Origin of the sequence: Aeromonas rivipollensis, from assembly GCF_037811135.1 — a bacterium.
GTDB lineage: Bacteria > Pseudomonadota > Gammaproteobacteria > Enterobacterales > Aeromonadaceae > Aeromonas > Aeromonas rivipollensis.
On the sequence record NZ_CP149130.1, the window covers coordinates 3835001 to 4237500 of the forward strand.

At 62.3% G+C, this 402500-nt stretch carries 386 protein-coding genes, 8 tRNA genes, 2 rRNA genes and 1 riboswitch (2 of these 397 running past the window's edge); of the genes, 149 read left to right on the forward strand and 247 right to left on the reverse strand.

Features of this window, described 5'->3' with window-relative positions:
• Together rapA and rluA are read left to right on the forward strand one after the other, a co-directional pair.
• Positions 1–2430, forward strand: the 3' portion of a protein-coding gene (gene rapA / locus WIR04_RS17365) for an RNA polymerase-associated protein RapA (RefSeq protein WP_338888588.1). The gene continues 438 nt to the left of window position 1, outside the view; the window shows 2430 of its 2868 coding nt (coding positions 439–2868); its start codon lies off the left edge, out of view; the stop codon is at positions 2428–2430.
• Positions 2431–2539: 109 nt separating this feature from the next.
• A complete protein-coding gene (gene rluA, locus WIR04_RS17370) occupies positions 2540–3196 on the forward strand; it encodes a bifunctional tRNA pseudouridine(32) synthase/23S rRNA pseudouridine(746) synthase RluA (protein WP_307766011.1) in 657 nt (218 codons plus the stop codon).
• A gap of 72 nt (positions 3197–3268) precedes the next feature.
• Here rluA and WIR04_RS17375 read toward each other — a convergent pair whose 3' ends face one another.
• The 5 genes from WIR04_RS17375 to WIR04_RS17395 form a co-directional block, all read right to left on the reverse strand.
• Complete coding sequence (locus WIR04_RS17375; protein WP_338888593.1) at positions 3269–3457, reverse strand: hypothetical protein; 189 nt, start codon at positions 3455–3457, stop codon at positions 3269–3271.
• Positions 3458–3515: 58 nt separating this feature from the next.
• Complete coding sequence (locus WIR04_RS17380; RefSeq protein ID WP_307766010.1) at positions 3516–5447, reverse strand: putative bifunctional diguanylate cyclase/phosphodiesterase; 1932 nt, start codon at positions 5445–5447, stop codon at positions 3516–3518.
• Positions 5448–5472: 25 nt separating this feature from the next.
• Positions 5473–5970, reverse strand: a complete 498-nt coding sequence (locus WIR04_RS17385; protein ID WP_338888595.1) for a molybdopterin-binding oxidoreductase — start codon at positions 5968–5970, stop codon at positions 5473–5475.
• 95 nt (positions 5971–6065) lie between these two features.
• The gene (groL, locus tag WIR04_RS17390) at positions 6066–7700 is read right to left on the reverse strand and encodes a chaperonin GroEL (RefSeq protein WP_025325745.1); all 1635 of its coding nucleotides are present in this window, start codon (positions 7698–7700) and stop codon (positions 6066–6068) included.
• A 42-nt stretch (positions 7701–7742) separates the two neighbouring features.
• Positions 7743–8036, reverse strand: coding sequence for a co-chaperone GroES (locus WIR04_RS17395; protein WP_005309514.1), 294 nt, complete (start codon positions 8034–8036; stop codon positions 7743–7745).
• A gap of 242 nt (positions 8037–8278) precedes the next feature.
• Between WIR04_RS17395 and WIR04_RS17400 the strand changes: the two genes are divergently transcribed.
• A complete protein-coding gene (locus WIR04_RS17400; protein ID WP_338892623.1) occupies positions 8279–9613 on the forward strand; it encodes an MATE family efflux transporter in 1335 nt (444 codons plus the stop codon).
• Positions 9614–9650: 37 nt separating this feature from the next.
• On the opposite strand, the gene WIR04_RS17405 is transcribed toward WIR04_RS17400, so the two are convergent.
• Entirely contained in the window at positions 9651–10127 is a 477-nt protein-coding gene (locus WIR04_RS17405) for an FxsA family protein (protein WP_025325743.1), read from the reverse strand.
• Between the two features lie 448 nt (positions 10128–10575).
• Here WIR04_RS17405 and aspA point away from each other — a divergent pair, with 448 nt between their 5' ends.
• A complete protein-coding gene (gene aspA / locus WIR04_RS17410; RefSeq protein WP_025325742.1) occupies positions 10576–12018 on the forward strand; it encodes an aspartate ammonia-lyase in 1443 nt (480 codons plus the stop codon).
• A 128-nt stretch (positions 12019–12146) separates the two neighbouring features.
• On the forward strand, positions 12147–13466 hold the full coding sequence (locus WIR04_RS17415) for an anaerobic C4-dicarboxylate transporter (RefSeq protein ID WP_338888599.1): 1320 nt from the start codon (positions 12147–12149) through the stop codon (positions 13464–13466).
• Positions 13467–13594: 128 nt separating this feature from the next.
• On the opposite strand, the gene gshA is transcribed toward WIR04_RS17415, so the two are convergent.
• From gshA to WIR04_RS17435, 4 genes are read right to left on the reverse strand one after another with little or no spacing between them, the layout of a single operon-like run.
• Positions 13595–15190, reverse strand: coding sequence for a glutamate--cysteine ligase (gene gshA, locus WIR04_RS17420; protein ID WP_338888601.1), 1596 nt, complete (start codon positions 15188–15190; stop codon positions 13595–13597).
• A 60-nt stretch (positions 15191–15250) separates the two neighbouring features.
• A complete protein-coding gene (locus WIR04_RS17425; protein WP_338888603.1) occupies positions 15251–18064 on the reverse strand; it encodes a pitrilysin family protein in 2814 nt (937 codons plus the stop codon).
• Between the two features lie 27 nt (positions 18065–18091).
• A complete protein-coding gene (locus WIR04_RS17430) occupies positions 18092–18529 on the reverse strand; it encodes a YqaA family protein (RefSeq protein WP_338888605.1) in 438 nt (145 codons plus the stop codon).
• Positions 18526–19503, reverse strand: coding sequence for an NADP-dependent oxidoreductase (locus WIR04_RS17435; protein WP_338888607.1), 978 nt, complete (start codon positions 19501–19503; stop codon positions 18526–18528). Before WIR04_RS17435 ends, WIR04_RS17430 begins: the two co-directional genes overlap by 4 nt.
• Positions 19504–19559: 56 nt before the next feature.
• Between WIR04_RS17435 and WIR04_RS17440 the strand changes: the two genes are divergently transcribed.
• A complete protein-coding gene (locus tag WIR04_RS17440) occupies positions 19560–19727 on the forward strand; it encodes a hypothetical protein (protein ID WP_162472074.1) in 168 nt (55 codons plus the stop codon).
• 45 nt (positions 19728–19772) lie between these two features.
• Here the strand turns inward: WIR04_RS17440 and WIR04_RS17445 are convergent, their stop codons facing one another.
• Positions 19773–20771 (reverse strand): Preprotein translocase subunit SecY, encoded by a 999-nt coding sequence (locus WIR04_RS17445; protein WP_162520010.1) that lies wholly within the window; start codon positions 20769–20771, stop codon positions 19773–19775.
• A 246-nt stretch (positions 20772–21017) separates the two neighbouring features.
• Here WIR04_RS17445 and WIR04_RS17450 point away from each other — a divergent pair, with 246 nt between their 5' ends.
• The 3 genes from WIR04_RS17450 to WIR04_RS17460 all read left to right on the forward strand — a co-directional run bounded on the left by WIR04_RS17450 (position 21018) and on the right by WIR04_RS17460 (position 22200).
• Positions 21018–21308 (forward strand): hypothetical protein, encoded by a 291-nt coding sequence (locus tag WIR04_RS17450; RefSeq protein ID WP_205643152.1) that lies wholly within the window; start codon positions 21018–21020, stop codon positions 21306–21308.
• Positions 21309–21334: 26 nt separating this feature from the next.
• Positions 21335–21715: a hypothetical protein gene (locus WIR04_RS17455; protein WP_338888613.1), complete on the forward strand. Its 381-nt coding sequence runs from the start codon at positions 21335–21337 to the stop codon at positions 21713–21715.
• 287 nt (positions 21716–22002) lie between these two features.
• Positions 22003–22200: a hypothetical protein gene (locus tag WIR04_RS17460; protein WP_338888615.1), complete on the forward strand. Its 198-nt coding sequence runs from the start codon at positions 22003–22005 to the stop codon at positions 22198–22200.
• Between the two features lie 16 nt (positions 22201–22216).
• On the opposite strand, the gene WIR04_RS17465 is transcribed toward WIR04_RS17460, so the two are convergent.
• The 4 genes from WIR04_RS17465 to rpsF form a co-directional block, all read right to left on the reverse strand.
• Complete coding sequence (locus WIR04_RS17465) at positions 22217–22960, reverse strand: ferredoxin--NADP reductase (RefSeq protein WP_338888617.1); 744 nt, start codon at positions 22958–22960, stop codon at positions 22217–22219.
• Positions 22961–23073: 113 nt separating this feature from the next.
• Positions 23074–23520: a 50S ribosomal protein L9 gene (gene rplI, locus WIR04_RS17470; RefSeq protein WP_005331773.1), complete on the reverse strand. Its 447-nt coding sequence runs from the start codon at positions 23518–23520 to the stop codon at positions 23074–23076.
• 49 nt (positions 23521–23569) lie between these two features.
• Positions 23570–23800, reverse strand: a complete 231-nt coding sequence (gene rpsR, locus WIR04_RS17475; protein ID WP_005313392.1) for a 30S ribosomal protein S18 — start codon at positions 23798–23800, stop codon at positions 23570–23572.
• Positions 23801–23832: 32 nt separating this feature from the next.
• The gene (gene rpsF, locus WIR04_RS17480; protein ID WP_005331771.1) at positions 23833–24219 is read right to left on the reverse strand and encodes a 30S ribosomal protein S6; all 387 of its coding nucleotides are present in this window, start codon (positions 24217–24219) and stop codon (positions 23833–23835) included.
• Positions 24220–24455: 236 nt separating this feature from the next.
• Here rpsF and WIR04_RS17485 point away from each other — a divergent pair, with 236 nt between their 5' ends.
• Together WIR04_RS17485 and WIR04_RS17490 are read left to right on the forward strand one after the other, a co-directional pair.
• On the forward strand, positions 24456–25679 hold the full coding sequence (locus WIR04_RS17485) for an Nramp family divalent metal transporter (protein ID WP_338888620.1): 1224 nt from the start codon (positions 24456–24458) through the stop codon (positions 25677–25679).
• Positions 25680–25792: 113 nt separating this feature from the next.
• Positions 25793–26641 (forward strand): hypothetical protein, encoded by an 849-nt coding sequence (locus WIR04_RS17490; protein WP_338888622.1) that lies wholly within the window; start codon positions 25793–25795, stop codon positions 26639–26641.
• A 27-nt stretch (positions 26642–26668) separates the two neighbouring features.
• On the opposite strand, the gene WIR04_RS17495 is transcribed toward WIR04_RS17490, so the two are convergent.
• The 5 genes from WIR04_RS17495 to rnr form a co-directional block, all read right to left on the reverse strand.
• Positions 26669–27505, reverse strand: coding sequence for a DMT family transporter (locus tag WIR04_RS17495; RefSeq protein WP_338888623.1), 837 nt, complete (start codon positions 27503–27505; stop codon positions 26669–26671).
• A gap of 182 nt (positions 27506–27687) precedes the next feature.
• Positions 27688–28143, reverse strand: a complete 456-nt coding sequence (locus WIR04_RS17500) for a GNAT family N-acetyltransferase (protein WP_338888625.1) — start codon at positions 28141–28143, stop codon at positions 27688–27690.
• Between the two features lie 56 nt (positions 28144–28199).
• Positions 28200–28766 (reverse strand): Crp/Fnr family transcriptional regulator, encoded by a 567-nt coding sequence (locus WIR04_RS17505; RefSeq protein ID WP_338892624.1) that lies wholly within the window; start codon positions 28764–28766, stop codon positions 28200–28202.
• Positions 28767–28776: 10 nt separating this feature from the next.
• Positions 28777–29526, reverse strand: a complete 750-nt coding sequence (gene rlmB, locus WIR04_RS17510) for a 23S rRNA (guanosine(2251)-2'-O)-methyltransferase RlmB (RefSeq protein WP_163147455.1) — start codon at positions 29524–29526, stop codon at positions 28777–28779.
• Positions 29523–31916, reverse strand: a complete 2394-nt coding sequence (gene rnr / locus WIR04_RS17515) for a ribonuclease R (protein ID WP_338888628.1) — start codon at positions 31914–31916, stop codon at positions 29523–29525. The genes rlmB and rnr overlap by 4 nt, the downstream gene beginning before the upstream one ends.
• A 133-nt stretch (positions 31917–32049) precedes the next feature.
• Between rnr and WIR04_RS17520 the strand changes: the two genes are divergently transcribed.
• The gene (locus WIR04_RS17520; RefSeq protein WP_025325725.1) at positions 32050–33072 is read left to right on the forward strand and encodes a GGDEF domain-containing protein; all 1023 of its coding nucleotides are present in this window, start codon (positions 32050–32052) and stop codon (positions 33070–33072) included.
• A 62-nt stretch (positions 33073–33134) separates the two neighbouring features.
• On the opposite strand, the gene luxS is transcribed toward WIR04_RS17520, so the two are convergent.
• The 4 genes from luxS to WIR04_RS17540 all read right to left on the reverse strand — a co-directional run bounded on the left by luxS (position 33135) and on the right by WIR04_RS17540 (position 36287).
• Complete coding sequence (gene luxS / locus WIR04_RS17525; RefSeq protein ID WP_017782209.1) at positions 33135–33644, reverse strand: S-ribosylhomocysteine lyase; 510 nt, start codon at positions 33642–33644, stop codon at positions 33135–33137.
• Between the two features lie 17 nt (positions 33645–33661).
• Complete coding sequence (locus tag WIR04_RS17530) at positions 33662–34255, reverse strand: transglycosylase SLT domain-containing protein (RefSeq protein WP_163149504.1); 594 nt, start codon at positions 34253–34255, stop codon at positions 33662–33664.
• A 61-nt stretch (positions 34256–34316) separates the two neighbouring features.
• Positions 34317–34655, reverse strand: a complete 339-nt coding sequence (gene glnB / locus WIR04_RS17535; RefSeq protein WP_025325723.1) for a nitrogen regulatory protein P-II — start codon at positions 34653–34655, stop codon at positions 34317–34319.
• Positions 34656–34664: 9 nt separating this feature from the next.
• Positions 34665–36287: an NAD+ synthase gene (locus tag WIR04_RS17540; protein ID WP_338888634.1), complete on the reverse strand. Its 1623-nt coding sequence runs from the start codon at positions 36285–36287 to the stop codon at positions 34665–34667.
• A 138-nt stretch (positions 36288–36425) separates the two neighbouring features.
• Here WIR04_RS17540 and WIR04_RS17545 point away from each other — a divergent pair, with 138 nt between their 5' ends.
• Positions 36426–36935 carry a GspH/FimT family pseudopilin gene (locus WIR04_RS17545; protein ID WP_338888636.1) on the forward strand — a complete coding sequence of 170 codons (510 nt, stop codon included), beginning with the start codon at positions 36426–36428 and terminating at the stop codon, positions 36933–36935.
• A 13-nt stretch (positions 36936–36948) separates the two neighbouring features.
• Here the strand turns inward: WIR04_RS17545 and WIR04_RS17550 are convergent, their stop codons facing one another.
• The 12 genes from WIR04_RS17550 to murJ all read right to left on the reverse strand — a co-directional run bounded on the left by WIR04_RS17550 (position 36949) and on the right by murJ (position 50748).
• Positions 36949–37233 (reverse strand): TapY2 family type IVa secretion system protein, encoded by a 285-nt coding sequence (locus tag WIR04_RS17550; RefSeq protein WP_338888638.1) that lies wholly within the window; start codon positions 37231–37233, stop codon positions 36949–36951.
• Positions 37230–40805, reverse strand: a complete 3576-nt coding sequence (locus WIR04_RS17555) for a pilus assembly protein (protein WP_338888639.1) — start codon at positions 40803–40805, stop codon at positions 37230–37232. The genes WIR04_RS17550 and WIR04_RS17555 overlap by 4 nt, the downstream gene beginning before the upstream one ends.
• An 11-nt stretch (positions 40806–40816) precedes the next feature.
• A complete protein-coding gene (gene tppD / locus WIR04_RS17560) occupies positions 40817–41260 on the reverse strand; it encodes a type IVa pilus pseudopilin TppD (RefSeq protein WP_139436807.1) in 444 nt (147 codons plus the stop codon).
• A complete protein-coding gene (locus WIR04_RS17565) occupies positions 41257–42252 on the reverse strand; it encodes a PilW family protein (RefSeq protein ID WP_338888642.1) in 996 nt (331 codons plus the stop codon). Before WIR04_RS17565 ends, tppD begins: the two co-directional genes overlap by 4 nt.
• The gene (gene pilV / locus WIR04_RS17570) at positions 42249–42812 is read right to left on the reverse strand and encodes a type IV pilus modification protein PilV (RefSeq protein WP_338888644.1); all 564 of its coding nucleotides are present in this window, start codon (positions 42810–42812) and stop codon (positions 42249–42251) included. Before pilV ends, WIR04_RS17565 begins: the two co-directional genes overlap by 4 nt.
• 3 nt (positions 42813–42815) lie before the next feature.
• Positions 42816–43223 (reverse strand): type IVa pilus pseudopilin TppA, encoded by a 408-nt coding sequence (gene tppA, locus WIR04_RS17575; protein ID WP_139436811.1) that lies wholly within the window; start codon positions 43221–43223, stop codon positions 42816–42818.
• A gap of 110 nt (positions 43224–43333) precedes the next feature.
• Positions 43334–44269 carry a 4-hydroxy-3-methylbut-2-enyl diphosphate reductase gene (gene ispH, locus WIR04_RS17580; protein WP_338888646.1) on the reverse strand — a complete coding sequence of 312 codons (936 nt, stop codon included), beginning with the start codon at positions 44267–44269 and terminating at the stop codon, positions 43334–43336.
• On the reverse strand, positions 44269–44721 hold the full coding sequence (gene fkpB / locus WIR04_RS17585; RefSeq protein ID WP_338888648.1) for an FKBP-type peptidyl-prolyl cis-trans isomerase: 453 nt from the start codon (positions 44719–44721) through the stop codon (positions 44269–44271). The genes ispH and fkpB overlap by 1 nt, the downstream gene beginning before the upstream one ends.
• Positions 44718–45230, reverse strand: a complete 513-nt coding sequence (gene lspA, locus WIR04_RS17590) for a signal peptidase II (RefSeq protein ID WP_025325712.1) — start codon at positions 45228–45230, stop codon at positions 44718–44720. The genes fkpB and lspA overlap by 4 nt, the downstream gene beginning before the upstream one ends.
• Positions 45230–48091: an isoleucine--tRNA ligase gene (ileS, locus tag WIR04_RS17595; protein WP_338888650.1), complete on the reverse strand. Its 2862-nt coding sequence runs from the start codon at positions 48089–48091 to the stop codon at positions 45230–45232. Before ileS ends, lspA begins: the two co-directional genes overlap by 1 nt.
• The gene (ribF, locus tag WIR04_RS17600; RefSeq protein WP_338888652.1) at positions 48091–49065 is read right to left on the reverse strand and encodes a bifunctional riboflavin kinase/FAD synthetase; all 975 of its coding nucleotides are present in this window, start codon (positions 49063–49065) and stop codon (positions 48091–48093) included. Before ribF ends, ileS begins: the two co-directional genes overlap by 1 nt.
• 120 nt (positions 49066–49185) lie before the next feature.
• The gene (gene murJ / locus WIR04_RS17605; RefSeq protein ID WP_338888654.1) at positions 49186–50748 is read right to left on the reverse strand and encodes a murein biosynthesis integral membrane protein MurJ; all 1563 of its coding nucleotides are present in this window, start codon (positions 50746–50748) and stop codon (positions 49186–49188) included.
• A 191-nt stretch (positions 50749–50939) separates the two neighbouring features.
• Here murJ and rpsT point away from each other — a divergent pair, with 191 nt between their 5' ends.
• Positions 50940–51203 carry a 30S ribosomal protein S20 gene (rpsT, locus tag WIR04_RS17610; protein WP_025325708.1) on the forward strand — a complete coding sequence of 88 codons (264 nt, stop codon included), beginning with the start codon at positions 50940–50942 and terminating at the stop codon, positions 51201–51203.
• A gap of 49 nt (positions 51204–51252) precedes the next feature.
• Here rpsT and WIR04_RS17615 read toward each other — a convergent pair whose 3' ends face one another.
• The 8 genes from WIR04_RS17615 to rppH all read right to left on the reverse strand — a co-directional run bounded on the left by WIR04_RS17615 (position 51253) and on the right by rppH (position 58908).
• Positions 51253–51555, reverse strand: a complete 303-nt coding sequence (locus tag WIR04_RS17615) for an ArsR/SmtB family transcription factor (protein WP_025325707.1) — start codon at positions 51553–51555, stop codon at positions 51253–51255.
• A gap of 49 nt (positions 51556–51604) precedes the next feature.
• Positions 51605–52537 (reverse strand): transcriptional activator NhaR, encoded by a 933-nt coding sequence (gene nhaR / locus WIR04_RS17620; RefSeq protein WP_005332358.1) that lies wholly within the window; start codon positions 52535–52537, stop codon positions 51605–51607.
• Positions 52524–52904: a hypothetical protein gene (locus WIR04_RS17625; RefSeq protein WP_193353991.1), complete on the reverse strand. Its 381-nt coding sequence runs from the start codon at positions 52902–52904 to the stop codon at positions 52524–52526. Before WIR04_RS17625 ends, nhaR begins: the two co-directional genes overlap by 14 nt.
• 20 nt (positions 52905–52924) lie before the next feature.
• Entirely contained in the window at positions 52925–54115 is a 1191-nt protein-coding gene (gene nhaA / locus WIR04_RS17630) for a Na+/H+ antiporter NhaA (RefSeq protein WP_025325704.1), read from the reverse strand.
• 286 nt (positions 54116–54401) lie between these two features.
• Positions 54402–55196, reverse strand: a complete 795-nt coding sequence (thyA, locus tag WIR04_RS17635; protein WP_025325703.1) for a thymidylate synthase — start codon at positions 55194–55196, stop codon at positions 54402–54404.
• On the reverse strand, positions 55193–56020 hold the full coding sequence (lgt, locus tag WIR04_RS17640; RefSeq protein WP_338888658.1) for a prolipoprotein diacylglyceryl transferase: 828 nt from the start codon (positions 56018–56020) through the stop codon (positions 55193–55195). The genes thyA and lgt overlap by 4 nt, the downstream gene beginning before the upstream one ends.
• A 67-nt stretch (positions 56021–56087) precedes the next feature.
• Entirely contained in the window at positions 56088–58367 is a 2280-nt protein-coding gene (ptsP, locus tag WIR04_RS17645; RefSeq protein ID WP_025325701.1) for a phosphoenolpyruvate--protein phosphotransferase, read from the reverse strand.
• A 13-nt stretch (positions 58368–58380) separates the two neighbouring features.
• Positions 58381–58908: an RNA pyrophosphohydrolase gene (gene rppH, locus WIR04_RS17650; protein WP_025325700.1), complete on the reverse strand. Its 528-nt coding sequence runs from the start codon at positions 58906–58908 to the stop codon at positions 58381–58383.
• Between the two features lie 735 nt (positions 58909–59643).
• Between rppH and mutH the strand changes: the two genes are divergently transcribed.
• Both mutH and WIR04_RS17660 read left to right on the forward strand, forming a co-directional pair.
• Positions 59644–60318, forward strand: coding sequence for a DNA mismatch repair endonuclease MutH (gene mutH / locus WIR04_RS17655; protein ID WP_025325699.1), 675 nt, complete (start codon positions 59644–59646; stop codon positions 60316–60318).
• Positions 60319–60401: 83 nt separating this feature from the next.
• The gene (locus WIR04_RS17660; protein WP_025325698.1) at positions 60402–60731 is read left to right on the forward strand and encodes an isoamylase early set domain-containing protein; all 330 of its coding nucleotides are present in this window, start codon (positions 60402–60404) and stop codon (positions 60729–60731) included.
• 93 nt (positions 60732–60824) lie between these two features.
• Here the strand turns inward: WIR04_RS17660 and rplS are convergent, their stop codons facing one another.
• From rplS to ffh, 5 genes are all read right to left on the reverse strand, one after another.
• Entirely contained in the window at positions 60825–61172 is a 348-nt protein-coding gene (gene rplS / locus WIR04_RS17665; protein ID WP_005313505.1) for a 50S ribosomal protein L19, read from the reverse strand.
• A 32-nt stretch (positions 61173–61204) separates the two neighbouring features.
• On the reverse strand, positions 61205–61954 hold the full coding sequence (gene trmD / locus WIR04_RS17670) for a tRNA (guanosine(37)-N1)-methyltransferase TrmD (RefSeq protein WP_011704631.1): 750 nt from the start codon (positions 61952–61954) through the stop codon (positions 61205–61207).
• Between the two features lie 34 nt (positions 61955–61988).
• Positions 61989–62510: a ribosome maturation factor RimM gene (rimM, locus tag WIR04_RS17675; RefSeq protein ID WP_005332346.1), complete on the reverse strand. Its 522-nt coding sequence runs from the start codon at positions 62508–62510 to the stop codon at positions 61989–61991.
• Positions 62511–62534: 24 nt separating this feature from the next.
• Positions 62535–62783: a 30S ribosomal protein S16 gene (gene rpsP / locus WIR04_RS17680; RefSeq protein WP_025325696.1), complete on the reverse strand. Its 249-nt coding sequence runs from the start codon at positions 62781–62783 to the stop codon at positions 62535–62537.
• Between the two features lie 179 nt (positions 62784–62962).
• Positions 62963–64342, reverse strand: coding sequence for a signal recognition particle protein (gene ffh / locus WIR04_RS17685; RefSeq protein WP_025325695.1), 1380 nt, complete (start codon positions 64340–64342; stop codon positions 62963–62965).
• A 286-nt stretch (positions 64343–64628) separates the two neighbouring features.
• Here ffh and WIR04_RS17690 point away from each other — a divergent pair, with 286 nt between their 5' ends.
• Positions 64629–65420, forward strand: a complete 792-nt coding sequence (locus WIR04_RS17690; protein ID WP_041204421.1) for a cytochrome C assembly family protein — start codon at positions 64629–64631, stop codon at positions 65418–65420.
• A 40-nt stretch (positions 65421–65460) separates the two neighbouring features.
• Positions 65461–66741, forward strand: a complete 1281-nt coding sequence (locus WIR04_RS17695; protein ID WP_338888666.1) for an HlyC/CorC family transporter — start codon at positions 65461–65463, stop codon at positions 66739–66741.
• 31 nt (positions 66742–66772) lie between these two features.
• On the opposite strand, the gene WIR04_RS17700 is transcribed toward WIR04_RS17695, so the two are convergent.
• The gene (locus tag WIR04_RS17700; protein WP_338888668.1) at positions 66773–67240 is read right to left on the reverse strand and encodes an Rrf2 family transcriptional regulator; all 468 of its coding nucleotides are present in this window, start codon (positions 67238–67240) and stop codon (positions 66773–66775) included.
• A gap of 111 nt (positions 67241–67351) precedes the next feature.
• Between WIR04_RS17700 and hmpA the strand changes: the two genes are divergently transcribed.
• Positions 67352–68545, forward strand: a complete 1194-nt coding sequence (gene hmpA, locus WIR04_RS17705; RefSeq protein WP_338888670.1) for an NO-inducible flavohemoprotein — start codon at positions 67352–67354, stop codon at positions 68543–68545.
• An 86-nt stretch (positions 68546–68631) separates the two neighbouring features.
• Here the strand turns inward: hmpA and WIR04_RS17710 are convergent, their stop codons facing one another.
• The 7 genes from WIR04_RS17710 to WIR04_RS17740 all read right to left on the reverse strand — a co-directional run bounded on the left by WIR04_RS17710 (position 68632) and on the right by WIR04_RS17740 (position 73757).
• Positions 68632–69222, reverse strand: a complete 591-nt coding sequence (locus tag WIR04_RS17710; RefSeq protein ID WP_307766016.1) for a flagellar protein MotX — start codon at positions 69220–69222, stop codon at positions 68632–68634.
• Between the two features lie 407 nt (positions 69223–69629).
• Positions 69630–70565 carry a malate dehydrogenase gene (gene mdh / locus WIR04_RS17715; RefSeq protein WP_025325689.1) on the reverse strand — a complete coding sequence of 312 codons (936 nt, stop codon included), beginning with the start codon at positions 70563–70565 and terminating at the stop codon, positions 69630–69632.
• 242 nt (positions 70566–70807) lie between these two features.
• Positions 70808–71470 (reverse strand): arginine ABC transporter permease ArtM, encoded by a 663-nt coding sequence (artM, locus tag WIR04_RS17720; protein WP_338888673.1) that lies wholly within the window; start codon positions 71468–71470, stop codon positions 70808–70810.
• Between the two features lie 2 nt (positions 71471–71472).
• The gene (locus WIR04_RS17725; RefSeq protein ID WP_338888675.1) at positions 71473–71598 is read right to left on the reverse strand and encodes a hypothetical protein; all 126 of its coding nucleotides are present in this window, start codon (positions 71596–71598) and stop codon (positions 71473–71475) included.
• A gap of 2 nt (positions 71599–71600) precedes the next feature.
• Positions 71601–72251 (reverse strand): arginine ABC transporter permease ArtQ, encoded by a 651-nt coding sequence (gene artQ / locus WIR04_RS17730; protein WP_338888677.1) that lies wholly within the window; start codon positions 72249–72251, stop codon positions 71601–71603.
• Between the two features lie 3 nt (positions 72252–72254).
• A complete protein-coding gene (locus tag WIR04_RS17735) occupies positions 72255–72992 on the reverse strand; it encodes a transporter substrate-binding domain-containing protein (protein WP_025325686.1) in 738 nt (245 codons plus the stop codon).
• 24 nt (positions 72993–73016) lie between these two features.
• Complete coding sequence (locus WIR04_RS17740) at positions 73017–73757, reverse strand: ATP-binding cassette domain-containing protein (RefSeq protein WP_163135598.1); 741 nt, start codon at positions 73755–73757, stop codon at positions 73017–73019.
• Positions 73758–73957: 200 nt separating this feature from the next.
• Here WIR04_RS17740 and argR point away from each other — a divergent pair, with 200 nt between their 5' ends.
• The gene (gene argR, locus WIR04_RS17745) at positions 73958–74428 is read left to right on the forward strand and encodes a transcriptional regulator ArgR (protein WP_005308670.1); all 471 of its coding nucleotides are present in this window, start codon (positions 73958–73960) and stop codon (positions 74426–74428) included.
• An 80-nt stretch (positions 74429–74508) separates the two neighbouring features.
• Here the strand turns inward: argR and WIR04_RS17750 are convergent, their stop codons facing one another.
• The 5 genes from WIR04_RS17750 to glnK form a co-directional block, all read right to left on the reverse strand.
• Positions 74509–75414: a Dyp-type peroxidase gene (locus tag WIR04_RS17750; protein WP_338888681.1), complete on the reverse strand. Its 906-nt coding sequence runs from the start codon at positions 75412–75414 to the stop codon at positions 74509–74511.
• Between the two features lie 78 nt (positions 75415–75492).
• Positions 75493–76524: an ABC transporter ATP-binding protein gene (locus tag WIR04_RS17755; protein WP_338888683.1), complete on the reverse strand. Its 1032-nt coding sequence runs from the start codon at positions 76522–76524 to the stop codon at positions 75493–75495.
• 29 nt (positions 76525–76553) lie between these two features.
• Positions 76554–78179: an iron ABC transporter permease gene (locus tag WIR04_RS17760; RefSeq protein ID WP_338888685.1), complete on the reverse strand. Its 1626-nt coding sequence runs from the start codon at positions 78177–78179 to the stop codon at positions 76554–76556.
• A gap of 39 nt (positions 78180–78218) precedes the next feature.
• A complete protein-coding gene (locus WIR04_RS17765; RefSeq protein WP_080675062.1) occupies positions 78219–79226 on the reverse strand; it encodes an extracellular solute-binding protein in 1008 nt (335 codons plus the stop codon).
• A gap of 242 nt (positions 79227–79468) precedes the next feature.
• Positions 79469–79807, reverse strand: a complete 339-nt coding sequence (glnK, locus tag WIR04_RS17770) for a P-II family nitrogen regulator (RefSeq protein ID WP_005332325.1) — start codon at positions 79805–79807, stop codon at positions 79469–79471.
• A gap of 201 nt (positions 79808–80008) precedes the next feature.
• Here glnK and arfB point away from each other — a divergent pair, with 201 nt between their 5' ends.
• Both arfB and WIR04_RS17780 read left to right on the forward strand, forming a co-directional pair.
• On the forward strand, positions 80009–80425 hold the full coding sequence (gene arfB, locus WIR04_RS17775; protein ID WP_005332323.1) for an alternative ribosome rescue aminoacyl-tRNA hydrolase ArfB: 417 nt from the start codon (positions 80009–80011) through the stop codon (positions 80423–80425).
• Between the two features lie 27 nt (positions 80426–80452).
• Complete coding sequence (locus WIR04_RS17780) at positions 80453–80947, forward strand: methylated-DNA--[protein]-cysteine S-methyltransferase (RefSeq protein WP_338888689.1); 495 nt, start codon at positions 80453–80455, stop codon at positions 80945–80947.
• 330 nt (positions 80948–81277) lie between these two features.
• Here WIR04_RS17780 and WIR04_RS17785 read toward each other — a convergent pair whose 3' ends face one another.
• The 8 genes from WIR04_RS17785 to WIR04_RS17820 form a co-directional block, all read right to left on the reverse strand.
• Positions 81278–82474 carry a NupC/NupG family nucleoside CNT transporter gene (locus WIR04_RS17785; RefSeq protein ID WP_338888691.1) on the reverse strand — a complete coding sequence of 399 codons (1197 nt, stop codon included), beginning with the start codon at positions 82472–82474 and terminating at the stop codon, positions 81278–81280.
• A gap of 182 nt (positions 82475–82656) precedes the next feature.
• On the reverse strand, positions 82657–83592 hold the full coding sequence (locus tag WIR04_RS17790; RefSeq protein ID WP_338892627.1) for a LysR family transcriptional regulator: 936 nt from the start codon (positions 83590–83592) through the stop codon (positions 82657–82659).
• Between the two features lie 82 nt (positions 83593–83674).
• A complete protein-coding gene (locus WIR04_RS17795; protein ID WP_338888693.1) occupies positions 83675–84211 on the reverse strand; it encodes a glutathione peroxidase in 537 nt (178 codons plus the stop codon).
• Positions 84212–84270: 59 nt separating this feature from the next.
• A complete protein-coding gene (locus WIR04_RS17800) occupies positions 84271–84834 on the reverse strand; it encodes an NnrU family protein (protein ID WP_338888695.1) in 564 nt (187 codons plus the stop codon).
• A 202-nt stretch (positions 84835–85036) separates the two neighbouring features.
• Positions 85037–86170, reverse strand: coding sequence for a glycerate kinase (locus tag WIR04_RS17805; protein ID WP_338888697.1), 1134 nt, complete (start codon positions 86168–86170; stop codon positions 85037–85039).
• Between the two features lie 9 nt (positions 86171–86179).
• The gene (locus WIR04_RS17810; protein WP_025325674.1) at positions 86180–87442 is read right to left on the reverse strand and encodes a GntP family permease; all 1263 of its coding nucleotides are present in this window, start codon (positions 87440–87442) and stop codon (positions 86180–86182) included.
• A 119-nt stretch (positions 87443–87561) separates the two neighbouring features.
• Positions 87562–88677 (reverse strand): sugar diacid recognition domain-containing protein, encoded by a 1116-nt coding sequence (locus WIR04_RS17815; protein WP_338888700.1) that lies wholly within the window; start codon positions 88675–88677, stop codon positions 87562–87564.
• Positions 88664–88813: a sugar diacid recognition domain-containing protein gene (locus tag WIR04_RS17820; protein WP_371160489.1), complete on the reverse strand. Its 150-nt coding sequence runs from the start codon at positions 88811–88813 to the stop codon at positions 88664–88666. Before WIR04_RS17820 ends, WIR04_RS17815 begins: the two co-directional genes overlap by 14 nt.
• A 209-nt stretch (positions 88814–89022) precedes the next feature.
• Between WIR04_RS17820 and WIR04_RS17825 the strand changes: the two genes are divergently transcribed.
• The 3 genes from WIR04_RS17825 to WIR04_RS17835 all read left to right on the forward strand — a co-directional run bounded on the left by WIR04_RS17825 (position 89023) and on the right by WIR04_RS17835 (position 90769).
• Complete coding sequence (locus tag WIR04_RS17825; protein ID WP_025325672.1) at positions 89023–89397, forward strand: YacL family protein; 375 nt, start codon at positions 89023–89025, stop codon at positions 89395–89397.
• 50 nt (positions 89398–89447) lie between these two features.
• A complete protein-coding gene (locus WIR04_RS17830) occupies positions 89448–89744 on the forward strand; it encodes a hypothetical protein (protein ID WP_025325671.1) in 297 nt (98 codons plus the stop codon).
• 194 nt (positions 89745–89938) lie between these two features.
• On the forward strand, positions 89939–90769 hold the full coding sequence (locus WIR04_RS17835) for a CPBP family intramembrane glutamic endopeptidase (RefSeq protein ID WP_338888705.1): 831 nt from the start codon (positions 89939–89941) through the stop codon (positions 90767–90769).
• A 77-nt stretch (positions 90770–90846) separates the two neighbouring features.
• Here WIR04_RS17835 and WIR04_RS17840 read toward each other — a convergent pair whose 3' ends face one another.
• From WIR04_RS17840 to WIR04_RS17860, 5 genes are all read right to left on the reverse strand, one after another.
• Positions 90847–91266: a DUF4426 domain-containing protein gene (locus WIR04_RS17840; protein ID WP_338888707.1), complete on the reverse strand. Its 420-nt coding sequence runs from the start codon at positions 91264–91266 to the stop codon at positions 90847–90849.
• Between the two features lie 4 nt (positions 91267–91270).
• Positions 91271–91579, reverse strand: coding sequence for a DUF167 family protein YggU (gene yggU, locus WIR04_RS17845; RefSeq protein ID WP_025325668.1), 309 nt, complete (start codon positions 91577–91579; stop codon positions 91271–91273).
• Positions 91579–92130 carry a YggT family protein gene (locus WIR04_RS17850; protein WP_025325667.1) on the reverse strand — a complete coding sequence of 184 codons (552 nt, stop codon included), beginning with the start codon at positions 92128–92130 and terminating at the stop codon, positions 91579–91581. The genes yggU and WIR04_RS17850 overlap by 1 nt, the downstream gene beginning before the upstream one ends.
• Positions 92131–92153: 23 nt before the next feature.
• Positions 92154–92978: a pyrroline-5-carboxylate reductase gene (gene proC, locus WIR04_RS17855; RefSeq protein ID WP_338888711.1), complete on the reverse strand. Its 825-nt coding sequence runs from the start codon at positions 92976–92978 to the stop codon at positions 92154–92156.
• Between the two features lie 126 nt (positions 92979–93104).
• Positions 93105–93806: a YggS family pyridoxal phosphate-dependent enzyme gene (locus WIR04_RS17860; RefSeq protein ID WP_338888713.1), complete on the reverse strand. Its 702-nt coding sequence runs from the start codon at positions 93804–93806 to the stop codon at positions 93105–93107.
• Between the two features lie 39 nt (positions 93807–93845).
• Here WIR04_RS17860 and tapT point away from each other — a divergent pair, with 39 nt between their 5' ends.
• The 3 genes from tapT to yaaA are packed head-to-tail and all read left to right on the forward strand — an operon-like array spanning position 93846 to position 96822.
• On the forward strand, positions 93846–94880 hold the full coding sequence (tapT, locus tag WIR04_RS17865) for a type IVa pilus ATPase TapT (RefSeq protein ID WP_025325664.1): 1035 nt from the start codon (positions 93846–93848) through the stop codon (positions 94878–94880).
• Between the two features lie 26 nt (positions 94881–94906).
• Positions 94907–96016: a PilT/PilU family type 4a pilus ATPase gene (locus WIR04_RS17870; RefSeq protein ID WP_338888716.1), complete on the forward strand. Its 1110-nt coding sequence runs from the start codon at positions 94907–94909 to the stop codon at positions 96014–96016.
• Between the two features lie 32 nt (positions 96017–96048).
• A complete protein-coding gene (yaaA, locus tag WIR04_RS17875; RefSeq protein WP_338888718.1) occupies positions 96049–96822 on the forward strand; it encodes a peroxide stress protein YaaA in 774 nt (257 codons plus the stop codon).
• Positions 96823–97004: 182 nt separating this feature from the next.
• On the opposite strand, the gene srmB is transcribed toward yaaA, so the two are convergent.
• Positions 97005–98228 carry an ATP-dependent RNA helicase SrmB gene (gene srmB, locus WIR04_RS17880; protein WP_025325661.1) on the reverse strand — a complete coding sequence of 408 codons (1224 nt, stop codon included), beginning with the start codon at positions 98226–98228 and terminating at the stop codon, positions 97005–97007.
• 128 nt (positions 98229–98356) lie between these two features.
• Between srmB and WIR04_RS17885 the strand changes: the two genes are divergently transcribed.
• Positions 98357–99067: a tRNA1(Val) (adenine(37)-N6)-methyltransferase gene (locus tag WIR04_RS17885; protein WP_338888720.1), complete on the forward strand. Its 711-nt coding sequence runs from the start codon at positions 98357–98359 to the stop codon at positions 99065–99067.
• A 236-nt stretch (positions 99068–99303) separates the two neighbouring features.
• Positions 99304–100566: a branched-chain amino acid transport system II carrier protein gene (brnQ, locus tag WIR04_RS17890; protein ID WP_338892628.1), complete on the forward strand. Its 1263-nt coding sequence runs from the start codon at positions 99304–99306 to the stop codon at positions 100564–100566.
• 87 nt (positions 100567–100653) lie between these two features.
• Here the strand turns inward: brnQ and WIR04_RS17895 are convergent, their stop codons facing one another.
• Genes WIR04_RS17895 through zur form a run of 3 tightly spaced genes read right to left on the reverse strand, consistent with a single transcriptional unit; the run spans position 100654 to position 101796 of the window.
• A complete protein-coding gene (locus tag WIR04_RS17895; protein ID WP_163135628.1) occupies positions 100654–100881 on the reverse strand; it encodes a hypothetical protein in 228 nt (75 codons plus the stop codon).
• Between the two features lie 5 nt (positions 100882–100886).
• Complete coding sequence (locus WIR04_RS17900) at positions 100887–101348, reverse strand: chemotaxis protein CheX (protein WP_025325657.1); 462 nt, start codon at positions 101346–101348, stop codon at positions 100887–100889.
• Positions 101338–101796 carry a zinc uptake transcriptional repressor Zur gene (zur, locus tag WIR04_RS17905; protein ID WP_025325656.1) on the reverse strand — a complete coding sequence of 153 codons (459 nt, stop codon included), beginning with the start codon at positions 101794–101796 and terminating at the stop codon, positions 101338–101340. Before zur ends, WIR04_RS17900 begins: the two co-directional genes overlap by 11 nt.
• A gap of 136 nt (positions 101797–101932) precedes the next feature.
• On the opposite strand from zur, the gene dusA reads away from it, so the two are divergent.
• Both dusA and WIR04_RS17915 read left to right on the forward strand, forming a co-directional pair.
• Entirely contained in the window at positions 101933–102919 is a 987-nt protein-coding gene (gene dusA / locus WIR04_RS17910; RefSeq protein ID WP_338888725.1) for a tRNA dihydrouridine(20/20a) synthase DusA, read from the forward strand.
• Positions 102920–102921: 2 nt separating this feature from the next.
• Positions 102922–103071 carry a hypothetical protein gene (locus WIR04_RS17915; RefSeq protein WP_307765962.1) on the forward strand — a complete coding sequence of 50 codons (150 nt, stop codon included), beginning with the start codon at positions 102922–102924 and terminating at the stop codon, positions 103069–103071.
• A gap of 75 nt (positions 103072–103146) precedes the next feature.
• Here WIR04_RS17915 and WIR04_RS17920 read toward each other — a convergent pair whose 3' ends face one another.
• Positions 103147–103572, reverse strand: a complete 426-nt coding sequence (locus tag WIR04_RS17920) for a hypothetical protein (protein WP_338888727.1) — start codon at positions 103570–103572, stop codon at positions 103147–103149.
• Positions 103573–103685: 113 nt separating this feature from the next.
• Positions 103686–103958 carry a nucleoid-associated protein HU-alpha gene (gene hupA / locus WIR04_RS17925; protein WP_005305063.1) on the reverse strand — a complete coding sequence of 91 codons (273 nt, stop codon included), beginning with the start codon at positions 103956–103958 and terminating at the stop codon, positions 103686–103688.
• Between the two features lie 338 nt (positions 103959–104296).
• Between hupA and WIR04_RS17930 the strand changes: the two genes are divergently transcribed.
• Positions 104297–104779, forward strand: a complete 483-nt coding sequence (locus tag WIR04_RS17930) for an Rsd/AlgQ family anti-sigma factor (protein ID WP_025325653.1) — start codon at positions 104297–104299, stop codon at positions 104777–104779.
• Between the two features lie 102 nt (positions 104780–104881).
• A complete protein-coding gene (locus WIR04_RS17935; RefSeq protein WP_025325652.1) occupies positions 104882–105265 on the forward strand; it encodes a PilZ domain-containing protein in 384 nt (127 codons plus the stop codon).
• A 57-nt stretch (positions 105266–105322) separates the two neighbouring features.
• Here WIR04_RS17935 and radA read toward each other — a convergent pair whose 3' ends face one another.
• Positions 105323–106687, reverse strand: a complete 1365-nt coding sequence (gene radA, locus WIR04_RS17940) for a DNA repair protein RadA (protein ID WP_025325651.1) — start codon at positions 106685–106687, stop codon at positions 105323–105325.
• Between the two features lie 100 nt (positions 106688–106787).
• On the opposite strand from radA, the gene WIR04_RS17945 reads away from it, so the two are divergent.
• Positions 106788–109157, forward strand: coding sequence for a PilZ domain-containing protein (locus WIR04_RS17945; protein WP_338888731.1), 2370 nt, complete (start codon positions 106788–106790; stop codon positions 109155–109157).
• Between the two features lie 91 nt (positions 109158–109248).
• Here WIR04_RS17945 and WIR04_RS17950 read toward each other — a convergent pair whose 3' ends face one another.
• Together WIR04_RS17950 and serB are read right to left on the reverse strand one after the other, a co-directional pair.
• Entirely contained in the window at positions 109249–110154 is a 906-nt protein-coding gene (locus WIR04_RS17950) for an alpha/beta fold hydrolase (RefSeq protein WP_025325649.1), read from the reverse strand.
• Between the two features lie 29 nt (positions 110155–110183).
• A complete protein-coding gene (gene serB / locus WIR04_RS17955) occupies positions 110184–111188 on the reverse strand; it encodes a phosphoserine phosphatase SerB (RefSeq protein WP_338888733.1) in 1005 nt (334 codons plus the stop codon).
• Between the two features lie 127 nt (positions 111189–111315).
• Between serB and WIR04_RS17960 the strand changes: the two genes are divergently transcribed.
• The 3 genes from WIR04_RS17960 to WIR04_RS17970 all read left to right on the forward strand — a co-directional run bounded on the left by WIR04_RS17960 (position 111316) and on the right by WIR04_RS17970 (position 115056).
• Positions 111316–111954: an AhpA/YtjB family protein gene (locus tag WIR04_RS17960; RefSeq protein ID WP_338888735.1), complete on the forward strand. Its 639-nt coding sequence runs from the start codon at positions 111316–111318 to the stop codon at positions 111952–111954.
• Positions 111955–112447: 493 nt separating this feature from the next.
• Positions 112448–114115: a DUF3300 domain-containing protein gene (locus tag WIR04_RS17965; protein WP_338888737.1), complete on the forward strand. Its 1668-nt coding sequence runs from the start codon at positions 112448–112450 to the stop codon at positions 114113–114115.
• The gene (locus WIR04_RS17970; RefSeq protein ID WP_338888739.1) at positions 114115–115056 is read left to right on the forward strand and encodes a DUF2950 domain-containing protein; all 942 of its coding nucleotides are present in this window, start codon (positions 114115–114117) and stop codon (positions 115054–115056) included. The genes WIR04_RS17965 and WIR04_RS17970 overlap by 1 nt, the downstream gene beginning before the upstream one ends.
• Positions 115057–115338: 282 nt before the next feature.
• On the opposite strand, the gene deoD is transcribed toward WIR04_RS17970, so the two are convergent.
• The 7 genes from deoD to WIR04_RS18005 all read right to left on the reverse strand — a co-directional run bounded on the left by deoD (position 115339) and on the right by WIR04_RS18005 (position 122571).
• Positions 115339–116052, reverse strand: a complete 714-nt coding sequence (gene deoD / locus WIR04_RS17975; protein ID WP_139436901.1) for a purine-nucleoside phosphorylase — start codon at positions 116050–116052, stop codon at positions 115339–115341.
• Between the two features lie 147 nt (positions 116053–116199).
• Complete coding sequence (locus WIR04_RS17980) at positions 116200–117408, reverse strand: phosphopentomutase (protein WP_025325642.1); 1209 nt, start codon at positions 117406–117408, stop codon at positions 116200–116202.
• A gap of 14 nt (positions 117409–117422) precedes the next feature.
• Entirely contained in the window at positions 117423–118754 is a 1332-nt protein-coding gene (deoA, locus tag WIR04_RS17985; protein ID WP_338888743.1) for a thymidine phosphorylase, read from the reverse strand.
• A gap of 83 nt (positions 118755–118837) precedes the next feature.
• Positions 118838–119611: a deoxyribose-phosphate aldolase gene (gene deoC / locus WIR04_RS17990; RefSeq protein WP_338888744.1), complete on the reverse strand. Its 774-nt coding sequence runs from the start codon at positions 119609–119611 to the stop codon at positions 118838–118840.
• 390 nt (positions 119612–120001) lie between these two features.
• On the reverse strand, positions 120002–120172 hold the full coding sequence (locus WIR04_RS17995) for a XapX domain-containing protein (protein ID WP_005332215.1): 171 nt from the start codon (positions 120170–120172) through the stop codon (positions 120002–120004).
• A 123-nt stretch (positions 120173–120295) separates the two neighbouring features.
• Positions 120296–121570 carry a NupC/NupG family nucleoside CNT transporter gene (locus WIR04_RS18000; protein WP_025325639.1) on the reverse strand — a complete coding sequence of 425 codons (1275 nt, stop codon included), beginning with the start codon at positions 121568–121570 and terminating at the stop codon, positions 120296–120298.
• A gap of 209 nt (positions 121571–121779) precedes the next feature.
• The gene (locus WIR04_RS18005; RefSeq protein WP_338888747.1) at positions 121780–122571 is read right to left on the reverse strand and encodes a TatD family hydrolase; all 792 of its coding nucleotides are present in this window, start codon (positions 122569–122571) and stop codon (positions 121780–121782) included.
• 40 nt (positions 122572–122611) lie between these two features.
• Between WIR04_RS18005 and tppF the strand changes: the two genes are divergently transcribed.
• A complete protein-coding gene (gene tppF / locus WIR04_RS18010; RefSeq protein ID WP_338888749.1) occupies positions 122612–123226 on the forward strand; it encodes a type IVa pilus pseudopilin TppF in 615 nt (204 codons plus the stop codon).
• Here the strand turns inward: tppF and WIR04_RS18015 are convergent.
• The 4 genes from WIR04_RS18015 to WIR04_RS18030 form a co-directional block, all read right to left on the reverse strand.
• On the reverse strand, positions 123195–123377 hold the full coding sequence (locus WIR04_RS18015) for a hypothetical protein (protein WP_338888751.1): 183 nt from the start codon (positions 123375–123377) through the stop codon (positions 123195–123197). The two genes, tppF and WIR04_RS18015, sit on opposite strands and share 32 nt — an antisense overlap.
• Before the next feature lie 295 nt (positions 123378–123672).
• Positions 123673–125025: a 23S rRNA (uracil(1939)-C(5))-methyltransferase RlmD gene (gene rlmD, locus WIR04_RS18020; RefSeq protein ID WP_338888753.1), complete on the reverse strand. Its 1353-nt coding sequence runs from the start codon at positions 125023–125025 to the stop codon at positions 123673–123675.
• A 233-nt stretch (positions 125026–125258) separates the two neighbouring features.
• Positions 125259–126686: an ammonium transporter gene (amt, locus tag WIR04_RS18025; protein WP_338888755.1), complete on the reverse strand. Its 1428-nt coding sequence runs from the start codon at positions 126684–126686 to the stop codon at positions 125259–125261.
• Between the two features lie 571 nt (positions 126687–127257).
• Positions 127258–127342, reverse strand: a tRNA-Leu gene (locus WIR04_RS18030).
• A gap of 142 nt (positions 127343–127484) precedes the next feature.
• Here WIR04_RS18030 and WIR04_RS18035 point away from each other — a divergent pair.
• Positions 127485–128003 (forward strand): RDD family protein, encoded by a 519-nt coding sequence (locus WIR04_RS18035; RefSeq protein ID WP_162520007.1) that lies wholly within the window; start codon positions 127485–127487, stop codon positions 128001–128003.
• A gap of 176 nt (positions 128004–128179) precedes the next feature.
• Here the strand turns inward: WIR04_RS18035 and lptG are convergent, their stop codons facing one another.
• Positions 128180–129250, reverse strand: coding sequence for an LPS export ABC transporter permease LptG (gene lptG / locus WIR04_RS18040; RefSeq protein ID WP_307766613.1), 1071 nt, complete (start codon positions 129248–129250; stop codon positions 128180–128182).
• Between the two features lie 25 nt (positions 129251–129275).
• Positions 129276–130388: an LPS export ABC transporter permease LptF gene (lptF, locus tag WIR04_RS18045; protein ID WP_025325631.1), complete on the reverse strand. Its 1113-nt coding sequence runs from the start codon at positions 130386–130388 to the stop codon at positions 129276–129278.
• 172 nt (positions 130389–130560) lie between these two features.
• Between lptF and pepA the strand changes: the two genes are divergently transcribed.
• The 6 genes from pepA (at position 130561) to pbpG (ending at position 138879) form a co-directional block, all read left to right on the forward strand.
• A complete protein-coding gene (gene pepA / locus WIR04_RS18050) occupies positions 130561–132072 on the forward strand; it encodes a leucyl aminopeptidase (RefSeq protein WP_338888758.1) in 1512 nt (503 codons plus the stop codon).
• A 249-nt stretch (positions 132073–132321) separates the two neighbouring features.
• Positions 132322–132777: a DNA polymerase III subunit chi gene (locus WIR04_RS18055; RefSeq protein WP_025325629.1), complete on the forward strand. Its 456-nt coding sequence runs from the start codon at positions 132322–132324 to the stop codon at positions 132775–132777.
• Positions 132778–132842: 65 nt separating this feature from the next.
• The gene (locus WIR04_RS18060; protein ID WP_338888761.1) at positions 132843–135695 is read left to right on the forward strand and encodes a valine--tRNA ligase; all 2853 of its coding nucleotides are present in this window, start codon (positions 132843–132845) and stop codon (positions 135693–135695) included.
• A gap of 243 nt (positions 135696–135938) precedes the next feature.
• Complete coding sequence (locus WIR04_RS18065) at positions 135939–137231, forward strand: hemolysin family protein (protein WP_338888763.1); 1293 nt, start codon at positions 135939–135941, stop codon at positions 137229–137231.
• An 18-nt stretch (positions 137232–137249) separates the two neighbouring features.
• Positions 137250–137915: a DedA family protein gene (locus WIR04_RS18070; RefSeq protein ID WP_338888765.1), complete on the forward strand. Its 666-nt coding sequence runs from the start codon at positions 137250–137252 to the stop codon at positions 137913–137915.
• Positions 137916–138051: 136 nt separating this feature from the next.
• Complete coding sequence (pbpG, locus tag WIR04_RS18075) at positions 138052–138879, forward strand: D-alanyl-D-alanine endopeptidase (RefSeq protein ID WP_025325625.1); 828 nt, start codon at positions 138052–138054, stop codon at positions 138877–138879.
• A gap of 379 nt (positions 138880–139258) precedes the next feature.
• Here the strand turns inward: pbpG and WIR04_RS18080 are convergent.
• From WIR04_RS18080 to pncC, 12 genes are all read right to left on the reverse strand, one after another.
• Positions 139259–139335 (reverse strand) — tRNA-Arg (locus WIR04_RS18080).
• Between the two features lie 25 nt (positions 139336–139360).
• A tRNA-Arg gene (locus WIR04_RS18085) sits at positions 139361–139437 on the reverse strand.
• 26 nt (positions 139438–139463) lie between these two features.
• Positions 139464–139540: transfer RNA gene (locus tag WIR04_RS18090), tRNA-Arg, on the reverse strand.
• A 26-nt stretch (positions 139541–139566) separates the two neighbouring features.
• Positions 139567–139643: transfer RNA gene (locus WIR04_RS18095), tRNA-Arg, on the reverse strand.
• A gap of 98 nt (positions 139644–139741) precedes the next feature.
• A tRNA-Arg gene (locus tag WIR04_RS18100) sits at positions 139742–139818 on the reverse strand.
• A gap of 4 nt (positions 139819–139822) precedes the next feature.
• Positions 139823–139915 (reverse strand) — tRNA-Ser (locus WIR04_RS18105).
• A gap of 213 nt (positions 139916–140128) precedes the next feature.
• Positions 140129–140317 (reverse strand): carbon storage regulator CsrA, encoded by a 189-nt coding sequence (gene csrA / locus WIR04_RS18110; protein WP_005315760.1) that lies wholly within the window; start codon positions 140315–140317, stop codon positions 140129–140131.
• A gap of 93 nt (positions 140318–140410) precedes the next feature.
• Positions 140411–141658 (reverse strand): aspartate kinase, encoded by a 1248-nt coding sequence (locus WIR04_RS18115; RefSeq protein WP_025325624.1) that lies wholly within the window; start codon positions 141656–141658, stop codon positions 140411–140413.
• Positions 141659–141674: 16 nt separating this feature from the next.
• Entirely contained in the window at positions 141675–144299 is a 2625-nt protein-coding gene (gene alaS, locus WIR04_RS18120) for an alanine--tRNA ligase (protein WP_338888769.1), read from the reverse strand.
• 279 nt (positions 144300–144578) lie between these two features.
• The gene (locus WIR04_RS18125) at positions 144579–145079 is read right to left on the reverse strand and encodes a regulatory protein RecX (RefSeq protein ID WP_338888771.1); all 501 of its coding nucleotides are present in this window, start codon (positions 145077–145079) and stop codon (positions 144579–144581) included.
• A gap of 40 nt (positions 145080–145119) precedes the next feature.
• Positions 145120–146181, reverse strand: a complete 1062-nt coding sequence (recA, locus tag WIR04_RS18130; protein ID WP_025325621.1) for a recombinase RecA — start codon at positions 146179–146181, stop codon at positions 145120–145122.
• Between the two features lie 80 nt (positions 146182–146261).
• Positions 146262–146753 carry a nicotinamide-nucleotide amidase gene (pncC, locus tag WIR04_RS18135; RefSeq protein ID WP_338892630.1) on the reverse strand — a complete coding sequence of 164 codons (492 nt, stop codon included), beginning with the start codon at positions 146751–146753 and terminating at the stop codon, positions 146262–146264.
• A 249-nt stretch (positions 146754–147002) separates the two neighbouring features.
• Between pncC and WIR04_RS18140 the strand changes: the two genes are divergently transcribed.
• On the forward strand, positions 147003–147410 hold the full coding sequence (locus WIR04_RS18140; RefSeq protein ID WP_338888773.1) for a Spy/CpxP family protein refolding chaperone: 408 nt from the start codon (positions 147003–147005) through the stop codon (positions 147408–147410).
• A gap of 267 nt (positions 147411–147677) precedes the next feature.
• Complete coding sequence (mutS, locus tag WIR04_RS18145) at positions 147678–150248, forward strand: DNA mismatch repair protein MutS (protein ID WP_338888775.1); 2571 nt, start codon at positions 147678–147680, stop codon at positions 150246–150248.
• A 77-nt stretch (positions 150249–150325) separates the two neighbouring features.
• On the opposite strand, the gene WIR04_RS18150 is transcribed toward mutS, so the two are convergent.
• Both WIR04_RS18150 and WIR04_RS18155 read right to left on the reverse strand, forming a co-directional pair.
• Positions 150326–151924, reverse strand: coding sequence for a BCCT family transporter (locus WIR04_RS18150; RefSeq protein WP_025325617.1), 1599 nt, complete (start codon positions 151922–151924; stop codon positions 150326–150328).
• 9 nt (positions 151925–151933) lie between these two features.
• Positions 151934–152461, reverse strand: coding sequence for a hypothetical protein (locus WIR04_RS18155; protein ID WP_025325616.1), 528 nt, complete (start codon positions 152459–152461; stop codon positions 151934–151936).
• Between the two features lie 163 nt (positions 152462–152624).
• On the opposite strand from WIR04_RS18155, the gene WIR04_RS18160 reads away from it, so the two are divergent.
• Complete coding sequence (locus tag WIR04_RS18160; RefSeq protein WP_025325615.1) at positions 152625–153104, forward strand: MarR family winged helix-turn-helix transcriptional regulator; 480 nt, start codon at positions 152625–152627, stop codon at positions 153102–153104.
• 65 nt (positions 153105–153169) lie between these two features.
• Here WIR04_RS18160 and WIR04_RS18165 read toward each other — a convergent pair whose 3' ends face one another.
• The gene (locus WIR04_RS18165; RefSeq protein ID WP_338888779.1) at positions 153170–153751 is read right to left on the reverse strand and encodes a YjaG family protein; all 582 of its coding nucleotides are present in this window, start codon (positions 153749–153751) and stop codon (positions 153170–153172) included.
• 161 nt (positions 153752–153912) lie between these two features.
• Between WIR04_RS18165 and WIR04_RS18170 the strand changes: the two genes are divergently transcribed.
• Positions 153913–154857, forward strand: a complete 945-nt coding sequence (locus WIR04_RS18170) for a D-2-hydroxyacid dehydrogenase (protein ID WP_338888781.1) — start codon at positions 153913–153915, stop codon at positions 154855–154857.
• A 66-nt stretch (positions 154858–154923) separates the two neighbouring features.
• Here WIR04_RS18170 and mepM read toward each other — a convergent pair whose 3' ends face one another.
• Complete coding sequence (gene mepM, locus WIR04_RS18175) at positions 154924–156261, reverse strand: murein DD-endopeptidase MepM (protein WP_025325612.1); 1338 nt, start codon at positions 156259–156261, stop codon at positions 154924–154926.
• 270 nt (positions 156262–156531) lie between these two features.
• Here mepM and WIR04_RS18180 point away from each other — a divergent pair, with 270 nt between their 5' ends.
• Together WIR04_RS18180 and WIR04_RS18185 are read left to right on the forward strand one after the other, a co-directional pair.
• On the forward strand, positions 156532–157830 hold the full coding sequence (locus tag WIR04_RS18180) for a LapD/MoxY N-terminal periplasmic domain-containing protein (protein WP_338888784.1): 1299 nt from the start codon (positions 156532–156534) through the stop codon (positions 157828–157830).
• Positions 157827–158768: a TAXI family TRAP transporter solute-binding subunit gene (locus tag WIR04_RS18185; protein WP_420883433.1), complete on the forward strand. Its 942-nt coding sequence runs from the start codon at positions 157827–157829 to the stop codon at positions 158766–158768. Before WIR04_RS18180 ends, WIR04_RS18185 begins: the two co-directional genes overlap by 4 nt.
• Here the strand turns inward: WIR04_RS18185 and WIR04_RS18190 are convergent.
• A complete protein-coding gene (locus WIR04_RS18190) occupies positions 158763–159437 on the reverse strand; it encodes a transglutaminase-like cysteine peptidase (protein ID WP_025325609.1) in 675 nt (224 codons plus the stop codon). The two genes, WIR04_RS18185 and WIR04_RS18190, sit on opposite strands and share 6 nt — an antisense overlap.
• 76 nt (positions 159438–159513) lie before the next feature.
• Complete coding sequence (gene znuA / locus WIR04_RS18195) at positions 159514–160440, reverse strand: zinc ABC transporter substrate-binding protein ZnuA (RefSeq protein ID WP_338888787.1); 927 nt, start codon at positions 160438–160440, stop codon at positions 159514–159516.
• A 94-nt stretch (positions 160441–160534) separates the two neighbouring features.
• Between znuA and znuC the strand changes: the two genes are divergently transcribed.
• Together znuC and znuB are read left to right on the forward strand one after the other, a co-directional pair.
• The gene (gene znuC, locus WIR04_RS18200; protein ID WP_025325607.1) at positions 160535–161299 is read left to right on the forward strand and encodes a zinc ABC transporter ATP-binding protein ZnuC; all 765 of its coding nucleotides are present in this window, start codon (positions 160535–160537) and stop codon (positions 161297–161299) included.
• Between the two features lie 20 nt (positions 161300–161319).
• A complete protein-coding gene (gene znuB / locus WIR04_RS18205) occupies positions 161320–162099 on the forward strand; it encodes a zinc ABC transporter permease subunit ZnuB (protein WP_338888789.1) in 780 nt (259 codons plus the stop codon).
• A gap of 97 nt (positions 162100–162196) precedes the next feature.
• Here znuB and WIR04_RS18210 read toward each other — a convergent pair whose 3' ends face one another.
• Positions 162197–163087, reverse strand: coding sequence for a LysR substrate-binding domain-containing protein (locus WIR04_RS18210; RefSeq protein WP_025325605.1), 891 nt, complete (start codon positions 163085–163087; stop codon positions 162197–162199).
• A 91-nt stretch (positions 163088–163178) separates the two neighbouring features.
• On the opposite strand from WIR04_RS18210, the gene WIR04_RS18215 reads away from it, so the two are divergent.
• Positions 163179–164036: a DMT family transporter gene (locus WIR04_RS18215; protein WP_005331061.1), complete on the forward strand. Its 858-nt coding sequence runs from the start codon at positions 163179–163181 to the stop codon at positions 164034–164036.
• A gap of 1 nt (position 164037) precedes the next feature.
• On the opposite strand, the gene WIR04_RS18220 is transcribed toward WIR04_RS18215, so the two are convergent.
• Complete coding sequence (locus WIR04_RS18220; protein ID WP_338888793.1) at positions 164038–164619, reverse strand: uracil-DNA glycosylase family protein; 582 nt, start codon at positions 164617–164619, stop codon at positions 164038–164040.
• Between the two features lie 101 nt (positions 164620–164720).
• On the opposite strand from WIR04_RS18220, the gene rarD reads away from it, so the two are divergent.
• Together rarD and WIR04_RS18230 are read left to right on the forward strand one after the other, a co-directional pair.
• Positions 164721–165614: an EamA family transporter RarD gene (gene rarD / locus WIR04_RS18225; RefSeq protein ID WP_338888795.1), complete on the forward strand. Its 894-nt coding sequence runs from the start codon at positions 164721–164723 to the stop codon at positions 165612–165614.
• On the forward strand, positions 165611–165949 hold the full coding sequence (locus WIR04_RS18230) for a GIY-YIG nuclease family protein (RefSeq protein WP_338888797.1): 339 nt from the start codon (positions 165611–165613) through the stop codon (positions 165947–165949). Before rarD ends, WIR04_RS18230 begins: the two co-directional genes overlap by 4 nt.
• Before the next feature lie 56 nt (positions 165950–166005).
• Here WIR04_RS18230 and pspG read toward each other — a convergent pair whose 3' ends face one another.
• The 4 genes from pspG to WIR04_RS18250 form a co-directional block, all read right to left on the reverse strand.
• Complete coding sequence (pspG, locus tag WIR04_RS18235; protein WP_005331057.1) at positions 166006–166224, reverse strand: envelope stress response protein PspG; 219 nt, start codon at positions 166222–166224, stop codon at positions 166006–166008.
• A 48-nt stretch (positions 166225–166272) separates the two neighbouring features.
• On the reverse strand, positions 166273–166479 hold the full coding sequence (locus WIR04_RS18240) for a PspC domain-containing protein (RefSeq protein ID WP_005331055.1): 207 nt from the start codon (positions 166477–166479) through the stop codon (positions 166273–166275).
• Between the two features lie 2 nt (positions 166480–166481).
• Positions 166482–167144 carry a phage shock protein PspA gene (gene pspA / locus WIR04_RS18245; protein WP_307765329.1) on the reverse strand — a complete coding sequence of 221 codons (663 nt, stop codon included), beginning with the start codon at positions 167142–167144 and terminating at the stop codon, positions 166482–166484.
• A gap of 209 nt (positions 167145–167353) precedes the next feature.
• On the reverse strand, positions 167354–168082 hold the full coding sequence (locus WIR04_RS18250) for a 1-acylglycerol-3-phosphate O-acyltransferase (protein WP_025325599.1): 729 nt from the start codon (positions 168080–168082) through the stop codon (positions 167354–167356).
• 176 nt (positions 168083–168258) lie between these two features.
• Here WIR04_RS18250 and WIR04_RS18255 point away from each other — a divergent pair, with 176 nt between their 5' ends.
• Genes WIR04_RS18255 through WIR04_RS18275 form a run of 5 tightly spaced genes read left to right on the forward strand, consistent with a single transcriptional unit; the run spans position 168259 to position 172152 of the window.
• Complete coding sequence (locus WIR04_RS18255; protein ID WP_025325598.1) at positions 168259–168636, forward strand: hypothetical protein; 378 nt, start codon at positions 168259–168261, stop codon at positions 168634–168636.
• A gap of 50 nt (positions 168637–168686) precedes the next feature.
• On the forward strand, positions 168687–170729 hold the full coding sequence (locus WIR04_RS18260; RefSeq protein WP_338888802.1) for a protein-disulfide reductase DsbD family protein: 2043 nt from the start codon (positions 168687–168689) through the stop codon (positions 170727–170729).
• On the forward strand, positions 170726–171457 hold the full coding sequence (locus WIR04_RS18265) for a DsbA family protein (RefSeq protein ID WP_317841858.1): 732 nt from the start codon (positions 170726–170728) through the stop codon (positions 171455–171457). Before WIR04_RS18260 ends, WIR04_RS18265 begins: the two co-directional genes overlap by 4 nt.
• Before the next feature lie 11 nt (positions 171458–171468).
• Entirely contained in the window at positions 171469–171621 is a 153-nt protein-coding gene (locus WIR04_RS18270; protein ID WP_420883434.1) for a copper resistance protein, read from the forward strand.
• A gap of 3 nt (positions 171622–171624) precedes the next feature.
• A complete protein-coding gene (locus tag WIR04_RS18275) occupies positions 171625–172152 on the forward strand; it encodes a protein disulfide oxidoreductase (protein WP_338888808.1) in 528 nt (175 codons plus the stop codon).
• 78 nt (positions 172153–172230) lie between these two features.
• Here WIR04_RS18275 and WIR04_RS18280 read toward each other — a convergent pair whose 3' ends face one another.
• Positions 172231–172650 carry an EF-hand domain-containing protein gene (locus WIR04_RS18280; protein ID WP_338888810.1) on the reverse strand — a complete coding sequence of 140 codons (420 nt, stop codon included), beginning with the start codon at positions 172648–172650 and terminating at the stop codon, positions 172231–172233.
• A 313-nt stretch (positions 172651–172963) separates the two neighbouring features.
• Between WIR04_RS18280 and WIR04_RS18285 the strand changes: the two genes are divergently transcribed.
• The 7 genes from WIR04_RS18285 to WIR04_RS18315 all read left to right on the forward strand — a co-directional run bounded on the left by WIR04_RS18285 (position 172964) and on the right by WIR04_RS18315 (position 177004).
• Complete coding sequence (locus WIR04_RS18285) at positions 172964–173248, forward strand: DnaJ domain-containing protein (protein WP_025325592.1); 285 nt, start codon at positions 172964–172966, stop codon at positions 173246–173248.
• Between the two features lie 7 nt (positions 173249–173255).
• Positions 173256–173786, forward strand: coding sequence for a cold adaptation protein AtcA (atcA, locus tag WIR04_RS18290; RefSeq protein WP_338888813.1), 531 nt, complete (start codon positions 173256–173258; stop codon positions 173784–173786).
• Positions 173787–173799: 13 nt separating this feature from the next.
• The gene (atcB, locus tag WIR04_RS18295; RefSeq protein ID WP_025325590.1) at positions 173800–174561 is read left to right on the forward strand and encodes a cold adaptation protein AtcB; all 762 of its coding nucleotides are present in this window, start codon (positions 173800–173802) and stop codon (positions 174559–174561) included.
• A 10-nt stretch (positions 174562–174571) separates the two neighbouring features.
• Positions 174572–175474 (forward strand): cold adaptation protein AtcC, encoded by a 903-nt coding sequence (gene atcC / locus WIR04_RS18300; protein ID WP_307765322.1) that lies wholly within the window; start codon positions 174572–174574, stop codon positions 175472–175474.
• A gap of 382 nt (positions 175475–175856) precedes the next feature.
• Entirely contained in the window at positions 175857–176033 is a 177-nt protein-coding gene (locus WIR04_RS18305) for a glycine zipper 2TM domain-containing protein (RefSeq protein WP_338888817.1), read from the forward strand.
• Positions 176034–176229: 196 nt separating this feature from the next.
• Positions 176230–176481, forward strand: a complete 252-nt coding sequence (locus WIR04_RS18310) for a hypothetical protein (protein WP_338892634.1) — start codon at positions 176230–176232, stop codon at positions 176479–176481.
• A gap of 148 nt (positions 176482–176629) precedes the next feature.
• A complete protein-coding gene (locus WIR04_RS18315) occupies positions 176630–177004 on the forward strand; it encodes a hypothetical protein (RefSeq protein WP_338888819.1) in 375 nt (124 codons plus the stop codon).
• 102 nt (positions 177005–177106) lie between these two features.
• Here the strand turns inward: WIR04_RS18315 and WIR04_RS18320 are convergent, their stop codons facing one another.
• The gene (locus WIR04_RS18320; RefSeq protein ID WP_124252074.1) at positions 177107–177319 is read right to left on the reverse strand and encodes a hypothetical protein; all 213 of its coding nucleotides are present in this window, start codon (positions 177317–177319) and stop codon (positions 177107–177109) included.
• A gap of 378 nt (positions 177320–177697) precedes the next feature.
• Here WIR04_RS18320 and WIR04_RS18325 point away from each other — a divergent pair, with 378 nt between their 5' ends.
• A complete protein-coding gene (locus WIR04_RS18325) occupies positions 177698–178591 on the forward strand; it encodes an HNH endonuclease (RefSeq protein ID WP_338888821.1) in 894 nt (297 codons plus the stop codon).
• A 51-nt stretch (positions 178592–178642) separates the two neighbouring features.
• On the opposite strand, the gene parC is transcribed toward WIR04_RS18325, so the two are convergent.
• From parC to nudF, 11 genes are all read right to left on the reverse strand, one after another.
• Positions 178643–180934, reverse strand: a complete 2292-nt coding sequence (gene parC / locus WIR04_RS18330; RefSeq protein WP_338888823.1) for a DNA topoisomerase IV subunit A — start codon at positions 180932–180934, stop codon at positions 178643–178645.
• A 149-nt stretch (positions 180935–181083) separates the two neighbouring features.
• Entirely contained in the window at positions 181084–182979 is a 1896-nt protein-coding gene (parE, locus tag WIR04_RS18335; protein WP_139751757.1) for a DNA topoisomerase IV subunit B, read from the reverse strand.
• 113 nt (positions 182980–183092) lie between these two features.
• Positions 183093–185108 (reverse strand): FUSC family protein, encoded by a 2016-nt coding sequence (locus WIR04_RS18340; RefSeq protein ID WP_338888829.1) that lies wholly within the window; start codon positions 185106–185108, stop codon positions 183093–183095.
• A gap of 1 nt (position 185109) precedes the next feature.
• The gene (locus WIR04_RS18345; protein WP_338888831.1) at positions 185110–185976 is read right to left on the reverse strand and encodes an HlyD family secretion protein; all 867 of its coding nucleotides are present in this window, start codon (positions 185974–185976) and stop codon (positions 185110–185112) included.
• Positions 185969–186211: a DUF1656 domain-containing protein gene (locus WIR04_RS18350; RefSeq protein ID WP_041204160.1), complete on the reverse strand. Its 243-nt coding sequence runs from the start codon at positions 186209–186211 to the stop codon at positions 185969–185971. Before WIR04_RS18350 ends, WIR04_RS18345 begins: the two co-directional genes overlap by 8 nt.
• Positions 186212–186307: 96 nt before the next feature.
• Positions 186308–186709 (reverse strand): GFA family protein, encoded by a 402-nt coding sequence (locus WIR04_RS18355; RefSeq protein WP_338888833.1) that lies wholly within the window; start codon positions 186707–186709, stop codon positions 186308–186310.
• 37 nt (positions 186710–186746) lie between these two features.
• The gene (locus WIR04_RS18360; protein WP_338888835.1) at positions 186747–187370 is read right to left on the reverse strand and encodes an NUDIX hydrolase; all 624 of its coding nucleotides are present in this window, start codon (positions 187368–187370) and stop codon (positions 186747–186749) included.
• A gap of 2 nt (positions 187371–187372) precedes the next feature.
• The gene (locus WIR04_RS18365; RefSeq protein WP_338888836.1) at positions 187373–187960 is read right to left on the reverse strand and encodes a YqiA/YcfP family alpha/beta fold hydrolase; all 588 of its coding nucleotides are present in this window, start codon (positions 187958–187960) and stop codon (positions 187373–187375) included.
• 90 nt (positions 187961–188050) lie between these two features.
• Positions 188051–188869, reverse strand: coding sequence for a 3',5'-cyclic-AMP phosphodiesterase (gene cpdA / locus WIR04_RS18370; RefSeq protein ID WP_338888838.1), 819 nt, complete (start codon positions 188867–188869; stop codon positions 188051–188053).
• 27 nt (positions 188870–188896) lie between these two features.
• On the reverse strand, positions 188897–189343 hold the full coding sequence (locus WIR04_RS18375) for a DUF1249 domain-containing protein (protein ID WP_025325573.1): 447 nt from the start codon (positions 189341–189343) through the stop codon (positions 188897–188899).
• A 197-nt stretch (positions 189344–189540) separates the two neighbouring features.
• A complete protein-coding gene (gene nudF, locus WIR04_RS18380; RefSeq protein WP_025325572.1) occupies positions 189541–190182 on the reverse strand; it encodes an ADP-ribose diphosphatase in 642 nt (213 codons plus the stop codon).
• A 307-nt stretch (positions 190183–190489) separates the two neighbouring features.
• Here nudF and tolC point away from each other — a divergent pair, with 307 nt between their 5' ends.
• A complete protein-coding gene (gene tolC, locus WIR04_RS18385; RefSeq protein ID WP_025325571.1) occupies positions 190490–191815 on the forward strand; it encodes an outer membrane channel protein TolC in 1326 nt (441 codons plus the stop codon).
• 109 nt (positions 191816–191924) lie between these two features.
• Here tolC and hldE read toward each other — a convergent pair whose 3' ends face one another.
• On the reverse strand, positions 191925–193352 hold the full coding sequence (hldE, locus tag WIR04_RS18390) for a bifunctional D-glycero-beta-D-manno-heptose-7-phosphate kinase/D-glycero-beta-D-manno-heptose 1-phosphate adenylyltransferase HldE (RefSeq protein WP_338888841.1): 1428 nt from the start codon (positions 193350–193352) through the stop codon (positions 191925–191927).
• Between the two features lie 253 nt (positions 193353–193605).
• Between hldE and lpxL the strand changes: the two genes are divergently transcribed.
• A complete protein-coding gene (lpxL, locus tag WIR04_RS18395) occupies positions 193606–194529 on the forward strand; it encodes an LpxL/LpxP family Kdo(2)-lipid IV(A) lauroyl/palmitoleoyl acyltransferase (RefSeq protein ID WP_307765312.1) in 924 nt (307 codons plus the stop codon).
• A 76-nt stretch (positions 194530–194605) separates the two neighbouring features.
• On the opposite strand, the gene WIR04_RS18400 is transcribed toward lpxL, so the two are convergent.
• The 3 genes from WIR04_RS18400 to WIR04_RS18410 all read right to left on the reverse strand — a co-directional run bounded on the left by WIR04_RS18400 (position 194606) and on the right by WIR04_RS18410 (position 198380).
• On the reverse strand, positions 194606–196585 hold the full coding sequence (locus WIR04_RS18400) for a bifunctional 2',3'-cyclic-nucleotide 2'-phosphodiesterase/3'-nucleotidase (protein ID WP_338892638.1): 1980 nt from the start codon (positions 196583–196585) through the stop codon (positions 194606–194608).
• A gap of 127 nt (positions 196586–196712) precedes the next feature.
• On the reverse strand, positions 196713–197333 hold the full coding sequence (gene lysE / locus WIR04_RS18405) for an L-lysine exporter (protein ID WP_106885093.1): 621 nt from the start codon (positions 197331–197333) through the stop codon (positions 196713–196715).
• A 264-nt stretch (positions 197334–197597) separates the two neighbouring features.
• Positions 197598–198380 (reverse strand): LuxR family transcriptional regulator, encoded by a 783-nt coding sequence (locus WIR04_RS18410; RefSeq protein ID WP_025325566.1) that lies wholly within the window; start codon positions 198378–198380, stop codon positions 197598–197600.
• 64 nt (positions 198381–198444) lie between these two features.
• On the opposite strand from WIR04_RS18410, the gene WIR04_RS18415 reads away from it, so the two are divergent.
• The 8 genes from WIR04_RS18415 to WIR04_RS18450 all read left to right on the forward strand — a co-directional run bounded on the left by WIR04_RS18415 (position 198445) and on the right by WIR04_RS18450 (position 209027).
• Complete coding sequence (locus WIR04_RS18415) at positions 198445–199071, forward strand: acyl-homoserine-lactone synthase (protein WP_338888847.1); 627 nt, start codon at positions 198445–198447, stop codon at positions 199069–199071.
• A gap of 240 nt (positions 199072–199311) precedes the next feature.
• A complete protein-coding gene (locus WIR04_RS18420; RefSeq protein WP_338888849.1) occupies positions 199312–200211 on the forward strand; it encodes a LysR family transcriptional regulator ArgP in 900 nt (299 codons plus the stop codon).
• A gap of 86 nt (positions 200212–200297) precedes the next feature.
• On the forward strand, positions 200298–202349 hold the full coding sequence (locus tag WIR04_RS18425; protein ID WP_338888851.1) for an exoribonuclease II: 2052 nt from the start codon (positions 200298–200300) through the stop codon (positions 202347–202349).
• Positions 202350–203034: 685 nt separating this feature from the next.
• Positions 203035–204963, forward strand: a complete 1929-nt coding sequence (locus WIR04_RS18430; protein WP_338888853.1) for a PTS mannitol transporter subunit IICBA — start codon at positions 203035–203037, stop codon at positions 204961–204963.
• 37 nt (positions 204964–205000) lie between these two features.
• Complete coding sequence (locus WIR04_RS18435; RefSeq protein ID WP_338888855.1) at positions 205001–206146, forward strand: mannitol-1-phosphate 5-dehydrogenase; 1146 nt, start codon at positions 205001–205003, stop codon at positions 206144–206146.
• Between the two features lie 114 nt (positions 206147–206260).
• Positions 206261–206782 carry an MltR family transcriptional regulator gene (locus tag WIR04_RS18440; RefSeq protein ID WP_025325560.1) on the forward strand — a complete coding sequence of 174 codons (522 nt, stop codon included), beginning with the start codon at positions 206261–206263 and terminating at the stop codon, positions 206780–206782.
• A 124-nt stretch (positions 206783–206906) separates the two neighbouring features.
• A complete protein-coding gene (locus tag WIR04_RS18445) occupies positions 206907–208694 on the forward strand; it encodes a sodium:proton antiporter (protein WP_338888858.1) in 1788 nt (595 codons plus the stop codon).
• An 84-nt stretch (positions 208695–208778) separates the two neighbouring features.
• The gene (locus WIR04_RS18450; protein ID WP_025325558.1) at positions 208779–209027 is read left to right on the forward strand and encodes a hypothetical protein; all 249 of its coding nucleotides are present in this window, start codon (positions 208779–208781) and stop codon (positions 209025–209027) included.
• A gap of 42 nt (positions 209028–209069) precedes the next feature.
• Here WIR04_RS18450 and WIR04_RS18455 read toward each other — a convergent pair whose 3' ends face one another.
• Together WIR04_RS18455 and zntB are read right to left on the reverse strand one after the other, a co-directional pair.
• Positions 209070–209588, reverse strand: a complete 519-nt coding sequence (locus tag WIR04_RS18455) for a mechanosensitive ion channel domain-containing protein (protein ID WP_043132579.1) — start codon at positions 209586–209588, stop codon at positions 209070–209072.
• Positions 209589–209597: 9 nt separating this feature from the next.
• Entirely contained in the window at positions 209598–210563 is a 966-nt protein-coding gene (gene zntB, locus WIR04_RS18460) for a zinc transporter ZntB (protein ID WP_025325556.1), read from the reverse strand.
• 139 nt (positions 210564–210702) lie between these two features.
• Here zntB and WIR04_RS18465 point away from each other — a divergent pair, with 139 nt between their 5' ends.
• Both WIR04_RS18465 and WIR04_RS18470 read left to right on the forward strand, forming a co-directional pair.
• Positions 210703–211155 carry a YaiI/YqxD family protein gene (locus WIR04_RS18465; RefSeq protein WP_025325555.1) on the forward strand — a complete coding sequence of 151 codons (453 nt, stop codon included), beginning with the start codon at positions 210703–210705 and terminating at the stop codon, positions 211153–211155.
• Positions 211156–211691: 536 nt separating this feature from the next.
• Positions 211692–215504 (forward strand): beta strand repeat-containing protein, encoded by a 3813-nt coding sequence (locus tag WIR04_RS18470; protein WP_338888865.1) that lies wholly within the window; start codon positions 211692–211694, stop codon positions 215502–215504.
• Between the two features lie 68 nt (positions 215505–215572).
• Here WIR04_RS18470 and WIR04_RS18475 read toward each other — a convergent pair whose 3' ends face one another.
• A complete protein-coding gene (locus tag WIR04_RS18475) occupies positions 215573–216778 on the reverse strand; it encodes a NupC/NupG family nucleoside CNT transporter (protein WP_025325553.1) in 1206 nt (401 codons plus the stop codon).
• 530 nt (positions 216779–217308) lie between these two features.
• Here WIR04_RS18475 and dbpA point away from each other — a divergent pair.
• Complete coding sequence (gene dbpA, locus WIR04_RS18480; protein WP_338888868.1) at positions 217309–218688, forward strand: ATP-dependent RNA helicase DbpA; 1380 nt, start codon at positions 217309–217311, stop codon at positions 218686–218688.
• A 90-nt stretch (positions 218689–218778) separates the two neighbouring features.
• Positions 218779–219069, forward strand: a complete 291-nt coding sequence (locus WIR04_RS18485) for a YkgJ family cysteine cluster protein (RefSeq protein ID WP_041206500.1) — start codon at positions 218779–218781, stop codon at positions 219067–219069.
• Between the two features lie 33 nt (positions 219070–219102).
• On the opposite strand, the gene WIR04_RS18490 is transcribed toward WIR04_RS18485, so the two are convergent.
• Complete coding sequence (locus tag WIR04_RS18490; protein WP_338888870.1) at positions 219103–219519, reverse strand: hypothetical protein; 417 nt, start codon at positions 219517–219519, stop codon at positions 219103–219105.
• Positions 219520–219778: 259 nt separating this feature from the next.
• On the opposite strand from WIR04_RS18490, the gene WIR04_RS18495 reads away from it, so the two are divergent.
• Positions 219779–221173 (forward strand): PepSY domain-containing protein, encoded by a 1395-nt coding sequence (locus WIR04_RS18495; protein ID WP_338888871.1) that lies wholly within the window; start codon positions 219779–219781, stop codon positions 221171–221173.
• 69 nt (positions 221174–221242) lie between these two features.
• Here WIR04_RS18495 and WIR04_RS18500 read toward each other — a convergent pair whose 3' ends face one another.
• From WIR04_RS18500 to WIR04_RS18520, 5 genes are all read right to left on the reverse strand, one after another.
• Positions 221243–221461: a DUF6500 family protein gene (locus WIR04_RS18500; RefSeq protein ID WP_338888872.1), complete on the reverse strand. Its 219-nt coding sequence runs from the start codon at positions 221459–221461 to the stop codon at positions 221243–221245.
• A 3-nt stretch (positions 221462–221464) separates the two neighbouring features.
• Positions 221465–222487: a CobW family GTP-binding protein gene (locus tag WIR04_RS18505; protein WP_338888873.1), complete on the reverse strand. Its 1023-nt coding sequence runs from the start codon at positions 222485–222487 to the stop codon at positions 221465–221467.
• Between the two features lie 126 nt (positions 222488–222613).
• On the reverse strand, positions 222614–222811 hold the full coding sequence (locus tag WIR04_RS18510; RefSeq protein WP_025325546.1) for a YbdD/YjiX family protein: 198 nt from the start codon (positions 222809–222811) through the stop codon (positions 222614–222616).
• 59 nt (positions 222812–222870) lie between these two features.
• Positions 222871–224997: a pyruvate/proton symporter CstA gene (gene cstA / locus WIR04_RS18515; RefSeq protein WP_338888875.1), complete on the reverse strand. Its 2127-nt coding sequence runs from the start codon at positions 224995–224997 to the stop codon at positions 222871–222873.
• A 285-nt stretch (positions 224998–225282) separates the two neighbouring features.
• Positions 225283–226188, reverse strand: coding sequence for a 1,4-dihydroxy-2-naphthoate polyprenyltransferase (locus WIR04_RS18520; RefSeq protein ID WP_338888877.1), 906 nt, complete (start codon positions 226186–226188; stop codon positions 225283–225285).
• Positions 226189–226397: 209 nt separating this feature from the next.
• Here WIR04_RS18520 and WIR04_RS18525 point away from each other — a divergent pair, with 209 nt between their 5' ends.
• From WIR04_RS18525 to WIR04_RS18560, 8 genes are all read left to right on the forward strand, one after another.
• Complete coding sequence (locus WIR04_RS18525; protein ID WP_338888879.1) at positions 226398–227717, forward strand: isochorismate synthase; 1320 nt, start codon at positions 226398–226400, stop codon at positions 227715–227717.
• A 30-nt stretch (positions 227718–227747) separates the two neighbouring features.
• Positions 227748–229481, forward strand: a complete 1734-nt coding sequence (menD, locus tag WIR04_RS18530; protein ID WP_338888881.1) for a 2-succinyl-5-enolpyruvyl-6-hydroxy-3-cyclohexene-1-carboxylic-acid synthase — start codon at positions 227748–227750, stop codon at positions 229479–229481.
• On the forward strand, positions 229471–230253 hold the full coding sequence (gene menH, locus WIR04_RS18535) for a 2-succinyl-6-hydroxy-2,4-cyclohexadiene-1-carboxylate synthase (protein WP_420883435.1): 783 nt from the start codon (positions 229471–229473) through the stop codon (positions 230251–230253). The genes menD and menH overlap by 11 nt, the downstream gene beginning before the upstream one ends.
• Before the next feature lie 86 nt (positions 230254–230339).
• The gene (gene menB / locus WIR04_RS18540; RefSeq protein WP_106885113.1) at positions 230340–231200 is read left to right on the forward strand and encodes a 1,4-dihydroxy-2-naphthoyl-CoA synthase; all 861 of its coding nucleotides are present in this window, start codon (positions 230340–230342) and stop codon (positions 231198–231200) included.
• Entirely contained in the window at positions 231200–232129 is a 930-nt protein-coding gene (gene menC / locus WIR04_RS18545; RefSeq protein WP_168236320.1) for an o-succinylbenzoate synthase, read from the forward strand. Before menB ends, menC begins: the two co-directional genes overlap by 1 nt.
• A gap of 10 nt (positions 232130–232139) precedes the next feature.
• Positions 232140–233549 (forward strand): AMP-binding protein, encoded by a 1410-nt coding sequence (locus tag WIR04_RS18550; protein WP_338888886.1) that lies wholly within the window; start codon positions 232140–232142, stop codon positions 233547–233549.
• Between the two features lie 177 nt (positions 233550–233726).
• Positions 233727–236471, forward strand: a complete 2745-nt coding sequence (locus tag WIR04_RS18555; RefSeq protein WP_338888888.1) for a collagenase — start codon at positions 233727–233729, stop codon at positions 236469–236471.
• A 154-nt stretch (positions 236472–236625) separates the two neighbouring features.
• Complete coding sequence (locus WIR04_RS18560) at positions 236626–237594, forward strand: SanA/YdcF family protein (protein ID WP_338888890.1); 969 nt, start codon at positions 236626–236628, stop codon at positions 237592–237594.
• Between the two features lie 68 nt (positions 237595–237662).
• On the opposite strand, the gene WIR04_RS18565 is transcribed toward WIR04_RS18560, so the two are convergent.
• Positions 237663–238277, reverse strand: a complete 615-nt coding sequence (locus tag WIR04_RS18565) for a superoxide dismutase (protein WP_338888892.1) — start codon at positions 238275–238277, stop codon at positions 237663–237665.
• A gap of 23 nt (positions 238278–238300) precedes the next feature.
• A complete protein-coding gene (locus WIR04_RS18570; RefSeq protein ID WP_338892643.1) occupies positions 238301–238726 on the reverse strand; it encodes a hypothetical protein in 426 nt (141 codons plus the stop codon).
• Positions 238727–239006: 280 nt separating this feature from the next.
• Here WIR04_RS18570 and WIR04_RS18575 point away from each other — a divergent pair, with 280 nt between their 5' ends.
• Together WIR04_RS18575 and WIR04_RS18580 are read left to right on the forward strand one after the other, a co-directional pair.
• Positions 239007–239918: a triacylglycerol lipase gene (locus tag WIR04_RS18575; protein WP_338888894.1), complete on the forward strand. Its 912-nt coding sequence runs from the start codon at positions 239007–239009 to the stop codon at positions 239916–239918.
• Positions 239915–240664: a lipase secretion chaperone gene (locus WIR04_RS18580; RefSeq protein ID WP_338888896.1), complete on the forward strand. Its 750-nt coding sequence runs from the start codon at positions 239915–239917 to the stop codon at positions 240662–240664. The genes WIR04_RS18575 and WIR04_RS18580 overlap by 4 nt, the downstream gene beginning before the upstream one ends.
• A 48-nt stretch (positions 240665–240712) precedes the next feature.
• On the opposite strand, the gene WIR04_RS18585 is transcribed toward WIR04_RS18580, so the two are convergent.
• From WIR04_RS18585 to sgrR, 3 genes are read right to left on the reverse strand one after another with little or no spacing between them, the layout of a single operon-like run.
• Complete coding sequence (locus tag WIR04_RS18585; protein WP_338888898.1) at positions 240713–241426, reverse strand: hypothetical protein; 714 nt, start codon at positions 241424–241426, stop codon at positions 240713–240715.
• A 29-nt stretch (positions 241427–241455) separates the two neighbouring features.
• Entirely contained in the window at positions 241456–241851 is a 396-nt protein-coding gene (locus WIR04_RS18590) for an acyl-CoA thioesterase (RefSeq protein ID WP_025325530.1), read from the reverse strand.
• A 50-nt stretch (positions 241852–241901) separates the two neighbouring features.
• Positions 241902–243641 carry an HTH-type transcriptional regulator SgrR gene (sgrR, locus tag WIR04_RS18595; protein ID WP_338888902.1) on the reverse strand — a complete coding sequence of 580 codons (1740 nt, stop codon included), beginning with the start codon at positions 243639–243641 and terminating at the stop codon, positions 241902–241904.
• Between the two features lie 100 nt (positions 243642–243741).
• On the opposite strand from sgrR, the gene WIR04_RS18600 reads away from it, so the two are divergent.
• The 3 genes from WIR04_RS18600 (at position 243742) to WIR04_RS18610 (ending at position 246071) form a co-directional block, all read left to right on the forward strand.
• Positions 243742–243918, forward strand: a complete 177-nt coding sequence (locus tag WIR04_RS18600) for a hypothetical protein (RefSeq protein WP_338888904.1) — start codon at positions 243742–243744, stop codon at positions 243916–243918.
• A 156-nt stretch (positions 243919–244074) separates the two neighbouring features.
• Entirely contained in the window at positions 244075–245343 is a 1269-nt protein-coding gene (locus WIR04_RS18605) for an O-acetylhomoserine aminocarboxypropyltransferase/cysteine synthase family protein (protein ID WP_338888906.1), read from the forward strand.
• A gap of 101 nt (positions 245344–245444) precedes the next feature.
• Positions 245445–246071 carry a glutathione S-transferase gene (locus WIR04_RS18610; protein WP_338888908.1) on the forward strand — a complete coding sequence of 209 codons (627 nt, stop codon included), beginning with the start codon at positions 245445–245447 and terminating at the stop codon, positions 246069–246071.
• A gap of 180 nt (positions 246072–246251) precedes the next feature.
• On the opposite strand, the gene WIR04_RS18615 is transcribed toward WIR04_RS18610, so the two are convergent.
• A complete protein-coding gene (locus tag WIR04_RS18615; RefSeq protein WP_338888910.1) occupies positions 246252–247427 on the reverse strand; it encodes an iron-containing alcohol dehydrogenase in 1176 nt (391 codons plus the stop codon).
• Positions 247428–247883: 456 nt separating this feature from the next.
• Here WIR04_RS18615 and WIR04_RS18620 point away from each other — a divergent pair, with 456 nt between their 5' ends.
• A complete protein-coding gene (locus tag WIR04_RS18620) occupies positions 247884–248438 on the forward strand; it encodes a hypothetical protein (protein ID WP_338888912.1) in 555 nt (184 codons plus the stop codon).
• 114 nt (positions 248439–248552) lie between these two features.
• Here WIR04_RS18620 and WIR04_RS18625 read toward each other — a convergent pair whose 3' ends face one another.
• The 4 genes from WIR04_RS18625 to WIR04_RS18640 form a co-directional block, all read right to left on the reverse strand.
• Complete coding sequence (locus WIR04_RS18625) at positions 248553–248990, reverse strand: hypothetical protein (protein WP_338888914.1); 438 nt, start codon at positions 248988–248990, stop codon at positions 248553–248555.
• Positions 248991–249215: 225 nt separating this feature from the next.
• Complete coding sequence (locus tag WIR04_RS18630) at positions 249216–249962, reverse strand: SDR family oxidoreductase (protein ID WP_111910704.1); 747 nt, start codon at positions 249960–249962, stop codon at positions 249216–249218.
• A 42-nt stretch (positions 249963–250004) separates the two neighbouring features.
• A complete protein-coding gene (locus WIR04_RS18635; RefSeq protein WP_338888917.1) occupies positions 250005–250250 on the reverse strand; it encodes a DUF3624 family protein in 246 nt (81 codons plus the stop codon).
• 13 nt (positions 250251–250263) lie between these two features.
• Entirely contained in the window at positions 250264–250722 is a 459-nt protein-coding gene (locus WIR04_RS18640; RefSeq protein ID WP_338888919.1) for an N-acetyltransferase, read from the reverse strand.
• Between the two features lie 185 nt (positions 250723–250907).
• Between WIR04_RS18640 and WIR04_RS18645 the strand changes: the two genes are divergently transcribed.
• Complete coding sequence (locus WIR04_RS18645) at positions 250908–252350, forward strand: RimK family protein (RefSeq protein ID WP_025325520.1); 1443 nt, start codon at positions 250908–250910, stop codon at positions 252348–252350.
• A gap of 24 nt (positions 252351–252374) precedes the next feature.
• A complete protein-coding gene (locus tag WIR04_RS18650; protein WP_338888922.1) occupies positions 252375–252911 on the forward strand; it encodes an MgtC/SapB family protein in 537 nt (178 codons plus the stop codon).
• A 60-nt stretch (positions 252912–252971) separates the two neighbouring features.
• Here WIR04_RS18650 and WIR04_RS18655 read toward each other — a convergent pair whose 3' ends face one another.
• Positions 252972–254588, reverse strand: coding sequence for an alpha-amylase family protein (locus WIR04_RS18655; protein WP_338888924.1), 1617 nt, complete (start codon positions 254586–254588; stop codon positions 252972–252974).
• Between the two features lie 124 nt (positions 254589–254712).
• Positions 254713–254985, reverse strand: coding sequence for a DUF2442 domain-containing protein (locus WIR04_RS18660; protein ID WP_338888926.1), 273 nt, complete (start codon positions 254983–254985; stop codon positions 254713–254715).
• Positions 254986–255247: 262 nt separating this feature from the next.
• On the opposite strand from WIR04_RS18660, the gene WIR04_RS18665 reads away from it, so the two are divergent.
• Complete coding sequence (locus WIR04_RS18665; RefSeq protein ID WP_338888928.1) at positions 255248–257212, forward strand: LTA synthase family protein; 1965 nt, start codon at positions 255248–255250, stop codon at positions 257210–257212.
• Between the two features lie 54 nt (positions 257213–257266).
• Here the strand turns inward: WIR04_RS18665 and WIR04_RS18670 are convergent, their stop codons facing one another.
• Positions 257267–257737: an Lrp/AsnC family transcriptional regulator gene (locus WIR04_RS18670; protein ID WP_338888930.1), complete on the reverse strand. Its 471-nt coding sequence runs from the start codon at positions 257735–257737 to the stop codon at positions 257267–257269.
• 160 nt (positions 257738–257897) lie between these two features.
• On the opposite strand from WIR04_RS18670, the gene WIR04_RS18675 reads away from it, so the two are divergent.
• Complete coding sequence (locus WIR04_RS18675) at positions 257898–258416, forward strand: tyrosine-protein phosphatase (protein WP_025325514.1); 519 nt, start codon at positions 257898–257900, stop codon at positions 258414–258416.
• Positions 258417–258591: 175 nt separating this feature from the next.
• Here WIR04_RS18675 and metA read toward each other — a convergent pair whose 3' ends face one another.
• Complete coding sequence (metA, locus tag WIR04_RS18680) at positions 258592–259539, reverse strand: homoserine O-acetyltransferase MetA (RefSeq protein WP_025325513.1); 948 nt, start codon at positions 259537–259539, stop codon at positions 258592–258594.
• Between the two features lie 144 nt (positions 259540–259683).
• Between metA and WIR04_RS18685 the strand changes: the two genes are divergently transcribed.
• Both WIR04_RS18685 and WIR04_RS18690 read left to right on the forward strand, forming a co-directional pair.
• Entirely contained in the window at positions 259684–260922 is a 1239-nt protein-coding gene (locus WIR04_RS18685) for an HD-GYP domain-containing protein (protein ID WP_338888934.1), read from the forward strand.
• 27 nt (positions 260923–260949) lie between these two features.
• The gene (locus WIR04_RS18690; RefSeq protein WP_338888936.1) at positions 260950–262113 is read left to right on the forward strand and encodes a competence/damage-inducible protein A; all 1164 of its coding nucleotides are present in this window, start codon (positions 260950–260952) and stop codon (positions 262111–262113) included.
• 7 nt (positions 262114–262120) lie between these two features.
• Here WIR04_RS18690 and WIR04_RS18695 read toward each other — a convergent pair whose 3' ends face one another.
• On the reverse strand, positions 262121–262636 hold the full coding sequence (locus tag WIR04_RS18695; protein ID WP_025325510.1) for a metal-dependent hydrolase: 516 nt from the start codon (positions 262634–262636) through the stop codon (positions 262121–262123).
• 413 nt (positions 262637–263049) lie between these two features.
• Between WIR04_RS18695 and WIR04_RS18700 the strand changes: the two genes are divergently transcribed.
• The 3 genes from WIR04_RS18700 to WIR04_RS18710 all read left to right on the forward strand — a co-directional run bounded on the left by WIR04_RS18700 (position 263050) and on the right by WIR04_RS18710 (position 267099).
• Positions 263050–264714: a FapA family protein gene (locus tag WIR04_RS18700; RefSeq protein WP_338888938.1), complete on the forward strand. Its 1665-nt coding sequence runs from the start codon at positions 263050–263052 to the stop codon at positions 264712–264714.
• A 440-nt stretch (positions 264715–265154) separates the two neighbouring features.
• The gene (gene yidA, locus WIR04_RS18705) at positions 265155–265964 is read left to right on the forward strand and encodes a sugar-phosphatase (protein WP_338888940.1); all 810 of its coding nucleotides are present in this window, start codon (positions 265155–265157) and stop codon (positions 265962–265964) included.
• A gap of 364 nt (positions 265965–266328) precedes the next feature.
• Complete coding sequence (locus WIR04_RS18710; protein WP_338888942.1) at positions 266329–267099, forward strand: gamma-glutamyl-gamma-aminobutyrate hydrolase family protein; 771 nt, start codon at positions 266329–266331, stop codon at positions 267097–267099.
• On the opposite strand, the gene WIR04_RS18715 is transcribed toward WIR04_RS18710, so the two are convergent.
• From WIR04_RS18715 to lptM, 7 genes are all read right to left on the reverse strand, one after another.
• Entirely contained in the window at positions 267096–267500 is a 405-nt protein-coding gene (locus WIR04_RS18715) for a hypothetical protein (protein ID WP_025325506.1), read from the reverse strand. The two genes, WIR04_RS18710 and WIR04_RS18715, sit on opposite strands and share 4 nt — an antisense overlap.
• A 92-nt stretch (positions 267501–267592) precedes the next feature.
• Positions 267593–268303 carry an HAD-IA family hydrolase gene (locus tag WIR04_RS18720; RefSeq protein ID WP_338888944.1) on the reverse strand — a complete coding sequence of 237 codons (711 nt, stop codon included), beginning with the start codon at positions 268301–268303 and terminating at the stop codon, positions 267593–267595.
• 106 nt (positions 268304–268409) lie between these two features.
• On the reverse strand, positions 268410–269366 hold the full coding sequence (gene xerC, locus WIR04_RS18725; protein ID WP_338888946.1) for a tyrosine recombinase XerC: 957 nt from the start codon (positions 269364–269366) through the stop codon (positions 268410–268412).
• A complete protein-coding gene (locus tag WIR04_RS18730) occupies positions 269359–270039 on the reverse strand; it encodes a DUF484 family protein (RefSeq protein ID WP_338888948.1) in 681 nt (226 codons plus the stop codon). Before WIR04_RS18730 ends, xerC begins: the two co-directional genes overlap by 8 nt.
• Positions 270040–270212: 173 nt before the next feature.
• The gene (gene dapF, locus WIR04_RS18735) at positions 270213–271043 is read right to left on the reverse strand and encodes a diaminopimelate epimerase (protein ID WP_025325502.1); all 831 of its coding nucleotides are present in this window, start codon (positions 271041–271043) and stop codon (positions 270213–270215) included.
• A 161-nt stretch (positions 271044–271204) separates the two neighbouring features.
• Positions 271205–272455: a diaminopimelate decarboxylase gene (gene lysA / locus WIR04_RS18740; RefSeq protein WP_025325501.1), complete on the reverse strand. Its 1251-nt coding sequence runs from the start codon at positions 272453–272455 to the stop codon at positions 271205–271207.
• 20 nt (positions 272456–272475) lie between these two features.
• On the reverse strand, positions 272476–272682 hold the full coding sequence (gene lptM / locus WIR04_RS18745) for an LPS translocon maturation chaperone LptM (RefSeq protein WP_025325500.1): 207 nt from the start codon (positions 272680–272682) through the stop codon (positions 272476–272478).
• Positions 272683–272755: 73 nt separating this feature from the next.
• Between lptM and cyaY the strand changes: the two genes are divergently transcribed.
• The gene (cyaY, locus tag WIR04_RS18750; RefSeq protein ID WP_106885146.1) at positions 272756–273070 is read left to right on the forward strand and encodes an iron donor protein CyaY; all 315 of its coding nucleotides are present in this window, start codon (positions 272756–272758) and stop codon (positions 273068–273070) included.
• Positions 273071–273084: 14 nt separating this feature from the next.
• The gene (locus tag WIR04_RS18755) at positions 273085–273738 is read left to right on the forward strand and encodes an alpha/beta hydrolase (protein ID WP_338888953.1); all 654 of its coding nucleotides are present in this window, start codon (positions 273085–273087) and stop codon (positions 273736–273738) included.
• A gap of 79 nt (positions 273739–273817) precedes the next feature.
• On the opposite strand, the gene WIR04_RS18760 is transcribed toward WIR04_RS18755, so the two are convergent.
• On the reverse strand, positions 273818–276337 hold the full coding sequence (locus WIR04_RS18760) for a class I adenylate cyclase (protein WP_338888955.1): 2520 nt from the start codon (positions 276335–276337) through the stop codon (positions 273818–273820).
• Positions 276338–276659: 322 nt separating this feature from the next.
• Between WIR04_RS18760 and hemC the strand changes: the two genes are divergently transcribed.
• From hemC to WIR04_RS18780, 4 genes are read left to right on the forward strand one after another with little or no spacing between them, the layout of a single operon-like run.
• Positions 276660–277589, forward strand: coding sequence for a hydroxymethylbilane synthase (hemC, locus tag WIR04_RS18765; protein WP_338888957.1), 930 nt, complete (start codon positions 276660–276662; stop codon positions 277587–277589).
• 46 nt (positions 277590–277635) lie between these two features.
• The gene (locus WIR04_RS18770) at positions 277636–278370 is read left to right on the forward strand and encodes a uroporphyrinogen-III synthase (protein WP_338892645.1); all 735 of its coding nucleotides are present in this window, start codon (positions 277636–277638) and stop codon (positions 278368–278370) included.
• Complete coding sequence (locus WIR04_RS18775; protein WP_338888959.1) at positions 278367–279443, forward strand: uroporphyrinogen-III C-methyltransferase; 1077 nt, start codon at positions 278367–278369, stop codon at positions 279441–279443. Before WIR04_RS18770 ends, WIR04_RS18775 begins: the two co-directional genes overlap by 4 nt.
• 10 nt (positions 279444–279453) lie before the next feature.
• The gene (locus WIR04_RS18780) at positions 279454–280617 is read left to right on the forward strand and encodes a heme biosynthesis HemY N-terminal domain-containing protein (protein ID WP_338888961.1); all 1164 of its coding nucleotides are present in this window, start codon (positions 279454–279456) and stop codon (positions 280615–280617) included.
• A gap of 183 nt (positions 280618–280800) precedes the next feature.
• On the opposite strand, the gene WIR04_RS18785 is transcribed toward WIR04_RS18780, so the two are convergent.
• Entirely contained in the window at positions 280801–281052 is a 252-nt protein-coding gene (locus tag WIR04_RS18785; protein ID WP_338888963.1) for a YkgJ family cysteine cluster protein, read from the reverse strand.
• A 269-nt stretch (positions 281053–281321) separates the two neighbouring features.
• On the reverse strand, positions 281322–282332 hold the full coding sequence (gene glpX, locus WIR04_RS18790) for a class II fructose-bisphosphatase (protein ID WP_025325491.1): 1011 nt from the start codon (positions 282330–282332) through the stop codon (positions 281322–281324).
• Positions 282333–282550: 218 nt separating this feature from the next.
• On the opposite strand from glpX, the gene WIR04_RS18795 reads away from it, so the two are divergent.
• Positions 282551–283609, forward strand: coding sequence for a porin (locus WIR04_RS18795; protein ID WP_338888966.1), 1059 nt, complete (start codon positions 282551–282553; stop codon positions 283607–283609).
• An 86-nt stretch (positions 283610–283695) separates the two neighbouring features.
• Here the strand turns inward: WIR04_RS18795 and WIR04_RS18800 are convergent, their stop codons facing one another.
• Positions 283696–284175: a GNAT family N-acetyltransferase gene (locus WIR04_RS18800; protein WP_338888968.1), complete on the reverse strand. Its 480-nt coding sequence runs from the start codon at positions 284173–284175 to the stop codon at positions 283696–283698.
• Positions 284176–284436: 261 nt separating this feature from the next.
• Between WIR04_RS18800 and WIR04_RS18805 the strand changes: the two genes are divergently transcribed.
• From WIR04_RS18805 to WIR04_RS18815, 3 genes are all read left to right on the forward strand, one after another.
• Positions 284437–286479, forward strand: coding sequence for a TonB-dependent siderophore receptor (locus tag WIR04_RS18805; protein WP_338888970.1), 2043 nt, complete (start codon positions 284437–284439; stop codon positions 286477–286479).
• A gap of 63 nt (positions 286480–286542) precedes the next feature.
• Entirely contained in the window at positions 286543–287166 is a 624-nt protein-coding gene (locus WIR04_RS18810; protein WP_338888972.1) for a PepSY-associated TM helix domain-containing protein, read from the forward strand.
• A 172-nt stretch (positions 287167–287338) separates the two neighbouring features.
• A complete protein-coding gene (locus WIR04_RS18815; RefSeq protein ID WP_338888974.1) occupies positions 287339–288376 on the forward strand; it encodes an acyltransferase family protein in 1038 nt (345 codons plus the stop codon).
• On the opposite strand, the gene WIR04_RS18820 is transcribed toward WIR04_RS18815, so the two are convergent.
• A complete protein-coding gene (locus WIR04_RS18820) occupies positions 288348–288725 on the reverse strand; it encodes a winged helix-turn-helix transcriptional regulator (RefSeq protein ID WP_168236290.1) in 378 nt (125 codons plus the stop codon). The genes WIR04_RS18815 and WIR04_RS18820 overlap by 29 nt on opposite strands.
• A 119-nt stretch (positions 288726–288844) precedes the next feature.
• On the opposite strand from WIR04_RS18820, the gene WIR04_RS18825 reads away from it, so the two are divergent.
• Entirely contained in the window at positions 288845–289150 is a 306-nt protein-coding gene (locus tag WIR04_RS18825; RefSeq protein WP_338888978.1) for a monooxygenase, read from the forward strand.
• A gap of 19 nt (positions 289151–289169) precedes the next feature.
• Here the strand turns inward: WIR04_RS18825 and WIR04_RS18830 are convergent, their stop codons facing one another.
• Positions 289170–289766: an outer membrane beta-barrel protein gene (locus tag WIR04_RS18830; protein WP_338892646.1), complete on the reverse strand. Its 597-nt coding sequence runs from the start codon at positions 289764–289766 to the stop codon at positions 289170–289172.
• 243 nt (positions 289767–290009) lie between these two features.
• Here WIR04_RS18830 and WIR04_RS18835 point away from each other — a divergent pair, with 243 nt between their 5' ends.
• Positions 290010–290648, forward strand: a complete 639-nt coding sequence (locus tag WIR04_RS18835; protein ID WP_338888980.1) for an exopolysaccharide biosynthesis protein — start codon at positions 290010–290012, stop codon at positions 290646–290648.
• A 112-nt stretch (positions 290649–290760) separates the two neighbouring features.
• On the opposite strand, the gene WIR04_RS18840 is transcribed toward WIR04_RS18835, so the two are convergent.
• The gene (locus tag WIR04_RS18840; protein ID WP_025325482.1) at positions 290761–291651 is read right to left on the reverse strand and encodes a sensor domain-containing diguanylate cyclase; all 891 of its coding nucleotides are present in this window, start codon (positions 291649–291651) and stop codon (positions 290761–290763) included.
• A 163-nt stretch (positions 291652–291814) separates the two neighbouring features.
• On the opposite strand from WIR04_RS18840, the gene WIR04_RS18845 reads away from it, so the two are divergent.
• Positions 291815–292231 carry a GNAT family N-acetyltransferase gene (locus tag WIR04_RS18845; RefSeq protein WP_338888983.1) on the forward strand — a complete coding sequence of 139 codons (417 nt, stop codon included), beginning with the start codon at positions 291815–291817 and terminating at the stop codon, positions 292229–292231.
• 122 nt (positions 292232–292353) lie between these two features.
• On the opposite strand, the gene WIR04_RS18850 is transcribed toward WIR04_RS18845, so the two are convergent.
• Positions 292354–292941: a penicillin-binding protein activator LpoB gene (locus WIR04_RS18850; RefSeq protein WP_171276978.1), complete on the reverse strand. Its 588-nt coding sequence runs from the start codon at positions 292939–292941 to the stop codon at positions 292354–292356.
• A 224-nt stretch (positions 292942–293165) separates the two neighbouring features.
• On the opposite strand from WIR04_RS18850, the gene WIR04_RS18855 reads away from it, so the two are divergent.
• Both WIR04_RS18855 and WIR04_RS18860 read left to right on the forward strand, forming a co-directional pair.
• Positions 293166–293801 (forward strand): Vat family streptogramin A O-acetyltransferase, encoded by a 636-nt coding sequence (locus tag WIR04_RS18855; RefSeq protein ID WP_338888987.1) that lies wholly within the window; start codon positions 293166–293168, stop codon positions 293799–293801.
• Between the two features lie 205 nt (positions 293802–294006).
• Positions 294007–295056 carry a ParA family protein gene (locus WIR04_RS18860; RefSeq protein WP_338888989.1) on the forward strand — a complete coding sequence of 350 codons (1050 nt, stop codon included), beginning with the start codon at positions 294007–294009 and terminating at the stop codon, positions 295054–295056.
• A 661-nt stretch (positions 295057–295717) separates the two neighbouring features.
• On the opposite strand, the gene thiH is transcribed toward WIR04_RS18860, so the two are convergent.
• The 9 genes from thiH to WIR04_RS18905 form a co-directional block, all read right to left on the reverse strand.
• Positions 295718–296983 (reverse strand): 2-iminoacetate synthase ThiH, encoded by a 1266-nt coding sequence (gene thiH / locus WIR04_RS18865; protein WP_338888990.1) that lies wholly within the window; start codon positions 296981–296983, stop codon positions 295718–295720.
• Positions 296984–297015: 32 nt separating this feature from the next.
• Positions 297016–297783: a thiazole synthase gene (locus WIR04_RS18870; RefSeq protein ID WP_338888991.1), complete on the reverse strand. Its 768-nt coding sequence runs from the start codon at positions 297781–297783 to the stop codon at positions 297016–297018.
• Position 297784: 1 nt separating this feature from the next.
• Positions 297785–297985 (reverse strand): sulfur carrier protein ThiS, encoded by a 201-nt coding sequence (gene thiS / locus WIR04_RS18875; RefSeq protein WP_042042049.1) that lies wholly within the window; start codon positions 297983–297985, stop codon positions 297785–297787.
• Positions 297982–298755: a HesA/MoeB/ThiF family protein gene (locus tag WIR04_RS18880; protein WP_338888992.1), complete on the reverse strand. Its 774-nt coding sequence runs from the start codon at positions 298753–298755 to the stop codon at positions 297982–297984. The genes thiS and WIR04_RS18880 overlap by 4 nt, the downstream gene beginning before the upstream one ends.
• Complete coding sequence (gene thiE, locus WIR04_RS18885) at positions 298745–300304, reverse strand: thiamine phosphate synthase (protein WP_338888994.1); 1560 nt, start codon at positions 300302–300304, stop codon at positions 298745–298747. The genes WIR04_RS18880 and thiE overlap by 11 nt, the downstream gene beginning before the upstream one ends.
• A complete protein-coding gene (gene thiC, locus WIR04_RS18890) occupies positions 300301–302295 on the reverse strand; it encodes a phosphomethylpyrimidine synthase ThiC (protein WP_338888996.1) in 1995 nt (664 codons plus the stop codon). The genes thiE and thiC overlap by 4 nt, the downstream gene beginning before the upstream one ends.
• Positions 302296–302563: 268 nt before the next feature.
• A riboswitch (TPP riboswitch) is annotated at positions 302564–302677 on the reverse strand.
• 275 nt (positions 302678–302952) lie between these two features.
• Complete coding sequence (locus WIR04_RS18895) at positions 302953–304434, reverse strand: aerolysin family beta-barrel pore-forming toxin (RefSeq protein WP_338888998.1); 1482 nt, start codon at positions 304432–304434, stop codon at positions 302953–302955.
• Positions 304435–304737: 303 nt separating this feature from the next.
• Positions 304738–305214, reverse strand: a complete 477-nt coding sequence (locus WIR04_RS18900; RefSeq protein WP_338889000.1) for a hypothetical protein — start codon at positions 305212–305214, stop codon at positions 304738–304740.
• An 85-nt stretch (positions 305215–305299) separates the two neighbouring features.
• A complete protein-coding gene (locus WIR04_RS18905) occupies positions 305300–305716 on the reverse strand; it encodes a hypothetical protein (RefSeq protein ID WP_338889002.1) in 417 nt (138 codons plus the stop codon).
• Between the two features lie 90 nt (positions 305717–305806).
• Here WIR04_RS18905 and WIR04_RS18910 point away from each other — a divergent pair, with 90 nt between their 5' ends.
• Both WIR04_RS18910 and WIR04_RS18915 read left to right on the forward strand, forming a co-directional pair.
• A complete protein-coding gene (locus WIR04_RS18910; RefSeq protein ID WP_338889004.1) occupies positions 305807–306475 on the forward strand; it encodes a response regulator transcription factor in 669 nt (222 codons plus the stop codon).
• Positions 306476–306504: 29 nt separating this feature from the next.
• Positions 306505–307734, forward strand: coding sequence for a HAMP domain-containing sensor histidine kinase (locus WIR04_RS18915; RefSeq protein WP_338892647.1), 1230 nt, complete (start codon positions 306505–306507; stop codon positions 307732–307734).
• Positions 307735–307863: 129 nt separating this feature from the next.
• Here the strand turns inward: WIR04_RS18915 and rimK are convergent, their stop codons facing one another.
• From rimK to metH, 3 genes are all read right to left on the reverse strand, one after another.
• Positions 307864–308760 carry a 30S ribosomal protein S6--L-glutamate ligase gene (gene rimK, locus WIR04_RS18920; RefSeq protein ID WP_025325466.1) on the reverse strand — a complete coding sequence of 299 codons (897 nt, stop codon included), beginning with the start codon at positions 308758–308760 and terminating at the stop codon, positions 307864–307866.
• Positions 308761–308873: 113 nt separating this feature from the next.
• The gene (locus WIR04_RS18925) at positions 308874–309938 is read right to left on the reverse strand and encodes a Gfo/Idh/MocA family oxidoreductase (RefSeq protein ID WP_338889006.1); all 1065 of its coding nucleotides are present in this window, start codon (positions 309936–309938) and stop codon (positions 308874–308876) included.
• 43 nt (positions 309939–309981) lie between these two features.
• The gene (gene metH / locus WIR04_RS18930; RefSeq protein WP_338889008.1) at positions 309982–313677 is read right to left on the reverse strand and encodes a methionine synthase; all 3696 of its coding nucleotides are present in this window, start codon (positions 313675–313677) and stop codon (positions 309982–309984) included.
• Positions 313678–313881: 204 nt separating this feature from the next.
• Here metH and WIR04_RS18935 point away from each other — a divergent pair, with 204 nt between their 5' ends.
• A complete protein-coding gene (locus WIR04_RS18935; RefSeq protein WP_307765239.1) occupies positions 313882–315159 on the forward strand; it encodes a cation:proton antiporter in 1278 nt (425 codons plus the stop codon).
• A gap of 454 nt (positions 315160–315613) precedes the next feature.
• Positions 315614–315790, forward strand: a complete 177-nt coding sequence (locus WIR04_RS18940; protein WP_005326732.1) for a hypothetical protein — start codon at positions 315614–315616, stop codon at positions 315788–315790.
• A 121-nt stretch (positions 315791–315911) separates the two neighbouring features.
• Here the strand turns inward: WIR04_RS18940 and WIR04_RS18945 are convergent, their stop codons facing one another.
• Positions 315912–316433, reverse strand: a complete 522-nt coding sequence (locus tag WIR04_RS18945) for a GNAT family N-acetyltransferase (protein WP_338892648.1) — start codon at positions 316431–316433, stop codon at positions 315912–315914.
• A gap of 205 nt (positions 316434–316638) precedes the next feature.
• Here WIR04_RS18945 and WIR04_RS18950 point away from each other — a divergent pair, with 205 nt between their 5' ends.
• A complete protein-coding gene (locus WIR04_RS18950) occupies positions 316639–316902 on the forward strand; it encodes a hypothetical protein (RefSeq protein ID WP_111910749.1) in 264 nt (87 codons plus the stop codon).
• Between the two features lie 74 nt (positions 316903–316976).
• Positions 316977–317831 carry a neutral zinc metallopeptidase gene (locus WIR04_RS18955; protein ID WP_338889013.1) on the forward strand — a complete coding sequence of 285 codons (855 nt, stop codon included), beginning with the start codon at positions 316977–316979 and terminating at the stop codon, positions 317829–317831.
• Positions 317832–317920: 89 nt separating this feature from the next.
• Here WIR04_RS18955 and WIR04_RS18960 read toward each other — a convergent pair whose 3' ends face one another.
• Positions 317921–318604 carry an ATP-binding protein gene (locus WIR04_RS18960; RefSeq protein ID WP_338889015.1) on the reverse strand — a complete coding sequence of 228 codons (684 nt, stop codon included), beginning with the start codon at positions 318602–318604 and terminating at the stop codon, positions 317921–317923.
• A gap of 154 nt (positions 318605–318758) precedes the next feature.
• Between WIR04_RS18960 and WIR04_RS18965 the strand changes: the two genes are divergently transcribed.
• From WIR04_RS18965 to WIR04_RS18975, 3 genes are all read left to right on the forward strand, one after another.
• Positions 318759–320075 (forward strand): MFS transporter, encoded by a 1317-nt coding sequence (locus WIR04_RS18965; protein ID WP_338889017.1) that lies wholly within the window; start codon positions 318759–318761, stop codon positions 320073–320075.
• A gap of 131 nt (positions 320076–320206) precedes the next feature.
• Positions 320207–320917 (forward strand): MarC family NAAT transporter, encoded by a 711-nt coding sequence (locus WIR04_RS18970; RefSeq protein WP_307765236.1) that lies wholly within the window; start codon positions 320207–320209, stop codon positions 320915–320917.
• Positions 320918–321077: 160 nt separating this feature from the next.
• Positions 321078–321281: a hypothetical protein gene (locus WIR04_RS18975; RefSeq protein WP_025325456.1), complete on the forward strand. Its 204-nt coding sequence runs from the start codon at positions 321078–321080 to the stop codon at positions 321279–321281.
• A gap of 133 nt (positions 321282–321414) precedes the next feature.
• Here the strand turns inward: WIR04_RS18975 and tldD are convergent, their stop codons facing one another.
• The 25 genes from tldD to WIR04_RS19100 all read right to left on the reverse strand — a co-directional run bounded on the left by tldD (position 321415) and on the right by WIR04_RS19100 (position 350092).
• Positions 321415–322863: a metalloprotease TldD gene (gene tldD, locus WIR04_RS18980; protein WP_168236258.1), complete on the reverse strand. Its 1449-nt coding sequence runs from the start codon at positions 322861–322863 to the stop codon at positions 321415–321417.
• Between the two features lie 130 nt (positions 322864–322993).
• A complete protein-coding gene (locus WIR04_RS18985; RefSeq protein ID WP_338889022.1) occupies positions 322994–323800 on the reverse strand; it encodes a carbon-nitrogen hydrolase family protein in 807 nt (268 codons plus the stop codon).
• Between the two features lie 120 nt (positions 323801–323920).
• Positions 323921–327823: a YhdP family protein gene (locus WIR04_RS18990; RefSeq protein WP_338889024.1), complete on the reverse strand. Its 3903-nt coding sequence runs from the start codon at positions 327821–327823 to the stop codon at positions 323921–323923.
• Complete coding sequence (gene rng, locus WIR04_RS18995; RefSeq protein ID WP_025325452.1) at positions 327824–329293, reverse strand: ribonuclease G; 1470 nt, start codon at positions 329291–329293, stop codon at positions 327824–327826. It abuts the gene before it with no gap.
• A 79-nt stretch (positions 329294–329372) separates the two neighbouring features.
• Positions 329373–329960 (reverse strand): Maf family protein, encoded by a 588-nt coding sequence (locus tag WIR04_RS19000; protein ID WP_025325451.1) that lies wholly within the window; start codon positions 329958–329960, stop codon positions 329373–329375.
• A gap of 51 nt (positions 329961–330011) precedes the next feature.
• Positions 330012–330497, reverse strand: a complete 486-nt coding sequence (gene mreD, locus WIR04_RS19005) for a rod shape-determining protein MreD (RefSeq protein WP_025325450.1) — start codon at positions 330495–330497, stop codon at positions 330012–330014.
• Positions 330497–331405, reverse strand: a complete 909-nt coding sequence (gene mreC, locus WIR04_RS19010) for a rod shape-determining protein MreC (protein ID WP_025325449.1) — start codon at positions 331403–331405, stop codon at positions 330497–330499. The genes mreD and mreC overlap by 1 nt, the downstream gene beginning before the upstream one ends.
• A 41-nt stretch (positions 331406–331446) precedes the next feature.
• Positions 331447–332487 (reverse strand): rod shape-determining protein, encoded by a 1041-nt coding sequence (locus WIR04_RS19015; protein WP_005308111.1) that lies wholly within the window; start codon positions 332485–332487, stop codon positions 331447–331449.
• Between the two features lie 216 nt (positions 332488–332703).
• Positions 332704–336423 carry a DUF6701 domain-containing protein gene (locus tag WIR04_RS19020; RefSeq protein WP_338892649.1) on the reverse strand — a complete coding sequence of 1240 codons (3720 nt, stop codon included), beginning with the start codon at positions 336421–336423 and terminating at the stop codon, positions 332704–332706.
• Between the two features lie 23 nt (positions 336424–336446).
• Complete coding sequence (locus WIR04_RS19025) at positions 336447–336917, reverse strand: MSHA biogenesis protein MshP (RefSeq protein ID WP_338889028.1); 471 nt, start codon at positions 336915–336917, stop codon at positions 336447–336449.
• Positions 336907–337749, reverse strand: coding sequence for a PilW family protein (locus tag WIR04_RS19030; RefSeq protein WP_420883436.1), 843 nt, complete (start codon positions 337747–337749; stop codon positions 336907–336909). Before WIR04_RS19030 ends, WIR04_RS19025 begins: the two co-directional genes overlap by 11 nt.
• Positions 337749–338324 (reverse strand): prepilin-type N-terminal cleavage/methylation domain-containing protein, encoded by a 576-nt coding sequence (locus WIR04_RS19035; RefSeq protein WP_338889030.1) that lies wholly within the window; start codon positions 338322–338324, stop codon positions 337749–337751. The genes WIR04_RS19030 and WIR04_RS19035 overlap by 1 nt, the downstream gene beginning before the upstream one ends.
• Positions 338311–338793 carry a pilus assembly FimT family protein gene (locus WIR04_RS19040; RefSeq protein WP_338889032.1) on the reverse strand — a complete coding sequence of 161 codons (483 nt, stop codon included), beginning with the start codon at positions 338791–338793 and terminating at the stop codon, positions 338311–338313. The genes WIR04_RS19035 and WIR04_RS19040 overlap by 14 nt, the downstream gene beginning before the upstream one ends.
• 64 nt (positions 338794–338857) lie before the next feature.
• The gene (locus tag WIR04_RS19045; RefSeq protein WP_163155467.1) at positions 338858–339319 is read right to left on the reverse strand and encodes a prepilin-type N-terminal cleavage/methylation domain-containing protein; all 462 of its coding nucleotides are present in this window, start codon (positions 339317–339319) and stop codon (positions 338858–338860) included.
• Between the two features lie 18 nt (positions 339320–339337).
• Positions 339338–339997, reverse strand: coding sequence for a type II secretion system protein (locus WIR04_RS19050; protein WP_338889033.1), 660 nt, complete (start codon positions 339995–339997; stop codon positions 339338–339340).
• Positions 339998–340073: 76 nt separating this feature from the next.
• Positions 340074–340535, reverse strand: a complete 462-nt coding sequence (locus WIR04_RS19055) for a hypothetical protein (protein WP_338889034.1) — start codon at positions 340533–340535, stop codon at positions 340074–340076.
• Positions 340536–340655: 120 nt separating this feature from the next.
• A complete protein-coding gene (locus tag WIR04_RS19060; protein WP_338889035.1) occupies positions 340656–341876 on the reverse strand; it encodes a type II secretion system F family protein in 1221 nt (406 codons plus the stop codon).
• Between the two features lie 3 nt (positions 341877–341879).
• Positions 341880–343589: an MSHA fimbrial ATPase MshE gene (gene mshE / locus WIR04_RS19065; RefSeq protein WP_338889036.1), complete on the reverse strand. Its 1710-nt coding sequence runs from the start codon at positions 343587–343589 to the stop codon at positions 341880–341882.
• Between the two features lie 131 nt (positions 343590–343720).
• A complete protein-coding gene (locus WIR04_RS19070; RefSeq protein WP_338889037.1) occupies positions 343721–344881 on the reverse strand; it encodes a tetratricopeptide repeat protein in 1161 nt (386 codons plus the stop codon).
• A complete protein-coding gene (locus WIR04_RS19075) occupies positions 344878–345768 on the reverse strand; it encodes an ExeA family protein (RefSeq protein ID WP_338889038.1) in 891 nt (296 codons plus the stop codon). Before WIR04_RS19075 ends, WIR04_RS19070 begins: the two co-directional genes overlap by 4 nt.
• A 163-nt stretch (positions 345769–345931) precedes the next feature.
• On the reverse strand, positions 345932–347611 hold the full coding sequence (mshL, locus tag WIR04_RS19080) for a pilus (MSHA type) biogenesis protein MshL (RefSeq protein WP_338889039.1): 1680 nt from the start codon (positions 347609–347611) through the stop codon (positions 345932–345934).
• A gap of 70 nt (positions 347612–347681) precedes the next feature.
• Positions 347682–347996, reverse strand: a complete 315-nt coding sequence (locus WIR04_RS19085) for a SctD/MshK family protein (RefSeq protein ID WP_025325435.1) — start codon at positions 347994–347996, stop codon at positions 347682–347684.
• Positions 347989–348636: an MSHA biogenesis protein MshJ gene (locus tag WIR04_RS19090; protein WP_338892651.1), complete on the reverse strand. Its 648-nt coding sequence runs from the start codon at positions 348634–348636 to the stop codon at positions 347989–347991. Before WIR04_RS19090 ends, WIR04_RS19085 begins: the two co-directional genes overlap by 8 nt.
• Positions 348636–349229 (reverse strand): PilN domain-containing protein, encoded by a 594-nt coding sequence (locus WIR04_RS19095; protein ID WP_338889042.1) that lies wholly within the window; start codon positions 349227–349229, stop codon positions 348636–348638. Before WIR04_RS19095 ends, WIR04_RS19090 begins: the two co-directional genes overlap by 1 nt.
• A complete protein-coding gene (locus WIR04_RS19100) occupies positions 349226–350092 on the reverse strand; it encodes an MSHA biogenesis protein MshI (protein ID WP_338889044.1) in 867 nt (288 codons plus the stop codon). The genes WIR04_RS19095 and WIR04_RS19100 overlap by 4 nt, the downstream gene beginning before the upstream one ends.
• A 69-nt stretch (positions 350093–350161) precedes the next feature.
• Here WIR04_RS19100 and WIR04_RS19105 point away from each other — a divergent pair, with 69 nt between their 5' ends.
• Positions 350162–351109, forward strand: a complete 948-nt coding sequence (locus WIR04_RS19105; protein WP_338889046.1) for a 1-aminocyclopropane-1-carboxylate deaminase/D-cysteine desulfhydrase — start codon at positions 350162–350164, stop codon at positions 351107–351109.
• Between the two features lie 60 nt (positions 351110–351169).
• On the opposite strand, the gene WIR04_RS19110 is transcribed toward WIR04_RS19105, so the two are convergent.
• Complete coding sequence (locus tag WIR04_RS19110) at positions 351170–353089, reverse strand: EAL domain-containing protein (RefSeq protein WP_338889048.1); 1920 nt, start codon at positions 353087–353089, stop codon at positions 351170–351172.
• Positions 353090–353598: 509 nt separating this feature from the next.
• Between WIR04_RS19110 and WIR04_RS19115 the strand changes: the two genes are divergently transcribed.
• Complete coding sequence (locus tag WIR04_RS19115) at positions 353599–355128, forward strand: EAL domain-containing protein (protein WP_338889050.1); 1530 nt, start codon at positions 353599–353601, stop codon at positions 355126–355128.
• Positions 355129–355297: 169 nt separating this feature from the next.
• Complete coding sequence (locus tag WIR04_RS19120; RefSeq protein ID WP_025325428.1) at positions 355298–356395, forward strand: calcium:proton antiporter; 1098 nt, start codon at positions 355298–355300, stop codon at positions 356393–356395.
• 201 nt (positions 356396–356596) lie between these two features.
• On the opposite strand, the gene hutH is transcribed toward WIR04_RS19120, so the two are convergent.
• The 10 genes from hutH to ftsY form a co-directional block, all read right to left on the reverse strand.
• Positions 356597–358129: a histidine ammonia-lyase gene (hutH, locus tag WIR04_RS19125; RefSeq protein WP_338889053.1), complete on the reverse strand. Its 1533-nt coding sequence runs from the start codon at positions 358127–358129 to the stop codon at positions 356597–356599.
• Between the two features lies 1 nt (position 358130).
• The gene (gene hutU / locus WIR04_RS19130) at positions 358131–359834 is read right to left on the reverse strand and encodes a urocanate hydratase (RefSeq protein ID WP_338889055.1); all 1704 of its coding nucleotides are present in this window, start codon (positions 359832–359834) and stop codon (positions 358131–358133) included.
• A gap of 65 nt (positions 359835–359899) precedes the next feature.
• Positions 359900–360838 carry a formimidoylglutamase gene (hutG, locus tag WIR04_RS19135; RefSeq protein WP_338889057.1) on the reverse strand — a complete coding sequence of 313 codons (939 nt, stop codon included), beginning with the start codon at positions 360836–360838 and terminating at the stop codon, positions 359900–359902.
• Entirely contained in the window at positions 360831–362066 is a 1236-nt protein-coding gene (gene hutI, locus WIR04_RS19140) for an imidazolonepropionase (RefSeq protein ID WP_338889059.1), read from the reverse strand. The genes hutG and hutI overlap by 8 nt, the downstream gene beginning before the upstream one ends.
• A 155-nt stretch (positions 362067–362221) precedes the next feature.
• A complete protein-coding gene (hutC, locus tag WIR04_RS19145; protein ID WP_338889061.1) occupies positions 362222–362926 on the reverse strand; it encodes a histidine utilization repressor in 705 nt (234 codons plus the stop codon).
• Between the two features lie 11 nt (positions 362927–362937).
• Entirely contained in the window at positions 362938–363597 is a 660-nt protein-coding gene (can, locus tag WIR04_RS19150) for a carbonate dehydratase (RefSeq protein ID WP_025325422.1), read from the reverse strand.
• Positions 363598–363783: 186 nt separating this feature from the next.
• Positions 363784–364638 carry an RNA polymerase sigma factor RpoH gene (gene rpoH, locus WIR04_RS19155; RefSeq protein ID WP_025325421.1) on the reverse strand — a complete coding sequence of 285 codons (855 nt, stop codon included), beginning with the start codon at positions 364636–364638 and terminating at the stop codon, positions 363784–363786.
• 464 nt (positions 364639–365102) lie between these two features.
• On the reverse strand, positions 365103–366056 hold the full coding sequence (ftsX, locus tag WIR04_RS19160) for a permease-like cell division protein FtsX (protein WP_005323432.1): 954 nt from the start codon (positions 366054–366056) through the stop codon (positions 365103–365105).
• Positions 366057–366153: 97 nt separating this feature from the next.
• Complete coding sequence (gene ftsE / locus WIR04_RS19165) at positions 366154–366825, reverse strand: cell division ATP-binding protein FtsE (protein ID WP_106885210.1); 672 nt, start codon at positions 366823–366825, stop codon at positions 366154–366156.
• A gap of 129 nt (positions 366826–366954) precedes the next feature.
• A complete protein-coding gene (gene ftsY, locus WIR04_RS19170) occupies positions 366955–368631 on the reverse strand; it encodes a signal recognition particle-docking protein FtsY (RefSeq protein WP_338889066.1) in 1677 nt (558 codons plus the stop codon).
• A 111-nt stretch (positions 368632–368742) separates the two neighbouring features.
• Between ftsY and rsmD the strand changes: the two genes are divergently transcribed.
• Together rsmD and WIR04_RS19180 are read left to right on the forward strand one after the other, a co-directional pair.
• Positions 368743–369372, forward strand: coding sequence for a 16S rRNA (guanine(966)-N(2))-methyltransferase RsmD (gene rsmD / locus WIR04_RS19175; protein WP_338889068.1), 630 nt, complete (start codon positions 368743–368745; stop codon positions 369370–369372).
• Positions 369373–369489: 117 nt separating this feature from the next.
• On the forward strand, positions 369490–369804 hold the full coding sequence (locus tag WIR04_RS19180; protein ID WP_025325417.1) for a DUF1145 domain-containing protein: 315 nt from the start codon (positions 369490–369492) through the stop codon (positions 369802–369804).
• 37 nt (positions 369805–369841) lie between these two features.
• Here WIR04_RS19180 and WIR04_RS19185 read toward each other — a convergent pair whose 3' ends face one another.
• Both WIR04_RS19185 and fabR read right to left on the reverse strand, forming a co-directional pair.
• Positions 369842–370207: a YijD family membrane protein gene (locus WIR04_RS19185; RefSeq protein ID WP_338889070.1), complete on the reverse strand. Its 366-nt coding sequence runs from the start codon at positions 370205–370207 to the stop codon at positions 369842–369844.
• A gap of 19 nt (positions 370208–370226) precedes the next feature.
• On the reverse strand, positions 370227–370847 hold the full coding sequence (fabR, locus tag WIR04_RS19190) for an HTH-type transcriptional repressor FabR (protein WP_025325415.1): 621 nt from the start codon (positions 370845–370847) through the stop codon (positions 370227–370229).
• A 149-nt stretch (positions 370848–370996) separates the two neighbouring features.
• Between fabR and WIR04_RS19195 the strand changes: the two genes are divergently transcribed.
• Positions 370997–372115 (forward strand): fatty acid desaturase, encoded by a 1119-nt coding sequence (locus tag WIR04_RS19195; protein ID WP_307765211.1) that lies wholly within the window; start codon positions 370997–370999, stop codon positions 372113–372115.
• A 476-nt stretch (positions 372116–372591) separates the two neighbouring features.
• Here the strand turns inward: WIR04_RS19195 and WIR04_RS19200 are convergent, their stop codons facing one another.
• Positions 372592–373845: a phospholipase D family protein gene (locus WIR04_RS19200; protein ID WP_338889074.1), complete on the reverse strand. Its 1254-nt coding sequence runs from the start codon at positions 373843–373845 to the stop codon at positions 372592–372594.
• Between the two features lie 75 nt (positions 373846–373920).
• On the opposite strand from WIR04_RS19200, the gene WIR04_RS19205 reads away from it, so the two are divergent.
• The gene (locus tag WIR04_RS19205; protein ID WP_193353982.1) at positions 373921–374082 is read left to right on the forward strand and encodes a hypothetical protein; all 162 of its coding nucleotides are present in this window, start codon (positions 373921–373923) and stop codon (positions 374080–374082) included.
• Positions 374083–374086: 4 nt separating this feature from the next.
• On the opposite strand, the gene WIR04_RS19210 is transcribed toward WIR04_RS19205, so the two are convergent.
• The 3 genes from WIR04_RS19210 to tatA all read right to left on the reverse strand — a co-directional run bounded on the left by WIR04_RS19210 (position 374087) and on the right by tatA (position 376257).
• Positions 374087–375547, reverse strand: coding sequence for a lytic transglycosylase F (locus tag WIR04_RS19210; protein WP_338889077.1), 1461 nt, complete (start codon positions 375545–375547; stop codon positions 374087–374089).
• Between the two features lie 231 nt (positions 375548–375778).
• A complete protein-coding gene (locus WIR04_RS19215; RefSeq protein ID WP_042650556.1) occupies positions 375779–376081 on the reverse strand; it encodes a YfcZ/YiiS family protein in 303 nt (100 codons plus the stop codon).
• Positions 376082–376095: 14 nt separating this feature from the next.
• Positions 376096–376257, reverse strand: a complete 162-nt coding sequence (tatA, locus tag WIR04_RS19220) for a twin-arginine translocase TatA/TatE family subunit (RefSeq protein WP_005323446.1) — start codon at positions 376255–376257, stop codon at positions 376096–376098.
• A gap of 281 nt (positions 376258–376538) precedes the next feature.
• On the opposite strand from tatA, the gene WIR04_RS19225 reads away from it, so the two are divergent.
• Entirely contained in the window at positions 376539–377543 is a 1005-nt protein-coding gene (locus WIR04_RS19225) for a LysR substrate-binding domain-containing protein (protein ID WP_338889080.1), read from the forward strand.
• A gap of 30 nt (positions 377544–377573) precedes the next feature.
• On the opposite strand, the gene WIR04_RS19230 is transcribed toward WIR04_RS19225, so the two are convergent.
• Both WIR04_RS19230 and WIR04_RS19235 read right to left on the reverse strand, forming a co-directional pair.
• Entirely contained in the window at positions 377574–378173 is a 600-nt protein-coding gene (locus tag WIR04_RS19230) for a YhgN family NAAT transporter (protein WP_042650554.1), read from the reverse strand.
• A gap of 109 nt (positions 378174–378282) precedes the next feature.
• Positions 378283–378528 (reverse strand): YecH family metal-binding protein, encoded by a 246-nt coding sequence (locus WIR04_RS19235; protein ID WP_025325408.1) that lies wholly within the window; start codon positions 378526–378528, stop codon positions 378283–378285.
• A 206-nt stretch (positions 378529–378734) separates the two neighbouring features.
• Between WIR04_RS19235 and WIR04_RS19240 the strand changes: the two genes are divergently transcribed.
• Entirely contained in the window at positions 378735–380018 is a 1284-nt protein-coding gene (locus WIR04_RS19240) for a dicarboxylate/amino acid:cation symporter (protein WP_162520185.1), read from the forward strand.
• Between the two features lie 21 nt (positions 380019–380039).
• On the opposite strand, the gene WIR04_RS19245 is transcribed toward WIR04_RS19240, so the two are convergent.
• A complete protein-coding gene (locus WIR04_RS19245; RefSeq protein WP_025325406.1) occupies positions 380040–380354 on the reverse strand; it encodes a DUF2007 domain-containing protein in 315 nt (104 codons plus the stop codon).
• A gap of 202 nt (positions 380355–380556) precedes the next feature.
• Positions 380557–381459, reverse strand: coding sequence for a LysR family transcriptional regulator (locus tag WIR04_RS19250; RefSeq protein WP_106885221.1), 903 nt, complete (start codon positions 381457–381459; stop codon positions 380557–380559).
• A gap of 98 nt (positions 381460–381557) precedes the next feature.
• On the opposite strand from WIR04_RS19250, the gene WIR04_RS19255 reads away from it, so the two are divergent.
• On the forward strand, positions 381558–382610 hold the full coding sequence (locus WIR04_RS19255; RefSeq protein WP_338889085.1) for an HlyD family secretion protein: 1053 nt from the start codon (positions 381558–381560) through the stop codon (positions 382608–382610).
• On the forward strand, positions 382610–384163 hold the full coding sequence (locus WIR04_RS19260; protein ID WP_338889087.1) for a DHA2 family efflux MFS transporter permease subunit: 1554 nt from the start codon (positions 382610–382612) through the stop codon (positions 384161–384163). Before WIR04_RS19255 ends, WIR04_RS19260 begins: the two co-directional genes overlap by 1 nt.
• 56 nt (positions 384164–384219) lie before the next feature.
• On the opposite strand, the gene WIR04_RS19265 is transcribed toward WIR04_RS19260, so the two are convergent.
• Positions 384220–384846, reverse strand: a complete 627-nt coding sequence (locus tag WIR04_RS19265; protein ID WP_025325402.1) for a lysoplasmalogenase — start codon at positions 384844–384846, stop codon at positions 384220–384222.
• Between the two features lie 172 nt (positions 384847–385018).
• On the opposite strand from WIR04_RS19265, the gene WIR04_RS19270 reads away from it, so the two are divergent.
• A complete protein-coding gene (locus tag WIR04_RS19270; RefSeq protein ID WP_005332188.1) occupies positions 385019–385177 on the forward strand; it encodes a hypothetical protein in 159 nt (52 codons plus the stop codon).
• 168 nt (positions 385178–385345) lie between these two features.
• On the opposite strand, the gene WIR04_RS19275 is transcribed toward WIR04_RS19270, so the two are convergent.
• The 6 genes from WIR04_RS19275 to WIR04_RS19300 all read right to left on the reverse strand — a co-directional run bounded on the left by WIR04_RS19275 (position 385346) and on the right by WIR04_RS19300 (position 393585).
• Complete coding sequence (locus WIR04_RS19275; protein ID WP_338889089.1) at positions 385346–387898, reverse strand: TRAP transporter permease; 2553 nt, start codon at positions 387896–387898, stop codon at positions 385346–385348.
• 99 nt (positions 387899–387997) lie between these two features.
• The gene (locus WIR04_RS19280; protein ID WP_106887813.1) at positions 387998–388969 is read right to left on the reverse strand and encodes a TAXI family TRAP transporter solute-binding subunit; all 972 of its coding nucleotides are present in this window, start codon (positions 388967–388969) and stop codon (positions 387998–388000) included.
• Positions 388970–389518: 549 nt separating this feature from the next.
• On the reverse strand, positions 389519–391660 hold the full coding sequence (locus WIR04_RS19285) for a S9 family peptidase (protein ID WP_338889093.1): 2142 nt from the start codon (positions 391658–391660) through the stop codon (positions 389519–389521).
• Positions 391661–391978: 318 nt separating this feature from the next.
• Complete coding sequence (locus WIR04_RS19290; protein WP_338889095.1) at positions 391979–392410, reverse strand: DUF411 domain-containing protein; 432 nt, start codon at positions 392408–392410, stop codon at positions 391979–391981.
• Positions 392411–392457: 47 nt separating this feature from the next.
• Positions 392458–392781, reverse strand: a complete 324-nt coding sequence (locus tag WIR04_RS19295) for a hypothetical protein (RefSeq protein ID WP_307765196.1) — start codon at positions 392779–392781, stop codon at positions 392458–392460.
• A gap of 81 nt (positions 392782–392862) precedes the next feature.
• Positions 392863–393585: an SDR family oxidoreductase gene (locus tag WIR04_RS19300; protein ID WP_338889098.1), complete on the reverse strand. Its 723-nt coding sequence runs from the start codon at positions 393583–393585 to the stop codon at positions 392863–392865.
• Positions 393586–393727: 142 nt separating this feature from the next.
• On the opposite strand from WIR04_RS19300, the gene WIR04_RS19305 reads away from it, so the two are divergent.
• The 5 genes from WIR04_RS19305 to WIR04_RS19325 all read left to right on the forward strand — a co-directional run bounded on the left by WIR04_RS19305 (position 393728) and on the right by WIR04_RS19325 (position 398832).
• Positions 393728–394570 (forward strand): LysR family transcriptional regulator, encoded by an 843-nt coding sequence (locus tag WIR04_RS19305; protein WP_338889100.1) that lies wholly within the window; start codon positions 393728–393730, stop codon positions 394568–394570.
• Between the two features lie 61 nt (positions 394571–394631).
• Positions 394632–395231 (forward strand): NAD(P)H-dependent oxidoreductase, encoded by a 600-nt coding sequence (locus tag WIR04_RS19310; RefSeq protein WP_111910799.1) that lies wholly within the window; start codon positions 394632–394634, stop codon positions 395229–395231.
• A 70-nt stretch (positions 395232–395301) separates the two neighbouring features.
• The gene (gene kefC / locus WIR04_RS19315) at positions 395302–397158 is read left to right on the forward strand and encodes a glutathione-regulated potassium-efflux system protein KefC (protein WP_338889105.1); all 1857 of its coding nucleotides are present in this window, start codon (positions 395302–395304) and stop codon (positions 397156–397158) included.
• On the forward strand, positions 397155–397541 hold the full coding sequence (locus tag WIR04_RS19320; RefSeq protein ID WP_338889107.1) for a SirB2 family protein: 387 nt from the start codon (positions 397155–397157) through the stop codon (positions 397539–397541). Before kefC ends, WIR04_RS19320 begins: the two co-directional genes overlap by 4 nt.
• Before the next feature lie 304 nt (positions 397542–397845).
• The gene (locus tag WIR04_RS19325) at positions 397846–398832 is read left to right on the forward strand and encodes a helix-turn-helix transcriptional regulator (RefSeq protein WP_025325391.1); all 987 of its coding nucleotides are present in this window, start codon (positions 397846–397848) and stop codon (positions 398830–398832) included.
• A 1273-nt stretch (positions 398833–400105) separates the two neighbouring features.
• Here the strand turns inward: WIR04_RS19325 and WIR04_RS19330 are convergent.
• The 3 genes from WIR04_RS19330 to WIR04_RS19340 all read right to left on the reverse strand — a co-directional run.
• Positions 400106–400182 (reverse strand) — tRNA-Asp (locus tag WIR04_RS19330).
• Between the two features lie 94 nt (positions 400183–400276).
• Positions 400277–400391 (reverse strand): 5S ribosomal RNA (rrf, locus tag WIR04_RS19335).
• Between the two features lie 128 nt (positions 400392–400519).
• Positions 400520–402500: ribosomal RNA gene (locus WIR04_RS19340) — 23S ribosomal RNA — on the reverse strand; it runs 909 nt beyond the window's last position.

Consider the following 402500-nt stretch of genomic DNA (forward strand, 5'->3'; position numbering starts at 1 on the left):
GCCGGTGGCCGGGTCAGCCTGATCCCGCACCAACTCTATATCGCCCATGAAGTGGGTCACCGCTACGCACCGCGCGTATTGCTGGCAGACGAGGTAGGTCTGGGCAAGACCATCGAAGCGGGCATGGTCATTCATCAGCAACTGCTCTCCGGTCGCGCCCATCGGGTGCTGATCCTGCTGCCCGAAACCTTGCAGCACCAGTGGCTGGTCGAGATGCTGCGCCGCTTCAACCTGCACTTCTCCCTGTTTGACGAGGAGCGCTGCATCGAGGCGTTCGCCGATGCGGAGAACCCCTTCGAGACCGAACAGCTGGTGATCTGCAGCCTCGACTTCCTGCGCAAGAAGCGTCGTCGCTTCGAGCAGGTGCTGGAAGCCGAGTGGGATCTGCTGGTCGTCGACGAAGCACACCATCTGGAGTGGAGCGAAGAGGCGCCGAGCCGCGCCTACGAAATGGTGGAAGCGCTGGCCGAACAGGTGCCTGGCGTCCTGCTGCTGACCGCCACCCCGGATCAGCTGGGTCACCAGAGCCACTTTGCCCGTCTGCGCCTGCTCGATCCCGAGCGCTTCTACGACTACGACGCCTTCCTCGCCGAGGAGCAGGCCTATGGTCAGGTCGCCAGCGCAGCGCAAGAGCTGCTGGATGGCGAGACCCTGAGCGATGAAGCCAGGAAGATCCTCGCCAGCCAGCTTGAAGGACTGGATATGAGCGATGCCGCCACCCGTCAGCAGGCGGTCGCCAAGCTGCTGGATCAGCACGGCACCGGCCGGGTGCTGTTCCGTAACAGCCGCGCCAATATTCAGGGCTTCCCCGAGCGTCACCTCAACGTCTACCCCATGCCGCTGCCGGAGCAGTACAAGACAGCCATCAAGGTGATGGGCATGATGGGCGGCAATGGTGGCGATCTGCAGACCCGTGCCCTGCGCTACCTCTACCCCGAGAAGATCTTCCAGCAGTTCGAAGGCGACAACGCCACCTGGACCCAGTTCGACCCCCGCGTCGAATGGTTGCTGGAGCTGCTGCTCTCTGCCCGCCAGCAGAAGGTGCTGGTGATCTGCTCCGAAGCGGCTACCGCCATCGCGCTGGAAGAGGCGCTGCGTACCCGTGAAGGGATCCGTGGTGCTGTGTTCCACGAAGGGATGTCGATCCTCGAGCGAGACAAGGCCTCCGCCTATTTCGCCCAGCAAGAGGGTGGCGCTCAGGTGCTGCTCTGCTCCGAGATTGGTTCAGAAGGTCGCAACTTCCAGTTTGCCAGCCATCTGGTGCTGTTCGATCTGCCCCTCAATCCGGATCTGCTGGAACAGCGTATCGGCCGTCTCGATCGCATCGGTCAGCAGAATACCGTCGAGATCCACGTGCCCTATCTGGAAGGGACTGCTCAGCGCGCCCTGCAGCTCTGGTATCACGATGGTCTGGATGCGTTCGAGCAGACCTGCCCGACTGCCCGCCCGGTATTCGAAGCGGTGCGTGACGAGCTGTTCGAGCTGCTGGCCGCCAACACCGGCGATCAGGCGACTCTCGACGCCCTGCTGGTCAAGACCCGCGAACTGCACGAGCCGCTCAAGGCCCGACTGGAACAGGGTCGCGATCGCCTGCTGGAGATCCACTCCAGTGGTGGCGCCGCCGCCCAGCAGCTGGTCGACAAGCTGGCCGCCGAAGATGACGACACCGGCATGATCTCCTTCGCCCTCAAGATGTTCGACGAGATCGGCGTCAATCAGGATGACAGGGGCGAGAACGCGCTGGTGCTGACCCCGGGGGATCACATGCTGGTCTCCAGCTTCCCGGGCCTGCCACAAGATGGCATGACCATCACCTTCGATCGCAACACCGCCCTGTCACGGGACGACATGGCGCTGCTCTCCTGGGATCACCCCATGATGCGCGGCGGTATCGACCTGATCCTGGGCTCCGAGATCGGTGCCACCTCGGTCGCACTGCTCAAGAACAAGGCGCTGCCTATCGGCTCCATCCTGCTTGAGCTGATCTTCGTCGCCGAGTCTGCGGCCCATCCCCAGCTCTACCGCTTCATGCCGCCGACGCCGATCCGTCTGTTGATGGACAAGAACGGCCAGAACCTGGGTGAGAAGGTGGCGTTCGATGCCTTCAACCGCCAGCTGACCCCGGTCAACCGCCACCTTGGCAGCAAGCTGGTGACGGCTTCCCAGCCGGTGATCCACGGTCTGATTGGCAAGGGTCAGGCCATTGCCGACGAGCTGAAAGCCGGGATTGTCGACAAGGCCCGTGCCCAGATGGCGCAGACCCTGCAGCAAGATCTGGATCGTCTGGAAGCGCTCAAGGCGGTCAACCCGAACGTGCGCGACAGCGAACTGGATTATCTGCGCAATCTGCAGGCAGAATTGCACCACCTGATCGATCAGACCCAACTCAAGCTGGATGCCATCCGCTTTATCGTGGTCACCCATAACTGACGCGATACTGAAGAGACATGACCGGCTCATGCTGGATGTCATGCCCTTTATGATTGTGGTTACTCATAACTGATGGGGGCTTGCCCCCACCTTCTGATGCGAGACATTTATGTTTGAATACTCACCGCCTCTGGAACCCTGGCTCGATATCCTGTTCAAGGACAAGGACATCATGGTGGTCAACAAGCCCACTGGCCTGCTGAGCGTCCCCGGGCGCGGCCCCGAGAATGAAGACAGCGTCCTGCATCGGGTGAAGCAGCAGCACCCCAAGGCAGCGGCTGCCCATCGCCTCGACATGTCCACCACTGGCGTCATTGTCATTCCCCTCAATCCCAATTCCCATCGGGAGCTGAGTCGGCAATTTCGCGAGCGTGAGACCGAGAAGCACTACCTCGCCTGGGTGTGGGGCGAGCCGGAAGCAGGCTCTGGTCAGGTTGACCTGCCGCTCTGCGTCGACTGGCCCAACCGCCCGAAACAGAAGGTGGATCACGAGGAGGGGCGTCACGCCCTGACCCTGTGGGAAAAATTGAAGGTGGAGGACGGCAACAGCCTGATCAAGCTGACCCCCATCACAGGTCGCTCGCACCAGCTGCGCGTCCATATGCTGGAGCTGGGGCACCCCATTCTGGGTGACAACCTCTACGCCCATCCGGATGCGCTGGCGGCGGCGCCCCATCTCTACCTGCATGCGGCCAGCCTGACCATCAGCCATCCTCGCAGCGGCGAGCGCATGACCTTCGAGGCGCCGGCCCCCTTCCCGCTCTGATCCGAAGGGATGCGAAGCAAATCGCAGATATAAAAAAGCCCCCATCGCGAGATGGGGGCTTTTTCATTGGGGTCAGACGCGAATATCGATCCTGCTTCCAAGGGAAGCGCTGGCCGATGTCGGCGCTGCCGGAGCGGACTGAGCTGCTGTTGCCAGCAGTTTCAAAGCCGATTCGCCCTCCTGGGTCTGCTGCTTCTTGGCCAGGTTGGCCACCATCAGTGCAGAACCAAACGACGCATTTGCAGAGCTAGAAATATCCATTGTGTACCTCCTGCCTAAACACTATCGGCCAGAACATGGCAGACATGAGTCATATCGTTCAGAGCAGATATGCCTTGTCCGGCGCACGCCGTGCCAGCCAGCGTTCCTCCATCTCCAGCAGGGTCTGATAGGCCTTGGACGCCTGCTCCGGACGGCTGAACAGATAGCCTTGTCCGTAGAGATGGATGTCGGTCAATGAACGCAGCACGTCGAGCTGGCCCTGAGTCTCGATGCCTTCACACACCAGCTTCTTGCCCAGCATGGAGCCCATGCGGCAGATATTGGCCACCAGCTCGGCCGCCTCTATGGAGGTGTCTATGCCCTGGATGAAGGATCTGTCTATCTTCACCTTGCTCACCGGCAGCTTCTGCAAATAGCTGAGAGAGGAGTAACCGGTCCCGAAGTCATCCAACGCCAGGTGAACCCCCTGCTGACTGAGATCCTGCATCAGCTGCAGCGAGTTCTTCACCTCGCGCATTGTGGTGTCTTCCGTCACCTCCAGTACCAGGCAGGATGCGGGAATATGGTGTTCCATCAACGCCTTGGCCACCAACTTCAACAAGTTGCGCTGGTACATGCCAGGGGAGATATTGACGCACATCTGCAGATCGACCAACCCCAGGTGCTGCCACTGGTGGAGTTGCTCGCACGCCGTGTTCAGCACCCAGCTCCCCAGCTTCTCGGCAAGCTGGAACTCTTCCGCCACCTGGATCACCTCGTTGGGCGGGATGAAGCCAAGCTCGGGATGACGCCACCTCAGCAACGCCTCCACCGCCTCGCAGCGACCGCTTTCCAGGTTGACGATGGGTTGGTAATAGAGTTCCAGAGCATTGTGTTCCAGCGCCATCACCATGTCGGAGGCAAGGTGCTTGCGCCTGGCGGTTTCGTTGAGCAGGGAGCTGTCATAGATGACATAAGGCACATGGGTCTTGCGGCTGTGGAACAGCGCCTGCTCCGCCCGGCTCAGCAGCTCCTGGGTCTGGTTGCTGTCCGTGGGGAAGAAGGCGATGCCTATTCCCACCTCCAACCGGAAGGGGTAGCTGTCGATGATGATGTCTTGCTTGATGGCGTGGAGCACCCTCGCCACCAGCTCCCTGACCTGACGCAGGTCGCTGCTGTCCCGTTGCAGCATGGCGAGCTGATCGCCCCCGAGACGCGCCACCCACTCGCCGTTTTCACACAGGGCACGAAGCCGCTTGGCCAGCTCCTGCAGCAGTATGTCACCTGTGCTGTAGCCAAACTTGCTGTTGATGTCCCGAAAATCGTTGATGTCGATCAGCACCAATCCGAACGGGGTATCACGGCTGACATAGGACTCCATCTTCTCCAGCAAGGCCAGCCTGTTGGCCAGTCCGGTCAGCGGATCGACCCGGGCCGTTCTGAAATGACGCCTGGCTTCACGCACCAGCAGACCGCTGAGCAGAATGACGGATATCACCAGGCCCAACACCATGAACAGCAACGCATCGCGCAGCTGACCGAAGCGCTTGTCATTGCCCGAATAGACGTTGATGTTCTTCTGCATCATGGAGGCGAGAGAGTAAGAAAGCGGCTCCTGCAAGGGCGCAAGGGTCATCATGATCTGCTGGTAGTCCGGCATCCCCGGCTTCAGCCTGGTCAGCTCCGGCTCCAGCTTGCGGATATTGCTCTCGGTCAGCTGAACCAGCCGCAGCGTCTTCGGATTGTCCGACAGGCTCTTGCGCAGTTGTCCGCTCAGCAGGATCGGCGTCCGGCTCCAGAGGATGTCGTAGCGCAGCAGCAGGGTCTCATGGTCGATGCCGCCGTAATGGTAGATCTCGACGGCATTGAGAAAGCGCCCCAGCTCGAGCTGTAGCTGCATCAATGCCCAGGAGACGTCATAGGTGTACTTTTCCATCACCCGGGTCGCATTTTGTATCTGCACCAGGCAATACAGCGTGCTACCCGTGAATAACAGAATGGATAGATAAAGAACGCCGAGTAAGGGCCAGGCCCTGGTCTTCGCTTTCACCCAGTACTCCCGCAAGTCACCGTCTTTACTGCTGAATATCGATTGCGCTCAGTTGCCAGATCATCATGTCGGTGAACTCGGATCGCTTGAGTTCGGGATGCTGATCCAGCGGCAGGATAAACCAGAGCGGCCCTTTGTCACGAACCCGCATGGTCACCCCATCATCCTGCCAGGCCAAGATGGGATCGTATTGCCTGACCTTATCCCAGTTGATCCGGATCTGGAAACTATTCAAGGCGGTGAGCGTGATGCTCTTGCCGTTGGCCTTCACCGCCGTCAGCACGTCCGCCAGCTTGGGTCCCACGTATTTGTGCGGTTTATCCACCCAGGGATTGCTCGTTACTATCTCATGCTGTGGCAGGGCCTGGATCATGGCCATGTCGAAGGCGACCTCACCAGCAGCCGGGTTTGCGGGATCCAGATTCCCCGTCACCTTGAGGATCACAGGCCCCTCGGGAGCGGCCAATGCCATGGTGGGGACGACAAGGGATAACAGTAATGGGATCAGGCCTAATGTTCGCATGCTCACCTCAGATCATTTCACTATCAACAACTTCAGCTTAGTAGCACTAAAAAAAACGGCCCGCAAAAGCGAGCCGTTTGATGACTATGACGGAATTACATCATACCCATACCGCCCATGCCACCCATATCAGGCATGGCCGGGGTATCTTTCTTCGGCAGCTCGGAGATCATGCACTCTGTGGTGATCATCAGGCCGGCGATGGAAGAGGCGAACTGCAGGGCAGAACGGGTCACCTTGGTCGGATCCAGGATACCCATTGCCAGCATGTCACCGTACTGTTCGGTATAGGCGTTGTAGCCGAAGTTGCCCTCACCGTTCTTCACGGCGTTGGCAATGACGGAGGCTTCTTCACCGGCGTTGATGACGATCTGACGCAGCGGTGCTTCCATGGCGCGCAGGGCGACCTTGATACCCACGTTCTGGTCTTCGTTGTCGCCACGCAGAGAGGCCAGCTTGGCGGCCACGCGCACCAGCGCCACACCACCACCAGCAACTACGCCCTCTTCTACGGCAGCGCGAGTGGCGTGCAGGGCATCGTCAACACGGGCTTTCTTCTCTTTCATCTCGACTTCGGTGGCAGCGCCAACCTTGATGACGGCAACACCGCCGGCCAGCTTGGCCACGCGCTCTTGCAGCTTCTCACGGTCATAGTCGGAAGAGGTATCTTCGATCTGCTGACGGATCTGAGCCACGCGGCTCTCGATCAGGGCAGCATCACCCACGCCATCGATGATGGTTGTGTTCTCTTTGGTGATGACGATGCGCTTGGCACGGCCCAGATCTTCCAGGGTCGCTTTTTCCAGCTCCATGCCCACCTCTTCGGAGATCACAGTACCACCGGTCAGGATGGCGATATCCTGCAGCATGGCCTTGCGACGGTCGCCGAAGCCAGGCGCCTTGACGGCAGCCACTTTCACGATGCCGCGCATGGTGTTGACCACCAGGGTCGCCAGCGCTTCACCTTCCACGTCTTCGGCCACGATGATCAGCGGTTTGCCCGCCTTGGCCACGCCTTCCAGCACCGGCAGCATTTCGCGGATATTGGAGATTTTCTTGTCCACCAGCAGGATGAAGGGGTCATCCAGCTCGACGGAGCCGGTTTCCGGCTTGTTGATGAAGTAGGGAGAGAGGTAGCCACGGTCGAACTGCATGCCTTCGACGACAGCCAGCTCGTCTTCCAGACCCTGACCGTCTTCTACGGTGATCACGCCGTCACGGCCGACCTTGTCCATGGCTTCGGCGATCAGTGCACCCACTTTCTCGTCGGAGTTGGCGGAAATGGTACCGACCTGAGCGATGGCGTTGTTGTCGGCGCAGGGCTGGGACAGGGCCTGCAGCTCGGCGACGGCGGCCACAACGGCCTTGTCGATACCGCGCTTCAGATCCATGGGGTTCATGCCGGCGGCAACGGCCTTCAGGCCTTCGTTGACGATGGCTTGCGCCAGTACGGTAGCAGTGGTGGTACCGTCACCGGCGGCGTCGTTGGCCTTGGAAGCGACTTCCTTGACCATCTGGGCGCCCATGTTCTGGAACTTGTCTTCCAGCTCGATCTCGCGGGCAACGGAGACCCCATCCTTGGTGATGGTCGGGGCGCCGAAGGACTTGTCCAGTACCACGTTGCGGCCTTTCGGGCCCAGGGTCACCTTGACGGCGTCGGCCAGAATGTTGACGCCTTCCAGCATTTTGATGCGGGCTTCGTTGCCAAACTTAACTTCTTTAGCTGCCATGTTCTTCAGTCCTTAAATCAATTCGGGAAAAGGGGGAGGTGATTACTCTTCGACAATCGCCAGGATGTCGGTCTCGGACAGGATCAGCACGTCCTGGCCATCCAGCTTCTCGGTCTTCACGCCGTAGCCTTCGTTGAAGATCACCTTGTCACCCACCTTGACGGCGAGGGCTTTGACATCGCCATTGTCCAGAATTCGGCCAGTCCCCACGGCAAGAACTTCACCACGGGTGGACTTCTGGGCCGCAGTGCCAGTCAAGACGATGCCGCCAGCGGATTTGGCTTCAGCTTCGATGCGCTTGATGATGACGCGGTCGTGCAGTGGACGAATTTTCATCGATAACTCTCCCAAAATGAGTCTCTGTGTTGCTTGAGGAATGGCCGCAGTCGGCCAAATTTGTTATGCCCCTGATCTGGGGCAATTTGGGTAGCCCTTCAAGGGCAAATACAAAAAAAATATTTTCACGTACTATGAGTATCTTCGATGGATCACCCACCCCCAATCAGGAAGGCGGATGGACACGGCCAGCATTTCGGCCCAGAGCACATAGAGACCCTGCCTTGAGCCGACCAAATCCCATGCTGACCGAGCCCATGACGCCAGTGCTGCTGCGCATGACGGGCCCCATGATCCTCGGCATCGTTGCCATCCTCGCCTTCAACCTGGTCGATACCTTCTTTATCGGCATGCTGGGTACGGAAGCACTCGCTGCCATCAGCTTCACCTTTCCGGTCACCTTCGTGGTCACCTCCCTCACCATGGGGCTGGGAGCGGGACTGTGCGCCCTGCTCGGTCATGCCCTGGGTCAGGGCCGTCACGACGAGGCCGCCCGCATCACCACCGACTGCCTGTTCCTCGCCGTCATCCTGGTGACCCTGCTCGCCGTGCTGGGGGCGCTGACCATAGAACCCCTCTTTACCCTGCTGGGCGCCAGCGCCGAGCTCATTTCCCTCATCCACGACTACATGCTGATCTGGTATCTGACCGTGCCCATGCTGGTCATCCCCATGGTCGGCAATGCCGCCATCCGGACCACTGGGGATACCAAGACCCCCAGCCTGGTGATGGGGGTGGCCGGCCTGGTCAACGGGGTGCTGGATCCCCTGCTCATCTTCGGGCCCGGCCCTTTCCCCGAATGGGGCATCCGCGGCGCCGCCATCGCCACCTCCCTCTCCTGGTTGATAGCCATGCTGGTCAGCCTGCACATACTGCGCAAGCGGGAGCAACTGCTGTCATGGCGCCTCTCCCCTCGCCCGCGTCTGCTGGCCCACTGGCGCGCCCTGCTGCAGGTGGCCGTGCCCGCATCGTTTACCAACATGCTCAATCCGCTGGCCAACGCCGTGTTGATGGTCATCTTCGCCGGCCTGGGTACCGAGGTGGTGGCCGCCTATGGCGCCGCCTCCAGAGTGGAGGCGCTGCTGCTGATCGTGATGATGGCGCTCTCTTCCGTGCTGGCCCCCTTCGTCTCGCAGAACTGCGGGGCGGGCAATCCGGCGAGGGCCAGGGCCGCCCTGCTGCTCTGCATGCGGTTCGCCCTGCTGTTCCAGCTCGCCATCTACGGCCTCGTCTGGCTGCTGGCGCCTCTCATCGCCAACCTGTTCAGCGATCACCCTCAGGTCGTTCGGCTGATCGTGCTCTACCTGCATCTGGTGCCCATCGGCTACGGTTTTCAGGGCATGGTGATGTTGCTGGCCTCGGCCCTCAACGGTGTCAGAGCCTCGACGGTGTCATTCGTCTTCAACGGCATGAGGCTGTTCGTCTTCTTGCTGCCAGGGGCCTGGCTGGGGGCAAAGCTGGGGGGAGAACAGGGGATCTATCTGGGGATATTGCTGGCAAACCTGGCGGCGGGGCTGCTGGCCTGGGGCTACGCCCACCGCAGGTTTGAGGGGCTCTGCCATCAGGTCCACCCCTGACGGCGAGGCCCCCGATATGGCGGCAGACTCCGTTCACTCACTCCTTGCGTTCGAATTCGCCTTCAATTGTGGTTCCACCCCCCTTGACCTGGTCCGGCTGCCCCTCGCCAGGGCGCGCCCCGAACGGCGGTTGCTGCCCCTGGAAGCCCCCCATCTGCATCCTGAACTGGCTGCTGCCCACCAGCTTGTCGGCCAGTCTGTTACGCAACCAGGGCTGCAGCAGCAGGATGCCGAAGAAGTCGGTCACGAAACCCGGAATGATCAGCAGCAGGCCGGCCAGCGCCAGCATCATGCCCCCCATCACCTCGCGGCCCGGCATCTCACCCTGCTGCATCTTCTGCTGGGCGCTGAACAGGGTCTTGATCCCCTCGCTGCGCACCAGGGAAGAACCCAGCACCGCGGTCAGCACCAGCAGGCCCACGGTCGGCAAGGCACCTATCACCGAGCCCACCTCTATCATCACGGTGAGCTCCAGCAATACCAGGCCAACCAACAACAGTAACAACTTGCCCATAGCAACCTCAGTGCGGTGAATAAATGAACCTGCCATCACGCTGTGAGCGGAGTATGGCCCATGCCAACTCGTCATCGCGCAGGTCTCTTGTCACTAAAATGGGGAGCCATGCCGGTTTTTCAAGTCCGCGGCGCCAGACAACCCGGGTTCGGGAGAAATATTTGGTCACCCAACTGTGATTGAAGTGATTGTTCTGTCAAAGTTAATCGCTCAATTGCAATATCTGTTTAATGACCACAAGATATTTGGGGTTGCCTCAAATTTAGTGATCCAAGTCTAATATCAGATACCTCAATTGAGGTAAGATCTATCCCAGTCATTGCACAGGGAGCTATCGGTTCCCCACTGCCCCACCCGATGTGTGGTGCTTCAGGATGAAATGTGCGTAAGGAAGTCGCGACCACTCGGTGAGGATCGTTTCCATTTATCTGATTTCTGAGGCATTACAATGAGCGACATCAAGAACGTCCGCATTGAAGAAGACCTGCTGGGCACCAAAGAAGTTTCCAACGATCTCTATTACGGTGTGCATACCCTGCGCGCCGTCGAGAACTTCAAGATCAGCACTCAGAAGATTTCTGACGTTCCCGAATTTGTCCGTGGCATGGTGCTGACCAAGAAGGCCGCCGCACTGGCCAACGGTGAGCTGGGCACCATACGTCCCGAAATCGCTGACAAGATCATCGAAGCATGTGACCTGATGCTGAACACCGGCAAATGCTTCGACCAGTTCCCGGTCGATGTCTATCAGGGCGGCGCCGGTACCTCCGTCAACATGAACACCAACGAGGTGCTGGCCAACATAGCACTCGAGTTGATGGGTCTGGAGAAGGGCCGTTACGACGTCATCAACCCGAACGATCACGTCAACAAGTGCCAGTCCACCAACGACGCCTACCCCACAGGTTTCCGCGTGGCCGTGGTCAACAGCACCGACACCACCCTGTTTGCCCTGGAAAGCCTGATCGCCGCCTTCGATGCCAAGGCTGCCGAGTTCAAGAGCATCCTGAAGATGGGTCGTACCCAACTGCAGGATGCTGTCCCCATGACCCTGGGTCAGGAGTTCCATGCCTTCGCCGTCACCCTGCGCGAAGAGATCAAGTCCATCAAGCGTTGCCAGGAGCTGCTGCTGGAAGTGAACCTGGGCGCCACCGCCATCGGTACCGGCCTGAACACCCCGCCCGAGTACTCCGCCCTGGCCATCAAGCGTCTGGCCGAGATCACCGGTCGTGCCTATGTGCCGGCAGAGGATCTCATCGAAGCGACCTCCGACTGCGGCGCCTATGTGATGCTGCACGGCGCCATCAAGCGTCTGGCCATGAAAATGTCCAAGATCTGTAATGACCTGCGTCTGCTCTCCTCCGGCCCGCGTACCGCGCTCAAAGAGATCAACCTGCCGGAAATGCAGGCGGGCTCTTCCATCATGCCGGCCAAGGTCAACCCCGTCATCCCGGAAGTGGTCAACCAGTCCTGCTTCAAGGTATTCGGTAACGACGTCACCATCACCTTCGCCGCCGAAGCCGGTCAGCTGCAGCTGAACGTCATGGAGCCGGTGATTGGCCAGGCCATGTTCGAATCCCTGAGCCTGATGGAAAAAGCCTGCATCTCCCTGCGCGAGAAGTGCGTGGAAGGCATCACCGCCAACCCGGAAATCTGCATGAACCACGTGCTGAACTCCATCGGCATTGTGACCTACCTGAACCCCTTCATCGGTCACCACGAAGGTGACATCGTCGGCAAGATCTGCGCCCAGACCGGCAAGAACGTCCGCGAAGTCGTGCTTGAGCGCGGCCTGCTGACCGCCGAGCAACTGGACGAGATCCTCTCCATCGAGAACCTGATGAATCCGCAATACAAGGCCAAGCGTTACACCCGCGAAGCCACCGTATAACCGGAATCCTGGGCCGGGTATATCCCGGCCCCATAGAGTCAGTTCCCGAGCGGCCTCCTGCTAGTCCCGTCGGGAATTGGCTTTCTGCCTAATAAAACCTAAAAAAACTGGAAAATGGAGTGTTCGCTATGATTGGAATCGAGTTACTTGTGGTGCTCGCCGCTATCTATCTGGGGGCCCGGATAGGCAGCATCGGCATCGGCTTTGCCGGTGGTCTGGGGGTGCTGGTACTGACCTGGGGTCTGGGCATGCCCATCCCGAGCGATCAGCTGGTGACCTACCTCCCCTGGGACGTGATCATGATCATCGCGTCCGTCATCTGCGCCATCGCCTGCATGCAGCTCGCCGGCGGGATGGACTACCTGGTGCACCTGGCCGAGAAGGCACTGCGCAAGAATCCCAAACACATCACCTTCGCCGCCCCCGTCGTCACCTACCTGATGACCATGCTGGCCGGTACCGGCCACACCGCCTTCTCCACCCTGCCGGTGATCGCCGAAGTGGCCAAGGAGCAGGGCATTCGCCCCTCCCGTCCGCTCTCCATCGCGGTCGTTGCCTCCCAGATCGCCATCACAGCCTCGCCCATCTCGGCAGCCGTGGTCGCCTTCTCCGGCATGCTGGAGCCGCTCGGTGTCGACTACCTGACCCTGCTGGCCATCTGCATCCCGTCCAGCTTCATCGCCTGTCTGCTGGGGGCCTTCGTGGCGAACATGCTGGGCAAGCCGCTGGAGCAGGATGAAGTCTACCTGGAGCGCAAGGCCAAGGGCCTGATCAAGCTGCGCGGCACCAGCAAGGTGGAGCTCAAGCCTTACGCCAAGCTCTCCGTCGGCATCTTCGTCATCGCCATCGTCGCCGTGATGGCCTATGCCACCGCCATCTCCGGCAACGTGGGCCTGATCGCCAGCCCGCCCATCCCCCGCGATGGCGCCATCATGGGCATCATGCTCTCCGCCGCCACCCTGATGGTGCTGTTCTGCAAGCTGGACGCCGCCCAGATCACCAACATGCCCACCTTCAAGTCCGGTATGTCCGCCTGTATCTGCGTACTGGGTGTGGCCTGGCTCGGCAACGTCTTCGTGAAGGGCAACATGGTCGAGATCCAGGCGTTCGCCGGCGATCTGCTGAGCCAGTACAGCTGGCTGCTGGCCGTGGTGCTGTTCTTCTCCTCCATGCTGCTCTACTCCCAGGGTGCCACCACCAAGGCACTGATGCCGGCCGCCCTGGCACTGGGCGTCAGCCCGCTGGCGGCCATCGCCTCCTTCGCCGCTGTGAGCGCCCTGTTCGTACTGCCGACCTACCCGACCCTGCTGGCGGCGGTCGAGATGGACGACACCGGCTCCACCCGGATTGGCAAGGCGGTCTTCAACCACCCCTTCTTCATCCCGGGCGTGGCCACCATCGCCATGGCAGTGGCGCTGGGCTTCTTCTTCGGCGGTCTCATCCTCTGATAGCGAGCAACTCCTTGCCAAACGGCCCTTCGGGGCCGTTTTTTTATGTCCGGCCGCCGCGAATGGCCCCCGAACGCCCATGAAAAAAGCCGCTCAAGGGAGCGGCTCTCGTCATCAGGGGCAAACCCTCAGCTGGTCTGCCGGGTACCGAAGTAGTCGGCGAGGAAGTCATCGAACGAGAGGCTGTCACCGCGCTCCCGCTCCCGCTGCTTGGCCAGGGAGTCCCGCGCCTCACCGGCGAAGTAGGCCTCATCCCAGTACTGCAGCTCACCGCTCAGCATCTCTTCCCGGTAACGGCTCGCCAGGGCGTCCCCGAAGCAGCCGTTGTCCTGGCCGCTTTCCAGCAACTGCTTGAGCAGGCGGGCGGAGTAGGTCAGCTCGGGGTTGAGCAGCTTCTCGCGGTGCATGGCCAGGGTTTCCCGGTAGCGGTTGCGACCACAGCAGCGATCCAGCAGCTCGGCGACCTGGGCCAGCTCGTCGAACAGCTTGAGCCCGTACTCCTTGAGGCCGATGGCATTGCCCTGCTCGTCTTCCAGCTCGAGGCCGGGGCGGCGCCCTTCCAGCACCACCTTGTTCTGGTTGCGACGGTTGCGGGCAATCTCCTCGTCACCCAGCACGGGAGACGGGCGCAGCAGGCACCAGACCAGGAACAGATCGAAGAAGCGGATCTGATCCACCTCTATGCCGAACGGCGTGAAGGGATTGACGTCCACGGTGCGCAGCTCTATGTATTCGATGCCGCGCTGCTCCAGCGCATCCGAGGGCTTCTCGCCGCTGCGCGGGGTGCGCTTGGGCCGGATCGGGGCGTACAGCTCGTTCTCCAGCTGCAGCACGTTGTCGTTGAGCTGACGGTACTCGCCGTTCACCTTGACCCCTATCTTGGCGAACTCGGGATCATGGGTATTAATGGCGCGGCGCAGGCTGCTCACGTAAGCGGGCAGGTTGTCGTGGCTGATCTTGAGCCCCGCCTGGGCGCTGTTGGTGTAACCGAGATCGGACAGGCGCAGGGCGGTGGCATAGGGCAGATAGAGGGTCCCCTTGCCGGTCTTCTGGAACGGCAGGCTGCTCTTGCGCCCCTTGAGGAAGGAGTCGCAGATGGCCGGGGAGGCGCCGAACAGATAGGGCACCAGCCAGCCGAAGCGATAGACGTTGCGGATCAGTCCCATGTACTTGTCGGAGATGAAGCGCTGGCTGCAGCACCCCTCGCCCACCAGATCCTGCCACTCGCACCAGAAGCTGTCCGGCATGGAGAAGTTGAAGTGCACCCCGGCGATCACCTGCATCAGGCTGCCGTAACGGTTCTTCAAGCCCTGGCGATAGAGGGTCTTCATCCGCCCAATGTTGGAACTGCCGTACTGGGCCAGGCGGATGCTCTCCTCGTCGCCGACGAAGCAGGGCATGGAGAGAGGCCAGATCCGCTCATCCCCCAGATGGTGAATGGCGTGGCGATGGATGTCGCCAAGCTGCTCGATCAGGCTCTCGATGGAGTCGGTCGCCGGGGTGATGAACTCCAGCAGGCTCTCGGAGTAGTCGGTGGTGATGTTGGCATGGGTCAGGGCCGACCCCAGGCCTCTGGGGTGATCGGTCTGGGCCAGGGTCCCTTCCGGGGTGATGCGCAGACATTCACGTTCGATCCCGCGCCGGATCCCCTTGAGGGCGGCCACCCGATCAGGGGTGCCCAGCGCGGTCAGCAACTCGGTGAGCGACAAGCTAGTAGTAGTCATATTCACGGCTCATGTATGGCCGCCCCACCTGGGGCGGCGCTCATTTTTTTGCAACGCCCCTCAGGGCAGTTGCAGCGGATAGATGGGAAGATGAAGCTCGCTCAAGGGTTTTTCAAGCTTTTGCTTGTCCCCCACCACCACAATCACCATCTCGGCCGGATCGAGCCAGCGTGCCGCACTGGCCTTTAGCGCCTCAGGCGACACCGTTTTGATCAGCTGGTTCTGGGCCTGCACATAGTCCGGCTTCAGCCCATACATGATCATCTGCAGCAGGAAGCCCGCCTTCTGACCGAGGGTCTCGTAGGAGAGCGCATCCTGCTGGGAAACGGCGCTGCGCATGTAGGCCAGCTCCACCGGCGTCGGGCCGCTCGCCCGGTAGCCATCCATCTCCTTGAGGAACTGGCGGATGGCATCCGCGGTGGCATCGGTGCGCACGTTGGCGCCGGTGGCGAAGATGCCGGCCTCGCGGTTCGCCTGGAAGCCCGAGCTGGCACCATAGGTGTAGCCCTTGTCTTCCCGCAGGTTGAGGTTGATGCGGCTGTTGAAGTTGCCCCCCAGGTTGAAGTTCATCAGGTTGGCGACGAAGTAGTCCCCGGTGGTGTCAAACGGCATGGCACGGCGGCCGATGCGGATCACCGACTGGGGCGCCCCCGGCTTGTCCACCAGGTAGATGCCCGGCTTGGCCTGCTCGCCCTTGAGCTTGAGATCCCCCAGAGTCGGGACAGGCCCCTTCCACTGGGTGAGGAAGCCAAGCTGCTGTTCGACCTGTTGCTGGGTCACATCCCCGGTCACCACCACCTTGGCATTGGTCGGGTTGTAGTAGGCGTGATAGAAGCGCTTCACGTCCGCCAGGGTCAGCTTCTCGACGTCGGTCAGCACCCCGTCGGTCGGCTGCCCGAGGCGGTTCTGCTTGCCATAGACCAGCTCACGGAACGCCTGCCCCGCCAGCCACTCGGGCTGCTGCTCGCTCTGCTTCATGCCTTGCAGCATCTGCGCCTTGAGCCGCTCGAAGTCCGCCTCCCGCAGGCCGGGTTGCAGCAGCACCTCGCGCACCAGTGCCAGCGTCTGGGGCAGCTTGTCGGTCAGGCTGCTGATGGTGATGAGGTTGTTGTACTGGGCGGTAGAGACGCTGATGCTGGCGCCGAGCTTTTGCAGCTCGTCGCTGAGTTCGGCCTCGGAGAGGCGCGCCGTCCCCTGTCCCAGCATGGCAGCGGTGAGACTGGCCAGCCCCAGCTCGCCCTTGCCCTCGGCCCGGATGCCGCCCGGCAGGGCGATCATGATGGAGACGGCCGGGATCTCGTCACTCTGGGTGCCGATGATCTCGATGCCCTTGTCCAGCTTGCCATGCCAGATGGCCGGCACCTTGACGCTGACCGCTTCCGCCGTCTTGGGCTGCACGCTGCGGTCGAAGCTGTCCTTGACCGGGCGCAGGGCCAGCGGCTCCCCATGCTGGCTGTAATCCGGCAGCTCGCGCTTGGCCGGTGTGAAGTTAGGCGTGCCCGCCTGCCACTGGGTCTTGCCCTTGGGCACCACGCTCAACACCACCGAGGGCTTGTTCGCGATGAACTTGTCGTAGGCCGCCTTGACCTGCTGGGCGTTCACCTGACCTATGGCATCCAGATTCTTGAACACATAGTTGGGGTCCTGGGCCAGCACCTGGCCCATGGCGAGCTGGCTCACCTTGCCGGACACGCTGTCCAGCCCCCAGATGGCCGAGGCGCGATAGCTGCTGATGGCCTTCTCCAGATCCTCTGGCTTGATGCCGCGACCGGCAAACTCGCCGATCACCTTGTCCACTTCCCCCTTGAGGGTCTTGAGGCTGCCATCCACCGCCGGGTTCGGATAGGCGTAGACCGCCAGGGTACAGGCCAGCTCCTCGCAGGAGTGAGACGCCCCCACCTCGATGGCCTTGCCGGTCTTGACCAGGGACTGATAGAGCATTGAGCTGGCGGAGCCGCCGAGCACGTCGGCAAAGATGTCCAGCGCCGGCTCCTGGGGGTCGCCGAGGGCGACGGTCGGATAGCTGATGTAGAGCAGCGGCAGGTGCACCTTGTCTTCCAGCGTCACATAGCGGGTCTCGGGCAGGGTCGCAGGCTCCGGCGTCGGCTCGGCCACCTCGGGGCCACGGGGGATGGGGCCGAAGTACTGCTCAATCCAGGCCAGCGCCTGCTTGGTGTCGAAATCGCCGCCCAGGGTGAGGGTGGCGTTGTTCGGACCATACCAGCGCAGGAAGAACTGCTTGAGGTCATTCACATCGACCCTGTCCAGATCCTCCACATAGCCGATGGGCTGCCAGGAGTAGGGATGGGTGCGTGGGTAGAGCGCCTCCCCCACCTTCTCGCTCAGCAGGCCGTAGGGCTGGTTGTCGATGCGCTGGGCCCGCTCGTTCTTGACGGTGGCGCGCTGGATCTCGAACTTCTTCTGGCTCACCGCATCGAGCAGGAAGCCCATGCGATCCGCCTCCAGCCAGAGCACCTTCTCCAGCTGGTTGGCCGGTACCGTCTCGAAATAGTTGGTTCTGTCCTTGTTGGTGGTGCCGTTCATCTCGCCACCGGCCTCGTTGATGATCCGCATGTGCTCCTGATCGCCAACGTGTTTGGAGCCCTGGAACATCATGTGCTCGAAGAAGTGGGCAAACCCCGACTTGCCGACCGTTTCGCGGGACGATCCCACGTGATAGGTGACATCCAGGTGTACCAGAGGGTCAGACTTATCCGGCGCCAGGATCACGGTCAGGCCGTTGTCCAGCTTGTACATCTGATAGGGAATGCCGAGCTTGCCTTCCTGCTTGACCTGCTCGGACACCAGGGTGGGCGCTGCCAGTGCGGGCAGGGAAAACCCCAGGAGAATGCTTAATGGAATGAGTTTGTTCACGGTTACCTCGTGAGTGACAAGAATGGGCTAGAAGATCTGGCTGGCCAGCAGAAACACCAGGGCATAACGAAACAATTTGCCGAGCCCGATCAGGATGAGAGAGCGCCAGAAGGAGAAGCGAAGCCAACCGGCCAGCAGGCAGAGGCCATCGCCAATCACCGGCGTCCAGGCGAGCAGCAGGCACCAGTGACCATGTTGTTTGAGCCAGGTGAGCGCCTTTTGTTCCCCACGGCCTTGAAAATCTTCCGGTTTTTTCTTCGATGTGGCGAGTCGGCCGAGCCACCAGGTGGTCATGGAGCCGAGGGTGTTGCCCAGCGTCGCCCAGATCAGCAGGCTGGCCATGCTCCACTCTCCCCGGGTGGCCATGGCCCCCAGCAGCACTTCCGAGCTGCCGGGCAGCAGGGTGGCCGAGGTGAAGGCGCTCAGAAACAGCCAGCCCAGCCCCATCTCGGCAATGTCGTTCATCCGGGCTGGCCGTCGGCGGCAGGCATGCGCAGCAGCAGCTTGCCCCGCACATGGCCGCCCTCGATGGCGCTATGAGCCAGCGCCCCTTCCCCCAATGGGTACTCGCCGGAGATGGTGATATGCACATCGCCCTGACGCAGCAGCATCAGCACCTGGGTCAGCTGCTTCTGATCAGGGTGGACCAGCATGCCGAGCACCTCTATGCCCGCCTCGGCCCCCGCCTCCTTGAGCTGCTGGGCCGTGATGGTGGGCACAGTCACCAGGCGGCCACCCGGTTTGACGCAGGCCAGCGCCGCCTTGCCGCTCTCTCCGCCCACCAGATCCAGCACCAGATCCACCGGGCCACCGGCCGCCACCACCTGTGAAGGCCAGTCGGCGTCGTGGTAATCCACCATCTGGCTGGCCCCGAGTCCGTGCAGGAAGCTGTGGTTGTCAGGCCCTGCCGTGACCACGACCTGGGCACCGTAGGCGGCGGCAAACTGCACCGCCAGATGGCCCACGCCACCGGCACCGGCCAGGATCAGCACCCGCTGCCCGCTCTTGAGGGCACCGTGTTCGAACAGTCCCTGCCAGGCGGTGAGGCCTGCCAGGGGCAGTGCCGCCCCTTGCTTGAGGCTGACCCCGTCGAGCTTGACCAGCTCGTCTTCGCGCGCCACCACAGACTCCCCATAGCCACCGGCCGTCAGGGGAAAGCCCACCATGCCGCACACCTTATCCCCTTCCACCAGGGTGGTGACGTTGGGGCCGACCTTCTCCACCACGCCGGAGACGTCATAACCCGGGGTCCAGGGCAGCTTGTCCTTGTTCTGGGCCGCCGCCCAGCCAAGGCCGGCGCGGGTCTTGGCATCTATGGGGTTGACCCCCGCAAAGCAGATGCGCACCCGCACTTCCCCTTCCGCAGGCACCTTGTCTAGGGAGGGGTTGAGCCGAAGTACCGAGGGGTCGCCGAATGCGGTAATCTGTAGCTGCGTCATTGCACAATCCATCCTGTTGATTGATCAAGGATCAACAGAATAACAGCGAGGACACCATGGCTCGAATGTTTCTTATTCCTCTGTTGCTGGCCCTGGGGTGGTGGGCGTTTCTGCTCTACTTCCGCATCCCACTCAAGCAGGGGGCCAAGGGGTTTTACTGGATCATCGGCATAGGTGGAGGGCTCGCCGCCTTCTTCAGCCTGATGATGGTGCTCACCCACTGACGCCGCCTGCGGCAACAAAAAGGCCACCCTGAGGTGGCCCGGATCTCAACCCGCTTGCGAACTGAGGTGGTAGTGGCGATTGCTGCCCTGCCCCAGTACCCCCTCTGCCAGCAGATGGTGGAACACACGGTCCACCTCTTCCAGCGAAAGGGAGAGGGCCTCTGCCACCTTGCGCTTGCTGCACTTGAGCTCGCCGCTCTCCAGCGCGCTGCGCACCTGGGCCACCACGGCCGGTGCGGGCTCGGGTCTGCTCACCACCATGGGCGCGGCGGCGGCTGATTCGATCTGGCGCGCCTCGGCCTGCTCCCGCGCCCTCAGCCACTGCCATTGACGGCGGAAGCGGTTCTCCTCGCCGATCAGGCTGACGAAAAAGGCACCGAACGCATCCAGCAACACCGAGAGGAAGCAGACCAGCAGGAACTGCACCTGGCTGATGCTCATGCCCACCCCGTCCGCCAGGCTGCTCATCAACCCCAGCATGGAGGACTGTTCATTGACAGGCTTGGCGTCGCGCTCCTGACGCAGCTCATCCTGCTTCAGCCTGAGCCGGGTGTTGGCCTGCTGCAATCCGCTCACGCCGCTGGAGATCCGCGCCATCTCTATGTACTTGCGCGCCGCCTCCTCGTTGAGCTGGATCTGCCGCTCTATGCTGGCGATCTGCTCGTCGAAACGGGCTATCTCCCGCTCGTGGCGAGCCTGCTGGCTCAGGATGGTGTTGGTGGCGCTGTTGATGCCGCCTATGCTGCCACCGATGGAGATGGCGGCCAGCACGCTGTAAAACAGCAGTGACCAGAAGGCACCGCCGAGATCCCGGCGCGCCTTGCACTCCCCATACTCGTACCAGACATAGAACTTGCCCAGCTCGAAGATGATGGCCAGGCCGCCAAACAGCCACTTCATCAGCGGGTTGTCGTCGATGGAGAGAAACAGCAGCAGGGAGAAGACGATGGAGGCCAGAATGGCCAACCCGGTAAAACTGTACACCGTGGTCAGTGCGAACCAGCCCTTGGGATAGCGCAATGCGGCAGGAGCCTGTGTGGTCATGATGAAGAGGGAGTGCCGTGCAGGAAAAGTTGGCTGCCGATTATAGTCACCGGGCGGTCGGAGAGAAGGGCAAATACTTGAATTCCTTCATATGGATAACCAGCTGTCCATAGTGCGACCAAAACGGACAAATCGGCAGCAGAAAACCGCTACAATCCACCTCAGACTTGAAGGGCATGTTTCGTTGTGCCCGGGTTCAGCCCGGCGCGCTACACTGACTCCCTATTGCCATTATCCGAGGCCATCATGAACAGAACGACTACGCTGCTGCTCTCCCTTCTTCTGGTTGCCGGCACCTCAACCTCATCGGTCCAGGCTCAGGAGCAGGGAAATCAAACTTTCTCCGTTGACGAGCTCACCTTCAAACTGGACTGGAATGACACCCAGTTTGACTGGTCACAGACCGGCTGCCTCGATCTGGGGGTCGGTGAGGAGACCTCTCCCGATTGCAAGGGCGTGAAGCTCAACCTGGACGACGAGGCACTCCGCAACCAGCCTCCCAGCAGCAACCAGATCCCGACCAGCCAGGAAGAGTGACCCGTCACTCCAGGAGCATCTCTGATATGAAAGATCCCAAGCACAGCACCATGATAAACCGCAGCGCCCTGCTGCTCTCTCTGTTGATGGCCCAGGGCGTCGCCTTTGCGGCCCCTCCCTCCAAGAACAACGACGACGTCAGGATCTCCACCGACCGAGGCCAGATCAGCCTGGATTGGGACGACAAGGAGTATGGCTGGTGGCAGGACAACTGCCTGAATGTCAGCACCCGCAGCAGCAGTATCAAGCTCAACTGTGACAACATGGATGGCAAATATCGCGACCACTACAACCGCAGCATCCACAGCGGCAACAACCCGGGCAAAGGCCACGACAAGAACGACTGGGACAATAATGGCAACGGGAAAAACAAGGATAAAGGAAACGGAAAAGGCAAAAACAAGTGATGGTTCAGGGGCTCCGACCCCTGAATGCGGCCGCTGGTACAGGCAGTGGCCGCCATATTCTACGCTCGCGGCTCCAGAGCACCGGGAACAGGCGACAGCCACTCTCCCTGCCAAGGCTCGATGGAACACCTTGATACCCTTGGCAAAACAGTATGAACTGCGCCATTTAAAGCACGTTCACCGCTCATTCCCCACCAAATCCACACCATGATGCCAAGACACCGTTCCGCCCCGGTTAAGGCTGGCGACGATAGACTGCCTCTCCTCCAGCCGTCATCGAGGCCATCATGCGCAATAGCATCTCCCATCTGCTCGCCCGGTTACTGAACAGCGGCGCCGCATTTGAAGCCCCTCTTGCCCGGCGCAGCGCCGCCCAGGATCCCGGCTCCCACCAGGACGCACAAGGAGCGAGACGGCCGCCACAGGGCAATAACTCCTGCGCCGAGAGTTCTGGCAAGCACGACGGTGACAAGGTCGGCCGCTGACCACCCCTGCTGGCATCTACCAGTAATTTTCCACGCTGATGTTGCCGGGGGCCCGGCGCAGGTTCTTGGCAAGACCCAGATCCAGCAGGGTTAGCTGCGTCTCCTTCACCATGGCGGGATTGCCACAGATCATCACCTGGCTATGCTCGGCCGAGAAGGCGAGCCCGACCCTGGCCTGCAGCTCGCCGCTGGCAATGGCCGCCGGGATCCGACCGGGCAGCGCACCGGGCCAGGGTTCGCGGCTGACGAAGGGTACATAGTGAAAACGGGGTCCATACTGCTCGACCAGGCTGGTAATCAGGCCCTGATAGGTGAGCTCCTCCCCCTTGCGCACCCCCTGTACCAGCACCAGATTCTCGAAACGCTCGAATGCCTCCCCCTCCGCCAGTATGGCGAGGAAGGGGCCTATGGCCGTGCCGGTGGAGAGCAGCCAGAGATCCCGCCCCGGCGGGAGCTCGTCCAGGGTCAGGAAACCCGTGGCCTGGGACTGAACCAGCAAGGCCTCGCCCGGTTGCAAGGCTCCGAGGGAGGGTGTCAGTTCGCCGTCCGGGATCTCCACCAGATAGAATTCGTGATAGGGGGCTGAGGGGGGATTGACGAAGGAATAAGCGCGCTGGATCCGCTGCTCGCCCCGTTGCAGGGCCAGCTTGGTAAATTGCCCCGCCTTGTAGGGGGCGAGATCCGCCGCTATGCGCAAGGAAAACAGGGTGGGCGTCCACTCGATGCGCTCGAGTACCCGACCTTCGACCCAGGCTGCCATACAGGTTCTCCTCCAAAGGAACAGAACCTCACTCTACCCCTTGATCCCCTCTTGATTCAAAAAGAAAAAAACCCGCGCATGTGCGCGGGTTTTTTCTGCAAAGCGAATCGCTATTACAGAGCAACAACCTGGATCTGTACGGTTGCCTTGACGTCAGCGTGCAGCTGAACAACAACTTCGTACTCGCCGGTGTTACGCAGAACGTTGCCCATACGGACTTCGCTCTTGGCAACGGCGACGCCGGCAGCAGTGATGGCTTCAGCCACGTCACGGGTACCGATGGAACCGAACAGCTTGCCTTCGTCGCCAGACTTGGAGGCGATGACAACGGCAGCCAGTTCACCCAGCTTGGCAGCGCGCTCTTCAGCGGCAGCTTTACCGGCAGCCAGTTTGGCTTCCAGTTCAGCACGGCGAGCATCGAAGGTCTCGATGTTGGCCTTGGTAGCCATAACGGCTTTGCCTTGCGGGATCAGATAGTTACGGGCGTAGCCAGCTTTAACAGCGACTTGATCACCCAGACCGCCCAGTTTGGCGATTTTGTCGAGCAGGATAACTTGCATTACCTTTCCTCTATAAAAGTTGAGTTAGGCTTAAGTGCCGGACCGATTCTTACTTGTTGTGCAGATCGGTGTACGGCAGCAGAGCCAGGTAACGAGCACGCTTGATGGCGCGTGCCAGCTGACGCTGATACTTGGCGCGGGTACCGGTGATACGGCTCGGTACGATCTTGCCAGATTCAGTGACGTAGTTTTTCAGAGTAACGATATCTTTGTAGTCGATCTCGGTAACGTTCTCGGCGGTGAAGCGGCAGAACTTACGACGACGGAAATAACGTGCCATGGCCTTTATCCTCTAATGCGGTGATCTAAGAATTACTCTTCGGAAGACGCTTCAACAGCATCTTCGCGGCGCTCGTCGTCACGACGGGTGAAGCGCTCTTCCTTGGCCTTGGCCATCGGAGAAACTTCAGTCACGGCGTGCTTGGTGCGCATGATCATGTTGCGGATAACGGCATCGTTGAAGCGGAAGTTGGTTTCCAGTTCGTCGATAACGGCCTGCTCAGCTTCTACGTTCATCAGAACATAGTGAGCCTTGTGCAGCTTGTCGATCGGGTAAGCCAGTTGACGACGGCCCCAATCTTCCAGGCGATGAATGGTGCCACCAGCGGTGGTGATAGCGCCGGTGTAACGCTCGATCATGCCAGGTACTTGCTCGCTCTGGTCCGGATGAACCATGAAGACGATTTCGTAATGACGCATTTTAGCTCCTTACGGATTAATTCAGCCTCCGCCCAGGTGCAGCCAGACCTCGGAGGCAAGGAACATAGTGGTGTTTTGACGCTGCTTTCTAGGGCGGCGTATTGTACGAAATCACCTCTCCTACTGCAACTGGCGTCGACAGATGTTTTTGTCGATGACCTTGATGCAAAACTTCAATTGATAACAATTATCATTTAGATCTATGCTATCTCCATGCTCTTATGGAGGGTGACACCATGCAACCCGCATTGACCACGGCCATCCCGGCCCGCAAATTCAAGCTGACCCTGCTTGGCCCCGCCTTCATCGCCGCCATCGGCTACATAGATCCGGGCAACTTCGCCACCAACATCCAGGCCGGCTCCACCTTCGGTTATCAACTGCTGTGGGTGGTGGTCTGGGCCAACCTGATGGCCATGGTGGTGCAGACCCTCTCCGCCAAGCTCGGCATAGTCACCGGAAAGAATCTGGCGGAGCACATCCGGGACAAATTACCCAAACCGGCAGTCTGGGCCTACTGGGTACAGGCGGAGATCATCGCCATGGCCACGGATCTGGCCGAATTCATCGGGGCGGCGGTGGGCTTCAAGTTGCTATTCGGGGTGACGCTGCTGGAAGGGGCCTGCATCACGGCCGTGGTCACCTGGGGCATTCTCATGCTGCAATCCCGCGGCCAGAAGCCGCTGGAGTTCGTAGTGGGGGGTCTGCTGCTGTTCGTGGCCGCCGCCTACATCGTCGAGCTGGTGTTCTCCCGCCCCCATCTGCCCAGCCTGCTGGAGGGCGCCCTCTTCCCCGGCCTGCCCAACGGCGATGCCGTCTATCTCGCCGCCGGCGTGCTGGGGGCGACAGTGATGCCCCACGTCATCTACCTCCACTCGGCACTGACCCAGCACACCCAGGATCAGGGAACCCTGTCCCAGCGACTGCACAGCACTCGGGTCGATGTGGCCATCGCCATGACCATAGCCGGCTTCGTCAACCTGGCCATGATGGCCATGGCCGCAGCCGCCTTCCACGGCATGGGTAATCAGCCCGTGGCGGAGCTGGAAACGGCCTACCAGACCCTCACTCCCTTGCTGGGCCAGGCTGCCGCCACCCTGTTCGGCCTGTCACTGGTGGCGTCCGGCATCTCCTCCACAGTGGTCGGGACCCTGGCAGGCCAGGTGGTGATGCAGGGCTTCGTGCGCTTCACCATACCGCTCTGGCTGCGCCGGGCCATCACCATGGCCCCCGCCTTCGTGGTGATCGCCATGGGGCTCAACACCACCGATATCCTGGTGCTGAGCCAGGTCATTCTGAGCTTTGGCATAGCGCTCGCGCTCATTCCGCTGCTGATCCTGACCGGTGATCGCGCCCTGATGGGAGAGCATCGCAACCATCCACTGACCCAGGCAGTCGGTCGCCTCATAGTAGCCCTGGTGATCGGCCTCAACGCCTATCTGCTGGTCACCATGATCTAGTGCTCACCCCGCCATCTTCGGGCCGACTCGTTAACAGAGGTTAATGAGCCGGCCCCCGCTTTGGCGTATGCTGCCGCTTTCTCTTCTCTTTTTCTCGTTGCGGGAGCCTTGCCATGGAACATACCCGAGTCAGCTTCGTGCTGGGCCATCATCAGGAACAGGCCTGCGTCGTCTATTGCCAGCAGGGGCAACCCAGCCTGCTGGTCACCGACCTCACCCCCTTCCACCCCCAGAGCCACCTCTGGCCCGATCAACCGGGGGATGTGGGCACTGTGCGCTGGGATGGCGACGAGGCGGCCGTGGGTCCCTGCCGGATGGGGGCCATCAGCCCGGAAGGCAGGCTGTTCGTGGATCAGGATATTCCGGTCAAGCGGGGCGCCGAGGGCTGGACCTTCGTGGTGGTGCATCCCCTGGCTGGCGGCCACCTCCCGACCCTTGGCAGCCGGGTGGAGCTGCAGGTGGACAAGGATGCCCGCCATGCCCTGAGCCTGGGCCACAGCGGCTGCCATCTGGTAGCGCTGGCCCTCAACCGGGCGCTCGTCCCTTACTGGCGCAAGGAGGTGAGCGAGCGCGACGCGCTGGATCAACCCGACTTCGACCGCCTCGCCATCCAGCGCTCGCGAGTCGAGCCCATGGGCTCCCGGGAGCAATACCGCATCGGCAAGAGCCTGCGCAAGAAGGGGGTCAACGGCGAGGCACTGCTGGCGGATCTGGCGCTGATAGAAGAAAAGGTCAACCGGCAACTCGCCGACTGGCTGGCTGCGGGGGGCGAGATCCGCCGCTCGCGAGCTGGCGAGGCCATCATCGACTCTCGTTACTGGCACTGCACCCTGGAAGGGCAAGAGCTGACCATCCCCTGCGGCGGTACCCATGCCGGCACTCTGGCGGAGCTGGGTCAGGTCAGGGTGCGGCTCGCCCCCGCAGAGGAGGGGTTCAGCCTGCTCTCCGAAGTCACCCCCTGAGTCAACGACCGACCCGGCTTCGCCTCATCAGCCAAGCCGGATCAACAGTATGCCGCAGAGGATCACCAAGGCCGCCATCAGCCTGACCCGCCCCAGCCGCTCCCCCAGCCAGAGCCAGGAGAGCAGCACGGCAAACAGCACGCTGCTCTCACGCAGCGCCGCCACCAGCCCGATGGGGGCCCGGGTCATGGCCCAGATGACGATCCCATAGGCGAGCAGCGAGAGGGCGCCGCCCAGAGCGCCCGAGTACCACTCGGTCCGGGTCAGGCTGCGCAAGGCGGTGCGGCTCTGCCATCTCATCAGCAGTGGCATCACCAGGGCCGTCAGGGTAAAGAGCCAGAGGGTGTAGCGTACCGGCTCCCCAGCCGAGCGGGCCCCGATCCCGTCAGACAGGGTATAGGCGGCGGTAAACAGCGCCGTGATCAACACGGCGCACAGGGCCGCAGGCGCCAGTCTAATGCCACCGCGCCAGGCCATCAACAAGACCCCGCCCACCAGCACCAGGGCCCCCGCCACAGCCACGACACCGGGCACCTCCCCCAGCAGCAAGGCACCGAGCAGCAGCGTCACCAGGGGGGCGCTGCCACGGGCCAGCGGATAGATCTGGCCAAACTCCCCCAAGCGGTAGGCCCGGCCGAGAAAGAGGCAATAGCCGCAGTGCAACAGGATGGAGAGCGCCAACCAGGGGTATTCGACCGGGGCCGGCCATCCTACCAGCGGCAGGAAAGGCAGGGAGAAGAGGCCAGAGCAGAGAGAGACCAGCAGCACGCTGACACGCCCCTCGGCCTGACGCTTGGCCAGCGCATTCCACAGGGCGTGCAGCAAGGCGGCCAGCAAGATGGCCGCGAAGATAGAGAGGGTCACGACGGGGTTCCAGTCAACAAGGGAATGAGATCATACCCGTTTGCGTCGCAGCAATGTGGGAGCCAGCTCATGCCAGCCCGCTATCCCCCTCGCAACCTTGCGGGTCAAGCCGGCCCGCTAGGCCTAAGTGGGAGGTATCCTCTTTCAGGAAGCCAGCTTATGACTGCGACCAGCACTGAGGGTCAGCCCGGCAGCTTGCGCATGCCGATGTGGGGAATGTCGTCCTCCACATAACCCTCCCCTTCCGGCGCGAAACCGTGCTGACCATAGAAGCCCTGCAGGTGAGCCTGGGCACCGAGCCAGATGCTGTGCGTCGGCCAGCGGGCCGTGCAGGCTGTCACCGCCTCGCCGATCAAGCTGTGACCCAGACCACCCCCTCTCGACCGGGGGGAGGTGACCACCCGGCCTATGGCGGCGCCACTGTCGTCACCTATGCCGGGGGCCATGATCCTGGCATAGGCCGCCAGATGCTCTCCCTCATAGCCCTGCAGATGCCAGACCCCCTCACGGCGATCCAGCCCATCCAGATCCAGGAAGGGGCAAGTCTGCTCCACCACGAACACTTCGGCCCGCAGGGCTAGCAACTCGTACAACTCGTCCGTAGTCAACTCGGACCAGGCCTTGAGACTCCAGTTCATCGGCAACTCCTTATCGATTAGGCCCGCCAGCATAGGTGAGCGCAGTCAGGGCGGCATTAACCTTGGTTAAGACTCTTCAGCCGTTTGCGAATGCGGCTCAGGCTGATAGGGGTGATGCCCAGATAGGCGGCGATCTGGTGATCCGGCACCCTGGCGTCCAGTGCGGGAAAGCATTGCAGGAAGTGCTGATAGCGGGCCTGGGGGCTCTCGGTCAGCAGCAATAGCTCCTTCTCCTCCTTGATGCGCAACTGCACCTCCAGCAGGTGCTGATACCAGGCAGGCCAGCAGGAGAGCTGGCGCAGGTCGGCCAGCTGGAACAGCTGCAACCGGCAGGGCTCCAGCGCCTCCACGCTGTAGCGGGCGGGTTCGCCACTGAGCAGGTGATGGAAGCCGAGAAACTCGTCCCCCTCCCAGTAGAACTCCTTGACGTACTCACGCCCATCCGCCAGCACCACCTTGGCCCGTAGCAACCCCTGCTCCACCCTGACCAGCAGATCCGGGCTGTCGCCAGCGTGCCAGAGACAGGTTTTTGGGGCCAGCCGCAAGGGCCGGGCAAAAGAGAGGAGGCGCTTGGCCTCCTGCTCATCTGTGGCCCTGTCCCGGAAAAAGGGAGGCCTGTCCATCATCACGGCGTTAGCTGCGGCGCTGACGCACGGCTTCGAACAGGCAGACGCCGCTCGCCACCGAGACGTTGAGGCTGGATACCGCCCCTGCCATCGGGATGCTCACCAGTTCGTCGCAATGTTCGCGAGTCAGGCGACGCATCCCCTTGCCCTCGGCGCCCATCACCAGCGCCATGGGGCCGGTCAGCTTGGCCTGATAGAGGTCGTGGTCTGCCTCGCCGGCGGTGCCGACTATCCAGACACCGCGCTCCTGCAGCTCGCGCAGGGTGCGCGCCAGGTTGGTGACCTGAATGAGCGGCACCACTTCGGCGGCGCCACAGGCGACCTTGCGCACTATGGAGGTCAGGCCCGTGGCCTTGTCCCGCGGCACTATCACCGCATGGACCCCTGCCGCATCGGCGCTGCGCAGGCAGGCGCCGAGGTTGTGCGGGTCAGTCACCCCATCGAGCACCAGCAGGAAGGGCTGGGCTTGTCGCGAGGCCAGGCCGTCCAGCAGGCTAGCCAGATCGTGCTCGGCCAGCTTGGGCGCCTCTATCACCTTGGCCATGATGCCCTGGTGATTGTTGCCTTCCGCCTTGTCATCCAGGGTCTTGCGGTTCACGCTCTGCACCTTGATGCCGAGGGATTCCAGCTCGGTCAGCAAGGGTTGCAGCCGGTCGTCATCACGGCCCTTGAGGGCCCATACCTCGATGAAACGCTCCGGGGTGCGCTCAAGCAGCGCGGATACAGCGTGAATGCCGTATATCAGTTCTGTACTCATTTAGTGCTCTTGGTCTTGTCGCGAGCCTTCTTGCTCGGTCGTCTGTTGCTGGGCTTGGCACGGCCACCCTTGTCGGATTTGCCGATCTCCTTGCCCTCTTTGCGTTTCTCGTGGCGCTGGGCGCTCTTGGCCTTCTCTTTCTTGATCTCGGCCTGCTTGCGCGCCATCTCCTTGGCGTTCTTGCCGGTGGCCTGGAGCGGCTCTTCCACCATTACGAAGTCGATCTTGCGATCGTCCAGGTTCACGCCCATCACCTTGACGCGCACCTTGTCACCCAGACGGTAGCGACGGCGGAAGTTCTCGCCGATCAGCTGCATGTGCAGGGGATCGAACTGGTAGTAGTCGTTGGTGAGGGTGCTGACGTGCACCAGACCGTCGATGTGGATATCCGCCAGGCGAACGAAGAAGCCGAAACCGGTGACACTGGCGATGACGCCGTCGAAGTCGTCACCCACGTGATCCAGCATGTACTCGCACTTGAGCCAGTCGGCCACGTCGCGGGTCGCATCGTCGGCACGGCGCTCGGTCATGGAGCAGTGCTCGCCCATGGGATCCACTTCTTCCAGCTGGTAGTGGTAACCACCGCTCGGAGTCCACTTGTGGCGCAGGTTGCCCTGCTGCTCCTTGGCCGTCTGGTACTTGATGGCGCGGTGCAGAATGAGGTCAGGGTAACGACGGATCGGCGAAGTGAAGTGGGCGTAAGACTTCAGCGCCAGACCGAAGTGACCTATGTTGTCGGCCTGATAGACCGCCTGGCGCATGGAGCGCAGCAACATGGTGGAGAGCAGCTCCGCATCCGGGCGCCCTTCAAACTTGGCGGCCAGCTCGGCGAAGTCCTTCGGCTCGGGCTCGAGGCCCCCCTTGAGCTCCAGGCCCAGTTCGGCCAGGAAGTCGCGGAAACCGGTCAGGCGCTCTTCGCCCGGGCGGTCGTGCACCCGGAACAGGGCAGAGGCTTCGTTCTTCTCGATGTAGCGGGCGGCCGCCACGTTCGCCTGGATCATGCACTCTTCGATGATCTTGTGGGCGTCGTTGCGCACCAGCGGCACTATCTGGTCGATCTTGCGCTGGGCGTTGAAGATGAAGCGGGTCTCCTCGCTCTCGAACTCCACGGCGCCACGCTGGTGACGGGCGTGCTTGAGCGCCTTGTAGAGGTTGTTCAGCTCTTCGATGTGACCCACCAGCGGCTCGTACTGCTGACGCAGCTTGGGCTCGCCATCCAGGATCCCCGCCACCTTGCTGTAGGTCATGCGGGCATGGGAGTTCATCACTGCTTCGTAGAACTTGTAACCGGACATGCGGCCGGCGGCGGAGATGGTCATCTCGCACACCATGCAGAGGCGGTCAACCTGCGGGTTCAGAGAGCAGAGGCCGTTGGAGAGCACCTCCGGCAGCATGGGCACCACGAACTCGGGGAAGTAGACGGAGTTGCCGCGCTGATAGGCTTCGGCATCCAGTGCAGTACCGGGCTTCACATAGGCGGAGACGTCCGCGATGGCTACCCACAGGCGCCAGCCGCCACCACGCTTGGCTTCACAGAAGACGGCGTCATCGAAGTCGCGGGCATCTTCCCCGTCTATGGTGACCAGCGGCAGGGCGCGCAGATCGATGCGACCCTCTTTGGCCTTCTCCGGCACCTGCTCGCCCAGACCGGCAACCTCCTTGGTCACCTCTTCCGGCCAGGTGTGCGGGATGCCGTGGGTGCGCAGGGCGATCTCGATCTCCATACCAGGGGCCATGTTCTCGCCCAGCACGTCCAGCACTGTACCGACCGCATTGATGCGGGAGGTGGCGCGCTGGGTGATGCGAACGACGACCACCTGACTCTGGCGGGCCCCCTTGTTCTCCCCTTCCGGGATGATGATGTCCTGACCGATGCGGCTGTCATCCGGCACCACGAAGCCAACGCCGTTTTCGACGAAGTAGCGACCGACGATGTCAGCCTCGCGGGCCTTGAGCAGGCGCACCAGACGCGCTTCCTGACGACCCTTGCGGTCGATCTCGGTCGGCTGCACCAGCACGTAGTCGCCGTGCATCAGTCGCTGCATCTCGCGGTTGTTCAGGAAGAGATCCGATCCACCACCCTCGGGGCGCAGAAAACCGAATCCATCTTTGTGGCCGAGCACATAGCCTTTCACCAGATTCAGGCGATCCGGCAGGGCATAACATTGGTTGCGAGTGAATACCAGTTGCCCATCACGCTCCATGGCGCGCAGACGACGGCGCAAGGCTTCCAACGGCTCTTCGTCGGTCAGCTTGAGGACCTTGGCCAACTCTTCCCGGGACATGGGTTTTTCATGGCCCTTGATGAGTTCCAGCAGCATCTCGCGACTGGCGATGGGGTTATCGTATTTTTCGGCCTCGCGTTGGAGGAAAGGATCTTTTTGAGACATAAGCAGGCCTTAGGGTAGGTAGTAACGCAGACATTATATCGAAGGGGGGAGCTAATGGCATCCATCGACTGCCTTTTGCCCAATCTCTCTGTCATACTGGGCAAAGTTTGCAGGTATGTGAGACTCGGAACTCATGAGCAAGGACTCGTTCGCCCAATCGGCCGCCTATTTGAAACAGGCGGTCCCCCTGATGATCAAGTATCAAATCCCCACCACACCGAACAATTACCACCTCTGGTACAACTACGTCTCCGGCGCCATGCCCGAGCTGAACAACGCCGTCGATCATGCCATAAAACTGCAGGGCACCTTCTCCCTCACCACCTGTGAGCGTCTCTATCACCAGCATCTGGCCAGCCAGGACGAACAGCAGATGGAGGCCATGAAGCTCAATCTGGTCGCCATGGCCAACGAGCTCGGCCACTCCATGCAAGATGCGCTGGTCGACACCGGCCAGTTCCAGGCGATGCTCGACAAGAGCTTCGACAAGTTGAGCCTCATCGATGACGAGGGGCTGAGCCTGGACGACACCATGGCCATCTTGCGGGAGCTGGTGCGCGAGTCGCGGGACGTGCGCATGTCCACCCTGCACTTTCGCAACCAGCTAAGCAGCGCCGAGAAGGAGATCAAGGAGCTCAAGGCGGCGCTGAACGAGACGCGCAAGATGGCCACCGAGGACGCTCTCACTGCCCTGCTCAACCGCCGCGCCTTCGATCTGGAGATGGACAGCCTGATCCGCAACAAGCAGCCCTTCTCGTTGATCATGACCGACATCGATCGTTTCAAGAACTTCAACGACGAATATGGCCATTTGCTGGGGGATCAGGTGCTGCGCATCGTCGGCAAGCGGCTGCGGGAAGTCAGCAAGGAGGGCATCACTGCCTATCGGCTTGGGGGGGAAGAGTTTGCCCTGCTGGTGCCGGGCCGGGCTCTGGCACTGACCCGCCAGATGGCGGAGAGCCTGCGCCGGGTCATAGAGCGGATGTCGCTGCTGGATCGCAAATCGGGCCGGCGCATCGATCACATCACCGCCTCCTTCGGTGTGGGGGAATACAATGGCCAGGAGACGGCGGACGCCCTGATAGAGCGTACCGACAAGCTGCTCTACAAGGCCAAGGAGCTCGGTCGCAACCGGGTGATGCCGCTCCCCTCCTGAGCGCGTCAGACACAAAAAAAGGCCGGTCAATGACCGGCCTTTTTCATTGTTCCGCTGCTGGCTCAGAGGCTTTTCAGCTTCTCTTCCGGCAACGCCAGCTCATCGTTGTGGTTGACGCCGATGCCGCGCTCCAGCACGTGGCGGGCGATGGCATGAGCCTCTTCCAGGGAGTGCATGCTGTAGGTACCGCACTGGTATTCGTTCAGCTCGGGGATCTTTCCCTGCTCCTGCACTGTCAGCACATCGCTCATGGCAGCCTGCCAGGCCGCGCCCACGCGGGCCTCGTCCGGCGCGCCGATCAGGCTCATGTAGAAGCCGGTACGGCATCCCATGGGGGAGATGTCGATGATCTCGACCCCATTGCCATTGAGATGATCACGCATGAAACCGGCAAACAGATGCTCGAGGGTGTGGATGCCACGCTCGGAGAGGATCTCCTGGTTAGGCACGCAGAAGCGCAGATCGAACACGGTAATGGTGTCCTTGTTCGGGGTCTGCATGGTCTTGGCCACCCGGACTGCCGGGGCTGCCATGCGGGTATGGTCGACGGTAAAACTGTCCAATAACGGCATTTCTGACTCCTGATTGGTTACGAGAACCAGCCCCCGCTGGGGAGCCGATCCTTGCATTGTCGATACTGGGCGCCGTAGCGTTGAGCACGGGCCTCCACCTTGCGGGAGACCTTCATCAGCCACCCCTTGCTGCGGTAGCTGCCACGCCGGTAGCCACCCCAGCCTTCGTGATAGTTGAGATACTGGCCATAGGCATCCCACTTGGAGGTGCCGTTGAGCCGCTGTGCCTTGTTAGTGTACCAGCCCATGAAATCGATGGCGTCGGCGAAGTCGTCGCGATCGCTCCAGCCGTTGCCTGTCTCACGCTGGTAGTCGTCCCAAGTCTCATCCTTGACCTGGGCATAACCGTAAGCAGAGCTGGCACGCCCGGTCGGGATGAAGAGAAAGTATTGCATCGGCGGCTGGGCATCGTGCACGAAGGAGGACTCCTGATACATCATGGCCATCACCACATGCACCGGGGTCCCCCACTTCTCGTTCATCTTGAGAGCCGCCTTGTGCCACTCCGGCTTTTCCCGAAAGATCTGGCACAGGTTTTCCGGCTGGGCCGGTGGCCGGGAACTGCAAGCAGTCAGCGCCATCAGCAGGCCTGCCGCCACCACGAGACGCATCCCTGACATCAAGGGGCTTGCATCTTCGTGCTCTTGGTCGTTTCGAGGCACATCCATCACATCAAATCGCGTCTTCGTTCTCTTCGCCGGTACGGATGCGAATGACACGCTCCACCTCGCAGACGAAGATTTTGCCATCCCCGATCTTGCCGGTGCGGGCGGTGTTCTGGATCGCTTCCAGACAGGCGTCTAGCTCTTCGTCCTGCACCACCAGCTCTACTTTCACCTTGGGCAGGAAGTCGACCATGTACTCGGCACCGCGGTAGAGCTCGGTGTGGCCCTTCTGGCGGCCGAAGCCTTTGACTTCGGAGACCGTCATGCCGTTGATGCCGATCTCGGCCAGGGCTTCGCGCACATCGTCCAGCTTGAACGGTTTGATGATGGCTTCAATCTTCTTCATGGTGACTCCTTACCAGTTCTGTTTACCGAACCCGGACGTAATGGGGTAGCGGCGATCCTTACCAAAGTTGCGAGCCGTGATGCGGGGCCCGACGGCAGCCTGACGGCGCTTGTACTCGTTGAGATCCACCAGACGGATCACCTTGCGCACCACGGCTTCTTCGAAGCCCTCCGCCACCATGTCGGCGACCGAAGCGTCTTCTTCCACATAGCGCTTGAGGATGGCGTCCAGAATGTCGTAGGGAGGCAGGCTGTCCTGATCCACCTGATCCGGTGCCAGCTCTGCCGAAGGGGGACGATCGATGACTCGCTGCGGGATCACGTAATCGACCGAGTTGCGATATTCGCACAGCTTGAAGACCAGAGTCTTGGGGACATCTTTGAGCACGTCAAAGCCGCCCGCCATGTCACCATACAGGGTGGCATAACCGACCGCCATCTCGCTCTTGTTGCCGGTGGTCAATACGATGCGGCGACGCTTGTTGGAGAGTGCCATCAAGAGCACGCCACGGCAGCGAGCCTGCAGGTTCTCTTCGGTGGTATCCCGGGCCGTCCCTTCAAACAGCGGCGCCAGCTGGGTCATGAAACCTTCAAACATGGGCTCGATGGAGATGATGTTGAACTCGACCCCCATCCTTTCTGCCTGTTCCTTGGCATCTTCCACGCTCATCTGGGCTGTGTAGCGGAACGGCATCATCACCGCCTGCACCTTGTCCGCACCTATGGCATCGGCCGCGATGGCGAGCGTCAGGGCGGAGTCGATGCCACCGGAGAGGCCCAGCACTGCCCCCTGGAAGCCGTTCTTGGTGACGTAGTCATGCACCGCCAGCACCAGCGCCTGATAGGTCTCGGCCAGGGGCGCCAACTGCGCTGCAGGTTCCCGCTCTTTCAACGGCTGACCGTCGACAAAGCGCACCAGCGCCAGCTCTTCGGCAAAGGGGGCCAGCTTGTGAGTCAGCTCGCTCTGACCGTTGAACACCTTGGAACAACCATCGAAGATCAGTTCGTCCTGACCACAGACCTGATTGAGGTAAACCAGCGGCAAACCGGTCTGCTCGCAACGCTCGGCCATCAGCTCGCGGCGGATCCAGGGTTTTTCCTGATCATAAGGGGAGGCATTGATGGTGAGCAGCAGCTCGGCACCGGCCGCCTTTGCCGCGAGTGCCGGGCCCGGTTGCCACAGATCTTCGCAGATGAGCAGCCCCAACTGGTGGCCACGGAACAACACCACACAGGTATCGCTCGCCGCGGTGAAGTAACGCTTCTCGTCGAACACCCCGTAGTTGGGCAGATCCTGCTTGAAGTAGCGGGCGATGAGCTTGCCCTGCTCATAGAGGGAAGCTGCGTTGTAGAGCGCCTCTCCTTCACGCCAGGGGTGGCCCACCAGAATGGCACAACGACCCTGCCAGGCCGCGACACGAGCCAAAGCAGCCTCCACCCGTATCATCAGATCGCTGCGCAGCAGCAGATCCTCAGGCGGGTAGCCGGTCAGCGCCAGCTCGGAGCAGACCAGCAAATCGGCTCCTTGCTGGTCGGCCTCTGCGGCGGCAGCCAGCACCTTGTCACAGTTATCTTCGATGGCGCCTACCGTCAGATTTAACTGGGCAAGCATCAGAGAGAGGGCTTTTGCCATGGCGATGCATCTTGAATTCGAAAATGATGGGGAATGATAAAGAAAAGGCGCTGGCTGTGCCAGCTCAACACTTGGCCTTTGCGCTGGTGTTCTGGCTGCCTGGAGATAAGATGTAACTAATCGAGGGAGATATTTGCCATGATCAAGGATGTGAAAGGATTCACCCTGCTGGAACTGATGATAGCGGTCAGTCTCGGGGTCATCTTGCTCGGGATTGGGGCTCCGGCCATGTCGAGCCTGCTCAATGAGAATGCCTTGAAGTTTGAATCGCGTACTCTCTTGAAATATCTGCGCTTTGCCCGCAGCCAGGCCATCGACAACCAGCAATCAGTCACCGCCTGCCTGGCCAATGCCAGCGACAACTGCGTCACTGCCAACCCGACTCAGTTGCTGGTATTCGTCGATAATGATGCTCCGGCAGACAACATCCTGAATAACAGCGATCAATTTCTGGCCAGAACCGCTACATTTGCCGGAACACTGACAATCTCCAACAATCGGATTTCCACCACCTTCAGCCCGGATGGCACCAGCCTCGGCAGCAATGCCACTATCAGTCTCTGCAGCTCAGGCAATGCCCAAGTCAACTTGGTCATTGCCCAATCGGGACGCTCCAGCCAGTCAACCCAGGCCAACGTCTGCCCCTGAAAACGTCGGCTCACTAGCGTAACTGGCTGGCGTCCTGCTGCTGTCCCTCTTTTGACTGAAACTTATCCCCCAGCGGGCGGCACTCCAACAGGGTCTTCACCGGCTGTACTGCCCCGTCGACCTCATACCCTTTCCTCTTGAATTTCTCGTGCACGGCCTGGGGAGAAGTATCCGTCACAGGACCATGCAACACGACTCGCTGTCCATTCGCCAGCTCGGCGTAGCACTTCATGTCCTCCGCCAGCGCCGCTCCCGATAACAACAGACTCAGGCCCAACACCGTGCTCAGTGATTTCATTGCGCCTCTCCTTCATACAGGTAAATTTTCTTGGGCGACATGTCCATTTCCGCCTCTTCCGCGCCCTGGTTGCACTCCCCGGCACCAGTACAGCGCTCCGGCTCACCGTCACCCTCGTCCTTGAGAATCACCTCCTCCCCAACACCTCCTCCAATGATACGGACCTTGGCATCATCCCCTGCATGCACCACCAGATCATCCGCTACCTTGTTTTGCACTTCCACGTAGCGCTCCGGCGTTTCATTGCCGTCGAGATCGACCACATAACGGAAGGAGCTGCCATAGTGCATGTCCACCATATACTGACGCGCCGCACCTATGGACTGAATGGTGCATTGCTGGAAGGACTGCACCTGCGGCAGGAACGAGGTGAAGTAAAGCTTGCCCTGCAACACCACGCCCGCCCCCATGGACTTCTCGCCGGGTTCGTTCAACCAGTTGACCCAACCCTTGGCGGTGGTGATGCCCGCCTTGGTTGCCAGAATGCCATCGCTGGTCGTCTGTGCCGACAAGGGGTCTGAGGTCACGTCGTAGAGATCAGTAATCAGAATGGGATTTCTGGCCTGTGCTGTGGTCGCACGAGGCATGACATCGTAATCACGCAGCATGAAATAACCATTGCGGACGGTCGCCTCCGAGGAGGGACGATTGCGATCACCACTGCCAATCAGCACCGCATCAAAGGGACGATCCTGATAGGAATAGACAGTATTCCCCCCCACCACTGTACGTGTCACTTCCTTGTTGATGGTGCGCACCACTATGGGTTGCGTAAAGAAGCGGCGATCGGCGGCCTGAGTGCCGTCGGATCCCAGACTGGCAAATTTGAATACCCGCCAATCTGACTTAGTGGCATTCGGGAGATCCATTCGCCAGATATTGCCTCCGGTATCCCCCGCATAGATGCGGTCGATCTTGCCATCACCATCGCTATCGAGGGTCGCCACCGACCCCGGCATGCTGTCGGTCATCCCTGTGACCTGGAGATTGGTGGTTGAGGTGGCTGCCGGGGTCGCACTGAACACCAAGGCCCCTGTCTCAGCGTTGACGATATAGATCCCCCTGCCCATGCTGTCATTCGCCCCCACCCCCTGGGCACTCTTGTTCACATCATAACCGCCAGCAAAGATAAGGACGGGCGTGGTGACTCCTGGCACAAAGGCGACTTCAGGCACCGACCAGGTCAGCCCCAGCTCGCCGAAGCCCGTCGTTTGGGAGTTCAGACGCCATTTCAGCGTTGGGGTATTGGGGCTGGAGATATCAAAGGCATAATAGGCCTTTCCACCGCTTCTCAATCCGGTGAACACCCAAACAAAATCATTCTCGGAAGATTTCAACACCCCATTGCGATTGGCATCTTTGATAAGGGCGACAGGAGAGGAGTCAACACCATAAATATGCTCCGCAGATTCGGCGTTGATACGCAATGCCCTCTGGTTGGGCAAGAACTCATAGGGAATGGCGGCCCAACTCTCATCTATGGTGCTGCCCATATCCTTGAACATATGAAGGAAACCCGCATTGGTCCCAAACAAGATCCGCAAATCAGGCGCATCGGCCGGGTTGCCGGATTGAGGGCCATAGTTCAACACCAGCGGCCGAGAATGCAGAGGGTCTCCCATGATGTGGCTGCGTATCAGGGTCGACGTATCAAAATCTTCGTCGTCGACATCCAACCCCTTGGTCCAGTCGATCAGTGAATCGAGTTCTGTCGTACTGCCTGCCTGCATGAAAGTCATGAGCGCCGCCTCACTGCCCGCCTGCGTCACCAGATTTGCCTTGGTGAGCGCATCGAGCCGATTCTGGGCATTATTGATGACATAAAGACTGCGGGTGCTTTTTCCCGCCAGCATCTCTTGTGCCCCACCTTCAGCTACTTTGTTGCCATCACGACTTGATGACCAGAAGGTCTGGGCGCTGTCGATGATAGTGCCATCAAACTTGATGGCGGGCAGACCTCGGCTATCCGCGACATAACCGTCCGGAGAAAATACCAGTTTCTTCAGATTGCCCCGCCATCTGGGCCCATCGTCCGGCTCAAACATGGCGTAATAGATGTTATTGAGACTACGGGTCCGGTCGAAATTGTTGCTGGCAATCGCAGGGGACACCAGTGAGGTATTGATGCGCAGGATCGCCAGCAAAGAGGCCTTTAGCGCATCGGTCAAGGCTGAGGCATCGGTCGCTGGGTAGTACTCACCACCTCCCCGTCTGGCCGTCTCCGCCAGCAGATTACCCGCCCCCGAGATGGCTTCATCACCGAATCCAACGGTGAAGGTGGTCACAGTCTGGGTCCCTGGTGAAACAGCATTGACATCCTTGTGCTTCATATAACCGGCCAAGGCAGCCAGATAGCTGCTGGACCTGTTCCCTGAACCATAAGAAACGGCAGTCCCGTAAGCCGCTTTTTCATCGCTGGACAATGTAGTTATCAGTCCCTGGACAAGGGTATTCGCATCACCGTCCTGGGTCGGCTCTCCATCGGTGATGTAAATGACATAACCGTTGTTTGAGCAGTTATCATAGGGGGCTTGATAGGTGCCTGTCGGGCTTTCGGCGGTCGTATCTCTCGGGCTACCTTGCAGTCCATATACAACGTCCTTGCCCCCAAAGAATTGATATGCCTCACTCAACGTCTCGCATAGCGGTGTATTGGTACTGGCGGTCAAACCTTCAACCCGGTCCAGCAGGTCCTGCTCCCCCGTCTTGCCATTTGCCAGGGTAATCTCACTGCCTAATATATCCCTGACAATGCGTCCACCATTATTATCACTATCATCATTTCTATTAAAGATAGCCAGACCGAAGTCCACCCCTGGCGTGGATGAAATCAAGCCTTTCACTGCATCTTTGGCAATACGGAGTCGAGATTCCACTGAGTATCCGGTTGGGCCATGATACCAGCGGATATAATTGGCAGAATAAATGGTCACAGCCGTATTGCTGGCATTGACGGCATTGTTTTTATTGGTCGTATAAAACCACTCGCCGTTTCTGGTACTATCCTTATCTACTGGATAACCAGCCCCGACCGTCCAGCTACCGCTATAGGGGTTGGCCGGGTTGCTTGCCGTGATATCCTGCTTGCAATCTACCAGATTGATATTGCTCTCTTGATCACCACTGAGCGAATTCCATTCACCTCGCCCTCGTCCTGGTGGGTTACCACTCGTCACCTCATAACTCCACATTTGTGACTGAAAATAACCAATATTCGACAATGGCGTTTTTGAAGTCGCACAGGCATTCAGCTTGTCGGAGAATCGCCTACTGGTGGTGATCGCAGGAACACTTCCATCCGTTGAAAAATAGATATATTTTTTGCTATTACTGGAATCTGGGTCATTACTCAGGGCGGGATATACCGTAGCCGGATTATAGGCCTCTTTGATCTGCTCCATGGTGTCTCTCATGCTGCCCGAGTTATCGAATATCAGCAGCACCTTGGGGCGAAAGTCCCCCGCCTTGTTGAAGTCATAAATAAAAAGCTCGGTGTCATCGGCTCTCGTCGATGTAATGCCCAAAACAAGGCTACACCAGCATAAAATCACTCCAAGTCGTCGTAACCACATATCCTTCGCTCCTATTCGGTGAGCAGTGGTTGTTCTACACCCGCAATCCAAGTCAACGGGCGAACATATTTGCCATAGTTCACATTGGCCTGCAGCTCGACATACTTGCACGCAGGAATCACATTGTTGCTGCTGGCGTCAACCTTGCGCTTGCAGACGGTTTCGGTGCGATTGGTAAGAGCGACAGCCGCCGAAGCATTGCTGCTATTGACGCTGATCGCCGCACTGGCCCCCAGAGTGGAGCCCATGCCGGCAATCACAGTCGATATGTTGTTGCTCTGCATCGCGGCTTCGATGATGCCTTCGAGACGGTGTTCCGCCTGGCGGAAGCTGGCAGACGAGCCTGCCATCTTGAGGTCTTGCCCCGAAGATTGCATCACCACCACGGCAATCAGGGTCAGGGGCACCAGGATGATCAGGGCGACGATCAGAGCCACACCGCGCTGGGATCTCATGCTCCACCTCCCACTATTACCGCAGGATTGCGCAGCGATACGCTGGTTTCCAGTAACAGGCGGCGGAAACCATCTCCATTGCCGGAGACACTGACGCTGCCAACCTGATAGACATTGTTATTTACATAACTGCTGGACGCTTGCAGTGAACGCACCAAGATAAAGATACGGGCCGCTACAACGCGCCCCTCGCTCCATTCCTGTTCGGTGACATTCGCGGTTGCCACATAGCGATCGATGACACCATCCGATACTGGGCTGTCGTCGACACCAAACAGTACCGTCATTCTTTCAATCCCCTCGGCCATGGGGCCGGTGATCAATACCGAACCACCATTCGCGGTCAGGTAACGCTTTCTCAATTCAGGGTTGCCTGCTGCATTGGGAGAAAGGTAATAGATAAAGTGCTGATATTCCCAGAGCTGACGCTCCGGCGTCATAGCGGGGACCGTTTCTCCCCCCTTGAACATCTGGGCGGCCTGGGTCGTCGTGGCGAGATAAAAGCGATTGCCAGTCGCGGCGGCATCCGCCAGCGGAAGACCAATCAGCCGCTTGATGCTGATGACATCCGTATTGGCGATACGCGATGCCACAGGGATACAAGAAAATGCACCACCAGCAATGGCCCTATTGTTGTCTACTCGGGCGACCCAGAGCCCTCGGTTCGTTCCCACACTGGGTGGCAAGCTGCCTCGTCCCAGATTGTCCATACAATCATTTGCCGCAAGCACCGTTGAACCACTACTTAAGGTCACACCCTGCCCAGTTGCCATAGGCGAACCTGTATAGTCCCCCCAGAAGCCGGCCCATTTCAGATCCTGGGTGAGCAGGCGCATGGCGATACGGCCATTTTCCTGCAACTCGCTCTGATCGAAGGCATCTTCAGTGGTGGCACGGGAAGCTACAAATATGCTCAGGCCACCGCCAATCAGAAACACCCCGATCAGCATGGCGATCAGCCACTCGACCAAGGTAAAACCACGGGCGTTCATAAGGTGGTCGTCAGCACGAACTGACGCCTCTGCCGATCTGCAGCATTCCCCAGTCCACAGCTGTTGCGCACGGCGGTCACTGCATCGGCGCCATCAGACAGAGACTCACGGCCGCGCCAGAAGATCCCCACCGTCAGGCTGTTGTTGGCCCCGCGGATCACGCAGCCGACCGGAGCCTGCAAAGATGACGCTGATCCAGACACGGCGGAGCCAAGCAGAGACTGTTGCCAATAGAAGAGATCCAGCGCCTGCCGCTCGGTCCTGCTGCAATCCGACATGGTGCCATTGCTGTTGGCACAACTGGGCATGTTCAGGATAGTGTTGCCGGACACGACTGTCGTGCCTTGGGCAGTCCAACTGTCCTGGTTGATCCTGGCACGCTCAACGAGGTCATTTGCCAGCCAGTTGGCAATGGTGCGCTGGCGGGCCTCATAGCCGGAAAACTTGGCCGTGGCCTGCATGCCAACCAAGCCCAACAGACCAAAGGAGAGCACAACTGCGGCTATCATCACTTCCAGCAGGCTGAATCCGGTCATCTGGTGACGGAGTTGTCGTTTCATCGGCTAGTCCCAGCAGGCGTCGTTGACGGTATCGCCGAGTCGGGTGGCGCTTCTGGTGCCATCCTGATCGATGGAGAAGATGATGCAGTCGCTATCGGAGCCTTGTGCGCCGGAAGCCGTGGCAAAGAGAATGAAAGTATTGGTTCCGGCAGAGATGACCAGATGGTAAAAGCCGGACTCGGAGTCGTCGGAGATATTCAGGTCGGCAGCGGAGGAGGTGTACCGATTGAAGTCCATAAAATAGGTTTCTTGTCTGTTGGCGGCATCCAACAGCATCTTTTTGGCATCAATACGGTGGCTGGCCAGCAGATAACGCTGATATGAGGGATAAGCAATGGTGCCAAGAATCGCCACTATGGCGACGACAATCATCAATTCAATGAGAGAAAAGCCTCGATAGAACCCAATCATATCCCATCCTTGGTGACTGGCGGTCTTGTTAGTCTAATGCCGGATAGGTCGCGACAACAAATCCGGCATCAGGAACATCACTCTTTATTCTTAGGCCATCCTGGCCACATTCAAATGATTCTAAGCTCGGGTGGCACCTCGAATACCACGTTCTCTTCACGACCCGGGTGTTCGGTCACTATCTTGCCACCCAGCTCGCGCAGACGGGCGATGACATTCTGCACCAGCACATCGGGAGCAGAGGCCCCTGCCGTCACCCCGATACGTTCGACACCGTCCAACCAGCCCGGCTCGATCATGGAGGCATCGTCGATAAGGTAGGCTCGCGCCCCCACCTTTTCGGCCAGCTCGCGCAGGCGATTGGAGTTGGAGGAGTTCCGTGAGCCCACTACCAGCATGGCGTCCACCAGCCCGGCCATCTCCCGCACCGCATCCTGACGGTTCTGGGTGGCGTAGCAGATGTCATCCTTGCGCGGCCCCTGGATCTTGGGGAAGTGCTTGCGCAGCGCATCGATGACGTCCGAGGTCTCGTCCACGCTCAGGGTGGTCTGGGTGACGAAGCAGAGATCATCCGGGTTCTTCACCTTGAGCTTGGCCACGTCCTCCGGTGTCTCCACCAGATACATGCCGCCTTCGCGATTCTCGTACTGCCCCATGGTCCCGATCACCTCGGGGTGACCGGCGTGCCCGATGAGCACGGCCTCTGAGCCCTTGCGGCTGGCGCGATGAACCTCCATGTGCACCTTGGTCACCAGCGGACAAGTCGCATCGAACACCTTGAGGGCACGGGACTTGGCCATCTCGCGCACCGTCTTGGCCACGCCGTGGGCGGAGAAGATGACGATGCTGTCGTCCGGCACCTCGTCGAGCTCCTCGACAAACACGGCTCCCGCATCTTTCAGCTTGTTCACCACGTAGCGGTTGTGTACCACCTCGTGACGGACATAGATGGGGGCACCAAATTTTTCCAATGCGCTCTCGACGATGCTGATGGCACGGTCGACACCGGCACAGAAACCACGCGGGTTAGCAAGCAAAATATCCATCAGCTCACCTTTTCCTCGTCATCCACGCCCAGGATCTCCACCTCGAACGTGACGGTGTGACCCGCCAGCGGGTGATTGAAATCGACCGTCACCGACATCCCTTCCACCGCCCTTATGATGCCGGGCAGCTCGCTGCCGTTTGGTTGGTCGAAGATCATGATAGTACCGACCTTGGGCTCCACTTCGGCACCGAACTTGGCGCGATCCAGGTGGTAGATGTTGTCGGGATTGGAGAGGCCGAAGGCCTGCTCCGGCGCCAGCGTGAAGCTCTTGCTCTCCCCCTGACTAAGCCCAAGCAGGCACTGCTCGAAGGTGTCGGTCAGGCTGCCATCCCCCATCCGCAGGCGGGCAGGTTTGCCGTGCAGCGCCGTGCTGTCTGCCACAGAGCCGTCTTCCAGCTTGATGGAGAAATGGAACAGTACGCTGCTGTCAGCGCCTATGGCCTGGCTCATGCCGCCTCCTTCTGTTTTTCGGAGCGAAAACCTTCCAGCACTATCATGGCGGCACCGATGAAGATGAAGCTGTCCGCCAGGTTGAATGCGGGCCAATGGGAGCGCTGCCAGTAGAAGTCGAGAAAATCGACCACGTGGCCCAGCACCAGGCGATCAAAGACGTTGCCAAGGGCTCCGCCGATGATGAGCGAATAGGCGATGCCGCTCCAGCGCTGGGTGACCGACTGCTTTCGCAACCAGTGCGTCAGCAGCCCACAGATGGCAAACGCCAAGACCGCGAAGAACCAGCGCTGCCAGCCCCCCTGATCGGCCAGGAAGCTGAACGCTGCGCCCTTGTTGTAGACGTGCACCAGGTTGAAGAAGGGGGTGATCTCCACCCCCGGATAGCCAAACGGCAGCAACTTGACCACGGCGAGCTTGCTCGCCTGGTCCAGTACGAAAGCCAGCACCGCCAGCCACAGCCAACGCAGGCCCGTTTTGTTATGAAGAGCGTTATTGGTCATGTTCATCAGGCAAATTGACGCGTTTCGCCGTCACCCTCGACGTTGGTGACACAGCGGCCACAGATCTCTTCGTGACCCGCGATGGTGCCCACGTCTTCCACATGGTGCCAGCAGCGGTCGCACTTGGCGGCAGCAGACTGGGCCACGTTCAGCCACAGGTCATCGCGCTCGGTCGCAACGGCACCTTCCGGTGCTGTGTCAGCCACCACCACCTTGGCCTTGGAGGTGAGCAGCACGAAGCGCAGCTCATCGGCCAGAGCATTCAGGCGCATTGCCAGCTCGGGCTTGGCGAACAGGGTCAGCTCGGCCTGCAGGGAGCCACCGATGCGCTTCTCGCCACGGGCGGCTTCCAGTGCCTTGTTCACTTCACCACGCACTGTGAGGATCTCGGCCCAGAAGTCGTCGTTCAGCACTTCGCCCGCTTCCAGCCCGAACAGGCCGTCGTACCACTCTTCGGTGAACACGAACTCGCCACGCTCACCCGGCAGCAGTGCCCAGATCTCGTCGGCGGTGAAGCTCATGATGGGCGCCATCCAGCGCACCATGGCCTCGGCGATGTGATAGAGGGCGGTCTGGCAGGAGCGACGGGCCAGGCTGTCCGCCTTGGCGGTGTACTGACGGTCCTTGATGACATCCAGATAGAAGGAGCCCATCTCGATGGAGCAGAACTGCATCAGTTTCTGGGTCACGCCATGGAAGTTGTACTCATCGAACGCTGTCACTATCTCGGCCTGCACCGCCTTGGCACGGCCCACGGCCCAACGATCCACCACCACCATGTCGGCAGGCGCCACCATGTCGGTCGCCGGATTGAAGCCGTTCAGGTTGGCCAGCAGGAAGCGGGCGGTGTTGCGGATGCGACGGTAGGCGTCGGCAGAGCGCTTGAGGATCTCGTCGGAGACGGTCATCTCGCCGGTGTAGTCGGTGCTCGCAACCCACAGACGCAGGATGTCGGCACCCAGCTTGTTCATCACATCTTGGGGGCTGACCACGTTGCCGATGGACTTGGACATCTTGCGGCCCTGACCATCCACGGTGAAGCCGTGAGTCAGCACCTGGTTGTAGGGGGCCTTGTCTTTCATGGCCACACCGATCATCAGGGAGGACATGAACCAGCCGCGGTGCTGGTCAGAACCTTCCAGATACATGTCGGCCGGGTTGCCGTTGAACTCGGGACGGGCGTCTACCACTGAGGAGTGGGTCGAGCCTGAGTCGAACCAGACGTCCAGGGTGTCAGGCACCTTGTCGTACAGGTCGGCGTCGCCGCCCAGCAGCTCGGCCTTGTCCAGATCCCACCAGGCCTGGATGCCGGACTGCTCGACCCGCTTGGCCACCTCTTCCATCAGGCGCACTGATTCCGGGTGCAGCTCCTGAGTCTCCTTATGAACGAACAGGGAGATGGGCACGCCCCAAGTACGCTGACGGGAGATACACCAGTCAGGACGGTTCTCGACCATGGCCTGGATGCGGTTCTTGCCCCATGCCGGCACCCAGCCGCTCTGGCCGTGCTGGGCAATGCCATCTTTCTCGATGCGCTCGATCTCTTCCAGCGCACGCTTGCGCAGACCCTTCTGCTCCATGCTGATGAACCACTGGGGGGTGGCACGGAAGATGATCGGGGTCTTGTGACGCCAGCAATGCGGGTAGGAGTGGTTGAACACCTTGTGGTGCAGCAGGGCACCACGCTCGGTCAGCACCTCGACCACGGCCGCATTGGCCTTGAACACGTGCTGGCCGGCAAACAGCTCGGTATCCGGCAGGTAGACGCCGTTGCTGCCAACCGGGTTGGCCACTTCCAGACCGTACTTCTGACCGACCACGAAGTCTTCCTGACCGTGGCCAGGGGCTGTGTGCACGGCGCCGGTACCGGCATCCAGGGTGACGTGGTCACCCAGCACCACAGGCACGTCGAAGCTGTAGAAGGGGTGGTTGAAGCGCAACAGCTCGAGCGCCGCACCCTTGGCATAGCCCAGGTTGTGGAACTTCTCGATACCGGCTCTGTCCATCACGTCCTTGACCAGCTCGGCGGCCAGGATCAGGCGCTCGGGGTAGTCACCCTCCACCTGTACCAGGGCGTAGTCGAGATCGGCGTGCATGGCGATGGCGCGGTTGGCCGGCAGGGTCCAGGGGGTAGTGGTCCAGATCACGGCAGAGAGCGGGCCTTTGCCGGTGTGACCTTCAGGGCAGTCGAACTTGGCAGCCACTGTCGCCTCGTCGACGGCCTTGAAGCGCACGTCGATGGAGGGAGAATTCTTGTCGTAGTACTCCACTTCGGCTTCAGCCAGGGCGGAGCCGCAGTCGGTACACCAGTGCACCGGCTTGGAACCCTTGTGCAGGTGACCATTGGCGACGATCTTGGCCATGGAGCGGATGATGTTGGCTTCGGTGCCAAAGTCCATGGTCAGGTAGGGGTGTTCCCAGTCACCCAGCACGCCCAGTCGGATGAAGTCGGTCTTCTGCGCTTCAATCTGGGTCTTGGCGTATTTGCGGCACTCGGCGCGGAACTCGGCGGCGGAGACCTTCTCCCCCGGCTTGCCAACCATGCCTTCCACCTTCAGCTCGATGGGCAGACCGTGACAATCCCAGCCCGGCACATAGGGGGAGTCGAAGCCGGAGAGGCCCTTGGACTTGATGATGATGTCTTTGAGGATCTTGTTGACCGAGTGACCGATGTGAATGCTGCCGTTCGCGTAGGGAGGGCCATCATGCAGAATGAAAGAAGGCTTGCCCGCTTTGGCGCGGCGAATGGCGCCGTAAAGATCCTGATCGTACCAACGCTTGAGCATGTTGGGTTCGCGCTTGGCCAGATCGCCACGCATCGGAAACTCGGTTTCCGGCAGATTCAGGGTGTGTTTATAGTCGCTCATCAGTCCTGGGTTCCCTTCTTTTCTAAAAGAGTGCTGGGTAAATTGAATGGTGGCAGCCCGAACCAGGCTCGGGCCGCCATGGCATCTCGTTCGATCTGCTCTTTCAAGGCGGTGAAAGAGGCAAACTTCTGCTCTTCGCGCAGCTTGTGGCGAAGCAGCACCTTGACCTGCTGACCGTATAGATCACCAGAAAAATCAAATAGATGTACTTCCAATCTGGCTTGTGTACCGCTCAAGGTCGGCCGTACACCCACATTGGCGACACCGGGGAAGATCTTGCCGGAACATAACACTTCCACCGCGAACACGCCACCGACCGGGATCACCTGTCGTTTGAGCGCGAGATTGGCGGTAGGAAAACCGATGGTGCGCCCCAGCTTGTCGCCGTGGGCCACACGACCACTGATGGCATAGGGGCGGCCGAGCATCAGCTCCACCTCCGCCATCCGCCCCGCCTTCAAGGCCTCGCGCACCAGGGTGCTGCTGACCCGCTGGCGCTCGACCTGGAAGCTCTGGGTGCTGATCACCTCGAAGCCGAAGCGATGGCCCGCTTCCTCCAGCAGGTGGAAGTCCCCTTCCCGTCCCTTGCCGAAGCGAAAATCATCCCCCACCACCAGGTAGTGCACGCCGAGTTTCTCCACCAGCAACTGCTCGATGAAGGTGCTGGCGGCCTGTTCGGCGAAGCGGTGAGTGAACCGCACGCAGAGCATGCGATCTATCTGCATTCCCTTGAGCGCTTCGTACTTCTCTCGCCAACGGCTGAGGCGGGCAGGGGCGGCATCCCCCGCAAACAGCTCAAGGGGCTGCGGTTCGAACAACATGACGCAGGCGGGCAGGCCAAGCTGGGTGGCTTTCTCCTGCAGTCGGGCCAGCACCGCATGGTGGCCCTGATGAACCCCATCGAAGTTGCCTATGGTCAATACACAGCCCCGATGACGGGGCTTGATATTGTGAATGCCGCGAATGAGTTCCATCAGTGCCTTGTGCGTTGCTGCCATGGAAATCGGCGGATTATATATCAGGCAGCAGGCAGGGTCAGCCCTGCTGTTGAGCCGATTTCAGGTATCTGACCCGGAACCCGGGCGTCATCAGCCTCATTGCTGACCCGATTTCAGGTGTCTTGGCCTGACCCCCAGCACCAACAGGACTATTCCGTACAAGGCGCCCCCCAGGCTGAGCAGCAAGGTCAGCTCCAGACTGGCTTTGCCCATGCTCCAGGCTCCCCACTGGGCGAGATCCGGTGACAGATAGCCAAGCACGCCCCCCATCAGCACGGTCGCCACCAGCAGCTTGAGGCAGAACACGCCCGTGTTGCGGGAAGGGCGATAGACCGCCTGCTGATAAAGCCCCTTGAACAGCAGGGCCGCATTCAGGGTGCCGGAGCAGGCGGTGGCGAGCGCCAGCCCCACATAGCCAAGCGGGTAGATGAAGACGAGGTTGCACACCATGTTGGCCACCATGGCCATGATGCCGATCCGCACCGGGGTCCTGGTGTCCTGGCGGGCATAGTAGCCGGGGGCCAGCACCTTGATCAGCATCAGGGAAAGCAGCCCTGTGGTGGAGGCCAGCAAGCTGGCGCTGGACATGGCCACCTCGTGCATGCCGAACTCGCCGCGCATGAAGAGCACCCGCAGTATGGGCTCGCGCAATACGGCAATCCCCACCATGGCGGGCAGACCGAGCAGCATCACCATGCGCACCCCCCAGTCCATGGTGCGGGAGAAGTCGGCCGGATCCGCATCCACATGCTTCCTGGCCAGCGCCGGCAGGATCACTGTACTGATGGCGACCGCGAACAGGCCGAGGGGGAACTCCAGCAGGCGATCCGAGTAATAGAGATAGCTGATGGCGCCTGTCGCCAGGAAGGAGGCCAGCATGGTGTTGATCAGCAGATTGATCTGGCTGACCGAGACGCCGAACAGCGCCGGTATCATCAGGGTGCGGATCTTCACCACACCAGGATGGTGCCAACCCCACTTGGGCCATACCAGCATGTTGATCTGACGCAGGAAGGGGTACTGGAACAGAAACTGCACCAGGCCGCCGAGGAAGACACCGATCGCCAGCGCGATCTCGGGCCGCTCCAGCAACGGAGCTATCCACCAGGCTGCCGCTATCATGGTGAGGTTGAGAAACACCGGTGTGAAGGAGGAGACGGCGAAGCGGCCAAAGGTGTTGAGAATAGCCCCGGCCATGGCGGTAAAGGTGATAAACCAGAGATAGGGGAAGGTAATCTTGAGCATCAGGCTGGCCAGCTCGAACTTCTCGGCCGCCGGGCCACCGTGCAGCCAGTCCCAGAACCAGCCCCAGCCGAACAGCGCCGTCAGCACGCCTGAACCCAGCACCCCGAGCAGTGTGACTATGGTGACTATGCCGCCAAGGGTACCCGCCACCGCGGCCAGCAGCTCGCGAACGGCCTGCTCGTCACCGTTTTTCTTGTACTCCGTCATCACGGGCACGAAGGCCTGGTTGAAAGCCCCTTCGGCGAACAGCCGGCGCAAGAAGTTGGGAATGCGGTTGGCAAAGAAGAAGACGTCTGCGGCCACCCCGGCACCGAGCAGATTGGCGATGACCACATCGCGCACCAAGCCCATCACGCGGGACGCCAGCGTCATTCCGGACACTATCATGCCGGATTTGATCAATTTCTTACTCAAGACGAGGCCTCTGGAACTGTCAGAATGAAAAGAATGCTGCTAGAATCGGCCGACAGTTTAACCGTCTCCCAACTGACACACCACCGGGGGGCGGTGTTTATTTGCACAAATCATTTGACAATATGTGGTTGAGAAGGCATATTTCCGGGCCTTTTCAATACACTCGCTAAGACAGTTTTAGGAGTTTTACCTTGGCTAACATCAAATCTGCTAAGAAGCGCGCGATTCAGGCAGAAAAACGTCGTCAGCACAACGCCAGCCGTCGTTCCATGACCCGTACCTACCTGAAGAAAGTAATTGCTGCCATCGCCTCTGGCGACAAGGCTGCTGCCACTGCCGCTTTCGCTGTTGCTCAGCCGATCATGGATCGTATGGCGACCAAAGGCCTGATCCACAAGAACAAAGCTGCTCGTCACAAGAGCCGCCTGTCTGCCCAGATCAAAGCTATGGCTTAATCAGCTTCGGCTGAACAAAGCTAAAAAAACCGGCCTTAGTGCCGGTTTTTTATTTGGGTTCGCTGCAATACAACCTGTGCAACAATCCAATCATCTCTCGTACCTCATGGCTGCGCAGCGAATAGTAGACCGTCTGGGCCTCTTTTCGCGTCGCCACCAGATCATCGCGCCGCAACACCGCCAGGTGCTGTGACAGGGCCGATTGACTCAGTCCCAGCCGCTCGTTGAGTTCCCCCACCGACAGCTCTCTCTCCAATAACTGGCACAGAATGAACAAGCGCCGTTCATTGGCCAGCGCCTTGAGCAGGGTGACCGCACGTCCGGCATTCGCCTCCATCTCTTCCAACTGCATCGCATTCCCTCCCCTGCAAGACAGGAATCATACCCCCTGGCCCGTCGATTTAAAATGACAGGGTCGCCGGCTGAATGGTGGTGAAGTCCTCCTGACCGGCAAAGAGGAAGGAGAAATCACTCTCGCACACCCGCTTCACCGCCGGATGCTGGATCATCCGCTCGGCGAAGATGACGTAGTACTCCTCCATCAGATCCTGGGTCTCCCCGATCAGCATCACTTCCTCCCCCTCCAGGATCTCCTCCCTATAGATGGTCGGCGCCATGAAGATGCCCTGATTGAAGAAGCCAAACGCCTTCATCAGGGCCGCATCGTCGAATTCCCCCAGGATGCTGGGAGAGATGCCCTGCTGCTCGAACCACTGGGTCAGCTGGCGCCCCATGGCGGTACGACGGCCAGGAATGAGCAGCTTGCGCTCCTCCAGGCAGGCGGGAAAAGGCTTTTCGGGCAGCGGCGCCTTGCAGAAGAAGCTGACGCCGCAGCCCCCCAGCCGCTTGGAGAGCAGGCCGGCATGCTGGCTGGAGTCCACCGGGCAATCGGAGAGGATCATGTCGAGCTTGTGCTCGCTCAGTTGCTCAAGGAGCAGCTCGTGGGTTGATTCGAAACAGCGCAGATGGATGGAGCCGTCGTTGGGGATGACGGAGAGCAGCACCCGGCTGGCGAGGCGCTTGGAGAGTGCATCGGCGATGCCGACGTCAAACAGGATCTGGCTCTCCTTGCGGTAGTTGACGATATCCAGCATCTCGTAGGAGAGGCTGAACATCTTGTCGGCATAGCGAAACACCAGTTGGCCCAGTTCGGTGGCCTCGAGGGAACGCCCCTTGCGGATCAACAGCTTGCCGCCGAGACGCTGCTCCAGCAGTTTGATCTGACCGGTGACTGTCTGGGGAGTGAGGAACAGGGCTTCCGCCGCCTGGGTGACGGAGCCCTTCTTCTGAGTCATCCAAAAATAGTAGAGGTGGTTGTAATTAAGGTGTGACATCCGATGGGGTTCCCGCGCTGCGCGGGCTCCGGTAGCAGCTGAGTTCAACCGCCAGAATGTCATACATGTCGCTGATCGAGTCAACTTTGTTTGCGCCGAACTGCTCTTGCAGGGTCAGCTTGAGGCGGGCCGGATCCGGCATCCGCTCCCCGCAGTAACGCTTGTTCGACTGCTTGACTCGCTCGCCGGCCCGGCTGCTGAGGGCCCGTTCGGTAAAGGTTTCACCGAATCTGGCCTTGGCCTGCTTGTCCCCCAGCATGAGAGCGCTGTCAACCACCCCATTGAGATAGGCCGAGCAACTGGCCGACATCGCATCCTGCTGGCACTCAGCCAGGCTATTCGCCCAGACTGCCGGGCTCGCCAGCATGACTAACCATCCGAGTCTTCTCATAACCCCTCCGTGCTTTGATTCGCCTCCCGATTGGGCAGCGATATCCGCAGGGCGATAAAACCGATCACAGCCGCCAGGGTGGATCCCACCAGGATCCCGAGGCGTGAGTAGCTGCCGTAGTCCAGTCCGCCATGCTCAAATGCCAGCGATGCGATGAACATCGACATGGTAAAGCCGATGCCACACAGGATGCTGACCGCAAAGATCTGCTTGAAGTTGACGCCGCTCGGCAGCTGGGCGATGCCGAGTTTCACCGACAGCCAGCTGATGGTGAAGATACCGAGGGGTTTGCCGATGAAGAGCCCCAGTATGATGCCCATGGGCACCGGGCTGAGCAGATCCGACAGCTGGATCCCGTCGAGGGAGACCCCGGCGTTGGCAAAGGCAAACAACGGCAGTATCAGGTACGCGCTCCAGGGATGCAGCACATGCTCCAGGTGCTTGAGCGGCGAGGCATAGCGCTTGCCGTTAAGCGGGATCATGAAGCCAACGATGACGCCGGCCAGGGTCGCATGGACGCCCGATTTCAACACTGCCACCCAGAGCACCAGACCCACCAGCATGTAGAGGCCGATCCTGTCCTCACCGCGGCGGTTCATCCACAGCAGAGTGAGGGTCGCCACTATGCCGACCGCCAGTGCGGTCAGCGACAGCTGCTGGGTATAGAAGAGGGCGATGATGATGATGACCCCAAGATCATCCATGATGGCCAGGGCCAGCAGGAATACCTTGAGGCTGGTCGGTACCCGTTTGCCGAGCAGCGCCATCACCCCGAGGGCGAAGGCGATGTCGGTTGCGGCCGGAATGGCCCAGCCGGCCCGGGTCACTTCGTCTTCGTAGTTGAAGAAGGCATAGATGAGCGCAGGGGCCAGCATGCCGCCCACGGCGGCGATGGCCGGGAAGGTGGCCTGCACCCGTGATGAGAGCGCCCCCTCCAGCATCTCACGCTTTACTTCCAGCCCGACCAGCAGGAAGAAGATCGCCATGAAGCCGTCGTTGATCCAGAGCAACAGCGGCTTGTTGATGTCGAGGGCGGCAATGCGCACCTGTACCTGGGTATTGAGGAAACTCTGATAGTGCTCCGCCAGGGCAGAGTTGGCCAGACCGATGGCCACCAGGGCGGCCAGGATCAGAATTATTCCGGAGGCTGACTCCAGTTTGAGAAATCGCTTGAACACATCGCTCATGGTCTAACTATCCATAAAATTGTACTTTTTCAGTCTAGGGGCCGAGTGAGTTAATGAAAAATCGTTTCTAACTGCCAGTAACAACGGAAAAACCGAAGGCAAAACAAATCATGTCTGCTATAAGCACGTTTTTTCCTCGCCTTCCCCCGCCCGCGGAGCATTCGTTTTTTTGCATATTCATTCTATCCAGGCATGAAAAAGGCGCCCGCAGGCGCCTTTCGAACAGATGGAATTGCATAGCGGGAGAGCCCGCCGAGTGCCGCCCGCCATCACGGCGGATACAGGATCAGATGGCGACAGGTGCCTTGATACCCGGATGGGGATCATAACCCTGGATCTCGAAGTCCTCGAACCTGTAGTCGAAGATGGAGTCCGGCTTGCGCTTGATCACCAGCTGCGGCAAGGGACGCGGCTCGCGGGAGAGCTGCAGCGCCGTCTGCTCCATGTGGTTGGAGTAGAGGTGCACGTCGCCACCGGTCCAGACGAAATCGCCCACGGCCAGATCGCACTGCTGGGCCATCATGTGGGTCAGCAGGGCGTAGCTCGCAATATTGAACGGCAGGCCGAGGAAGACGTCGCAACTGCGCTGATAGAGCTGGCAGGAGAGCTTGCCGTCTGCCACGTAGAACTGGAAGAAGGCGTGACAAGGGGCGAGCGCCATCTTGTCCAGCTCACCCACGTTCCAGGCGGAGACTATGATGCGGCGGGAATCCGGGTTGTGCTTGATGTCATCCACCGCCTTCTGGATCTGGTCGATGACGGTGCCATCGGCCGCCGGCCAGGAGCGCCACTGGGCACCGTAGACAGGGCCCAGATCGCCGTGCTCGTCGGCCCACTCGTCCCAGATGCTGACGCCGTGCTCCTTCAGATAGGCGGTGTTGGTGTCGCCATTGAGGAACCACAGCAGCTCGTGAATGATGGAGCGCAGGTGGCACTTCTTGGTGGTCACCAACGGGAAACCTTCCGCCAGATTGAAGCGCATCTGATGACCGAACAGGGAGACGGTCCCCGTGCCGGTGCGATCGGATTTGACGGTGCCTTCATCCAGGATCTTCTGCATAAGGTCGAGATAGGCCCTCATTGTTTTACCTCCTTCGCCGCGTTGCCGAACAGCTGCGGACGCTTGTAGGCAACCCAGATCATCAGGGCGCCGATGATGATCATCGGGGTAGAGAGGATCTGGCCCATGCTGATCTCCTGGAAGTAGAGACCCAGCTGGCTGTCAGGCTGGCGTACGAACTCCACCAAGAAACGGAACAGGCCGTAGAACAGCAGGAACATGCCGGAGATGGCGCCCCGTGGCGGGTTCTTGCGCCAGAACAGGTTCAGGATGATGAAGAGCACCACCCCTTCCAGGGCAAACTGATAGAGCTGGGAGGGGTGACGCGGCTCGGGGCCGGCCTCCGGGAAGATGATGGCCCAGGGCACGTCTGTGACCCGACCCCACAGCTCGCCGTTCATGAAGTTGCCGATGCGCCCGACGCCGAGGCCGAACGGAATGAGCGGCGCCACAAAGTCCGCCACGGTGAAGAAGTGACGCTTGGTCTTGTGCGCAAACCAGATCATGGCGGTGATGACCCCGATCAGGCCGCCGTGGAACGACATACCGCCGGTCCAGATCTTGAACAGGTAGGTAGGATCGGCCAGGAAGAGATCGAAGTTGTAGAACAGCACATAGCCGATACGACCACCCAGGATCACCCCAAGGAAGCCGTAGAACAGCAGGTCGGAGACCTCGTTGCGAGTCCAGCCACTGTTGGGCGCATCGGCGCGGCGGCCTGCAAGCCACATGGCAAAGGCGAAACCAAACAAATACATGAGACCATACCAGCGTACCGATAGTGGTCCCAAACTGAATGCTACGGGATCAATCTGCGAGAAAACCCAATATCCGTCGTGCTGCATGGCGCGGCCCCAGTCATAAGAAAAGCCGCATTCTCCGATCATTCGTCAGCAGGAACAAGACTGAATATCAATCGGGCAGCTTGGTCTTGTGGCCCGCGCGCAGCAAACCGCCCAGACCGTGCTCTTCCAGGTAGCGGGCAAACAGGCCACGGAGCACGTGGGGATTGTCGTGCTTGAGGCCGTCGGCCATCAGCGCCTTCAGCTCGCCGAGATCGGATTGACGCAGCACGTACTTGATGCGGGAGATGTTGTGGGTGTTCATGCTGAAACGGCGATAGCCCATGGCCAGCAGCAGCAGCACACCGACCGGATCCCCGGCCAGCTCGCCACAGACCGAGACCGGCTTCTGGTAGCGATGGGAGGCATCGACCAGCAGTTGCAGGGCGCGGATCACCGCAGGATGGAAGGCGTCATAGATGCTGGCGACCCGGGCGTTGTTGCGATCCACCGCCAGCAGATACTGGGTCAGGTCATTGCTGCCCACCGACCAGAAGTCGATGAGGGGGGCCATCTCCGGCAGGATGTAGAGGGCGGAGGGCACCTCTATCATCACCCCCAGGCTGGGGTAGCGGATCACCGCATCGCGGCTCGCCGCCTCTTCCGACACTTCACGCCAGGCCTGATCCAGCAGCCGGCGGGAAGCCTTGATTTCACTGACGCTGCTGATCATCGGCAGCATGATGGCTAGATTGTCCAGCCCTTCGCTGGCGCGCAGCATGGCCTTGAGCTGCACCAGGAACAACTCGGGGTGATCCAGGGTGAGCCGGATCCCCCGCCAGCCAAGGAAGGGATTTTCCTCCACGATGGGGAAATAGGGCAATTGCTTGTCCCCCCCCACGTCCAGGGTGCGCATGCACACCGGGCGATCCCGATAAGTCTCCAGGATCCCGCGATAGCGCGCCGTCTGCTCCCATTCGGAGGGGAAGCTGTCCTGCAGCATGAAGGGGATCTCGGTGCGATAGAGCCCTACCCCGTCCGCCAGATGGTTGAGGGAGATCTCGGTGTCGGCGCTGAGGCCGGCGTTGAGCAGCAAGGAGACAGGGGTGCCGTCCGCCGTCTCCGAGGGTTGATTGTCGACGCTGCGCACCAGGGTATCGAGCGCCCGCTCCTCGTTGAGCAGTTGCCGGTACTCGGTCAGGATCACCTGATTGGGCTCGATGAAGAGATCACCGCTGTAGCCATCGATGACCAGGGTGCGCCCGCCTATGTCACCCAGGGGCAGATCCACCCCCATGATGGCCGCCACCCCCATGGCGCGGGCCAGGATGGCGGCATGGGAGTTGGTTCCCCCCTTGAGCGACACCACGCCGCTCAGAAACTCCCGCGGGATCTCGGCGAGTATGGTGGCGGTCACCTCGTCGGCAACCAGTACCACCGGCTCCCCTATGGTGAGCTGCTCGGGTTCGTCCTGCACCAGCCGGCTGATGAGCCGCTGGGCGATGTCTTTCACATCGGTGGAGCGCTCCCGCAGGTAGGGATCCTTCATCCCCTTGAACTGCTCGATCAGCCGATCGCTGATGATCTTGACCGCGGAGATGGCGGTCCAGTGCTCCTTGCTGACCTTGTTGCGGATGGGCTTGATGTAGCCAGGATCGTTCAGCAGGTGCAGATAGATGTCGAAGATGGCGACCGAATCCTGGCTGTAGCTCTCGCGAAAGCGCAGCGCCAGGCTCTCCAGATCATGGCGTACCTCTTCCACCGCAAGCTCCAGCCGGGCCAGCTGCTTGCCGTGGTCCTCGTCCTTGCGCGGGGTGATGCTGTTGAGCGCCTTGCGGGGGCGCCACACCCAGGCCTTGGCGATGGCGATGCCGCTGGCACCGGCGATGCCGCGCAGTGGCTTGCTCCAGTCGGTCTTCTGCAGCCACCCCTTGGCCTGGGCCTGGGCGATGCGGGCCGCCAGCTGCGCCGCCAGGGTGACCATGAAGGACTCTTCCCCTTCATCGAAGAGGCGACTCTCTTTCTGCTGCACTACCAGAATGCCCACCACCTGGCGCTGGTGCATGATGGGGGCGCCGAGGAAGGAGCGAAACGCCTCTTCCGCGACATCGGGCAGGAACTTGAAACTGGGATGGGAGGGCGCATCGGCCAGGTTGATCAGCTCTTCCCGCTGACCCACCAGACCGACTATGCCCTGCTCGAACGGCAAGGTGGCCTTGCCCACCGCCGACTCGGCCAGGCCATCGGTGGCCGCCAGTCGATAGCGGCGCATGTCGGGCTCGGCGACATAAACGGAGCAGCAGTCCACCGTCATGGCGAGCCGGGTCTGGCTCACCAATGCTTGCAAGGCCTGTTCGAGGGTGTTGGCCTCGGCCATGCTCTCGACGATACGTCTGAGTTCCGTCAGCAACTAATTGTGCTCCTTAGCGCGAGCGGTTGCGCCGCCCATCCTTTCGATTAACCTGCACCACCGGCACCGGCATGGCCAGCGGGGCAAACTCCTTCATCACCCGGCGGTAAACTTCCCGCTTGAAGGAGACGACCTGACGAACCGGGTACCAGAAGCTGACCCAACGCCAATCATCAAATTCCGGGTGACCATGACAGCCGAACTGGATCCTGGACTCTTTGCCAGGATCGAGCTGCAACAAAAACCATTTCTGCTTCTGGCCAATACAGACCGGTGAACTGTCCCAGCGAACGAGTCGTTTGGGTAAGCGATACTTCAGCCAGTTGCGACTGGTCGCCAGTATGGTCACATCCTCGGGCTTGAGGCCTATCTCCTCATACAGCTCGCGATACATGGCCTGTTCCGGCGATTCACCATCATCAACTCCCCCCTGCGGAAACTGCCAGGAGTGCTGCCCATAGCGCTTAGCCCACAATACTTGCCCGTCACGGTTACAGATCACGATGCCGACATTGGGACGAAATCCGTCGCCATCTATCACGTGATCACCTTATAAAGGCTGAATCTATAAAGAGATTGTTCCACATTCACCCCGTGGCGGCAAACAGGGACTGTCATCTTCCACTCATGAATAACTTGGCATTTCAAGCAAAGTTATAAACAAACCGGAAGGACAAGCTCCGCAAGTTGCCCACCCAGACTGTGCATAAGCCTGTGATCAAGCGGGTATATACAGTAGTTTTATACTACGACTTCAAATCATGCCGTATCATACCCGATTCATATAAAAACAAAATATTCATTTAAATACATACAGTTAATAATTAAAGACTGGATCAAGATCCATGTCTTTTACGCCCGAGGATCCTGGCTGTCAATTGTGAACAAGTTCGACTGTTCAAAGATCCACCAAGGCTAGTTTATCCACAAGGATGGCGCATTATCTGCACCGATATGGCGAGAAAAATCGGCGTGCTCTCACATTTATTTCTGATGCCGGGCCCTGTATCACCACTTTATGTCAGTTATCCAAGATTTCTGTGGATAACTATGTGCAACAGCCAGGCCAAACCCTTGGACAACTCGCAGCAACCGGGATCCTCCCGTTCTCCAGGCTGGAGAAAATAGTCAAATTCCTTTAAAATCATTGCCATAGATGAAAATTCATAATCCTGCCCCCTCTGTGTATAGCCGGGCAAGGATCGGTTACAAAATCAGCGATCCTCTGTCAGGATCAAACTTGTCCCCCCCCCCTTCTCGCCAACAGGAGCCCCTCATGCCCGCCAACCCACAGTCAGAGCAGGAATTGCTGGCGCGCGCCTACGCCATGGCGGGCTTCACCCTGGCCCAGCTCGCAGCGACGGCCGGCATCCCTGTGCCACGGGATCTCCGGCGGGACAAGGGCTGGATCGGCCAGTTGATCGAGTGGCAGCTGGGCGCCAGCGCGGGCAGCCGGCCGGAGCAGGACTTCCCCGATCTCGGTATAGAGCTCAAGACGATCCCGATCGATCCTCAGGGCAAACCGCTGGAAACTACCTTCGTCTGCGTCGCCCCCCTCATCGGGATCAGCGGCCAGCGCTGGGAGGAGTCCAATGTGCGCAACAAGCTGTCGCGGGTACTCTGGATCCCGGTGGAGGGCAGCCGCACCATCCCCGTCGGTGAGCGCCGGGTCGGCATGCCGTTGCTGTGGAGCCCGAACGAAGAAGAAGACAGGTTGCTGCGTCAGGATTGGGAGGAGCTGATGGACATGATAGTGCTGGGGGAGGTGGAGCAGATCAGCGCCCGCCACGGCCAGGTCATGCAGCTGCGCCCCAAGGCGGCCAACAGCAAGGCACTGACCCGCGCCATCGGCCGCAATGGCCAGCCGATCCAGACACTGCCAAGGGGCTTCTATCTCAAGATTGATTTCACTCACCAGCTGCTTCGGCGTCATTTCGCCCTGCCTGCCTGACGATTGCTATCAACATCCTTGTCATAAAGTGATATAAAAATGAACAGCACTACTTTCTTCGCAGTCAGTGACAAGGAGTCCATATGCCGATCAACAAGCAATTTCTCAAGTCCCGCCCCGAGGTCAAGGTGACCTTCGCAGTGGAAAAAGAGGCCGCGGGCGAGGCCGAACAGGTCTTGCTGCTGGGGGAGTTCAGCCAGTGGCAGCCCATTGAATTGAAAAGAATGAAGAGCGGGGAGTTCAAGGCAACCCTCAACCTTCCCACCGATGGCCCCAGCCATTTCGAGTATTGCTACCAACTGGTGCAGCCGGACGGGGAAACCCGTTATGACAACGATTGGGAAGCGGACGACTACGTGCCCGGCCCCTTCGGACGCGACAACTCTGTGGTGCGGGTCAGCCAGCCTGGCTGAAGCCGGTCTGTGTGAAACGCACATACAAAAAAGGCTCGCCATTGGCGAGCCTTTTCACTACCTGTCGAGAATTCGACACCAATTCGAATCGAATTAGTTGAGCTTCTCTTTGATACGAGCAGCTTTGCCGGACAGGTTGCGCAGGTAGTACAGCTTGGCGCGGCGAACATCACCACGACGCTTCAGTTCTACACTGTGGATCAGCGGAGAGTGAGTCTGGAATACACGCTCAACACCTTCGCCGTTGGAGATCTTGCGAACGGTGAAAGCAGAGTGCAGACCGCGGTTACGCTTGGCAATGACGATGCCTTCGAAAGCCTGCAGACGCTCTTTACCACCTTCTTTAACACGAACTTGAACACGTACGGTGTCGCCCTGGGCAAATGCCGGGATGTCGGTACGCAGTTGCTCTTGTTCAAGCTGCTGAATAATCTTGCTCATTGTCTTTCCTTACCTAGGATAAACTGAAAACTCTACTTAACGCTGTCACGCACTTCGCGGACATACTCGGCAAGAAGTGATTCTTGCTCGTCAGTCAGAGCTAGGTTGTTAATAAGTTCCGGCCTTCTCTGCCAGGTTCGTCCGAGCGACTGCTTGAGACGCCAGCGCCGAATCACTTCGTGATTGCCGCTTGTCAGCGCCTCGGGCACCGCCAATCCATCCAACAACTCCGGCCGAGTGTAGTGGGGATGATCCAGCAGGCCATCCGTGAAGGAGTCCTGCTCGGCACTGGCCTGATCGCCCAAGACCCCGGGGACCAGACGCGAAACCGCATCGATCAGGGTCATGGCAGGCAACTCGCCACCACTTAACACGTAATCCCCGATAGACCACTCTTCGTCGACTTCGGTTTGTATCACGCGTTCATCGATACCTTCGTATCGACCGGCGACCAGAATCAGTTTCTGATTCGTCGCCAACTCGGTTACGCCCGCTTGAGTCAGCTTGCGCCCCTGAGGAGAGAGATAGATGACTTTCGCCCCGTCTCCCGCCGCTTGCTTGGCTGCATGAATCGCATCACGCAGCGGCTGAACCATCATCAGCATCCCAGGCCCACCACCATAAGGACGATCATCGACCGTACGGTGTTTGTCGTGGGTGAAATCCCGAGGGTTCCAGCACTCAATCTGCAGCAGGCCACTCTTGACGGCCCGACCCGTTACCCCGTGCTCGGTAATGGCTCGGAACATTTCCGGGAAGAGGCTGATCACCCCAATCCACATAAGAAACCTCCGGCACCCGTGTTAGCGCGGGAAACTAGAAACCAGGATCCCAATCAACTTCGATTGTTCGAGCAGTCAGATCAATATTCTTGATCACCTGCTCTTCCAGGAACGGGATCAGCCGCTCCTTTGCACCAAAGGCATCTTTTACATTGGCCTCAACCACCAACACATCGTTGGAGCCGGTTTCCATCAATTCGGTCACCTTGCCCAGGTCGTATCCCTTGGTGGTCATCACGGAGCAACCAATCAGGTCACGCCAGTAGAATTCACCTTCAGGCAACGCAGGCAACAGATCGGCGGCTACGCCAATCTCGACATTGGTCAATGCCAGGGCATCCTCGCGCACATCGATACCATCGAGCTTGCAGATCAGACCCTTGTTGTGACGCTTCCAGGCCGAAACCTGAATCTCACGCCACACCCCGTTCTGATTGATCAGCCAGGGGTTGTAATCGAAAATCGCTTCGGCAACATCGGTGAAGGAGTTCACTTTAAGCCAGCCCTTGATGCCGTAGACGGTACCCAGGGTGCCCAGAACTATAGGTTTTTCCACCTTAACTCCTTACCGTTTGGCTGATTAAGCAGCTTTTTTAGCGTCTTTGATCAGCTTGGCAACGCGGTCAGAAACAGCGGCACCAGTAGCAACCCAATGCTCGATACGAGCCAGGTCCAGGTTCAGCTTTTCAGCGTTACCAGCAGCAACCGGGTTGAAGAAACCAACGCGCTCGATGAAGCGACCGTCACGGGCGCAACGGCTGTCAGAAACTACTACCTGGTAGAACGGACGCTTTTTCGCGCCACCACGTTGTAAACGAATGGTTACCATATCGTCCTCATGAACATCTAATGAACAAGGCCTGCAAATACGCAGACCCTAGCTTAAAATAAGCCGCGTAATTCTACTTGGATTCGTAATAATTGCAACCAAGCCTGCTATTTTTTGCGCAGGAGTCGGCATGAAAAAGGCTCACCGCGGTGAGCCTTTTTGCCTGACAAGCAGGAAAATCAGAACGGACCGCGTCCGCCGCCACCGAATCCGGGCGGCAGCATGTTCTTCATCTGGCCCATCATCTTGCGCATGCCGCCCTTGCCGGACATCTTCTTCATCATGCGCTGCATCTCGGTGAACTGCTTGAGCAGCTTGTTGACGTCCTGCACCTGCATGCCGGAACCTGCGGCGATACGGCGCTTGCGGGAGCCCTTGATGAGATCAGGATGGGCGCGCTCCTTGGGCGTCATGGAGCTGATGATGGCCTCCATCCGCACAGTGATCTTGTCATCCATCTGATCTTTCACGTTATCCGGCAGACCGGACATACCGGGCAGCTTGTCGAGCATGCCCATCATGCCGCCCATGTTGCGCATCTGGGCCAACTGCTCGCGGAAATCTTCCAGATCGAAGCCCTTGCCGCTCTTGACCTTGCTGGCCAGCTTGGCGGCTTTTTCCTTGTCGACTGTGCGTTCCACTTCCTCGATAAGCGACAGCACATCGCCCATGCCGAGGATACGGGACGCGAGTCGGTCCGGGTGGAAGGGCTCAAGGGCATCGGTCTTCTCGCCCATACCGATGAACTTGACCGGCTTGCCGGTGATGTGGCGTACCGACAGGGCGGCACCGCCGCGGGCGTCGCCGTCCGCCTTGGTGAGGATGACGCCGGTGAGCGGCAGCGCTTCGTTGAACGCCTTGGCGGTATTGGCGGCATCCTGACCTGTCATGGCATCCACCACAAACAGGGTCTCGACCGGCTTGATGGTGGCGTGAAGATCCTGGATCTCCGCCATCATCTCGGTGTCCACGTGCAGACGACCGGCGGTATCGACGATCACCACGTCATAGAATTTCTTGCGTGCCTGATCGATGGCGGCGGTGGCGATCGCCACCGGCTTCTGGGTCACATCGCTCGGGAAGAAATCGACCGCGATGTCGTTGGCCAGAGTCTCGAGCTGCTTGATCGCCGCGGGGCGATAGACGTCGGCACTGACGACCAGCACCTTCTTCTTGTGGCGCTCTTTGAGCAGCTTGGCGAGTTTGCCCACAGTCGTGGTCTTACCGGCCCCCTGCAGACCCGCCATCAGGATGATGGCCGGCGGCTGGGCGGCCAGATTGAGCTGCTCGTTCGCCTCCCCCATGACGGAGACCAGCTCGCCATGCACTATCTTGATGAATGCCTGGCCCGGGCTGAGGGACTTGGCCACTTCCTGGCCGACGGCACGCTCTTTCACGCGGGCAACGAAGTCACGCACCACCGGCAGGGCCACGTCCGCCTCGAGCAGCGCCATGCGCACTTCACGCAAGGTATCCTTGATGTTCTCTTCGGTCAGCCGGCCACGGCCACTGACATTGCGCAGGGTGCGCGAGAGTCGTTCAGTCAAATTCTCAAACATGACGCATTCCGATTCTTGGCGTAACAATGGGGGCATTATACCCCAGTCAGCACTGTGAGGACGATTACTCACCGCTTGCGGCGGTGACCCGCCATCGAATGAGCGGGTGTAACAAATGGAGGGCATTATACCCCAGTCAACGCCGGAGGACGATTATTCGCCGCACGGGGCCGTCAGCTGCTACTTATATATGGGCAGTTAGCCCCTGGCACAACTGGCGAGCATATCTTGTGCAAGGTATACTGCCCCTCTTATCCATAAAAGCTTGTTCGACAACGACCTGGTTATGATCGTGATCTCTGTTCTGGCCCTGGCGTTTTACCTGCTGGCCATCATCGCCTCTCTGCACCTGCTGCTCAGCGCCAAGCCCGTCGGGCAGGTGTCGCTGTTTGCCTGTGTCGGCCTGGCCCTGACCGCCCATGGCGTGGCGGTGGGAAGCGAGGTGCTGGCCACCCATTCCGGCCAGAATCTCAGCATGTTGAACGTCGCGTCCCTGGTCAGCCTCATCATCAGCTGCTTCATGACCTGCGTCACCCGCCGTTTCAACGGCTGGATCCTGCTGCCCGTGGTCTACAGTTTCTCGGCCTTGCTGCTCGCCGCCAGCGCCCTCATACCGGGTCGCTACATCACCCATCTGGAAGCTCATCCCCAACTGCTGCTGCACATAGGGCTCGCCTTGATGGCCTATTCGGTGCTGATGATCGCCTGCCTCTTTGCGCTCCAGCTTGCCTGTCTGGATCGACAGCTGAAGTCCAGAAAGATAAGCCATCTGCCCGCCATGCCGCCCCTGATGACGGTGGAGAAACGGCTGTTCCAGCTCATCTCCGCGGGCCTCTTGCTGCTGACGCTCTCCATCGCCTCGGGTCTGTTCTTTCTGGAAGACATGTTCGCCCAGGGCAAATCCCACAAGGCCATCCTCTCGATCCTGGCCTGGTGCGTCTATGCCTTGCTGCTGTGGGGTCACCACACCCGTGGCTGGCGTGGTCGAAAGGTCATCATGCTGAGCCTCATCGGCAGTGTCATCCTGACCCTGGCCTACTTTGGCAGCCGCTTCGTCAAGGAAGTCTTGCTGAGCTGACGGTTCAGCCACCCCAAAACCATCCCAACAGGAGCCCTTCTTGGACAGTATCTCAACGAGCACATTACTGATTGTTCTCGTTATCTTGATTGTTTTGTCAGCCTTCTTCTCCAGTTCTGAAACCGGTCTGATGTCCCTCAACCGCTACAAGTTGCGGCATCTGGCCCAAACCAAGCACAAGGCGGCCCGTCGGGTCGAAAAGCTGCTGGCCCGACCGGACCGCCTGCTTGGCCTCATCCTCATCGGCAACAACCTGGTCAACATCCTGGCCTCCGCCATCGCCACCATAGTCTGCATCCGGCTGTTCGGGGACATCGGCGTCGCCGTTGCCACCTTTGGCCTCACCCTGGTGGTGCTGATATTCGGGGAAGTCACCCCCAAGACACTGGCGGCCATGTTCCCCGAACGCATCGCCTACCCCGCCTCCTGGGTCCTCAAGGGGCTGATGGTGCCCTTCGCCCCCCTGGTCTGGCTCATCAACAGCATCACCAACCTCTTGCTCAAGTTGCTGCGACTGGAACATCGCAAGGATGACTCCCTCAACACCGAAGAGCTGCGCACCATCGTCAACGAGGCGGGCAGCCTCATCCCCCAGCGCCATCAGGAGATGCTGATCAGCATTCTGGATCTGGACAAGATGACGGTGGAGAACATCATGGTGCCGCGCAGCGAGATCTCTGCCATCGACATCAATGACGACTGGAAGAGCATATTGCGCCAGCTGGCTCACTGCGCTCACACCAAAATCCTGCTCTATCGCGACAACATCGACGACGTTGTCGGATTTTTACACTCTCGTGACGCCCTCAGGCTGGTCGCCAGGGACCAGTTCAGCAAGTCCAGCCTGCTGCGGGAAGTCGATCCCATCTATTTCATTCCACAGGGCACGCCGCTCAACGTGCAGCTGGCCAAGTTCCAGCGCAACAAGGAGAGGATCGGGCTGATTGTCGACGAGTATGGCGATATTCAGGGGCTGATCACCCTGGATGACATCCTGGAAGAGATAGTGGGCGACTTCACCACCTCCATGGCACCGGCACCGAGCGACGAGATCCACCCCCAGCCGGACGGCTCCTTCCTGGTGGAAGGCTCCGCCAGCATCCGCGAGCTGAACAAGGAGATGCACTGGCACCTGCCCATTGACGGCCCGCGCACCCTCAATGGGGTGATCCTGGAGTACCTGGAGGAGATCCCCCAGCCCAACATCAGCGTCAGGCTGGCGGGTTATCCCATCGAGATCCTCGAAGTCGAGAACAACATGGTGAAGATGGCCAGGATCATGCCACACCTCTACCGTAACGAGTCAGGTTACGAGGATTGAAAAAAGGCTGCCGATGGCAGCCTTTTTCGTCTCACTCGCCCTCGTCATCCGGCTCCAGCACCAGGGTCGGGATGAGCTCGCCGAACACCTGCTGCAGCTCGTCACGGTTGGCCAGCAGGTCTTGCAGCGTGTAGCCGTCCATCACCGCCAGGAAGGCGTTCATCGCCTCCTTCAAGGCACTCTTGAGCAGACAGACAGAAACGATGTGGCACACCGGCGAGTTGCAGTCGATGCCGTCCAGGTTGCCTTCCAGCGCCCGGATCACCTGGCCTATGTTCACGCTCTCAGGGGAACAGGCCATGCGGATCCCGCCATTCTTGCCACGCTGGGACTGCAGATAACCCAGCTTCACCAGCTGGTTCACCACCTTCACCATGTGATTGCGAGAGACGTCATACAAGGCAGACACCTTGGCCACGCTCGACAATTCCCCCTCCGGCAAGGTGGCCAGATAGAGCAGGGCTCTCAATCCAAAATCGGTATAGCTTGTTAGTCTCATAGTGCCTGTGGCGCATAGCGCAAAGAATTGATGATTGATCCAGATCAATTAAACATTTAGGATGCAACTTATTAAGTGACATTCCAGATGTTCAATTAGAAAGGACCTCCTATGTTAGACCAAGCCACCATCGCCGTCATCAAGAGCACCATTCCTTTGCTCGAATCGGCGGGGCCTGCCCTCACCCAGCACTTCTACCAGCGCATGTTCAACCACAACCCCGAGCTGAAGGATGTGTTCAACCTGGCCCATCAGCGCAGTGGCGGTCAGCCCCTTGCGCTGTTCAGTGCCGTGGCGGCCTATGCCAGGAATATCGACAACCTGGGGGCCCTGACCGGAGCCGTGGAACGCATCGCCCACAAGCACACGGGTTTCCTGATCCAGCCGGAACAATATCACATTGTGGGTAGTCATCTCTTGGCCACGCTCAAAGAAATGGGTGGCAGTGCGGTGACTGACGAGGTGCTGGAAGCCTGGGGCAAGGCCTATGGCGTGCTGGCCGACATCTTCATCGGTCGGGAGGGCCAGCTCTACCGGGAGAAGGCGAGCGAGCTCGGTGGCTGGCAAGGGGCCCGCCCCTTCCTCATCAAGGAGAAGCGCCAGGAGAGCGAGCTTGTCACCTCCTTCATGCTGGTGCCCGTCGACGGCAAACCCGTGCTGCGCTTCAAGCCTGGACAATATATCAGCATCAGGCTCAATCACCCGTCCCTGGAGCATCAGGAGATCCGTCAATACTCTCTCTCCGATGCCCCCAATGGCCGCGACTACCGCATCAGCGTCAAGCGCGAGCCTCAGGGCCAGGCCTCCAATCTGCTGCATGACAAACTTCACGTCGGTGACGAGGTGGCGCTGATGCCGCCGGCGGGGGACTTCTTCCTGCAGACCGAGACGGCCACCCCGGTGGTGCTGCTCTCCGCCGGTGTGGGCCTGACCCCCATGCTGAGCATGCTCAACCAGTTGCTGGCCGAACAAGCGGGAACTGAAATCCGCTGGCTCCATGCCTGCGAGCATGGCGCCCAGCACGCCTTCAAGGAAGATATCCAGACCAAGAGCCGCCAGCACGCCAGCCTGCAGAGCCGGGTCTGGTACAGGACGCCTGCCGAGCAGGACCTGCAGGGGAAGGACTACGACTTCAGCGGCACCATGGCGCTGGAACAGGTCACGGACCTCATCCCGGCCAAGGCCCACTACTACTTCTGCGGCCCTCTGGGTTTCATGAAAGCGATCAAGGCCCAGTTGCTGGCCCTGGGCATCCCCGCAGACAGAATGCACTACGAGGTATTCGGCCCCCATCAGGATCTCTGATCCCGCCTCCTGACCGGAGAAATGCACAAGGCCCACTAACACAGGTTCGTGGGCCTTGTCGTATCCAGTGACCTGGCCTGCCGGGCTTAGTGCATCGCCTTGGCGCGGGCGATGGCATTGGCAGGCATACGATTGCCGAGCCGGCTCAGCAGACTCGCGGCCTTCTGGTGGGTCGCCTTGTCACCGATGACGGCACCGTGCAGCCAGTGGTAGGCCTCTTCGTAATCCAGCGGACTGCCCATGCCCTGCAGCAGCATCTCGACCCACTCTATCTGGGCCCGCTGGAAACCCAGGCTGGCGGCCTCCCGCATCAGGGTCTCGGCCCGTACCAGATCCTTCTGGACCAGGATGCCTTTCCAGTAATAGCGCCCCAGCTGCTCCAGTGCCGGGGCCAGGCCCTGATTGGCCGCCTCCCACATGTATTGCACCCCGACCTGGGCGTCCGGCTTGATGCAGACGCCCCAGGCCAGCATGTCCCCCCACAGGAACTGATAGGCCGGGATCTTCATCACAGAGGCGCGCGCCTCTATGTCCTGGGTCAGCTGGCACCTGTCCTGCTTCACCCGGGTCAGATGACGTCCCTGCTCTATCCAGTTGAGCAGCTCGTCCTGGCGATAGAGCGGCACCGCCTGCAGATCTCCGGTGACCAGGGAGCCAGGGTTCACCGCCTTGGGCAGCGGTGCAGCCGCCGGGGCCGATGTCACTGGGGCAGGTGCGGCAAGGGTCGACAGCACAGGGGCCGGATCAGTCGCCGGCACAGCGGCTGAGGGTACAGCTGCGGTGGCCGGTAGGGTCGCTGACGCAACCGGCACTGGCGCTGGGGCGGTCGATGGCATGGCCGCCGAGGGTGCCGGGACGGAGGCAGCCGCCACCGACTGGGTTTGCGTGGCTGCCGATACCGGCTCGGCCCCCTGCAAGGGGAGGCTGCACAGACCGACGAGGCCGACGAGGGTACTGGGTTTCATCATAGGGATCTCCTGCTGCCCTCTTTATCGGCAGCCGGGTCCATCTCCTTAGTCCGTCACACCAAACCCCGGAAATGACAAAGGGGAGCCTGGGCTCCCCTCATGATCGACGCTGCGGCTTACTTGACGAAGTCGACACCCAGCTGGATATCGGCCTTCAGGGTAGCCAGCATGCTGTCCATGGACTCTTGCTCGAAGGCACTCAGCTTGCCGTAGTCCAGCACGCTCTCGACACCGTTCTTGCCCAGCAGTACCGGCTGCGCGAAGAAGGTGGCGTGCTCGCCATTGCCTTCCACATAGGCGCACTCGATGACGTTGGCTTCGCCCTGCAGACCCTTGATGAGGGACAGACCGAAACGGCAGGCCGCCTGACCCATGGAGAGAGTGGCAGAACCGCCACCGGCCTTGGCTTCCACCACTTCGGTACCGGCATTCTGGATACGCTTGGTCATGGCAGCCGCTTCTTCCGCGGTGAAGCTGGCCCCTTCGATCTGGGACAGCAGCGGCAGAATGGTCACGCCACTGTGGCCACCGATCACGTTGACGCGGATCTTGTCGATGTTCAGGCCCTTGGCCTCGGCCACGAAGGTCTCGCCACGGATGACGTCCAGGGTGGTGACGCCGAACAGGCGACGCTTGTCATAGACACCGGCCTTTTTCAGCACTTCGGCGGCAATGGCGACCGTGGTGTTGACCGGGTTGGTGATGATGCCGATCAGTGCCTTGGGGCAGGAGACGGCACACTTCTCCACCAGGTTCTTGACGATACCGGCGTTGATGTTGAACAGATCGGAACGATCCATGCCGGGCTTGCGTGCCACGCCGGCCGAGATCAGCACGACATCGGCGCCGACCAGAGCAGGGCTCGGATCTTCACCGCAGAAACCTTTTACTTTCACGTCAGTCGGGATATGGCTCAGGTCCGCCGCCACGCCCGGAGTGACCGGGGCAATGTCATACAGGCTCAACTCGGAACCGGCAGGCAGGCGATTTTTCAACAGCAGAGCAAGGGCTTGGCCGATGCCACCGGCGGCACCCAGAACGGCAACTTTCATGATCAACTCCATGTCTAAGCGTAGGTTTAAGGTTGTTTCTAGTTGGGTTAACGCTATTTCTTATTGTGCGCCTCACCTTAAAGGATCCCCTGCTAAAAAACAATCTGATAACAGTTGTAATCACGGGTTCTGTGAGCCAGGGAACAGGCGGCGACGAAAGCGGAGAGGAATATGCGATAAATGGGAGGAAAGACACAGATTTCCTGTGCTTCCCCCACCATTAAGAGGTAAATACGACTGCTTCAGGACTGGAATGCCAGTGCTCGCTTCTCGTACCAGCGGAAACCAATTGTTAACAATCCATTCATGGTCAGGTAGAGACCCCCGGCCACGGTGAACACCGCCAGGGTGTCATAGGTCTGGGCGTTGAGACGCTGGGCCAACCCCATGATGTCCATGATGGTGATGGTGCTGGCGAGGGAACTGCCCTTGAGCACCAGGATCACCTCGTTGGAGTAGGCTGGCACCAGCCGACGGGCGGCGTGACGCGCCTTCATCCACAGGGTCTGGCCGGCCGAGAAACCGAGCGCCCGGCAGGCTTCCACCTCGCCGGCGGGGATGGCATCTAGCGCCCCCTTGAACAGCCGGGTGGAGTAGGCTGCGGTGTTGAAACCGAGCGCCAGCACGGCGCAGAACCAGGGCTGCTTGAGCAGCGGCCAGAGCGGCCCGGCCTTGAGCCATTCAAACTGACCCGGCCCGTAGTAGATGAGGAAGATCTGGATGAGCAGCGGCGTGCCGGTAAAGACCAGTACCCAGAGCTGCACCAGCTGGGTCGCCACCGGAATGCGGCGCTCCAGCACCCAGGTCATACCAGCCGCCATCAGCACGCCGAGCAGCAGGCTGAAGGCGGTGAGCTGCAGGGTAATCGCCAGCCCACCCAGCAGGGTCATCAGGTAATCCTGCATGATCAGCCTCCGTAACGGCGGGTAGAAGGAGCAGCCTGCTTGAACCCGCAGTCACTCAGCTGACTCAAGACGGTCGGTTGCAGGGTGATAACAAATCCCCACAGCAGGGTCATCAGATAGTCCTGCATGATCAGCCTCCGTAACGACGGGTATAGCGAGCCGCCTGCTTCAAGCCAAATTCACTCACCAGGCTGATGGCCAGGTAGATGAGGGCTGCCGCGGCATACCAGGTGAAGGGTTCATAGGTGCTGGCAGAGGCCATCTGGGCCTGGCGCATCATCTCGTTTACCCCGATGAGGGAGACCAATGCGGTATCCTTGAGCAGCACCAGCCACTGGTTGCCCAGCCCCGGCAGGGCATGGCGCCAGGCCTGGGGCAGCACGATGCGAAAGAAGATGTGGCTCTTGCCGAGACCGAGCGCCAGCGCCGCCAGCCGCTGCCCGGCGGGCACCGCATTAAGGGCGGCCCGCAGAGTCTGGGTGGCATAACTGGCGAACAGCAGAGAGAGCGCCAGCACGCCGCAGGCGAAGGGGCTGAACTCCACATACTCCCCGGTGATGAGGAACAGAACCTGGGTCGAGCCGAAGTAGATGAACAGCACCACCAGCAGCTCGGGCAAACCACGAATGAGCGTGGTCAGCGTGGCCACAGGCCACACCAGCCAACTGCGCTTGCTGAGCTCGGCGGCGCTGAACGCCAGCGCAAGTGTCATGCCCCCGACCAGTGATGCCAAGGCCAGCCCCAGGGTCATCCAGGCTGCATCCAACAACAGGCTCAACATGGCTTACTGCGCGAAGTACTTGTCATAGATCTTCTGATAGGTGCCGTTGGCCTTGATCTCGGCCAGCCCCTTGTTCAGCTGAGTCAGCAGCTCCTGGTTGCCCTTGGCCACAGCGATGCCAAAGCCGGTACCGAAGTACTTGGCGTCGGTCACCGGCGTGCCGATGACAGCGTACTCCTTGTGCTGCTTGAGCCAGTCGGCGGCGACGGCGGTGTCGGCGAAGACACCGTCGGTGCGACCGTTCATCATGTCGAGGAAGGCGCTCTGGTAACTGGCGTAGGGCACGGTCAGCAGACCCTTGCTCACCCAGTTGTCCACCAGGTAGGACTGGTGGGAGGTGCCGTTCTGCACGCCGACCGTCTTGTCCACCAGCTCTTCAGGCCCCTTGAAGGCGCCCTTCTTGGCCACGAATACCGCCGAGTTCTCGTAATAGATGTCGGAGAAGTCGACCTGGGCGGCCCGCTCCGGGGTCACGTCCATGGCGGCGATGACGGCGTCATAGCGACGGAACTTGAGGCTGGGGATCAGGCTGTCGAAGGCCTGGTTGTGGAAGCTGCACTCCAGCTTGGCCTGCTCGCAGACGGCGCGGGCCAGATCGATGTCAAAGCCCTGGAACTCGTTCTTGTCATCCAGGTATTCGAACGGCGCATAGGTGGCCTCGGTGGCGAACTTGATCTCCTTTGCCAGCACGGAGGTGCTCAGCAGACCCATGGCGGCAACCAGCAACAGACTCTTTTTCATGACAGCTTCCTTATCGATTCAGTATCAATGCATCAAGAATTCGGCAAACCGGCTGGTTTGCGGAGATTGGAAGATGGCGGCGGTGCCGGATTCGATGATCCGCCCCTTCTCCAGATAAATCACCTGACTGGCCACCTTGCGGGCGAACTCCACCTCGTGGGTCACCACCACCTGGGTGATGCCGGTCTGGCTCAGGGTGCGGATGATCTCCGCCACCTCTTTGGTTATTTCGGGATCGAGGGCCGCGGTCGGTTCATCGAACAGCAGCACCTGGGGATCCATCATCAGGGTTCTGGCAATGGCCACCCGCTGCTGCTGACCACCGGAGAGGCGCGCAGGCCAGGCATCCCGCTTGTCGGCCAGCTGCAACTGGGCCAACAGGTAGGCGCCCTTCTCGATGGCGGCCTCGCGGCTCATGCCCAGCACCTTGACGGGGGCTTCAATCAAGTTCTCCATCACGGTGAGATGAGGCCACAGATTGTACTGCTGGAACACCATGCCCACCTTGCGGCGCAAGGCCTGGGCCTGACGGTTGAATTCCGCGGCAGAGAGGCTGGACGGGAAAGAAAATTCACTGTCCGCAATGCGCAGCACACCCGCATCCGGGGTATCCAGCAGGTTCATCATCCGCAGCAGCGAACTCTTGCCCGCACCGCTCGGGCCCAGCAATACCAAGGTCTCGCCGGGTGCGGTCCGGAAGCTGACCTGTTGCAGTACCGGCACCTTGTGCCAGGATTTTTCGATGCCGATTAATTCGATACCCATACAGCCCAATTGAATAAGTTTTCAAAATTTCGTCCTGATTCTAGCGCCAGCATAAGTTGATGCAAGCTATATTTGAATCAATATGCAGAACAAGCGCCGCTTCCTTGCCAAAACAGGCATATGAATGCAAAATAGCAGCGCTGTTCGTATCTGCCGCCTGAGCGTGACAGGCGGTCACCTCCCTCATTCGTGAGTCCAAGATGAAACATAACGACAAGCAAGAAAAACTGGCCAAGGCCTTTAAAGCCTTGCTGAAAGAGGAGCGCTTTGGCTCCCAGGCAGAGATAGTCACTGCCCTGCAAGAGATGGGCTTTGAGAACATCAACCAGTCCAAGGTCTCGCGCATGCTGAGCCGCTTCGGCGCCGTCCGCACCCGCAATGCCAAGATGGAGATGGTCTACTGCCTGCCGGTGGAGCTGGGTGTGCCCACCACCTCCAGCCCGCTCAAGAACCTGGTACTGGATGTCGACCACAACGGTGCCCTGGTGGTGATCCACACCAGCCCGGGGGCGGCCCAGCTCATCGCCCGTCTGCTCGACTCCCTCGGCAAGGCCGAAGGTATCCTCGGCACCATCGCCGGTGATGACACCATCTTCATCACCCCGACCAGCGACACCGACATCGAAGAGCTCTACCTCTCCGCACTCGAGCTGTTCGAACAGACCCCCTGATCGGGTCGCGATCGCGCCACCCGAACGAAAAATCCCGGCCAAGGCCGGGATTTTTGTTTCTGTGCGATCCGCAAGTGGACTTAGTTGCCCCGGGCGACCAGAAAATCGATGGAGGGGGCGAAGAAGGCCGCTCCTGTCACCGCCCTGGTGAAGCGCAGCAGGTGATCGAAGTGGCTGCCCTCTCCCTTGTACATGCTGGCCAGCATGGCATTGAAATGCAGCGGAGTGCGGCAGCAGGAGATGAAGTAGAGCCCCTGCTCGGTCATGGTGCCCCAGGGCATGCTCTGGCGCAGTATCTCCATGGACTCTCCCTTCGGGGTCTTGAGGTTGACCCGCTTGATGTGGGAGGTCAGGGGCTTGTCGGCCGACTCGTACTCGATGTTGTCCGCCTTGGTACGGCCTATGATGTCCTCCTGCTCCTTCAGCGCCAGCTTCTCCCAGTCGCTCATGGCATGGACCCAGCGCTGGACATGGACATAGGATCCGCCGGCAAACTCGCCCCCCTCCAGCAGCGCCACCTCGGCCCTGTGCTCATCCTGGGGGTTCTCGGTGCCGTCGACGAAACCGGTCAGGTCGCGGCAATCCAGATTGCGGAAACCACGCACCTCTTCGGCCAGCGCCACCAGCCCGGCCAGCAGCGCCATCACCCGCTGCCCGGCGTGATGGAGCACATCGACCCGATCCGCACGCAGTTGCACAAAGAGATCAAAGGGGGTACTCGGCGCCTCCTGGCCATTGGCCTCCTGCGCCATGAAGCCACGGAACAGGGGCGGACGGGCGACAGGGTAGATAGCATCCCAACCTTCGGCGCCGACGGCGACCAGACCGCTGAAACCGGCGTCGGGGAAATCGGCACTCACCGCATCCCACAGAACCGGCAGCTTGGCCAGACGGGCCGCCAGCTCGGCACCGTCACCGGTGCGATTGAACATCAGATAGAGGGCATGCAGATTCGGCTCTGCGCAGATCCCGGCTTGGGCTTTCATTTCTCTCTCCAAAGACATTGGCTATGGGCGTGGCGCGATTATAAACCGGAACGGGGTCAATTCCTTGATTTCACATCACTATATAGGGTCAAACAACACCAGCGAATGGGGGGCCACAGTGACGCGCGCCCTCTCTCCCTCAAGGGGTTCCCCTATGCTGGCTTCCAGCTGCTGACCGGCACATTCCACCAACACCCGGCAGTGATGACCGAGGAACTGCTGCTCCCGCACCAGCAAGTCGCCGTCAGCGGCGGCCGTCAACACCAGCTGCTGGGGCCTGAGCATCAGCTGCAGCCGCTCTCCCGGGGCGCGGCCGTGTGGTTCATGGCCACAGATGACCCCGAGCGCTGTCTGCACGCAGTGGCTGTCCACCACCTCGGCCGCCAGATAGTTGACCCCGCCGAGAAACTCCGCCACGAAGCGGTTCTCGGGGCGGCGATAGAGCTGCTCCGGCTGCCCCACCTGCTCGATATGACCGGCCCGGAACAGTGCCAGCCGGTCGGCGAAGGCGAACGCCTCCTCCTTGCTGTGGCTGACGAAGATGGCGCCTATCCCCTGACGCTTGAGCAGGGCGCGGATCTCGAGGATCAACTTCATCCTCACCTGGGTGTCGATGTTGGAGAAGGGCTCGTCCAGCAGCATCAATCTGGGCTTGCAGACCAGGGCACGAGCGATGGCAACCCGCTGCTGCTGGCCACCGGAGAGCTGATGGGGATAGCGCTCCCCCAGCCCCTGCAGATTGACCAGGGTCAGCGCCTCCTCGATCTGCTGCTGGCGGCTATCGCGAGGCACCCGGGTCAGCCCGAAGCCGATGTTCTCGGCCACCGTCAGATGGGGGAAGAGGGCGTAATCCTGAAAGATCATGCCGATGTGGCGACGCTCAGGCGACACCGTCACGCCGGGCCCGTCCAGCAGGGTATCCCCGAGACGAATGCTGCCTTCCGCCAGCGGCAACAGGCCGGCGACGGCCTTGAGCAGCGTGGTCTTGCCACAGCCACTCGCTCCGAGCAGGCAGACGATCTCGTTGTCGGCCACCGTCAGGGAGAGCTGTTCCAGCACGTTCTGGCCGTTGTAACGGCAGCTTACCTTCTCTACTTGCAAGCAAGACACGACTCAGTTCCTCTCGTTTCGCAGCAGACCTAATGGCCCGGGCTGTCCAGACTGCGGTTGACCCAGATAAGCGGCACCAGCCCCACCAGCACTATGACGATGGCGCCGAGCGCCCCCCGCTCCAGCATCTCGTCCGAGACGAACTGGTAGACGTGGGTGGCCAGGGTCTCGAAGTTGAACGGCCGCAGCAGCAGGGCCGCGGGCAGCTCCTTCATGGATTCAATGAACACCAGCATGGCGCCGGCAAAGAGGCCGCGCCGTACCAGCGGCAGATGCACCCGCCGCAGCATGCCCCCCGTCCCCTGTCCCAGGGTGCGGGCCGCCATATCGAGGCTGGGGGAGATCTTGCCCATGCTGCTCTCCACCGAGCCGATGGCGATGGCCACGAAGCGCACCAGGTAGCCGAATACTATGGCGGTGAGGGTGCCGGTCAGCAGCAGACCGGGCCCCTGCATCCCGAGCCACTCGGCCAGATCGTTGAGGCCAAAATCCAGCGCCGTCAGCGGCACCAGTACCCCGATGGCGAGCACTGTACCCGGCATGGCATAGCCGGTGGCGGCGATGCGCAGGGGGAGCAGGCTGCGGGTGCCGCCATCGAGGCGGCGGAAGAAGCCGAGCAGCAGGGCGATGGCCATGGCGAGCAGGGCAGTCAGGGCCGAGATGAGCAGACTGTTGCCGGCGAAGCGCACGAACTCCGGCGTCCACGACAGTGCGAAATAGCGCACCCCGTAGTCCAGCAGAATCACAAACGGCAGGCCGAAACCGGCCAGCACCAGTCCCCAGCACCAGAGCCCGGCCAGCAGACGGCTGGCCCCCTTGAGGGGGTAGCGCAGGGGCTGCTCATGACCCATGGATTTCTGGAACACCTGCTGGCGCTGGCGGGAGCGGCGCTCCAGGGCGATGAGCAGCACCACCGCCAGCAACATCAGGCAGGAGAGACGGGCGGCGGTGGCCAGGCTGCCATAGCCGAGCCAGGTGTCGTAAATGGCCGTCGTCAGGGTGTTGATGGCAAAGAAGTGGACGGTGGCGAAGTCCGCCAATGTCTCCATGCCCACCAGCGACGCCCCCACCATGATGGCAGGACGGGCCAGGGGCAGGCTTAGGCGACGAAAGCTCTGCCAGGGGGTGCAGCCGAGCAAGCGGCTGGAGTGAATGAGGCTGACCGACTGCTCCAGAAAGGAGGCGCGCGCCAGCAGATAGACATAGGGGAAGAGCACCAGCGCCAGCACCCAGGCGGCACCGCCGAGAGAGCGGATGGCCGGGAACCAGTAATCGGTCGGGCCCTGCCAGTCAAACAGGGATCTCAGCCCCGCCTGCAGCGGGCCCGAGTAGTCGAGCAGGTCGGTATAGACATAAGCCACTATGTAGGAGGGCATGGCCATGGGCAGCATCAGCGCCCACTGCAGGGCGCGGCGCCCCGGCACCTGGCACATGGCGACCAGCCAGGCGGTGGGCACCCCGAACAGCAGGCTGAGCAGCACTACCCCCAGCACCAACCCTGAGGTGTTGCCAAGGTAATCGAGCAGCACCGTGTCGGCGAGGTGGCGAAACAGGTCTCCGTCTGCCGAGAAGGCAGAGAAGATGAGGGCAAGCACCGGCAAACCCAGCAGCAGGGCGGTGGCCCAGCTGCCGGCAATCCATCCAAAATTTTTCATGAGACCACAGCGATTGATGGGGCCTTAGGCCCCATCTGATTACAAGTCGAATTTCACTTCATCCAGCAGCTGCAAGGCGTCCTTGCGGTGCTTGGCATAGTCGCTGACCGGCATGGGGTCAGACTTGAAACTCCCCCAGGACTTGACCATGGCGGAAGGCTCGACCCCGGCCTTGACCGGATACTCGGCATTCACGTCCGCATACATGTGCTGGGCGGTGTCGCCAGAGAGGAACTCCATCAGCTTCTGGGCGGCTTCCTTGTTCTTGGCGTACTTGGTCATGGCCACACCGCTCACGTTGACGTGGGCACCGCGATCAGCCTGGTTCGGGAAGTTGATGTAAACCGCCTCGGCCCAGGATTTCTGCGCCGGATCTTTCAGCATGGCGCCCAGGTAGTAGCTGTTGCCGAGGGAGACATCACAGATGCCGTCCTTGATCGCCTTGACCTGATCCCGGTCGTTGCCTTGCGGCTTGCGCGCCAGGTTGGCCTTGACCCCTTCCAGCCAGGTCTTGGTGTCCGCCATGCCGTGATGGGCAATCATGGACGAAACCAGCGCCACATTGTACTCGTGCTTGCCGCTGCGGGTACAAATTTTTCCTTTGAATTCAGGCTTGACCAGATCTTCGTAGCGGATGGTGTCGAGCTTGCCGAGACGATCCTTGCTGGAGTAGATGGCGCGCACCCGGGTGGTCAGGGCAAACCAGCGGTTGTCCGGATCACGATAGATGGAGGGAATGTTCTCCTGCAGCGTCTTGCTGTCTACCGGCTGCACCAGATCCTTGTCCACCAGATCGGTCAGACGGCTGATGTCGACGGTCAGCATCAGATCCGCCGGGGAGAGCTTGCCTTCCCGCTCCAGGCGCTCGTTCAGCCCCTCTTTGGCAAACACCACATTGACCTTGATCCCGGTCTCTTTCTCGAACTGCTGGATGATGGGCTTGATCAGCTCATCCTGCCGATTGGAGTAGACATTCACTTCAGCGGCGGCAAAGGCCGACTGGGCAAGCAGCGAGGAGAACACCAGCGCCAACATCTTCATTTTCATCATCCATTCCTTGTCTGTGCATAAAGTGATAACTATTTTCGTTTGCATTCTGCATGAATCAGGATGAGAGGATCAAGGCGGTTTGCAGAGGTAAGGCCACATATTTAATCGGCGCCAAAACAAAAAGACCGGATGGAATCCCACCCAGTCTCTCCATGATCACGCATTCTCTTTTGCTATCGGTCCGGCAGGGCCTGAGCGCTCAACCCGGTCGGCTCAGTGGCCGGAGTCCTAGCACGGCATCACAGCGCCTCGTCGTCGCTCTCGCCGGTACGGATGCGCACTGCCTGCAGCAGGTCATAGACGAAGATCTTGCCGTCCCCTATCTTGCCGGTATAAGCCGCCTTGCAGATGGCCTCGATCACCCCTTCCACGTTTTCGTCGGCGGTGGCGATCTCCAGCTTTACCTTCGGCAGGAAGTCGACCTGGTACTCGGCCCCCCGGTATAATTCGGTGTGCCCCTTCTGGCGACCGAAGCCCTTGACCTCGGACACGGTCAGACCCTCGACGCCCAGGTTGGCGATGGCCTCGCGCACGTCGTCCAACTTGAAAGGTTTGATAATCGCAGTAATCAGCTTCATCTGGTTGCTCCCAATCCATGGTATGTCATGAATGGGTCATCAATTCTTGTGCCAAGTATTTTTATTGTTTATTTTCATAAAGATAGACATTAACCCTTGAGCCGTTTCGGCTCAGGATCACCAAGGAAGCGCATCTCGCCCCATAATGAGGCACCAAGCTGCACCAGACTCCCTTGATGCACCAAATGAGAGCATCACCCCATGTTAGTCATCTCCAACAGCGTGATCATTCCCTGGCATGAGCTGCAGTTTCAGACCATGCGCGCCCAGGGTGCCGGGGGCCAGCACGTCAACAAGACGGACTCCGCCGTCTGGCTGCGCTTCGATTACCGCGACTCCCCCAGCCTGCCGGATCTCTACAAGGAGGGGCTGGAGAAACTGAGCGACAGCCGGGTCCACGATGGTTTCATCCAGATCAGGGTCGAGACCCACCGCAGCCAGGACATGAACCGCAAGGAGGCCATGAGCCGCCTGACCGAGCTGCTGAAAAAGGCCGCCTGGCGCCCCAAGGCCCGCCATGCCACCAAGCCGACCCGCAGCTCCCAGCGCAAGCGGGTCGACGCCAAGAAGCGCAAGGGCGAGATCAAGTCGGCCCGTGGCAAGCCCGGGATGGAGTGAGCCGTTCAGGCCGAGGAAGAGAGATCCATGAGATACAGTTTTTGTGACAGCGCCCAGGGCCCCCTGCTGGTCGCCATCGATCAGGATGGCCTGCGCTTCGTGGAGTTCCTGCAGGGGGAGCAGCCGGTCACCCCGACAGCGGAATGGCAGCGGGACGATGTGGCCCTGGCCCCCTACCTCGAGCAGTTCGAGGCCTACTTTGCCGGCCGTCTGCGCCGCTTCACACTGCCGCTCGCCGCCAGAGGCACCCCCTTCCAGCAATCGGTGTGGCACGCCCTGTGCGACATCCCCTACGGCGAGACCATCAGCTATCTCGAGATAGCCCAGGCCATCGGCAACCCCAAGGCGGTACGGGCCGTTGGGGCGGCCAACGGCCGCAATCCGCTCAGCATCATAGTGCCCTGCCACAGGGTGATAGGCAGCAGCGGCGCACTGACGGGATACGCCGGCGGCATTCCCATCAAGCGCTGGCTGCTGGCATTGGAGCAACAGACTGTCGACAACTTCACGCTGACTCCCTGACCCCTGGTTAGCCGGCAGCATCCCGTTCACAACGCTGGCTGCTGGCACTGAAGCTGGGGAAAAGAGGCTTCGAACCGACGCTACCGGGCGTTTAGCAAAATGAACATAGTATGAAGAATCGCCTCAGAAGGGCTTCAGACAGGGTCAGGCATCATGGCTTCACACTTGGATGGCACGGCTCATCCCTCATTCAAGTGGCACCCATGTGACGCTTCCAATCTGTCTTTTTTCCCCGCGCCTCCTCTGAGGCGCTTTTTTTTTGCCCGAACGCAGCCACAAGAAAGCCCGCCGAAGCGGGCTTTTATCTGAAAGTGCGAGTCTCGAGGCCACTCAGAGGGCGAGGAACAGACCCGCGAGTGAAGCGCTCATCAGGTTTGCCAGCACCCCCGCCAGGATGGCACGCATGCCGTAACGGGCGATGAAGGACTTGCGCTCCGGCACCATGGCCCCCAGGCCGCCGATAAGGATCGCCATGGAGGAGATGTTGGCGAAACCGCACAGGGCGAAGGTGACTATAGCCTTGCTCGACTCGTTCAGGGTCTGATCCTGTACCAGGGCGATGAAGGCGACGAACTCGTTGATGACAATCTTGGTGCCGATAAGCGCCCCAGCTGCCTGAGCCTGATCCCAGGGCACACCGATGAGCCAGGAGACGGGGGCGAACAGCCAGCCCAGGATGATCTGGAAGCTCAGATCCAGCCCCACCAGATCACCGGCCCAGCCCAGCAGGCCGTTGAGCATGGCAATCACCCCGACGAAGGCCAGCAGAGTCGCGCCCACCGCCACAGCGATATTGAGACCGGACATGGCGCCATCGGCCGCCGCTTCAATGACGTTGGTGGCGCGGGGGATCTCCACATCCTGATGGTGATCCACCTCATCGGCACCGGGCGGCACCAGGATCTTGGCCATGGCCAGGCCGGCAGGCGCCGACATGAAGGCGGCGGCGATCAGGTATTTCAGCTCGACCCCTATGCTGGCATAGCCCACCAGGGTGCCACCGGCCACTGAGGCGAGACCGCAGCTCATCACCGCGAAGAACTGGGAATCAGACATCCTGGAGAGGTAGGGCTTGACCACCAGGGGCGCCTCCACCATGCCGACGAAGATGTTGGCGGTGGCGGAGAGGCTTTCGGCACGGCCGGTGCCCAGCAGCTTCTGCAGGCCGCCCCCCAGCAGGGCGATGACCCGCGGCATGATGCCTATGTGGTAGAGGATGGCGATCACCGCGGAGAAGAAGATGATGACCGGCAGCACGTTGAACGCGAAGATGAAACCCAGCTTGAACTTGGCCAGGTCGCCGAACAGGAAGGCAATCCCCTCCTGGCCGTAGCCGATCACGCTGCTGACGCTCTCGCTGACGCCGTTGAGCACCTGCTGACCCGCAGGCAGCCAGAGCACCAGGGCGGCGAAGAGGACTTGCAGGCAGAGGGCGAGACCCACTGTTCTCAACGGGATACGACGACGATTATCAGAGCAGAGTGCGGCTAGCGCCAGGATACTCAAGATGCCGAGCAGGGCGATCATAGGGATTCCATCTAGTGGGACTGAAGATGGGCGCGGATTCTGCTCCCCTGCCCCCATCACTGCAAGCCCACCTGGTTACAACCCTGTTAGCAAAAACGTTTGCACGATATCGGTTGCGCCAACTGGCTGATTTGGCTCGTGTTTGGTATCAGGCGAAAGTCAGTGTTCTTGTATGGAAACGATTATTCCTCCACACCGGACAATCTGCCCCCAAGCCAGGGGGCCAGCCGCTGCGCCCAATAGGGTTCGGGGCCGAAGCTCTCCTTGAGGAAGTCGATGAAGAGGCGGATCTTGGGATCCAGGTGCTCCCGCCTGGCATAGACGGCGTGCACCGCCATCTTCTGGTTCGGGCGCCACTGGGGCAGCAGGGGAATGAGCTGACCGGATTGCAGCTCCTTGTCCAGCAGGTAGTTGGCAACATAGGCGATGCCGAGCCCGGCCAGGGCGGCATCCCGCACCGCCTCCGCCAGATCCACCCTGTAGTTGCCGGCCACCTGCACCGTCTGGCGCTCCTTGCCCTGGCGAAACGACCACTCGTGGTAGCGCCGCTCCCGGCTCTGGTAGGTGATGCAGTTGTGCCTGGCCAGATCCCTGGGGTGCAGCGGGGTACCGTGGCTCAGCAGATAGTCCGGCGAGGCCACCAGCACGAAGCCGATGTCCGCCAGCCGCTGCCCCACCAGCCCCTCGGGCTTGTCCTCGTAGGTGGTGATCCAGAGATCCAGCCCCTCATCCACCAGGTTGGTTCTGTGATCGAACAGGGAGACTTCCAGCTCCAGATCGGGGTAGCGCGCCTGGAATGCCTTGAGCCGCGGGATCACGTGCAAGCGGCCGAAAGACTGGCCCACGCCAAGATGAAGCACGCCACTCACCTTGCCGCGTCGCTCCGCCACCATGGAGTCAGCCTCCAGGGCCACCGCCATCAGGGCGCGGCAGTGACGGGCATACTCCTGACCGAGTTCGGTCAGGGAGAAGCGGCGGGTGGTGCGTTGCACCAGCTGGGCCCCGAGCTCGGTCTCAAGCTGGGCCAGCTGCTTGCTGATGTGGGACTTGGATACCCCGAGCCGCCGCGCGGCGGCAGAGATGCCCTGCTCGCGGACCAGGGCATCGAAGATCACCATTTGGGGAAGACGTTGCAGCACGGGATAACCAGAGTGGGTGGCGGGCCCCCATTATTCCAGAACCGCCCGCCAGGGGGTAGGGTCAGCGTCCCAGCGCCTGGATCAACTGCTCCTTGAGGGGATCATCGGCCGGATTCTGGTTTGCGCCATAGCTCGCAATCAGCTTGCCATCGCGGCCCACCAGGTATTTGTGGAAGTTCCAACTGGGCGCATCCCCATCGGCGGCGGCCGCCAGCCCCTTGAACAGGGGCACCGCATCGGCGCCACGCACCGAGACCCGGTTGAACATGGGGAAGGTCACACCGTAATCCCGGCGGCACACCTCGGCGGTCTTGTTCTCATTACCCGCCTCCTGCCAGAAGTCGTTGGAGGGGAACCCCAGCACCATCAAGCCCTTGTCCTTGTAGCTCTGATAGAGCGCCTCCAGATCCCGGAACTGGCCGCTGTAACCACAATAAGAGGCGGTATTGACCACCAGCACCACCTTGCCCTCGGTCAGTTGGCAGAGGTTGTGGCGCTGGGTATTGTTGAGCTCCCGCATCTCCACATTGAAGTAATCGGGACAGGCGGCAGATGCCGCGCCAGATCCGAGCAACAGCAGCAGGGTGAACCATTTCATTGACGTGACTCCTCGGGTTTTCTCCATCATACGCGAGATCCCCGAACAAGGTTCAGGGATCAGTGCAGCGGGATCCCGGTCAACCAGCCGTGGCCCCAGAAGATGAGCAGGGCCGTGAGCGCCAGACCGGCGCCCACGCTGATCCCCGTCCCCTGCCAGGTGGCCGCAGGCCTCGGCTTGGTGCGCCAGTCCCGCACCGAAATCCAGACGATGCTGACCAGCGCCCAGGCGCCTAGCCCCCCGAACAGCACCAGGGAGCGTGCCTCACTGTTGACCGCCAGATGGGCACAAGCCCAGAGCAGGGTGCCGAGCAGCTGGGGGTGTACCAGCCAACGCCTCAGGTGGTTGGGCCCCTGGCCGGCGCACAGCAGGATCAGCGCGACCGGCATGGACGCCATCACCAGCATGGGCCCCCAGGCAGGCAGGAAATAGAGCGGCATGGGGCTGGCGCTGCGCCAGCCGGCGAGGATGCAGCCGATGGCGACGAACACCAGCAGCGAGAAGAGTCCCTTGTAACGGTTCTCCCCCAATCGATCGCGCAGGCGGGCACGGTGCGCCGCGGCGAAGCAGGGATAGAGATGGATAAGGGTAAATAGCAGTACCCCCAGGGTCAGCAAGATCATGGGTTGCTCCTTGTACTATGGGGGATCACTATGCCGCAAAGCCCCCTGGCAGAATACAAAAACCATATAAAAGACAGCAGGATAATAAAAAAGCCGATCCTGGGATCGGCAAGGTGCGTCAGAGGGTCCGCCCTCAGGCGAGCAACCACATCCGCTACACGGGGCAGGGTGTGGCCGGTGACGGGTACCGGCCAGAAGAGGGTTAACGACGCAGCAGATAGAGGGCGGCGACGTTGCGGGCCGTGAGCTGCAGGTTGGTGGTGGCGGTTGCGATCGCCTCCGGCAGGGACATGGCCCGGTTGACCACGGCGAACACTGCGTCGATGCCATGGTCATGGACCACACCGCAATCGTCGGTGAGGCAACCGGCGATGCCGATCACCGGCTTGCCAAACTGCTTGGCGCAGCGTGCGACACCGATTGGCGTCTTGCCGTGAATGGTCTGGCTGTCGATGCGCCCTTCCCCTGTGATGACGAGATCCGCATCGGCCACTTCATCGGCCAGCTTCAAGGCTTCGATCACTATCTGGATGCCGGGCTTGAGCTCGGCCCCGAGCAGGCCGACCAGGGCGGCGCCCATGCCACCGGCGGCGCCCGCCCCCGGCAGCTCCTTCACCTGCTTGCCGAGGGCCTGCTCGATGCAGTCGGCGTAGTGGGCCAGATTGGCGTCCAGCTGCTGCACCATCTCGGGGGTCGCCCCCTTCTGCGGGCCGAACACGGCGGAGGCGCCTTTCGGGCCGCACAACGGGTTGTTCACATCGCAGGCCACCTCGATGACCAGCTCGCTCAGGCGGGGATCCAGCCCGCTCAGATCGATGGTGGCCAGCTCGGCCAGGCCGGCACCACCCAACTCGATGGCAGAGCCATCCGCTTTGAGCAGCTTGCCGCCGAGCGCCTGGATCATGCCGGCACCGCCGTCGTTGGTGGCACTGCCACCGATGCCGAGGATGAGGTGAGTGACCCCCATTTCCAGCGCGGCCAGGATCAGCTCTCCTGTACCCAGGCTGGAGGTGAGCAGCGGATTGCGCTGCTCCGGTGCTACCAGATGGATACCGGAGGCCGCCGCCATCTCGATGACGGCACGCTTGCCATCCCCCAGCAGGCCGACGAAGCCTTGCACCTTGTTGCCGAGCGGTGCAGTCACCTCGACCGGCAGTATGTGGCCGCCGGTGGCATCCACCAGTGACTGCACAGTGCCCTCGCCGCCATCGGCCATGGGCAATTTGACATAGGTGGCATCCGGCAGCACCAGCTTGAAACCAGCCTCGATGGCATCGGCCACCGCCATGGCGCTCAGACTCTCCTTGAATGAATCGGGGGCAATAACAATTTTCATATCAATTCCTTAGGCGAGGCCAAACACGCCAAACATCAGGGTGGAGACAGTTGCAATGGTCAGACCGACCGCGGTTTCGTACGGGATGAGCTTGAGGCGCTCACCCACCCCCATGTGGACGCTGCCACCGGTGGCGTGGAAGAAGGAGCCGTGGGGCATGTGGTCAAATACGGTGGCACCGGCATGGATCATGGCGGCCCCCGCCAGACTGCTGATCCCCAGCTCGATCAGGGTGGAGCTGAACACGTTGGAGGCCACCACTGTACCGGCCGTGGTCGAGGCGGTCGCCAGCGACATCAGGGCGCCGGAGATGGGGGCCAGCAGGTAGGAGGGCAAGCCGGAGGCGGTCAGGCCGCTGATCAGCACATCCTTCAGACCCGAGTTGGCGATGATGCCCGCCAGGGTACCGGTCCCCAGCAGCATGATGGCCACCGGTGCCATGCGGGCCAGACCCGAGACGGCAAACTGGTTCACCTTGCTGAACTTGCCCATCATCAGGGCGCCGACCAGGCCGCCGAGAGGCAGGGCGATGAGGGGATCCACGACTATGCCGGCCACCGGGCGCAGGGCCAGCAGCAGTATGGCGACCAGGGGGGCGCTGATGGCGGCGAAGAAGCCGGGCAGCTTGCCACCGTCAAAGTTCACCACCTCGTCGGCCGCGACCTTGCTGCCCCGTTTGTTGAGGCGCTTGGCCAGCCAGTAGGCCATCACCAGCCCGAACAGGCCCGGGATGATGCCGGCCGCCATCACAGAGGTGAGAGGCAGATGGAAGGCGTCGGACGCGGCTATGGCGTTCGGGTTGGGGGACATGACGTTGCCCGCCTTGCCGCCCCCTATCATGGCCAGCAGTATGGCGGCCTTGGAGAGATCGGCGCGACGGGCGATGGCGAGCGCTATGGGAGCGACAGTGATGACGGCCACGTCCACGAAGACGCCGACCGCGGTCAGGATCAGGGTGGCCAGCGCCAGGGCCAGCAGGGCGCGGGTCTCGCCGAGTTTGCGGACGATGGTCTCGGCGATGGTGGTGGCGGCCCCCGATTCGATCAAGACACCTGCCAGCACACCGGCCGCCAGGATCCGCATCACGGCCGTGGTGATCCCCTGGGCGCCGCCGATCATCAGGGCGACGGTCTGGGTCAGGTCGGCGCCGCCGATCAGGCCACCGGCCAGGGCACCGACTATCATGCCGTAGGCAGGCGGCACCTTCTTCAGAATGAGGAAGATGGCGATGGAGAGCGCAGCGAGAGCACCGAGCGCGGATACAGGGATCATGACGGGCACCTTGAGTGGAAGTAAGTGGTGGCCATTATGGTGATCCCCGCCCGGAATGCTTTGGCTGAAAAACCAAAACTTGCGCTTAGGTAGCTTTGATTTTTGTTCAAATGAACAAGTCAGCCGTCGAAATTAAGTCCGAGGTAAAGCAGGAATTTGTCATCTAACCTGTTGAAACTTAAGCCAGTTATCTGTTCTATCCGGGTCAGCCGGTAACGCAGGGTATTGGGGTGGATGAAGAGCGTTTCGGCACAGGGATGCAGATCACAATCCTGCAAGAAATATTGGCGCAGTGTCTTTTGCAGCGTTCCCTTTGCATCCTCCTTTGCCAGCTTGAGCAGGGGGGCCCGCAGCTGATCCGCCTGCCAGGAGTCCGCCAGGCTCCCAAGCAGCACCGGCAGGCGGTAATCCTCGAAGAAGTAGACCTGCTTGCGCGGCGCCTGGCTCATGCCTCGGCGCAGGGTGTCGCGGGCGGTCTGGTAGGAGCGCGCCAACCCGCCCGTCCCGGCGAAGTAATCACCCACCCCGATGCGCACCTTGAAATGGGGAATGCGGGCCAGCAACTGCTTGATGCGGCTACGCTCCTGCGCCGATTGCCAGACGCCGTCGCTGAGCTGGGCCGGTTTGAGCACCACTATCTCGTCCAAGCCGTTGATGGCCACCAGATTGTCCCGCTCCGGATTCTCCAGCAAGTGCACCAGCTCCCGCAGCCGGGCGGGATCGGCCTCCTCCAGCGCCAGCACGGCGACGACGCGAGGCTGGGCCAGATCGAGATCGAGGAAGCGGGCCGCCTGCTGCAGCTGATCGGCCCGTCCCTCGCCGCGGATGAGCTGCAGCACCAGCTCCTCCTTGTGGCGCTTGTCCCACTGCAGCTGCTCGGTGAGTGCCGCCTGCTCCAGGATCAGCTCGGCTGTCATCCGCACCAGCTCGGCGTAAGCACGCACTTCCTCCGGATCCCCCGAGATGCCGATGACCCCGAGCAACTCCCCCTGATAGGCGATGGGCAGGTTGATGCCGGGTCTCACCCCCTTGAGCTGCTGGGCGGTCGCTTCGCTGATCTCCACCACCCGATTCTCGGTCAGCGCCAGCACGGCCCCCTCGTGACGTTGATGGAGCCGCTCGGGATTGCCGGAGGCGATGATAAGGCCGCGCTCGTCCATCACGTTGACCGAGAACGACAGTATCTTCATCGCCCGGCTCACTATCTGACGGGCAAGGGTGTCATTGAGCTGCATAACATCTCCGGATAGATGGCAGAGGGTTGCCGGAGGCGATGATAAGGCCCCTTTCGTCCATCACGTTCACCGAGAACGACAGTATCTTCATCGCCCGGCTCACTATCTGACGGGCAAGGGTGTCATTGAGCTGCATTGCCTCTCCATACCATTCGTTGACAGGGCCCCCGGGTGGCCTGGATCGGGGGGACAGACCCGTTAAAGATCCCACATCATCAAGACAAGCGCGGGGGGGATCGCTAGAATAGGCCACTTTACGCTATCTGTGCCCCACCCTGGATCATGGATCCGGCGTCACGCCGCTCCGTGTTGTGGTGGCTCCACCCTTCCGATAGGGACTCCGCTATGGACTATGAATTTCGCCGCGACCCGTTCGGTGGCTATCGCGCCCGGTTCTCCATGGGCCATGAGGCCATAGGTCAGTGGCTGATCGATGAAGTTGGCAAGGATGAGGAGACTCTCGACGAGCTCTTCTCCATCATCGACCAGCTCTCCAATCGAACCCGCACGGAGTACAGGCGTCACGGCGGTGACTATTCGCTGCTGCTCACCCCTGAAGAGGCCGAGGTGAAAGCCAACGTCCTCAATATCGAGCTGGATGAGGATCTCGACGATCTCGCCTACTACGATGATGAGCAGCTGGCCATGTGCGGACTGGAAGACTTTGCCCAGGTGCTCGGCTCCTGGCGCGCCTTTATCCGCAACGAGGATATGGGCTGAATACCCACATTTCGGGCGAGCATGCCCCTTGCAACCCAACAGGATTGACTATGTCCATTTACGATTTTGATGACGAACTGCCGGAAGACGAAGAACAGGAATCCAGCCAGAAAGCCGCCGTGCCTGCCAAGAAGAAAGGCAAGCAGGTGATGAATACCCAGGTCAACCTGAGCCCGCGTGATGCCAGCCGCCTGAACGGCCTGCACGTCGAAGCCATCACCACCCTGGACGACGTCAGCCTGCCGAAGAACGTCATCTTCAAGGCTGGCCTCATCGCCCTGGGCGAGCTGGAAGCGAGCAAGCGTGCCGACATCATCGCCCGCGTCATCGCCGAATCCGGCCGTTAATCTGGCTTGGCCCCTTCATCCGGGCCACCCCCTGTTCACAAAGCCGGAGCCTTTGCTCCGGCTTTTTTATTGTCCAGGCCGGTCAGCTCTGTCGGCAAAAAGGAGCACAACAGGGCTCCGACCAGTCCATTGCGCCTTGTGCGAGAGACAGAGGCTGGTTAAGGTGCGCCCCTTGGAACCCACAAGGAGACTCAATGTTACCACTCCCTGATACCCTCATCTGGCTCGCCCTGGGACTGGCCGTGCTGCTCTGCCTGGCCCGCCAGCAGAGGAGCGGTCTGATCCTGCTGGGGGTCGCCCTGCTGACCGCCCTCTGGCTGGAGCGACTCAGCCCCGTCGCCGCGCTGGTCAGCCTGGCCGGTCTCTTGCTGGCCTGGCGCACGCCCCGCCTGCCCCAACCCTGGCGTGGCGTCGCACTGACGCTGGTACTGCTGTGGGCCATGGCCCTGACGCTGCACCTGGTGCCGGGCTTTGACAACCTCAAGGTGCTGGATCGGGTACAGGCCGGCCCCGCCAGCGTCCCTTTCACCCTCTACCTGAATCTGGACAAGCCGCTCATCTTCTTCGGCCTGCTGCTGGCCTGGCCCGCCCTGCTCGGCCCGGGCGGCGCGATGCGCTGGCGACCGCTGGCCCTGCTCATGCTGCCGCTGGCGGCCCTGCTGATCACCGCCTGGCTGCTGGGGGCCCTCAAGCCCGACGGGGGGCTGCCCCACTGGTGGTGGCTGTTCGCCTTCAACAACCTGCTGTTCACCTGCGTGGCGGAAGAGGCGCTGTTTCGCGGCCTGATCCAGCAAGGGGTGGCGAGCCGAAGCAAACCCTGGCTCGGTCTCCTGGTCGCCAGCCTGCTGTTCGGGGCCGCGCACCTGGCCGGTGGTCCGCTGCTGGTGCTGTTTGCCGCCCTGGCGGGGGTCTGTTACGGCCTGGCATTCCAACTCAGCGGACGGCTGAGCGTCGCCATACTGCTGCACTTCCTGTTCAACTTCGCCCACCTGGCCCTGTTCACCTACCCGCTGGCCAGCCGCTAAATGCGGAGGCAGGCTCTCACCGGATAAAAAAATGCCCCGAACCTGCGGGTTCGGGGCATTTTCATCGCATCCGGAAGCTAGTCGACGTAGAAGGTCTGTTGGAAGGTCAGCGTCTGCTGCTGTCCCTCCCCCATGATCTTCAGGGTGAACTGGTAGGTATCCTCGTTCCGGTAGGGCAGCACCGCCAGGTAGTAAATGGAATCCCCCTCCTTCACCTCCTGGAAGCTCAGGGTACGTATGGTACCGGTGAGGTTCTTGGCCTCGCCGCTGATGCCCACCGCCTGAGCCACCCCTTGCTTGTTCTGCACCGCAATGTTGACGATGCCGTTGTAGCGGCTGCGCTCCAGGCCATAGGCCTTGGCCACCTCAGGGGTGAGGAAGCTGGAGTTGAAGGCGCTGTAGTGAACCTGCCAGGGACCCAGCTCCTTCATCTGCTCGGCCCGCACCGGCAGCGTCATCAAGAGCGCCAGCAGGCAGCTCATCCAGAGTGTTTTCATGATGTCATCCTTCTCCTGTTTCACTCTCCAGCAGGGCGGCGATCTCGGCGGGGATCTGTCTCGGTGCCTCGATGGCGACCGTCTTGTGCCGTCCCAGCTCCCCCCGCACTATGCGGACCTGCCCCTTGGCCACCTTGCACTGCTTGGCCAGATACTTGATCAGATGGCTGTTGGCCTGACCATCCACCGGCGGCGCCGTGATGGCCACTTTCAGCTCGTCCCCGTGCAAGCCGACGATCTGATCCCGGCTCGCCTTGGGCTGGATCATCAGGTGCAGTATCAGCGCGTCCCCTTCCCGCAGGACGGCTGGCATCAGATCATCCACCACAGCTGACCGAACAGATCCCCCAACAGATAGTTTATGGCCTGCAACGCGATGAAGGCGACCAGCACCGAGAGATCCAGGCCACCCAGCGCCGGCAGTATGCGGCGGATAGGTGCCAGGAAGGGCTCGGTCAGCTGATGCATCACGTACTCGATGGGGTTGCGACCCTGGCTGACCCAGCTCAGGATGGCGCGGATCAGCAGCACCCAGAAGATCATCGAGCCCGTCTTCTTCAGAATGGTAAGCACCGCAAACAGGCTGAGGGTCAGCCAGTCGGTCAGCAGCACGTTCATGCTCTTGAGCAGCGCCAGCTTGGCGAAGGCGATGATGAGCGCCAGCAGCACCGAGGCCATGTCCAGTCCGCCGAAGCCGGGGATGATACGGCGCAGCGGGATCACCAGGGGGTTGGTCACCTTGACCACCATCTGGCTCATGGGGTTGTAGAAATCGGCGCGGGCCCACTGCAACCAGACTCGCAGCAGCACCACCATGAGGTAGAGATCAAAAATCGTGTTAATCAAAAAGTAAGCCGTGTTCATCCGGGCTCCTTGCTACAAAAGGTTCAGAAAAGGGTTTCCATCTCGGCGGCCCGGGTGACGGCCGCCTGCATGGCACGAGCGGTCAGCGGCTTCAGCCCCTGCTCCTGGAATGTCTTGACGGCCTCGGCCGTGGTGCCGCCCTTGCTGGTGACCTGCTCGCGCAGGGTCTGCAGGGAGAGCCCGGGGTTCTGCTCCACCATGGCGGCGGCGCCAAGGGCGGTCTGCTGCACCAGCAGACGGGCCTGCTCGGGGGAGAAGCCCATGGCCTCCGCCTCCTCGGCAATCCCCTGCATGAACAGGAAGAAGTAGGCCGGGGCGCTGCCCGCCGCTGCGATGACGCCGTTGATGCCAGACTCCTGCGCGACCCAGAGAGTCTTGCCGACGGCCTGCATCATCTGCTCGGCGAAGTCGCGATCCACCTGTTCTATGCCGGCCGGGGCATAGAGGCCCGTCATCCCCAATCCCAGCAGGGAAGGAGTATTGGGCATGGTGCGGATGATGCGGGCATGTCCCCCCGCCATCTCCTGCAACCGCTCGACCTTGATGCCGGCGGCGATGGAGACGAGCAGCTTGCCTTCGAGGGAGCCCAGCTCGGCCACCAGCGCCTCCAGCATGGCCGCCATCAGCTGGGGTTTGACCGCCAGCACTATGACCTCGGCCTCACGGGCCGCCTCGGCGTTGTTCTGGGTGATGCGAATGCCGAACTGGTCAACCAGCTCGTCCAGCTTGGGCCGGCTGGGGTTGGCGGCGGTTATCCGTCCGGCCGGGTAGCCCGCCTGGATGAGGCCGGCAATGATACTGCGGCTCATGTTGCCTGCCCCGATGAAGGCGAGGGTTCTCTGCTGCATCAAACACTCCTGTAACTGACATCGCAGCGGATGTCGACCCAGCCTGTGCGGGCTGACACCGGCATCACACGCGCCTGTTTACCTGAAAAAAAGCACGGCCGGGGTGTTTCTCGCCCCGGCTATTGCTCATGAATAATCACGGGCACCGAAGATGGCGGTGCCGACCCGGACCATGGTGCTGCCATGGGCGACGGCGGCCTCGAGATCCTCGGTCATGCCCATCGAAAGGGTGTCGACGCTCGGGTATTGTTGCGCAAGCTCGGTGAACAGAGCCTGCATGCGCCGCATCTGCGCGGCCAGAGCCGCCTCGTCGCTGGTGTGCTCCGGGATGGCCATCAGGCCACGCAGCACCAGTCGCTCGCTCTGGTCAACCAGGGCAGCCAGCCGGAAAATCTCTTGCTCCGACGTACCGGATTTGCTGCTCTCTCCGCTAATATTGATTTGCAGACAGACATTTAGCGGCGCCAACCCGGCTGGACGCTGGTTGTTGAGGCGCTCGATGAGTTTGTCACGATCGACGCTTTGCACCCAATCGAATCGCTCCGCCACCAGCCTGGATTTGTTCGATTGCAGCGGGCCGATAAAGTGCCACTCTATGTCTTGGCAGGCCGCCTGCTCACGCAGGGTATCTATCTTGAGCGCGGCCTCCTGGGCATAGGATTCGCCAAAGCGGCGCTGACCGGCGGCATAGGCGGCCTGGATGTCTTCAAGCGGCTTGGTCTTGCTGACCGCAAGCAGCTGGATATGATCGGCGCCACGGCCAACTCGCCTGGCGGCCTGTACAATACGTTCCTTTACCTGAAGCAGGTGCTGGGCAATCTGGCTCATATTTCGTTCGTGATCTTGTGATGGGAGAATAACAAATCTATGGATATCACAGAGTTATTGGCTTTCAGTGTAAAGCATAAGGCCTCGGATCTACACCTCTCGGCCGGGGTTCCCCCGATGATCAGGGTTGATGGGGAGGTTCGCAAGATCAATTTGCCCGCCCTGGATCACCGTGAAGTACACGCCCTCATCTACGACATCATGAACGACCACCAGCGCAAGGAGCTGGAGGAGAATTTCGAGGTGGACTTCTCCTTCGAGGTACCCGGCATGGCGCGCTTTCGGGTCAACGCCTTCCAGCAGGCGCGAGGCTCTGGCGCCGTGTTTCGTACCATACCGAGCACAGTCCTGACCCTGGAAGATCTTGGGGCGCCGGAGATGTTTCGCAAGATAGCGGAGTTTCCCCGCGGCCTGGTGCTGGTCACGGGCCCGACCGGTTCGGGCAAGTCCACCACGCTCGCGGCCATGGTCGATTACATCAACGACAACTTCCACCACCACATCCTCACCATCGAGGATCCCATCGAGTTCGTGCACGAGAACAAGCGTTGCCTGGTCAACCAGCGCGAGGTACATCGCGACACCAAGAGTTTCGCCAACGCCCTGCGCTCGGCCCTGCGTGAAGATCCGGACATCATACTGGTGGGGGAAATGCGCGACCTGGAGACCATACGCCTCGCCATGACGGCGGCGGAGACGGGCCATCTGGTGTTCGGCACCCTGCACACCTCCTCGGCGGCCAAGACCATAGACAGGATCATCGACGTCTTCCCCGGCTCGGAGAAGGACATGGTGAGATCCATGCTCTCCGAGTCCCTGCGGGCTGTCATCTCCCAGACCCTGCTCAAGCGGATCGGCGGTGGCCGGGTGGCGGCCCACGAGATCATGCTGGGGATCCCGGCGGTGCGAAACCTGATCCGGGAAGACAAGGTCGCCCAGCTCTACTCCGTCATCCAGACCGGGATGACCCACGGCATGCAGACAATGGATCAGAGCCTCAAGCAGCTCGTCAACCGGGGCGTGGTTGCCGCCCTCGATGCCAGGGCCAAGGCGGCCGACCCCAACAGCATTTAAGATGCTTTCACCACCAAGGAGACACTATGAACATGGATGTTCTGCTCGCTGCACTGGTTGAACAAAAGGGCTCGGATCTCTTCATCACTGTCGATGCCCCTCCCACCCTCAAGGTCAACGGGCGGCTGGTACCGCTCGGCGATAAACCCCTGGACAGGCAGGCGGCGCTGGCCCTGGTCAGGGAGAGCCTGGACGAGGCGCACTTCGAGCGCTACCTGCATAGCCGGGAGGCAAACTACGCCATCCACCGTGAAGGGCTGGGGCGATTTCGGGTCAGCGCCTTCTGGCAGCAGGATATGCCGGGCATGGTGCTGCGCCGCATCGAGACCCGCATTCCCACCTTCGAAGAACTGACGCTGCCCCCCATACTGCAGGAGGTCGCCATGGCCAAGCGCGGCCTGGTGCTGTTCGTCGGGGCAACGGGCGCCGGCAAGTCCACTACCCAGGCGGCAATGATCGGCTACCGCAACCAGCACGGCGACGGCCACATACTGACGGTGGAGGATCCGGTGGAGTTCGTCCACCAGCATGGGCGCTGCCTGGTGACCCAGCGGGAAGTGGGGATCGACACCGAGTCCTTCGACGTGGCGCTCAAGAACTCCATGCGCCAGGCGCCGGACGTCATCCTCATCGGCGAGATCCGCAGCCAGGAGACCATGGAACTGGCCATCCAGTTTGCCGAGACGGGCCACCTCTGTCTCGCCACCCTCCACGCCAACAATGCCAACCAGGCGCTGGATCGCATCCTCCATCTGGTGCCGCAGGAGAAGCATCGCCAGTTCCTGTTCGATCTCTCCTTCAACCTGCGCGCCATAGTGGCACAGCAACTGCTGCCCTCCCTTCACGGGCAGCGCCGTGTCGCCGCCTTCGAGATACTGCTCAACACCCCGCTCATTACCGACATAGTCCGCAAGGGAGAGGTACACAGGCTCAAGGAGGTGATGACCAAATCCGGCGAGCTCGGCATGCAGACCTTCGATCAGGCGCTGTTCGCCCTGTTCTGCGCCGGCCAAATTGGCTACAGTGAGGCCCTTGCCCATGCCGACTCCGCCAACGACCTGCGACTGCTGATCAAGCTGTCGGGTCGCGAGCAGCTGGGTGCAGGCACACTCGACAACGTGACCCTGGATGAATGAGGGGCGTGCGTCACCGCTAGTAAAGGACAGTTATGCTGATTGTGGTTTCCCCGGCCAAGACGCTGGATTACGAGTCGCCGCTGGTGACCTCCCGTTTCACCCTGCCCGAGCTGCTGGATCACTCCGCCCGGCTGATCCACAGGGCCAGGCAGCTGACCCCGGATCAGATCGCCAGCCTGATGAAGATCAGCGACAAGCTGGCGGGGCTCAACGCCGCCCGTTTTGCCCAGTGGCAGCCGGATTTCACCCCGAGAAATGCCCGCCAGGCGCTGCTGGCCTTCAAGGGTGATGTCTACACCGGCCTGGCCGTTGAGGATTTCAGCGAGGCAGACCTCGACTTTGCCCAGGGGCACCTGCGCATGCTGTCCGGCCTCTACGGGGTGTTGCGACCGCTGGATCTGATGATGCCATACCGGCTGGAGATGGGGATCCGCCTCGACAACGAGCGCGGCAAGGATCTCTATCAGTTCTGGGGTGACATCATCACAGAACACCTGAACAAGGTGCTGGCCGCACAGGGCAGCGAGGTGCTGATCAATCTGGCGTCTGACGAATACTTCAAGTCGGTTCGCCCGGGCGCCCTGAAGGGCCGCATAGTGACTCCGGTGTTCAAGGACGAGAAGAACGGCCAGTTCAAGATCATCAGCTTCTACGCCAAGAAGGCTCGCGGCATGATGGCCCGCCACATCATCAAGCACCGGCTGACCGAGGTGACCCAGCTGACCGGGTTCAATGAGGCTGGCTACTATTTCGTACCGGAAGAATCAGACGACCGCACCCTGATGTTCAAGCGCGCTGAAAATTAATTACAAACGGAGGGAACCAAGTTCGGGATCCCCGGGTCTGAACCTATGAATCCTCTGTTGTAAGCACTTTTTGTTGGCCGACGTTCATGCGTCGGCTTTTTTCTGCGCGCTGATCTCCACAGCCCGGGCGACAGGCAGCAAAACGGCCATCCGAGGATGGCCGTTGCAGCGTCAATGGGGCATTACTTCTTTTTCTTCTTGGCGCTCTTTTTCTTGCCATCCTTCGGCTTTTTCTTCTTCACCGGCACCCGCGCCTCCTTGTGCCTGGGGCGCAGCTCCTCGATCACCCGGCGCTTGAGGCGCTCCTCGGTGTAGCGCTCTATCTTGGCCACCATGGCCATGTCGTGGGCCTCTACCAGGCTGATGGCGCAGCCACGGTTGCCGGCGCGACCGGTCCGGCCGATACGGTGGACGTAGACGTCGGTGCCGTAGGGCATGTCGTAGTTGATGACGTGGCTGACGTTGGGCAGGTCGATGCCCCGGGCGGCTACATCGGTGGCGATGAGGAAGGGCACCTCCCCTTCATGGAACTTGCGGATCGACTCGACGCGCTTGCTCTGCTCCATCTCGCCACGGATCCAGGCACAGGGGACGCCGGCCGCCTGCAACTGGCCGGAGAGCTCCGCCAGCCGCTCGCGGGTCTTGACGAAGACAATGGCCTTCTGGGTCTGGGGATCCTTCAGAATGTGGATCAGCAGCGCCAGCTTGTGGGCGGCGTCATCGGCCAGGTGCACCCACTGGGTGATGGGCCGGCGCTCGCTGCGGGGCGGCTCGGCATGTAGCTCCACCGGATCTTTGAGGATCTCGCTCGCGAACTTCTCGAGACCGGCCCCTTCCAGGGTGGCGGAGAAGAGCATGGTGTGCTTGCGGTAACGGGCCTCTGCCACTATGCGGTTCACATCCTTGATGAAGCCCATGTCCAGCATGCGGTCCGCTTCATCCAGCACCAGCACCTCGATGTCGTGGCTCTCGAACTCTTCCTTTTCTATGTACTCCAGCAGGCGACCCGGGGTGGCCACCACTATGTCGGTGGTCTTGGTCAGTGCCGGCAGTTGCTCCTCATGACTGACGCCGCCGATGATGGTCTCGATGCTGAGATGGGTATGCACCGCCAGCGCCCTGGCATGGGCACTGACCTGCAGCGCCAGCTCGCGGGTCGGGGTCAGGATCAGCATGCGGCACGGGCCCGGCTTGCGACGCGGGAAGTCCAGCAGGTGCTGCATGGCGGGCAGCAGGAAGGCGGCTGTCTTGCCGGTACCGGTCGGAGCGGATGCCAGAATATCGCGGCCGTCCAGGGCTGGCTCCAGCACCATCTGCTGAATGGTGGTGGGGCGGGTGAATCCCATCTCGGCCAAGGCCCGGTTGAGGGCTGGATTCAGGTCGAAATCATCAAAGGACTGGCTCATGGCAATACTCGGTCATTAAGGAAACGGCAGATTATAGGCGATTATGCCGCCGGCTCCTATGGCGACTGTGGCTTAGCCGCTATAATCGCCGACCATTTTCGCCATGGCAGACGAGCAACGAGGGTCAGATGGGGCGTAGCAGCGGTTTTACTTTCAAACAATTTCACATCGACCATGACCGCTGTGCCATGAAGGTGGGCACCGACGGCATACTGCTGGGGGCCTGGACGCCGGTCGACAATGCCCGCCGGATCCTCGACATCGGCACCGGCACCGGGCTCATCGCCCTGATGCTGGCCCAGCGCAGCACGAACGACTGCCGGATCGACGGGGTGGAGCTGGATAAGGATGCAGCGGACCAGGCCAGGGATAACGTGGCGGCCTCCCCCTGGGCCACCCGGGTCAGCATCATAGAGAGCGCCATTCAGGATTATCAGGCGGCTCCTTACGATCTCATCGTCTCCAACCCCCCCTATTTCGTTGCAGGTCAGGTATTTAGCGATCCGGCCAGGGCGCTCGCCCGTCACACTGGCGCACTCGATCCCCATGCGCTGCTGGCGGCAAGCCGTCGTCTGCTGAGTCAGGATGGGCGGCTGGCGCTGGTGCTGCCCACCGCCATGGCTGATGAAATTTTATGCATCTCGGCGGATTATGATCTGTACAGCCTTTGTTATACAGCTGTTATCACCAGGGAGGGGAAAGAGGCAAATCGCGTTTTATTGCTACTTGGCAGAGGATTAAGCAGGTGCGAGCAGGGTGAAATTGTGATCCATTCTACTGCCGGAGGCTATTCCGACAGATACATCCAACTAACCAGCCCCTTCTATTTGAAGATGTAAATTTCGCCTTGAACTATTTTTTCACATCATTATGCTGACTAGCAAACGAGCACCCGCTCAAGACCAGCTCAAACCACTGGTGGCGATGAAAAAAGCAGCGGGGCTCCTTTTTTTTACCCCTGAACAACGCCGGTCACTGACCAATAAAAAACTATAACAAGCAATAGTTTACAAGACAGACGAGGTTGAACTTGACGAAATCACTCACATTGTCCGATGTACTCGGATTGGGCTTCATGACCTTCGCCTTCTATCTGGGCGCAGGCAACATCATCTTCCCGCCTCTGGCCGGTTACATGGCGGGTGAGCACCTCTCCCTGGCCATGCTGGGCTTCCTAGTGACCGCCGTGGGCCTGCCCCTCATCACCATTCTCGCCGTCGCCAAGGCCGGCAACGGCTGGGCCGGCATGACCAAGTTGCTGCCCACCGGCGTCGCCACCGCCCTGGCCGTCGCCATCTACATCATCATAGGCCCGGCCTTCGCCGCTCCCCGTACCGGCCTGGTGGCCTACGAGATGGGCCTCAAGCCCTTCCTGGGTGACATGGGTCAATCCGGGCTGGTCGCCTACACCGTGGTCTTCTTCGGGATCGCCATCCTGGTCTCCCTCAATCAGGGCAAGCTGATGGATGCCATCGGCAAATACCTGACCCCGGTGCTGATGCTGCTGCTGCTGACCCTGGCCGTCGGCGTCTTCGTCGCACCGCAGGGCACCATGCCCGCCTCGTCCGGCGACTATCAGCACAGCCCGCTGGTGAAAGGGATCCTGGAAGGCTACAACACCATGGATACCCTGGCGTCCCTGATGTTTGGCGCCCTGATCGTCGATCTGCTGCGCAAGAAAGGCATTCACGACTATCAGAGCCAGTTCAAGTACCTGGCCATCGCCGGCATCATCTCCGCCATCGGCCTGTCCGTGGTCTATGTCTCCCTGTTCCAGCTGGGTAACACCGCGGCCGGTGTCGCCACCGACGTCAGCAATGGCGGTGCCATCGTCAACGCCTACGTGCTGAGCCTGTTCGGTCAGCCGGGTCAGTTCATCCTGGCAGCCATCATCACCCTGGCCTGCTTCACTACGGCCGTGGGCCTGATCTCCGCCTGCTCCGACTTCTTCCACAATCTCACCGGCGTGAGCTACCAGAAGCTGGTGGTACTGCTGGGTGTCGTCTGTGCCGTGGTGGCCAACGTCGGCCTGAGCCAGCTCATCAGCCTCTCCATCCCGGTGCTGGTCGCCATCTATCCGGTGGCCGTGGCCCTGGTGCTGGTCACCTTCCTGAAGGGTTACTTCGGGCGCCCTCGCCTGGTGTTCCGCTCCGTGCTGCTGGTTGCCTTCCTGTTCGGCTGCCTGGACGGTCTGGGTGCTGCCGGCATGAAGATGGATGCGTTCGCCTTCTTGCCGCTGTTCGACAAGGGCCTGGCCTGGTTGCTGCCCACCCTGCTGGCCTGCGGCCTGGGCACCCTGGTGCGCGGTGGTGACAAGCTGGCCGCCGAAGCCGCCTGATCCTCATCCCGACGACATAAAAAAGAGGCCAGCTTTCGCTGGCCTCTTTCATTTTTGCAACGGGTGCATGGCAAATCGGGTTAGTGCTCAGAGCACGGATGCCGGCTTGGGTTTGCCAGCCAGGCCGTACCAGTGGCTCTCGACCTGGCCGGCATGCCAGCGCAGGCTGCCCCAGGGCTGCTCACTCTGCCAGCGCGGGAAGTTGATCTGCACGCTGTTGTCTTCGTACTTGTAGAGCGAGGTGCTGATCTGGATATCCGACAGGATAAGCAGCAGCACCCCACAGATGACAGTCCATTTCAGCATCGTCCACATGGCGGTTACTCGAAGCAGATCTCTATGGTGGCACGGCCGTACTCGGAATCGAACGGCATCATGATCTTGGCACCGTCAGCCCTGTGGGTGATGGTGTGATTGGGGCCGGAGACGATGATGGGGGTCGCCATGTCGAACTCATAGCCCTTCTCCCCCAGCATGCGCTTGGCACCACCGGTCACCATGTTGGTGATCTCGCCCACCATGTCGGTTACCTCTTCGTTGATGGTGGCCGGTGCCTCCCCCAGCATGCGGCGCATGATCTCCAGCGCCAGCCCCTTCTCGAAGCTGATGGAGAGGGAGCCACGGGTCTGCGGACCCACCATGCCGATGAGGCCGGAGACATCTCCCCGCGCCAGCTCGTCCGTCTTGCGCTTGGGCGCGCCGGGTTTGAGCTCCAGCTGTGCCATGGTGGAGAGCACATTGAGCAGGGAGAGCAGGAACGGGTTTACAAAATCAGCCTTCATCTTCACTTCCTAGGGTGTCAGAGCAACGAGCACATTGACCATGGGCCTCTATGGTCTTGTTGGTAATAGTAAAACCATGCTGGTGAGCCTGCTCGGAAAAGGCGCTGTCGATGGCCGGATCGTGCAGCTCCACCACCTCCTTGCAGCGATCGCAGATCAGCAGCTGCATGGGATGGGCATGGTCAAAGTGGCAGCAGAAAATGAAGGCGTTGAGCGACTCCACCTTGTGGGCGAACCCCTGCTCGAGCAGAAAGTCGAGCGCCCGGTAGACGGTGGGGGGCTTGGCATGGGCCTCGGTCTGCTGCAACTGGGCCAGCAGATCATAGGCGCTGATGGCATTGCCATGGGCGGCAAGCAGCCGGAACACCTGGCGCCGGGTCGGGGTGAAACGGATCCCCCGCTGGTCGCAGAGACGTTCCGCTCGTTGTAGAAGTAGGTCTTGATTCATGATCACGCAGATACCCTGTCAATTAGCCGGATACTATCACAGGGCCCCCTGTGCGCGGCGACAAAATTCATTTTCTGAGGCTGTCTCACCTTGTGGTAGAATCCGGCCCCTTATTTTGCCAACCCGGATGATTTTTATGCAGGCGCAGCGCTTCTCCATCGCCCCCATGCTGGACTGGACCGATCGGCATTGCCGTTATTTCCACCGTCTGATGACCCGCCAGACACTGCTCTATACCGAGATGGTGACCACGGGTGCCATCATCCATGGCAAAGGGGATTATCTGGGTTACAGCGAGCAGGAACATCCCCTCGCCCTGCAGCTGGGTGGCAGCAACCCGGCGGACCTGGCCCGTTGTGCCAGGCTGGCCGAGGAGCGCGGCTATGACGAGATCAACCTCAACGTGGGTTGCCCGTCGGATCGCGTCCAGAACGGCCGATTCGGCGCCTGTCTGATGGGGGAGCCCGCCCTGGTGGCCGACTGCGTCAAGGCGATGCGCGATGTGGTGAGCATTCCGGTGACAGTGAAGACCCGTATCGGCATCGATGATCAAGACTCCTATGAATTCTTGCAGGCCTTCATCGAGCAGGTGCGCGACGCCGGCTGCGAGACCTTCATCGTCCACGCCCGCAAGGCCTGGCTGAGCGGCCTGAGCCCGAGGGAGAACCGCGAGATCCCGCCGCTCGATTACCCGCGCGTCTATAGGGTCAAGAAAGACTATCCCGAGCTGACCATAGCCCTCAACGGCGGGGTCAACTCCCTCGAGCAGACCCTGGAGCACCTGCAGCAGGTGGACGGCGTCATGATGGGCCGCGAGGCGTACCAGAACCCCTACATCCTGGCCGAGGTCGACAACCGGGTATTCGGCCAGGGTGGCGAGCTGCCGAGCCGCCACGAGGTGGTGCGCATGATGCTGCCCTACATGGAGCAGGAGCTGGCCAAGGGCAACTACCTCTCCCACATGACCCGTCACATGCTGGGCCTGTTCCAGAACATGCAGGGGGCCCGCGCCTGGCGCCGCCACCTGAGCGAGAACGCCTGCAAACCCGGGGCCGGCATCCAGGTGGTGCTGGATGCCATGGCCAAGGTGCCCGAATTCGCCCCGACCGGATCGGTGGAGTAAGCATGTATCGCTTCACCGGTTCCTGGCTGCACAAGGCGCTGGTTCGCCTCTGTGCCGGCATGCTGGCCATCCTCGGCATCAAGCTCAGCCCTTTCTATCTGCTCGGGCTCCTGATAGTGCTTGGTCTGCACAGGGAGCAGTTGCTCGGCTGACTTCGCCAGCCCTCAGGCAAGAAAAAGCCGGAACAGCGATGTTCCGGCTTTTTTTATCTGGATGGTGGCGCCCGCTCACTCCTCCAGCGCCACAAACTGCAATTCCGGGGGGGAGGAGGTCAGCACGTCGGCGCAGTAATCCCAGGTCGAGATGCGATAGTGCTGCAAGTCTTCGTCCAGGTGCAGACCATCGGACTCCTGATGGAACCAGCTGGCAAAACGGGACGGCGTGATCAGCTGGATCTGCTCCTCGATGACGTGGCTGTCCCGCCCTTCCGCCAGATCGCAATCTTCCATCACCCTCACGGCGAAGATATGGCGGAAATTGACCCGGCACAGCGGCTGCGGCGGCAGATCTATGCTGCGGGCACGCCCCAGCATGACGGTCAGGGTGTCACTCCAGATGTCCTGATGCAGTTCGGCCACAACCAGACCGGGGGGAAGTTGGCGGGAGGGTGCCCAGGGCACGGCCACCTGCCGGATGGCATTCTTCTGTTCCATATCCACCTCACTACAGCGCATGCCATATCCTGAGTGTATCTGAAACAAATTTTAACGAAGATGGCAAGAAAAAACCCGGCAGGAGCCGGGTTTCATTTGATTACTTTACGCGATTACTTGACGGCGTCTTTCAGCGCCTTGCCTGCCACAAAGGACGGCACATTGGCGGCTGCAATCTGGATCTCTTTACCAGTTTGCGGGTTGCGACCGGTGCGGCCCGCGCGATGGTTGACCTTGAAGGTACCAAAACCCACCAACTGAACGGCATCGCCCTCTTTCAGGCTCTGGGTAATACCATTGATGATCTCTTCCAGAGCAACTTTGGCCTGAGCTTTGCTCAGGTCTGCTTTGGCGGCAATTGCATCGACAAGTTGAGCTTTGTTCATAACATTTCCTTTATGATCGGGCATTTAGCACCGGGCCACTCTATTCAAAAAAAAACACTCAGGCAAAGGCTTTATCAGCCGGATTGGCTTGAATGCTGGGGTTTTCATCAAGATCTGCGGAAATAGTCACATATCTCGCCCCTGCGTCCTCCTGACAGGCGACACGGGACCAGAAACCGACGGAGACTTGTATGCAAACCCCCGCCTGATGTAACAATATCCCCACACTCCTATTGACGGTCAACAGGATTTTCCCTAGTTATAGGAGTGTCGTCAGTCGCTGAGAATGACCGAAGGCCTGCAGCCATCGCGCTTCATGCCATGCCCATGGAGGGACTATGTTAACTGAACTGGAACAAACCAAGCGCGCGTTGGCAGGCAAACACAGGGCAATCGATGACTGGCTGGATGCCAGGCAGGCATTGCTGGTCGAGTACATGCGGCTGGCCGGGCTCATGCCCACCAAGTCCAAGCAACGCTCCCTTCCCGGTCATGTCGAACTGCAACGCTTCTGCGAACAGCTGGTCGACTACGTCAGCGCCGGTCATTTCGAGATCTACAACCACGTGGTCACCGCCTTCGAGCAAGCCAGCGGTGACAAGCTGGAGCTGGCCAAACGCATCTATCCCCATATCCGTGCCTGCACCGAGTTTGCCCTGGAGTTCAACGACAAATACAGCAATGCCGACGAGGCCCAGCTGTTGCAGCTCGATGAGGATCTGAATCAGCTGGGTCCTGTGCTGGAGGACAGATTCAAGCAGGAGGACAGGCTGGTCAAGGCGCTTCAGGTTGTCGAATCCCTCAGTCGCCAGCGGGTCTGATGCTCAATATCGGAGCCAGTTCAACATCCTGATGCGCCAGCTACATTACACTCTGGGGCATGGATGGTTAGCACTGTGCTCGCACGCAGACCGGAGATGAACATGGCCGAGCGCCGCCACTTTACCCGAATCTTCTATTTGACCGCCGCCAAACTGACCCAGGGGGTGCGCCAGTGGCGTACCCAGCTGGTGGATGTCTCCCTGCAGGGTGCCCTGCTGCTCAGGCCCGAGGATTGGGTCGGCAGCGACGACAAGGAGTACGAGATCTGCTTCATGCTGGGCGGCAGTGACATCGAGATCAAGATGCAGGTCGAACTGACCCACGAGGCCAGCAAGAAGCTGGGTTTCTACTGCCACCACATCGACATCGACAGCGCCACTCATCTCAAGCGGATGATGGAACTGAACATAGGTGAAGAGCAGCTCCTGTATCGCGAGCTGGAGCAGCTGCTGCAAGAACACAGGGAACACAATCCCCCCTCCTGATCCGTCATCAATGAAAAAGGAGCCTCACAGGCTCCTTTTTTGTGCTCTTTTACGCTGTTACAAGGCCTCGAGGGCATCGGACAGCTTCTTCACCGGCACCACTTCCATCCCCTCGATGGGGTGCTTGGGCGCGTTGGCATGAGGCACTATGGCGCGGCGGAAACCGTGCTTGGCCGCCTCCTGCAACCGCTCCTGGCCGGAGGGCACGGGCCGGATCTCCCCAGACAGCCCCACCTCGCCGAACACCACCAGATCCTTGGGCAGGGGCTGATCCCGGAAGCTGGAGACCATGGCCAGCAGCAGCGCCAGATCCGCACTGGTCTCCTCGACCTTGACCCCGCCGACCACGTTGATGAAGACGTCCTGATCCGCCATCTGCAGGCCGCCATGACGGTGCAGCACCGCCAGCAGCATGGCGAGACGGTTGTGATCCATGCCCACTGCCACCCGGCGCGGGTTTGAGACCTGGGAGTAATCCACCAGCGCCTGCAACTCCACCAGCAGGGGGCGCGTCCCCTCCCAGATCACCATGACGATAGAGCCGGGTGCCTGCTCCTCGCCGCGGCTCAGGAAGATGGCGGAGGGGTTGCTCACCTCCTTCATCCCCTGCCCCGTCATGGCGAAGACGCCAAGCTCGTTGACCGCACCGAAGCGGTTCTTGTGGGAGCGCAGGGTGCGAAAGCGCGAGTCGTGGGCACCATCCAGCAGCACCGAGCAGTCGACGCAGTGCTCCAGCACCTTGGGACCGGCCAGGGTGCCGTCCTTGGTGACATGGCCCACCATGAAGATGGCGACATGATTCTGCTTGGCATAGCGGGTGAGCAGAGCCGCAGACTCGCGCACCTGGGAGACAGAGCCGGGGGATGACTGCACATCCGCCACATGCATCACCTGGATGGAGTCGATGACCATGATCTGCGGCTGCTCCTGCTGGGCGATGATGCAGATCTGCTCCACGCTGGTTTCCGACAGCATGCGCAGCTTGTCGGTGGGCAAGCCCAGCCGGCCGGCCCGCATCGCCACCTGTTGCAGGGACTCCTCCCCGGTCACATAGAGGGTCTTCATCCGCTGCGCCAGGCCGCACATGGTCTGCAGCAGCAGGGTCGATTTGCCCGCCCCCGGGTTGCCGCCGATGAGGATGGCCGAACCCGGCACCACACCGCCGCCGAGCACCCGATCCAGCTCCTTGAAGCCCGAACTGAAACGAGGGATCTCGGTGGTCGCGACTTCGGCCAGGGTCTGCACCTGGCTGCCGACGGCGCCGGCATAACCGGTGTAGCGGGCACTCTTGCCGGGGGTAGTGACACCCAGTCGGACCTCGGTGATGGTGTTCCACTCCTTGCACTCGCTGCACTGACCTTGCCAGCGGGTGAAGTCGGCGCCACATTCGGAACAAACATAGGCGGTTTTGTTTTTGGCCATGGATAACTCGGGGACAGGATGAATTCCTGCTTGATATACTGGTTTGCGACCGGCAGATCAAACCCAGAATCGGAAAAGTGACTTTCCGCGGCAGGAATACATGGATTCAGAACAACCACTCCACCTGATAGAACAACTTGTCCCCCTGCTCCGGGAAAAGGACTTCGACGAGATCTTCAACCGCCTGACCCAGAACGAGAATACCAACAGCCGCTTCCTGCTGAAGATGGAACTCAAGCGCAAGTGCACCCCCTGTCGGCGCGTGATCGACATGCGCAACGAGCTGGGGGCCCTCTGTCAGGTGTACGAGTTCGAGGGGGTGACCCACTTTATGCCCGCCGAGGCCGTCGAGCAGTTCCAGTCCCAGTGCTACCTATATCGGGACAGCTACACGCTCGGGGTCTACGAGGCGCTGCAAGCCTGGTACAGGCTCAATCAGGGGCGCAGCGAGAGCCTCTCCCTGCCCGTCAGCCCGTTCAGCCCCTTCGACGTCAACGCCATCCCCTTCGCCAGTCACTACGGCCGGCAGGAGGAGCGGATGCACTTCAGCTCCCCCATGGTGCTCAAGCTGGCAAACGGGGAGAAGCTCCAGGCCAAGAGTTCGGACATCTCTCTCGGCGGGATCCGGGTCTCGGTCCCCCATCTGCCCGACTACCAGACCGGCGACCACATCGAGGTCTTCTTCACCGGCCTGGAGCGCGAAAACCCCCACCCCCTGCTGCGTGACTCGATCAGCTACCAAATCCTGGGAGAGGAGCAGAAAGAGGGGAAATTCTGGCTGCGGCTGGTGAAGAGCGGCGAGCACCCCGCCTTCGACGAGTTCCTGCGCGACTTCATCGAGCGCAACCGCAGTCGCTATCGGGTCAGTGTCGACTACCTGCTGTCGGCCGCCATCATCAAGGGATACGAGCAGTTCTACCTGCCGCGCATGACCGGCATGCCGCTCTACTTCGGCAAGGGCGACGCCCCTGGCCTCGAGATCGCCCTGCGCACCGAGAACAACCAGCACATCCTCGAGTACTGGCGTGACGCCAAGAACCGCGACATGCTCGCCAGCCTCTTCACGGCGGCGCGCATGCCCTCCCTGTTGCCCGCCAAAGGGGGGCTGCGAGAGACCCTGATCTACAGCTTCACCCACTCGGTGCGCAGTCACCTCTACTTCTTCTCCGCCACCCGCGAAGAGTTGCAGCAGAGCGGCCTGACGTCCCTCTTCTTCCAGGTCGGTGCCCGTCGTCCCAGCTGGCGCGTCTACAAGTTCAGCCTGGAAGCCTGCGCCCTGCACGAGGCCGACCTCGACAGCCAGCGGGGAGAGTCGCACCAATTGCAGGACATGCTGCTGCGCGAGCGCCTCGGCCAGATAGGCTACGTCGGCCTGCTGCAGGAGATAGGGCTGGACCACCAGCGCAGCGAGTTCCACTACGACAGCCAGCAGCCCAACGCTAACGCCTTGCAACGCTTCGGCCACGACACCCAGGCGCCCCCCTTCGAGATAGAGACGCTGCACTATGTGCAACTGCGCAAGGAGGCCCGCTACGTACACAAGACGGCGATAGTGCTCAGGTACCAGGACCGCGCCTGGATCGGCTGGACCCGTGACATCTCGGCCCATGGCATGCAGATCGAGCTGGAGGAGGCATTCGAGGGAGAGAAGGGGGAGACTGTCACTGTCGCCCTGCCCAGGCTGCAGGAGCTTGCCAAGACCATGGACTTGCAGCGCCTGCCCTACCGGCTGGTCAGCCTCAATCTGAGCCGTACCGTGCTGCACCTTTGTATCGAAGGCACGGCGGAGCGCCACATCGGCCATCAGTTCTTCAGCCTGCTGATCGAGAGCAACCAGAACAAGCTCAAGGCCACCCGGGAGCACAAGCGCTACCGCGGCATGGCACGGGCGCTGCGCAACCTCTATACCCACCACCTGTTCAACTCGCCGGTCTATGTCAACAAGCTCAAGGCAGCCGCAAGACCTTCCGCCGTGGGCATGGCCCCCCGACCGCGCAGCCTCTCCCGCCTATTGCAGGCCTGCGCCGGGCAGGAGAAGCAGTTGAACCTCTATCCCCTGTTCCAGGGGGCCCTGCTCAAGACAGTGCTGCTCGACCCATTGCGCACCCTGGCGCGGGAAGACAAGCCGGAGGAGGAGGAGGTCTACATCGCCAGCCTGCACTCCCAGGGCGGGGCTCCCCTGTTTCGCAGCCACCTGGCCAGCAGTTTTTCCTCGCCGGAGGCGAAGCGCCGCTTCATCGAGCTGGCCCTGCAGCAGGGGGAGTTCTATTCGGTGCTGGTCGGCATCTCCCGCACCGGTCGCCCCGATACCAGCTTCATCGCGGGCGAGCTGGACTACATCGCCAAGTTCGCCATTCACAAGGCCAAGCAGCTGGAAGAGGAGCTGTGGAGCGTGGTGGGAGTCGGTGAACTGACCGATACCACAGAGGCCACCCTGTTCCGGCTCGGCATCAAGCCCCCGGCGAAGTAGCCCGCAGAGGCCAGCCCCTGGTGCCCTCTGTCGTCAGCTGTCGGCATCAGGGGCAGGTGGTGGGCAGATGGCTGCCCGTTTCAGCGAGCGCTCAGGCCGCCTGGGGGTTGAGCAGCCAGGCGAGGATCTCGGGGAAGTGATCCTCCTGGGCCTGGGGCGCCGTCAGCATGTTGATGTGATCGTAATCGAGCCGGTTGCCGTTATCCCGGCCGAGGCGGGTGTGGCGGGTCGCCGACCCCATCTCGACACTGAAGCGGCGCACGTCTGTGGGGTGACCCAGCACCTTGTCCGCCTTGGCCGAGATCATCCAGAGCGGCGGCCAGCTCACCCTGGCGGCGGCCTCGTCATAGGCAAAGCCGTCGTGGGGATCCTGCCAGGGCCCGCATTTCACCCAGGGAATGGTCTCCTGCAGGTAACGCAAGGGCTCATCATCGGCCCCTATCTTCAACTTGCGGGCAGCCAGAAAACCCTGGCGGCGCGCCAGCCAGGGCGCCAGCCGGTTCCAGATCAGGTCCACCTTCAGCCAGCGCTCGGGGCTCTGCACCGAGACCCCCCGCTTGGTGCCGAAGAACACCAGGCTCGCTATCTGATCCGCCAGTTCGGGGAAGCGCACCAGGGTCGAGGCCATGATGACCCCACCCCAGGAGTGGGCCATCCAGTGCACCCTGGCTGCGGGATGGCGCGCCGCCACCCAGTGCTGCAGCGCCGGCAGATCCTCGGTGATCAACTCATGCTGGCCGTGGCCGGCACGCTCGGCGATGGCCGGTGTGCTCTGACCTCGCCCACGCAGATCGGCCACGTACACCTGATAGCCGTGCCTGGCCAGAAAACAAGCCAGCCCCTTGCCGGATTCGGTGTAGAAGATACGCCCGTTCTCGATGGCGCCGTGCACCATCAGGATGGGATCGGCGTGGACGGCGACACCGGGCTGGATATGGCGCACATGGAGCCGATGTTCGCCACAGGGGACAAACAGGGATTGTTGCAACAGTTCCATCTTGTTCTCTGCTCCTCCTTGAGCGGGTTTCAACTCCAGCGCCTGTCGCGGCAGGCGAGCGCGCCGAGCAGGCAAAGCACCCCTTCCAGATCATGGTGATTGAGGGTGGCGGCCGCCTGGGCCCGCACCAGGGGTTTGGCGTGAATGGCGATGCCGAGCCCTGCCACCCCCATCATCTTGAGATCGTTGGCGCCATCGCCAACCGCCACCGTCTGGGCGGCGGGGATCCCATGCTCCCGGGCCAGTTGCAGCAGCGCCTCGGCCTTGGCGGCGGCATCCACTATGGGACCGCTCACCTGGCCGGTCAGCACGCCCCCTTCCACCGCCAGCTCGTTGGCGAAGATGGCGTCCAGCCCCAGCGCCTGCTGCAGTTCGCCAGCGAAACGGGTAAAGCCGCCGGAGGCGATCGCCACTGTCCAGCCCGCCTGCTTGAGGGTGTCGACCATCAGCTGCAAGCCGGGCATCCAGGGCATGGCGGCCGCCACCTCATCGAGGATGGCGACAGGGGCCCCCTTCAGCAGGGCGACCCGGTTGCGCAGGCTGTCGGCAAACTCCAGCTTGCCCTGCATGGCCGCCGCCGTCACGGCCGCCACCTGCTCACCCACACCCGCCAGACGGGCGATCTCGTCGATGCACTCGATCTGGATGGCTGTGGAGTCCATGTCCATCACCAGCAGCCCGGGTGCCCCCAGGGTGGGCAAGGTGGCGAGATGGCAGGCATCTATGTCCCACTCCTGCCCCTTGAGTGCCAGTACCAGCTCGGGGCAGAAGCGGCTCGCACCGAGCAGCAGCAGGGGCACACCGGCCTGCTCCCCCACGGGATAGAGGCTGGCCTCGACCCTGTGGTCTGCCAGCAGCGTCGCCAATTTTGTCAGGTGGCGGGCACCTAGCGCCTTGCCAAACAGCACCAGCCAGGCGCCGTCATGGGCACTGGCCGCGGGCAGCAGGGCTTCGGGGGAGAGCTGCCAGCAGGGAGCACCGCACAGAGCCTGGGACCAGTCGTGCGGGGAGCGGGGAAATTGGGACAACAACATAAGAGAGACACCTTCCTTGGGGATCATGGGGTTCATCATGCGGGCCCAGAGTAGCGTATTGCTTTTTGTACAGGCAAGCGCCAAGATCCCGCCACCATTGTCCATTCCCCCCAAGAGGCTCAGCGCTGTGCGTCATCTCCCCATCAAACGTGTTATCAGCCTGGCAGCGGGGATCCTGCTCGGTCTCTGGGTGCTGGTGCTGATGATCCACATGCAGGGAGCAAGCCAGGCCGCATTGCACAGCGCGGCGCGGGATAGGGCCCAGGCGCTGGTCGCCTACGCCGCCCGGGACATGCGACGCTGGATCAAGGAGGACAAGGAGAGCGAGCTGGAGCGCCTGGCACAGGATCTGGCCGCCGAACCCGACATCCTCGACGTCACCCTCTACGACGCCCGCGGCATCCCCCTCGCCCAGTCGGATCAGGCCGTTCCCCTCGAGAGTCTGTTGCCCATCGGCACCGACAACAAGTCCCTGCCGGAGCAGGGCAAGGGGCGCACCCAGTTCGTGCAGGAGATCCAGGAGGGGAACCTGACCCTGGGCTACCTGAGGATCACCCTGGAGGAACAACGGCTGCTCGCCGCGCAGGATACCCATCTCAAGGTGAGTCAGGAGAAACAGCGGCTGATGCTGCTGGTGATGCTGCTGGCCGGCCTGCTCATCTCCTACGGGGTGCGTCGCAACTACATGCGGGTACGCAAGCACAAGAAGAGATCGGTGCAAAACCAGGCCTCCGCCGACAACGCACCGCCGCCAGGCATCGAATAAGGCTCGGTTCGCGAAACGCCTTGGTCTTGTTATTACCCCCAGCTGTTCGAGTACCTGATCGAGCAGAGTATCGAGTCGCTTGACTCCCCCGTCGTCACTGAAGCGCTCGTTAACGAAGTGCCGCTCCACGATCACCTCATGCCACAGTTCCTTGACCAGCCTATCCAGCCATTTGCGCGGAGTCGGCGTTCAGCTGTGCTGCGCCTAGATCCTCTTCATCCTTGAATCTCGAACCTCACCGAAGGCGGTATCCCATGACCCTTAGCTTCTCAGGTCTGCCCATCTGACCTTGGTTACATCCAGGGGTCAGGCCTAACTTGAGACAGAAGCAAACGAATTTTTCACGCCTTTCCAGCCGCTTTGGGGTGTGAACTCGATTCGTGGTTTATGTTTTCGGTATGAGACGCCCGCATTGAATGCAATGAGATACAACATTTGTGGAAATCTTCAGGCAAGGGGCACATCAGCCACTCCAGCAGAAGGAAACAAGACCATGAAGCAACCCCTATTTCGCCGTAGCGCGTTGGCGGCCGTGATCGCCCTCTGCACGGTATTGGCTGCATGCAAAGAGGAGCCCCCTCCCGTCACGCAAAGTGTCCAGCCCAGCGCGGCCTCCAGCACAGCCAGCGCTGCGGTCGCACCGCAAGGGCAGCCTCAGCCTGTTAACACGCAAGCATCGAAATATACCCCAGAGGCGCTCGAGACCCTGCTTGCGCCCGTAGCCCTTTATCCTGATTCGGTATTGGCTCAGGTGCTGGCCAGTGCCACCAATCCGCAAGAGGTACTCGATGCCGGCAACTGGCTGGTCGCCCACCCCAATCTCAAGGGGAAAGAGCTGACCGCCGCCATTGCGCCGCTGGGCTTTACGCCGCCCACCATGTCGCTGATGCACTTTCCGACCGTGATGGACATGATGTGCTTGAAGATGGAGTGGACGACCGAGCTGGGCAGTGCCTTCCTGGCCGATGAACCGGGCGTGCTGGCAGCCGTTCAGCGGCTGCGTCAACAGGCGATGGAGGTGGGCAACCTGAAAGACTCGGAACAGATGAAAGTGGTCAGGGATGAACAGAACAATCAGCAGATCGTCACCATTGCGCCTGCCAACCCTGACGTCGTTTATGTCCCGCAATACGACCCGAGCGCCGTCTATAGCCCACCGGCTGCCGGACCAGCCCCAGCACCGGTGACCACAGCAACCACGACAACGACCGCGCCTGCAACAACGACCACGACAGTGGTGGAACATGACGATGATGATGAATACGACCGCGGCGATATGGTCTTGACGGGCTTGCTCGCCTTTGGTGCGGGCATGCTGGTCAACGAGGTCTTCAACGACGACGATGAGGGCGATTATTATTACCCTCGGTGGGGATCAGGTTATCCCAGCGGTTACGCTCCCTATCGTTACAACCCCAACTATGGCAATGGTTTCCGTCCCACCAATGGCTACAACCGTCCGGTCAACTATCAGCGGGGCTCCAACAACAATATTTATATCAATGCCAGGGGGGACGACTACTTCAACAAGTTCGAGCGCGGCCCCAATAACTACCTGCGCCAGGCCGACAGCCCCATCACGGCGGCGCGCCCCCAGCGCTCTGAGCTCGCTACCCTGGAACAACGCTCGCGCAATAACGAGGCTGCGGGGGGCCGACGAGATGGCGCACCTAAGGGGACCTATGCGGGGGCCAATCGCCAGCCTAAAGGCGAATACACCGGCGCCCCGCGCGCTGTCAATGAGGCGAACAGGGAGGCTCGCGCAGCAGCGCCGAAGGGGAGCTATGCGGGAGCCAACCGCCAACCCAAAAACGACAATGCCAAGGCGACACGCGACACCAGACAGGCGAATGTGGCCCAGCGCACGCCGCGCCAGGGCGACTACGCGGGAGACAGGGTCAAGCGGCAGCAAGTCACGCCACAGACCGCTGGAGCGCGTGATCGCGGCTATGCCCAACCACGCGCCACTCACAGCAAGAACGCGGCACAGACGGCAACCCGCAGAGCACCTGTGGCCTCGGCCTCAACCTCAAGGAGTGCCTTCCAAGGGGTACATAATACGGGCAGAACCGAGCGCGCCGCCAGCCAACGTGGCCGCGAAAGTATGGCTAATAGAGCGCATACCGGGCGCACCACTCAACCCAGACGGAGTACGCGATAATGAAGCCTTTGTTGAAATGGAGTTGGGCCTCCTCATGGGGTTTGGCCCTGCTGGCCCTGGTCTGCGCCAGCGATGCAGGCGCCATGGCACCGCGCACCTTCGCCACCCCGGATGAGGCGGTACAGGCCCTGATCACTGCCCTGGAGAAGAACGATGTCAGCGCACTGACGCTGTTGCTCGGCGAAAAGAGTGAGGAAGCCATCAGCTCGGGGGATGAGGTGGCCGATGCCAATGATCGCGCCGCCTTCGTCGCGAGCTTCAAGAGCAAGCACCAGCTGGTGGCCGAAGGTAAGGATAAAATGATCCTGGTCGTGGGGGAGTCGGATTGGCCACTGCCAATCCCCCTCGTGGCCGCAGATGGCAAGTGGTTTCTCGATGGCGCCACAGGAGCCAAAGAGATCGTCTATCGCCGCATCGGTCGGAATGAGTTGGGGGCGATTGCGGTGTGCCGTGGCTTTATCGACGCGCAGATAGAGTACGCCGCCATGGGGCATGATGGCCAAACCGCGGGACTCTTTGCGGCAAAACTGCGTAGTGATGCAGGACAACAAAATGGACTCTATTGGCCTGTGGCCAAGGGTGAACCGGCAAGTCCGGCCGGAGAGGAGGTCGTCAGTGCCGCGGCAGAAGGCTACAAGGCCTTGGTCGGTCAACGCACACCCTATCATGGCTACTACTACCGTATCCTGTATGCCCAGGGAGCCGCGGCCAATGGGGGGGAGAAAGAGTACTTTGTCGACGGGCAATTAAGAGACGGTGTCGCCCTGATCGCCTGGCCGGCCGATTATGCCAACAGCGGGGTGATGACCTTCATGGTGAATCACGAGGGTCGGGTTTATCAAAAGGATCTAGGGGCCGACACGGCAGCGGCCGTTGAGGCGATCCAGCTGTTCAATCCCGATAAGAGCTGGTCGCTGGTGGTGAGCGAAGAGGGTGATTAGGGCTCTTTATCTACCATCGGATCTTGGCGAATAGCAGGGCCCAGGGCGGCTTGATTGAGAGCACCGGAGGGGATGCGCGGCCAGCCGTCCCCTCGCTGACCCACGCGATGTTCGGCATCAGAATGAAGATCAGCTGAGTCAGAGTTTCATGGTGTTGACCTCGTGGTGGGCGGCCAGAAAGGATAGACAGCACAGCTGGCCCTCTGGACCCACTTCCCAAATGAGGCATAAAAAAACGGCGACCCCAGGGTCGCCGTTTTGCATGGAGCCGAAGCCGCGGGATCAGTCACCCAGCAACACGGAGTCCAGCGCGATTTCGATCATGTCGTTGAAGGTCAGCTGACGCTCTTCGGAGCTGGTCTGCTCGCCGGTACGGATGTGATCGGAGACGGTGCAGATGGTCAGGGCACGGGCACCGTACTCTGCGGCCACGCCGTAGATGCCGGCAGCTTCCATCTCGACACCCAGGATGCCGTACTTTTCCATGACGTCGAACATGGAGGGATCCGGGGTGTAGAACAGGTCGGCGGAGAAGATGTTGCCCACGCGCACCGGAGTGCCCTTGTTCTTGGCGGCTTGCACGGCATTGGCAACCAGGTCGAAGTCGGCGATGGCGGCGAAGTCGTGATCCTTGAAACGCAGACGGTTGACCTTGGAGTCGGTGCAGGCACCCATGCCGATCACCACGTCACGCAGTTTCACGTCTTCACGCACGGCACCGCAGGAGCCCACGCGGATCAGGGTCTTCACGCCGTAGTCGGTGATCAGCTCTTTGGCATAGATGGAGCAGGACGGGATGCCCATGCCGTGGCCCATGACGGAGATGCGACGGCCCTTGTAGGTACCGGTGAAGCCGAGCATGCTGCGCACGTCACACACCTGCTCGACGTTCTCCAGGAAGGTCTCGGCGATGTACTTGGCACGCAGGGGGTCGCCCGGCATCAGCACTGTGTCAGCAAAGGCGCCATCTTTTGCATTGATATGAGGAGTTGCCATTCTCTTGATTCCTTCACACTAGGTTGAGTTTTATTGTTTTTAAAATTGCCCGCCACCTGAGTGGCAGGCGGGTCAGTTACAAAAAGCAGAGACCCTGCTGCAACCGGGCAGAGCACAGCCGAGATGCCGCCCTGCCCAGGATCGGCATCACAGGAAGCTGGTGCCGTATTGCAGCTTGGGCAGACCGTGGTAGGCCGCTATGCTCTGGCCGATGTCGGCGAAGGTCTCGCGACGGCCGACGGAACCGGCCTTGACCGGCTTGCCGTAGAACAGCACCGGGATGTATTCACGGGTGTGGTCGGTGCCACTCCAGGTCGGATCGCAGCCGTGGTCGGCGGTCAGCACCACCACATCGCCGTCTTGCAGTATCTCGAACAGCTCCGGCAGGCGGGAGTCGAAATACTCCAGCGCATCGGCGTAGCCCTTGACGTCACGGCGGTGGCCGTAGGAGGAGTCGAAGTCCACGAAGTTGGTGAAGACGATGGTGTTGTCACCGGCCGCTTTCACCTCTTCAAGGGTTCTGTCCCACAGTTCGGTCAGGCCTGTGCCCTTCACCTGCTTGGTGATGCCCTGCTGGGCATAGATGTCGGCAATCTTGCCAATGGAGACCACCTGGCCACCCGCATCCTTCATGTAGTCCAGCACTGTCGGCGCCGGCGGCAGCACCGAGTAGTCGTGACGGTTGCCGGTACGCTTGAAGTTGCCCTTGCCGCTGCCCACGAACGGACGGGCGATGACGCGACCAATGTTGTAGGGCTCCAGCAGCTCGCGCACTATGTGGCACAGCTCGTACAGCTTCTCGAGGCCATAGGTCTCTTCGTGGCAGGCGATCTGGAACACCGAGTCGGCAGAGGTGTAGAGGATCGGCTTGCCGGTGCGCATATGCTCCTCACCCAAGTCATCAAGCACCTGGGTGCCGGAGGCGTGGCAGTTGCCGAGGTAACCCGGCAGACCCGCCTTCTCGACGATGGCGTCCAGCAGTTCCTGCGGGAAGCTGTTGTGGTGATCGTGGAAGTAACCCCACTCGAACAGCACGGGCACGCCGGCGATCTCCCAGTGACCGGACGGGGTGTCCTTGCCGGAGGAGAGCTCCTGGGCGAAGCCGTAGGCACCGACGACCTCGATATCTTTCTTCAAGCCTGCCGGGAAGTAGCCGGAAGCCTGCTCCCCTGCGTGGCCCAGGCCCAGCTTGTTGAGGTTGGGCAGGTTGAGGGCACCACGGCCTTCAATCTCACCGGCGGCGCAGGCCTTGGCGATATGGCCAAGGGTGTTGGCGCCCACATCTCCGAACTTCTCGGCATCGGCGGCAGCGCCAATACCGAAGGAGTCCATCATCAGAATAAAGGTACGTTTCATGGGTCTTCCCCTTGTTACAAATCGGCCAGACCGATGCGACGGTAAACCTCGGGCAGTGCCTCTGGTCGGGTGTCACCGATCTTGACGGCTGCCTGCACCATGCGGGCGGCCTCGGCAAATTGAGCTTCTGTCTGAGCGTGGATCAGCGCGAGCGGCTTGTCAGCCTCGACGCTCTGCCCCAGGCGGATAAAGTCGGTCAGACCGACCGCATAATCGAGTTTGTCCCCGGCGGCGCGGCGACCACCGCCCATGGCGACCACGGCCAGGCCCAGTTCACGGGTATCCATGGCGGTCACGAAACCGCTCTGCACCGCATACACGGGGCGAACGATGGCTGTCTTGGGCAGGTAAGCGTCGTAGCGCTCCATGAAGTCTGCCGGGCCACCGAGGCCGGTCACCATGCGACCGAAGATCTCGGCAGCCTTGCCGTTGTCCAGCACCGCCTGCAGCTTGGCACGGGCGTCCTGCTCGTCGCTCGCAAGCCCTGCGGAGATCAGCATCTCGGCGCACAGCGCCAGGGTCACTTCGTGGATGCGCGGGTTGCGATACTCGCCGGTCAGGTAGCGCACCGCCTCGCGTACTTCGACCCCGTTGCCGGCGCTGGAGGCCAGCACCTGGTTCATGTCGGTCAGCAGCGCAGAGGTGCGGCAGCCGGCACCATTGGCCACGGCCACTATGCTCTTGGCCAGCTCTTCGGAGGCTTCGAAGGTCGGCATAAAGGCACCTGAGCCCACTTTCACGTCCATCACCAGGGCTTCGAGCCCGGAGGCGAGCTTCTTGGAGAGGATGGAGCCGGTGATCATGGCGATGGACTCGACGGTGGCGGTGATGTCCCGTACCGCATAGATACGCTTGTCCGCCGGGGCCAGATCGCCGGTCTGACCGATGATGGCCACGCCAGCTTCTTTCACCACCTTCAGGAAGCGATCGTTGTCGACCGAGGTCTGGTAGCCGGGGATGGCGTCCAGCTTGTCCAGGGTACCGCCGGTGTGGCCCAGGCCACGGCCGGAGATCATGGGCACGAAGCCACCGCAGGCGGCGACCATGGGGCCCAGCATCAGGGAGACGACATCACCCACGCCACCGGTGGAGTGTTTGTCGACGATGGGGCCACCCAGATTGAGGTGATCCCAGGTCAGCACCATGCCGGAGTCGCGCATGGCGCAGGTCAGGGCGACCCGCTCATCCATGGTCATGTCCTTGAAGTAGACCGCCATGGCCAGGGCCGCAATCTGGCCCTCGCCGATGCTGTTGTTGGTAATGCCCTGGACGAAGAATTGAATCTCTTGGGTACTGAGCGCTTCACCGTTGCGCTTCTTGCGAATAATTTCTTGAGGCAAAAACATCTTTCATTCCCTCCGTGCTTCACGCACGAACACAGACCGAACCGGATCCGAAGAGGGGGCGGCAGGCCGCCCCCTGTCAACGCTTAGTAACCGCTGGTATTGGCCGGCTTGTCGCCGTGGCCCAGGGTCGCCAGCAGGCTGGCCAGCAGGCTGGAGGCGCCGAAGCGGAAGGTGCGCGGGGAGACCCAGTCCTTGCCCAGGATCTCTTCGGCCATGGCCAGGTACTGACCGGCAACGGCTGCGTCTTTCACGCCACCAGCAGGCTTGAAGCCCACCTTCGGGTTCTTGGCCTTGATCACTTCCATCATGATGTGGGCCGCTTCCGGGGTCGCATTGACCGGCACCTTGCCGGTGGAGGTCTTGATGAAGTCGGCACCGGCATCGATGGAGATCTCGGAGGCGCGACGGATCAGCGCTTCTTCCTTCAACTCGCCGGTCTCGATGATCACTTTCAGCAGCGCCTTGTCGCCACAGGCTTCCTTACAAGCTTTGACCAGATCGAAGCCGACCTGTTCATTGCCGGCCATGAAGGCGCGGTACGGGAACACCACGTCCACTTCATCGGCACCGTAGGCCACGGCAGCACGGGTCTCGGCCACGGCGATCTCGATGTCGTCGTTGCCATGGGGGAAGTTGGTCACGGTCGCGATGCGCACGTCGGCGGCGCCGATCTCACGCAGGGTCTTGCGAGCAATAGGGATGAAACGGGGATAGATGCAGACGGCGGCGGTGAGGCCGGCCGGGGACTTGGCCTTGCGGCACAGGTCGATGACCTTCTGATCGGTGTCGTCATCGTTCAGGGTGGTCAGGTCCATCAGGTTCAGGGCGCGTTGGGCGGCCAATTTCAGATCAGTCATGCTATGTCTCCAAAGTCTCGATTAGTCCCATCACCCGCGACCCGCCTCCACCGAACACACAGGATCGGCAAGGGAAGATCCCGGACAAACGGGATATGGAATTACAGCGCAGATGCACAGGCAATACGGCTGCAAATAAGGCAAGAGCCCTGTCACTTTCTTACAAAAGTGCGGACTTGGTTCCATGAAGACTTGAGAAAGGCCGACAACCGCAGACCCGACTTCCCAATCAATTCCATTTGACCGCCAACACCCACCTCATGTGGGCATTAGTCAATGCCAGCACCCTGCTGGCATCGCCTATTTCAGCCGAGATACCCCGTGTTTGCAAGCCGGATTTGCCAATTTCAGAGGTACCTCACACCCGGCAAATTCAGCACTGGAAGGTGCTTAAGAGAAGAAGCGGGTCAGGATCCAGGAGTAGGCAATCCCCCCCAGATAGACCCCCACAATCCCCATTACCCCGGACAGTACGGGAGGTGCCGGGATCGGCAACTTGAGGAAAGAAAACAACACGCCAACGATAAAGCCGGCGGCAATCGCCAGTAGCACTTCATTCATAAAACCTCCGATTTGACTCATTTTATTATTAGTCTAGAAAGGAAAACGGTTGTCACCGCCCCAAACGAGAACGCCACAGCTTTTCGCTGTGGCGCTCGTTTTAACTTGTCTGTCAGACAAGTATTACATGGCTGTCAGTGCCAGGAAGAAGCCTGCGATGGTGGCAGACATCAGGTTGGACAGAGAGCCGGCCAGCACGGCCTTCAGACCGAACTTGGCGATGGTGCCGCGACGGTTCGGTGCCATGGAGCCCAGACCACCCAGCAGGATGGCAACGGAGGACAGGTTGGCGAAGCCGCACAGGGCGAAGGAGATGATGGCCTTGGTGTGCTCGGACATGGCAACACCGTTGATCAGCACTTCATCCTTCAGGTAGGGGGCGAAGTTCAGGTAAGCCACGAACTCGTTCACCACCAGCTTCTGACCGATGAAGGAACCAGCCACCACGGCTTCGCTCCAGGGCACACCGATCAGGAAGGCCAGCGGGGAGAACAGCCAACCCAGCAGCAGTTCCAGGGAGAGCTCAGGCATGCCGAACCAGCCACCCACGCCGGAGAAGATGCCGTTGATCATGGCGATAAGGCCGATGAAGGCCAGCAGCATGGCACCCACGTTCAGGGCCAGTTGCAGACCGGCGGAGGCACCGGCAGCGGCGGCGTCGATCACGTTGGCAGGCTTGTCGTCCAGATCGCCATCGGCGGAGTTCTCGTCGTAGCTCGGGGTCTCGGTTTCCGGTACCAGCAGCTTGGCGAACAGCAGACCACCCGGGGCAGCCATGAAGGAGGCGGCGATCAGGTATTCCATCTTGACGCCCATGGAGGCGTAACCGGCCAGCACGGAACCGGCAACGGAGGCCAGGCCACCACACATGACGGCGAACAGCTCGGAGTCGGTCATCTTGGAGATGAAGGGGCGCACCACCAGCGGGGCTTCAGTCTGGCCGACGAAGATGTTGGCAGTGGCTGACAGGGACTCGGTACGGGAGGTACCCAGCACCTTCTGCAGACCGCCACCCAGCAGCTTGATTACCCACTGCATGATGCCGAGGTAATAGAGAACCGCAATCAGGGAAGAGAAGAAGATGATGACGGGCAGGACACGGAAGGCGAAGATGAAACCACCGCCACCGAACACTTCGAACATCTTGTTGCTGACCAGACCACCGAACAGGAATTCGATGCCGTTCTGACCATAACCGATGACGCTGGAGACGGCGTCGGACACGCTCACCAGAATATCCCGGCCAACCGGGACGTACAGCACGAAGGCACCCAGACCTGCCTGAATGGCAAAGGCACCGCCCACGGTACGGATTTTGATTGCCTTGCGATTGCTGGAGAACAGCACCGCGATAAGGATGAGCGTCGCCATCCCTACCAGACCCATTATCAGATTCATTATTAACACTTCCTCTTTTGTAGCACCGGCCAGCTTGTTAACGTTTTGTGTATGAAAGCCGCTAATCAAGGGTGCGCATTATACTAATTACGGTGCGACAAAATAGAATACTGGTCACATTTTATAAGCCTGAAATGGGCTGAACGTCGTTTAATTAGACCGCAAACGATTTTTATGGGTCCAGTTTTTTATCACACCGGCATCGGTCGTTAATCATCTGTTAAATTCGTGGTCGACCGCGGGAAAAGCCGCAGAGTGGATTCATGTAACACCGAAATAACATCAGCCAGCGGTTGCTGCCGCAATTGCGCCAACAGTCGGGCTATGGTCGGCAGGCTGGCCGGGGTATTGATCTCCCCCTGGTGCCCCTGCAGCGGCATGTCGGGGGCGTCGGTTTCCAGCAGCAGGGCCTCCAGCGGCATGGCACGGATCGCCTCCCGGGTCTTGTTGGCCCGCTCATAGCTGATGACCCCTCCTATTCCCAGCCTGAAACCCAGTTGCCAGAACGCCTCGGCCTGATGCAGGGAGCCGCTGAAGGCGTGGATCACGCCCCCCCTCGCCGGTTTGAAGCGCCGCAGGATCTTGGCGATAGTGTCGTTGGCCCGCACCGAGTGGACTATGAGGGGCAGATCATGGGCCATGGCCAGCCTGATCTGCGCCTCGAACAGCGCGATCTGCCCCTCCTGGGGCACCTGGGTGCGCAAGTCCAGCCCGCATTCGCCGATGGCCACCAGCCCCCGGGGCTTGCCCGCCAGCAGAGCCTCCAGCCGTGCCAGCGCCCCCTCCGTCTGGGCCCCCACATACCAGGGATGCACCCCCAGGCCATAACGAATGCCGTGATGACGCTCGGCCAACGCCATCACCCGCCCCCAGTTTTCCTCTCCCACGGCGGGGATGATATACTCGCCCACCCCCAGCTGGCGCCACTGGGCCAGCAATGCCTCCCGATCGTCATCGAAGACCGGAAAATCGAGGTGGCAGTGGGTGTCTATCAGTTCCATGTCGCGCTTACCTGTTTGTCGTACTCAATGGGTTGATTCCATGCCAAAACACCTTTCCCACGGCTTTACCTTGCTAGAACTGGTGCTGGTCATCGTGGTGCTGGCCATACTCGCAGTCACCGCCCTGCCCCGCTTCATCAACATCCAGGACGATGCCCTCAAGAGCAGCGTCTCGGCGACCGCGGGCAGTTTTGCCAGCGCCGTGCAACTCGCCCATGCAGGCTGGGCGGTCAAGGTGAAGGGAGAGCCGCTGGCACTCTATAACTTTAGCGGCATGGGCAGGCAGGATCTCGACATCAACAGCCACGGCTGGCCGGTGGGCACCAAGGAGGATCAGGGAGGTCAGGGCCCGGATGCCGTCTTCCCCGGTGGCGACAGCGATCAGATCTCCGTCAGCAGCCGGGATGACTGCGAGAGCCTGTTCGGCGCCCTGCTCGATACCGATCTGACGGCGGCCGATGAACTCGATAAAGACTCAAAGAGTGATTACATCTCCCGGCTTATCCCGGCAGACGGGCAGGCTGATGGCACGCTTCGCCACGACAACTGCCGCTACGCCCTGCGCGACTCCATTGGCCGCTTCCCGGCCTACCCTGAGGGTCTCTCTTTCGACTACAACAGCGTCAACGGCGCCGTGACGCGCAATTTTGATTGAGTGGCGAGGCATCGCCCTCCGACGTCGGCTCCTCCTGCTCGTCTTCGTCATAACGCACCGGCGCGCAGCAGCGCCGGTTCTCGGGCACCAGGCCCCACTCCTGACACCAGGCATCGTAGCGAGCCAGCCAACGCAGCAACACGCCTTTCATAAGACCCCTCCTTGCCTGCTTCACTCTCCTGACACCGCCTGCCCCGGGGCCCCTCACCGGGCCAATGCCATGGATCGGCGGCATCCAAACCTTCGGCCAAACGTATATATCTCAGGCTCCCAACCTCTTGGCCAGCCGCTGGCAGCCATAAAAAAACGACTCCATTTGGAGTCGTTTTATCAGAGCCATCTGGCTAATGCCATTGATTCCTTGGCCGGCAGGCTCAGGCAGGCAACGGTCTCGACGCGCATGGCGTGGAGGAGGAACATGTCAATCTCTCCGCACCAATGCCCGATCAGGCTTGCGCCGGCAGGCTCAGGCGGGCGACTGCTTCCACGTGCATGGAGTGCGGGAACATGTCCACCGGCTGCACCTCGTCCAGCACGAAGCCCTGCTTGACCAGCCAGGCGAGATCCCGGGCCAGGGTCTGGGGGTTGCAGGAGACATAGACCAGACGACGCGGCGCCATGGCGACCAGGGTCTGCAGCACCGCCTTGTCACAACCCTTGCGGGGCGGATCCATCACCACCACGTCGGCGGTCACGCCCTGGGCGTGCAGCTCGGGCATCAATTGTTCGGCCTTGCCCACGTGGAATTCGGTGTGCTCTATGCCGTTCAGGGCGGCGTTGCGGCGGGCATCGGAGATGGCGCTCTCCACCGACTCGATGCCCACCACCTTGGCGGCCTTGCCAGCCAGGAACAGGGAGATGGTGCCGATGCCGCAATAGATGTCGAACACCGTCTCGTTGCCGGTCAGCTCGCTGTATTCCAGCGCCTTGGAGTAGAGCACATCGGTCTGGCTCGGGTTGTTCTGGAAGAAGGAGAGGGGCGAGATCTCGAATTCGAGCTCGTGGATCTTGTCGCGGATCACCCCTTCCCCCAGCAACACGCGGTTGCTCGTTCCCAGGATGCGGTTGGTGCGCTCATCGTTGATGTTCTGCACCAGGGTCGTGACCGGCAGATCGCTCAGGGCGGTCAGCAGCTCGGCTTCGAAGGGCAGCGCCTCGCCCAGGGTCACCAGCACCACCATCAGCTCGCCGCTCTTGAAGCCCTTGCGGGTCATCAGGTTGCGCACGCAGCCGGTGTGGGCCACCTCGTCATAGGCGGCAATGTCGTGCTCGCGCATCCAGCCACGCACCCGGGCATTGAGCTCCACATGCAGGGAGTCCTGCACCGCGCAGTCGTCGGCGGTGATGAGATCGTGGGAGTGCTTGCGGTAGAAGCCTATTTCGGCGCCGGCCTCGCTGCCACGCACGGCGTACTGCGCCTTGTTGCGGTAGGCGAACGGGCTGTCCATGCCGAGGATGCGGTTGACCTGGGTCTCACCCAGGCCGACCTGTTCCAGCGCGCTCTGCACCAGGGATTGTTTCAGTTTGAGCTGGGCCGGATAGGCCAGCGGGCGCACCTGGCAGCCGCCGCACTCGGTGTTGGGGCAGAAATCGGGAACCCTGTCGGCGGACGGCTGGGTCAGCTCGACCAGCTTGCCGTGCAGATAGTTCGGCTTGACCTCGGTCAACTCGACCATCGCCTGCTCACCGGGCAGCAGACCCTCGACAAACAGGGGGCGATCGAACAGGCGACCCTTGCCATCCCCCTTGTCGGTCAGTTCCTGAATATCGATCTGATGTTGGTGTCCCACTAACGGCATGAGCGGCTCCGAAGGCATAGAAGAAAGGGTGGAAGCAGGGCTGACCCGGCTACCCCAAATAAAGGGTGGCAGAGTTTAGCGGAGATCCGGCCAAATTGCAGGCATAAAACATCCCTTGAAGGAAATAACAACGGCGGGATCTGGGGACTCTGGATGGGTGGCGCCTCATGGGTCGCCATAAAAAAACCGCCGGACAAGGCCGGCGGCAGGTGGTCAACGGTAGCCTGAGGGGATCACAGGCTGTAGGCTTTCTCCCCATGACTGGTGACGTCCAGCCCTTCCCGCTCGGCATCTTCCTTGACCCGCAGGCCAATCAGCAGATCCACCAGCTTGTAGGCCACGGCGGAGACCAGGGCAGTCCATGCCACCGTCACCAGCACACCTATGACCTGGATCTTCACCTGGGTCAGGATGGAGTAGCCCTCGGCCACCTGATTGGTCACATAGTCCCACACCCCGGTGCCACCCAGATCCGGGCTGGCGAACACCCCGGTCAGCACGGCTCCCAGGATACCGCACACCCCGTGCAGGCCGAACACGTCCAGGCTGTCATCGGCCCCCAGCAGGCGCTTGAGACCATGCACGCCCCACAGACCGGCCACGCCGCTCAGCAGACCTATGATGAGGGCACCACCGACACCAACGAAACCGGCGGCGGGAGTGATGGCCACCAGGCCCGCCACCGCACCGGACACGGCGCCCAGCAGGGAGGGGCGACCCTTCATCACCCATTCGGCCAAGGTCCAGGAGAGCGCGGCACCGGCCGGCGCCAGCCAGGTGTTGACGAAGGCCAGGGCGGCCGTGCCGTTGGCTTCCAGCGCGGAGCCGGCGTTGAAGCCGAACCAGCCGAACCAGAGCAGGGCGGCCCCTATCATGGTCATGGTCAGGCTGTGGGGGGCCATGGGATCACGACCGTAGCCAACCCGCTTGCCGACCATGAAGGCACCGACCAGACCGGCAACCGCCGCGTTGATGTGCACCACAGTGCCGCCGGCGAAATCGAGGGCGCCGTGCTGGAACAGATAGCCTGCGGTGGCACCGGCAGCCTCGGCGGCGGCGGCATCCATGTAGGCATCCGGACCGGCCCAGTACCACACCATATGCGCCATCGGAATGTAGGCGAAGGTGAACCAGATCACGGCGAACAGCAACACGGCAGAGAACTTCATCCGCTCGGCGAAGGCACCGACGATGAGTCCGCAGGTGATGGCGGCAAAGGCCCCCTGGAACACCACATAGATGAACTCGCTGATCCCCACCCCCTTGCTGAAGGTGGCGGCAATCGACTCAGGCGTCACCCCGACCAGCAGCAGCTTGTCGAAGGAACCGTAGAAGGCCCCGCCCTCGGTGAAGGTCAGCGAATAGCCGTAGATGACCCAGAGCACAGTGATCAGGCAGAACAGAGTGAACACCTGCATCAGCACGCTCAGCATGTTCTTGGCACGCACCAGGCCACCGTAGAACAGGGCCAGCCCCGGGATGGACATCAGGATCACCAGGGCGGACGCCAGCATCAGCCAGGTGTTGTCCCCCTTGTTGATGGTCAGGGTCGCGGCAGCCTGCACCACCTCGGCCTGCGCGGCCACCTCTTCTGCCCAACCTGGGGCGGCCATGGTGGCGCCCAGCGCCAGCAGACCAGTCATTACGAGTCTCTTGAACATACAGCCCTCTCCTTGTCGTCCCGGCGCCCGGCCGGGTACATTTCCTGATATGAATGTCAAACTTGGCCACTTGCACGCATCGTCACATCCAGCTTGCCCACCCCCTCGGGCATGACTCGGCGGGCTCTTCATGGCGACCTGGCTTATCTAAAGCATAAAGCAGGCCAAAAAATATAACCCTTTGTTTTCAATTAGTTGCATTTGATTGCGATATTTAATGCACCATATTGGCGCATCCTGCCCACTATCAGTAAAGGGGGCGCACTTCGGCTGTGCAGCGCCGGGCAACTGCACCAAGATGGCACCTGGGCATGCCAAACGGGGAGGACACCGGGGCAACGGGGGCCTGCTGGCCCTCAAGTTCATTTATTGAACAAATGAAAGATGCGTTTGCATTAAATAATCAAATGATGACAGCGGGGGAACTTACCCATCCGAGGGGAAGGAGGGGATCACAGCAGGTGATGCAGCGCCTGATCTGGCCTGTGCCCACAGAACATCGACTGATGGGCCGCGAACACAGAAAAACGAAAGGCCATCCGCGAGGATGGCCTTTTGTCATGGAATCTGATGGTGCCCGGGGTCGGACTCGAACCGACACGTCTTGCAACGGCGGATTTTGAATCCGCTGCGTCTACCGATTTCGCCACCCGGGCAACTGCGAGGGATTATACGAATGGCGTTTTGCCATGCAAGGTGTTTTTCTTGCGCGGCCACCGTTTGCTCAATTATTCAACGCCTTGCCGATGTTCGGCCAGTTACATAGAATGCCCGCATCATATTAATGGAATAATCATCATGGCCAAGCGCAAGACCCCCTCCTCTCTCCAGCCTCCCCCCCAGCACCAGCACCCTTCGGCCGGCCTGCTGCGGCGCCTGGGTGCCCTGCTCTATGACTACCTGGTGGTCATCGCCTTGCTGATCATCGCCGGTTTCATCGGCATGGGGGTGGCGTACCTGCTGCTGGCTACCGGGATGGCGACAGTCCCGGAGGGCAAGGATGCGGCCTGGCTGCTCACCAGCCCTCTCTACAGCGCCTGGCTCGCCCTGGTGATCTGCGGCTTCTACACCTGGTTCTGGACCCGCGCCGGCCAGACCATCGGCATGCGTGCCTGGCGTCTGCGCATCCAGAATCTGGACGGCAGTAACATTCGTATCACCCAGGCCCTGATCCGGCTCGCGACCTCGGCCTTCGGCCTCGGCAACCTGATGTGCGTGTTCAATCGCGAGCGGCCCCGCGCCTTCCAGGACATCTGGGCCGAGTGTGAAGTGGTGGTGCTGAGCAAGCAGGAGAACCTGGAGCAGCTAAACAAGTGACCCAGTGAGTACGAGATGAGAAACAAGAAGGGCACCCAGTGGGTGCCCTTCTTGTTGGCCAATACAGGCCGCTACTGCTTGCGGCTCAGGATATAGAAGGAGATGCCGCCAAACAGCAGTCTGGGGGCTATGGCCGCCAGCATAGGGTTGGCACCGCCGCACTTCTCCTTCTCTAGCTACTGCTTGCGGCTCAGGATATAGAAGGAGATGCCGCCAAACAGCAGACTGGGGGCGATGGCCGCAAGGATGGGCGGCACCGCATACACCAGGCTGACGGGGCCGAATACCCGATCGCTCACATAGACGGCGAAGCCGGTCATGATCCCCATCAGCATCCTGGCCCCCATGCTCACCGAGCGCAGCGGGCCGAAGATGAAGGAAGAGGCGAGCAAAATCATGGCCACCACGGAGAGCGGTGACAGCAGCTTGCGCCACATCTCCAGTTTGTAGCGCCCGGCATCCTGCTTGTTGGCATCCAGATAGCCGATGTAGTCCCGCAGTCCCGAGATGGGCAGGTTCTCGGGGTCTATGCTCACCACCCCCAGCTGTTTGGGGGTCAGCTCCGAGCTCCACTCCAGCTGAGCATGTTTCTCGTCCAGGATCTGCTTGGGATCGTCGAAACGGGTGATGTGTACCTGCTTGAGCAGCCAGTGATGCTGCTCGAACACCCCCTCCTGCGCCTGGACCACATCGATCAGATTGCGGGACGGGGTGAAACGATACAGGGTAATGCCGGTGAGGGCGCCATCGTTGCGCACCCCGTTGATGTTGACGAAGTTGTTGCCATCCCGCGCCCAGACCCCGTAGGCCGAGACGGTCAGCCGCCCTTCCGACATGGCGCCCGCCTTGATGTCATCCGCCATCCGCTTGGCGGCCGGGGCCACGTATTCGCCCATCAGGCCTACCAGCAGCATCAGAGGGATCGCCGTCTTGAGCGCCGCCATGACGATGCTGATCTTGGAGCGGCCCGATGCCTGCATCACCACCAGCTCCGAGCTGGTGGCCAGCTGGCCGAGACCGATGAGGCCCCCCAGCAAAGCCGCCAGGGGGAAGAAGAGCACCGCCTCCTTGGGCATGGAGAGCAGCACGAAGTAGAGGGCATTGAGCATGTCGTAGTTGCCCTCCCCCACGGCCTTGAGCTGCTCCACATACTTGATCAGCGCCGCCAGCCCGACCAGGGTCAGTTCGCACAGCAGGATCGACATAAAGATGACCCGACCGATGTATCTATCGAGAATGCCAAACATCAGCAGAAACTCCCAGGTTGCAGCATCATGCTGACTTGCCTTTGACAAAGTGACTCTTGATCCCGTTCCACCAGCTGGTGCCCTGCAGGTTGAGCGGCACCCCGATCAGCAGCAGATAGACCAGCGGCACCAGGAACATGCCGGGCCAGTGGGGCAGACGCCCGCTGTCGATGGCCGAACGGGCGGCGCTGAGCAGCAGGAAATAGGAGAGATAGAGCAGTATGGCCGGCAGCAGCTTGGCATAGCGCCCCTGGCGGGGGTTGACCCGGGCCAATGGCACCACCAGGAAGGTGAGCACCAGGATGGAGAAGGGCAGCGACAGGCGCCACTGCAACTCGGCCATCAGCTGGTTGTCCTGGGTGCCGAGCAACTCCAGGGTCGGCTTGGCCGCCGCCTTGCGATTGGATCGCTCCATCTCCTGCTGACGGATCACCAGGCTGTATTCGCTGAAATCGGAGACCTGGAACTGCTTGCCGGTGAACTGGCCCTCGTAGCGGGAGCCATCCTTCAGGGTCAGCCACTGCAAACCGTTGCTGTCGGCCGTCACCTGTCCCTCGTTGGCCACCACCACTGAAGGGGGCGAGCCCCCTTCGGCCCGCTGCAGCACGAAGATCTTCTGCAACTCGGAGCCCTTGTCGTTCAGATCCTGGATGTAGGCCACCAGGCGCCCCTTGTCGAGCTCCATGAAGCGACCGGCCTGCAGGAAGGAGATACCCGGATCGGCCTTGAACTCGTCGATCACCTGGTACTCGCGCTCCTTGGCCTGGGGGGCTATCCAGCCGGTGTTGAAGGCCGCCACTGCGGCCGTCAGCAGCGCCAGCAGCAGGGCGCTGCCCATCACGAAGCGGTGGCTGAAGCCCACCGCATGCATCACCGTCATCTCGCTTTCCGCATACAAACGACCGTGAGCAAACAGAATGGCTAAAAACAGACTGATAGGCAGCATCAACAGGGCCATATTCGGCAGGTTGAGCAGCAGCAGGGTGGAAACCAGGCGCGTCGGCACCTCGCCATCGGCGGCGTCGCCGATGATCTGGATAAATTGCTGGCTGACGAAGATAAGCAGCAGTACGAACAGCACCGCCAGCTGGGTTTTCAGGGTCTCCCTGAACAAATATCGGAAAACGATCACAGTCATTCCCAAGTAAACTTGTGTTTTTAGTCGAATGCCTGAAAAATAGGGCCCTATATTGGATTTTTACCAGTTTGAACTGCGGAGCCTGTGGCTGTTCGCTCCGCCTCTGATACCCCAACAAGCACCGCATTATTCAATAAATGGTGCCTTTTGTCTTTAGGATGTAGGAGATTCCATGGAGTTCAGTGTAAAGAGTGGCAGTCCTGAGAAGCAACGCAGCGCCTGCGTCGTGGTCGGCGTATTTGAGCCTCGCCGCCTCTCTCCGGTTGCCGAACAGCTGGACAAGATCAGCGACGGCTACCTCAGCTCGCTGCTGCGCCGCGGCGATCTGGAAGGCAAACCAGGCCAGATGCTGTTGCTGCATCAAGTACCGGGCGTGCTCAGCGAGCGCGTACTGCTGGTCGGTTGCGGCAAGGAGCGGGAACTCGACGAACGCCAGTACAAGCAGATCATCAACAAGACCATCACCACCCTGAACGAGACCGGGTCCATGGAAGCCGTCTGCTTCCTGACCGAGCTGCACGTCAAGGGCCGGGATACCTACTGGAAGGTGCGTCAGGCGGTGGAAACCACCAAGGCGGGCCTCTACAGCTTCGATCAGTTCAAGACCAACAAGGCCGAGCCGCGCCGCCCGTTGCGCAAGCTGGTCTTCAACGTGCCGACGCGTCGGGAACTGACCATAGGCGAGCGCGCCATCACCCACGGCCTGGCCGTGGCCAAAGGGGTGCGCATCTGCCGCGACGTGGCGAACATGCCGCCCAACGTCTGCAATCCGGCCTACCTCGCCTCCCAGGCCCGCCGTCTGGCGGATGCCTATGAGAACATCACCACCAAGGTGATCGGCGAGCAGGAGATGGCCGAACTCGGCATGAACTCCTACCTGGCGGTGGCCCGCGGCTCCGAGAACGAAGCCATGATGGCCATCATAGAGTACAAGGGCAACGCCGATGCCAAGCCCATAGTACTGGTGGGCAAGGGGCTGACCTTCGACTCCGGCGGCATCTCCATCAAGCCGGCGGACGGCATGGACGAGATGAAGTACGACATGGGCGGCGCCGCCTCCGTGCTCGGCACCATGCACGCCCTGGCCCAGTTGCAACTGCCGATCAACGTCATAGGCGTGCTGGCGGGCTGCGAGAACATGCCGGGCGGTAACGCCTATCGCCCCGGTGACATCCTCACCACCATGTCCGGCCAGACCGTCGAGGTGCTCAACACCGACGCCGAAGGCCGCCTGGTGCTGTGCGATGCCCTCACCTATGTGGACCGCTACGATCCCGAGACCGTCATCGACGTGGCGACCCTGACCGGCGCCTGCATCATCGCCCTGGGTCACCACACCTCGGGTCTGCTGGCAAACCACAACCCCCTGGCCCACGAGCTGCTCAACGCCTCCGAGCAGGCCGGCGATCGCGCCTGGCGCCTGCCGCTGTTCGACGAGTATCAAGAGCAGCTGGAGAGCCCGTTTGCCGACATGGCCAACATTGGCGGCCGTCCGGCCGGCACCATCACGGCCGCCGCCTTCCTGTCGCGCTTCACCAAGAAGTACAACTGGGCCCACCTGGACATCGCAGGGACCGCCTGGAAGAGCGGCAAGGATAAAGGCTCCACCGGTCGCCCCGTGCCCCTGCTGACCCAGTTCCTGCTCAATCGAGCTGGCGTGGCAGACGTTGAGGATAAAGAGTAAAACCATCCTTGCCCGACAGTCCGTTGCCCCTGCCGAGCCAGCATTTTCCTGCTCAATCGAGCCGGCGTGGCGGACGTCGAAGAGAAGGAGTAACCCCTCTCTTCGGATGCCCGCATCAGGGGAGTGGTACCACAAGGAAGAGGCCTGCCTCTTCCTTGTTTCATTGAGAGAATCCGGGAAGAGCGTGCCAGACACGGCTCCCCGCAGACGGCCAATCGCTGTCCGTCACAGCCAAACGGGACCAACCTGATGAGCCAAGTGACCTTTTACCTGATGAGTGAGCCGGACGACGCTCAGGCGTCTGCGGTCGAACGCCTCGCCTGCCAGCTGGCGGCCGATGGCTGGAGTGCCGGCCACCTCTATCTGTTTTGCAACGACGAGGCCCAGGCCCTGCGCCTGGACGAGCTCTTGTGGCAACTGCCACCGGATCGTTTCGTGCCGCACCAGTTGCAGGGGGAGAGCGGCCAGGCCCCGGTGGAGATAGGCCATCAGCCGCCGAAACGGCGCTATGCCCGCCTCATCAACCTGGCCGAGCAGACACCTTTGTTTGCAGGACACTTCGCTCAAGTGGTAGATTTTGTCCCCACTGACGAAACGCAAAAGCAGCAAGCCCGCGAGCGCTACAAGCACTATCGCCAGGCGGGCCACACCCTCGAGATGAGGGATCAGCCCGTCCTTGCCGCACCGGATCCGGCGCAGCCCTGACTACGCCACCCTCGATCCACGACGACTCAACACCAGACTCCATCCATCCAGAATACGGCGAGACCATGGAAAAGACTTTTAATCACAACGCCATCGAACAGGCGCTCTATCAGCACTGGGAAGCCCAGGGTTACTTCAAGCCCCACGGCGACACCAGCAAAGACTCCTTCTGCATCATGATCCCGCCGCCGAACGTCACCGGCAGCCTGCACATGGGTCACGCCTTCCAGCAGACCCTGATGGACACCCTGATCCGTTACAACCGCATGCAGGGCAAGAACACCCTGTGGCAGGCGGGCACCGACCACGCCGGTATCGCCACCCAGATGGTGGTTGAGCGCAAGATCGCCGCCGAAGAGGGCAAGACCCGTCACGACTACGGCCGTGATGCCTTCATCGACAAGATCTGGCAGTGGAAGGAAGAGTCCGGCGGCACCATCACCCGCCAGATGCGCCGCCTCGGCGACTCCGTGGACTGGGAGCGCGAGCGCTTCACCATGGATGAGGGCCTCTCCGCTGCCGTGCAGGAAGTCTTCGTCCGTCTCTACGAAGATGGTCTGATGTACCGCGGCAAGCGTCTGGTGAACTGGGATCCCAAGCTCAACACCGCCATATCCGATCTGGAAGTGGAAAACCGCGAGATCAAGGGCCACATGTGGCACCTGCGCTATCCGCTGGCCAACGGCGCCAAGACTGCCGAGGGCCAGGATCACCTGATCGTCGCCACCACTCGTCCGGAAACCATGCTGGGTGACACCGCGGTCGCAGTGAACCCGGAAGACCCGCGCTACAAGGCGCTGATCGGCCAGCACATACTGCTGCCGCTGGTGAATCGCCTGATCCCCATCGTCGCCGACGAACACGCCGACATGGAGAAGGGCACCGGCTGCGTGAAGATCACCCCGGCCCACGACTTCAACGACAACGAAGTGGGCAAGCGCCACAACCTGCCGATGATCAACATCTTCACCCTGGACGCCCACGTGCGCGCCGAGGCCGAAGTGGTCGACACCAACGGCAACCCCAGCACCGCCTATGACGCCGCCCTGCCGAGCGAGTTCGCCGGGATGGAGCGCTTCGCCGCCCGCAAGGCCATCGTCGCCAAGCTGGACGAGCTGGGCCTCCTGGCCGAAATCAAGGATCACGTGCTGCAACAGCCCTACGGCGATCGCGGCGGCGTGCCCATCGAGCCGATGCTGACCGACCAGTGGTACGTGCGCGTGGCGCCGATGGCCAAGACCGCCATCGAAGCGGTGGAAGATGGCCGCATCCAGTTCGTGCCCAAGCAGTACGAGAACATGTACTTCTCCTGGATGCGCGACATTCAGGACTGGTGCGTCTCCCGGCAGCTGTGGTGGGGTCACCGCATCCCGGCCTGGTATGACGACGCCGGCAATGTCTACGTGGGCCGTGACGAGGCGGAAGTGCGTGCCAAGCACAGCATCCCGTCCGTGACAGTGCTGCGTCAGGACGAAGACGTGCTCGACACCTGGTTCAGCTCCGCCCTCTGGACCTTCTCCACCCTGGGCTGGCCGAACAACACAGAGGCGCTCAAGACCTTCCACCCGACCGACGTGCTGATGAGCGGCTTCGACATCATCTTCTTCTGGATTGCCCGGATGATCATGATGACCATGCACTTCATCAAGGATGAAAACGGCCAGCCGCAAGTCCCGTTCAAGACCGTCTACATCACCGGCTTGATCCGTGACGAAGAAGGCCAGAAGATGTCCAAGTCCAAGGGCAACGTGCTGGATCCCCTCGACATGATCGACGGCATCTCCCTGGAAGATCTGCTGGAGAAGCGCACCGGCAACATGATGCAGCCGCAGATGGCCGAGAAGATCGGCAAGCGCACCGCCAAGCAGTTCCCGGAAGGGATCGAGGCCCACGGCACCGACGCCCTGCGCTTCACCCTGGCGGCGCTGGCCTCTACCGGTCGTGACATCAACTGGGACATGAATCGCCTGGACGGCTACAACAACTTCTGCAACAAGCTGTGGAACGCCTCCCGCTACGTGTTGATGAACACCGAAGATCAGGATTGCGGTCTGCACGGTGGCGAGATGCAGTTCAGCCTGGCGGATCGCTGGATCCAGTCCCAGCTGCAGGTGGCCATCCGTGACTTCCGTACCGCCCTCGATACCTACCGCTTCGATATCGCGGCCGGTGTGCTGTACGAATTTATCTGGAACCAGTTCTGCGACTGGTATCTGGAGCTGACCAAGCCGGTGCTGGGCAAGGGCTCAGAGGCCGAGCAGCGTGCCACCCGTCACACCCTGGTGACAGTGCTGGAAACCCTGCTGCGTCTGGCGCACCCCATCATCCCGTTCATCACCGAGACCATCTGGAAGTCGGTGGCCCCGCTGGCCGGTGTCAACGCTGACACCATCATGCTGCAGGCCTTCCCTGAGTTCGATGCCGCCAAGGTAGACGATGCCGCCATGGCGGATCAGGAGTGGGTGAAGGAGTTTATCGTCGGCATCCGCAACATCCGCGCCGAGATGAACGTGGCGCCGAGCGTGGCCCTGAACGTGCTGCTCAAGTGCGATGGCAAGGACGCCCAGCGCGCCGGTGACAACGAGGCCTTCCTCAAGTCCCTGGCCCGTCTGGAGTCCATCCGCGTGCTGGCGGACGGTGAAGTGGCTCCCCTGTCGGTGAAGAAGCTGATCGGTGCCACCGAGCTGATGATCCCCATGGCCGGTCTCATCGACAAGGAAGCCGAACTGGCCCGTCTGGCCAAAGAGGTTGCCCGTCTGGTGGGCGAATGTGGCCGCATCGAAGGCAAGCTCGGCAACGAGGCCTTCGTGGCCAAGGCGCCGGACGCGGTCATCGCCAAAGAGCGCGAGAAGCTGGAAGATTACCGTCTCCAGCTGACCAAGCTGGAAGCCCAGCAGGCCGAGATCGCGGCGCTCTAAGTGCCCATCGCCAGTCCAAAAAGCCCCCGACTATCGGGGGCTTTTCATTTTCCGCCCCCGAATGACAAGCCCGTTTATATAGTCCCGCTGCCAGTCTGACGACGAGTCCGTTCAGGGCTGATGCCCTCTTGTCATGGATGGAATTGAAAAATTCACGGGCCAAATCACCTCCTTTCACAAGCGTATCGCCCGCAAATTCATTACACTGCCAGCGATCTTTTCTACCGGGAGTGCTGCTGCAGTATGGAAATATTGATCCTGCTTGGATTGATTTTGCTCAATGGCGTCTTCGCCATGTCGGAAATCGCCATCGTCACCGCACGCAAGGCCCGTCTCAGCAAGATGGCCAGCGAGGGGAGCCGCTCTGCCGCCATCGCCCTCAAGCTGGGGGAGAATCCGACCCATTTCCTCTCCGCCGTCCAGATCGGCATCACCAGCATAGGCCTGCTCAACGGCATCTACGGTGAGTCCCTGCTGGCCCAGCCCTTCGCCCAGTGGTTGCAGGAGTGGGGCCTCTCTCCCAAGAGCAGCAGCCTGCTCGCCACCGTAATCGTCGTAGTGCTGGTGACCTACCTCTCCATCGTGGTGGGGGAACTGGTGCCCAAGCGCCTCGGTCAGCTCAGTGCCGAGCGCATCGCCTGCCTGGTGGCCCGCCCCATGCTCTGGCTGGCGACCCTGACCCGTCCCTTCGTCTGGCTGCTGTCCGCCTCCACCCACGCCAGCCTGCGCCTGCTGCGGGTCGATCAGAACAACAGCAACAACGTCACCCAGGAAGAGATCCACGCCATGCTGGTGGAGGGCTCCGAAGCCGGCGTGATCGAAGACCACGAACACACCATGCTGCGCAACGTGTTCCGCCTCGACGAACGCAGCCTCTCCTCGCTGATGGTGCCCCGTAGCGACATCCGCTACCTGGATCTCTCCCTGCCGCTGGAGACCAACCTGCAGCGCCTGGTGGAGTATCGCCACAGCTTCTTCCCGGTCTGCGAAGGCAGCCTCTCTGATCTGGTGGGCATCCTCAACGTCAGCAAGGTGCTGCACGCCTACATCAAGGGGGAGCCCATCGATCTGGCGGCCCTCACCCAGGACGGCAGCCTGCTGCCGGAGACCCTCAACGGCCTGGAGCTGCTCAACCACTTCCGCGCCCACGCCGAACACATGGTGCTGGTGGTGGATGAATACGGCGAGCTGCAGGGGCTGGTCACCCAGCAGGATCTGCTGGAGACCCTGGCGGGCGACTTCCAGCAGGAAGACGGGGAAGACAACTGGGCCTTCCAGCGCGCCGATGGCAGCTGGCTGCTCGACGGCCTGATCCCGCTGCCGGAATTGAAGGACTGTCTGGAGCTGGTTCGCCTGCCGGAAGAAGAAAAACATCACTATCACACCCTCGGAGGGCTTATCATGCTGCTCCTTGGCCGCCTTCCCCAGACCGGAGACCTGGTCACCCTGGAACAGTGGCAACTGGAAATCGTGGATATGGACGGCCTGCGCATCGACAAGGTGCTTGCCATGCCCTTGACCGACCAACCCAGCTAACCTGCGGAGTTTGCATGTATGGAGCAGTTTTACCACCTGGCTCACGCCTTCATTAATCAGGATCTGGCGACCCTGTCCGACCCCAAGATGGTCTTCATGGTCTACATAGTCCTGCTGACCTTCCTGGTGCTGGAAAATGGCTTCATCCCGACCGCCTTCCTGCCCGGTGACACCCTGCTGATCCTGACCGGCGTGCTCATCTATCAGGGGGTACTGCCGCTCGCTGTCATCCCGCTGCTGATCCTGGCAACCTTCGTCGGCACCTGGTTCGGCTACATGCAGGGGCGCTTCCTCGGCCATACCCAGATGTACCACAGGCTGATGTCCCACCTGGATGAGAAGCACAAGGAGAAGGTGCACTACCTGCTCAACAAGTACGGCATCATCACCCTGATCACCGCCCGCTACATCGCCTTCGTGCGCACCGCCTACCCCTATATCGTCGGCGCCAACGAGATACCCCAGGGCCGCTTCCTGGTGGTGAACCTCATCAGCTCCATCATGTGGATCTGCCCCCTGGTCGGGCTGGGTTACTACCTGAGCCACACCAAGCTGGCCGCGCAGTATGAGTCCCAGTTCCTCAGCATCATCCTCTGCCTGCCGCTGGTACTGCTGGTCGGCGGCTTGATAGCGCTGGTCTGGCGCTGGCTGAGCAAACGCAAGGTCCACGTCTCCAGGGATTGAGATAAATCACAGGGGTCGCCGGCAGGCGGCCCTTTTTTATGGAAATAGTGACGAATTCCGCCTCCCCGCTCTTGTAAAGCGAGGGCAAAAATGAGTGAATCTAGCGCCTTTTTTCGCTGTGGATGGAGTCGGTTGTATGGGGTGTCGGATTCGCGCAATCGCGCTGGTATGTGGATTGATAGGACTGCTTGGCGCTCAGGCAGCCCTGGCGGCGCCCAACCCGGCCAAACTGCAAATCAAGTCGGGTAGTGCCCTGGTCATGGACATCAACACGGGCAAGACCCTCTATCAGAAGAACCCCGCCCAGGTGCGCCCCATCGCCTCCCTCACCAAGCTGATGACGGCACTGGTGGTGCTGGATGCCCGCCAGAACCTCAATCAGACCCTGACCATCGATCAGAACGACAGGGACAACATCAAGCACACCTACTCCCGGGTGCGTTTCGGTACCAAGGTGAGTCGTCGCGATGCCCTGCATCTGGCGCTGATGTCCTCCGAGAATCGCATGGCCTCCGCTCTGGCCCGCCACTACCCGGGTGGCCGCTCGGCCTTCATTCGCGCCATGAACAACAAGGCCAGGCAACTCGGCATGCGCAACAGCCGTTTCTACGACTCCACCGGCCTGTCGACCCGCAACGTCTCCACCGCCCGGGATCTCGCCAAGCTCATTGCCGCCGCCTATCGCCAGCCGCTGATCCGCCAGTTCAGCCAGGACACCAGCAAGGAGATGCGCTTCAGCACGCCGGCCTACAGCCTGATGTTCAACAACACCAACCCCCTGGTGAAGAACCCGGACTGGGACGTGCGTCTCTCCAAGACCGGCTACACCGACGAGGCGGGCCGCTGCCTGCTGATGCGCGCCAAGCCGGACCGCCAGGAGCTCGCCATAGTGCTGCTCAACTCGGTGGGCAAGCGCACCCCGATCGGCGATGCCAACCGCATTCGCAAGTGGCTGAAGAGCTGAGTGAACGATTCAAACAAAAAAGGATGCCTCGGCATCCTTTTTTGTTGCCCGCCAAAGGCCCCTGCCGGCCGCCAAGGCGTTTAACGTCCAGGGCCTGGATCCATGCCGCCCTCGTGATGTCAGCGGGCACAGAGCGCACCTGCTGCAGCGCCTCTGTGTGGCTGGAGGTGACATTGGGCGGGGGATGAGAAGACGCCGACTAGCAGGGCCCGATAGGGATCGAGGGAAGATAGGACGACGACGGAGAGTGCTGTGGCGGGAACGGCAAGGGTCGTTCAATGCGGCGGCACATCAACCGCCATCAGGGCAGCAGAGCCCAACGGCCGGGGGAATAGCGCCCATAAAAAAACAGCCCCGACCGAGGTCGAGGCTGTCTATATGGTGCGCCCGAGAGGATTCGAACCTCTGACCACCTGGTTCGTAGCCAGGTACTCTATCCAGCTGAGCTACGGGCGCTCATCAACTTTTGGTACTGCTAAAATGGTGCGCCCGAGAGGATTCGAACCTCTGACCACCTGGTTCGTAGCCAGGTACTCTATCCAGCTGAGCTACGGGCGCTCACAAACTTTTTGGTACTGCTAAAATGGTGCGCCCGAGAGGATTCGAACCTCTGACCACCTGGTTCGTAGCCAGGTACTCTATCCAGCTGAGCTACGGGCGCTCATAAATCTTTGATTTCACTTTAAATGGTGCGCCCGAGAGGATTCGAACCTCTGACCACCTGGTTCGTAGCCAGGTACTCTATCCAGCTGAGCTACGGGCGCCCTGATTTAAAGCGATAAAAAAAGCTTACTCAACAGTAAGCCTTTTCTAGCGTACCGACCTGCTGAAGATCGATACATGACTCATCGTGAGTCTAATATGGTGCGCCCGAGAGGATTCGAACCTCTGACCACCTGGTTCGTAGCCAGGTACTCTATCCAGCTGAGCTACGGGCGCAAAATGGCGGAGAAGGGGGGATTCGAACCCCCGATGCGGGTATAAGCCGCATACTCCCTTAGCAGGGGAGCGCCTTCAGCCTCTCGGCCACCTCTCCGTTTGCGGGGCTGATAATACTTCACAGGGATTTTTAGTCAAACACTTTTTTGGAGAAAACAGCGTGTTCGCTCAGCATTTGGTCAAAGCGTGGAATATTCAAGCAATATCGACACTTACCCCCTGCTTTCGGGCCCTGCAGGCCGATTTGCAGGGCCCGGAAAAACAAAAGGCGACACCTGAGATGTCGCCTTGAAGCTGCCAATGGGATGGCTTAGAAATTCGGTTGGCCCGGTACTTTCTCGGCCTGTATCCGCATGTAGATCTCTTCGCGGTGTACGGAGACCTCTTTGGGTGCGTTCACACCGATACGAACCTGGTTACCCTTAACGCCCAGCACGGTGACAGTCACTTCGTCACCGATCATCAGGGTTTCCCCTACACGACGAGTCAAAATAAGCATTCGCTTGCTCCTGTATCCTGTTTTGTATTTATATCGATATGCGCCATTATCTTACAAAGATACCGATATGGTAAATGGTTGAAACTAAATCAATCAGGGATTGTTCCCCAAGGGCTGCTCATGAGGCTCATTATCCAACCCGAACGCTGAGTGCAACGAACGCACGGCCAGCTCCAGGTACTTCTCGTCAATCACCACGGATATCTTGATTTCAGAGGTGGAAATCAACTGCATGTTGATCCCCTCCTCGCCCAATACCTTGAACATGGTGCGCGCGACCCCGGGATGATTCCACATGCCGACCCCGACGATGGAGACCTTGGCGATCTCCCCGTTGCCCTGCACACAGGCGGCCCCCAGCAGGGTGGCGGTCTCCTCCAGCAGGGCACGAGCCCGGCGATAGTCATCGCGATTCACAGTGAAAGTGAAGTCGGCGGTGCCATCCCCCATGGTGTTCTGCACTATCATGTCGACATCTATGTTGGCGTCGCTGATCGGATTCAGGATCTGCGCGGCCACCGTCGGCCTGTCCGGCACACCCAGAATGGTCAGGCTGGCCTCGTTGCGATTGAACGCAATGCCGGATACCAGGGGTGCTTCCATCCTCTCACCTCCATATGTGATTAAGGTTCCCTCTCCGTCGACAAAACTCGACAGCACCCGCAGCGGTACGCGGTACTTGCCCGCGAATTCCACCGAACGGATCTGCAGCACCTTGGCCCCCAGACTCGCCATCTCCAACATCTCCTCGAAGGTGATGGTGGAGAGGCGGCGTGCCTTGGGCTCGATGCGCGGATCCGTGGTATAGACCCCATCCACATCGGTAAAGATCTGGCATTCATCGGCCTTGATGGCCGCCGCCACGGCAACCGCCGTGGTGTCCGAACCACCTCGCCCCAGGGTGGTGATGGCGTTGTGCTCATCACGGCCCTGGAAGCCGGCGATCACCACCACCTTGCCCGCACCCAGCTCGGCCTGAACCTGCTCGGTGTCGATGTGGGTGATGCGCGCCTTGCCATGGGCGGAATCGGTGTGAATACGAACCTGATCACCGGTCATTGAGACCGCAGGACAACCCCGTTTGTTCAACGCGATGGCCAGCAGCGCTATGGTGACCTGTTCACCGGTCGAGACCAGCACATCCATCTCGCGCCGGTTGGCATCCGGATCCAGCTGCTGGGCCATGCCCAGCAACCGGTTTGTTTCGCCCGACATGGCGGACACGACCACCACCACATCATGCCCCTGGGCGCGGCTCAGCTGAACACGATCAGCTACCGCCTCGATCCGCTCCAGCGTGCCGACCGAGGTGCCGCCGTACTTCTGTACATAGAGTGCCACAGATCACCTCGCCCGTTTACAGGCGCTCTTCCAGCCAGGAGTGAATGGATTGCAGGGCCGCCGGCACCGCATCAGGCTGGGTACCACCCGCCTGGGCCATGTCAGGACGACCACCGCCCTTGCCACCCACCTGCTGGGCCACCAGGTTGACCAGCTCGCCGGCCTTCACCTTGGCAGTCAGATCGCTGGTCACGCCGGCGATCAGGTTGACCTTGTCCTCGCTGCTGGTTGCCAGCAGTACGACACCGGACTTCATCCGGTTCTTCAGCTCGTCCAGCATGCCGCGCAAGGACTTGGGATCGGCACCGTCCAGCGCCGCAATCAGCACCTTCTGGCCCTTGATCTCGATGACCTGGCTCAGCAGGTCGCTACCAGCCTGAGCGGCCAGCTTGGCCTTGAGCTGCTCCAGCTCGCGCTCCATCATCCTGGACTTGTCCAGCAGCTGGCGCACCTTGCTGCCGATGGAGAACTGGTCCCCTTTCACCAGGGCCGCAGCTTCTTCAAACTGCTCTGCCAGCTGGTGCATGAAATCGATGGCACCCTTGCCGGTTACCGCTTCGATGCGGCGCACCCCGGCGGCAACACCGCTCTCGGCGATGATCTTGAAGAAGCCGATGTCACCGGTACGCTTGGCGTGAGTACCGCCACACAGCTCAGTGGAGTAATCACCCATGCGCACGACACGCACGTCGTCTTCATACTTCTCGCCAAACAGCGCCATGGCGCCAGCGGACTTGGCCGCTTCCAGATCCATCACCTGGGTGACGACATCGTGGTTGGCCCGGATCTGGGCGTTGACCAGCTCCTCGACCCTGCGAATGGTCGCCATGGTCAGGCCTTCGAAGTGGGAGAAGTCGAAGCGCATGCGCTCCGCCCCGACCAGGGAGCCTTTCTGGGTCACGTGATCACCCAGCGCCTGACGCAGGGCCGCGTGCAACAGGTGGGTGACCGAGTGGTTGAGGGCCACGGCCTGACGGCGATCCCCGTCGACCACGGCTTCGACCTCGGCGCCCTTCTCCAGGGTACCCAGCTCCATATAACCCTTGTGAATGATGGCATTGCCCGCATACTGGGTGTCGGTCACGGCGAAGATGCCGTCATCCACTTTCAGAATGCCGCTGTCGCCCACCTGGCCACCGGATTCGGCGTAGAAGGGGGTCTCGGCCAGCACGATCACGGCTTCTTCACCGGCGATCAGCCCACTCACTTCGACAGCATCCTTGTAGATGCCGACCACCTGAGTCGTTTGGCTCAGTTGCTTGTAACCGGTAAATGGGGTCTCGAAATCGAGTTTCAACACCTCGTTGTAGTTCACACCGAAGCTGGAGGCCTCCTTCGCACGGGCGCGCTGCTTCTCCATCTCGGCCTTGAAGCCTTCCTCGTCGATACCGATCTCGCGCTCGCGGACCACGTCGGCGGTGAGATCTGCCGGGAAGCCGTAGGTGTCATACAGCTTGAACACCACCTCGCCCGGGATGACCTTGGCATCGCCCAGGTTCGCCAGCACCTCTTCGAGCAGCAGCAGGCCTCTGTCAAGGGTACGGACGAACTGCTCTTCCTCGATGCGCAGCACGCGCTCGACCAGCGGCAGCTGGGCGATGAGTTCGGCAGCCACGTCCTTCATCTGCACCGCCAGCTCGGCGGCCAGCTTGTAGAAGAAGATCTCGGTGGCACCCAGCTTGCGACCGTGGCGCACGGCGCGGCGGATGATGCGACGCAGCACATAGCCACGGCCTTCGTTGGAGGGCATGACGCCGTCAGCTACCAGGAAGGCGCAGGAGCGGATATGGTCGGCGATGACACGCAGGGACTGGTTGCTCAGATCCTCGGTGCCGACGATCTCTGCGGCCTTCTTGATCAGCGCCTGGAAGATGTCGATCTCGTAGTTGGAGTGCACGCCCTGCATGATGGCGGAGATACGCTCCAGGCCCATGCCGGTGTCCACGGATGGACGGGGCAGCGGCTCCATGGTGCCGTCAGCCTGACGGTTGAACTGCATGAAGACCACGTTCCAGATCTCGATGAAACGGTCACCGTCTTCCTCAGGCGAGCCGGGAGGGCCACCCCAGAGGTGATCGCCGTGGTCGTAGAAGATCTCGGTGCAGGGGCCGCAGGGACCGGTATCACCCATCTGCCAGAAGTTATCGGAGGCAAAGGCGGCACCCTTGTTGTCGCCGATACGCACGATGCGCTCGACCGGCACGCCGATCTCGTTTGCCCAGATATTGAAAGCTTCGTCGTCCGTTTCATAGACGGTCACCAGCAGGCGCTCTTTGGGCAGCTTGAGGGTACCGGTCAGGAATTCCCAGGCAAAACGGATGGCGTCCTGCTTGAAGTAGTCACCGAAGCTGAAGTTGCCCAGCATCTCGAAGAAGGTGTGGTGACGAGCGGTATAGCCGACGTTTTCCAGGTCATTGTGCTTGCCGCCGGCCCGCACACAGCGCTGGGCCGTGGTCGCGCGGTTGTAGGCACGCTTCTCTGCGCCAAGGAACACGTCCTTGAACTGGTTCATCCCTGCGTTGGTGAACAGCAAGGTCGGATCGTTGTGCGGCACCAGCGAGCTGGAGGAGACAACCTGGTGCCCCTGGGAGCGGAAATACTCGAGGAACGCTGCGCGTAACTCTGACGTGGACATATACATGGAAAATCCTGCTTGATTCGGATACGGACTTTTAATCGCAATAATGTAAGTTTTCTGCGGGGTAAAGTAAAACGCGCGGGCCCGTCACGGGTGAAAAAGCCCCCTATGGACGGGGCAGCGGCAGGACGCCGTACAGGAGCAGGCTGAAAGGGGAGTCGGCTGGGTGGCGGATCATGGCGCCACGGCCATCAGAAACAGGATAAAACAGGGAAAAGCCCCTCTCTTTTATCTTCACTCGTCGCAGGAATACGCCACGGGCCCATGACCAGCGCCAGCCCTTTATTCGTCCCCCTGCTGCAGGGTAGAGATGGCATAACGCGCCTGATCCTGGGTAAAGCCCCGCCCAAGCAGGTACTTGAGCCATTTCATCCGCAGCTTGAAATCGGCCAGATCGGCGACTCTGGCACGCCGCGCCAGCAGGGCGAACGCCAACTCGAACCAATCCAGCTCCGGCTGGTCGAATGCGGCGTCTATCTGCATATCGTCCAGCCCCTTGCGACGCAGATCGAAGCGGATCTTGATGGGACCATGGCCCTTGGCCGCACCGGCCCGTACCGCCATGGCACCGTAACGATCGTCATTGACCCAGTTGTAACCCCGGCAATATTCGACAACCGCCTCGATCACCTCTTCATTGAAGCCCTGCAGCCGCAGCCGCTTGGCCAGTTCCGATTCGGCGCTCTCGCGGCGAGCCAGACTGCGCATGGCAAAGGCGCGGGCGGCGGCAAACAGTTCTTCAAAGGAGAGTTCAGCGGGTTCGGGGGAAGTTTCATCGACCATAAATGACAAGGCCGGGTATCAACCCGGCCTTCCTTGTTCCTTATTCGAACTCTTGTTCGCTTTCGTCTTCAAACTCTTCGGCAACCGCGGCCGCCGGTTTCTCGACCGGTATGGCACCGGAGAGCAGCAGCTCGCGCAGGCGGGCTTCCACCTCGGCGGCCATCACCTTGTTCTCGGCGAACAGCTTCATCACGTTGGCCTTGCCCTGACCGATCTTCTCGCCGTTGTAGCTGTACCAAGCACCGGCCTTGTCGATCAGCTTGTGCTTGACGCCCAGATCCACCAGCTCGCCCTCTTTGGAGATGCCGGCACCGTAGAAGATCTGGAACTCGGCCTGCTTGAAGGGCGGGGCCACCTTGTTCTTGACGACCTTGACGCGGGTCTCGTTACCGACCACTTCGTCACCTTCCTTGATGGCGCCGATGCGACGGATATCCAGACGTACCGAGGCGTAGAACTTGAGCGCGTTACCACCAGTGGTGGTCTCGGGGCTGCCGAACATGACGCCGATCTTCATCCGGATCTGGTTGATGAAGATGCACAGGCAGTTGGCGTTCTTGATGTTGGCGGTCAGCTTGCGCAGCGCCTGGGACATCAGGCGGGCCTGCAGGCCGACGTGGGAATCACCCATCTCACCTTCGATTTCCGCTTTCGGCGTCAGGGCGGCCACCGAGTCGACGATGATGACGTCAACGGCGTTGGAACGCACCAGCATGTCGCAGATCTCCAGCGCCTGCTCACCGGTATCCGGCTGGGAGATCAGCAGGTCGTCGACGTTGACCCCCAGCTTGGCGGCATAGATGGGGTCGAGGGCGTGTTCCGCATCGACGAAGGCACAGGTCTTGCCTTTCTTCTGGGCTTCCGCGATCACCTGCAGGGTGAGGGTGGTTTTACCTGACGATTCCGGGCCGTAGATCTCGACGATACGACCACACGGCAGACCGCCGATACCCAGCGCCACGTCCAGAGAGAGGGAGCCGGTGGAGATGGCTTCGATGTCCATGGTCTTGCTGTCGCCCAGACGCATGATGGAGCCTTTGCCAAACTGCTTTTCGATCTGGCCCAGCGCAGCCGCCAGTGCCTTCTGTTTGTTCTGATCCATGCCAATCTCCGCTGGGAATCGTGATGTAGAAGTGAAGTTGGGCTAAGTATACTGTTTATGCATACAGTATCAAGCCCAATTTATCTGAGCAGGGCCAGCAGTCCGGACAAGGCCTGCCTGACCGCCTGCTGGCGCACCTGATGGCGGTCGCCATCGAAGCGGGCGAGCAGGGATTGATGACGGCCCGTGCGATCCGCCCAGGCAAACCAGACGGTGCCGACCGGCTTGTCGTCACTGCCGCCATCGGGCCCGGCGATGCCGCTGATGGCGACGCAGATCCCCGCATCGGAACGGGCCAGGCACCCTCTGGCCATCTCCAGCACCACGGCCTCGCTGACGGCGCCATGGCGCAGCAGGCTGTCGATGCTCACCCCCAGCATCTGCTGCTTGGCCTCGTTGGTGTAGGTGACAAAGCCGCGGTCGAACCAGCCTGAGCTGCCCGCAATATCCGTGATGGCCGTGGCAACGCCGCCCCCGGTACAGGACTCCGCCGTGGCGGCGAGCCAGCCTCGTGCCTGCAATGCCTCGCCGAGCTCCCGGGATAAACGGTCGATCTCTGCCTCAAGCCCCATCATCATGTCCTCTCTGGCCCCTTGCGGGGGAAACATGGGGGCCATTATGCAGTCGCCCCGAATCGCGAGCAACCGACCCGGGACCGGCTGCGTCAGCGACCGACCGGCATGGCCCTGCAGGGCATCAGGTGCAAGCTCGCCACAGCGGCAAGTCGCCAACGCTTAAGCTCCAGTACATGGGGGCTTCCTATAATCAGCAGGCACCGCCCTGTATGCGGTTTCTATCTTTTTGGATACTGGAGAAAGCAGATGAAGCATCAATTTAAAGTCGCCATGACTGCCCTGGCGATCTGTTTTGCCACCAACACCTTCGCCGCCGAGAGCGCCCCCGAGCTGCAGAGCGAAACCACCCTGGCGCAGGAGCTGAACCTCTCCACCGCACAGGTTGAGCAGATCAAGAGCCTGCGTGAACAGGCGGCCAAGGAGCTCGGCTCGGTCAAGCTCGACGCCATCGGTCAGGACGTCATCATCAACATGATCAAGAGCGGCAAGTGGGACGAGGCGGCTGCCAGGAAGCAGTTGCAGACCATCAGCAACGTGCAGGCCGAGGCCCGCTACTACCGTGCCCATTACCTGTTCGAAGTGAGCAAGGTGCTGACTCCGGAGCAGAAAACCAAGCTGCACGAGATGCTCAGTGGCAACGAAGCCATGTATTGAGAGACGGCTCCCGTTTCTATGATGCCAATCCCCGCGCTGATGGCGGGGATCTTGTCCCTCCCCCCGACACGCCTCGCGCACCCGCCCCTCTTTGCTGCTGATCCCGGTGACGGCCTGCCAACACCACCCGCCCCCTGAAACCTCAGGACAGCCTCCCCCAAAGCGAGATAACCCCTCACCATCTCGGCCCGAGCATGTAGAATGGCCACCAGATTCAGACCCATTACGGCAGACGCTTGCCCGCAAGAGCACCTTCTGGAATAGAACATGACAGCACAGCACCAAGCCACCAGCGCCAACCTGAGCGCCCACACCCCCATGATGCAGCAGTACCTTGGCCTCAAGGCCGAGAACCCGGAGATCCTGCTGTTCTACCGGATGGGCGACTTCTACGAGCTGTTCTACGACGATGCCCGCAAGGCGTCCCAACTGCTCGACATCTCCCTGACCAAGCGCGGCCAGTCCGCGGGCAGCCCCATTCCCATGGCGGGCGTCCCCTATCACGCCATCGAGGGCTATCTGGCCAAGCTGGTGCAACTCGGTGAATCCGCCGCCATCTGCGAACAGGTGGGGGATCCCGCCACCAGCAAGGGGCCGGTGGAGCGCAAGGTCATTCGCATCATCACCCCGGGCACCGTCTCCGACGAGGCGCTGCTCAGCGAGCGACAGGACAACCTGATCGCCGCCGTCTACCACGATGGCCGCCGCTTCGGCTACGGCACCATGGACATCGGCTCAGGCCGCTTCTTCATCAACCAGTTCGACAAGGAAGAGACCCTGCTGGCGGAGCTGCAACGCACCAATCCGGCGGAGCTGCTCTACCCGGAATCCTTCGAGTTCCTGCGCCACGTCGAGGGTCGTCGCGGCCTGCGTCGCCGCCCCGAGTGGGAGTTTGAGCTCGGCACAGCCCGCAAGCTGCTCTGCCAGCAGTTCGGCACCCAGGATCTGGTGGGATTTGGGGTCGAGCAGAGCGAGACAGCCCTCTGCGCCGCCGGCTGCCTGATGCAGTACGTCAAAGACACCCAGCGTACCGCCCTGCCCCACATCCGCAGCGTGCGCCTCGAGCAGCCCGATCATGCGGTCATCATGGATGCCGCCACCCGCCGCAATCTGGAGCTGACCCAGAACCTGGCGGGGGGCTATGAAAATACCCTGGCCGAGGTACTGGACCGCACCGCCACCCCCATGGGCAGCCGCCTGCTCAAGCGCTGGATCCACCAGCCGATCCGCGATCGGGTGATCCTCAAGGGTCGCCAGAGCACCATCAAGGAGCTCATCGAGCAGAACCTCTATGACGAGCTGGGCAACCTGCTGCGTCAGGTGGGCGATGTGGAGCGGGTACTGGCCCGCCTGGCCCTGCGCTCGGCCCGTCCCCGCGATCTCACCCGCCTGCGTCAGGCCTTCGCTCAGTTGCCCGAGTTGCAGCGCCTGCTGGCGGATAACGAGCACGAAGCGGTGCAGCAGCTGGCCGAGCGCGCCAGCACCTTCCCCGAGCTGCTCGGCCTGCTGGAGCGCGCCGTGATGGAAGTGCCGCCGGTGCTGATCCGCGATGGCGGCGTCATCCGTGACGGCTTCAATCAGGAGCTGGACGAGCTGCGGGATCTGGCCAACGGCGCCACCGCCAGCCTCGCCCGCATCGAAGAGCGGGAGAAGCTGCTGACCGGCATCAACACCCTCAAGGTGGGTTACAACAAGGTGCACGGCTTCTATATCGAGGTGAGCCGCGCCAACAGCCATCTGGTGCCGGCCCACTACATCCGCCGCCAGACCCTCAAGAACAATGAACGTTACATCATCGATGAGCTGAAGAAATACGAGGACAAGGTGCTCACTGCCCAGGCTCAGGCGCTGGCGCTGGAGAAGCGGCTCTACGAAGAGCTGCTCGATGCCCTGCTGCCCCACCTCGGCGATCTGCAGGAGTCGGCGTCCGCGCTGGCGGAGCTGGACGTGCTGGCCAATCTGGCGGAGCGGGCCGAGACGCTGGACTATCGTTGTCCGCAGCTCATCGATGAGGATCAGATCCTGATCGAGGCGGGCCGCCATCCGGTCGTTGAACAGGTGATGAGCGATCCCTTTATCGCCAACCCCATCCGGCTGGAGCGGGAACGGCGGATGCTGATTATCACGGGTCCCAACATGGGCGGTAAGTCCACCTACATGCGCCAGACCGCGCTCATCGTGCTGCTGGCTCATATCGGCGCCTTCGTGCCCGCCGACGGCGCCCGCATCGGCCCCATCGACCGCATCTTCACCCGCATCGGGGCGTCGGATGATCTGGCATCGGGAAGATCCACCTTCATGGTGGAGATGACCGAGACCGCCAACATCCTCAACAACGCCACCGCCCGCAGCCTGGTGCTGATGGACGAGATTGGCCGCGGCACCAGCACCTACGACGGTCTCTCCCTGGCGTGGGCCTGTGCCGAACAGCTGGCGAGCAAGATTGGCGCCTACACCCTGTTCGCCACCCACTACTTCGAGCTGACCCGTCTGCCGGAGCTGATGAGCGGACTGGCCAACGTCCATCTGGATGCGGTGGAGCACGGCGACACCATCGCCTTTATGCACGCGGTGCAGGAGGGGGCGGCCAGCCGCTCCTACGGCCTGCAAGTGGCGGCGCTGGCCGGGGTGCCGAAATCGGTGATCCATCAGGCCCGCCACAAGCTGGCGGAGCTCGAAAGCGCCACCCCGATCGCCACCGGTGACACCCGCCCGGCCCCGGTGAGCCTTGCCCCGCAGCCCCATCCGGTGGTGGAAGAGCTGGCAGCGGTGCGCCCGGACGAGCTGAGCCCCCGTCAGGCGCTGGACCTGCTCTATCGCCTCAAGCAGATGCTCTGACAGCTGCGCCGGAACACAGGCAATGAAAAAGGGGAACCTCGCGGTTCCCCTTTTTTTGCCTCAATGGCACTGGGTCATCAACCCGGACCTATGCGATCCAGCAGGCTCAGATTGACCGAGCCGGGATGACGCTTGAGCTTTTGCCGGTATTCGAACTGGTGCTGACTCTCCTGCTTGAGCCCCTGCATCAGCGAATAGCACATGGCCAGCATGATCAGCGAGAAGGGCAGCGCGGCTATGATGCTGGCCGCTTGCAGGGCAGCCAGGCCGCCGGAAACCAGCAAGATGGCCGCCACCAGCCCCTGACCCAGTCCCCAGATGGCGCGGTGCAGAACGGGGGGATCCTGATCGCCGATGGAGAGCAGGGTGGTGATGACCAGCGTGCCCGAGTCGCTGGAGGTGATGAAGTAGGTGCAGATGAGCAGGGTCAGCACCCCTTTCGCAATCCAGCCAAAGGTCTCCCAGTGCAGCAGCTCCACCGTCTTGTAGAGCGCCAGGGTCACGTCCTGATTGACTGCCGCCACCACGCCACCGCCGCCGAACAGCTCCAGATGCATGGCGGTACCGCCGAATACTGTGAGCCAGAACATGCCGAGCAGGGAGGGCACCAGCAGCACACCGAGCACGAACTCGCGAATGGTGCGGCCCTTGGAGATGCGGGCGATGAACATGCCGACGAAGGGGGCCCAGGCTATCCACCAGCCCCAGTAGAAGGCGGTCCAGCTCGATTGCCAGGCCGAGGTGCCGTTGGCTTCGGTGTTGGTCCAGAAGCTCAGTTTGACGATGTTTTGCAGGTAATCACCGATGTTCTGCACATAGGCGTTGAGGATATAGGTGGTGGGCCCCAGCACCAGGAAGAGGACGAGGATGAAGGCGCTGAGCCAGATGTTGAGCTCGGAGAGGATCTTCACCCCGCGCCCCACGCCGGAGATGGCCGACAGGGTGGCGATCAGGCTGATGCCCCCGATGAGCCAGAGCTGGCTGTGCTGGGAGACTTCCATGCCGAACATCTGGTTGAGGCCGGTGTTCATCTGGGAGACGCCAAGCCCTAAGGAGGTGGCCACCCCGAACACTGTGCCAAACACCGCCAGCACGTCGGCGGCGTGGCCCCAGAAGCCGTAGATCCGCTCGCCGAGAATAGGGTAGAGCACGGAGCGAATGGCCAGCGGCAACTTGCGGCGGTAGCTGAAGAAAGCCAGCGACAGGCCGACGATCACATAGATGGCCCAGGGGTGCAGACCCCAGTGGAAGAAGGTGAGGCGCATGGCGATCTGGGCCGCTTCCGGCGTCATCCCTTCGGTGACGAAGGGGTTCCCCTGCAGATGATACATGGGCTCGGCGATGCTCCAGAACACCAGGCCTATGCCCATGCCGGCGCTGAACAACATGGAGAACCAGGCGAAGTAGCCGAACTCCGGTACCTGGTCGTCGTCGCCCAGTCGAATGCTGCCAAAACGGCTGAACATCAGGTAGACGGCGAAGAACAGGAACAGGGCAACCACCAGAATGTAGTACCACTTGAAGCCTGCAATGATGGTGTCCTTGGCGCCGGTGAACCAGGTTCCCGCGGTATCCGGGTCAAACACGCCAAACAACAGGAACAGGGTCACGACGGTGAGGGCCGTCATGGCCATGGTGGGATTGAGGCCTTTCAATAGCCCTTTGGTTGCTCTCATCGGGCCTCCTTAGTCGTTGTTGAAAAAATCTTCACCCACGTGATCTCCCGCACCACCGATGGCGCGATAGACCAGTCGACCCGCCACCCGCTCGCGGTGATCCACCAGGGTGACCGAGGGCTGGCCGTTCACGGCATGACGCTTGCCGAGGAAGATGGCCATGGGTACCCCCAGACTGGAGACCCCGCTGGTGATCCAGAGCCGGTTGAAGTCATAGGAGCCGCCGATGAACTCGAGCTGGGCCAGGCCATTGTCCAGACCGGCCAGGTAGAAGTTCATGGCACTCTCGTCGGGGAAGAGGTGCACCAGCACATAGGCGTAGCGCAATTCGTTCACCAACTCCTTTAGACTGAAAGAACCTGTGTCGCTGCAGGAGAGCGGCAGCTCACCATCATAGTGATGCACTTGCAGGTTGTTGGGATCCTCGTCATAGGCGGGCTGATAACGCACGAAAGCCGAGGTATCTGGCAGTTCATAGCGGACCCTGACCACGCGAAGGTCGGCAACCAGGGACTTGATATCCAGGTCGTCATTCATGATGTCACTCCTCAAATATCGGGTTTAAATGCGGCAATTATCCAATAACCTAACATAAAATTCATTAGGGCAGAAATGATTACACCAAAAACCATATTGACCTTGTTGTGGATTAGGCGGAGAATTTTGCACCTCTCCACTGCCCTGCGATGACCCCGACTCCATGGAAAAACATGATGAAGTGCTGATTGCTCTGCGCCAGATCATCCGTGCCATCGACATGCACTCCAAACGCCTGATCAAGGAGGCCGGGCTGACGTCGCCGCAGCTCCTGCTGCTCAAGGGGATCAACGAGCTTGGCCAGATCTCCATGCGCCAGCTCGCCGATCACACCAACATGAGCCAGGCTACCGCGACCACCATCATGGACAGGCTAGAGAGCCGCCAGCTGGTGCAGCGCATCCGCAGCGAAACCGACAAGCGCAAGGTGCATGCGACACTGACTGACGCGGGGCGCGCCCTGCTCGCCCAGGCCCCCACTCCGCTGCAGGAGAGCTTCATCCAGCGCTTCCAGGCCCTGGAGAACTGGGAGCAGGGACTGCTGCTCTCCTCCCTGCAACGGATCTCGGCCATGATGAATGCCGACGGCATAGACGCGGCTCCCGTGCTGAGTGTCAGGCCGCTCACCGAAGAACGTGCCTGAACAAACGACGGCCATAAAAAAAGCTCCCGAATGGGAGCTTTTTTTATGGGAAGCGGACGGGGAGATCACTCTTCCAGGCTGATGCCTATGTTGGAGATTCCACCCTGGGCCGCAAAGGTGCGGATGGCCAGGATGCGATCGCTGTCGCGCTCATGGGCGACCTGCTTGAGCAGCTCGACCTGGAACTCCAGCTCGGCTTCCATGTATTCATGCTCGTAGAGCTCTTCGTCACTGAGATCCCGCTCTTCCAGCATCTCGATGAAACCGGCCACGGTACCGACCGAAGCGTGGCTGGCATCGTTGGCCTCTTCCCCCACCCGGCAGATCACCGAGTTGTAGGCACAGCCCAGGGCCACGCAGGCATCCAGCGCCGGATAGGCACCGTAGGATTCAAACTTGCCTGGCTCGGGAATATAGACCTCGAACGCCTCCAGAATGGCCCCCAGATTGACGCGGGATCCCTTCACGGTGAGGTAGTTCCACATCTGATCCAGCGCGTGGCGAAACGCCTTCGCATCCCCGAAACCGGCTGCCTGGGTAAACAGCACATAGTTGGGGTACATGCGCTCTGCCAGCGCCAGGGTGTAGACGGTCTGCTGCCAAGGCTGCAGCTCGGCCAGTCGCTTATAAAACTTGTCACCAAACACTGGAGTCGGATCCTTTGCAAAATGTGGGGCAGATTGTAGCCCACGAGGGGCGTGGCGAAAACGAAAAAGCGCCCTGGTCGACTATCTTGCCCGATCAACTGGGGTAAGATGAGGGCAGACCCCTCCTCCGCCGTGCCGCAAACATGATAAGGAACAAGAGTATGAGCCAACGTACCCTGCTTCTGCTCAGCCAGGACAACAACCACTATGAGCGCCTGCTCAAGGCCGCCAGCCTTCCCCATCTGCACATACTACGGGCCGACAACCAGAGCGATGCCGAGAAGCTGATCGGTGATGCCCACATCCTGATGGCCGAACCGGCACGAGCCAGACCCCTGCTGGCCAAAGCCGACAGGCTGAGCTGGCTCCAGTCCACCTACGCCGGGGTCGACGTGCTGCTGGATGCCAGCTGCCGCCGCGACTACCTGCTCACCAATGTGCGCGGCATCTTCGGGCCGCTGATGAGCGAGTACGTGTTCGGCCACCTGCTCAACCTGTCGCGCCAGTTGCCGCTCTACCGCGAACAGCAGCAGCAGCGACTGTGGCAGAGCCATCCCTATCAGGGGCTCAAGGGACGCACCATGCTGATCCTGGGTACCGGCAGCATAGGCCAGCACATAGCCCACACCGCCAAGCACTTCGGCATGAAGGTGCTCGGCATCAGCCACAGTGGCAATGAGCGAGCGGGCTTCGATCAGGTGTATCAGCTGCCGGCACTGAACAAGATGCTGGCCCAGGCCGACGTCATCGTCAGCGTGCTGCCGGCGACCCGCGAGACCCGCCATCTGTTCACCACCGATCGCTTCAACCACTGTAAGCCGGGAGCCATCTTCTTCAACGTCGGCCGGGGCAATGCGGTACATGAAGAGGATCTGCTGGCGGCATTGCGCGGCGGCAAGCTGGGCACTGCGGTGCTGGATGTGTTCGAACAGGAGCCCCTGCCCGCCGACAGCCCGCTCTGGCATCAGCCCAATCTCGTCATCACCCCCCACAACAGCGCCTACAGCTTCCCGGAAGATGTGGCCCAGATCTTCATTCGCAACTACATCCGCTTCATCGACGGCCAGCAACTCGATGGCCGCATCGACTTCGACAAGGGTTACTGAGTCCAGGCCACCAGCAAAAAGGCCCCGCCAGATTGGCGGGGCCTTTTTTGTATCCGCAGAGGGGGATCAACCCGCCTCCATCTCCTTGCGATAGCTCTTCACCTTGGCAAGGAACTGGCGCTTCTCCTTGCCGGAGAGCGGCTCCGCCATCGGCAGCTTGACCTTCATGGGGTCCACCGGGCGGTTGTTGACTCGCACCTCGTAGTGCAGATGGGCACCGGTAGAGCGACCCGTGTTGCCGGAGAGCGCTATCTTGTCCCCCATCTTCACCTTCTGGCCGGGTTTGACCAGCAGCTTGCTCAGGTGCAGATAGCGAGTCATCAGGGTGCGGCCGTGCTTGATCACCACATAGGTGCCCGCGAGGGGGTGGCGGGTCGCCTTGAGCACGACACCGTCGCCGGTCGCCATCACGGGCGTCCCCACCGGCAGGGCGAAGTCAGTCCCCTCATGGGGGCGGACCTGGCCGGTAATGGGATGGCGTCGGGCCGGGTTGAAGTTGGAGCTGACCCGGTAGCGACTATGGGTCGGATACCGGCGGAAGCCGCGCTCCAGGCTGTTCGCCTGACCGTCATAATAGTTGCCATCTTCCGACAGCCAGGCCGATACCGTCTTGCCCTGGCTGAACACCTCCACCCCCAGCAGCTGGGTGTTGCCCGTGCTCTTGCCCTCGACCGTCTCCTGTCTCACCAACACCTTGAACTTGTCACCTCTTTGCAGATCCTTGGCGAAATTCAGGCGCCACTGGAACAGGTTGGCAATCTTCTGGATGTGGTTGGCCGGAATCCCCGCGTTGCGGGCGCTGACGTAGAAGCTGCCATTGATGACGCCGTCATAACTCTTCTGCTGCCACTGCACCTCTTCATTGAGCATGTTGGCGCTGTAAGTGTCGTCGGTACGCTCCAGCACCAGAGTCTGCTTGATGTTCAGGCGGATCTTCAGCTGCTGCAGTATGTTGTCCTGATCGATCAGCAACTCTATTGTCTGGCCGGGCTTGAGGCGGGCCAGATTGTTCTTGGCATCCGCATCCAGCACCTTGTAGAGGGTGGTGGTGGAGAGGCCGAGATTGTTGAAGATGGTGGTCAGGTTCTCGCCGTTACGTACCCGGTAATCCTGCCACTGGGGCGTGGCATCGGCCGGAATGTCATCTTCCGGCGCCGCGGCTTCCACCAGCTCGTGATCCGGGATGTCGTTAAAATCCGTATTGTCTTCGTTGGTTGCAGTGCCAGTGGTGGCAATGGGCAACTCCAGACGCAATGGCCGCTCAAGGATGTCACCTGGAGCTGGCAATACGGCTACCGCTGACAGCGTCATGGCCGTGAGCAATAGCATGGCGTAAAAATGTTTGCGGGGAACCGGGGGTTCCCAGTTGGCAGCCTGCGCTACCAAGGGACGGAGACGTTTCATCCGCTATCCTGTTATTAGATCTAAGGGTGGTAGTTGTGGGTCTGTTTTTATGATTTTTTATTATGAAAACCGAATATCTGGGTTTTAGACCTAAATACTTACAAAAAGTTCATCGCGATATGCACGAAACTCACATTTTATGCATAACCTTCCCCCATGGGCAGAAATGATCGCCTTTTTCAGCCATTTTTTTCTATTTTTAAGAACCAAGTCCGGTTGTGTTCATCCCCGGACCACCAAATGTTGCAAAAACATTTCCAGGGAGTGGGTATGTCATTGGCAAGATTGTTAAATGTAATCATCCTGATCCTGTTCACCATTGGTGCCATCCTGCTGCTCATGCTGGAGATCACCACGGTACGGCAGTCCATTCTCGATCAGATGTCGGCCAATCTGGAGACGGCCATCACGGCCCTGGGTCTGGTGCTGCAAGGCACCCTGCTCAACGATGACAAGGTACTGGCGGAAACCATTGCCAACGCCATGTTCGATGGCGGCTTCGTCAGCTCGGTCACGCTGCTGGATCCGGATGGGCAGTTGCTGTTCCAGAAAGTCTTCCACACGGCCCAGCAGAACATCCCCAGCTGGCTGCCCGCTGTCGTCCACATGCCACCGGTCAAGATCGAGCAGGAGCTCACCGATGGCTGGCGTATTCTGGGCACCCTCACCCTCGAAGGCCACGAGGGATACGCCTACCAACACCTCTGGAACGCCATCAGCCGCACCGGACTGGCGCTGCTCGCGGGTCTGCTGGTCTTCACCCTGGTGATCACCTGGGTGTGCGGCCGTCTGCTGCGCCCCCTCGAACAAGTCAGCCAGCAGCTGGTGCAGATCCGCAAACGCCAGTTCAGTGGCAATCTGCCAACCCCATGGCTTCGCGAGTTGCAGGAGGTCGTGGCCTCCATCAACCAGCTGGTCTCCGAACGCAAGCGGGATCTGCTGCAGCAAAGGCTCAAGATCACCCAGCTCGGCAAACATGACAACTTGCTGGCCCATCAGAAACTCGCTGGGTTGACCGACATCGCCAACGGCATGTATCTGCAACACTTTTTCTCCACTCAGGGAAACATCCGGCTCTATAGCCGGTTACTGCCCCAGACCCCACCTACCACGGACAGCTCGCCGGATGAGATCCGGGCGCTGCTCAACGACTGGTTGACTCAGAAGACGGAAGGGCTACAGCTCCCCCTCAGCCTGCTCAATCATCCCGACTGGGCACAGTTCGCCTCCTCCCTGGCCAGCGCCAGGGGCAAGACCCTGGACTGGCGCTGGGATCTGGCAAGCTTCCCTCCCCTGGCCGAGGAGCGCCTGGGGGCGCTTCAGGCTCAGGGGGTCGAGATGGCATTCAGTAATGTGCCCATGAACAATGACAACCTGACAAAGCTAGACCCCATCAAGCCGATCTTCATCAGCTGCCAGCTGACCCAGGCCCCCCTCTACTGGAACCTGCTTTCCCAGTGTCTGCATGCTTCCGGTTATACCCTGCTGGCAGAAGCCGGCGACATCAACGATACGGATACCCTGCGCAGCTGGGGCATCGATGGCTATGCCAGCCAGGAGGCATCATGAGAATCCCTGTCCTATTGCTTGCCCTGCTGTGGCAACCCGGCTCTTATGCAGTGTCCATGACCATAGGCACGGGGGGAGAACAGGGGATCTATTACCAGGTCATCAAGGAGTTCTGCCGACTGGCTCACAAGAGCGACCCCGCACTACAATGCAAACCGCAGGCCAGTTCGGGCTCCATCGAAAATCTGCGGCAGTTGCAAGCCGGAGACATCCCCTACGCCCTCGTGCAGTCTGACTGGCTCTATCAGGCCAGCCAGGGCACGGGACCATTTGCCAAGCAACCCCAGCCCGAATTGAGAACCCTCTTTGCCACCCATGCTGAGCCTTTCACCATAGTGGTGCGGGCCGATGGCGACATCACCACCCTGGAGCAACTCAAGCGGGCCCCCATCGACATGGGACTGAAGAGTTCGGGTACTCGTCAGACGGCACTGGCACTGTTCAACCTGTTAGGGGCAAAGGAACAGGATCTCGATCTGAAGAGCGTGGCCAATCTGTCCGAAGCCTTGTGCAGCAAACAGATCGATGCCTATGGGTTGGTGATGGGGCATCCGAACCGGATCGTGCTGGAGACATCCAAGCGCTGCGCCATCCGATTCATGGCCATCGAGGGCGCGACCAGGGATCAACTGCTGCAAGGCGTCAAATACTACCAGCGCAGTCAGGTACCGGCCCGCATCTATCCCGGCAACCAGAAAGCCACCCCCACCTTTGCCATCGCCGCCACCCTGGTGACCAATGCCACCACGCCGGATGAAGACGCCTATCGCCTGACCAAAGCCATGCTGAGCCAGCAGACCAGTTTCAACGAGCAGACCTATGGCTATGCCAACCTGTTCCACAAGGCGCGCAACAAGACAGGCCCGGTGCTCAGCATCACACAGCACCCGGGGGCGGCAAGATACTTCGAGGAGTTGAAAGCCGCAGGCAAGCTATAGCTGGCGACGGGGGGCACGCAGATGTTCGCTGGAAAAGCGGCTCTGCATCGACTTCCACTGGGTCAGGCGATCGGCACTCCCGGCCAGGGTCCCCTCACGGCGTGACTTCATGACCCAGATGCTTTTGGCATCGAAGCTGTACACGGGTTGCAGGTCATTGCGCTTGCTGCCGGGCAGGATGCGACCATTGATGTTGTCCAGCACCAGAGGGTCGGACTTGGTCGTCGGGAAATAGAGCGTCACCATGTGAAACTGGTTGTAGCGGATCGCCTTCACATAGGCCAGCCGCAGCTTCTTCTCGTCAACGCCGAGCTCCATCAGGGTGTAGTACTTGGAGATGCTGTAATCCTCGCAGTCACCCCCTCTGGCACCGATGAATTCCAGTGGATTGGCCCAATAGTCCTCGTCCCCCCAAAGTCTGGGATCCTCGCTGTAGGTCAGATTGTTGAAGTAGTTATTGACCAACTCCAGCTTCTGCTGATCCGTGGTGCCCGCTCTGGGCGCGAGCAGGCGCGAGAAGGCCTCGGCGCGCTGGATAGCCCTGGCGCCATAGACTTCCTGCATTTTTGCCTTCAGCTCGGGGCTGGTAATGTGTTCGGACAGGCGGGAGGCCTGCACGCTGGCACAGAGCAGTGCCAGGGTGCAGGTGGAGAGAAGCAATAATTTCATAACTGACACTCCATATCAGACGCTGGAGGTCAGTATAGTTGGCCGCAGCCACCCCATAGGGCGAGTCCGGGATGACTCAACGACACTGGGCGAAGGCGTCGGCCAGCTGCTGCATGAAGTGCGGATAAGCATCGGGACCAAGCGGTACCTGCTCACCCACTTCATCCAGCAGCAACACCTTGGCGCCTGTATTACGGGCGACCGATTCGATCACCGCAGGCGAGAATTGCGGCTCGGCATAGATGCAACTCGCCTGTTTCTCTTCAAGCGCCTTGCGGATCTCCACCAGCGTCTTGGCGCCGGGGCGGCGCTCCGGGCTCACGGTGAAGTGGCCCTTGGAGCTCATGCCGTAGTGACGCTCCCAGTAACCATAGGCCTCGTGAAACACAAAATAGCCCTTCTGGTTCACCGCCTTCATCTGTTCGGCGATCACCTTGTCCTTGGCGTCCACCTTGGCATCGAATGCGGCGAGGTTGGCGGCATAACGGGCCTGATTGACCGGATCCAGCTTGCCAAGCTCGGTCGCGATCGCCTTGGCAATCACCTTGGCCTGGGTTGGCCCCAGCCAGATATGGGGATCCACCCCCTCGTGGTGATGCCCCTCATGCCCTTCATCGTGGTCATGGTCATGGTCATGGTCATGGTCGTCATGATGAGCGGGATCCTGGCTGCCCTGAGTCGCGTAGTTGAACAGCGGCATCCCCGGAACCTGGGTCAGGGTCAGCTTGTGGGGATGCTCGGCCAGCGGCTTGGCCATGAAACCTTCCAGCTCGGGGCCGACCCACACCACCAGATCGGCGCCGTTGATGCTGCGTATATCGGAGGGGCGCAGGGAGAAGTCGTGGGGAGAGGCGCCGGTTGGCAGCAAGACTTTCGGCTCACTCACGCCATCGGTGATGGCCGCCGCGATAAAACCAAGGGGTTTGAGGGTGGTCAGCACCTCGAGGGCGCGGACAGGCAGACTCACCGCCAGCAGCGCAGTGATCAGAGTAAGAATTCGCATAGAGGTCTCGTCAGGGAGTGAGTGTGTGATAATATAACAAACCAACGTCGCTGTTATATTATAACTCTCACAGGCTGTAAACCCCGGAGCTGTCATGACCCAACTGGTGGAGCTGAAAGAGGTCTGTCTGTCGTTTGACGGACGGTCCGTGCTCGACAAGGTCTCCTTTACCCTGAACAAAGGCAAAATCACCACCCTGGTCGGCCCCAACGGGGCTGGCAAGAGCACCCTGAGCAAGCTGGTGCTAGGCCTGCTCAATCCGGACTCCGGCAAGATCATCCGTCGTCGCGATCTGCGGGTCGGCTATGTTCCCCAGCGCCTCTATCTGGACCCCACCCTGCCGCTGACGGTGCGCCGCTTCCTGCAACTCGGCAAGAACAGCCGCCTCTCCATCGAGGAAGCGCTGGAGCGGGTAGGCGCCCAGGAGCTGCTGGACAACCGGATGCAGAAACTCTCCGGCGGCGAGATGCAGCGAGTGCTACTGGCCCGTGCCCTGCTGGTCAAGCCCGAGCTGCTGGTCCTGGACGAGCCGGTCCAGGGGGTGGATATCACGGGCCAGATCGAGCTCTACGCCCTCATCAGCCAGCTGGCGGCCGAGTTCAACTGTGCCGTGTTGATGGTCTCCCACGATCTGCACCTGGTGATGGCCAGCACCCACGAGGTGATCTGCCTCAATCGCCACGTCTGCTGCCACGGCGAGCCGGAGAGCGTGGCACGCCACCCCGAATTTGCACGCCTGTTCGGGCGCCCTGAGCGGGAGGTGCTGGCGGTCTACACCCACCATCATCACTGCGACGGCGAACACCATCATCATGAGCCGCAGGTCCCCGTCATCCGCCTGCCGTCTCGCAATCCATAAGCGCAGTTAAGGACATTCAAGTGGACAGCTTTCTGTTATACGCCCTCGCGGCAGGCCTCGGCATCGCCCTGCTGGCCGGGCCCCTCGGCAGCTTCGTGGTGTGGCGCAAGATGGCCTACTTTGGCGACACCCTCTCCCACGCCTGCCTGTTCGGCATCGCCCTCGGCATACTGCTGCAGGTGGATCTCACCCTGGCAGTGGTAGTCTGCTGCCTCGCCATGGCCATGCTGCTGGTGATCATGAGCCGCAACCAGCAGGTGGCGACCGATACCCTGCTCGGCATCCTGGCCCACAGCGCCCTCTCCCTTGGCCTGGTCACCTTGAGCTTCATGGACAACGTGCGGGTGGATCTGATGGCCTACCTGTTTGGCGACCTGCTCTCGGTACAGCCCATGGATCTGCTCTGGATCTACGGCGGCGGCGCCCTGGTGCTGCTCACCCTGTGGCGGCTGTGGGATCCCCTGCTCTCCATGACCATCTCGGAAGAGCTGGCGCGGGTGGAGGGAGTACGGGTCGATGTGCTGCGCTGCGTGTTGATGCTGCTGATAGGCCTGGTGATCGCCGTGGCCATGAAATTTGTCGGGGCCCTCATCATCACCTCCTTGCTGATCATTCCCGCCGCCACCGCCCGCCGCTTCAGCCAGACGCCGGAGCAGATGGCCGGCTTCGCGGCCCTGATCGGCTGTCTCGCCGTACTGGGGGGCCTGACCCTCTCCTGGTATCAGGACACACCGGCAGGTCCCTCGGTCGTGGTCTGCGCCACCAGCCTCTTTATCCTGAGCCAGTTCAGGAAAGCCTGAGCCTGGAGTGGCCTGACCCTTGCTGTCAGGCCACTCCAGCCCTGGGCCCCTCGTTATCCCCTGCCCCCTGTTTATCCTGAGCCAACAGCTCGCCGGGCTAGAGCGGCATGCTCTGGCGCGTCTCCATCATCAGCCACTGGCGCAGCCTACTGATGGCGGGCTCATGGGCCCGGGATCGCTTGCAGGTGAAGTAGAAGGCATCTCCCGTCTCCAGCTGGTGCACCGGCAAGGCCACCAGCTGGGGATCGTCCGGTCGCAGCATGTAGTCGTTCACGAACGCCACCCCCTGATCCCAGGCCGCCGCCTCCATCGCCAGCAGCACATGGCTGAAGTGGTGCATCCGCGCCTCGTCCGGAATGACCAGCCCCCCCGCCTTGGCCCAGCGCTGCCAATCCTCCCCCCGCGCCTTGTAGATGGACTGCACCGAGAGCAGCGGCAACTGCCAGATGGCGGCAGGCCACTCCCCCTCCACCTGCTGCAACAGGCGACGACTGCAGACCGGAAAGAGCCGCTCCCGATAGATGAGATCGTGGCAATAGCCGCGCCCGTGGGGGGAGACTGTGATGAAGCAGTCCGCCACCCGATCGGAGAGTTCGGGATCCTCCGCCACCATCTCCAGGCTCAGATCCAGCTCGGGGTAGAGCTGGCGTAGCCCGGCCAGCCTGGGGATCAGCCACTTCACCGCGAACGAGCTGTAGACCGCGAGCCGCAGCCGCATCTCGCCTCCCCCGCGCAGCTGTTCGCTGCTCTGGGCTATCTGGCCGAGCCCGGCGGAGATCCCCTCGAAATAGCTCTCCCCCTGGGCGGTCAGGGACAGCAGGCGTCCCTGGCGCAGCAGCAGCCGCTCCCCCAGAAAGTCCTCCAGCAGGCGGATCTGGTGGCTGACCGCGCTCTGGCTGACATTGAGCTCCAGGGCCGCACGGGAGAAACTGAGCAGACGGGCAACCGCCTCGAAGTATTGAACGGCGCGCAGGGGAGGTAGCTTCATTATCCAAAATTCTCATGGATGGTGATTTTTTATCATTTTACTGGATAACGGGCGTCAGACTACCCTTCCCTCATCTAACGTGGGAGGTGGTATGAACGCAGTCGGGATTGGCATCCTCTATCTGGTGCTGGGCAACATGGTGGCGGTCTTCTCCGATGCGCTGGTCAAGGTGCTGGAGCCGAGCCAGCCGGTGTTCCAGTTCGTCTTCTTCCGCCAGCTCTCCGCCGCCCTCCTGCTGGCACCCTGGCTGCTCTGGTCCTGGCGGCGCAACCCGCCGGTAGCCATCAAGTGGCACCTGCTGCGGGCTCACATCTGGGCGATCGGCGTCTGCCTGATGGTGGTCGCCCTCACCCGCTTGCCGCTGGCAACCGCCAATGCCCTCTTCTATGCGGCCCCGCTGCTGATGGTGCCGCTCGCGGTCTGGCTGGCAGGGGAAGCGCTGTCGCGCCAGAAAGTGCTGACGGCCCTGGTGGGTTTCATCGGTGTGCTGATAGTGCTGCGCCCGACCGAGGTGAACTGGGCCGCCCTGGCGGCGCTCGGAGTGGCGCTCTCCATGGCGGTCAACAACCTGCTGATCAAGCGGATCCCCCTCAAGCAGCCCATCGCCCAGACCCTGTTTTTCACCAACGTGCTGAGCATGCCGATCATACTGGCGCTGGCCTGGTGGGAAGGGGGGGCCTGGCAGTGGCAGATGTGGTGGCCCGCCTTCGGCTCCTCGGCGCTGATCATGGTCTATGCGGGCCTGTGCGTGGTGGCCTATCGCAAGGCGGAGGCGAGCAAGATCGCCTCGGCGGAGTACACCGGCCTGCTGATGGCAGTCGCCATCGGGGTCTGGCTGTTTGACGAGCAACCGGGTCTGCCGCTGCTGCTGGGGTGCCTGTGCATCATACTGCCGCTGGTCGCAATGGCGCGCGGCAAGTCAAAACCGCTGGCAGAGCCGGCGGTCTGAATCAAAGCAGCAAGGGGGCAACCCTCTGCTGCAGATGGGGGATCACGGCCTGCTCGAACCAGGGATTCTTCTTGAGCCAGAAGGTGTTGCGCGGTGACGGGTGCGGCAACGGCAACCAGGCCGGGCCATAGTCAGCCCAGCTGCGCACCGTCTCGGTGAGCGAATCCTTGCCCGCCTCCCGCAGATAGTGGCGCTGGGCATACTGGCCGATCAGCAGGGTCAGCTCGATATTGGGCAACAGCATCAGCACCTTGTCGTGCCAGGTGGGCGCGCACTCGGGTCTGGGCGGCAGATCCCCCGACTTGCCCTTGCCGGGGTAGCAGAGCCCCATCGGCATGATGGCGATGCGGGACTCGTCGTAGAAGGTGGCCTTGTCCACCCCGAGCCAGTGGCGCAGCCGATCGCCGGAGGGATCATCCCAGGGGATGCCGCTGGCATGGACGCGGGTACCGGGCGCCTGACCGATGATCAGCAGGCGAGCGCGCTCGCTGCCGCGGATCACCGGCCTGGGCCCCAGCGGCAGGTGGGCCTCGCACAGGCGGCAGGCCCGGATCTGTTCAAACAAGGTATCTAGTCGGTTCATGGCCTGATGGTAACAGAGTTTCCGGCAGGATCCCGCTTGTGGAACCGGCGGCAGATACTTATCATGCGACCACATTTGTTTAATTTAATAAACGGAAAGCGATGAAGAACTGGCTGGGCCCCGGCAGTGCGGCCCTCTCCTTCGTGCTCTGGGGCATGCTGCCCCTCTATTACCAGTTCATGCCCGAGATCAACATGTGGGAGCTGCTTTCCCACCGGGTACTCTGGTCTGTCATCCTGCTGGGCGGCCTCTTCCTGCTGCTCGGGGTGCGGGTCCCCTGGGTACGCCTGCGCAGCGAGCCCCGCCAGCTTGGCCTCATCCTGCTGGCGGGCCCCGTCATGTCCATCAGCTGGTGCATGTTCACCTGGTGCCTGACCACCGGCCAGGTGCTGGCCACCAGCCTCGCCTTCTTCATGACGCCGCTATTCAACATCGCCTTCGCCGTGCTCTTCCTCAAGGAGCGGCTCACCCCCCAGAAGCATCTGGCGGTCGCCCTGGCGTTGGCGGGGCTGGCCTACATGCTGTTCTCCTACGGCGAGCTGCCCTGGTTCTCCCTCATCATGGGGGCCAACTTCGCCTTTTACGGCCTCATCAAGAAGAAGGTGCGCCACGATGCCGGTGTCAGCCTCTATCTCGAGTCCCTGGCCCAGCTTCCCGTCGCCCTGCTGATCCTCGCCTGGCTGGGCCTGCACGGCATGAGCCAGTTCATGGCTGGTGACTGGGCCGACAAGCTGCTGCTGATGGGCAGCGCCCCCGCGACCCTGCTGCCGGTGGGGCTGTTCTGCTACGCAGTGGCACGCACCCGCATGAGCACTGTGGGGCTGCTGCAATATATAGAGCCGAGCCTCGCCTTCCTGCTCGCCATCTTCTGGTTTGGCGAGATCCCGGATCCGGTGAAGTCGGTGGGCTTCGCCTTCGTCTGGGCCGGCCTGCTGGTGAGCCTGTTCCCCCTGCATCTGCTCAGGCGCGGCCGGGTCCAGTGGAAAGAGTCATGACGGCCAGCACGGACCAGCCCGAGGCTAGCTGGTTTATCTATCTGGTGCGCACCGGCGCGGGCTCGCTCTATGCGGGGATCAGCACGGATCCCGAGCGGCGCCTGCGCCAGCACCAGAGCGGCAAGGGCGCCCGCGCACTGCGTGGCAAGGGACCGCTGACCCTGGTGTGGCGCCAGGGGGTGGCAGACAAGGGCGAGGCGCTGCGCCTCGAGTATCGCCTCAAGCAGCAGAGCAAGGCATTCAAGGAGCGCCTGGTTCTCGACCCCGAGCTCTGGCACGACTGGCGCCGGCCCTGGCTGAGCGCCGCCGCGACCCCCATCAATCCTTCCCCTTGAACCAGCCGCCATAAAAAAGGCCACCCAAAAGGGTGGCCGTAAAGGGTCAGGGAGGTTTAACGGTAGGTGTTCGACTGCTTGCGCCTGTTGCTGAGCAGCCAGCACACCGCCAGCACCAGCAGCAACCAGGGCGCCAGCTTGATGATGAGGGCAAACATGCCGGCCAGGGCGCCAAACAGCACGAAGACCCCGCTCACCAGCAGCATGGCCAGCACGGTAAAACCGGTCAGCGCCATGGTCACCAGCACCAGCATCAAGACGATAAATTCCAGCATGTTGTGCTCCTCACAAGCTTGCAGTGGCCGGCGGTTCTGATCCGCGGATCAGTCCAGCCAGCGTTTCAATTCACGACGGGGCGGCATCACCAGCACCGCCAGCAGATAGAGGGCCAGGGCCAGGGGCGGCATCAGAATAAGCGCCAGCAAGGCCAGCACCCGCACCGTCACCCTCGAGATCCCAAGCCCGTTGGCCAGACCGGCACAGACTCCGGTCAGCTTGCGATGGGCCAGATCTTTCGGCCAGGGGCTCATGGTTACGCCTCCGCCTTCCGGCTTTTCAGGCGGGCCAGCTCGCGCTCAATCTCGTCGTTCAGCTCCAGCTCGCGGAACTGGGCCTCCAGGGAGGGATTCTGCCCCAGAGTAGCCGCCTCCAGCTGGGCTTCCAGCTGATCGACCCGGCCCTGAAAACCGTCGAAGCGGGCCATCAGCTCATGCATGCGCTGGTTGTCCACCTGGGCGCGGGCACGGATCCGGCTGTGGGCAGTCTGTTCGCGCAGGGTCAGCATCTTCTGCTTCTCGCGAGCCTCGGTCAGCTTGGCTGCCAGCCGCTCGCTGTCGGCGGTGAGCTGGGCCAGCACCTCGGCCACCCGGGCCTTGTCCTGCTCCAGTTGCTCGCACTTCTTGACCTCGGCCAGCTTCTCCGTGAGGGCGGCACGGGCCAGATCCTCACGTCCCTTCTGGATGGCGAGCTCGGCCTTGGCAGACCACTCCTGGATCTGGTGGCGCAGCGCCTGCTGATGGCGCTCCAGCTGTTTCTGTTCGGCGATGACGCGAGCGGCCTGGGTTCTCATCTCGATCTGCACCTGCTCCATCTCTTCGATCATCAGGCGCAGCATCTTCTCCGGCTCTTCACTCTTGTCGAGCAGGCTGTGCAGGTTGGCATTGATCACGTCAGTCAGGCGGCTGAATACGCTCATGGTCTGGCTCCTTGTTCATGGGGATGGCTATCTCTCCCCATGGCATTACAAGAGCCGTGCCAAGATAATTTATTGTTGTTTTACAGATAGATGGAGACTCAACGCTGCCATCTCAAGACCATGAGTTGGTAAAAATGGCCAACATGGTGGTGATTTTAACCAATAAAAAAGGGAGCCAGCGGCTCCCTTCATGCAATTGGACTCGAACCTCAGGCGGCCGGGCGATGGCCCAGCTTGCCATCCAGCTCCGCCAGCTTGGCTTCCATCTTGGCCCGGCAGCTATCCGACAGATCGCGGATGCCGGCGGCGCCGTGCTCCTTGCTGCACAGGGGGGGCAGCATCTCCAGCAGCACCTCGCCGTTGTCCCAGCGGTTCAGGTCAACCTGACCGAAGTAGCTGGAGCAGACGATAGGCACCACGGGCACTTCGGCCTGGACGGCGGTGTGGAAGGCGCCGGCCTTGAACGGCAGCAGACCGCGGCCCTGGGAGCGGGTCCCTTCCGGGAACATCCAGATGGAGGTGCCGTGGTGCTTGATGCGATCCACCACCTGGCCTATGGTGCCGATGGCGCGGGAGCGGTTGGATCTGTCGATCAGCACGTTGCCGGAGAGCCAGAAGATGAGGCCGAAGAAGGGCAGCCACAGCAGGCTCTTCTTGCCCACCGCCACCACGCCGGGGCGCACGGCACCGGTCACTGTGAAGATGTCGAAGTTGCTCTGGTGATTGCAGACATAGACGGCAGGCCCCACCGACTTGACCTCGTCCGGAATGGTGACCCGGACCTTGAGCCCGATGAGCGGACAGACGGCATGGTACATGCGGGCGAAAACATAGACGTTGTTGGGGTGGCGCGGACGCACCAGACAGAGCAACAGACCAAACACGAACCAGAAGATGAGCAGCAGGGTAAGCAGCAGCACACGGGCAAGTTTGAGCATCGAACACCTCGGAATTTGACTCGGCGCAGTATACTGGTCCCCCTTTTAGCGAACAAGCGTTCGCCAGACAGAACCGACCACCCCAGAGGGAGCATGTGGTCGTATCGAATCCCGCTGGCTTGCTCACGCCACCATTGATCGATAGGATATGCACCATTCAACAGGGTAGGACGAGCATGATTTTGCGACAACGCGTGGCGACAAGACTCCTGCTGCTGGTCTGCATCCTGGTGATCAACTGTGCGGCCCAGCCGCTGGCCAGGCTGGCACAGCTCGACCAGGCCCTGAGCTGCCAGATGCTCCCCCTCTCCTCGTCCAGCGCCGATGCCGACGAGGGGCAAGCCGCGACGCCCCAGCCCAGCAGTTGCCAGCTCAACGGTAAGTGGCTCAGTGCCGCCAACCTGCTCTGCGCCGAGCAGATCTTCTTTGCCATCGCCTTCGTGATTGCCCTGCTGGCGCCCCTGTCGCGCCGCGCCCCTGCGCTTCCTCCTCCCATCAACATTTCGCCTCCCGAACGGCGACTGCACCTCACCCTCTGCGTCTGGCGGGAATGAGTCTGCGGCGGTTTTCTCCACCCTGACTTTCATTTTCAAGAGACAAACACATGTCAAACATCATCAAGACCGCCCTGTTGCTGAGCGGTCTGCTGTGGCAATCCATGGGATTGGCCAGCGACACCGGCTGGCTCACCAGCCCCCAGAACGATCACGCCAAGGTGCGGCTGCAAGCTGACACCCGGGATCCCGCCGCCCCCCGGGTGCTGCTCAACCTGCAGCTTGAATCCGGCTGGAAAACCTATTGGCAGAACCCGGGGGAAGGTGGCATAGCCCCCGAGATCCTCTGGGATAAGCCCGAGCCGGCGGCGCAGTGGCACTGGCCCGTGCCGGAGCGATTTGACGTCAGCGGCATCTCGACCCAGGGCTACCAGGGGGACGTCAGCCTCCCCATCAGCCTCACCCGCAGCGGCGGCGAGGCACTGACGGGCACCCTGCGCCTCTCGACCTGCAGCAACGTCTGCATCCTGACCGACTACCCCTTCACCCTGGCGCTGGATGGCGCTGCCCCTGAGGGGTTCGACCTTGCCTATGCGAAGGCGATGAGCACCCTGCCACAGGCCATGCCGGCCACTGTGACCCTCAAGGCGGGCTACCGGCAGAACCAGTTGCAACTGACCGCAGACAACCCCCAGGGCTGGCAGGATCCCCAGGTGTTTCTCCAGCGTCTGGAGGGGGCCGAATTTGGCGAGCCCAGCCTGGAGGTGCAGGGCAACACCCTGATCGCCCGCATTCCGGTCAGCGATGGCTGGCAGGGGGATGCCCCCGATATCCGTCATCAGCCACTCGGGTTGGTGCTGGCGAGCGGCGAGCAGGCCTGGCAGAGCGAGGTCCGCATAGGTGAGCCCCTGGCCCTGCCGAGCGGCGGCCGTTCGCTGCTCTGGTTGCTGGGGGCCGCCCTGCTGGGGGGGCTCATCCTCAACCTGATGCCCTGCGTGTTGCCGGTGCTGGCCCTCAAGCTGGGATCCGTGCTGCAGCTCGAGAGCCGGGAGCGCCGCCCGGTGCGCCTGCAATTCCTGGCGGCCAGTGCCGGCATCCTGGTCTCCTTCTGGGCGCTGGCGCTGATGAGCACCCTGCTGCGCGCCACCCAGGGGGCGGTCGGCTGGGGCATCCAGTTCCAGAGTGTCTGGTTTATCGGCTTCATGGTGGTGGTGACGGCGCTGTTCTGCGCCAACCTGCTGGGGCTGTTCGAGCTGCGGCTGCCGAGCAACCTCAATACCCGCCTGGCCACCAGCGGCGGTCAGGGCCTGGGGGGTCACTTCCTGCAGGGCTGCTTTGCCACCCTGCTGGCCACCCCCTGCTCCGCCCCCTTCCTCGGCACTGCGGTCGCCTTTGCCCTCGGGGCGCCGCTGGGTCAGCTCTGGCTCATCTTTACCGCGCTCGGTGTGGGCATGAGCCTGCCCTGGCTGCTCATCGCCGCCGTCCCCCGTCTCGCGCTCTGGCTGCCGAAGCCGGGTCGCTGGATGGGGCGCCTGCGCACCCTGCTCGGCCTGATGATGCTGGGCTCCAGCCTCTGGCTGCTCAGTCTGCTCGGCAACCACATCGGTCCCTTCTGGATGCTGATCCTGATGGCGCTGATGCTGGTCGCCCTGCTGCTGGCCGTCGTGTGGCGCCACGGCATACGCGCACTGACTTTGGGACTGGCACTGGGCTGCCTGCTGGGCGGGGCCCTGCTGCTCGGCGGCGCCTTCACCCTGGACGGCAAGCCCCAGCAGGACAGGGTCGACTGGCAGCCGCTCTCTGAGCAGGCCATCACGCTGGCACTGGCCCAGAACAAGCGGGTCTTCGTCGATGTGACCGCCGACTGGTGCATCACCTGCAAAGCCAACAAATTCAACGTACTGCTGCAAGATGACGTGCAGCAGGCCCTGAGCGCCCCCGATGTGGTGGCCCTACGCGGGGACTGGAGCCGCCCCTCCGACAGCATCGCCAGCTTCCTGCGCCAGCGCGGCAGCGTGGCCATTCCCTTCAACCAGATCTACGGGCCCGGCCTGACGGATGGCGAGATCCTCTCCCCCCTGCTGGACCGATCGACCCTGCTTGCCACCCTGGCGCAAGCCGGTATTGCCCCCTCTCAAGGAGAAACCAAATGAAACCCACCCTGCTCGCCCTGACCCTGCTGGGCACACTCTTGACCCCGGCCCTGCACGCCGCCCCCTTCACCCCGGAGCAGGAGGCACGCATCAAGGAGCTCATTCGCGAAACCCTGGTCCAGAATCCGAAGATCCTGGATGAGGCGGCCGAATCCTGGGAGAAACAGAACGCCGCAGATCAGGCGGCCCAGCTCGGCGACTTCATCAAGGGCAACCAGGATGTGCTGTTCAACAGCGCCACCAGCCCGCGCCTGGGGGCCAAGAACCCCAAGCTGACCCTGGTGCTCTTCACCGACTACAACTGCCCCTACTGCAAGCAGTTCGACCCCGCGGTGACCAAGCTACTCAAGGCCTATCCGAACGATCTGGGGCTGGTGATCAAGCTGTTGCCGTTCAAGGGGCAGACCTCCGCCAAGGCGGCCCAGTACAGCCTGACCCTGTGGCAGCAGGATCCGGCCCGCTTCCTCGCCCTGCACGACAAGCTGATGAGCAAGCAGGGCATGCTGACCGAAGCGGACATCAACAAGGCGCTGGCGGCCACCGGCAATGTGGCGCTCAAGCCTGAGGGCAAGGCCACGGAGGAGCTGCGCAATAGCCTGCGCATCGGCACCTTGCTTGGGGTGCAGGGTACACCGGCGACGCTTATCGGCAACCAGCTGGTGCCGGGTGCCCTGCCCTATGAGCAGCTCGAGCAATTGGTGAAGGCCGAACTGGGCAAGCAGATATGAGGAAACTATCCGTGGAGCTGGGTCCATACAGTCAGCGCATCGGCACTCTGCTTGGCGTGCAAGGGACACCGGCCACATTGATCGGCAACCAGCTGGTGCCGGGCGCGCTTCCCTATGAGCAGCTCGAACAGCTCGTGAAAACTGAACTGGCGAAACTGGGGTAACCAATGACCGAGACAGTCACCCCCAGATCCCGCTGGCGACGCTGGGGCAAGGAGGCGCTCTGGCTGCTGCTGTTTGCCCTGGTCATCACAACCCTGCTGGATCTGTGGCGCAGCCCGGCGCTGCCGGAGGGGAGCCCGCTGCCTGTGCTGACCCTGCAAGATGGCACCCAGGCCGACCTGCAGGCCATGAGCAGGGACAAGCTCCTGCTGGTCTACTACTGGGCCAGCTGGTGCGCCGTCTGCCGCTTTACCACTCCGACAGTGGATCAGCTCTGGCAAGACGGCAGTAACGTGCTGACGGTGGCGCTGCGCTCCGGCGACGATGCCCGGTTGCAGCAGGGCATGGCCAGGAAGGGGCTCAGCTTCCCGACCTACAACGATGAGCAGGGGGCGCTCGCCGCCCGCTGGCAGGTGAGCGTCACCCCCAGCTTCCTCATTATCAAGGACGGCAAGGTGGTGAGCAGCACCACGGGCTGGAGCAGTCGCTGGGGCTTGCAGCTGCGGCTGCTGTGGGCCAACTGGCAGGCCTGAGCCCCATCACAATGAGCAGAGCCCGGTATGACTACCGGGCTCTTTTTTATCTGAAGGCCGAACTTGCTGATTCGCCCCCTATTGCGCCGGTGACATGGTCCCCTGCCCGAGCCGGGCCTTGACACTGGCCCGTTCGGCCTCGTCAATCACGCCGTCGCCATTCTTGTCCATCTTGGTGAAGACGGCCTCATGGCGTTCCATGAACTGCGCCTTGGTCGTATCCTGCATCGGCCTCATGTTGCCCATCTTGCCCGGCATGGCCTTGCCCGATTGCTTCATCGCCTCATGCATCTTGGCCATGGCGGCCTCTCTCTCGGCGACCGACAGGGTGCCATCGCCGTTGCTGTCTTGCCGGGCGAAGCGCTGCTCGGCTCTCTCCATGAACTGGGCCCTGGTGATGTCCCCCTTGATGAACATCAAGGGCTCATCGAGGCTCTCATCGGCCGCGATGGCGACACCGCCCAGCAGTGCCAGAGGCAGAAGATAACGTTTGAACATGGTGTCTATATCCTTGTGATGGTCCTGGTTCTGATCTCTGTCACAGGGGCAGATCCCTGGCGACAGCAGCAGCCTGACGCCCTCTGTATTGTAGTCCCCGAACCGGGGCAGCCCGGCGTGGCAGGATAAAGAGCCTCCCTGGGTGACGACTGGGCCCCTCATTCGCCCCTGGTCGCCGCCATATCGCCTCCTATTCATGGCGGTGGCCGGTGGTTTCCGTTAAAATGACGGGTTTTTACCGTGCCTGGTTCCCCCAAGCCCCATCAGGCGCCAGCATTGTGACTCTGATGATGCCAGTGATGCAGGATCTGCCATGAACAACTACTTTCGGGTGCTGGGCGTCAAGTCCAACGCCAGCGAAAACGACATCAAGAAAGCCTATCGACGGCTCTCGAACCAGTACCACCCCGACAAGTTGCACGGGGCGAGCGAAGAAGAGAAAGAGCAGGCAGCCATCAAGCTGCATCAGGTGAAGAAGGCCTACGAGGTGCTTTCCGATCCCAAGGCGAGAGCCGCTTTTATCAAGGATTTCAACAACGTCATCGTGACCGATCCCGCTGCTGCCATGCAGGAGATGTGGGACCAATTCTACCCCTGAGGGCGCTATGCAAAAAAAATGGGACCAGGCTCGACTCAAGGCGCTGCAAAGTGATGCCAGCGAGAACATCGAATCCTACCGGGATCAGGATCAGCCCAAGGCACTCGAGCAGTTCACCGGCAAGATGAAGGCCCTGCTGCTGGCCGACATCAGCATGCTGGAGTTCATGCCCGAATACCTGCCGCTGGCCCTCTATGGCCGGGTGCAGTTCCCGCCCAAGGCGAAGCCGCAGTGGGCCAGGTGGCTCGCCGACGGCGTACAACCCTCATGGGACGAGTTCAAGGTGTCGGTGGCCTTCAACAACGCCGATCTGCCGCTGGTCAAGGCGGTGCGGGCCCAGAGCGAAGATCAGCTGATCGAAGCCTGTGCCGTGCTCTACCTGCTGGACAACCCCCTGCCCCGCGGTGGCCGTCGTGCCGAAGACGACTACGAGTTGCAGGACGACGAAGATGACGACGGGGAAGATGCCGACGCCGACTATCATGGCGGTGATGGCGAAGAAGACGATCAGGACATGTACGACGAAGTGCGTTTCTAATTTGAGGCAAAGCATGAACAGTCTGATAGAAATTACCGCCATCGAGATCAAAGAGCTGGCCGTGGTCGAGCCCAAGCAGGCCAGCGAAAAGTTCGAGCTGATCGCCAAGACAATGTCCGACGAGCAACTGGCCGAAGTCATTGAAAACATTGATATCGTTACCCTGACCCAGATCAACGGCCAGCACGACATCTCCTTCCCGTCCATCATCTCCGAACTGATGACCCCGGAGCGGATCCGCGACATCGTCTGCCAGCAGCCTCTCTACTGGGAGGAGGCAATCAAGAACAATGCCGAGGAGCTGCAGCAGCACACTTTCGACTTCCTCAACTACCTGATCCGCACCCAGGACAGCGAGGCCAAGCAGACCGAGATCCTGGAGTGCATCGCCGAAGATCCCGCCGGGCTCTTCTACCTCGCCATCCCCTTCATCGAGTTCTACCGTGGCGATCGCTACGAAGATGAAGAGGGCTTTGGCGACGTGCTGCACGCCGAGGAGGAAGATCTCGAGGAGTCCCTGCGCTACAGCGAACGCCAACAGGCCGAGGGCACCCACGACTATCCGCTGGATGATCCGCGCAGCCTCTTGATGCTGATCCGCGAGCAGGCTCCCGAGGTGGAGAAAGCCATCAAGTCGCTGCTGCGCAGCGAGAACGCCACCTGGGAGGGGATCATCAACAAGTTCGCCAACGAGCTGGTGATGCAGGCCAAGGAGAAGAACCAGGTCAGCGACGAGTACGACGAAGTGGACGACATGTTCAGCTTCCTGGATTGAGGAGAGCCCTATGCAACTAGTCATCCGCGAGGCCAACGAAGGCCCCTTCCTCACCCAGGTGCTGCGCTTTGGCGCCGAGCGTGAACTCCTGAGCGCCCAGCAACTTGCCGCCATCAAGGGCAAGGCGGTGCTGATGAGCCTGAAATTCGCCGACAAGTACTACAACAAGTACAAGATGCACCTGCTGGAGCAGGCAGCCCACGACGTCATCGGCGTGGTGAGCTTGGGATTGCAGGAGCTCTCCGGGCGCGACACGGCCCGGGCGCTGGCCCTGCTGCAGGCACCGGAAGGGCCCATCAAGCCGTTCCAGAAGGGCTGGTCCATGCTCATCTCCGTCAGCCCCAGGCAGACCGGCAACAGCCTCTACGGGGACGTGGATGCCAGGCTCCTGGACAAGATCTCGAGCCCTCCCGATGTGGAGGAGTGGCAAGGGTGGCAGGAGTACGAGAAGGCGCTGACCGAGCACAACAAGGTCCGCCTGATGGGGCTCATCGATCAGCACTTCTTCGCCTGCGAGAGCGATCACCCCACCATGGAAGACAAGCTGGCCGAGGCTCTGCTCTACCGCATCCTCTGCGGCAAGGGCAGCGGTGCCGCCCCCCTCAAGGTGAAGCAGGATCTCAAGCGCCGGCTTGCGCGTGAGATTGAGCTCGACGAGGCCTGGTATGACACCGCGCATCTGACCACCCAGCTTGCCCTCATGCTCGCCGAGCTGCCCGCCGACATGGCCGCCGCCCTGCGCCAGGAGCTGAGCCCGGGCTTCGTGCCCAATCTGCTGCACACCCTGGGGTTTGTGCGCCAGTACCAGCAGCAGCAAAGGGAGAACGCCTCGCCGGAGAAGCTCGACAACATCGAGATGCGCGCCGGCCTCAGACACCCCCTGCTCGGCTGGCCCCTCTACCACGACTTCTAGGGCGCTTGTCTGCCTTGAGAACTTGTCCCCCAACGCCCGGCTCGCCGGGCGTTGTCATCTCTGGGCCCCCGCACAGGCGCCGCCAATAAAAAGTGCCCCTATAAGCGCTAGCGTACAGACGCCCCTGCCGGGGTGAGGGAAGATGGCCCCATCACGAACAGGCGCAGACAGAGCGCCCGACCGATATCCGGTACCCGGGGCGATTCATCCCATATGCCCCGGCGCCACCTGAACCAACCACTATCCGGGCTGATGCGTCGGGGTCCGGGTCGGGATCGGCAACCCCACCGGGATGGCTTGCCGCATACCCCAGACGCATTGCACAACATCAAGAGGTAACCCCATGAACAAGCTCCATGGTTTGGCACGAGGGACGGTGGCAATGGCCCTGCTGATTGGGCTGGCCGCCTGCTCCGGCATGTCGCAACAGGGCAAGAGTACCGCAGTGGGTGCCGGCATAGGTGCCGTCGGCGGCTCCGTCCTGACCGGAGGCAGCGCGGCTGGCACCATAGGTGGTGCCGTCGTCGGTGGCGTCATCGGCCACGAGATCAAGAAATAGATCTCCCCCTCCCTTCTCATCCAGCGCCCGATCCGTCGGGCGCTGTTCTGCCTGGCCTCATGACCTCCAATGCCGGCCGGGCGGCGCCCACTACCTCCTCAGCGTCATTGGCCCACATATTGTCAGGGATATAATGGCTCCCCCATACCGACCGCAGGGGAACGCCGTGAGCAGAAAGCCGGACCGCATTACCGCCATGCAGCAGATCATCGACGCCGTGAAGCAAGAATTCCCGCTCTATCAGCCAGATACCTTCAGGTGCTGGCCGGACAACAGCTGCATCGGCTGCCCCAAGAAGCTGATGGAGCTGGTGGATACGGATCTCTGCTACTGGCAATATCAGATCGATCGCGGCATCCCGCCCAGCTTCGACGAGCTCAACCGCTTCGGCAAGATGTGCAAAAATATCCGCCGGGCGCTGGTGCGCAATGGCCGCATTCCCACCTGACGAGCAACAATATGCTGCCTTCATTGATTTGTAGTGACGGTTTCATCCACCAGAATGACTTAACACCTCATTTAATGGTGCGGTGTACCTCATTCACCGCCCACCATGCTGATTGCCGATGCGCGTTCATTGCCCCAAGGAGCACAACATGACCCAGGAAAGCATCCAGACCCGCTACAAGCTGGATCCCCCCCTTGCCAGCCCCGCCGAGCTGGAGCAGGCCATCGCCCGGGCCATCGAGGCGAACAAGCAGGACTTCTTCCCCCTGCTGGAGCGGCTGGTGGATGTGGGGGACAGTCGGGTCAAGCTCAGTCAGAAAGATCCGCTACGGGTACTGGGGGTGGAGCTCAATGGGGCTCTGACCGGTGGCAGTGCCCGCCTCAGCTACGAATCCAACTTCGCCGAGAGCTGCCGGCTTATCGACGAATATGACCAGCACCAGACCAGCGTGGCCTTTACCCTCGACGGGGATGCACTTGTCTTCAACCTTGAGCTGCCCATCGAGTGGAAGTTCGACAACTAGGGCCCTCGCCCAGCGCCCTGCCCATCACAAGAAAGGAGCCTTGCCGGCTCCTTTTTACTGACTCACCGCATCGTGCGGCTCGTCCCGCCCTCGGCGCCCCCCTCAGGTGAGGTAGTAACGCCACGACCGGACCGGCTCGGCGAAACCGACCCGGATGCAGAAGGGAGCAAGCTCGTGATTGGCCTGCTCCAGGCTGAGGGGCTGGTGAGTATCCTCCCGACACCACTGCACGAACTCGTCGCTGTTGAAGCTGTAGTGATCCCCGTGAAAGACCCCGTGGGCCTCGATCAGTCCGATGGCTTTGTCGATCTCCATGATTGGCCTCCTGGCACTGTGCTGCTCCCTTTAATGTTAGCGAGCAAGTGCGGCTTGCGAGGCGTCATCGGCCATATCCTTGACCTGCGGCAATTGGCAAAGGGGAAACCAGAGGATTACCAGCAGAACAGCGACAACCGGGTTTCGCGAACGTCTGATTACACTACGCGAATCAAATCTACTGCCCTGCTTACACCGATGACATAGATAATAATTTTTATATTATCAAGACAAGTTGAACTATGTCACTGCAATAACGTTTTATGTTCGATCTCTGAAAAATTTATTTACACTGCTAAGCATTAAAAAACAACTAAGGCACCACTCCAAAAACAGTTGTATAGTTACAACAAATGATGTGTAGCTCAGGTGATTATTATGCAGTTGTTTTTTCATGATGTAGGATTAAAAGGTGCGAACGCCGATTTCCCAAAGACTATTTATAGTGACATCGCTATATCAGACATCGTCGCGCAATGCCCTGTGGAATTAAGAGAAGTTATTAGTGAGTCTTTATCAAAAGAATTCCCAACTGGCCGATGTAATGCCTGGGGCGTTCCACTAGGAGCAAAAAGTGTCATAAAGCAGCTAACTTATAATGACGTTATGCTTCTTATAAAAAGTACCGGTGGTTTAGAAGAAATACCTGTGCTTTGTCATGTAAAGTTCTTCCCGAAAGAACAACTACTCGAACTATCCAAATTTTTATGGGGAAGCACCCATTTTCCTTATATATTTTTCTTCAAGACACAGGACATTGATTTAAATTGGACTCAATTTAAAGAAGATGTGGATTACTTACCTAAATTCAGGCCGAGTGGGAATGTTTACAGAGTTAAAAGTGAACGACTACTACGGTTTGGTGGGGCTTCTGGATATGTAAAAACCTTACTTGAAAATAAATATATATCCCTACCACCATTACCGCTGAGTTTGAATGAGTCAGGGATAGATGAAGAATATAATGAAGGAAGTAGAGAGGCTCGTGAAGCTATTTTCTTTAAAAGAAATAAGAAATTAGTTTTAGATGCAAAAAAAACCTATGGGTATAACTGCCAAATATGTGACTTTAACTTCGAAGAGAAATATGGTGAATTAGGGTCTGAATTTATTGAATGTCATCATATAAATCCTCTCTCAGAAAGGAACCTTGACCTCCCAACCACAATAGAAGATGTTTGTGTTGTTTGCTCCAACTGCCACAAAATGTTGCATAGAACCAAGCCAGCGATCAAGCTCTCAGAATTAAAAGAATTACTAAGCAAGAAATGACATCACATTGAATGTGTTTTCAGAAGGGCACTTTCGCGCCCTTTCTCTTTATTACCCTTCCTGATTTTCCCCCGCCACCGTCTCGCCGGCGACAGTTTCAATCTCGATGCGATCGACCCGCTGCAAACCGCGGGGCAGCTTGGCGCCACGGCGGCCTCGCTCACCGCGGTAGTAGTCGAGATCGGACGGCTTGAGGGTCAGCTTGCGCTTGCCGGCAAACAGGGTGACATATTGCCCCTGCGGGATAATGGCGGCCATCACCATAAACTCCTCCCGCGCCTTGACCCGCGCAGAGGGGATACTGATGAGCTTGTTGCCCTTGCCCTTGCCGAGCACCGGCAGGGTGCTGAGTGGGAACAGCAGCATGCGGCCCTCGTTGGAGATGGCCATGCAGAGATCGGTCTCTGGCGAGCCAATCTTCTGGGGCGCCATCACCAGGCCCCCTTCCGGCACCGTCAGCAGCGCCTTGCCGTTCTTGTTCTTGCCAATCAGGTCGTCATATTTGCAGACGAAGCCGTAACCGGCGTCGCTGGCGATGAGGTAAGGCTCGCCCTCGTTGCCCATCACCAGATGGCGCACCTCTTCCCCCGCCCCCAGGGCGAAGCGACCGGTGAGCGGCTCCCCCTGACTGCGGGCGGAAGGCAGGGTGTGGGCCTCCAGGGAATAGGTGCGGCCCAGGGTGGAGAGGAAGACCGCCTGCTGGTTGCTGCGGCCGCAGGCGTGGGCCAGATAGCCATCCCCCGCCTTGTAGGAGAGGCCTTCCACATCCACGTCGTGCCCCTTGGCGGCCCGCACCCAGCCCTTGTCTGACAGGATCACGGTGACCGGCTCGCTTGGGGTGAGCTCCTTCTCGGTCAGGGCCACGGCGGTGGCACGCTCCACCAGCGGGGTGCGGCGATCGTCACCGTACTTCTCGGCATCCGCCAGCAGCTCTTTCTTGAGCAGGGTATTGAGGCGACGCTCCGAGCCCAGAATGAGTTCCAGCTTGTCGCGCTCCTCGGCCAGCTCTTCCTGCTCGGCGCGCAGCTTGAACTCTTCCAGCTTGGCCAAGTGGCGCAGTTTGAGCTCGAGGATCGCCTCGGCCTGGGTCTCGCTGATGTTGAAGCGCTCCACCATCACCTTGCCCGGCTCATCCTCGGTGCGGATGATCTCGATCACCTCATCGATGTTGAGGTAGGCGACCAGCAAGCCTTCGAGGATGTGCAGGCGAGCCAGCACCTTGTCGAGGCGATATTGCAGGCGGCGGCGCACCGTCTCGCGGCGAAAGACGATCCACTCGGCGAGGATCATCTTGAGGGTCTTCACCTGGGGTCTGTTGTCCAGCCCCAGTATGTTGAGGTTGACGCGATAGTTCTTCTCCAGATCCGTGGTGGCGAACAGGTGGGCCATCAGCCCCTCCACATCCACCCGGTTGGAGCGGGGAATTATCACCAGACGGGTCGGGTTCTCGTGGTCCGATTCATCCCGCAGGTCGGTGACCATGGGCAGCTTCTTGGCCACCATCTGGGCGGCGATCTGCTCCATGATCTTGGCGCCCGAGGCCTGATGGGGCAGCGCCGTGATGACGATGTCGCCATCCTCCTCGCTCCACACCGCCCGCTGCTTGATGGAGCCCTTGCCGGTCTCGTAGATTTTGCGGATGTCGTCACGCGGCGTGATGATCTCGGCGTTGGTCGGGTAGTCCGGCCCCTGAATGTGCGTCATCAGCACATCCAGCCCCGCATTGGGGTTGTCCAGCAGCTCGGCACAGGCAAGGGCCACTTCCCGCGCGTTGTGGGGCGGAATGTCGGTCGCCATGCCCACCGCTATGCCGGTCACCCCGTTGAGCAGTATGTGGGGCAGGCGGGCGGGCAGCACCACGGGTTCCTTCATGGTGCCGTCGAAGTTCGGCGTCCACTCCACAGTGCCCTGGCCCAGCTCGGAGAGCAGCAGCTCGGAGAAGCGCGACAGCCGCGCCTCGGTGTAACGCATGGCGGCGAAGGACTTGGGATCGTCCGGCGCCCCCCAGTTGCCCTGACCGTCCACCAGCGGGTAGCGGTAGGAGAAGGGCTGGGCCATCAGCACCATGGCTTCATAACAGGCGCTGTCGCCGTGGGGGTGGTACTTACCCAGCACGTCACCCACGGTACGGGCGGACTTCTTGTGCTTGGAGAGCGCGGACAGCCCCAGCTCGCTCATGGCGTAGATGATGCGCCGCTGCACGGGTTTCAGGCCGTCACCTATGTGGGGCAGGGCCCGGTCCATGATGACGTACATGGAGTAGTTCAAGTAAGCCTGCTCGGTGAAGGCGCGCATGGGCTGGCGCTCTACCCCGTCCAGACTGAGCTCGATAGCATCACTCATGTGATTATCTCTTTCGGTTCGGGAGCTGGTTGGCGCTCTACTTCATCCAACAAACTGAGCTCGATAGCATCACTCATAAGGTTGTTCTCTTGCTATGGCGCGCCCCTGGAGGGCACGCCTGGAATGCGGGTCGGCAGCTGACCGACGGCTTAGATGATGGCAAGGTTACCCTTCTCTTCCAGCCATTCGCGGCGATCCGGGGCACGCTTCTTGGCCAGCAGCATGTCCATCAGCTGCAGGGTCTCGTCCCCCTCCTCCAGCTCGCCCATGGTGAGCTGCACCAGGCGGCGGGTGTTGGGATCCATGGTGGTTTCCCGCAGCTGTTTCGGGTTCATCTCACCCAGCCCCTTGAATCGGGTCACCATCACCTTGCCCTTCTTCTTCTCGGCCTCGACCCGTTGCAGCACGCCGTTCTTCTCGTCCTCGTCCAGGGCATAGAAGACCTCCTTGCCGATGTCGATCCGGTAGAGCGGCGGCATGGCCACATAGACGTGGCCCTTGTTGACCAGGGTGCGGAAATGCTTAACAAAGAGGGCGCACAGCAGGGTGGCGATGTGCAGACCGTCCGAGTCCGCATCCGCGAGTATGCACACCTTGCCGTAGCGCAGGCCGGAGAGATCCTCGGAGTCGGGATCCAGCCCTATGGCAACAGATATGTCGTGCACTTCCTGGGACGCGAGCACCTGACCGGCCTCCACCTCCCAGGTGTTCAGGATCTTGCCGCGCAGGGGCATGATGGCCTGGAATTCACGGTCCCGCGCCTGCTTGGCGCTGCCACCCGCGGAGTCACCCTCCACCAGGAACAATTCGCCTTGCATGGGGTCGGCGCAGTTGCAGTCGGTGAGCTTGCCGGGCAGGGCCGGGCCTTGGGTTATCTTCTTGCGCACCACCGTCTTGGCGGCGCGCATCCGGCGCTGGGCGCTGCTGATACAGATCTCCGCGATCTGCTCCGCCAGCTCGGTGTTGCTGTTTAGGTAGAGGCTGAAGGCATCCTTCACCACCCCCGACACGAAGGCCGAGCTCTGGCGGGACGACAGCCGCTCCTTGGTCTGACCGGCGAACTGGGGATCCTGCATCTTGACCGAGAGGATGTAGGCGCAGCGATCCCAGATGTCTTCCGGCGTGAGCTTGACCCCGCGGGGCAACAGGTTGCGGAACTCGCAGAACTCGCGCATGGCGTCCAGCAGGCCCTGACGCAGGCCGTTGACGTGGGTGCCGCCGAGCGCCGTGGGGATCAGGTTCACATAGGATTCGGCGAGGCACTCACCCCCTTCCGGCAACCAGCACAGGGCCCAGTCCACCGCCGATTGATCGGTGCTGAAGGCGCCGACGAAGGGCTGCTCCGGCAGGCAGGTGAACTGCTTGACCGCATCGATCAGGTAATCCTTGAGGCCATCCTCGTAGCACCACTCCAGCTTGATGCCGGTGTTCTTGTCGAGGAACTTGATGGTAAGGCCGGGGCAGAGCACGGCTTTCGCTTTCAGCAGGTGCTCGAGCTTGCTGACCGAGAAGCGCGGCGAGTCGAAATAGCGCGCCTCTGGCCAGAAGCGCACCCGGGTGCCGGTATTGCGGCGCCCGCAGGTGCCGGTGATGGTCAGCTCCTGCACCTTGTCGCCGCGCTCGAAGGCGATGTCATAGACCTGACCGTCCCGGCGCACCGTCACCTCGACCCGATCGGACAGAGCGTTCACCACAGAGATGCCCACCCCGTGCAGGCCGCCGGAGAACTGGTAGTTCTTGTTGGAGAACTTGCCCCCCGCGTGCAGCTTGCAGAGGATCAGCTCCACACCGGATACCCCTTCCTCCGGGTGGATGTCGACCGGCATGCCACGGCCGTCATCGATCACCTCGAGAGACTGGTCCTCGTGCAGGATCACCTCCAGGGTGCGGGCATGGCCCGCCAGCGCCTCGTCGACGCTGTTGTCGATAACCTCCTGGCCGAGGTGATTGGGCCTGGTGGTGTCGGTGTACATACCGGGGCGGCGACGCACCGGTTCGAGGCCATTGAGGACCTCAATGGCATCCGCATTGTATTGAGTGGACATGGAGGGCCTTGCGAATTGACGTTTGGGGGGAATCTTAACCCTTGGGAGGGATTGCGACAAATACGGCGGCCACAAAGGGTGATCCAGAGGGGGTGGCAGGGGGCGCTCCGGGTTCAGGAGGCGTCGGATGTCTCCGGCAGGGCCTGCAACAGCTGGGAGAGGGCGCTTTCGAGTCGCCATACCAGACCCGCCAGATCCCGTGCGGCCGGCTCTCTGTGCAGGGCCAGCCCCTGCTCGATGCGCCTGAGTTCCGCCAGGGTGAGGTCGAGGGAGTCATGTTGCACGCCCCCCTCGGTGAGGATCCCCTTCAGGCAGCGAATGCAGCCGTCCCGCACCAGATAGAGCGCCGGATCCTTTCCCCGCCACTGACGCAGCTGCCAGGCGATGTGGCTGCAGTTGAGCAGCACCACGCCCCAGCGCAGCACCCAAAGCCGGGCCAGCTGATCCTTGCCCTGACTGAGCTGGCTGACCGCGTGGTAGACCCTGGACTCGAATTCGTGCTCGCTCTGGCGTGGGGAGGGCATCAGCTGATCCATGAAGTCCCGCCGCAGGCGGCGGATCAGGCGGCGACTCTTGCGCCTGTCCGAGCTGGGTCTGAGGATCTGGAACGCCAGTCCGGCCACCATCACCCCCAGCATCTGGGCGAGGCTGCCGTTGATGTAGTCCTGGTAGTCGTAGCTCGGCGGGTTGGTGATGGCGAGGAAGGAGCCGAGCAGCACGATGAGCTGCCCCCAGAGGGCCGCCGACGCCGGTCGCTGCTGCTTGAGCAGTTGCATGGTCAGCAGGGCCGGCAGCAGCAGGATGAGGAAGGGCCAGAGCGCCTCCAGGCGGATCATCAGGCCGAACTTGACCAGGAAGCAGCCGAGGCTGAGCAGCACTATGGCCTGCAGCATGGTGGTCACGCTCTTGAGCGGTGCGGGCACCGCCGAGTAGAGCACGCAGCTGATGGAGAGCAGGGTCAGCGCCGAGCTGCCCGAGCCCCACTGGGTCTGGAACCAGAAGATGCAGCCAAGCAGCACGCACAGCGCGGTCCGCCCGCCGTTGTAGGCCGCCTCATAGCTGTCGGTGTGCATGGCGAGCGATCTCAGCCTGGGGGGCGCCGGCCAGCGCATCGGGAGATCCTCCTGCTGCGCCCCCGCCAGCCGCTCCAGCCAGCGCTGGGCCTCCAGATAGCACCAGCAGAACTGGCGCAGCCGCTGCCAGAAGGTGCGGGCGCGGTAGTCCCCCGAGTGGGCCAGCGGTGCCAGCAGGCGGGCGATGCGCAGCTTGTCACAGCCGGGTTCGGCGAGGGCCTTGGGCAGCGCCGTGAGCAGGCTCTCCAGCTCCGGCGGCGGAGACTCCCAGTTGTGCAGCAGGCGGCGCACCCCGGAGATGAGGCCGGTCATGCGCAGCTGACGATGGAGCAGGAAATTGAACAGCCGGTTGTGGCGTCTGAACCTGTGATGGCTCCACATCGCTTGGATGCGCAGCACGTTCATGGTGAGGATCTGGCTGATGATCCCCTGGTGGGCGTGGCGCACCTCGGCGCCGGACTGCTGCTGCCAGAGCAGCTGGGCGTGCTCCAGCAAACGGGTCTGGCTCTGGCGCAACGAGCCGAGCAGGGTCTCCCCATCCCCGGTGCTCGGCAGCAGCATCATCATGAAGGCGCCGCAGAGAATGCCGGTGATCACCTCGCTGACCCGGGCCTGGGCGATGTCGAAGATGTGGCGGGGATCGTCCACGTTGACGCAGGCGAAGGCGATGATGGCCGCCGTGTAGCCCGCCAGGGCGAAGGCGTAGGAGACGTTGTTCTGATAGTGGTTGGAGGCGTAGGTACAGAACCCGAGCCAGAGCGCGATGAGGACGCTGAACAGCCAGGGATCGCTGAGCCCCAGCCCCGCTATCACCACCGCCGCCAGGGCACCGATGAGGCTGCCCAGCACCCGTCCCAGACTCTTGCTGATGACGCCGCCGACGGTGGGAAAGCTCACCACGGCGGCGGAGGTCATGGCCCAGTAGGGGGAGTCCAGCTGCAACACGAAGGCCAGCCAGAGTGACAGGCACATGGCCAGCGCGTTGCGCAGGGCGTAACGCCACTGCCCTGTGCTGGCCTGCCCCCAGGGGGTGCGGCGCCAGAGCGACACCCTCATCTCACTCCCCCAGGCTGATGGTGCAGGTGGTGCCCGCGATCAGGGCGAGCTCGGGCGGCACCTCCAGCAGGCGGATCCGCACCGGCACACGCTGGGCCAGCCGCACCCAGGGCACGTTCGGTTTGACGTCCAGCAGCAGGCTGTCGCTGCCCTCCAGGCTCTGGTCATGGATGGCGCGCCCCAGGCTCTCCACCTCCCCCTTGAGCACCTGATCCGTGCTGTAGAGCATGACCTCAGCCGGTCTCCCCACCTGGATGTGCCTGAGCTTGGTCTCCTCGAAGTAGCCCTGCACATAGAAAGAGTGGATATCCACCAGGGCCACCAGCGGCACCCCGGCGCTGGCGTAGTTGCCGACCCTGGCCTGCAGGTTGGTGATGTAGCCATCCCCCGCCGCCTTGATCGTCGTCTTGGTGAGCGACCACTTGGCCTGCTCCAGATCGGCCTCGGCCACCTGATAGGCCGCCTTCATCGCCTGGGCATTGAGGCGCGCCTCGTCGACGGCCTCGGCTGAGATGACGGCGCGGGAGAGGTTCTGACGCCGGCTCGCCTCGTGCTCGGCCTTGTCCAGATCCGACCTGGCCTTGGCCAGGCTGGCATTGGCGTTGTCCAGGGCGATCCGGTAGGGTTCGGGATCCAGGCTGAACAGCACCTCACCCCTCTTCACCAGTTGGTTGTCCCGCACCGGAATGGCGATGATCTTGCCCGATACCTCGGGGGTGATGCTGATAAGCTCGGCCCGCACCTTGCCATCCCGGGTCCAGGGCCCCTGCATGTAGTAGTTCCACAGCCACCAGAGCGCCACCAGCGCCAGGGCGCACACCAGCAGGGTAGAGAGATATTTGAGGGTCGCGAGGAGTGATTTAACCATGAACCAGAATCCATAAGGCGCCGCTGACGGCGAGGATGAAAAGGGAGAGATCCATCAGCAGGGGGTGCCACACCTCCCCGCCGTAGAGCCAGTCACGCAGCAGATGGTGCACCGGCAGCCAGCCCAGCAGACCGAGCAGCACCGCCTTAAACAGCGGCGGAAAGTAGAGCGAGGCACCCAGGATCAGATCCGGTAGCACTGAAGGGGTTGGCAATGGCGTGCTCCCTATGGGCAGAGGAAGACAAAAATCGGCGATGACCTGCCAGAGCGCAGGCCTGCCAAGGTTATCACAGCCGTTGGGCGCACCACAGAAGCAGATGACGCCCTGCGGTCAGACCAGCCTGTCCGCCGGGTGGTTGATCCCGTCCCGCAGCGGCACCTCACCGAGCTCGAACGGGTTGACCCCCTCGAGACAGGCCAGGTTGTAGCCGTACTCGGCCGGGTTGGAGCGGCGCTGGTGGTGGGTATAGATGCCGCAGACGCCGCAGAAGTAGTGCTTGGCGGTGCGGGTGTTGAACTGGTAGCAGCGCAGCACCTCCTCTCCCTGCAGGATGCGGATGCCCGAAAGCGGCACCGAGGCGACGATGGCGCCACGCCGCCGGCAGAGGGAGCAGTCGCAACGACGGGGATCCACCACACCGTCCGGCAGGCTGAGCTCCAGCACCAGGGCCCTGCAATGGCAGCTGGCCCTGTGTTTATCCTGAATGGGGGTATTGCCGATCTGTTTGATCATCTGGCCTCCTTGCCACCGGGCACCGGGCCCTGTCGTCTCAATCGAACAGCGTCTCGCGCCGCCCCTGCCGTACATGGGCATGCAGGCTTTGCAGCTGGCTCTCTACCACCCGGTGCAGGGAGAGCGCGGGCAGCGCATCGATGGGGAAATAGGCCGCGTCCTGAGTCTCGTCGGTCTCGGTGAGCAGCGCTCCCCCCGTCACCTCGCACAGGAAGAACGCCTTGTGGGCGTGGGGCAGCTGGGGCGGATGAGGGTGTTTGTGCTTGTCGAACAGCGCCAGCAGCTGGACGGCGCGGCACTCGAGGCCGGTCTCCTCCACCACTTCGCGCACCACGGCACCGGCCGGTGAGTCGCCTATGTCGCACCAGCCCCCCGGCAGGGTCCAGAGCCCGTCGCTTCGCTCCTGCACCAGCAGCAGCCGACCCGCGTCATCGAGGATCAGCGCCCGCACATCCAGCTTGGGGGTGGGATAGCCACAATCCAGGCTTATCCAGTCGGCGATGGCCCTGGGATCCAGCTCGCTCTGGCTGGCAATGAGGGCAGCAGTAGCCGCCCTGAGCGCCTCGAAGCGGGCGATATCGAAGGGATCTTGGGAGTAGGTGAGCCCGGCCTGGGCCGTGGCCAGCACCTGTTCCAGAAAGGCGGCCAGCGGCGGTTGCACGGCTAGAGCCCGAGGAAGCGAATGATCTGGGCGGGATAGCGCTCGAAGCCGACGAAGGCGTGGTTGCCGCCGCACTCCAGGGAGAGGCGGGCAAACTCGTATTCCCTCAATGCCTTGCGATAGTCGAGCACCTCGTCCTCCTGCTGTTGCAGGATCCAGAGCCGCTCGGGGGCGCTCACCGGCACCGCCAGCGCCCTCAGCTCGTCCATGTGGGTTGGCAGCAGCTCGTAGCGCTCGTCGGTATAGGGATTGCGCTGGGGGCCCAGGTAGTCGCAGAGCAGCTCGTGAGGGCGCACCGCCGGGTTGATCAGCGCGGCGCGGCAGCCATGCAGCTCGCTCACCCGGGTCGCCATAAAGCCGCCGAGGGAACTGCCCACGGCGCCTAGCCTGAGGCGGCCATCATGGCGAGCCCTGGCCTCGGCAATGACGTCCTCGATGGCTTCCCAGGCCGCCGCCGGGGTATTGGGCTGGGCCGGGATGAGCACTTCGATGTCAGGCCTGTGCTCGGCCACCCAGGCAGCCATCTGCTGCGCCTTGGCCGAACCGGGCGATGAGTTGAAACCGTGCAGATACAGCAGAACGGGCGTCATGCCGGCCTCCTCCCTTGTTGCACCCTGGCCGAACCAGAAGAGGAGTTGAAACCGTGTAGATAGAGCAGAACTGAACTCATGGCGCCCCTCTCAATAACCGGTGGCGTTGGGGTCGGGCACGAACTGCCCCACCGGCAGCCGCCACACCTGGCTGGCAATGCGGCCATCCGGATGCAGGGTGAGATAACGCCAGCCCGGGCCGGACTCGTCCAGGGCGAAGCCATCGGAGAGCGGCTTGAACTGGATGCAGGTGGAGGGGCTGGCGATCAACCTCACCCCCTGGTGCACCTCGTCAAACTCCTGATGCACATGGCCGAACAAGATGGTCTTCTGCTGCGGATGGCGGGCCAGCACGGCGAAGAGATCATCGGCATTCTTGAGATTGTGCTGATCCAGCCAGGCGCAGCCCACCGGCACCGCCTGATGGTGCAGGGCGATGAGGGCGTGGCGCTCGGGATGCTGGCGAAGCGCCTGATCCAGCGCCGCCAGCTGGTGATCCCCGAGCACACCATGGGGTTTGCCGCGCACCTGGGTATCGAGCAGGATCACCTGCCAGTGATCTCCCACCAGCTGCTTGGCTTCGCTGATCCCGGCGGCATGGAGGTACTCCGTCATCAGGGGGCCGTCATCGTGGTTGCCGGGCAACCAGTAGATGGGGCGCGCCAGCGGGGCCATCATGGAGGCGAACCGCTGATAGGATTCCGGGCTGTGATCCTGGGACAGATCCCCGGTGGCGAGGATCAGATCGAACGGATGCCCGTTGGCCTGCACCTGCTCCAGCACGGCGGCCAGGCTCTCTGCGGTTCGCACGGCCAGCAGTCGTCCCTCTGCACTGGCGAAGAGATGGGTATCGGTAATCTGTAACAGGCGCACACTGCCGTCCGGCGCCTGAGGTAGCTCTGTTTCCAAAATCACGCTTCTTTTTTATGGGTTCGACTAGAGGATGTTGATCAGGCTGGTGCCATGTTTGAGACAAAATCTTAGCCAATCGGCCAAGAATAGATTTACCTGCTCTTTTTCATCCCTGTGGTGCATTTTTTTATTGGGATAATCATAACGTGGTTGCAACATTGAAATCTGTTGCGCCGCACACACTTCCGCCATCCGCACGTCGTGATACAAACGAATCTCGATGCGAGCCTGCAAGTAGCTCGGCAACTCGGGATTGTGCTGCGCCAGGATCACCTGACTGGTGAAGCGGCTCTCTTCGCTGACGGTGAGCTGGAACTGCAGGCCGTTGCCCACCTGATAACGTCGCTCCGCCCCCACGCTGCCGCCGGGGGGCAGCAGCTTCATCAAAGCCATGTAGTTGACCTCGCAGGTACGCTGCAAGGACATCAGATCAGGCACATAGCGCTTCATCGGGCTCTGGACTAATGGCATATCGCAACTCCATCAATCAACACCCGTGAGTAATTGATCCCGCAGGTGCGCTGCAAGGACATCAGATCAGGCACATAGCGTTTCATCAGGCTCTGGACTAATGGCATATCGCAACTCCATCAATCAGGGTCCATGGCGAGTTGACCTCGCAGACAGGAGGCGCATGGCGCCCAGCCTGAGTGTGCACGAGCGCCACCTCAGCGCCCCGCCAGCCAGCGGGCCTGCAGCTCGCCATGATTGAGGGCCAGCCATTGCAGGGCGATGACGGAGGCGGCATTGTCGATGCGCCCCTCTTTGAGCCAGGCGTAGGCCTGCTCGCGGCTCACCACATGGACCCGGATGTCTTCACCCTCTTCCGCCAGACCGTGGATCCCCGCCGCCTGGCTGGCATCCACCTCCCCCACATAGACCTCGATACGCTCTGTGCTGCCACCCGGGCTCACCAGGTAGCTGATGGCATGCTCGCAGCGCCCCACCTCGATGCCCGCCTCTTCCACCGCCTCGCGGCGCACCACGGCTTCTGCTGTCTCCCCTTCATCTATGATGCCGGCCACCAGCTCCAGCAGCCAGGGAGTGGGGCTGGTCTCGATCGCGCCGATGCGGAACTGCTCCACCAGCACTATCTGGTCGCGCACGGGATCATAAGGCAGCAGCGCGGCCGCATGGCCCCGTTCGAACAGCTCGCGGACTATGGGCTCATTCCAGCCACCGGCAAATAACCTGTGTTGCAGGCGATAGACGTTCACTTTGAAAAAGCCGTTGTATCCAGATGATTTATCGATGATTTTCACATCATCACCGGAATAGTGACTGGTTTGAGGCAAGGCTTGCTGTGACATACGAGACTCCTACCAGCTTGACTTGGCTTGGTTTGACCATAATATTCGGGGGCATGAATGAACATTCATTCACTCGCTCTCGCCGACGATGAGGGATGGATTTTAGCAGCCACAGGACATTTGGCTAGGCGCGTGGCCGAGAAAACTCGCCCTGACTCTTGACGTTTCTGTCGCTGGAAAAGAGACAGTTCGCAATGAAATCTGCTTGTAGTAGAGTGGTTAAGCTGAAATCAAGCTTGGTCGGTGACAATCCCCTCCTTCATCCAGCGGACAGCTTTGGGTTGATAAATAAGGTTAAAACTATCATATGAAAAGAACACTCTTGTCAGTCATGGTGATGCTGGGTGTGAGCAGTGCCGCTCATGCCGAAAACCTGCTCGAAATCTACCAGCAAGCCCAGATCAAGGATACCCAGCTGCTGGAATCCAAGGCCAAGCGGGACCAAGCCTTCGAGAAGATCAACGAATCCCGCGCCGCTCTCTTGCCACAGATCAATCTGGGCGCCGGCCTGAACTACCTGCAGAACAAGGACGATACCCAGACCAACAGCGGTGCCACCGGCAGCGTCACCCTGGATCAGTCCATCTACCGTCGCAGCAACTGGGTCAACCTGGACCTGACCGAGAAGAGCGCCACCCAGTCCGACGTGGCCTACAACCTCGAGTACCAGAACCTGATGCTGCGTACCGCCCAGGCCTACTTCGACGTGCTCAAGGCGATGGACACCCTGGAGTTCGTCCGTGCCAACAAGACCGCGGTAGAGCGTCAGCTGGAACAAACCCAGCAGCGCTTCGAAGTGGGCCTGACCGCTATCACGGACGTGCATGAAGCCGAGGCCGAGCGCGATCAGGCGCTGGCAGACGAGATCAATGCCGAGAACACCCTGGACAACAGCTACGAAAGCCTGCGCGAGCTGACCGGCATCGATCATCGCCAGCTGGACGTGCTCAACACCGAGCGTTTCGCCCCGCAGAAGACTCCGTTCAACTCCGACAAGTGGCTGGAGCTGGCACTGGACAAGAACCTGGAGCTGCACAGCGCCCGCATCGGCAAGGACATCGCCAAGGAGCAGATCGATCTGGCCAAGACGGGCCACGAGCCGACCCTGGATCTGGGCGCCGGCCTCACCGCCGGTTACAACGACTACAAGGACGAGATCCGCAACCCCGAGAGCAACAGCAATCAGGGCAATATAGGCCTGAACTTCAACCTGCCGCTCTACACCGGGGGCGCCACTACCTCCCAGGTCAAGCAGGCCCAGTTCAACTACGTGGCCGCCAGCGAGCAGCTGGAGCGCAGCTTCCGCTCGGTGCAGAGCACTGTGCGTTCTTCCTATAACAACGTGAACGCCAGCATCGGCTCGGTGCGCGCCTACAGCCAGTCCGTCATCTCCGCCGACAGCGCCCTGAAGGCGACCGAGGCCGGTTATGAAGTGGGTACCCGTACCATAGTCGACGTGCTGGATGCCACCCGCAAGCTGTACCAGGCCAAGCAGAAACTCTCCGAGGCCCGTTACAACTACATCCTCAGCATCCTCTCCCTCAAGCAGGCCGCCGGCATACTGGAGCAGAAGGATCTGGAAGACGTGAACCAGGGCCTGATGCCCGCCGCCCAGGTCACCAAGAAGTCCTGAGCCGGATTCACGGCATGAAAAAAGGCGACCTTATGGTCGCCTTTTTGCTGCCTGCTTGCCGCTCGCCGGGGGCGAGTGGTCAGGCACCTCCGGCCGAGGCCGGAGGTGCTCAGCCGCGCTCGCGTATGGTCTTGATGATCTCGCTGGTGGAGCAGCCGTCCTCGAAGTTAAGCACCCGCACCTCGCCACCGTTGGCGGTCACTTCGGCATAGCCGGCGATCTCTTCGGGCTTGTAGTCGCCCCCCTTGACCAGCAGATCCGGCAGGATCTCGGCGATCAGTCGCTGGGGGGTGTCCTCACCGAAGGGCACCACCCAGTCCACAGCACCCAGGGCCGCCAGTACCGTCATGCGGCGCTCTGTGGGGTTGACCGGACGACCCGGCCCCTTGAGGCGGCGCACGGACTCATCGGTGTTGACCGCGACTATCAGGCGATCCCCCAGCTTGCCCGCATTGGCCAGGTAGGAGACGTGGCCCGCATGCAGGATGTCGAAACAGCCGTTGGTCATCACCACCTTCTCGCCGCGCAGGCGGGCGGCCTGTACCGCCACCTTGAGCTGGGCCTCGGACATGACGCCAAAGCCGGTCTCCTGCTCGGTGTAGAGGGCGTTGGCCAGCTCCACCGGGCTCACCGTGGAGGTACCCAGCTTGCCCACCACTATGCCGGCTGCGGTGTTGGCCAGGGCACAGGCCTCGTCCAGACTCATGCCGGCGGCCAGGGAGGTCGCCAGGGTGGAGATGACGGTATCGCCAGCACCGGTGACGTCATAGACTTCGTGAGCCTGGGCCGGCAGGTGCAGCTCGGGCTGCCCTTCGCGGATCAGGGTCATGCCGTTCTCGGAACGGGTCACCAGCAGGGCGTCCAGCTCGAAGCGCTTGACCAGCTCCAGCCCCTTGGCGACCAGCTCCTCTTCGCTCTTCACCTTGCCCACCACTGCCTCGAACTCGGACATGTTGGGGGTCAGCAGGGTGGAGCCGCGATACTTCTCGAAATCCGTCCCCTTGGGATCCACCAGCACAGGGATGCCGGCGGCGCGGGCGCGGGCAATCATGCCAGGCACGTCGTTCAAGGCGCCCTTGCCGTAGTCGGAGAGGATCATCACGTCGGCCCCTGGCAGCGCCTGCTCCACCTTGCCCATCAGCAGGCTGGCGTCCACATCGTGGAAGGCCTCTTCGAAATCGAGGCGCAGCAGTTGCTGGTTGCGGGACAGCACCCGCAGCTTGGTGATGGTCGGGTAGTCGGTCAGACGAACGAAATCACAGGCGACCTTGACCCCTGCCATCTGGCCGGCCAGGGCATCGGCGGCCTCATCCTGACCGGTCAGCCCCAGCAACACGGCCTGGGCACCCAGGGCGGCGGAGTTCAGGGCCACGTTGGCGGCGCCACCCGGGCGCTCCTCGATGTGCTCGACCTTGACCACGGGCACCGGCGCCTCGGGGGAGATGCGACCGGTGGGGCCATGCCAATAGCGATCCAACATGACATCGCCAACGACCAGGACGCGGGCTTTCTCAAACTCGGGCAGGGTGATTTTCATCTGTATCGGCTCTCAAAACCTGAAAATTTCAGCGGCCGATTTTATCACACTCTTTTCCAGGACGTGAAAAAAGCACTGCCATGCCCGCCAAGGCGCACCCCGCCTGACCCCTCTGACCAGGTGATGGCGATTCGCACCCGCCCCCGTTTTTCGGATAGAATCCCCAGATTGCGAGTGACAGCCTGTCCACGGGCACAGATCCCCCCGTGTCGGCTGGGCTCCCTCCTTTGCCTTTGTGAACAAGAGACTCTTCATGGCCCAAGAACATGCTCCCCGCCTCGAACCCCGTCTATTCCATCCCCGTTACTGGGGCAGCTGGTTCGGTCTGTGCCTGCTCTGGCTGCTGGTGTTGCTGCCCTGGCGCAGCCAGATGTGGCTGGGTCGCCAGCTCGGCACCCTGGCCCGCAAGCTGTTGAAATCCCGCGTCAAGATTGCCCGCCGCAACCTGGAGCTGGCGATGCCCGAGCTCAGCCGGGATCAGCGGGAAACCCTGCTCAAACAGAACTTCGAGAGCGTGGGCTGCGCCATCTTCGAGGTGGGTATGGCCTGGTTCTGGCCGGACTGGCGGATGCGCCGCCTGATGAAGGTGGAGGGGGAAGAGCATGTCATCGCCGCCATCGAGAAGGGTCAGGGCATGCTGCTGCTCTCCTGCCACTTCCTCACCCTTGAACTCAACGCCCGCTGCTTCGGCCTGGTGCGGCCCGGGGTCGGCGTCTATCGCCCCAACACCAATCCGGTGCTGGAGTACGCCCAGTACCACGGTCGCTGCGCCTCCAACAAGTACCTGGTGGATCGCATGGACGTGAAGGGGATGATCAAGGCGCTGCGCAACGGCGACGCCCTCTGGTACGCACCGGATCACGACTACGGCAGCCACGCCAGCGTCTTCGTGCCCTACTTCGCGGTGGAGCAGGCGGCCACCATCACCGGCACCGCCACCCTGGCCAGGGTCAAGAACACCGTCACCCTGCCCTGCTACAACATCCGTACCCAGGAGGGCTACACCCTGCACATAGGGGCGCCGTTGGAAGGCTACCCGAGCGGTGACGACCTGGTCGATGCCGCCCGCGCCAACCGCGAGATTGAGGCCGCGGTGCGCCGTGCCCCCGAGCAGTACATGTGGCTGCATCGCCGCTTCAAGACCCGTCCCAACCCGGACGACGCCGGTTACTACTGAGTCACGGCAAGTCCTTACTGCCAAACGAAAAAGCCCTCGCACTGCGAGGGCTTTTGCAATCTAAGGTTCACCACCATTACTGGCGGATCAGGCGGTAGGTGGCGTAGCCGGGATGCTTGGCGTCGTCCATCGGCAGGGTGGACTGGTAGGCCAGATCCGCCCCGGCCAGGGCCTTGGCCTCCTCACCCGGGGAGGAGTAGAGGCGCACGTCCACGTTGGCAGGCAGGACCTTCATGTGCCAGTTGTTGTTGGCCGCCGGGCTGAAGCCCGCTGGGTTGGCAGCAGACTGGGACTTGAGGTACTGGGCGATGATCTCCCGCGTCTCGAAGGGATCTTCATGGACGATGTTGCTGCCGTCGATGCCCGGGAAGTGACCGCCGCCGCTGGCGCGATAGTTGTTGGTCACCACGTAGAACTTCTGGGCCGGATCGATGGGCTGGCCGTTGAAGGTGAGGCCGCTGATGCGCTGACCGTCGCTCACCTTGAGCCCCTCCTTGCTGTAACGGGCCGGCTGGGTGATGTCCACCTCATAGCTCACACCGTCGATCACGTCGAAGTTGTAGGTGGGGAAGCTTTCGTTCACCAGCCACTGCACCTCTGTCTTGCCGGTGTCTATCTGGTTGAACTGGCCGGCGCTCATCTCCAGCCACTCCTTGACGGTAGCCCCGTTCACCTCGACCACCTGCAGGGTGTTCGGATAGATGTAGAGATCGGAGACGTTGCGCAGGGAGATGTCCCCCTGGGCCACATAGGTGAAGTCATTGATGCCGTTGCGCCCGCCGCGGAAGGGGGCCGCCACCGACAGGATCGGGTAAGGCTCCTTGAGCAGGCCGTCTCGTTGCAGCTGCTCGGCGTGCTGACGCTGGGCATCGCTCACCAGCTGCACCGAGGGGTCGTCCTGCACCAGGGCGAAGAAGCTGTGGATGGGAGAGGTGATCTTGCCGAGCGGCTCGTCCAGCCACTGGTTGGTTGCGTCATGATCCGCCTGCACCAGGTCCACCACCCGCTGATCCACGGCGCTGCCCTCGCTGGAGTCTATCTTGCGCAGGCTGGCCTGGCTCTGCTTCACCTGCCACTTACCATCCACCTGCTCCAGCTTGAGGTCGATGATGCCGAGGTGGTTGCCCCAGTAGCCTGGCATCACGGTCGGAATACCGCTCAGGGTACCGGCCTTGTTGTCCACCTCGGGCAGGTCCGGGAAGTCGCCGGGGAAGTTCTTGTGGGCGTGGCCCAGCATCAGGGCATCCACCCCCTTCACCTTGGCCAGGTGCCAGGCGGAGTTCTCCATCATGGCCTCATAGCTGTTGGCATTGATGCCGGTGTGGGCGACCACTATCACCAGATCGGCACCCTTGGCGCGCAGCTCGGGCACATAGTGGTTCGCGGTCTCGACCATGTCGGCCACCACCACCTTGCCTTCCAGATGGCGTTTGTCCCACTGCAGCACCTGGGGCGGCGTCAGACCCAGGATGCCGACCTTGACGGTCTGTGACTGGCCCTTGTCATCCGTTACCTGACGCTCCAGCAGCAGATAAGGGGTGAACTTGTTGCCGCTCCAGTCGATCTGTCCCTTGGCGTCGCGCTTGAAAGCGCCCGCCTCGAACACGTTGGCGTTCACATAGGGGAACTCGGCCCCCGCCAGCACCTTGCCGAGGTAATCCAGGCCGTAGTTGAACTCGTGGTTGCCGAGGTTGCCCGCGTCATAACCCAGCTCGTTCATCGCCTTGAACACCGGATGGGCCTGCTTCTCGAGGTAGCCGGCACCGGACTGCTCGAAGATGTAGTCCGCCAGCGGCGTGCCTTGGATCAGGTCACCGTTGTCGAGCAGCAGGTTGTTGGGGTTTTCGGCGCGGGCGGCGCGGATCAGCAGGGCGGTGCGGGAGAGGCCGAACTTGCGGTCCTCCTTGTTCTGGTAGTAGTCATAGCCCAGCACGTTGGAGTGGATGTCGGAGGTCTGGATCAGGCGCAGGGAGACGGTCCCCGGCTGCGCCTTGCTGTCGTTTTCGTTGCTGCAGGCGGTCAGCAGCACGATGGCGGCGATTGCCCCCAGCTTCATGGAGTTATTCACTGTCTTTTCCCTTTTATTATGAGTAACGCTTTACCAGCGCCGGGAATTTAACAGACGAATATGTCAGCAGATGACACCGGGACTCATTTTTATGAAGCCCGGCACAAAAATAGCCTTATGAAGCCAGCAGAGCCCCGCTGGCCAGCTTGACCGCCAGCACCAGCATTATGATACCGACAACCATATCAATGACTTGCTGCACCCTGCTCCGGGCAAGCCAGGGAGAAAGCGCCGCCGCCCCGAACGCCAGCCCGTAGAACCACACCAGGGAGGCCAGCATGGCCCCTGCGGCGAAGGCGGGTCTCAGATCCTCGGCAAACTGGCTGCCGAAGGAGCCGAGCAGCATCAGGGTATCCAGGTAGACATGGGGGTTGAGCAGGGTCACCCCCAGGGTCATGGCCAGCACGCTCTTGACCCCCATCAGCTGGGGAGAGTCCGCCAGGGCCGCCCCCTGTCCGCGCCAGGCACTGCGCAGGGAACGCACCCCGAACCAGCCGAGAAACAGCACGCCGCCCCAGGTCAGCAGCGCCAGTCCGATGGGGCTGGCCGCCAGCAGGTTGGCACCGCCAAACACCCCTATGCCGATCAGCACGAGATCGCACAGACAGCAGAGGGTCGCCGTCAGCAGATGGTGGTTGCGGTGAATGCCCCGGCTCAGCACGAAGGCATTCTGGGCACCTATGGGGATGATCATGGCAAGGCCGAGGGTAAAGCCTTGCAGTGTGGTGGCGAACATGGACAAACCTTTGTGTGGGAGATCTGGGGGCACTATAAGGGGAGGCGTGAAATCAGAGAAATTCATTCATTTTCTGATGCATTCAAAAAACTGATGTGGTGGGGTGAAAAACGACATCTGGCAGGCTGTCAATTGCAGGATCTGACAATTGTGGCCCCGGGGGCCCGCCCCGAGAATCGCCGGAGTGACGAGATCGGCGTGGGACAGTGGGTGATGGCGACAGAGGAGATGCCGAGCGACAGGGCAGCGTCGCCCGGCCGGCATTCACTGCAACAGTCTGGGGAAGTTGGTGACCACCACCTGCTCCAGATTCGGCAGCAATATACCGCTGCTGACCCCCTTGGCGATAGCCTGGTAGCGATTCATCGACCCCGTCTTGCGAGTGACCTGGTTGAGGTGGTAGTTCACGGTGCGCTCGGTGATCCCGAGGATGCAGGCGATCTCCCCCGATGTCTTCCCTTCGCTGGCCCAGAACAGGCACTCGGTCTCCCTATCCGTCAGGGCCTCCTGGGGATCATCCTCCCTCATGCTTTGGCGCACTATCCGGATCGCCGCCTCGAAGATGTAGTTGGACATCCAGGAGAGGATGGGCGAGGACTCCAGCAGCAGGTCGCTGGACGCTCGCTCCCGGGTGATGAACGACAGTATGCCGTTCTCCCCCGTCGCCCCGTGCAGCGGAAACGAGATGCCGTTGCGCAACCCGAACTCCGCCGCCAGCCCCATCACGTCCATGCTCCCCTCTTGCAGGAAGCGCGCCTTCTCGTCCAGCCGGTTCCAGTAGATGGGCAGGGTCTGTGTGCGGGCGAGCTGGATGATGGGATCGCAGGCCAGCATGTTGTTTACCGTGTAGGCCTGCACCCAGGAGTCAGGGCACTGGTTGAACAACACCACCTTGGGCCTTTGCATCGACATGGGCAGGATGAGCGCAAATCGATAGTAGTCGTAGCCCATTCCCAGGGTGAAGCGGCCGATCAGCTCGGCCAGCCGGTTTCCATCCGTTACCAGCGTGAAATGTTCCAGATACTCAAGCAGTTGGTCGCGTGTCATAGGCTAGCCTCCCCTGGCCAAGGCCTTGGATTATAGCGCCTAACCATGAAATGGAGAGACATGAATGCTTGTTTTCAAAGGAAAATTGAAAGAACACCCCAGATGGGAGGTCGAAAACGAGCTTTATCGCTTTCGCAAGCGAGTCTTCTCCGATCGGCTCGGCTGGGACGTGGAATCCCACCGGGGTCTGGAGCGGGACAGCTTCGACAAGCCCGATACCCACTGGGTGCTGATCGAAGATGAAGAGGGTCTGTGCGGCTGCATCAGACTGCTCAGCTGTGCCCAGGACTACATGCTGCCCAGCATCTTTCCCGGCGCCCTCGCCGGCGAGCGGCCCCCGCGCGGCGCCGATGTCTGGGAGCTGACCCGGCTCGCCATCGATGCCGGCCGCGCCCCCGCGCTCGACAACGGCATCAGCGAGCTGACCTGCGTCATCTTCCGCGAGGTCCATGCCTTCGCCAGGGAACAGGGAATCCGGGAGCTGGTCGCCGTGGTCAGCCTGCCGGTGGAACGCATCTTCCGCCGCCTCGGCCTGCCCATAGAGCGGCTCGGCCACCGTCAGGCGGTGGATCTGGGGGCCGTGCGCGGGGTCGGGATCCGCTTCCATCTGGACGAGCGTTTCGAGCGCGCCGTCAACCGTCCACTGCGGGGAGAGTACGCCCTAGCCGGGGAGCTGCTCGGGATGAGCTGACCCCATAAAAAAGTCCCGGGCTGACACCCGGGACCAAAACTCTCGCTATGGCCCGTTTCCACCCCATGCAAAAACGGACCGAGTGAGTATCTTATGAATCTCATTCTATCTCTACTGTCACATCTCACAGTGACAGCCCCGGGATGCCCCCACGCAGTGCCCGCCGCCGGGCCAGGTTGTTCTCCCGCCCCCGCTCCAGTAGCATCCTTGCTCAAACCCCTTCTCTGATAAGGAATGCTGATGAAGACGCTGGACTACAAGCTGCTGCTGGCACTGGATGCCGTGATGCAGGAGCAGAACTTCGAGCGCGCCGCCCAGCGTCTGCACATCACCCAGTCCGCCATCTCCCAGCGCATCAAGCAGCTGGAGCAGCAGTTTGCCGAGCCGCTGATCATCCGCAGCCAGCCCCTGCAGGCCACGGCCCTCGGGCAGAAGCTGCTGGCCCACTACCGTCAGGTACACCAGCTGGAGCTGGAGCTGGCGGGCGAACTCTCCCCAGCCGAACCCCAGGCGCCGATCCGGGTCAGCATCGCCGTCAACGCCGACAGCCTGGCCACCTGGTTCCTGCCCGCCCTGGCCCCCCTGCTGGAACAGCACCCCATAGAGCTGAACCTGCTGGTGGATGACGAGAGCCGCACCCTCGACAAGGTGCGCGAGGGCCAAGCGTTCGGCGCCGTCAGCCTGCAGCCGCAGGCCCTGGCCGGTTGCTGCGTCGACGAGCTCGGCGAGATGCGCTACCTGCTGACCGCCAGCCCCGCCTTCGTCGCCCGCCACTTCCCCCAGGGGCTCACCCCGGCGGCGCTGGCCAAGGCACCGGCGGTCGCCTTCGATCAGCGCGACGACATGCACGTCAGCTTCATGGCCCGCCACTTCGCCCTGGCCCCCGGCGGTTACCCCTGCCACACGGTACGCTCGTCGGAGGCCTTCGTCGCCATGGCCGAGCAGGGGCTGGCCTGCTGTCTCATTCCCGAGTTGCAGATCCGCCAGCAGCTCGCACAGGGGCTGCTGCTCGATCTCAGCCCGGATCTCCACCTGGTCGAGCGCCTCTACTGGCACCGCTGGGTGCTGGAGCGGGGGCTGCACAAGCAGATATCCCAGCGCCTGATCGAGCAGGGCCGCCGGGCACTGCAACCCCGCTGAGCGGGCCATTCACCTTGGCTTTGGAGGGGTAAAAACGTATAGTGCTGGGCGATTCTTCATCAGGTCTCCACTCAGGTTCCTCACTTATGTTCCAAGACAATCCGCTGCTGGCCCAGCTCAAGCAACAAATCCGCGAAAACATCCCCAAGAAAGAGGGTGTGATTCGCGCCTCCGATCGGGGCTTCGGCTTCCTGGAGGTCGATGAGAAGACCAGCTATTTCGTGCCGCCTCCCTACATGAAGAAGGTGATGCACGGTGACCGGGTGAGCGCCCTGATCCGTACCGAGAAAGAGAAGGAAGTGGCCGAGCCGGATGCCCTGCTGGAGCAGGCCGTGGTCCGCTTCGTCGGCCGCGTCAAGATGTTCCGCGACCGCCTCAACGTGGTGCCTGATCACCCCCTCATCAAGGACGCCATCAAGGCCCGCGCCAAGAAGGGTCTGGACGAGAAGTCCTTCAAGGAAGGGGACTGGGTGGTGGCGACCCTCAAACGCCACGCCCTGGTGGATGGCAACTTCTCCGCCGAGATCACCCAGCTCATCGCCGACAAGGATGATCACAACGTGCCCTGGTGGGTGGTGCTGGCACGCCACAACCTGGCCCAGATCGAGCCGGCGGACCTGCCCGAGTGGAACGTCATCGAAGAGGAAGAGCTGCCCCGTCGCGATCTGACCCAGGTGCCCTTCTTCACCGTCGACGGCGCCAAGACCAAGGACATGGATGATGCCCTGTCCATCCGCAAACTGGACAACGGCTGGGAGCTGCTGGTGGCCATCGCCGATCCGACCGCCTACGTGGCCGAAGGCAGCGAGCTGGACCAGGAAGCCGCCAAGCGCGCCTTCACCGTCTACATGCCGGGCCGCAACGTGCCCATGATCCCGCGCACCCTCTCCGACGAGCTCTGCTCCCTGAAAGAGGGCGAGGAGCGCAACACCCTGTGCGCCCGCCTGCTGATCGCCGAGGATGGCCTGCTGCTGGAAGAGACCGAATTCTTCGCCGCCCGCATCGTCTCCCACGCCCGTCTGAACTATGACGAGGTCTCCGACTGGGCCGAGCACGGCAAGGAGCTGACCATAGATGCCGGCGTCCTGGCCCAGCTGCCGCTGATGAAGGCCATGACGGAGGCGCGCATCAAGTGGCGTACCGAGCACGCCCTGGTGTTCCCGGATCGTCCCGACTACGACTTCGAGCTGGGTGAGAACGGCGCCGTGCTGGCCATCCATGTGGAGCCGCGCCGCATCGCCAACCGGATGATCGAAGAGTCGATGATCGCCGCCAACATCTGCGCCGGTCGTGTACTGGGCAAGAGCGTCGGCTACGGCATCTTCAACGTCCACACCGGTTTTGACGAGGAGTCTCTCGACGGCGCCATCGATCTGCTCAAGAGCGCCGAGGCGCCGTTCGAGAAGGAAGAGATCGCCAGCCTGTCCGGCTTCTGCGCCCTGCGCCGCTGGATCGACAGCCTGGACACCCGCTGGCTGGACGGCAAGATCCGCCGCTTCCAGAGCTATGCCCTGATGTCCGCCGAGCCGGGTGCCCACTACGGCCTGGGCCTGGATGCCTACGCCACCTGGACGTCACCTATTCGCAAATACGGCGATATGGTCAACCATCGCCTGCTCAAGGCCGTCATCGCCGGCAAGACCCCGGGTGAGCGGCCGAGCCAGGAACTGACCGAACACCTGACCGAGTGCCGCCGCCTGCACCGCAGGGTGGAGCGCGACATCGGCGACTGGCTCTATGTGCGCTACCTCCAGACCGCTGCCGGCACCGATCAGGTGTTCAACGCCGAGATCATCGACGTGATGCGGGCCGGCCTCAAGCTGCGCCTTCAGGAGAACGGCGCCGTTGTCTTCATGCCCGCCCGTCATATCCTGGACAACAAGGACAGGCTGGAGTGCAACTGGGACAACGGTCGCGTCTATCTGGACAAGACCGAAGTGGTCTATGAGCTTGGCCAGATCATCGAGGTGATGCTGACCGAGGCGGTGGAAGAGACCCGCTCCCTCATCGCCAAACCGGCGGTGGCCCTGGTGCCGGGCCCGGCACCGGAAGCACCGGCGGCCGACAGCGCTGTGGCCGAGAGCCCAGCGAGCGAGAGCAGCGAGGCGGCGGCCGACGCGGCCCCCAAGGCGGAATAAGCCCCGCCCCCCAGCATGCCAAGAGCCCGCAATACTGCGGGCTTTTTTTATGGGCGCGGCCAGCCCGGGCAGAAGCGGATGGGAATGAGCCGGCTTGGCCTGTGCCTGTGCCTGTGCCTGTGCCGACACTAGCCGACACGCCCATCTTGTCACAACGGACACTGGCAGATGTCGCCAGGGAGGACAATCAGGGCTTGCCAAAGGAGGCGGGACAGCGCCCAAGTGGCCGACAGAGCAGGGAGCAAAACTGAAAGTGGGTTACAAAACCACTGATTCATTGATTAGTAGTTGATGATGATGCGAAATCCATCGCCGTCACCCTCTGAATTGCCGTCACCAGGCATGCTCCAATTGGCTACAAATGGAAGATCTGTGATGGCAATCACATTGACACGGGGTTTGCGCAAACATAAAAAGGAGATGCGCGTCACATTAAAATGCCGTTCATGACGGGAAAGATCGAAATGTAGCCAAACTACAGCGTCTGAATGTGATCGGCGTCACCATGGTGGGAGGGGGGAGGTCGGGGTATTTGAGATCTGGGTCACAAGACACCCCGTTTTCAGCCTAATTTGATCACAAGCTGGTAGATTGAAGTTGCTTAGACGACAGGGATGGGGGTTCGGCAAAACCCGTCATCCCGACTACCACTTTCAATCACACAGGCTTAAAACGGGGTCCCGACATGTTATCACCGGATACCAAAGTCAAGATACAGAATTTTGGACGCTTCCTGTCCAATATGGTCATGCCCAACATAGGCGCCTTCATCGCCTGGGGCTTCATTACCGCCCTCTTCATCCCCACCGGCTGGCTGCCAAACGAAACCTTGGCCAAGCTGGTCGGCCCCATGATCACCTACCTGCTGCCCCTGCTCATCGGCTATACCGGCGGCAAGCTGATCGGGGGTGACCGGGGCGCCGTGGTCGGTGCCATCACCACCATGGGCGTCATAGTGGGGACCGACATTCCCATGTTCATGGGCGCCATGATGGTCGGCCCGCTGGGTGGCTGGGCCATCAAGCGCTTCGACAAGGCGATGGAAGGCCGGGTCAAGAGCGGCTTCGAGATGCTGGTCAACAACTTCTCCGCCGGCATCATCGGCATGTTGTGCGCCATCCTCGCCTTCTTCGTCATCGGTCCCTTCGTCAAGGTGCTCTCCGGCGCCCTGGCCGGTGGCGTCGACTTCCTGGTCGCCCACGGTCTGCTGCCGCTGACTTCCATCTTCGTCGAACCGGCCAAGATCCTGTTCCTCAACAACGCCATCAACCACGGCATCTTCTCGCCGCTGGGGATCCAGCAGGCCACCGAGCAGGGTCGCTCCATCTTCTTCCTGATCGAAGCGAACCCGGGTCCGGGTCTGGGGGTGCTGCTGGCCTACATGGTGTTCGGCCGTGGCGCCGCCAAGCAGTCCGCCGCCGGTGCCTCCATCATTCACTTCTTCGGTGGCATCCACGAGATCTACTTCCCCTACGTGCTTATGAACCCGCGCCTCATCCTGGCGGTGATAGCCGGTGGCATGACAGGGGTCTTCACCCTGACCCTGTTCAACGCCGGTCTGGTCTCCCCTGCCTCGCCGGGCTCCATCTTCGCCGTGCTGCTGATGACGCCGAAAGCCTCCCTCATCGGGGTGCTGCTCTCCATCATCGCCTCCGCCACCGTCTCCTTCCTGGTCGCCGCCGTGTTCGTCCGTGCCCAGCAGCCGGAAGCCGACGAGGCCGACGCCCTGGGTGAAGCCACCCGCAAGATGAAGGCCATGAAGGGTGCCAAACCCGAGACCGCGGCGGCCAAGAAGCCGGGCGGCGAGCTGATGGCGGTGCGCAACATAGTGGTCGCCTGCGATGCGGGCATGGGCTCCAGCGCCATGGGCGCCGGCCTGCTGCGCAAGCGGGTGCAGGCCGCAGGCCTCGACATCAGCGTCACCAACCGTGCCATCGATCAGCTCGACGATCAGGTGGATTGGGTCATCACCCACAAGGATCTGACCGAGCGGGCCCGCCGCCATGCGCCCCACGCTCACCATATCTCCCTCTCCAACTTCCTCGACAACGCCCTCTATCAGGAGCTGGTGCAGAACCTCAGCCTGGCCAGGGCCGCCAACGACGACGTGGCCAACCCGCAACTGCTGGTGGCGGCCAACGACGACAGCTACGAGCCGCAGGCCGCCGAGGTCTTCACCCTGAGCCTCCAGGATGTGCACCTGGGTCTCAAGGCCGACAACAAGGAGGCCGCCATCCGGGCTGCCGGCAAGCTGCTGGCTGAACGAGGCTACGTGGCACCCGACTACGTCGACGCCATGCTGGAGCGCGAACAGCTGGTCTCCACCTACCTCGGCGAGTCCATCGCCGTCCCCCACGGCACCATAGCCGCCAAGGAGCACGTGAAGCGCACCGGCATCGTCATCTGCCAGTACCCGGCCGGGGTCGCCTTTGGCGAAGCCGCCGACGAGGTGGCGCGACTGGTGATCGGCATCGCCGCCCGTAACGACGAACACATGCAGGTGATAACCCGCCTGACCAATGCACTGGACGAACCCGGCCTCATCGACCGGCTGGCCAGCACCCAGGATCCTCAGGAGTTCCTGGATCTGCTGGGGGCCGAACAGGCTGCCTAATCGTCCTTCATCGTCTTTGGTTCAAGAGGTTAATATCATGAAAACATTGCATTTTGGTGCCGGCAACATAGGTCGCGGCTTCATCGGAAAACTGCTGGCTGACGCCAGCCACCAGGTCACCTTCGCCGACGTCAACGAGACCCTGATCGATCAGCTCAACCACCGCCAGGAGTACAAGGTGCACGTGGTGGGGGCGGATCAGAAGCTGGACGTGGTGCGCAACGTGGCGGCGGTGAGCTCCGCCGGGCACGAGGTGATCGCCCGCATCATCACCGCCGACCTGGTCACCACGGCGGTGGGCCCCAACATTCTGGACAAGATAGCTAGCACCCTGGCCAAGGGGCTGCAGGCCCGCTTCGATGCCGGCAACCTGACCCCGCTCAACGTCATCGCCTGCGAGAACATGGTGCGCGGCACCAGCCACCTCAAGCAGGAGGTACTCAAGTACCTGCCGGTCGCGTATCATGCCACCCTCGACAACTGCGTCGGCTTCGTCGACTCGGCGGTGGATCGCATAGTGCCCCCGGCCGCTGCCAACGATGATCCTCTGGAGGTGACGGTTGAGAGCTTCAGCGAGTGGATCGTCGACCAGACCCAGTTCAAGGGGGAGCTGCCCCAGGTGGCGGGCATGGAGCCAACCGACAACCTGATGGCCTTCGTCGAGCGCAAGCTGTTCACCCTCAACACCGGCCACATAGTCACCGCCTACCTCGGCAAACTGAGGGGCTATCGCACGGTGCGGGAGGCGATCGAGGATCCGCTGATCCGCAGCAAGGTACGCCGCGCCATGGAGGAGAGCGGGGCCGTGCTGGTGAAACGCTACGGTTTCGACCCGCGCCTGCACGCCGCCTACATCGAGAAGATCCTCTCCCGCTTCGCCAACCCCTATCTGGTGGACGAGATTGACCGGGTAGGTCGCCAGCCGCTGCGCAAGCTGGCGGCGGGGGACAGGCTGGTGAAGCCGCTACTCGGTACCCTGGAGTACGGCCTGCCGAGCGACCACCTGCAGGAGGGGATAGCCGCGGCATTGCACTATCACAACGCCGATGATCCCCAGGCGATGGAGCTGCAGGCCCTGCTGGCGGAGCTGGGCCCGGCCAGGACCCTGGCCAGGGTGACCGGGCTGGATGAAAGCAGCGACATAGTGCGCGCCATCGTCGCCCGTTATGACACCTTGAAGTGACCCCATGGGGCGCACTCGCCGGCAGCCCGAGCGCATGGCGAGTGACGCCGCCCCATATGATAAAAACCGGGAGAGAGGCACTCTCTCTCCCAGTCAGCCGGACCTTAAGCACCTATGACCACACACCAGGAAGATGATGTACTGGAGCGACTCAACGAGCAGGATGGCCCCCGCGGCTTCTTTCTCGAGGTCGTGACCATCCTGGAAGAGGCGGTCGACTCCCTGATGCGGCGCGCCTTTCGCCAGGAGGAGTATGCCGTCAAATACGCCATCGAACCCCTGCTCAACCAGAGCGGCCCCCTCGGCCAGCTGGAGGTGCGCCTCAAGCTCATCTTCGCCCTCGGCCTCATCTCCCTCGAGCACTACCAGGATCTCGAGGCCTATCTGAAGATCCGCGATTTTCTGGTGCGCGACCCCAAGGATTATCGCTTCAGCGACAAGCCGATCCGCGACCTGCTAAGTCGCCTGCATGCCATCCATCAGACCAGCATGATGCCGCAGGATCCCCCGGCCAACGAGGAGGACTGGCCCCTCTATCAAATGCAGCTCAACCGGCTCGATCAGATGGTGCGCTCCGCACTGGTGCTGGCGGTGACCGACTGCGTCACCGAACTCCACAAAGAAAGCCCCATCTGATCAGGCCAGCCCGCTGAGGCTACTCCCGGGATACCGGCCTCCCCGAGGCTGCCTCTACCGGGTGTCAATCTGCCCTCCTTCCCCGCTACACTACTCCCAACCCCATCACCCACCCGAGGTTGGCATGATTGCACTCTCTCTCGCCGGGATCGCCCTGATCTCCCTGCTCGCCCAGTGGCTCGCCTGGTCACTGCGCGTCCCCGCCATCCTGTTCCTGCTGTTGAGCGGCCTCTTGCTTGGCCCTGTGACAGGCGTACTGGACCCGGATCAACTGCTGGGGGAGCTGCTGTTTCCGCTGGTGTCGCTCTCGGTCGCCATCATCCTGTTCGAGGGGGCCCTGACCCTGCACCTGACCGAGCTCAAGGGGATCGGCAAGGTGGTGCGCAACCTCTGCTCCACCGGCATGCTGGTCAGCTTCGCCGTCATAGGCGCCGCCAGCTACTGGTTGCTGGGGCTGGACTGGCGGGTCGCCATGGTGCTCGGCGCCGTGCTGGTGGTGACAGGGCCGACCGTGGTCGCCCCCATGCTCAGCGTCATTAGGCCGGTGCGGGAGGTGGACAAGATCCTGCGCTGGGAGGGGATCGTCATCGACCCCATCGGCGCCCTGTTTGCGGTACTGGTGTTCGAGGCGGTGCGCCTCGGCAGTCAGGGGGATCTCATCGGCCATACCCTGCTGGCCCTGGCCAAGACGGTGGGGGTGGGTTCGCTGATCGGGGTAGCGGCTGGCTGGATCACCACCCTCATCATGCGCAAGGACTGGTTGCCGGTCAGCCTGCACAAGTTCGGGGTGTTGGCCCTGGTGCTGGTCACCTTCAGCCTCTCCAACTGGCTCAGCCACGAATCAGGCCTGTTGGCGGTCACCGTATTTGGCATCTGGCTCGCCAATCAGGAGGGACTGGATCTGGAGGAGGTACTGGCATTCAAGGAGGATCTGGCGGTCATCCTCATCTCTTCCCTCTTCATACTGCTGGCGGCCCGACTCGATCTGGCGCAGCTCTGGCAACTCGGCCCCATGGTGCTGGTGCTGCTCTGCGTGGTGCAGTTCGTGGCCCGTCCGCTCTGCATCCTGGTCTCGACCCTGGGATCGGATCTCCCCTGGCGTGCCCGGGCCCTGCTCGCCTGGATAGCCCCCCGCGGCATAGTGGCGGCGGCGGTCAGCGCCTCCTTCGCCATCAGCCTGCATCAGGCCGAGATCCCCGACGCCGACAAGCTGGTCCCCCTGGTATTTGCCGTCATCATCTTCACAGTGGTGTTGCAGAGCCTGACGGCGACCCCTCTGGCCCGGCTGCTCGGCATGCGCCAGAGCGCTCCCGACACCTGGCTGCTGATCGGCGCCAACTCGGTGGCCCGCGCCATAGGCCGGGCGCTGGCGGATCAGGGCATCCCAGTCCATCTCTCCGATCCGGCCTGGGAACATTGCAAGCTGGCCCGCATGAGCGGCCTGCCCTGCTACTTCGGCAATCCGCAGTCGGAACACGCCGAGCTGCACCTGCCCCTCACCAGCATACATACGGTGCTGGCCCTTTCCCCCAACCGTCACAACAACGCCCTGGGGGTGCTGCACTTTGCCCACCTGTACGGTGAGGAAAAGGTCCACTCCCTGCGCTCCAGCGAGCAGCACGGCAAGGCGAACCGGGAGAGCGCCACCTTCCGCGCACGCCAGGATCTGTTCGGGCCCGAGATGAATTTCGCCCGCCTGAGCGGCCTGCTGAGCCGGGGCGGCCAGATCAAGGCGACCCGCCTGAGCGAGGCCTTCGACTGGACCCAGTATCAGGATGCCAATCCCGGCGCCATTCCCCTGTTCATCGTCGATGCCAGGGGAAAACCCCGGGTCGTCACAGGCCCGGTGGCGCCGCTGGCCGGGGAGCTGCTGATCGCCCTGCAGCCACCACGGGAGCCCCAGGCGGCTTGATGTGCCGCCATCCGGCGATCCGGGCCTGCGACCGCCGCGGGCGACTAGACTTGAGGGTGGCGCCATGAGTCACAGGAGGATGTCATGACAGTCAGCGAATTGCGTGCGCTTCACCAGCAGCACAGATTCAGGGAGGCGGAGATCATGCATGACATCATCTCCCCCGGCTGGGTAGTGGAGTTTCGGGGTCAGGACGGCCATCTCTACATGATGACGGACACCCTGGGTTGCCCGATGAGTTTCTCCTCGACCGAAGAGGCTCGCGATCATATCCACCTGGTAGCCGATTGCCCCATCCAGGTCGAGCACCTCTATCGCTTCTTCGAGCGTTGAGGCAGATGCCAGCAAAGAAAGGGCTCCATAGGGAGCCTTTTCTCATTCCGGCTGCAATGGCTCAGCGTCCTTGCTCTCCAGGCGCCTGACCGGCTTTTGCAGGATCAGGTTGGCCGGGTAGGTCACCAGATCGCCGTTGTCATCCCGCACCCGCAGGTAGAACAGACCTATCTCGGTGATGACGCCGGTCACTGAGTCATCCTTGTCGAGGATGCGGATCCGATCGCCGATCTTGTAGGGGAAGGCGAAGAAGATGGTGATGCTGGCGGTAATGTTGGAGAGGATCGACCATTGCGCCACCATGGCGACCCCGAGCACGGCAAAGAAGGAGGAGGCGAGCACCACCAGCCGGGAGAAGTCGAGCCCCCACACCCCCGCCAGGATCAGCAGGGTGGCGCAGCCGAGCAGGAAGTGGAACACATGCTCCACATAGAGCACCCGGTTCTCGCTCACCTGTCGGCTCTGGCCTAGCGCCATCAGGCTCTTGTGAATGAGGCCGCGGATCAGGGTGTGTCCCAGCAACAGCAGCAGGGTCACACCAAAGGATTCCCATGTCGTCATGCGCGCTCCTTACCACCAGCGTCGATATTTGAGCCAGACCGCCAGCCCGCTCGCCAGCCCCACCAGAGATCCGCAGAAGATCCAGAAGGCGGTCGGGCTCTCGGCACCGGGGATGCCGCCCAGGTTGATGCCAAACAGGCCGGTCAGGAAGCTGGCGGGCAGGAACATCAGCGCCATCACCGACATCTGGTAGGCACGGCGGTTGGTGGCCTCCGCCGTCAAGTTGTTGATCTCGTCCGCCAGCACGGCGGAGCGAGCCACCCCGGCGTCCAGATCGTCCAGCCAGCGGCGCAGCCGATCGGCGATGTCGAGCAGGCGACGGCGGTCATCCTCATCCAGCCAGCTGAGCTTCTCGTTGGCGAGGCGCGCCACCAGATCCCGCTGGGGAGAGAGGTAACGGCGGATCATGATGAGTTGCTTGCGGATCCGCGCCAGTCGGCCGTTGGCGGGCAGTTCACGCATCAGCACTATCTCTTCCAGCTCAAGGATCTGATCGTGCAGCTCCTCGACAAACTCCCCCGCCCTGTCGGTCAGGGCATCGCAGATCTCCACCAGCCAGTCGGCGGTAGAGATGGCGCCGCCTCCCAGCGCCAACTGCTGGAAGACATCTTTTTCCGACAGCAGGGAGCGACGACGACTGCTGAGGATGAAATCCGGGGTGATGTAAATGCGCAGCGCCACCATCTCTTCGGGCCTGTGATCCTTGTTGTGATTGATGCCGCGCAGGATCAACAACACCGTCTCCCCCATCCGCACCAGCTTGGGCCTGTTGCTCTGGCCGAGCAGGGATTCGCGCGCTGCGTCATTGAGCAAGGGGGTCTGCAACAGCCAGCGGGCCGCCTCCGGATTGCCGTAATCCAGATGCACCCAGCTGGGCTGGGCTGCCGGGATCTCGCTGCCTGTGGCCAGCGGGGTCATGCCCCCCTTGCCATCCAGGGTCAGACCATAAATTACGTCACTGGGCACCCGATCCATCTCGTCTCCTTCTCGTTCATGCTCAGGCCCCAGCTTACACGAAAGCGGGGGCCGACTCAGCCCCGCACCGGGAAGGGTGCGCCTGTGCTACCATGCCCGCTCTCGTTTTATGTCCGTTTCAACTACAGGAAACCATGCCATGCCCATCTGGGTCGATGCCGATGCCTGCCCCATTCCGGTCAAGGAGATCCTCTACCGCGCCGCCCACCGCGCCCAGGTCGTCACCACGCTAGTGGCCAATCAGGGGCTGCGGGTCCCCCCCTCCCCCTTCATCAAGACCCAGCAGGTGGAGAAGGGATTCGATGTGGCGGATCATGTCATTGCCCAGCAGGTTCAGCCCGGCGATCTGGTGATCACCGGCGACATACCTCTCGCCTCCTGGGTGATAGATGCCGGCGGCGAGGCACTCAATCCCCGTGGCGAGATCTACACCCGCGAGACCATCCAGGCCCGGCTCGGCATGCGCAATTTCATGGAAGAGCTGCGCTCGGCCGGGGTGCAGACCGGCGGCCCGTCCCCCTTCAACGCAGCCGACAAGCAGCGCTTCGCCAATGCCCTCGACAAATGGCTGCTCAAAGGCAAGCTGACCTGAGTCATCACAACAGGGGCAAGGCTCATGACCTGGCTGATGATGAAGCCCCTGCTACAGATGACAAGAGGCTCACCGCTTGCCAGCGTATCTTTCCCCATCACCTGGCGCCAGGTTTGACCCGCAGACGGCGCCCACCCACTCCCCGTGCCAGCCCACCAATAAGATTCATTTTCGATATAACTTTTAGTATCTATTTCGTCAAAGAATCATGTTTTTAATTCTATCGGTATCAATTGAATTATCAGTGTCGCTATCCTAGATATATTGAAACATCACAAATAATATTTTTATCACTATTAACTGGTGCTAATTAACCCATGTCTAAAAGGATGTTTCAAATAACTACCAAAGATTGAGTATGCCTGACCAATAAAAGTAAAAACCAATCATAACAACATCTTTAATGGTTTCTTTTATCCATTCAACATTGAGGCGGCCATAGCTGCAGGATTCGCTGTTCCCATACAGGGGTACCGGGATGATCTTCACTTCATATTAAGCACAGGGATTGAAGGGGAATATCAATGAGCAAGCCAATGAATGTATTTCTTTCACTGTTTTTCACTCTTTTCTTATTCAGTTGCGGCGGGGGAGGTGGCGGAGGAGAGGATAACCCGACCAATCCGGCGCCCGTCACCAAATCACTGACCCGAATCGACATATCGGCCGACACCGCTGGCAACAAGGCGCGAGCCGAAGCCAACCCCAGCACCCCGCTCGGGATCAGCACCCAATACCTGGCCATTGCGACCTACAGTGACAACAGCACGGCCGACATCACGGAGCAGGCAAGCTGGAGCAGCTCGGACACCAGTGTCGCTACCGTAGATGACAAGGGCCTGGTCACCCCCCTCAAGATGAGCGCCACGAAGATCACGGCAAGCTATCAGGGGATCACCAGCAACAGGTCTGAATTGACCATTACAGACGCCATCGCGACCAAGGTCACCATTATTCCCCCCACCGCCAGACTGGCAAAGGGACTGTCACTGCAACTGCAAGCCATCGCCACCTTATCCGATGACACGACCAGGGATGTCTCGACCCAGGCTACCTGGCAGAGCAACAAACCGGCCGTGCTGAAAGTCGATGCCAAAGGCAGGCTGAGCGCCCTCGCTCTCGGCGATGCCATCGTCAGTGCGACTGTCCAGGGCGTCACCGGCCAGACCCGCATCTTTGCGGTCAACCTGACGGTCAGCAAAATCCAGATCACCCCGGCCAACCTGCAACTGGCCATAGGCACCAAAGCCCGATTGACTGCCATCGCCACCTTCAATGACAAGAGCGTACAGGATGTGTCTGCTCAAGTGGCCTGGCTGAGCAGCAACACCGCCGTCGCTACTGTCGATGGGAGCGGCCTGGTCAGCGGCATCGCCGCAGGGTCCACCACACTCTCAGCCAGCGTGCTCGGAGTCACGGGCAGCACCAGCATCCAGATCACCAATACGACTCTCAAGACCCTGCAAGTGATTCCTGCCGCAAGCACCATAGCCCTTGGCACCCGTACCCAGTTGCAGGCCATCGCCACCTTCACGAACAACTCCACCCAGAATGTCTCTGGCCTGGTGCAATGGAAGAGTAGCGACGCCACTGTCGCGAGCGTCAACAATCAGGGGTTGGTGACTGGCAACCGCGTAGGGCAGGTCACCATCAGTGCGACCTACGGCGCCATCAGCCGCAGTGCCACCCTGACCGTCACCAATGCCATGACGACTGCCATCCAGATCACCCCCGCAGCCAGCTCGCTCCCCAAAGGGACCAGGCAGCAATTCCAGGCTATAGCCACCTTCAGTGACAGCTCATCACAGGATGTTACCGGCCAGGTCGACTGGGACAGCTCGAACATCAGCATCGCCACAGTAGATCTGGAGGGCGAGGTGACGGCCGTCACCGAAGGGAATACCATCATATCTGCCCGCTTCCAGAATGTTGTCAGCAACCCGGTCGTGCTGGAGGTCACCGATGCCACCCTGGAAACGGGAGGGCTCACCATCACGGTACCGCCTATGACCCTGGCCGCCGGCCTGACAGGGCAGCTTGCCGCCAGCGGCACCTACAGCGACGGCACCATCCGGAATGTCACTCATGATGTTCACTGGAGCAGCAGTGATCCCGGCATCGCCACCGTCAGCCTGACCGGCCTGGTCACCGCCGTTGCCCCAGGTACGGCCACCCTCACCGGTACTCTGGATGGCCAAAGCGCCACGCTGCTGGTCACAGTCACCAATGCCACTCTCAAACCGAATGGGCTCACCATCACAGTACCTCCCCTGACCCTGGCTGCGGGACTGAGCAGTCAGCTGACCGCCAGCGGAGCCTACAGCGATGGTACCAGCACGGACGTCACGACCAGTGTCCAGTGGAGCAGCAGTAATCCCGCCATCGCCACCGTCAGCCTGACCGGTATGGTCACTGCTGTCACCCCCGGCAGCGCCACCATCACCGGCATCCTGGACGGCCAGAGCGCAACCATTCAGGTCACCGTCACCAACGCCACCCTCAATGCCGGTGGACTCACTATCACGGTACCGCCCATGACACTGGCTGCCGGCCTCACCGGCCAGCTTGCCGCCAACGGGACCTTCAGCGACGGCACGACAACCGATGTCACCGCCAGCGTCCAATGGAGCAGCGACAACCCTGCCGTTGCGAGTGTCAGCCAGAGCGGGCTGGTTACCGCCATCGCCCCGGGCATAGCCATCATCACGGGCACCCTGGATGGTCAGAGTGCAACCCTGCAAGTCACAGTTACCGATGCCACGCTCAACACGGGCAGCCTGACCATCACTGTGCCGCCATTGACTCTGGCTGCGGGCCTGATGGGTCAGTTGACCGCCAGCGGGAGCTACAGCGACGGCACCACCCGGAACGTCACTGCTGATGTCAGCTGGGTGAGCGATGCCCCTTCTGTTGCCACCGTGGGTCTGCATACCGGCCTGGTCACCGCCGTCATCCCGGGCACAGCCACCATCACCGGCACCCTGGACGGCCAGAGTGCGACCATCCTGGTCACCGTCACCCAGGCAGTGCTGAACCCGAATGGACTCACCATCACGGTGCCGCCCATGACCCTGGCCGCCGGCCTGACGGGGCAACTGGCCGCCAGTGGCAGCTACAGCGATGGCAGCACCACTGATGTCACCACTGATGTCAGTTGGTCAAGCAGCAATAGCGCCGTTGCCACCGTGGGTCTGCATACTGGTCTGGTCACCGCCGTTGCTCCGGGTACCGCCATCCTCACCGGTACCCTCGACGGTCAAAGTGCCACCTTGCAGGTCACTGTCACCAGCGCCACGCTGAATCTGGGTGGGCTCAGCATCACAGTACCGCCCATGACCCTGGCCGCCGGCCTGACAGGACAGCTAGGTGCCAGCGGCAGCTACAGCGATGGCAGCACTCTCGACGTCACCACAGATGTCAGCTGGTCCAGCAGTGACACCGCCATTGCTACCGTTGGTCTGCATACGGGTCTGGTCACCGCCGTTGCCCCAGGCACAGCCATCCTCACCGGCACCCTGGACGGCCAAAGTGCCACCCTGCAGGTCATCGTCACCCAAGCCGTGCTCAACCCGAATGGCCTCACCATTACGGTGCCACCGCTGACCCTGGCCGCTGGTCTGACCGGCCAGCTCGCCGCCACTGGCAGTTACAGTGATGGCACCAGCGTGGATGTCACGACAGATGTCACTTGGACCAGCAACAATCCGATTGTCGCCGCCGTTGGCCTCAACACAGGCTTGGTGAACGCAGTACTGCCGGGGACGGCCATCATCACGGCGACCCTGGATGGCCAAAGCACCACGCTGGTCGTGACTGTGTCCAATGCTGTTGTCACCAGCGTGATGATTGAACCCATCAGCTCGCTGGCAGCTGGCACGACGGCACAATTCAAGGCTACGGCGACACTCAGCAACCTGGCGACGCTGGATGTGACGGCTCAAGCCAACTGGCAGAGCAGCGACCCTGGGATCATCACCGTCACATCGGCTGGCATGGCTACCGGGGTCGCACCAGGGAGTGCCACCGTCAGCGTCAACGTCCAGGGCTTTGTCGCCAGCCAGTCAGTGACCGTCAGCAATGCGGTGTTGACCAGCCTGGTAGTCAGCTCCACCAGCAACCTGAATGTGCTCAACCTGGCAAGAACCATCACCTTCACGGCCACGGGGCACTATTCGGATGGCAGCACCCAGGATGTGACCAGCAGCGTGATATGGCGCATGAACGGCAGTCTGCTGACGCTGGGGCTGGGCAACACCTACGTGCTGGTTGCGCTCATCGGCGACACCAACTTCCAGGCGGAATTGAATGGCGTCTCCAGCAACATCCTGACTTATCCCGGCCTGTTGTGACGAAACTGAATCTCCGGCAAACAAAAAGGGTCCCTCGGGACCCTTTTTTACTGCCGTATGGGTAATGACTAGATCATCACACCGGCTATCACGGCGGAGAGCAGGCTCACCAGGGTGGAGCCGTACACCAGCTTCAGGCCGAAGCGGGAGACCATGTTGCCCTTCTCTTCGTTCAGCGCCTTCACCGCACCGGCGATGATGCCGATGGAGCTGAAGTTGGCGAACGACACCATGAAGATGGAGAGGATGCCGACGGTGCGAGGCGACAGATCGGCGGCAATCTTGCCCAGATCCATCATGGCCACGAACTCGTTGGTCACCAGCTTGGTCGCCATGATGGAGCCAGCTTGCAGCGCCTCACCACCCGGAATGCCGAGGATCCAGGCAATGGGGTAGAAGATATAGCCCATGACGTGCTGGAAGTTGACGCCAAACGCCATCTCGAACAGGTAGTTGACCAGGGCGATCAGGGCGATGAAGCCCACCAGCATGGCGGCCACTATCACGGCAACGGAGAAACCGGCCATGATGTACTCCCCCAGCATCTCGAAGAAGTTCTCTTTCTTCGGGGTATGGTGCTCGTCACCCTCGGCCAGCGCCTTGGCGTCGGTCACAGTATTGTCCGGCTCGTACGGGTTGATGAGCGACAGCACTATGAAGGTGCTGAACATGTTGAGCACCAGTGCGGCCACCACGTAACGCGGTTCGATCAGCTGCATGTAGGCACCGACGATGGACATGGAGACGGTGGACATGGCCGTCGCCGCCAGGGTGTACATCTGCTTCTCGTTCAGGTGCGGCAGGGTGTTCTTGAGCGCGATGAAGTTCTCGGACTGGCCGACGATCATCGAGCTGATGGCGTTGAAGGACTCCAGCTTGCCCATGCCGTTGATCTTGGCCAGCACTGTGCCTATGCCACGAATGACGATGGGCAGCAGGCGGATGTACTGCAGTATGCCGATCAGCACAGAGATGAAGACGATGGGCATCAGCACCATTAGGAAGAAGGAGAAGGCTCCTTCGTTGACCAGGCCACCGAACACGAAGTCGGTCCCCTGCTTGGCAAACTCCATCAGCTTGGTGAAGCCGGCGGCGAAGCCACCCACGACCGCCAGGCCCACTTCGGAGTTCAGCATGAACCAGGCCAACGCCAGTTCCACCACCAACAGCTGGCCGATATAACGCAGCTTGATCTGTTTCCAGTTGCGGCGGTTTGCCAGCAACGCGAGAGCGAGGACCATCACGAGTCCAAGCACAAAGTGAACGTATTCCATACCAGTAGCACCCAGTGAATTGTTATTTTTGACCGGCGCCATCATAAAGAATCGTATATTTAAAAATCAGATAGCCATCACAATCTGGCTCAATAATATGTATGCGAGATAATACAAACGTTTTTAAATTAATTAACCATTAACGGTATATTAATCGCGCAATACCAAGAGAAAATAACCATATAAAACATAACCATAGGAATATTCTGATTGCACAGACAACAACCATGGATATTTCATTATCATTCTCGCAACATTCCTTCCCATGCACGGCACCTATTTCATCCATGATATTTAATCAACCAGAATGGAAAACGTTTACCCCTGATAAATAATTAGCGGACGACCGCAAACATCCACCTGGTGCCACCCCGGTTGCACCTCTCTGTCTCCATGGAGACGGATGAACCCGCCCTGAGGCTGCACGGGCTTAAGCGTTCAAAAATCCGCCACATCCGGTGCCACATTCTGGTATGATGCGCGGCCTTAGCGCTCGCGCATCCCCGTTTTCTCCGAAATAGAGTCCTTTTGTGAACAACAGCGAATTTAGCAGCCTCAATCTCTCCCCCGCCCTGCAAGAGAACCTCACCAGCCTGGGTTACCTGCAGATGACCCCGATCCAGGCCCAGAGCCTGCCCCTGGTACTCGAAGGCAAAGACCTGATCGCCAAGGCAAAAACCGGCAGCGGCAAGACAGCCGCTTTCGCCCTGGGCCTGCTCTCCCGCCTCAACGTCAACCGTGTCGACGTACAGGCCCTGGTGCTCTGTCCGACCCGCGAGCTGGCGGATCAGGTGGCTCAGGAGATCCGTCGTCTGGCCCGCGCCCTGCCGAACGTCAAGCTGGTGACCCTGTGTGGCGGCACCCCGACCGCACCGCAATCCGCCACCCTGAGCTTCGGTGCCCACATCGCCGTCGGCACCCCGGGTCGCATTCTCAAACACCTGGAGCAGGGTACCCTGGAGCTCTCCAGCCTCGAGACGCTGGTGCTGGATGAAGCGGATCGCATGCTGGACATGGGCTTTGGCGAAGACATCAACAAGGTCATCAGCCATGCGCCCGAGCGCCGTCAGACCCTGCTGTTCTCCGCCACCTATCCGGAGGGGATAGCCCAGATGAGCCGTGGCGTGCAGCGCAACCCGGTGGAGGTGAGCGTGGAGTCCCTGCACGAGGGCAGCGCCATCGAACAGAAGCTGTATGAAGTGCCGGCCGGTCAGCGCCTCGACGCCCTCACTTGGCTGCTCAGCCACTATCAGCCGAGCTCCTGCGTGGTGTTCTGCAACACCAAGCGCGCCTGCAACGACGTGGCCGATCACCTGGCCGCCAAGGGTTTCTCGGCCCTGGCGCTGAACGGCGACCTGGAGCAGCGGGAGCGGGATCAGGTGCTGGTGCGCTTTGCCAACGGCAGCGCCACCATACTGGTCGCCACCGACGTGGCGGCCCGGGGCCTCGACATCAAGGAGCTGGGCGCCGTCATCAACTACGAGCTGACCTATGACCCTGAAGTGCATGTGCACCGCATCGGTCGTACCGGTCGTGCCGGCCAGCAGGGCCTGGCCCTGAGCCTCTATCAGCCGAACGAAGCCCAGCGCGTCAACCTGATCGAGGAGTACCAGCAGGCGCCGATGCCGCTGGGGGATCTCGACACCATTGGCCGCGACATCAAGCCGATAGCACCGCAGATGATGACCCTCTCCATCGATGCGGGCCGCAAGACCAAGGTGCGGGCCGGTGACATCCTGGGGGCCCTGACCGGCGAAGGCGGTATTGCTGGCGCCGATGTGGGCAAGATCCAGATCTCCGAGCAGTACTCCTACGTGGCGGTCAAGCGTCAGGTGGCGAGCGCCGCCCTCAAGCGGCTGCAGGAAGGCAAGATCAAGGGGCGCACCTACCGCGCCCGCAAACTGGGCTAAGGTTCTTCACAAGCCCTTAGCCAGACCACAGGCGCCTGACAGGCGCCTGTTTCATATATTTCGATGCCGCCATGCGGCAAGACAGGCACCATGACCCAAGCAATCCAAACCGACGTGAGCTGCCAGAACTGCGAAGCCTGCTGCTGCCGCCTCGAAGTGATGCTCTTTACCGACACAGGCGTGCCGGATCGCTATGTGCTCGATCGGGAAGGGGAGATCCCCGTGATGCGCCGGCTGGAAGATGGCTGGTGTGCGGCCCTGGACCGCAACACCATGATGTGCCGCATCTATGAGGTGCGCCCCCTCATCTGCCGCGAATTCGAGATGGGCGAGCCCGACTGCGTCGACGAGCGGGATAAATGGTTTATCAAGCTGGAATGAGACGGGCAGACAAGACGGCCCCGGGCTGACGGGTCAGCTCACCGGTGTGACGTTGCCGGGCCGGACGCCGAGCCGTTCCCCCAACCAGTGGATGGCTGCCGCCTCCTGCTCGAAGTAACCCACGGCCCTGAACGGCAGATCGCTGAAGACCTGATCCGCCAGATAGCGTTTGAACCCGCCCACCACCACGACCGCGAGAAAGGCGCAGCCATTGGCGGCGCACCAGCCAAACTGACGACGAAAGCGCGCCAGCACCTCGGGACCGGCGGCCTCGAACTCGGTCGCCACCTCGACAATCCCCCAGGGTGCGTCGCGCAATCCGGCGATCTGCTGGCTGAACGCAGCCTCATAGGCCATGGCGCCCGCCAGATTGAAGGGGCCGCTCGGGCGGCAGATCAGCACCTGCCCCTGTCGCTGCATCTCGAAATGGCCGTGTGGTTGCAAGTGCACGTCCTCCCCCTCCTCCTGAGTTTTTCACCGCGCCGACGACGCTGATGTTGCAACAAGGTAAGGATTTATATGCAAAAAGTCCATGGCACCCCGGCCAGCCCTGACAGGCGTTGACGCCAGAGGACACAGATCCGGCACGCTACGGAGCGAAGGAGGAGCCCGCATGTTCTGTTGCAGTTAATAAAACGTTGCTGCTATCATCCGCGCCACTCAAACATTCCACCAACTGAAACCTTTAGCCTTGGCGCAAGGATCAAAGATGAAGCATCAAGACGCGAGTTATTACCAAAGGATCTGGCGCTGGCACTTCTATGCCGGTCTCTTCGTCGCCCCCTTTCTGATCCTGCTCTCCCTCACCGGCATCCTGTATCTGTACAAACCCCAGCTCGACAACCTGCTCTACCCCGAGCTGATGAAGGTGACCCCCGCCACTCAGGCGCTGAGCGCCGATCAACTGCTGGCCAAGGCGAAGATCGCCATGCCCGATGCCAGCCTGCGCAAATACCTGCCCCCCGTGGCCAGTGACGCGAGTGCCCAGATCATCGTCAATCAGGACGATCGCGAGCTGACCCTCTTCATGGATCCCGCCAGCGGCGCCCTGCTCGGTACCATGGACAACAAGTGGAACCTGCAGGCGGTGGCCCGCGCCCTGCATGCGGAGCTGCTGCTCGGCACCACTGGGGATCGCCTGATCGAGCTGGCCGCCGGCTGGGGCATAGTGCTGCTCGTCAGCGGACTCTACCTGTGGTGGCCGCGCAAGGGGCCCGGCGTAGGGGGCATACTTTGGCCCAGAATGAACCAGCGCGGACGCCTCTGGTGGCGGGATCTGCACGCCGTGGTCGGCTTCTGGGGGGCGGGTTTCCTGCTGCTGCTGCTCTTGAGCGGCATGACCTGGACCGGCTTCTGGGGCGATCGGTTCGCCAACGTCTGGAACCGTTTCCCGGCCGCCATGTGGAACGAGGTGCCGAAATCCGCTCCTCTCGCCCGCACCCTCAACCATGCCCATGAACAGACTGTGCCCTGGGCCGTCGAGAACACCCCCATGCCGAGCTCGCAGCCGGCGCCGGAAAGCCATGATCACAGCGCCATGAACCATGGCGGGGAACACGATGGCATGGTCATGGCCAGCCACAGCATCCCCCTGCAACGGGTAGTGGAGATCGCCACTGAGCGCGGGGTTCACCCGGGTTACAGCATCACGCCGCCGGTCGGTGACACCGGTGTCTACACCATAGCCCTGTTCGCCGATGACCCGCGCAACGACGCCACCCTGCACATCGATCAATACAGCGGCAAGGTGCTGGCCGACGTGCGCTGGCAGGATTACGGCCCGGTCGCCAAGACGGTGGAAACCGGCGTCATGCTGCACACCGGCAAGCTCTACGGCTGGCCCCACCAGCTCGTCATGCTGATCATCTGCCTGATGGTGCTGGCAAGCTCGGTGAGCGGGCTCTGGATCTGGTGGAGCCGCCGTCCCCGGGGCCGGCTCGCCGCCCCGCCCCTGCCCGCCAAGTTGCCCCCCATGGGTGGTGCCATCGCCGTGCTGGTGCTGCTCGGGATCTGCTTCCCCCTGGTGGGTGCCTCCATGCTGGTCATCTGGCTGCTGGACTGCCTCTTCTTCTCCCGCCGGACCGCCGTGGCACCCGCCAGCTAAGGCCATTCGGTGACACACTGCAAACAAGAAGGGCTCCTCATCAGGAGCCCTTCTTGTTTCATCCCCGCCCTATTTCATGGTCTCGACCAACGCGATGATCTTGCGCGCCTTCTCGAAGTGGTCGAGTCTCTGGGTCTGGATCCACCAGGTCGCCGCCTCCATCAGCAGCTCGGGATCGTCGTTCCTGTTGGCGAAAAAGGCATAGAAGGAGACACCCACCCCCTCCCCCTTCTGGGCAATCTTCTGGTGGCAGACCTGGATGATTTTCTTTTTCAGTGATTCACGCATCTGTCATTTTTCCTCAGGCCGGGTCAGGGCGAACCCCTCTTCCAGTGCCTCCAGAGGCAGGTAGCGACCGATCACCACCAGCCGCGAGCAGGGCACCTCGTCACCCCAGGGAGAGCCGTAATCGAACCCTGCCACCCTGTGCACCCCCTGCACTATCAGCCGGCGCGGCTCCCCGGCGATGGCCAGCACTCCCTTGTAGCGCAACATGTCGTTGCCATGCTGCTCTATGCACTGCTCCATGAAGGCCCCTATCTTCTTCAAGTCCAGCTCGCCCCCCTCGAACAGGTGGGCCGAGATGACATCCTGCCAGGAGCGGGCCCGGGCCGAGAGGGGCGCAAACGCCTCGACGCCCTGACCGCTCCCACGCACTATCTTGATACCTTGGCTCAGGCTCAGCTCGTCGCTCAGGGAGAAGGCATCCAGATCGAGCCAGAGTCCGGCCGGACACTCCCCCCGCACTATGTCGATGATCTGCGCCCTGGGGTTGATGCCCTGGACTCGCGCTATGGCCGCCTCCCGGGTCGCCCCGTCCAACCGATCCGTCTTGGTAAGCAGGATGCGGTCGGCAAAGCCGAGCTGGGCCGCCGCCACCGGATGCTCATCCAGCTGGCGGCCTATGTGTTCACAGTCGGCCAGGGTGATGACGGCATCGAGACGCAGGGTATCCCGCAATGCTTCTTCAACGAAAAAGGTCTGGATGATGGGGGCGGGATCGGCGAGCCCGGTGGTCTCGACGATCAGCCGCTCGAACTGCAACTCCCCCGTCGCCCGCCGGGCCAGCAGATCCCTCAGGGCGGCCCGAAATTCACCCCGCACGCTGCAGCAGACGCAGCCGTTGCTGAGCTCCACCACGCTGACCCCCGAGCCTCCCTCCAGCAGGGCTCCGTCGATATTGGCGGCGCCGAACTCGTTCTCGAGGATGGCCACGGAGGCATCGCCATGGCGGCGCAGGAAGTGGTTGAGCAAGGTGGTCTTGCCGGCGCCGAGAAAACCGGTCAGCAGAGTGACCGCTACAGCATTCGTCATGATGGGAGTCCTGTGGTGAGGGGGCTAGTCGCAGTGTCCGCTATATCCGGCCAGCGCCGAGAAAACCGTTCAATCAAGGGTGACCGCTACAGCATTCGTCATGATGGGAGTCCTGTGATGGGTCTATTAACAGCAGCGCCCGCCATTCTTGCCGCCGTAGCGGGCATCCTGGCGTTCGCGAAAGAACTCGTCGTGGCTCATGGGGGTCTGCTCCGGGTGAGTCAGCCGCATGTGCTGCACATAGTTGTCGTAATCGGGCACACCCACCATCAGCCTGGCGGTCTGCCCCAGATACTTGCCCGCCTTGGCCAGGGTATCAAACATGCTAGCTCCTTGGGTGCCATTGATGAGGAGCCGGCACCCTGGGGTGCCGGCCCGCTGACTTACTTGAGGCTGGGAGCCAGATCCCCATCGTCATCAGACTGGGGCCGGGCGGCACCCTGTTGCGCCGGCATCGGCTGATAGGGGGTCTCGTTGGCGGTCGGCTGCGGGTTTCTCAGCGCCTTGAGGGCCGTCTTCAGGGAGAAGCCGGCGAGTACCACCACCACCCCCATGAAGAAGATGGTCAGCCCCGCATCGAGGCGGTTGTTGAACACCAGCTGGGCCAGCTGTGACTCGGTGTACTGGGCCGGTATGGCGCCGCTGTCGATCATCGCCTGGAACTTGTTGGCGATGGCCAGGAAGCCGAGCTTGGGATTGTCGCTGAAGGTCTTCTCCCAACCCGCAGACAGGGTGCAGATGAGCAGCCAGCTGGTGGGCAGCAGGGCCACCCAGGCATAGGCCTGACGCTTCATCTTGAACAGCACCACGGCGCACAACATCAGCGCCATGCCCGCCAGCATCTGGTTGGCGATGCCGAACAGCGGCCACAGGGTGTTGATGCCGCCGAGCGGGTCCACCACCCCCTGATGCAGGAAGTAACCCCAGGCCAGCACGCACAAGGCAGTTGCGAGCAGGTTGGCCGGCAGGGAGTCGGTGCGTTTCAGGGAGGGGGAGATGACCCCCATCAGATCCTGCAGCATGAAGCGCGCCGCCCGGGTGCCGGCATCCACGGCGGTGAGGATGAAGAGCGCCTCGAACAGGATGGCGAAGTGATACCAGAAGGCGACGTTCATCAGGCCGCCGAGGGCACCGTGCAGTATGTAGGCCATGCCGACCGCCAGGGTCGGGGCGCCGCCGGCACGGGAGATGATGCTCTGCTCACCCACCTCGCTGGCGATGCGGGTCAGGGTCTCCGGGGTGATCTGGAAGCCCCAGCTGCTCACCACGGCGGCGGCGGAGACCACCACATCGGCGGTGCCCGCCGGTACCAGCACCGCCATGGGGCTGTTCATGGCGAAGTAGACGCCCGGATCGATGACGCAGGCGGAGACCAGGGCCATGATGGCGACGAAGGACTCCATCAACATGCCGCCGTAGCCGATGAAGCAGGCCTGGTTCTCGTTGGCCAGCATCTTGGGGGTGGTGCCGGAAGAGATGAGCGCATGGAAGCCGGAGACGGCGCCGCAGGCGATGGTGATGAACAGGAAGGGGAACAGATCCCCGGCCCAGACCGGGCCTGTCCCGTCCACGAACTGGGTCAGCGCCGGCATCTGCAGGGTCGGCTGGGTCACCAGTATGCCGATGGCCAGGCCTATGATGGTGCCTATCTTGAGGAAGGTGGAGAGGTAGTCCCGCGGCGCCAGCAGCAGCCAGACCGGCAGCACAGAGGCGACGAAGCCGTAGCCCACCAGCATCCAGGTCAACTGCACCCCGTCGAAGTCGAAGTAGGGGGCCCAGGTCTCGCTCTCGGCCACCCAGCCACCGGAGACGATGGCGAAGATGAGGCACACCAGACCTATGATGGAAACCTCACCGATGCGCCCCGGCCTCAGGTAACGGGTGTAGATCCCCATGAAGATGGCAAGGGGTATGGTGAAGGCCACTGTGTAGGTGCCCCAGGGGCTGTGGGTGAGCGCCTTGACCACTATCATCGCCAGCACCGCCAGTATGATCACCATGATCATGAAGGTGGCGACCAGGGCGATGACCCCGGCGACCGGGCCCATCTCCGACTTGATCAGCTCGCCGAGGGAGCGACCATCGCGACGGGTGGAGACGAACAGCACCATGAAGTCCTGCACCGCCCCCGCCAGCACCACCCCGGCCAGCAGCCAGAGCATGCCGGGCAGATAGCCCATCTGGGCCGCCAGCACGGGACCCACCAGGGGACCGGCGCCGGCGATGGCGGCGAAGTGGTGGCCAAACAGCACCTTCTTGTCGGTCGGCACATAGTCCAGACCGTCGTTGTGCCGCACCGCCGGCGTCATGCGGCTGCTGTCGACCGCCAGCACCCGCTTGGCGATGAAGAGCCCGTAGTAGCGGTAGGCAATAAGATAAACGCACACAGCCGCGACTACTATCCAGAGCGCGTTGATCTGCTCGCCCCTGTTGAGGGCGATGTAACCGAGGGAGCTGGCGCCCAGCAGTGCCAGAAGCCCCCATCCAAGATGTTTCCCTAAGCTGTCCATAAGCCTGTCCCTGCCATTGGTTTTTTACATATGAAACCCCATACGCTTACATCTCTATAGCAATCGACGCCGTGCCACAATCGAGGCCCGTCACAAGTCGGCGACCCGTTCCGAGAATTTCTCAATATTGCCAGCCGGATCACGGCCATCAGGCCTGGAGCAGGAGGGAAAAGCGCTGAAATGCTTGAAGAAAACGGCAAGGCACACCAACAGAAAGGGCCCCTTCAACGGGGCCCTTCTTCGTCTGGCGCACTACAAGCAGCGTCAGTCCATGGCGCACAGTGCTCAGGAGAGTGCCAGCCCGATGGCGAGCAGCAGGCTGAACAGGAAGGCGCTGATGGCGGTCTTCTTGAGGGCGCCGGTCAATACCTCGCCGTCGAAGCTCTCGCGCAGGGTGCGGGCGGCATCGGTGAGAGGCTTGATGGCGGGCAGGAAGATCCAGGGCCAGATGCTCGCGGGCTGGGTCAGCAGGAAGGCGATGGTGGCCAGCAGCGCCGCCCCCAGCAGCACCCAGTGGTAGGCGATGGCGCGGTTGCGGCCGAGCCGCACCGCCAGGGTGATCTTGCCGCTGGCGGCATCGCTCTCTATGTCCCGCACATTGTTGATGTTGAGCACGGCGGTGGCCAGCAGGCCGCAGGCGGTGGCGGGCAGCAGCAGATCCCACTGCAGGGTATGGGTGAACAGGTAGTAGGAGCCGAGCACCCCCAGCAGGCCGAAGAACAGGAATACCGAGATGTCCCCGAAACCGCGATAGCCGTAAGGGGTCTTGCCCACCGTGTAGGTGATGGCCGCGACTATGGCCGCCCCCCCCAGCAGGATGAACGTCAGGATCTGCTGCCACTGCTCCCCGAAGGCGCAGACCAGCAGGGAGAGGCCACTCACCACGGCCGCCAGCGCGGTCAATCCCATGGCAATGCACATCTGGTGGCGGGTGATGAGACCGGACACAACGGCACGCTGGGGCCCGATCCGCTCGCCGTTGTCGGCCCCGGAGACCGCATCACCATAGTCATTGGCCAGATTGGAGAGGATCTGCAGCAGTATGGCGGTCAGCAGGGAGAGGCCCATGATGGCGCCGTCGAAGGCCCCCCGACTGGCTGCGAGCCCCGAGCCCAGCAAAATGGAGGAGCACGCCAGGGGCAGTGTTCGCAAACGCGCCGCCAGCAACCAAACAGAGAAGGTATTTGTCATATTGTGATGGCCAAACAATCAGATATTGATCGTGTTAAGGGTTATCGAACCGGATTTAGGTATACTTGGCTCCGTGGGGGCTGGGCTCCCTCGGGCAATTTACATGGAAGAATGGGCAGATAATATATAGGAAATCATCGCCCTTTGGCATCAACCTGCGCCATCCTCCCCCAGAGCGATTGCGACTATCCGGCTCAGACAAGACATCCATGTTGGCTCAGACCCATCTCAAGCAACAACTGGACGCCCTGCGTCACAGCAATGTCAGCGGCTTCGTGCGGTTGCGCGTGGCGGCCAACGTCGACCTCTTCCCGGGATGGCTGGCGGCGCAGACCCTGTATCCCCGCATCTATTGGCAGGCCCGCGGTCCCAGGAGCCCCGAGTACGTGGCCCTCGGCGCCATCCACGAGCTGACCCGACCAGCGGATATCCAGCGGGTCTGCGATCTCGCCAACGCAGGCAGTGAAGACAGCCCCCGCTACTACGGCGGCCTGGCGTTCGATCCGGCCCAACCCGGCTGGCAGGGATTCGGCTCCTGCCGCTTCGTGCTGCCGCGCATCGAGCTGGTGCGCCGGGGGGAGTGTGTCAGCCTCTGCCTCAACCTCTGGCTGACCGACGGCAATCTGGATGCCGAACTGCAGGCGGCCGAGGCCGCCCTCGACGCCCTGAAACCGGAAGCCCCCCTGCCCCCACTGCAAAAACACCTCTGGCAGCGCCAGGATGTCCCGGGTCAGGCCCAGTGGCAAACCCTGGTAGAGCGGGTGACCAGCCCCGCCTTTCAGGCCCACACTCCCAAGGTGGTGCTCTCCCGGGAGAGCGTGCTGACCCGCCAGCATGGGGATGATCCCCTCTGCCCCTGGGCCCTGCTCACCCAGTGGGCAAGTCACGCCCAGGAGTGCTTCCACTTCGGCTTCCAGTTCTCCCCCGAGCAGAGCTTCATCTCCTGCTCCCCCGAGCGCCTCTATCGCCGGGAGCGCGGCCACCTCTTCACCGAGGCGCTGGCAGGCACCATACGCCGCTCCGGTGACGAGGCGGCCGACGCGGCCCTGGCCGCCGAGCTGCTGGCCGACAGCAAGAACCGGCTGGAGAACCGGCTGGTCCACGCAGACATCCTGAGCCGACTGGCCCCCCTCACCACGGACGCCACCCTGACCGAGCCGCGCATCCTGAAACTGCGGCTGCTGCAACACCTCAAGTGCGACATCGAGGCCGAGCTCAAACCCGGTGTGTGCGACTGGCAGCTGCTGGCTGCCCTGCACCCGACTCCTGCGGTGGGCGGCGCCCCCCGCGAGGCGGCGCTGGCCTTTATCCGCGAATGTGAACCTTACCAGCGCGGCTGGTACGCCGGTGCCTGCGGCATGCTGAGCCGGGAGACCTCGGAGTTCTCGGTCGCCATCCGCAGCGCCCGCATCAGGGCGCAGGGCATCAGCCTGTTTGCCGGTGCCGGCATAGTGGCCGGGTCAGAGCCCGCCGCCGAGTGGGCCGAACTCGACAACAAGATCGCCAACGTGCTCTCCCTGCTGGGATAGCGTTTTTCATCGACCCACTGCGAGAGCCATATGCCCGCCAGCCAATTGCCTGAGCACCGAGCGTTTGCCAGCCAGCATGCCACCTTCAACCACGTCTGGTCTTCCCTCTTGCTGGAAGAGCTCTATCGCCTCGGGGTGCGGGACATAGCGCTGGCCTCGGGCTCCCGCTCGGCGCCGCTCACCATGGCCGCCGCCGCCCATCCAGGCTTTCGCCGTCACCTCCACTTCGACGAGCGGGGTCTGGGCTTCATGGCGCTGGGGCTGGCCAAGGGGAGCGGCCGACCGGTGGCGGTGATCATGACCTCGGGCACTGCGGTGGCCAACCTCTGGCCCGCGGTGGCCGAGGCACAACTCACAGGCGTGCCGCTGATTATTCTCTCGGCCGATCGACCGCCTGAGCTTATCGACAACGGCGCCAACCAGGCCATCGACCAGCAGGGGATCTTCGGTCGCTACCCCGTCCATCAGCAGAACCTGCCGAGCCCCACCCCGACCATACCGGCGGCCTTCGTGCTGAGCTCGGTGGATCAGGCCCTGGCCAGACAGGCACTGACCCCGGGGCCAGTTCACTTCAACTGCATGTATCCCGAGCCCCTCTATCCCGGCGAGGCGTACCTGGATTTTTCCGACTACCTGGCCCCGCTCGGTGACTGGCTCCATTCAAGGGAGCCCTGGAGCCCCTGGCAGCAGGGCGAGCAGCACTGCCCCCGCCAGCCCGACTGGGCCGCCTTGCAGGGCAAACGCGGCGTCATAGTCGCGGGCCGCATTCAGGATCCTGCCGAGGCTCAGAGGGTGGCCCAGCTGGCCGAGCGCCTCGGCTGGCCGCTGCTGGCGGACTTGCAGAGCCAGATCCGCTTCGACAGCCGCAACCTCATCCACACGGATCTCGCCCTGCAAAACAGCTGCTTCGTGACCGAGCTGGCCCGGGCCGAGGTGCTGCTGCAATTCGGTGCCCGCCTCATCTCCAAGCGGCTCGGCCAGTTCATCAAGCAGCACCCCTGGCAGGATTACTGGCTGGTGGACCCGCAGCCGGCCAGGCTGGATCCGGACTACCGGCTGCGTCGCCGCCTGGTGTGTACGCCCGGCGCCTTCGCCGCGGCCCATCCGGTGGACCACCGCCATCTGCCCTGGCACCGGCTGGCGGAGCGCCAGCAGGGCATCAGCAGTCACATTCGCCGTGCCTGCGATCGCTTCTCCGAACTCGGGGTCTGCCACCAGCTGACCCAGCTCATCCAGGGTCAGCTGTTCGTCGGCAACAGCATGCCGGCCCGGCTGATGGACATGCTCGGCGAAACCGGCAAGGGCCCCAGCCGGCTGATGACCAACCGTGGCGCCTCCGGCATCGACGGCCTGATCGCCACGGCCTTCGGTTTCTCCCTGTCCAGCGATGAGCCGACCACCCTGCTGCTCGGCGATCTCAGCGCCCTGCACGATCTCAACAGCCTGGCCCTGCTCGGCAAGGGGAGCCAGCCGCTGGTGGTGATCCTGCTCAACAACGACGGCGGCAGCATCTTCCGCATGCTGCCGGTACCGACTAAAGATGCGTTGCTGGAGACCTACTACTGCCTGCCCCACGGCCTGCACTTCGAGCACGCCGCCGCCATGTTCGGCCTGCACTACCGGGCGCCGACCACCCTGGCCGAGTTCGAGCAAGATTACGCAACCGCCCTGGAAAAAGGGGTAACCCTGATTGAAATCAAGGTGCCGAACAACGAGGTGGCCGAGGATCTGAAGGCATTGGGGACGGCTATCCGTGGTCATTGAACCTACGTCTCTCGAGCAGGAACGGGCGCCGCTGGTGCTGCTGCACGGTCTGCTCGGCAACGCCGACGACTGGCAGCCAGTGATCGAGGCAATGCCTGGAATCGATTGCCACGCGCTGGACTTGCCGGGCCACGGCAGCAACAAGGGGCTGAGAGTGAGCGGCTTTGACGAGGCCCACGAGTGGCTTTGCGGCGAGCTGGCCGCGCGGGGTATAACGCGCTACCGGCTGGCGGGCTACTCCCTGGGGGGACGGCTCGCCCTCTATCACGCCAGCCAGTACCCCGCCGGCTTGCAGGCGCTCTTGCTGGAGAACTGCCATCCGGGTCTGCCGGTGGCCGAGCGCGCCGCCCGCCTCGCACACGACGAGGGCTGGGCCCGGCGCTTCGAGCGCGAACCCCTGGCCCTGGTGCTGGCGGACTGGTACCGGCAGGGGGTGTTCGCCGATCTGGACGAGGAGGCCCGTGGCCGCCAAATGGCGAAACGCCTTGGCAACGAGGGTTCCGCCGTGGCGACCATGCTGCGCGCCACCTCCCTTGGTAAGCAGCCGGATCTCGCCCCCTGGCTGGGCCAAACCCGGTTGCCGGTGCGCTGGATCTCCGGCAGCCGGGATCACAAATTCCATCGCCTGGCTTGCCAGCTGGTCAAGCAAGGCTGCAATATCAATCACTTGGCTCTGGATGGCGGGCACAACCTGCACGCCAGCCAGCCCGACACCTTTGCCCGGCTCCTGCGGGACTGGGTCAAGCAACCAGAAAAGAAGAGTCATGACTGACGCAATGACGGAAGCGCAACCCCATGCCACCGTCGTCCCTGACAGGATTGCCCGGCTGACTTCTACCACACCAGAAGGAAAAAACCATGATTGAGGCAATGACGGAAGCGGAACTGTACGCTCCCATTGAGTGGCAGGATTGCTCCGCCGGTTACGAGGACATCCTCTATCACAAGTCCCAGGATGGCATTGCCAAGATCACCATCAACCGCCCTCAGGTGCGCAACGCCTTCCGCCCCCGCACTGTGAAAGAGATGCTGCAGGCCCTGGCCGATGCCCGTTACGACGACAAGGTGGGCACCATCATACTGACCGGCTTTGGCGAGAAGGCCTTCTGCGCCGGCGGTGACCAGAAGATCCGTGGCGACTACGGTGGATACCGCGACGACGAGGGGACCCATCACCTCAACGTACTCGACTTCCAGCGCGACATCCGCACCTGCCCCAAACCCGTGGTCGCCATGGTGGCCGGTTATGCGGTCGGTGGCGGCCACGTGCTGCACATGATGTGCGATCTCACCATAGCCGCCGACAACGCCCAGTTCGGCCAGACAGGTCCGAAAGTCGGCTCCTTCGACGGCGGCTGGGGCGCCTCCTACATGGCCCGCATCGTCGGCCAGAAGAAGGCCCGCGAGATCTGGTTCCTCTGCCGCATGTACGATGCGAGCCAAGCCCTCGACATGGGGCTGGTCAACACTGTGGTGCCCCTGGCCGAGCTGGAGCGGGAAACCGTGCGCTGGTGCCGGGAGATGCTGCAAAACAGCCCGATGGCGCTGCGCTGCCTGAAGGCCGCACTGAACGCCGACTGCGACGGCCAGGCCGGTTTGCAAGAGCTGGCGGGCAATGCCACCATGCTCTTCTACATGACCGAAGAGGGTCAGGAAGGGCGCAACGCCTTCAACGAGAAGCGCCGCCCCGACTTCTCCAAATACAAGCGGAACCCCTGATGACACTCGCTCTCTATCGCTACCAACTGCCCTTTACCCAGCCCCTGACCTTTCACGGCAAGGTGGAGGTGGCGCGAGAGGGCCTGTTGGTGCGCATCAACGACGGCTGGGGGGAGATAGCCCCCCTGCCCGGTTTCTCCAGGGAGAGTCTGGCCGAGGCGCAAGCCGAGAGCCTGGCCTGCCTGGCACAGCTGGCCCAGGGGCAGACCATAGCCCCCCGGTTGCCCTCGGTGCAGTTCGGGCTCGACTGTGCCCGCCGTCACTGGCCACAGCAGAGCACCAGCCTGCCCGAACCCTATCCCCTCATTCAGGGCTCCCCTCAGGAGCTGCTCAAGAACTGGAAGCAGTGGCTGCACGAGACCCCCCTCAAGGCCAAGCTGAAGGTGGCCCGCTACCCCATGCGGGACGAGCTGGCGCTGATCCGCCTGTTGCTCGATCGGCGCCCCAATCTCAAGCTGGTGCTGGATGCCAACCAGGGCTGGACCCGCGAGGAGGCCTGGGCCTTCTGCGGTCACCTGGATCCGAACCGGATCGAATACCTGGAAGATCTCTGTGCCGACTTTGCCGATATCGCCTTCGTCGCCAACCGCACCGGCATGCCGGTGGCGCTGGATGAATTGCTGGCCCAGGGCAAGCCATGGGAACCCATACCCCAGCTGAAGGCCCTGGTGCTCAAACCGACCCTGCTCGGTTCCTTGGCCAACAGCGAGGCCCTGGTGGCCCGCGCCCGCGAGCTTAAGCTGAAAGTCATCGTCTCCTCCTGTTTCGAGTCCGGTGTCGGTCTCGGTCAGCTCGCCCGCCTCGCGGGAGAGTGGGCGCCGGATCAGGCCCCTGGCCTCGACACCAGGCGCTGGCTGGCCAGGGATCTGCTGGACAAGCAGGGCCAACCCGACCCGAGCCTGATGACCCCCCTGTTTCACCGTGACTGAAGGGGCCCCCATGCCGCCCGTCCCTGTGGCTGACGCCTCACTGGAAACCTGCCCGGTGCGCCACTGGGCACGGACGGCGCCCGAACGCATCGCCATCCACGGCAGCGGCTCCCTCAGCTACCGACGGCTGGATGCTCGGCTCAACGGCCTGTGCAAGCAGCTCGAGCAGGCGGGTTTAAAGGCCGGCGACCGGCTGGCCGCCGTGGTGCGCGGCGCCCTGGAAGATGTGCTGCTGGCCTGGGCCTGCGTGCGCAGCGGCCTCGTCTTCTGCCCGCTCAATCCCGCCTTCCCCCTCGTCAGGCAGGCCGAACTGGCCGCACAGCTTGATGCCTGCGCCTTCTGGTCAGCGGGGGAGATCCCGGTGGGGAGCGGGTTGCCGCTGCAGCTCGACTTCAGGGGTGAACTGCCGGCAAGCGAGGAAGCCTGGCCGCTTGAACCGGCCCAACTCAACAACATGATCCTCACCTCGGGCTCCAGCGGCACACCCAAGGCGGTGGTGCACCGCCTGGCCAACCACCTCGCCTCGGCCCGGGGCTCGGCCAGCCTGATCCCTCTCGATGCAGAGTGCGGCTGGCTGCTCTCCCTGCCGCTGTTTCACGTGGGCGGCTACGCCATCCTGTTCCGGGTCTTCCTGGCGGGGGCCAGCCTGGTGCTGGACGATCGAACCCTGCCCCTCAAGGGGCGGCTCGAGGATCAGCCCATCACCCACCTCTCGCTGGTGCCGACCCAGCTCTGGCGCCTGCTGGCGCAAGGCTTCGACCCCGCCCGTACCCGCTTGCGCGAGCTGCTGCTCGGGGGGGCCGCCATCCCTGAGCCCCTGGTCAATCACCTCAAGGCCCTGGGGTTCACCCCCAAGTCGAGCTATGGCCTCTCCGAGATGGGCAGCCAGGTCTGCACCGGCCTGCCTGCCGGTGCCGGGGTGGTGGGCAGGCCTCTGCCCGGGCGGGAAGTCAGCATACGGCAGGGGGAGATCTGCGTGCGCGGCGACACCCTCTTTGCCGGCTATTTCCAGGCCGGGGAGCTGGTGCTGCCGCTGGATGAGGAGGGCTGGTTCCACACCCGGGACAAGGGTCATTTCACTCCGGGCGGCGAGCTGGTGGTGGAGGGGCGGCTCGACAACCTCTTCATCTCGGGAGGGGAGAACATCCAGCCCGAGACCATAGAGCAGCGGCTGGTGGATCACCCCGCCGTGGCTCAGGCCCTGGTGGTGCCCATCCCCAGCGCGCAATGGGGGCAGCGCCCCGCCGCCTTTATCGACTGGCACGGGGAAGCCGTTCCTCCTGCAGAGCTGGCGAGCTGGATCCGCGCCGCCCTGCCCGGCTTTATGGTGCCGGACCGCTGGCTGCCCTGGCCGGATCTCGGCGGCAGCCTGAAACCCTCCCGCACCCTGCTCGCCCGGAGCCTGCAAGCCGGGGACTGAGAGCGCCCCCCATATGAGACGCAGTCCTTGCTATCAATACAGCCCCTTTTGGGGCTGTTTCTATATTGCTTCCTCCCGGATAGATGATTCCTCGGCGCCATCTGGCGCGTTGATATTCTTTTGGAGCCCAATACCCTGTCTGGTCCCCACGCCACTCCATCTACCAAAGGGATCATGATGAATCACCTCTCTACCCGGCTGCTACTCCTGGCAGCCCCCGGCCTGCTCGCCACCTCGGCGCTGGCCACCTACTCCCCCGACTGGCAAGAGTACCAGCTCAAGGACCAATCGAGCCGCCAGTTGGGGGACAGCCTCACCGAAGTGACCTATGAGCTGAGCGCCCGCAATGGCGAGGCGCCCTATCAGCAACTGCGGGTCTATCGCCGTTTCGACTGGCGCGACGCCAGTCTGGCGACCCTGGCCGAGCAGCAGTGCGGCGAGCCGCAGCTCAAGGTCGAGCAGGGCTGGCAGATCCGCTACCTCAGTTGTGAAGAGGTGGTGCCGGCCGGCAAGGCCATCCCGGCCAGCAGTTATGACTATGGCTACGGCCTGAAACAGGGCCGCTGGGAGCCGCTGGCAGGTACCCCGACCGCGCCGCGCCAGGATGTCCTGCCGCTCCCCGAGCGCATCGTCCTGGGCCACAGCGAGCAGGAGCTGGATCGCTGCGAGCTCAACGCAGAGGGGCGCTGCGCCGAGCAGGTTTGGCAATATCAGCCCCAAGACTGGCAACAGCTTAGCGTGCTGGAGGAGACCCCCAACGAGCGGGACGGCCGCCTCGAGCAGATCTTCTTCCGCCTGCAACCCGTGCCAGGCAGTCAGGCCGCCAGCCAGGTCCGCGAGCTGCACGTCTGGCGCCAGTACAGCTGGCAGCTGGACGAGAGCAAGGCCCAGCAGGAGTGCGATGAGCCCCAGACCCGCCAGGAAGGGGACAAGACCATCAGCTACCGGGTGTGCCGCCAGACCCTGCCCGCCGGCAGCGAGGTGCAGGTGGTGCTGAAAGACAGCGGCTATCAATACCCGGTCGGTGGCAGCGAATGGCAGACACTGCCGGAAACAACCGAGTGGCAGGAGAGCCGGGTGCTCAATCGTCCCATAGTGCTGGCCAGCAAGGAGGAGCAGCTCGACTGCCGCCGCGCCGATGGCCGCCCCTGCTCCGAGCCGGAACAGCCAGGCACGGATCTGCTGGATGCCGACGCCGCCAGGATAGTGCAGGATGCCAGCGGTCAGCCCGCTCCCGTCTGGCAGGAAAACTATGGCCACGATGACACCAAGCTGCTGGCGGTGTCACGGGGCATCCAGAGCCTGCTGGCGGCCAATCAGCCCGCCCATCCGGCCATGAAGCTACTGCTGGAATACGTGCGCGCCCACAACTATCACAACTACGGCAAGCACAAGGAAGATGGCCCGGCCGCCGCCGAGGCGCTGGCCGAGGCCCTGACCGCGCTCGGTGCCCATCCGCTGCTCTATCCGGAGCAGGCCAGCGATGAGGTGGGAGCCGTCATGGGGGCCTGGAGTATCGCCCTGCATGGCCAGTTCAAGAGCCCGGCGGTGCAGAGCCGGTTCGGTACCCTGCTCGGCCAGTTCAACCAGATGCTGGCCTACAGCACCCGGCATGCCAGCGAGATCAATGGTCAGCATGCCTGGGCAACCGGTCTGTTCGATCTGCTCAACTTCCTCGACTTCGCCAGCGACCATAGCGATGCCTTCGCCGCCGACTTCCGCCAGCAGGATGGCGAGCTGCGCAAACAGCTGCACGCCCTCGGCATGAGCGAGCTGTCGCTCTGGCAAGGACGGGATGGCAAGGATCTGTTCCTGCTCAACAACGTGCTGGATGCCTATACCCGCCTCTACCGGGTCGCCCGTTATACCCGCCCGGGCGAGAGCGAAGGCTATCGCACCTTGCTGGATGGCTCAGTCATCGAGCTCATCCGTCATCACGGCCTGATCCCCGGCGGTCAACAGAGTCAGGATCTGCTGGAAGAGATGTCACTGACCCTCTCCACCTACTATCTGACCTACACGGATCGCACCGGCGAGGCCTGCATCAGCGGTGACTTCGCCGGACTCTGCACCCCGATACGGCTGGAGGATGTGCTGCCGTTCGAGCACACCTGCTCGCCGACCCTGCGCCTGCGGGCCCAGGAGCTGAGCCAGGATCAGGCCGACGGCATCTGCCGCGAGCTGGGCGCCGAGGAAGAGCTGTTCCATCAGCAGCTGGAAACAGGCTGGCAGCCGGTAGCGGATGACGACAACGAGGCGCTGGAGCTGGTGATCTTCGACTCCTCCGCCGACTGGAAACGCTACGGCAGCGCCCTGTTTGGTGGCGTCTCCACCGACAACGGCGGCATCTACATCGAGGGGGATCCGGCTCGCCCCGGCAACCAGGCCCGCTTCTTCGCCTATGAGGCTGAGTGGAAGCGCCCCGCCTTCCAGGTGTGGAACCTGCGCCACGAGTATGTGCACTACCTGGATGGCCGCTTCAACCAGTACGGCAGCTTCGGTCACTACCCGCTCAACCGCACCACCTGGTGGTCGGAAGGGCTGGCGGAGTTCATCGCCCACGGTCAGTGTTTCGCCCGTGGCATGGACAACGTGGCGGGTCGTCCGGCGGCCGAGCGACCGAGCCTGGCCGACATACTGCACCTGGATTACGACAAGGGTGGCGAGATGGTCTACTCCTGGTCCTACACCGTGCATCGCTTCCTGAACGAGACAGGGCGCGGTGCCAGCTGGCTGGCCATGGCCCAGGCCCTGCGCAACCCGGATCAGCAGCAGGCGATGAGCGCCTTCGAGGCCGAGCTGGATCAGCTGATCGCCAATGACAGCGAGGCCTACCAGAGCTGGCTGAGCCGCGATCTGCTGCCCTGGTGGGACGCCAACAAGGAGTCTGACGAGTGCAAGGCGAACGACTCAGCCCACTGAGGGTGAGGCGTGAATGAGAAAGGGCGGCCATGGCCGCCCTTTTTATGACGCCTTTTGATGGACTCAAGATCGCGCCGCGCTCTGCGACAGCCTGTGCCCGAGTGACGCCATGGCGGCGCATCAAACCTGACGCGCCAGGGCAACTTGTAATAGAATGGCCCCCTGTCATCTCTTACTTCAGACCCGAACCGCACCGCGCATGAAGAAGTTTGCCAAGATCCTGCTCGCCTGCCTCTGCCTGTTGCTGGCCTCAGTCGCCGCGCTGCTGGGCTACAGCGAGTGGACCGTCTCCGACGCCCGTCACTACACCTACGACGACGTCGATGCGGTGCCCTACAACAGGGTCGCCCTGGTGCTCGGCACCTCCAAGTACCTGATCGGGGGCAGCCCGAACCACTACTTCAAGTACAGGATCAAGGCCGCCGCCGAGCTCTACAACAACGGCAAGGTGGACTACATACTGGTCTCCGGCGACAACGCCACCGTCCAGTACAACGAGCCGCGCCAGATGCGGCGAGCTCTTATCCAGGCGGGCATCCCGGCCAGCGCCATCTACAGCGACTACGCGGGCTTTCGCACCCTGGACTCCATAGTGCGGGCCAAGGAGGTGTTCGGTCAGGCCCGCTTCACCGTGGTCTCCCAGGCCTTCCACAACGAGCGCGCCATCTTCATCGCCCGCCACTTCGGCATAGAGGCCGTCGGCTTCAACGCCCTGGATCCCAGCGCCTATCAGGGCATCAAGACCCGGGTACGCGAGGTATTCGCCCGCCTGATGGGGCTGCTCGATCTCTACGTGCTGGACAAGGGGCCCAAGTTCCTCGGCGAGCCCATCGTCATCGGCGGCCCCATCCCCTGCCAGGCCCTGAGCACCATAGGGGCCAGCCAGCCCTGCCTGCCCATCCCGGCCAAGACCACTGCGGCGAAAGCGACCCCGAGCAAGCCGCTCGACAAGGCCGTCGGTGTGGCCAGCGCTGCGGTGGCAACCAGCATAGCGACCGTGACAAGTTCGGCAGCGGCAACAGCAATCAGTTCGGCGACGGCGACCACCGAGGCCAGTGCGGTGGCAGCAACAGATGCAGACAAGGCGACCAGTGCCGCAACGGCAACCCACGCCGCCCCTTGAGCAGAGCATAAAAAGAGACCCGCCTGATGGCGGGTCTCTTTTTTTATGAGGGAAGAAAATGAGGGGGCTCAGGCCAGCGCCTGCCGATAGCGACGCGCCACCTCGGCCCAGTCGACCACCTGGTAAAACGCGGCTATGTAGTCGGGACGCTTGTTCTGGTACTTGAGGTAGTAGGCGTGCTCCCACACGTCCAGCCCCAGGACGGGCACCAGCCCCTCCATCAGGGGGCTGTCCTGGTTGGCGCTGCTCACCACCTGCAGGTGGCCTGCCTTGTCCACCACCAGCCAGGCCCAGCCGCTACCGAAGCGGCTCAGGGCCGCCTGGGTGAAGGCCTGCCTGAAGGCATCCAGGCCCCCCAAATCCCGGGCAATCGCCTCGGCCAGCTCACCGCCCGGCTCGCCGCCCCCTTGCGGGCTCATCACCTGCCAGAACAGGCTGTGGTTGGCATGACCGCCGCCATGATTGCGCACCGCCCCCTGCACGCTCGCCGGCAGGCTGTCGAAACGGGCGAGCAGTTCGTCCACCGGCAGGGCCGCCAGCTCGGGGAGCTCGGCCAGGGCGGCATTGAGGTTGGTGATGTAGGTCTGGTGGTGGCGGCTGTGGTGGATCTCCATGGTCAGGGCATCGATATGGGGCTCCAGCGCGTCATAGGCATAGGCGAGGGCGGGCAAGGTATGGCTCATGGTCGTTCTCTCTCTTGTTGGGCTCAATGCAATCGATGGGCGGACTCTGTCTGGCACAGACACTGGCCGAGACAGCGCTGAATGGCATCCTGAGTGCCGTGTTTGCGCACGAAGGCGAGCAGTTCGGTGCGGGTGCTGCGAGTGTGGCGCAGAGCCGCCGCCCGCAGGGGATCCGGGCTTGCGGGGGACTGACTGGTGGCGAGCAGGCAGTCGTGGACGTGGCACAACATGTCGGCGGCCCTGTCCGGCAGCGTCATGGCCACCAGCAGATCCGCCAGGTTGTGGTGGGCCACCACCAGGGCTGCCACGGCTTCGTCCGCATCCGGCCAGCAGGCGAACTGCTGACGGGCCAGCCACAAGGCCTGCTGGTAACAGTCGAGCGCCCTGGCGTGCTCACCCGCGTCGAAATGGCGATTGCCACAGAGGGTCTGCGCCTTCCAGTGCGCCATGCTGCTGTCCCCGTCGGTGGCACCGACCCATCCCTTCACCCAACTTAGCGTCATGGCTTTAACACTCAAATGATAATAATTATTATTTAACTTATTTGATGGACGGACACAAGGAATAGTTGGCGCAGCCCCTTTTTGCCCATATGGGTAGGGTTTTTCTGCAATCCCCGGTTTAGTGATCCCATCCACAGATACATTTGAGTTCAGCTACCATGCTACCGGTACTGGCATGAGGCCGGTGGCTGCCGGAGCGCAGCCGATTTTCACAAGGACGGTGAAGATGAAAAGATGGCTATTGGTGCTCTTGTGCGCCCTGCCCATGCTGGGCCAGGGGGCCGGTTATACCCAGACCCGCTACCCCATAGTGCTGGTGCACGGGTTGTTCGGTTTCGACAGGCTGCTCGGGGTCGACTATTTCTACGGCATTCCCCAGGCCCTGACCCGGGACGGCGCCCGCGTCTACGTGGCGCAGGTCTCCGCCACCCAGAGTTCGGAGCTGCGTGGCGAGCAGCTGCTCAGGCAGGTGCAGCAGGTGCTGGCCATCACCGGGGCCGACAAGGTGAACCTCATAGGTCACTCCCACGGCGGCCCAACCATCCGCTATGTGGCCTCTGTCGCCCCCGAGCTGGTCGCCTCAGCCACCAGCGTGGGGGGTGTAAACCAGGGCTCGGAGATCGCCGATCTGGTGCGCGCCAGGGTGGCGCCGGGCTCGGTGGCCGAGCAGCTGGCGGTAGCCGCCGCCTCGGCGCTCTCCGGGGTCATCTCGCTGCTCTCCGGCGGCAGTGACCTGCCCCAGGATCCCCTCGCCTCCCTCGATGCCTTGACCAGTGCCGGGGCACAACGTTTCAACCTGCGCTATCCGGAAGGACTCCCCGGCCAGCACTGCGGCGAGGGGCCGCTGCTGGCCGACAATGGCGTCTACTACTTCTCCTGGAGCGGGCGCGGCACCATGACCAACATCCTGGATCCGGTGGATCCGGCGCTGGCCCTGACCGGCAGCTTCTTTCACGAGCCCAATGACGGCCTGGTCGGGGTCTGCAGCAGCCACCTCGGCAAGGTGATCGGCACCCATTACCGGATGAACCATCTGGACGAGGTGAATCAGTCGTTCGGCATCCACCACCTGTTCGACACCGACCCTGTGACCCTGTATCGCCAGCACGCCAACCGCTTGCAGAGGCTGGGGCTATGAGACGGCTCCTGCTGGTCGCCCTCTCCCTGGGCGAGGCCCTGCTGGGCACACTCCTGCTCTGGCCCGAGCCTGCCCCTGATCTGGCGGCGGCCCCCGAGCGGGGAGCCCTGCGCCACCAACTGGCCCAGCGGCTGGAGCAGGGCGAGACGGACGAAGAGGACGCCATGCTGGCCCGCTACCGGCAGTTTCTGCGGGCGGAAGGGAGCCTGACGGTGCCGACGGATCCGGGCCTGGCCAGCCTGCAACTGCTGTTCGATGAGCGTGAGCGGCTGCGCCGGCAACACTTCAGCCCCGCCGAGCAGGCGTCGCTGTTTGCCGAAGAGAGGCTAATGGAGCAGTGGACCCTGAGGCGCAAGGCGCTGGCAGAGGCCGATGCCGTCGACAGTGAGGTGCTGAGGGAGGAGCTGGCGCTCTGGCTGGCGGAGCAGCCCCAGTGGTTCAGGGAGGCGGAAGCCAACGGCCGTCTGCTCGGCGATCTGCAGCGCCTGGAGCGGGTCTCCCCCGCCGAGCGCGACGCCGTGCTGCTGGAGCAGCTGGGACCAGAGGCGGTGGATCGGTTGCACCAGCTGGCGCAGAGCCAGCAAGGGTTCGAGCAGCAGCTGACGGGCTACCTGGCGGAACTCGAGCCCCTGCTCCCCCTGGAGCGGGCCGAACAGCAGCAGGCGATCCTGGCGCGCTGGTTCGAGCCCGGGCAGTGGCGGCGGGTGGAGGCGCTGACCCGGCTGAGGCTCGGGGAGCAGCCATAAATAGCGAGGGGGCCCCGACGGCCCCCTTGCTTCATGCTGTCACCGCCCTCATTGCGGCTTGTTGGCTCCTGGCAATGGCTGCCAGGTGAGGCGGGTCACCTGGGTGCCCTGTACCTCGCAGGTGAGGCAGAGATCCTGCCACCCCTTCTCCTGGCGAAGGGAGACCTCCCCCTTCATGCCCTCTGGGCTGATCTTGAGCCTGGGCTGCTCGAAGGTCACCTTGTCGCCCTTGGCGAGCGCCATCAGCTTGCCGTTGCAGAGCCACTGGGTCAGCTCGGCCCCCTTCAGCTTGACGCCGCCTTCACCGGCCTTCTGTTCCGCCTGACTCGGCACGAACAGCGCGCTCAGCTCGGCCGCCCGCCGGGTGAGCCAGGCCTCCCGCTGCTGCATGCTCATCTTGCTGACGAACTCCGCCGGCTGCCCCTTCTCGTCCAGCCACTGGGTGAGCGTCCCCTTGTCATCGAAGGCGAACTGGGCGGCGGGCTCCTTCACCCCGAACAGCTTGCCCCCCTTGAAGTAGTAGCGGCTCTCCCCCTCCTGCTTGCCCTGCTCGTTCAGGATGGGCACGGCTATGATGACGGGAACCCCGTCGATCCAGGCCTTGATGTCCACACCGTCATGGCTGAACAGCCGGGTGTCGAGACCATAGTCGGCACCCTTCTCCATCAGGGTGAACTGCTCGGCCAGGGTAGTGGCCAGAGAAGGCAGGGAGCAGAGTCCCAGTCCCAAGCCGAGGCTCAGGGCGATCGCTGTCTTGCGCATAAGTGTCCTGTGATGGCCAAAAGGCCAGGTTAACTCTCTACCAGCCAGGCCCTCAGCCCCTCCCGGTGCGCGTCACTCAGGGGACGGGACTGACGGGTCTGGTAGTCAAAATGGATCAGGGTCGTCTCGGCGGTCACCGCCAGCTCGCCCCCCTGCCAGGCCTCCTGCCAGAGGGTGAAGGAGCTGGTGCCGATGCGCCGTACCCCCGTCTTGATCAATACCTGCTGGCCATAGAACAGCTCCCGTTTGAACTGCACCGCATAGCCCGCGATGATCAGATGCCAGTTGTGCACATCCAGCTCGGGAGAGAAGAGGCGGAACAGGGGATCACGGGCCGATTCAAACCAGACCGCCGGCACCGTATTGTTGATATGGCCGAGGGCGTCCGTCTCTTGAAAACGGGGTTGGATCTGCATTTCCAGCATGGATATCGACTCCTTGTCGTGGGACCGCGCACAGGCTAGCGCGCCAACCCTTATGACTCAAGTGTCCCGGCATCCGGGTGGGAGCCGCCTCCGGTTTCCGGCGCCGCCATCCCCTGTTCGGGTTTGAGCCAGGCGCTGCGAAAATCGAACCAGCCGAGGGCCGTCATGCGCACCCCATGCACGCCGACCCGGCTCTCCAGCTCCAGCCAGTGGTGAAACAGCGGCACGAACCAGCCCTGGCGCTGCACCTTGGCCAGCAAGGCCCGCGGGCCAGGCTCGGCGCCGCTGGCGCGCCACTGCGTCAATCCCTGCCACAAGGCCTGCTGGCCCCCCCATACCCGGCGCAGCAAGGGGGTGCCCTGCAACCAGGCGTAGGGGGCGAAGGCGTGTTCATGCTCCAGGTTCAAGGTGCCGAGCCAGAGATCCACGTCTTCATCGGCGCCGCTCACCCAGCGGCCGTAATCCAGGGTGCGCACTTCGAGCCGGATCCCCTGCTCTGCCAGCAGGCTGGCCATGGTATTGGCGCACTCGTTGAACTCCAGATGCTGGTTGAAACAGGCCAGCACCAGCCGGGTCGGCAACAGCGCCGGCTTAGGCTCCTCGGCGGGCAGGGCCTCGCGCCAGTGAGGCAGCAGGCCGAGGGCACTGGTCCAGCCCCGCTGCAGCTCGGGGGCGACCCGTCCCATCAGGGCGATGGGATTGAGCAGCCGGGTCAGCCACTGGCGCAAGGCGGGATCCTGCAGCAGGGGGGATCTGTCGTCCTGCAGCAGGAAGTAGCAGCCGGATTCCAGCTCCGACTCGCCGCGCATGGTGCCGAGCTCGGGGCTGTCGCGCCCCAGCTGCAGGTGGCTCTCCAGCCGCTCCGCCAGCTCCGGCAGCATCCAGATGTCGATCTCGTCGAGCAGGGCCCGCAGGCCGAAGTAGTCGTCGAAGGCCTCGAGGCACAGTTGCAGGGGATCGTTGGCGGTGACTCTGTAAGGGCCTGTGCCCACGGGTTGCAGGGCAAAGCCCGCCTCCCCCTTGAGCTCGCGGGGCAAGATGGCCGCCACCGGCTCCGCCAGCAGGTGCAGCAGCAGGGGATCCGGGCTGTCGAGGTGCAGATCCAGGGTGCGCGGCCAGCGGCTCTCCAGCCGGGCGAGGTGGGCAAACAGCGGACGATCCCGCAAGGCCAGCAGGCTCTCCATCACATCCTCCACCGCCAGCTCGCGGCCGTGGTGAAAGCGCACCGCCGGCCTCAGATAGAAGCGCCAGTGGCAGGGGCCCAGACACTCCCAGTGGTGGGCCAGGTCCCCCTCGATTTCCCCATTTTCCTCATTTCGTCGGGTCAGGCCGTTGAAGATCTGCCGGCTCAGGTGCACCTCGGAGCGGCGCAGCGGATCCGTGGGCAGCAGTTGGGGCAGCGGACGATAGTAGGGCACCCGCAGGATCTGGCGCCCCTCCCGGGTGGCCTGGCCGAGCTGCTCGATCAGCAGCGGGGTGAGCAGATCCAGCCGCCCCTCCGCCAGCCGCACCGCCTGCGCCAGCTGGCCCTGACTCAGCAGATCCCGCAGCCGGCGCCGGGTCAGGCTCTCCTGGCTGTCGAGCAGCACCAGCCGGGAGCGCCGCCCCCGTCCCGCTTCGGCCGACCAGCTGAGCCAGCCCTGATCCTGCATGCGGCGCAACAGCAGGCGCGCGTTGCGCGGGGTGCAGCAGAGCAGATCCGCCACCTCGGCGAGGCTTGTCTCCCGCTCATCGCAGCCAAGCTGCTGGGCGAGTCGTTGAAACTGCTGGTAGAGGCGACCGGTCGGCATAAAAGAGGAAATCCTGTTGCTGTAAGTCATCAGTTTTTACTTCCTCATTTTAGCTCAATACTGCTGGCGAACGTGAGCACCACAGCACAGGAGCACCATCATGAGCCAGACCAACCCCCATGCACCGAACCGGATCCAGCAAGGAATGCGCCGCTACTTCCGCCGGATCCTGCCCCGCCCGCTGACCCTGATCGAGGATCCCATGCATCAGCTCAACCGCCTGATGCAGTGGGACATGCACCAGATAGACGACAGGGAGTATCGCCGTCGCTTCTGACTGAGCCAGGACTCAGGGCAGGGAAAGGGCACCGCAGGATCACTGCAAGCCCCTGACAATGCTTTGCCGGATTGGGTGGTTTACATCGGCGCAGGGCCTGCTAGATTGGACGTCTATCCATCCATAATGGCGACGACGTCCAACAAGGAGTGTGTGATGAAAGATGCGACCCTGGCCCTGCACCACGGCTTTTCCCACGATCCCGCCACCAAGGCGGTGGCCGTGCCCATCTACCAGACGGTGGCCTACGAGTTCGACAGTGCCCAGCACGGGGCGGATCTGTTCAACCTCGCGGTGCCTGGCAACATCTACACCCGCATCATGAACCCCACCAACGACGTGCTGGAACAGCGGATGGCCGCCCTAGAAGGGGGCATAGCCGGTCTGGTGGTCTCGGCGGGATCCGCTGCTATCACCTACGCCATCCAGGCGCTTACCGCCGCCGGCGACAACATCGTCTCCACCCCCCAGCTCTACGGCGGCACCTACACCCTGTTCGCCCACATGCTGCCGAGTTTCGGGGTCGAGGTGCGTTTTGCCAAGGATGACAGCGCCGAGGCCATCGCCGCCCTCATCGACGACAAGACCAAGGCGGTCTATTGCGAGAGCATTGGCAACCCGGCGGGCAACATCGTCGATCTGGCAGCCTTCGCCAGGGTGGCCCATGCCCGCGGCGTGCCGCTCATCGTCGACAACACTGTCGCCACCCCTGTGCTGTGCAAACCCATAGAACACGGCGCCGACATAGTGGTGCACAGCCTGACCAAATATGTCGGTGGCCACGGCAACTCGCTGGGGGGTGTCATCGTCGACTCGGGCAAGTTCCCCTGGGCGGATCACGCCGCGCGCTTCCCCCAGCTCACCCAGCCGGAGCCCTCCTATCACGGGGTGGTCTATACGGAAGCCTTTGGGCCTGCGGCCTTTATCGGCCGGGTACGCACAGTGCCCCTGCGCAACACGGGCGCGGCCCTGGCACCGATGAACGCCTTCCTGCTGCTGCAGGGGCTGGAGACCCTGAGCCTGCGCATGGAGCGCCACGTGGACAACGCCCTGCGGGTCGCCCACCACCTCAAGCATCACCCCAAGGTGGCCTGGGTGAGCTACGCCGGTCTGCCGGGTCACCCCCACTATCCGCTGGCGGAGAAGTACATGGGCGGCCGCCCCTCGGCCATCCTCTCCTTCGGTCTGAAGGAAGGGTATGAGGCCGGGGTGCGCTTCTACGATGCGCTCAAGATCTTCAAGCGGCTGGTCAACATAGGGGATGCCAAGTCCCTGGCCTGCCACCCCGCCTCCACCACCCATCGCCAGCTGAGCGACGCCGAGCAGGCCAAGGCCGGAGTCAAGCCGGAGATGATCCGGCTGTCGGTGGGGATCGAGGCGATCGAAGACATTCTGGCGGATCTGGATCAGGCGCTGGAGGCCTGAGTCAGCACAGAGCGGGCATCTGCCCGCTCTTTTTTGCCTGCCGGTGAACCACTTGCCTCGCCCACTCGTACACCTCATCCTGCCACCGAATCGAGGTCCCTATGATTGTCCTGCACCACCTGAACAAGTCCCGCTCACAACGCATCATCTGGCTGCTCGAAGAGCTGGACCTGCCCTACCGGATCAAGGCCTACCAGCGCGACGCCACCAGCTTCCTGGCGCCCCCCGAGCTCAAGGCCATCCATCCCCTCGGCAAGTCACCCGTCATCGAGTTCGACGGCCGCGTATTGGCCGAATCCGGCGCCATCACCGAGTACCTGATAGCCCGTCACGCCCCGGAGCGGCTGGCGCCAGCCACCGACAGCCCCGACTACCCCGAGTACCTGCAATGGATCCACTTCGCCGAGAGCTCCGGCATCTTGCCGCTGCTGCTGGACATGTTCGTGCGCAAGGACGGCAGCCCGATGCGCTTCCTGCCGGGCTACGCCCAGGTGGAATGCGCCAAGGTGCTGGGCTATCTAAATGCGGTCTTGAGCACTCGCCGCTATCTGGTGGGGGATCGCCTCTCCGGCGCCGACATCATGAACTCCTTCCTGGTGGATCTGCTGGCACAAAGCGGCCAGCTGGCCCAGTTCCCGCACCTGCTGGCCTACTGGGAACGCCTCAATACCCATCCGGCCCGCCAGAAGGCGGCAGCCCTGGAGCGCGAGCTGGATCAGAGCGCCTGAGCCCCCGGCGCGCCACCATGCAAAACGCCCCGAATGAGGGGCGTTTTCTTTTCAACTCGTCAGCCAGATGATCAGAGCGCGTGGGAGAGGATCCTGGCTACCTTGTCCGGATCTATGTCCTGCTGCTCACCGAGGGCGGTCAGGCCGAAACGCTTGAGGTTGGAGCACAGAACGCAGGGATCACAGCGCGTGGGAGAGGATCCGCGCCACCTTGTCGGGATCGATATCCTGCTGCTCACCGAGGGCGGTCAGGCCGAAGCGCTTGAGGTTTGAGCAGATGGCGGGGATGCAGCTCTCGTTCAGACCGTAGTCGGCGAGGCGGGTGCCCACCCCCATCTGCTGGAAGAACTGCTCGGTGCGGATGATGGCCTCCTCGATGCGCAGCGCCTTGTCCTCCCGGCGGGAGTGCCAGACCCGCTCGGCGAACTGGGCCAGCTTCTCCTGCTTCTGGGCCGCCTGTTCCCGCAACAGGGAGGGCAGCACCACCGCCAGGCTCTGGGCATGATCCAGCCCGTGCAGGGCGGTGAGCTGGTGACCGATGGCATGGGTGGACCAGTCCTGAGGCACGCCGCGCCCGATGAGGCCGTTGAGGGCCAGGCTGGCGGCCCACATCAGGTTGGCCCGCACCTGGTAGTTGGTGGGTTCCGTCAGCGCCCGCGGGCCGTTGTCCACCAGTACCTGCAGCAGGCCCTCCGCCAGCCGGTCCTGCACATCCCCTCCCACCGGGAAGGTGAGATACTGCTCCAGGATGTGGACGAAGGCATCCACCACGCCGTTGCCCACCTGGCGCGCCGGCAGGCTGTAGGTGGTGGTGGGGTCCAGCACCGCAAAGCGGGGCAGCACCAGCGGATTGTAGAAGGAGAGCTTGGCCTCCCCCCGGCTCACCACGGCGGCGGGATTGCTCTCGGAGCCGGTGGCAGGCAGGGTCAGCACGCAGCCGAGCGGCAGTGCAGCCTTTACCGGCGCCTTGTCCAGCAGAATGTCCCAGGGGTCCTCCCCCTCGAAGCAGGCCGCGGCGGCCACGAACTTGGTACCATCCACCACGGAGCCGCCACCGACCGCCAGCAGGAAGTCGATGCGCTCGCGTTTGACCAGATCCACCGCCTCCATCAGCTGATCGTACTGCGGGTTGGCACCGATGCCGGGAAACTCCAGCCACTCCCGTCCCACCAGCGCCTGGGTCAACTGCTCATAGACGCCGTTTTGCTTGATGCTGCCGCCGCCGTAGAGCACCAGCAGGCGGCTGCCCGCCGGTATCAGCTCCGGCAGCGTGGCTATCTGGCCCTCCCCGAAACAGACGCGGGTGGGATTGGCATATTGGAAGTTGTACACGGCAGAGCCCTCGGTTGAATGCATGCTGGGGGATTGTGCGCCAGCCATCCCATCAGGTCAAAAAACGGGGGCAGAGGGATCATTCCCCTGCGCCCTCATGGCGCCGCGCCATCTGGTCATCCTGTCGGGTCAAAAAACGGGGGCGAGCCATCAAAATGGCGATCCCCCCTTTGGCATCATGGTACTCAGGCATGACTTTTCCATGGTGTCACTGGAGCAGTCCCCTGCTCCCTCATGGCGCCCGCCATGCCGTCATCCCATCGGGTCAAAAACGGGAGCGGGCCATCAAAATGGTGATGCGTTCTCTTTGACATGATGGTACTCAGGTGTGACTTTGCTATGGTGTCACTGGAGCAGGGGGAACACTCCCCGCTTCGTCATGGCGCCGCGCCATGTCGTCATCCTGACGCCTCTCGCGGGGTTCTGTTTTCCAGTCATAGGGTCTCAATCATGAAACTGAAGCACGCATGGATCGCAGGAGTGCTCACTCTCTGTGTCAATCCCCTGATACAGGCCGCCGAAGTGACCGCCAATGTGGCCGTCACCCCGGGCCAGGCCAGCCTGGCAGAAGAGGTGAAGGCCGAGGCGACCGTCACCGCCATCGATCTCGCGACCCGCAAGATCAGCCTGAAGAATACCGAAGGCCAGACCTTCGATCTGGTCGCCGGGGAAGAGGTGACCAACCTCCAGAACCTCAAGGTGGGGGACGTGGTGGCGCTGCGCTACCTGCAACTGCTGGATCTCGAGCTGCTCAAGGGCACAGCCGGCGTGAGAAAGCGGGTAGTGGAAGTAGAGGGGAGCAAGGCGGCCGCCGGCGAGCAGCCGGGCGCCGGGGCTGGCATGCAGGTCACCATCTATGCCGACGTCATCGACGTCGACAAGGCGCAGCAGACCATCAGGGTCAAGGGTGTGGACGATACCCTCACCCTCAAGGTGAAGGATCCGGCCCAGTTCGCCCTGATCGCCAAGGGGGATCAGATCAAGGCCGTCCAGACCACGGCCATCGCCATAGGGATAGTGCCCAAACAGCCCTGAGGCACCCCGTCTGCGGCAGGGAGGGCGCTGGCGCTCCCTGCTTCATCCTTCCCCGGCATCCGGGGCAAAATCTTACCCAGTTGACACCAAAGATTGCCGTTCGAGTCGTTGGTATCAGGCCTGGGCGCTCTGCCCGCCAGAGGACTTGCCGGTGAGCCTGTCCATGGCCGCCTTGAGCATGGCATCACGCTGCTCGGTCAGGGCCCTGGTCTGGGTCTCCCGCTCTTCGGCCGAGAGCTTCTTGTTGTCGGCCAACCCCTTGATCTGGCTCTCGAGATCGTCAAATTTTTTGCGATCGAAGCCGAGTGCCTTGTCCACCAGCTGCTGTACCACCGTATTGTTGGCGCTCCCGGCCAGGGAGGCGCTCTTACCGCTCCTGGCCAGATGCTCGTAAGTCAGTACCTGCTGTGCCTTGCCGGTCAGCACCTGGCTGGAGAGGCTGACCTGCTGATCCCAGCCCCCCTGCTGGCTGTCATCGCCACTGAGGGTGGCCAGGGCACGGCTGTGGGACGCACTCTGGGCGAGTTGCTGACCATAAGGTTTGATGTCCATGAAGGCTCCAAGCTGCTGCCGGCCAGGCCGGCGTCCGGGGAGACACTCCCCGCCAATAACCATGACTCAGCAAGTTGCAGGCCAACTTGACCACCAGGTGGCGGCAATCTGGGACAGAAGGTGAATGACAACAGGCGGGTGCCGCGGGCAGGCGGGAAAAAACGACAGGGCAGCAGCGAGAAGAGGCACCCAGGGGTGCCTCTTCTCATCCCGGCGAGACAGGGTTCAGCGACGGCTGATCTGCAGCGGGCCAAAGGTCTGGGCCACCGGCATGATCTCAATGCTGTTGATGTTGACGTGGGCGGGCTGCTGGCTGACCCAGAGCACCGTATTGGCGATGTCCTCCGGCTGGATGGCCTGCACCCCCTGATAGACGGTCGCCGCCTTGGCGTCGTCACCGTGGAAGCGCACGTTGGAGAACTCGGTGCCGCCGCACAGGCCAGGCTCCAGGTTGGTGACGCGGATGGCGGTGCCCGCCAGATCGGCCCGCAGGTTCAGGCTGAACTGCTTCACGAACGCCTTGGTGGCGCCGTAGACGTTGCCGCCCGGGTAGGGATAGGTGCCGGCGATGGAGCCGATGTTGACCACGTGGCCGCGATTGCGCGCCACCATGCCCGGCAGCAGCAGGCGGGTGAGCAGGGTCAGGCCGCTGATGTTGGTGGCTATCATCTGCTCCCAGTCTTCCAGATCCGCCTTGTGGGCAGGCTCAAGGCCGAGCGCCAGCCCGGCGTTGTTGACCAGCAGATCCACCTCCTGCCAGGCGGCCGGCAGCCCCTCGATGGCGGCGCGGGTGGCCGCCTTGTCCTGCACGTCGAACGCCAGCGGCAGGAACTGCTCCCCCAGCTCGTCGGCCAGGGCAGCCAGCCGCTCGGCACGGCGACCGGTGCCTATCACCCTGTAACCAGCCTGCACCAGCTGACGGCTGATGGCCTCACCAAACCCGGACGAGGCGCCCGTTACCATTGCGATCATCTGAACCTCCATTGTTATTTATCTGGTTGAAACAAAAAGAATTCACTCATTATCCAGCTCGCGCCCCGTCACCTTGCGCCAGAGGAAGACCGACAGGTGCAGCAGCAGCAGGCCGCTGCCCCCCAGGGCAAACAGCAGGCCGGTGAGGGCGTTGACCGAGGTGTCGGCGCCACACCACCACCAGACCAGCCAGCCCACGGCCCCGATGACGAAGGTCTGGATGGCGCAGATCGGGCAGCGTCCGAGCTTGGCCCTGATGGCGGTAGCGAGGCAGTTATCGCAGCTCATCCCCTCTCCTCTCTCAGTCCTGCTTCAGCGCCAGCACCAGCCGGTGCGCATGCTGGCCGGGGCCGTAGTAGTCTGGCAGCCTGAGCCTTGGGCGAAACCCCAACCTGTGGTAGAGGGTCTGGGCCTCGGGGTTGGCGTCGGCCACCTCGAGCCGGATGGCACCCCAGCCCGCCTCCCGGCCCTCCCGGATCACCTGCTCCAGCAGGCGCCGGGCCCAGCCTTGGCGGCGCACCGTCCAGCGAATGGCGAGGGTCTGGATGATGAGCCTGTCCCAGCCCCTGTGCTCCAGCACGCTGAGGTAGCCCATCAACTGCGCCTTCTCATCCATCAGCAGCAGGGTGCGCCCCTTGGCATGGCTGAGCAGGTAGTGCCAGCGGCTGCGGCCGAAGGCGACCTCGGGGGGGAAACAGTAGCGTTCCAGCTTCACGATGGCGCCCAAATCATCGGTTCGGGCCGCGCGCACGGTCAACACGGGGAGTCCTTGTTCGGTTATTTATCCTCAGCACCAGAAATGCGACTTGTATCACAAGTTACCAAGGCAGAATATTAGGCACTGTAACCTCTTGTTTCCCCTCGCGCCATTGTCGTGCTTGTCGGTGCATCGAAGCCCACTGGGGATCCTGCCTTTCAGGCAGTCCTTTCTGTGGAGCCGAAAATATGAGTACCTATGTCATCGTCGAAGAGCTGGGCGACTGGCCCTGCCATGCCGATTATCTGCTGACCGCCCGCACCTATCTGCAACACGGCGTGCCGACCACGGGCGGCCGCCCCCGCATCATCAACCTCTGCCGCAGTCTGGAGCACCTGAGCGCGGGCTATTACTGCTCACTGCTGGCCCAGGCCCGCAGTCACCACTGCCTGCCGGGACTGCAGGCCATCAGCCGGCTGCAACCCCAGCAGCCACCGGCCAAGCTGTGGCGCAAGCTGCAGGGCTGGCTGACCCGCCAGAGCGAGGACAGGATCCGGGTGCGCGCCATCTTCGGCCAGTGCGAGCAGAGCGAGCTAGGGGGGCTGGCCCGCTACTACTACGGCCTGAGCCAGCTGCCGCTGCAGGAGCTGACCCTCAAGCGAGGCCGTCACGGCTGGTCGGTGCGCCAGCAGCAGAGCCTCTCCCCGCTGGCGTTGAGCCAGAGCGAGCGGGAGCTGATGCTGCAACACGCCCAGGCCCTGGTGGGCACCGGGGGCGAGGAGCAGACGGCGCCGCTCTATCAGCTCGCCATCCTGATGGATCAGAACGATGGCCGCGCCAGCAGCGATGCCCTGGCGATAGAACGCTTCATCCAGGCTGCCGCCGCCCAGGGGATCCAGGCCGAGATACTGGCGCCCTCCGCCATAGAGCGACTGCCGGAGTTCGATACCCTCTGGCTGCGGGCAGAAACAGCGGTCGGCCACTACACCTTCGAGTTCGCCCGCCGCGCCGAGCAGCTCAAGATGCCGGTGATCGACAGCTCCCGCGCCATCCTCGCCTGCAGCAACAAGCTCTACCTCTACGAGTTGATGGTGCGCAGCGGCGTGCCCATGCCCCCCACCATGGTGGTGACCCGCCGCGGCCGCCACCAGGTGGACGAGCTGGTGCAGCGCCTCGGCCTGCCGCTGATGGTGAAGGTGCCCGACGGTGCCCAGGGGCGGGATCTCGCCATGGCGAGCGACGAGACCCAGCTCACCCGCCTGCTGGACGAGGGGCTGGGCCGCTCAGCCCTGCTGCTGGTGCAGAGCCGGATCCCCGCCGAATTCGACTGGCGCATCGGCTTTCTCGACGGCTCGCCGCTGTTCGCCTGCCGCCGCTACCGGCCGGAACCCGGCAACCGCATCCGCCGCCGCAAGCACCCCCTCGACATGAGCCGGATCGAGGCACTGCCGCTCAATGAGGTGCCGGAGCGGGTGTTGCAGACCGCTCGCCGCGCCGTGCACCAGCTCGGCAACGGCCTGTTCGGGGTGGATCTGCGCCAGCAGGGCCAGGGCTGCGTGCTGCTGGAAATCATCGACAATCCCTGGATACGTGGCGATATTGAAGACAGAGAGGCCAAAGATCTCTACGAGCGCCTGGCCAGGGCCTTCCGGCAACGGCTGGAGAACCGGGGACAGAGCGCGGCAGGATAACAAGCAGGATCGGCAGAGGTGGGTATGATGACAACGCAGTGGTGGGACATAGCGCCCCTTGGCTGGAACAACATTCTGGCCTGTCTGGTGTGCGGCGGTCTGGTCGGGCTGGAGCGTCAGTTGCACGGCAAGCCGGTCGGCATTCGCACCTCCTCCCTCATAGTGCTCGGCACTTACTGCTTTCTCGCCATCGGCGCCGCCGTCAGCCCCCAGTCTGCGGATCAGGCGCGGGTGCTGGGCCAGCTCATCACCGGCATCGGCTTCCTCGGCGCCGGGGTCATGATGACCCGGGATGGTCAGGTGCTGGGGGTGACCTCGGCCGCCACCATCTGGATGCTGGCGGCCCTCGGGGCCCTGATCGGCATGGGAATGCTGCACCAAGCGGTGCTGCTCACCGGCGTGACCCTGGGGATCCTGGTAGGGGTTCACTACCTGGAGACCAGCTTCAAGAGCCTGCGCCGCGGGGTGCACAACCGGCTGGAGCACTGGCGCAACGGCAACGAGCGCGCCGCGCCGGCCAGCCCCCGTCAGGAGGAGCTCGGCAGCGGCCTCGAGAAGTGATCCTCCCGTCAGCAGGCAACAAGAAGGGCTCCCGCGGGAGCCCTTTTGCTGTTTGCCGTCTTATTGCAGCAGCAGGAAGCGGCCACTGAGGGGCGGCAGATCCACCGTCAGGCTGCTGCCACCCAGCGCCAGACTCTCGCCGCTTTGCAGGTCCACCAGGGCACTGCCACTGCGCAGTTTGCCGACCGGCAGGGCATAGCTTTTAGGCGTGGTGGAGAGGTTGAGCAGGTAGACAATCTGCTCGGCCGCCGTCTGCTTGATGTCGCCGTAGACGCTGCCATCGGCCACCAGCTTGACTCGCTCCCCCTGATAGAGGGCGGGATGGGCGGCGCGCAGGGCCAGCAACTGCCCAAGCCACTGCTTGAGCTCGGCCTGCTCGACGCTCGGGGTGAAGCCGGTGACACCGGGCACCTTGCCGTCGCTGCGGGCCACGTGATCGTCGCACAATCCCTGGGCCGCACAGTCACCGCTCACCTGCTTGGCAAAACCCGGCACCTCGTCGCCAAATTCCTCGCCGTAGTAGAGGGTGATGGGGCCGGAGCGGGCAGCCAGGAAGCTGAAGGCCGCCTTGTGGCGCTGCCAGTAGTCCGCCTGATTGAAGTTGCCACGCTCCAGCAGATCGCCGAAGCGCACCAGATCGTGGTTGCCCAGCATCAGGTTCGGCATGGCGTGATTGGGGTAGTTCTCCACCTTGTTCCAGCTGGCATCGAGCACGCTGGCCCCCTGGCCGCCCTTGCCGGACTCCTCCACCGCCAGCGCCTGCACCAGGCCGTAGCGCAGCGGGAAGTCGAACGCCGAGGAGAGCGCCGGGTTGTCGCTGCTGCCATAAGCCTGGGTCCGGATCTCGTCAGCCCCCTTCCACAGCTCCCCCACCATGTAACCCAGAGTGCCCCACTGCTGGCCGGCGGCCTTGCGTGCCGCGCTGGCCTGCTCCACCTCGGTGCGAATGGCGCGCCAGTCGTCCAGCCCCAGCTGATAGGCCTGATCGAGGCGCCAGCCGTCGATACCGTACTGCGCTATCCAGTAGCGGGCCACCTCCTTGAAGTAGGCGAGGCTCTCGGGCTGGCTGTAATCCACCAGCTGGCCCGGATAACCGGCACCGCCGCTCTTGAGGGCAGGCAGACGACCCTCCGGGGAGGGCTTGCTCACCCCCACCTTGTTGACGTGGCCGAAGACGCCGTCGAGGAAGACATAGAGGCCGCGCTGGTGGGCCGCCTCCACCAGTTTTTTCAACTGGGCATTGCTGCCGAAGTTGGGGTCCACGTTGAAGAAGTCGCAGGCGAAATAGCCGGTGGCATCCAGCCGATCGTCCCCCGCCTGACCGGCGCAGGAGTCGAACACGGGGGTGAGCCAGATGGCGTTGACGTTGAGGCTCTTGATGTGGTCCAGGCTGTCGATGATCCCTTGCAGATCGCCGTTGTGCCTGGAGGGGCCGTAGCCGACGCCGTAGTTGGCACTGCCGTCGCCATCGACGAAGGACTCCACCATCACCTGATAGGTTCTCAGGTTGCAGGCGGGCTGATCATCGCCATAGCAGGCGCGACTGTCCGAGGTGGGGGGCGGATTGACCACGGGGCGCTGGGTCTCGCTGCCGGATCCCCCGCCGCCGCTGCCGCACGCTGTCAGTAACAAGGCGGCCCCGATCAGGCCGCCATGGCGCAACCTTCCTTGTTTCATTGTTATCTTCCCGCTGTGGTGGTGCTGGCGCAAAATGCGCCACCCTGAGGCCATGATAACGGCCTGGCCAAAGCGGGTCTGTGACTGAAAACGTTACCTGACTCAACGAGTTAGCCCGTCACTCTCAGCCCGGGTTACGATCGGGGAAGACCTCGCGCTCGTCGATGGGGGCAATCAGGTGATAGACCTCCTGGGCCGACAGGGTGCAGCCCGAGGGCCACTCCAGCTGGTGGCGGCGATTGATGAAGACCCGGGCGACGCGACGCTCGGTGTCTATTGCGGCAAACAGGGGCTGGCTGCGCCAGGGGGTCAGGTCCAGCGCCCCGGTGGTGCCGTCAGAGAGCACCACGAACAGGCACCAGCCGTGCACATACTCCACATCGATAAAGACCGGCATCCCTTCGGCTCCGATTGAGAAAATCCGGCGCCATTATAGGCAAGCACCACGCCGCACTTTGCAGTGGGGATCACACAACGCCCAGTCATTTATGCTGTCTTTTGGCTCCCCCGGGAGCCCTCATTTAAAAATCAATGTTATCAATAGCACCCGGTCGCTCCCTGTGCCGCAACCTTTCTCAGCCCCCATTGTCATAACCCTGCAATATAAAAAAAGCTGTCCTCGGATGGGCATCAAAAAACAGGCTTTATCAGGAAAAACAATGACAAAAATAAGACATTGGCTGGGTCCATTTTGGCCCATCGCCATTTTTTCGGTGATCGCGCTCATCGCCCTCTCCGCCAGCCGGGCAGGCCTGGGGCTCTGGCAACAGGAGCGGGTCGACGCCGTCGCCGGTTGGTCACAACTGCTGCTGCAAGGTATCCGGGTCGACCTTGCCACCCTCTGCTGGCTGTGGGGCGTGCCCGCCGTCTTCACCCTGCTGCTGGCCGGTCCCCATGCCCCGGGCCGCGCCTGGCTGCAGCTTGTCCGGGTCTGGCTGACCCTGGGGCTCTGGCTGATGCTCTTCCTCGAGATCTCCACCCCCGCCTTCGTCACCGAATACGGGGTGCGCCCCAATCGCCTCTATATCGAATATCTCATCTACCCGAAGGAGGTGCTCGCCATGCTGTGGGCGGGCCGCAAGGGCGAACTGCTGCTGGCCCTGGTGTTCAGCCTGCTGACCCTGGGGGGCGGCTGGTGGCTGAGCGGGCGCCTGATGCGGCACCTGAGCTTCCCGCGCTGGCATCTGCGCCCGGCCTTCGCCCTGCTGATCCTGGCCATCGGCTTCCTCGGCGCCCGCTCCAGCCTGGGGCACAGGGCCCTGAACCCGGCCATGGTGGCATTCGCCAGCGATCCCCTGGTCAACGCCCTGACGGTCAACTCCGCCTACTCCCTCTTCTTCGCCATCAAGCAGATGAGCAACGAGGAGAGTGCCGGCGAATTCTACGGGGAACTGCCCCGGGAGCGGATCCTGGAACTGGTGCGCGAGGAGAGCGGCCGCCCCGGCCAGGACTTCAACTCCGAGATCCTGCCCAGCCAGACCTTCAACGAAGCCAGCCATGGCGGCAAGCCGAAGAACCTGGTGATCCTGCTGCAGGAGAGTCTCGGCGCCCAGTTTGTCGGCTCCCTCGGCGGCTTGCCCCTGACCCCCAATATTGATGCGCTGTCTCGGGAGGGGTGGGCGTTCGAGCAGCTCTACGCCACCGGCACCCGATCGGTGCGCGGCATAGAGGCGGTGCTGACCGGCTTCACCCCGACCCCGGCCCAGGCCGTGGTCAAGCTCGGCAAGAGCCAGACCAACTTCTTCACCATCGCGGATCTGCTCAAGCAACGGGGCTATGACACCAGCTTCATCTACGGCGGCGAGAGCCACTTCGACAACATGCGCAGCTTCTTCCTCGGCAATGGCTTCACCACCATAGTCGAGCAGAAGGACTTCAAGAACCCTGTGTTCGAGGGCTCATGGGGCGCCTCGGATGAAGATCTCATGGCCAAGGCCAACGACACCTTCGAGGCACTGCACAAGCAGGGCAAGCCCTTCTTCAGCCTGGTGTTCAGCTCCAGCAACCACGATCCCTTCGAGTTCCCGGACGACCGCATCACCCTCTACGAACAGCCCAGGGCGACCCGCAACAACGCCGCCAAATACGCGGATTACGCCGTCGGCGAGTTCTTCAGGAAGGCCAGGGCATCGGACTACTGGAAGGACACCCTGTTCCTGGTCATCGCCGATCACGACAGCAGGGTCGGCGGCGCCAGCCTGGTGCCCATCCCCCGCTTCCATATTCCTGGGGTCATAGTGGGAGAGGGGATAGCGCCGAAACAGGATAGGCGCATCGTCAGCCAGATAGACATGGCGCCCACCCTGCTCTCCCTGATGGGCATAAGCGCCGACTACCCCATGCTGGGCAAGGATCTGACCCGGATGCCGGCGGACTGGCCGGGGCGCGCCATCATGCAGTACGACAAGAACTTCGCCCTGATGCGGGGCAAGGACGTGGTGATACTGCAACCCGAGCGGGCGGCGGAAGGTTTCGTCTATGACGATGCCAGCGAGACCCTCACCCCGGCTCCTCAGCCGGATGCCATGAAGGATGCCGCCCTGGGCCTGGTACTCTGGGGCAACCTGGCCTACCAGCAGGGGCTCTACCAGACGGCGCCGGACGACAGGCTCGCCCTCAACTGAGATGCAGAAACGAAAAAACCGCCAGCTGGCGGTTTTTTGCGGCTTCCCTGGCGATCAGGGGGGGGTGAAGCAGGGCAGGGAGCGGCTGAACCTGTGCTCGAACACCAGGGAGGTCTCGAGGTGCACCACCTCTTCCCGGGAGGTGAAGTGATCGAACACGAAATTGCGCAGGTGCTCGGTGTCGGCGACGCAGAGGTGCACCAGGAAATCATCCTTGCCACCCATGTGAAACAGGCTGATCACCTCGGGCAACGCCAGTATGGCATCGCGAAACGCATCAATGATCTGCCGGCTGTGGCGCGCCAGCTGCAGGGAGACCATGGCCTGGATATGGCCGCCCAGGGCCTGATAATCCACCTCGCAGTGAGCGCCCTTCAGCACCCCGTCCTGTTGCAGCTTGCGCACCCGCTCCAGGCAGGTGGAGGGAGCCACCCCGACCAGGGCCGCCAAATCCTTGTTGGTCATGCCCGCATCGCGAAACAGATGGGCCAGGATGTCCAAGTCCAGTTGATCCAGGTTTCTCATCTTTACTCCTTCCATCGCTCAATTTTTTTAGACTCTGCCCGTAAACCGGGCCGAACACAACGCAGATTGACATCGCACCCGCGCCCTCTATGCTGTGCCGCACTCAAACAGGGGGCCAACAAGTTCGCTTGACGCCCTCTCAGCACCGACAAGGATCCTCATGCTCAGTGCCCACCCCTTCTGGAGCCTGGAGGTCCCGCGCCTCGACGGTCAGCTGTTGCTCACCCCCTGCCCCGGCAACCAGCAGGTTGCCATGCCCCTCGCCCTGGCCCAGTTGCAGCTGGCCGGTGCCGGCGGTGTGCTCACGCTGATGACGGAGGATGAGCTGGCCGCGCGCGGCGCAGGGTCCCTCGGCTCACTGGTCAGGGCCAGGAGCATGGCCTGGTTCCACCTGCCCATAGCGGACGATGAGGCCCCCGATGAAGCCTTCGAGCAAGCCTGGCCTCCCGTGCTGCCGCAACTGCTCTCCCTGCTGCGCGAGGGCAGGCACCTGGCCATTCACTGTCACGGAGGGAGCGGCCGCACCGGGCTGGTGGCGGCTCTGCTGCTGCTGACCCTGGGTCAGCCCCAGCCGGAGGCCATGGCCGCCATCCGGGCCCGGCGGCCCGGCGCCTTTACCCTGGCCTGCCACCGTCACTGGCTCGACACCCGGGGGCGACGGCTGGCCGGAGCAGACTGAGGGGCGCCCTGGCCCTTGGGCTGCTGATTAAGTGAATACCTTGCCGATGCCCTCCAATCAATAGCGGGTGAGCCGGCCCTATGACACCTAGCCTTTGGGCGGCTCATAGCTGAACACCTTGCCGATGTCCTCCAGGCGATAGCGGACCATATCGGGTGAGCCGACCCTATGTCACCTAGCCCTTGGGCTGCTCGTAGGTAAACACCTTGCCGATGTCCTCCAGCCGATAGCTGGTGAGCTGATAGACGTAGTAGTTGAGCCAGTTGGAAAACAGCAGGTGACCGTGGCTGCGCCAGGTGGCGCGCGGCGTCTGGCCGGGATCGTTGTCCGGGTAGTAGTTGACCGGGATGACCGGGGTGAGGCCCGCCGCCAGATCCCGCCGGTACTCCCCGTCCAGGGTCAGGGCATCGTATTCGGGATGGCCGGTAACGAACACCTGGCGGCAATCCTTGGTCGCCGCCAGATAGACGCCCGCCTCCTCCGACTCTGCGAAGATCTGCAGATCGGTGTGGGCGCGGATGAGGTCTCCGTCGAAGGCCGCATAGCGGGAGTGAGGCGCCACGAACTCGTCATCGAAGCCACGCAGCAGCGGCTCGTGCTCATCGAGGCGATGGTGGCGATAGACCCCTGACAGCTTCTCGCCGTGGGTCTGCTTCTCCATGCCGTAGAGCGCCTTCAGCGCCGCCTGCACCGCCCAGCAGAGGAACAGGGTGGAGGTCACATGCTGATGGGACCACTCGATGATCTCGACGATGCGCGGCCAGTAGACCACCTCCTCGAACTCCACCAGCCCGAGCGGCGCCCCCGTGATGATCATGCCGTCGTAGTTGTTGCCACGCACCTGCTCGAAGTCGTGATAGAAGTTCTCCAGGTGCGCCTGGGGCGTGTTCTTCGACTCCCGATCGTCGATGCGCAGCAGATCCACATCCACCTGCAAGGGCGAGTTGGAGAGCATCCGCATCAGCTGGATCTCGGTCTCTATCTTCTTGGGCATCAGGTTGAGAATGAGCACCCGCAGCGGACGGATGTTCTGGGTGACGGCCCGGGATTCCGTCATCACGAAGATGTTCTCCTGCCCCAGCACTTCGGCGGCGGGCAACTGGTCCGGGATCTTGATCGGCATGCTGACTCCCTGTACTGCATCGGTAAATATGTCTGGACATCTAGAAGCCTATAATAAAGCGCTCATCCTGTCATCAGATACCTTTTGTATTCACCCCTGCCTTTGACTAGCATACGGCTCTGTGTGTCTCTCGTGTCCAACCCCATGACAGGAATCAAGATCTCGGTAGATCGGCTGCAAGTCGGCAATTACGTCTCCCTGCCACTGGGATGGCGCGAGCACCCCTTCCTGTTTTCCAGCTTCAAACTCAAGAGTGAAGAGGAGATAGAGCTGATCCGTCGGCTCGGTCTCAAGCTGGTGACCATCATTCCCGACAAGAGCGACGCCCCCCCCAAGCCCCTCGATCAGGTGCAGCCCGCACCGGATGGCACTGACGATCTCGTCGGTCGCCAGCAGGAGATGCAGCAGGAGAAGACCAGGCGCATCGAGCAGTTGCAGCGCTATCGTCGGGATCTGCAGCAGTGCGAGAAACATTTCCAGCAGTCCCTGGCCCAGGTGCGCAACCTGATGGGCAAGATCCAGTCCCGCCCCCTCAACGCCATCAATGAGGCCCAGGAGCTGATCAACGCCATGACGGAGCAGCTGCTGTCGGTGGACGAGATGGTGCTGCACCTGGTCTCCGACAGCGCGGATGGCAACAGCCTCCAGTTCCATTCCCTCAACGTCAGCGTGCTCAGCATGCTGCTGGCCAGGGAGTGCAAGTTGCCGGCCGAGGCTATTCGCCAGGTCGGCATGGGGGCCCTGTTCCACGACATCGGCAAGCTAAAGATCCCGAGCCAGATCCTGCGCAAGGCAAGCCCCCTGACCAAACCGGAGCAGAACCTGATGGCCCAGCACCCGCGCTATGGCCTGGAGCTGCTGAGCCTGGCCAGTGACTTCCCGGAGCCGGCGAAGCGCATAGTGCAGTACCATCACGAATACCTGGACGGCAGCGGACCCCAGGGGCTCAGGGGGGAGCAGCTCGACCCCCTGACCCAGATAGTGTCCCTCATCAACGAGTACGACAACCTCTGCCACCTGCAGGCCAAGGTGCCCTACTCGGCCCTCGGCAACCTCTACAAGCAGCGCAAGGCCCAGTTCAACACCGACCACCTCGGCATGCTGATCCGCCTGATGGGCATCTACCCCCCCGGCAGCGTGGTGCAGCTCTCCAATGGCCAGGTCGGGCTGGTGATGTCGGTCAACGCCTCCCGCCTGCTCTACCCCGCCGTGCTGGTATACGATCCCCGCATCCCGCGCCAGGAGGCGGCCATCATAGATCTCGAGCAGGCCGAGCTGACGATTGCCAAGGTGATCCACCCCAAGCGACTGCCTCCTGCTGTGTTCGAGTACCTCAACCCTCGTACCCGGATCAGCTACTACTTCGAGCACAACAAGCCCTGATCGGGGTCCAGCACCCAAGGAGTCTGCATGCGAATCGAGATCATCAGCACGGGGGACGAGATAGTGACCGGCCTGGTGGTGGACACCAACGCCGCCTGGCTCAGCGCCCTGCTGCTGGAACAGGGCTGGCAGGTGCGCCGCCGCCTCACAGTGGGGGACAACCTCGCCGATCTGAAGGCCGCCTTGCAGGAGAGTGCCAGCCGGGCCGAGGTGGTGCTGGTGTGCGGGGGCCTGGGCCCCACCGCGGATGATCTCACCGCCCAGGCGGCGGCCGAGGCCTTCGGTCAACCCCTGACCCTCTTCCCCGACTGGCTCGCCACCATGACCGAACGCTACGCCAGCCGGGGCCGCACCATGGCCCAGAGCAACAGCAAGCAGGCCTGGCTGCCCCGGGGCTGCGAGATCCTCGACAACCCGGTCGGCACCGCCTGCGGCTTCGTGGTCAGCCACCCGGCCAGCCACGGCCAGAGCCGGCTCTTCTTCACCCCGGGCGTGCCGTTCGAGTTCAAGCTGATGGTGCGCGAGCAAATCCTGCCGCGCCTCAAGGCGCTGGCGGGGGAAGAGACGGACACCGAGCTGCGCCGCTTCTATACCTTCGGCATCTCGGAGTCCGCCCTCTCGGACAAGCTGGATGGGGCGCCCTGGCCTGCGGGCATCGAACTCGGCTACCGCTCCTCCATGCCCCTCATCGAGCTGAAACTCATCGGCCATGGCGCCAGCGCCGCCGACATGGAGGCCGCCGAGGCGCGCCTGCTCGGGGAGATAAGTCCCTGGCTGGTGGGACGGGGGAACGAGGAGCCGGCGCAGCAGATCCTGGCCCTGCTGGGGGGGCGGCCGCTGTGGCTGCAGGAAGGGGAGAGTCGGGGCACCCTGCTGGCCATGTGCCACCCCCATCCGGGGCTGGAGGCCAGCTTCAGCCACAGCCTCCCGAGCGAGCTCGACCAACTGACGGGGGGCGGACGGGAACCCAGCCTTACCATAGGCAGTGCGGGCCCAGGCGGCGTGCCGCTGCTGCTGTGCGCAGACGGGCGCCGAATCGGCCAGAGGGTGAAGCTAAGTCACCCGGATCCCGAGAGCGGCCGCCGGATCCTCGCCTTCGCCGCCCTCGACATGCTGCGCCGCCACCTGCTCGGGCTGCCGGTACTCGCCGACTACCTCACCCTGACCAGAACCGCCAGCCGCATCGACTGATACAGTGCTAGAAGGCGCCGAATCCCGCGTTCCCATGCACCCAGTACCCGGCGAGTGCCAGGGTCAGCAGGCAGAAGGCCTTCTCGTAGCCTCCGCCGCTCTTGAGGGGCAGACCAGGCAACCGAAAGCGCCGGCGCCAGGGCCATAACAGGGGAATGCCCGCCGGTGTGAGCCAATCCCCGAGCAGGTGGCTGAGGTAGCCGACGATGAGCGCGTCCTTCATCACCCCGGACAGAGGGCCGGGGGCCTGAAACTGCGCCAGCCCCCATATCCCCAGGCCGACCGCCAGCAGACTGTGGGTGAAGCCGCGATGGCCAAACAGGCGGGAGAGGGGCCCCGAGATCCAGGGCAACTGCCGACCGAGCAGGGACTGGGGGTGATCGAGATCCGGCAGCAGGGCGCTGGCCAGGGCCATGGGTACTATGTGCCACAGGCTGCCTTCGGCCAGGGCCGGAGTGAGTTCGACCTTGTGGGCAAGCAGGGCGCAGGTAACGGAAAACAGCAGGTGGCCTTGGGCGGTCATGGGGCTCGTTCGGTTGGACAAGAGGGCAGTATGGTCGGCGGCGACCCGCGTCAGCGCCTCGGGGCGGCGGCAGATTAAAATCCCTTGAACCTCCCCTTGCAAGGTGAATCGTATCGCCACCCTGAACTTGATGCCCATCGGGGGCGGCAGTCGGTGAAATAGTCAGCAGATACCGCCAAACACACCTCATTTGACACTCAGCAATCGGTCGCGCCACCGTCACAGTCTCAACTCCCCGTCACACAGAATTTCCTCAACCCGGCTCACCCATTTGCACTCGGCTCGTTGACCCGGACGGCGAAATGTCAGAATACTGCGGTTCTTGGCCGCCCTGGCGGCATCGGCTTTTGGCAAGGATCCCGCCCCCGGCCACAGGGGGGCTAGCCGGATCGGGACAACGAAGGAGGATCCCGGTGTTAAGCAAAGCGTGGTTTCAGCTGTCGGCAGACATGACCTATGTCTGTCTGCGCATTACCCCGGGTCTCACCGAGCCCGTCCAGGAGCAACATGTCCTGGCCCTGCTGCGGCTCTCCAACTGCCGACGCTATCAGCCCCTCGACGAGGGGATCCGGCAGGCCGTTGCCCTGCTCAACACTCTGCTGACCCAGCCGGACGCCCCCTCCCACCCTCCCGTGCCCATAGCCCAGCGGCAGGATGCCCGGCTCCTCGTCCTGGTCGACAAGGAGCAGATGAGCGCCAGCGCCCAGATCACCGCCGACTGGGGCGGCAGCCCCCTGACCCTGGCGCAGTTGCAGGAGGCCGTGGCGGCGAGCCCAATCAAGCAGGGGGTGAGCGAGCGGCTGCTGGCCGCCGCCATCAAGGCCGCCAGCGAGGCGGCCCCCGGCGCCCGGCTCAACCCCGTCATCGCCCTGGGTAAGGCGGCCAGACACGGCCTGGATACCCGCCTGGAGCGGCTGGTGGAGACGGCGGCGGAGCGGATCCTCAAGCCCCAGGAGGTGGACCACGGCAAGGTGGACATGCGCGATCTCGGCACCCTGCTCACCGTCAAGGAGGGCGCCCCCCTGATGCGGCGCCACCCCGCCACCCAGGGCATAGACGGCTTCACGGTGACGGGTCAGGTGCTGCCGGCCCGTTCCGGCAAGGAGAGCGCCATGACGGCGGGAGAAGGAACCTGTTTCTCCCCCGAGGATCCGGATCTGCTGCTGGCGACCCGTGCCGGGCTGCCTTGCCAGGAACGGGCCGGCATGAGGGTGGATGAGGTGCTGAGCGTCAAGCAGGTCGACATCCGCCACGGTCACGTCATGTTTGAGGGCTCCCTGCTGGTCACCGGGGATGTCATGCCCGGCATGAGGATCAAGACCAGCGGTGATGTGGTGATAGGGGGCTTCGTCGAGGGGGGCTATATCGAATCCGGCGGCACCATCACGGTGCGCAACGGCATCATAGGACGCAAGCTGGAGGGGGACCAGTACCTCTGCCACCTCAACGCCGGGGGCGAGATCCACGCCAGCTATGCCCAGTACGCCAGGCTGGAGGCCGATGGCGACATCCATATCCAGAGCCAGCTCAGCCACAGCTATTGCCGCAGCGGCCAGGACATCAGGGTCGGGGACAGCGCCATGCGCAAGGGCCACCTCATCGGCGGCATCAACATCGCCAACCGGCTCATAATAGCGCCTGTGCTCGGGGCCTCGGCGGCGAACCGGACCCGGCTGCAGATCCTCGGTGGCTACTTCAGCCACAAGGAGCAGGAGCAGGCCCTGCGTCAACGCAAGCAGGCCTGCCGGGAGCAGCTCGACAAGCTGCAGGATCTCATCCTGCGGCTGCTGCAACAGCCCAGCGACAAGCGCAATCCCGAGACCCTGAAGAAGATCAAGGCGCTGCGCACCCGTCAGCTGGACGAGAGCCAGTCCCTTGACGAGCAGCTTGCCGAGGTGCAGCTCGAGCTGCAGACCCTGATGGCCAACATGGACATCATCGCCACCCAGCGTCTCTTCCCCGGCGTCGAGGTGGAGATGGCCCATCACCACAACAGGGTCGACATAGAACACGGCCCCATCCACTTCGCCATCCGGGAAGATCAACTGCAACTGACCCCTTACGAGGGCCAGCGCTGAGAGGCGCCATGGCCCCTGTCCGGTGATGACGGCGGCTATTTTTGCTGCACCCAGCCACCCCTTGGCCCCATAGGGCGGGCCGGCCAGGTTCAGGTAGTGAAAAGATGTACAAGCTGATCGCATTGGGTAGCGCTGGCACCCTGCTAAGGCGCCAGTCAGAGGCAGCACCGCCCATGCAACCCTTCAACTCGTGATCCCGGCGGCGATTTTCGCTACACTCGGCCTCCCCTTGGCCCCATAGGGCGGGCCGGCCAGACTCAGGTAGCGAGAAGATGTACAAGCTGATCGCATTGGGTAGCGCTGACACCCTGCTAAGGCGCCAGTCAGAGGCAGCACCGCCCATGCAACCCTTCAACTCGTGATCCCGGCGGCGATTTTCGCTACACTCGGCCTCCCCTTGGCCCCATAGGGCGGGCCGGCCAGACTCAGGTAGTGAGAAGATGTACAAGCTGATCGCATTGGATATGGATGGCACCCTGCTGAACCCGCACGGTCAAATAACCCCTCGCACCCATGCCGCCATCGCGGCCGCCCGCGCCCAAGGCGTTACAGTGGTGCTGACCTCGGGCCGCCCGCTGGAAGGCATGACCCCCTATCTGGCCGAACTCGGCCTCACCGGTCAGGATGACTACGTCATCTGCTACAACGGCGCCCTGGTGCAGCAGGTTGCGGATCAACGCATACTGCGCAGCCAGCTGCTGACCGGCAGTGACGCCAGCGCCATCGCCCATCTGGCCTCCGAGCTGGGGGTCAACGTCCACGGCTTCTCCGTCCGCCAGGGCCTCATCAGCCCCAGGGTCAGCACCTACACAGAGCACGAGTCACGGCTGATCAAGATGCCGATCAACCTGGTGGACTTCGCCACCCTGCCCGCCGACGAGCAGATCATGAAGGTGATGATGATAGACCCCGAGCCCCAGCTCTCCCGCGCCATCGCCCAGTTGCCCGCCGAGCTCTATGAGCGCTACACGGTGGTGCGCAGCTCCCCCTACTTCCTCGAGTTCATGAACAAGCGAAGCAACAAGGGAACCGGCGTGGCCGCCCTGGCGGAGCACCTGGGTCTCACCGCCCACCAGGTGATCGCGGTGGGCGACGCGGGCAACGACCGCCACATGATCGAATATGCCGGACTCGGGGTCGCCATGGGCAACGCCACCGACGAGATCAAGGCACTGGCCCAGCACACCACGGCCCGCAACGACGAGGACGGCGTGGCCAGGGTGATAGAGCAGTTCATCCTGAACGCCTGATCCCCGGGGGGCATCCCGGGATGCCCCCAGCTCCTACCCCGTCGCCGAATGTTTAATATATCCACCATCGCTTTTCCCCAAACACCCGCCACCTGACGCTCAAGCCCCTGTTACAGGGACTCAAGCTGGCTCAGCCATCATCAAAAATTAACATCCCGGCATCATTTCGTTTGACATATTGAACGGCCTTGGCAGACTGGGATCGGGATCCAGGCTGTCATCGCCCAGGCTGACCGACGATTCTGGTGCCGCGGCACGACCCTGATCCCATGACCATGCCTTGAGGCATGCCCTTGCGAGAGTGACGCGGCAAGGGCCTTCCCAAGGCGCAGGATGAGACCGCCAAGGATAGCCAAGGTGACCTATGCCCAACCCCAGTTCCCACTCCAAACCCGTCGTGCTGATGACCATGGGGGCCCAGGCCCGCAGCGGCCACGCCTACCAGGTAATGACCCACAAATACATCACCCCCCTGGTGGAGATCAGCGGCTGCGTGCCCCTGCTGGTTCCCACCTGCTGCGGGACAGCTGATCTGGAACAGTATCTGGATCTCGTCGATGGGGTCTACCTGAGCGGGGCCGGATCCAACATAGATCCCGCCCTCTACGGCCAGGAGAACCTGACCCCGGAGAAGGCCCAGGACAGGGACAGGGATCTGTTCGACATAGCACTGGTGCGCGCCGCCCTCGATCGGGGACTGCCCCTGCTCGGCATCTGCCGCGGCATGCAGGAGATCAACGTGGCGCTGGGCGGGGACATTCATCAGAAGGTCTATTGCGAGCCCGGCTATGCGGATCACAGGGAGGATGCGGACGATCCGGTGGAGGAGCAGTATGGCCACAGCCACCAGGTGAGCCTGGTGCCCGGCAGCTGGTTTGCCGAGCTGATGGGGGGGGCGCAGATCCCGGTCAACTCCCTGCATGGCCAGGGGATCAAGACGCTGGCCAAGGGGCTGGCCCCCCTGGCCCATGCCGAAGACGGGCTGATCGAGGCGATCCACGCCCCCGCACTCTCCCCCTTCCTGCTGGCGGTGCAGTGGCACCCTGAGTGGAAGGCGAAAGAGAACCCCCACTCCATCAAGTTGTTTAGCGCCTTCGGCGACGCCTGTCGCCAGTATCGGCAGCGGGCGGGCTAGTCGCCGAACCCCTTGCCTTTTAACTTGGGCAGGGCCCCGCGATCCGGGCGCAGGGTGCGGCAGACATCCAGCCCCTTGAGGCCCCGCTGGACATGGTCAGGGGCCTGCCCCAGCACCATGCCGTTGCCGCGATAGAGCCGGGCCTCTTCCAGCTCGAACAGCTCGCCGCCGATCAGCAGCTGTTCGCGGCCATCGACCACCTTGCCCCGCTTCAGGGGCAGGGTCATGTCCACCAGTATCTCGCCGGTGGCGCACCCTTCACGCCAGCGGGCCTGATCCGAAAAGGGCGAAATGGCGATATCCCGCCAGGATCCATCCCTGAACTCCATCCGGTAGTGGTCGCGAAACAGATCGCAGCCCGCCAGTACCATGGGGATGGCCAACCAGATGACACTCTTCATTCCACTCACGCCCAGCACTCCCTTGTCAGTCCGCGCCAAGGATAAATAAATGGCCTCGCCTGCGCATCTCTTTCCCTGCCCCTCGAGCAGGATCAGAGCAGCAGCCCGGCCAGCTCGTCGAGGGCGGCGAGCTCCACATCCGGCAGCAGCTGCAACGACTGCCAGGGCAGCCGGCGCTCGTTGAGCCAGGCGGCCTTGAAGCCGTGCAACCTGGCCCCCAGCACGTCCGTCTCGGGATGATCCCCTACGTGGAGTATCTGGCCGGGGGCGAGCCCGAGGGACTGCTGCACCTGCACGAACATGTCGGGCGCCGGCTTCATCCTGGCCCCGGCCCCCGCCTTGCAGACCAGGGTGAAGTAGTCCGCGAGGCCGGCCTGCACCAGATCCAGGTTGCCGTTGGTGATGACCGCCAGAGGGTAGCGCTCCGCCAGTCTGGCCAGCAGTTGATGGGTTGCTTCGCTCACCTCTATTTTCGAACGTTCGGCGAGAAAGGCGGCGAACACCCGCTCTGCCTCCTGCTCCGCCCGGGAGGCGGCCATGCCCCCCTGCACCATGGCCTCGCGGATGCCGTGCTGGCGTGCCAGGCTGACGTCCTGGCCCAGCTCGGGCCGGGCCAGCAGCAGGTTGCGCTTGAGCTCGAGCCAGCGCGGCTTGTCCAGCATGGCGGTGGCCAGGTATTCGCTGCGCAGGTGGCTCAGCATCCACTGCTCGGCCCGCGCTATGGCGGGGCCGTTGTCATAGAGGGTGTCGTCAAGATCAAACGAGATGGCGGCCACCGGCTGCCAGCGACGGTAGAACTGCATGGTCATTCCTCTTTGATGGGGCTGTTCCCGTTACCTGTTGTCAAACCCATTCCCCTCATCCCCAACCCTTCTCCCACAAGAGGAGAAGGGAGCAGCACAGTCGCTTTTACTCATCTTCCGGGGTAGCGGGATCCCGTTTGGCCCTGGGGTGGGCGTTGTCATACACCTTGGCCAGATGCTGGAAGTCGAGGTGGGTATAGATCTGGGTGGTGGAGAGATCGGCGTGGCCCAGCAGCTCCTGCACCGCCCGCAGATCGCCGGAGGACTCCAGCATGTGGGTGGCGAAGCTGTGGCGCAGCTTGTGGGGATGAACGTGGGCATTGAGGGCCTGCTTGTTGCCCCAGCCGTCGAGCCGCTCCTGTACCGAGCGGGCCGACAACCGCTGCCGGCGCTTGGAGACGAACAGCGCCTTCCCCTCGTCCCCCGCCAGCAAGGGCCGCACCTTGAGCCACTTCTGCAGCCACTCCACCGCCATCCTGCCCATGGGCAGCACCCGCTCCCGCGACCCCTTGCCGGTGACCCTGAGCTGGCGTTCATCGAGCTTCACGTCCGCGAGGTTGAGCCCCACCAGCTCGGCGAGGCGCAGCCCGGAGGAGTACATCAGCTCCATGATGGCGCGATCCCGCACCGCCAGCGGATCCTGCTCGTCGGTGATGTTGAGCAGCTGGTACATCTCGTCCACATCGAGGTTTTTGGGCAGCGGCCGCCCCTGCTTGGGGGTCACTATGCCGCGGGCCGGGTTGGCGCTGAGCCGCCCCTGGCGCACCTGCCAGTCGCAGAAGCTGCGCAGGGCAGAAACCTTGGTGGCGAGCGATCGGGGGGCCAGGCCTGCCTTGTGCATCCGGGTCACCAGGCTGCGCACCTGGCTCGCCTCGAGCCGGGCCCAGTCCTCGACCCCCAGCCTGACCAGCTCGGTGGCCATGGCCTCCAGATGGGCCTGATAGTTGCTGCGGGTATGAGGGCTGAGCTGGCGCTCGACCCTCAGGTATTCGATAAAGGCGGTGAGCTCCCCCGCCAGAGAGGCAGGCAGGGGGTCGGCGGCGGGGAGGGGGGCCTTAGCCACGAACCAGCTCGGGCAGACGCAGTTGCAGCAGACGCCCCAGCTGACCCAGCAGCAGGGTGTCGTTGTGGGGGCTGAAGTGGCTGGGATCCGAGCTGGCGAAGGCCAGTACGCCGAGATCCCCGAGCCGCATCAGGGCCACGGAGTTGACCAGCACGTCGTTGCCAAACAGCGCCTGCTTCTCGCTCTGGTTGAGCCGTCCGAAGTAGTAATCCGTCCCGGGCAACCGCTGGCCCAGCAGCTGGTCGAGCTGTTTGCCGTCTGCAAGGAAGCGCTGCTCGGGGCCGCTCAGCGGGAATTTCTTCGGGCTGAGCCAGAGGCGCAGGCCGGTCAGCCGCAGCCGCTGCACGAAGGCCTTGCCCATCACGGCGCTCAGCTCGAACAGGGTCTGGCAGCCATACAGCTCGCCATAGAGATCCGCATAGATCCGGAAGATCCGCTCGTTCTCGCTGGCGATCCCCATCAGTTCGGTGATCTCCTGCTCCAGCTGCTCGATGCGCTCGCGCTGTCTGTCCAGCTGACGCTCCACCAGGGAGATGGTGCCCTTGTGCTCATGGGGAATGCGGATCCTGTCCAGCATGGCCCCGTGGCGCTGGAAAAACTCGGGGTAACGGGCCAGGTACTCCAGCACTGTGGCTTCGTCCATCAGTGATTCCTGCCGTTTGAGTTCGCTCATAACTTGGTTGATCCATCCGAAAAAGGGGCACAGGGCCCCGACATTACCGTTTGGCTGCGCGGAGGACGTCCCCGCTCGATGCCTATCACTCTATCTGGCCGTCAAACACGTGCTCGGCCGGGCCCGTCATGCCCGTCATGCCCGTCATATGCTCGGCTGGCCCGCTCACTGGCTTACAGCTCTATCTGGCCATCAAAGACATGCTCGGCCGGGCCCGTCATGTAGACCGGCTGCCCCGGCCCCTTCCAGGCGATGGTCAGCTTGCCCCCCGGCAGAGTGACGGTGACCCGCTCCCTGAGCTTGCCCTGGCTGATGCCGATCACCACGGCCGCACAGGCGCCGGTGCCGCAGGCCAGGGTCTCCCCTACCCCGCGCTCGAACACCCGCAGCTTGATCTCGCTGGCGCTGACCATCTCCATGAAGCCGACGTTGACCCGCTCGGGGAAGCGCTCGTGGCGCTCCATGATGGGGCCCAGGGTCTCCACAGGGGCATCGGCCACCGAGGGCACCTCGATGACGCAGTGGGGATTGCCCATGGAGACAGCACCGCACATCACTGTGTGATCCTGCGCCCGCAGCAGGTAGGTCTTCTCCGCCTTCTGGGCGCGAAACGGGATCTTGCCCGGCTCGAACTGGGGCACCCCCATGTTGACCGTGACCTGATTCTCCCCCTCCAGCTGCAGGGTGATGCGGCCGCGGGCCGTGCTGACCGCGATGCGGTCCCGGTTGACCAGCCCCTTGAGGCGCACGAAACGGGCGAAACAGCGGGCACCGTTGCCGCACTGCTCCACCTCGCTGCCATCGGCATTGAAGATGCGGTAATGGAAGTCGAGCTCGGGATCATAGGGCGGCTCCACCAGCAGCAGCTGATCGAAGCCGATGCCAAAGTGGCGATCCGCCAGCTTCTTGATGACGTCGTTGCTGAAAAACACCTTCTGGGTGACGCCGTCCACCACCATGAAGTCGTTGCCCAGGCCATGCATCTTGGAAAATTCAATCAACATCTTTTTTCCCTGCGCCGTTCAGGCCGTAACGAAAGTCGCCAACCACCCTGAAGTCGTTGTCCAACCCCCCATGCATCCTGGAAAACTCAATCAACATCGCGCGTTCCTGTCTCACCGTTTATCACGCTCTCACCTGGAGGAACGCTGAAAATCCATATAGCTCAAGGCAGCAGATGCTCGCCACGCCAGAGGTCGGCCAGCTGCTCCCGCTCACGAATGAGGTGGGCCTGGTCACCGTCCACCAGCACCTCGGCCGCACGGGGACGGGTGTTGTAGTTGGACGACATGGTAAAGCCGTAGGCCCCGGCGGAACGCACCGCCAGCAGGGAGCCTTCGGCAATCGCCAGGGTACGCTCCTTGCCGAGGAAGTCACCGGTTTCACACACGGGGCCCACCACGTCGTACAGCGCCTTCTCGTGGGTCGTGCGGCTGTCCACCTCTATGATGTTCATCCAGGCGCCGTAGAGGGAGGGGCGCAGCAGATCGTTCATGCCGGCGTCGATCAGCGCGAAGTTGCGGGTCTCGCCGGGCTTGAGGAACTCGACCCGGGTCAGCAGCACGCCGGCGTTGGCGACTATGGCACGGCCCGGTTCGAACAGCAGGGTCAGATCCCGGCCCGCCAGCTTCTGCTTGAGCGCCTCGGCGTACTCGGTCGGGTGCGGTGGCTGCTCGGCGCCATAGTTGACCCCCAGGCCCCCCCCCACGTCCAGGTGATGGATATGGATGCCTTCGGCCGCCAGTTCGTCGATGAGCCTCAGCAGCTTGTCCGCTGCCTCCATAAAGGGATTCAATTCAGTGAGTTGAGAGCCGATGTGGCAATCCACCCCCTTGATCTCGATGTGGGCCATGGCCGCCGCCTTGCGATAGATGGCGGGCGCCTGCTCGATGGGGATGCCGAACTTGTTCTGCTTGAGGCCGGTGGAGATATAGGGATGAGTGCCCGCGTCTATGTCGGGATTGACCCGCACCGAGACGCGCGCCTTCTTGCCCATGCTGCCAGCGACCCGGTTCAGGCGCTCCAGCTCGGCTTCCGACTCCAGGTTGAAGCAGAGGATCTCTTTCTCCAGCGCGAGGCGCATCTCGGCCTCGCTCTTGGCGACGCCGGAGAAGACCACCTTGGCCGGATCGCCCCCTGCCGCCAGCACCCTGGACAGCTCCCCGCCGGAGACGATGTCAAAGCCCGAGCCCAGGCGGGCAAGCAGGTTGAGCAGCGCCAGGTTGGAGTTGGCCTTGACCGCGTAGCAGATCAGATGGGGAATGTCCCCCGCCGCCTGATCGAAGGCGTGCCAGTGGCGCTCCAGGGTGGCGCGGGAGTAGACATACAGCGGGGTACCGTACTGCTCGGCGAGCTGTTGCAGGGGAAGCTGCTCGGCCTGAAGCTGGCCGTCGGCGTCGTAGTTAAAGTGATCCAAGGGGGCGGTTCCTTCCTAGATTATTGCGGCGCGGCCTCGGAGGCCGGTTTGGCGGTCGCAGGCGAGGCGGCTTGCGGTGTACTCTCTGTCTTGGGCTGTGCCGGTGTTTGCTCGGTGGAGACGGGCTGCTCGGCCGGTGGCATATAGAGTGGCCCCGTCAGGCCGCAGGCGGCCAACCCGAACGACAGCGACGCGGCAAACAGGCACTTGGTGAACTGGGTAATCATAATGGTTCGCTGCGAAAAAATTTTTGGCCCTCTATAATCGCACTCACATTGTTAAAAGCAACAGGATAAACCGATGAAGGATCACGAGTATCACGCCCTGACCGACGCCTTTTTCCAGTATGTGGAAGACGTTATCGACGAGGGGTATCCGGATATCGACTGCGAGCGGGCAGGCGGTGTGCTGACCTTAAGCTTCGAGAACAAGACCAAGGTCATCATCAACAAGCAGGAGCCCCTGCACCAGATCTGGGTGGCCACCCGGGAGAACGGCTTCCACTTCGAGCTGCGCGGTGACAGCTGGATCGACAACCGCTTCGGCGACGAGCTCAAGGCCCTGCTGACCCGGGCCTGCACCACCCAGGCGGGCGAGCCCGTCCAGTTCCCATGATGGCAGAGTCTCCCATGATGGATCTGCATCCCCAGGGCGCCCGTCATGCGGTGATCTGGCTGCACGGGCTGGGGGATTCCGGCGCCGGGCTCGCCCCCCTGGTCGATGCCCTTGCGCTACCCGCCACCCTGCCGGTCCGTCACCTGCTGCCCGATGCACCTGAGCGGCCCATCACCATCAACATGGGCTACAAGATGCGCGGCTGGTACGACATCAAGAGCTTCGACGACCCGGCGGATCGCGCCGTGGAGTCCCATGTACGCGAGTCCGCCGATCGTATCGCCGCCCTGCTGGATCGGCTGGTGGCCGAGGGCTTCGCCCCTGGCAACATAGTGCTGGCGGGCTTCTCCCAGGGGGGCGTCATCGCCTCCTTCACCGCCCTGCGCCATCCGGCGCCACTGGCGGGCCTGCTCTGCATGTCCACCTATCTGGCGGCGCCCGAGCGGCTGATCGAGGAGATGAGCGAGGCCGCCCGCGCCCTGCCCATCTGCTACATGCACGGCATCTATGATGACGTGGTGAGCCTCTCCATGGGCTGGGATGCCAAGAACCGGCTGGAGGCGGCGGGCCTCAGCCTGGAGTGGCACGAATACCCCATGCGCCACGAGATCTGCCGACCCCAGCTCGCCGACATCCGTCGCTGGCTGCTGGCGCACCTCGGCGCCTGATGTAGCACCACAGATACGACAACGGCCTGCATCATGCAGGCCGTTTGCTTTCATCCCTTCCGGCGATGTGCCCAGCACATCATCCCACTTCCCGGGCCGCCCCCGGATTGTCCCGCTGCGGATTCTGGCTGCGGTAGGGGATCACCTCCAGCTTGTCGCCCATCTGCACGATTTCATAGTACTGGGGCAGGTTGAAGTTGCTGAACTGGCCCGCATTGCTGAAACGCTCGTGGCCCGAGGTGTAGAAACGGTTCACCCCCTGCACCAGCTCATCCTTGTTGCCGGCGAAGTGCTGGTAGATCTCCACCCGGTTCGCCTCGTCCAGGATATAGATGTTGGTGCCTGCATCCCGGGTATCGAAGAAGAACTGCACCAGCCCCTCGCTGGCGTAGGCGTCGACGATGCCGGGCAGGTGCTGGCTGTGGGTCTTGTCGAGCCGCAGCGGCAGGTGATCCAGCTTGTTGTGGGAGATGTGGCGGTAGAAGTCGATGGCGTTCTCCAGCTTCTTCACCGAGACCCCGCGCCGCTCGAAGAAGATGCCGTACTTCTCCCGACCAAGGGCCAGCGTCTTGACCAGCTGCTGCTTGTCGCGAGCCAGACGCAGCTCTATGCATTCGGCCACCAGCTGCTGGAAGCGGGTGCGCACCAGGGAGCGGAAGTGCTGGCTGTAACAGAACACCTCTATCATCTCGGGGGCGGCGGCATCCTGGTGCATCTTGCCGAGTATGGTGGTGAGGGCATCGACCACCGCCTCCTCCCCCTGGAAGTGCAGGGTGCGGATCTCGCTCCAGGAGTTGCGATAAACCAGATCCACGGATCCCACCAGACACTCCTGGTTGCGACCGAAGGAGAAGACGTCCGCGGCATTGGCGTCGAACTCGATCACCTGCCCCACCCAGTGGCTGGATGGGTCCGTCTCCAGGTTGAGGAAGATGGAGAGCTGGTGGATCTCGCAGGGGCGGCTCAGGGCCAGGTTGGTGGCGCGAGGGTACTTGACCGGGAAGGTTCCCGAGAGATCGCGACAGAACTGGTGCAGGTTGTCGATGTGCAGATCCGAGCCCTGATTGAACAGGTGCACCCTGGACTGGGGCGTCAGCAGGCCGTTGAAGTAGGCCCAGGCCACCAGCTTGCTGATGTAGCCGTTATATTCCAGCGGCGCCCGGCCTATGATGTCGGCGGGCTCGAGGGAATGCTTGTAGAGATACCAGCCGGCGCGATTCAGGCGGCCGTGGGGCACCTGCACCAGGCTGAGATCCGGCTCGCCGAGATCCGGCGCTATCTTGAGGTTGATCCGCTGCACCTTGCCCGGCAGGCTCTCGAAGGCGGCATAGAGCTTGCGCGACAGTATGCCGATGTCTTCCGGGTTGATGGACTCGCTGATGTTGTTGCGCCGGGCGAACTGGATGAGGTTGCGGTAGCTCTGCATCAGGGCCTCCAGCAACTCGGCGTAGGCCACCTTGACGTCCTCGACCTTCCACTCCTGGCGATGATCCAGGTGATGCAGCCGCTCCGGGCTCCAGCCCCAGTAAGCCACCAGCTGGGCCATCTGCTCCCGGCGCCAGTCCGGGGAGTGATCCTCCTTCGGGTGGCTCAGGCCGTCGCATACCTTGAGGTAGAAGCAGCGGCGCACCAGATCCAGGCGCTGCATGTCGCCGATGGATTTCAGGTAGTTGGTCACCTTGTCCAGCATCAGGCAGTAGTTGTCGAGCCGGTAGTGCATCCCCTCGTTGTGCTGGAACCAGTCGCGGCTGGTCACCGACAGCAGCCGGGTGTTGGGATACTCGTGGGAGTAGGCCTCCATCAGCACCGACTTGAGCACCGCCTTGTAGGGGGAGTCGATACCCTTGTAGAGCTGCCACAGGGCTGAGCCGAAGTACTCCTCGGCGGGAATGCGGTCAAAGCCCCCCAGATCGAGCCAGTCATCCTGACTCAGCTTGCCGTGGGCGAACAGGCCGTTGACGTAGTCGTCGTAGTGATCGTCATATTCGGCAGGCACCAGATACCAGAGCAGCCGCTTGCCCGCGATGTGCATGGCGCTGCGATAGAACTCGTCAAGCAGCAGCAGGTGCTGGGCGCTGCCGCAGCTCTCCCCCTGCATCTGGGCATCGTTGCGCTGGCGGAACTTGTCTTCGGGGATCAGGAAGAAGTTGAGATCGACCCCCCGCTGCTCCGCCCAGAGGGAGAGGTGCTGGCACTTCTGCTCCAGCAGGGCGAGGCGCTCGCTCGACAGGCCGGCCACGTGACAGACCCAGATATCGAGATCCGAGTGGCAGCACTGGCCGATGGAGGAGGTGCTGCCCATGGAGTAGAGGCCCTGGATCGACTTGTCGTGGGTACTGAGGCCCCCCTGACAGTTGGCGTTCTGACACAGATCCTGGATAAAGGCCTGCTGGGCCTCGTTGGCGACGAAACTCCAGATACCATGAGGCACGTCCCCTGCCACATAACCGGGCAGAAGGGGATGATTGAAGTGCAGCATGACAGGCAGCAGTTGGAAGACCTGCTGCCCATAGCGACTCATGAGATCCAACGCTCGTTGCGTCTTGAGACGATTCAGCTCGTCGTAGCGCGCCACCAGCGTGTCGAGTTTTACCAGCAATGCCCTACCTATGGGGAAGAGAAATGACGCACCAAAACGGGGAGACGTCAAAAAAGTGTGATCATGTTAACAATGCAAACAGCAGTGGTAAACAAGCCCGCACACAATCACCGGATTATTTCTGGCACACCCTGTAACGGTATCAATGGAAAGCAATAAAAAATAATATTTTCAATAAGTTGCATTCATATAATGAGCGAATGAAAATTAATTTCAGCAACCCTTTTTGAGCTTGGCCCCGCTTTTGCCAGCTGCGCCATGAAAGCCCCTGCAAAGGGTGGTAAGATCGTTTTCCTCACTAAAGATGAAACAACTGATTGATATGGCAGCCCGAACCCTGAGAATTGCCACTCGCAAGAGCCCACTGGCCCTGTGGCAGGCCAACTTTGTAAAAGATCGGCTGGAAGCCCTCTATCCCGATCTGCGAGTCGAACTTGTCCCCATGAGCACCCAGGGTGACAAGATCCTGGATACGCCGCTGGCCAAGGTCGGCGGCAAAGGGCTCTTCGTCAAGGAGTTGGAGACTGCCATGCTAGAAGGACGGGCCGACATCGCCGTCCACTCCATGAAGGACGTGCCGGTGGAGTTCCCCGAGGGGCTCGGTCTGCACACCATCTGCGAGCGCGAAGATCCGCGCGATGCCTTCGTCTCCAACCGTTTCAACCAGATAGACGCGCTGCCACAGGGGGCCGTGGTCGGCACCTCCAGCCTGCGCCGCCAGTGCCAGCTGCGGGCCGCCCGTCCGGATCTGGTGATCCGCGACCTGCGCGGCAACGTCAACACCCGCCTCGCCAAGCTGGATGCCGGTGAATACGACGCCATCATACTCGCCGCCGCCGGTCTGAAACGGCTGGAGATGGCCCATCGCATCACCGCTTTCATCGAGCCGGAGCAGAGCCTGCCCGCCAACGGTCAGGGGGCTGTCGGCATCGAATGCCGCCAGGACGACCACGAACTGCACGCCCTGCTGGCGCCGCTGGAGCACGCCGAGACCCGCATCCGGGTACTGACAGAGCGCGCCATGAACCGTGCCCTGCAAGGGGGCTGTCAGGTGCCTATCGGTGCCTATGCCCTGGTGCAGGGGGAGGAGGTCTGGCTGCGCGGCCTGGTGGGCAGCCCGGATGGCACCCAGGTGATCCGGGACGAGATCCGCGGCCCCCTGGCGGACGGCGAGGCGCTCGGCCACGCCCTGGCCCAGCGCCTGCTGGCCGCCGGTGCCGACGCAATTCTGGCCGAGGTCTACCGCCCATGAGTGCTGTCCTGGCCGAATCATGGTCACAACCGCCGAGCGTGACCTGATGGTCCCCCTGGTGGTGCGCCCGGCCGCCCAGGCCGCCCTGCTGGTGCAGCTGCTGCGCCAGCAGGGCCATGCACCGCTGTGCTGCCCGCTGCTGGAAACCGTGGCGGGCAGCGAACTCCCCTGCCTGCCCGAACTGCTGCCCCAGGCCGACATCATCATCGCCGTCAGCGTCCATGCCGTTAAATTTGCTCATCATTTTCTGTTGCAAACTGGTCTGACCTGGCCACATATTGACTACTTTGCGGTCGGTCAGGCCAGCGCTGATGCCTTCAGCGAGGTGGGTGTCCAGGCCCTCTGCCCGGCCGATCCCCGCAGCGAAGGTCTGCTGGCTCTGCCGCCCCTGCAAGGGGTGAGCGGCAAGCGGGTGCTGATCCTGCGCGGCAACGACGGGCGGGATCTCATCGCCCGGACGCTGGCCTCACGCGGCGCACTGGTGCACTATTGTGCCACCTATGAGCGCCATTACCCCGAGCTCGACGGGGACGCATTGACCCGCCACTGGCAGGCAGCCGGCCTCGACAGCCTGCTCGTCACCAGTGGTGAACTCTTGCAGCGGTTGCTGGCTCTGGTACCAGGCCCGCAGCGACCCTGGCTTTATGACCGCCTGCTGGTGGTGCCCAGTCCCCGGGTGGCCGAGATGGCCGAGGGCGCTGGTTTTACCCGTATCGTGATTGCCCAAGGTGCATCCAACCAGGCTCTGGTGGCCGCCCTGGAACTGAGGAAGATGGAATGACTGAACAGCAAGAAGTCCAGCCGAGTGCTGCGGCCCCCGCGGCCGACAACAACAAGCCCGAGCACAAGGCCGCCGGCAACAAGAAGGGTGGCGCTGGCGTCGTCCTCGGTGGCGTTGCCATCCTGCTGGCCCTGGGGCTGACCGGCGGCCTCTATCTGCACGGCCACCAGAATGCCGTCGCCCAGCAGGCCGAACTCGGCGCCCTCAAGCTGCAACTGGCCGAGGCCATGGGCAAGCTGGATCAGAACAACAGCAAGGATGCCGAACAGTTCAGCGCCCTCGGCAAGAGCCAGCAACAGCAGCAGGAGGCGCTGGACGCCCTGCAGCACAAGGTGCTGGATCTCGACGACAAGCGCCCCAACGACTGGATGCTGGCCGAATCCGAATACCTGGTGCGCATGGCGGGCCGCAAGCTGTGGCTCGAGCATGATATCGTCTCCGCCATCACCCTGCTCGGCAACGCCGACGAGCGGATCAAGGCCCTCAACGATCCCAGCCTGATGCCCATTCGCAAGGCACTGGCGGAAGACATAGCCCAGCTCAAGGGGATGCCGCGGGTCGATCGCGAGGGGCTGACCCTAAAGCTGGCCGCGCTCTCCGACCAGATAGAGCTGCTGCCCCTCTCCACAGTGAGCATGCCACAAGCCAAGGCCGAGCCGGATCAGGCGGTCAGTGCCAATCCGGACGAGTGGGAGAGCAATCTGAAGAAGAACTGGGTCAAGTTCACCGAAAACTTCATCACCATACGTCGCCGCGACGGGGCCGTGGAGGCCCTGCTCTCCCCGCAGCAGGAGATCTTCCTGCGCGAGAACCTCAAGACCAAGCTGTTGCAGGCCCAGCTCGCCGTCTATCGCGAGCAGCAGGCGCTCTATACCGACAGCCTGGAGAAGGCCCAGCGCTGGCTGACCCAGTACTTCGATACCGACAACAGCGCCACCCAATACATGCAGTCCGAGCTCGACAAGCTCAAAGGTGAGCAGATCCAGTTTGACTACCCGGATCAGTTCAAGACCCAGGCCATGCTGGAACAGGTGCTGACCGAGCGCCTGCAACGCATCCTGGCCGGCAACTGAGGAGGAGACCATGATTCGTCTGATCGTCGTGGTGGCCGTGATGGTCGCGGGCCTGATCTTCGGCCCCGAAGCCTCCGGCAACAAGGGCTATGTGCTCATCTCGCTCGGCAACTACACGGTGGAGTCTTCGGTCACCAGCGCCGTGATCCTAGCGGTACTCTTCTACGGCGCCCTGCTCATCGTCGAGTGGGTGCTGGGCCGGGTGTTCGGCCTGCGTCGCAAGACCCAGGGCTGGTTCGGCTCGCGCCGTCGCCGCAAGGCGAACCTGCAAACCGTGAATGCTACCCTGGCCATGGCCGAGGGGCACTACAACCAGGCCGAGAAGCTGCTGATCAAGGGGGCCGGCAACAGCGACACCCCGTTGCTCAACTACCTGAGTGCCGCCAGAGTGGCCCAGGCCAGGGGCGATGACGTGCGCCGGGATCACTACCTGCAAAAAGCGCAGGAGGAGAACCCCAAGGCCGAGCTGGCATTGACCCTGATCCAGACCCAGCTGCAGATAGAGCAGGGCCAGTACGACAGCGCCCTCGGCCGGCTCGAGTCCGTCTACGCCCTGCACCCGCGCCACCCCATGGTGCTGGATCAACTGCGCCAGGTCTATCTGGCCCGGGAGGACTGGGCGGCACTGATCGATCTGGCCCCGGCCCTGCGCAAGGTGGGCAAGTTGACGCCGGTGCAGGAAGAGGCGCTGCTGCACCAGGCCTGGATTGGCCGTCTCGAGGCCGCCAGCGGCGCCCTCGAGACCCTGCGCCCGGTGTGGCAGGCGCTGCCCCGCAAGCTGCGTCAGGAACCCGCACTGCTGGCCAGCTACGGGGATCGTCTGCGCCGGCTCGGTGCCGACAGCGAGGCGGCCGACCTCTGGCTGGAGGCCCTGCGCAAGGATCCCTCCCCCGAGCTGTTCGCCCGCCTGCCCAAGCTCAGACTGGATGACTATCAGCCCATGCTGACCCTGCTCAAGAAGATCCAGGATCAGCCGGGCGCCGAGGCGGCACTGGCACGAGTCTACCTGCTGGCCGGCCAGCTGGACGAGGCCCAGCGCCTGCTGGAGCAGGAAGTGGCGAAGAGGCCGGATGCCGCCCTCTACCACGCCCTAGGCCAGGTGATGGACAAGCGCCGTCTCACCAACAAGGCCAACGAATACTATCGTCAGGCCCTGCAACTGGCCGACGTCTGACCCGAGTGACAGAGAAAACCCAAAAGGCCGCAATTGCGGCCTTTTTCTATTCCGGGTTTTCCCGCGTTGGTTCGGGATGTATCTCCACTCCCTTCTCCCCTTCTTTTCAAATAAGCGGGAGAAGAGTCAGGGATGAGGGGGTCACAAGCAACCCCTCTCTCCCTGAGGGAGAGGATCCAGGCCTCAGGCCGTCAGCCGCTCCATCTCGCCGATAAGCCAGACGGCCTCCTGGCGGTGCGAGCCGCACACATCCTGCATGGGCCTGAAGCTGCTGCACACCGCCGGACGATCGGGCTGGCCGAAGATCTTGCAGCCCAGCCACTGGTCGAGCTGAACACAGGGAACGCCAGCCGGCTTGCCCTCCGGCATGCCGGGGATGGCACTGCTGATACTGGGGGCTGTGCAGCAGGCACCGCAACCTTGACGACATTCCATATGATGCATTCCTGTGCATGGCGAAGCAGTCTATCAAAGGGCCCCGATTCCCCTTAGCCTTATCCGTCCTGTCCCTCGAAATAGTCCAGGCCCCGACGGGCGGGCAACAAAAAGCCCGACGGCAGCAGCGGTCGGGCTTTTCAGTGACGGGGCTTCCGCGCATCAGAGAATGATGTCACGCACCACGCTGTCCTTGCGATCCAGGAAGTAGATCGACTTGATGCGGCGGCATGAGAGGACGGGACTTGCCGCCACTCAGCACCCCCTCATCACAGTATGATGTCGCGTACCACACTGTCCTTGCGATCCAGGAAGTGGATCGACTTGATACGACGGATGGTTCTGGACTTGCCGCGGATCAGCAGGGTCTCTGTGGTCGCCATGACGCCATTGCTGGTGATGCCTTCCAGCAGATCACCCTTGGTGATGCCGGTGGCGGAGAAGATGACGTTGTCATTCTTGGCCAGATCTTCCAGCTTCAGCACCTTGTTCACATCGATGCCCAGCTCCTCGCAGCGGGCAATCTCCTGCTCGCCCAGGGCACGCACCTCGGGGCTGTCCCCCTTGACCTGATGACGGGGCACCAGGCGTGCCTGCATGTCGCCGTCCAGGGCGCGGATCACCGCCGCCGAGATGACCCCTTCCGGGGCGCCGCCGATGCCATAGAGCATGTCGACTTCGCTGTCCGGCAGGCAGGTGAGGATGGAGGCCGCCACGTCCCCGTCGGGGATGGCGAACACCCGCACGCCCAGCCCCTGCATCTCCTTGATCGCCTTGTCATGACGCGGCTTGGCCAGGGTGATGACGGTCAGACGGGAGAGCGGCTTGCCGAGCGCCTTGGCCACGGCCTTGAGGTTCAGCTCCAGGGCCTGATCGAGATCGATGGCACCCTTGGCACCCGGACCCACGATCAGCTTCTCCATGTACATGTCGGGGGCCTTGAGGAAGGAGCCCTTGTCGCCCACGGCCAGCACGGCCAGGGCATTGGACTGCCCCATGGCGGTCATGCGGGTGCCCTCTATGGGGTCGACCGCGATGTCCACGGCGTCGCCCTGACCCGTGCCCACCTTCTCGCCGATGTAGAGCATGGGGGCTTCGTCGATCTCCCCTTCGCCTATCACAATCTCGCCATCGATCTGGATCTGATTGAGGATGTGACGCATGGCCGCAACGGCCGCGCCATCGGCGATATTCTTGTCACCACGTCCGAGCCACTTGTAGCCAGCCAGTGCAGCCGCTTCCGTCACTCGGGAAAATTCGATTGCCAGTTCACGTCTCATCGCATATCCAACCTTAGGAGCTCGAAAACGGGCGGCATTCTACCACAAGGGCAAACCTTTGCGCGCAAAAGTGGCGGCTCGCCACATAAATCGCGGTTTTCATCCCGCTGACATGAAACCGCCACGGCTTGTTCACATCCCGGTCACCCCGCTGTCATCTGCCCCTCCTAGCATGGCCCCGTCTTTTAAAACAGAAGCTTGCAACACAAGGGATCATGATGAAAAAGCTGACAGTAGTAGCATTGGCTCTCACCGCCGCCTCTCAGGCTCAAGCCGTCGAAGTCTATAAGAATGACTCCACTCTGCTCGATCTCTATGGCCGCATCTACGCCGGCCAGTTCTTCGGTGAGAAGAAGGAGCTGGATGCCAATGGTGACATCAAGAACGAATACAGCGACAAGCAGGGTGCCAACCAGTTTGTCCGCCTGGGCGCCAAGGTAGAGAGCGAGATCAACCCGGGTCTCAAGGCCCTGGCCCAGTATGAGTTGCAGATCTACGTCAATGACAGCGAGAAGACCGTCAGCGAGAACTCCGACAACATGCGCACCCGCCTGGCCTTCGCCGGTGTGGGCGCCGACTGGGGCAATGTCACCTTCGGTCGCCAGAAGGGCGCCCCCGGCCTGCTGGCCGATTGGACCGACGTCTCCCTCTCCGACGGCTACGGCAACGACGCCCTCGGCGCCAAGACCGACACCTTCGCCACCAACCGTGCCGGCTCTGTGCTGAAATACTCCGGCCTGTTCAACGGCTTCCAGGTCGATACCAGCTACAAGTTCGACGGCGGTGACACCGAAGAGACCACCAGCAAGGACAGCGATGCCGCCTACGGTGCAGCCCTGGCCTACACCTTCCCGTTCAACCTGGCCATGGGCACCGCCTACAACGTGGGTATCCGCGACAAGAGCGGTGAAGAGGATGCCAAGCTGTGGCTGCTCTCCGCCAAGTACGACAACAAGGCCGTCTATGCCGCCCTGAGCTACGCCGACGGCAGCGACTTCCTCGCCACCGGCAAGGATCACACCGGCTGGGAAGCGGCGCTCGGCTACAACTTCGAGAGCGGCTTCGGCCTGATGGCCCTGTGGAACAAGCAGAAGGTGGAGCAGAGCGGCAAGAGCGATTACGACTCCATCGACTACTACACCCTGGGTGCCCAGTACAAGTTCAACAAGAACCTGAGGGTCATCGGCGAGTACCGCATCAACAACCTGGACAGCAATGACAGCGGCAAGCTGAATACCAAGGATGACTTCCAGCTGGCGGCCCGTTACGACTTCTAACTCCGGCCCCAGACAAAACGGCGCGCAGCTCCCTCTGCGCGCCGTTTTTCATTCTCCCCTCCCGCCTCGGGGCTGAGCCGGACAGGCTAGAGCTTCTTCTGCCAGAACAGGGCCCGGCCCACTTGCGGGTTCAGCTCATAACCCTCGAAACCGCTGGCCTTGTAGGCGGCCTGCGCCACCTTGTTGCCCTCCAGCACCTCCAGAGTCAGCTTGCAGCAGTCGAGCTCCCGGGCGAGCCGCTCCACCCCGGCCAGCAACGCCTTGCCGATGCCGCGGCCACGATGGGCCGGGTGCACCGCAAGGTCGTGGATATTGAGCAGGGGCCGGCAGGCGAAGGTCGAAAACCCCTCGAAGCAGGTAGCCACCCCGACCGGCTGGTCATCCACCCAGGCCAGCAGCACATGGGCATCGCTGCGCGCCGCCAGGGCCTGCACCAGATTGGCCTTCACCTCGTCCGCCAGCGCACTGCCGCCCCCCATCTCGTCCCTGGCGTATGCGTCCAGCATCGCGATCAGCGCCTCCCCGTGACGAGGGTTGTGCAGATCCGCCCTGATGATCTCGACCATGATTCTCTCCCTGTGTGTTCCGGATGGTGCGCCAAGGCGCGAGGCCACCATGTTACCGTCGCCCCCGAATCGAACCAAGGCTCCTCTCCAGGCTCACAGCCGCCTCTGTACCCGCCCCTCATTGATGCCTTTTTCTTGCATCTTCCCCTTGCAAGGCAAATGAAAATCAATATCATTAGCGCCCTCTCGAAACGAGAGACACCAATAACTACAAATAAATCAATAGGTTCAGGCCAACAGGTCGATAAGAGTCACACGCAGATGCATAACCCCAACTCCCCGCGCGCCCTGCTGGGCGTCGCCTTGCTGGCCTTCTGTGCCAGCCCCCGCGCCGAAGACGAGACCCTGACCGTGGTCGGCAAACGCAGCCAGCACGAAGAAGTGGCCACCGCCACCCGCACCGCCACCCCGGCCAAGCTGGTGCCCCAGACCATCGACAGCGTCAAGGCCAGCGAGCTGACCGCCTACGGCCAGCCCACCCTGAGCGAGGCCCTGACCGGCATTCCCGGGGTCAATGCCAGCGGCGACACCCGCTTCGACGGCGTCAACATCCGCGGCTTCAACGCCAGCAACGACTTCTACCTCGACGGTCTGCGGGACGACATGCAGTACACCCGGGATCTCGGCAACATAGAGCGGGTCGAGGTGCTCAAGGGGCCGGCCGCCGTGCTCTACGGCCGTGGCAGCACGGGGGGCATCATCAACAGGGTCAGCAAGACGCCCCAGCGCGGGCAGGCTTCCAGCGTCAGCGCCCGGGTCGGCAGCTTCGACAGCCGACGCTTCGCAGCCGACCTCAACGCCGAGGCGGGGGAGCGGGTGCAACTGCGCCTCAACCTGGCCCAGGAGGACAAGGAGAGTTTTCGCGACGACGTGACCAGCAAACGCACCCTGCTGGCCCCCGCCGTGAACTGGGAGCTCAGCGACAGCCTGAACTGGCTGGTGCAGTACGAGCGCAACGAGCACGATCGCACCCCGGATCGCGGCATCCCCGGGGTCGATGGCCGTCCCGCCGAGGTCCCCATCGAGAGCGTCTACAGCGACACCAGTCGGGACTTCATCGACGATCTGGCCCAGTCCACCCGATCCCGCTTCAGTTGGGACATCAACGATCAGTGGCAATTGCGCCAGCAGCTCGGCTACACCAGCCTCGACAGCCAGTTCGACAACACCTATGTCACCGCCGTCAAGGGTGACAAGGTGACCCGTGCCCGCTGGCAGCAGGATCTCAAGGCCAACAGCCTCACCAGCAACACCGAGGCCGAGGGCCAGTTGCAGACCGGCCCCGTCGCCCATCGCCTGCTGGTAGGCCTGGAGCAGGGCTGGCAGGAGCGCACCCCCAAGCTCTACCAGAACGCCACCCCTATTCCCCCGGGGGATCTGTACGATCCCGGCTCACTGCCGAGCTACAACGGCACCATGAAGCTCTCCAGCGACGCCAGACACAGGGTGCGCGGGGTCGGCCTCTATCTGCAGGATCAGCTCAGCCTGGGTGACTGGCACCTGCTCGGCGGCCTGCGCCGGGACGCGTTCACCGTCACCAGCCGCCGCAACGACCTCGACAAGGAGGAGACCCTCTCGGTCACCAGCCTGAGCCCGCGCCTTGGCCTGGTGTGGAACCCCATCGAGGAGCACGCCTTCTACACCTCCTACAGCAAGACCTTCACCCCTGTGGGCGGGGAGCTGATCGGTATCACCCCGGGGGACAAGAACAACAACCTGGATCCCCAGCACACCCGGCTCTACGAGGGGGGCGTGAAGAGCGACTGGCTGAACGGTCGCCTGGCCACCACCCTCTCCCTCTACCGGCTGGAGATGTACAACAAGCGCAGCAAGGATCCGCTGGATCCCACCCAGGTGATCCTCACCGGCCTGCAACGCACCGACGGCATAGAGCTGAGCGCCCGCGCCCAGCTGACCGACGCCTTCTACCTGCACGGCGGCATCGCCATCCAGGATGCGGAGCAGGTCAAGGCGGACGCGGATCTGCAGGGCAAGCGGCCGAGCAACGTCTCCCGCCAGAATGGCCAGCTGTTCGCCGGCTACCAGAACGGCCAGCAGGGCTGGTATGGGGAAACCGGGGTGACGGCGGTGGGGGATCGCTTCGCCGACAACGCCAACACCACAGTGCTGCCCGGCTACGCCCGCTATGACGCCCGCGCCGGTTACCGCTGGTCCCAGTGGGATGCCCAGCTCAGCGTGGAGAACCTGACCGACCACGACTACTTCGTCAGCGCCACCAGCGCGGCCCAGATCATGCCGGGCAGCCCCCGTCAGCTGAATCTCACCGCCGCCTACCGCTTCTGATCCTCCTTGCCCACAGCCCCACTGGCCAGCCTCTGCTGGCCAGTTTTTTTATGACGCGCCACCATGAAAAAACCCAAGAGACTCCCCCTTCACAACAACAAGTGGGTGCGCCGCATCCACGCCTGGGCGGGCTTTGCCACCCTCACCCTGATGCTGCTCTACGGCCTGACCGGCCTCTGGCTCCAGCACAGGGCCGTGCTGCCCCTGCCCGGCCCCCACACCGAAAAGTCGAGCGAGGAGATAACGCTGGCCGCGCCGCTGGCGAGCCCTGACGCACTGAAAGCCCTGCTGCAACAGCACTACCCCGAGGGCTTGGAGGAGGGGCGGCTCAGCATCACCCCGGCCCGGACCCTGCCCACCCCCACAGGCCCCCTCACCCTGCCGGCCAAATGGGAGCTGCGCGGCGTTACCCTCCGCCAGAGCCTGGCCGCCAGCTATGTGGAAGGCACCCTGCTGGTGCAGACCGAGCTACAACGGGCCAACGTCGCCGCCAGCCTCAACCGGCTGCATCGCGGCATGGGTACCGGCCTGGCCTGGCAGCTGGTCGGCGATCTGGCGGCGCTGGCCATGCTGCTGCTGGCTCTCACCAGTCTGCTGATGTGGAACAAGCTGCACGGCCCGGCCGGCCGTGGCATAGCCCTGCTGCTGACGGGCGCCATCGCGACGGTGCTGGTCGCCCTGCTCTAGGGCTTTACCGACACCAGAACGGGATCCGGCTCCCACCCGGGGTAACCCTGCCCTCCCCCAGGGTAACAAAGAGTAACCGGCCACCGATGGGGGTCACAGTTGGCGACCTCCTGGCTGGAAGAGCCATGTAGCCGGCTGCTAGGGTGCCGGGTTTCAGCCGTCGGAAACCATAATGCGCATCTCCAGCATCGAGTGCGGGCGAGTCCTGGCCATTCTGGCCGTGATGACCATTCACCTCTCCCCCTTCAGCAATCCGTTCGATCCCACCCTCTGGGACGGCACCCCCTACCTCTGGCTCGGGGCCATCATCAACCAGCTCTGCCGCTTCGCGGTGCCGCTCTTCTTCCTGTGCGCCGGCTACTTCCTGCAACCCGCCCTGGCCGCAGGCAAGCCGATGGCGGTGGCGCTGCGCTACTGCCGCCCCCTGCTGGGGCTCTGGCTGGCCTGGAGCCTGCTCTATCTGCTGGTGCCCTTCAACCCGGTCGCCGCTGTGCAGCAGGGTTATCTGGCCAGCATGGAGAGCCAGTGGCAGATGCAGCTGGGGGATCCCCTCAACGCCTGGTGGGTGGGCGGCATGATCCACCTCTGGTTCCTGCCCGCCCTGATGCTGGCCGTCCTGCTGCTGGCCCTCTGCTGGCGGGTCAGGCTGCCCCGACTGGCCCTGGTGGCGGGGGCGCTGCTCTACGGGCTTGCCCTGATCGGCGGCTCCTATGGCTCGCTGCTGCCGGGGGGCGAGTGGGCCCTGCTGACCCGCAACGGCCCCTTCTTCTCGCTCCTGTTCGTGGCGCTCGGCACCGAGCTGCGGGCCCGCGCCTGGCGGCCGGACGAGAGGCGCTGCGCCTTGCTGATGGTGGCGGGGGTGGGTTTCTATGCCCTGGAGGCTGCGGGCCTGCTGCGTTTCGCCGCCGTGCCCCTCAACCGTCACGACTTCCTGCTGGGCTCCCTGCCCTGGGCGCTCGGCCTCTTCGGCCTGCTGCTGGCCAATCCAAACTGGGGCAAGGGCAGCTGGCTGGAACGCCAGGCCCCCAAAGTGCTGGGTCTCTACTGCCTGCACATGATGCTGGTGGTCTGGCTGATGGTGTTCGGCCCCCAGGGCAAGCTGCCGTGGTGGGAGCTCGTCAAGGTGCCAGTGCTGCTGACGCTCTCCCTGCTCGCCTGTCGACTGCTGGCGACGAACCGGATCAGTGGCTGGCTGCTGCGGGCTCGCTGAGGGGGCTAGCGCTGGCCGCTGCGGATCCGCCCTCCCCGGCCAGCAGGTCGGCGTGGGCAAGGGCGAAGTCGTGCATCTGTTGCAGCAGGGGGAGAAGGGCTACCCCGAGCGGGCTCAGGGCGTATTCGACCCGAGGCGGGACCTCGGGATAAAGAGTGCGCAGGATGACGCCGTCCGCCTCCAGCTCCTTGAGCTGGGCGGTCAGCACCTTCTGGCTCACCTCGGGCAGGCAGCGGCGCAGGTCGCCAAAGCGCAGGGTCTGGGCGCGCAGATGAAACAGGATGGCCGGTTTCCATTTACCGGCGAGCAGGCGCAGCACCTGATAGGCGGGGCAAGGGAGTGGGGACAAGGGATGGCTCGTGACTGGTTACTTTGGGGTAACTATGCCACCAAAATGTGCCTTCTTGCAGTCAAAATGCCGGCTTCCTATGATGCGGACTCCGTCATTCAACGCCCAAGAGGTTCATCATGCCCAGCCTGCTGCAGATCCATTTCACCTTCCCCGCCGAGATGATGGGGCCGGCCCTCACCGCCGCCGCCCTGCCGCTGGCCGAGTCCATCACCCGGGAGCCGGGCTTCATCTCCAAGATCTGGACCGAGAATCCGCGCACCGGCGAGGCGGGCGGCATCTATCTGTTCGAGGATGAGGAGAGCGCCCTCGCCTACGCCACCATGCACGAGCAGCGGGTGCTCGCCATGGGCGCCGGCGCGGTGCAGTTCAAGGTATTCGACGTCAACGAGCCCCTGAGCCGCATCACCAAGGGCATCCCATAAACCGGCCCGGAAAGCGGGCTCAGAACCTCAGGGTCAAGCCGATATTGGCCTGCCACTGGGTGAGCAGATCCCCCCGCACTCTGAAGGCGCAGACCTCGGGGTTGCAGAGAAAGGCGCTGTCGTCATTGAGCAGGGAGCCGTAGCCGCGCACCTCGGCCCGCAGCGCCAGATGTTCCCCCAGGCGCGGCTGCACCCCGAGCGCCAGGGACATGGAGGGGGCCGTCTCGCTGTCGTAGGCATCGAAGCGGGTCACCCCGATCCCGGCACCCAGATAGGGCGCCATCAGGTTGTCCGAGAGGGTGAGGGCCCCGGCGAAGTGCAGGGTATCCACCCTCAGCCTGTCAGGCTGATCCGGGGAGATGGGGGTGGACTGATGGCTGTAGAGCAGCTCCACCATGCCGGGATCATCCACCTCCCGGCTGATGAAGAGGCCCCAGTTGCCCGAGCTCTCCCCTTGCAGCGAGTCGATGCCGGTCGAGTTCGGCGTGGGGGCAGGTTCATCCATGGCCTCGAAGTCGATGGAGGAGCTGTATCCCAGGAAAGGGGTCAGTTGCCAACCCGAGGTGGCAGGCTCGGCCGCCCAGGCCGTCAGCGGCAAGCCCAGTCCCAGCAGCATCATAGTCGCTCGCGTCACGCTCTTCTCCCTGGTTGCATGGATGGCGTCAAAAGCATATCAGAGCCTATTCCATCCGACCCTTGACGGAGGCTGTATCGCCCCATTTTGGCGACCCGCCCCCCTTCCCTGCCCTCGATTTCCATCAAAGCTTGCGCCGGCTCACATTATTCATCTGGGATTAACCTCTGCCACGTAAGCTGACGGCGCCACAGCGGTGGCGTCAACAGGACGAGGATCTCAGGAATGGTTGCCGCGCAACTCAACGACCCACAAAGCACGCTCTCCGATACCCTGCGGGCCACCGCCCACGCCATCGAGGAGAGCCACATCAGCCTGCGCCAGATGCTGGCTCTGGTGGGGGAACAGGGCATGCTGCTGTTTTGCGTGCTGCTCACCGTTCCCTTCCTGTTGCCGGTCTCCATCCCCGGCGTCAGCACGCCCTTTGGCCTCTTGATCCTCTTTATCGGCATCGGCATCACCCTCAACCGGGTGCCCTGGCTGCCCGCCGTCCTGATGGAGCGCCGCTTCGCCGCCGAGCACATCAAACCGGCCCTGCACAAGGGGGCCGATCTGCTGGCCCGCATCGATCGTCTCATCCGGCCGCGCCTGCTGATCCTGACCGGCAGCTACGCCATCAATCGCTGCAACGGCCTGCTGATCATGCTGGCGGCCCTGCTGCTGATGCTGCCGCTCGGCGCCATTCCCTTCACCAACGCCATGCCCGCCTGGGCCATACTGCTGCTGGCCATTGGCATGCTGCAACGGGACGGTCTCTTCGTCGCCCTCGGCTATGCCCTGGTCAGCGCCACCCTGGTCTGGTTCAGCGTGCTGGCCATAGGCCTGCTGATGGCGGGTCAGAACATCTCGACGCTGTTTGGCTAAGGCCCTGCGGCAGACAAGCGCTAAGGCGACACTTTGGCCAAGGCCGGGTAGCGACAGATAACAAAGAGGGCGACACAGGGTCGCCCTCGTTCGTTGCAGGCCAGGGCACTTTTCAGGGATCCCCGTCGTGGGCCACCTGGTTGCGCCCGCCCCGCTTGGCCCGATAAAGCCACTCGTCCGCCCGGGCCAGCACTGTGCCGAGATCTTCCCCCGGCCGGATCAGGGTGGTGCCCAGACTCACTGTGACGGGGGCCGGATCCGGCGCCATGGCCGCCACAGCGGCGCGGATCCGCTCCGCCACCTTCAGCAATATCCCCTCGTCTATCTGCGGCAGCAGGATCAGAAACTCCTCGCCGCCGCTGCGCACGAACAGATCCTCCCCCCGCAACTGGGCCGACACGCAGTCGCAGACGCGACACAGCACCCTGTCCCCGGCCTGGTGGCCGTAGCGATCGTTGATCTGCTTGAAGTGATCGAGATCCAGCATGATAAGGCCGGTGAGCGGCTGGCCCTGCACCCTCTGGTGATATTGATCGAAGAAGAAGTGGCGATTGTAGAGGCCGGTCAGCTGATCCGTCTCGCCGAGCCGCTTGAGCCGCAGTTGCAGCTCGTGCTGGCGGGTGATGTTGCGGGTCATCCAGGCCACCGCCCGCTTGCCGTCGTAGAGGGAGGGCAGTGGCGCTATCTTGCCCTCGAAGCGCTGCATCCCCTGGGGGCCCGCCTCGGCATCTATGCCCTCCACCTCGGCGGGGGAGAGATCGTACTCCACCACCTGCACCTGGCCGCCGGCCAGGGCGCGCGCCACCTGCTCCATCACCCAGAACGCCTTGTCTGCCGGCAGCACATCGAACAACCGCTTGCCGATCAGGGGGTTGCCATCCTGATATGACTGCTGCTCCACCCCGCCTATGTACTCGATGTAGTGACCATCTTCACTGAGGATGAAGACGGGGTCGGGCAACTGGGTCATCACTTCATAGAGTTGTGCCACTGAGAGAGCCATAGGTGCTCCTTTTTATCTGCGGGGAGGGCCCTGTGTCGTCTGTTATACACGACCCGTTCAGTATCGCATACGGCCAGAATGCCGTGGCAAACCGCCGCCAGCCTTGACCTGGTCGATGCCGTTTGGATATTAATGGGATTTGCCTGCCCCAGGAGGCCCCTAGATGAAACTCACCCCACCCCTGCCCCCCATTGAGCGGGATCTCGACGCCCTGCGCATCGGCCTGTCGGGCTACAACCAGGCGGTTGCCGGCAGCCATCTGCGCGAGCAGGTAGCCAGCTTTATCAAGGATGAACAGGGGCTTGTGCTGGGCGGCATCCTCGCCGACATCAAGTGGGGCTGGCTGCACATCGACTGGCTCTGGATAGACGAGCGCATTCGCAAGGAGGGCTGGGGCGGCCGCCTGCTCACCACCATGGAGCAGTATGCCGGGAGCAAGGGCATCACCAATATCCATCTGGAAACCACCAGTTTCCAGGCGCTGCCCTTCTACCAGAAGCAGGGCTACACCGTCTTCGGCGAGCTGCCGGACATGCCGCCCGGGCATATCACCTACTTTCTGAAGAAACGGCGGGACTAGGGCACTAGGGGGCGCCGAGAGCCAAGGGGCGTGCCTTGCCCTTCCCCAGGGCTCCGATGCCTTGATACGAAAACGCCATCGAGAGGGGCTCGATGGCGTTTTCGGTGGCCGGGATGGCGGGATCAGCGGCTGGCGGAGCGGCTCCCGCTCCAGAGCAGCTCGCCGCTCTTCAGATCCATCAGGCTCATGGCGAGGCGGTAGCGGCTCCCCTCGGAGAGAAGATCCCCGTAGAGCATGTAACCGGCCCCGGTCTGGCGACCCAGACGCACCAAAGAGGCGGGGTTCATGCCCCCCTGCTGGTACTCGAGCTGACCCGTGATGGCCGCCACCTGGCCGGGATCGGCGAAGCGAAAGCCGCTGTTTGCCTGAATGCGCTGGCTCATGGCCACCGCCATGGGCTGGGTACTGAAGGGTTCACCCGTGCCGTTCTGGGGCGCCATCAGCAGCAGCACAGGGCTGCCATCCTGGCTCAACGCCTGCACCTCGGGGGCCTTCAGAAAGGCATCCGCCATGGCGAGCGCCAGCCCGGTCGGGGCCACGGGTTCGGGCGCAGGCACAGGCTCTGCCTTGTCGGGCTCGGCCACCGGTTTCTGTGGCTGGCTCACCGGTTTGTCCGGCTCGCCGACCGGCGCCGGGGTGCTTCCATAGGGATTGACCGCACAGCCGCCCAGCAAGAGGGCACCCACCATCAACAAGGAACGCAGCTTCATCTTTTCTCTCCACCAGAAGTCCGCAGGACGGACTTCGCCAAAAGCCCGTGGGGGCGGAGCACCAGCCCCGCATCCCTCCCATGCTAGAGACAAACCGGCCCCGGGTCGATGCGCACATGGGCCGGGGGCGACAAAGGCTGGCGAACCGGGGCGTACAAAAAGGTGGCAAGGGTCCTTCCGGTTCCGTTAGGGTAGCTTGAGCCCAGACCCCAGAGGAGCACCCCATGCACGGACCCGACCCCGCCAATCCCCACCCCATGAAGGGCTTCCCCCAGCTGTGCTTTATCAAGAACACCATCAAGGGACCCAATATCGAGGTGGGCGACTACAGCTACTACGACGACCCGGAGGATTCCGCAGGCTTCGAGCGCAACGTCCTTTATCACTTCCCCTTCATCGGCGACAAACTCATCATTGGCAAGTTCTGCGCCATCGCCCGCGGGGTCAAGTTCATCATGAACGGCGCCAACCACCAGAGCTCCGGCTTCTCCACCTACCCCTTCTTTATCTTCGGCAATGGCTGGGAGAGCGCCGCCCCCGCGCCGGGCAGCCTGCCCTACAAAGGGGATACGGTGATTGGCAACGATGTCTGGATTGGCTACGAGGCCCTGATCATGCCGGGCGTCAAGGTCGGCAACGGCGCCATCATCGCCGCCCGCTCCGTGGTCACCGGTGACGTACCCGACTACGCCATCGTCGGCGGCAACCCCGCCAAGCTGATCCGCTACCGCTTCGACGACGACACCATAGCCCGCCTCAACGCCCTCGCCTGGTGGAACTGGCCAGTGGAGCAGATTAGTCGAAATTTAAAGCTGATTGGCGGCGGGGATATTGCGGAGTTGGAGAGGGTGTGTTTATAAAGGGTTAGCGAATGTATAAGCATCTGACTGATATAACTGCTGCGGCATCTCACACCTTTGAACTCAAACGCTTTAGACAAAACCTAGGCAGATGTACACTGGCCCACAAGATATGATAAGTGCCTTGACGGCTTTATTATAACGATGTCTTTTTGTTAGTTTTTAAATGTGAACTTTTATACTTAAACTATCACAGGAGAATATTATGGAAGCGTACGCCATCTGGAATAATAAAGGTGGGACAGGTAAAAGCACAGTCACATTCCATGTCGCATCAAGATTTGCGGAGTTACACCCTGAAAGGAAAGTATTAGTAATTGATCTGTGCCCACAAGCCAATAGCTCAATGTTAATTCTCGGCGGGGGTGTCGGGGGTGAAAATGAAGTTCTCACATTGTGTTCAATGGCAACACCCAAGAGTGTCGTAGGATATATAAGCGATGCAATTTTAAGCAGGACGGTCCCTGATATAAAAAACTTCTACATTCAGGTATCAACAAAAAATGTAATGATGCCTGATAATCTTTATCTTCTGAGTGGAGATGGAAATCTAGAGCTCATGGCACCAGCAATAACAGAGGAGGCTGGTCGTACACCAATCCCCGGCCTGGGGGATCCTTGGAAATGGGTTCATGAGATATTCCAAAGATTAGTATCTAGTCTTGATCAGGATGAGTGGACTGTATTTTTCGACACGAATCCTTCATTCTCTATCTATACGGAGCTCGCAATTTGTGGGGCATCAAGGTTACTTGTCCCAATGAATGCCGATGATTCGTCAAGAGTCGCAGTAAAAGCACTCTTTGCATTGATATATGGAACAGTACAACCACATCCATTCTTTGGGAATTATACATTTGCTGCGAAAGCGAGCCAAAGAAAAATTCCTCTCCCTAAAGTTCACCTAGCTATTGGAAATAGATTCACTCAATTTAAAGGTGCTGCCGCAGCTTTCGCTGCATTTTCTGAAGCAACTGCAGATCAACTGTACAATGAATATATTGCAGACCCAACAAGATTCTCTCCACATGCTATTGCGGCAACATCCAAAGCAGACTTTTTATCAAAATATGTTGCTGAATTACGCGACTTTAATACAGCTGGTGTAGTGGCTGCTCATCATGGCACACCATTATCTAGAATGAGGCAAGACTACTATTCTGTTCACAGCGACCCTGATGTAAAAGTGAACAAAGCTCAGATCAATCTAGGCTTGAGCGCTATAGACAAGGTAGTAAATAACATAACTCCATAATCTGTTCGCTACTATAGTGCTGTAACCGTAAGGTGCAATGAACGAAGTGAATTGCACCTCTATATTCCCAACCACAAGATGCCAAAAGCGGTGCAATGCGCTCCGCTTATTGCACCCTACGACTACGCCCCTGAGGTTATGGCGGGCACGGTGTTGGTTCCCCCTTCAATCCGCCGAGGGAAAGGGGCAAGGTCAGGAGCGCCATCAGGGATGATGGCGCAGACGCAGCCGGCACAGGGATGTGCCGTCTGCGGCGGTCCGTCCGACCTTACACCTGACCCGAGGGAAACCGCGTAGCGGTCGGATTGGCGGGGGTGGCCTTTCTTTTGGTGACTTTTCTTTGGCCACGCAAAGAAAAGTTACTCGCCCAAGCCCGAAGGGCGGGCGAAACCCCTTCGAGGCCAGCGGCCTCGCGTCCTGCGCGGCAAGGCCGTGCCACCACACAACGGCTCCTGCCGCCAACACCATACCTCGGAACGGACGATTACGCCTACCGGCTAATCGACCCTACGACGGTGCGCCATAGCAGCCGCATCAAGACCCCTCCCCAGCCCTCCCCTTCGCAGGGGAGGGAGCCAAGGTATCGGCACCAGCAAGGAGCGCGGCCGAACAGCGCCCAACCATGCCGGATGCCACCGGCAAAGGGGGGGGCTGGCCGCCCCTATCGGCCCAGGAAGGGTTCCCAGTCCTTAAACACCGGCTGTAACCCCGCCTGCCGCACGGCAGCTGCTACCTCACCGAGGGACCTGTCGTCGTGGATGGCAAACTGCTCCAGCTCCTCTTTATCCCCTTCTGCATAGCCGCCGGGCTGGGTGCGCGATTCCGCCGACATCTGGGTGATGCCAAGGCGCAGGGCGCCGTTGCGAAACGCAGGGGATTCCCGGGTCGAGAGGGACAGATCCAGGGTCGGCGAGAAGAGGCGCCAGGCACAGATAAGCTGCACCAGCTGGCGGTCCGACATGGTCACCTCGGGCTCCAGCCCCCCGGTGCAGGGGCGCAGGCGCGGGAAGGAGAGGGAATAGCGGCTCTGCCAGTGGTGACGCTCAAGCCAGCTCAGGTGTTCGGCGACAAAATAGCTGTCGGCACGCCAGTCCGGTGACAGACCGATCAGTGCGCCGAGGCCAATCTTGTCGATACCGGCGCGCCCCAGCCGGTCCGGAGTGGCGAGGCGCCACTCGATGTCCTGCTTGTTGCCGCGCAGGTGATGGCGGGCGTAGGCGGGGGCGTGATAGGTCTCCTGATAGACCATGACCGCATCGAGGCCCAGGGTTTTCAGCTCGGCGTATTCGGCCTCGGACAACGGCTGTACCTCCATCCCGACCGTGCTGAAGTGGCGGCGAATGATGGGCATCATCTCGCGAAAATAGGCCATGCCCACCTTTGTCTCGTGCTCGCCGGTCACCAGCAGCACGCTGTCGAAGCCGCGCGCCTTGAGGGCCAGGCACTCGCGCTCAATCTCTTCGCTGCTCAGGGTCTTGCGCTTCAAGCGATTGCTCATGGAGAAGCCGCAGTAGGTGCAGTCGTTGGCGCACAGGTTAGACAGATAGAGGGGCACGTAGAAACCCACCGTATTGCCGAAACGCTGGCGGGTGAGGCGCTCCGCCAGCTCCGCCATCCGGGGCAGGAAGGGCTCGGCGGCCGGGGAGATCAGCGCCATAAAGTCCTGCAGGGTGCGCCGTGGATTGGCCAGCGCCCGCTCCACGTCCCGGGCCGTCTTGGCGCGGATACTCATGCCCACATGGTCCCACTCCAGCTCGCGCCAGCGGTCGGCAAAATCCAACCCCCTCCCGGCCTCCCCCTTGGGAGGGGGAGGAGCGCAGGGCTCGCCCCATTCAAGAGCCGAGTCAGCCTCGCCCCTCACCCCCAGCCCCTCTCCCAAAGGGAGAGGGAGGCAAACACTTGGCTGAGCTTGTGGTACAGAACCCATAGCTGCAGCATCTATCACCTCTAAACCCTGGCTCATAACGCCCCCAGGAAATCGGTCAGGGGACTGGAAGCCTGGGCCTGGCTGCCGCGCGCCCCGAGGCCCGCCATATAGGCGCTGCGACCGGCCTCGCAGGCGAGCGCAAAGGCGCGGCCCATGGCGACAGGATCGCCGCTCACGGCAATCGCCGTGTTCACCAGCACGGCGTCGGCGCCGAGCTCGAAGGCCGCTGCCGCGTGGCTCGGCGCCCCGATCCCTGCGTCCACCACCACAGGCACCCTGGCCTGTTCGACGATGATGGAGAGGAATTCCCGGGTCACCAGCCCCTGATTGGAGCCAATGGGGGCGCCGAGCGGCATGACGGCGGCGCAGCCCACCTCTTCGAGCCGCTTGCAGAGCACGGGATCGGCGCCGCAGTAGGGCAGCACCACGAAGCCCTCCTTCACCAGCTGTTCGGCGGCCTTGAGGGTCTCTATGGGATCTGGCAGCAGGTACTTGGGATCGGGGTGGATCTCGAGCTTGAGCCAGTTCGTCCCCAGCGCCTCCCGGGCCAGGTGGGCGGCAAACACCGCCTCGGCGGCCGTCTTGGCCCCCGAGGTGTTGGGCAGCAGCTTGACCCCGAGGGCCAGCAGCGAAGTGAGGATGTCGTCGTGGCGCTTGCCGGGCTCGAGGCGCTTGATGGCCATGGTGACGAGCTGGGAGCCGCTCGCCGCTATGGCGGCCGCCATCAGCTCGGGGTGGGCAAACTTGCCGGTGCCGGTAAAGAGGCGCGATGAAAAGGTGTGATTGGCAATGGTCAGCATCTCAGCCTCCGGCGATGGCAGTGAAAAGGTGGATCTCGTCCCCGTCATTGAGGCGGGTCTCTGGCCAGCGGCTGCGGGGCAGCACGGCGCCATTGAGGGCCACCGCCACCCCCTGGGGAGCAATCTCCTGCACCGCCAGCAGCTCGGTCAGGCGCTGTCCGGTGGGCAGCGTCAGCTCGATATCGTTCAATCGAATATTCATTGGTCATCCTTATGGCTGCCACACACCGGGCAGTCGGGGTCGGCAGGCAGGCGCAGCGTCTGCCACTCATGGGCCAGGGCATCGAAGCGGCGCAGGGTGCCCGCCACCGGGCTGGGGCGCCCGAGCAGCAGTTTCAGTGCCTCCAACGCCTGCAGGGAACCCATCACCCCCACCAGGGGGCCCGTAACGCCGCTGCTCTGGCAGCTCTCCCTGATTTCGGTATCCGCCGGGTAGAGGCAGGCGTAGCAGGCATGCTCAGGGGTGCTTCGCACCATCAGCTGACCCTGCCAGCCGACGGCGGCGGCGGAGATCCAGGGTTTCCCCTGGGCCACGCAGGCGGCGTTGATGGCGTGGCGGCTGGCAAGGTTGTCGCAGCAGTCGACAACCAGATCCACCTCAGCCACGAAGGCTGGCAGACTAGTCCCATCGAGGCGCTGGTTGATGGCGATCAGCTCCACATGGGGGTTGTGGGCCGCCAACCGCTCCCGGGCCAGCTCGGCCTTGGAGCGGCGCAGCCCCTCCCCGTCGAACAGGATCTGGCGCGGCAGATTGCTGGAGTCCAGGGTGTCGCCGTCGGCCAGCCACAGGGTGCCGACACCGGCCCCGGCCAGATAGAGCGCCAGCGGCGAGCCGAGGCCGCCGAGACCGACGATCAGTACCGACTTGGCTTTCAGCCGCACCTGCCCCTCCTCCCCTATCTCCGCCAGCATCAGTTGCCTGCCGTATCTCAGATACTCTTCGTCACGAAGAGACGCCTCGTCAGAGCGCATGTGCCACCTCCTGCACTGCTATGGTGGAGCGCGCCGGATCCCCGGCCCCCACGACGGCCAACAGCCGGGCCGTGGCCCCCTGCCAGTCGTCGCTCCCTGTGATGGCGGAGACCAGGGCGATGCTGCCTACCCCGCTCTCCTGCACCGCCGCTATGCGTTCTTCGCTAATGCCGCCGATGGCGACAGTGGGCCAGTCCTGCATCAGGGCGCGGTAGTGGTGCAGCCGCACCAGCCCCTGGGGACGGGACGGCATCTGCTTGGTGTTGGTGGGGAAGATATGACCCAGGGCTATATAGGAGGGTGCCAGCTCCCGGGCCCGCATCAGCTCGAAGTAGCCGTGGGTGGAGATGCCGAGGCGCAGGCCGGCGGCCTGGATGGCGGCGAGATCGGCGCTCTCCATATCCTCCTGCCCCAGATGCACCCCATAGGCGCCAGCCTCGATGGCCAACTGCCAGTAATCGTTGATAAAGAGCCGGGCCTGATGCTGGCGGCCCAGGGCCACCGCCTTGGCGATGGCAGGCGCAACCGCAGCCGCCGGCAGATCTTTTATCCGCAGTTGCAGGGTCTTGACCCCCTCACCGAGCAGACGCGCCAGCCACTGCACCGAATCCACCACGGGATAGAGACCCAGATGCTGTTCGGTCGCGGCAAAGGGACCCTCCGGCAGGCGAGCGCTGCTTGCCTCATAAAGACCGAAGCGGCGATCCAGCCTTGATCCCGCCAGCACGGCCCGGGGGAAGTGGTCGAGACCAACCGGCCAGCCGAGATGGGCGATGGGGCCGGGGCCTGCCCCCACCCCTTGCGCCCCCGCCAGCCCTTGCTGCAGATAGGCGCGTGCCAGGGTGATGGCGTCTTCCACCGGGTAATCCAGCGCCACCACGGCGGCGATGGCGCTGGCATAACAGCAGCCGGTACCGTGACCGTGGCGGGTCGCCAGACGGGGCGCCGCGAGCCAGAATTCGCGCTGCTCATCCTGGTAGTAGTCGAGGCAGTGATCCCCGCTCCACTCGAGATGGCCGCCCTTGACCAGCACGGCGCGGGCGCCGAGCTCCCGCAGCCGGGCCGCCCCTGCACGTACCAGCTCGGGGCTGGTCGCCGGAATGCCGGTCAAGGCTTCCAGCTCGGGGCCGTTGGGGGTGATGAGGGAGAGGCGCGGCAGCAGGTGCTCGCGCACCGCCGCCAGCATGTTCGGTTCCGCCATGGGGGTACCTGTGCTGGCGATGGCCACGGGGTCATAGATCACGAAGGGGGCGCTTATCGTATCGAACCGCCGGGCCAGCACCTCCACGTGCAGCCGGGTCGGCAGCAGGCCGATCTTGATGGCGGCAGGGGGCAAGTCGACGCCGAGGGCGTCGATCTGGGCGCAGAAGCTCTGCATCAGCACGGGGTCGACCATCTTCACCGCCACCGAGTTCTGGGCGGTGATGGCGGAGATCACCGAACAGCCGTGCGCGCCGAGGGCATGCAGGGTATGCAGATCGGCCTGGATGCCGGCGCCGCCCCCCGAGTCCGAACCCGCTATGGTCCAGACGATGGGCTTGGTGCTCATGCTTCTTCCCGCTCCTCTTTGAGGGCCGCCGCCTGATGGTAGAGCTCGCCCCCCTTCTCCTTGAAGGTTTCCGCCATCTGGGCCATGCCAGTTTCAACTTCAGCCAAGACTCGCTCCTGCTGGCCATCCATGCCCACCAGTTTCACCTCGACCGCTTCGAGTTTGGCGGCGTAGTCACGCACGTCCTGGGTGATCTTCATGGAGCAGAACTTGGGGCCGCACATGGAGCAGAAGTGGGCCACCTTGCCGGACTCCTGAGGCAGGGTCTCGTCGTGATAGGCACGGGCGGTTTCGGGATCCAGCGCCAGGTTGAACTGATCCTCCCAGCGGAACTCGAAGCGCGCCTTGGACATGGCGTTGTCGCGGATCTGGGCACCAGGATGACCCTTGGCCAGATCGGCGGCGTGGGCGGCGATCTTGTAGGTGATGAGGCCCTGTTTCACGTCCTCCTTGTTCGGCAGCCCCAGGTGTTCCTTGGGGGTGACGTAGCAGAGCATGGCGCAGCCGTACCAGCCGATCATGGCGGCACCTATACCGGAGGTGAAGTGATCGTAGCCGGGGGCTATGTCGGTGGTGAGCGGCCCCAGGGTGTAGAAGGGCGCCTCGTGGCAGTGCTCGAGCTGCTCGGTCATGTTGCGCTCTATCATGTGCATGGGCACATGACCCGGCCCCTCGATCATCACCTGGACGTCGTACTCCCAGGCAATCTTGGTGAGCTCCCCCAGGGTATGCAGCTCGGCGAACTGGGCCTCGTCGTTGGCGTCATAGACGGAGCCGGGGCGCAGGCCGTCGCCCAGGGAGAGGGCCACGTCATAGGCGGCACAGATCTCGCAGATCTCGCGGAAATGCTGGTAGAGGAAGTTCTCCTTGTGGTGGGACAGGCACCACTTGGCCATGATACTGCCACCGCGGGAGACGATGCCGGTGAGGCGCTTGGCAGTCATGGGCACGTAGCGCAGCAGCACGCCGGCGTGGATGGTGAAGTAATCCACCCCCTGCTCGGCCTGCTCCAGCAGGGTGTCGCGAAACAGCTCCCAGGTGAGATCCTCGGCGATGCCGTTGGTCTTCTCCAGCGCCTGATAGATGGGCACTGTACCGATGGGCACAGGGCTGTTGCGCAAGATCCACTCGCGGGTCTCGTGGATGTAGCGACCGGTGGAGAGATCCATGACGGTGTCGGCGCCCCAGCGGGTGGACCAGACCAGCTTCTCCACCTCCTCCTCGATGCTGGAGGTGACCGCCGAGTTGCCTATGTTGGCGTTGATCTTCACCAGGAAGTTGCGGCCGATGATCATGGGCTCCGCTTCCGGGTGGTTGATGTTGCTGGGGATGATGGCGCGGCCGGCGGCCACCTCATCGCGCACGAATTCGGGGGTGATGTTTTCCGGCAGGCGGGCACCGAAACCCTGACCCGGATGCTGGCGCAGCAGCAGCTCGGAGCGCACCCGCTCGCGGCCCATGTTCTCGCGAATGGCGATGAACTCCATCTCCGGGGTGACAATCCCCTGACGGGCATAGTGCAGCTGGGTCACCCGGCGGCCCGGCCTGGCACGCAGCGGTTTGGGCAAATTATCGAAGCGCAGGTGATCCAGCCCCTCGTCGGCGAGGCGCTCCTGGGTGAAGGCGGAGCTGAGATCATCCAGGGCTTCGGTGTCGCCCCGCTCCAGCACCCAGGCTTCCCGCAGGCGCGGCAGGCCGCGGCGCACGTCTATCTCGGCACTCTCGTCCCCATAGGCCCCCGAGGTGTCGTAGACGGGCACGGGATCGTTGGGCTCGAACTGGGGGTCTTCCTTGCTGCCGCCGACCAAGGTGTCGGCCAGGACGATCTCCCGCAGCCCCACCCGGATATCGGGACGGGAACCTTCGATGAAGATGCGTCTGGAGTTGGGATGGGCCATCCCCTTGAGGTTGTCGATAAAGGCCTGGGCACTGGAGCGCTGCTCCCGGCGGCTGGCAGGCACGGACTTGCTGTTTTCAGAAGAGGTAGACATAGCAAAACTCACATTAACTGGTTGAAGTTATGGGTGTTTGCTTGTCTGGAGTTCGAGGAGAAGTGATGAACTTGCAGTCTGGGTGCGCTCTCAAGAGGGAGCGAGCACGGGATGGATCATCCCTGCTCTGCCGTCCCGTCCCCCTTGTCGGGGACATTCGCCGCCCTGACGGGCAAGCGGCGGAACGACCTCCCTCCTGTGCGCCAGCCCTTGCCTGGGGGATCCCCTCAAGGCAAGGGGGAAGTGGCTACTCCCCCGGCGCGGCAACTCGCAAGTTACCCTTGTTTCCCTTCGCAGGTCTTAACCTGATCAGGTTCCACGGATCCCGAATTAACGGTCTCAGCTTTGCGTCGTTCGACGGTCAGCACTCCGACAAGATGGCGCCAGTATAAGTGGGGAATTTGAAAGTACAAGGCATTAACACAGCCGACCAGTGGCGAAGCCAGACCAGGGTGGCGCACTGACGGGCGAAGGAGCTAGTTGAATAGGCCAGTCCACTCTCATACCCACGAACGAGGCGGCTGACTCGCGACCAGGACTGGTAACGCACTCAGACACGCCAAACCGAAGGCAGCGAAAAACGCTAAAAATGAGGCTTTCCACAAATAAAAACCGGGCAAAAGCCCAGTTTTATAACACGTTGTCAGTGCCATCGGATTACTGGTCAATAGCGGGTTCCAGCTTGATCTGGACGTTGTCAAAGCCCAGCGCCGAGAGTTCGCTGGCATCCAGCGGCATCTCCAGGCGCAACCCGCCGGTCTGGCCGTCGACGCTGCGGGCACGGCGCACCTTGCTGTCGCCCCCGATGGGCACGGCCGCACCTATCTCGATATTGCCGGCAAACTGGCTCTCGGCGTGGAAGTCACCCGTGATGCTGGCGCGCACCGGGCGCAGCACCCTGGCCAGGGCATTCTTCATGGTGTCGGCACCGTTCTGCTGTATGGTCCAGTTCCAGTCCCACCACTTCACCTCACCCGGGATATAGCGCTTGTCCCACTGGTAACGGATGCTGCTCGCCTTGTCCTTGAACGGGCCTATGACGAAGCTGTGACTCTTGGTAGGCCGGTTATCCGGGTGGGTGTACCAGGCGTTGCCACCCCAGCGCAGGAAGCCGTTCAAGGTGAGGTCATAGCTGACATCCGCCTTGAACTCGTAGGGGTAGGAGATGTTCGCCTTGTAGAGCTCGATCTTGACCGGGATCTTGGAGTGGGCGGGCACGGTCGGGCGCGCCGACTGGGAGAGGGAGGCGGTGGTGGAGCCCCCGTCCTGCTGAGCCCAGGACTGGCTCGCGGCGATCTCGATGGAGAGTTCTGTCTCACCTACCAGGGGCCACTTGAACTTGTTCTTGGTGGAGACCTTCTCGCTCAGGCCATAGGTGCTGGTCTTTGACCAGTTGGTGGCCGTGTCATAGCGCAGGGTCACGTCATAACCGGACTGGGGGGTGTCGCTGTCGTTGATGGCCCAGCCCACTACCGTCTTGACCAGGGTACGATCGGACTGGGTCACCTCACCGTGGCTGAAGCTCTCGGGATCCAGGGTGTAGGCGAAGTTGCTGACCCGGATGCTGCTCTTCTCACCGCAGCGATAACCGTCGCAGCCACCGTCGTTGTTGCCGCGGATCAGCCAGCTGTCACCATCCTGGGTCACGTCCATGTCCTCGCCCACATAGGGGCTGTGGTTACCACCGACCCAGGCGTAGCCGAGATAATGGGCGAGGTAGCTGGCAGGCTTGATGAAATTGGCGCTGTCATGCACCAGCCGCCATTGCACGTCCTTTTCATCGCCATCTGGAATATTCAGCGCAGGCAATACGGGTATTTCACTGGTGACCGGCTTGGTCGGATAACACCAGGTATCCGAGGCCGATCCGGGTTTTATTTCACCGTTATAACCCGATCCCATGATCACCCAGTTATTGGCCAATCCACTTATTTGCCACTGCCCCATCATCCCCACAATATTATTGCGGACACTCTGCGCCTCTTCCCGATTGATCGGACGATAGCTGGCACCACAGACCTCTTTCCCGAGCGAGAAGAGACGCAGTTGATCAGGATAGATTGGCTCTGCCCCATGGGCCTGGCTCATCAACAGCGTCGAAATAGTCAACGCCAAACCCGTTATTTTTAGTTTATCCATAGCTCCCCCAATATTGTAGGTATAGGCATGCAAATGATATTTATCTCGCTGCATGCCAGGGGGAGAATATCAGTCAAAGAAATCATCGAATGCGATCGAATCCACACTTTAATTGTTCTAAAAAGGCATCCATACAATTAACAGGCAGGTTATTAATTAATGACAAAACAAATATCAGAGTCATTACTTTATTATTTAATTTATAATTTTCGTGGTGTTTAAGTTTTTAATTATTGAATGTGAACGTCAGCGGCATCGGCTAGATGAAATATCAGCCAGATGACTGCATTATATCCTGGCTGTTTATTCGGGCTCCTCTTCCGGGTTGGGGATCAGCACCTCGGTCAGGCGTCCGTCCTCATCACGGCTCAGCACCAGCTTGCGGCCCGGTTGCAGATCGGCGGGGCTGCCGTTCACCCAGCGGGTGCCGGCATCAAACACCAGTACCCCCAGCTGCTGCATCAGCAGGCTCTCTCCTGCGGTGGCGACCAGCCTGTCATCCGCCCGCAGCCACTGGCTGCTCTGGGCCTGGTCCGGCACAGTGGCGAGCACCCGGATCTGCTCGGCCACGCCGTATCGACTCTGGATGGCGAGGTGCATGCCGGGCCTGAGATCATCAAACTGATCTACGCCGCGCAGATCGGCGGTGCCGAGTTCCAGCTCGGCCCCCTGAAACTGCAGGCGGATGCCGTCGTTGTGCTCCAGCTCCACCAGCCAGAGTTCGGGCTCGTCGGCAAGGGCGTGAAAGGAGAGCAGCAGGAACAATGCGGTTCTGGTCATAGCAAGCAGGCCCATGGTCAACCCAGCGAGGAGGTTTAACTATGGGCCTGGACGGGCAATTTTTCCGGTCGACTGGTGCGGCGGCTCAGTCATCCTCCCGGCAGCGGCTCAGACGCATGCCGTCGAAACGGCACTCCAGCTCCAGCCAGCGCCCCTCGAAGGGGGCCAGGCTGTCGTCCGAGGTGACATAACCCCAGATCCGCCCCTGCGCCACAGGCCCTTCCAGCTCCATCTCATGCTTTTCTTCCAGCGGCTCCACCTCGCGGACCAGCCGCCTGTCTCCCTCGATCACCCCTTCCAGATCGACCCAGGTGCCGCCGAGATCGTCTTCGCCCAGACCGTCCTTGAAGCGGGTCTGCTCATCGATCACGAAGGGAATGCCGTTGACCATCAACTGGCCCAGTTGCCAGCTGGTGCGGCCGGTCAGCTTGAACTCGGCCGCCTGCACCAGACCAAAGGGCAATGAAATCAATAGCCAGAGGGCGCAGAGAGACTTCTTCATCGGGGATCCTCGGGGTTACACTGGCACACAGGATGTCTCATCCGGTGTGAAATGGCCGTGAAATCTCGGCCCAAACCAGGAGATCAGAGCATGAAAATACTGGTAGTGGAAGACAGTCCCCAGGTGGCCGAGACCGTCATGGACTATCTGGAGCTGGCCGGGCACAGGGTGGACTGCGCCTATCACGGCCAGGCCGCCCTGCAACTGCTGGCTGAACAGCGCTTCGACGTCATCATCATGGACGTCATGATGCCGCGCCTCGACGGCCTGCGCACCGTCGAGCGGCTGCGGGCGGACGGCATCGCCACCCCTGTGCTCTTTCTCACCGCCCGCGACAGCCTGGATGACAAGCTGGCAGGTTTCAAGGCGGGGGGCGACGACTACCTGGTCAAGCCGTTCGCCATGGAGGAGCTGGAGGTGCGGTTGCAGGCCCTGGCCCTGCGCGGCCCCCGCAGCGACATGGGAGCGCTGGCGTTCGGCGAGCTGGCGGTGGATCCCGCCGCGGGCCGCGCCACCCGCGCCGGGGTGGAGCTCAAGCTCGGCAAGATCCCCTTCCAGATCCTCACCCTGCTGGTCAGGCGTGCCCCCCAGCTGGTGACGCGCCAGGAGGTGCTCGACACCGTCTGGGGGGATGAAGAGCCCGACTCGGACGCCCTGCGCAGCCACATCTACGCCCTGCGCAACGCGCTGGACAAGCCCTTCCCCAGCCCAATGCTGGAGACAGTGCACGGCCAGGGTTACCGGCTGGTCAAACCATGAGCACCCCGGTGCCCCCGGGCCAGCAAGCCTTGAATCTGCCGAGTCTGCGCAAGCGCCTGATCCTGGCGCTGGGCGGGGCCGGCTTGCTGCTGCTGCTGATCCTGAGCCTGTTGATGGTGGTGGCCGAGAACAAGATGGAGGAGCTCAGCCTGCGCCACTGGCTGGAGGCCGAGGTCACCCGTTACAACGATGACTGGCTGCGGCTCGGCCAGGCGGCCCCCGCCCCCAGCCCGCGCCAGTTCTCCAGCTACTGGACGGAGGCGGGACGCCTGCCGGCCTGGCTGAAGCCCTACCGGACTCCCGGCTTCTTCGAGCACCAGCTGGGGGAAGAGGACAAACACTTCCTGGTGCGCGCCCACCCCTCGGGCCAGGGCCTGCTCTACCTGGTGTTCAACGACGACGCCGATGACTACCTGGATCCTTACGAAGACAGGCTGCACCTGGTCACCCGGCTGATCGGGCTGGCCCTGTTGCTCGGCTGCATAGCGTTCGGCATCTGGCTGGTGCGCCACATCACCCGCCCTTTGGACAGGCTGCGCCAGCGCGTCGCCCACCTCACCCCGGATCAGGTCGACTTCGTGCCGGACGCCCCCTGGCAGGAGCTGCGGGAGATCGAGCTGGCGCTGCTGGCGGGCAAGCACGAGGTGGCCGCAGTGTTCGCCCGGGAGCAGGAGTTCAGCCGCTTCGCCAGCCATGAGCTGCGCACCCCCAACATGGTGATCCAGGGCTCGGCCGCCCTGCTCGGCAAGGTGAGCGACCTGCCCGCCCCCGCCGCCCGGGCCGCCAGCCGTATTCGGGCCGCCAGCGACGAGATGGCCCTGCTCACCGAGACCTTCCTGCTGCTGGGCCGCAAGGAGGAAGTCGAGCGACCCCGGCAATTGGTGGCACCGCTGATCCAGCGGGAGCTGGCGCGCCTAGCCCCCCTGCTGCAGCGCGAGAGCCTGGATATCCGCCTCAATCTGGACGAGCAGAGTGAGGTGCTGGCCCCTCTCTCCCTGCTCGCCATCGCCCTGGGCAACCTGCTGAAGAATGCCCTGAGCTACGCCGAGGGTCATATCGAGATCGCGCTTCAGGGGCAGGTGCTCACCATCAGCAATCCCACCGCGGCGGCGCCGGATCAGATCCTGGGCTACGGCTGCGGCCTCACCATCATCCAGCGCATCTGCGAGAAGCTGGGCTGGCAGATAGAGACCCGGCTGGAGGATGGCGTTTTCAGCGCCAGGCTGGCGATGAACGCCCCCGACCTCACAGAGGCATAGTTTCCCCCTCACCCCCAACCCTTCTCCCGCCAGGGGAAAAGGGAGGCAACAGGCCCCCCGGCAAACCCACAAGCCAGATAACAACAAGGCGCCCGAGGGCGCCTTGTTGGCAGAGGACGGGAGGGCGGCTTATTCCGCCGGCTTGTGCTTGCGACTCGCCTTTAGCTCCAGAAAATCGATGATCTTGCCCGCCACATCCTTGCCGGAGGCGGCTTCGACCCCTTGCAGACCAGGGGAGGAGTTCACCTCCAATACCAGGGGGCCACGGGCACTGCGCAAGATATCCACCCCGGCCACGTCCAGCCCCATGATCTTGGCGGCCTGCACCGCTGTCGCCCGCTCTTCCGGGGTGATCTTGATGGCCGACGCCTCGCCGCCACGGTGCAGGTTGGAGCGAAACTCCCCCGGCTGGGCCTGACGACGCATGGCCGCCACCACCTTGCCACCCACCACCACGCAGCGAATGTCGGCGCCGTTGGCCTCGCGGATGTACTCCTGCACCAAGATGTTGTTGTTGGTCTGGATGAAGGCCTCGATCACGCTCTCGGCCGCCTTCTGGGTCTCGCACAGCACCACGCCTATCCCCTGGGTCCCCTCCAGCAGTTTCACCACCAGCGGCGCGCCGCCGACCATGGTGATGAGGTCGGGCACGTCGTGGGTGCTGTGGGCATAGCCGGTGATGGGCAGGCCTATGCCGTGGCGGGAGAGCAGCTGCATGGCGCGCAGCTTGTCCCGGGAGCGACTGATGGCCACCGAGCTGTTGAGGGCCATGGTATTCATCATCTCGAACTGGCGCAGCACGGCGGTGCCATAGAAGGTGATGCTGGCACCGATGCGCGGGATCACGGCGTCATAGCTCTCCAGTTCCCGTCCTTCGTAGTGGATGGAGGGGCTGTGGGAGGCGATGTTCATGTAACAGCGCAGGGTGTCGAGCACCTCGACCTGATGCCCGCGCGCCTGAGCCACCTCGACCAGACGGCGGGTGGAGTAGTTGTTGGGCTCGCGGGATAAAATGGCAATATTCATGGAAATGACAGACCTGATAATCGGACTGGAGAGTATAAGGTGCCATGAACGACTGGCAACGCCAATCCTTTCCCCTCACCATTCGGCGTTCTGCAAGAAACGCAGAACCAGATTCAATGCGGACCACGCAACCCCTGCTGCAGGCTCAGCAGCAGCGCCACCTCCTGCAACCGGCGCGCCGTGACCTCGGCCCAGCCGCCCACCGGCACAGGGGCCAGCAGGGTTTGGGCTATGCAGTCGCGATAGAGAGGCCCCTCGTGTTGCCAGCCCCGCATACCATCGACGTCGTGAAAATGCAGCCACTCCAGATTGCCGCTGCGAAGCAGCTCGATGCGCCGCCCATCCTTGAGATGCAGGCATAACCCCTTCTTCTCGACCCCGGATCCTGCGTACTTGTCGAGCCAGAGGGTCAGAGGCACCCCTGCCACCTCGCCGCGCAGACAGGCCCGCCCCTCGGCGGTCTCCAGATCCCCGCGCCGGATGGGCTGGCCCAGCCTGTCGGCTACCCCTTCAGCCATCAGCGTCAAACTGTCATCCCCGCCGAGGGCCACCAGCAGCTCGCGGATCATCGCCAGCAGATGGGTGCCGATGTCGAGGATCACCCCGTCGGGATGACGCAGGACCCGCCGATCCGGCTCGCCGGTGGCGAAGTTGAGGGCATAGGGATGCCCCTGCTCGTCAAGGCCGCAGGGCTCCAGCAGGAAGCCCTCCACCGAGGCCACGTCGGTCAGGGTGAGGGGCGAAATGGGGCCAGCCTGACCGGATTGCGGCCGCCAATCATCCCCCAGCCCGCCGCCGAGCAGCCGCTGGACGGCGTTGCGGGCCATCCAGTGATCCAGCGCCAGCACCCGGGGGGCGACCTCGGGATCCGCCAGCAGGGCCTGCAGGCGAGCCTGCTGGGCCAGGGTCGCCACCACAGGCTTCTCCACCAGAATCAAGGGGATGGAGCTTGCCAGCGCCTGCTCCAGCACCGGCAGATGCAGCAGGGAGGGGGTGGCGATGACCAGCCGATCCAGGGGCTGCGCCAGCAGGCCTTCCAGGGTCGGCAGCGAGTCCACTCCCGGCAGGCTGCGGGCGGGATCGAATCCCCAGATCGCCATCTCTGGCGCCAGGGCCCGCAATGCCGGCAGATAGGCGGTCTCCACCACTGCCCCCAGGCCGACGAATCCAATCTTCATAACACCTCAGCTTGCGTGGGCCAGTTCAGGCCGGGCAACGGGATCAATTCAGGTTCGGCCCCAGCCAGCGCTCGGCCTCCACCAGCGTCATGCCCTTGCGCTGGGCGTAGTCTTCCACCTGATCGGGCTGGATCTGCGCCACCGCGAAATACTTGCTCTCGGGGTGGGAGAAGTACCAGCCGGACACCGCCGCCCCCGGCCACATGGCGTAGGATTCGGTGAGCTTCATGCCGATGGCCTGCTCCACCCCCAGCAGCTCCCAGATGCTGCCCTTCTCGGTGTGCTCCGGACAGGCCGGGTAACCCGGCGCCGGGCGGATGCCGCGATAGTTCTCGCGGATCAGCTCCTCGTTGCTGAGGGCTTCGTCGGGGGCATAGCCCCAGTGCCGCTTTCGCACCTGCTCGTGCAGGTATTCGGCGAAGGCCTCGGCGAGACGGTCGCACACCGCCTGGATGAGGATGGCGTTGTAGTCGTCGTGATCCGCCTTGTAGGCTTGCGCTATGGCCTCCTCGCCGATACCGCCGGTCACCGCGAAGGCGCCGATCCAGTCCGGCTTGCCGCTCTCCTTGGGTGCCACATAGTCCGCTAGGCAGTAGTTCGGGAAGCCCTGCTTCTCGCTCTGCTGGCGCAGGTGGTGCAGCACCTTGATGACCTCGGTGCGGGACTCGTCGCTGTAGACTTCTATGCTGTCCCCCACCCCGTTGGCGGGGAACAGGCCTATGATACCGGCGCAACGCACGCTCCGATCTTTCTCCAGCTGATCCAGCATGGCGTTGGCATCGGCAAACAGCTTGGTCGCCTCTTCACCTATGATCTCGTCCTCCAGGATCCGCGGATACTTGCCCGCCAGTTCCCAGCTCAGGAAGAACGGCGTCCAGTCGATGTAGGGGCGCAGCACCGAGACGGGCACGTCCTCGAAGGTCTGCACGCCCGGCGTCCTGGGCTTGGGCGGCTCATAGCCGACCCAGTCCAGCTGATGGCGGTTGGCGCGGGCGTGAGCCAGGGAAACCGGCTTGGAGCGAGGCTGTTTGCGGGCATGCTGATCCCGCGCTATCTCGTACTCCTTGTCGATGCGGGCGACGAAGGCGGGCTTGAGCTCGGGGTTCAGCAGGCTCTGGGCTACCCCCACCGCGCGGGAGGCGTTCGACACATAGACCACGGGTTCGGAGTAGTTCTGCTCTATCTTCACCGCTGTGTGGGCCTTGGAGGTGGTGGCGCCGCCGATCAGCAGCGGCAGCTTGAAGCCCTGGCGCTCCATCTCTTTCGCCACGTGCACCATCTCGTCAAGCGACGGAGTGATGAGGCCGGACAGGCCTATGATGTCGGCCCCCACTTCCCGCGCCGTCTTGAGGATGGTCTCGCAGGAGACCATGACCCCGAGATCGACGATCTCGTAGTTGTTGCACTGCAGCACCACGCCGACGATGTTCTTGCCGATGTCGTGCACGTCCCCCTTGACGGTGGCCATCACTATCTTGCCGTTGCTGGAGCCGCCGGACTTCTCCGCCTCTATGTAGGGCTGCAGGTAGGCGACCGCCCGCTTCATCACCCGCGCCGACTTCACCACCTGGGGCAGGAACATCTTGCCGGCGCCGAACAGGTCGCCCACCACGTTCATGCCGTCCATCAGCGGCCCTTCGATCACGTGCAGCGGCTTCTCGGCCGCAGCCCGCGCCTCTTCGGTGTCCTCCTCGATGAAGTCGGTGATGCCCTTGACCAGGGCATGCTCAAGCCGTTTGCCCACAGGCCAGCTGCGCCACTCTTGATCCCGGGGATCCTCAGCCTGGGCGCCGGCACCGCGATACTTCTCGGCGATGACCAGCAGATCCTCGGTGGCACTGTCACTCAAGTTGAGCACCACGGCCTCGACCTTCGCCTTCAGCTCTGCCGGTATGTCTTCGTAGATGGCGAGCTGACCGGCGTTGACTATCCCCATGTCCATGCCGTTCTGGATGGCGTGATAGAGGAAGACGGCGTGAATGGCTTCCCGCACCGGCTCGTTGCCGCGGAAGGAGAAGGAGACGTTGGAGACGCCGCCGGAGATCATGGCGTGGGGCAGGTTGCGTTTTATGTCGCCGACCGCCTCGATAAAGTCCACCGCGTAGTTGTTGTGCTCGTCGATGCCGGTCGCCACCGCGAAGATGTTGGGGTCGAAGATGATGTCTTCCGGCGGGAAACCCACCCGATCTACCAGGATCCGGTAGGCGCGCTGGCAGATCTCGAACTTGCGGGCACGGGTATCGGCCTGGCCCACCTCGTCGAACGCCATGACGATGACGGCGGCGCCGTAGCGACGCAGCAGCTTGGCCTGTTCGATGAACTTGGCCTCCCCCTCCTTCATGGAGATGGAGTTGACCACCGGCTTGCCCTGCACGCACTTGAGACCCGCCTCCAGCACCTCCCACTTGGAGGAGTCGATCATCACCGGCACCCGGGCGATATCCGGCTCGCCGGCGATGAGGTTCAGGAAGCGCACCATGGCCGCCTCGGCGTCCAGCATCCCCTCGTCCATGTTGATGTCGATGATCTGGGCGCCGCTCTCCACCTGCTGCTTGGCCACATCCAGGGCTTCGTCGTAGAGCCCCTCCTTGATGAGGCGCTTGAACTTGGCGGAACCTGTGACGTTGGTGCGCTCCCCCACGTTCACGAACATGGACTCCGCCGTGATGATGAGGGGCTCGAGGCCGGACAGCCGGCAGGCGACCGGCAGCTCGGGCAGGGCGCGGGGCTTGATGCCGGCGACGGCGTCCGCCATGGCGCGAATATGGGTCGGGGTGGTACCGCAGCAGCCCCCCACCAGGTTGAGGAAGCCGCTTTGGGCCCACTCGCGGATATGTTCCGCCATCTCACCCGCGTCGAGATCGTACTCGCCGAAGGCGTTGGGCAGGCCGGCGTTGGGGTGGGCGCTCACAAAGGTCTCGCTGATGCGCGACAGCTCCTCCACATACTGGCGCAGCTCGTCCGGGCCCAGCGCACAGTTGAGGCCGAAGGAGATGGGTTTGACGTGACGCAGGGAGTGATAGAAGGCTTCCGTGGTCTGGCCGGAGAGGGTGCGGCCCGAGGCATCGGTGATGGTGCCTGAGATCATCACCGGCAGGCTGTAGCCCAGCTCCTCGAACACCAGATCCACCGCGAAGGCGGCCGCCTTGGCGTTCAGGGTGTCGAAGATGGTCTCGATGAGGATGAGGTCGGCGCCCCCCTCGATGAGAGCATGGGTCGATTCGGTGTAGGCGGCCACCAGCTCGTCATAGGTGACGTTGCGCTTGCCGGGGTCGTTCACGTCCGGCGAGATGGAGGCGGTGCGGTTGGTAGGGCCCAGCACCCCCGCCACGAAACGTGGCCTGGCGGGATCCTTGGCCGTCCACTCGTCCGCCACGGCGCGGGCCAGGCGGGCCGCCTCGCGGTTGATCTCGGCGGAGAAGGCTTCCATCTCGTAATCGGCCATGGCGATGCGAGTGGCGTTGAAGGTATTGGTCTCGAGGATGTCGGCCCCGGCGGCACAGTATTGATCGTGGATCTCGCGGATCACCGTCGGCCGGGTCAGCACCAGCAGATCGTTGTTGCCCTTGATGTCGGTATGCCAGTCGGCGAAACGCTCGCCGCGGTAATCCGATTCGCCGAGCCTGTACCCCTGGATCATGGTGCCCATGGCACCGTCGATGATCAGGATCCGCTCCCTGAGACAGGCTTCCAGTTTCTTTGTTACGTCCGACTTCTTGCTCGACTCTATGCTCGACACCGCTTCTACCCCTTACATCCATGCAACTGCGTGAGGTCCATCCTAGCAGCAAAAAAATCAAATGGAAATCTAGCCGTCTATCTGTCTATTTCAACGATTAAATATAACTATAAATAGGTAATGAGCCCGGCCTGAGCGGGGAGTACCCTATGCCCGTCCTCAACGGGGATACGTGCTTGCTGTTTACTAAAGAGAAAAATAACTATGAGCGTCTACTACACACTCTGTTTCTTGGCAGCCTTGGCGATCTTCATCGCCTTTGCCAACCAGTATGTCGTGAAGATCCAGACCACCATCGCCATCACCGCAGGATCCATGCTGATCTCCGCGCTGCTGGTGCTGTTTGGTAAGTTGGGTTGGTTCAATCTGGAACCTCTGGCCGTCGAGACCATGGAAAGCATCGACTTCCAGAACTTCCTGCTGAAGGGGATCCTCGGATTCCTGCTGTTTGCCGGCGGTCTTGGCATCAATCTGAAGGCATTGCGCAGCCAGAAGTGGGAGATCACCATTCTCTCCATAGCGGCGACCCTGCTCTCCACCTTCATCATCGGTTACGGCTTCTGGTTCATCGCCAGGCTGCTGGGCTGGGAATTGCCGCTGGTCTATTGCATGCTGTTCGGTGCCCTGATCTCCCCCACGGACCCCATTGCCGTGCTCGCCATCGTCAAGAAGATGAAGGCGCCGCCCCAGATCGCCATCCAGATCGAAGGGGAGTCCCTGTTCAACGACGGGGTCGGCCTGGTGATCTTCGCCACCGTCTTCGCCGTGGCCTTTGGCGGCGTCGAGCCCACCTTCACCAGCGTGGCCGGCCTGTTCCTGCATGAAGCCCTCGGCGGCATACTGTTCGGCGCCGTGCTGGGCCTCATTGCCCACGTGATGATCAGCGCCACAGACGACGGCTCCCTGGAGCTGCTGCTGACCCTCTGCATCCCGACCGCGGGCTTCGCCTTTGCCAACATGATCGGCGTTTCCGGCGCCCTGGCCATGGTGGTCACCGGCATCATGATAGGCAACTGGACTCGCCATTCCGGCTTCTCCGAGCAGAGCAGCCACCACCTGGATCACTTCTGGGAGTTGATGGATCAGTTCCTCAACGCCCTGCTGTTCCTGCTGATCGGCCTGGCCCTGGTGCTGCTGGACCTCGCCTGGCAAGACTGGATCCTGCTGGTCATAGCGGTGCCGCTCTGCCTCGCCGCCCGCTTCATCAGCGTCTCCCTGCCCTATGTGGCCTTCCGCAAGTTCCGCAGCTACAACCGCTTCTCGGTGCGTATCCTCACCTGGGGCGGCCTGCGCGGCGGTCTGGCCATGGCCATGGCACTGGCGCTGCCCTCGGGCGTCATGGTGCTGCCGGAGCACGGCGTCGATCTGCGGGAGGTGATCCTGGTGATGACCTACTCGGTGGTGATGTTCTCCATAGTGGTGCAGGGCATGACCATCACCCCCATGATCACTGCCGCCAAGAAGGCCAGCGGCGACTACTGAGTCAGTCGCAGGCCTTGACTGGCAACAGCAGAAGGGCTCCCTCGGGAGCCCTTCTCGTTGGTGGCGTGGCAGTGAAAAATGCGCCACCGTCACGACATCTCACAATTAGTGTTTGCTTTTTATTCATTTCTAGGAGAGAATGCGCGTCGGCTAGTTAATCAGCCCTGATTATGTTTACCCTGCAATGCTTCACCTTCGGATGAATCCAGCCAGTACCCGCATAACCTCCCTCTGATTTACTCGCCTTGAGAACCGTCAGGCTGTCTGCCTGCGTTGCCCGGCTCTCACGGTGCAGACCCGATCTGCCCACCCAATTTGAACTATGCATCCGCATATTCCTTGATAGTGCAGACGCCCTTATGGGGCTGGGTATTCCTGCGCGGATCTGACCGCGCCCATTGACCTACATTTGCAAATACAAGGAGCAATTATCTAATTTATATAGAGAAATACCATGATGAAAGCAGTACAGACACACAAACCCCTGCGTCGCAGCAAACCCATCAACCTGCCCGTGCAAGAGCATGACTATGATGCGTTTCTGATCCAGTTCAGCACCCGCTCCAGCGGTGGCTTCGCCATCTCCTGTGATGGCATCCCTGGCGAGTTCTCCATCGAAGAGCTCAACTGATCCTGCCCACCGGCAGCCTCAGATGCAGACAGGCCGCAACTCACGGCGGCCCCCTTGTCTCCCTCTCCGCCAACCTTGTGATCCCCTCTTCTGATTGACTGATTGACGGCCCCGCCATCCCTCAGACAGTGCAGGCCTGAGTATCGGCCGCTTCCAGCAACAGACACTCGTCGGCATCCTCGCTCAGCCTGACCAGACGGCTGCGCACCAGACCCAGCTTGCCCAGCAGCGCCACAGAGCGCTCGTTGCCCGGGGTGACGATGGCGATGACCCGCTCGATGCCGAGCCGCTCCCGCCCATCCTGCAACGCCGCCCGCGCCGCCTCTATGCCGTAACCCTGACCGCGATAGGCAGGCAGGAAGGCGTAGCCTATGTCTTCGCACGGCAGGGTATCGCGCTTGATGAGCCCGCAGATGCCGATCCTGGCCTCGTCTTCCCGCCGTATCACCAGATAGAGACCATGCCCATGGCGGGCGTAGCTGACCGCCGGCCCCTGCTGTATGTACTCTTCGGCGTCCCTCAGGGTGCGCACCCCGCGATCGCCTATGTAGCGGTGAAAGTCGCCGTCGTTAAGCAACTCGAGAATGAAGGGGGCATCAGCAGTGGTTAATTCGCGCAGGGCGAGACGCTCGGAGAGGATCATGGCAAAGGCTCGTGTGATGGGAACAACAGCCATCAAGACTGCCCCCATGAGGGGCGCTTGGCAAGATCCCCGGCCAAAAGGAGGCCGTCATGGACCGCAAGCCGGCCGACCGCAGACGACATTTAGTCCCTGCCACATGAGTCGCGCGGCGGTTCCGGCTATACTGCCCGCCCTATCCCACAGAACAACAAGCAGGACATCTCCCATGACGGACACCACCGAATTCTTTGACGAACAGACGCTGCTGGAAATGGTTGAAAACCAGCTCGCCGACGGCCATCCCCTGCAGGTGAAAGCCACCCTGATGCGGCTGGTGATGAAGGGCACCCCGCGGGACGAGGCGCTGCAATACATCGCCTGCGCCCTCGGCGCCGAGCTGATGGCCATGGAGGCGGATCAGGGCCCCTTCAACCTGACCCGCTACGCCGAATTTCTCGACAGCCTGCCCGAGATGCCCTGGGCAGAGTGAGACCTCCGCGTTAGGCAAGGCGGACAACCAGCCATTATCATTACTGCCACCACCAATGACGGGAGTAGGCAGATATGCGCTGGCAAAATCGCCGTGAGAGCAACAACGTGGAAGACAGGCGTCAGGAAGGTGGTGGCAGCGGGGGCGGTGGCCTGCCCATAGGTGGCAAGGGGCGCCTCATCCTGATCGTGGTGGTGATGGTGGCGGGTTACTACGGCGTGGATCTCAGCCCCCTGCTCGACGAACCGTCCCAGCAGAGCCAGGCGCCGCGCCAGAATGTGTCTCAGCCGGCCAGCGATCCCCTGGCCAGATTCACCTCAGTGATGCTCGCCTCCACCGAAGATACCTGGGGCGCGATCTTCTCCCAAAGCGGCAGCCAGTATCAGCCCCCCAGGCTGGTGCTCTATCGCGGCGCCACCCAGACCGGCTGCGGCCAGGGCCAGTCGGTGATGGGCCCCTTCTACTGCCCGGCGGACAGCACAGTCTACATCGATCTCTCCTTCTATCAGGACATGCGCGACAAGCTGGGGGCCGATGGCGACTTCGCCCAGGGCTATGTGGTCGCCCACGAGGTGGGCCACCACGTGCAGCACCTGCTCGGCATCTCGACCAAGGTGCGTCAGCAACAGCAAGGGCTGAGCCAGGCCGCGCAGAACAAGCTGTCGGTCAAACTCGAATTGCAGGCCGACTGCTTCGCCGGGGTCTGGGGCTACCATATGGAGCGGGAGCAGGTGCTGGAGCACGGCGATCTGGAGGAGGCGCTCAACGCCGCCCAGGCCATAGGCGACGACCGCCTGCAACAGCGGGGTCAGGGCCGGGTGGTGCCGGACAGCTTCACCCACGGCAGCTCGGCCCAGCGCCTCGCCTGGTTCAAGAAGGGCTTTGACAGCGGCAAGCCCGCCAGCTGCGACACCTTCGCCGCCCGCTGAGCCGGGCCAGACGACAAGGCCGGATCCCCTGGGATCCGGCCTTGTCGCATCCCGTAGACGGGAGATGGGTCCGCCGCTCTCCCGGGCAACTAGCCCTCAGGGGTCTCATCCGGCAGCAGATCGGTAAAGACGAAGCCGTCCCGCACCACTGTCTCCCCCACCCGGATCGCCAGGGGCCGCTGGAACATGGGGCCATCAAAGGCCAGGGTGTGGAACTCGCCGTTCTCGCCGCAGGGATCCACCCCGGCGGGCAGGGCGGCCAGCAGGGCCGGATCGAACCCGTGCCCACCCAGGCTGGCATCCAGCTTGCCGGGATCCAGGGTGCAGATCCTGGCCTTCAGTCCGGCGGCCATCATCTCCTGCGCCAGCTCCCTCGTGTCGCTGCCCCAGAGCGGGAACAGCGGCGCTATGCCCGTGCCCGCCAGCTGTTTCTCCCTATAGGCGCGCACATCCTCGAGGAAGAGATCCCCGAATGCCATGTGGCGGATCCCCATGGCCAGCACGCCCTCGATGAAGCCGGTCATGACCCGGCCATAGTCCTCGTTGCTGCAGGGCCAGGGCAGATCGATGCAGTGCAGTGGCAGCCCCACGCACGCGGCCTGCTCCGTCAGCAACTGCTTGCGCACCCCGTGCATGGCCACCCGCTCGAACGCCTGATTCAGGGTGGTGAAGAGCCCCACCACCTCGATCGCCGGATCCTGGCGCAAGCGATGCAGGGCCCAGGCGCTGTCTTTCCCGCTGCTCCAGGAGAGCAGTACCTTTTTCTTCGTCATGACCTCTCCAATCCCTTGCCGCAAGGTGCTGCAAGACAGTGTTGCGAATTGTGCGATTTACTTCCTGGGATACAAAAGCATACCCTCGTGGGTGAGCGTATCCCCGCAGAGCATGGGGGAGAATAACTAAAAAAACGATGGGAAACATAAGGATATGACTAAAGTCAGCACACATCATGACCACAATCGCCCCCTCAACCGACAGGATTACAAGACCTTAAGCCTGGCGGCGCTGGGCGGTGCCCTCGAATTCTACGACTTCATCATCTTCGTCTTCTTCGCCGTGGTGATAGGCGAGCTCTTCTTCCCGGCCGACATTCCCGAGTGGCTGCGCCAGTTCCAGACCTTCGGCATCTTCGCCGCCGGTTACCTGGCCCGCCCGCTGGGGGGCATCATCATGGCCCACTTCGGCGATCTCATCGGCCGCAAGCGGATGTTCACCCTCAGCATCATCCTGATGGCGCTGCCGACCCTGCTGATCGGCCTGCTGCCCACCTATGCCACCCTCGGCATCGTCGCCCCGCTGCTGTTGCTGCTGCTGCGGATCCTGCAAGGGGCCGCCATCGGGGGTGAAGTCCCGGGGGCCTGGGTCTTCGTGGCCGAACACGTGCCCGCCCGCCGGGTCGGCGTCGCCTGCGGTACCCTCACCGCAGGGCTGACCGCCGGCATACTGCTCGGCTCCCTGGTGGCCACCGCCATCAACCGCGGCATGAGCCCGGTGGAGGTGAGCGAGTGGGGCTGGCGTCTGGCCTTCGTGCTCGGCGGTGTGTTCGGCATAGTCGCCATGTACCTGCGCCGCTGGCTGCACGAGACCCCGGTCTTTGCCGAGATGCAGACCAACAAGGCCCTGGCCGAGGAGCTGCCCCTCAAGACGGTGCTCCGCGAGCACAAGGGCAGCGTCATCGTCTCCATGCTGCTGACCTGGCTGCTCTCCGCCGGCATAGTGGTGGTGATCCTGATGACCCCGACCTATCTGCAGAAGGTCCATGGCATCAGCCCGGCCGATGCCCTGACCGCCAACTCCCTGGCCATAGTGGCGCTCACCCTGGGCTGCATCTTCTACGGCCGCCTGATAGACAGCCTCGGCAGCGGCCCCACCTTCGTCCTGGGCTCATTGCTGCTGGCAGGTGCCACCTATGCCTTCTACCACGGCCTGGCGGCGGGCATGGATCAGCTGGTGCCGCTCTACATGCTGGCAGGCTTTGCGGTGGGGATAGTCGGCGCCGTGCCCTATGTCATGGTCAACGCCTTCCCGCCCGTGGTGCGCTTCTCAGGGCTGTCGTTCTCCTACAACGTGGCCTACGCCATCTTCGGCGGCCTCACTCCCATGCTGGTGACGCTGTGGATGAAGAACGACGTGCTGGCGCCCTCCCACTATGTGGTCAGTCTGGCGGCCCTCGGCTTCGTGCTGGGTCTCTGGCTCTGGCTGCGCCAGCGCACTCAGCGTCAGGCCACGCCACAAACCGCCTGACAGGTGCGGGCCCCGGACTGTCGGGGCCCCTTCGTTCCGGCTATATTCAGCCTGGCTGCCGTAGAGTAGCCCCCCCTTAAGGCCAGACCCCCGTCTGGCCCTGTTGTTTTCCAACCACCCCGAGGTGCAAGATGTTTTTCCAGGTCGTATTCATCGCCTTGCTCGCGCTGCTGCCCATGGTCAATCCCCCCACCACGGCTACCCTGCTGCTGGGATTGAGCAAGGGCATGTCCCGTGAGCACGTACGCCGCCAGATCAACCTGGCCGCCATCTATCTGTTCGCCACCCTCTGCGTCAGCTTCTTCATCGGCTCCTCCATCCTGGATCTGTTCGGGATCTCCATTCCCGGCCTGCGTCTAGCCGGTGGCCTCATCATCGCCTTCATCGGTTTTCGCATGCTGTTCCCCGCCCCCAGCCAGTCCGCCGGGGTCGACATCAACCAGAGCATCGCCTTCGTGCCGCTCACCATGCCCAGCATGTGCGGGCCGGGCACCATGGCCCTGGTGATCAGCGGCGCCGCCCAGATTGCCGAGCTGCCCGACGAGTACAACCGTTTCGTCATCTATGCCGCCATGGTGACCGCCTTCGCCCTGATGAGCCTGCTCAGCTGGGGCGTGCTCAAGCTGGCGGATCCGGTCTGCAAGATCCTCGGCGCCACCGGCATCGATGCCATGACCCGCATCATGGGCTTCCTGCTGGTGTGCATGGGCATGCAGTTCTGCATCAACGGCATCAAGGAGGTGGCGCAGGATCCCGTGTTCCACGGCGCGCCCGCCGTGCAGACGGCCCCGGCGCAGTCACACGCCACCCTCGAACACCTGCCCGCCGCGCGCCAGCCCTGACTGAAAACGCTGTCACCTCGACTCGGAAATCGTCGCCGAACTTGCGCCTGATCATGATGCCTGCCCAGGGACGGAGTAGTGTGTTTTTTATACAGGAAAGGTTCAGAGGGTCGCCGCTAACGTGACCCGCGCAGACCCAATCACTTGAGGAGACATGCAAATGGAAAAGATGCTGACCGAGATTGGAAGCTACAGCCTGTTCCACGAATATCTGAACGTGGTCGGGGCCGTCAGCCCCGCCCTGACCCGGATCAAGAGCAGGTGGGAATACAAGCGAAGCGATCGGTTGGTCGCCCAGATCAGGATAGATCCCCAGGGCAACGCGCGATTCTATATCGACGCCCGTGCCATATCGGCCAACTGAGCCCCATCAACCTCCTTCACCCGCCCCGATCCACTGACCGGGGTTTTTATTGGTGCGTCCCAGAGAAAACAAAACCCCGGCTGCGGCCGGGGTTTGATGGTGTAGGGTCTTGCCGCCGTGCGGCCAAGGCAGCCTAGGAAGTGCCGCCCACGGTCAATTGATCCAGCTTGAGAGTAGGCTGACCGACGCCGACCGGCACGCTCTGCCCCTCCTTGCCACAGACCCCGACCCCGCGATCCAGCGCAAGATCGCTGCCCACCATGGAGACCTGGCTCATGGCCTCTGGGCCGTTGCCGATAAGCGTTGCACCCTTTATGGGGGCGGTGATCTTGCCATCCTCGATGAGGTAGGCCTCGGAGGCGGAGAAGACGAACTTGCCGGAGGTGATGTCCACCTGACCACCGCCGAAGTTGGGGGCATAGATGCCCTTCTTCACCGAGGCGATGATCTCCGCCGGATCGTGCTGACCCGCCAGCATGTAGGTGTTGGTCATGCGCGGCATCGGCAGGGCGGCGTAGGATTCGCGGCGACCATTGCCGGTGAGTGGCACCCCCATCAGGCGGGCGTTCTGCTTGTCCTGCAGGTAGCCCTTGAGGATGCCGTTCTCGATCAGCACGTTGTAACCCCCCGGGGTTCCCTCGTCGTCGATGGAGACGGAGCCGCGCCGCCCCACCAGGGTGCCGTCGTCGACGATGGTGCAGTGCCTGGAGGCGACCTGCTCGCCGATGCGACCGGCGAAGGCAGATGACCCCTTGCGGTTGAAGTCCCCCTCCAGGCCGTGGCCCACCGCCTCGTGCAGCAGCACGCCGGGCCAGCCGGCGCCCAGCACCACCGGCATGGTGCCGGCCGGCGCGTCTATGGCCTCGAGGTTCACCAGGGCCTGGCGCACCGCTTCGCGCACATAGCCGAAGGCGCGGCTCTCCAGCCCGTCCAGCTCCAGGAAATAGTCGTAACCGAAGCGGCCACCGCCCCCGGCACTGCCGCGCTCCCGGCGATCCCCCTTCTCGGCGATGACGGTCACCGAGAGGCGCACCAGGGGGCGCACGTCGGCGGCCAGGGTGCCATCGGTGGCGGCCACCAGTATCTCTTCATAGACGCCGCTGATGGAGGCCATCACCTGATTGATGGCGGGATCCAGGCTTCTGGCGAACTTGTCCATCTGCTCCAGCAGGGCGATCTTCTGCTGCTTGTCGAGGGTCTGCAGCGGGTCCATGGCGGGATAGAGCAGGTTCGCTTCGGTGCGAGCCCAGGCCTTCACCTTGCCCTGGGCACCGGCGGCGGCGATGCCGCGGGCGGCGGTCACCGACTGTTGCAGGGCCAGCAGGCTTAGCTCGTCCGAGTAGGCGAAGCCGGTCTTCTCGCCGCTGACGGCGCGCACCCCGACCCCCTGATCGATGTTGTAGCTGCCATCCTTGACGATGCCGTCTTCCAGCATCCAGGACTCGTGCCAGCTGCGCTGGAAATAGAGGTCGCCGAACTCCACCTGATGGCTCATCAGGCTGCCGAGCAGCTGCTGCAGGCGCCCTTCGTCGAGATCGTTCGGGGCCAACAAGGAGGCACTAACCTGGCTCAATAGACTCAATCTTTCTCTCCACTCTCGATGCGAGACGTCGTAACGGTGAATTCATCCGGTGTGGCCCGGTGACAAGTTCGTATTAGTAGGGTGCAATGCGCTTCGCTTGTTGCACCCTAGGTCAATCAACACCACACCATCAGAGCAAACGGGCGTGTTGCAGCACGGGCATGGTGCGTTTCAATTCGTCGACAAGGCCGGGCTCCATCTTCACCAGCACTGTGGCAGGGCCCGAATCCTGGCAGGCCAGCACCCGGCCCCAGGGATCGATCACCATGCTGTGGCCCCAGGTCTGGCGCCCCGTCTCGTGGCTGCCCCCCTGATTGGCGGCCACCACATAGCACTGGTTCTCGATGGCGCGGGCCCGCAGCAGCGGCTCCCAGTGCGCCTCCCCGGTCACGGCGGTGAAGGCGGCAGGCACCAGCAGCACGCGGGCACCGGCACGGGTCAGCCGGCGATAGAGCTCGGGGAAGCGCAGATCATAACAGATAGAGAGGCCGAGGGGACCAAAGGGGGAGTCCACCACCACGCACTCCTGACCGGGGCTGAAGGTCTCTGACTCCCGGTAGCGGCCGTGGTTGTCCGCCACGTCCACGTCGAACAGGTGGATCTTGTGGTAGTGGCCCTTGAGCTCCCCGTTGGGATCGAACACCAGGGAGCTGGTGTGGATATGGTCGGAACCGGCGATGGTGGTGGGCATGGCCCCGGCCACCAGCCAGATGCCGTGGGTTTTGGCCCAATCGGCCAGTTGCTGCTGGATTGGGCCATCTCCCAGGGGTTCGGCCCCGTCCAGATAGCCCTGACGCTCGCCGAACAGGGCGAAGTTTTCCGGCAGCAGCACCAGCAGGGGGCGCTCCTTGGGCAGCGCCGCCAGCTCGGCGGCAATCTGTGCCCGGTTATCCTGCCAGTAACGACCCGAGATCAACTGTATGGCGGCTAGCCACATGACGCGCTCCTTGTGATTGGGCAAGCCGCCGGACTCGGCATCCTCGGCTTGCGGGGGACTCCCAGCACTATGAGGGGTTCGGGCCCGGGGCGAAAGGATTTTGGCACCGGATGCCGCTCCTCAGCGCTGGGCTGGCACACCCGGCTTGGGGGTCAGCAGGAAGGGGGTGACCTCCTCGGCGGGCAGGTCAGGCGCCACCGCATCCACCGCCTGTTTCTGCTGCTGGTTGAGCTTGATGCGGGCGCGATCCCGGCCGGCCTCGATCAGCTTGGGATCATCGAGCGGGCCCGAGACCCGGAAGTCGATGCGGGTCACCACATCCACCACAGGCTCCAGCAGCTTGGAGAGCGCCAGCACATAGAGCCCGGTGATCGGGGTCAGGGAGAAGGCCGCCACCACCGGCAGTGTGCCCCCCAGGTTCGGGGAGAAGCTCAGATCGTAATCGAGACGCCAGCGCACCAGATCGGCGATGCCCTCGCCACGCAGGTTGCCCGCGGCCCCCTTCATGTAGAAGTCGTTGTTCTCCACCACCCCCTGCTTGATCTTGGCGGAGGCCGACATGGACTCGAAGTAGAAGCCCTTGTCGAACACATCGCGAAAATCGAGACGCAGCTTGCGCATCAGGGAGTCGAGGCTGAGCAGGGAGAGCAGCCGTGCCCCCTTGTCGTTGACCTCCCGCAGGGTGCCTCCCTCCAGCTGGTAATCGGCACTGCCTGCCAGGGTCGGCAAGTCCAGCCGGTAGGGCACGTCACGCCAACTCAGATCCAGCGCCAGCTTGCCCGGCGCGTCGCCGATGGGCGAGGTGAAGCCGAGTCGCTTGAGCAGCAACTCGCTGTTCTGGGTGCTGAGGTGGGCGCGGGCCCGGGTCTGCATCTGGCCGGATCGCGCCAGCCACTCGGCGCTCCCGCTCAGGGTACTGCCGGCGAGCCGCATCTCCAGCCCCTTGAGATCGAGCCGGTTGGCACCGGGCACCAGTTCTCCCTTGAGCTCCCCGAGCGGCAGGGCGCCGAAGCGGCAATCCACGCAGCTGAAGGTGAGCCAGGGAATGGCATCCATGATGGCCTTGTCCTGCCTCGCATCGGGCTCGGGGCTGAGGTCGGATCCCTTGCCTGACCAGTGAATACGGGCGAACTTGGCATCTATGGGCTGCCTGTCCGTCACGGGAATGCGCACCACCCCCATCACCTCGGGGCTGTCGATCATCACCTCGGTGGCCAGGTTCACCGGCCCCACGGTGAAGTGCACCGCCTTGAGGTTGGCGCTGCCGATATCGGCCCGGGCGAGCAGACCATCGACCCACCACTCCTGAGGCAGGAAGGCGGGGCCGACCACCGCATTGCCGCTGCTCCCCGCCCCCTTGCCCGGCAACCAGCGCGTGAGCCGTGCCAGCCAGCCGGCCACGTCGGCCTGGGGCTGATTGATGGCGAGCAGCATGGGCTTGTCTTGCAGCACCCTGGCCCCGGGCTGACCGACGTTGACCCGCACCCGGCTGAGGTAGGGAGCCCCCTCGCCGTACACCAGCCGGCTCTGCATATCCACATCGGCCCCCAGCACGGCGCGAATGTCGGCGCTGCCGTCGCGGCCCCGTGCCGTGACCTTGAGGGGGAGCCGGCTCCCGGCCGCCTTGGTCAGCGGCACCGGCAGATCCAGCCCCATCCCCTGCAGGTTGGAGTCCAACGCCAGCTGGAAGCTGAAGGCCTTGTTCTCGGGCAGGGTCAGCCCCAGGGTCCCCGTCCAGTTGCTGCGCCCCTTGAGCATCTCGAGGGCGGGAATGTCCTGGCGCTGGCGACTGCTGTCCCAGAGTCCCTTGAACTTGAGATCCGCCTGATAGCCGTGGGGCAGCTGCTTGCCCCGGTAATCCAGGGTCAGCGGCTGGTTCCAGAGGCTGGCCTTGAGGTTGCTGAAGTGCGTGTGCTCGTTGTCATATTCGAGCCGTCCCTGCACCTTCTCCAGGGGCAGATCCAGGGTGGCGATCCTGACGCTGTTGTCATGGAAGTTCGCCTCTCCACTGGCCTTGACCTCGCCCTTGCCATCCAGCGGTATGTCCAGCTTGACCGTGCCCTCCATGGGGCCGCGGATCTCGATCTCCCGCAGTGCCTGCCCCACGGAGCCCGCGAGGGGAGACTCCTGCAGGTAACCGCTGATGGCCTGCCCCTCTCCCTGGACCTTGGCATCCACATAGAGGTGCGCCCCGGGGGAGAGATCCGGGATCCAGGCATGCACAGCGTCGGATCTGGCCTTGCCGAGCCGGGTGGCGCTGCTGCGCATGTCCAGCTCCGCGTTCTGGAACAGGAGATCGATCTGCAGGTCGGTGAGTGGCTGCCAACCGGGGAAGAACTCGTAGGTGGCCCGCTCCAGCGGCACGGCGACCTGGAAGACCCCCTGGCCCTTGTCGTAAGGGAAGTCACGGAACTCGCCATACCAGAGCAGGTCTGCCCCCTTGGCCTTGCCCCCCTTGATGGCACCGCTCAGGTAGTCCACCAGGCCGTCGCTCATCACGGCCAGCGGATAGTAGCGATCCGCATGGGCCGCATTCTTCACATCGATGCGGCCGGTCAGGGCGAGGAAGGGGTGCTCGAACAGCTCGAGGCGGAAGCGGCTGGCGAGGCTCAAGTCCTCGTTATCCAGCGCTATATCCTGGCCATATAGCACCCAGCCTTGCGTCTCGCGCCACCAGTCGAGGCGCGCAGAGAGGCTGTCGACCGGGATCGGCACCTTGAAGTGACGGGCAGGATCCACCTTGCCCTTGCCCAGGGTCAGGCGGGCGCTGCCCCCGGCCGGAGTCAGCCAGAAGTCGCCGTCCAGTTTCTGCAGCCCGGGCACGTCGTGCCAGGCCTTGGTCTCGAAGCCCCTGAGCTGCCCGCTCAGGGAGAGCCCCTGCCAGTCACCATCGGCCTGCAGCACCAGCTCCTGCAACTTGCCCTTGGGCTGGGTGTGCTTGAGGGTGTTGGTCAGGCTGGGATAGAGGCCCGAGACCAGCTGGCTCAGGTTGGCCATCTGGTTGAGATCGATGGCGGGCACATAGCCCAGGATGCGGGAGCCGACCCGCTCGAGCTGCAACCGGCTCTGCAGCCAGGTCGCCCCATCGAGCTTGAAGGTCACGTCATGGCTGGCGAGCTGCCACTCCTCACCGTCGCGCCGCAGCTGGATCTTGCCCCCCTGCAGATCGAGCCGGTGCGGCTCTCCCTTGACCTCGTCCTTCCAGATCAGGTGGTTGTTGCCAAAGGCCAGCAGGGAGTTGCCGAGCCTGCCCCCCTCGAACTCGCTCCACAGCTGGAAGTCGAGCTGGCCGGTCACCCTGGGTTCGCCGGCGTGGATCCGCGCCAGCATGGGGCTGATGTCCAGCTCGCTGGCCCCCAGGTAGAGCTGGCCCTTGAGCCTGTCGAGGCGCACTTGCGGGGCATCCACGTCGATGATGAGATCCAGGGTGCTCTCGCCCACCCCGTTGATGAGGTAGGCCTTGCCCACCCCCTGATGGCGCTTGCCGCGATTCTGCCAGCGCAATTGGGCGATGTTGAGGGCGCGCACCTCTCCGAGCGCAGTGGTCACGCTCAGGCGGCTGTCATGAATGTCGAAGGTGGAGAGCTGGGTCAGCAGGAAGCGCAGCAGGGCTCGCTGCTGATCCGGGGACTTCTCGTCGGTCGGGACGGCCGGCTGCGCCAGGTCCAACGCTATGTCGCCGTCGCTCAGCAGCAACTGGCCAAACACCGGCTTCCAGTCGTTGAGGGAGCGCCAGAAGTCGAGGTGGGCCCACACCTTGCCAAGGCGCAGGGAGAAGCGCCCCGAATCGGGGGCGATGGCCAGCCCTTGCAGCTCGAGGGCCGGGCCGCGCTGGGTCCAGCTCAGCCCGACGTGCTCAACGCTCACCTCCAGCTGGCTGTCGCCGAGCAGGGTGGCGATCAGGGCCTGCCTGTGCTGGTTGAGCAGGGGGCCGCCAAGGCGTACCACGCTGACCAGGATGGCCAGCAGCACGAAGAAGACCCCGAGGGCTAACCAGCCCCGACTCAGCCAGCGGTAGATCAATTACATCATCACCACATCGAATTGTTCCTGCCCACAGAGCGGCTCCGTCACCACCCTGACCTGCTTGCCGATGAAGACTTCCAGCTCGGCCAGACTGTGGGACTCCTCCCCCCGCAGGTAATCGGCCACCGAGGGGGCCGCATAGACGGTGAACTGATCCGCATCGTAGGCGCGGTTGACCCTGATGATCTCCCGCAGGATCTCGAAGCAGACCGACTCCACCGTCTTGACCCGGCCGCGTCCCTTGCACTCCGGGCATTCGGAGCAGAGAACGTGCTCCAGGCTCTCCCGGGTACGCTTGCGGGTCATCTCCACCAGCCCGAGCTGGGAGAAGCCGTTGACGTTGGTCTTGGCCCTGTCTTTCGCCAGCGCCAGCTCCAGGCTGTGGAGCACCCGGCGGCGGTGATCCTCGGACTGCATGTCGATGAAGTCGATGATGATGATGCCGCCCAGGTTGCGCAGCCGCAGATGGCGGGCGATGGCGGCAGTGGCCTCGACGTTGGTGTTGAAGATGGTCTCTTCCAGGTTGCGATGGCCGACGAAGGCGCCGGTGTTGATGTCCACCGTGGTCATGGCTTCGGTCTGGTCGATGATGAGGTAGCCGCCGGATTTCAGCTCCACCTTGCGCTCCAGGGCGCGCTGGATCTCGTTCTCCACGTCGTAGAGATCGAAGATGGGCGACTCACCGGAGTAGTACTCCAGCTTGTTCGCGAGCTCGGGCACATACTCCCCGGTGAAGTGCGAGAGCAGCTCGAAGCTCTGGCGCGAGTCGACCCGGATCTTGTCGAGCTCGGCGCCGACGAAGTCACGCACCACCCGGAAGGCCAGGCTGGGATCCTCGTAGAGGATCTTGCAGGGCGGGTACTTCTGCTTGCGCTCCAGGATCTTGCGCCACAGCCGCTTGAGGAAGGCGGCGTCCTGCTCCAGCTCCTGTTCCCCCACCCCTTCGGCGGCGGTGCGGATGATGTAGCCACCCAGTTCGTCCACATAGCCGGCCACCGTGCGCTTGAGGCGTTCCCGCTCCGCTTCGGACTCGATGCGCTGGGAGACGCCGACGTGGGCACTGCCCGGCATGAAGACCAGGTAGCGGGACGGCAGGGTGATGTCGGTGGTGAGACGGGCACCCTTGGTGCCCAGGGGATCTTTCACCACCTGCACCATGATGTCCTGGCCCTGGCGCACCAGCTCGGCGATGTTGCCGGCCTGGAACTGCTCCTTCTCCTTGATCGCCACGCATTCGGTGTGGGGCACTATGTCGGAGGCGTGCAGGAAGGCGGCCTTGTCCATGCCGATGTCGACGAAGGCGGCCTGCATGCCGGGCAGCACCCGGCTGATCTTGCCCTTGTAGATGTTGCCTACGATGCCGCGCTTGGCCTGACGTTCTACATGCACTTCCTGCAGCAGCCCGTTCTCGACCAAGGCGACCCGGGTCTCTGAGGGGGTGACGTTCACCAGCAGTTCTACTGACATAAGTTACCTTGCCTTTCTAGTTTTGAATTCTGGCACGACGAACAATGGGTAACTCAGCAGCGAACTGCTGACGGGGGGATTACCGAGTCTGCTCGAGGTGCTGCTTGATCAACAGATCCGTCTCCAGCAGGGGCAGGCCGACCACGGCGCTGTAGCTCCCCTCGATGCGGCTGACGAACTTGCCGGCTATCCCCTGGATGGCATAGGCACCGGCCTTGTCACAGGGCTCACCTGTGCGCCAGTAGGCCTCTATCTCGGCCTCGTCCAGCTTGCGGAATGCCACATTGGTGGTGACCAGCCGCACGTCGCAGCGATCCGGGGTGGCCAGAGCCACCGCCGTCATCACCTGATGGACCTTGCCGGAGAGCGCCTCCAGCATGTCTTTGGCATCGAGCAGGTCTGAGGGTTTCTCCAGCACCCTCTCCCCCAGCACCACTATGGTGTCGGCGCCCAGCACAGGCAATGCGGTCGGGGCCGCGGCCACACCGGCCATCGCCTTGTCACGGGCGAGCCGGCAGACGTAATCCTGGGGCTTTTCGCCCGCTTCCCGCTGCTCGGGCACATCCAGCCTGAGCACCTCGAAACGGTAGCCCAGCTGGGTCAGCAGTTCGTGCCGGCGGGGGGAGCCCGAGGCGAGATAGAGTTGCAGTTCGTTGTGCTTGTTCATATTCACTCAATGAGATGAGACGCAGTTACAATCCGTTGTTTTTGCTCATGTTCACTTGATATTGAAGCGACGGCGTACCTTGCGCAAGACCATAAAAATCCAGGGCCATATTAACATCGTTGTCAACGTCGACCAAAAGTAGGCCAGATTGAGGCTGGCACGGCTGAACAGGTGCTCGGCCCAGAACACGGTGATTTTGCCCACCAGGGAGAGCAGACCGATGATCAGCGCCTGCTGCCAGAGGGAGAAGTTGCGGATCTTCTGGAACTGGAAGGCCGCCAGATAGGTGGTGATGGCCATGGCCATGGCCCGCACGCCGAGGGTGCTGCCGAGCAGCACATCCAGCAGCAGGCCCGCCACCCAGGCGGTGCCGACGTTGGTGCGGTGCGGCAACGCCAGCGCCCAGTAGATGAGCACCATGGCGAGCCAGTCCGGCCTGAAGGGTTCGAATTGAAAGGGAAGCGGCAGGATCGAGAGGCACAGGGCCAGCAGGATCGAGATCCAGATCCAGATCCTGCCGCTGGCGGGTTGCAGCATCAGCGTGTCGCCTCCGCCGCCGAGGTGGCCGTCGCCGCAGAGGGCGCCACCGCAGGCGTCATGGCCTCGTCGTCATGCACTTCCGGCTTCTTGTCGGTCCACAGCAGCAGCAGGTAACGCAACCTGTCCAGCGCCACCAGGGGCTTGGCCTCGATCTGGGCGAAGGGCTTGCCCTCCACGTAATCGGATCGGGTCACGGTCGCCACCGGATAGCCTTCCGGGAAGCGGCCGCCGAGGCCCGAGGTGACCAGCAGATCGCCGACCTGGACGTCGGTGTTGCGCGGCAGGTTGCGCAGCTCCAGCTTGTCCAGCTCGCCGCTGCCGGAGGCGATGGCGCGCAGATCGTTGCGCAGCACCCGTACCGGAATGCCGTGGCTGGAGTCGGTGATGAGCAGGACGCGGCTGGTGGTGGAACCCACGTGCAGTACCTGACCGACCACCCCCTGATCGTTGATCACCGGCTGGCCGTTATAGACGCCGTCCAGCGCCCCCTTGTTGATCAGCACCTGATGGCTGAAGGGGTCGGAATCCACCGACAGCAGCTCGGCTACCATCTTGCGGGACTCCTTGTGCACCGGCGACCCGAGCAGCTCACGCAGGCGCTGGTTCTCGTGCTCCAGCTGATCCAGCTTGAGCAGGCGGGAGCGCAGAGTGAACAGCTGCTGCTCCTGCTGCTTGGTCTGCTCAATCAGGCTGGACCGGGTCTGCACCTGGGTCGACATGGTGTCGAGCAGGGTACCTGGCGCATTGGCGATGTATTGCAGCGGACTGACGAGGGAACTCAGATAGACGCGGACGTGCGTGAACACACCGAAGCGGGAATCCGCGACGATGGCAGCGACAGAGATGATGACGGCGAGAAACAACCGTAACTGAAGCGAAGGGCCTCTACCAAAGATGGGTTTCATGAGTCGTCAAAAAAGAGCCGGCGCTCGGCCGGCTTTGGGTCTTATTCGTAGTGGAACAGATCGCCACCGTGCATATCGATCAGTTCCAGCGCCTTGCCACCGCCACGGGCGACACAGGTGAGGGGATCTTCAGCCACGACGACCGGGATGCCGGTCTCTTCCATCAGCAGACGGTCGATGTCTTTGAGCAGGGCGCCACCACCGGTCAGCACCATGCCGCGCTCGGAGATGTCGGACGCCAGCTCGGGTGGAGACTGCTCCAGGGCCACCATGACGGCGGAGACGATACCGGACAGCGGCTCTTGCAGCGCTTCCAGGATCTCGTTGGAGTTCAGGGTGAAGCTGCGGGGCACGCCCTCGGCCAGGTTGCGACCACGCACTTCGATCTCGCGCACCTCTTCGCCCGGGTAGGCGGAGCCGATCTCGTGCTTGATGCGCTCGGCGGTGGCTTCCCCGATCAGGCTGCCGTAGTTGCGGCGCACGTAGCTGATGATGGCTTCGTCAAACTTGTCGCCACCGATCCGCACGGACTGGGAGTAGACCACGCCGTTCAGGGAGATGATGGCCACTTCGGTGGTACCACCACCGATATCGACCACCATGGAACCTGTCGCTTCGGAGACCGGCAGGCCGGCACCGATGGCAGCGGCCATGGGTTCGTCGATCAGGTAAACCTCGCGGGCACCGGCGCCCAGCGCGGATTCCTTGATGGCACGGCGCTCGACCTGGGTGGAGCCGCACGGCACACACACCAGCACACGGGGGCTGGGGCGGAAATAGTTGTTGTCGTGAACCTGTTTGATGAAGTGCTGCAGCATCTTCTCGGTCACGTAGAAGTCGGCGATCACGCCGTCCTTCATCGGACGAATGGCGGAGATGTTACCAGGGGTACGACCCAGCATCTGCTTGGCGGCATGACCGACGGCAGCGACCGATTTGGCGTTCCCGCGCTCTTGGCGAATGGCGACAACTGAGGGTTCGTTAAGGACGATCCCTTGATCTTTTACGTAGATCAGGGTGTTGGCAGTTCCCAAATCGATCGACAGATCGTTGGAAAAGACGCCTCTGAGCTTTTTGAACATGGCTACGGGAAATCCTAAGAATTTGGAGGTGCAGAAAACCGGCTAACTTTACCAATGCCCACCCCAATGGGCAAGCGCTCAAACTGTCGCCAGTCAATCAAGCGCGACAAAAATGCGAGTCATCACTCACCCGCTCAGGCCGACAAACACTACGAAACAAGGAGATAAGATGCAGGCCTACCCCAAAGCGCCCCTCTCCCTGTCCCCATATCATTTTCAGGGCATCACTTCGCGGCGATAAATAATGCGATCGTTGCCCCGGCCCAGGCCGAAAATCGCCATGCCACCCAGACTGTCAGGGTCGGAAAGCCAGAGCGGTCGCCGCCCGGGTTGCTGTTCTGACTCGGGTTGCTTGCTCAGATCGATCCGGAAAGGAATGCGTACCGCCCTGTCCGGGGCTGCAAACTGCAAGGTGATGACACCATCCTTCGCCCTCTGGATCATGGCACCGGGGGCGATCGGGCCAAGACCGAGCCGGATACGAGTGTTGCCATCCAGCGCCAGATCGCCGCTTCCCCCATCGAAACTCTGGCTGCCATCGGTGAACTCGACGCCCCCATCTTGCAGGGAGAGCCTGGTACATTGGTCCGCCTTCATGGCATGCCAGGCGCCTGCCTCGTGATATTGCAGTTGCAGCGGCACCGCCAGCCCGGCCGTGGCCACCCCTTGGCGGGTGCCCGCCTGCACCCGACCGAAGTACGCCTCCATGGGCACCTCGTCGATGAGCCTGGCATTGCAACTGGCGCCACTGCATGACCCAGGCTGTCCGTCGTTGAAGTCGGGATTGGCGATCAGGGTCTGCTCACCATCGTTGTCCTTCATATAAAGGCCAAACGACAGGGCCCGATAGGGGCCGTCTGGCTGACCATCGGTGCGGCGGGCAAACTCGGTCGGCCCGTTGAAGTCGGCCTCCCCTTCCACCCAGGGCAGCGGCCCCAGACTGCGCAGCCGGGCGGAGAGCGACACCCCGTCCCTGTTGTTGGCCGCGCTCAGGTAGGCATCCCCCTTGGCAAACGCCCCTCGATAGTTTCGGGTTGTCTCGCCAAACTGATTGCGGGCCTGAATATTCAACTCCGCCAGGAAGGGTTGACCCATATAGGACCACTCACTGCAGGCGGGCACTATGTCACCGCTCACCAGATTGAAGTCCACCGGAATAAAGCGCCCCAACGGCACGCTGGTAGCGGGGGGTATGGTGTAGTTGAAATAACCTGCTGTCGGTGGCGTCGCCGTCATCCGGAACACCCCGACCTCGTTGACCGACTGACCGACGGGGTTGAGGTTGTTGCTGCCTTTCGCGTTTGAGTGGTCATAGCGGGGTGTGCCGACCACCGCCTCTTCCCCGGGTTTGGGCGCCACCAGCTCGCTGCCGAGGGCAATATTGGCCAGCACGAAGTTGGGAGTCGCCAGATTGCCGCTGCACAGGTCCTTGTCATCGTCCGCTTGCCAGGCCACCCCTTTGATATTCAGCTGGAATGCTTCGCCGGTCTTCTTGAACACCGGACAACTGGCATTCCCTGCCGCGCAGGTCCCCTGGGTGGGTGTGATGCAGAGCCCAACCGGGCGACTGACAAAGGCATCCGCCCCCGTCATCACCAGACCCGCGGTATCGCCGCTGCCATCGTGGCGGGCGTTGAGCTGCACCCTGCCCGCATCCGGATAGTTCACTTTCTTCAGCGTCGCCTTGCCCTGACTATCAAAGTTCAAGTTGATGAGCGTGCTCGCTGGCGAAGCCGCATTGGCGGCGTAAGTGGAGACAGGATTGCCATCTATCGTGACCTGGCTGCCAAACGCATTGGCATTCGGAGTGACATAAGTCCCCCAGAAGCCCACCGAGCGAGTGCCGGTAAAACCGGGCACACACTGTTGGGTCGCATCGTCTTTCTTGACTGCACTGATCACCACATCCTGTGGCTTGTTGGAATAGGTATCCAGCACATCGAACAGGAAGCCGCTGTCGGCAAAGTCCAGGGTACAGGCGGCAGGGCTCAGCGCCCCGCCCCCCGCCCGGCATAGTGTGGTGCTGAGCGGCTTGGTGGACGGCGTCGAGCCGCTTACCCCCACCGTCATGGCCGTCGCCAGATTGTTGCGTAGCTGCAGGCTGGTCGTGCCGCCGCTGAAATTCACTGTGGCTGTGTTGCCGCTGTAGCTCACCTGGCTGTCGGCTATCCAGCCGTTGCTGCCGTTTTTAAGCGGCGTCAAGGTGGCGCTTACCGGGTCAGTGAACAGCTGGCTGCAACTGTCGTTGGCGCAGGCCCGGATGGTGAGGGCTTCCGGGTTGCAGGTCAGGGCCTGGCCGGAGTGATCGAACTCGAAGTGATCGATCTGGGTGCCCACCGGATTGGAGTTGAGGGCGCAGATCCGGACGTTGTCGATCTGGTGGGCGTTGGTCGCATCCCCTGTGGAACCCGTCAGGGACAACATCAGATTCTCGGGAATGGCCGCCTGGCCGCTCTGACCCGCGGCATTGAAGCTGTCGATCAGGGTGCTGTAGCCGCCCCCCGTGTTGCGCTCCACCTTGACCAGAGACTGGCCGGTGATGCGCGAGTCTATGGTCAGTCGATAACGGTGAGGGCGATTGCTGTCCGAGCCGCTGTCCACGGTCGGCGACAGGCAGTTGCCGTTGGCGTTGTCGGCGCCGTTGTTGCAGGTGCCCTTGAGGTAGTTGTAGCCGCTGGTGCCCGAGCCAGATCCACGCACCACCACGGACTGCTTGCGCCGCCCCTTGTTGGTCGCCCCGCCTTCACCCGAGAAGTTGCCGTACTCATCTATGCCCACCCCGAGCCAGCCACCGGCAAAGCCGTTGACCTCTGGCTTGAAACCATACCCGAGGGGCCCGCCGAAGGCGCCCGGTTGGGGGGTCACCCTGGCATCCGAGAGCACCACCGCCATGCCGTCCGCCCCGTTGCCACCGTGGGCATACTGGTCGAACTCTATGGTCACCAGGTTGTTGGCGGCGGGGAAGAGCCGCTGGTAAGTCGCCGAGGTGGATTGGCGGGTGCTGGCCTGGGTCATGCCGAGCCGGCCATTGACGATGGCGGGGGTAAAGTTGCCGCTGCTGCGAGCCACCACCCAGTTGTTGCTGAGGGTGCTGGCGGAGAAGTCGTCGCTGAAACAGGCGAGCGGCACGGGAGGGGCCTTGTCATTGATCGCCGTGGAGCCAGTCATGAACAGGGAACGGCTGGTTGTTCTGCCGTTGATGATGCTGGAGCCATTCATGTTCAGAGCTTTATCCGAATACACCAGTCCATTGATAAGACTATTCCCATTCAAATTGATATCGGCATAGCCAAACAGCAGCACTGACCCCTGGTTGTCCGGATTGAGGCGTCCATCGTTCAAAGCGGCTTGCTCATTTACAAAAATGCGCACGGCGCCCTGCGTTTCGATCACACCTCCCTGGTTGATAGTCAAGCTGTCAATCCAGTAATCACCGGCAGGCAGAATGACCTTGGCCCCTCCGCCTATGGCAAGGCTCTCAATCCGATATTCATTACGGGCAGAGGAGAATGTCAGGGTACAGGCGCTGTAGAGACTGATCGCACCGAACTGATATTGGCTGGTACTGCCCATGGTCAACTGTTGCCCCGCGTTACAGAACCCCAAGCTGCCATCGTCGCCGGAACTGCTCAGGAAGCTGTTACCACCTGACGTAGACATCCCTCGGATGGAACGGTCGCTGATAGAGCAGAGCCGGCGAGAACCATTGGCGTTGTCACAACCATCCAATGGCATGCCGGAACCCTTATTCGAGTCGCAGAAATTCAATGCAGCACCTGCAGTGCCCGTTATTTTCGCCTGGTTGTTCTGGGTCAGCTTGGCAGCATCCTGACCAGTGCAGACCGCGTTGTTATTACCGCGGTGGCCCTGAACCACAGCCGGGAAATAGGTGTCAGTGTCGACGGTTTCGAACCCACAAGCCATACCAGACAGCATTGTTAAGACCAGCAACCAAAATCTCACGGCATCACTCCATCAAAGGCTTCCGCCACCAGGGTGCGGCTGACGGCAAAGCCCGGGTTGGCGCCCGCTGCCTCTGTACCACAGGTGCCCAGGCTGGTGAGTCGGTAGGTGGTGCTGGTCTCTCCCCCCTGAGTGGCCTGGATCTCGTTGCAGCTCACCGACACCCGGCACCCGCTCAGGCCGGGATCATTGTCAAAGACCCGGGACGCCGCCACCCTGGTGCAGGCGGCGGGCAACTCGGCGCCACTGCGATTGGGAAACAGCTGATAGAGGGCGATTTCCAGCCCGCTCTGGGCCGCCATCAGGGCTCGCACCCCGCGCACTTCCACCGTGTTCTTCTCGCCGCTGTCTACCAGGAAGCGGCCCATGGCCGCCGCCAGCAGGGCCATGATGACGATGACGAAGAGGGCGACCATGATGGCGCTGCCACGCTGGGGCGCCAACCTGCGGGGAGGCCTAGGGAACATTGAGCGTCTCCAGCTTGTGGTTGAAGAGAACGCGCTCTCCGCGCTGCTCTAGCTCCATCCGAAACCCAACCTCGCTCTGGCTGAAGGCGGCTGGCTCACGGTAGAAGTAATAGGGCGCAGGGCGGACATACTCGGCCATCAGGACCGGCGTGATCCCGTGAAAGTCAGTGCCTATGGCGGCGCTGGCCCGGGTCAGGGCGGCATTCATCACGCAGTAGCGCACCTGTTGGCGGGAAAAATAGATGCGCTGCCCCGGCGACTCCTTGGTGAAGGCGCCATCCACCGTCAGCGGCAAGGCTCCCGAGACAGGGCTGCCCACCGAAATAACCCTGGCCACGCAGTTGCCATGGAGGCACCCCTGCTCCAGGTTGAGTGCAGGATCGGCAAGGGGGTAGATGATGGCCTCGTCGTCTTCCCGGGGCAGCACCTCGGGCTCCACTATGGTGAGCCCGCCGCTGGCCGCTGAGCCCAGATAACGGCTGGCGGTGGCAATGGGCCAGAAGCGCAGGCAGGCCCCCTGATCCAGAGGGTTGCCCACCGCATCCTCGATGCGCACCGAGCCCGGCACCGCATCGCGCAGCTCGCGGTTGAGCCGCTCCAGGGCGAAGCGGGCATCGCTCATCAGCTGCTCCCGGCGACTGGCATCCCCGTAAATCTGGGTGCCGATGCCGATAAACTGGCTGGTAAAGGTGGCCATGACCCCGAGCAGCAGTATCACCATCACCAGTTCCACCAGGGTGAAGCCCCGTGCCCGCCCAGGTCGGACGTGGTAACGGGTTGTGGTAACGGATGCGTCATCGGACGCGGCATAACGGGAATGCGCCTTGTCCATCAGTAATTCCCCCGGTAGAGGGTGAAAGCCAGCTCGCTCTGATCCGGCAGGCGCACTGTCAGGGCGATGCGCTTGCCGATGGACTCGGCCCCCAGGCCTGAGCTCCCGAACAGGGTATCCGGGGTGACGGCGATCCTGACCTGATAGTGGCGATACTCCTCGTCGCTGACGCCCTCGGCATTCGTCTGGGTAAACTGGTTGGCGTCCACCCAGTTGCCCGCGGTATCGAAGTCATCCACGTCGTTGAACTCGAAGGGGCGCCTCTCGCCCCCATCCGGGCCGTAATCGGCGACCGGGGTGCAGGCGGGATAGGTCACCGCAGGGGTGCCGACTGTCTCGCCGCAGCGAAAACGGCCACCATTGTGATCCGAGTGTTCATCGAAGGATTTTTGCAGCACCTCGCCGAGGATCCGCTGGGCCAGCTGGGCGCCCCGCACCTGCTGCACCGGATCCACCCCCTGGGGGGCCTGATTGATCAGCAGACCCAGAATGCCGGTCAGGGCGATGGCCAGCAGCACAATGCCGACCACGAATTCGATCAGGGTGAAGCCGCGACGGGCCTTAAGGGAGGGCATGGATATAACCTTCCGGCTCGATACGCAGCCGGGCGCTCTCCTGCCCGCTGCTCACCACCAGGTTGCAACCAGTGACGCAGGTGGACGGTGAGAGCGGACGGCCGCTGCGTTTGTCGAAAAAGAAGCTGCCTTGCGGCAGGGAGATGTCGCCGGAGGCTGTGACAACGCGCCCCCGGCTCTGCTCGTCAGCACTCCATTTCGAGATGGGCTTGGCCACGCAGTTGCCCGTCTGGGTCAGGTGAGCGAAGCGGCCCTGCTCCAGCACCAGCTGGGTGCAGCGCGCCTCCCCTTCATGCATGTTCATGGTCTGCACCAGCCGCAGCCGGGTCACCAGCTCATCGCGCAGGGTATGGGTTTCAAAGCCGCCTTTGCCCAGCCACTTGGGCACGGCAAAGGCGGCCAGAATCCCGAGCAACAGGATTACGATCACCAGTTCTATCAGGGTAAAACCATCACTTCGTGCCGTCATGACACAGCACTCCTTGGAAGGAAGATGGAGAGAGTACCTCCCTCCATCTTGATTGAGATTGACCTTACTTACAGGCAGTCACTTCAGAGGTCGGCAGAGAGCCTGAAGAAGCCTCTGTATAGGTAACGAAGCAGTCTTGGGCGGTGGAGCTGGCTGAAACGCCAGCCGGGAAAATCCGGATACTGCTGGATACCGGGGTACCAAAGCTCCAGTCACCAGAACTCAACTCCAGCACCTTCTCAAGATCATCCTTGGTCGCCTTGGGATAGCCGTAGGCAATGTTCACGCTGACGTTATTGCCGACATCCAGTGTCTCGGAAGGAGCCGTGTCCTTGCCAGCGATAACGGCCTTGCTATATACCATGGCACCGGCAGAATTCAGCGAGCCCTCAACCCCTTTCAGGGTGGAAGTACGCGCATCATCCTGCAGATTCAGGAACTTGGGCGCGGCGGTGACCGCCAGAATGCCCAGGATGATGATCACGATCACCAGTTCGATCAGGGTAAAACCCGCCTGCTTTTTCATTACGTTTTCCTCGGTTTATCAATTGATATTGGTAGTCACCTGGCCGGAGGCCGGGCGGTAACTGAAACTCATGTAGGCATCGGTGCTCCCTTGCGGGTCCTGATAGCGCCCATCACTTCCCTTGCTCAGGCTGTTGACCAGATAGTAACGGCAGACCGAATCCAGTCCATTGTTGCTCACCGTGGCATAGAACTTCAGGTCATTGCCGCTACCGCGCACCTCGTCAAAGTTGGCAGTAGCCTTGGGAGGATTCTGCAACAAGCCCTCCCAAATATTGAGACAGCGGGCCGCCGTCAGATTGGCCGGATCCACATCGGGAGCGCCGCTCGCCGCCGTGTCCATGGGATAACCGGGGGAGAGCTCGCCATTGCTGACCTGGCTCTCGGTCGGCGTGGTCAGATAGAAACGGGAACCGTCATACAGCACAGTGTTGAGGCTGTCCTGCCTGGCACGCCCCTCGGCTTCCCACTGGGCCCGCACCAGGGAGACCGCTGTGGCAAAGCCGCCCGATACCCCTTCCACGCTGGCCTTCTTCGCCTCGTCGGTCACGTCGAGAAAACGGGGCAAGGCGGTGACGGCCAGGATCCCCAGAATCACGATAACGATCACCAGCTCGATCAGGGAAAAACCGGCCATCTGACCTGGTCCCTGGCCGGCGCTCACTCTCTTTGCTGCCATGCTGCCTCCGTAATGTTCCGCATTATTTCATGCAGATAGAAAAAAATCATGTGGCTGAAGCACTTGAGAGATCGACTCAAGGCTTCGCCAGTACCCGGCCATCGCTGAAACGGTAGAACAGCCAGTGCCCTTCCCAACCAAACTCGCAGCCGTCCCCATCCTGGCTGGCGAGTGCCTGCCAGGACGGCAACCCCGGGTCCTCGGGGCCGATCAGCCTCAGCCAGAGCTGACGGCAGTTGGCGGAGGGTGACTGCAGCGGCAGCACCGCCAGCGGCCAGCCCCGCCCATCGAACTGCCAGGCCACCCCCTCCGCATGCAGCACCTCGGGGCGCCGCTCATCGAGCCAGCGCCCGTGCAGTCGCTGGGCCCGCTCGGCAAATTGCTCCCCCAGCAGGCTCAGGCTGACCGCCAGCGCCTCTTCCCTGTGGCTGCGATAGCTCAGGGCCAGGGTGGCAATGATGACCAGCAGCAGGACGCAGGCGATCAGCCGCCTGTAGCCTCCCAGCCAGCGCTCATCCTGCTCGGACTGTCTGCTCATCCACGCCTCTCTAGCCGTAATCCTGTACAGATGGCGCACATCATCTGCAGCCACACATCACTGGCCGCGAACCGCACGCATCATGCCCCCCATCAGGAGGAGTGAAGATGCTGAACCACATCATTGGCCGCGAACGGCCCTCATCATGTCCCACATGGGCGTAAAGATACCGAGCGCCAGCACCAGCACCATGACGGCCACTATGCCGATCAGGATGGGCTCGATGCGGGCGGTGAGGCTCTTGAGGTCATAATCCACCTCCCGCTCGTAGTATTCGGCCGCCTCGTGCAGCAGCTCGTCCACCTGGCCCGTCTCTTCCCCCACAGCGATCATCTGCATCACCAGAGGGGTGAACAGGCCGCTGGCACCGGCGGTGCGCAGCAGGCTCTCGCCCCGCTCTATGCCCGCCCGCATGTCGCGGATCTGCCCCGCCATATAGGCGTTGTCTACCGCATCGGCCACCAGGGTCAGCGCAGTGTTGAGCGGCACCCCGGCCTTGAGCATCATGGAGAAGCTGCGGGCAAAACGGGCCAGCAGGGAGCGCTCTATGATGGTGCCGACTATGGGCAGCCTGAGCTGCCAGCGATGCCAGGTCAGCTTGCCCTGGGTGCTGGCGACCCAGCGACGCCAGCCAAACACCATGCCCGCCAGGATGGCCAGCAGCAGCCACCAGTAGTGGACGAAGAAGTGGGAGGTGGCGAGCAGGATCCGGGTCGCCAGCGGCAGCTCGACCCCGAACTTGGCAAACATGCCGGCGAACACCGGGATCACCATGATGTTGAGGATCACCATGGCGATGCCGATGGCCATCATCACGAAGCTGGGGTAGCGCATGGCGGTCTTGATCCGCTTGCGGGTCTCCAGCTCCAGATCGAAATAGTTGGCGAGCTGCAGGAAGGCCTCCTCCAGCTGGCCGGTGTTCTCGCCGACATGGATGATGGCGACGAACAGGCTGTTGAACACCTTGGGGTGCGTCTGCATCGAGCTCGACAGCGGCCGCCCATTGCCGAGATCCTCCCCTAGGGCGTGCAGTGCCCGCTTGAGGGGCTTGCTGTGGGCGCTATCCTCCAGCCCGGAGATGGCGCGCAGTATGGGAATGCCTGCCCGGGTCAGGGCATACATCTGGCGGCTGAACACCACCAGCTCTTCGAGTTTGACGCCCCCCTCCAGCAGCAGCGACCAGTCGATGCCGGCCGCTTTCGCCTTGCCCGCTTTGAGCTCGGTGGGCATCACGCCGCGGCGCATCAGCTGCTCGGCGGCGGCCAGCTCGCTGGCGGCCTCCAGCACGCCGCTGACGGCGTTGCCCTGGCTGTCGCGCCCCTTGTAGTTGAAGCTGCCCATGGCTTATCCCAGATCCTCGGCCAGCCTGAGCACCTCATCCACCGAGGTGATCCCCTCCCGGGCATAATCGAGCGCCGTCAGGGCCAGGGGCCTGTAGTGCTCGTGCTCGCGTGCCGCCCGGGCAAAGCCCTCCGCATCGTTGCGGCGCAGGGCATCCATCATGGGTTGATCCAGCTCCAGCAGCTCGTAGACCCCGATCCGGCCCGAATAACCGGTGAAGTTGCAGCTCTGGCAGCCACGCCCCTTGCGATAGAGGTGCTGGCCGGGTTCCTCGCCGGAGAGGACGGACAGCCAGGTGGCCTGCCCCTGGTCCGGCGCCGTCTCGCAGGCGCAGTGTTCACACAGCCGTCGCACCAGGCGCTGGGCCACCACGGCCCGCAGGGCGCTCGCCACCAGATAGCCTGGGGCCCCCATGTCGATGAGGCGCAGGGCGCTGGTGACGGCGTCATTGGTGTGCAATGTGGTCAGCACCAGATGGCCTGTGATGGCGCCGCGCAGGCCTATCTCCACCGTCTCGTTGTCCCGCATCTCCCCCACCAGCAGGATATCGGGATCCTGACGCAGGGTGGAACGCAGCACCTGGGAGAAGGTGAGGCCTATCTTGGGGTTGACCTGCACCTGGTTGACCCGCGGCAGCCGGTATTCCACCGGGTCTTCCACCGTGATGATCTTGTGGCTGGCCTGGTTGAGCTCGGAGAGGGCGCCGTAGAGCGTCGTGGTCTTGCCGCTGCCGGTGGGGCCCGTCACCAGTATCATGCCGTGGGGGCGCTTGAGCTGGCGCCGGAAGCGGCTCAGGATGGCCGGCGGCATGCCGGTTTCCGCCAGCGACAATATGCCGGAGGATTGGTCCAGCAGTCGCATCACCACGGATTCACCGTACTGTACCGGCATGGTGGACATACGCACATCCACGTCCCGGCCGCGCACCTTCATGGCGAAACGGCCATCCTGGGGCAGCCGCTTCTCGGAGATGTCGAGCCCGGCCACCAGCTTGAGGCGCAGCACCAGCGCCTGGGCGATGCGTACCTCGTTCAGTATGTTTTCGTGCAGCACGCCGTCGATGCGCTGGCGGATGCGCAGCACCTTCTCGTCCGGCTCTATGTGGATGTCGGAGGCCCCCACCTGCACTGCGTCCTCGAACAGGGATCGCAGCAGCTTGGCCACGGTCGCCTCCCCCTCGTCACCGGCCCCGAGATTGCTGGAGCCCAGCTCGAAACCGGCGTCCTGATACTCTTCGTGCAGCTGCTCGGCGAAGCTCTCTATCTCCCGGGTGCGGCGATAGAGGCGGTCGAAATACTCCAGCAGCTGGCCTTCCCGCGCCACCGCCAGCACCATTTCGCGGGGGCTGAGCAGGGCGGCGATGGCATCCAGGGCGCTCAAGTCGGCGGGATCCGACATGGCCACTGTCACCTTGTTGTCGCTGAGGTTGACCGCCAGGGCGCGATAACGGCGGGCCTGCACCTCGGGCAACAGGGTCACGGCCGAGGCGTCTATGGTGAGGTTATTGAGATCGAAGAAGGGCACGTCCAGCTGGCGGGCGAGGAACTGCAGCAGTTGCACCTCGCTGATGAAGCCGAGATCGATGAGGGTGGTCCCCAGCTTGCGCCCGGTCTGACGCTGCTGCTGCAGGGCGAGCTGCAACTGATCATCCGAGATGATCTGCTCCTGTACCAGCAGGTCGCCGAGGCGCATTTTCAGTCTGGGTTGTGCCATTGTTGCTCCGATTCCTGTGATTGCACGTCATTCAAAACTGTTGCCACATTCGATGGCGAATTGGGTACCAGAATCCGTCACCTCGTCCGATTACGCCGCTGCGCGGCTAATCGAACCCAGGGGTTGTTGTGTCAAGGCGCCAGCTCGGCGATCCGTTGTTCCAGCCAGCGGGTCGATGCCTCGCCAAGATTCCCGTGCAATTGGGCATTGCCATAGGCATCCAGCGCCCGCTGGCGGTGGCCCTGACCATCCTCCGCCACCCCCAGCCCCAGCCACCAGCGCCCCTGGTCCGGCTGCTGGCGCAGCAGCTTGACGTAGAGCTCGGACGCCTGGGCCGGCTGGCCCAGCTCCTGGGCGAGCCCCGCCCAGGTGGCGTAATAGTCCAGATTGGCGGCCAGGTCCGGCTGATAGCCGGTGAGCCAGTCCAGCGCCTTCTGGCGATCGCCGCCGCTGATGGCCACCCGGGCCAGCAGCAGCCGCAGGTCGGCCTGCGCCGGATCCAGCCTGAGCCCCTCTTCCAGCACCTGGCTGGCCTCGGTCAGCCGACCCTCGCCGTAGAGCAGGCCCGCAAGCTGCTCGCGCGCCCCCTGATTGTGCGGATCATGGACCAGCACCTGGTAATAGTTGTCCTGGGCCTCCCGCATCTGGCCCTTGGCCATGGCGGTAGTCGCCTTGCGCTCGGCCAGGGCCGCCAGCTCGGGCTCGGAGAGATCCACCGTCTCTATCTTCAGCACGCCGGGTTTGCGGGGAGCGGCGGCCGCCTCCTGGGGGGCCGCCTCCTGCTCTGCGGCCAGCTCGGCATAAAGATCCGGCTGCAACTCTTCGTCGCTCGGCGTGAGCTCATCCTCCGGCGGCGTCTCGGCCAGGGCCTCGGACGCCGGGGCCTCGTCGGCGAGCGCCTCGGTCGCGGAAGATCCCTCTGCCACCTCGGCAGGCGCGCTGGTCCTTGTCACTGCGGCCACTGGGGCGACATCCTGAGCGACAGCCCCGGAGGCGGCCCCCTGGGGCTCGGGGGGCGTGGCGACCACCTCGGTGGCAGAAGAGGCAGGCTGCGCCTGGCTCGCCGGGGCGAGCTCGGTCGTCGATTGAACCGTCGGCTGCGCCGTGCGCTGGCTCTGCTGCCAGTAGATCCAGGTGCGCCAGCCGAGGATGGCCAGCGCCAGGGTGCACAGCAGGGTCAGCACCAGCATCCACCACCCCTGCTGACGCACCGGCGCCACATAGACGGCGGCGCCTTCGGATCCTGGCTGGCGTTGCTCCAGATCTTTCAGCATCTGATTGATCACGCTCATGACCAGACTCCATAGGCCAGGGCAGTGCCCAGCAGCAGCAACAGGGGCCACCAGCGCACGAATGAGCCACCACGGGCGTCATCGGTATCGCGAATGGCGAGGCGCACCAAGGCGCTGTCGATCCGCCGAGTCCCGCGGCCGTAGGCCAGCATCAGGCACTTCTGGGCCAGCACGTTGATGAGCCGCGGAATGCCGCGGGATGCCCGCCACAGCAGGCGCAGGGCCAGACCGCCAAACAGCGTCGCCCCGCGATAACCCGAGACGTGCAGCCTGTGCTCCAGATAGGCCCGGGTTTCGTCGCACCGCAAGGGGCGCAGGCAGTAGGAGAAGCCGATGCGCTGGCGCAACTGGCGCAAGTGGGGCCGGGCCAGCCGGACATCCAGCTCGGGTTGGCCGAACAGCACTATTTGCAGCAGCTTGCTGGACTCGGTCTCCAGGTTGCCGAACAGGCGGATGGCCTCCAGTGTCTCGTCCGGCAGGGCCTGCGCCTCGTCGATCAGCACCACCACCCGGCTCCCCTGCTGGTGCAGGGCGATGAGGTGGCGATGGATGCGATCCGTGAGATCCAGCTCGCTGTCTCCCTGCACCGCCAGCCCCAGCTCCAGGGCCAGGGCGGTGCGCAGCTCACCCGGGGTGAGGTGGGGGTTGGGCAGCCAGGCCAGGCGCACCGGGCACACCTCGGAGCCGAGCTCGCTCAGCAGCTTGCGGCAGAGCAGTGTCTTGCCGGTGCCCACCTCGCCGGTCACCTTGATGAAACCCTCCCCCTGTGCCAGCGCCCAGTTCAGCACCTGCATGGCCTCCTCGTGGGGAGGCAGGCCGTAGTAGAAGCCGGTATTCGGGGTCAGGCCAAAGGGGGCCTCCTGCAAACCGAAATGGTTCAGGTACATGTCCCCTCCCAGTCCCCGTCACGGCCAACGCCGATCAGGCCGAAGGAGAACACCTGCAAAACAACATGGTTCAGGTACATGAGTCGTCACCGGCCCGGGGGCCTGTCGTGGCACCGAGCCACAGGCCGTATGGAACAAGGCCAATCGCATGCTGGTTCATGGCTTAGCCCTTGGGCGGATACCATTTGTCGAGCAGCTCGGAGGAGCGTTGCAGCTCCTTCTGCCAGGTGTCTTTCTCCACCACTGTCGGCTTGAGCAGGATCACCAGCTCGACCTTTTTGGTGCTCTCCCGGCGGTTGGTAAAGGCTTCGCCGACCCAGGGAATGTCCCCGAGCAGCGGCACCTTGCTGACGATCTCCTGCTTGTCGGTCTTCATCAGGCCGCCGATGACGATGATGTCGCCGTTGTTGGCCTGCACCACGGTATCCGATTCACGAATGGAGCTCTTGGCGAGCGGCAGCACCAGGGGATCCGCAGTGCCGACGTTGATGGTCTTGCTCTGCTCCTCGGTGTCGATGACGGAGGGGTGGATGTGCAGCAGCACCCGGCCGGCCTCGTCGATCTGGGGGGTCACGTCCAGGGCGATGCCGGAGAAGAAGGGGGTCAGCTCCACGTTCGGCGTCACTATGGGCGCCGAGTTGCCCGAGGTGGTGGTAGTGGTCGAGGCGTTGGTGACGAAGTATTCGTCCGTCCCCACCTTGATCACCGCCTTCTGGTTGTTGGTGGCGGTGACGCGCGGGCTCGAGAGGGTGTTCACGTCCCCCTGGGTCTTGAGCAGGCTGACCGCCACGTTGAAGTTGCCATCCGAGATGGTGAAACCGGCGCCGCCCCCCAGGGCCCTGAAGATCTGGTTGGGGGTCGAGGCGATGGGGCTGTCGAGCAGGGAGCCGCCCCCCGTGATGCCCTTGTTGCCGTCCCAGCTGGCGGAGAGACCGCTCCAGTCCACCCCCTGCTCGTACCCCTCGTTGAGGGCCACTTCCAGGATCCGCGCCTCCAGCACCACCTGGCGCTTGAGGTGTTCACCGGACTGATCCAGGAACTCGCGCACCGCCTTGAGCTCTTTCGGATAGGCACGCACAGTGATGAGCCCGGCCTGGGGACTGGTGATGACGGCCCGGCCCTCGCCTGTGCCTATCAGGGTCTGCAGGGCGTCTCGCAGATCGCTCCAGTAGTCGTTGTTGCTGTCCGTCTCGATCCGGGTGCCATTGCTGTTGTTGCTGTTGCCGTTGTCCCCGTTGGAGGAGCCGAGGTTGTTGTTGCCGTTGTTATTGTTGCCGCTGCTGTCGAAGTTGTTGTTGCCGTTATTGTTGTTGTCGTTGGCCGTCACCCCGCCGGTACTGACCGAGGTGCGGGAGAGGCCGCGGCGGGCCATCATCAGATAGTTGACCGGGATTGTCTCTGTGCGAAGGCCCGCCGGATAGACGTGAAACACGTTGCCCTTGCGCTGCACATCGAAGCCGTACATGTCACCGACCGTGGCCAGCGCCTCCTGCAGGGTCACGTCTTTCAATTCCACCGAGATGGCACCGGCCACCCCGGGATGGACGGCGACGCTGTAGCGGGAGCCCTTGAACAGGGAGCCGAAGAACTCCACCGCATCGACATCATGGGCCGCGATGCGCAGCCGTTTCTCCGGAACGGCCAGGGGCTGCTGGGGGCGATTGAGCTGCAGCAGTTCGCTCTGCACCGAGGGAGGCAGTGTGGTCAGCGGCGCGGTCGGGGTCTGCTCCTTCATGGCTTGCTTGAGGGCGTCTTTGGCCTGCACCGGTTCTGGGTGCTGATAGCTGGTACAAGCCGCCACCGCCAATGCGAGGGGAAGCAGACAGAAATGGTGTTTTTTCATGTTATTGGTGCACCTGACTCGCAATGAAACTCGACAAACCTGGCCCGCAGCATCCCGCGCGGAACCGACTTCACATCCGGATCTTGCTGCCAAACAGGGTCAGTGTCTGACGCTTGCCCGCCTTCTCCAGTACCACGGCATCGGCGCTGATGCCCACCAGCAGGAAACCGTCTATCCGCTGCCCCACCCGATAGCTCTGACCGTTGAGCACCGCCAGCGCCGGTCCGTTGCCCAGAATGACGCTCTGCAACCTGGGCAGACCGTCTCCCTTACTCGGGCTCGCCGCCGCGCCGCTGCCGGCCAGGGGAGCGGTCGGATCCTGCAACACCTCCGCCTGAGCCAGCGGGCCCAGCAGGCAGCACAACAATGTCAGCCACTTAGCCACGAATGAACTCCTTGCTGGTGCTCAGGGTGTAGATTTCCATCTCCACCGCCGCCTTGGGGTACTCGACCACCCTGTAGTCGAACCCTTTCCAGTAGAAGTGGCGAGGCAGGGCCTCCAGCGCCTTCAGGTACTGGTAGACATCGAAATAGCCCCCCTCCAGCTGGAGCCGGATCCCGTGCTTGAACAGGTTGGCCTTCTGCTCGCCGGCCATCAGCGGCTCGGGCTTGAGGGAGGTGAGCGCCAGCATATGCAGGTTGGCGGAGCGAGACAACAAGGCTTCCAGCACGGCCGGCATCTCGTGGGCCGGGATCAGATCCACCGTCTGGGCCTTGAGCTCGGCGTCCAGCCGACCGAGGGACGCCTCCACGCCGGTCAGCTGCTGGCGCACCTGGGCATTCGGATCCCGCCCCAGCCGGGCCTGCTTGCCCTGATTCTCCAGGGTCAGGATCTCCAGATCCCGTTGCGCCGCCGTCAGCGCCTGCCGCTCCTGGCTCAGCCGGGTGTCGGCGGCATCCAGCCAGCCGTAGATCCCGGCCGCCCCCAGCAGAATGATGCCCGTCAGCAGGATCAAGACCCGCTCTCGCAGGCTGAGGGCGGCCACGCGCTGTGCCCAGGCCCGCCACTGTGCCGTCATCTCCATCATGGGGTCTCCCGTGCTATGCCGCTGAGCTGGAAGGCCAGCTGGCCTGCCTTGTCCCGGCTCAGGGTCAGCTCGCCAAACTGCTTGCCCGCCAGGGACGGGGTCTGCTTGAAGCGGTTCACCCAGGCAGGCACATCCTGACTGCGCTCGGCCACCCCGGAGAGATTGATGTGCCCGTCACTTATCTCGATCCGTTGCAGGGAGAGGCGGGCATCCCGCAGACGGGCCAGATCAGCCATCACGCTGGCGTAGCCCTGGGATTTTTGCAGGGAGAGGCTGCCGAGCTGGCGTATCAGCCCCTGCTTGGCAGTCAGCTCCTCACGCTTGTTGACCAGCTGCTGTTGCAGCTGACCGTCCGCCTGATGACGCGCCAGGGCGGCATCGAGCCGTGATGCCTCACTGCGCTGCACATCGAGCAGCGCACGCACCTGGGCCAGCTCACGGTCGACGCCCCGCTGTTGCCAGCCATAGAAAAAGGTGGCCGCAACCAGCAGCAGCAGGCAGCCGCCCCAAACCAAGGCCATCTGATTGAGGCTGGCCCACAGGCGCCTTGGCCTGAATTCGGCGCCATAGAGGTTGATATGGTGTTTCATCCTTCGCTCCTGCCAAGGGCGGCCCCGTAAGCGGAGAGATACTCGACGCCAGCGAGCACCGCCTTGTTGGCCATGGCGGACACCGGGAAGCCGAACGCCTGCTCCAGGTGGCGCACCAGGGTGCCGATGAAGGGGGAGCCGATGGCGAGCTGCATCTGGCCCGGCTCAGGCAGCTTGAGCTGACCCGCCAGGTAGTCGAGGGAGCGCTGGATCTCCAGCGTCAGCCCGTCGAGCATCCCCTGATCGGGCTCATGGGCACCGGTGAGGCTGACAAAGCCGCGCAGCGGGCGCGAGAAGCAGAGACCTCCCCGATAAAAGACCAGCAGTTGCAACTCCTGCCCCCTGGGCTGCCAGAGCAGCATGCGCACCGTCTGGTCCGCCTCGTAGAGGGCCGTCATGGCCAGCTCGTCGCTGACGATGGCATCCAGGGTCGCCACGCCGTTGACCGCGTCCGCCAGCTGCTGCACCCGGCTCTTGGGAACGCAGATCACGTTGATCCTCGGCCGGCCCGCAGGGGGAGTCGGCAGATCCACATAGTCCATGGCGAGCTGCAACACGGGTTCGTTGACGAAATCCTTGATGGCCCAGGGCAGGGCCCCCGCCATCTCGGCGTCGGGCACGGCGGGCTTGTCGATCTGGATCTGCTGATAAAGGCTGGCGGCCAGGGCCACCCTCACCTTAGACTTGGCCAGGCCATGCTGGGCAAACAGCTCCCCCATGGCCTTGGGCCAGTCGTTAGGGCCATTGATGGCGCGACTGGTAAAGATGGGGACGGGTTCCACACAAGCCAGCAGGATGCGATCGCTGGCCAACAGGAGTCCCACCTGATGGCTGGGGGGCGAACGTCGGAAAAGTGACTTCATCGAGACCTGGACCTGGCTGCATGAAACGGACTAAACCTTAACATAAACAGGCCATTAGCCTCCATATTTATGACAAACGATGCTTTGACCGCCAAGCAGGCGTCCTTAGGGGATGCCATCCTGGCCCCCGCCCAGCTCCCCTCCCCCCTGCACCCCGTCCACCACCCTCTGCTGGATGCCCAGGGCGTGCGGCTCTGGTGCAAGCGGGATGATCTGATCCACCCGACCCTCTCCGGCAACAAGTGGCGCAAGCTCAAGTACCACCTGCAACAGGCGCAGGCGCAGGGCAAGACCCACCTGCTGTCGTTTGGGGGGGCCTACTCCAATCACATCCACGCCCTGGCGGCGGCCGGACTCAGATCCGGGCTGCGCACCACGGGCATCATACGCGGTGAAGCCGTCACCGTCAGCAACGCAACCCTGAGTGCGGCCAAAGGCTGGGGAATGGATCTCGTTTTTGTGGACCGCCAGAGCTATCGGCGGCGCCAGGATCCGGACTGGCTGGCCCAGTTCGAGGCACCGGACACCCTGATAGTGCCGGAAGGGGGCAGCAGCCCGCTCGCCATCCCCGGGGTGGCCGAGCTGGTGGCCGAAGTGCCCTTCTCGCCGGATCTCTGGGTGCTGCCCTGCGCCAGCGGCGGCACCCTGGCGGGGCTCATCGCGGGCAAGCGGGAAAGAGAGCAGATCCTCGCCATCGCCGTGCTCAAGGGGGGCGCCTTCCTCCACGATGAGGTGTGCCGGCTCAACCCGGCGGCGGCCACCACCGACGGCTGGCGGATAGCCCAGGAGCACCACGACGGCGGTTACGCCAGGTTCAGCCCGGCCCTGTGGCAGTGGGTGCAGGCCTTCAGCGCCCACACAGGCCTGCCGCTGGAGCCCATCTACAGTGGCAAGGCGATGTGGGGACTGTTTCGGGAGCTGGCCGCGGGCCGGATCCCCCGCGGCAGCCAGGTGATCTTCATCCACACCGGCGGCCTGCAGGGGCTGGCGGGCCTCAGGGAGCAGGGCAGGCTGTAGGCCAGGGCGATTCAGGAGCCCGGAGAGGGGTCGGGTCGGCCACTGAACCAATCGGGCCCGTCAGGCGGGCATCAGCAGCCGCTCTGGTTCGGCGAACCAGGGCCCCTGGCCAGCGTGCACGCCGAGGTGGCGCAACATCTTCCACTCGTCGCCACTCTCCACCCCCACCGCAATCACCCGGGCCTGGGTATTGGCACAGCCCCCCACCAGGCTGCGCACCGCCATCTGGTTGACCTGACGAAGGTGGATCTCCCGCACCAGGCTGGGATGCAGCTTGAGGAAGTGGATCTCGAACTCCTTGATGTACTGGGTGCTCACCACATCCTGGCCGGCGTGATCTATGGCCAGTCGGCACCCCAGCATGCGCAGCGCCCGCAGTGGCCGCTTGAGCGCCTCGTAGTGACGGGTCACCTGGGACTCGGACAGTTGCAGTATCAGCCCCTCATTGATGCTGCGCGGCAGCTGGAACAGCTCGAAGAAGAGCTCTCGCTGGAACTCTCGGTTGAGCAGGTTCTGGGCGCTGAGGGAGAGGCTGACGGGGCAGCTCGACTCCGGTCGCTGGCGCAGCAGGCGCAGGGTCTGGGTGACCACCAGCCGGTCCAGCGGCAGCAGCAGGCCGGCCTTCTCCGCCATGGGCATGAAGACCCCCGCCTGCAACTCCCGCCCCTGCTCGTCATGGAGGCGGATCAGCAGCTCCTGTTGCAGCACCACCTGATCCCGCTCCTGCTGCACAGATTGCAGATAGAAGGAGATCCCCTGCTCCTCGATGCGACGGTTGATCAGGGTGCGCCAACGCACAGTCCCCTTGTTGCTCGCCTCCTCGTCCAGGGACTTCTCGTAGAGGAACCAGCCGCTGTGGCCCTGCAGCCGCGCGCTCTTGAGCGCCAGTTCGGCCTCTTCCTGCACCTTGAGCAGGGAGTCCTCTGCCTGATAACAGACGGCGCCGAGGTAGACGGCCGTCTCCAGATTGACCGACTCGGGCCAGTGCAGCCGCTGCAGGCTCTTGAGCAGCTGGCTGGCGCCGTCCACCATCTCGCTCTCGGACATGTTGGGCAGCAGCACGGCAAAGACCTGGCCGGCGTAGCGGGCCTGCAGGGCGCCGCTGTGCTTGCGCACGAAGGTACCGATGGAGGCGCTCGCCTCCATCAGCAGATCCTGGCTCGGGCGTCCGCTCAGCTCGGGATCCAGCTCCTCCAGCCCCGCCAGCTCGATCAGCAGCACGCCGCCGCTGATCACGCTCGCCTCCATGATGGCGTTTTCCAGACGGTTGTCGAAGAAGAGGCGGTTGCCTATGCCGGTCGTCTTGTCGACGAAGGCGTTGCTGCGGATGAAGTTGTCAAACCGGCTGCGCTCCTTGCGGGCATCGGCCAGCTCGGCCAGCAGATGGGTGAGGGCCTGGCTGGCGGAGAGGGGCCACTCGTCGGCGGGATCATGGGCCAGCTTGGTGAGCTTGCCATCCAGGATCAGCTGGGCCCGCTCCGCCAGCAGCTCGGCACCGCGCAGCTGCTGACGCAGCCAGCGGATCGAGTACCAGAGGCCGAACACCACTATGAAGACCCCGAGGGAGATGCCGAACATGGCCTGCATGGAGTACTCGAACTCCTTGAAGGGCCTGTCCAGCTTGAACTCGGCCTGCATGCCGACCTGATTGGGAATGGCCTTGCTGTAGGGGATCAGCAGACTCTCGTCCGTCTGCTGCTGCACATCGCGAAACCAGTAGACCCGCTGGCTGTCCTGGCGGATCTCCAGCTCGACCACGTGGGAGGCCCGCAGCAGGGAGGGCAGCCAGCGGGCAAGGGCCTGCTGATCGTCGGTCACCCCCAGCTGCTTGTCGATGATCTCCACCAGGGAGTCGACCCGGTTTTGCTGCAGCTCCATCCCCATCTGGCGGAAACTGAATACCCCGCCGAGCATCACCACGGCCATGGCCGCGATCACGCACAGCGTAATAAAGGAGACGAGTTGAGTGGTCAGTTTCATGTGCCTTTCCGTAGCCGACAGCATCCATAAGGCCTCATGGTATCAGCCTTGGCCAAACCCCGCCTATGGTTGAAGATCCCGCTTCTGCAAATAAGCGTCAGTGCCGCTCATGCCTGGGAGTGGGTCGCTTGTGAGGGGAAGAGACTCGGGAGAGGGGAAAATCGGACAACTGCTGGGCAGCGGACAGAAAAATGGTCCCACTGCGGGGACCAAAAGAAACACTCATATCAAAACTAACACTCTGTGCTACTGACAAAAATAGATACAGGAGTATTGAACACACGGTGAGTCAAACCGCACCGCTACTCTAGCCATTTCAGATAAGCTGGACAATTGTCATTTATGACAGGTCAGCGATTGAATCTTCACCACTCGTTTTGTCATATTGTTGTTTATCAATGAATTATGATTGTTGTTCCAAGTGTGACCGATACGACTCAAATCGATGCAGCTAATGCTATGATGTTGCCATCCATTTGTATCCCATGCCCCCACCAGGCAGGTACCCCTTGCGACGAGCCTCTCCCTTCTGGATCAGTCTGCTGCTGCTCTGCCTTCCCGTGCTGGCGAGCCTGCCCCTCAGCCAGCTGCTGGGCAATCCCCTGGCCCACCAGCTGCTGCAACAGAAGAAGGCGCAGATAGAGGCCGCGCTGGCGGAGCGCCACGAGGCGCTGGATCAGAGCATTCGCTCCCAGCTATCCAGGTTCGCCTTCGATTGCGGCCCCGCAGACATGACCCTGCTGCGGGCTCCCCGTTTCTACAGTCGCCACATCCGGCTGCAGGGGCTCAAGCTCGCCTCCGGCGGCGGTTGTTCCAGTCTGGGGGAGGATTTCCCCCTTGCCTCAGTCGAGCTGCCCCCCTATCCCGAACAGGAGCAGTTTGGCCTCGCGGCCACCCAGCCCCGCTTCAATACCGAACAGGAGGTCGTCGCCTATTACAGGAAGGGTGACAACATTGCCTACTGGGTGCTGAACAACAGCTGGAGCCACGATCAGCTGCAATCCCCCTGCCCTAGCTGCTTCTATCTCGAGTTTAGCCAGCAGAGCCCGGGCAAGGTCACCACCTTCTTCCCCCGTGGCGACCAGTCCATCAAGCAGGAGCCTGGCAACCAGAGCCTGAGCTTCTCCTCTCCGGATCCCCAGATCAGGCAGACCCTGTGGGCGGGCAAGGCGCTGGAGGAGTATGCGAAGCGGCAGGCCCGCCACTATGGCCTCTTGTATGGCGGTGCACTGGGACTCCTGCTGGTCGCCGCCTACTGGGTGCTGCGCAACTACCGCCGCTCCCTCAAGGGGCTGCTGCAGGCAGCCCTGGCGCGGCGCGAGTTCGTCCCCTTCTATCAACCCATAGTGGACAGTCGCAGCAAAAAGGTGGTCGGTTTCGAGGCGCTGCTGCGCTGGCAGCGGGGTCGGGAGTTGGTTCCCCCGGGCACCTTCATCGACTATGCGGAGGAGCAGGGGCTGATCCTGCCCATGACGGAGCAACTGCTGGAGAGGGTCATCGCGGATCTGCCCTGGCTGGAGCCGACCCAGTGGGTCAGCGTCAACATAGTGGCCGCCCACCTGGAACAACCCCATCTGCGGCACCTGTTGCAGCGCCACGACTGGCCCTCCCCGGCCAGACTCACCTTCGAGCTGACCGAGCGCAAGCCGATCACCGATATCAAGGCGGCCATGGGGGAGATAGCGCAACACCAGGCGAAGGGGTATCACTTCAAGCTGGATGACTTCGGCACAGGTTATGGCGGTTTCGCCTACCTGCAGCGCCTCGGCATCCGCCAGATCAAGATCGACAAGATGTTCGTCGACACCATAGGCACAGACGATCTCAAGCGCACCCTGCTGGACTCCATCATCGCCTTCGGCCGTGAATCCGACATGGAGATGATAGCCGAGGGGGTCGAGACCCAGGAGCAGGTCGACTACCTGCACCGCCATGGGGTCCACCTGATCCAGGGCTATGTCTATGCTAAACCCATGGCCCTCCACAAGCTGAAGATCTGGCTGCTGGCATGGCGGCAGAGCCAGCCCGGCGGGCAGTGAGAGGGAAACATCAGGGTCCCCGCCCGGGGATCCTCATCTCTTGCAACAAAATGATTCTCCTCTGACGGGACAACTCCCTTTATCATGGACTGGCGCGCCACCCCTGTGGCGCGACCTGTTGTCTCCCTACCCGTCGGCCACGGCCGCCCCGAGATGAGAACCACTGCCTATGAAGTCATTTATCCGGCAAGAGATTGCCCTGCCCGTTGGCCTGCTGACCCTGCTCTTCTTCAAGACCCTGGGCAGCGACCTGCTGACAGAAGCAACCCCCCTTGCGGTTTACCTGCCGGTGTCACTGGCCCTGCTCGCCATCGTCACCTGGGCCATCTTCTCCGTCGTGCGTCACTCCGACGCCCTGGCCATCAAGCTGGGTGAACCTTTCGGCACCCTGATCCTGACCCTGTCGGTCATCTCCCTCGAAGTGGTGATGATCTCCTCCGTGATGCTGACCGGCGACCCCAACCCCACCATGGCCCGCGACACCATGTTCGCCGTGGTGATGCTGGTGACCAACGGTCTGGTGGGCTTCACCCTGCTGTTTGGCGGCTGGCGCTATCACACCCAGAACTTCAATCTGGACGGGGTCAAATCTTACCTGGTCGCCATCATTCCCCTGGCCCTGCTCTGCCTGGTGCTGCCGAACTTCACCCGGGGCGGTACCCTTGGCAGCATGTCCAGCGCCATGTCCTGGATGCTGATCATCATCTCGGTGCTGCTCTACGGCGTCTTCCTGCTGATCCAGACCCGCAGCCACAGCCACTTCTTCGTCGACAGCGACCACGAGGATCACGAGGAGCACCACGGCATACTGCGCAGCAACGTCTATCACACCCTGCTGCTGCTCGCCTACCTGGTGGTGGTGATACTGCTGGCCAAGACCCTGGCCATCCCCATCAACTACGGGGTCCATGTGCTGGAGGCACCGGCTGCGCTGGGCGGCTTCATCGTGGCCTGTATAGTGCTCGCACCTGAAGCCGTGGGCGCCATCAAGGCCGCCTTCAACAACCAGTTGCAGCGCGCCATGAACCTCTACTTCGGTTCGGTGCTGGCCACCATAGCCCTGACGGTCCCCTCTGTGCTGTTCATCGGCTCCCTGCTCGGGCAGGAGGTGCGCCTCGGCCTCTCCCCTGCCGACATGGTGCTGCTCATCACCACTCTCATGGTGTGCAAGGTGACCTTCAGCAGTGGCCGCACCAATGTGCTCCATGGCGCCACCCATCTGGTGTTGTTTGTCGTTTATCTGTTCCTGATGTTCGAGCACGAATAACCGGCGCCAGCGCTCAGCGGGTACTGTTCGTGGTCTAGCTGTTACTGATGTTCGAACACGAATAGCCGGCGCCAGCGCTCAGCGGGTACTGTTCGTGGTCTAGCCGTTCCTGATGTTCGAACACGAATAACCGCATCCAGCCAGCGCCAGAAACGCAAAGACCGCCCATCGGGCGGTCTTTTGTTATGAGCGGATAGCCGCTTAGAGGCTCGGCAGCACCCCGGCCGGGATCAGATCGTTGTAGCTGGCTCGCCCCAGCAGGGCGGCGGCGGCCTCGATGTCCGGCGAGAAGTACCTGTCCTTGTCGTAGAAGCTGACCTCTTCACGCAGTCGTCCCTTGGCCAGCTCGATGAGCTCTGTGCTGCGCAGGGGGGCGCGGAAGTCGAGTCCTTGAGCCGCGGCGAGCAGTTCCACCGCCAGTATGCCGCGGGTGTTCTCCGCCATGTCCGCCAGACGGCGACCGGCGAAGGTGGCCATGGAGACGTGATCCTCCTGGTTGGCAGACGTCGGCAGGCTGTCCACCGAGGCCGGGTGGGCCAGGGTCTTGTTCTCGGAGGCCAGTGCCGCCGAGGTAACCTGGGCGATCATGAAGCCGGAATTCACCCCACCGTTGTTGACCAGGAAGGCGGGCAGGCCCGACATCCGGGAATCGATCAGCAGCGCCATGCGTCGCTCGGACAGCGACCCGATCTCGGCGATGGCAAGGGCCAGGTTGTCGGCGGCGAAGGCCACCGGCTCGGCGTGGAAGTTGCCGCCGGAGAGGATCTCTTCATCCTCGGCAAACACCAGGGGGTTGTCTGAGACCGCGTTGGCCTCGCACACCAGCACCTCGGCGGCGTGACGGATCTGGGCCAGACAGGCCCCCATTACCTGCGGCTGGCAGCGCAGTGAGTAGGGATCCTGCACCTTCTCGCAGTTGTGATGGGACATGCCGATCTCGCTGCCATCCACCAGCAGGTGGCGGTAGCAGGCGGCGGCCTCGATCTGGCCACGCTGACCGCGCACTTCATGGATGCGGGCATCGAACGGACGGCGACTGCCCAGGGCAGCCTCCACGCTCATGGCACCTATGGTGATGGCGCCGGCGAACAGATCCTCGGCGTGGAACAGCCCCTCCAGCGCGAACGCCGTGCTGGCCTGGGTGCCGTTGAGCAGTGCCAGCCCCTCCTTGGGTGCCAGGGCGATGGGCTCCAAGCCCGCAATCTTGAGCGCAGTGGCGGCGTCGATCAGCTCGCCCTTGTGGCGGGCCTTGCCTTCGCCTATCAGCAGGCAGCTCATGTGGGCCAGGGGGGCCAGGTCGCCAGAGGCGCCGACGGAGCCCTTCTTCGGCACCACGGGGTACACCTCGGCGTTGATGAGGGTCATCAGGGCCTCGAGCACCTCCAGCCGAATGCCTGAAAATCCCCGGGCGAGCGAGTTGACCTTGAGCACCATCATCAGCCGCACGGTAGCGTCATCCATGTACTCGCCAATCCCGGCGGCGTGGGAGAGCACGATGGAGCGCTGCAGTTCATCCAGCTGCTCCACCGGGATACGGGTGTTGGCCAGCAGGCCAAAGCCGGTGTTGATGCCGTACACCACGCGGTTTTGCTCGATCACCTTGGTGACCACGGCTGCGGAGGCGTGGATCCCCGGCAGGGCGGACGAGTCCAGGCTGACATGGACAGGCTCGCGGCTGACGCGGCGCAGGGTGGCGAGGCAGAGCTTGCCCGGTTGCAGATTGAGTTCAAACATCTTATTTCACCCCTTTGCCAGCTGTGTTCAGCATCGGCAGATCCAGTTTCGCCTCTTGGGCACAGTTGATGGCAATCTCGTAGCCCGCGTCCGCGTGGCGCATCACACCGGTGGCTGGATCGTTGCGCAGCACGCGGCCGACCCGCTTGGCGGCGTCGTCGCTGCCGTCACAGACGATCACCACCCCGGAGTGTTGGGAGAAGCCCATGCCGACCCCACCACCGTGGTGCAGGGAGACCCAGGTAGCGCCGCCTGCGGTGTTCAGCATGGCGTTGAGCAGGGGCCAGTCGGAGACGGCGTCCGAGCCATCCATCATGGATTCGGTCTCCCGGTTCGGGCTCGCCACCGAGCCGGAGTCCAGGTGGTCGCGGCCGATGACCACGGGCGCTTTCAGCTCGCCATTCTTCACCATCTCGTTGAAGGCCAGGCCCAGGCGTACCCGATCCTTGACTCCGACCCAGCAGATCCGAGCCGGCAGGCCCTGGAAGGCGATGCGCTCGCGGGCCATGTCGAGCCAGTTGTGCAGGTGGGGATCGTCCGGGATCAGCTCCTTCACCTTCTGGTCGGTCTTGTAGATGTCTTCCGGATCCCCGGACAGGGCTACCCAGCGGAAGGGGCCTATGCCCTCGCAGAACAGCGGGCGAATATAGGCCGGTACGAAGCCCGGGAAGTCGAAGGCATTTTTCACCCCTTCTTCCAGCGCCATCTGGCGGATGTTATTCCCATAATCGAGCGTGGCAGCACCACGGGCTTGCAGGGTCAGCATGGCTTCCACCTGGCGGGCCATGGAGTGACGAGCCGCCTGGTTCACCTCCTGGGGGGCGGATTTTTGCAGCTCACGCCACTGGGCGACGCTCCAACCCTGGGGCAGGTAGCCGTGGATGGGGTCGTGGGCCGAGGTCTGGTCGGTCACCACGTCCGGGGTGATGCCACGGGCCACCAGCTCGGCGAAGACGTCGGCGGCGTTGCCGAGCAGGCCGACGGAGACGGCACTGCCGCTGCGTTTGGCTTCCTCGACCATGGCCAGCGCCTCATCCAGGCTGTGGGCCTTCTTGTCGACGTAGCGGGTCTTGAGGCGGAAATCGATGCGGGTCTCGTCGCACTCCACGGCGATCATGGAGAAGCCGGCCATGGTGGCGGCCAGGGGCTGGGCGCCGCCCATGCCACCCAGACCGCCGGTGAGGATCCAGCGTCCTTTCGGTTCGCCGTTGAAGTGCTGGTTAGCCACCGCAAAGAAGGTCTCGTAGGTGCCCTGCACTATCCCCTGGGTGCCTATGTAGATCCAGGAGCCGGCGGTCATCTGGCCGTACATCATCAGACCCTTCTTGTCGAGCTCGTTGAAGTGCTCCCAGTTGGCCCAGTGGGGCACTAGGTTGGAGTTGGCGATCAGCACCCGGGGCGCGTCCTTGTGGGTCTGGAACACCCCGACCGGCTTGCCGGATTGCACCAGCAGGGTCTGGTCGTCCTCGAGACGGGTCAGCACCTCGACGATCTTGTCGTAGCAGGCCCAGTTGCGGGCGGCGCGGCCTATACCGCCATAGACCACCAGGGACTGGGGATGCTCGGCCACCTCCGGATCCAGGTTGTTCATCAGCATCCGCAGGGGCGCCTCGGTCAGCCAGCTCTTGGCGGTCAGCTCGGTGCCGCGGGGGGCACGGATGACCCGGCTCGGGTCGTGACGGGGATCCTGGTGTTGCACAGACATAGACACTCCTTGTTTATCAATGCAGCCGCCATGCGGGGGCACAGTACCCCTGGCGAGTCGGCCGGCTACTTGGTGAGTTGATGGACCAGCCGGGCGGCCACGCGGGCGCTGCGGCTGTCCAGATCCAGACTCGGGTTGTACTCGGCCAGATCGGCAAGCCTGAGCTTGCCGCTGGCCCGGATATGGGCGATCAGGGGTTCGATGACGGCCAGCTCGACGCCGCGGGCGGCGGGGGCGCTCACCCCCGGCATCAGGTTGGCGGGTAGCACGTCGAGATCGATGGTGAGGTAGAGGTGATCGCAGCGGGCGATAAAGGCGTCCAGCCCCGCCAGCAACACCGGCAGCTCGGCCTGGGTCATCTCCTCGTCCAGCACATGCCAGACCCCCAGCGTCTCGGCGCGGGCAAAGAGCGCCGCCGTGTTGGCGGTCTCGGCCACCCCGAGGCATGCGTAGGTAAAGGGCGTACCCTGGGCGGCGCACTGCTCGGCTATCTGGAAGAAGGGGGTGCCTGAGCTGGCGTACTCCTGCTTCATGCGCAGATCGAAGTGGGCATCGAAGTTGATGATGCCGACCCGCCCCTTGCCACCCAGATGGCGATTGAGGCCGCTCCAGCTGCCGAAGGCCACCTCGTGACCACCTCCCAGCACCAGCGGGAAGTGTCCCAGATCCAGCGCACGGGCGACCCGCTCGGCCAGCCTGTCGTGGGCGGCATCGAGATCGCCGTCCTCGCAGGCCAGATCGCCGCCGTCATGGACGGGACGGCCCAGGTGCCAGGCGGTGTTGGCGAGCAGCTTGCGCACCGCCAGCGGGGCAGCGGCGGCGCCGACCCGCCCCTTGTTGCGGCGCACCCCTTCGTCACAGGCAAAACCGAGCAGCACCACGCCGGGCTCGCTGTCGTCTTGCCAGGGCTGCACCTTGTCGTGCCAGCGCAGGGCCAGTTCACCATCTTCCGGATCCCGGCGCCCCTGCCAGACCGACATGTCGGCCATGTTGAACTTATCCATGGAGCGTCTCCTCCCCGTCGAGAACCCGGCTGACCAGCTGATCGACCCCGATCAGGTAGCTGATCTCCGAGGGATGGGTGCAATTCCAGACCAGAAAATCGGCCTGCATGCCCACTCTCAGCTGCCCCAGACGCTCCTGCTCGCCGAGCGCCCGGGCGGCGTGACGGGTCACCCCGGCCATGGCCTCGACCGGGGTCAGGCCGAACAGGGTGCAGGCCATGTTCATGGCCATGCGCAGGGAGACGATGGGAGCCGTGCCCGGGTTGATGTCGGAGGAGACCGCCATGGGCACACCCGCCTTGCGCAGGGCGGCGACCGGCGGCAGCTTGGCCTCTTTGAGGAAGTAGAAGGCGGTGGGCAGCAGGGTGGCGACCACGCCACGGTGGGCCAGCGCCTGGATCCCGTCCTGATCCAGATACTCCAGATGATCCACCGAGAGGGCACCGAAATTGGCGGCGAGGGTGCTGCCCCCCAGGTTGGAGAGCTGATCCATATGACCCTTCACCGCGAGATTGTACTGATCCGCCGCCAGATAGACCTGCTCGGTCTGGGCCAGGGAGAAGCCGATGTGCTCGCAGAAGACGTCCACCGCATCCGCCAGACCCGCCTCGGCGGCCGCCGGGATGATCTCCTGGCAGATGGTCTCGACCCAGGAGTCGGGATCGTCGCGGTACTCCGGCGGCACCGCATGGGCGGCCAGCAAGGTGGTCTTGACCCGGATGGGCAGCGTCTCCCCCAGCCGACGGGCGACCCGCAGCATCTTGAGCTCGTCCACCAGGGTGAGGCCATAGCCGGACTTGATCTCCACAGTGGTGACCCCTTCCCGGATCAGGGACTTGATCCTCGGCACCGCCAGCTCATAGAGCCGATCCTCGCTGGCCGCGCGGGTGGCCCGCACGGTGGAGAGGATGCCACCCCCCTTGCGGGCGATGTCGCTGTAGGGTACGCCCTGCTGGCGCAGCTCGAACTCCTCGGCCCGGCTGCCGGCAAAGATGAGGTGGGTGTGGCAGTCGATGAGGCCAGGAGTCACCAGCCTGCCCTTCATGTCACGCCAGTGGGCGGGATGGGGTCCCTTGAGATCCTGCATGGGGACCAGGGCGTGGATCCTGCCTTCATGCACGCCGAGGGCATGGGGTTCCAGCAGACCGTAGTCCGCCAGATCGGAGCGCAGGGTGGCGGGTGTCACGTTGAGCCAGACCCGCTCGCAGTTCAACAGTTCCTTGTTCATACCGACCTCTAAATGTATATACAATAATTTATAGCCGATCTCTGGCGAGAAAGAAAGGATCAAGTTCACATCTTGATAACAGCGGTTTCATTAGAGTTTAAGCACAAAAAAGCCCACCAAAGGGTGGGCTCTTAAAGCAAGATATGTATATACAATCAGGCCAATCGGGTCTTGGAGCTCAGCTTGTAGCGGGAGCCTGGCGAGAGCAGCCTGGCGTAGGAGACCAGGAAGCCATCCGACCAGGTGCGGCGATGCAGCAGCAGGCAGGGGGTATCGACCCTCACCTGCAGCAGGCCCGCCTCGCCGGCGCTCGGCAGCGCAGCCTCCACCACGTGCTCCATCTCGGAGAGGGGGCAGACTTCCATCAGATAGCTGTTCGGCGTCTGTTTCGTGAAGTCCTGCTCGCCATAGCCGGGCAGGCGCTCGGCATCGACGAAACGCTCCTCCAGTTGCAGCGGCTCCCCATCGGCCTGATGGACGATGAGGCTGTGGAAGGTGGGCGCCCCGACCCGCAAACCCAGTCGCACCGCCACCTTCTCGTCCGCAGCCTGGCGCTGCAGGCGGATCACCCGGGCGCTGTACTGGCTGCCCCGCTCGGCGATCTCGTCGGCTATGTTGCGAATGGCCAGCAGCGGCGACTCGGCACGCCTGTCCGCCACGAAGCTGCCGGAGCCGGCGGTGCGATTGAGCCAGCCCTCGGCTACCAGTTCACGCAGCGCCTTGTTGACCGTCATCCGGCTCACGGCAAACTGCTCGCACAGGGCGGCCTCGGTCGGGATCCTGTCGCCTGCCTGATAGTGGCGTTCGCGGATCCCGTCCAGGATGTGCTGTTTGATCTGCAGATAGAGGGCGGGTGCCACCGATGGGTTCCTCAGCGACGACGGTGAGGCGGACGCATGTCCGGCCAGGCACGGTAGACGTCCGGGATCTGATCAGGGCCGCTGATGCAGAGATCGAGATCGTGCAGCAGACCGTCCTTGATGCCGTAGATCCAGCCGTGCACCGCCAGCTCCTGCCCCTTGCGCCAGGCATTCTGGATGATGGTGGTGTGGCAGACGTTGGCAACCTGCTCGGCCACGTTCAGCTCGCACAGGTAGTCGAAGCGCTCGTGCTCATCCTCGATGGCTTCGAGCTGTTCGCCGTACTTGAAATAGACATCCTTGATGTTGCGCAGCCAGTTGTCGATGAGGCCCAGCTCCTGGTTCTGCATCGCCGCCTTGACGCCGCCGCAACCGTAGTGGCCGCAGACGATGATGTGCTTCACCTTGAGCACCTCCACCGCGTATTGCAGCACCGAGAGGCAGTTGAAATCGGTATGCACCACCAGATTGGCGACGTTGCGGTGGACGAAGACATCCCCCGGCAGCAGCCCCATCAGCTGGTTGGCGGGTACCCGGCTGTCGGAGCAGCCGATCCAGAGGTATTCGGGCGCCTGCTGGGCGGAGAGGGTAGCGAAGAAATCGGGATCTTCGGCCTTGATCCGTTCCGCCCACTCGCGGTTATTGGTAAACAGGTCGTTCAACAGTTTCACTTCTGCTCTCCCTAACTGTGGCAGTGGCGGCAACATACCATACACAAGGGTAACCAAGGCAAGGCCGACCAGATCCCGATGAAACAAAAACAGGGCCATCAGGCCCTGTTTTCTACAAGAGAATGCCCTCAGGCATCCATGGCGTCTTTCAGTTTCTTGAGCGGTTCACAGGCTCGGCGAATGCCCTCAAGCGGCCATCGCATCCTTCAGCTTCTTGAGCGCGTTCTTCTCAAGCTGACGCACACGCTCGGCGGACACACCGTAGTTGTCTGCCAGCTCCTGCAAGGTGGTCTTGCTCTCCTCATCCAGCCAGCGGGCGCGGATGATGTGCTGGCTGCGCTCGTCCAGGGTGGCCATGGCCGCACTCAGGCGACGGGTGGCGTGGCTGTCCCAGTTGTCGTTCTCTATGGTGGCGGCCAGATCGGAAGACTTGTCTTCCAGATAATGGACGGGGGCGAAGCCACCTTCATCCTCATCGTCACCGACCAGATCGAAGGCCTGATCGTAGTTGCTCATGCGCGCTTCCATCTCGGTGACGTCCGCGGCAGAAACCCCGAGATCCGCGGCAACGGCCTGCACCTCTTCGTGATTCAGCCAGCCCAGACGCTTCTTGGACTTGCGCAGGTTGAAGAACAGCTTGCGCTGGGCCTTGGTGGTGGCCACCTTGACCATGCGCCAGTTGCGCAGCACATATTCGTGGATCTCGGCCTTGATCCAGTGCACGGCGAAGGAGACCAGACGCACCCCGACACTCGGGTCGAAGCGCTTGACCGCCTTCATCAGGCCGATATTGCCTTCCTGCACCAGATCGGCCTGAGGCAGGCCATAGCCGGAGTAGCTCTTGGCCACGTGAACGACAAAACGCAGATGCGACATGACCAGCTGACGGGCAGCCTCGAGATCGCCACCCTGCTGCAAACGCATCGCCAGTTCACGCTCTTCCTCCGCGCTCAGCACGGGGATCGAGTTGACGGCTTGGATATAGCCTTCCAGACTACCTTGCGGAATCAGAGCCATAGTGCGTTGCAATGAAGTTCCCATGTTCTACCTCTTACTTTTCAATCGAATCAGTCTAACACCCTGAGAGGGCCTGTCTACTGACCGGGTGCCAATCTGCGGCCCACATCAAACATAAGTCAAACATCGGCCCCAGCATGAACCCGGCCTATCTTAGGCTGACGGGATGAATCATAAATGAACGGTCAAAAAAAAGGGGTCACAGTGAAGGACCCCTGAAAAGTAGCATGCTAAGTCCATTGTTGCGGAGCTCGCAACCTTCACATGCTTGCCAAGTCAGACGAGCAAGGCAGAGGGGCCACACCCGTATAAATTCTGTTGCACTAGATAGACTGTTTATAAATCAAAAGGTTCACAGGATCCAAATATGATCCTTGGTGCAGGCCTCATTCAGATTACTCTGAGAAAGTGACCCGTGCCAGAAACGGGCCACTCTTTTACTTGATCCAGTTCGCAAAATCCAGCGCTTTAAAATGCTGATAAATTAATCAGGATGGTTCTATGTCGCGAATGTGCCTGTGAACCGAGAACCAGGACGCAATCAGCCCCAGCAAGGCCCCCAACAGTATGAGATTGAAGCCGTCGAACGCCCCCATCCCCACCAGCCGGAAGTTGCTGTTGTAAAGCCCCGCCAGCTCCTTCACCACCCCCTCGCTCCAGATCACCATGACCTCGGTCAGCCACCAGGCCAGCATGCCGCCGATGACCCCGAACCAGATGCCGGTGTAGAGGAAGGGACGGTGAATGAAGGCGTCGGTCGCCCCCACCAGCTTGAGCACTTCGATCTCGGAGCGCTGGTTGAGGATATTGAGGCGAAGGGTGTTGCCGACGATCAGCAGCACGGCGGAGAGCAGCAGCACGGCGATGCCTGTGATGGTGTGGCGCAGCAGATTCATGATCCCCTGCAGCCGGGTCAGCCACTGCAGATCCAGCTTGCCCTGCTCGATACCGGGCTCGTTCTCCAGCTTGGCGAGCAGCTCGGCGGCCCCTTCCGGATTCTGCCAGCGCGGATCCGGGATCACGCTCAGCACAGGCGGCAACGGGTTGCTGTCGAGGTAGTCGAGGGCATCGCCGAAGCCGGAGATCTCGCGAAACTCCTTGAGCGCCTCGTCCCGGTTCATGTAGGTGACGGACTCCACCTCGGGATAGAGCAGGATCCGCTGCTTCATGTCGAGGATGCTCTGCTCCGGCAGATCCTTGCGCAGATAGAGGGAGATCTGGGAGCTGGTCTGCCAGCTCCCTTCCACCACTTCGGCGTTTTTCAGCAGCACGTGGAAGCAGGAGGGGAGCGCCAGACTGACACCGAGCACTGCCAGCGTCATCAGGGAGGCGAGCGGATTGCGCCACAGCTCTCCCAGACTGGCAAAGGCCTGACGCACGTGGTCCACGCCGTACATCATCAGACGGCGCAGCGGCGGCTGTTTATGACGAACAATAGCCATCAGAACTCCCTCCCCTGTCGAATATCGGCGACCTGATCCATCCGAGTGACCATCATCAGAGGGCACAGAGGGGGCTGTTTATGACGAATTATGGCCATCAGCTCTCCTCCTGCTCTTGGGAATACATGCGCCCGGCCTTCAGGGTCAGGGTGCGATAGCGCATGCGGGCGATCAGCCCCAGATCGTGAGTGGCAATCAGCACCGAGACCCCGAAGCGGTTGAACTCCTCGAACAGTCGCATGATGTCCATGGAGAGCTGGGGATCCAGGTTGCCGGTCGGCTCATCCGCCAGCAGCAGGGGCGGCTTGTTGACGATGGCACGGGCGATGCCGACACGCTGCTGCTCACCACCGGAGAGCATGCGCGGCTGGTAACGCTCCTTGCCGAGCAGGCCGACCTTGTCCAGCGCCGCCGCCACCCGCTTGTTGATGTCCGCGTGGCTGTAGCCATCGATCACCAGGGGCAGGGCCACGTTGTCGAACACAGTGCGGTCCATCAGCAACCGGTGATCCTGAAAGATCATCCCGATCTGGCGTCGCACATAAGGGATCTGGCTGCGCTGGATCTGGCTGACGTCATCGCCATGGAAGAAGACGCGACCATCGGTCGGCCGCTCCATCACGCTGATGAGCTTGAGGAGGGTACTCTTGCCCGCCCCCGAATGGCCGGTCAGGAAGGCCATCTCCCCCTTGCGCAGGTGGAAGCTGACCTTCTGCAGCGCCTGATGGCCACCGCTGTATACCTTGCTGACCTTGTCAAAACGAATCATAACGGTTCCCTGACAGTGACAAGCCCCGACCTGGGTCGGGGCATGTATTGAGGCTCAGATCGCGAGCATCCGATTACGCCGCTTTGCGGCTAATCGAACCGACGGAATGCCTTCACTCAAGTGACGGCCTTACTCATCGCGGCTGAAGAGGGCCTCGATGAAGTCGTTGGCAACGAAGGGACGCAGATCGTCGATCCCCTCGCCCACCCCTATATAACGGATCGGGATCTGGAACTTGTCGGCCACCGCGAAGATGACGCCGCCCTTGGCGGTCCCATCCAGCTTGGTGAGGGTGATGCCGGTCAGGCCCACCGCCTCGCTGAACAGCTTGGCCTGGCTCAGGGCGTTCTGGCCTGTGCCCGCATCCAGGGTCAGCATGATCTCGTGGGGCGCCTCTTCATCCAGCTTCTTCATCACCCGCACCACCTTCTTGAGCTCTTCCATCAGGTTGCTCTTGTTCTGCAGGCGACCGGCGGTGTCGGCAATCAGTACGTCAGCCCCACGGGAGCGTGCGGCCTCGATGGCGTCATAGATGACGGAGGCGGAGTCGGCTCCTGTGTGCTGGGCGATCACCGGAATGTTGTTGCGCTGACCCCACACCTGCAGCTGCTCGACCGCGGCGGCACGGAAGGTATCCCCCGCCGCCAACATGACGCTCTTGCCGTCGGCCTGGAACTGCTTGGCCAGCTTGCCGATGGTGGTGGTCTTGCCGACGCCGTTCACGCCGACCATCAGGATCACGTAAGGCTTCTTGCTGGTGTCGATCACCAGCGGCTGCTCGACCTGAGTCAGCATGGCCCCCATGTCCTGCTTGAGCAGGCCGTAGAGCGCCTCGGCATCCTTGAGCTGCTTGCGATCCGCGTGCTGCACCAGCCCTTCGATGATACGGCTGGTGGTATCCACGCCGAGATCGGCGGTCAGCAGCTGGGTCTCCAGCTCCTCGAACAGCTCGTCATCGATCTTCTTGCCACGGAACAGGCCGAAGAAACCGGAGCCGATATTCTCCCTGGTGCGCACCAGACTGCGCTTGAGGCGGGCGAAGAAGCCCTCCCGCTGCGGCTTCTCCTGGGTGTCGTCGTCCACCTTGGCGGCCAGGGGCAGGGCCGCCAGCGCAGCGGCCTCAGCCTCCATCTCGGCGACTAGGCGCAAATCTTCCGCTCGCTGGGCCTCTTTGGCGATACGGGCTTCCTCGGCAGCCTGTGCCTCGGCGGCAACACGAGCGGCTTCCGCGGCTTGTGCCTCGGCGGCAATGCGGGCGGCTTCGGCAGCTTCTGCCTCGGCGGCAACACGGGCGGCTTCCGCAGCTTGTGCCTCGGCGGCAACACGAGCAGCCTCCGCAGCCTCTGCCTTGGCGGCAACACGGGCTGCTTCCGCAGCCTCTGCCTCGGCGGCAACACGAGCAGCCTCCACAGCCTCTGCCTCGGCGGCAATGCGGGCAGCTTCGACGGCTTGTGCCTCGGCGGCAACACGGGCGGCTTCCGCGGCTTGTGCCTCGGCGGCAACACGGGCAGCTTCCGCAGCTTGGGCCTCGGCTTCGGCGGCGATCAGCGCCTCATTGACGATGACGGGCTCAAGTTCGGAGGCAGGTTCCTCCACCACCAGCGGGCCTTCGTCAGGGGTCGCCAGGGGCGCCTCGTGCGGTACAGCAGGGGCCTCGGTCAGGGAAACATCAGCGACGGGAGCGGGGGCAGCGGTGGCCTCGGACTCGGCGACAGCCGGGGTGGCGTCAGGGGCCTGTGATTGGACGGCCTCAGCCTCTTCTTTCTTGCGGCCGAAACCCAGCCAGGAAAACAAACCTTTTGCCATCTAAAAAATACTCACTTCGTTGGCTGACTGCTAAGATAGCCGTCCCTCGGCGGGTCGGCATAAAAATGAACCGCCTTATACTACCACTTTATTTTCTGACGACGAAACGCGATGCCCAGAGTGAAATCCAGCCGTAACAGCCCGAGCAAGAGCCCGGCCCCCCAGGGGCGAGCGGGCGTGGTAAGAATCATCAGCGGCCAGTGGAAGGGCCGTAAACTACCGGTCAGGGATGTTGACGGACTCAGACCCACTACGGATCGCGTCAAGGAGACCATCTTCAACTGGCTGGCCCCCCATGTCCGCGGTGCCCGCTGCCTCGACCTGTTTGCCGGCAGCGGCGGCCTGGGGCTGGAGGCGCTGTCGCGCTACGCCGAGCGGGTAACCCTAGTCGAGATGGACAAGGGAGCCGCCGATCAGCTCAGGAAGAACCTGGCCGCCCTCGGCAGTCAGCAGGGCGAGGTGATCCAGGCCGATGCGGTGAGCTGGCTGCAAGGCCCGGCCACCCCCTTCGATCTGGTGTTCCTGGATCCACCGTTTCGCCGCGAACTGCTGCCCCAGGTGTGCGAGCTGCTGGAGCTCCGCGGCTGGCTGGCACCGGATGCCCTCATCTATCTTGAACGGGAAAAGGAGATGAGCGATCTCCCCCTGCCTGCCAGCTGGCAACAGCTCAAGGACAAACAAGCGGGTCAGGTCTGCTACCAGCTCTATCTGCGGGACACCAAGGATGACGCCGCGGTTTGAATGCCAGGCGGGAGGGGAAATAAACGATTGCCACTCCCTGTCAGCGTGGACAACAACAACTCAAGGACAAGCAGGCCGGTCAGGTCTGCTATCAACTCTATGTACGGGAGATAAGCGATGAAGCGGGTGTTTAATCTATTGGCGATGGGTGTGCTGCTGTTCTTCTGGCTCGGCGTGGTGCTCGCCCTGCTGGGTACACTGCCGGGCAAACTGAACGGTTTCCTGCCGGTCTGCGGCGTCATAGTGATACTGATGCACTGGGTGCAGGCCAGCATGATCAAGGCCGCCTGCAAGCCCTACTTTGCCATCACCCGCCTCGAGTTCACCCAGGTGCTGATCTTCGGCGTGTTCGGCATGATGGAGATCCGCGCCAAGCTGCAGGCCATCATAGACGCCAGGCAGAGGGGAGAAACCCCGCCCCGGGCTGACTGACCCGAGACCGCCAGATCGAACCTGAAGGAGTGACCTGTCACTCCTTCACTTTTTTCCCCAGGCTGATGCCGAGCTTGATGGAGAGCACGGCGAGCAGCAGCAGCATGGCGATCAGGGAGAAGAAGTTGCTGCCAAGCTCGGGGTACTGCACCTTGAGCAGCGCCGTGTGCCCGAACACCCCGATGAAGAAGCAGATCAGGATGCAGCTGGGGGTGTTGCCGACTATGGGCTCGTGGCGATAGTGCTGATAGAGCTGGTAGGCCGCCAGCAGCAGGGCAATCAGGGGGAAGAAGGAGAAGGGCACGACCGACTCGGTCAACACCGACAGGAAGGCATCACCGCAGATGCCGATGAGCAGGGCCAGCAACAGGGGCATCTTCGGGATCGCGTTCGATTCATGCATGGGACTGTCCATCCTTGACTTAAGAGAGAGATTCGCGGCGCTTGCGGTTCTGGACCTCGGCGCCCATGGCGATCATCCGCAACTGGCTGATGGTACGCTCCGACAGGGCCCGGCACTCCTCGGGGGTCATGTCGAGGGCGTCGGCACCGGCGCTGAAGACGATGGTGACCATGGCTTCGGCCTGGATGTAGGCCTCTTCCCTCGGCGCCTGCGTGGTCGCCTCCAGATAATCGGTCAGCTCGGCGATGAAGTGCTGGATCTCGCGAGCCACCGCCTGACGGAAGGCCGCCGAGGTGCCGGAGCGCTCACGGAGCAGCAGCCGGAAGATATTCGGATTGTTTTCGACGAATTCCATGAAGGTCTGCACCGAGGTGCTGATGACGCTGCCACCACCGGCGATGCGCTGGCGCGCCTGGCGCATCAGCTGACGCAGGGTCAGGCCGCCCTCGTCCACCAGGGTCAGCCCCAGCTCTTCCATGTCGCGAAAATGACGGTAGAAGGAGGTCGGCGCTATGCCCGCCTCCCTGGCCACTTCCCGCAGACTGAGGTTGGAGAAACTGCGGTTGGCACAGAGTTGACTGAACGCCGCTTCGATCAGCGTACGCCGGGTCTTTTCTTTTTGTTGCGCGCGAATACCCACGAAAACAGTCACCTTGAGATTAGCGAGGCCAGATGATAACCCGAAGGCGGGGCCTGGATCAGGTTTGTCTCCGACTTTTTTACCATTGACCCGCATTCCGGCTCAATGGAGAATAGTGGACAGCTGTTCGCTGAATGGAGCCGAGTGAAATGGACCGCCCCCCGATCATCATGACCAACACCCTGCTGTTCGCCCTCTCCGGGCTGACGGCACTGATTGCGGTACCCTGGTACGGCCTGACCCATGGCTATGACTTCTGGCAATGGGGCAGCTTCCTGCTGCTGTTCTGCTACTGCGGCATCTCCATCACCGCCGGTTATCACCGGCTCTGGTCCCACAAGGCCTACAAGGCGCACCCCGCCCTGCAATGGATCTTCGCCATAGGCGGCGCCCTTGCCTTGCAAAACTCGGTACTCCACTGGTCGTCCGATCACCGCCGTCACCACCGCCACGTGGATGACAACCAGAAGGATCCCTACAGCGCGGGCCGCGGCTTCTGGTACTCCCACATCGGCTGGATGCTGCGGGAATACCAGCGCGAGACCTACCACGACTACAGCAATGTGCGGGATCTGCAGAACAACGCCATCGTCGCCTTCCAGCACAGGCACTATCTGGCCTTGACCCTGGCCACCAACATCGGCATCCCGCTGCTGCTCGGCCTGATCCATGGGGATCTGCTCGGCATGCTGCTGCTGGCGGGGGTGCTGCGCATGGTGATGACCCACCACACCACCTTCTTCATCAACTCCCTTGCCCATATCTGGGGCAACCAGCCCTTCACCGATCGCAACAGTGCGCGGGACAACGGCATCCTGGCCTTCTTCACCTTCGGCGAGGGGTACCACAACTTCCATCACCTGTTCGAAAACGACTACCGCAATGGCATCCGCTGGTGGCAGTTCGACCCCACCAAGTGGCTGATCCGCACCGCCGCCTGGTGCGGGCTGGCCGGGGATCTCAGGTCCTGCCCGGAGGAGCGGATCGAGCAGGCCAGGCTGGAGATGCAGCTCAAACGTGCCCAGGCCAGGTTGCGCAAGGCAGAGGACAGGGAGCTGTGGCAGGCGCTGCTGCAGGAGGAGTACGACAAGCTGAGCCTGCAGATCCAGCACTACTACGCCAGCCGCAAGCTGCTGCTGGAGCAGCGCAAGCGCAAGGCGCTGGCCCGCTACGACAGGCTCAAGCTGCAGCTGGAGTATCGCAACCTAAGGGATGGCTTCCTCGTTGCCAAACGCAACTGGAGTCGCCTGCTGGCCGGCATCGCCTGAGGGGACTGACCGCCAGACCTGATTGCCCAAGACCGCCCGCTGGCGGTCTTTTCATGGGCGTCTGGCAATCTTTTGGCATAAAAAAATGGGGCGACATTCGCATGTCACCCCCTCGCAAATAGCATGTTCCATATTGGGATCCGGCAATAACGGGGCTGATGTGCGTCACGGGTTTCCGCTCCCGATCCGCATCGCCAGCCAGAACACGCCGGCCGACCCACTCCCTTGCTGCCTTCACCCACACGGCAGACCAGCCGCCGTGTTTGTCCTTGCAACCGAAATACTACGCAGTTAAATAAAATAAAAAACCGTTATATGCGGCCCTGTATGCAAGCAAGGAAGCGACATCAGGTTTCGCCTGTCGACATAAAGTGATTAAAAACAATACGATAAAATCTCAATCCGGCTTTGGATGGCAAACGTTATCCTCGAAGGCGCACAAGGCTTTGCGAGATCTCGTACAAGCCGGGCTCCGTTCACAGCCAGGGGCGCAGTGGCAGCCAGTCGCTCAGTCGCGCCAGCAGGCGCCGCAGCGTCGAGGGAGGCGCCACCACGGGATGGACCGCCGCCCGTTGCCAGCCGCAGAGCCAGTGCCGCAGCTCGGCACAGAGCGCCGGGCAGCTCAGGTGCAGCATCAGCTCGGTGTTGAGCATCAGGGAGCGGGGATCCAGATTGAAGCTGCCGAGCAGCGCCTCCTCCTCCCCCATCAGGATCAGCTTGGCGTGCAGGCTGTGCGCCTCATCCGACAACTCGGCCAGCACTATGCCCTGCCGCTCCAGCCAGGGACGGTGGCGCCGATAGACGCCATACACCAGGGGCACGTCTGTGCTGGCCAGGGAGTTGGTCAGGATTTCGATGCCGACCCCGGCCTGGCGCTGCCGCTTGAGATGGCGGCGCAGGCTTCGGGTCAGGATCAGGTAAGGACTCACCAACCAAAGCCCCCCCTGGTTGCCCGCCAGCTTGCGCCCCAGCCGGGGCGCCGTGGTCGGCCGGGAGATGAGCCCCTTGCCGGGCCTGTCAAACCAGCACTCTCCGACCCCCGGATGCCAACGCAGGGGGAGAGGCGCTTCATCAAACAGGCTGGCGGGCAGATCGTAGACCATGGCCACTGCCGGATCCGTCAGGGTCAGCAGGAAGTCGTTCACCACGCGGATCTCGGCGGGCAGCAGGGGGCGCCGCAACAGGCGCCGGATGGGGTGGCTCCAGCGGCTGCGCCAGAACAGCTCGAAGCCCTGCTCGGCCTGGCGGCAGAGGGGGCCGCGGCAGACCAGATCGAGATCGACGAAGTGAGGGGGCGCCCCCAGCCCGAAGTAACGATCGCCGATGTTGCGGCCACCGATCACCGCCTCGTGGCCATCCACCAGCAGCAGCTTGTTGTGCATGCGGTGGTTGATGCGGCGAAAGCTGAGCAGACCTTCCAGCAGCAGGGTCAGGGGGCGCCAGCCCCTGAGCCAGAACGGATTGAACAGCCGCACCTCGATGCCGGGCTCTGCCGCCACCACCTCGAGGAAGCGGTTGTCGCCGGCATAGAGATCATCGATGAGCAGCTGGACCCGGACCCCGCGCCGCGCCGCATGGAGCAACTCAGACAGCAGCAGCTTGCCGCTGCTGTCCTCCTCCCAGCTGTAATACTGGGCCTGGATCCGGCTGCGGGCACCGCGGATCAGCTGGCAGCGGGCCTTGAGGGCGGCGCCGGGATCGTCGAGCAGGGCAAATTCGGCGGGGATCAAGGGTCATCTCCTTGTCATGAGACGGTGGCATAACCCAGACAACAGCCCCGATTGCGGCGTGTCAAGGAGCCGATGATGGAAGTGCGCGACCACCCCTACCTCAGCCAGAGACCCCAGGCCAGTCAGCCTGACCCCACTCCCGCCAGGCTGCTGACCCCCTGGTACCAGCAGCACAGGGATCAGGGCTGGGAGGCCTTCCCCTTTACCCCAGAAGATGGCCTGCCCGACCGGCACTGAGCGCTCAGGGCTGGACCGCCTCCATGGCCTCTGTCTTGCCCTCCAGCTGAGGCAGGCTGAAGCGGTAGGCCACGTAGTATTTGTAGATGGTGCCGACGTAGTTGATGGGGCCCTGGCCGACCTCGTTGGCCACCAGCTGCTCCACGTTGCCAAACCAGACGTTCGGATCCAGCCCCCTCTCCCTGGCCTTGGCCTGCAGCGCCTGCACCCGGTTCGGACCCGCGTTGTAGGCCGCCAGGGCGAACAGATGACGGTTGAGCCTGTCCATCCCGGGATCGTTGAAGTAGGTATCGAGAATGAGCCGCATGTAGCGGCAGGCTGCCTCCACACTGCCTTCCAGGCTGGTGAGCCTGGCGCCGCGGATCCCCACCTCGCCCCCGGTGCTCGGCAGCAGTTGCATGATGCCGACAGCCCCGCGGTTGGAGCGGACATTGGGATTGAGCCCCGACTCCTTGTAAGCCAGCGCCGCCAGCATCAGCCAGTCGAGCTCATATTTGTCGGCCTGGGTTTCCAGCACCTTGCGGATGGTCGACAACCGCCCCAGGGGATCCGGCGCCAGTATGTTGCTCATCTTGTCACTCTGGGCCAGCAGGCGACGCAGGGTCATGTCGCTGTAGAGGGTGCGTTTGCTCGACTCCGAGATATAGGCGTTCACCGCCTTGAGCAGCTCGGGGCTGTTGTTGCGCAGTGCCCAGGCGCTGCGCCCCTTGTCCCGCAGCGGGATCAGCTTGTGGGCCTTGAGGCCCCCTATCATGTCGAGCCAGATCCGCCCCTTGAAACTGTCGGTGACGGTCAGCGGTATGATGCCGGCGGCCACCATCTCCAGCAGATCCCCGTCCTGCAGGTATTCGGGCACTGTCTCTATGTAGACGGGGGGCAGCCCCAGCTCGCGGAACAGCCAGTTGAGCTGATGCAGACTCTCGTAATAGCTGGAGCTGGCCCGCACCCAGATCCGCCGACCGGAGAGCTGAGTGATGCGGTTGAAACCCGTCAGCTCCCGCTGGCTCACCACCCACTCCTCGATGGGCGAGATGAGCGGCTGGGAGAAGGTAACCTGCTCGCGCCGGGTCGGCGTCACCGTCAGGTTGGCCGCCACCAGATCCCCCCGCCCCTCGGTGAGGTAGTCCAGCAGCTTGTCCTGACGCACAGGGATATAGATGATCTTGAGCTTGAGCTTCTCCTTGGGGAGATAGGTCTGGTTCAGCCAGCGCTCGAAGCCTTGCAGTTGATTGACCAGGATGCCGTACTGGGCCCCCTTGTCGAAGAAGAAGAAGCCCCGTTCATAGACCACCAGGGCCCTGAGCTCCTTTTTTTGCAGTATGCGTTCGAGATCCCCGGGTTGGGGCAGGAGCTTGGGCTTGACGTCCGCGGCGCGCGCAGGGGCATCACCAGGCTGGGAACCGGGATCCGCCGCCAGCAGAGGGAGAGAGCAGAGGACCAGCAGGGCCCAAATCCATCGCATCATGAGGTAGCCACCTTCTGTTGGTCGACTCGCGCCTTGAGGTTCTAGGCAGGACAAGGCCCGACAAGCGGGACTCATGACGGGGTGCCATCATGGCACCTTCCTGCAGCGGAACGATTGGTGCCGGACTGAAACCGGATCGTCCGTGGGATAACTCACTATACAACGCAAAGAGAGGGAAAAGGCGAGGGGAAAAGCAATACGGCAGGCAAGCCTGCCGTCTCATCGGGGGGCTCAGATAGAGCGGGCACGCATCTCGAAAATCAGCTTCTCGGCGGTGCAGGTGAATTGCAGACGGGCCTTCAGGATCACGCCGTCGGCGCCCTGGGTCAGTTCGCTGTCGATCACGGCTTCGGCGGTCACCTGCTTGGCCAGCGCCTCATAGGCTGCGAGTTTGGCGCGAGCGTCGGCTTCTGCCGCGGCCTCGATCACCAGCTCCATCACATCGTCGCCTTCACCTATGATGGTGCCGATCTCGGCGAAACAGCCGCAGCTGTCGCAGGTTTCATTCAATTCCACTTTCTCGTCTACAGACATACTTCCACTCCTACTCATTTCGGATGTACTTCATCGTCACGCAAGGCTTTACGAAAATCCCTGATGGCGGTGCCCAGATCCTCACCGGCGCCAGCCAGGCGTTTGCTGCCAAACACCACGACGACGACCACCAGCAGGATCAACAGATGCCAGATATGAATTCCACCAAGTCCCATAGGGCGACTCCTGACAGATAGATACTCATTGTTTGTATCAAAAGAAGGCGCAACGATTGTTGGGCAAAATCAAGGCAGGCGCAAGTTGGCAGGAAAATCGTCAAAAAACATAAAAAGATACGGCGACCCTTGGCCGCCGTATGAGTCGGTGCTACTTGTCCCCTCAACCGCTACATCCTGTACCAGTCGCCATGAAGGCGAGAGACAGGTCGAGCATAGGGTCGCCAAGATATGAAAACAAATGGTATAAATTCATCTAAGAATTGAAGAGGATTCATATCATGTTGCTGGAACAGCTCGGGCGCATAGATCTTAATTTGTTGATTATCCTGCAAGTCTTGCTGGAGGAGCGCAATGGCAGCCGGGCCGCCCGCCGCCTGCATCTGAGTCAGTCGGCCGTCAGCAAGGCCCTGGGTCGCCTGCGGGAGACCTTCGACGATCCCCTGTTCGTCCGCTCAGCCTACGGGCTGGATCCCACCCCGCGCGCCCTCGATCTGCAGCTGCAGTTGCAACCCATACTGCTGTCGCTGGACAACCTGATCCAGCCCCCCGCCTTCGATCCCGCCAGCACAGAGCGGGAGTTCGTCATCGCCAGCATGGACAGCGCCTTCACCCTGTTCGCGCCGCTCTACCTGAGCGAGCTCAAGCGCCAGGCACCGGGGATCCGGCTGCGTTACGAGGAGTGGACAGAGCACAGCCTGACCGAGATGAGCCAGGGTCAGGTGGACATCGCCTTCACGGTGCGGGAGAACTGCATCAACTCGGATTTCAGGCTGGACACCCTGCCCAACGCCATCTGCCAGCGACTGCTCGCCATCGATGACCTCACCTGCCTGGTGCAGCGGGATCACCCGGCCCTGCGCGAACCCGAGTGGGATCTCCCCCGCTACCTGGCCCATCCCCATGTGCAGACCTATTGCGAGGGGCGGGACCGCTGGATGCTGGATCACAAGCTGGCGGAGCAGGATCTCTACCGCCGGATCGAGGCGACTGTGCCCTCCTTCGAGGCGGCGCTGCGCATGGGCATGCACTCAGACATGATAGTGACCCTGTCACGGCTCTATGCCCGCCACGCGACCCAGGTCTATCCGCTGGTGCCGCTGCCGTTGCCCATCGCCCTGGACAGCATTTCCCACCTGCTCATCTGGCATCAGCGTCACGAGGAGGATCCGGGGCACCGCTGGCTGCGGGAGACATTGCTCACCCTCATCATGGGCAAGCTGGAGAGCCCGGCCGGCGACCCGTCCCGCCCGGACAAGGTACTGGCCGTCATGGACGCACAATAAGAAAGGGGCTGCCAGGCAGCCCCTTTCTTCTTACCCCTTGCCCGTCACCGCCAGATAGTGGTGCACGCCATCCAGCAGCATCTGCACCGAGATCATCACCAGCAGCATGCCCATCAGCCGCTCCACGGCGGTGAGTCCTCGCTCACCCAGCAGCTTGTTGAACAGCTCGTAGAACATCAGGATCACGGCGCTGGCGCCCCAGGCCATCAGCAGGGCCAGGGACCAGTCCGCCATCCGGGTCGGCTCCTGGTTCGCCAGCAGCAGCAGGGAGGCCAGGATGGAGGGGCCCGCTATCATGGGGATGGCCATGGGCACCAGGAAGGGTTCCTCCCCCGCCGCCAGCCCGGTCACGCCCCCCGGACTCGGGAAGATCATCTTGATGGCGATGAGGAACAATATGATGCCCCCGGCGATGCTGACCGCCTCCTGGCGCAGGTTCAGGAAGCTCAGGATCTGCTGACCGGCAAACAGGAAGCCCAGCATGATGCCTAAGGAGAACAGCAGCTCGCGGATCATCACCTTGCGCCGCCGCTTGGGATCGACATGACGCAGTATGGAGAGGAAGACCGGCAGGTTGCCCAGCGGATCCATGATCAGAAACAACATGACGGCAGCGGAGAAAGTATCCATACAGGTTCCCGGGCGTTGCCCAGGCCAAGCCTTTAACAGAGGGGGAAGAGGGCGAAATATAACAAAGGAGGCGGGATTCGGCGAGCGCCTCGGTGCGCTCGCCGCGGGATCAGCCGTGGTTGCAGATCTTGTCGGCCCGGGTCTGGAAGCCCTGCTCTGACTCGATGAACTTGCCGCGTTTGGCCAACAGGCTGATCAGCGCCTCTGCATCCATCTCGCTCGCGCTGCAGGTATGGAAGCGGGCATCGGCGCCAAAGCGCGCCTCAATCGCCTCCCTGAGGCTGGCCCGGGTAAAATGGCCACCCTCTTCCAGCATCATCTCCATCACTTCGTGACCATGTATCGACTGGGACATCTCAAACCTCTTTAATCATCATGTCAGATGTCCATTAGAGCCTGAACCCCGGCCCTCGATCTTGATATAAGCCAACAAAACGCCTTTTTTAACTTCCCCGGGCTGGCCGCGAGCGTCGCTTTGTCGATAATGTGGCAACCTGATCGGGGGATGGCTACACTAGCGCCCCTTTGCCATCGCAGACAGAAAATAAGGACATTGGCGTCATGCTGTTCCATGGATTGGTCTTCAAGCCCTGGCGGATCTGGACCCGCCGCCCGCTCTGGTTGAAGACACTGCTCGGCATGCTGACCGGGATCGGGCTAGGACTCTGCTTCAGCGAGCAGGCAATGCTGCTCAAGCCCATCGGCGTCCTGTTCGTCAACACCATACAGATGCTGATGGTGCCCCTCATCTTCTGCTCCGTCATCGCCGGCCTCACCGCCCTGCTCAAGGGCAAGACCCTGGACAGGATCGGCAGCAAGGCCATAGGTCTCTACCTCTGCTCCACCGCCGTCGCCATCTGCATCGGCCTGGTGATGGGCTGGCTGCTGGAACCCGGCATGGGCGCCAACATGGGGCCCTACGAACGGACCGGCGTGATGGTGCAGCCGACCCTGGCCAGCGTGCTCAGTCATCTGGTGCCCCACAACCCGGTACAGGCCATGGTGGATGGCAAGATATTGCAGGTGATCGTCTTTGCGGTGGCCCTCGCCCTGGCCCTCAATGCCAGTGGCCGGCGCGGTCGCCCCGCCATTCTGTTCTTCACCTCCCTGGCGGAGGGGATGTTCAAGCTGACCCAGATGGTGATGGCGCTGGCCCCCTATGGCGTCTGCGCCCTGATGGCCTGGATGACGGGCAAATACGGGGTGAGCCTGCTGCTGCCCCTGCTCAAGGTAATAGGCGCCGTCTACCTCGGCTGCCTGCTGCACGTGCTCGGGGTCTACAGCAGCCTGCTGATCCTGCTGGCCCGCCTCAATCCGCTGCACTACTTCAAGAGCATCGTCGACGCCCAGGCGGTGGCCTTCACCAGCAGTTCAAGCAGCAGCACCCTGCCCATCAGCCTGGCCTGCGCCGAGCGCCGGCTGGGGGTCTCCCCCGCCATCACCGCCAAGGTGCTGCCCATAGGCGCCACCATCAACATGGATGGCACCGCCCTCTATCAGGGGGTGACGGCGCTGTTCGTGGCCCAGGCGTTCGGGGTGGATCTGCATGTGGTGGATTACCTGACCATCATCAGCATCGCCACCCTCGCCAGCATAGGCACGGCCGGCACGCCGGGCACCGGGCTCATGCTGCTGACCCTGACGCTGACCGCAGTGGGCTTGCCGCTGGAAGGGGTGGCGCTCATCGCCGGGATAGACAGGATCCTCGACATGGCCCGTACCACTGTCAACGTCTCCGGCGACATCCTGGTGTCGGTGCTGATCGCCCGCAGCGAGAAGGAGCTGGATCTGGCGATCTATCACGATGCCAGCGCGGGGGAGGACATCGACTTCACCCTGCGCTGAGGGTGACGGGAGAGAAAGATCTCAGTGATCCTGGGGATCGTGATGGCAGCGCCAGCAGATATCGAAGTTGGCGCCGTTCTCCTCCCCGCACTGACCGCACAGCCAGCCATTGCCCTGCCGCTGCTGGTAGCGCTCTATGATCCGTCCTGCCCGCCGGCGATCCTGCTCGCACACCATCAGGGTGACCTGCAGCAGATCCACCGGCAACTCCCCTAGCGCCCCCGAGAGACCCTCCCCGCTGAGCCGCACCCGCACCCCTTCGACTTCCAGCGCTCCCTTCAGGGCGTGGGCCTCCAGCGAGTGGGAGGCCCGATACAAATTAATCCACTGTTCCATGCCTTGTCCTCGAAACTGCTTGTCAGGGCCGTCATCGTCGCCAGCGCCACCATCATTTCAGGGCGTGCGCCTCCAGCGAGTTGGAGGCCCGATACAAATTAATCCACTGCTCCATATATCCTCTCCTCGCAACCCCTTGTCGATGCACCCGGCGGCGCCAGCCCCCGAACCATCACACTTCCTCCGCATGACCCCTTGCCGCTCACAGCAGGTTGTCGATGCCGTAAGTCGGGCCATTGGCCACCAGAAAATCGATAAACACCCTCAACTTGCGCGGCATCAGCCGACGCTCGGGAAACAGCAGATAGATGGGCACTTTGGGCTGCTGCCAGTCCGGCAGCAGGGCCACCAGAGAGCCGTCGGCCAGCTCATCATGGCACAACATGGCGGGCAGGGAGGCGAGCCCCAGCCCGGCCTTCGCCGCCTCTCTGGCACAGGTGATGTTGTTGACCTGGAAACGGGACGGCGGATCCACCAGCACTTCCCGGCCATCCAGTTCAAAACACCAGTGGGAGGCGAGAAAACCACTGCTCACCGCGACCCTTTCATGGCGCACCAGATCCTCGGGTCGGGTGATCGCCGGGCTGCGCGCCAGATAATCCGGGCTGGCGCAGAGCAGGCGACCTGTGCTCCACAGGCGCCGCGCCGCCAGGTTGGAGTCGCTCATGTCGCCGATCCGCACTATGGCATCCAGCCCCTCGCTGATGGGATCCACTATGCGATTGGTCAGCTCCAGATCCACCCGCAGCCCCGGATAGGCTTGCAGAAAGTGAGCCACCAGGCGACCCACCACCAGCTGCCCAGTCTCGATGGGAACCGCCAGCTTGAGGGTGCCTGTCACCTCCTGCTGGCTGGCACTCAGCATCAGCTCGGCCTGAGCCAGCTCCTCCACCGCCTTGCTGCAGCGCAGGTAATACTGCTCTCCGGCCTCGGTCAGGGTGAGCTGGCGGGTGGAGCGATAGAGCAGCCGCACGCCGAGGTGCTGCTCCAGTTCGGCGATGCGGCGGCTCACCGTCGCCTTGGTCATGCCCAGCTCCTGGGCGGCGGCGGTAAAGGAGCCCTTGTCGACGATGCGCACCAGAATCAAGGCTGCGTTCAAGTCCATTGTCTCACCAGTGAAACTGTATATCTCATGAATGGATACTAATCGAAACAGTCTGCCGATGTTAGCCTGCCCGCCACAGTTCAGGAAAAGCAAAAATCATGAGTCAACACAAGAAGATCCCCCTGCTGGCAGCCCTGCTGCTGGCCCTGCTCGGCATGCTGTTTGCCGCCTACTGGTATCTGCACGGCCGCCATTTCGAGAGCACCGACAACGCCTATCTGCAGAGCGAGGTGACCGGCATAGGCTCCAAGCTGCCCGGCTATATCAGCGAGGTGCTGGTGACCGACAACCAGGAGGTCAAGGCCGGCCAGCTCATCGCCAGACTGGACGACAGGGAGTACAGAACCCGGGTGCTCGAGGCCGAGGCCGATCTGCACCTCAATCAGGCGACGGCAGAGAACCTGGCCGCCACCCGTACCCAGCAGCTGAGCCTGATCCGTCAGGCCGAGGCCAGGGTCACCTCGGCCAATGCCGAGCAGGTGCGGGCCCAGCAGCAGGTGCGCCGGGTCAGCCAGCTCAATCAGCGCAACTACAGCTCCCAGGACAGTCTGGACGAGGTGCGCGCCGGTCTGCAGGTCAATCAGGCCCAGGAGCAGGAGGCCAGAGCCGCCCTGCAGGCCGCTCGCGAGCGCCTGCTGGTGCTGGACGCCGAAGCCAAGCAGAACCAGGCCAGACTGGCACTGAGTGAAGCCCAGCTCGAACAGGCCAGGCTGGAGCTCGGCTACACAGAGCTGCGGGCCCCGGCGGACGGCATCATCGGCAAGCGCAGCCTGCGGGAAGGGCTCTATGTGCAGTCCGGCATGCAGGTGGCCAGCCTGGTACCGCTGCAACAGGTGTGGGTCGAGGCGAACTTCAAAGAGACCCAGTTGCAGCACATGCAACCGGGTCAGCGGGTGGAGGTGATCCTGGATGCCTATCCGGATCAGCCGGTCGAGGGGATCATCGACAGCCTGGCCCCCGCCACCGGCGCCAAGTTCGCACTGCTGCCGCCGGAGAACGCTACCGGCAACTTCACCAAGATAGTGCAGCGGGTGCCGGTCAAGATCCGCATCCCCGAGCCGGGCGTACTGGCAGGCAAGTTGCGTCCTGGTCTCTCCAGCGAGGTGATTGTCGATACCCGCACCCCTGATCCCGTAGTCGCCGCCAACTGATGGAACCCATTCCACGTCGCAACTGGATCGCGGTCATGGGGGGCCTCATCGGCGCCTTCATGGCCATACTCGACATCCAGATCACCAACGCCTCCCTGAAGGACATTCAGGGGGCCCTCTCGGCCACCCTGAGCGAGAGCTCCTGGATCTCCACCTCCTACCTGGTGGCGGAGATGATCGCCATCCCCCTCAGCGGCTGGCTGAGCCGAGGGCTGAGCGTGCGCCGCTACCTGCTGTGGACCACGGGGGCCTTCATCGTCGCCTCCGTGCTCTGCTCGTTCAGCTGGAACCTCACCAGCATGATCGTCTTCCGGGCATTGCAGGGCTTCACCGGCGGGGCCCTGATCCCCATGGCCTTCTCCCTCATCGTCAGCCTGCTGCCGCTGCACAAGCGGGCCACCGGCATGGCGCTGTTCGGCCTCTGTGCCACCTTCGCCCCTGCCATAGGCCCGACGCTCGGGGGATGGCTGACGGAGCAGCTCTCCTGGCACTACATCTTCTACCTGAACGTGCCCCCCGGCCTGCTGGTGATGGCCATGCTGGCCCACGGTCTGGACAGGAAGCCGGTGGACTGGGAGGTGATAAAACGGGTGGATCTGGTCGGCATCATCACCATGGCGGTGGGGCTGGGTCTGCTGGAGGTGGTGCTGGAGGAGGGCAACAGAGAGGACTGGTTCGGCTCCAGCTTCATAGTGCGGCTCACCGTCATCTCTGTGGTGGCCCTGGTGTTCTTCGTCATCAGCCAGCTGCTGCGCCGCCATCCCCTGGTCAATCTGCGGCTGCTGCACAGCCCGCGTTTCGCCCTGGCCTGCTTCGCCTACCTGGTGCTCGGCATGGCGCTGATGGGGTCCATCTATGTGCTGCCGCTCTACATGGCGCAGATCCACAACTACAACGCCCTGGAGATAGGCGAGGTGCTGATGTGGATGGGCCTGCCCCAGTTGCTGGTGCTGCCCCTGGTGCCCAGGCTGGTCACCCGGATAGATCCGCGCTACCTGGTGAGCTTCGGCTTCCTGGTGTTTGCCATCAGCTGTTTCATGAACGTCAACATGAGCGCCGACTACGCCGGCCCCCAGCTGATCCAGTCGCTGATAGTGCGGGCCCTGGGCCAGCCCTTCATCATGGTGCCGCTCTCCCTGGTGGCGACCGCCAGCCTGACCCCGGAGGAGATCCCCTCCTCCTCCACCCTGCTCAACGTGCTGCGCAACCTGGGTGGGGCCTTCGGCATCGCCATCATAGCCACCCTGATCGACAACGACACCCGCATCCATGCCAGCCAGATAGGCAGTACCCTGGCCGCCACCAGCATAGAGGGGCAAAGCTACCTGCTGCAGCTGGCCCAGACCATGATGGCCCAGGGCTCGGATCCCGCGCTGGCCCAGCAGCAGGCCAGGGCCATGCTGTCCAATACCATCAACCGGGAGGCCGCCATCATGGCCTACAACCAGGTGTTCTACGTGATGGGTATCTTCCTGCTCATCGCCAGCGCCCTGATGCTGCTGCTCAGGCAACCGGCCCCCAGGGCCGCGGACGCCGAGCCGCTGGAGGCGTAAGCCAGAAATCAGAAACGGGCCGCTAGGCCCGTTTTCTTATGGTCCACGAAGCCTGCTTATCCCGCCAGAGAGGCGGCGATCAGGAACTGGGCGGCGAAGTAGCTGCTCATGATCCAGGCCGTGGCATGGGGGAAGGGGCGGCGGAAGCGGTCAAGGGCCAGCATGCTGTCGGAGAAGAGGAACATCAGCGCCCCCACCAGGGCCGCAGCAGAACCTGCCGTAAGAGAGGCGTGCCAGGCGCCGGCGGCGACCCAGGCCATGGCGATGATCACCAGCATGTAGCAGAAGACGGGGATCTTCATCTCCCCGAGCTTGCCCCACAGCAGGCCGAACACCATGCCGGCCACCAGCAACAGCAGCAGACCATCCACCAGCTTGAGCACCAGGGGGCCCTGGGCGAAACCGACTATGTAGCAGAGGTGCGCGACAAAAAATGCCGCCAATCCCTGGATGAAGCGATCCCGTGGCAGCATCAGCAGCACGTCCCCGGCCAGCGACAGGCAGAGGCCGAGCAGGATCCAGGCGTGGGAACCGTTGTGGTCATCGCTCTGGTAGCCAAAGGCCAGGGCGATGATGAACAGCATGGTCAGCGGTTTGCTGATGTAGAACTGACGGGAGTCTGAGCCATAAGCCGCGCGGATATGCCACCAGCCAGATGCGATGATCAAGAAACTCAATAACATGCCCTGCTCCTCACCGATTGCTCGCGGTCACACGGCAACCTCTTTAGTGCCCGCAAGAGTAGCAAATTCCCCCGCCCAGTGGCAGGGGGTGAAGCAGATGACACCCTACACCTAAAGTCTAATTGCCCCCTGCTCGCCGCTCGGGCATAAGAGACAGCTCTGGAAGATCACCATGGAAGACGCAATGACCAACTACCTGCCCGCCATCGACATCATGATGTGCCACCTGGGGATCAGCTTCGAACAAGCCTGTGAACAGCTTGGTCTGAGCCCGCAGGAGCAACAGACTCTGGATCAGCTGCAAAAGCAGAAGCAGACCCAGTCAAACTAGCCCTCCCGGCATGGCCATCATGACGTGCCACCTGGGGATCAGCTTCGAACAAGCCTGTGAACAGCTTGGTCTGAACCCGCAGGAACAACAGACGCTGGGATTGACGGAAGAGATCCCGCCCAGGTATTGAAAACGGCGCCATCGAGGCGCCGTTTTTATTGGGGGTGTCTATGAGCGGGTGACCCGTCGCCGTTGCAGCCAGACCACCAGCGCAAACAGCAGGAAGCCCGGGATCCACATCAGCTCCTTGTGCCAGCGCTCGGTAGGCGCCTTGACGGAGAGGATCTCCTGGTCAAACTCCATGCCGGCCGCCGCGGCCGGACTGCCGAAGGTGACGTTGTCGATCAGGGTCTTGCCGTCCTGCTCGTACAGGGCCAGCCCCAGGCTGGCCAATCGCTCTTCGCCATCGGCACCGGCCGGTACCGCCAGCAGCACTGTGGATTGACGCAGCTTGCCCACTGCATCCTCCCCCTGGATCCGCAGTCGCAGGGTGCTCTCCGCTTCCACCTCGCCCAGGGTCTGGGCCAGCTGGGCGGGGGGCGTCTCACTATAGGGATCGTGCACTATGTCCATCCAGAAACCGGGACGGAACAGGGTGAAAGCCACCAGCAACAGCAGCACATTCTCGTACCAGCGGCTCTTCACCAGGAACCAGCCCTGGGTGGCGGCGGCGAAGATCAGCATGGCGACCGTGGCCACCACGAAGATCAGCACCCCGTGGGCGAAGTCCACATCGATCAGCAGCAGATCAGTGTTGAAGATGAACAGGAAGGGCAGCGCCGCGGTGCGCAGGCTGTAGTAGAAAGCGGTGATCCCGGTCTTGATGGGATCCCCCTTGGAGACGGCGGCCGCCGCGAACGAGGCCAGCCCCACCGGCGGGGTCACGTCCGCCATGATGCCGAAATAGAACACGAACAGGTGCACGGCGATGAGCGGCACTATGAGGCCGTTCTGCTGCCCCAGCGTCACCACCACCGGCGCCAGCAGGCTGGAGACCACTATGTAGTTGGCGGTGGTGGGCAGCCCCATGCCGAGGATCAGACTCAGCAGGGCGGTGAGGATCAACATCAGCAGCAGGTTGCCCATGGAGAGCATCTCCACCAGATCCGCCAGCACCAGGCCGACCCCGGTCTGGGAGACGGCACCGACTATGATGCCGGCGGTGGCGGTGGCGATGCCGATGCCGATCATGTTGCGGGCACCGGCCACCAGGCCCTCCTTCAAGTCCACCAGACCGTCGCGGGCCGAGCCGTAGTCATGCTTGCCGTCGGTGCGCAGCCAGTTGAGCAGCGGCCGCTGGGTCAGCAGGATGATCACCAGCATGACGGTGCCCCAGAAGGCCGACAGCCCGGGGGAGAGGCGCTCCACCATCAGGCACCACACCAGTACCACCACGGGCAGCAGGAAGTGCAGACCGGAGAGCAGCACGGCGCGGGTGTTGGGCAGCTCGGTGAGGGGCTGATCCGGATCCTCGGCGGGCAGCGGCGCATTGCTGGCCGCTATCTTCAGCAGCCCCAGATAGACGGCCGCCAGCAACAGGGATATCCCCGGCAGGGCGTAGTCCCCCAGCGCAGGCTTGAGCCAGCCCAGACCATGGTAGACCGCCATCGACAGGCCGCTGATGAGGGTGGCACCGAAGGCGAAGCCGGTCAGACGACGCAGCCAGGGCTTGGGTTGATGACCGCCGATGGGCTGCATGCCGAGCTTGAGCGCTTCCAGGTGGACTATGTAGAGCAGCGCTATGTAGGAGATGGCCGCCGGCAGGAAGGCGTGCTTGATGATCTCCACGTAGGGAATGCCCACATACTCCACCATCAGGAAGGCCGCCGCCCCCATCACGGGGGGCATGATCTGGCCGTTGACCGAGGAGGCCACCTCGACCGCCCCCGCCTTCTCCTTGGAGAAGCCGACCCGCTTCATCATGGGGATGGTGAAGGTGCCCGTGGTCACCACGTTGGCGATGGAGGAACCGGAGATGACCCCGGTCAGGGCCGAGGCCACCACGGCCGCCTTGGCCGGGCCACCGCGCAGGTGGCCGAGCAGGCTGAAGGCGAGCTGGATGAAGTAGTGACCGGCACCGGCCCGCTCCAGCAGGGCGCCGAACAGCACGAACAGGAACACGAAGCTGGTGGAGACCCCGAGGGCGATGCCGAACACCCCCTCGGTGGTGATCCACTGGTGGTTCGCCAGGGCGGTGAAGCTCACCCCGCGGTGCGCCAGCAGCCCCGGCATCCAGGGGCCGGCCAGGCTGTAGGCGAGAAACACCAGGGCGATCACCGCCAGGGCCGGGCCCAGGGCGCGGCGGGTCGCCTCCAGCAGCAGCGGTATGCCGATGCAGGCGGTGACCAGATCGGCCGTGGTCAGGTTGCCGGGGCGCTGGGCCAGGGCCTCATACATGACGAACAGATAGGCGGCGGCACCGGCGGCGATCAGACCGAGGGCGATATCGCCGAGCGGCACCCTGTCTCTGGGGGAGCGCCGGAAGGCCGGGAACACCAGATAGGCCAGCAGCAGGGCGAAGGTCAGGTGAATGGCGCGGGTTTCGGTGTCATTGAGGACGCCAAATCCCAGCATGAAGGGCAGCGGAGAGGCGATCCAGAGCTGGAACAGGGACCAGGCCAGCGCCAGCCCGGTGATCAGCCAGCCCATGAGGCCGAGCGGCAGCCGGGCGCCCACGTCCTGGGCGATCAGTTCCTCGGTAGAGAGTTGTTTATCTTGCATAGGGGTTAACTTTTGCCTGCGAGTACAACGACACGACACCCGCTGCCGATGTGGCGGGCGGGTGTCGAAGAGAACGATGGAAGGCCGGCAGGCCTTCAATCAGAGCCAGCCACGCTCTTTGTAGTAACGTGCGGCGCCTTCATGCAGGGGCGCGGAGAGACCCACCTTGATCATGTCGGCCTCTTTCAGATCTGCGAAGGCCGGGTGCAGACGCTTGAAACGATCCAGGTTGTCGAACACCGACTTGACCAGCTGGTAGACCACTTCAGGATCGGCCTTGGCACTGGTGGAGAGCACCGCCTTGCCACCGATGGACGGGGTCGGCTGGTCGCTGCCCTTGTAGATGCCGCCCGGGATCTCGGCCTTGGTGTAGTAGCTCTTCTCGGCCAGCAGCTTGTCGATGTCGGCGCCGGTCACCGGCACCAGCACGGCGTCCGTGGTGGTGGAAGCTTCCTGGATGGCACCGTTCGGGTGGCCGACGAAGTAGCTCATGGCGTCGATGTTGTTGTCACCCAGGGCGGAGGCCTGCTCCGCTGGTTTCAGCTCGGAGACCAGGCCGAAGTCGCCCTTCTTCCAGCCCTTGACCGCCATGATCTCTTCCATGGTGTCGCGCTGGCCGGAGCCCGGGTTGCCGATGTTGACGCGCTTGCCCTTCAGGTCGTCGAAGCTGGCGATCTTGGCGTCGCGGCGAGCCAGGATGGTGAACACCTCGCTCTGCAGGGAGAAGACGGCGCGCATGTCATCCATGGCCCCTTCGGCCTGGAAGGGGGGCAGCCCCTTCATCGCCTTGTACTGGTGGTCGGACTGCATGATGCCGAAGTTGAACTCACCGCTGCGGATGCCGTTGACGTTGGCCACGCCACCGCCACTGGCCGGCGCGTTGCACTTGATCTGGTGATCGGCGGCGCCGCGATTGAGGAAACGACAGATGGACTGGCCCGCCACGTAGTAGACGCCGGTCTGACCGCCGGTGCCTATGGTCACGAAGCGCTCCTGCGCTTGCACCGGACCACCGAAAGTAGCACCGACCAGAGCCGCCGACAGGGCGCACGCCAAGGATAATCCTTTCATGTTCTTCATCCTTTTCATTGATTTATCTCACCCGATTCCCGGGTGAATATGAGACGGACCCACATCAAGACTGGGTCTGCCTATACAGCCTCGTACGAGGAAATGGTCGAGCGGCGAACGCCCTTCCAGAAGCCACCATCATCCTGCGGTGAGATAATCAGCGTCATGCCGACTGAGGGTGATTCGACCACAAAATAGCCGGATCAAAAGTTGTAACCCCTTGATTAGGCACAGAGTGCCAACATAAATCAAACAAAATGGCAAAACGGTGGATTTAAATAGCGAGAAATTTGAACTGGATCATCAATTCATCGGTCGTGGATTAATTGGTTTTGTGTGCGCAGGCAGCGGGGGAAATGGAGGGGTGGATTCTTTTGTAGCCCTTGACTGGCAAGGGCTGCCATCTGGCTGAGGGCGGCCCGAGACAGGGTCAGGATAGGGATCAAGACACAGGCCGGCGGGTTGCCCTCGCCGGCCTGATCTCATCTGCGAATCGGCGCCATTCCTGGCGCCCGGATCGCGGTTCAGCAACAAGCGGTTAACCCAGCCTTATGCCTTCGGCTTGGCCAGCTCCAGGATAAAGGCGAATTCCAGGGCTATGTCCTCGTAGGCCTTGAATCGCCCCGACTTGCCGCCGTGACCGGCATCCATGTCGGTGCTGAGCAGCAGCTGGTTGTCGTCCGTCTTCAGCTCCCGCAGCTTGGCGACCCACTTGGCGGGCTCCCAATACTGCACCTGGGAGTCGTGCAGACCCGTGGTGACCAGCAGGTTGGGGTAGGCTTGCGCCTTGACCTGATCGTAGGGGCTGTAGCTCTTCATGTAGTCGTAGTAGCGCTTCTGGTTCGGGTTGCCCCACTCGTCGTACTCCCCTGTGGTGAGGGGGATGGACTCGTCCAGCATGGTGGTGACCACGTCGACGAAGGGCACCTGGGCGACCACGCCGCGATAGAGCTCTGGCGCCTGGTTGATGATGGCCCCCATCAGCAGGCCGCCGGCGCTGCCCCCCATGGCGTAGACCTGGTCCCTGGCGCCATAGCCCTGGGCCACCAGCGTCTCGGTCACGTCGATGAAGTCGTGGAAGGTATTCTGTTTTTTCAGCAGCTTGCCATCTTCATACCAGGGGCGCCCCAGCTCCTCGCCGCCCCGGACATGGGCGATGGCGTAGACGAAGCCCCTGTCCAGCAGGCTCAGGCGCGAGCTGCTGAAGTCGGGATCCATGCTGGCGCCGTAGGAGCCGTAGCCATAGACCAGCAGGGGGTTCTTGCCCTCCTTCTTGAACAGATCCTTGCGATAGACCAGGGAGACAGGCACAGCTACCCCGTCGCGGGCGGTCACCCAGACCCGCTCGCTGGCATACTTGTCGGCCTTGAAGCCCGCCACCGGCTGCTGCTTGAGCAGGGTGCGCTTGCCGCTGTCCAGGTTCAGCTCATAGGTGGAGGACGGCGTGGTCATGGAGGAGTAGCCATAGCGCAGGGCGCTGGTCTCCGGCTCCGGGTTGTAGGCGAGCCAGGTGACATAGGTGGGATCATCGAAGGCGATCTCTTTCTGCTCGCCGCTCTGCCAGTTGATCTGGCGCAGCCGGGTCAGCCCCTTGCTGCGCTCCTCCAGCACCAGCCAGTCCCTGAACAGGGCATAGCTCTCCAGCAGCACGTCCGGATTGGGGGTTATCACCGCCTTCCAGCGATCCACCGGGCTCTCCCTGGTCTCGTACAGGCCGAAGTTCTTGCCGTCCTTGTTGGAGCGCACATAGAAGCGGCCGCGGTAGTGATCCAGGCTGTATTCGTGATCCACCTGACGGGGCAGGAACAGGCGCGGCGCCTGGACCGGCGTGTTGGCGTCGATGAGGCGCGCCTCGCTGGTGGTGGTGCTGGAGAGGGCGATGACGATGAAGTCTTCCGAGGTGGTGGCATAGAGGCTGACGTAGAAGCTGTCATCCTTCTCCTCGTAGACCAGCTGGTCCTTGGCGGGGTCGCTGCCCAGCTCGTGGCGATAGACCTGATAGGGCAGCAGTGTCTTGGGGTGCTTGCGCACATAGAACACCGTCTTGCTGTCGTTGGCCCACACCAGGTTGCCCGAGGTGTTTTCCAGCTTGTCTGTCGCCCAGGTGCCGCTCTCCAGATCGAGGAACTGGATCTGGTACTGACGGCGGGAGAGGAAGTCTTCCGCCACCGCCAGCCAGCGGTTGTTGCGGCTCACCTCCAGGGCCCCCAGCGAATAGAATTCGTGGCCTTCGGCGCGCTGGTTGCTGTCCAGCATCAGGCTGGCGTCCTTCTCCCCCACCCTGGTGCGGGAGTAGATGGCGTACTCCTTGCCCGGCTCATAGCGGGTCTGATAGCGGTAGCCGTTCTTCACATAGGGCACCGACTCGTCCTGCTGGGGGATGCGGGCCACCATCTCCTTGTAGAGCTGGTCGCGCAGCGGCCGGACTGGCTTGAGCATGGCCTCGGTGTAGGCGTTTTCGGCCTTGAGATAATCCAGCACCTCGGGCTTCTGCCGCTCGTCGTCACGCAGCCAGTAGTAGTTGTCGATCCGGACGTCCCCGTGCTTTTTCAGGGTATGGGGGTGCTTGGGGGCCACAGGAGGCAGGATGGGGGTTTCGCTTGTCGGCATGACGGGCTCTTCATTGGCATGGGTACAGGGCACGGCGACCAGACAAGCCAGCAGCAGCAACCCTCGGGGAAAGATGAACATGTCGCATCCTTTGCGCTGTAACAGGGCAGGCAGGCTCGCGGGGAGCGCCATGAATTGACGATCAAGCCGCCGCCGCTCACTCCGCCGGTGCGGAAACAAGGCAGGCAAACCGGAACATCGCCCCTGAGAAAATAAATTGGCGATCAATCTGCCCCTTGTCGCCCTGGGTTGCAAGTGATCCCCGGACATTCGGCCCCAAACCATGAAAAAGGGCCACCCTCTCACAAGGGTGGCCCTCCTGCTCTGGCTATGAGCGGCACTGATTCGCTCAGGTGTGCCTCACATGATGGAGTGGTGCCGGCTCATGACCAGTGTTCGTCAGCCGGGATAGCTCGACCAGACCTTGGTCGCGCCCTCCTCGCTGATGCTCAGCACCTGGTAGGGCTGACCCGGAATATCCATGCCCGGTGCACTCTGGGGCATGCCCGGAATGGTCAGGCCGCGGATCGCCGGTTTTTCCTTGAGCAGCTTCTGCACGTCGGCGGCGGGCACATGTCCCTCCACCACATAGCTGTTCACCACCCCGGTGTGGCAGGAAGCCAGCTGCGGGGTGATGCCGTACTGTTGCTTGACGGGTTCAAGCTGCTCGGTTTCGACGACCTTGACCGCAAAGCCGTTCTCTTCCATGTGCTTGATCCAGGTCTTGCAGCAGCCGCAATACTTGGACTTGTAGACTGTCATCTGCTCGGTTGCCAGAGCAGAAAAACTGACGGTACCGGCCAGCACGGCCAGTAACAGAGACTTGTACATGACTCACCTCGGATAAGAAGAAATGCCCAAAAAACGGGTAACTCGATTCAACCTATCTGGCGAGGGGGCCGTTCGAGCCGCTCTAGCGGCACCTCCGGCATGAAGAGGGAGGGGGAAATGAATGCTGGCATGTCGGGCTCAAGCCAGGCCACCGTCAGGCTGTCGCCGGTGAGCACCGTCATGGCGAGTGCCGAGGTGAAGCTGCCGCAAGGCATGGCTTTTTCCAGGGTGCGTTCGCTCTGGCTGCAATGAGGCGTCAGGGTACAGAGATCGGTCGCCGCCCGGCTGCCAAACGACATCAGCACCATCAGCAAGCTCCACAGGGGGAGCCAGCGGCGGGCGCGAGCGAGTTGGCGACGGGTCAGGACCATGGGATGACTCAGTGATCGAAGAGGGCCTATGGTAACCCTTGGCCCAGGGGGAGGGTCAAGCCCTCCCCGCCGTCATGGTCATCAGGGTTGCTGGCGGGTGGCTGCCAGCACTATCTCGCGCACGCAGACGTTGGCGGGTTGGTTCCAGGCATAGAGCACCGCCTCGGCAATCACCTCGGGGGCGATGACGCCACCCATCTCCTCTTTCCAGCCGTGGTAGCCGGCCTTGATACTCTCGTCCGTGGTGTGGCTGAGCAGCTCGGTTTCCACCGCCCCAGGGGCTATGGTCACCATCCGCACGCCGACGTCCGCCACCTCTTCCCGAATGTTCTCGGTCAGGGCATGCACCGCGAACTTGGTGGCGCAGTAAGCGGCATGGTTCGGGAAGGTCTTGCGACCGGCGATGGAGCTGATGTTGATGATGGTGCCGCTGCGGCGCGCCTTCATCCCGGCCAGCACGGCATGCACGCCGTTCAGCACCCCCAACACATTGATGTTGAGCATCTGCTGCCACTCGGCGGGATCCTGCACGTCGGCACGACCCAGCAGCATGACGCCCGCGTTGTTGACCAGGCAGCCCACAGGGCCGAATCTAGCTTCCGCCTGCTGGACGGCGGCCTTCATGGCGGCGGTGTCGGTGACATCGACCCCGACACAGAGCGCATCGGGCAGGTTTAGCGCCTGCATGGGCTCGACCCGGCGGGCCAGCAGCAGCAGAGGGTGACCGGCGGCAGAGAAGGCGCGGGCGATGGCGGCACCGATCCCGGCGGAGGCACCGGTGATCACGACGAGGGACTTGGACATGGGTATTTCCTTCTGATTCATTGAGGAGCTGAGTCAAACAAGGGCTGGCCAGCACGGGACTCAATCACTATAGTCGCCACATCTATCGGTGATAAATATTGTTTTCCGCTGGTTATCATCTGAAAAAACTATGGTTGGTTTTATGCTGGACCTGAGATTGCTACGCTTCTTCATCGCCATCTATGAAGAGAAGAACATCACGGCGGCGGCGGCACGCTGCCACGTCAGTCAACCCTCCCTCTCGGCGGGGCTGCGCCAGCTCGAGGAGGCCCTCGGTGACAGCCTCTTCATCAGAGGCAAGAAGGGGGTGGAGGCCAAGGACCCGGCCCACTATCTCTATCCCCACGCGGTCAAGCTGGTGGAGGAGGCGCGCCGCCTGCCGACCCTGTTTCGCCAGAAAGCGACGCGCGCCAGGCTCAACATCGCCATCATGCCGGACTTGAGCCGCCGCCGGCTGGCCGGGCTGCTGCAGCGGGTGCAGGGCGTGCTGCCGGAGCTGGATCTCACCCTCTCCGACTACGGCACCCCTGCCGACTGCCGGCTGACCCTGGATGCCCTGCGCCGGGAGGACGAGATCTTCCTGCCGCTCTGGGAGGAGGACTATGTGCTCTGCGTCCCGGTCGACCATTCCCTTGCCAGTCGCGAGAGGATCCCGCTGGCAGAGCTGCAACATCATGATTTTATTGAATGCCCCCCCTGCGAAGCCCATCAGCAGACCCTAGGCCTGCTGGCTTGTGACAGGCTCACCCTCAATCTGGTGGCCAAGGCCGAGAGCAAGGGGCTGGTGATGGCGCTGGTGCTGGCGGGGGTGGGCATCAGCTTCCTGCCCGACGGGCTGGTGGAAGATGAGCCGGGTCTGCGCACTGTTGCGGTGAGCGGACCCCGGATGTTTCGCCGCATCGGGCTCTGCTATCCCGCCCACCAGACCCTCAATCCGGCGCTGCGCGACCTGATCCCGGAACTGGCGGGCCGGGGTGCTTCTTGATAACGTCGCAGCTCACCGCCCTTTTTTATCGGCACCAGGCCCCTCTTCAGGCTAGGACCCCATGAAACGCATTCTGATCATCTTCTCACACCCGGCCCTGCAGAGTTCCAGGGCCAACAGGCAGCTGCTGCAGGCACTCGACGGCCTGGAGGGCATCACCCTGCACGACCTCTACCACCACTACCCGGACATGTTCATCGACGTGAAGCGGGAACAGGCCCTGCTGTCGGAACACGACATCATCGTCTTCCAGCATCCCTTCTACTGGTACTCCTGCCCGGCCATCATGAAGGAGTGGATGGACCTGGTGCTGGAGTACGGCTACGCCTACGGTCCAGAGGCCCACGCCCTCAGCGGCAAGCAGTGGCTCTCTGCCATCACCACGGGGGGCGCTCCCGAGTCATATTGCAGCGAGGGCTACAACCAGCGCCCGCTGCTCGACTTCCTGCTGCCGTTCCAGCAGACCGCGCAGCTGTGCGGCATGCAGTGGCTACCCCCCTTCGTGCTGCACTCCTTCCACAAGCTCAAGGATCCGGAGGCACTGCGCCGCTGTGGCCAGGATTACCGCCAGCTGATCTGCGCCCTGCGCGATGAGCGGCTGACCCCGGCCCAGCTCGCAGGCAGCACCTATCTGCGGGATCTGCTGGGGGAGTTGTCATGACGACGGGCTGGATTTTCATCGGGCTTGCGCAGCCGGCCCTGACGAACAGAGACGAACGGAGGGCCGGCTGATGGGGCACGGATTGTTGTTTGACGCCTTGATCTATCTCTCGGCGGCGGTGATAGCGGTGCCGCTGGCCAAACGCTGGGGGCTGGGTTCAGTGCTCGGTTACCTGCTGGCGGGCATCATCATAGGCCCCTTCCTGCTGGGGCTGGTGGGGGAGCAGAAGGATGTGATGCACTTCGCCGAGTTCGGGGTGGTGCTGATGCTGTTCCTGGTCGGCCTCGAGCTGCGCCCTGCCCTGCTGTGGCAGCTGAAGGGCCCCATCCTCGGCACCGGCGGCCTGCAGGTGCTGCTCACCAGTGCCGCCCTGACCGGAGTGGGCTATCTCCTTGGCCTGCCCTGGCAACAGGGGCTCGCCATCGGCCTCATTCTGGCGCTCTCCTCCACCGCCATAGTGCTGCAGAGCCTGCAGGAGCGCAAACTGATGCAGAGCGAGAGCGGGCGCTCCGCCTTCGCGGTGCTGCTGTTCCAGGACATCGCCGTCATTCCCATCCTGGCCATACTGCCGCTGCTCGCCATAGCCCCTGTGGTCAGCAACGGCAATCCGGATCTGGCGGGCTGGCAGCACGGCCTGCTGGTGGTCGCCGCCATCGCCGGCATAGTGCTGGGTGGCCACTACCTGATGCGGCCGGTGTTCCGTGCCATAGCCCAGTCCCACATGAGGGAGATCTTCGTCGCCGCCGCCCTGCTGCTGGTGATCGCCATCGCCGTGTTGATGGAGTCGGTGGGACTCTCACCCGCCCTTGGCTCCTTTCTCGCCGGCGTGGTGCTGGCAGACAGCGAGTATCGCCACGAGCTGGAGGCGGACATAGAGCCGTTCAAGGGGCTGCTGCTCGGCCTCTTCTTCATGTCGGTGGGTGCTGGCATCGATTTTGGCCTCTTTGCCGCCCATCCCCTGCTCATTCCATCCCTGGTGATAGGGCTGATGCTCCTGAAATGGGGGGTGCTGATGGTGCTCGGCCTGATCATTCGCATCTCGCCTAGCCAGCGTTGGACCTTCGCCCTGGCGCTGGCACAAGGGGGGGAGTTCGCCTTCGTGCTGTTCTCGTTCGCCGCCCAGAACAAGGTGCTGCCCGGTGACACCATCTCGCTGCTGACCCTGGTGGTGGCGCTCTCCATGGCACTGACGCCGCTCCTGCTGATCCTCAACGATCGGGTGATCCAGCCCTGGTTCGACTACCGCAACCAGGCCGACCAGCCCGAACACGAGCAACCCGAACTGGTCGAGCACCCCGTCATCATCGCCGGCTTCGGCCGTTTCGGTCAGATAGTGGGGCGCCTGCTGCACGGCCACGGCATAGGCACCACCATACTCGAGCAGGACGCCAGCCAGATAGAAATGCTGCGCAAGTACGGCTATCAGGTATTCTACGGCGATGCCAGCCGGCTCGACCTGCTCCATGCCGCCGGGGCCCACAAGGCCAAGCTGCTGGTGCTCTCCATCAACGATCCGGCTACCTCCCTCGAGGTGATCGAGATGGTGAAGAAACACTTCCCGCACCTCAAGATACTGGCCCGCGCCCAGGACAGGCCCCATGCCCACGAGATCCTCCGTCACGGGGTCGACAGCGTGCACCGGGAAACCCTGGGATCGGCCGTGGATCTGGGGGTAGAGGCCCTGACCCAGCTCGGATTTCGGGCCAACCAGGCCTGGCGTGCGGGTCAGGTGTTCAAGCAGTATGACAACCGGCTGCTGCGGGAACAGGTCAACTACCTGGATGACGAGCACACCTATATCAACAAGAGCCTGCAATACCGCGAGATCCTCTCCGATCTGCTGCAAGACGATCAGGAAGGACAGGAGCGTACCCACGCTCACAACTGGAACAGCGGTCTGCCCGACAACGACAAGGAAGCAATATGATTGCCTATTACCCCATGCTCAAACACCTGCACATGACCCTGGCCATGGTCAGCCTGCTGCTCTTCATCTACCGCTGGAGCCTGGCACTGGCTGGCAGCGGGCGCCTGCAACAGAAGTGGCTCAAGGTGTTGCCCCATATAAACGACACCTTGCTGCTGCTGTTTGGCGTGCTGCTGGCGGTCACCCTGCAGATGAGCCCGGGCCAGCAACCCTGGCTGATGGCCAAGCTGATCGCACTGGTGCTCTACATAGGTCTCGGCGTCATGGCGCTCAAGCGCCCTGCCCAAGGCCAGAAGCTGGTCGCCGGGGTCGCCGCCCTCGCGGTATTTGGTTACATGATTAGCGCCGCCATCACCAAGTCAGCCTGGTCCTGGCTGGCCTGAACGACCTCTTTGCCGGTGAGGGCTCAGCCCCTCACCTCTTTCCCCCCTGCCGGATAGCCCCCTCTCCCTTGGCTCCCTACACATTTCTCCCCCGTCGTGACAACCGGTAAATATGAAGAGCACTTTATTTTGGCAAAATAAAGCTCCAAACAGCCCCTGCTTTGTTTTATTTAACATTACTTATCAATTACTTATCTTGTTATGTATGAAAATGGCGACAGTTGTCGCAGCAAAACTTGCGACATAGACTGTCGCACACCATGGCTAGGATACACTCAACGCTAAACCAGTGAAGGCATGCACCATGAGTAAGAAGCTGTTACGACAACTGACCTTGGCGCGTTGCATCCCGCACCGCCCTTACAAGCTGACCGCCAGCCAACTCCAGGTAAAACTGGAAGAGGAAGGCATTCACGTCAGTCTGCGTACCGTGCAACGGGACCTGGAAGAGATGTCCGGCATGGGACTGTTCGACCTCACCTCGGATGAGCGCAGCAAACCACACGGCTGGTGCTTCGAGCGCCATGGCCTCAACGACTTTGCCAACATCATGCCGCTCTCGCTGGCGGTGGCCCTGAAAACCTGGAGCGATCAGGCGAGCCAACTGCTACCGGCGAGTGTATTGACCGAATTGAACCCCCTGGTCGACAAGGCCAGCCAGGTGATCCGTGACAGCCAGAGCGAACTGGCGGAACGCTGGCTCGAGAGCGTGCATCAGTCGCCGCGTCCGTTTGCCGGCAACCCGGAGATCCGCCGCAGCACCCTGATCCGCGACGCCCTCTGGCGTGGCCGCAAGTTCAGCGCCGAGATCCAGCGTGTCATCAAGGAGCGCACCGTGTGGCTCTGCTATGACCGCATCAATCCGCTCGGGATCCTGAACCAGCCCGATGGCCCCATCCTGCTCTGCACCCTGTCCGAGCTGGATCCCAAGGTCTATGGCATTCCGTTCGATCACATCAAGAACGTGGAACTGACCAACTTCAGTGCCACCCAGCCGAAGGATTTCAACGTCCAGAAGCTGATCCGCGACCAGGGCTATCAGGACGTCAGCGGCCCGATCCGCTTCGTCGGACGCATCGATGCCAACTGTCCCACCCTTATCGATGGGCAGATCCCGGGACACAACCCACGCATGACCCGCTACGACAAGCGCAGCGTGGTGGTAGAGACCGAGGTCCAGGATACGCCGGAGTTCCGCTCCTGGTTGAACAACATGAGTGGCAACCTGGAAGTCCTGGCTCCGGAGTCCCTGCGCAAGGCATATCCGACACCGGGTACCCGGGTCAGCTGAGCACAATCGGATGAATGATGAAAAGCCGAGCTTGAGCTCGGCTTTTGTCTGTTTTTTACACATAATTATTCAATTAATTTTTAACTCTTACACCCCTGATTGAACCTTCTGTACCATCGTTTGCCTCCCTGTTTTTGGTTGTGAGAGATCCGCCATTCCTCCTGTAAGACCCCTCAGTGTCGAGCCGTACGCGAAGCCATCCCAAGTGCCCCATGCTTTCCTGGGAAACTAAATAAATCACTGATAAAAAAGACAAATTTAGATTAATGACAGATATCCATTCATCACCCGGCATTATCTGATGGCCTCTCATGCCTTGTTCCTCCTCACGATTGCCTTAATATGGGTCTCACAAGGACGGCTGGTCCGGCAGGATGCAGGAACGGCGCATAAATAGGAAAAGCCGCAGGATGTGGCAGGACACCTCAGGATGAGGTTGATAACCCGGATGGTTATCACAAGGAATGACAGGACAACCGCAGGATGCGGTCACAGGACACCTCGGGATGAGGCTGAGTGGCACGGATAGTCACTCTCAAGGATGATAGGAACCCGCAGGAGCGGCAGGAACAGCTTCAGGATGAAGCGAGATGACCAGGGTGGTTATCTGTCAGGATGACGCAAGGAACACCACGGGATGTGGTAATGGACACCTCCAGGATGGAGATGGTGAAGCAATCAGGAGTGATTGCCAGGCTAGGATGGCCACAGGACACCCCAATGGAATGGGAAGGGGAAATTCCAAAGGAAAGGATAGAGTCAAGGATTGCAGGGAGCATGGCAGTTCAGGGACTGGACGAGATGACTTGAGGGGACGGCAAACGCCGTCCCCTTTTCTTTATATGCACTCCAACGAATCAGCTCATATTGTGCTCGCACTTCCTCCATGCCTCGGAGCTGTTACCATCCGCCTCAGGCACTGGAAGCCTTGCATGCACCTCGTGGACGGCTCCTGACCACTGTTATCGAAACCAATATCCATTGTACTGGCAGAAGAGCAGAGCGCCTTAGCCGCACAGCGGGACACTATTTCGTCACTTCTCTATTCAACGGGCAGCCAAGTCTGTTGAGTGGACGGTTTGCCCCTCCCTCTACTTCATATGCACCAAAGCAAAATCAGTGGCGGAGTGTCCAGGGAAGCCGTGTGAGCCGAGATGACAAACAGAGGTAATGTGGCAAGTCGGTGATTCCGTGGCACCTTTAGTGGTGACTGTGGTGTTTCAGGGGCTTGAAACGAAAAAAGCCCAGTCTTTCGACTGGGCTTTCTAATTAGTGGCGGAGCGGACGGGACTCGAACCCGCGACCCCCGGCGTGACAGGCCGGTATTCTAACCGACTGAACTACCGCTCCGCATTCGGTTAGCTTGCGCTAAATCTTCTGCCGCTTCATGAGGTGTCATCCTCGCAGCCGGTTATGTGATTCTCACATCACCGTTTAATTGGGTGCCTGGCAGTGTCCTACTCTCGCATGGCGAATGCCACACTACCATCGGCGCTACCGCGTTTCACTTCTGAGTTCGGCATGGGATCAGGTGGTTCCACGGCGCTATGGCCGCCAGGCAAATAACTTCAATCTCGGAAAGCTGACGTGAGTAACGACTGATTGGCTGTTGCCTCGTCGCTATCACTGAATTAGGTAAGTAGTTCGTTCACTTGCTACAAGCCTTAGAACACTTCTTGGGTGTTGTATGGTTAAGCCTCACGGGTAATTAGTATGGGTTAGCTCAACACGTCGCCGCGCTTACACACCCCACCTATCAACGTTGTGGTCTCCAACGGCCCTTTAGGACCCTCAAGGGGTCAGGGATGACTCATCTCAGGGCTCGCTTCCCGCTTAGATGCTTTCAGCGGTTATCGATTCCGAACTTAGCTACCGGGCAGTGCCACTGGCGTGACAACCCGAACACCAGAGGTTCGTTCACTCCGGTCCTCTCGTACTAGGAGCAACTCCCTTCAATCATCCAACGCCCACGGCAGATAGGGACCGAACTGTCTCACGACGTTCTGAACCCAGCTCGCGTACCACTTTAAATGGCGAACAGCCATACCCTTGGGACCGACTTCAGCCCCAGGATGTGATGAGCCGACATCGAGGTGCCAAACACCGCCGTCGATATGAACTCTTGGGCGGTATCAGCCTGTTATCCCCGGAGTACCTTTTATCCGTTGAGCGATGGCCCTTCCATTCAGAACCACCGGATCACTATGACCTACTTTCGTACCTGCTCGACCTGTCCGTCTCGCAGTTAAGCTGGCTTATGCCATTGCACTAACCTCCTGATGTCCGACCAGGATTAGCCAACCTTCGTGCTCCTCCGTTACTCTTTGGGAGGAGACCGCCCCAGTCAAACTACCCACCAGGCACTGTCCGCGAGCCCGATTCAGGGCCCTGCGTTAGAACATCAAACATACAAGGGTGGTATTTCAAGGACGGCTCCAGCGCAACTGGCGTCACGCCTTCAAAGCCTCCCACCTATCCTACACATGTAGGTTCAATGTTCAGTGCCAAGCTGTAGTAAAGGTTCACGGGGTCTTTCCGTCTAGCCGCGGGTACACCGCATCTTCACGGCGAATTCGATTTCACTGAGTCTCGGGTGGAGACAGCATGGCCATGGTTACACCATTCGTGCAGGTCGGAACTTACCCGACAAGGAATTTCGCTACCTTAGGACCGTTATAGTTACGGCCGCCGTTTACCGGGGCTTCGATCAAGAGCTTCGCTTGCGCTAACCCCATCAATTAACCTTCCGGCACCGGGCAGGTGTCACACCCTATACGTCCACTTTCGTGTTTGCAGAGTGCTGTGTTTTTGATAAACAGTCCCAGCCATCTGGTCACTGCGACTCCCAACTGCTCCATCCGCAAGGGACTTCACTGTCAAGAGCGAACCTTCTCCCGAAGTTACGGTTCTATTTTGCCTAGTTCCTTCACCCGAGTTCTCTCAAGCGCCTTGGTATTCTCTACCCGACCACCTGTGTCGGTTTGGGGTACGATGACTTGTAATCTGAAGCTTAGAGGCTTTTCCTGGAAGCAGGGCATCAATGGCTTCACCACCGTAGTGGCTTCGTCTCGTGTCTCAGTGTTGTGTCTCCGGATTTGCCTAGAAACACCACCTACGCACTTTCACCAGGACAACCGTCGCCTGGCCCACCTAGCCTTCTCCGTCCCCCCATCGCAATTACAAGTCGTGCAGGAATATTAACCTGCTTCCCATCGATTACGCCTTTCGGCCTCACCTTAGGGGTCGACTCACCCTGCCCCGATTAACGTTGGACAGGAACCCTTGGTCTTCCGGCGAGGAGGCTTTTCACCCCCTTTATCGTTACTTACGTCAGCATTCGCACTTCTGATATCTCCAGCATACCTCTCGATACACCTTCGCAGACTTACAGAACGCTCCCCTACCACTCACACATAAGTGTGAATCCGCGGCTTCGGTGCCTGGTTTGAGCCCCGTTACATCTTCCGCGCAGGCCGACTCGACTAGTGAGCTATTACGCTTTCTTTAAATGATGGCTGCTTCTAAGCCAACATCCTAGCTGTCTGAGCCTTCCCACATCGTTTCCCACTTAACCAGAACTTTGGGACCTTAGCCGGCGGTCTGGGTTGTTTCCCTCTTCACGACGGACGTTAGCACCCGCCGTGTGTCTCCCGGATATTACTTACTGG

Excerpts from the sequence above, each read along its gene's own strand:
- WIR04_RS19310 (WP_111910799.1), top strand. The coding sequence starts at position 394,632 with ATGAAACGCATTCTGATCATCTTCTCACACCCGGCCCTGCAGAGTTCC.
- mutS (WP_338888775.1), top strand. The coding sequence starts at position 147,678 with ATGACAGCACAGCACCAAGCCACCAGCGCCAACCTGAGCGCCCACACC.
- WIR04_RS18125 (WP_338888771.1), bottom strand. The coding sequence starts at position 145,079 with ATGGTCGATGAAACTTCCCCCGAACCCGCTGAACTCTCCTTTGAAGAA.
- WIR04_RS17565 (WP_338888642.1), bottom strand. The coding sequence starts at position 42,252 with ATGAACGCCCGTGGTTTTACCTTGGTCGAGTGGCTGATCGCCATGCTG.
- WIR04_RS17465 (WP_338888617.1), bottom strand. The coding sequence starts at position 22,960 with ATGGCAGCCTGGGTCGAAGGTCGGGTACTCGAGCGCATCGAGTGGACG.
- WIR04_RS18905 (WP_338889002.1), bottom strand. The coding sequence starts at position 305,716 with ATGAAGAAGTCTCTCTGCGCCCTCTGGCTATTGATTTCATTGCCCTTT.
- WIR04_RS18615 (WP_338888910.1), bottom strand. The coding sequence starts at position 247,427 with ATGCATTCAACCGAGGGCTCTGCCGTGTACAACTTCCAATATGCCAAT.
- WIR04_RS17920 (WP_338888727.1), bottom strand. The coding sequence starts at position 103,572 with ATGGAACAGAAGAATGCCATCCGGCAGGTGGCCGTGCCCTGGGCACCC.
- WIR04_RS18465 (WP_025325555.1), top strand. The coding sequence starts at position 210,703 with ATGCCCATCTGGGTCGATGCCGATGCCTGCCCCATTCCGGTCAAGGAG.
- WIR04_RS18950 (WP_111910749.1), top strand. The coding sequence starts at position 316,639 with ATGACGGACACCACCGAATTCTTTGACGAACAGACGCTGCTGGAAATG.
- nhaA (WP_025325704.1), bottom strand. The coding sequence starts at position 54,115 with ATGAGCGATGTGTTCAAGCGATTTCTCAAACTGGAGTCAGCCTCCGGA.
- WIR04_RS19215 (WP_042650556.1), bottom strand. The coding sequence starts at position 376,081 with ATGTCTGTAGACGAGAAAGTGGAATTGAATGAAACCTGCGACAGCTGC.
- WIR04_RS17615 (WP_025325707.1), bottom strand. The coding sequence starts at position 51,555 with ATGCAGTTGGAAGAGATGGAGGCGAATGCCGGACGTGCGGTCACCCTG.
- WIR04_RS18455 (WP_043132579.1), bottom strand. The coding sequence starts at position 209,588 with ATGACGACATGGGAATCCTTTGGTGTGACCCTGCTGCTGTTGCTGGGA.
- WIR04_RS18780 (WP_338888961.1), top strand. The coding sequence starts at position 279,454 with ATGATTCGTCTGATCGTCGTGGTGGCCGTGATGGTCGCGGGCCTGATC.
- groL (WP_025325745.1), bottom strand. The coding sequence starts at position 7,700 with ATGGCAGCTAAAGAAGTTAAGTTTGGCAACGAAGCCCGCATCAAAATG.
- WIR04_RS18710 (WP_338888942.1), top strand. The coding sequence starts at position 266,329 with ATGCCCAACCCCAGTTCCCACTCCAAACCCGTCGTGCTGATGACCATG.
- WIR04_RS17780 (WP_338888689.1), top strand. The coding sequence starts at position 80,453 with ATGAGATACAGTTTTTGTGACAGCGCCCAGGGCCCCCTGCTGGTCGCC.
- mreC (WP_025325449.1), bottom strand. The coding sequence starts at position 331,405 with ATGAAACCCATCTTTGGTAGAGGCCCTTCGCTTCAGTTACGGTTGTTT.
- WIR04_RS18320 (WP_124252074.1), bottom strand. The coding sequence starts at position 177,319 with ATGGAGATCGACAAAGCCATCGGACTGATCGAGGCCCACGGGGTCTTT.
- WIR04_RS18440 (WP_025325560.1), top strand. The coding sequence starts at position 206,261 with ATGACCACACACCAGGAAGATGATGTACTGGAGCGACTCAACGAGCAG.
- rnr (WP_338888628.1), bottom strand. The coding sequence starts at position 31,916 with ATGTCTCAAAAAGATCCTTTCCTCCAACGCGAGGCCGAAAAATACGAT.
- WIR04_RS18315 (WP_338888819.1), top strand. The coding sequence starts at position 176,630 with ATGACCCAGGAAAGCATCCAGACCCGCTACAAGCTGGATCCCCCCCTT.
- WIR04_RS18215 (WP_005331061.1), top strand. The coding sequence starts at position 163,179 with ATGAACGCAGTCGGGATTGGCATCCTCTATCTGGTGCTGGGCAACATG.
- WIR04_RS17795 (WP_338888693.1), bottom strand. The coding sequence starts at position 84,211 with ATGAAATGGTTCACCCTGCTGCTGTTGCTCGGATCTGGCGCGGCATCT.
- tppF (WP_338888749.1), top strand. The coding sequence starts at position 122,612 with ATGCCAAAACACCTTTCCCACGGCTTTACCTTGCTAGAACTGGTGCTG.
- WIR04_RS17935 (WP_025325652.1), top strand. The coding sequence starts at position 104,882 with ATGGCCGAGCGCCGCCACTTTACCCGAATCTTCTATTTGACCGCCGCC.
- WIR04_RS18645 (WP_025325520.1), top strand. The coding sequence starts at position 250,908 with ATGAGTACCTATGTCATCGTCGAAGAGCTGGGCGACTGGCCCTGCCAT.
- nhaR (WP_005332358.1), bottom strand. The coding sequence starts at position 52,537 with ATGTCACACCTTAATTACAACCACCTCTACTATTTTTGGATGACTCAG.
- WIR04_RS18880 (WP_338888992.1), bottom strand. The coding sequence starts at position 298,755 with ATGCGCTCTGACGAGGCGTCTCTTCGTGACGAAGAGTATCTGAGATAC.
- WIR04_RS17850 (WP_025325667.1), bottom strand. The coding sequence starts at position 92,130 with ATGAACACGGCTTACTTTTTGATTAACACGATTTTTGATCTCTACCTC.
- mshL (WP_338889039.1), bottom strand. The coding sequence starts at position 347,611 with ATGAAAAAACACCATTTCTGTCTGCTTCCCCTCGCATTGGCGGTGGCG.
- mutH (WP_025325699.1), top strand. The coding sequence starts at position 59,644 with ATGCCCGCCAACCCACAGTCAGAGCAGGAATTGCTGGCGCGCGCCTAC.
- WIR04_RS19070 (WP_338889037.1), bottom strand. The coding sequence starts at position 344,881 with ATGAGCGTGATCAATCAGATGCTGAAAGATCTGGAGCAACGCCAGCCA.
- WIR04_RS19205 (WP_193353982.1), top strand. The coding sequence starts at position 373,921 with ATGGAAGTGCGCGACCACCCCTACCTCAGCCAGAGACCCCAGGCCAGT.
- WIR04_RS19195 (WP_307765211.1), top strand. The coding sequence starts at position 370,997 with ATGGACCGCCCCCCGATCATCATGACCAACACCCTGCTGTTCGCCCTC.
- deoC (WP_338888744.1), bottom strand. The coding sequence starts at position 119,611 with ATGACTGATCTGAAATTGGCCGCCCAACGCGCCCTGAACCTGATGGAC.
- WIR04_RS18955 (WP_338889013.1), top strand. The coding sequence starts at position 316,977 with ATGCGCTGGCAAAATCGCCGTGAGAGCAACAACGTGGAAGACAGGCGT.
- tppD (WP_139436807.1), bottom strand. The coding sequence starts at position 41,260 with ATGAGATCCCAGCGCGGTGTGGCTCTGATCGTCGCCCTGATCATCCTG.
- thiS (WP_042042049.1), bottom strand. The coding sequence starts at position 297,985 with ATGAATATTCGATTGAACGATATCGAGCTGACGCTGCCCACCGGACAG.
- WIR04_RS18630 (WP_111910704.1), bottom strand. The coding sequence starts at position 249,962 with ATGATCGCAATGGTAACGGGCGCCTCGTCCGGGTTTGGTGAGGCCATC.
- WIR04_RS18475 (WP_025325553.1), bottom strand. The coding sequence starts at position 216,778 with ATGGAATACGTTCACTTTGTGCTTGGACTCGTGATGGTCCTCGCTCTC.
- WIR04_RS18550 (WP_338888886.1), top strand. The coding sequence starts at position 232,140 with ATGCCGCCCGTCCCTGTGGCTGACGCCTCACTGGAAACCTGCCCGGTG.
- WIR04_RS18690 (WP_338888936.1), top strand. The coding sequence starts at position 260,950 with ATGCGAATCGAGATCATCAGCACGGGGGACGAGATAGTGACCGGCCTG.
- WIR04_RS18670 (WP_338888930.1), bottom strand. The coding sequence starts at position 257,737 with ATGAGAAACCTGGATCAACTGGACTTGGACATCCTGGCCCATCTGTTT.
- hutI (WP_338889059.1), bottom strand. The coding sequence starts at position 362,066 with ATGAACAAGGAACTGTTGAACTGCGAGCGGGTCTGGCTCAACGTGACA.
- WIR04_RS18695 (WP_025325510.1), bottom strand. The coding sequence starts at position 262,636 with ATGACCGCCCAAGGCCACCTGCTGTTTTCCGTTACCTGCGCCCTGCTT.
- WIR04_RS17740 (WP_163135598.1), bottom strand. The coding sequence starts at position 73,757 with ATGGGTATCGAATTAATCGGCATCGAAAAATCCTGGCACAAGGTGCCG.
- rluA (WP_307766011.1), top strand. The coding sequence starts at position 2,540 with ATGTTTGAATACTCACCGCCTCTGGAACCCTGGCTCGATATCCTGTTC.
- WIR04_RS18850 (WP_171276978.1), bottom strand. The coding sequence starts at position 292,941 with ATGAAGCTGCGTTCCTTGTTGATGGTGGGTGCCCTCTTGCTGGGCGGC.
- WIR04_RS18970 (WP_307765236.1), top strand. The coding sequence starts at position 320,207 with ATGTTTTTCCAGGTCGTATTCATCGCCTTGCTCGCGCTGCTGCCCATG.
- WIR04_RS18070 (WP_338888765.1), top strand. The coding sequence starts at position 137,250 with ATGGAGCAGTTTTACCACCTGGCTCACGCCTTCATTAATCAGGATCTG.
- WIR04_RS19040 (WP_338889032.1), bottom strand. The coding sequence starts at position 338,793 with ATGACGGCACGAAGTGATGGTTTTACCCTGATAGAACTGGTGATCGTA.
- pepA (WP_338888758.1), top strand. The coding sequence starts at position 130,561 with ATGGAGTTCAGTGTAAAGAGTGGCAGTCCTGAGAAGCAACGCAGCGCC.
- WIR04_RS19325 (WP_025325391.1), top strand. The coding sequence starts at position 397,846 with ATGAGTAAGAAGCTGTTACGACAACTGACCTTGGCGCGTTGCATCCCG.
- zntB (WP_025325556.1), bottom strand. The coding sequence starts at position 210,563 with ATGGATCGGGTGCCCAGTGACGTAATTTATGGTCTGACCCTGGATGGC.
- WIR04_RS17690 (WP_041204421.1), top strand. The coding sequence starts at position 64,629 with ATGATCGTGATCTCTGTTCTGGCCCTGGCGTTTTACCTGCTGGCCATC.
- WIR04_RS18845 (WP_338888983.1), top strand. The coding sequence starts at position 291,815 with ATGAAACTCACCCCACCCCTGCCCCCCATTGAGCGGGATCTCGACGCC.
- WIR04_RS18005 (WP_338888747.1), bottom strand. The coding sequence starts at position 122,571 with ATGGAACTGATAGACACCCACTGCCACCTCGATTTTCCGGTCTTCGAT.
- WIR04_RS18730 (WP_338888948.1), bottom strand. The coding sequence starts at position 270,039 with ATGAGCGAACTCAAACGGCAGGAATCACTGATGGACGAAGCCACAGTG.
- ileS (WP_338888650.1), bottom strand. The coding sequence starts at position 48,091 with ATGAGCGACTATAAACACACCCTGAATCTGCCGGAAACCGAGTTTCCG.
- WIR04_RS18870 (WP_338888991.1), bottom strand. The coding sequence starts at position 297,783 with ATGCTGACCATTGCCAATCACACCTTTTCATCGCGCCTCTTTACCGGC.
- WIR04_RS18665 (WP_338888928.1), top strand. The coding sequence starts at position 255,248 with ATGACAAAAATAAGACATTGGCTGGGTCCATTTTGGCCCATCGCCATT.
- menD (WP_338888881.1), top strand. The coding sequence starts at position 227,748 with ATGCCCGCCAGCCAATTGCCTGAGCACCGAGCGTTTGCCAGCCAGCAT.
- WIR04_RS17830 (WP_025325671.1), top strand. The coding sequence starts at position 89,448 with ATGTCCATTTACGATTTTGATGACGAACTGCCGGAAGACGAAGAACAG.
- atcA (WP_338888813.1), top strand. The coding sequence starts at position 173,256 with ATGCAAAAAAAATGGGACCAGGCTCGACTCAAGGCGCTGCAAAGTGAT.
- menB (WP_106885113.1), top strand. The coding sequence starts at position 230,340 with ATGATTGAGGCAATGACGGAAGCGGAACTGTACGCTCCCATTGAGTGG.
- rarD (WP_338888795.1), top strand. The coding sequence starts at position 164,721 with ATGAAGAACTGGCTGGGCCCCGGCAGTGCGGCCCTCTCCTTCGTGCTC.
- WIR04_RS19320 (WP_338889107.1), top strand. The coding sequence starts at position 397,155 with ATGATTGCCTATTACCCCATGCTCAAACACCTGCACATGACCCTGGCC.
- WIR04_RS19240 (WP_162520185.1), top strand. The coding sequence starts at position 378,735 with ATGCTGTTCCATGGATTGGTCTTCAAGCCCTGGCGGATCTGGACCCGC.
- rng (WP_025325452.1), bottom strand. The coding sequence starts at position 329,293 with ATGTCAGTAGAACTGCTGGTGAACGTCACCCCCTCAGAGACCCGGGTC.
- WIR04_RS17725 (WP_338888675.1), bottom strand. The coding sequence starts at position 71,598 with ATGCAGGACTATCTGATGACCCTGCTGTGGGGATTTGTTATCACCCTG.
- WIR04_RS18675 (WP_025325514.1), top strand. The coding sequence starts at position 257,898 with ATGCTCAGTGCCCACCCCTTCTGGAGCCTGGAGGTCCCGCGCCTCGAC.
- WIR04_RS18420 (WP_338888849.1), top strand. The coding sequence starts at position 199,312 with ATGAAGACGCTGGACTACAAGCTGCTGCTGGCACTGGATGCCGTGATG.
- WIR04_RS19055 (WP_338889034.1), bottom strand. The coding sequence starts at position 340,535 with ATGAGCAGACAGTCCGAGCAGGATGAGCGCTGGCTGGGAGGCTACAGG.
- WIR04_RS17895 (WP_163135628.1), bottom strand. The coding sequence starts at position 100,881 with ATGTGGACGATGCTGAAATGGACTGTCATCTGTGGGGTGCTGCTGCTT.
- WIR04_RS18770 (WP_338892645.1), top strand. The coding sequence starts at position 277,636 with ATGGTCCCCCTGGTGGTGCGCCCGGCCGCCCAGGCCGCCCTGCTGGTG.
- WIR04_RS17445 (WP_162520010.1), bottom strand. The coding sequence starts at position 20,771 with ATGACCACACAGGCTCCTGCCGCATTGCGCTATCCCAAGGGCTGGTTC.
- WIR04_RS18150 (WP_025325617.1), bottom strand. The coding sequence starts at position 151,924 with ATGAGAGCAACCAAAGGGCTATTGAAAGGCCTCAATCCCACCATGGCC.
- WIR04_RS18055 (WP_025325629.1), top strand. The coding sequence starts at position 132,322 with ATGAGCCAAGTGACCTTTTACCTGATGAGTGAGCCGGACGACGCTCAG.
- WIR04_RS19050 (WP_338889033.1), bottom strand. The coding sequence starts at position 339,997 with ATGGCAGCAAAGAGAGTGAGCGCCGGCCAGGGACCAGGTCAGATGGCC.
- WIR04_RS18210 (WP_025325605.1), bottom strand. The coding sequence starts at position 163,087 with ATGAAGCTACCTCCCCTGCGCGCCGTTCAATACTTCGAGGCGGTTGCC.
- WIR04_RS17545 (WP_338888636.1), top strand. The coding sequence starts at position 36,426 with ATGATCAAGGATGTGAAAGGATTCACCCTGCTGGAACTGATGATAGCG.
- WIR04_RS18500 (WP_338888872.1), bottom strand. The coding sequence starts at position 221,461 with ATGCGTGAATCACTGAAAAAGAAAATCATCCAGGTCTGCCACCAGAAG.
- WIR04_RS17765 (WP_080675062.1), bottom strand. The coding sequence starts at position 79,226 with ATGAAAATGAAGATGTTGGCGCTGGTGTTCTCCTCGCTGCTTGCCCAG.
- WIR04_RS17915 (WP_307765962.1), top strand. The coding sequence starts at position 102,922 with ATGTATCGCTTCACCGGTTCCTGGCTGCACAAGGCGCTGGTTCGCCTC.
- WIR04_RS18525 (WP_338888879.1), top strand. The coding sequence starts at position 226,398 with ATGTTGGCTCAGACCCATCTCAAGCAACAACTGGACGCCCTGCGTCAC.
- radA (WP_025325651.1), bottom strand. The coding sequence starts at position 106,687 with ATGGCCAAAAACAAAACCGCCTATGTTTGTTCCGAATGTGGCGCCGAC.
- WIR04_RS19100 (WP_338889044.1), bottom strand. The coding sequence starts at position 350,092 with ATGAAGTCACTTTTCCGACGTTCGCCCCCCAGCCATCAGGTGGGACTC.
- mepM (WP_025325612.1), bottom strand. The coding sequence starts at position 156,261 with ATGAAACGTCTCCGTCCCTTGGTAGCGCAGGCTGCCAACTGGGAACCC.
- WIR04_RS18310 (WP_338892634.1), top strand. The coding sequence starts at position 176,230 with ATGCAGCAGATCATCGACGCCGTGAAGCAAGAATTCCCGCTCTATCAG.
- thiH (WP_338888990.1), bottom strand. The coding sequence starts at position 296,983 with ATGGGTTCTGTACCACAAGCTCAGCCAAGTGTTTGCCTCCCTCTCCCT.
- WIR04_RS17995 (WP_005332215.1), bottom strand. The coding sequence starts at position 120,172 with ATGAATGAAGTGCTACTGGCGATTGCCGCCGGCTTTATCGTTGGCGTG.
- WIR04_RS18185 (WP_420883433.1), top strand. The coding sequence starts at position 157,827 with ATGAGAATCCCTGTCCTATTGCTTGCCCTGCTGTGGCAACCCGGCTCT.
- WIR04_RS18435 (WP_338888855.1), top strand. The coding sequence starts at position 205,001 with ATGAAAACATTGCATTTTGGTGCCGGCAACATAGGTCGCGGCTTCATC.
- WIR04_RS18650 (WP_338888922.1), top strand. The coding sequence starts at position 252,375 with ATGATGACAACGCAGTGGTGGGACATAGCGCCCCTTGGCTGGAACAAC.
- WIR04_RS17950 (WP_025325649.1), bottom strand. The coding sequence starts at position 110,154 with ATGGAACTGTTGCAACAATCCCTGTTTGTCCCCTGTGGCGAACATCGG.
- WIR04_RS17900 (WP_025325657.1), bottom strand. The coding sequence starts at position 101,348 with ATGAAGGCTGATTTTGTAAACCCGTTCCTGCTCTCCCTGCTCAATGTG.
- brnQ (WP_338892628.1), top strand. The coding sequence starts at position 99,304 with ATGACCTTCGCCTTCTATCTGGGCGCAGGCAACATCATCTTCCCGCCT.
- WIR04_RS19075 (WP_338889038.1), bottom strand. The coding sequence starts at position 345,768 with ATGTACCTGAACCATTTCGGTTTGCAGGAGGCCCCCTTTGGCCTGACC.
- WIR04_RS18450 (WP_025325558.1), top strand. The coding sequence starts at position 208,779 with ATGACAGTCAGCGAATTGCGTGCGCTTCACCAGCAGCACAGATTCAGG.
- WIR04_RS18240 (WP_005331055.1), bottom strand. The coding sequence starts at position 166,479 with ATGAGCCCCTGGCCGAAAGATCTGGCCCATCGCAAGCTGACCGGAGTC.
- thiC (WP_338888996.1), bottom strand. The coding sequence starts at position 302,295 with ATGTCTACCTCTTCTGAAAACAGCAAGTCCGTGCCTGCCAGCCGCCGG.
- WIR04_RS19015 (WP_005308111.1), bottom strand. The coding sequence starts at position 332,487 with ATGTTCAAAAAGCTCAGAGGCGTCTTTTCCAACGATCTGTCGATCGAT.
- WIR04_RS19265 (WP_025325402.1), bottom strand. The coding sequence starts at position 384,846 with ATGTTATTGAGTTTCTTGATCATCGCATCTGGCTGGTGGCATATCCGC.
- WIR04_RS18840 (WP_025325482.1), bottom strand. The coding sequence starts at position 291,651 with ATGGCTCTCTCAGTGGCACAACTCTATGAAGTGATGACCCAGTTGCCC.
- znuA (WP_338888787.1), bottom strand. The coding sequence starts at position 160,440 with ATGCGAATTCTTACTCTGATCACTGCGCTGCTGGCGGTGAGTCTGCCT.
- WIR04_RS18555 (WP_338888888.1), top strand. The coding sequence starts at position 233,727 with ATGAATCACCTCTCTACCCGGCTGCTACTCCTGGCAGCCCCCGGCCTG.
- WIR04_RS19180 (WP_025325417.1), top strand. The coding sequence starts at position 369,490 with ATGAAGCGGGTGTTTAATCTATTGGCGATGGGTGTGCTGCTGTTCTTC.
- WIR04_RS18340 (WP_338888829.1), bottom strand. The coding sequence starts at position 185,108 with ATGAGGGTGTCGCTCTGGCGCCGCACCCCCTGGGGGCAGGCCAGCACA.
- WIR04_RS18895 (WP_338888998.1), bottom strand. The coding sequence starts at position 304,434 with ATGGATAAACTAAAAATAACGGGTTTGGCGTTGACTATTTCGACGCTG.
- WIR04_RS19060 (WP_338889035.1), bottom strand. The coding sequence starts at position 341,876 with ATGGGCAGCTTCAACTACAAGGGGCGCGACAGCCAGGGCAACGCCGTC.
- menC (WP_168236320.1), top strand. The coding sequence starts at position 231,200 with ATGACACTCGCTCTCTATCGCTACCAACTGCCCTTTACCCAGCCCCTG.
- WIR04_RS17540 (WP_338888634.1), bottom strand. The coding sequence starts at position 36,287 with ATGGCAAAAGCCCTCTCTCTGATGCTTGCCCAGTTAAATCTGACGGTA.
- WIR04_RS18590 (WP_025325530.1), bottom strand. The coding sequence starts at position 241,851 with ATGCTGGAAATGCAGATCCAACCCCGTTTTCAAGAGACGGACGCCCTC.
- WIR04_RS17505 (WP_338892624.1), bottom strand. The coding sequence starts at position 28,766 with ATGGACAGGCCTCCCTTTTTCCGGGACAGGGCCACAGATGAGCAGGAG.
- WIR04_RS19245 (WP_025325406.1), bottom strand. The coding sequence starts at position 380,354 with ATGGAACAGTGGATTAATTTGTATCGGGCCTCCCACTCGCTGGAGGCC.
- WIR04_RS18815 (WP_338888974.1), top strand. The coding sequence starts at position 287,339 with ATGCGCATCTCCAGCATCGAGTGCGGGCGAGTCCTGGCCATTCTGGCC.
- WIR04_RS18580 (WP_338888896.1), top strand. The coding sequence starts at position 239,915 with ATGAGACGGCTCCTGCTGGTCGCCCTCTCCCTGGGCGAGGCCCTGCTG.
- rpoH (WP_025325421.1), bottom strand. The coding sequence starts at position 364,638 with ATGGGAACTTCATTGCAACGCACTATGGCTCTGATTCCGCAAGGTAGT.
- hutG (WP_338889057.1), bottom strand. The coding sequence starts at position 360,838 with ATGGATAAGTTCAACATGGCCGACATGTCGGTCTGGCAGGGGCGCCGG.
- WIR04_RS18495 (WP_338888871.1), top strand. The coding sequence starts at position 219,779 with ATGAAGCATCAAGACGCGAGTTATTACCAAAGGATCTGGCGCTGGCAC.
- parE (WP_139751757.1), bottom strand. The coding sequence starts at position 182,979 with ATGTCCACTCAATACAATGCGGATGCCATTGAGGTCCTCAATGGCCTC.
- WIR04_RS18825 (WP_338888978.1), top strand. The coding sequence starts at position 288,845 with ATGCCCAGCCTGCTGCAGATCCATTTCACCTTCCCCGCCGAGATGATG.
- WIR04_RS19280 (WP_106887813.1), bottom strand. The coding sequence starts at position 388,969 with ATGAAAGGATTATCCTTGGCGTGCGCCCTGTCGGCGGCTCTGGTCGGT.
- thiE (WP_338888994.1), bottom strand. The coding sequence starts at position 300,304 with ATGAGCACCAAGCCCATCGTCTGGACCATAGCGGGTTCGGACTCGGGG.
- pbpG (WP_025325625.1), top strand. The coding sequence starts at position 138,052 with ATGGGGTGTCGGATTCGCGCAATCGCGCTGGTATGTGGATTGATAGGA.
- WIR04_RS17835 (WP_338888705.1), top strand. The coding sequence starts at position 89,939 with ATGTTACCACTCCCTGATACCCTCATCTGGCTCGCCCTGGGACTGGCC.
- WIR04_RS18975 (WP_025325456.1), top strand. The coding sequence starts at position 321,078 with ATGGAAAAGATGCTGACCGAGATTGGAAGCTACAGCCTGTTCCACGAA.
- kefC (WP_338889105.1), top strand. The coding sequence starts at position 395,302 with ATGGGGCACGGATTGTTGTTTGACGCCTTGATCTATCTCTCGGCGGCG.
- WIR04_RS17980 (WP_025325642.1), bottom strand. The coding sequence starts at position 117,408 with ATGAAACGTACCTTTATTCTGATGATGGACTCCTTCGGTATTGGCGCT.
- WIR04_RS18625 (WP_338888914.1), bottom strand. The coding sequence starts at position 248,990 with ATGGACATCAAACCTTATGGTCAGCAACTCGCCCAGAGTGCGTCCCAC.
- hmpA (WP_338888670.1), top strand. The coding sequence starts at position 67,352 with ATGTTAGACCAAGCCACCATCGCCGTCATCAAGAGCACCATTCCTTTG.
- WIR04_RS18265 (WP_317841858.1), top strand. The coding sequence starts at position 170,726 with ATGAAACCCACCCTGCTCGCCCTGACCCTGCTGGGCACACTCTTGACC.
- WIR04_RS18250 (WP_025325599.1), bottom strand. The coding sequence starts at position 168,082 with ATGCTCAAACTTGCCCGTGTGCTGCTGCTTACCCTGCTGCTCATCTTC.
- hutU (WP_338889055.1), bottom strand. The coding sequence starts at position 359,834 with ATGTCTGTGCAACACCAGGATCCCCGTCACGACCCGAGCCGGGTCATC.
- WIR04_RS19105 (WP_338889046.1), top strand. The coding sequence starts at position 350,162 with ATGACAAACGATGCTTTGACCGCCAAGCAGGCGTCCTTAGGGGATGCC.
- WIR04_RS18485 (WP_041206500.1), top strand. The coding sequence starts at position 218,779 with ATGACCCAAGCAATCCAAACCGACGTGAGCTGCCAGAACTGCGAAGCC.
- WIR04_RS18345 (WP_338888831.1), bottom strand. The coding sequence starts at position 185,976 with ATGGTTAAATCACTCCTCGCGACCCTCAAATATCTCTCTACCCTGCTG.
- rsmD (WP_338889068.1), top strand. The coding sequence starts at position 368,743 with ATGCCCAGAGTGAAATCCAGCCGTAACAGCCCGAGCAAGAGCCCGGCC.
- WIR04_RS17660 (WP_025325698.1), top strand. The coding sequence starts at position 60,402 with ATGCCGATCAACAAGCAATTTCTCAAGTCCCGCCCCGAGGTCAAGGTG.
- artM (WP_338888673.1), bottom strand. The coding sequence starts at position 71,470 with ATGCAGGATTACCTGATGACCCTGCTGGGTGGGCTGGCGATTACCCTG.
- lgt (WP_338888658.1), bottom strand. The coding sequence starts at position 56,020 with ATGCAGCACGACGGATATTGGGTTTTCTCGCAGATTGATCCCGTAGCA.
- tppA (WP_139436811.1), bottom strand. The coding sequence starts at position 43,223 with ATGATTGGGTTCTATCGAGGCTTTTCTCTCATTGAATTGATGATTGTC.
- yidA (WP_338888940.1), top strand. The coding sequence starts at position 265,155 with ATGTACAAGCTGATCGCATTGGATATGGATGGCACCCTGCTGAACCCG.
- hupA (WP_005305063.1), bottom strand. The coding sequence starts at position 103,958 with ATGAACAAAGCTCAACTTGTCGATGCAATTGCCGCCAAAGCAGACCTG.
- rimK (WP_025325466.1), bottom strand. The coding sequence starts at position 308,760 with ATGAATATTGCCATTTTATCCCGCGAGCCCAACAACTACTCCACCCGC.
- cstA (WP_338888875.1), bottom strand. The coding sequence starts at position 224,997 with ATGGACAGCTTAGGGAAACATCTTGGATGGGGGCTTCTGGCACTGCTG.
- WIR04_RS18785 (WP_338888963.1), bottom strand. The coding sequence starts at position 281,052 with ATGGAATGTCGTCAAGGTTGCGGTGCCTGCTGCACAGCCCCCAGTATC.
- glnK (WP_005332325.1), bottom strand. The coding sequence starts at position 79,807 with ATGAAGCTGATTACTGCGATTATCAAACCTTTCAAGTTGGACGACGTG.
- srmB (WP_025325661.1), bottom strand. The coding sequence starts at position 98,228 with ATGAGCCAGTCCTTTGATGATTTCGACCTGAATCCAGCCCTCAACCGG.
- rpsR (WP_005313392.1), bottom strand. The coding sequence starts at position 23,800 with ATGGCACGTTATTTCCGTCGTCGTAAGTTCTGCCGCTTCACCGCCGAG.
- WIR04_RS18505 (WP_338888873.1), bottom strand. The coding sequence starts at position 222,487 with ATGACGAATGCTGTAGCGGTCACTCTGCTGACCGGTTTTCTCGGCGCC.
- rpsF (WP_005331771.1), bottom strand. The coding sequence starts at position 24,219 with ATGCGTCATTACGAAATCGTCTTCATGGTTCATCCGGACCAGAGCGAG.
- WIR04_RS18560 (WP_338888890.1), top strand. The coding sequence starts at position 236,626 with ATGGCCCCCTGTCATCTCTTACTTCAGACCCGAACCGCACCGCGCATG.
- WIR04_RS17820 (WP_371160489.1), bottom strand. The coding sequence starts at position 88,813 with ATGCAGCTCAATGACACCCTTGCCCGTCAGATAGTGAGCCGGGCGATG.
- yaaA (WP_338888718.1), top strand. The coding sequence starts at position 96,049 with ATGCTGATTGTGGTTTCCCCGGCCAAGACGCTGGATTACGAGTCGCCG.
- gshA (WP_338888601.1), bottom strand. The coding sequence starts at position 15,190 with ATGACTACTACTAGCTTGTCGCTCACCGAGTTGCTGACCGCGCTGGGC.
- WIR04_RS19035 (WP_338889030.1), bottom strand. The coding sequence starts at position 338,324 with ATGCCCTCCCTTAAGGCCCGTCGCGGCTTCACCCTGATCGAATTCGTG.
- WIR04_RS18985 (WP_338889022.1), bottom strand. The coding sequence starts at position 323,800 with ATGTGGCTAGCCGCCATACAGTTGATCTCGGGTCGTTACTGGCAGGAT.
- WIR04_RS19250 (WP_106885221.1), bottom strand. The coding sequence starts at position 381,459 with ATGGACTTGAACGCAGCCTTGATTCTGGTGCGCATCGTCGACAAGGGC.
- mshE (WP_338889036.1), bottom strand. The coding sequence starts at position 343,589 with ATGGCACAACCCAGACTGAAAATGCGCCTCGGCGACCTGCTGGTACAG.
- WIR04_RS17840 (WP_338888707.1), bottom strand. The coding sequence starts at position 91,266 with ATGAAAACACTCTGGATGAGCTGCCTGCTGGCGCTCTTGATGACGCTG.
- WIR04_RS17520 (WP_025325725.1), top strand. The coding sequence starts at position 32,050 with ATGAGCAAGGACTCGTTCGCCCAATCGGCCGCCTATTTGAAACAGGCG.
- WIR04_RS18720 (WP_338888944.1), bottom strand. The coding sequence starts at position 268,303 with ATGCAGTTCTACCGTCGCTGGCAGCCGGTGGCCGCCATCTCGTTTGAT.
- WIR04_RS18600 (WP_338888904.1), top strand. The coding sequence starts at position 243,742 with ATGAGCCAGACCAACCCCCATGCACCGAACCGGATCCAGCAAGGAATG.
- ffh (WP_025325695.1), bottom strand. The coding sequence starts at position 64,342 with ATGTTTGAGAATTTGACTGAACGACTCTCGCGCACCCTGCGCAATGTC.
- WIR04_RS19270 (WP_005332188.1), top strand. The coding sequence starts at position 385,019 with ATGGAAGACGCAATGACCAACTACCTGCCCGCCATCGACATCATGATG.
- rplS (WP_005313505.1), bottom strand. The coding sequence starts at position 61,172 with ATGAGCAAGATTATTCAGCAGCTTGAACAAGAGCAACTGCGTACCGAC.
- hutH (WP_338889053.1), bottom strand. The coding sequence starts at position 358,129 with ATGTTTGAACTCAATCTGCAACCGGGCAAGCTCTGCCTCGCCACCCTG.
- WIR04_RS19020 (WP_338892649.1), bottom strand. The coding sequence starts at position 336,423 with ATGCTGTCTGGTATGGCTTGTGGGTTCGAAACCGTCGACACTGACACC.
- ftsX (WP_005323432.1), bottom strand. The coding sequence starts at position 366,056 with ATGGCTATTGTTCGTCATAAACAGCCGCCGCTGCGCCGTCTGATGATG.
- WIR04_RS17400 (WP_338892623.1), top strand. The coding sequence starts at position 8,279 with ATGCTGACCGAGCCCATGACGCCAGTGCTGCTGCGCATGACGGGCCCC.
- WIR04_RS17810 (WP_025325674.1), bottom strand. The coding sequence starts at position 87,442 with ATGATCCCTGTATCCGCGCTCGGTGCTCTCGCTGCGCTCTCCATCGCC.
- WIR04_RS17385 (WP_338888595.1), bottom strand. The coding sequence starts at position 5,970 with ATGCGAACATTAGGCCTGATCCCATTACTGTTATCCCTTGTCGTCCCC.
- WIR04_RS18610 (WP_338888908.1), top strand. The coding sequence starts at position 245,445 with ATGATTGTCCTGCACCACCTGAACAAGTCCCGCTCACAACGCATCATC.
- WIR04_RS18445 (WP_338888858.1), top strand. The coding sequence starts at position 206,907 with ATGATTGCACTCTCTCTCGCCGGGATCGCCCTGATCTCCCTGCTCGCC.
- znuC (WP_025325607.1), top strand. The coding sequence starts at position 160,535 with ATGACCCAACTGGTGGAGCTGAAAGAGGTCTGTCTGTCGTTTGACGGA.
- WIR04_RS18260 (WP_338888802.1), top strand. The coding sequence starts at position 168,687 with ATGTCAAACATCATCAAGACCGCCCTGTTGCTGAGCGGTCTGCTGTGG.
- WIR04_RS19255 (WP_338889085.1), top strand. The coding sequence starts at position 381,558 with ATGAGTCAACACAAGAAGATCCCCCTGCTGGCAGCCCTGCTGCTGGCC.
- WIR04_RS18140 (WP_338888773.1), top strand. The coding sequence starts at position 147,003 with ATGAAGCATCAATTTAAAGTCGCCATGACTGCCCTGGCGATCTGTTTT.
- WIR04_RS19300 (WP_338889098.1), bottom strand. The coding sequence starts at position 393,585 with ATGTCCAAGTCCCTCGTCGTGATCACCGGTGCCTCCGCCGGGATCGGT.
- WIR04_RS18365 (WP_338888836.1), bottom strand. The coding sequence starts at position 187,960 with ATGACGCCCGTTCTGCTGTATCTGCACGGTTTCAACTCATCGCCCGGT.
- lptM (WP_025325500.1), bottom strand. The coding sequence starts at position 272,682 with ATGATTACCCAGTTCACCAAGTGCCTGTTTGCCGCGTCGCTGTCGTTC.
- dusA (WP_338888725.1), top strand. The coding sequence starts at position 101,933 with ATGCAGGCGCAGCGCTTCTCCATCGCCCCCATGCTGGACTGGACCGAT.
- WIR04_RS17530 (WP_163149504.1), bottom strand. The coding sequence starts at position 34,255 with ATGCGTCTCGTGGTGGCGGCAGGCCTGCTGATGGCGCTGACTGCTTGC.
- WIR04_RS18945 (WP_338892648.1), bottom strand. The coding sequence starts at position 316,433 with ATGATCCTCTCCGAGCGTCTCGCCCTGCGCGAATTAACCACTGCTGAT.
- aspA (WP_025325742.1), top strand. The coding sequence starts at position 10,576 with ATGAGCGACATCAAGAACGTCCGCATTGAAGAAGACCTGCTGGGCACC.
- WIR04_RS18430 (WP_338888853.1), top strand. The coding sequence starts at position 203,035 with ATGTTATCACCGGATACCAAAGTCAAGATACAGAATTTTGGACGCTTC.
- WIR04_RS17930 (WP_025325653.1), top strand. The coding sequence starts at position 104,297 with ATGTTAACTGAACTGGAACAAACCAAGCGCGCGTTGGCAGGCAAACAC.
- WIR04_RS18855 (WP_338888987.1), top strand. The coding sequence starts at position 293,166 with ATGCACGGACCCGACCCCGCCAATCCCCACCCCATGAAGGGCTTCCCC.
- ftsY (WP_338889066.1), bottom strand. The coding sequence starts at position 368,631 with ATGGCAAAAGGTTTGTTTTCCTGGCTGGGTTTCGGCCGCAAGAAAGAA.
- rlmB (WP_163147455.1), bottom strand. The coding sequence starts at position 29,526 with ATGAGTACAGAACTGATATACGGCATTCACGCTGTATCCGCGCTGCTT.
- WIR04_RS17435 (WP_338888607.1), bottom strand. The coding sequence starts at position 19,503 with ATGACGCAGCTACAGATTACCGCATTCGGCGACCCCTCGGTACTTCGG.
- WIR04_RS18715 (WP_025325506.1), bottom strand. The coding sequence starts at position 267,500 with ATGAAGAGTGTCATCTGGTTGGCCATCCCCATGGTACTGGCGGGCTGC.
- parC (WP_338888823.1), bottom strand. The coding sequence starts at position 180,934 with ATGAGTGATGCTATCGAGCTCAGTCTGGACGGGGTAGAGCGCCAGCCC.
- WIR04_RS19290 (WP_338889095.1), bottom strand. The coding sequence starts at position 392,410 with ATGTACAAGTCTCTGTTACTGGCCGTGCTGGCCGGTACCGTCAGTTTT.
- WIR04_RS18285 (WP_025325592.1), top strand. The coding sequence starts at position 172,964 with ATGAACAACTACTTTCGGGTGCTGGGCGTCAAGTCCAACGCCAGCGAA.
- WIR04_RS17970 (WP_338888739.1), top strand. The coding sequence starts at position 114,115 with ATGAAGCCTTTGTTGAAATGGAGTTGGGCCTCCTCATGGGGTTTGGCC.
- WIR04_RS18860 (WP_338888989.1), top strand. The coding sequence starts at position 294,007 with ATGGAAGCGTACGCCATCTGGAATAATAAAGGTGGGACAGGTAAAAGC.
- WIR04_RS17800 (WP_338888695.1), bottom strand. The coding sequence starts at position 84,834 with ATGATCTTGCTGACCCTGGGGGTACTGCTATTTACCCTTATCCATCTC.
- WIR04_RS17450 (WP_205643152.1), top strand. The coding sequence starts at position 21,018 with ATGAACAGAACGACTACGCTGCTGCTCTCCCTTCTTCTGGTTGCCGGC.
- WIR04_RS18805 (WP_338888970.1), top strand. The coding sequence starts at position 284,437 with ATGCATAACCCCAACTCCCCGCGCGCCCTGCTGGGCGTCGCCTTGCTG.
- lspA (WP_025325712.1), bottom strand. The coding sequence starts at position 45,230 with ATGAACATGACCAATAACGCTCTTCATAACAAAACGGGCCTGCGTTGG.
- proC (WP_338888711.1), bottom strand. The coding sequence starts at position 92,978 with ATGCAGCAGAGAACCCTCGCCTTCATCGGGGCAGGCAACATGAGCCGC.
- rlmD (WP_338888753.1), bottom strand. The coding sequence starts at position 125,025 with ATGCCGTTAGTGGGACACCAACATCAGATCGATATTCAGGAACTGACC.
- WIR04_RS18575 (WP_338888894.1), top strand. The coding sequence starts at position 239,007 with ATGAAAAGATGGCTATTGGTGCTCTTGTGCGCCCTGCCCATGCTGGGC.
- WIR04_RS17555 (WP_338888639.1), bottom strand. The coding sequence starts at position 40,805 with ATGTGGTTACGACGACTTGGAGTGATTTTATGCTGGTGTAGCCTTGTT.
- WIR04_RS19025 (WP_338889028.1), bottom strand. The coding sequence starts at position 336,917 with ATGTTCCCTAGGCCTCCCCGCAGGTTGGCGCCCCAGCGTGGCAGCGCC.
- WIR04_RS18190 (WP_025325609.1), bottom strand. The coding sequence starts at position 159,437 with ATGAAATTATTGCTTCTCTCCACCTGCACCCTGGCACTGCTCTGTGCC.
- WIR04_RS18565 (WP_338888892.1), bottom strand. The coding sequence starts at position 238,277 with ATGAGCCATACCTTGCCCGCCCTCGCCTATGCCTATGACGCGCTGGAG.
- WIR04_RS17860 (WP_338888713.1), bottom strand. The coding sequence starts at position 93,806 with ATGAGCCAGATTGCCCAGCACCTGCTTCAGGTAAAGGAACGTATTGTA.
- nudF (WP_025325572.1), bottom strand. The coding sequence starts at position 190,182 with ATGTCACAGCAAGCCTTGCCTCAAACCAGTCACTATTCCGGTGATGAT.
- WIR04_RS18170 (WP_338888781.1), top strand. The coding sequence starts at position 153,913 with ATGAGCCAACGTACCCTGCTTCTGCTCAGCCAGGACAACAACCACTAT.
- WIR04_RS18400 (WP_338892638.1), bottom strand. The coding sequence starts at position 196,585 with ATGAAGCTGGGGGCAATCGCCGCCATCGTGCTGCTGACCGCCTGCAGC.
- WIR04_RS19120 (WP_025325428.1), top strand. The coding sequence starts at position 355,298 with ATGAAGTCATTTATCCGGCAAGAGATTGCCCTGCCCGTTGGCCTGCTG.
- sgrR (WP_338888902.1), bottom strand. The coding sequence starts at position 243,641 with ATGCCGACCGGTCGCCTCTACCAGCAGTTTCAACGACTCGCCCAGCAG.
- artQ (WP_338888677.1), bottom strand. The coding sequence starts at position 72,251 with ATGTTGAGCCTGTTGTTGGATGCAGCCTGGATGACCCTGGGGCTGGCC.
- WIR04_RS19045 (WP_163155467.1), bottom strand. The coding sequence starts at position 339,319 with ATGAAAAAGCAGGCGGGTTTTACCCTGATCGAACTGGTGATCGTGATC.
- arfB (WP_005332323.1), top strand. The coding sequence starts at position 80,009 with ATGTTAGTCATCTCCAACAGCGTGATCATTCCCTGGCATGAGCTGCAG.
- cyaY (WP_106885146.1), top strand. The coding sequence starts at position 272,756 with ATGAAGGATCACGAGTATCACGCCCTGACCGACGCCTTTTTCCAGTAT.
- WIR04_RS17700 (WP_338888668.1), bottom strand. The coding sequence starts at position 67,240 with ATGAGACTAACAAGCTATACCGATTTTGGATTGAGAGCCCTGCTCTAT.
- metA (WP_025325513.1), bottom strand. The coding sequence starts at position 259,539 with ATGCCGATCAAGATCCCGGACCAGTTGCCCGCCGCCGAAGTGCTGGGG.
- fkpB (WP_338888648.1), bottom strand. The coding sequence starts at position 44,721 with ATGAGCCAGGCCATAGGCGCTGACAGCAGCGTACTGTTCCATTTCTCC.
- WIR04_RS17815 (WP_338888700.1), bottom strand. The coding sequence starts at position 88,677 with ATGCAGCTCAATGACACCCTTGCCCGTCAGATAGTGAGCCGGGCGATG.
- WIR04_RS17625 (WP_193353991.1), bottom strand. The coding sequence starts at position 52,904 with ATGCTGGCGAGCCCGGCAGTCTGGGCGAATAGCCTGGCTGAGTGCCAG.
- WIR04_RS18160 (WP_025325615.1), top strand. The coding sequence starts at position 152,625 with ATGGAAAAACATGATGAAGTGCTGATTGCTCTGCGCCAGATCATCCGT.
- WIR04_RS18410 (WP_025325566.1), bottom strand. The coding sequence starts at position 198,380 with ATGACACGCGACCAACTGCTTGAGTATCTGGAACATTTCACGCTGGTA.
- WIR04_RS19090 (WP_338892651.1), bottom strand. The coding sequence starts at position 348,636 with ATGGAGATGACGGCACAGTGGCGGGCCTGGGCACAGCGCGTGGCCGCC.
- WIR04_RS18375 (WP_025325573.1), bottom strand. The coding sequence starts at position 189,343 with ATGCCATTAGTCCAGAGCCCGATGAAGCGCTATGTGCCTGATCTGATG.
- amt (WP_338888755.1), bottom strand. The coding sequence starts at position 126,686 with ATGTTCAAGAGACTCGTAATGACTGGTCTGCTGGCGCTGGGCGCCACC.
- WIR04_RS19285 (WP_338889093.1), bottom strand. The coding sequence starts at position 391,660 with ATGTTCATCTTTCCCCGAGGGTTGCTGCTGCTGGCTTGTCTGGTCGCC.
- WIR04_RS18810 (WP_338888972.1), top strand. The coding sequence starts at position 286,543 with ATGAAAAAACCCAAGAGACTCCCCCTTCACAACAACAAGTGGGTGCGC.
- lysE (WP_106885093.1), bottom strand. The coding sequence starts at position 197,333 with ATGTTCGCCACCACACTGCAAGGCTTTACCCTCGGCCTTGCCATGATC.
- lpxL (WP_307765312.1), top strand. The coding sequence starts at position 193,606 with ATGGCCCAAGAACATGCTCCCCGCCTCGAACCCCGTCTATTCCATCCC.
- WIR04_RS18155 (WP_025325616.1), bottom strand. The coding sequence starts at position 152,461 with ATGAATGACGACCTGGATATCAAGTCCCTGGTTGCCGACCTTCGCGTG.
- WIR04_RS17735 (WP_025325686.1), bottom strand. The coding sequence starts at position 72,992 with ATGAAAAAGAGTCTGTTGCTGGTTGCCGCCATGGGTCTGCTGAGCACC.
- WIR04_RS18570 (WP_338892643.1), bottom strand. The coding sequence starts at position 238,726 with ATGGCGCACTGGAAGGCGCAGACCCTCTGTGGCAATCGCCATTTCGAC.
- WIR04_RS17490 (WP_338888622.1), top strand. The coding sequence starts at position 25,793 with ATGGAACATACCCGAGTCAGCTTCGTGCTGGGCCATCATCAGGAACAG.
- WIR04_RS18635 (WP_338888917.1), bottom strand. The coding sequence starts at position 250,250 with ATGAGCTGCGATAACTGCCTCGCTACCGCCATCAGGGCCAAGCTCGGA.
- WIR04_RS18685 (WP_338888934.1), top strand. The coding sequence starts at position 259,684 with ATGACAGGAATCAAGATCTCGGTAGATCGGCTGCAAGTCGGCAATTAC.
- WIR04_RS17430 (WP_338888605.1), bottom strand. The coding sequence starts at position 18,529 with ATGAACGACATTGCCGAGATGGGGCTGGGCTGGCTGTTTCTGAGCGCC.
- hemC (WP_338888957.1), top strand. The coding sequence starts at position 276,660 with ATGGCAGCCCGAACCCTGAGAATTGCCACTCGCAAGAGCCCACTGGCC.
- WIR04_RS17460 (WP_338888615.1), top strand. The coding sequence starts at position 22,003 with ATGCGCAATAGCATCTCCCATCTGCTCGCCCGGTTACTGAACAGCGGC.
- WIR04_RS19095 (WP_338889042.1), bottom strand. The coding sequence starts at position 349,229 with ATGAAACACCATATCAACCTCTATGGCGCCGAATTCAGGCCAAGGCGC.
- WIR04_RS19110 (WP_338889048.1), bottom strand. The coding sequence starts at position 353,089 with ATGAAACTGACCACTCAACTCGTCTCCTTTATTACGCTGTGCGTGATC.
- zur (WP_025325656.1), bottom strand. The coding sequence starts at position 101,796 with ATGAATCAAGACCTACTTCTACAACGAGCGGAACGTCTCTGCGACCAG.
- WIR04_RS18015 (WP_338888751.1), bottom strand. The coding sequence starts at position 123,377 with ATGAAAGGCGTGTTGCTGCGTTGGCTGGCTCGCTACGATGCCTGGTGT.
- WIR04_RS17440 (WP_162472074.1), top strand. The coding sequence starts at position 19,560 with ATGGCTCGAATGTTTCTTATTCCTCTGTTGCTGGCCCTGGGGTGGTGG.
- WIR04_RS18325 (WP_338888821.1), top strand. The coding sequence starts at position 177,698 with ATGCAGTTGTTTTTTCATGATGTAGGATTAAAAGGTGCGAACGCCGAT.
- yggU (WP_025325668.1), bottom strand. The coding sequence starts at position 91,579 with ATGCCAGCCGTCCTGCGGGAAGGGGACGCGCTGATACTGCACCTGATG.
- WIR04_RS18415 (WP_338888847.1), top strand. The coding sequence starts at position 198,445 with ATGCTTGTTTTCAAAGGAAAATTGAAAGAACACCCCAGATGGGAGGTC.
- WIR04_RS17965 (WP_338888737.1), top strand. The coding sequence starts at position 112,448 with ATGAAGCAACCCCTATTTCGCCGTAGCGCGTTGGCGGCCGTGATCGCC.
- glpX (WP_025325491.1), bottom strand. The coding sequence starts at position 282,332 with ATGAGACGTGAACTGGCAATCGAATTTTCCCGAGTGACGGAAGCGGCT.
- WIR04_RS18520 (WP_338888877.1), bottom strand. The coding sequence starts at position 226,188 with ATGACAAATACCTTCTCTGTTTGGTTGCTGGCGGCGCGTTTGCGAACA.
- WIR04_RS18910 (WP_338889004.1), top strand. The coding sequence starts at position 305,807 with ATGAAAATACTGGTAGTGGAAGACAGTCCCCAGGTGGCCGAGACCGTC.
- WIR04_RS18795 (WP_338888966.1), top strand. The coding sequence starts at position 282,551 with ATGAAAAAGCTGACAGTAGTAGCATTGGCTCTCACCGCCGCCTCTCAG.
- WIR04_RS17375 (WP_338888593.1), bottom strand. The coding sequence starts at position 3,457 with ATGGATATTTCTAGCTCTGCAAATGCGTCGTTTGGTTCTGCACTGATG.
- WIR04_RS17760 (WP_338888685.1), bottom strand. The coding sequence starts at position 78,179 with ATGAAAAATTTTGGATGGATTGCCGGCAGCTGGGCCACCGCCCTGCTG.
- WIR04_RS17825 (WP_025325672.1), top strand. The coding sequence starts at position 89,023 with ATGGACTATGAATTTCGCCGCGACCCGTTCGGTGGCTATCGCGCCCGG.
- ribF (WP_338888652.1), bottom strand. The coding sequence starts at position 49,065 with ATGGAACTCATTCGCGGCATTCACAATATCAAGCCCCGTCATCGGGGC.
- WIR04_RS18960 (WP_338889015.1), bottom strand. The coding sequence starts at position 318,604 with ATGACGAAGAAAAAGGTACTGCTCTCCTGGAGCAGCGGGAAAGACAGC.
- WIR04_RS17885 (WP_338888720.1), top strand. The coding sequence starts at position 98,357 with ATGGGGCGTAGCAGCGGTTTTACTTTCAAACAATTTCACATCGACCAT.
- WIR04_RS19305 (WP_338889100.1), top strand. The coding sequence starts at position 393,728 with ATGCTGGACCTGAGATTGCTACGCTTCTTCATCGCCATCTATGAAGAG.
- WIR04_RS17790 (WP_338892627.1), bottom strand. The coding sequence starts at position 83,592 with ATGGTGATCTTCGATGCCCTGGTCCGCGAGCAGGGCATCTCTGCCGCC.
- hldE (WP_338888841.1), bottom strand. The coding sequence starts at position 193,352 with ATGAAAATCACCCTGCCCGAGTTTGAGAAAGCCCGCGTCCTGGTCGTT.
- WIR04_RS17415 (WP_338888599.1), top strand. The coding sequence starts at position 12,147 with ATGATTGGAATCGAGTTACTTGTGGTGCTCGCCGCTATCTATCTGGGG.
- deoD (WP_139436901.1), bottom strand. The coding sequence starts at position 116,052 with ATGGCAACTCCTCATATCAATGCAAAAGATGGCGCCTTTGCTGACACA.
- WIR04_RS19030 (WP_420883436.1), bottom strand. The coding sequence starts at position 337,749 with ATGGACAAGGCGCATTCCCGTTATGCCGCGTCCGATGACGCATCCGTT.
- pncC (WP_338892630.1), bottom strand. The coding sequence starts at position 146,753 with ATGGGGCTTGAGGCAGAGATCGACCGTTTATCCCGGGAGCTCGGCGAG.
- WIR04_RS18065 (WP_338888763.1), top strand. The coding sequence starts at position 135,939 with ATGGAAATATTGATCCTGCTTGGATTGATTTTGCTCAATGGCGTCTTC.
- WIR04_RS17785 (WP_338888691.1), bottom strand. The coding sequence starts at position 82,474 with ATGATCGCCCTGCTCGGCATCTTGAGTATCCTGGCGCTAGCCGCACTC.
- lptF (WP_025325631.1), bottom strand. The coding sequence starts at position 130,388 with ATGACTGTGATCGTTTTCCGATATTTGTTCAGGGAGACCCTGAAAACC.
- WIR04_RS18230 (WP_338888797.1), top strand. The coding sequence starts at position 165,611 with ATGACGGCCAGCACGGACCAGCCCGAGGCTAGCTGGTTTATCTATCTG.
- ispH (WP_338888646.1), bottom strand. The coding sequence starts at position 44,269 with ATGGATATTTTGCTTGCTAACCCGCGTGGTTTCTGTGCCGGTGTCGAC.
- WIR04_RS17395 (WP_005309514.1), bottom strand. The coding sequence starts at position 8,036 with ATGAAAATTCGTCCACTGCACGACCGCGTCATCATCAAGCGCATCGAA.
- WIR04_RS17455 (WP_338888613.1), top strand. The coding sequence starts at position 21,335 with ATGAAAGATCCCAAGCACAGCACCATGATAAACCGCAGCGCCCTGCTG.
- WIR04_RS18925 (WP_338889006.1), bottom strand. The coding sequence starts at position 309,938 with ATGAAGATTGGATTCGTCGGCCTGGGGGCAGTGGTGGAGACCGCCTAT.
- atcB (WP_025325590.1), top strand. The coding sequence starts at position 173,800 with ATGAACAGTCTGATAGAAATTACCGCCATCGAGATCAAAGAGCTGGCC.
- WIR04_RS18000 (WP_025325639.1), bottom strand. The coding sequence starts at position 121,570 with ATGAATCTGATAATGGGTCTGGTAGGGATGGCGACGCTCATCCTTATC.
- WIR04_RS17750 (WP_338888681.1), bottom strand. The coding sequence starts at position 75,414 with ATGAAAGCCCAAGCCGGGATCTGCGCAGAGCCGAATCTGCATGCCCTC.
- serB (WP_338888733.1), bottom strand. The coding sequence starts at position 111,188 with ATGTTGTTGTCCCAATTTCCCCGCTCCCCGCACGACTGGTCCCAGGCT.
- WIR04_RS19295 (WP_307765196.1), bottom strand. The coding sequence starts at position 392,781 with ATGGTCCTGACCCGTCGCCAACTCGCTCGCGCCCGCCGCTGGCTCCCC.
- WIR04_RS18425 (WP_338888851.1), top strand. The coding sequence starts at position 200,298 with ATGTTCCAAGACAATCCGCTGCTGGCCCAGCTCAAGCAACAAATCCGC.
- WIR04_RS18180 (WP_338888784.1), top strand. The coding sequence starts at position 156,532 with ATGTCATTGGCAAGATTGTTAAATGTAATCATCCTGATCCTGTTCACC.
- WIR04_RS18655 (WP_338888924.1), bottom strand. The coding sequence starts at position 254,588 with ATGAAACAAGGAAGGTTGCGCCATGGCGGCCTGATCGGGGCCGCCTTG.
- thyA (WP_025325703.1), bottom strand. The coding sequence starts at position 55,196 with ATGAGGGCCTATCTCGACCTTATGCAGAAGATCCTGGATGAAGGCACC.
- WIR04_RS17870 (WP_338888716.1), top strand. The coding sequence starts at position 94,907 with ATGAACATGGATGTTCTGCTCGCTGCACTGGTTGAACAAAAGGGCTCG.
- WIR04_RS18220 (WP_338888793.1), bottom strand. The coding sequence starts at position 164,619 with ATGAACCGACTAGATACCTTGTTTGAACAGATCCGGGCCTGCCGCCTG.
- argR (WP_005308670.1), top strand. The coding sequence starts at position 73,958 with ATGAAACATAACGACAAGCAAGAAAAACTGGCCAAGGCCTTTAAAGCC.
- rplI (WP_005331773.1), bottom strand. The coding sequence starts at position 23,520 with ATGCAAGTTATCCTGCTCGACAAAATCGCCAAACTGGGCGGTCTGGGT.
- WIR04_RS18060 (WP_338888761.1), top strand. The coding sequence starts at position 132,843 with ATGGAAAAGACTTTTAATCACAACGCCATCGAACAGGCGCTCTATCAG.
- WIR04_RS19230 (WP_042650554.1), bottom strand. The coding sequence starts at position 378,173 with ATGGATACTTTCTCCGCTGCCGTCATGTTGTTTCTGATCATGGATCCG.
- tatA (WP_005323446.1), bottom strand. The coding sequence starts at position 376,257 with ATGGGACTTGGTGGAATTCATATCTGGCATCTGTTGATCCTGCTGGTG.
- WIR04_RS18660 (WP_338888926.1), bottom strand. The coding sequence starts at position 254,985 with ATGCCGGTCTTTATCGATGTGGAGTATGTGCACGGCTGGTGCCTGTTC.
- tolC (WP_025325571.1), top strand. The coding sequence starts at position 190,490 with ATGAAAAGAACACTCTTGTCAGTCATGGTGATGCTGGGTGTGAGCAGT.
- recA (WP_025325621.1), bottom strand. The coding sequence starts at position 146,181 with ATGGATCAGAACAAACAGAAGGCACTGGCGGCTGCGCTGGGCCAGATC.
- WIR04_RS18280 (WP_338888810.1), bottom strand. The coding sequence starts at position 172,650 with ATGTTCAAACGTTATCTTCTGCCTCTGGCACTGCTGGGCGGTGTCGCC.
- WIR04_RS18275 (WP_338888808.1), top strand. The coding sequence starts at position 171,625 with ATGACCGAGACAGTCACCCCCAGATCCCGCTGGCGACGCTGGGGCAAG.
- WIR04_RS19275 (WP_338889089.1), bottom strand. The coding sequence starts at position 387,898 with ATGCAAGATAAACAACTCTCTACCGAGGAACTGATCGCCCAGGACGTG.
- tapT (WP_025325664.1), top strand. The coding sequence starts at position 93,846 with ATGGATATCACAGAGTTATTGGCTTTCAGTGTAAAGCATAAGGCCTCG.
- WIR04_RS18940 (WP_005326732.1), top strand. The coding sequence starts at position 315,614 with ATGATGAAAGCAGTACAGACACACAAACCCCTGCGTCGCAGCAAACCC.
- WIR04_RS18800 (WP_338888968.1), bottom strand. The coding sequence starts at position 284,175 with ATGGTCGAGATCATCAGGGCGGATCTGCACAACCCTCGTCACGGGGAG.
- WIR04_RS18775 (WP_338888959.1), top strand. The coding sequence starts at position 278,367 with ATGACTGAACAGCAAGAAGTCCAGCCGAGTGCTGCGGCCCCCGCGGCC.
- WIR04_RS18755 (WP_338888953.1), top strand. The coding sequence starts at position 273,085 with ATGATGGATCTGCATCCCCAGGGCGCCCGTCATGCGGTGATCTGGCTG.
- WIR04_RS18035 (WP_162520007.1), top strand. The coding sequence starts at position 127,485 with ATGGCCAAGCGCAAGACCCCCTCCTCTCTCCAGCCTCCCCCCCAGCAC.
- ftsE (WP_106885210.1), bottom strand. The coding sequence starts at position 366,825 with ATGATTCGTTTTGACAAGGTCAGCAAGGTATACAGCGGTGGCCATCAG.
- pspG (WP_005331057.1), bottom strand. The coding sequence starts at position 166,224 with ATGCTGGAATTTATCGTCTTGATGCTGGTGCTGGTGACCATGGCGCTG.
- WIR04_RS19185 (WP_338889070.1), bottom strand. The coding sequence starts at position 370,207 with ATGCATGAATCGAACGCGATCCCGAAGATGCCCCTGTTGCTGGCCCTG.
- dapF (WP_025325502.1), bottom strand. The coding sequence starts at position 271,043 with ATGTTGATTGAATTTTCCAAGATGCATGGCCTGGGCAACGACTTCATG.
- WIR04_RS18935 (WP_307765239.1), top strand. The coding sequence starts at position 313,882 with ATGAGCGTCTACTACACACTCTGTTTCTTGGCAGCCTTGGCGATCTTC.
- WIR04_RS17405 (WP_025325743.1), bottom strand. The coding sequence starts at position 10,127 with ATGGGCAAGTTGTTACTGTTGTTGGTTGGCCTGGTATTGCTGGAGCTC.
- WIR04_RS17550 (WP_338888638.1), bottom strand. The coding sequence starts at position 37,233 with ATGAAATCACTGAGCACGGTGTTGGGCCTGAGTCTGTTGTTATCGGGA.
- deoA (WP_338888743.1), bottom strand. The coding sequence starts at position 118,754 with ATGTTTTTGCCTCAAGAAATTATTCGCAAGAAGCGCAACGGTGAAGCG.
- WIR04_RS18585 (WP_338888898.1), bottom strand. The coding sequence starts at position 241,426 with ATGCGCAAGACAGCGATCGCCCTGAGCCTCGGCTTGGGACTGGGACTC.
- csrA (WP_005315760.1), bottom strand. The coding sequence starts at position 140,317 with ATGCTTATTTTGACTCGTCGTGTAGGGGAAACCCTGATGATCGGTGAC.
- lptG (WP_307766613.1), bottom strand. The coding sequence starts at position 129,250 with ATGTTTGGCATTCTCGATAGATACATCGGTCGGGTCATCTTTATGTCG.
- WIR04_RS18355 (WP_338888833.1), bottom strand. The coding sequence starts at position 186,709 with ATGATCAAACAGATCGGCAATACCCCCATTCAGGATAAACACAGGGCC.
- mdh (WP_025325689.1), bottom strand. The coding sequence starts at position 70,565 with ATGAAAGTTGCCGTTCTGGGTGCCGCCGGTGGCATCGGCCAAGCCCTT.
- glnB (WP_025325723.1), bottom strand. The coding sequence starts at position 34,655 with ATGAAGAAGATTGAAGCCATCATCAAACCGTTCAAGCTGGACGATGTG.
- WIR04_RS19210 (WP_338889077.1), bottom strand. The coding sequence starts at position 375,547 with ATGATGCGATGGATTTGGGCCCTGCTGGTCCTCTGCTCTCTCCCTCTG.
- rpsP (WP_025325696.1), bottom strand. The coding sequence starts at position 62,783 with ATGGTAACCATTCGTTTACAACGTGGTGGCGCGAAAAAGCGTCCGTTC.
- WIR04_RS18305 (WP_338888817.1), top strand. The coding sequence starts at position 175,857 with ATGGCCCTGCTGATTGGGCTGGCCGCCTGCTCCGGCATGTCGCAACAG.
- alaS (WP_338888769.1), bottom strand. The coding sequence starts at position 144,299 with ATGTATATGTCCACGTCAGAGTTACGCGCAGCGTTCCTCGAGTATTTC.
- WIR04_RS17500 (WP_338888625.1), bottom strand. The coding sequence starts at position 28,143 with ATGAACTGGAGTCTCAAGGCCTGGTCCGAGTTGACTACGGACGAGTTG.
- WIR04_RS18255 (WP_025325598.1), top strand. The coding sequence starts at position 168,259 with ATGATTTTGCGACAACGCGTGGCGACAAGACTCCTGCTGCTGGTCTGC.
- WIR04_RS19000 (WP_025325451.1), bottom strand. The coding sequence starts at position 329,960 with ATGAACAAGCACAACGAACTGCAACTCTATCTCGCCTCGGGCTCCCCC.
- trmD (WP_011704631.1), bottom strand. The coding sequence starts at position 61,954 with ATGTGGATTGGGGTGATCAGCCTCTTCCCGGAAATGTTCCGAGCCATT.
- WIR04_RS18900 (WP_338889000.1), bottom strand. The coding sequence starts at position 305,214 with ATGACCAGAACCGCATTGTTCCTGCTGCTCTCCTTTCACGCCCTTGCC.
- WIR04_RS17805 (WP_338888697.1), bottom strand. The coding sequence starts at position 86,170 with ATGAAAATTGTTATTGCCCCCGATTCATTCAAGGAGAGTCTGAGCGCC.
- WIR04_RS17945 (WP_338888731.1), top strand. The coding sequence starts at position 106,788 with ATGGATTCAGAACAACCACTCCACCTGATAGAACAACTTGTCCCCCTG.
- WIR04_RS18605 (WP_338888906.1), top strand. The coding sequence starts at position 244,075 with ATGAAAGATGCGACCCTGGCCCTGCACCACGGCTTTTCCCACGATCCC.
- WIR04_RS19235 (WP_025325408.1), bottom strand. The coding sequence starts at position 378,528 with ATGTCCCAGTCGATACATGGTCACGAAGTGATGGAGATGATGCTGGAA.
- WIR04_RS18965 (WP_338889017.1), top strand. The coding sequence starts at position 318,759 with ATGACTAAAGTCAGCACACATCATGACCACAATCGCCCCCTCAACCGA.
- pspA (WP_307765329.1), bottom strand. The coding sequence starts at position 167,144 with ATGAGCGTATTCAGCCGCCTGACTGACGTGATCAATGCCAACCTGCAC.
- WIR04_RS19225 (WP_338889080.1), top strand. The coding sequence starts at position 376,539 with ATGTTGCTGGAACAGCTCGGGCGCATAGATCTTAATTTGTTGATTATC.
- pilV (WP_338888644.1), bottom strand. The coding sequence starts at position 42,812 with ATGAAACGACAACTCCGTCACCAGATGACCGGATTCAGCCTGCTGGAA.
- luxS (WP_017782209.1), bottom strand. The coding sequence starts at position 33,644 with ATGCCGTTATTGGACAGTTTTACCGTCGACCATACCCGCATGGCAGCC.
- mreD (WP_025325450.1), bottom strand. The coding sequence starts at position 330,497 with ATGCTGCAACCCGCCAGCGGCAGGATCTGGATCTGGATCTCGATCCTG.
- WIR04_RS18835 (WP_338888980.1), top strand. The coding sequence starts at position 290,010 with ATGGTTGCCGCGCAACTCAACGACCCACAAAGCACGCTCTCCGATACC.
- atcC (WP_307765322.1), top strand. The coding sequence starts at position 174,572 with ATGCAACTAGTCATCCGCGAGGCCAACGAAGGCCCCTTCCTCACCCAG.
- WIR04_RS17485 (WP_338888620.1), top strand. The coding sequence starts at position 24,456 with ATGCAACCCGCATTGACCACGGCCATCCCGGCCCGCAAATTCAAGCTG.
- WIR04_RS19260 (WP_338889087.1), top strand. The coding sequence starts at position 382,610 with ATGGAACCCATTCCACGTCGCAACTGGATCGCGGTCATGGGGGGCCTC.
- WIR04_RS18510 (WP_025325546.1), bottom strand. The coding sequence starts at position 222,811 with ATGTTTGATACCCTGGCCAAGGCGGGCAAGTATCTGGGGCAGACCGCC.
- WIR04_RS18830 (WP_338892646.1), bottom strand. The coding sequence starts at position 289,766 with ATGCTGCTGGGACTGGGCTTGCCGCTGACGGCCTGGGCGGCCGAGCCT.
- WIR04_RS18470 (WP_338888865.1), top strand. The coding sequence starts at position 211,692 with ATGAATGTATTTCTTTCACTGTTTTTCACTCTTTTCTTATTCAGTTGC.